This window comes from Streptomyces sp. WAC03905 (assembly GCF_057371075.1).
This window is the reverse complement of sequence record NZ_JBXYDZ010000003.1, coordinates 2673108-3123585: the sequence shown is the minus strand read 5'-3', so window position 1 is coordinate 3123585 and position 450478 is coordinate 2673108. Positions and strand designations below refer to the sequence as shown.

Here is a 450478-nt window from a genome sequence, read left to right as displayed (position 1 = left end):
ACCGTGCCGTAGCCGGTGACGACGCCGTCGCCGTACGGCCGGGTCTTCTCCAGCCCGAAGTTGGTGGAGCGGTGCCGGGCGAACTCGTCGAGCTCGACGAAGGATCCCTCGTCCAGCAGGAGGGCAACCCGCTCACGCGCCGTCAGCTTGCCCTTGGCGTGCTGCTTCTCCACGGCGCGGGCGGAACCGGCGTGGGTGGCTTCGTCGATGCGGCGCTGCAGATCCGCGATCTTGCCCGCGGTGGTGTGCATGTCGATCGGCTCTGACGGATGTGACATCGGGGTCGCGGCTCCCTGCGTGGTGTCAACTGCCTGGTCAATTGATTGACTACTGCTGGCTACTGGTGCGTAGCGTATCGGCGGGCATGGCGCTCGGCAGTGCGGCGTTTGACACACCTACATTGGGTTGCATGACGCCATCAGATGCATCAGCCGGAGCTTCCGCAGGTCGTTGGTCGAGCCTGGAGCGGCCGCCGCTCAACGCAGCCGCGCTGCGGCGGGCCCTCGTCACCGGGGACGGGTTGTGGACCTCCCTGGAGGTGGTCGCCGCCACCGGGTCCACCAATACCGACCTTGCCACGCGGGCGCCGGAGCTGCCCGAGGGGGCCGTGCTGGTCGCCGAGGAGCAGAGCGCGGGGCGCGGCCGGCTCGACCGCAGCTGGGTCGCTCCCGCCCGGTCCGGACTGTTCTTCTCCGTGCTCTTCAAGCCGGGCCCCACGGTCCCGCAGGAGCAGTGGGGGTGGCTGACGCTGCTGGCCGGCGTGGCCACGGCGACCGGGCTCTCCCGGGCCGCCGGTGTGGACACCGCCCTCAAGTGGCCCAACGACCTGCTGGTCACCGTCGAGGGCGAGGAGCGCAAGACCGGCGGCATCCTCGCCGAGCGTGTCGCGGACGGCGTCGTCGTCGGGATCGGCCTCAACGTCACCCTCACCGAGGAGGAGCTCCCGGTGCCCGCCGCCGGGTCGCTCGCGCTGGCCAAGGCCACCGTGACCGACCGGGACCCGCTGCTGAGGGCCGTGCTGCGGTCCCTGGAGGAGTGGTACGGGAACTGGCGCGCCGCCGCCGGCGACCCGGCGGCCAGCGGCCTCCAGGAGACCTACGCGGCGGGCTGCGCCACCCTCGGCCGGCACGTGCGCGCGGAGCTTCCCCGGCGGGCGCACCCTCACCGGAACGGCCGAAGCCGTCGACACCGATGGCCGTCTGGTGATCCGTACCGCCGAGGGGGCCCACGAGGCGGTGGGGGCGGGCGACGTCGTCCACCTGCGATCGGTGCACTGACGGGGGTGGGGCCGGGCGTGGGACGCGATGCACGGAATGTCGCGTATCGGGTGCGTACGGCCTCACGTGCCGCCGCCGGGAGACCCCGGCCGTGCCCGGATCGAGGCCGGGGAGGGGAGTGAGCTACGGCACACCTGCCGTATGGTTTAGGCGATCCCGCTGCTCGTGGTGATCAACCGGTTCGGCAGGGCAGTGCGCACGGAATGGACAGGAGGCGGCCCTTGACCGTCGACGACTCTGCTTCCGGCGCGTCCGCCCCCGGGCCCGGTGGTCCGGGCACCCCGATCGGGCGCGACCAGCACACTCCCCACCACGAGGTCGACCACACCGTGCAGCCCACGGCGGATCCCCTCGCGATCCGCCTGGAGCAGCTGATCCTGGGCGCCGAGCGCCGCTACACGCCCTTCCAGGCCGCCCGCAGCGCCGGGGTGTCGATGGAGCTCGCCTCCCGCTTCTGGCGGGCCATGGGCTTCGCCGACATCGGCCAGGCCCGGGCGCTGACGGAGGCCGACGTACTGGCCCTGCGCCGGCTCGCCGGCCTGGTGGAGGCCGGGCTGCTGTCCGAGCCGATGGCGGTGCAGGTGGCACGGTCCACCGGGCAGACCACGGCGCGGCTGGCGGAGTGGCAGATCGACTCGTTCCTGGAGGGGCTCACGGAGCCGCCGGAGCCGGGGATGACCCGTACGGAGGTCACGTACCCCCTGGTCGAGCTGCTGCTGCCGGAGCTGGAGGAGTTCCTCGTGTACGTGTGGCGGCGCCAGCTGGCGGCGGCCACCGGACGCGTGGTGCAGGTCGCGGACGACGAGGAGATGGTCGACCGGCGGCTCGCGGTGGGCTTCGCCGACCTGGTGGGCTTCACGCGCCTGACGCGCCGGCTGGAGGAGGAGGAGCTCGGCGAGCTGGTCGAGTCCTTCGAGACGACGGCGGCGGACCTGGTGGCCGCGTACGGCGGCCGGCTGATCAAGACCCTCGGCGACGAGGTGCTGTACGTCGCCGACGACGCGGCGACGGCGGCGGAGATCGCGCTGCGGCTCATCGAGACGATGGAGGCGGACCCGCAGATGCCCGAGCTGCGCGTCGGGATCGCCTTCGGCACGGTGACGACCCGGATGGGCGACGTCTTCGGGACCACGGTGAACCTCGCGAGCCGGCTGACGTCCATAGCCCCCAAGGACGCCGTGCTGGTGGACGGGGCGATGGCGGAGGAGCTTCTCCCGGACCGGCGCGGCGCCGGTGTCGGAGAAGGAGGCGGAGACGGAGCCCGACGAGGGCGCGGCCTACCGGTTCGCCCTCCAGCCGATGTGGCAGCGGCCGGTGCGCGGCCTGGGCGTCGTCGAGCCCTGGTCGCTGACGCGCCGCAAGCGCCGCTGACACGCCTCGCCCCGGGCGCAGCGGGCCCAGGGCTCCGACCGCGCCGGTCGCACCCTCCGACCCCCCCCGGGGCCGGGCGCGTGCCGGGGCGGTCCCCGCAGGGCGCCGGACGCACCGCAATGTCCGCCGGGCCTCGCGGGTGGCGGGGCGGCCCGCCTACTATCCCGACGTAACGTTCGTTAACCGGGAGGGTCCTATGGCGTCCGAGTTCGAGTCGGAGTTCGTGGCGGTGCGCCGCCACGAGGGCGGGGTCGCGGAGCTGGTCCTGGACCGCCCCAAGGTCATGAACGCGGTGTCGACCGACATGGCCCGCGCCATCGGCGCCGCCTGCGCCGCGCTTGCGGCGGACCGCACCGTACGGGTGGTCGTGCTCTCCTCCACGGCGGAGCGGGCCTTCTGCGTCGGCGCCGACCTCAAGGAGCGCAACGCGCTGTCCGACGCCGAGCTGGTGCGGCAGCGGCCGACCACGCGCGGGGCCTACGGCGGCGTGCTGGAGCTGCCGATGCCCACGGTCGCGGCCGTGCACGGGTTCGCGCTGGGCGGCGGCTTCGAGCTGGCCCTGGCCTGCGACGTGATCGTCGCCGACGAGACCGCCGTGGTCGGCCTGCCCGAGGTCTCGGTGGGCGTGATTCCGGGCGGTGGCGGTACGCAGTTGCTGCCGCGCCGCGTGGGTGCGGCACGGGCCGCCGAACTGATCTTCACCGCGCGCCGGGTGGAGGCCGCCGAGGCGCTCTCCCTGGGCCTGGTGGACTCCGTGGTCCCGGCGGGCCGGGACACGGCCGAGGCGCTGGCCCTGGCGTCGCGGATGGCCGCGAACTCGCCGGTGGGCCTGCGGGCCGCCAAGCGCGCGCTGCGGCTGGGCCACGGGATGGACCTGGCGGCCGGACTGGAGATCGAGGACGCCGCCTGGCGCGCGGTCGCCTTCTCCGGGGACCGGGCCGAGGGCGTGGCGGCCTTCAACGAGAAGCGCACGCCCGACTGGCCGGGGGAGTAGCAGGGCCGGCGCAGGGCCGGGCGCCGTGCGCGTCCGGCCGTACCGCCAGCGGTGATCATGGTTGCGTCGAAATTCGCGCCAATTATCTCAAAATCCGACAAAACTCCCTAACCTGGGGTGATGGGAGCTGACGGGCGGCTGCGAGCCGTGGTGGGCCTCGCCCAGGCGATGGCCGCGGCGTGCACGCCGCGCGACAGTGTGCGTGCGGCGGCGCGGGGCGCGCGCCTGGCGATGGACGGCTCGTTCGCCGCGATCTCCGCGTGGGAGCGCGAGCGCGGGTGCCTGCGGGTCCTGGTGAACGAGGGCGAGCGGCGGGCGGGCGAGGAGGAGTTCCCCGAGGACGAGTCCTATCCGGTGCACGACTTCCCGGAGGTCACCGAGTTCCTGCACGAGCGGTGGGTGGGTGGCGGCGGCCCGCACGCCTGGGTCGAGAGCGCCGTCGGCGACCGGCCGGGGCGGCGCGGCGAGGCCCTGCGCCGCCGGGGTCGCGGTACGTGCGTGGTCGCGCCCGTCGTGCTCAGCGGGCGGGCCTGGGGCGAGCTGTACGTGGCCCGGGACGAGGGGCTGCCCGACTTCGACGAGGGCGACGCGGAGTTCGCCACCGTGCTCGCCGCCGTGGTCGCGGCCGGCCTCGCGCAGAACGAGCGGCTGGAGGAGGCCCGGCGGCTCGCGTTCACCGATCCGCTGACCGGGCTCGCCAACCGCCGGGCGGTCGACATGCGGCTCGACGAGGCCCTGGAGGAGCACCGGCGCACCGGTGTGGTCGTCAGCCTCGTCGTCTGCGACCTGAACGGCCTGAAGAAGGTCAACGACACCCTCGGACACGCCATGGGCGACCGGCTGCTGGAGCGGTTCGGGTCGGTGCTGAGCCTGTGCGGGGCCATGCTGCCGGGCGCCCTGGTGGCGCGCCTGGGCGGCGACGAGTTCTGCCTGGTCGGGGTCGGCCCCTCGGCGGACGAGGTCGTCCGGGTCAGCGAGGAGCTGTGCACGCGCGCCGCCGAGCTGGAGCTGGGCGAGGGTGTGGCCTGCGGGGTGGCCTCCACCGGGGACCCGATCGGGCCCCTGAAGTCGTCCAGGCGGCTGTTCCGCCTCGCGGACGCCGCCCAGTACAAGGCGAAGGCGGCGCGTTCGGCGGCGCCGGTGGTGGCGGGCCGGGACACGGCGGTGGTGCGGCTGGCGGACGCCGCCGCCCAGGAGGCCCCCGGGGAGCGCAGGCGGTTCCGCGGCAGGCAGTGACCGCGTGCCGACGCCGGGCCCGTCCCCGCGTAAGGGGCCCAGCGGCTGCGCGATCGTGACAGTTCCAGCTAGTGACATGAAGCGATTCAATCCGTAGGGTGCTGAATATGGATATGCACACTGTCGTGGTGGGGACGTCCGGTACCACCGCCGAGGACGTCATCGCCGTTGCCCGCGGCAACGCACGGGTCGAGCTGTCCGGCGAGGCGCTCGACGCCCTCGCCCGCGCCCGCGAGATCGTCGACGCGCTGGCCGCCAAGCCCGAGCCCGTCTACGGGGTGTCCACCGGGTTCGGCGCCCTCGCCTCCCGGCACATCAGTCCCGAGCTGCGCGCCCAGCTCCAGCGCAACATCGTCCGCTCGCACGCCGCTGGCATGGGCCCGCGCGTCGAGCGCGAGGTCGTCCGCGCCCTGATGTTCCTCCGGCTCAAGACCGTCGCCTCCGGTCACACCGGCGTACGCCCCTCCGTGGCGCAGACCATGGCCGCCGTGCTCAACGCCGGCATCACCCCGGTCGTCCACGAGTACGGCTCCCTCGGCTGCTCCGGCGACCTCGCGCCGCTGTCCCACTGCGCGCTCGCGCTCATGGGCGAGGGCGACGCCGAGGGCCCCGACGGCACGGTCCGCCCCGCGGGCGAACTGCTCGCCGAGCACGGCATCGAGCCCGTCGAACTCCGCGAGAAGGAGGGCCTCGCCCTCCTCAACGGCACCGACGGCATGCTCGGCATGCTGGTCATGGCCCTCGCCGACCTCGACCGGCTCTACAAGTCCGCCGACATCACCGCCGCCCTCACCCTGGAGGCACTGCTCGGCACCGAGAAGGTCCTCCAGCCCGAGCTGCACGCCATCCGCCCGCACCCCGGCCAGGGCGCCTCCGCCGCCAACATGGCCGCCGTGCTCAAGGGCTCCGGCCTGACCGGCCACTTCCAGGAGGAGTCCGCGCCGCGCGTGCAGGACGCCTACTCCGTGCGCTGCGCCCCGCAGGTCGCCGGCGCCGGCCGCGACACCATGGCGCACGCCGCCCTGGTCGCCTCGCGCGAGCTGGCCTCCGCCGTCGACAACCCGGTGGTGCTGCCCGACGGCCGCGTGGAGTCCAACGGCAACTTCCACGGCGCCCCCGTCGCCTACGTGCTGGACTTCCTCGCCATCGCCGCCGCCGACCTCGGCTCCATCGCCGAGCGGCGCACCGACCGGCTGCTCGACAAGAACCGCAGCCACGGCCTGCCGCCGTTCCTCGCCGACGACGCCGGCGTCGACTCCGGCCTGATGATCGCCCAGTACACGCAGGCCGCCCTGGTCAGCGAGATGAAGCGGCTCGCGGTCCCGGCCTCGGCCGACTCGATCCCCTCCTCGGCCATGCAGGAGGACCACGTCTCCATGGGCTGGTCGGCCGCGCGCAAGCTGCGCACCGCCGTCGACAACCTGACGCGGATCATCGCCATCGAGCTGTACGCCGCCACCCGCGCCATCGAGCTGCGCCACGGGTTGACGGCCGCCCCGGCCAGCCTCGCCGCGATCGCCGCCGCCCGTGCGGCGGGCGTCCAGGGCCCCGGGCCGGACCGGTTCCTCGCGCCCGACCTGGCCGCCGCCGACGAGTTCGTCCGTACCGGTGGCCTGCTCGCCGCGGTGGAGCCGGTGACGGGCCCGCTCGCCTGACGCCGGGCACCGCCTGCGCCGCACGGTCGAGGGCCGCCCCGGGATCTCCCCCGGGGCGGCCCTCGCCGTCGTGGATCACGCCCCGGGGCGGCGGCGCACCGAGTAGGCGACGAAGGCGGCCCCCACGCCGAGGCAGAAGGTACCGCCCAGGAGGTACGGGGTGGTGTCGACGGAACCGGTGTCCGCGAGCGAGAGGGACTGCGCCCGCGCACCGGAAGCGGAAGGGGCCGAGCCCGTGACCGTGCCCGTGTGCTCCGCCCCGTCGGCCGCCTCCGCGGTGTTCGCGCCCACGGGTACGCCGGAGGAGCTCCCCGGCGCCTCCGGAGCGGTCGCGCCCGCCGAGGGCACGAACCACAGGGCGGCGAGCAGGGTGGTCGCTCCGAGAGCGGTGAGCAGCGGTCGGCGTGCGGACACGGTGCGATCCCCCTTGTGGCAGCAGCGAATTGGCCGTGTGCGGTGATGCTACGGAAAGGGGCGGGTCGTGGGAAAGTCAGGGCTTCCGCGGGCTTACTCTCCGTCGTATGAACCCTTCTGAGACATCACGGTATGTACGACTTCGGGTGGATCTGGTGCTCGAAGTGCCGGACGCCCAGGCGCTCACCGGTGCCGCGCTCGAACACATCAAGGCCGACGAGTTCATGCCGGACGAAGAACGCAGCCATGCGGAGGCCGCCGTCAGGGAAGACGAATCGGAAGCCCTCGCCTACCTCGTCGACCCCACTGACCTGGTCCTCGACATCCCCGGCGTGGAACTCGCCCAGGCCTCCTGGAGCAGCGAGCCCGTCGAATACGACCCCGAGTCGTTGGAGTGGGACCTCGACGAGGAAGATGGGGACTTCGACGAAGAACCCGACAACGCCTGACCGTGTGGTTGCCCACATCCCAACGGAATGTGGAACCGGCCGGCGCCGTTAACGCGTTGTCAGGACCAGGCAGGGGGCCGGGCCCCCTGCCGGGCCCAACCCCGGGACGGCGGTCTCGGGGTTTCCGGCAACGATGGAGTGGCGTGTGAGGACGGACAGCAAGCGGCGGAGAAGGGCCTTGGCGGCCATATCCGTCGTGCTCGGCGGCGTACTGGTGCTCTCGGCGTGCAACGACGAGGGCGGCGGCGACCCGAAGGGCAACGGGGAGGCCAGCAAGTCCCAGGCGGACGTGGACGCGGCAGCGGCCAAGGACGCCTCGAAGGCCAAGATCACCATCACGCCGAAGGACGGCGCGACCAACGTCGGTCTCAACGACTCGGCGAACGTCGCCGTCAGCGACGGCACGCTCACCCAGGTCGAGCTGAAGACCAGCGAGGGCGCAGCCGTCGCGGGCGACATAGCCGCCGACGGCAAGAGCTGGAAGCCCAAGGGCGCCCTGAAGCGCTCGACGAAGTACGCCCTGTCGGCGACGGCCAAGGACGCCGACGGCAAGGAGGCGCACGAGAACGCCTCCTTCACGACCGTCTCCCCGGAGAACAGCTTCGTGGCGTCCTTCGTGCCCGAGGAGGGCCAGACCGTCGGCGTCGGCATGCCGGTCTCGATCACCTTCAACAAGGCGATCAAGGACAAGAAGGCCGTCCAGGCGGGCATCTCGGTCTCCTCCAGCAGCGGCCAGGAGGTCGTCGGCCACTGGTTCAGCGCCCAGCGCCTGGACTTCCGCCCCGAGCAGTACTGGCAGGCGGGCTCCACCGTCACGCTGAAGCTGGCGCTGGAGGGCGTCCAGGGCGCTCCCGGCGTCCAGGGCGTCCAGAGCAAGACCGTCACCTTCAAGATCGGCCGCAGCCAGGTCTCCACGGTCGACGCGAAGACGAAGAAGATGACGGTCACCCGGGACGGCGCGGTCATCAAGACCATCCCGATCTCCGCGGGCGCCCCGGCCAACCCGACCTACAACGGTCAGATGGTGATCTCCGAGAAGTTCAAGGAGACCCGGATGAACGGCGCCACGGTCGGCTTCACCGACGCCGACGGCAAGGGCGAGTACGACATCAAGGACGTCCCGCACGCGATGCGGCTGTCCAACTCCGGCACGTTCCTCCACGGCAACTACTGGGGCGCCGACTCGATCTTCGGCAGCGTCAACACCAGCCACGGCTGTGTCGGCCTGAACGACGTCAAGGGCGCGGGCGACCCGAACCAGCCGGCCGCCTGGTTCTACGACAACTCGCTCATCGGCGACGTGGTCACGGTGGTCAACTCCCCGGACAAGACCATCAAGCCGGACAACGGCCTCAACGGCTGGAACATGAGCTGGGCCGACTGGAAGGCCGGCGCCGCCGCCTGACACCCGGCACGGCACCACACCGCGCACGTACGGCACGGGGCGGCGGAGGACCTCACGGTCCTCCGCCGCCCCGTCCGTCGTCGCACGGCGCACCAGCCCCCGCACGGCGCACCAGCCACCGCACGGTGGCCGAAAACCGCCGGGCACCCCGCCCGGACGCGCTCTAGGGTCGGGCCATGATGATCAACTCCCTCGCACTGCCCCCGTCCGACGCCGAGGTGGACGCCTGGCTGGCGGTCCTGACCGCCGCCGCGGCCACCGACCTGCCGCAGCTGCCCCCGCCCTCCCGGGTGGAGGTCGCCGGGCGGCTGTGCGTGACGCCGGCGCGCGGCCGGCCCGTGCTGTGGGCGGCCGGCGGGGGCGCGGGCGTGGCCGCCCTGCTGCTGTTCACCGAGGAGGGCAACACGCACACCGCGTTCCTCGACGCCCTGACGGTGCGCCCCGAGGAGCGGCGCCGGGGCATCGGCACCGCCCTGTGGGAGCGGGTCCGCGAGGAACTGCTCGCGCAGGGCCGGACCTCGGTCGCGGCGATGGTCGACCTCGGCGGCCCCGGACAGGCCTTCGCGGAGGCGATGGGCTTCCGGAACGTCCTGCCGATGGCCTGGTACGCGCAGGAGATACCGGCCGCTGCCTCTTCCGCGGGCGACCGGGGCGCCGGGCCGGTGCCGGTCCCGCGGACACCCGGCTACGAACTCCTGACCTGGCACGGCCTCGTCCCCGACGCCTGGGCACCGGCGGCGGCCGCAGCCCACGCGGCCATGGAGGACGCGCCGACCGGGGACATGGACGAGCGGGTCCACACCTGGACGGCCCAGCGCCTGCACACCCTGCAGCAGCTGATCCTCGACCGGGGCGGGGACATCAGCACCGTCGCGGCGGTCACCCCCGAGGGCGAGGTGGCGGCCTACACGGAGATCGTCCTGCCGGATCCCGCCGGCACGAGCGCCCTCCAGTACGACACGGTGGTCACCCCCGCCCACCGCGGGCACGGCCTCGGACGCGCCGTGAAACGCCACATGGTCGCGCAGGCCGCCGCCCGCCACCCGCGGCTGCGCCGCATCGCCACCACGGTGGCGGACGAGAACGGCCCGATGCGGGCGGTGAACGAGGCCCTCGGCTACCGCCGCGAGCGCGGCCTCGGCATCTTCCAGATCAAGCTGTAGCGGAGTCCGGCAGACGGCCGGCCTGCACCGCGGACCGCCCGGCCGCCTGTCCGGCGGTCCGCTGCGCGTCCCAGGTGGCCAGCAGGCGCAGCGCGTCCTCGGACGCCGAGCCCGGCTCCGCGTGGAAGGTCACCAGGGACTGCGTCGGATCGTCGGGGAGCGTCAGCGTCTCGAACGACAGGCGTATCTCGCCCACGAGCGGGTGCCGCAGCAGCTTCACGCCGTGCGTCTTGTCGGCCACCGTGTGCGCCGCCCACAGCCGCCGGAACTCCTCGTTCTTCACCGACAACTCCCCGACCAGCGCCGACAGCCGCTCGTCGTCGGGGTGCTGGCCGGCGTACAGACGCAGGTTGCTGACGACCCAGCACGCCTGGCACTCCCACTCCCCGTACAGCTCCGCGGTCGCCGGATCCAGGAACATCAGCCGGACCAGGTTCCGCTCGGCCGCGGGGAGCGCCCCGAAGTCCCCGAAGACGGCCGCCGCCATCCGGTTCCAGCCGATGACGTCCTGCCGGTGCCCCACGAGGTACGCCGGTACGCCGTCCATGGCGTCCATCAGCGTGCTCAGCGCCGGACGCACCTGCTGGGGCCGCCGGCTCTGGCGGCGCCTGCGCGCCTTCGGCCGTGCCAGGTCCATCAGGTGCGCCCGTTCGGTCCCGTCGAGCCGCAGGGCCCGCGCGATGGCGTCGAGCACCTCCGCCGACACGTTGTGCCCGTCGCGCTGCTCCAGCCGCGTGTAGTACGCGACCGACACCCCCGCCAGCTGGGCCAGTTCTTCCCGGCGCAGGCCCGGCACGCGCCGCCGGCGCCCGTAGTCCGTCAGGCCCACATCCTGCGGGCGCAGCCGTGCGCGGCGGGAACGGAGGAAATCGCCCAGGCACGCGCGCTGATCAAGCTGGTCCATGCCGCCCAGTATCCCGGGGCGCGGTCCCGGCCGGAGGGCGTCAGCCTGACCCCACCAGTAGTAGGTTCGCCGGTCCTGGGAATCGCAGGGGGCTGGGTAAAGACCGCACGGCCGGGCAGCGTGGAGGGCACCGCAGACGCCACCGCTTCGAGGAGCACCCCCATGTCCGTCACCGCCACCACCGCCACTACCGCCACCGACCCGCCCACCCGGGTCGCCGCGTACGCCGCCCCGGCCGCGGGCGCCCCGCTGGAGCGCACGACCGTCCCGCGCCGCCCCGTGGGCCCCCACGACGTCCTCATCGACATCAAGTACGCGGGCATCTGCCACTCCGACATCCACCAGGCGCGCGACGGATGGGGCGAGGGCATCTACCCCATGGTCCCCGGCCACGAGATCGCCGGGATCGTCACCGAAGTCGGCGCGGACGTCACCCGGTTCACCGTCGGGGACCGGGTGGGCGTCGGCTGCATGGTCGACTCCTGCCGTGCCTGCGAGCAGTGCCGCAGCGGCCAGGAGCAGCACTGCTCGCAGGGCATGACCGGCACCTACAACGCCCTGGACCGCAACGGCGAGCCCACCTACGGCGGCTACTCCACCCACCTCGTCGTCGACGAGAACTACACCGTCCGCATCCCCGACGGCCTGGCCCTCGACGAGGCCGCCCCGCTGCTGTGCGCCGGCATCACCCTCTACTCGCCGCTGCGGCACTGGAAGGCGGGCCCGGGCCGCAAGGTCGCCGTCGTCGGCCTCGGGGGCCTCGGCCACATGGGCGTGAAGATGGCGCACGCGATGGGCGCGGAGGTCACCGTGCTGTCGCAGACCCTCCGCAAGGAGGCCGACGGCCGGCGGCTGGGCGCCACCCACTTCCACGCCACGGGTGACGAGAGCACCTTCGAGGAGCTCGCCGGAACCTTCGACCTCGTCCTGTCCACCGTCTCGGCCCCGCTCGGCCTGGACCGGTACCTGGGCCTGCTGAAGGTCGACGGCGCGCTGGTGAACGTGGGCGCACCGGAAGAGCCGGTCTCCCTCAACCTCTTCTCCCTCATCGGCGGCCGCAAGACCCTCGCCGGCTCGATGATCGGCGGAATCGCCGAGACCCAGGAGATGCTGGACTTCTGCGCGGAGCACGGCCTGGGCTCGGACATCGAAGTGATCGACGCCGCCCGCATCAACGAGGCCTACGCCCGCGTCCTCAGGAGCGACGTCCGCTACCGCTTCGTGATCGACACGTCCACGATCTGACCCCGGCCGGCTCCGGGAGGCCGACGGGTCTCCCGGAGCGGGGCGGGCGGGCGTGGGCGGGGGTCACTCGCCGGGGGCCGTGGCCACGCCGATCGGGCAGGAGACGCCCGTGCCGCCGATCCCGCAGTAGCCGCCCGGGTTCTTGTCGAGGTACTGCTGGTGCGGGGCCTCCGCCGGCCAGAAGGGGCGGTCCGCCGCCGGGAGGACGGCCGTGGTGATCGCGCCGTAGCCCGAGGAGGCCAGGACCTGCTGGTACGCCGCGCGGGAGGCCTCCGCCGTCGCCTGCTGGGCGGGGGAGTGGGTGTAGACGGCCGACCGGTACTGGGTGCCGACGTCGTTGCCCTGGCGGAAGCCCTGGGTGGGGTCGTGGGACTCCCAGAACAGCTTCAGCAGGGCCGCGTAGGAGACCTGCGCGGGGTCGAAGACCACGCGGACGACCTCCGTGTGGCCGGTCAGGCCCGAGCACACCTCTTCGTACGTCGGGTTCTCGGTGAAGCCGCCCTGGTAGCCGGCCAGCGTGGTCCACACCCCCGGGGTCTGCCAGAACTTGCGCTCCGCGCCCCAGAAACAGCCCAGGCCGAAGTCGGCGACCTCCAGATGGGCCGGATACGGGCCGGCCAGCGGGTTCCCCAGCACGGTGTGCTTCTCGGGCAGATCGAACAGCGGCTCGGCGCGGCCCGTCAGGGCCTCCTCGCGGGTGGGGAGCTCGGGCGTGCGGCGGTACGAGAACATGGATTCCCTCCTTGTGGGAGTGACAACGCGCGGAGGGCGGCCCGGGATTCCCCGGCCCGCCCTCCGCTCCCGCCGCCGGTCACAGACCCGGCGTCACCTCGCGTACGGCCCAGTCCCGCGCGTGCACGTAGCGGGACTTCGGCCAGTAGTACCAGGGCATCGCCCCGATGTACCCGTCGATGTGGCGGAACTGCTCGACCGCCTCCGCGTCCCGGTCCTGCCAGAACAGCAACCACGCGAGCACGTGCCGCAGCCGGATCGACCGCCAGTCCTGCGGATCGGCCGCCGCCAGGTCCACGAGCGCCGCGTCCACCGCCGCGAGGACCTCCGGCTCCTTGAAGAAGGTCTCCGGCTTCAGGTCCGGCTCGTGCAGCTCCTGCTCGACGTACGCCACCAGCGGCAGCAGCGACAGCAGCTCACCCGCCTCGGCCCCGGCGGCGCACTCGCGCGCGAACGCGAGCGCCAGCTCGTGCGAACCGCGCCACTTCCGGGACCAGTACTGCATGGCGGCCGTGTGGGCCGACAGGTTCTTCGGAGCGCGCTTGACGATCTGCGCCCACAGCTCGCGGTAGTCCTCGTGCGCGTAGCCCAGGCCCTGGCCGATGTTCTGCTCGACCATGTACGGGACCGGGTCCGCCGGGTCCGCCAGCCGCTGCGCCTCCCGCGTCTCCTCCCGTGCCTTGAGCAGCAGCTCGTGGAAGATCCGGAACTGCTCCTGCGTGGTGTGGCCGGCCCGCTGTGAGCCCCGGACGTTCCACGCCACCTGGACGGCCGCGTCGGCGTTCACCAGCGCCGCGGACGGGTCCGCCGGCCTGGCCGCGCGCCAGGCCAGCAGCCAGGCGTCGTCCTCGGCGGCGAGTTCGGACAGGGGGCGCAGGCGCTGCCAGCGCTCCTCCCAGTCCTGCCCCGCCGCGTCGAGATAGGCCGCGGCCGCCTCCCAGTCGCCGGCCGTGACCGCGGCGACGGCGGCCTTCTGCTCGTCCGGGACGGGCCGCGCGTTCTCCGTGTCGAGATCGGCTTCCGGTACGAAGCCCAGCGCGACGACCGCGGCGGCCCGCTGCGCCTTGCGCTCGGCCTCGATGCCGGCCGTCTCGGCGTTCAGGGCCGCGGTCCGTGCCTCCATGACGGAGACCTCCGCCTCCAGCCGCTTCGCCTTGCGGATGTAGTACATGCCGCGCAGGACCTTGAAGGCGCCGAACAGCAGCATGGCGCCGAGGACGTACAGGCCGATCACGGGGCAAGCACCAGCTTTCGCAGGGGTCCGGTGTCGGGCAGGTCGGCGACGGCGGCGTCCAGGGCCAGCCGCAGCTGCTCCTCGAAGCCGTCGGCCGGGTAGTGCAGGGCGGCCGAGTCGGACCAGGACAGCTGCCAGCGGGCGGCGCCGCGGCCCGTCAGCTCCACGGTGACCAGCTGGTTCAGGGCACGCCGGACGACCGGGCGGGCGAACTCGCGGGCGGTGCGGCCCGTGGCTGCCTGCGCCTCCTCCGACTTCGGGAAGCGGTCGGCGATCCGCCAGAGCACCGCCGGGTCCGCGTCGACCTTGTCGAGCAGGGCGGGCAGCCCCGGACCGGCGCCCTCGGCGGCGAAGGTCTCGCGGATCTCCTCCGCGCCCTGGCCGACGTACTGCGTCATGGAGCGGTGGACGAGGTCCTCCCAGTCGACCCGCTGCAGCGCGAGGGCCTCCGGGGTGAGCACGACCTGCTCCAGCGCGGCCAGCGCGGCGCCCGCGTCGGACAGCAGCTCCAGGGCGGGACGGGCGCTCTGCCCGGCCCGGCCGTCGTCGGGCAGGGCCTCGATCCGGGCGACGCGTTCGGCGAGCGGCGGGTGGGAGTCGTACGGGGAGGCGGGCTCGGTGGACAGCTCCCGGCGCAGGCCCTCCAGGTCCTCCGTGCGGGCGTCGAGCAGCTTGCGCAGGCCGCCGAAGACCTCGCCGGGGCGGGGCAGCAGACCGGCGCCGACGCCGAGGGTGGCGTACGAGCTCATGTAGAAGTCGTGCGCGGAATCCAGGGCGTTCAGCTCGCGCAGCGCGGAGGCGGCGGAGTCGCGGCCGGCGACGCGCACCGAGGCGAGGTCGGCGGCGAGTTCCTGGCGGCGGGAGGTGGTGCGGGTGGCGCGCAGGTAGAAGTTGCCGTACGCCGTGTAGATCTTGGCCATGGCGCGGTACGTCGCACCCTCGCCGGCGGTGTCGACGCCCTTGGCGCCCTTGCCCTTGGCGACCCGCTTCTCGTCGCGCTTCTCCTGACGGGCCCGCTCCTTGGCGACCTTCTTGTCGGCCCGCTCGTGGAAGTGGCCGATCGTACGGATCAACTGGGCGCGGCCGCGCGCGATCAGCGGGGTGAGGCGGGTGTCGAAGTTGGCGTAGTGGCCCATCTCGTGGGCGAGCACGGCACGCAACTGCATGTCGTCCAGGCCCGTCATCAGGGGCAGGCCGAGGTAGAGGCGGCGGGTTCCGGGGCGCAGGCCCAGGAGGCGGGCGTCCTCGGCGACGGCCGCGTTCACCTCGTCGATGAGCACGATCTCGTCGGGGGCGCGGGTGCCGACCTGCTGCGCGACCTCACGCACGGTCCGCCACAGCAGGGGCTCCTGCGCCTGGGTGACGGGGATGCCGGCCGGCGGCTCGCCCTTGGGGGTGCGGAGCATGAACAGGCCGCGGACGATCGGCACGGAGAGGACGACGGAGACGATGATGATCTTGCCGGCGAGCGGGCCGTGCAGCCAGGTGACGACGGCGAAGTCGATGCCGACGAGGGCGGCGAGCAGGACGACGCCGAGCAGGTAGAAGCCTGCGAGCAGGACGAGCGCGCGCACGGCGCGCAGAGAAGCGCCCATATGGACAGATCCCCCCACGGGATGAAAGCGGTGCTGAGGTGCGGTGCCGAAGTGCGGTGCCGCGGTGTGGTGCCGGAGCGGGCGGCGGAGGCCGACGGCCGCCACCGCCACGTCGCCGCACGACGCGGCGCGGGCACGCGTCACAGCACCCTACGGGCCGCCCGTCACCGCAGGCCGTGGGGGTACCCGTCAGTAATCCCGGCGTTACCTACGCGTGTCCCCACCCGATCCGACGGGTGGGGACACCGGGGACCTGCGACCGCCCGCTACTGCGGGAGCGTCGCCGGGGAGCCGCCGTTCGCCTCGTAGCCGGCCACCGCCAGCGCCCGGTACACCGCGTACCGCTCCGCAGGGTCCTCCGCCGCAGACCACGGCAGCGCGCCGACGTAGCCGTCCACGTGCCGGACCTGCTCCATCGCCTCCGCCCACCGCTCCATGTTGACCAGGAACAGCAGCAGCAGGTGCCGTACGTGCGCCAGCATCGGGTCGTCCTGCCGCGCCGTGTGCACCGCGTACAGCGCCCCCTCCACCGCCCGCGTCACGGCCTCACCGCGGTAGAAACCGCTGCTCAGGATCACGTCCGGCAGGTTCTCGTACAGCGCGAACAGCGGCAGCGCCGCCAGCAGCGAGCCCTGCGGGGCACGCGCGGCCGCCGCGTGCGAGAAGGCGTCCGCCTTCTCCCGCGAGCCGTGCCACTTCGCGCACCAGTAGTGCAGCGCCGCCAGATGGGCGCCCATGTGCTCCGGCGCCCGGTCGATCACCTTCGCCCACAGCTCGTCGAACTGCGCCTCCGGATACGCCAGCCCCCGCGCGATCGCCAGCTCCGTGATGTACGGGACCGGGTCCCCCGGCGCCAGCAGCGCCGCCTTGCGGCAGGCCTCCCGGGCCTCCTCCAGGATGATGCGGTGGTCCTCGGAACCGACGCCGCCCGAGTGCCGCCACGCCTGCTGCACCAGCAGCTCCGCGTGCACCTGCGCACCGCCCGCGTCCTTGTCCGCCTCCAGCCGCCACGCCTTCAGCCACTGCGCGCCCGTGCCCGGCTGCGCCACGAGCTCCAGCGCCGCCGCGCCACCGAAGGCCTGGACGCGCTGCCAGCGCCGCTCGCCCTCCCGCGGGGTCCCGGCGAGCAGTTGAGAGGCCGCCTGCCACTGACCGGTGCGCCCCACGTTGTCGAGGGCGTCCATCAGGTCCTGGTCGGGGCCGGGGACGCGGATGTCGAGGTCTTCCTGCCGGTCGAATCCGTAGTTCGCCGGGTCGGCGGCGTCCGGGCTGCCCGGTGCGACCAGACGGATGCCACCGCGCCGACGCCGGACGAACGGACCGACGATGAACACGATCATGAGCACCGCGAACAGGAACCACAGAATCTCCATGCCTCCAGCGAACCAGACCGAGGGGGCGGCAGGCCAATAGGGGGGTGCACACCGGGCCTGGGCATAGCATCTGACCATGAGCGACGACAGCCACGAGCACCAGAGCTTCGAGACCCGCGCGATCCACGCGGGCAACACGGCGGACCCGCTGACCGGCGCGGTCGTGCCCCCGATCTACCAGGTCTCCACGTACAAGCAGGACGGCGTCGGCGGGCTGCGCGGCGGCTACGAGTACAGCCGCAGCGCCAACCCGACCCGCACCGCGCTGGAGGAGAACCTCGCGGCGCTGGAGGGCGGTCGGCGCGGCCTCGCCTTCGCGTCCGGACTGGCCGCCGAGGACTGCCTGCTGCGCACGCTGCTCTCCCCGGGCGACCACGTGGTCATCCCCAACGACGCCTACGGCGGCACCTTCCGCCTCTTCGCGAAGGTCGTCTCCCGCTGGGGCGTGGAGTGGTCGGTGGCCGACACCTCCGACGCCGATTCCGTACGGGCCGCACTCACCCCGAAGACGAAGGTCATCTGGGTCGAGACCCCCTCCAACCCGCTGCTCGGCATCACCGACATCGCGATGGTCGCCGACATCGCGCGGACGGCCGGCGCCAAGCTGGTCGTGGACAACACCTTCGCCTCGCCGTACCTCCAGCAGCCCCTGGCGCTGGGCGCGGACGTGGTCGTGCACTCGCTGACCAAGTACATGGGCGGGCACTCCGACGTCGTCGGCGGCGCGCTGGTCACCGCCGACGAGGCGCTGGGCGAGGAGCTGGCCTACCACCAGAACGCGATGGGCGCGGTGGCCGGCCCGTTCGACTCCTGGGTCGTGCTGCGGGGCATCAAGACCCTCGCCGTGCGCATGGACCGGCACGCGGAGAACGCGGCGAAGATCGTCGAGGTGCTCCAGCGGCACCCGAAGGTCACCAAGGTCCTCTACCCGGGCCTGCCCGAGCACCCGGGCCACGAGATCGCCGCCAAGCAGATGCGCAACTTCGGCGGCATGGTCTCCTTCCAGGTCGCCGGCGGCGAGGAGGAGGCCGTCGCGGTCTGCGCCCGCACCAAGATCTTCACCCTGGCCGAGTCCCTGGGCGGCGTCGAGTCCCTCATCGAGCACCCGGGCCGCATGACGCACGCGTCGGTGGCCGGCTCGGCCCTGGAGGTCCCGGCGGACCTGATCCGGGTGTCGGTGGGCATCGAGAACGCCGATGACCTGATCGCGGACCTGACGCAGGCGCTGGGCTGACCCACCGCCGCACCGACCCCCGCCGGGCTTCGCCCGACCCCGGCGGGGCCCGGCCCCCGGCTGCACCGCCCGCTTCAGCCCCGCGGGCCCACCCCGGCATCCACCGAGGCTGAGGTGGCCCCGGCGAGGCCGGGTGGCTCCCGGCGAGGCTGAAACGGCTCGGCCCAGCCGTTGGGCAGGGGGTCACCAGCCTTCCAGGGGCGGGGAGACGCCCGTCGGGGGGCCCGCCCAGGGGCGGGTCAGGGAGGCCCAGACCGCGAAGGCCACCGCCGCGGCGAACAGCACCGCCCAGCCGAACCTCCGCAACGCCCGGCGCCGCCGCAGCAGCCGGTCCCCGCGGGCGGCCGCACCCGCCGCCAGCCCCGTCGGCACCACCGGGTACGGGCCCTCCAGCAGCCGCTTGACCTGGGCTTCCTTCCGGTCCGGGAGACCGCTCACGCCGCCTCCCGGGCCCTCAGCAGGGACACGGCCCGGTTGCAGAGCACCCGGACCCGCTCCACCGGCATCCCGAGCTGCGCCGCCGCGACCTCCTCCGCGACGCCCTCGTAGAGCCGCAGGACCACCACGAGCCGCTCCGGCGGGCTCAGCCGCGCCAGCACCCCGGACCCGCCGTGACGGCGCCGGCAGGCCCGGGCGAAGGCCGCGCACAGTGCGTGGCGGGTGAAGTCGTACGGGTCGTCCGCGCGCAGCCGCCGCCAGTTCGCGTACGTCTGCGCGAGCGCGCCCGCGAGCAGCCGGCGCGCCGACTCGGGTTCGCCGGTCAGCAGCACCGCGACATGCAGGAGACGCCCGGCCGCACCCGCGACGAAGGCCTCGAACTCGCCGTAGGAGCCCGCCTGTTGATCACTCGCCCGCATGTTCACATAGTGCGGCCGGTGGGACCGGTCAGGTCAAGAGGACGGACACAGTCCGCTCAGGAGGCGGGCCCGGCCTCGGCCACGGCCGCCATCAGCTCCGACAGCGACAGGTTGAAGCGGGTCAGCAGCCCGGTGAAGGACTCGCGCTCGTCCTCGCTCCAGCCGTCCGTCACCCGGGCCATGAGCTCGCGCCGCGAGGACCGCACCTCCTCCAGCCGCGCCAGCCCCCGCGGGGACAGGGCGAGGACCACGGCCCGCCCGTCCTCGGGGTGCGAGGTCCGCTTGACCAGACCGCCGTCGACCAGGGGAGCGACCTGCCGGGTCACCGTCGAGGAGTCGATGCCCATGCCTCCGGCGAGCGCCTTGACGCCCATCGGGCCTTCCAGGTCCAGCCGGTTGAGCAGCAGGTAGGCGGCGCGGTCCATCGAGTTGCGGGCCTGGCCCACGCCGCCCAGACGGGTCTGCTCGGCGCGGCGGGCGAACACCGCCACCTGGTGCTGGAGCGCGTCGAGGAGACCGGCTCCGGCAGGCGCGTCGGCCGGCACGGGCAGATCGGAATTGGCCGGGGAGGAAGGCATGGCCGTGGGCTCTCTTCGCGTGGGTCCGACAAGGATGGGGGACAGAGTACGCGGCCCTGCGGCGGCTCGTACGCCTCGTACGAGAACTGATACGGCCCGTACAGTCGGCCACCCCGGGGCCGTCCCGGATGGCAAGATTTCGCCCCTCCCCGCCCGCCTCCGCGCCCGCCTCCCCGCCCGTACGCCCGCCGCGCTTCCCCGCCCGTACGCCCGCCGCACCTCCCGGCCCGCACCCGGTCCGCGCCCGCCCCGCGCCCGCCCCGCGCCCGGCCCTCCCGACGGCCCGCGCGGACGCTCCGGGCCCGGTTCCGCGCGGGCTGCGAGACTGACGGCATGAACTACCGTGTGCCCCAGCCCGTCCCGCAGGTCATCCTCGACGACGTACGGGGGGCCCAGAAGATGCTCTCCGGCGTCTCCCGGGTCACGCCGATGGAAGGCAGCAGGCACCTCTCCGCACTCACCGGCTCGCCGGTCCACTTCAAGTGCGAGAACCTCCAGCGCACCGGATCCTTCAAGCTGCGCGGCGCCTACGTCCGCATCGCGGGCCTGCGCCCCGAGCAGCGCGCCGCCGGCGTCGTGGCCGCCAGCGCCGGCAACCACGCCCAGGGCGTGGCCCTCGCCTCCTCGCTCCTCGGGGTCCGCTCCACCGTGTTCATGCCGGTGGGTGCGCCGCTGCCGAAGGTCGCCGCGACCCAGGAGTACGGGGCCGACGTACGCCTGCACGGGCAGGTCGTCGACGAGACCTTCCTCGCCGCCCAGGAGTACGCGGACCGCACCGGCGCGGTGTTCATCCACCCCTTCGACCACCGGGACGTCATCGCCGGCCAGGGCACGGTCGGCCTGGAGATCCTGGAGCAGTGCCCGGAGGTGCGCACCATCCTCGTCGGCATCGGCGGCGGCGGTCTCGCCGCCGGTGTCGCGGTCGCGGTGAAGGCCCTGCGGCCCGACGTACGGGTCGTCGGCGTGCAGGCGGCCGGTGCGGCCGCCTACCCGCCCTCCCTCAAGGCCGGCCACCCGGTGTCGATCGACGACCCGAACACCATGGCCGACGGCATCAAGGTCGGGCGGCCCGGCGACGTCCCGTTCCGGATCATCGGCGAACTCCTCGACGACGTGCGCACGGTCTCCGAGGACGCCCTCTCCAGCGCCCTGCTGCTCTGCCTGGAACGGGCGAAACTCGTCGTCGAGCCCGCCGGGTGCAGTACGGTGGCGGCCCTGCTCAGCGAGCCCGAGCTGTACGGGTCGGGCCCGGTGGTGGCCGTGCTGTCCGGTGGGAACGTCGACCCGCTCCTGCTCCAGCGGATCCTGCGGCACGGAATGGCGGCGGCGGGCCGGTACCTGTCGCTGCGGCTGCGCGTGGCCGACCGGCCCGGGGCCCTCGCCGGACTCCTGGGGGTGCTGTCGGTGGTCGACGCGAACGTGCTGGACGTGAGTCACGTCCGGACCGACCCGATGCTGGGGCTGACGGAGGTGGAGGTGGAGCTGCACCTGGAGACCAAGGGACCCGAGCACTGCGCGGAGGTCGCACGGACGCTGCACGCCGCGGGGTACAAGGTCACGGGCTGACCCGCGCGGGGTCCGTCCCCGCCGTCCGCGCGCCGCAGTCCCCGCGCCGCCGTCCACCCCTCGTCAGGCCGAGCGGGACCCGCCCGCCGCCCATAGGATTTGCGCATATATGCCCTGAAAAACGTGACCCCACCGGCCCTCTTCACCCGAGGAGCATCCGTATGCCAGGCGCAATCCACGCCGAGGGTCTGGTCAAGACCTTCGGCGACGTACGGGCACTGGACGGCGTCGACCTCGACGTCCCGGAAGGCACCGTCCTGGGTCTGCTCGGACCCAACGGCGCGGGCAAGACCACGACCGTCCGCGTCCTGACCACCCTGCTGCGGCCCGACAGCGGCAGGGCCGCCGTCGCCGGCATCGACGTCCTGCGGCACCCCAACGAGGTGCGGCGCGCCATCGGCCTCTCGGGCCAGTTCGCGGCCGTCGACGAGTACCTCACCGGCCGCGAGAACCTCCAGATGGTCGGCCAGCTCTACCAGATGCGGGCCAGGGCCGCCAAGGCACGGGCCGTCGAACTCCTCGACCGCTTCAACCTCGCCGACGCCGCCGACCGCCCCGCCAAGACGTATTCCGGCGGCATGCGCAGGCGCCTGGACCTCGCGGCCGCGCTCGTCGTCAGCCCGCCCGTCATGTTCATGGACGAGCCCACCACGGGACTCGACCCCCGCAACCGCCAGCAGCTGTGGGGCATCATCAAGGAACTGGTCGCCGGCGGCACGACCCTGCTGCTGACCACCCAGTACCTGGAGGAGGCCGACCACCTCGCGGACGACATCTGCGTGGTCGACCACGGCAAGGTCATCGCCCGCGGCACCTCCGACCAGCTCAAGGCCCGCACCGGCGGCGAGCGCGTCGAGGTCGTCGTCCACGAACGCGGCCACATCGCCACCGCCCGGGACGTGCTCGCCGGCTTCGGCAAGGGCGAGACCGCGGTCGAGGAGCACACCCGCAAACTGACCGTGCCGGTGGCCGGCGGCGCCAAGCTGCTCGCCGAGGTCATCCGCGAACTCGACGCCCGCGGCATCGAGATCGACGACATCGGCCTGCGCCGCCCCACCCTGGACGACGTGTTCATCTCCCTGACCGGCCACGCGGCGCAGCGGGCGGCGGACGAGGAGAACGGCGCCGGCGGCGACGGCCCGGCCGGGGCCGAGCCCAAGGGCCGTAGGGCGGCCCGGAAGGAGACGGCGAAGTGACCCTCACCTCCCCGACCCCGGACCTCGCGGCACCGCGCCCGCGCGGCGGACCGGCCCAGGGCATCAGCGACTCCCTGGTGATCGCCAAGCGCAACCTGATCCGGATGTCACGGATCCCCGAAATGATCATCTTCGGCGTGATCCAGCCGGTCATGTTCGTCGTGCTCTTCAGCTACGTCTTCGGCGGCTCCATCAGCGTCGGCGGCAGCACCTCGCCCGCCGCCTACCGCGAGTTCCTGATGGCCGGCATCTTCGCCCAGACCGTCACCTTCGCCACCGCCGGCGCCGGCGCGGGCATCGCCGACGACATGCACAAGGGCCTCATCGACCGCTTCCGCTCCCTGCCCATGGCCCGCGGAGCCGTCCTCACCGGCCGCACCCTCGCCGATCTCGTCCAGACCTCGCTCACCCTGGTCGTCCTGGCCGTCGTGGCCCTCCTCGTCGGCTGGCGCACCCACACGAGCCCCGGCGAGGTGCTCGCCGGCTTCGGCCTGCTGCTCCTGCTCGGCTACGCCTTCTCCTGGATCGGCGCCCTCATCGGCCTGTCGGTGCGCACCCCCGAGGCGGCCACCTCCGGCGGACTGATCTGGCTCTTCCCGCTGACCTTCATCTCCAACGCGTTCGTCCCCTCCGAGAACATGCCGCCGTTCCTGCGCACCATCGCGGAGTGGAACCCCTTCAGCGCCACCGTCCAGGCGTGTCGCGAGCTCTTCGGGAACCTGCCGCCCGGCTATCCGGTCCCGGACGCCTGGCCCATGCAGCACCCGGTGGTCGCGTCCGTCCTGTGGTCGGTGCTGATCATCGTGGTCTTCCGGACGCTCTCGGTCCGCAAGTACCGCTCGGCGACCGCGTAGGCCGCCCTCCCGCCCCCGCGGGGGCCCGTACCGCACGTACCGCACGTGCCGCCCGTACCGCCCGTACCGCCCGTACACGCGTGATGCCCGGCCGGAGGACCGGCCGGGCATCACGTGCGGAATCGGGGTGGACCGAAGCGGTCCCGTCGACAGGCCGACCCGACCGGCCGACGGCCGGGGGTGATCAGCCGGTGAAGGGCTTGACGTCCAGGATCTTGACCGAGGCCTTCTTGCCGTTCGGCAGCTCGTACTCGGCGTCCTCACCGATCGACTTGCCCATGACGCCCGTACCCAGCGGTGACTGCGGGGAGTAGGTCTCGAAGTCGCCGGACGCGTACTCGCGCGACGCCAGCAGGAACTCCATCGTGTCGTCCTCGTCGCCGTCGAAGGCGATCTTCACGAGGGTGCCCGGTGCCACCACGCCGTCGGACGCCGGAGCGGTCCCGACCTTGGCGTTCTCCAGGAGCTGGGTGAGCTGGCGGACCCGGAGCTCCTGCTTGCCCTGCTCCTCCTTGGCCGCGTGGTACCCGCCGTTCTCGCGCAGGTCGCCCTCCTCGCGGGCGGCTGCGATCTTCGCGGCGATCTCCGTGCGGGCGGGACCAGAGAGGTAGTCCAGCTCCGCCTTCAGCTGGTCGTACGCCGCCTGGGTCAGCCAGGTGACGCTCTCGCTCGTCTGGGTCACGGGTGCTCCTCGTCGGTACAGGGGACTACACGCCCGCCAGCGGCGGGCGAAACCACGAGCCTAACAATTCGGGAAGAAAAGGGGGAGGACCCCAGAGGTCCATTGCCCCGCGGGGCGCGCTCCGAAGCCCCCGGTCCGGCGCGGCGGGGGAGGGCCCGCGCAGTGCCCCCGGCGGTGCGGGGCCTCAGCCCGCGGCGGCCGCGGGCTGGCAGCCGACCAGCTCGATCATGGTGGCGCGACCGGTGGTCCTCAGCGAGACGACCTCGTCGACCCGCGAGGCGGACTGGGAGAAGGTGAAGTCACCGCGGCCCACCTCGGCGTGCTGCTCGTCCTGCGAGACCATGGTGCAGACCCCGGTGACGCCCGCGTCCTTGCGCACCTCCAGGTGGACCTTCACCTCGGTGTCCGACACCACCTGGAACTTGATCACTTCGGCGCTCACGCTCCGCCCGGCGACGTAGTCCCAGCCGATCCAGCCGATCACGCCCAGCAGCACGGCACCCAGCGCCGCACCGATGATCTTGAGCTTCCGGTCCGTACGCTCGTCCGCCGACCGGCCGTACCGGCCCTCGGGCAGTCCCTCGCGCACCGCGCTCATGATCTTTTCCTCTCGCTGGGGCGGGTGGGTCACCGGGTCACCCCTGGAATTTTCCGTCCCCCAGTTCGGTCACTATAGAAGCCGAGTATCGCGCCGAATCGCAGAGGATCCTGTTTTGACCGAGCAGCTTCGACTGATGGCCGTCCACGCCCACCCCGACGACGAGTCGAGCAAGGGCGCGGCCACCATGGCCAAGTACGTGTCCGAGGGGGTCCCCGTGATGGTCGTCACCTGCACGGGCGGCGAGCGGGGCTCCGTACTGAACCCCAAGCTCCAGGGCGACAAGTACATCGAGGAGAACATCCACGAGGTGCGCGCCAAGGAGATGGAGGAAGCCCGGCAGATCCTCGGCGTCCAGCAGGAATGGCTCGGCTACGTCGACTCCGGCCTCCCCGAGGGCGACCCGCTGCCCCCGCTCCCCGACGGCTGCTTCGCCCTCGCGGACGTCGACGAGGCCGCCGGCGAGCTGGTCAAGAAGATCCGCGCGTTCAAGCCGCAGGTCGTCACCACGTACGACGAGAACGGCGGCTACCCGCACCCCGACCACATCATGACCCACCGGATCTCGATGGTGGCCTTCGACGGCGCGGCCGACACCCGGAAGTACCCCGAAGCCGAGTACGGCCCCGCCCACCAGCCGCAGAAGCTGTACTACAACCAGGGCTTCAACAAGCCGCGCACCATCGCCCTGCACGAGGCGATGCTCTCGCGCGGTCTGGAGTCCCCCTACGGCGAGTGGCTGGAGCGGTGGAAGGAGTTCGAGCGCAAGGAGCGGACCCTGACCACCCACGTCCCCTGCGCGGACTACTTCGAGATCCGTGACAAGGCCCTCCTCGCGCACGCCACGCAGATCGACCCGGACGGCGGCTGGTTCCGCGTGCCCATGGAGGTCCAGAAGGAGGTCTGGCCCACCGAGGAGTACGAGCTGGCGAAGTCCCTCGTCGACACCTCCCTCCCCGAGTCCGACCTCTTCGCGGGCATCCGGGAGAATGCCTAGCCATGAGCGCTACGCAGGCAGCACTGACCCAGCTCCTCCCCCTGGCGGGTGACACCTTCGACAAGAACAAGGTGACCCCCGGAATCCTGGGCTTCATCGTGTTCGCGGCCCTCGCGATCGGCGTGTGGGCCCTGATGAAGTCCATGAACCGGCACATGGGCCGGGTGGACTTCGAAGAAGCCCCGGACCCGACCGCCCCGGCCCCCACCCCGAAGCCGACGAACTAGCTCCCGGCCCAGACCCGGCCCCGGCCCCGGTCCGGGGGAGGGCAGGGCCCGGCTCCGGCCCGGCCCCGGACCAGGCCCGGCCCCGGACCAGGCCCGGGGGCAGGCGGCCCGGCCCGGGCGGACACCGGCCGTGGCCCCGCCGCGCCGTGCCCCGCGCGCCGGGGGCGGTGGCTTCCGCCCCGGCCGGAGACCTGCGGTCCCGCCGGCCCCGGGGCCGTGCGGGCCGCGCACCACCGGCCCGGCCCGGGCGCACCCCGCCCCGCGCGCCGTACCCCGCCCGGCCGGGCGGGGTCACGAGTGCGGGACGCCCATGACCTCCCGTGCGTGCAGGTCCGGGACCAGGCCCAGGCGCCAGGCCTGCCAGCCCTCGGCCGGGTCCACGCCCCGGCCGAGGATCACCCCGTACGTCTCCAGGCAGTCGTCCAGCCGCCCGTCACGCGCCGGATGCCGAGCCTCCACCAGCCGCGCCAGCTCCGCCCGCGCCTCCTCCGGCACCCCCGGGCCCGCCAGCCCCACGTACGGCAGCAGCGTGACCCGCAGGAAGCGCGCCCAGTCCTCCCCGCGCCGGTCCCCGTACGAGACGAACAGCCGCACCGCCTCCTCGCACAGCCCCAGCGCCTGCGACAGCCGCCCGTTGCCCGCGTCGACCACCGACAGCTCCAGACACGTCCACGCCTCACCGTGCGCCAGCCCGATCCGCTGGAAATCCGCCCGCGCGTCCACCAGCAGCTGCCGCGCGAAACCCGAGTTCTTCAGGTTCCCCGTCTGAGCCGCCCGCTGGTCCCGCGTCACCCGGCCCGAATGGTGCCGGGCGTGCGCCAGCCCGTACACGTCCCGCATCCGCGAGAACATCGTCCGCGCCCGCTCCAGCTCCCGCACCGCCCGGTCCCGCTCCCCGCCCACCTCCAGCGCCTGCCCCAGGTAGTACTGCGTCCACGCCTCACCGCGCGCGTCCTCCGCCTCCCGGTGCCGGGCGAGGGCCTCCCGCAACCGCGCCACCGCCGGACCCGGATCCCCGTCCACCACGCGTGCCCGGCCCAGCTGCGTCAGTGCCCATGCCTCGCCGCGGTCGTCCCGGGTCCGCCCGTACAGCTGCAGCGCCAGCTCCAGCTCCTTCTCCGCCCGCTCCACCTCACCGAACCGCAGGTGCACCTGCCCCAGCTGGAAGTGCGCCCACGCCTCCCCGTGCACGCTCTCGCTCTCCCGGTGCAGCGCCAGCGAGGTCTCCAGCAGCCGCGTCGCCTCCGCCAGGTGCCCCCGGTCCCGCTCCACCGCCGCCAGCGCGTGCAGCCCCCACGCCCGGTCACCCGCCAGCTCCGCCGGCTCCTGCAACGCCAGCGCCTCCCGGATCCGCACCGCTGCCTCCGGCAGGTTCCCCTGGTGGTGCAGCGTGATCCCGAGCGACACCAGCGCCATCGCCGCCCCCGCCTCCTGGCGGGCCTCCATGTACTGGTCCACCACCGACGTCAGCGTCGTGCGGGCCTTGTCCAGCTCACCCAGCTGCCGCGCCGCGATACCCGTACGCCACTGCACCGACCGCATCAGCCGGCCCTGCTGGCCCGCCCCGCCCGGCCGGCCCGCGGCCACCGCCTGCGTCAGCTCGTCGATCTCACCCAGCCGGTACAGGTCGCCGCGCAGCAGACAGAAATCGCACAACGCCCCCAGCAGGTCCAGCACCGCCTGCTGGTCCACCCCCTCCGAGTGCCGCAGGGCCGCCGTGATGAAGCTCGACTCGTCGTCCAGCCACCGCAGCGCCGCGTCCAGCGACACGAAACCGTGCCCCCCGAACTGGTTCGCCCGCGTCGACATCTTCCCGTCGACCATCCGGATCACCGAGTCCGCGAGCTGCGCGTAGTCCCGGATCAACCGCTCGTGCGCCGCCACCGCCTGCGCCCGGTCCTCGTCCGCCGCCAGCCGGGCCGCCGCGTACGCCCGCACCGCGTCATGCATCCGGAAGCGCTGCCCCCGGACCCGCTCGATCAGACCCGCCTCCCACAACTCCTCCAGCGTGCGCAGCGCCGCCTGCTCCGGTACCCCGGCCAGCGCGGCCGCGGCCGCACCGCCCAGCGAGGCCCGCCCCGCCAGCGGCAACCGCCGCAGCAGCAGCCGGGCCGGCTCGGCCAGCCGCGCGTCCGCGGTCCGCAGCGCCGCCTCCACCGGATGCACCCCGTCCGCCGGGCCCGCGCCGACGGGAGCGACGGCGCCGCCGCGCACCAGCGGAGCCAGCATCCGCAGCGCGAGCGGCAGCCCACCGCCCACCTCCACCACCGACGCCACGCCCGCCGCGACCCGCTCGGCGCCCGCGCCCCCGTCGTCGGCCGCGGCCCCCTCACCGGCCGGCACCTCCGGCGCCACCGCCCGTACCAGCTCCGCCGACTCGTCCGCGTCCAGCCGCCCCACCGGCAGCTGGTGGACCCACGCCGCCACGTCCCCGGGCAACTCCAACGGCTCCCGCGCCGTCACCAGCACCAGACTCTCCGAACGCTCCGGCACCAGCGTCCGCACCTGCGTCGCATCCACCGCGTCGTCCAGGAGAACCGTCACCGGCAACCCCCGCAGATGCTGGTGGTACAGCTCGCCCAGCCGCCGCACCTGCTGCTCCGCGGACGCACCCTCCCGGAACAGCAACTGCTCGCGCGGCGCACCCAGCCGGTTCATCAGGTGCAGCAGCGCCTCCCGCGTCGACAACGGCGCCTCACCGGGCTCACCGCTCGGGGAACCACCCCGCATGTCCACCACGCACGCACCCCGGAACTGGTCCCGCAACGCGTGCGCCGCCCGCAGCGCCAACGCGGTCCGTCCCACCCCCGGCTCCCCGTGCAGCACCACCACCACCGGCCGGGTCTCCGTACTCGCCCGGGCCGCCTGGACCCACTGCGCGATCCGCGTCAGCTCCGACCGGCGGCCCGCGAAGCGATCCGCCACGTCCGGCAACTGTCCGAAGGACTGCTCCAGCGCACTGCGCCGCCGTGCCTCCGCACTGCGGTCCACCCCGCGCAGGCCCCCCGCAGCCACCCGCACCGGCGACACGGCCACCGGCCGCGGCACCCGGGCCGCCACCGCCACCGCACGCTGCTGCTCCAGGAACGGACGTATCCCGCGCACCTCCAGCGCCGACAGCCACTGCAGCTTCAGCTGCTCCGCCCCGCCGGGCCGCCCCAGCTCCCCCGCCCGCCGGTTCGCCGCCGGCACGTGCAGGGCCGTCACCCTCGCCACCGTCGCCACCGCCCCGGCGATCCCCACGACCGCACCCGCCGTCAGCGCCGTGCCCGCCGCGACCCCCAGCGACAGGTCCGCCCCGACGGCCGCCGCCGCCGCGACCGCCGTCACCAGCGCCGCCGTCGAGGTGTCGCCCCGCCGGAAGGCCTCACCCAGCGACTGCTCACCGGCCGCCGCCTCGTCGAGCGCCCGCACGTACGCCTCGTACTCGGGCGCCGCGCTCGCGGCGAGCGAGTCCAGGGCCTCCCGGCCGCGCGCCAGCAGCGCGGCCCCGTCCACCGCCCCGCCCGCGCCGTCCCCCGCGCCCGCCCCTCGCCGGACCGCCTCGTCCACAGCCCGCTCCAACAGGCGCTCGGCCTCACCGCGATGGCTGTCCCGCATCGGCATCCCCCTCAGAGAGCTCCGGCAACGTGCCACAAGTGTCCTGCGGTACACCGCCGTTCGCGAGGGAATCTGAGCTAGTTCAGAGGGAAGCGGTCACTCGTTCATACAGTCGGGTCGCAAACCGTCAACTCCCTTGAGGTGAAAGCACTGTGACGCGACACCGCATCCGAGCCGCGACAGCCCCGCACATCACCCTGCTCCTGACCGCGCTCCTCACCTCCTGCCAGCAGCCGCCGTCGCCCGCGACCGGCTTCGTCCCCCGCCACGAACGACCCGCCCCCGCCGACCACGCCACCGCCACCCTCCTGACCCGGCACCGCCTCACGGACACCGTCACCGCCGACCTCAACGCGCACCTCGACCTCCCCCACCGGGTCGAGGTCACCACCCGCTCCTGCGCGGGCGAGGGCAGCGGCTACGACCCCGGGGCCCGGCGCATCGAGCTCTGCTACGACGACCTCACCGAGGACCGCGAACTGTTCGAGCAGGCCGGCGAAAACCCCACGGACGAGGCCGTCGCCGCCACGGCCCGCGAGACGCTCTACCACGAAGCGGGCCACGCCCTCATCGACGCGCTCCGCCTCCCCGTATCCGACCCCCGCGCCGAAGAGGACGCCGCCGACCGCTTCGCGCAGCTGATGCTGCTCCGCGACGGCCGCCCCGAGGGCGAACGGACCCTCCTGACCGCAGCCCGCGCCTACGACCTGGCCGCCGCCGCGCACCCCGAGCCCGACCCCGACGACGAACACGCCCCCGACCCCGCCCGCGCCGAAGCCCACCGCTGCGCCACCTACGGTGCCGCCCCGCCCCGCCACCCGGACCTGGCCACCCCGGCCCGCGCCCACTGCCCGCACACCTGGACCACCGCCCGCGACGCCTGGACCCGCGACCTGGCCCCCTTCCTACGGCGGTGATCCAGGGCCGTGGGGCAGGATGGGGACATGCCTAATCGTCTTGCGAACGAGACCTCGCCGTACCTGCTCCAGCACGCCGACAACCCCGTCGACTGGTGGCCGTGGTCGCCCGAGGCCTTCACCGAGGCGCGCGAGCGGGGCGTACCCGTTCTGCTCAGCGTGGGGTACAGCTCGTGCCACTGGTGCCACGTCATGGCGCACGAGTCGTTCGAAGACGAACCGACCGCCGCCTACATGAACGAGCACTTCGTCAACATCAAGGTGGACCGCGAGGAGCGGCCCGACGTCGACGCCGTCTACATGGAGGCCGTGCAGGCCGCCACCGGGCAGGGCGGGTGGCCCATGACCGTCTTCCTCACCGCCGACGCCGAGCCGTTCTACTTCGGGACCTACTTCCCGCCCGAGCCCCGCCACGGGATGCCCTCCTACATGCAGGTCCTCGAAGGCGTGCGGGCCGCCTGGGTCGGGCGGCCCGACGAGGTCGCCGAGGTCGCGCGGAAGATCACGCGGGACCTCGCCGGGCGGCAGCTGGACTACGGGAAGGCCGGCTCCCCGGGGCCCGAGGAACTCGCGCAGGCGCTGCTCGGGCTGACCCGCGAGTACGACGCCACGCGCGGCGGATTCGGCGGCGCGCCGAAGTTCCCGCCGTCCATGGTGCTGGAGTTCCTGCTGCGCCACCACGCCCGCACCGGGTCCGAGGGCGCGCTGCAGATGGCCGCCGACACCTGCGAGGCGATGGCCCGCGGCGGGATCTACGACCAGCTCGCGGGCGGGTTCGCGCGGTACTCCGTGGACCGGGAGTGGGTGGTCCCGCACTTTGAGAAGATGCTCTACGACAACGCCCTGCTCTGCCGGGTCTACGCCCACCTGTGGCGGGCCACCGGCTCGGAGCTCGCGCGGCGGGTCGCGCTGGAGACCGCCGACTTCATGGTGCGGGAGCTGCGGACCGGGCAGGGCGGCTTCGCCTCCGCCCTCGACGCCGACAGCGAGGACCCGGCGAGCGGCGAGCACGTGGAGGGCGCGTACTACGCGTGGACCCCGGCCCAGTTGCGGGAGGTGCTCGGGGAGGACGACGGGGCGCTCGCCGCCGCATACTTCGGGGTGACCGAGGAGGGGACCTTCGAGCACGGCAAGTCCGTGCTCCAGCTCCCGCAGGACGGGCCGGCGGTGGACGCCGAGCGGATCGCCGCCATCAGGGCGCGGCTGCTGGCCGCGCGGTCGGAGCGGCCCGCGCCAGGCCGGGACGACAAGGTCGTCGCCGCGTGGAACGGCCTGGCCATCGCCGCACTGGCGGAGTGCGGGGCGTACTTCGAGCGGCCCGACCTGGTGGAGCGGGCGACCGAGGCCGCCGATCTGCTGGTGCGGGTGCACTTCGACGCGGAGGCCGGCCGGGCCCGGCTCGCGCGGACCAGCAAGGACGGCCAGGTGGGTGCCAACGCCGGGGTGCTGGAGGACTACGGCGACGTCGCGGAGGGGTTCCTGGCCCTTGCGGCGGTGACCGGTGAGGGGGTCTGGCTGGAGTTCGCCGGGTTCCTCGCGGATCTGGTCCTGGACCGTTTCACCGCCGAGGACGGCTCGCTGTACGACACGGCGCACGACGCGGAGCAGCTGATCCGCAGGCCGCAGGATCCGACCGACACGGCCGCGCCGTCGGGCTGGACAGCCGCCGCGGGCGCGTTGCTGTCGTACGCGGCGCACACCGGGTCGGAGGCGCACCGGACGGCGGCCGAGCGGGCGCTCGGGGTGGTGCAGGCACTGGGTCCGCGCGTGCCGCGTTTCATCGGGCACGGGCTGGCGGTGGCGGAGGCGTTGCTGGACGGGCCGCGTGAGGTGGCGGTCGTCGGGCATCCGGAGGATCCGGCGCGGGCGGCGCTGCACCGGGCGGCGTTGCTGGGTACGGCTCCCGGCGCGGTGGTGGCGGTCGGGCTGCCGCAGCCCGCGGAGGGCGGAGAGGGGGAGTTCCCGCTCCTCGCCGGGCGGCCGCTCGTCGGGGACGTTCCGACGGCGTACGTGTGCCGGCACTTCGTCTGCGCGCGCCCCACGACGGAGCCGGCCGAGCTGGCGGAGCAGGTGGGCGCGGCGCGGCCCTGAGGGGGCGCGGTGCCGCCAACGGCGCGGCGGGGGTGACGGGTTCGCCGACGGGTTCGCCCGCCGCCCCGGCCGTGACGGGCGAACAGTGAGGGGGTCCGGCCGCGCGGTGCGGCCGGACCCCCTCACCGGTGTGCCCGGTCGGTGCGCGTCAGTGCTGGTACGCGGCGAGCGAGATGCCGACGTAGTGCGCGACGAACGCCGCGAGGGTCAGGGAGTGGAAGACCTCGTGGAAGCCGAAGAAGCGGGGCGAGGGGTTGGGCCGCTTCATGCCGTAGATGACCCCGCCGGCGCTGTAGAGGAGACCGCCGACGATCACGAGGACCAGGACGGCGATGCCGCCGGTGCGCATGAAGTCGGGGAGGAAGAAGACGGCGGCCCAGCCCATGGCGATGTAGCAGGGGGTGTAGAGCCAGCGCGGGGCGCCGACCCAGAAGACGCGGAAGGCGATGCCGGCGGCGGCCGCGATCCACACCGCCCACAGCAGGGTCCGGCCGGTGGAGGGCGGGAGCAGCAGGACGGTCAGCGGGGTGTAGGTGCCCGCGATGATCAGGAAGATGTTGGCGTGGTCGAGGCGCCGCAGGACGGCTTCGCCCCGTGGGCCCCAGGTGCCGCGGTGGTAGACGGCGCTCACGCCGAAGAGGAGGCAGGCCGTGAGGATGTAGACGCCGCAGGCGACGCGGGCCCGGGTCGAGTCGGTGAACGCCATCAGGGCCAGGCCGGCGACGATCACGGCGGGGAACATGCCGAGATGGAGCCAGCCGCGCAGGAGCGGCTTCGCCTCGATGGCTGACTCGACGGCCTCCACGGCCTCGACGACCGGGGAGGCCTCGGAGGTCGCTGCGGCCTCGGCGGCGGGGACGGCGGCGGCTTCGGAAGTCATGCCCGCCATGCTACCTACGGGCCCGTAGGTTTCTGCTCTTCCTCTTTACGGAAGATTGACGGACGTGGCAATGCTCACGTGAGAGGCCCTCTGGACATATGCGCACATCCACCGGATGATCAGATGAGTGCGGTCGACACCGGATGAGCGGAGCGCGAAGCGTCCGGGTCGCAGCCCCCACGGGGCCTACACCAAACAAACCCCTCAACAAGGAGCAATCGTGGCGCGCGACAACGCGGCTCCCACCAGTTCGACCCTTCCCACCAAGCACGCAGCACTGATCTCCTGGGTGGACGAGATCGCAGCCCTCACCCAGCCGGACCGCGTCGTCTGGTGCGACGGCTCCGAGGGCGAGTACGAGCGCCTGTGCGAGGAGCTCGTCGCCAAGGGAACGTTCAAGAAGCTCGACGAGACGAAGCGCCCGAACTCCTACTACGCGGCCTCCGACCCCTCCGACGTCGCGCGCGTCGAGGACCGCACCTTCATCTGCTCCGAGAAGGAAGAGGACGCGGGTCCCACGAACCACTGGAAGGCTCCTTCCGAGATGAAGGAGGTCTTCGCGGGAGAGAAGGGCATCTTCCGCGGCTCCATGAAGGGCCGGACGATGTACGTCGTCCCGTTCTGCATGGGCCCCCTCGGATCCGGCTCTCCGCGATCGGCGTCGAGATCACCGACTCCGCCTACGTCGCGGTCGCCATGCGCACCATGACCCGCATGGGCAAGGCCGTCCTCGACGAGCTCGGCACCGACGGCTTCTTCGTCAAGGCCGTCCACACCCTCGGCGCTCCGCTCGCCGAGGGCGAGGCCGACGTGCCGTGGCCCTGCAACACCACCAAGTACATCTCGCACTTCCCCGAGACCCGCGAGATCTGGTCCTTCGGCTCCGGCTACGGCGGCAACGCCCTGCTCGGCAAGAAGTGCTACGCGCTGCGCATCGCGTCCGTCATGGCCCGCGACGAGGGCTGGCTCGCCGAGCACATGCTGATCCTCAAGCTCACCCCGCCGGCCGGCGAGGGCGACACGAAGTACGTCGCCGCCGCGTTCCCGTCCGCCTGCGGCAAGACCAACCTCGCCATGCTGGAGCCCACGATCCCCGGCTGGACGGTCGAGACCATCGGCGACGACATCGCCTGGATGCGCTTCGGTGAGGACGGCCGCCTCTACGCGATCAACCCCGAGGCCGGCTTCTTCGGCGTCGCCCCCGGCACCGGCGAGCACACCAACGCCAACGCCATGAAGACCATGTACGCCAACACCGTCTTCACCAACGTCGCGCTCACCGACGACGGCGACGTGTGGTGGGAGGGCATGACCGAGGACGCGCCCGCGCACCTCGTCGACTGGAAGGGCAACGACTGGACTCCGGCCTCGGAGACCCCCGCCGCCCACCCCAACGCCCGCTTCGCCGTCCCGGCCTCCCAGTGCCCGACGATCGCCCCCGAGTGGGAGGACCCCAAGGGCGTCCCGATCTCCGCGATCCTCTTCGGTGGCCGCCGCGCCTCCGCGGTGCCGCTGGTCACCGAGTCCTTCGACTGGAACCACGGCGTGTTCATCGGGTCGAACATCGCCTCCGAGAAGACCGCCGCCGCCGAGGGCAAGGTCGGCGAGCTGCGCCGCGACCCCTTCGCCATGCTGCCGTTCTGCGGCTACAACATGGGCGACTACATGGCCCACTGGGTCAAGGTCGGCGCCTCCGCGGACGCAGCCAAGCTCCCGAAGATCTACTACGTCAACTGGTTCCGCAAGAACGACGCGGGCAAGTTCGTGTGGCCCGGCTTCGGCGAGAACAGCCGCGTCCTGAAGTGGATCGTCGGCCGCCTCGACGGCACCGCCGAGGGCGTCGAGACCCCCATCGGCATCCTGCCGACCAAGGACTCCCTCGACCTCGACGGCCTGGACCTCCCGGCCGAGGACCTCGACTTCCTCCTCACCGTCGACAAGGAGGTCTGGCGCGAGGAGGCCGCCCTGGTCCCCGAGCACCTCAACACCTACGGCGACCACACTCCCAAGGAGCTGTGGGAGCAGTACCACGCCCTCGTGGAGCGCCTGGGCTGAGCCCGAACACGCCCTGAAGAAGGGCACGCCCTGACGAAGGGCACGCCCTGGACAAGGGCCGAAGAACGTGGGAGCCCCCGACCAAGCGGCGTCCCACCGCTGTGGGAGCCCCCGACCAAGCGGCGCCCACCGCAGCACCGACCCACCCGGTCAGGAGCGTTCGCGCTCCTCCAGGTAGGTCGTGTGCGTCTGCTGACGGCGGGCCTCCACCTCGTGGAGGCCCGCCGTTACGCGTCGCGCCTCCGCGCCCAGCAGCCCCAACTGCCGCTCCAGGTGCCGCTCCGGCGACTCGCCGCCCGCCGTCATCCGGCTCCACCAGCGCGTCCGGTGGTACACGTCCACGCTCTCCGGCACGTCCTGGCGCACCGCCCGGGACACCGCGTGCACCGCCTCCGGATCCGCGGCCAGCACATCCGCCACCCAGCCCGGCTCCAGCAGCGCCCCGTACAGCTCCAGCAGTTCCGCGAGCGCCGCACCGGCCTCCGACGGCACCTCGGCCTCGGCGACGTACTCCCGCAGCCGCCCGAAGTCCGCCCGCAGCGGGCCCAGTTCCTCCCGCGGATCGAACGGCGGCGGTGCCGTCCGCTCCGGCGGGGCGATCAGCGCCCCCGCCGCGTACAGTCCGGCGACCACCACCGGCCAGTACGCACCGGCCACCCCCGCGATGGCCAGGGCCAGGCCGGCCACCCCGCAGGCGGAGCCGACCAGGTTCTTCCTCGACTCCAGGTACCCCAGGGCCCCGGTCGTCCTACTGGTAGCCACGGATCTCCTCGAACGCTCCGGCCAGCGAACCGCCCCCGGCCACCGCCGGGGGGACCCCCGTGCCCGTGGCGTCGAAGAGCCGCCCGCCGGTCAGTTCGGTGATGTGGGTGAGCTCCTTGCGGTCCGAGTCGCCGAACAGCACGGCGAAGACCGGAGTCCGCTTCTGCGCCTCGGGCAGCGCCGCGTAGAAGGAATCGAAGTGCCCGGCTCCGACGCCCTCGGTGTTCTCGCCGTCCGTCATCAGCACGATCGAGGTGAAGGCGTCCGCGCCGCCCCCGCCCAGCTGCCGGTAGGCCGCCTCCAGGCTGCCGTAGACCGCCGTACCCCCCTCCGGCTCCAGCGCCTTCACGTCCCGGCGGATCGCATCCAGCGCCGGCCCCGGATTGCCCGGCTCCACCACGTGCGTGTTCACCTCCTTCACCTTCGACCCGAAGGGCATCAGCGTGACCTCCTCACGGTCCCGGAAACGGCGCCCCGTCCCCGACCCGCCGGTCCCCGTCAGATCGGTCAGCGCCGACCGCAGCCGCCCGATGCGGTCCTCGTCGCTCATCGACCCCGAGGTGTCCAGCACGTAGACCGTCCGCGACGGCCTGCGCAGCTCGTTCTCGTAACCGGCCAGCAGCCCGTCCGCGACCGACCGCGACCCGGGGAACGGCAGCTCGCGCCGCTTCTCCCGGTCCAGCCCGGCCGCCGGGTCCACCCCGGCCGTGACCGGACGGCGGAAGGTCTGCCCGGTGATCGCCCGCTGCGCCTCGGCGCCGCGCAGGTAGTCGGTCAGGGCCCGGCCCGCGTCGCGGGCCCCGGCCGGGGCCGACGTCAGCAGGGTCAGCGGGTAGTGGGCCGTCACCACCCCGTCGCGCGGCCGGACCACCGTCAGCGGCGCCGTACCGTCCTTCGCGTCGCGGTTCATCGACAGCAGCACCGACTCGTAGTTCACCAGCGCGTCCACGTCCCCGCGCCTGCCGTACGCGGCCACCAGCCAGCCGGAGGAGCCCGAGGTCAGCTTCTGCCCGGCGAAGAACTCCTTCAGCCGGGGCGTGGCCGCCTTCACGTCCGCCTCGCTCAGCGCCGCCTGCGCGCCCGACAGGCCCGACGCCACCGACACCAGTGCGGAGAAGCCGGAGTTGGAGCGCACCGGGTCGGTCATCCCGTACGTCAGCCTCCCCGCGGCGACGGCTTCGTGCACCGCCGGCCAGGTGACCTCGCCGGGTTTCCAGCCGAGCCGGGCCAGCACCTCCGGCTTCACGCCGAGGGCGACGGGCGAGGACATCACCGGGGTCTCGCTGGAGAGCTTCCCGGCGGCCTCGGGCCGCAGCCGCAGGTAGTCGTTGGAAGACAGCCAGATCGCGTCGTACCGACCGTCGGCCTGCCCGGAGGCGACCTGCTCGGCGGCGTCGAGCGTGCCCGACCAGGTGAGCTTCACCGTGATCCCGGTCGCCTTCCGGGCCTGCTCCAGGACCGGCTCCATGTCCGCGAGCTCGCTGGAGGCCAGGACCCGCAGGGTGCCCTCCTCGTACTCCGTCCGCTCCGTCCGCTCCGGCCGGGGCGCGCCGCCGGAGGTGCACCCGCTCGCGCCGACCAGGGAGGCGAGCACCACCGCGGCGATCCAGACGCGGGCGGCACGGGCGGCACGGGCGGCGCGAGTGGTGCGGGCGGCGCCAGGCGTGTGGCCGGTGCGACCGGCGCGGCCCCTCACAGGGCACCGCCTTCGAGGGCGCCGGCGGTCCGCGTCCGTGCCAGGTACGCCGAGGCGTTCTGGAGCTCACCGGCGAGGGACTCCACCGTCACGGCCATGTTCTCCGTGGCCTGGACCTTGAACGCGTCGATCGCGTCCAGCGTCTTGTAGATCTGCGCGAAGGCCGTCCGCAGCGTCTCCGCGCCCACCGCGGGATCGGCCGCGATCCGCTGGATCTCACCACTCTGCGTCGCCAGCATGTCGGCGTTGCCGCGGATCAGCTCCTCGGTGGTCCCCCTGAGGGCGTTGACCTGCTCGGTCACCGCGCGTTGGCTGTCCAGGGCCGAGGCCAGCATCACCGCGATGCGCAGGGCGGAGACGGTGGTCGTCGCCGCCCGGTCGACGCCCTTGACCAGCTCGTCGTTGGTGCGCCGCACCACGTCCATCGCCAGGTAGCCCTGGGCACAGACGGCCAGCTGCGTCAGCAGGTCCTGGTGCTTCTGCCGAACCGGGAAGAGCACGTCCGCGCGCAGCGCGTCCGCCTCCTGCGGATCGCTGCGCCCGGCCTCGGCGATCCGCCGCCCGACGGCGGTGTCCAGGGCCTCGGTGAGGACGGCGTACTCCTGGAGCCGGCCCATCGTCTCCCACAGCCGGGTGCGTTCGGTGTGCAGGGCCGCGTTGTCGCGGCGCAGCTCGTCCTGGCCGCTGCGCAGCGCCCCCACGATCCGGTTCAGGGTGGCCTGCGAGGAGGCGTACTTCGCCATGTGGTCGCGGAACCGGTTGCCGCCCGGCAGCTTCGCGAGCAGTCTGCGGGCGCCCCTGGCGGGGGAGTCGCGCGGGTCGAGGTCCTCGACGGTGCGCCGCAGTTCGACGAGGGAGCCGGCGACGCGCGCCTGGGCGTCGCCGCCGCCGTCGGGGCCCAGGGAGCGCACGGCGCGCTCCAGCATCCGGTTGGACTGCTGGGCGGCGGTGCGGACGTCGGCCGACCCGAGCGCGGTGATCTCGCCGATGCGCTGCGCGAACTCGGGGGAGCGGGCGTCGATCCCGGCGAGCGAGCCGACGTACTCCCCGGCCCGGCGGGCCATCTCCTCGCGGACGCCGTCCGGGAGGGGTACGAGTCCGGCGGCCTGCTCCGTGCGGACGGGGGCGACGGGCGCGGGAGCGCTGAGGACGAGCGGGGCGTCCTCGGGGGGTGTCAGTGTCATGGTGTGTCCCTCGGCCCTAGCTCTTGGCGCGCTGGGCGAGCGCCATGAGGATCTTGACGGTGGGGGTGCCGACCTGGCGGATCCCGGTCAGCTGCGGGTTGACGTAGTCGGCGTGCGGTGCGGTCGCGGCCGTGAACTCGGCCACGCCGTCCTGCGGGCGGAACCCGCGCAGCACGGCCAGTTCGCGCAGCCTGTGATCGGTGGCGAGGAGCGTGCCCAGCTCCTTCGCGTCCTCGCTGAGCGGGACGAAGGTGTGCGCCGTGTTCACGGTGGAGTCCGGGTAGAGCACCACCATCTCGCCGGGGTCCTGCTTCTGCAGGAGCAGCGAGGCGACCTGGGACTCGTAGACCAGGATCAGCGGTTCGCCGCTGCCGCTGATGAACGCCCGGAAGGGGTCGTCGGTGCTCGTCTCCAGGGCGCCCTGGACGGAGATCAGCTTGCGCATCAGGGGCGCGGTGCGCTCGATGCCGGCGTCGTCGGCGACGACGCTGTTGCCGTTCGCGACGTTGGAGGTGGCGGCGAGGAAGAGCGCGCCGGAGTTGGAGGAGGCCGGGTCGGTGGTCTTGACGAACACCGTGCCGGTCAGCTCGGCGTGGGCGGAGGAACCGGGCAGCTGCTGCCAGGTGCGGTCCTCGGCGGCGGCCTTGAGGAAGGGGCCCATCAGCAGGGTCCCGGAGTTCTTGCCGGTCATGGTGGCGAGGCCGCCGGCGGCCAGCACCCGCGCCGCGTTCGGGCGGGCGATGACGACGAGCGGGGAGTAGAAGGGCTTGGTCTCCTGGGCCCCCTTGAGCCCGGCGGCCGCGGCGACCTCCTTGGCGGGTTCACTGCTGCCGGGGAAGGCGAAGTCGAATTCCTTGAGGGCGAGTTGGTCCATCGCCCAGGATCCGGAGGTCTCCGTCTTCACGATGTAGCCCTTGGCGGCCAGGGCCTTGACGACGTCGGGGTCGCGGAAGAAGTCGGACTTCTCCGAACCGATGACGCCACGCACGGTCTTCGTTGCCGTGGATTCTGGGTGATCCTGCCCCTGCAGTGCGACGTAGAGCACGCCACCGATCAGGAGGAGGCCCAGGACGATTCCTAGGATGCGTCTCACGGGTGCAGCGTGCTCACGGAAACCCACGTTCCGCGCCGTCTTGAGTGAACGTCAGGTGTCCAGGCGGTCCCACTTCGAAATGCTGTGTGAGTTCGCGGGTGCTGGTGGGAGGGGCGGCCGCCCGGGAGGATCGGGGCATGGGCGTGAGCGCGTTGAAGTGGCAGGGCTGGCTGGTCGGCCTGGTGACGATCGCCGGGCTGCTGGTGTTCGCCCCGCTGGGCCTGTACGTGTGGGCGAGCGGCGGTGAACCGCCGCAGGAGCCGCCGCGGGCGGCGGCGCAGGACGTACGGGTCACCGGCTGCCGTGTCGATCCCGCCAGCCGGCGGGTGTCGGCCGCGGTCGAGGCGACCGGGCGGGCCGAGGGCGTCGGCGCGTACGTCGTGACGGTGGAGTTCCGCGACCGAGCCGAGGCGGACCCGGGCCGGCGCGCGGCGCAGGCGCTGGTGCGAATCCCGGGCGTGGCGCCGGGCGCGACCGAGTACGGGGAGGCGGTCGGCCCGGTGTGGCCGGTGGCGACGGTGCCCTGGTGCGGGGTCGCCGGCGCGGAGTTCACGCCGGCGACCCCGGCCCCCGGGGGTCCGTAGCGGGCGGGTGTGGCCGGTCAGTTCACCTTGACGACGACGGTGCCGCACACCTTGTCGGCGAAGGTCTGCTTCTTGGCGTCCCACAGCGGCCACAGCCAGCCGATGTAGCAGGCCATGCTGTCCAGGAAGTGCGCCAGCCGGCGGACGAAGGCCATGCCGAAGCCGAGCGTGGCGCCGTCCGCCTCCCGGTGCAGGCTGATGCCGACGATCTTCTTGCCCTGGGTCTGGCCGGTGGTGCCTTCCTTGTAGAGCTGGAAGATGCCCATGCCGATCGTGTACACGAAGCCGATGAGGCCGAGCACCGCGCCCACTCCGCCGTCGCCGTTGTCGATGGCCGCGCCGATGCCGGTCAGCGCGTACATCGGGGCGACGATGATCAGCACGTCGAGCAGGAACCCGCCGAGGCGCAGGCCCCAGTGGGCCAGCGGCGGCATCCCGCCGGGCATCCCGGGCATGCCGGGGGGCGGGTAGGCGCCGTAGTTCGCCGACGGCGGGGTCTGCTGCGGGTAGCCGTACTGCGGGGCCGCGCCCGGAGCCGGCTGCTGCGGGTAGCCGTACTGCGGCGGGACGCCCTGCGGGGCCTGCTGGCCGTAGCCGGGCTGGCCCTGCGGGGGCTGCTGGCCGTACGGGTTGTTCGGATCGCCGAAGCTCATGGGCGCATCTCCAGGGTGCTCGATCGGGGACGAAGCGGAGTGGAGGAGATGGTCATATGAGCGGCCTCCCCCGTGCTGCCGCGATGTTTCAGCCAACATCGTTGTTCGGAGCCCGGGGATCTGTCCAATTCGGTGCCCGCGGAGCGGGCAGCGGGACGGGTGGCCGGAGGGCCCGAGGGGCCGGCCGGCCCGTCATGGCGCCCGGTCCGGAGCCTCCGCGGCCCCGGACCGGGGCCGTCAGAGGGCGCCGGCCAGGTCCAGGGACTCCAGGGCGGCGGAATGCGCGTCCATGCGCTCGGCGGCGAGGATCGCGACGGTGGTGTCGGCGCGGGACGCGGCGACGAGGAGAGCGCGGGCGGCGAGGTCGTGCGCGCGCCGGTGCAGCGCGGCGGCGTCCCCCACGGGGCCCTGGTGCGCCCGGGCGGGCTGGGCTCCGCGCAGCCGGGCGACCTGTTGGGCGATCGTTTCGGCGGCCTCGTCGAGCCCGAGCTCGTCGGTGACGGCGAGCAGGGCCGCGAGGTGGCCGGCGAGCTGGATGTCCAGTGCTTCGCCGCGGCTGCTGTGGGGGTAGTCGACCGTGGTGCCGCCCATGCGCTGGACGACCGGCTTGGTGCGGATCGGCTCGTACATGAGGAGGCCTCCTGCGTGGTCAGGAGACCATCCTACATTGGATTGGTTCTAAAGTTGAGCTGGATCCTGATGTTGGCCGGTAAGGCGCTCCATGGCCGGGAACGTGCCCCGGACGGACCGGTCCGGACCGGACCGTCCGGCGCTGGACCTGCCGCCGGTCTCGGGCCTGCCGGTCGCGGGCTCAGGCCTGGCTGTAGCCGTCCAGGAAGTTCCCGATCCGGGTGACGGCGTCCGCGAGGTCCTTGGCGTTGGGCAGCGTCACGATGCGGAAGTGGTCGGGCTCGGGCCAGTTGAAGCCCGTACCGTGCACGACCATGATCTTCTCGGCCCGCAGCAGGTCCAGGACCATCTGCCGGTCGTCCTTGATCTTGTAGACCGCCGGATCCAGCTTCGGGAAGGCGTACAGCGCCCCCTTCGGCTTCACGCACGTCACGCCCGGGATCCGGGTGAGCAGGTCGTAGGCGACGTTGCGCTGCTCCAGGATCCGCCCGCCGGGCAGGACCAGGTCCTCGATCGACTGCCGGCCGCCGAGCGCGGTGGCCACCGCGTGCTGCGAGGGCATGTTCGCGCACAGGCGCATGTTCGCGAGGATCGTGAGGCCCTCGATGTAGTCCCTGGCGTGCCCCTTCGGGCCGCACACCGCCATCCACCCCGCCCGGTAGCCCGCGACGCGGTAGTTCTTGGACAGGCCGTTGAAGGTCAGCGTCAGGACGTCCGGGGCGACGGCGGCGGTGTTGAAGTGCTGGGTGCCGTCGTAGAGGATCCGGTCGTAGATCTCGTCCGAGCAGACGACCAGGTTGTGGCGGCGCGCGATGTCCGTCAGCCCGCGCAGCATCTCCTCGTCGTAGACGGCGCCGGTCGGGTTGTTCGGGTTGATGATGACGATCGCCTTGGTGCGGTCGGTCACCTTGCGCTCGATGTCGGCGAGGTCCGGCATCCAGTCGGCCTGCTCGTCGCAGCGGTAGTGCACGGCCGTGCCGCCGGCGAGGGAGACGGAGGCCGTCCACAGCGGGTAGTCCGGCGCGGGGACGAGGACCTCGTCGCCGTCGTCGAGCAGCGCCTGCATCGACATGGTGATCAGCTCGGAGACGCCGTTGCCGAGGTAGATGTCCTCGACGTCCAGGTCGATGCCCTTGGTCTGGTAGTGCTGCATGACCGCACGGCGCGCGGACAGCAGGCCCTTCGCGTCGCCGTAGCCGTGGGCGGAGCCCAGGTTGCGGAGCATGTCCTCGAGGATCTCCGGCGGGCACTCGAAGCCGAAGGCCGCGGGGTTGCCCGTGTTGAGCTTGAGGATGCGATGACCTGCTGCTTCGAGCCGCATCGCCTCTTCGAGCACGGGGCCGCGGATCTCGTAGCAGACATTGGCGAGTTTCGTTGACTGGATCACCTGCATGACGGGAGCTTACGGGGCCCCGTGCGGCCTCGACCTGCCTTTTCGGGAGAGAGTCGAAGGTCGATTTATCCCGTTTGGCGGGATGGGCGGGTGGGGGTGCGGTCTTCCCTTGGAATCCGGGGCGGCACCGTCGTCCGACCTGCGGAATGGGTGAGTCCGGGGCGTGTGCGGGAGGTGCGTGTTGCCCTCGTCACCCTGGGCGGGCCGGGTGGGGCGCGAGGTGACTGAGTACGCGGGCTGAGTACGCGCACTCATGCGGGCGGCGGGCCCGCGGGAGAGGCTGGGGTCCTGAACCAGGGCGAGTGATGCCTGAACGGCGGCAACTAAGGGGCGCGGGGCAGTGGAGTTCGTAGTCGGTGACATGGCGATCACCACGGTCGGCACGGATGGCGACGACCGAGCGATCGAGTTCCTGGTCAGGCCGGAAGGAACGCTGGAGGAAGGGCACTTCGCGATCTTCCGCGAGCACGGCCGGGGCTGGGAGGACGCCCGCCTGACCATCGACCCCGCAGCGGCCAGCGTCCCGGTGGCGGCGATCGAATGGGCGGTCGAATTCGCCCGCGAATACCTCTGAGGGGGGCGGGGTGGGTCGGGTCGGGTCGGCGGGGTGGGGGCTTCGGGGGGCGGGATCCACTCGACCGGCATCAGGGATGTCCTGGGGTTTCCCGTCAGTCCCATCGTCTTCCGTGTCGGGCCGGCCCCTCAAGGGCGCTCCCTGCGGTCGCGTCACTGCGTGATGGCCTTCGGCCACCCTTGACCGCCCGTCCCGCCACGGAAAATTCGAGGACTGCCAGGAAGCCCCCAGAAGAACGGGCCGGGCGTTCGACAAAGGGACGGGGCGTCGGAGACGCGCAACGGGGTCAGGGGTGCGCCACAAATCGCTACGCGCTCCCCGACGACGGCGTCCGCGAGCCTCTTGGGCTGGGCATAAGCCGCCACCAATCGCTACGCGCTCCTGCGGGACGGCGCCCGCAGGCCTCTGGGGCTGGGCATAAGCCGCCACCAGTCGCTGTGCGCTCGGCGAGACGGCGCCTGCGAGCCTCTCGGGCTGGGCATAAGCCGCCCAGCATGGGCGCGCTCTCGATCACGCGTCCGCAGTTCGTCCCGGGCTGGCCGCAGGCCGCAGAAACCTTCCCTCACCCCTCACAGACGGCGTCAGACCCTCGCGAGGGGTGGAAACGCCTCAGACGACGGCTGAAGCGAACCCAATCCATGTGTGCCTGGGTGGGCACTTCAGAAAGCCGCCGATATGCCCCAATCACCCCTGTCTGTACCGGCGAGTGGGATCCCACCACCCCGCTCTCCTGGGTTGGCATCGGCTGAACCGATGGATCGCTCCCCTGCCCCCCAACATCGCCCCTCCAGACCACGAACAAGCGCCGGACGCCGACCGCGAGGAGAAGACACAAGGCTTCTGCGGCTTCTGCCCAGCCCCGGACGGACCGCAGCCGCGTGAGGCAGAAGCGTGCGCAACAGGTGGCGGCCTATGACCAGCCCCAGAGGCCTGCGGACGCGTGATCGAGAAGCGCGTAGCGATCGATGGCGGCTTATGCCCAGCCCCAGAGGCCTGCGGACGCGTGATCGAGAAGCGCGTAGCGATCGATGGCGGCTTATGCCCAGCCCCAGAGGCTCGCGGACGCCGTCTGGCAGGAGCGCGTAGCGATCTGAGGCGCGCCCCGACCACCGGCTCGCGTCGCTGAGGTGCCCGTCCCTGGAACGGAACGCCCGGCCCGTTCTTCTGGGGGCTTCCTGGCAGTCCTCGGATTTTCCGTGGCGGGACGGGCGGTCAAGGGTGGCCGAAGGCCATCGCGAAGCGACGCGACGAAGGAGCGCCCTTGAGGGGCCGGTCCGACACGGAAGACGATGGGACTGACGGGAAACCCCAGGACAGCTCTGATACCGCCCGGCCGGGACCCCGCCCCCCCCCGAAGCCCCCCGCCCCGCCCCCCGAAGCCTTCGCTCGGGCCGTTGTCAGTCCGGGGTCGTACCGTCGGGGGGTGAAGTCGCTGCGGATCATCGCGGGGGATGCGACGAGTCCCCAGGCCGGAGGGCCCAAAATCGTCGCGCATGTCTGCAACGACCTCAGGGGGTGGGGGAAGGGGTTCGTGCTGGCCGTTTCGAAGCGGTGGCCCGAGCCCGAGGCCGCGTACCGGGCCTGGCACCGGGGGCGCAGCGGCAACGACTTCGGGCTGGGCGCCGTGCAGGTGGTGCGGGTAAAGCCCGATGTGTGGGTGGCCAACATGGTCGGGCAGCGCGGGATGCGGACCGGGAGCGGGGGCCCGCCGATCCGTTACGACGCCCTGGAGCGCTGTCTGGCCGCACTGGCCGGGCACGCCGTCGACCTGGGTGCGAGCGTCCACATGCCGAGGATCGGCTGCGGGCTCGCGGGTGGCGTCTGGTCGCGCGTCGAGCCTTTGATCACCGGGGCGTTGTGCGAACGCGGCATCGAGGTGACCGTCTACGACCGGGGGTGAAACGGGGGGTGCGCGGCCGTGACCCGCCTCGGGCCGGCGCGTTTCCTCCACGTGACGCTCGACGACCTGTACACCAGCATCGTGGCCGAGGAGATCGAGTCCTCGGCCGAACCCGAACGCCTGCCCCTGCTCACCCGGGCGGAGGCCGACCTCGTGCTCGCCGTGCTCGACGTCGTCGCGGGCGGGTCCATGGACGACGAGGTGCGGTCCACCGCCCGGGCCCTGCGGTCCCGGCTCGGCCCGCGCCTGTGCACGGAGGGGCCCCGGCTGCCGGCTTGACCTCAAGGCAGGTCGAGGGAGGAGGCTGGAGTCATGAACATCCGGACAGCCGACATCCCCGCGACCGCCACCGCACCCGGCCCGACCGACCACCGGCCCGACCGGTGGTCCGGCGAGCTGCTCGACCTCGACGCCTACCTGGCTCGGATCGGCTACGAGGGCCCCCGCGAGCCCACCCTCGCCGTCCTGCGGGACCTCCAGCGGGCCCACACCACCGGCATCCCCTTCGAGAACGTCCACGCAGTCCTCGGCCGGGAGCTGCCGCTCGACCTGCCCTCCGTCGAGGCGCGCCTCGTACGGGACCGACGCGGGGGCTACTGCTTCGAGCACGTGCTGCTCTTCGCCGCGGCCGTGGAGCGCCTCGGGTTCCACGTCACCGGCATGATCGGGCGGGTCAGCCTGGGCGCGCCCAAGGTGCTCCCCGCCACCCACGGCCTGCTCGCGGTGACCGCCCGGGACGACGAGCGCGAGTGGCTGTGCGACGTGGGCTTCGGGGCCGGTCCGCTCGGTCCGATCGAGCTCGCCGACGGCGCCCGGATCTCGTACGAGGGCTGGCAGCACCGGCTGGAGCGGCGGCCCGGCACCCACGGCATCGACCAGTGGTGGCTCTACCAGAGCGCGCCCGGGACCGCCCCCGCACCCGCCCCCGGCCCGTCCGGGCCGGACGGCGGCACCGGGCGCGTCCCGACTCCCTGGATCGACCGGCACACCTTCACCCTCACCGCCCAGTACCCGATCGACTACGTGGTCGGCAGCCACTTCGTGGGCACGAACGCGCGCTCCCCGTTCGTCCGCCGGCTCTTCGCGCAGCGCATGACCCCGGCCACCCACCACAGCCTGGACGGACTGACGCTCGTCACCACCCTCCCCGACGGGTCGAGCACCACCGAGGAGATCGCCGCGGAGGCCCTGGACGGGACCCTGCGTACGGTCTTCGGGATCGCGCTCACCGAGGAGGAGCTCCGTGAGATCGCCGCCCGCCGGGCCGCGGCGGACGTCTGAGGCTCAGCGGCCCGGGAGGCGTTCGAGGATCACCAGGGGGATCTCGCGGGGGCGGGCGGCCGCCTGGTCGTCCTCGAACGGCGGCCACAGGGCGGTCATCATCTCCCAGTACACCTCCCGCTCCGTCGCGGTGGCCGTGTGCGCCGTCGCCTCGAAGGTGGCCGCGCCCACCTGGAGGCGGACCTCCGGGTGGCCGGTGAGGTTGCGGTACCAGTGGGGGTGCTCGGGGGCGCCGTCGGCGGAGGCCACGACGAGGAAGCGGCCCGCGTCCTCGCCGTAGATCAGCGGGATGCGTACGGTGGTGCCGGTGGCGCGGTCGAGCGTGGTGAGCAGCAGGGTGGGCACCCCGTGCCACAGGTGCCCGTCGGCGCCTGCGGTGGTGACGTAGGCACGGACGTGGTCGAGCCGCGGGCCGGGTCGCGGGTCCGTGGGGTGGTCCCAGTCGACTTCGAGTGTGTGCATTTACCTGTCCTTAGGGTCGTGGCCCCCTGGCGGCTAACGAGCATTAACGATTCTGGATGCGTACGACCCGTAGCGCACGTCTGTAAGTCTGGACCAAGCTCCGTGTCATGGATCTGGAGCTGAGGCATCTCAAGATCGTCCGGGCCGTCGCCGACGCCGGGAGCCTGACCCGGGCCGCCACCGTGCTCGGCCTGGCGCAGCCGGCGCTCAGCGCGCAGCTGAAGCGGATCGAGCGGACGCTGGGCGGCCCGCTGTTCGTACGCGGGCGGGAGGGCGTACGGCCCACCGCGCTGGGGGAGCTGGTGCTGGAGCGGGCCCGGGTGCTGCTGCCCGCGGTGTGCGAGCTCCAGGAGGAGGCGCAGCGGTTCGCCCGGCAGGGGACGCGGGGCTACCGGCTCGGCGGGACGCACGGGCCGCTGCTCGGCGGGCTCGTGGACCGGCTCGCCGACGCGGAGCCCGGGGTTCCGGTGACCACGTACACCTCCTGGTCGGAGCGGGAGGTGGCCGGGAGCGTCGCCGAGGGGCGCCTGGACTTCGCGCTGGTCGGAGTCTGCGGGGAGAGCGCACCGCCGGAGCCCGGGCGGCTGGCGTGGATGGAGGTGGCGCGGGATCCGGTGCACGTGATGCTGGCCGAGGACCACCCGCTGGCCCGGGAGCGGGCCGCGACGGACGGCGTCGAGCTGGCCGAGCTGGCCGCCGAGGCGTGGACGGACGTGCCGGGGGACGGGTGCTTCGGTGACTGCTTCGCCGCGGCGTGCGTGCGGGCGGGGTTCACGCCCGCCTGTGTCTACGAGACGGACACGGCCTCGTGCGTGCACCTGGTGCAGGTGGGGCGGGCCGTGGGGTTGTGCCGGGCGACCTTCCCGGCGACCCCGGGGGTGGTGACCCGGCCGCTGGCCGGGACCCCGCTGGTGTGGCGGCACCTGCTCGGGTGGCATCCGGCGGCGCGGGTGGCTGCGCGGGCGGTGGGGGTGCTGGGGCATGCGAGGGCCGCGCATGCGGAGGCGTTGGGGAGGTCGGCCGGAGCCGTGGCCCTGCGGGCGGCTCGGGCGGCTCCGGCCGTGGCCCCGGGGGCGGGGTCTGCTTCGTTGCGGGCGGCCGCGCCGTGGCCTGCGGCGTAGGTGCGGCGCCGTTGCGGGGGCGCTGCCCCCGGGCCCCCGCACCTCAAACGACGGCGGGGCTGAGAGTGCCGGCGGGGCCGGAAAGAGCCCCGGGGCCCGCGGGGGCGGGGACCGGGGCGTGGGGGCAGCCCCTCGGGCTCCTGCCGGCTACGGCAGGTAGCGCTCGATGACCTGCGGGCCCTCCTTCTCGATCAACTGGCGGGCCTTCTCGACCCGCTCCGGAGTCGGGTCGTGGCCTGTCGCCATCACGAGGTCTTCAGGGTCGTACGGTCGTTCCCCGCCCGTGAAGAGCTGGTCCGACCGGGTGGGCTGCTCGTCGGGTTCACTGACCATCGCGTACCTCCTACGGTTTCCCTGCCCCCCATACTCCGGCCGCCGTCCCATGAACGCACTTCGGCCGCCGCGGGGCGCCGGGCATACCGCCGGGGGAGGGGCCAACTGGCGGCTCCCGCGCGAAGGTTCGGATTTCTACGGTTTCCGCAGACCCCCACCGGAAACCGAGGAGACCCCCCATGCCCAAGCGTCACGCCCGCGCGGCGTGTACCGCCCTGGCCGCCGCCGGGCTGCTGCTGGCCGGGACCGGCGGCGCCGTCGCCGACCCGGCCCCCGCCCCCGCGGTGCCCTCCGCGGCCGCCACCCTGCGCACCGCCGACGCACCCCCCGAGCTGCTCGCCGCCATGCAGCGCGACCTCGGCCTGACCCCCACGCAGGCCAAGGCCCGTCTCGCACACGAAGCGGAGGCCGGGGCCACCGCCGCCCGCCTGCGCGACCGGCTCGGCGCCGCCTTCGCCGGGGCCTGGGTGGACGGGGCCGACGCGGGCACCCTGACCGTCGCCACCACGCGGGCCGCCGACACCGCCGCGATACGGGCCGCCGGGGCCCGGGCGCGGGTGGTCGCCCGTACCCTGGCCGACCTCGACGGAGCCAAGGCCGCCCTGGACCGGGCGGCCGGTCCCGCGACGCCCGTGCGCTACGTCGACCCGCGCTCCAACACGCTCGTCGTGGAGGAGACCGAGGCCGGGGCGGCCGCCCGGCTGCTCGCCGCGACCGGCACCGACCCCGCACGCGTCACGGTGGTCCGCACGGCCGAGGCCCCGCGCCCGCTCCACGACCTGCGCGGCGGGGACGCCTATTACATGAACGGCAGCGGCCGCTGCTCCGTCGGTTTCCCCGTGACCAAGGGGACGGTCAACGGCTTCGCCACCGCCGGGCACTGCGGGCGCGCCGGGACCACCACCACCGGTTTCAACCAGGTCGCCCAGGGCTCCTTCCAGGCCTCGGTCTTCCCCGGCAACGACATGGCGTGGGTCGCGGCGAACACGAACTGGACCTCGACCCCGTACGTCAAGGGCAGCGGCGGCGCGAACGTGCAGGTCGCCGGCTCGGTGCTGCAGCCCGTGGGGGCCTCGGTGTGCCGGTCCGGCTCGACCACCGGATGGCACTGCGGCACGATCCAGCAGCACAACACCAGCGTCACCTACCCCGAGGGCACCATCTCCGGCGTGACCCGTACGACGGTCTGCGCCGAGCCGGGCGACTCCGGCGGCTCGTACATCTCCGGCAGCCAGGCCCAGGGCGTGACCTCCGGCGGCTCCGGCAACTGCTCCAGCGGCGGGACCACCTTCTTCCAGCCGCTGAACCCGATCCTGTCGGCGTACGGACTGACCCTCAAGGTCGGCGGCAGCGACCCGGGCCCCGGCCCCGGTCCCGGCGAGCCCGAGCCGGGCGGCACCTGGAAGGCGGGCACCGTCTACGCGGCCGGTGCCGGCGTCACCTACGGCGGTGCGACGTACCGCTGCCTGCAGGGGCACCAGGCCCAGACCGGCTGGGAGCCGCCGAACGTCCCGGCGCTCTGGCAGCGCGTCTGATCCCTGCCGCAACGGGCGCCGCAACGGGCGCCGCAACGGGCGCCGCGACCGGTGCCGTGACTGCCAAGGGGGGAGTCACGGCACCTTCGCCGTGGGCCGCCGTGCGCCGCCGTGCGCCGCCGCGGTCCTCAGACGAGGACCGCGGCCAGCGTGCCGAGCGTGCCGAAGACGGTCAGCAGGCCGCAGATGGTGAGGTTCACGGTGCGGTGCTCCCAGAAGACCGCGACGAACTCGCGGATCGTGGCGCTCGGCCAGTAGTACTTGGCGGTGGGCGAGCCCAGCACCTGCCCGTTGACGCCGGTCTTGCGCGCCAGCATCGCGGCCCGGAAGGCGTGGAAGTTGTTGGTGACGACCACGCACCGGTACGCCGGGTCGTGCGCCTCCATGATCTCCCGGCTGAAGCGCATGTTCTCCTCGGTCGTGGTGGACCGGTCCTCCAGCACGATGTGCTCGGCCGGCACGCCCTCCGCGATCAGCCAGTCCGCCATCGCCCGGGCCTCCGCGACCTTCTCGTCCGTGCCCTTGCCGCCGGAGACGAGCAGCACCGGCGGCCGGCTGCCGCGGGCCAGCTGGCGTTCGTAGATCTGCTGCCCCTTGCGCAGGCGCGAGGCCAGCAGCGGCGGCACGCGGTCCCCGCCGACCAGCCCCGAGCCTAGCATGACCACGTGGTCGATGTCGCCGCGCACCTTGATCCGGCCGTAGAGGAAGGCGTAGCCGAGGAAGCAGAAGAAGACGAAGGAGACGTAGCCGGCGACGACGGTGAGGGTTCCGGCGATGCCGCCGAGGAGGGGGGAGCCGACCACGGCGACGAGGACCAGCAGCGCGATCAGCGCGAAGATCGCGAGGCCGGCGAGCATGGACAGCAGGTTGGCCGGGCGGAAGCCCTCCTTGCGGACCATGGTCATGCCGTTGCGCACGAGCAGGACGCCGAGCGCCAGGACGCCGAACGCGGGTGAGGCGAAGGTGAGGACGACGACCGTGACGGCCGCCCAGGTGGGCAGCTTGCCCACCTGGAGGAAGAGGGCCGAGAAGGCGGTGAGGAAGGTCAGACCCAGGAGAACGGCGTTGCTGAAGCGGCGCCGGTCCTGCCGGACGCTTATGCAGAACGCGAGGAACAGCAGGGCGGCGAGGGCGAAGGCGACCATGGCGCCATCGTAGGTGGCGGACCGCACGGAGATCGCCGCCGGTTCACCGGCGGCCGGCGTCGGTCCTGCGCACCGAACGGCCGGCGAGCACCTGGGTCCTGCGCCCGTCCCGCATCACGAACCGGCCGTCGATCAGGACGTGCGGGAGGCCGGTGGGCGGCGTGCGCGGCCGCTCGTACGTGGACCCGGCCGCGACCGTGTCCGGGTCGAAGAGCACGAGGTCGGCCCGGTGTCCGACGCGGACCAGGCCGCGGTCGGCCAGCCGCAGCCGCGCGGCGGGGCGGCCGGACAGGTGCGCGACGCACTCCTCCAGGGAGAGCAGACCCAGTTCGCGGACGTAGTGCCCCAGGTAGTGCGGGAAGGTGCCGTACGCCCGCGGGTGCGGCTTCGCGCCCTGGAGGATGCCGTCGGAGCCGCCGGTGTGGGCGCGGTGGCGCATGATCGTCCGGACGTTCTCCTCGTGCCCGACGTGCTGGAGGACCGTCGGCGCCAGCCGGTCGCCGATCAGGAGCCGGCGGGCGGTGTCCCAGCCGTCCAGGCGGGTGCCGACGTGAGCGGCGTAGGCGGGGTCGGCGACGCCCGAGACCTCGACGGTCGGCCAGTCGACGGGGACTCCGTGGCAGCCGTCGGCGCCCTCCTCCTCCAGTACGTGCCGGATCCGCGCGGCCTGCTCGTCGTCGCGCAGCCGGGCGAGGACCGCCTCGGGGCCGCCGGCGTTCGCCCAGCCGGGCAGCAGCGCCACGAGGGTGGTGCAGCCGGGGGTGTACGGATAGCTGTCGAGGGTGATGTCGGCGCCCGCGTCCAGGGCCGCGTCGAGGAGGGCGAGGAGTGCGCCCGCCCGGCCCTCGTTCTCGCCGAAGTTCATGGTGGCGTGCGCGAGGTGCAGGGCGCAGCCCGCCTCCCGGGTCAGGTCCACCATCTCGGCGTAGGCGGCCAGCGCGCCGCGGCCGTAACTGCGGTGGTGGGGGCAGTAGTAGCCGCCGTACCGGGCGACGACCCGGCACAGTTCGGTCAGTTCGGATCCGGAGGCGTACATGCCGGGGGTGTAGGTGAGCCCGGAGGACATGCCGACGGCGCCCTGGGTGAGGCCGTCGGCGACGAGAGTACGCATCCGGTCCAGTTCGGCCGGGGTGGCAGGGCGGTCGTCCCAGCCGACGACGTGGGCGCGGACCGTGCCCTGGGGGACGAGGTAGGCGGCGTTGACGGCGATGCCCTCGCCGCCGAAACCGCGGTCCAGCCGGTCGAGGTACTCGCCGACGGTGCGCCAGTCGAAGTCGACGTCGTCGCCGGGGCCGTTCCAGCCGGTGATGGCGGCCCGGACGGCGTCGAGCGTCCGGTCGTCGACGGGGGCGTACGACAGGCCGTCCTGGCCGAGGACTTCGAGGGTGACGCCCTGGGCGGCCTTCGCGCTGTGGTCCGGGTCGCGGAGCAGGGCGAGATCGCTGTGGGCGTGCATGTCGACGAAGCCGGGGGCCAGGACGAGACCGTGCGCGTCGACGGTCTCGCGGCCCCCGGACAGTCTGCCGACGGCGGCGATCCGGCCCTCGTGGACCGCGACGTCCGCGGTGTACGAGGGTCCGCCCGTGCCGTCGACGACACGGGCGCCCCGCAGGACCAGGTCCACGGTCCGGGCCCCCGGCCTAGAAGAAGGTGCGGACGTAGTCGGTGACGGTGCCGTCGGCCGCCACGACCGGGATCAGCGGCCACTTCTCGAAGATCGTGCAGGGGTGGGACATGCCGAGGGCCACCCAGTCGCCGACCTGGACGTCGTCGGCCGAGCCGGTCTCCAGCCAGGCGTGCTGGTCGGACAGCTTCACGACGCGGATGCCCGTCGCGGGCCGCTCCTCGCCGGTGAGGGGGTCGCGGACCAGTTCGGCCTCGGGCAGGCCCAGGTCGTAGGCGATGTCGCGCTTGCCCGCGTTGACGAAGGCCTGGGTGGGGGAGGGGCGGGAGACGACCTGGGTCCACAGGCGGAACGCCGGGCGCAGGCCGCCCTCCTCGGGGTGGCGGTTGAAGGGGGTCAGGCGGGTGTACCAGCCGTGGTCGTGGGAGACGTACGCGCCGGAGCGGAGCAGCTTCAGGACGGGCCGGGAGAGCTCCGGGAGCTCGGCGAAGACGTCGGCGACGGCGTCGAACCAGGCGGAGCCGCCGGCGCTGACGACGATCTCGTCGAGGTCGGCCGCGAACCGGCCCGCCTTGTCGAACTCGACGGCGAGGGCGGTCATCCGGCGCAGGTACGCGTGCACGCGGGCCGGGTCGGCCTCGGGCACCTCGGCCTCGTAGCCGCCCACGCCGACCAGGCGCAGGGTGGTGGTGGCGGCGACGGCGTCGGCGACGGCGCGGCAGTCCTCGTCGGTGCGGGCACCGGTCCGGGCGCCGTCGCCGGCGCCGAGTTCGACGACGACGTCGATACGGGCGGGCGCGCCCTGCAGGGCCCGGTCCATGAGCCGGACCCCGCGTACGGAGTCGACGTAGCAGACGAAGCGGAAGGCGGGGTCGGCGGCGAGTTCGCCGGCCACCCAGCGCAGCGCGGCCGCGTCGACGAGCTCGTTGGCGAGGAAGATCCGCCGGATGCCGAAGGCGCGGTAGACGCGGGCCTGGTGGGGGACGGCGGCGGTGATCCCCCACGCGCCGTGGTCGAGCTGGCGGCGGAAGAGCTGCGGGGACATGCAGGTCTTGCCGTGCGGGGCGAAGGCGAGGCCGTGGCGGGCGGCGTAGGTGCCGAGGGCCGCGAGGTTGTGCTCCAGCGCGTCCGCGTCGAGGGTCAGGACGGGGGTGGTGAAGCCACCGGTGTGCAGGTCGCGGCGCTGCGCGGCGAGCTGTCCGACGGTCAGGCCGTCCGACTGGGCGTCCGGGGGCAGTCCCTTGAACCGGTGGTCGACCGGCTCTGCGGCGAGGTCCTGGACGGGGTCGCTGGCGCTGGCCATGCGGATGCCTCCCGGGTGTGTTGCGTTGGCTGCAACGGTCGTTGCGTGTTCCGCTGCATGCTGTCTAACATCCCGGGTGACGGTGGGTCAACGCCGCCCGCTGCGGCGCCGCCGCGGGCGGGCCCGACGGTCCGGCGGAGCCGCGATCGGGCGGCGACGGTCACGAGGGGACGGCGGATGAGCCAGTCGGTGGAGCGGGCACTGGGCATCCTGCCCCTGCTCGCGAAGGGGCCCGCCGGACTCGGCGACGTCGCCGACGCGCTGGGCGTGCACAAGAGCACCGCGCTGCGCCTGCTGCGCACCCTGAACGAGCGCGGTTTCGTCTACCGCCGGCCCGACGGCCGCTACCGGCTCGGCGCGCAGCTCTTCGCGCTCGCCGCCGAGGCCATCGAGAACCTCGACGTCCGCGAGGTCGCCCGTCCCCACCTGGTCGAGCTGAACCACGCCACCGGGCACACCGTGCACCTCGCCCTGCACCAGGACGACGAGGTCGTCTACGTCGACAAGGTCGACAGCCGCTACCCGGTGCGCATGTACTCCCGCATCGGCAGGCCCGTGCCCCTCACCGTCGCCGCCGTCGCGAAGCTGCTCCTCGCCGACCTCCCCGAGGCCGAACGCCGGGCTCTGGCCCACCGCATCGACTACCCCCGCTACACCGCCCGCTCCACCCCGGACGCCGAGGCCTTCCTGCGCGAACTGGACCTGGTACGGGAGCAGGGCTGGGCCACCGACCTCGGCGGCCACGAGGAGTCGATCAACTGCCTGGGGGCACCCGTGCGCGGTCCCGACGGGCGGGTCGTCGCCGCGCTGTCCGTCTCCGCGCCCGGCGTGGTCGTCCCGGCCGAGGGGCTGCTCGAACTGCTGCCGCAGGTACTGCGCACCGCCGGTGCCATCAGTCAGGACTATTCAGGAGTACAGGAGACAGCGTGACCGAGAAGACCGCCATCACCCCCGCCACCCACACCGTCCCGCCCGCGAGGTTCTCGCACGGGGTGCGCAAGGGCAACATCCTGCAGGTGGCCGGGCAGGTCGGGTTCCTGCCGCACGTGGAGGGCCGGCCGCCGACGCCGGCCGGACCGACGTTGCGCGAGCAGACCCTGCAGACGCTGGAGAACGTCCGCTCCGTGCTGGAGGCGGGCGGCGCGGACTGGGACGACGTGATGATGATCCGCGTCTACCTCACCGACACGGCGCACTTCGCCGAGATGAACGAGCTCTACGACGCCTACTTCGAGGAGCAGGGGCTGAAGGAGGCCCCGGCCGCCCGCACCACGGTGTACGTGGGCCTGCCGGCCGGGCTCCTGGTCGAGGTCGACGCCCTCGCCGTCCTGGGCTGAGCCGGCCGCGCGCGAAGCGCCCCGCCGCCGGGAGGGGGCGCCCCCCTGGCGGCGGGGCGCCCCCGGTCCGGGTGCCCGCGGGTCCCGCTATGAGCAGTACTGGGCTTCCTTGCCGATCGAGCGGTACATGCAGTCGGCGTTCTCCAGGAGCTGGAGCACCGCGTCCTTGTTGCGGGCGGTCTCGCGGTCGATCACCTCGTCCGGCGGGTAGAAGCCGCCGCCTCCGCTCTCCGGGTACATCTCGAAGGTGTAGGAGAAGATCTTCTGGTTGCCCCACAGCCAGTCGTCGATCGTCCCGTCCGTGATGTACAGGTCGCTCGACTGCTCCGGCGTGTAGCCGTTGCTGGCCGCCATGCTGGTGCCGATCTTCTTGTAGACGGCGAGGTCGTCGGCGGTCAGGCCCGGCGCGGTGTCGTTGTAGGTGTAGCCGAAGGGCCACAGCACGAGTTCGCTGTAGGTGTGGAAGTCGATGGCGGCCTTGATCTGCTGCTTGCCGCCGACCACCCGGCTGCGCACGAAGTCCGAGACGACCTTCACCTCGGGCGCCGACTCGGCGGCCGCGCCCCGGTAGGTCTCGGAGCTCTTGCTGCTGCTGGAGCCGCCGCAGCAGCCCCACTTGTAGTTCCAGTTCCGGTTCTCGTCGGTGCCGACGTAGGAGGATCCGGAGTTCGGCTGCCGGTTCTTGCGCCAGGAGCGGTAGGAGCCGGTGGCGATGTCGTACTCGCCGCCGTCCGGGTTGAGGTCCGGGACGATCCAGATCTCACGGCCGTTGACGGCGTTCGTGACGCGCGAGTCGGTGCCGTACTTGGAGGTGAACTCCTTGAGCAGGTACAGCGCCATCTCGACGGTCAGGTGCTCGCGCGCGTGCTGGTGGGCGGTGAAGAGCACCTCGGGCTCGGACTCGTCCGTCGCGACGTTGTCGCTGATCTTGATGGCGAGGAGGTCCCGGCCCTGGTACGACGTGCCGATCACCCGCTTGGAGGCGATCGCCGGGTACTGCGCGACGAGCTGGTTGATCTCGGCCGTCGCCTCCGCGTAGTTGTGGTACTTGGAGTCCGCCGAGGGGAAGTCCATCGGGCTCGCGGCGATGCCGGGCAGCGAGCGGTCCGGGGGTCCGGGAAGGGCGGTCAGCTGGTAGCCGAGCTCCTTCAGCTTCCGGGCCTGCATGGTGTCGGCGCTGACCACCACGGTGTGGTCGTCCACCTCGTCGATCGCGACGCCCGTACGGAGCAGGGCGGTCCGGTCGGCGACGGTGGAGGGTCCGTGGATCCGGTACTGGACGATGGCCTCGTCCTGGGTGGCGGTGGACGGGCTGGGCGGTGGCGCCGCCGTCGCGCTCATGCCGTAGGCGGGTGCGCCCAGCGCGATCGCCAGCAGGGCGGCCGTCAGGCCGGCCCTCCGGCGTTTGTGGAGCCGCATGCGTTCTCCTGGGTGGGGAGTGTGGGGGTAGCCGTGCGGACGCGCTCAGCGTCCTCTCGTGGCATGTCCCGGTCAAGGACCTCAGGTGTCGGCCGAACCGATCCGGCCACCCCCACACGTACCGCCTACGGGAGCCCGTGGACCTTGGGACCCACCGAGTTCGACCAAGCACTACCCGCCTTGGCGTCCCAGTTGGTGGACCAGGTCATCGCGCCGCGCAGTCCCGGGTAGGTCTTCGACGGCTTGAAGGACCCGCAGTTCGTGCCGCGGGCCAGGCAGTCCAGGGCGTTGTTGACGACGGTCGGGGAGACGTAGCCGCTGCCCGCACCGCTGGGGGAGGCCGGGACGCCGATGCCCACCTGGGAGGCGTCGAGCCCGCCCTCCAGCTGGATGCAGGCCAGCGCGGTGAGGAAGTCCACCGAGCCCTGGGAGTAGACCTTGCCGTCGCAGCCGTTCATCGAGCCGCTGTTGTAGTACTGCATGTTGACGACGGTGAGGATGTCCTTGATGTTCAGCGCCGTCTTGAAGTAGCCGCCCTGCGTGGACTGCATGTCGATCGTCTGCGGGGCCATGGTGATGACCAGCGAGGGGCCCGCCTTCGCGGACAGGGAGCGCAGGGCCTGCGTCATGTAGGTGGGGTTGAGGCCGTTCTCCAGGTCGATGTCGATGCCGGTGAAGCCGTACTCCTGCATCAGGGCGTACGCCGAGTTCGCCAGGTTGGCCGCGGACGCGGAGTCGTTGACCGTGATGGTCCCCTTCTCGCCGCCGATGGAGAGGATGACCGACTTGCCGGCCGCCTTCTTCGCGGCGATGTCCGCCTTGAACTGGGCGACCGTGTAACCGCCGAGGCCGGCCGAGTCGAGGTTGAAGGTGATGGCGCCGGGCGTGGTGGTGGCGTCGGCGAAGGAGACGGCGATGATGTCGTACTGCGCCGAGACGTCGGAGATCTTCTGGACGGTCGCGCCGTTGTTGAAGTTCTGCCAGTAGCCGGTCAGGGCGTGCTTGGGGACGGCCGGGTTGCCCGGGTTGCCGCCGCCGGTCGTGGTCCCGGTGACGGGCGCGGACTTCGGGCCCTCGCCCGCCGCGTTGTACGCGCTCACCTGGAAGGAGTACGAGGTGGCGGGCGCGAGGCCGCCGATCGGGGCGGAGGTCCCGGACACGGTCTGGACGCGGGCGCCGTCCTGGTACACGTGGTAGCCGCTCGCGCCGCTGACGGCGTTCCACGAAAGGGTGAGGCCGTTCGCGCTCTGGCCGGAAACAGCGGCTCCCGCCGGTGCGCCCGGGATGCCGGGGCCGGGGTCGGTGCCCCCGCCGCCGTCCGGGCCGAAGACGCTGAACTCGTCCACGGTGTAGGCCGGCTGGCCGTACCAGCCGTGCGTGTAGACGGTGACCTGGGTGGTGGAGGGGCCGGTGGTGAAGGTGGTGGACAGCTTCTGCCAGCCGCCGCCCGAGCCGGGGGTCCAGGTGGAGACGTCCTGCGTGCCGGTTCCGGTCGCGCCGAGGTAGACGTAGCTGCCCTGCACCTGCGTGCTCAGGGTGTACGTCGAGTTCGGCTTGACCGTGACGGTCTGGCTGCAGCGGGCGTTGTCGGAACCGGCCGGAGTGGCCTTCAGGGCCCCGGCCCCGGCGTACACGGGCGAGGACACGGCGGCGCCGCTCCCGCCGGAACAGGACCAGTTGGCCAGACCCGACTCGAAGCCGCCGTTGCGGACGACGTTGACGTCCGCCGCCTGTGCGGCACCGGCGGCCAGGGCCGTCAGCGCCCCGGCGGCGACGGTCACGGCGAGCGGCAGGGAGAGGGAGCGTATGCGGTTCACGTGGGCTCCGTGGGGGGAGGTGGGGTGGTGAGGGGAGAGCCGGACCGTGTGGGGGGTGGCCGACTCACGGCGTGCGCTGCCAAGTTGGTCCAGACCAATCCTCGTGTCAAGAGTCTTCGCAAAGTGGCTTGAAAAGGCTGATTGCGTGATCCCTGTTGTCCGGGTTTCCCGTCACCTGTGACCGCTGCCTTACGCACGGGAATCACCAAGCCCCTGACCTGCCAGGGGTGACGCGGTTATGGTGCTGGTGCAAGGGGGGATGGGTGACGGGCCGTCCGCGGTCGCGCACTGCTGCGCGCACGCGACACGGCCGCGACGCGTCCCGTCGAGCGCGCGAAAGTCCGGGCGTACGGGAGAACGTGGGGGAACGGGGGAATTCGCGTGCCGACCGCCATCGCTGTCACCAGCACCGACCTGGTACTGCCGGCCCCTGACCGGCACACACCCGGGGCCGCCCTGCTGCACCCGCCCGAACAGCACGACCTGGAGTCGGCGCTCGCCGGCACCGGCGCCCTGCTGGAACGCCACGGCCACGTCGTGGCCCTCGTACCGCCGTGGCTGCCGAAGACCACCGTCCAGCGGCTGCACACCGTCCGGGCCATCCTGGAAACCGACCGGATCGCGCTGCTCGACATCGATCTGCCGCCGCTGGGCACGGCCCTGCTGGCCCGTCAGCTGCGCCAGCTCAGCGTCTGCGACTTCAGCCCCGGAATCATCGCCTCCGCGGCCCGGCTGCTGTCGCACTACATCTACGCGGGCGCCCTGCTCGGCTCGGTCGCCAAACTCGACCGGGTCCGCGTGCCCGTCGGACTGGGCGCCCACGCCCGGTCCTGGTCGCCGGGCGCGCAGTTCGCCGTACTGGCCCACCCGACGCCGCACCTGGCCAAGCTGGGATCCGCCGGGGGCGGGCGGAGCGGGCGCGGCGGGGCGCACGGCTCCCACGCCCCGCGCCCCGGGTCGGGCGGCTCGGCGGCGGGCGCCCTGCCCGCCGGGCCCGACTTCGCCACCCACCTCACCTTCGCGCGCGGCCAGCTCGCCTCCGAGTGGGTCGCCGCCGAACTCGCCCCCGCCTGGCAGGTGCAGGGCGTCCTGGAGAACCCGCTGCCGGCCGCCTCGCCCGCCTGGTGGGGCACCCCCAAGCTCGTCGAGTTCGCCGCCGGCATCCCGGACCTGTCCGTGCTCTACCAGCTCGTCGCCTCGGTCCGCCGCGAACAGTGCCGCTGGTGCGGCCTGGAACTCATCGGCGACCGCTGCGGCTTCTGCGCCGCGCCGCTCACCGCCCCACCACCGTCCCAGGTGGTGCCGGCGAGCACCGGCCGCTCCAGACCCTGACCGACGACCGAACGTACGGATGAAGAAAGAACGGCGAGGTAGTACGGCCTATGAACTCACGCCAGCGCCGCGGCGTCATTCTGCTGCTCCTGTCGGTCCTGTGCGCCCTGGGGGCCTTCGCCGGAGTCCTCGTGGTGATCGGCGACGTCAACTCCAAGGTCGGCTCCGAGGTCGTCGCCTACCGCGCCAAGGCCGACATAGCCCCGTACAGCCCGCTGGCGGCCGGACAGTTCGAGGAGGTCAGGATCCCCGAGCGATGGCTGTCCGGCACGGCCGTCACCGACCTCGGCGCGCTCAGGGACAAGATCGCCCTCACCACGCTGAAGAAGGGCTCGCTGCTCCAGACGGACATGTTCGTCGACCGGCCGCAGCTCCAGCCCGGCGAGCAGGAGATCGCCATCATGATCGACGCGGCGACCGGCGTGGCCGGGAAGATCACCTCCGGCGCCAAGGTCAACATCATCGCCACCTTCAAGGGCGCCAAGGACACCGAACCCTCCCGCTCGGTGATCATCGTCGCCAACGCCCGGGTCCTCAACGTCGGCAAGCTCACCGCCCTGGAGAAGGACAGCGACCGCAAGGGCCCCTCCGAGGCCGTGCCGATCACCTTCGCCCTCGGCACCAAGGACACCCAGCGCGTCGCGTACGCCGAGTCCTTCGCCGAGCACGTGCGCCTCGCGCTGGTCGCCCCCGGCACCGACTCCGCGCCCGCCGCCGGCGACCGTACGTACACCCTCGACGGGGACAAGTGAGGCCCGGATGACCACCCGAATCCTCCCCGCGGTCGCCGACCCCGACGCCGCCCGCATCTTCTCCACCCTGCTCAGCCAGCTCCCGTCGGCGGAGCCGGCCCCTCCCGTCGCCGACTCCACCACCCTGCTGGACACCCTCGCCCGGCTCGCCCTCGACTCCCTCGACGACCTGCCCGAGGTGGTCCTCGTCCACGAGCGGATCGGCCCGGTCCCCGCCCTGGAACTCATCCGGGAAGTCGCCCTGCGCTTCCCGGCGGTCGGCGTCGTCCTTGTCTCCTCCGACGCCGGCCCCGCGCTCTTCTCCGCCGCCATGGACTCCGGCGCCCGCGGCCTCGTCGGCCTGCCGCTGTCCTACGAGGAACTCGCCGCCCGCGTCCAGGCCGCCGCCCAGTGGGCCGTCGGCGTCCGCCGCCACCTGGGCGGGGGCGCCGCCGACGCCTTCACCGGGCCGGGCGGACGGGTGGTCACGGTCACCGGAGCCAAGGGCGGTGTCGGCACCACCTTCACCGCCGTCCAGTTCGCGCTCGCCGCGGCCGCCTCGGGTCGGCGTACCGCACTGGTCGACATGGACCTCCAGGCCGGCGACGTCGGCTCCTACCTGGACGTGCAGTTCCGGCGCTCCATCGCCGACCTCGCCGGCATCCAGGACATCTCGCCGCGGGTCCTCCAGGACGCGGTCTACGAGGACCGCACCGGGCTGGCGCTGCTGCTGGCCCCCGCCGACGGCGAACGCGGCGAGGAGGTCGACGACCGGGCCGCCCGCCACATCGTCGGCGCCCTGCGCGGCCGCTACGAACTCGTCGTCGTCGACTGCGGGACCCAGGTGACCGGCGCCAACGCCGCCGCGGTGGAAATGGCGGACGTCGCCGTCCTGGTCACCACCCCCGACGTGATCGCGGTACGCGCCGCCAAGCGCATGGTCCGGCTGTGGGAACGGCTCCAGGTCCGCAAGGCCGAGGACACTTCCGTGGTCGTCAACCGCTGGAGCAAGCACACCGAGATCCAGCCCGCCCTCATCGAGAAGATCACCAAGACCCGCGCCACCCGCACCCCCGTCCCGGCCGCTTTCAAGGAACTCCAGGCCGTGGTGGACGCGGGCCGCGTCCAGGACCTCGACAACCGCTCGACGGTCAAACAGGCGCTGTGGACCCTGGCCGGCGAACTCGGCCTCCTGGCCGCCGCCCCCGACACCCCGACGCCCACCGGCCCCCCCGGCGGCGCCCTGACCCTGCGCGCCGCGGGCACGGTCTCCCGCCTGCGCCGCGGCCGGGAGGGCTGACGGATGCCCGCCCGGAGAGGGACCGGCGGCCCGCGGGGCGACCGGGGCCAGGTGGCGATCGAGTTCGTCGGCACGGTCCCGCTGATCCTGCTCCTGGTGGCGGCGGTCTGGGAGTGCGTCCTGATCGGCTACGCCTTCTCCCTGGCGGGCAACGCGGCGGACGAGGCGGCGAGGGCGGGCGCGGTGCACGGGCCCGCGGCCTGCCAGGCGGCCGCGGAGGAACACATCGGGTCCGCCTGGAGCCCCAAGGCGGTCTGCCGGCAGTCCGGCGACATCATGCGGGCCAGGGTCACCCTCGGCGTCCCGGTCTTCTTCCCCGGCCTCGACTTCGGCGAGATCGACGGCACCGGCGGCGCGGCACTGGAGAAGGAGGCGGAGTGACGTGAAGCGGCGCATCCGCTCCGACCGGGGCCAAGTGGCCCTGGAGTACATCGGCTTCATACCGATCCTGCTGTTCGTCGCCCTGTGCGCGATCCAGCTCGGCTGGGTCGCCTACGTCCACGAGCAGGCGGACACGGCCGCCCGCACGGCGGCACGTGTGGAGGCCCGGCATCCGGGCAGGGGCAGTGCCGCGGGGGTGGCGGCCGTCAGGGAGGGGATCGGCGCTGAGGTCGACGTGCAGCGGACGGGCGACACCGTCACCGCCGTCGCCACCATCCCCATCAACTCGATCATCCCCGGGCTGGACCCGGGCAGGGCCAGGGCGACGGCCGTCATGCCCTACGACGCCCCGGAGGAGACCGGACCATGAGCCTGCGTTCCCGGGTCAGCACCCCCGACGACCGCCACAGCCCCCGCGAGGACGGCCGGCTGGTCTCCTCCTACCGCGCCAAGCTGCTGGAGGAGATCGACCTCGCCGAGATGTCCGCGCTCGCACCGGCCGAGCGCCGGGCGCGCCTGGAACGCGTCCTCGGCCACATCATCAGCCGCGAGGGCCCCGTCCTGTCCACCGTCGAGCGCGCGCAGCTCATCCGCCGCGTCGTCGACGAGGCCCTCGGACTCGGCGTGCTCGAACCGCTCCTCGAAGACGCCTCGATCTCCGAGATCATGGTCAACGGCCCCGACCAGATCTTCGTCGAGCGGGCCGGTCGCGTCGAGCAGCTGCCCCTCCGCTTCGCCTCGCACGAACAGCTCATGCAGACCATCGAGCGCATCGTCTCGACCGTCAACCGCCGCGTCGACGAGGCCAATCCCATGGTCGACGCCCGCCTGCCGAGCGGCGAACGCGTCAACGTCATCATCCCGCCGCTCTCCCTGACCGGCGCCACCCTCACCATCCGCCGCTTCCCGCGCGCCTTCACCCTGCACGAGATGATCGCCCTCGGCTCCCTCGACGAGCAGATGCTCCTGCTGCTGTCCGGGCTGGTCCAGGCGAAGATGAACGTGATCGTCTCCGGCGCCACCGGCACCGGCAAGACCACCCTCCTCAACGCCCTCTCCGGCCTGATCCCGGAGGGCGAGCGCATCATCACCATCGAGGACTCCGCCGAACTGCAGCTGCAGCAGGCCCACGTCATCCGCCTGGAATCCCGGCCGGCGAACGTCGAGGGCAAGGGCCAGATCACCATCCGCGACCTCGTACGCAACTCCCTGCGCATGCGCCCCGACCGCATCATCGTCGGCGAGGTCCGCGGCGGCGAGACCCTCGACATGCTCCAGGCCATGTCCACCGGCCACGACGGCTCGCTGGCCACCGTCCACGCCAACAGCTCCTCCGACGCCCTGACGCGTCTGCAGACCCTGGCCTCGATGTCGGAGGTCGAGATCCCCTTCGAAGCCCTCCAGGACCAGATCAACAGCGCCGTCAACGTCATCGTGCAGCTGACCCGCTTCGGCGACGGCTCGCGCCGCATCACGGAGATCTCCATCCTCGAATCGCACGGACGCGAACCCTTCCGGATCACCACCGTCTGCCGCTTCGTCGCCCAGCCCATGGGGCCGGACGGCCGCGTGCGGGGCTACTTCCAGTACTACCCGCTGCCCCGCCGCATCGCCGAACGCCTCTACATGAACAACCAGCCCGTCCCGCAGGCCTTCGGCGTCGCCCTACCGGACGACCCCCTCACGACCCCGCACATCACACGGACCGCCCTGTGAACCCACTGATCCTCCTCACCCTCGGCGTCACCCTGCTGGCCTGCGTCCTCGCGGTCGTCGGCCTGCAGGCGTACGCGGCCGGCCGCGCCCAGCACGCCGCCCTCGTCGACCGCCTCTCCGCGAGCGGAGTCCCCGAGCCACTGGGCCGCCCCCGCCGCTTCCGGAAGCTCGACCGCCGGCTGCGGAAGACCACGCTCGGCCGGCGCATCGAGCAGAAGCTGGCCACCACCGGCCTGGACCTCACCCCCGGCGAGTTCTTCGTCTACATGCTCGCCTCCATCGCGGGCGTCTGGCTCATCGCCTCGTCCCTCCTCGCACCGTTCTTCGGACCGGTCGCCGGTCTCATCGGCATCTGGGCGGCGAACGCGTTCCTGAACTGGCAGCGGGCCCGGCGTACGGAGCGCTTCATCAACCAACTCCCCGACCTGGCCCGCATCCTGGCCAACGCCACCCAGGCCGGGCTGGCCCTGCGTACCGCCATCGGCATCGCGGCCGAGGAGCTGGAGGCGCCGGCCGGCGAGGAACTCGCCCGGGTCGCCGACCGGCTCGCCGTGGGCCACTCCATCGAGGAGTCCCTCGGAGAGCTGACCGAACGCCTCCCGTCGCGCGAACTCGTCGTCCTCGTCTCCACCCTCGTGCTGTCGGCCCGGGCCGGCGGTGCGATCGTGGACAGCCTGCGCAACCTGACGGTGACGCTGGAGCAGCGCAAGGAGACCCGGCGCGAGATCCGCACCCAGCTGTCCCAGGTCACGGTGACCGCCTACCTGGTCCCGGCGATCGGGCTCGGCTCGCTGCTCCTCGTCGACATGATGATGCCCGGCGCGCTGGACCGGATGACGGGCGCGTTCCTCGGGCAGACGGCCGTCATCGTCGCCCTGGGCCTCTTCGCGCTGGGCTTCATCCTCATCCGCCGCCTGTCGAAGATCGACGTGTGAGGGGGCGGACGGGACGATGACCGCACTTCTCCTCGCACTCGTCGTGGGCCTCTCGGTGTTCGGTGCCTTCCACGGCGTCCGCCTCTACCGGGCGGACGTGAAGCTGCCCACCGACCTCGCCCTGGCCCTTGAGGTCGGAGCGACCCGTACGACCGCGGTCGGATCGCTGGTCGACCGCATCGGCATCCGCTGGGCGCCGCTGGTCCTGCGCGCGATGGGCGCGACGCGGGTGGCGCGCAAACGCCGCCAGATCGACATGGCGGGCAACCCGGCCGGCCTGACGATCGACCGGTACGCGGCCCGGCGCGCGGTGTACGGGATCCTGGGCGCCGCAGGTGCGTTCTCCATGCTGGTCAACGGTCAGTTGGTGCTGGCCCTGCTGATGGTGGCGTTCGGTCTGTTCTGGATCGAGGCCGGCCTGTGGTCGGCCATCCGGGTCCGCCGTGACCACATCGAGCGGACGCTGCCGGACTTCCTGGACGTCCTCGCCGTGGTGGTGAGCGCGGGGCTGGGCTTCCGGCAGGCGCTGGACCGGGTGGCGGGCAAGTACGAGGGGCCGTGGGCGGACGAGATCCGCATCACCCTCCAGCAGATGGACATGGGCGTCAGCCGCCGCCAGGCCTTCGACGAGCTGCGCAGGCGCAACGACAGCGAGCAGGTCGCCCAGTTCGTGACCGCCCTCCAGCAGGGCGAGGAACTGGGCTCGCCGATCGTCGACACCCTGATCGCGATCGCCGAGGACATGCGCCGTACGGACGCCCAGAACGCCCGTCGGCGGGCGGCCCGGGCGGTCCCGAAGGCCACCTTCGCCGTGACGATGTTCATGCTGCCGGGGACGCTCATCCTCCTCGTGTGCGGCTTCGTCTACGGCGCGAACGTCGACTTCGGCGCACTGTTCGGGGGTGGCTGAGCCATGGGCCGGCTGAGCGTGCTCATCGCCGACGGGAACCCGGTCATCAGGGCCGGTCTCGCGGCCCTCCTGGGGGCGGCCGGCGACATCGACGTGACGGCGCAGGCCGGGGACGGCCGCGAAGCCCTGAGCCTGACCCGACGGCACGCCCCGGACGTGGTCCTGCTGGATGTCCGCATGCCGGGGGTGGACGGGATCTCCGCACTGCCGCACCTGGTGCAGCTGGCGCCCGTACTGATGCTGACGTACAGCAGGGAGGCGGGCATCGTCCGCGAGGCCCTGCTGTTGGGCGCCGGGGGCTACCTCGTGCACGGCGAGTTCACCGCCGACGAGCTGGTCAGGGCCGTCCGCGACGCCCCCCTGGGCCGCCCCCACTTCACCCCGACGGCGGCGAGTGCTCTGCTGGCAGAGCTGAGGGGCTCTTCGCATCCGCAACGCGATGTGGCACAGTCATCCGAGCGGATGCACAACTCTGTTGTCTTCGGGCTGAGTTCCCGAGAGGTGGAGATCATGGATCTGATCGCGTCCGGGATGAGCAATCAGCAGATCGCCGCCGCCTGCTTCATCAGCGAGAAGACGGTCAAGAACCACATCAACCGCATCTTCGCGAAGCTCCGGAGCGCCACGCGCAGCGAGGCGATAGCCCGCTGGCTGGGAACCGCCCGTCCAGGAGTGACCGGTCATGGGTAGACAGAGTGCGCAGTGGGTCCGTAATTGGGTCCCGGGACCCTTGGTCACGACTGGTGACTCGCCGTACCGTCCGCAGATCGACACCGGTACCGGCCCGGGAGGGAACCCCCATGTCACAGAACACGCTGCTGAAGGCCGCCGTGGAGGCGCGGATCAGGGTGAACGGGTGGACGGACACGGCCGTGACGAGGCTCCGCAAGCGCCACGCGACCCTCGACCGCGGCCAGACCGCCTTCGAGTACCTCGGCATCATCCTGGTGGTGATCGTGATCGTCGGAGCGATCGTCGGCTCCGGTGTCGGTTCGGAGATCACCAAGCGGATCAAGCAGGCGGTCACGGACATCAAGGCCGGCTAATGTCCCCCCGCGGCGCGCGCGGGTACGACCGGGGCCAGGCATTTCCCATCTACGTGGTGGTGGTCGCCGGTCTGCTCTTCGCGGCGCTGGCCTTCTTCGCGGTGGGGCAGGCGTCGGTCAGGCGCAGCGATGCCCAAGGGGCGGCGGATGCCGCGGCTCTTGCGGCCGGGCGCGAAGCCCGGGACGACGTGTTCTTCGGTCTCGACCTTTCCACGGTGGACATCGGGGTCTGGGAGAGGATCGTCGACGGCGATTTCTTCCGGGTCGGCGGGGCCTGCGCGGCGGCTGAGGCCTTCGCGGCGCAGAACGACGCGAAGGCGTCGTGCACGGCGGCTCTCCCCCGGTTCACCGTCACGGTCGAAACCAGTGCGGCCGTGGGGGACTCGGTGGTCCCCGGCACCAACGGCATGCACGCGACGGCGAAGGCCACGGCGCTGATCGAGCCCAGGTGCCACCTCGGTGCCGTGGTCGGTCCGAGTCCTTCCCCCACCCCTACCACCACCTCCGCCCCCACAGCCACCACTCCGCCCGGTGGTGGCTCGCCGTCTCCGGTGCCGACCGCACCGACGGTGACCTTTGATTGCGGTGGGGAAACCGTCAAGCTCGACCCGTTGAAGCCGGGTTCGCTCAAGGCATTGACCAGAAAGCTGTTCAGCGTGCGACTCGTCGCCTGACACGGACCGAGAGACAAGGAAGCGTTCATAGATGAGCATTCGGCGCATGGTGGGGGTCCGTGGGGGGATGGCCGTTGCAGGTGCGGCGGTCATGGTCGTCACGTTGGCCGGGTGCGGTGGTGAGGGCGACGGCAAGTCGGCTGAACCGCGTAATTCCGCGACGGCGCAGCCCCAGGGAACGGCGTCCCAGAAGGGCGCACCGAGTACGGATCAGAGCTCTGAGCCGACCGAAGTCATCGCCACGCTGAACGGACAGTCCGGTATGGCGTTGGAGATCAACTCGGTACGGCGCGACCCAGGTGGCTTCCTCACCGTCTCCGGACAGCTCAAGAACACGGGCAGCCAGTCGTACAAGGACACCGTTGCCTGGCGCGGCATCGAACTCAAGGGAACCGGGGAGTCGGTCGCCGGTGCCACGCTGGTCGACAAGGCCGGGAAGAAGCGCTATTACGTGCTACGGGACACGGAGTCCAGGTGCCTGTGCACGACGGGCGTCTCCAGCGTCGACGCCGGCCAGGTGATCCCGTTCTTCGCGCAGTTCCCGGCACCGCCGAGCTCGACCAGTGAGGTGGAATTCAGCCTCCCGACCTTTGCCACGGCCACCGTCAAAATCTCTGGGTGACCCATGACCACACGCCATCGCGCAGCAGCCGTCACCGCAGTCTCCGCACTCGTCGTAGCCGGAGGGCACTTCATCGGGGCCACCGCCGCCCACGCCGATGACGTGAAGCCGTCCGTACCCCCCGGCACGGAGCCCTCGGCCTCCGCGCCCGTGGCGATCGACTCCAACGCCCCCGGGCTGAAGATCCCGCAGGGCGGAACCCTCGCGCCGGTCAAGGTGCTGGACATCGCCGAGGTCGTCGAGGACCTCGGGGGAGAGCAGCGGCGGCAGGAGACGAACCAGACCGTCATGATGGCGCTGCAGTCCGAGGTGCTGTTCCCCGAGGACAGTGCCGTCTTCAACGCGCAGGCCGCCGCTCGGATCCAGGCCATCGGCAACGAGATCAACCAGTCCAAGGCGACCCGCATCCGCGTCTTCGGTTTCACCGACGACCAGGGCAGCTACGAGCACGGCAAGGAGCTGTCCAAGCAGCGCGCCGACGCCGTGCACAACGAGCTGGCCAAGACCGTGACGAACCCGAGCGTCGTCTTCGACGTCCGCGGTTACAGCGAGGACTACCCGATCGCCGACAACGGCACCGAAGAGGGCCGCAAGAAGAACCGCCGGGTGGAGATCACCTTCCCGCGCGGCTCCGAAGGCTAGGTGTCAGCTCGACCGCGGCCGCCGTCGGAGGCGGCCGCGGGAGGCTTCGACGAGCGTGCCGAGGGCCGGCGACCGGACCGGTACGCAGACAACGAGCTCGGTCAGGGAGAGCCACCCCGGGGTCTGCCCCTCCCCGAGGACCGTCCGGCGAGAACACCGTGACGGTCGTCGCGCATGCCACGGCGGCGCCGACGAGCCCCAGGTAGATGAGCCCCAGGTGGATCGCCGAAGCGGGGTTCGCGAAGGTCAGGCGTACGAGCGTGCGAGCGTACGGGCGTCCATCCGTCCATGATGGGCGGGCGCCGGGCCCCTGTCGTGAGGGGCCGTACCCGGATCAGCCGAACTGCCCCGGCTGGTAGTCGCCGGCCGGCTGCTGGACGATCACGTTCATCCGGTTGTAGGCGTTGATGAGGGCGATGAGGGAGACCAGCGCGGCCAGCTGGTCCTCGTCGTGGTGCTTGGCGGCCTCGGCCCAGGCCGCGTCCGTGACCCCGCCCGCCGCGTCGGCGATGCGCGTGCCCTGCTCGGTCAGCTCCAGGGCCGCCCGCTCGGCGTCGGTGAAGACCTTCGCCTCGCGCCAGGCCGCCACCAGGTGGAGCCGCTGCGCGGTCTCCCCGGCGTGCGCGGCGTCCTTGGTGTGCATGTCGGTGCAGAAGCCGCAGCCGTTGATCTGGCTGGCCCGGATCTTCACCAGCTCCTGGGTCGCGGCGGGGAGGGTGGAGTCCGAGATCACCTTGCCCGCGGAGTTGATGTACCTCGCGAACTTGGTGGCGACGGGGTTGCCGAAGAAGTTGAGTCGGGCGTCCATGGTGGTTCTCCCTTGCCGTGTCGACGGTTGCACAGCTCTGACGCATCCGACCCGACGGATGTGACGGCCCCGCACGACAAAGGAGAGTGACCTGCGTCACGTCGCCAGGAGGAGTTCCGCGACCTCGCGCGCCCGGCGGGCCGGCTCCGGGCCGGGGCTCAGGGCGGCCACCGCCGTGGCGCCCTCGACCAGCACCAGCAGCTGGTCGGCGAGCGCGGGCCGGGCCGAGGCCGGGGTCAGCTCCGCCAGCAGGGCGCGCAGTTCCCGCTTGTGGACCCGGACGACCTCCGGCGCGGCCGCGCCCAGTTCCCCGTAGGCGTTGAGGAACGCGCATCCCCGGAAGTCCGGTTCGGAGAACCACCGCGCCAGCCAGTCGAAGACGGCCAGGACCGGCGGCTGCTCGGAGCTCGCCACCGATGCGCGCAGGTTCGCGGTCCAGCGCCGGTCGCGGCGTTCGAGGTAGGCCGTGACCAGGGACTCCTTGGCGGGGAAGAGCCGGTACAGGCGCTTGAGGGGTACGCCGGACGCGGCCCGGATGCGGTCCATGCCGACGGCTTGGATGCCGTGGCGGTAGAACAGCTCCTCCGCCGCGTCGAGCAGCCGGTCGCGCGCCTCTTCGTCGTCCATGGGTGCAGGGTAGCCCGGTTTCGCTTGCGGTGAGAACGCTCGTTCTCCTAGGGTGGGCGCATCGCGAGAACGATCGTTCTCCCCACTGCTTCCGGAAGGCCGAGCCATGACCGCCCGTCCGCCCCTCCCGCCCTTCACCGACGAGACCGCCCGCGCCAAGGTCCAGGCCGCCGAGGACGCCTGGAACAGCCGCGACCCCGAACGCGTCGCCCTCGCCTACACCGAGGACTCGGTCTGGCGCAATCGCGACCGCTTCCTGACCGGTCGCGACGAGATCCGCGCCTTCCTCGCCGAGAAGTGGGAGCGTGAGCTCGACTACCGGCTCCGCAAAGAGCTGTGGGCCCACACCGGCAACCGCATCTCCGTCCGCTTCGAGTACGAGTGGCACGACGCCTCGGGCCAGTGGTGGCGCAGCCACGGCAACGAGCAGTGGGAGTTCGACGACGACGGCCTGATGCGCCGCCGTGAAGCCAGCATCAACGGCGTCCCGATCACCGCGGAGGACCGCCGCATCCCCTGACCCGACCGGAGTGGCGAGCCCACCCCCTTCCCGAAGGCGCCGACAGCGCAGGTGCGTTCGTGCGGTGCTCGCGCGCTACGCCGGTTCCGTAGCGGCTCCGTCTGACAAGATGATCAAAGGCTCCGCCGGGGAGGCCGGCTGGGCATCGGGCAGGGGGCCAGGTATGGCGCGGACTCGGGTGAACGGCGTGGAGCTCTTCCACGAGATCGAGGGCGACGGCGATCCGCTCGTCCTCGTCCACGGTTCCTGGACCGACCACCACAGCTGGCACGCGGTCCTGCCCTACCTCACCCGCGCCCACCGCGTCCTCGTCTACGACCGCCGGGGCCACAGCCTGAGCGAGCGCCCGCCGGGCCGGGGCACCCGGGTCCAGGACGAGGACGACCTGGCCGCGCTCATCGAGATGCTGGGCGCCCCCGCCCACGTGGCCGCGAGTTCCTTCGGCGGGTCGGTCGCGCTCGGCCTCGCCGCCCGGCGTCCCGAACTCCTGCGCAGCCTCGCCGTGCACGAACCGCCGCTGACCGCCGTCGTGGCCGGAGATCCCGAGCTCGACCGGCTGATGCGGGAGGCGCAGGCGCCGATCGACGCCATCCTGGCGGAGGTACGTGCGGGCGAACCCGAGGCGGGCGCCCGCCGGTTCGTCGAGGAGGTCGTGTTCGGACCCGGCGCGTGGGACGGGATGCCGGACCCGGCCCGGCGCACGTTCGTCACCAACGCCCCCACCGCCGCCGACGAACAGGACGACCCGGACTGGGACACCGTCGACCTCGCCCGCCTGGCCCGCTACACCGGCCCGGCGATGCTGAGCAAGGGCACCGCCAGCCCGCCGTGGTTCGGCGCGATCGTCGACCGGCTCGCGCGGGTGCTTCCCGGAGCGCACGCACGCACCCTGGACGGCGAGGGCCACGTACCCCACCTCACCGCCCCGCACCGCTACGCCGAGAACCTCCGCGCCTTCCTCGCCTCCGCCGGGTCCTGACCCGCCCGCGGGCGGCCCCGACGGGCCGCCCGGGCCGGGCGGTTCACGACTCGTCGTGGTGGGCCTGTGTGATGAGGTCCGTCGCGACGTCCAGGGCGGCCAGGCGGGTTTCCTCCGGGTCGCCCTCGACGTGCTGGAGGAACATCATCCCCGCGTGCAGGGTGAACAGGGCGCTGACGCAGCGCACCTGGTCCGTCAGCGGGCCGTCCTCCGTGCGCAGCAGTTCCACCAGGCGGTACAGGCGCTTCTTCACCGTCTCGCCGATGCTCAGCTCACGCGTCGTCGCCTGGTTCTCCTGCATGAAGCGGTACAGCGCCGCCCCCGCCGCCATCGCCTCGCTGTAGCGGCGCAGCACCTCGCGCTTGGTCTCCAGGGTGCGCGGCTGCTGCTCCGCCCACCTGATCAGCTCGTCGATGGGACGCGTGACGTCCTCGAAGAGGCTGATGATGATGTCTTCCTTGGTCTTGAAGTGGTAGTACAGCGCCGCCTTCGTGACCTCCAGCCGCTCCGCGATCTCCCGGAGCGACGTCTTCTCGTACCCCTGCTCGACGAAGAGCTCCAGCGCGATGTCCTGGATGCGCTGGCGCGTGTCGCCACGACGGCGCTGCGGACTGCTGCTGGACATGTCTCTCCTCGCGTTACTTACTTGACGCCCGGCAAGTTACGGGTCTACGGTCCCCAGTGTAGTGAACTAGCCGGGCGGCAAGTAAGTGCCGATCCGGCAGGTAGTGCCCAGGGGAGTGGACAGGAAATGGTGGAGACAAGCAAGCCCGCGGAGACCTCGCAGGAGGTGAAGCCACGCAGCGTGCGGGTCGTCCTCATGGCCCTCATGATCGCAATGTTGCTGGCGATGCTCGACAACATGATCATCGGCACGGCGATGCCCACCATCGTCGGCGAACTCGGCGGCCTGGAGCACCTGTCCTGGGTGGTGACCGCATACACCCTGGCCACGGCCGCCTCCACCCCCATCTGGGGCAAGATCGGCGACATGTACGGCCGGAAGGGCTCCTTCCTCACCTCGATCGTCATCTTCCTGATCGGCTCCGCGCTCAGCGGCATGGCCCAGGACATGGGTCAGCTCATCGGCTTCCGCGCGATCCAGGGCCTCGGCGCCGGCGGTCTCATGGTCGGCGTCATGGCGATCATCGGCGACCTGATCCCGCCCCGCGAACGCGGCAAGTACCAGGGCATGATGGCCGGCGTGATGGCCCTCGCCATGATCGGCGGCCCGCTCGTCGGCGGCACCATCACCGACCACATGGGCTGGCGCTGGTCCTTCTACATCAACCTGCCCCTCGGCGCCGTGGCCCTGGCCATGGTGACCGCCGTGCTGCACCTGCCCAAGCACCCCGAGCGACAGCGCCCGAAGATCGACTACCTCGGTGCGGCCCTCCTGACCGTCGCCATCACCTCCACCGTGCTCGTCACGACGTGGGGCGGCAACGAGTACGCCTGGGGCTCCGCCCAGATCCTCGGCCTCGTCGCCGTCGGCGTGCTGTCGACCGCCGCGTTCCTCTACGTGGAGACCCGGGCGGCCGAGCCCGTCATGCCGCTGCACATCTTCCGCAGCCGCAACTTCACCCTGATGTCCGTGATCGGCTTCCTGGTCGGCTTCGCCATGTTCGGCGGCGTGCTCTACCTCCCGCTGTTCCAGCAGTCGGTGCAGGGCGCCTCCGCCACCAACTCCGGGCTGCTGCTCCTGCCCATGCTGCTCTCGATGATGGCCGTCTCGCTGATCGCCGGACGCGTCACCACCAGCAGCGGCAAGTACAAGATCTTCCCGATCGTCGGCGGCGGCCTGATGGTCGTCGGGATGTTCCTCCTCGCCACCATGGACACCGGCACCACCCGCCTGGTCTCCGGCCTCTACATGGCCGTCCTCGGCGCCGGACTCGGCTTCCTGATGCAGATCACCATGCTGGTCGCGCAGAACAGCGTCGACATGAAGGACATGGGCGTCGCGTCCTCCTCGGCGACCCTCTTCCGTACGCTCGGCGGCTCCTTCGGCGTGGCGCTGATGGGCTCGCTCTTCACCTCCCGCGTCACGGACACCATGTCCGAGCGCCTGGGCCCCGAGGCCGCTTCGGCCGCGGGATCCGCCCAGTTGGACGCGGCGAGCCTGGCCAAGCTGCCCGAGGCCGTGCGCGAGGCCTACCAGCACGCGGTGGCCGCCGGTACGCACTCGGCGTTCCTGCTCGGCGCGGGCGTCGCCGTACTGGGCTTCCTGGCGGCCTGGTTCGTCAAGGAGGTCCCGCTGCGCGGTGCCGGTCCGGCTCCCGCCGCGGCCCCGGCCGACGGCAAGTCAGCCCCGGCGGCGCAGGAGTCCCTCGCGCACTGACCGCGCACTGACCGCGCACGCAGGCGGGCAACCGCACCTGCGACCATCCCGGCCCCGGCGGACGACGAGTCCGCCGGGGCCGGGCGTTTTCCCCGCGACCGGGCCGGGAAGGAGCTCCGGGCGATCGAGGACCGACGTCCCATCAGCCCCATCGGTCCTGTCAGTCCCATCGGTCCTGTCAGTCCCATTACGGGGAATTTATGGGTGATTTGGCTGGAACTCCTCTGAGGCGACGAACGTCCTGATCCACGGAACGCTCGCACGGCAGATGGGGAGTGGACGGTTCATGGGATTCATGGCGCACACGAACAAGAAGGGTGTCCGGGCCGGTACGGCCGTCGTCGCGTCGGCCCTCGCCGTGACGGCGACGGCCTGGGGAGTGGCGACCCTCGTGCAACCGGGCAGCGCGGGAGCGGCCGCCCGCCAGAACGTCTCCCGACCCGAAGGCGGCGACCGGTCCGGCCACGGCCGGGCGGGCGGACCCGGGCAGCGGCCGAACGGGATACCCGAGGGCATAGCCCACTCCTCCGAGAGCGGCGGGAACGCCGTCAACATCACCATCGACGACGGCCCCGACCCCCGCTGGACCCCCGCAGTGCTCGACGTCCTGCGCGAGCACGGCGTGAAGGCGACCTTCTGCATGGTCGGCCCGCGCGCCAGGGCGCACCCGGACCTCGTCAAGAAGGTGGTCGCGGCCGGCCACCGGCTCTGCGACCACACCATGGACCACGACACGGCCATGGACAAGAAGCCCGTCGACTTCCAGGAACGACAGATCCTCGACGCCAAGAAGCTCATCGAGGAGGCCGCCGGCGACGGCGCGAAGGTCGAGTACTACCGGGCCCCCGGCGGCGCCTTCACCCCCGACAGCCGGCGCATCGCCGCGGCGAACGGGATGCGCCCGCTCGGCTGGAACGTCGACACCAAGGACTTCGAGAAACCGGGCACGGCCGCCATCGTCGACGCCGTCAAACGCGAGATGGGCAACGGCCCGACCGTCCTCTTCCACGACGGCGGCGGCAACCGGGCCCAGACCGTCGAGGCCCTCGACCAGGTCCTGGCCTGGCTCCGCGACCAGGGCCGCCCGACCGGCTTCCCGGTCCGCACCGCACCCGACGCCCCGTGAGCCGCGCCGCCGCCACCCGCCCCTGACACGCCGTCCGCCGCGCGAACGGGTGAGGGTCGACGACACGGAAGCACCCGCGTTGTTACCTGGTCGGGCACGCACGCACCCCGCACGCACGCACCCCGCACGTACGCGCGCACCCTGCAGCCACGCCCGCACCCGCACGTACGCCCGACCAGGAGGCTCCCGTGGCCATCGCCCCCGCCAAGCTGTCCGACCCCGTGGTCGGCGCCCTCGTCGCCGCCGTCAACGCGCACGACAAGGACGCCTTCCTCAAGCTGCTCACCGCCGACGCGACCATGTCCGACGACGGAACGGAGCGCGACCTCCACGAGTGGATCGACCGGGAGATCTTCAACTCCCGCGGTCACATGGACGTCCAGTCCGAGTCCGACGCCGGCAGCTCTCTCGTCGTCAACTACCGCAACGACACGTGGGGCGAGATGCGCACCGCCTGGCGCTTCACCGTCGCCCCCGGCGGCGGCCGCATCAGCCGCTTCGAGACCGGCCAGGCCTGACTCAGAGCGCCCGAGCCACCTCCAGCACCGCCGCTGTCAGGCGCCCGTTCTCCGGGGCGATCCCGCCCGGGAAGCCGAAGCGGCGGCGCGTGTACCCGTACGCGATCCCCGTCACCGGGTCGGCGAAACCCTGCCCGCCCGCCGCGCCGCAGTGCCCGAAGGCCAGCGGCCCGACCGCGTGCTGCCGCTCGAAACCCAGCCCGAAGTGGTCCCACTCCCCGGTCAGCACCTCCTGGCCCGGCGTCTGCAGCCGTGCGAACTCCGCCGCCGTCTGCGGCTCCAGCAGTGCGGCCCGGCCCCCCACCTCGCCGATCGCAGCCGCGTACAGGCCCGCGACGCCGCGCGCCGAACCGATCCCGCCCGCCGAGGCGGGGCCGAGTTCCCGCGTCCGCGGGTGGTTGGCGTGGGTGACCAGGTTCATCGGCGGCTCCCGGTGCCAGTTGAAGGCCACCGCCAGCAACTCCGGCACCGGACCGGCCGCCGCCTGCGCCGCGGCCTGCTCGGGCGTCGGCAGCATTTCCAGGACGGGCTTCCAGCGGGCCTCCCGGGACGCCGGAAGCCCCATGTAGAGATCGAGCCCGTAGGGGGCGCGCACGCGCTCCTCGTACACCTCCTGCAGTGACCTGCCCGTCGCGCGCCGCACGACCTCGCCGGTCAGGGCGCCGATCACGAAGGCGTGGTAGCCGTACGCCGTCCCCGGCTCCCAGTACGGCTTCTGCCCGGCCAGGCGGGCCGCGATCAGCGCGTCGTCCGCGATCTCGTCGTAGTCGAAGCCGCCGTCCACGCCGATCAGCCCCGCCCGGTGGCTGATCAGCTGGCGCAGCGTCAGCCGCTCCTTGCCGTACCCGGTGAACTCCGGCCAGTACGCCGACACCCGCCGGTCCAGATCCAGCGTGCCGTCCTGCACGAGCAGCGCCACCACCAGGTGCGCGGCACCCTTGGTGATCGAGTAGACCCCGCTCAGCGTGTCGCCGTCGGTGTCCTCGCCGGCCCACAGGTCGACGACGCGCCGCCCCCGGTGGTGGACGGCGAGCTGGGCCTCGGGCGAGTGCGGCTCCGCCGCCGCGAACGCCTCGAACTCCTCCCGTACCCGCTCCCACCCGGCCGCCACCGTGCCGCCCACACCGTTCGCGCTCATTGCGTCCCCTCGGATCGGATCGTCGTTCCGCAGCTCCCGAACCGAAGTGGATCATCGGATATTCCGGTGATCACCGGCTCCCGTACGGGTGAAAGGCCGTGCCGCGTCGTTCCGGCCCGCGCCGGGGTGCCGTTGGTCCCGGCATGAAGCGCACCCGCACCGCCGCTCTCGCCCTGGTCACCGCCGCCGCGGCCCTCGCCCCCGTCCTCGTCCAGCAGGCCACCGCCGCGGAGGGCGCGTACCTCCAGGACCCGGCGGGCGGCGAGAAGACCATGAAGTCGATGTGGACCGAGGACGAAATGCACAAGGTGGAAGGGCAGTTCCGCTTCCACCCGGGGGTCCAGTACAAGACGGTCAGCCGCCCCGGCCCCGCGGCCGCGCCCGACTACGAGCGCAGGACCGGCGACCCGAAGACGCTGGCGTGGCAGCCCTCGTACGAGTTCGCCTGGTCGGTGTCGGACTCGACGGTGGTGAAGAAGGCGGTGACGGTCAAGGAGGGCGAGCACCCGATCGTGGTGCACGCCGTACTGCGCCGCGCGGACCGGTCGACGGTCGCCGAAGTGCACAGGGAACTGCACGGCAAGCCGGCGACGGGGCGCGAGAAGATCGCGGGGGACCGGCGGATCGCCTGCGACACCGGTGAGTACACGGTGCAGTGGTCGGTGACCCGCTCGGGCTACGGGACGCTCACGGGCTCCCTGCGCTGGAACTCCAGCTGCGAGCAGTACCGGACGGCCTTCTCCCAGGACCACGGGAAGCAGCGCTGACGCCCGCGCCGGGACCGCAGGCCGGGGCGTCCCTTCGGAAGCGTGCTGCGGGGCCGTCGCCCGGGCCGTCGCTCCGGACCGTCCTTCGGGACCGTCACCCGGGACCGACCCTTCGGGGACCGGCCGCCCCGCGCACCTCGTGAGTGCTCGGCGGGCGACTGGGCCGCGGCCTTGGATCAAGTGCCGTAGTGGCCATGGTGCCGCACGGGGTGGTCTGCGGCCCGGGCCGAAGGTCCCGTGTCGTGCGGGACTTCGACGCTCTCGGTGTTCTCGGCGCTCTCAGCGTCTCAGTGCTTCTTGGAGGCCTGGGCAGCCTGCGCGGCGATGCCCTCCAGGACGCCCTTGGGGTCGCCGGTCGGTTCCACGGCGCGCCCGATGTTGCGCTTGATGGTGTCGCTGACCGTCACCCAGGCGGGGTCGTTGACCGGGTAGAGCTGGGCGCCGCGCAGCGCGTTGAGGAACTGCTGGTCGTTCTTGTCGAGACCGCCGCCGGCCGGGGTGCGCGAGGCGGTCACGGTGGACGGCAGCAGGTGGTAGCGGCTGGCGAAGTCGGACAGGTTCTTGTCCTGGTAGACGAAGTCCAGGAACTTCCCGATCTCCGCCCGCTTGCCGTTCTGCTTGAAGGCCATCATCCAGTCGGCCACGCCGACGGCCGGCGGGGTCTCCCCGGTGCCGAGGTCGTCCGCGACGGGCATGGCGGTGGTGACGACCCCGATGCCCTTGGCGCGCGCCTCGTGGGCGAGCGAGGGGTAGCCGTTGAGCATGCCGACCTCGCCGCGCGTGAACGCGGCGAAGGCTTCGGCCCGGTTCAGCTGGGACGGGGCCGTCGGGCCGGTGTACCCGGTCGCGACCATGTTGGCCTTGACCCACTCCCAGGTCTTGATGTTCTGGTCGGAGGCCAGGCTGTAGTTGCCGCTGCTGTCGGCGTAGCCGCCGCCTCCGCTCAGCTCCCAGATCATCGCCTCGGCGTGCGCCTCCTCCGGGCCCAGCGGCAGGGCGTACGGGTACTTCACGCCCTTGTCCTTGAGCGCCTTGGCGGCGGCCTTGAGGTCGGACCAGGTCTTCGGGGCCTCCTTGATGCCCGCCTTGGCGAACAGCGCCTCGTTGTAGAAGAGCAGGCGGCTGCTCGCCACGAAGGGCAGGCCGTAGAGGGTGCTGCCCACCGAGCCGGCGTCGGCCAGTGGCTGGAGGAAATTCGCCTCGGCGGTGACCGAGAGGAGTTCGTCCGCGGGATAGAGCTCACCCCGGGCGGCGAAGTCCGAGTAAGAACCCATGAGCGCCATGTCCGGCGCCTTGCCGGCCTTGACCATGCGGGAGACCTCCCGGTCGATGTCGGCCCACGGCAGGAGTTCGACCTCGACCTTGATTCCCGGGTTCTCCTTGGTGAAATCCGTCGTCACCTTCTCCCAGAAGGGCTTGGAACTGGTGGCCGGACTGTCGCCGTATTCGGCGGCGACCAGTCGCAACGTGCCGCCGTCACCTGCGTCGTCTCCCGAACCGCCGCATCCGGACAGCGGTACCAGCAGACCGAGCACGGCCGCGGTGGCGGTCGTGCCGAAAATTCTCCGTCGCACGGGTCTGTTCCCCTGAATTTCTTTTGTGTCCCGTTATTACTTATGGGTTGCTCCGAGCCGGCTGATCCCTCGATGGCCCGTTGGCCGGAATTCTCTCCTGCGGGAGGGGTGGTTGATTCCATTGGGTCCGCACTTGTGTTCAATGCTCCAACCGGCACTTTTGCGAATGGTGTTTTCCGATATGTGGTCCAGAAAGTGGACGCGCGTAGACATGCGAAAAGCCCGTTTCCGGTCGGGAAACGGGCTCCATCGGGTGGCGGGTGCGCCGGGTGGGCGGGGTGCGCCGGGCGGCGGCCGGTCAGTCGGCGAACTCGCCCGCGTACGGGTCGGGCTCGCCCGTCTCCGGGTTGCGGCCCTCCTGCCAGCGGCGCTGCGCCTTGCGCCAGTGCACGAAGCTCAGACGGCCGCCGTCCCAGAAGGTGATGCTGACCGGGCTCACGTCGAACTCGTCGGAGCAGAGCCGGTGGAGGAACTCGGCCATGCCGTACGGGTACACGGCGAAGGAGTCGGCGGTGTGCCGTCCGCACACCAGGACCGGCCAGCGCTCCGGGTCCGGGTCGGAGGTCAGCCAGCACAGGATGTCCGAGCCGCCGGTGACACCCCAGGCGATGATCGACTCCGGGTCCACGTCGAAGGCCGAACGACCGCCCTCCGCCTCCCACATCTGCCGGGCGTTGTCCGTCTCCTCGGCCATCTCGGCCGGGTCCCACTGGAGCCCGGGCTTGGGCAGCGGCAGCAGGATGCTGGCCTCGCCGTTGATGGAGCCGGCGCCGAACCGGCCCATGAACGCGATGAAGTCGGCCGGGAAGCGGGTCCCCCAGGCCTTCTCGGCCGCGGGCCAGTCGATGTCCTCGTCGGCGCCGTGCGTCGCCGGCATGATCTGCTCCAGCGCCTTGATCCGCGCGTTCTCCGTCATGCCGCTCCCCTGACGCCCCAGCTCAACCGCCCCAACCTACTCCGCCGGGCGCCCACCCCCTAGGGGGTGTCCACCTCCAGCGTGGTCCCGGTCGCCAGGCCCCACCCGGCCATGGCTCCGGCCGCCGCCTCCAGGACGTGCCGGGCGCGCATCCGCGGCAGCCCGATCCGGCCGGGAGCCATGGTGACCACCCCGAGCACGCGCAGGTTCCGGTCCAGGTACGCCACGTCGATCGGGAACCGCATCCGGAAGGTGTGCACGCTCGCCGCGGGGGTCAGCAGCATCGCCCCCTCGATCCCGTCCCGCCCGAGCAGACCGCGCGTCCTCGCCCGGTACGAGGCGGCGACCTCCAGCGGGATCCGGGTCGGGTCCGTGCCGACCCGCAACACGGCGGGCCCGTCATGCCAGTACGCCATGGCGGCCACCCTAGCCAGGGGGTGTCCGACGGATCATGGCCGGGCCCGGCCCGCCCGGTGCCGCGCCTTGCCGCGTCGTCGTCGGTCGCCGACGCTCCGCGTCGCCTCCCGGGCTCGCGTGCCCCGGCGTCCGGATCCGGCCCGATCGGTACGGCGGCCCCGGGGGCGAGCGCTACCTTCGCCGGATGGGTGTGGTCGTGATCGTTCTCGCCGCCGGGTACGGCGTGGCCGCCGGGCTGCTGCTGCCGCGCGCGGCCTACCGGCTGTCCGTGGAACCCGGCGCCCCCTGGCGGGAGCACTGCCCCCAGGGGCACCCGCTGCGCGGCTGGCTCGGCCCGGCCCGCTGCCGCCCGCCCCGGCCCGCGCACCGGTACGGGCCGCGGGCCGCGCTCCCGTCCGTCCTCGCCGCGGGGGCCTGCGCCCTGATCGCCGCGGCCGTCGGACCGCGGCCCGAGGCGGCGGCGTACGCGGCCCTGGCCCCGCTCCTGGTCCTGCTCGCGCTCGTCGACCGGGCCGTGCACCGGCTGCCCGACGTACTGACCCTGCCGCTCGCCGCCGGAGCGGCCGCCCTGCTCGGGCTCGCCGCCCTGCTGCCCGGCTCGGCCGGGTCCTGGCGGCTCGCGCTGCTGGGAGGGGGCGCGCTGGGAGCCGCGTACCTGGTGCTCCACCTGATCAACCCCGCCGGCATGGGCTTCGGCGACGTCAAGCTCGCGCTCTCCCTGGGGGTCGCTCTTGGGTGGTACGGGTGGGGGGTATGGGCCGCAGGTGCCTTCCTCGGCCTGCTCTACGGCGCGCTGTACGGCCTGACCCTGCTCCTGCGCGGCTCCGCGACCCGTGAGCAGGGGTTCGCCTTCGGCCCCTTCATGGCCGCCGGAGCACTCACCGGAGTGCTGCTGGGTGGTTTCGGAGCGTAATCATTGCGCGCCGATGCACGCAGCATGCTTTACGAAGGGTTATGGTGGAACCCCCCCCCTCGGGCCGGTCCGTATCCCCCCCACGGACCGGCCCGTTTTTCGTTCACCCGTCCCCCGCCCGGGTGTTGGGGCAAAAATGCAGGTCAGCCGCGCTGGGCCCAGATGTTCGTGCCGGGCGTGGACACCGCGAAGGAGTCGATCTCCTTCAGCTCCTCCTCGGAGAGCGGCGCACCGGCCAGGGCGGCCACGTTCTGCTCCAGCTGACGGACGCTCGACGCGCCGATCAGGGCCGAGGTCATCCGCTCGTCGCGCAGCACCCACGTGAGCGCGAGCTGGGCCAGCGACTGGCCGCGGCGGGATGCGATCTCGTTCAGCCCGGCGAGCCGGCGCAGCACGTCGTCCGAGAGCAGGTCCGGGTTGAGCGACTTGCCCTGGGCGGCGCGGGAGTCGGCCGGGATCCCCTTGAGGTACTTGTCGGTCAGCAGGCCCTGTGCGAGCGGGGCGAAGGAGATGCACCCCATGCCGGCGTCCTCCAGGGCGTCCAGCAGGCCGTCCTCCTCCGTCCAGCGGTTGATCATGGAGTACGAGGGCTGGTGGATGAGCGGGCGCACGCCCAGCCCGCGCAGGATCCGCACGGCCTCGGCCGTCTGCTCGGCCGTGTAGGAGGAGACCCCGACGTAGAGCGCCTTGCCCTGCTGGACCGCGGACGCGAGGGCGCCCATGGTCTCCTCCAGCGGGGTCTGCGGGTCGAAGCGGTGCGAGTAGAAGATGTCGACGTAGTCGACGCCCATCCGCTTCAGCGACGCGTCGAGCGAGCTGAGCAGGTACTTGCGGCTGCCCCATTCGCCGTACGGCCCGGGGTGCATCAGGTAGCCCGCCTTGGTCGACAGGATCAGCTCGTCGCGGTAGGACGCGAAGTCCTGCGCGAAGATCTTGCCGAAGTTCAGCTCGGCCGAGCCGGGCGGCGGCCCGTAGTTGTTCGCGAGGTCGAAGTGGGTGACGCCGAGGTCGAAGGCGCGGCGCAGGATCGCCCGCTGGGACTCCAGCGACCGGTCGTCGCCGAAGTTGTGCCAGAGGCCGAGGGAGATGGCGGGGAGCTTGAGGCCGCTGTGGCCGGTGCGCCGGTACTCCATGGAGTCGTAGCGCGAGGGCTCTGCCCGATAGGGATTGGTATCAGTCACGTTGTCCTCCCTATCACGGAGTTGTGACAGACCGAGTTGGGTACCCGATCCCGGCGCGCAGTAATGTGGCGGCCTCGGGGGTGGGACCGCATTTCGCACGGGGGCAAGGCACGGAGGGGCTGGAAGATCGTGAAGCTGCGCGACCTGGTGTACAGGCTTTACGCACGCCGGGTGGAAGGCCGCCTCGACCACGACGCGGCGCCCAAGCACATCGGCGTCATCCTGGACGGGAACCGTCGCTGGGCGAAGGCGTCCGGAGGTACGACCGAGCAGGGCCACCAGGCCGGGGCCGACAAGATCTCCGAGATGCTCGGCTGGTGCACCGAGACGGACGTCGAGGTCGTCACCCTGTGGATGCTCTCCACGGACAACCTGGACCGGCCCGAGGTCGAGCTCCGCCCCCTGCTCAACATCATCGAGAACACCGTGCGGGGCCTCGCCGCGGACGGCCGCTGGCGCGTCCACCACGTCGGCAACCTCGACATCCTGCCCGCCGGTACGCAGCGGGTCCTGAAGGAGGCCGAGCAGGCCACCCACGACGTCGACGGAATACTCGTCAACGTCGCCGTCGGCTACGGCGGCCGCCAGGAGATCGCCGACGCGGTCCGATCCCTGCTCCTGGAGCACGCCCGCAAGGGCACCTCCTTCGAGGAACTCGCCGAGATCCTCGACATCGACCACATCGCCGAGCACCTCTACACCCGCGGTCAGCCCGACCCGGACCTCGTGATCCGCACCAGCGGCGAGCAGCGGCTGTCCGGATTCATGCTGTGGCAGAGCGCGCACTCCGAGTACTACTTCTGCGAGGTCTTCTGGCCGGCCTTCCGCAAGGTCGACTTCCTGCGGGCGCTGCGCGACTACGCCGCCCGCCACCGGCGCTACGGCACCTGACGCCCCCTGAGGGGTTCCGGCCACGAAGGGCCCCTCGGTCACGCCGTCCCCTCCGCTCGAAGCCTTCACCAGGGATTCACCGAGCGTCCGTCATATGCCATGGCATGTCCTGGCCTGTTCGGGGAATATCCCTTTCAGGTCGATGCCCGATCCACGGGTGTCGAGTCTCAGCGGACGGCATGGGGCCGTCCGCCCGGGAGGCCCTTTGCACCAGGACGCACGTGCGGTTCGCACGGACGCAGTGGAGGGCCGGAAATCGGCCCTGGCATGGGTGCCGATGACCGGTCCGGTCTTCATGGCCCGACCTCTTCCGAGGGGGTACGTCCTTCCGTGGTGACCAGCACTAAGCGCCGCCTGTCAGACAGGCGGACCTACGTCCTCGACACCAGCGTCCTGCTGGCAGACCCCAATGCGATCTCCCGCTTCGACGAGCACGAGGTCGTGCTCCCGATCGTGGTGATCACCGAGCTGGAGGCAAAGAGGCACCATCCCGAACTCGGCTACTTCGCGCGCCAGGCCCTGCGCCTGCTCGACGACTTCCGGGTTCGCAACGGTCGCCTGGACGCCCCCATCCCGCTGGGCGATCTGGGCGGCACGCTGCGCGTCGAGCTCAACCACTCCGACCCGGGCGTCCTGCCCGCCGGCTTCCGGCTGGGGGACAACGACTCGCGGATCCTCGCGGTCGCCCGCAACCTCCAGGCCGAGGGCTACGACGTCACGGTCGTCTCGAAGGATCTCCCGCTGCGCATCAAGGCCTCCTCCGTGGGGCTGATCGCGGAGGAGTACCGCGCGGAACTCGCGATCACCGACGGCGGCTGGACCGGCATGAGCGAGATCGGCCTCTCCGGGGAGCAGGTCGACCTCCTCTACTCGGAGGAGCGGCTCTACGTCCCGGAGGCCGCGGAACTGCCCGTGCACACCGGACTGGTCCTGCAGTCCGAGCGCGGCAAGGCCCTGGGCCGGGTCACCGCGGACGGCAACGTCAAGCTCGTACGGGGCGACCGCGACGCCTTCGGGCTGCACGGGCGCAGCGCCGAGCAGCGCATCGCGCTGGACCTCCTGCTCGATCCCGAGATCGGCATCATCTCGATGGGCGGCCGGGCCGGCACCGGCAAGTCCGCGCTGGCGCTGTGCGCCGGCCTGGAGGCGGTGCTGGAGCGCAGGCAGCATCAGAAGGTGATGGTCTTCCGGCCGCTGTACGCGGTGGGCGGCCAGGACCTCGGCTACCTGCCGGGCGACGCCTCCGAGAAGATGAGTCCCTGGGCGCAGGCGGTCTTCGACACGCTCTCGTCGGTCGCCGGACGCGAGGTCATCGAGGAGGTCCTGAACCGCGGGATGCTGGAGGTCCTTCCGCTCACGCACATCCGCGGCCGCTCGCTCCACGACGCTTTCGTGATCGTGGACGAGGCGCAGTCGCTGGAGCGGAACGTGCTGTTGACCGTTCTGTCCCGGATCGGCGCCAATTCGCGGGTCGTTCTGACCCACGACGTCGCCCAGCGGGACAACCTCCGGGTCGGCCGGTACGACGGAGTCGTCGCCGTGGTCGAGAAGCTGAAGGGGCATCCGCTCTTCGCGCACGTCACGCTGACGCGTTCCGAGCGCTCCCCGATCGCCGCCCTGGTCACCGAGATGCTGGAGACCCTCTGACCCGGGCGGGCCCGCGGGGCCACCCGTCAGGGTGGCTGAACCGGTCAAAAACCCCATAGCGGGAAGGCGAGTTGGCGCCGCCCGGCAAAGGCCCCAGAGCCTAGCCGGGCGGCGTCGCGCTGCACAGCCCTTTGAGGAAATCGATGGCGACATGCCAGGTGTGACCTTTCCCACGCAACGGAGAATTGCCTTGCGGTGTCGAGGTCCGGCAGAGTCTGGTTTCCGTCAGGCCCCGCATACGGCACACCTGTATCTCCCGTGAGGTACGCGCAGCACCACAACTCCACAACCGATGGCCGTATGCCGCCCGGAGCTACACGCGGCAGCCCCCGCAGGGGAGTTGCCCACGGGCCCGCGCCTCCAGTGACCGTAGAACCACGGAGGCCAGAGTCGAGGGCACTTTTGCGCCCGCGCGGTCACTGCGGACGCTGCTGGAAGGACACCGTGTGAGCCGGATCTCGGTCCGGGGGTTCGCAGTGGCTTCGGCCACCGCGGTCACCACCGTCGGCGCAGTCGTGGGCGTTGCCACCGGCGACCCCACGAACGATCTCGAGACGACCGCGTCCGGGGCGACCCTCCTCGCAGACATCCCGGTCGGCGACCAGGCGCAGGTCCAGAGCGCGTCCCTGACGCAGCAGGCCGACACCATCGCGCACGCCGCCGACGCCGACGCCAAGCGCTCGGCCGAGGAAGCCGCGCGCGTCCAGGCCGCCGAGGACGCCAAGTCCAAGAAGGCCGAGGCGCAGAAGGCCGCCGACGAGAAGGCGAAGAAGGAACGCGAGGCGAAGGAAGTCGCCAGCCGTTCCGCCGCCCGCGACGCCGGTGACTTCGCCGTCCAGAGCTCCTACACGGTCGCTCAGGTCAAGGCCATCGCCCAGCAGATGGTCCCGGCCGGCCAGTTCCAGTGCTTCTCGAACATCATCAACCAGGAGTCCACCTGGAACTACCTGGCCGTGAACAAGTCCTCCGGGGCCTACGGTCTGGTCCAGGCGCTCCCCGGTTCGAAGATGGCCTCGGCCGGCGCGGACTGGCGCACCAACCCCGCCACGCAGATCAAGTGGGGCCTGAACTACATGGAAGACCGCTACGGCAGCCCCTGCGCCGCGTGGAGCTTCCACCAGGCCAACGGCTGGTACTGACGGCCGCCGCCGCACCGCGGCGCCACAGCTCGACCCCGGGCAGCCCCGCACCGTCGTACGGTGCGGGGCTCCTCGCGTGTACGGTCATCGGGGTGTCCCGGTAGATCGGGGGGACGGGGGAAGGAAGCTGACATGGCGAAGAGAGAAGGCTGGCTCGGCCGGCTGGGCAACAGGCTGAACGCGATGGAGGCGCGGCTCAACGAGCGGCGCGCCGAGGTCGAGGCCGAGACCGGCGGCGACCTGCCCGCGCGGTCGGGGCCGACCACGAAGGCACCGGCCGCAGGGGAGGCCCCGGCGGCCGACGAGCGGTCCGACGCACCCGCGCAGGGGCGCGCTGCCTCCCCGGGCGCCCCCGTGCGCTACGAGCGCCCCGAGCGGCCCGATCCGGCGAGCGTGGTCCCCTGGGGCATGCGCGTGGCCGCCGAGGCCAGCTGGCGGCTGCTGCTGCTCGCCGGGATGCTCTGGGTGCTGATGAAGGTGATCAGCGAAGTCCGCCTGGTCGTCCTCGCCTTCGCGGCCGCCATGCTCGTCACCGCGATGCTCCAGCCCTTCGTCGTGCGGCTGCGCAGGCTGGGCATGCCGCGCGGGCTGGCCACGGCCGTCACCGCGGTGCTCGGCTTCGTCGTCATCGGGCTCGTCGGCTGGTTCGTGGTCTGGCAGGTCATGGAGAACCTCGACGACCTGTCCGACCGGGTCCGCGACGGCATCAACGAACTCAAACTCTGGGCACTGGACAGTCCGTTCCACGTGACCGAGAAGCAGATCAACGACATCGCGAAGAACCTCAGCGAGACCATCGGCACCAACACCGAGCAGATCACCTCCGCCGGACTCCAGGGCGTGACGGTCCTCGTCGAGATCCTCACGGGCATGCTGCTCGCGATGTTCTCGACGCTGTTCCTGCTCTACGACGGCAAGCGCATCTGGAACTGGGCGCTCGGCCTGGTCCCGGCCGCCGCCCGCGCCGGAGTCGCCGGCGCCGGTCCGCGCGCCTGGCGCACGCTGACCGCGTACGTCCGCGGGACGGTCATCGTCGCCCTCATCGACGCCATCTTCATCGGCCTGGGGCTGTACTTCCTGGACGTGCCGATGGCGGTGCCGCTGGCCGTGTTCATCTTCCTGTTCGCCTTCATCCCGCTGGTCGGCGCGGTCATCTCGGGCGCGCTGGCGGTGGTCGTGGCGCTGGTGACCCAGGGCGTGTTCACCGCCCTGATGACGCTGCTGGTGGTCCTGGCGGTGCAGCAGATCGAGGGGCACGTGCTCCAGCCGTTCATCCTCGGCCGGGCGGTACGGGTCCACCCGCTCGCCGTGGTCCTCGCGGTGGCCGCGGGCGGGATGATCGCGGGCATCGGAGGGGCGGTGGTCGCCGTACCGCTGGTGGCCGTCACCAACACGGTGGTGGGATACCTGAGGGCGTACTCGCGGGAACAGCACCACCTCGGGCACGGGATGGTCGGCCCCGCACCGCACGGCGCGACGGCGCTGGGCGCGGGGCCCGGCGACGAGGAGGAGCCCCCCAGGCCCTGACCGGGCCGAGGAAGCGGGAACGGACGCCACCGTCGGTGGCGTCCGCAGCGGCACGACACGGGGGAACGAACATGATCACCGAGCCGGAGCTCGACACCGCAGGCGACACCGGCCCGGCGGGGGAGCAGGCGGAGGAACTCGCCCCGCGCGGACGGACGGAGGACGCGGCGCAGGCCCGCCGGCCGTGGCTGTGGGCGCTGGCCGGTGCCGTGGTCGCCTCGGCGGTGTGGGCGGGCGGACTGTACGCCTTCGGGGACCGGCTCGCCGCGCCGCAGCTCGGGTACCGGGCGACGGAGAACCTGTGCGAGGACTTCCGGGCGCAGGCGCTCGGCAGGAACGCAGGGGACCTGCACCGGTACCGGCCGATGAACCAGCAGAGCGACCACCCGGCCGTGCGCGGGGCGATCTGCGTGCTGCGCAACGCCGAGACGGCGCCCACCCTCACCGTGCGGGCGCAGGTCGACCTGCACAAGAAGACCGACCCCGGGCCCGAGTTCGACGTGCCGTCGCTCTGGATGGCCGCCGATCTCGGCGAGGGCCGCACCGAGTCGGTGCAGGGCCTCGGGGAGCGCGCCGTGGTCTTCGTGGGCCCCGGCGATTCCTCGGTCCAGCTCAGGGTGCTCCACGGCGGCGCGGTGTTCACGATCGAGGCCTACGGCAGCGGCACCGCCGGGAACGCCCCGGGCGACTCGGCGGCGCTCCAGGCAGCGATGGTGGAGGACGTACGGGCCCTGATGGCCGCGCTGCGCAAGGGCTGACAGCGCGGGCGGTGGACAGCGCGGGGCCCCGCGACCGGAATCGGTGGCGGGGCCCCGGTGCTCGTACGGGGTGCCGTTACTCGCCGGCGAGGGCGGCCTCGGCGTCGAGGGTGACCGCGACGGCCTGGATCACCGAGGCGATCTTGAAGGCCTCCTGGATCGTCTCGCGGTCGACGCCCGCCTTGCGCAGGACCTGCTCGTGCGAGTCGAGGCACTGGCCGCAGCCGTTGATCGCGGAGACCGCGAGCGACCACAGCTCGAAGTCGATCTTCTCCACGCCCGGGTTGCCGATGACGTTCATCCGCAGCCCCGCGCGCAGCGTGCCGTACTCCGGGTCGGAGAGCAGGTGCCGCGTGCGGTAGAAGACGTTGTTCATCGCCATGACCGCGGCGGCGGACTTGGCGGCGGTGTACGCCTCCGGCGAGAGGTTCGCCTTCGCCTCGGGCTCCAGCTCACGCAGGACGCGCGGGGAGCGGGCGGCGATCGCGCAGGACAGGACCGTGCCCCACAGCTGCTGCTGCGGCAGGTCGCTGTTGCCTATGACCGAACCGAGGTTCAGCTTCAGGTCCTTGGCGAAGTCCGGGACGGACGCCTTCAGGGAGTCGAGGGACATCCGTCACTCACCGGCCAGCAGCGCGCCGGCGTCGATGGTGGCGTCGCCCTTGTTCCAGTTGCAGGGGCACAGCTCGTCGGTCTGCAGGGCGTCGAGGACCCGCAGGACCTCCTTGGGGTTACGGCCCACGGAACCGGCGGTCACCATCGAGAACTGGATCTCGTTGTTGGGGTCGACGACGAACACGGCGCGCATCGGCAGGCCGTCCTCACCGAGGATGCCCAGCTCTGCGGAGAGCTCGCGCTTGATGTCCGACATCATCGGGAAGGGCAGGTCACGCAGGTCGGCGTGGTCCTTGCGCCAGGCGTGGTGCACGTACTCGGAGTCGAGGGAGAAGCCGAGGACCTGCGCGTCGCGGTCGGCGAACTCGTCGTTCAGCTTGCCGAAGGCGGCGATCTCCGTCGGGCACACGAAGGTGAAGTCCAGCGGCCACGCGAAGATGACCTTCCACTTGCCCTCGTAGGTCTTGTGGTCGATCTGCGCGAACTCCGAACCGGCCTCCAGCGAGACGCAGGCGGTCAGGTCGAAGGCGGGGAACTTGTCACCAACAGTGAGCACGCGCTCTCCTTGTTCAAGGGGAATTGACCCCTTTTGGGGGCATTCCGATGGGGTTGGACGTGTCTCACATGCTGGCACAACCTGCATTGATTATGGAAATAGCTAGTCTTGCTGTGGGTGATCGGAGGTACCTATCAGTGGCTGTCGGTAATAGGGGAGCGAAGCAACCGACTCTCGCTCAGCTGCGCGCCTTCGCGGCCGTCGCCGAGCACCTGCACTTCCGCGACGCGGCCGCGGCCATCGGCATGAGCCAGCCGGCCCTCTCCGGCGCCGTGTCCGCACTGGAGGAGGCCCTCGGTGTGCAGCTGCTGGAACGCACCACCCGCAAGGTGCTCCTCTCCCCGGCGGGCGAGCGGATCGCCGTCCGCGCGCAGGTGGTGCTCGACGCCGTCGGCGGACTGCTGGAGGAGGCCGAGGCGGTACGGGCCCCCTTCACCGGGATGCTTCGGCTGGGGGTGATCCCCACCGTGGCGCCGTACCTGCTGCCGACCGTCCTCGGGCTGTTCCACCGCCGCTGGCCGGGGATGGACCTCCAGGTGCACGAGGAGCAGACCGGCTCGCTGCTGGAAGGGCTGGCCGCCGGGCGCCTGGACCTGCTCCTGCTGGCGGTGCCGCTCGGTGTCCCCGGCGTCACCGAACTGCCCCTCTTCGACGAGGACTTCGTCCTCCTCGCCCCTCGCGAGCACGCGCTGGCCGGACGCCGTGACATCCCCCTCGACGAACTGCGCGACCTGCAGCTGCTGTTGCTGGACGAGGGCCACTGCCTGCGGGACCAGGCGCTCGACATCTGCCGGGAGGCCGGGCGGACCACCGGGGCGGACGTCACGACGACCGCCGCCGGACTGTCCACGCTCGTACAGCTCGTCGCCGGCGGCCTCGGGGTGACCCTGCTGCCGCGGACCGCGCTGCGCCTGGAGACCGCCCGCAACGAGTACCTGTCCACGGGCTGCTTCGCCGAGCCCGCCCCCTCGCGGCGGATCGCCCTGGCCATGCGGACGGGGACCGCCCGCCAGGAGGAGTTCGAGGCGATCGCCGCAGCCCTGCGCGAAGCCGTACGCCCGCTCCCCGTCTGGCCCACCGACTAGCGGGGAGCGGGAGCGGGGAGCGGGCGTACCGGGCCGGGCGACGGCCGGCGTCACTCCGTGCGCAGGCCGTCCGGGCGCATCAGCCGCAGCAGCGGCGGCAGGCTGAGCAGGGTGACCGCGGCGACCACGCCCGCGCCGACCCCCGTCATCCCGAGGACCGACGGCCAGTCGATCCGGACCGGCTGGGCGGCCATCCCCAACAGCACGGCGCCCAGGGCGGTGCCCACCGCGGCCGCCAGCACCAGCCCCAGCGCGATCGGCACGGCCGTCTGCCACAGCACCGACAGGCTCAGCGTCGAGCGCTTGGTGCCGAAGGCGACCAGTGAGGACAGCAGCCGCCGGCGTTCGCGCAGCTGCTCCAGCTGGGAGACGAACAGGCTGGCGCCGATCAGGACCAGCACGGCGGCGGCGCCGAAGAACAGCCCCGTGCGGATCGAGGAGAAGCCGGCAGCCTGCTCGGTGTCGCGCAGCGTCATCGCCGTGACCAACGGGTCCGCCGCGAAGACGGCGTTGCGCGCGCGGTCCAGGGCGTCCGGACCGGACTCGTCGACCTGTACGAAGATCCGCTCGTCCGGGAAGTCGCCCAGCTCCTTCGGCGCGGCCGACGGGGTCACCAGCAGGCCGGTGCGCAGCTGCCCGGCGGGGTCCTCCCGGGAGTGGACCGTACGGGCGCCCGCGGGGACCTGCCACTTCGCCGGCGCGGGCCGGTCGTCAGGCTCGGACTCGTAGCGCCGGATGTTGCCGACGAACAGGTCGTCGCCGGGCTCGGCGGTGCCCCCGTAGATCCCCGTGGAGGACGGGCCGGTCAGGATGAAGGCGTCGCCCTCCGTGCAGGAGTCGAGCACGGCGACCTCTCCGAGCGCGTCGCAGGTGCCGACGGTGACCTGGACGTCCTCCTCCTCCGCGGGCACCCGGTGGGCGGCCCGCGTGGAGGTCAGCGGGACCGCGCGGGTGACGCCCGGTACGGAGGCGATCCGCTGGGCGAGGCCGTCGAGCGGCGTGTCCGACACGCGGTTGACCAGGACGGCGACGGCGGCCCTGGAGGGGTCCTGGCCGGTCGACTTGGTGTAGTCGCCCTCGACGCCCGCGAAGAGCATCTGCAGGGCGATGGCGCCGGCGACGGCGACGGCGATGCCGTTGACCAGGCGGGCGGCGGTACCGCTGCTGACCTGGAGCCGGCGCACGGCGAGCTGCCAGGAGACCGGGCCGCCGGACATCCGCCCGACGAAACGCTCCAGCAGCCAGGGCAGCAGCACCGTGATCCCGACGAGGAGCAGCACCACTCCGGCGCTGACCTGCCACTGGTTGAACCTGCCGTGGTCGTTGCCGCGGCCGTCCATGGGCACGAGCAGACCGAGCCCGACCAACGGGAGCAGCAGCCGCCACCAGATGCGACGGCGCGAGGGCCTGGCCGTGCGGACCACGCCCAGCGGCTCGATGACCACGCCGCGCAGGGCGAACAGGGTCACGGCCACGGCCGCCGCGGGCACCGCGAGGGCGACCAGGAGGACCAGCCAGGGGGCCGGGTCGAGGTCGGCGGGGAAGACGCTGCGCTGGCGGAGGCTGACGCTGCCGACCAGGGAGCGGCCGACGGCGAAGAAGCCGGCGCCCAGGACCAGTCCGACGAGGGAGCCGGCCAGTGCCTCGCCGGCCGCGATGCGGCGCACCGTCCTGCTGTCCGCGCCGACCAGCCGCAGTGCGGCGAGCCGCCGGTCGCGCCGCTCCCCGCCGAAGCGGACGGCGGTGGCGATGAACACGGCGACGGGCATCAGCAGGGCGACGAACGTCAGGACGACCATCAGCATGAGCACGGGGTCGAGGCCGTCGCGGTCGGCCTCGTAGCCGAAGCCGGTGATGCGCTCGACGCGGTGGTCGTCGGGGCCGTTCTTGCGGAGGGTGTCGCTGCCCAGGTAGAAGAGCAGTTCGCCGGGGCCGACCAGGCCCCGGTCGCCGACGATCTCGCTGACCGGGCCGTCGAGCCGTTCGCGCAGCAGGGCGCCGTCGGAGGACTTCAGCAGTTCGTCCAGGGCGGGGGAGAGGGCCAGTTCGCCCGGGCCGGGGATCTTCTTCAGGCCCGGTGGGAGCGGGGCGTCCGGGCCCTCGGCCCGCAGTACGTGCCCCTCGATGTCCTTGTCGCGGTACGTCTGCCCGATCCGGGCGTACAGCAGGGTGTCGGGCCCGGGGGCGTCGGCCGTCTCGGAGTTCATCGTCGACCGGGCGTCGCCGCGCTCGTACCGGGCGGAGAGCGCGCCCGGGATCGCGGTGCTGATCAGCAGCAGGGCGACGCCGAGGCCGACGCCGACACCGGTGAGCAGGGTGCGGGTCCAGCCCTCGCGGCCGCCTCCGAAGGCGAAGCGGGCACCCATGCCGAGGTCGCGGGTCCAGACCTGGAGCCCGCTCATACGATCCGCTCCATGTCGCGGGACTTCCCGTCGCGCACGACGATCTCGCGGTCGGAGTAGGCGGCCACGCGCGTCTCGTGGGTGACGAGCACCACGGCGGCGTTCGCGGACCGGGCGGCCTCCGTGAGGAGCTGCATGACCAGTTCGCCGTTGAGGGAGTCGAGGGCTCCGGTGGGCTCGTCGGCGAAGATCACCCGCGGGCCGGTGACGAGGGCGCGGGCGACGGCCACGCGCTGCCCCTGGCCGCCGGATATCTCGCCGGGCCGCTTGGCGCCGAGGTCCTCCACCTGGAGCTGCTCCATCCAGTGCAGGGCGGTGCGTTCGGCCTCCCTGCGCCTGACGCCGGTCAGCCGCAGTGGGAGGGCGACGTTCTCCACGCAGGTCAGCTCCGGTACGAGCTGCCCGAACTGGAAGACGAAGCCGAACTCGGTGCGGCGCAGGGCGCTGCGCTCGGCGTCGCCGAGGGTGGTGAGTTCGCGGCCGGCATAGGTGATGGAGCCGGAGTCGGGCGGGACGATTCCGGCGAGGCAGTGCAGCAGGGTGGACTTGCCGGAGCCGGAGGGGCCCATGACGGCGACGACCTCGCCCGCGTGGATGGAGAACTCGGCGCCGTCCAGGGCGTTGGTGGTCCCGTACGCCTTGCGCAGGTCCGTGGCGGCGAGCAGGGAACCGGCCGGGGGCATCATCGGCGGACCTCCCGCGCGAGCTGGTCGAGGCGGGCCGCGGTGAGCTCCAGCCACCGCAGGTCCGCTTCGAGGTGGAAGAGCGCGTGGTCGCAGATGAGCTGGTCGGCGATGTCGCCCTTGCGCTTGCGCTGGGTGAGGATGCGCATGAGGCGCAGGTGCTCGGCGCGCTGGGCGTCCAGCAGTTCGTCGGCGCGGCGGCCGGTGAGCAGTGCGAGGACGACCTTCGTGTAGAGGGTCGAGTGGAGGTACGGCTCGGGCTTCTCGGGCTGGGAGAGCCAGGCCTCGACGTCGGTGATGCCGGCGTCCGTGATGGAGTACCGCTTGCGGTCGGGACCGCCGCCCGCCTCTATGCCCTCGACCTCGACGAGGCCGTTCTTCAGGAGCCGGGACATGGTCGAGTAGACCTGCCCGTAGGCGAGGGGGCGGTCGTGGCCGAACTTCTCGTCGAAGGCCCGCTTCAGGTCGTAGCCGTGGCGCGGGCCGGCCTCAAGGAGGCCCAGGAGGGTGTGACCGATGGACATGCCGCCGACTATACATCGTGTGTATACGCGCAGTGTATAGAGGTCTTGAGCTGCGGAAACGAAAAAGCCGCCCCCGCGCGGTGGCGCGGGAGCGGCCATCAGTCCGAGGGCTTGGGCGGTCGGCCCCGGCGCGGGATGGGGCCCGGGGCGGAGGGGAGCCGGCCTGCCTCGGCGAGGGCCCGGCGGAGCAGGAACTCGATCTGCGCGTTGGCGCTGCGCAGTTCCTCGCCCGCCCAGCGGGCCAGCGCGTCGTACACCTGCGGGTCGAGTCGCAGGAGCACCTGCTTGCGCGCCTGCCGGCCCGCGGGCTTCTCCTCGCCGGAGGGGGTCACTGGTAGAGGGTGCCCGTGTTGAGCACCGGCTGCGCGGCGCGGTCGCCGCACAGCACGACCATCAGGTTCGAGACCATGGCCGCCTTGCGCTCTGAGTCGAGGTCCACGATCTCCTCCTCCGCCAGCCGGGTCAGGGCGAGCTCGACCATGCCCACCGCGCCCTCCACGATCTGCTTCCGGGCCGCCACGACGGCGCCCGCCTGCTGGCGCTGGAGCATCGCGGAGGCGATCTCAGGAGCGTACGCGAGATGCGTGAAGCGGGACTCGATGATCTGCACCCCGGCGGCCTCCACCCGGGCGTGCAGCTCCACCGCGAGCTTCTCGGTGATCTCCTCGGCGTTCCCGCGCAGCGACAGGCCGCCCTCCTCGTGCGCGTCGTAGGGGTACTCGATGGCGATGTGCCGGACGGCGGCCTCGGTCTGCGTCTCGACGAACTCGGTGAAGTCCTCGACCTCGAAGACCGCGCGCGCGGTGTCCTCGACCCGCCAGACCACGACCGCCGCCAGCTCGATCGGGTTGCCGTAGGCGTCGTTGACCTTCAGGACGGCCGTCTCGTGGTTGCGCACGCGGGTGGAGATCTTCTCCCGCGAGGTCAGCGGGTTGACCCAGCGCAGGCCGTCGGTGCGGACGGTGCCGCGGTAGCGCCCGAAGAGCTGGACGACGCGGGCCTCGCCCGGCGCCACCGTGTTGAGGCCGCTCATCGCGATCACCGAGGCGAGGCCCAGGAGCACGCCGGCCGCGATCAGGGCCACCTTCACCCCGGTGGCCGCCGCCACCGCGCCGGCCACGACCAGTCCCGCGCCCGCGAGCAGACCGACCAGGCCGAGCAGCAACGCCAGCCCGCCGCCCACGCTGCGCGCGGTGAACTCCCGTACTCCGCCTGGAGTGGCTACGTGATTCGTCATGGTTCGCCCCGTTTCTCTGCGCGCAGCCGGTCGGACTGCTTAGCAAAGTGATATCACTTTTTTGCGCAATGGCAACCCATCCGCTTATCTGAGCGTCGGTTCCTGTGATGTGGGTGCTGATTCTCACGTCCGAAATGACCGTAATTAGTCCGGATTGACCAAAGTTTGTCACAGCCTGCGGTGTTAGCTTTCTGAGTTGACGTCGGGGGGGTAATCGAGCGGAGCGGGAGCGATGGGCCGAGCAGAAGTGCGTAAGGCGCAGCAGCGCGGTGCGCGGCGGGCGCCGAGCGGACGCGCGAAGGGCGCCAAGGGGAGCGGGGGCAGCGGCAAGCGCACCGGCATACGCCGCTTCTTCACCTGGAAGAAGATCCTGGGCGCGTTCTTCGGGGTGGTCCTGCTCCTCATGGCCGCCGCGGTCGCCCTGTACTTCTCGGTGAACGAACCCACCGACCCCAACAAGCAGGCGGTGCTCCAGAGCAACACCTACCGGTGGTCCGACGGCTCGATCATGGCCAACACCGGCAAGATGAACCGCGAGATCGTCACCCTCGACAAGATCCCCGAGGACGTCCGCACGGCCTTCATCGCCATCGAGAACAAGTCCTTCTACCAGGACCGCGGCGTCGACCTGATGGGCGTGGCCCGAGGCCTGTTCAACACCGTCCGGGGCAAGGGCACGGCGGGCGGCTCGACGATCACCCAGCAGTACGTCAAGAACTACTACCTGACGCAGGACCAGTCGCCCACCCGCAAGCTCAGGGAACTCGTCATCTCACTCAAGGTCGACCAGCGCATGGAGAAGGACGACATCCTCGCCGGTTACCTGAACACCAACTTCTACGGCCGCAACGCCTACGGCATCCAGGCCGCGGCCCAGGCCTTCTACGGCGTCGACGCCGGACAGCTGACGCTGGAACAGGGGGCCTACCTGGCCTCCGTCATCCAGGCGCCCAGCCAGTACGACCTGGCGACCGCCGGTCCGAACGGCACGAAGCTCGTCAACATCCGCTTCAACGCCGTCCTCGACAACATGGTCGAGATGGGCAAGCTGGACCCGGAGAAGCGCAAGACCATGACGCTCCCGCCGCCCATCAAGCCCAAGCCCCGCCCCGGCATGGACGGGCAGAAGGGCTACCTGGTCCAGGCCGCCAACGACGAGATGAACAAGCAGGGCATCACCGACGCCATGATCATGGCGGGTGGCTGGAACATCACGCTCAACGTCGACAAGAACAAGCAGAGCGCCCTGGAGAAGGCCGTCCAGGACGAGCTGGAGTCCAAGCTCGACCGCAAGGACACCAAGAACCGGCCGCAGGACCAGAGCGTCCAGGCCGGCGCCACCTCCGTGGACCCGAAGACCGGCGCCATCGTCGCCATGTACGGCGGCGTGGGCCTGGAGGAGAAGGCCGCGAGCAACGCCCTGCGCACGGACTACCAGCCGGGCTCGACCTTCAAGCCGATCGTGCTCGCCTCCGCCCTGGAGAACGCCTCCAACACCCAGGACGGCAAGCCGATCACCCCGAACGCGCTCTACGACGGCACGAGCAAGCGCCCGGTCGTCGGTAGCAAGATCCCGTTCAACCCGCAGAACCAGGACAACGCGAACCACGGCACCCCGATGATGACGGTCCAGGAGGCGACCAACCTCTCCGTGAACTCCGTCTACGCGCAGATGATCGTGGACGTGAAGCCGCCCAACGCCAAGAAGACCGCCCTCGAACTGGGCATGCAGGACCGCGAGGGCTGGCCCGAGGACAAGCCGGCCATGGCACTGGGCACCATGAGCGCCAACACCCTGGAAATGGCGGGCGTCTACGCCACCCTCGACAACCACGGCAAGAAGGTCACGCCGACCATCATCAAGCAGGCCGAGCGCAAGGACAGCGACTTCACGCCCCAGCAGGCGGTCGGCGGCCAGGCCATCAGCCGCAAGACCGCCGACACCGTCACCAAGGTGCTCCAGGGCGTCGTGGAGGACGAGGGCGGCTCCGGCAACAAGGTCCGCAGCAGCGCCTACCAGGCCGGCGGCAAGACCGGCACCACCGAGTCCAACGTCGCGGCCTGGTTCACCGGCTACACCCCCGAGCTGGTCACGGTCGTCGCCATGTTCGGCGAAGACCCCAACACCCACAGCCAGGTCACCCTGACCGGCACCGCCGGCCTCGGGCGCGCGGGTGGCTCCAGCTTCCCCGCCTCGATCTGGAGGGCGTACACCCTCGCCGCCCTCAAGGGCGTGGACACCGGCAAGTTCCAGCTGACCGAGGCCGACATGGGCGCCGTGCAGACGCCGTCCCGCAGCACCTCGCCGTCCGCCTCGACGAGCCCGTCCCCCAGCGCGACGACCGCCACCACCAGCCCGACGCAGTCCCCGACGCAGACGTCCCCGACCCCCACCGCGACGAAGACGGGCAGCACGCCCACCGGGACGACCTCCCCGACGGCCACGGCCACCAAGACCAACGGCCCCAAGCCGCCGGACCCGCCGATCCTGGGCCAGGACCCGGGCAACAACTGAGAACACCGCCGCCCCGCAGCCGAGAAGGCTGCGGGGCGGCGGTCTTCCGTCCACCTGCGCGGCGTCAGCGCCGCTCGGCCGCAGCCGGCTGCGGCAGCGGGAGCTCGAACCAGACGACCTTCCCGCTGCTGAGCCGGGTCGCACCCCAGCGCCGGGCCAGCCTGTTGACCAGGAACAGACCGCGGCCGCCCTCGTCGGTGTCCCGCGCCCGGCGCTGGCGCGGCAGCTGCGGGGAATCGTCGCCGACCTCGCAGCGCAGCACGTCCGTCCGCAGCAGACGCAGCGTCACCGGCCGCTCCGCGTACCGCACGGCATTGGTGACCACCTCGCTGACCAGCAGCTCCAGCGAGTCGCTCAGGTCCTCCAGGCCCCACCGGGTCAGCGCCCGGCGGGCGAACCGCCGCGCCCTGCCCGGAGCGGTCTCCTCCGGGTCCAGGAACCAGTACGCGACATCACTGGGCGCGATGCCGTCGAACCGGGCCGCGAGCAGCGCGATGTCGTCGTCCCGGTCACCCGGGCCCAGCATGTCCAGCACGTCGTCGCACAGCGCCTCCAACGGCGGCGGATGGTCCAGGCCGGTCAGCTGCGCGGTCGTCGCCAGCCGCTCGCGGAGCTGCTCGATGCCCGTCCACACGTCCCGCAGCCGCGACTCCACCAGCCCGTCGGTGTACAGCAGCAGGGTGGCCCCGGCGGGCGCGTCCAGCTCCACGGCCTCGAAGTCCACGCCGCCCACGCCGATGGGCGCCCCGGGCGGTACGCGCAGCACCTCGGCCCGGCCGCCCAGGTGCAGCAGCACCGGCGGCGGGTGGCCCGCGTTGGCGATGGTGATCCGGTGCGCGACGGGGTCGTAGACGGCGTACATGCACGTGGCCATGCGGTCCGAGCCCAGGCGCTGCGCCTGCTCGTCCAGGTGGTGCAGCACCTCGGCGGGCGGCAGGTCCAGCTGGGCCAGGGTCTGGGCCGTGGTGCGCAGCTGGCCCATGATTGCGGCGGAGGTCATGGAGTGGCCCATGACGTCGCCGACGACGAGCGCCACCCGGCTGCCCGGCAGCGGTATGGCGTCGTACCAGTCGCCGCCGACCCGGGCCGTCTCGGCCGCGGGCAGATAGCGGGAGGCGAGCCGCACGCCGGTCGGCTGCGGCAGGCTGTCGGGCAGCATGGTGCGCTGGAGCTCGTCGGCGATGTACGCCTCGCGCCCGTACAGGACCGCCTTGTCGATGCCGAGCGCGGTGTGCGTGGCCAGCTGCGCCGCGACCAGCAGGTCGTTCTGCTCGAAGGCGGGACGCTCCGGGCTGCGCAGGAACACCGCGGCGCCGATCACCCGCCGCCGGCCGCGCAGCGGCGCGAGGACGGCCCGGTTGCCGCGCGGCAGCGGATGCTCCACGCCGAGCAGCTCCGGCAGCGCCGCCCGGGCGTCGGCCGAGGACGCGAAGACGGGCCGTACGCCGCGCAGCACCTCGGCGAGCGCGCCGCCGGGCCGGATCTCGCACAGCTCGGCCGCGGGCAGGTCACCCTGCGGGCCGACCAGCGGCAACTGGCTGAAGTCGAGCTCGCCGGTGGCCCCCGCGGCCCCGGCGAGGTCCATCCCCGCGCCGATGGTGCTGCTGATGTCCGTCAGGTCGTCGATCGGCCGGAGCCGGTCGGTGCGGCGCAGCCTTAAAACGACCGGGCCGACGGGCCGCTCGTCGCCGACCGGCAGCGGGTCGCGCAGGTAGACGAGGATGGCGTCGGAGAACGTCGGGACGGTGGCCCGGCACAGGCCGAGCACGATCTCGTCGAGGTCGATGCCGCGGGCGATCCGCCGGGTGGCGGCGCCGACGAACCGCAGCCGGTCCCCCTCGCGGCGCGCGGCGGTCGCGTCCGCACCGCCCCTGCCGGGCACGGCCGGCCCGCCCGCCCCCGCCCCCGCGCCGCGGGCCGCGGCGTCGTGGGCGTCCAGGGCATCGGAGGCGTCCTCCGCGTCCGCGGTGATCCGCGGACGGGCGTTGTCGTGGTCCTGGCCGGGGCCGGGGTGCGCCGGACCGGAGCCCGCGGCGGGAACCTCCGCCGACGCCGCTCCGCGCGGCCGGGGGAGCCCCGACGCCGCTCCGGCGGCCGAGCGCGCGGCCCTTACGTCGGAGGCCGCCGCCGCGGCCGCAGCGCCCGGCTCGGCCGCCGGGCCGCTGCCGGCGCCCGTGGCATGCGTGCGTACGGCCTCGGTGGCGGCGATGGGCGCCTTGCCGTGGCCGGCCTCGTCCGTACCTCCGCCGGAGGCGACGGGCTGCGGGCCCTCCTGAGAGGTGGGGTACTCCGTCACGCGTGGGAATCCGTCCGTTTGCGCTCGATGTGCGCTGCACTCAACTCGGTCAGTCGCGGTATACCCGCTCAGCGGCCCGGGCACCATCGCCCAGAGGTTCCTCGCTCGAACTTCCTCGTGTGTCGACCTCCGGTCAGATCCCGCGTACAGAACGACACTTGCTGGTGTGCGGCCCGATCGCACCGTCCCGCGCGCGCGACCTCGCGGAGGACGATCCTACGTTTGAACCCCGGGGGCGCATCAAGGGTCTCATGAGGTCATATGCGCCGGGGTGCGGTCCCAGTCCTCGGGCAGGGCCGGAATCCGCCAGGCCGGATCCGGCCGCCAGGCCTGCCAGTCGGCGGAGAACGGAGCGCCCCATTCCTCGATCAGGGCGACCGCCGCACGGCCGGCCTCCCGTACCCGCCGTGCCTGCTCGGGGCCCATCAGCCCGGACCGCTGGGCCTCGGCGAACTCGTCCTCGTCCAGCCACTGCCAGCTGCGGTCGGGATAGACGGCGATGTCCAGGAAGTGGTCCACGGAGTCGACGCCGCCGGCCCATCTCGACCGCGGCTCCTCCAGGTTCACGTACCAGTTCTTGAACTGCCAGCCCGGCCCCCAGAACAGCCACACGGACCACGGGTCCCCGGGCCGGGCCAGCTTCAGGACGCCGGCGCCGAACCAGCGCGAGCGCGTGGTGGTGCGGGGCGCGGTGTAGCGGGTGGCCAGCGGTTCCGCGTGCACGGGGGTGCCGTCGGCGAGCACGGGCTTGACGCATTCGGTGCCGGGCGCCATCCAGACGGCGAGCATCTCGTCGGTGTCCTGCACCACCGTCACCGGGCGGCAGATGTGCACCGCGCCCTTCAGCCCCGGGGCGTGGTCGCGGTAGCGCCAGAGGATCCGGTCCCCGGGCGACCAGCGCGTCCCGCGTGCGGGGCTCGGCGGTGCGTCAGGCGCCCGGCCGCTCCCGGGCTGGAAAGTACCTGTCATGCGCAGATCTTAGGGCGGGGGCCCGTACGCCCGCTGCGGTGCAGGTCACGAGGCGATTCGGGGAGGACGAACGACCGGATCCGGCCCCCGCCCGGAGGTGCGGGACGGCCGGTCAGGGGCGCGTCATGCGCAGGACGTCCAGGGCCTCGTCGAGCTGCTCCAGGGTCAGGGCGCCGCGTTCCACGTAGCCGGACTCCAGGACGACCTCCCTGATCGTCCTGCGCTCGGCGAGGGACCTCTTGGCCACCTTCGCGGCCTCCTCGTAGCCGATGTAGCGGTTGAGCGGGGTCACCACGGAGGGCGAGGACTCGGCGTACTCCCTGGCCCGGGCCTCGTCGGCGGTGATCCCGTCGACGGTGCGGTCGGCGAGCAGCCGGCCCGCGGCGGCCAGCAGCCGGATCGACTCCAGGAGGTTCCTGGCCATCACCGGCAGCATCACGTTCAACTCGAAGTTGCCGGCGGCGCCGGCCACCGCGACGGTGGCGTCGTTGCCCATCACCTGGGCGGCGACCATCAGGACGGCCTCCGGTACCACCGGATTGACCTTCCCGGGCATGATCGAGGAGCCGGGCTGGAGGTCGGGCAGGCTGATTTCGGCCAATCCCGTGCGCGGGCCGGAGGCCATCCAGCGCAGGTCGTTGCAGATCTTGGTGAGGGAGACGGCTACCGTGCGCAGCATGCCCGAGGTCTCCACCAGCGCGTCGCGCGCGCCCTGGGCCTCGAAGTGGTCGCGCGCCTCGGTCAGCGGCAGGCCGGTCGCGACCGCCACCTCGGCGATGACCGCGGCCGAGAAACCGGCCGGGGTGTTGATGCCCGTGCCCACCGCGGTCCCGCCGAGGGGGAGTTCGGCCAGGCGGGGCAGGGACGAGCGCAGCCGCTCGACGCCGTAGCGGATCTGGGCCGCGTACCCCCCGAACTCCTGGCCGAGGGTGACGGGGGTGGCGTCCATCAGGTGGGTCCGGCCGGCCTTGACCACGTGCTCGAACTGCGTCGCCTTGCGCTCCAGCGCGGCGGCGAGGTGCTCCAGGGCCGGGATCAGGTCGCCCGCGACGGCGGCGGTGGCGGCGATGTGGATCGACGACGGGAAGACGTCGTTGGAGCTCTGCGAGGCGTTGACGTGGTCGTTGGGGTGCACGTCCCGCCCGAGGCGCTCCGTGGCCAGCGTGGCGATCACCTCGTTGGTGTTCATGTTGGACGAGGTCCCCGATCCGGTCTGGAAGACGTCCACGGGGAAGTGGTCGTCCCAGCGGCCGTCCGCGACCTCACCGGCCGCGGACCGGATCGCGTCGGCGACGTCCTGGTCGACCACGCCGAGCCGGGCGTTCACGACGGCCGCCGCGGCCTTGATCCGGGCGAGGGCCTCGATGTGGGACCGCTCCAGGCGCTGCCCCGAGAGGGGGAAGTTCTCCACGGCGCGCTGGGTCTGCGCCCGCCACTTGGCGTGCACGGGCACCCGTACGTCGCCCATGGAGTCGTGCTCGGTCCGGAACCCGTCGTCGGGCTTCTGGTCGTCTGTCATGTCTGTGCCTCCTCGGAAAGGTGAGCGGTTCTCGTGGTGCACGTGTTCCCGGCCCCCCGTCAGTAATCGTCACCGCCGTCACCCCCGTGGCCCAGTCCGCACCACCGCCACCCGCGCCCGCCGGCAGGGCCGCGCCGACCCGGCCCGGCCCCGCACCGCGGGCTGCGGACCCGGGCCGGAGACCTGCCGGTCTACAGCGAGTCCAGCTGGGCGCGCACCTCGCGCGGCCGGTTGGTGATCAGGGTGTCCACGCCCAGCCGCAGGCACAGCTCCACGTCCTCCGGCTCGTCCACCGTCCACACCCGCACCCGCAGCCCCTTCGCGCGAAGCCGTCCCACCAGTCCCGGATCCTTGCGCACCAGGTCGATGCCCGGTCCCGCGTGCCCCGCGAACGGCGGCCTGGGCGGCCGCAGCCGCCGCTCGATCAGGTAGACGGCCGGCAGCCCCGGCGCCAGCCGGTTCAGCCTGACCAGGGCGTTGCGGGAGAAGCTCATCACCTCGACCAGGCCCGCCGAGCCGTCGGCCAGCCCGTGGTCCTTCAGCACCCGCACCAGCTCCGCCTCCAGCCGGCCACCCGCACGGGTGGGGTGCTTGGTCTCCACCGCCAGCCCGACGGGCCGGTCCGCGGCCAGCGCCTCCTTCAGCAGCTCCTCGAAGAGCAGCACCCGCGCCCCGCGGTGCTCCTCGCCCTTCCAGCCGCCGAAGTCGAGGCCGCACAGCTCCTCGTACGTCATCTCCGACACCGCCCCGCGCCCGTCCGAGGTCCGCTCCACGCGCCGGTCGTGCACGCAGACCAACTGGTGGTCGGCGGTGAGCCGTACGTCGCATTCGAGGGCGTCGGCACCGTCCGCGACGGCCTGCCGGTACGCGGCCAGGGTGTGCTCGGGGTGCTCGTGGGAGGCCCCGCGATGGGCGACGACCCGGACGGCGCGGTCGGTACGGAGCTGCGTGTGCGTCATGCCCCCGACGTTATCCCCATGCGCCCGACCCCCCGGGTACCGCATGCTGCCCGGATGGCGGAACACCGGATGTACGGACGGACGCACTGCGAGCCGTGCGAGGACTGCGTCCGGGAGGAATGGCAGCTCGTCCGGGACGGTGAGCTGCGCTGGGAGGAGTACGAGCACTGCCCGCGGTACGAGGTCTACGCCTGCGGCCGGGGCCGCGGCGTCCCGCCGCCCTGGATCCGGGAGCGCATCCTCGCCCGGGAGGGCGCGGTCCACCTGCCCGTCGGCGGCCCCGACGGCGTCCCCGTCGCGTTGCTGCGCCGCGTGTACGGACTGAGCATCGCCGAGGTCGTCGCGGCGCGGGCGGAGGGGTACCGGGCCACCCCCGTTGAGGCCCGGTACCTGACGGGGGGCGGGGCTACGGCTGCGGGCGGGGGGTCAGGGGGGCCGGGGTGACCTTGAAGCCGCCCTTGGTGACCTCGGTGAAGGGCGCCGGGGCCATACAGGTGCCCACCGTCGGCACGGCGACCGAGCCGTCGGGCTTCGCGTCGACGTTCACGATGCCCCACGAGAACCCGACGCGGTCGGGCGCGCCGCGCTCGCCGTCCTGGACGCTCAGCCCGATCCGCCTGCCCTCCCAGCCGACGTTCGAGCGCGTGACCACTGCGGTGATCGTGGCCGTCCGGCCGCCCGTCACCATGCAGTCCACCTCGGCCTCGGCGACGCCGGTGAAGCCCTGGTCCGGCATCGCGTGGTGGACGGTCACCCGGCCGCGCGCGTCCGTCGGCAGCCCGTGCTCCAGGTTCTCGCCCTTCAGCGGCCTGCTCCACGGCACCGACTCGGCGTCCACCGTGAAGCGGATGTCGTGCGAGGCGGGCACGTACGGATAGGCCACCGTGCCGCCCCCGTGCACCGAGGCCGTCTTCGGCGCGGCCGGCGCCGCCGGCGCGGGGGCCGCCGCCACCAGGGTGCCCACCAGGGCGGCGGATCCGGCGAGGGCGAGGGCGCGCGTGCGGTTCTTCATCGTGAACTCCCGTGTCGACAAGGACTGTTCGGCTACGGGAAAAGCCTCGCCGCCCGGCGCCCCCGACTCCATCTGCTGATCGGCGGAAACGCCCGAGGGGGCCTCTGCCGAACGGCAGAGACCCCCTCGGAACGGCCCGCGACCGGGCTCTACAGCCCCGGACCGCGCACCGGGATGTGCGTGAACGTCGGCTCCGGAGCCGGGTTCTGGAGGAAGTCGAAATTCGGAGACTCGCGGATGCGTCCTCTCGCGTTCCGCGTGTACTTCGCCGCCCTCGGCTGGGGTAACCGCCTGGGGCACGCTGAGTTCGCCGAGAGGGCCCTAGCGTCGATCCCGGGCACCGAAGATGGTCCGCTGACCAAGCAGGCCGTACGGAAGGGCGTGACGGCCGCGAAGGCCCTCGGCCTGGTGGGCCCGGGCTCGGGGGCGCGCTACCTGGTGCTGTCTGGGCACCACTTCCAGAAGAGCGGCTTGGCGCAGCATCCTGCCGCGTGCACTCACTGTGTACCGCTGCATAACCCGTCGAGGGTTACCCGGTCCCTCGGAGAGGGTTACCGTCTTCCCGTGACCTGCGAGAACGTACACGTCCTCTCTATCTCTTCAGTGCTGAGCTTGGTCTCCGCGCAAGGCGCGGATCAGGAGCGTGCCTGTGTTTCGCCCGTCATTCTCAGGCGCCGGAAGCACAGTTGCGGTCACGTCGGGGAATCCGTACTCCCTAAGGAGCGAAGACCAGATGTCGGGCTGGTAGTCCCATCGCTTCACGATGGCAGGATCTTCTTCGGGGCCGCGAGGAATGTAGGAGGCTTGGCATCCGTAGCAGCCTTCGACGGGCGGACGCTGGGAGAAGGCGAACACACCGCCGGGCTTGAGAGTGGAATGCACGATGGGGAGCAGTAGGCCGGGGTCGGTGAACCAGGCGGCGCCGAAGACGCTGAATACCGCGTCGAAGATGGTGAAGGTCTCGCCGAGGTAGGCCAGGGCTTCGCCCTGGTGCAGTTCCATGCCGTTCACGTTCGGCCATCGCTCTTGGGCCTTACCAAGCTGCTTGGCGGAGATGTCCACGCCAATGGCTTTCATGCCGAGGGTTGCTAGGTGGGCGAGGTTTCCGCCGGACCCACAACCAAGGTCGAGCGCGGTGTCACCTGGGGTGAGCGCCAGCACTTCGGCGCCGGGACCGTGGTCTGCGTACTGGGTCCAGTTGAACCAGGTCGTCTCACCCTTGGCGTTCGTCTGCCTTCGCTGCGGCTTGCTCTGCGAATAGGTGTCCCATGCGTCACTGCGAGCGTCAGTCATCGGTGTCCGTTCTCGGTCATGGCGACAGCCGCCCGGCACGATACCGGGCGGCTGACGCGGTGGGGCGGGTTACTTGTTGACCGGGCTGTCGGTGCACCCGGCGTACGACTGGGTGCAGTCGGCCGCGCCGTCGAGGGGCCAGAACTCGGGGTCGGCCTGGTACCCAGCCTCGCGGATCAGGCCGGCCGTCCGGCGCATCGCAGCCCGGCCCTCTTCGGGGTTGTGCCCGCTGTTGCGGTCCGGGACGTGGTGGATGAAGCCGCCGCCGAGCGCGTTGCAGAAGTCGGCGTACGGCTTGGTGTGCAGCACGAAGGCGTGCCAGAACAGGTCTACGCGGAGGCTGGGGGTCGCCTTCTCCGTGGTCGTCGCGGCGACGGCGAGGAAGGCGGCGAGCTGCTCTACGCCCCGGTTGCCCTCGTCGTCGGTGATCCCCGGCCAGTAGTCCTCGCGGACCATGGTGATGAGGTCGGCCCGGAGGCTGGAACTGATCAGGTCCAGGGTGCTGGTGGTGTCGTGCCGGGTTGTCGTCACTGTTTTGCCTGCCTTGTCGTTGCGGAACATCGAGGGCACTTGCATGGGGGCCAAGCGGCTGAGGCCGTGGCGGTTAGGGGCTTCTCGGCGCTGTTGCTCGGGTAGATCACCGAGCCTTCCCACGTCCGGCCGGAATCGCGGGAGACCCGAACGGTGAGGCTCACCGGAGGGCCCGGTGGTAGCGGTGAGCGCGGAGCCTGACATTCGCGTCGCTCACGGCTGAGTAGTCCCCCCGCTCATGTGCGGCTGACGGCTGCGCAGCCTGCTCTCCGCAGACCTCACAGCTCTCCACGGGGGCGGGCTGATGAACGGTATGGAGAGGGTTACGGCTGCTCCGGGGGTCCCGTCGTTCCGGCTTGCCATCACTCGCCCTCTCGTCCGGTTGCCTGGTTCGTGAGGTAGATGTTCCTGTTGCCGGAAGGGCGGAGCGACGACACTTCGGGCGTCACCTGGGCGTCACTCGGGAGGGCGTCAATGACGTCCCGCAGGGCGTCAAACCGGTGTCATTGCAGGCGTGTTGGGTCTAGCTTTGACGACATGACGACGACCGCCGTGGTGCCGAATGATGTGCTGCGGGCCGTGCGTATCGGCCTGCGCTTAAGCCAAGACGACTTTGCTAAGGCCCTGCGCCGGGCAGGGCAAGAGCTGGGAGAGCCCAACGAAGCGTCGAAGCGTCTGGTACAGCGCTGGGAGTCGGGTACGAGCAAGACACCCCGGGGTGTGTATGCCAGGGCGTTGGAGCGGGTCACAGGCCGGCCCGTCGAGGCCCTGGGGTTCTCCCTGCCCGTACCGATGGCCAGGGTTCACGCAGACGGGACAGGAGGGCACGACATGGATGCAGAGGCAGAGGGTGTCACCTCCGCCGTAGTAGGGGCTCAGCCGACCGCGCAGGGCGTCGGGGAGACATTCGCCGGGGTATGGCTCAGCCGGTACGAGTTCTACTCGTCCAGCCGGGAGGAGACGTACGAAGGCAAGCATTACGTGGTCATCGTCCAGCACGGGAACCGGCTGACCGCTCAGAGCCTGCCGGGGGCGTCCTCGAACCCGGACAGCCCGCTCACGCTGGATCTGACAGTCGACCGCAACGTGGTCACCGGATCATGGGTGGAGCAGACCGCTTCGGACGGCTACTACAACGGGGCCCGCTACCACGGGGCCATTCAGCTCCTGGTCGAGCCGACCAGCCGTCGGATGGCCGGGAAGTGGGTCGGCTTCGGGAAGGACTTCGACGTCAACACGGGGCCGTGGGAACTGCGACTGGTGGACACGTCCACCTCGAAGGCAGCGCTGGAGCGGTACAGCCGCGCCCCCGAGTAGGCCTGAACGGCAGAACGCCCGCGCCTCATTGGCGGGGCTAGACAGCACGGAGAGAGCCCCCGGCGGCGCCAACCGCCAGGGGCTCTCGGATGCGGGCCAGGTGGGCTACGCCAGGCCGGGACCGCGCACCGGGATGCTGGTGAACGTCGGCTGCTCGGGTTCACGCGAGGTGAAGAAGTCGTTGCCCTTGTCGTCCACGACGATGAAGGCCGGGAAGTCCTCGACCTCGATCTTCCAGACCGCCTCCATGCCGAGCTCCTCGTACTCCAGGACCTCGACCTTCTTGATGCAGTCCTGGGCCAGGCGGGCCGCCGGGCCGCCGATGGAGCCCAGGTAGAAGCCGCCGTGCGCGGCGCACGCGTCCGTCACCTGCTGGGAGCGGTTGCCCTTGGCCAGCATGACCTTGGAGCCGCCCGCCGCCTGGAACTGCGCGACGTAGGAGTCCATGCGGCCGGCCGTGGTCGGGCCGAAGGAGCCCGAGGCGTAGCCCTCCGGGGTCTTCGCGGGGCCGGCGTAGTAGACCGGGTGGTCCTTCAGGTACTGCGGCATCTCCGCGCCCGAGTCCAGCAGCTCCTTGATCTTGGCGTGCGCGATGTCGCGCGCCACGACCAGCGGGCCGGTCAGCGACAGGCGGGTCTTGACCGGGTGCTTGGTCAGGGTCGCCAGGATGTCGTCCATCGGCTGGTTCAGGTCGATGGAGACGACGTCCGAGGCCTCGCTGAGGTGCTCGTCCGTGGTGTCGGGCAGGAAGCGGGCCGGATCGCGCTCCAGCTGCTCCAGGAAGACGCCCTCCGCGGTGATCTTTGCGGTGGCCTGGCGGTCCGCCGAGCAGGACACGGCGATCGCCACGGGCAGGGAGGCGCCGTGGCGGGGCAGGCGCACGACGCGGACGTCGTGGCAGAAGTACTTGCCGCCGAACTGCGCGCCGATGCCGATCTTCTGCGTCAGCTCGAAGACCTGCTGTTCCAGGGCCTCGTCACGGAAGCCGTGGCCCAGCGCGGAGCCCTCGCGCGGCAGCTCGTCCAGGTAGTGGGCGGAGGCGTACTTCGCGGTCTTGAGCGCGTGCTCGGCGGAGGTGCCGCCGACGACGATCGCCAGGTGGTAGGGCGGGCAGGCCGCCGTACCGAGCGAACGGATCTTCTCCTCCAGGAACTTCATCATGGAGGCCTCGTTGAGGACCGCCTTGGTCTCCTGGTACAGGAAGGACTTGTTGGCGGAGCCGCCGCCCTTGGCCATGAAGAGGAACTTGTACGCGCCGCCGTCGGTCGCGTACAGCTCGATCTGCGCGGGCAGGTTCGAGCCGGTGTTCTTCTCCTCCCACATGGTGATCGGCGCCATCTGCGAGTAGCGCAGGTTCAGGCGGGTGTACGCGTCGTAGATGCCGCGGGAGAGGGCCGCCTCGTCCCCGCCCTCGGTGAGCACGTTCTGGCCGCGCTTGCCCATCACGATCGCCGTGCCCGTGTCCTGGCACATCGGCAGGACGCCGGCCGCCGCGATGTTCGCGTTCTTCAGCAGGTCCAGCGCCACGAACTTGTCGTTCGAGGAGGCCTCGGGGTCGTCGATGATGCGGCGCAGCTGCGCGAGGTGCGCGGGGCGCAGGAAGTGCTGGATGTCGTGGATCGCCTCCTCGGCGAGCTTGCGCAGCGCCTCGGGCTCGACCTTGAGGAACGTACGGCCGTCCGCCTCGAAGGTGGACACGCCCTCGGCGGTCACCAGCCGGTAGGGGGTGGTGTCCTCGCCCAGGGGCAGCAGGTCGGTGTACGCGAACTCCGGCATTGGGGCCATTCCTCACTCGGCAGACGGCGCTGACGACCAATTGGCAGCGCAGTCCTCCAGCGTAGGACCTCCCGCCCGGCGCGTGTCTGTGAGGTAAGGCTCACTCGCTCCCGCTCGGTAGTATCGCGATCTATCGTGTCTCGCTATGCTGGCGTCGTGGACCTGGAAAAGCACCCCGCCGCCCCCGCCCCCGCGCCCGCCGGGCTGCGCGCCTCCGACGCCGACCGGGACCGGATCGCGCAGATCCTCGGGGACGCCGTCGCCGAAGGCAGGCTGACCGCCGAGGAGCACTCCGAACGCCTGGACACGCTGTACGCCGTCAAGACGGTCGGCGAGCTGGAAACCCTCGTACGGGATCTGCCCGCGCCCGGCGGCCCCCATGCCGCGTCCGCCCCGGCGTCCTCGTACGCGGGCCCCCCGGGCCAGGCCGCCGAGACCATCGTCGCCGTGTGCAGCAGCTCCAGCCGCAAGGGCCGCTGGCGGCCCGGCGCGCACACCCGCGCGGTCTCGGTCATGGGCGACATCACCCTCGATCTCACCCAGGCGGTCTTCGAGCAGCAGGTCACCGAGATCAACGTGACCTCCGTCCTCGGCAACGTGGAGGTCCTGGTCCCGGAGAACGTCACGCTGCGCGGTTACGGCAGCGGCGTCCTCGGCAACTTCGAGGTGCGCGGCGAGAGCCGCGGGCAGACCGACCCCCAGGCACCCGTGGTGATCGTCCGGGGTTTCTCGCTGCTCGGCAACATCGAGGCGCGGCCCAAGCCGGGCGCCCGCCTCGTCGACCTGGCGCGCAAGCTCCGCAAGGACCTCGACGGCTGAGGTCCGCGGGGGCCGGGGCAGGAGCGGCGGCGCATCCGGATGCGGAGGGTCGCGTTTCGGACGAACCCCGGGCGCCCCGTGGCACACAGTGCATAGGGGCGCGTACAGCGGGTAGGGACAGGTGCGTCGTCTCTCGCTCACGTATACGTCGTCAGGAGTAGACCGTGCCGCTTCCGCCGCATCAGTCCCTGCAGGTAGCCGCCGTGAAGAGCCTTCAGGGTCCTGGGGCACGCCCGTCGGCCGTGCCGAGCCCGCGGGTGCCGGCCAGGGCGGCGGAAGACGGCCCATGGCACGCAGAGGCGGTGTGCCGCCGCGACGAGGCCGGGCTGTTCTTCGCGCCGTCCAAGGAGCCGACGGCCGCCCGGCTCTCCCGCGAGGAGGCGGCGAAGCGCGTCTGCGCCCGCTGCCCGGTCATGGTCGCCTGCCGGGAGCACGCGCTGCTCCAGCCCGAGCCGTACGGGGTGTGGGGCGGCCTCACCGCCGCCGAACGCCGCGTGGTGCTCGCGCGGATGCGGCGCCGGTCCGCCGAGCTGCGCCAGGCCCCCGGAGCGGGGTCCATAGCCGCCGCGGGCTGAGTCCGGCGCCCCGGCGCCGGCCGTGCGCCTTCCGCACCCCGGTACCGGCCCCCGGCGCCGGCCGTCCGCCTTCCGCACCCCGGTACCGGCCCCCAGCCCCCGGCTCCCGGTCCGCGTCACACCTCACGGACGTGCCGTACGTGGCGCCGTACGTCCCCCACGCCAGTCACGCGGACACGCGAGAGGGGCGGTCACCCCCGCACAGGGTGACCGCCCCTCTCGCGTCGTGCCCCCGCCCCCTACTGGGCGCGGTCGAAGTCGATGGCGCTGTACGCGCGCAGCTTCGACAGGCGGTGCGTGGAGTCGATCTTCCGGATGGTGCCGGACTTGGAGCGCATGACCAGCGAGGACGTCGTCGCCGTCTGGGAGCGGTAGTGCACGCCGCGCAGCAGCTCGCCGTCGGTGATGCCGGTGGCGACGAAGAAGACGTTGTCGCCCGAGACGAGGTCGGTGGTGGTGAGCACCCGGTCCAGGTCGTGCCCGGCGTCGACGGCCTTCTGGCGCTCGGCGTCGTCCTTGGGCCACAGCTTGCCCTGGATCACGCCGCCCAGGCACTTGATGGCGCAGGCCGAGATGATGCCCTCGGGGGTGCCGCCGATGCCCAGGAGCAGGTCCACGCCGGTGCCCTCACGGGCGGCCATGATGGAGCCGGCCACGTCGCCGTCGGAGATGAACTTGATGCGCGCGCCCGTCTCGCGGATCTCCCGGACGATGCCCTCGTGGCGGGGGCGGTCCAGGATGACGACCGTGACGTCCTCGGGGTGCATGCCCTTGGCCTTGGCGACCCGGCGGATGTTCACCGAGACGGGGGCGTTGATGTCGACGAAGTCGGCGGCCTCGGGGCCGGTGACCAGCTTGTCCATGTAGAACACGGCGGACGGGTCGAACATCGTGCCGCGGTCGGCGGCCGCCAGGACGGCGATGGCGTTCGGCATGCCCTTGGCGTTCAGCGTGGTGCCGTCGATCGGGTCCACGGCGATGTCGACCTCGGCGCCGGTGCCGTCGCCGACCTGCTCCCCGTTGAAGAGCATCGGGGCTTCGTCCTTCTCGCCCTCGCCGATGACGACGACGCCGTTCATCGAGACGGTGGAGATCAGGGTCCTCATCGCGTTGACCGCGGCGCCGTCCGCGCCGATCTTGTCGCCGCGGCCGACCCACCGGCCGGCGGCCATGGCGGCCGCCTCGGTGACCCGTACGAGTTCGAGCGCGAGGTTGCGGTCGGGGGCCTCCGGGGAGACTTCGAGCTGGGGCGGCAGGTTGTGCTCGGTCATCGGAGCGCACCTTTCTGTACGGCGACGGCCGGGAAGTGAGGGTGCTGGAACTCTATCGGTACGTCGACATATTGAGCAGGGCGGGTCACGTATGAGCGGAATATCGGTCATTCGATTGTCCTGAGCGGACGCCTTGCGTCCCCGTGCGCGGACGCGGCGGGCGAGTCAAGGGTGCGCCGCGCGGCGCGCCCGCGCGACCCCGGCGGTGATCGCCGCCCGGGGATGCGGGACCATGGTGCCGTGGCAGGTATGAAAGGCAAGCAGACGGTCTGGGACATGGTCCGGTCGCTGGCGGTGATCGGTGTCGTCGTCGCCGGTATCTACGTCTTCGTCCCGCATGACGACAAGGCCGATCCCACGCGCACGGTCGACTACCGGGTGGAGACCCTCACGGCCCGGCGCGCGGCCCCGTACCCGGTGGCCGCCCCCGTGGGCCTCCCGGAGCAGTGGCGCGCCACCTCGGTGACGTACGAGCGCAAGAAGGCCGACGCCTGGCACCTGGGCTTCCTCGACCCGGAGCAGCAGTACGCGGCGGTCGAGCAGTCCAGCGACACCTCCGGCAAGTACCTTGCCCGGGTCACCCGCAACGCCACGGCCTCCGGACAGACGCAGCAGGTCGGCGACGCGGCCTGGGAGCGCTGGGAGGGCGAGAAGTACGACGCCCTCGTGCGGCGGGAGCAGGGCCACGTCACGGTGGTGACCGGCACGGCCTCCTTCGAGCAGCTCGGCACGCTGGCGGCGGCGCTGGAGTTCAAGCAGGGCACGTAGGCACGTAGGCACGTAGGCACGTAGGCGCGTAGGGCGGCCCGGCCTCCCGGCCGGCCTGGCGCCCGACGCGCAGGGGTGCGCGGCGGTGCGCGGCCTCCACGACGAGAGGGCCGTGCGCCCCGGTATGACGAGAGGGCCGTGCGCCCCGGTATCCCGGGGCGCACGGCCCTCCTCACGTGCTTGCGGCGGTGTTACCGCGGCCCTGCTCAGACGGTGGTGATGACCTCGTCGATCGAGAGGCGCGGGGAGCGCGGGAACCACGCGTCCTCGCCCGGCTTGCCGATGTTGACGACCATGATCGGCGTGTGGTCGTCGTCCAGGAACTCCTTCTGGATGCCCGCGAAGTCGGCGCCGGTCATCGGACCCGCGGCCAGACCGGCGGCGCGGATGCCCAGGATGAAGTAGCCGGCCTGCAGCGAGGCGTTGACCAGCGAGGACTGCTCGCGGCTCGGGCGCTCGGCGAAGAAGAGGTCCTTGGCCTGCGGGAAGTGCGGCAGCAGCTGCGGCAGCTCCTCGTGGAACTCGTTGTCCGCGGAGAGGATCGCGACCAGCGGCGCGGCGAGGGTCTTGGCCCGGTTGCCCTCGGCCATGTGCTGCACGAGGCGCTCGCGGGCCTCGGCGGAGCGGACCAGCGTGATGCGCAGCGGCGTGCCGTTGAAGGCGGTGGGGCCGTACTTCACCAGGTCGTAGATCGCCTGGACCTGCTCCTCGGTCACCGGCTCGTCGGAGAACGAGTTGGCGGTGCGGGCCTCGCGGAACAGCAGGTCCTGCGCGGCGGAGTCAAGTACGAGAGACATCGGAAAGCCTTCTTCCATACGGTGGTGAAGCGATGTCACCGACTCTACGACCGAAGTAGATGAATTTTCAACTAAACCGGGGTGCTCGTGACCCGGATCACTCCTCCCCGGCGGCCTCGCGCGCCGCCAGCGCCGAGTCCAGCCGGGCCCGGGCCCCCTCCAGCCAGTGCCGGCAGACCCTCGCCAGCTCCTCGCCGCGCTCCCAGAGCGCCAGGGAGTCCTCCAGCGAGGTCCCTCCGGCTTCGAGCTTGCGGACCACCTCGATCAGTTCGTCGCGGGCCTGCTCGTATCCCAGCGCCGTCTCGGCCTCTGTCATTCCCTGCTCCACCCTAGGTTTGTCGTGCGACCGCATGATTGCGGCCGTGTGTCATCACTCCGAAGCGAGCGACTCGTCCGGGACGGCGCCGCGGGCCCCGGAGCCCTCCGGTGCGCCCGGGCTCTGCGCCGGGGCGACCTCCACGGCGAACGTGCCCTCCGCCACCCGGGCGCGCAGCACCTCTCCCGCCGCCACCTCCTGCGGTGAGCGCACCACGTGCCCGTCCGCCCGCTGCAGCACGGCGTACCCGCGCTCCAGCGTCGCGGCCGGCGACAGCGCCACCACCCGGGCCAGCGTGTGGGACAGTTCCGAGTCCGCCCGGTCCAGCAGGTGCCCCAGCGTGCGCCGGCTGCGCGCCAGCAGCGCGTCCAGCTCGTCCTCCCGCATCTCCACCATGCGCTGCGGGTGCACGAACACCGGCCGGGCCAGGGCGTGCGCGAGCCCGCGCTCCTCCCGGTCCAGCAGGGAACCCACCGCCCGCAGCCCCCGCGCCTGCAGCTGGCGCACCCGCTCCAGCTCCTCGCCGACGTCCGGGACCACCTTCTTCGCGGCGTCCGTGGGCGTGGACGCCCGCAGGTCCGCGACCAGGTCCAGCAGCGGGGAGTCCGGCTCGTGGCCGATCGCCGAGACCACCGGGGTACGGGCGGCGGCGACCGCCCGCACGACCTCCTCGTCGGAGAACGGCAGCAGGTCCTCCACGCTGCCGCCGCCGCGCGCCACGATGATCACATCGACCTCGTCCATGGCGTCGAGTTCCTTCACCGCCCGCACCACCTGCGGCACGGCGTGCACGCCCTGGACGGCGACGTTGCGCACCTCGAACCGGACCGCCGGCCAGCGCCGCCGGGCGTTCTCCAGGACGTCGCGCTCGGCCGCCGAGGCCCGCCCCACCACCAGCCCGACCAGCTGCGGCAGGAAGGGCAGCGGCCTCTTGCGGTCCGGCGCGAAGAGCCCCTCGGAAGCCAGGGACCGCTTGAGCCGCTCCAGCCGGGCCAGGAGCTCGCCGATCCCGACCGGCCGTATCTCCGTCGCCCTCAGGGACAGCTGCCCGCGCGGGGCGTACCACTCGGGCTTGGCCAGCAGGACGACCCGCGCGCCCTCCGAGACGACGTCCGCGACCTCGTCGTAGACCTGGCGGAAGCAGGTCACGCTCACCGAGATGTCGTGCGAGGGGTCGCGCAGCGTCAGGAAGACCACCCCCGCCCCCGGCCGCCGCGAGAGCTGCGTGATCTGCCCCTCCACCCACACCTGACCGAGGCGCTCGATCCAGCCCCCGATGAGCCGGGACACCTGGCCCACCGGCAACGGCGCCTCGGCCGACGTATTCAGACCCATGTACGCAGGCTATCCGTAGCGGCTGACAGCGTCTCAGGCTCCCGTGCCGTCGTCGTAAGTGTCGGAGGCCACGGCCGCCTCGCGGGCGCCGGGCGGCCCGGCCGGCCGGCGGCGCCCGCGCTGCGCGAACAGCACGCCCAGGCCCACCGCCAGCCACACCGCCCCCACCAGCTGCGCCGCCCGGGACGCCTCGACGATCACCGTGACCGTCACCGCCGCCCCGAGCACCGGCACCACCAGGTGCTTCCACCAGTTCGGCGCGCCCTCCCGGCGCCGGACCACGAACCAGCCCACCACCGACGCGTGCAGCAGGGTGAAGGCCACCAGCGCCCCCACGTCCACCACGGACACCAGATGGTCGAGCCCGTCGTCACGCCGGGCCGCCCACACGGCGGCGACCAGCGTGACCGCCGCCGTCACCAGCAGGGCGACCCGCGGAGTGCCGTGCGAGGTACGCGCCAGCGCCCGCGGCAGCCGCCGCTCCCGCGCCATCGCGAACACCAGCCGGCCCGCCGCCGCCTGCCCCGCCAGGGCCGCGAAGGCCGCCCCGACCGCCTTGCTGATCGCCACCAGGTCGTGCAGCCAGAAACCGACCGAGGACTCCACCGCGGTGTAGAACGCCGGCCCCTGCCGCACCGGATCCGCCGCCAGCTCCGCCGAGGACACCGGCATCAGCAGCGCCCCCAGATAGCTCTGGACGACGAACAGCGCCCCCGCCAGCCCCAGACAGAACAGCACCGCCCGCGCCACGCGCTCCGAGCCCCCCGTCACCTCCTCCGCGAAGGAGACGATGGCGTCGAAGCCCAGGTAGGACAGGACCGCCACCGACACCGCGCCCAGCACCGCGGCCGTGCTGAAACCGAGCGGGCCGTCACCGGTCAGCGGCGAGAGCCAGCCGCGCCGGGGCCCGTCCTGCACCAGCACGACCGCCGCGGCCACCACGAACACCGCCAGCACCAGGATCTCCATGGCCAGCACGGCGAAGCCCACCCGCGCGGCCACCCGTACGCCCCAGAGGTTGAGCCCCGTGGTCACCACGACCGCCAGCGCCGTCCACACCCACCGCGAGACCTCCGGCACCAGCGCGTTCATCGCGATCCCCGAGAAGAGGTACGCGACCGCCGGGATCAGCAGGTAGTCCAGCATCGCCATCCACCCGGCGATCAGCCCCGGCCCCTCGCCCAGGCCCTTGCGGGCGTAGGTGAAGACCGAACCGGCCTGCGGGGCGACCCGCACCATCTGCGCGTAGGAGAACGCCGTGAAGGCCATCGCCACCGTCGCGACGAGGTACACCAGCGCGACCGCACCGTGCGACCTGGCGTCGAGCGTGCCGAAGACCCCGACCGGGGCCATCGGGGCGATGAACAGCAGCCCGTAGACGACCAGATCCCGGAAGCCAAGGCTCCGCCGCAGCGCCGCGGGCGCCGGGGCTCTGCTGGAACCGGTGGCGGACGCCATCATTCCTCCGGGTGACGGGTAGGGCGCGGATACGGAGCCTCCCGGTCAGTCTGTGCCGAACGGGCGACGTCCGGCCTGCTGGAGACCCCCGTACGATGGAGCACATGACTGCTCCCGCCCCTGCTCCCGCTTCCCGCCGTGTCCTGCTCGCCGCGCCCCGCGGCTACTGCGCGGGCGTGGACCGAGCCGTGATCGCCGTCGAGAAAGCCCTTGAGCAGTACGGGGCGCCGGTGTACGTCCGCCACGAGATCGTGCACAACAAGTACGTCGTCCAGACCCTGGAGAAGAAGGGCGCCATCTTCGTCGAGCGGACGGAGGAGGTGCCCGAGGGCAACATCGTGATGTTCTCCGCCCACGGCGTCGCCCCCGTCGTCCACGAGGAGGCGGCGCGCGGCAAGCTCGCGACGATCGACGCGACCTGCCCGCTCGTCACCAAGGTCCACAAGGAAGCCATCCGCTACGCCAACGAGGACTTCGACATCCTCCTCATCGGCCACGAGGGCCACGAGGAGGTCATCGGCACCTCCGGCGAGGCCCCCGACCACATCACCATCGTCGACGGCCCCCACGACGTGGACAAGGTCACCGTCCGCGACGAGTCCAAGGTCGTCTGGCTCTCGCAGACCACGCTGTCGGTCGACGAGACGATGGAGACGGTGGACGCGCTGAAGACGAAGTTTCCGCTGCTCGTCTCGCCGCCGAGCGACGACATCTGCTACGCCACCTCGAACCGGCAGGCCGCCGTCAAGGTGATGGGCGCGGACTCCGACCTGGTCATCGTGGTCGGCTCGAAGAACTCTTCGAACTCGATCCGGCTGGTCGAGGTCGCCAAGGACGCCGGCGCGAAGGCCGCGTACCTCGTCGACTTCGCGAGCGAGATCGACGAGGCCTGGCTGGAGGGCGTCACGACCGTCGGCCTCACCTCGGGCGCCTCGGTGCCGGAGGTCCTGGTCGAGGAGGTCCTGGAGTGGCTCGCGGCCCGCGGCTACGCCGACGTGGAGATCGTCAAGACGGCGGAGGAGTCGATCACCTTCTCCCTGCCGAAGGAGCTCCGCCGGGACCTGCGGTCCGAGGCCGCGGAACTGGTCGCCGACAAGTAACTCGTTTCGTACGGTATGTCCATGCAGATCTTCGGCGTGGACATCGGCGGGTCCGGGATCAAGGGTGCTCCCGTGGACCTGGAGCGAGGCGACCTGGCGCAGGAGCGCCACAAAGTACTGACACCACAGCCGGCCACCCCCGACGGGGTGGCCGGCTGTGTCGTCGAGGTGGTGCGCCACTTCGACTGGGACGGCCCGGTGGGCGTGACCTTCCCGGGCGTGGTCACGGGCGGGATCACCCGCACGGCGGCCAACATGGACAAGTCATGGATCGGCGTGGACACGGCGGCGCTGCTCTCGCGCGGCCTCGACGGACGGCCCGTGACGGTGCTGAACGACGCGGACGCGGCGGGCGTCGCCGAGATGACGTACGGGGCCGGACGCGGGCGGGGCGGCACCGTCCTGCTCCTCACCCTGGGTACGGGCATCGGCAGCGCGCTCTTCACGGACGGGCGGCTGGTCCCGAACACGGAGCTGGGCCACCTGGAGCTGAAGGGTCACGACGCCGAGACGCGGGCGTCGGTGAAGGCCAAGGAGGACGGCGACCTCACCTGGGAGCGCTGGGCGCACCGGCTGAGCAAGTACATGCAGCACGTGGAGATGCTGTTCTCGCCGGACCTGTTCGTCATCGGCGGCGGCGTCAGCCGCAAGCCGGAGAAGTTCCTGCCCCTGATCGAGGGCGTCCGGGCCGAGATCGTCCCGGCCAGGCTGCAGAACAACGCGGGCATCGTGGGAGCGGCGATGGCGGCGAAGGGATAGGGGCAGGGGCAGAGAGTCGGGGCATGGTCGGGATACGGGGCACGGTCAGGCGACGCGGCGGGGCAGGCGGCGCCGGCCGATGAGCACGGCCTTGCGCACCAGCGCGATCAGTGCGGCGACGAGCGTCCCCGCGTACAGCCAGCCCGCGTGCAGGGACAACGCGGAGACCAGCCCCATCAGCTGACCGCCGAAGCCGCCGGAGCCGCCCGAGATGGGCCACACTCCGGCGGCGAAGGCGATCGGGACGCCGATCGGCGCGGTGATCAGGTCCGCCGGCCGCACCCAGAGCGCGGTCGCGGCCGCGACGGGCGGGAACAGCAGCCCGTAGACGAAGAGCGAAGAGCTGAAGAGCAGCCAGCAGACGCCGGCGACGAGCACCATCGAGGTGCACGCGAACAGTCCGCCGCCGAGGCCCGTCAGCCGGGGCCGGGGCATCCGGCGCACCGGCGCCGGCCGCGGCGCGCCGCCGCTCTGCGCGGGCACGCCCGCGGGCCGCGGACCCCTGCGCTGGGCCGGGGGTCGCTGCGGGTGAGGGGCCGGTCGCGTCCTGTATTGCTCCACCCCACCAAATTAGGCGGGAGGAGGGCCGGATCCGGGCCCGGACACGCGACATCCACCGCCACTCATCGGAAAGTAAACTGTCCGGTGGCCCACTCCCGGGCCGCCGCCCCCTCCAGCTACGGGAAGTCGCCAACGTGTCGCTCACGATCGGAATCGTCGGCCTGCCGAATGTCGGCAAGTCGACCCTGTTCAACGCCCTGACCAAGAACGACGTGCTGGCGGCCAACTACCCGTTCGCCACCATCGAGCCGAACGTCGGCGTCGTCGGCGTCCCGGACCCGCGCCTCGCCGTCCTCGCGGGCATCTTCGGGTCGCAGCGGGTCCTCCCGGCGACGGTCGACTTCGTCGACATCGCGGGCATCGTGCGCGGCGCCTCGGAGGGCGAGGGCCTCGGCAACAAGTTCCTCGCGAACATCCGCGAGTCGGACGCCATCTGCCAGGTCATCCGCGCCTTCAAGGACGAGAACGTCGTCCATGTCGACGGCAAGGTCTCGCCGAAGGACGACATCGAGACGATCAACACCGAGCTGATCCTCGCCGACCTCCAGTCCATCGAGAAGGCCGAACCGCGCCTGGCGAAGGAGTCCCGCCTCCAGAAGGAGAAGGTCGCCGTCCTCGCGGCCGTCGTCGAGGCCAAGAAGATCCTCGAAGCCGGCGACACCCTCTTCTCGAAGGGCATCACGAAGGGCACGGAGCAGGGCGACCTCCTGCACGAGCTGCACCTGCTCACCACGAAGCCGTTCCTGTACGTCTTCAACGTCGACGAGGACGAGCTGACGGACGACGCCTTCAAGGCGGAGCAGAGCGCACTGGTCGCCCCGGCCGAGGCGATCTTCCTGAACGCCAAGCTGGAGCAGGACCTCTCCGAGCTGGACGACGAGGAAGCCCTGGAGCTCCTCCAGTCGGTCGGTCAGGACGAGCCCGGCCTCGCCACCCTGGGCCGCGTCGGCTTCGCCACGCTCGGCCTGCAGACCTACCTGACGGCCGGCCCGAAGGAAACCCGCGCCTGGACCATCAAGCAGGGCGCGACGGCCCCGGAGGCGGCCGGCGTGATCCACACCGACTTCCAGCGCGGCTTCATCAAGGCCGAGGTCATCTCCTTCGCGGACCTGGTCGACTGCGGCTCGGTGGCCGAAGCCCGCGCCAAGGGCAAGGCCCGCATGGAGGGCAAGGACTACGTCATGCAGGACGGCGACGTGGTGGAGTTCCGCTTCAACGTCTAAGCAGTCTGTGACTGCACGCTGGATAATCCGTCAAGAGTGCAGGTCGGAAGGGGTCGGCTCCTGAATGGAGTCGACCCCTTCGTCGTCATCGTGCTGGATGGGTGCTGGATATTCTGACGCTGGATCAGCCAATGTCAGGTGTCGTACACGGTGGAGCGGTGTCTGACGTGAACCACCCAGACCACCAGCTCTCCGTCGTCGATCGTGTAGACAACTCGGTAGTCGCCGACTCGCAGGCGACGGCGTTCAGGCTGCGATACGAGTGCGGTCGTGTTGAAGCCGAGGGGATCGCTCTCCAGTTCGGTCAGTTTGACCAGGATGCGCAGCGCCATGTCGCGCGGGATCTTCCGGAGTTCGGCCTGAGCCTCGGGACGGAAGACGGTTCGGTGCTCACTCACCGCGGGCCAGCGTCTCCCTCATGATGTCTTCGATCGGGATGCCGGGTGCTGGGTTGGCCATGCGCTCGTCGATGATCCGGTTGATTTCGCGCTCTTCCCACTCCTGGTACTTGCGCAGCACCTCGATGGAGACGACGGCGGCGACTTCCTTGCCTCGGCGCGTGATGACCGTGGGCACGTCGTCGCGATCCGCGCGCTCCACGACTTCCGCCAGGTGGGCGCGCACGTCGCGGATGGACTCTATGGGCAGCGGCTGCGTCATGCGCTCAAGTGTACCGAGTGTCCCATGTGTACACCACTCTGGTGCTGGTGTGCTGGACCATCACGTCCAGAACCGCGTCTTTGCAGGTCGGAGCTCTGTGCTGCACGTTCCGCTTCGACAGCTGGCAGTTCGCGCGCTGCGGCAGGCGTGCGGTGCGGAAGGGGTCGGACTCGGCGAGTCCGACCCCTTCCGCATTGCCCGACCGACCTGCCGCAGGGGCCCTCAGCCGCTCCGCGGCGGCGTCAGCTTGTCGAGGTCCAGGCTGATCGCGAAGGGCACCGGGCGCTTGAGGGTGCCCCGGAAGATGCCAGCGGGCGCGTAGACGCCGGTCGGTTCGTCGAGCTCGTAGACGTGGACGACGGGTGCCCCCTCCTCGTCCTCGATGCACCAGTAGTGCGGGATGCCGGCCTCCGCGTACTTGCGGAGCTTCACCGTGCGATCGCGATGGGCGGACTCGGGTGAGACCGCCTCCACGACGAGCTTCACGTCCTCCGGGGCGTACCAGGTGCGATCGGGGTCGTAAGGCAGGTTCGTCAGCAAAAGGTCCGGCTCGGGACGGTTGCGGGCATCGAGGCGGATCGTCATCTCCCGCTCCACCTCGAAGTCGGCCGGCGCCTGCGCCATGAGCGTGGTGGTCAGGGCGGTGACGAGGCGGCCGTGCCAGGACCTCTGGGGCGACATCATGAAGACGAGGGCTCCGTCGATCAGCTCGGTGTGGCGGGGTGCCTCGGGGAGGCGGTCGAGGTCCTCCGCGAACCAGCCTTCCGCGCGCGGCGGGCGCATCCAGTCGGGCAGTGCGGTCATGGCCTCAAGGTAGCGCCTGCGGCTCTTGTCGAGCATTGAGACGGCAAACCGCGGGGGTGAGGTGACGCGCGGGCATCGCGTTCCGGCGGACGCTGCCCGGCACCTGGCTGGACATTCGCGATCCGCTGCGCGCTACGGCCCTTGCCCGCGCGGCGCCCGGCGCGACGGGCTCGACGCATCGCGCCTGCCGTCCGGGCGCCGCGCCGACCGACCGCCGGGAGCGCTCGACGTGCGTCTCGACAGCCGCGCCACCCAGCAGCGGCTGCGCACCAGGCTCCAGGCTCCGGGGAGCCCGGGAGTTCCCGGGCGGCGCGTAGGCCGCACGCACCGCGGGGCGGGGTGGGAGAGAGCGGCATAAAGTGGGTGTAAAGGTACTCCAGGTGGGTTCGGGAGGCGTGATGTCCGTACGGCCCGACGCGTCGCCGCAGCGCGCGCAGCATGATCCCGAGGACACGCTCAACCAGCTCGGCAGCTCGTGGCACTGGGCGCTCGGAGTCGCCCTCGCCACCCTGGTCCCCGGCATCCTCGTACTCGTCTGGCCCGACGAGACGCTGCACATCCTGGCCGTGATCATCGGCTTGCAGCTCCTCGTGGCGGGCGGGTTCCGCTTCGTCTCGGCCTTCTCGCACAGCAACGACGCCGGCGGCAGCCGGCTGGCGAGCGTGCTGATCGCGATTCTGGCCTTCCTCGCGGGCGTCCTCGTACTGCGTCACCCGATGCAGACCATCGGCGCGCTGTCCCTGATCGTCGGAGTGTTCTGGCTGATCACCGGTGTGCTCACGGCGTACGTCGCGATCGCCGACCGGCTCCTCCTCCACCGCGGGCTGCTCTTCGGCCTGGGCGCGCTCGGTACCGTCGCCGGCATCGTCGTGCTCTGCTTCCCGGTCGACTCCGCGGTCGCCCTGACGCGCCTGCTGGGTCTGTGGCTCGTCCTGCTCGGCGTGTTCGAAGTGGTGATGGCCCTCGTGATGCGCTCCGCCACCCGCCGGATCGTCGCGTCGAAGTAGCGGGCCGAGAGGGACGGCGCCGCCTGACGGCGCCGTCCCTCCCCGCTCTCGCTCGGGGCCCCGGCTCAGAGGCCGCGTACCGAGGCCACCGTGAAGGTGGTCGGGGTGCCCGTGGAGGGTTCCATGGGGCCGCCCTTGTCGAACTGCGAACGGACCACCAGGGTGCGGCCCGGCACGCGCGCGAGGGTGGTGGGGATCTGCAGCGACGGATCCGTGATCGTACGGGTCAGCCTGGCGCGGGTGCCGTCCGCGCCGACCTGCCACCGGGTCAGCGTGTTGGTGACGTTGTGTGCCACGCGCAGGGTGCCGTCGGGGGCCAGGTCGAGGCCGTCGGCGGCCTTCAGGTCCCCGCCGGTGAGGGCGACCCGGCGGACGGCGCCGGTCCGCAGGTCGACGCGGTACAGGTCGCCCGCCGTCATGTCGACGGTCAGGAGATAGCGGCCCGCGCGGTCGGAGGTGATGCCGTTGAGGCTGAAGGTGCCGGCCGGGCGGGGGCGCAGGGCCGGGGCGAGATCGTAGGCCTCGGTCAGGACGCCGCTGCCGGCGGCCAGTTGCCGCGGGGTCACGCGGTAGATCACGCCGCGGCTGCTGTCCGTCAGGTACGCCGTGCCGTCCGGGGTGAGTGTCAGGTCGTTCACGAAGCGCGCCGAGGTCCCCGCCGCCACCTCGAAGTGGGCCAGCCGGGCACCGGTCGCGGTGTCGTAGACGGCCACGCCCCTGGTGGAGTCGGTGACCCAGAGCCGGCCGCGGGCGTCGACCCGCAGGCCGTTCGCGGTGTGGCGGCCGTCGGTGCCGGAGGGCAGGAACACCTCGGCCTCGGACCGGCCGGGCCGGGCCCGGTAGACGGTGCCGTCCGCGTACGAGCCCACGTAGACGGTGTGCGTACGGGGATCCGCGGCGATGCCCTCCGGATAGACCTTCGCGCCGGGCAGGGTGAAGGCGGTGGATATCCGGGCGTCGCCCGCCGGGGTCCGCGCCGCGGCCGGAGCGGGCGCCGCCGCGGCGAGGGCGAGGGTGAGGGCGAGGGCGCCGGCCAGCGAGGCCGCCACTCGGGCGGGCCTCATCCGAGGCATCGCCACTGCCGTGGCCTGTGCCGCCGCCGTGGTCCTTTTCGCCGCAGCGGTCTTCGTCATCGCGTTCGTGTCCGTGTCCGTGTGCGTGTCCGTCTTCTGCGTCATCGCGTGCCCCGTTCGATGTCCTCTATCGATCATGTGGGGTTGAATGTATGTTAGAGCTCTAATGCATGCAAGGGTCGGGCCGTAGGATGCGCCCATGACCTCCATGGCCCCCGAGGAGCGCATCGGCTCTCACATCAAGCGCGCCGAGCAGGCACTCCTCGCGGCGAAGAACGCGGCCTGCAAGCCCGCGGCAGTAACGGTTCCGCAGTACGCCGCCCTGCTCTGGCTGGCCGAGAAGCCCGGCATCTCCGCCGCCGCGCTCGCGCGCCTGTGCGGGGTGACGCCGCCGACCATGAACACCGTGCTGAAGAACCTCCAGGAGCGCGGGCTCATCGAGCGGACCCCGCACGAGTGGCACCGCAACGTGCTGGAGACCCGGCTCACCGACGAGGGCCGCACGGCTATGGAACGCGCGGACGCGGGTGCGGTGCGGGTGGAGCGCGCGCTCGCCGCCGCGTTCACCGAGAAGGAGCGGGCGCTGTTCATCGAGCTGCTCGGGCGGTGCGCGGAGGTACTCGACGCCGAGCGGTGATCTCTCCGCCCGCACGGGTCCACGCATGTTTTTTGCTCGAATTTGGAACTGTGCGGGTGGTTTGCTCATCAGGACTTAGGGGAGACCAGCCGCTCTGCCCTCGGGGGCAGTCAAGACCGTTCGGAGCGAAGTTCGTGCACCAGTACCCGCAGCGCCCGCGGCCTGACGATCAGCCGTCGTACCAGGACCACCCGCCCCAGGGGTACGGCGGCCAACAGCCCCCGCAGCGCGGGCAGCAGCAGACGTACGAGGTGCCGTCGCCCTACCCGGGCCGGCCGCCGTACGGTGAGCCGCCCTACGGTGAGCCCTCGCTCGCGAACGGGTACCCGCACCAGCCCGAGGCCCCGCAGCCCAAGCGCTCCCGCCGCCGAATATGGATCAGCGCCGTGGTCGCCCTCGCGCTCCTCCTCGGCGGAGGCGGGTTCGCCGCCTGGAAGCTCGACTGGTTCTCGGGCAACGGCGAGGCGGTCACCTTCGGCAAGAACCCGTCCACGCCCCCGGCCGCGGGCTCGTCCGACGCCGGCTCGCCGAGCGCCGAGGCCAAGCCGTCCGGCGACCCGGACGTGCTCATGCCCGCCGGTCCGAAGTCGGAGTTCAAGCAGACCGCCAAGCTCGACGACGGCACGATCATCGCCAAGACCCGTCTCACGGGCGCGAAGTCGGGCTTCGAGGGCGACGTCTGGGTGTGGGCCCCCAAGCAGTACGACGACCCCAAGTACGCGAAGAGCGGCTTCCCGGTGCTCATCGCGCTCCCCGGCGGCAACGGCTTCCCGAACAACTACTGGGCGGACACCAGCCTGGGCCTGCAGAAGGCCATCACCGAGGGCGTCAAGGCCGGCACCAGCCTCCCGTACATCGTGATCATGCCGGTGCTGAACCCGGACGCGAAGTACTACTACGACGGCTCCGACATCCCCGGCCAGGCCAAGATGGGCACGTGGATCGCCGAGGACGTCCCGGACTTCGCCAAGGCCAACTTCCGCACCTACAAGTCCCGTGACGGCTGGGCCTTCATGGGGTCGTCCTCGGGCGCGTTCGTCGGCATGAAGACGGTCCTGCAGCACCCGGACAAGTTCAAGGCGGTCATCGCCAGCGGCGGCGAGATCGTCCCCGATTCCCCGCTGTGGAAGGGCCACCAGGCGGAGATGGACGCGAACAACCCGGAGAAGCTGGCCCAGAAGCTGATCGACAGCAAGGGGCCCGAGGTCTACATCAACTTCCAGGTGGGAACCAAGGAGTCCGGCAAGGACCGCATGGTGCGGTTCCAGCAGCAGTACGGCAAGGGGCCGGTCAAGACGACCATCCGCGACATCCAGAACGGCGAGCACAACGGCTGGCACTACGTCCGGGGCATGAAGGAAGGCTCCCTGGAATGGGTCAGCAAGGTCCTGAAGGCCCCGAAGCCGGAGGGAAGCTGAGCCGAGGGGCCGGAGCTCCCGCGGCCGGCAGGCGGGGCGGGGCGGGGGCTTCGGGGGGCGGGGCCGGTAGGCGCGGCGGGGGCTTCGGGGGGCGGGGCCGGTAGGCGCGGCGGGGGCTTCGGGGGGCGGGGTCCCGGCCGGGCGGTATCAGAGAGGTCCTGGGGTTTCCCGTCAGTCCCATCGTCTTCCGTGTCGGGCCGGCCCCTCAAGGGCGCTCCCTGCGGTCGCGTCGCTTCGCGATGTCGCTGCGCTCCACCCTTGACCGCCCGTCCCGCCACGGAAAATTCGAGGACTGCCAGGAAGCCCCCAGAAGAACGGGCCGGGCGTTCCGTTCCAGGGACGGGCACCTCAGCGATGCGAGCCGGTAGCCGGGGCGCCCCAAATCGCTACGCGCTCCTGTCGGGTGGCGTCCGCGAGCCTCTGGGGCTGGGCATAAGCCGCCACCAATCGCTACGCGCTCCTCAACGACGGCGTCCGCAGGCCTCTCGGGCTGGTCATAGGCCGCCATCTATCGCTACGCGCTTCTGCGAGACGGCGTCAGCGAGTCCCTGTGGTTGGGCATAGGCCGCCCACTATGGCCGGGCTTTCTCGATCACGCGTCTGCGGTCTGTCTGGGGCTGGCCAGAAGCCGCAGAAACCTTTCCCTTTCTCCTCACGGACGGCGTCCGGCGCCCCGGCCACGAACAAGCGGTCGAAATCGGCGAGCGGGAGGGCGATCCATCGGCCCAGCCGATGCCAACCCCGGACAAGACGATGGTGGGATCCCAGCGGTCGGTACAGAAAGGGGCGATTGGGGCATATTGAAGGCCTTGTGTGGCTCCCACCCGCCCTGACATGGATTGGGATCGCTCCGGCCGTCATCTGATGCTTTTCCGTCCCGTGGGAGAACCTGAGGGTGTCCGTGAGGGGCGATGGAAGGTTTCTGCGGCCTGCGACCAGCCCAGGACGAACTGCAGACGCGTGATCGAGGAGCGCGCCCATGCTGGGCGGCCTATGCCCAGCCCGAGAGGCTCGCAGGCGCCGTCTCGCCGAGCGCACAGCGACTGGTGGCGGCTTATGCCCAGCCCAAGAGGCCTGTGGACGCCGTCGTCGGGGAGCGCGTAGCGATTGGTGGCGGCTTATGCCCAGCCCCAGAGGCCTGTGGACGCCGTCGTCGGGGAGCGCGTAGCGATTGGTGGCGGCTTATGCCCAGCCCCAGAGGCCTGTGGACGCCGTCGTCGGGGAGCGCGTAGCGATTGGTGGCGGCTTATGCCCAGCCCCAGAGGCCTGTGGACGCCGTCGTCGGGGAGCGCGTAGCGATTGGTGGCGGCTTATGCCCAGCCCCAGAGGCTCGCGGACGCCGTCGTCGGGGAGCGCGTAGCGATTGGTGGCGCACCCCTGACCCCGTTGCGCGTCTCCGACGCCCCGTCCGCTTGTCGAACGCCCGGCCCGTTCTTCTGGGGGCTTCCTGGCAGTCCTCGAATTTTCCGTGGCGGGACGGGCGGTCAAGGGTGGCCGAAGGCCATCACGCAGTGACGCGACCGCAGGGAGCGCCCTTGAGGGGCCGGCCCGACACGGAAGACGATGGGACTGACGGGAAACCCCAGGACGTCTCTGATGCCGGTCGAGTGGATCCCGTCCTCCCTCGAAGCCGCCGCCGCGCTGTCGTGTCTCCCGTCTCTGTCCCGGCCCCCGCCCCCGCCCCGCCCCCGCCCCCGCCCCCGCCCCCGCCCCCCCCCCGACGGCGCCGCGTGGTGCTCGCCACGTCACCCCCGTCCCAGGCAACCCGCGGCGTCGTTCATACCTCTGTAAAGGGTGTAAGGGGGACCGATCGGTCCGGCCCGCGCTCCGAGGTGAGCGCCGGAGAAGGAACGGGACAACAACCGTGCAGCATGACCAGCAAGGCGACGGCAGCCCCATGACCACGGGCCCCCGTCGCCCCCACCGCCTGCGCCTGCTTCTGATCGGCGGCGGTATCGCGCTCACCCTCGCCGGGGGCGGCGCGGCAGCGTACAAGTTCGGCCTCTTCTCGGACATAGGGGATCCGGTCTCCTTCGGCAAGGTCCAGGTGCAGGAGAAGACGGCCACCGCCTCCCAGGCCCTGCCGGAGGTGCTCATGCCCACCGGCCCGGCGGCTTCGTTCGTACGGACCAGCCGCCTGCCCGACGGCACCCAGATCGGCAAGGCCACCCTCACCGGCAAGAAGTCCGGCTTCACGGGGGACGTGTGGGTGTGGGTGCCGAAGGAGTACGACGAGCCGAGGTACGCCCAGAGCGGCTTCCCGGTCCTGATCTCCCTGCCCGGCGGTCGCGGCTACCCCACGAACTACTGGGGGACGGGCCCCGGCCTCGGCCTCCAGCAGGCGGTCAGCGACGGCGCCAAGTCGGGCAAGAGCCTGCCCTTCATTTTGATCATGCCGGTGACCAACGCGGACACCAAGCACCACTTCGACGGATCGGACATCCCCGGCCAGCCCAAGATGGGCACCTGGATGGCCGATGACGTCCCCGATTTCGCGAGGGCCAATTTCCGGACCTTCACCTCCCGCGACGGGTGGGCCTTCATGGGTTCCTCGGCCGGCGGATTCAACGGCTTCAAGCAGCTGCTGAAGTACCCCGACCGGTTCAAGGCGGCCATCGCCAGCGGCACCGACATCGTGCCCGACTCCCCGCTCTGGAACGGGAACACGCAGGCCATGGACGCGAACAACCCCGAGAAGCTCGCCGCGAAGCTGATCGACACGGGCGGTCCCGATGTCTACGTCAACTTCCAGATCGGGACCAAGGAGACCGGCCGCGAGCAGGCCGAGAAGTTCATGAAGGAGTACGGCAAGGGCCCCGTGCACACCTCGCTCCAGGTGATCCAGGATGGTGAGCACAACGGAAAGTCGTACGTGCGCGGCATGAGGGAGGGCTCTCTGGAGTGGATCAGCAAGGTGATGAAGGGACCGACACCCGCTCCCGGCGTGCGATGAGCACGGTGGTGAAGGGGGCATCGGCGGCTGCCGCGGCGGGCATCGCGGCGGTGTGCGCCATGGCCTTCATGAAGGCCCCCGGCGAGCGGCCGGTGCTCCCCTTCCCCACCGTCGGCGTCCTCATGGCGGGCGGCGAGCACTGGTGCACGGCGAGCGTCGTCGACAGCCCGAAGGGCAATGTCGTCGCCACCGCCGCGCACTGCGTCGCCCCCGCCGGTGAGGACGGGCAGCCGGGCGAGGTCGCCCACGACGGCCTCGCGATCGGCGAGCTCTCCTTCGCCCCGGCCTTCTCCGGCGAGGGCGACGGCACCCAGCCCCTGGGGGTGTGGAAGGTCAAGGCGATCCACGTCGACGACCGCTGGACCAAGTGGGGCGAGGACACCGCGGACTTCGCCTTCCTCACGATCGCGCCGGACGAGGACGGGCGCAGCGTCCAGGAGGCCGTCGGTGGTCGCGCCGAGGCGCCCCGGCCCGAGTGGACCTCCGGCTACGAGCGGGACGTCACCGTCGTCGGCTACCCGGAGTCCGACCACAACCCGCAGAACAGGCCCGTCTCCTGCACCACGCAGACCCGCCACGACGAGGAGGACCCCGACATGCTCTACATGAGCTGCGCGGGCTTCTGGACGGGCACCAGCGGCAGCCCCTGGATCGCGGACCGCGGTGGACCGGATCCCGCCGGGCACCTCATCGGGGTGCTGAGCGGCGGGGACACCGATGTGGACTCCACGGCCGCGCTGTTCGACGAACGCGCGAAGGCGCTGTACGAGCGGGCCGCGCGGGGCTGAGCGTCCCCTGTTCCCGTCCCCGTCCCCGCTCCCGTCCCTCGTTCCGTCCCGTCCCCGTTGGCCTGCCCGCGGGAGGCGCCGCTACTGCTTCTTCCTGCGCTCCGTGCTGACGATCACGACGACCGCCGCCACGACCACCGCGCCGCCGACGACGATCGGCCAGGTCAGCGCCTCGTCGAGGATCAGCCAGCCGAGCGCGACGGCCACGACCGGATTGACGTAGGCGTACGTGGCCACCAGCGACAGTGGCGCGGCCTGCAGGAGCCACACGTACGCGGTGAACGCGACGAGCGAGCCGAAGAGGACCAGGTAGCCCAGGGCCAGCCAGGAGGCGGTGGAGAAGGAAGCCGGGTCCAGCCCGCGGTGCTCGCCGCGCAGCAGGCCGACGACCACGCCCCCGATCCCGCCGGCGAGCATCTGGTAGGCGCTGCCCGTGAAGGGGTTGCCCGGCAGGGACAGCTTCGAGGCGGAGAAGGACCCCAGCGACCACAGCACCGATCCGACCACCACCAGCAGCACGCCCGACAGCCGTACGGCGCCGCTGAGACCGGGGCTGGTCAGTATCGCGAGACCCGCGAAACCGAGGAGGACCCCCACCAGGGTGCGGGCCGGAGGTCGGTCCCCGGTGGCCGTGCGCAGCACCACCACCCACATGGGCACCGCCGCCACCAGCAGTGCGGCCAGGCCGGACGGTACGGAGGTCTCCGCGAGCACGACCAGGCCGTTGCCGCCGAGGATCAGCAGCAGGCCGACGAGGACGGCGGAGCCGACCTGGGCACGGGTGGCCCGGAGCGCGGCCGGCCCGTGGCGCCAGGCGACGACGGCGGTCAGCAGCGCGCCGGCGGTGATGAAGCGGGCTCCGGCGGAGAGGAAGGGTGGCATCGTCTCGACGACGATTCGGATGCCGAGGTAGGTCGAGCCCCACACGACGTAGACGAGGGCCAGTGCGGTCCAGACCGCGCCTGTGATCCTGCCGTGCGGGGTGACCTTGGGCCCGGCGTCCACGGGGGTTGAGGTGCTCATGTCCGGATCCTAAGGTCGTTGGCCCATGCAGGCATCTGGTTGTCTCAGCCCTTGAGCAGGTCGTTCAGCTCGCCGTACGGGAGCGCGTGCGCGAGCGCCCCGTACGTGCCGCCGGTGGCCAGTTCCTCGGCGGCGCGGCGGACCACGGCGTACGCGGCCTCGGCCACCCACGAGCCGAGGCTCACGCGGGAGACACCGAGCGCGCCGCAGGCGGCGACGGTCGGGGCGTCGGGGCCGAGCAGGATGTTGAGGGGGGCGTCGACGCCCTTGGCCAGCTCGGCCACGGTGGCCGGATCGAGGACGCCGGGCACGAAGACGCCGCTGGCTCCGGCCCGGAGGTAGGCGGCGGCGCGGGCGAGGGTCTCGTCGAGGCGGGCGGCGGGTTCGCCCAGGCCCTTGAGGTAGGTGTCGATGCGGGCGTTGACGTAGAGCGGGACCCCGGCGGAGTCGGCGGCGGCGCGGGCGGCGGCGAGGCGCTCGGCCTGTTCGGCGGGGTCGCGGGTGCCGTCCTCGATGTTGATGCCGACCGCGCCTGCGGCGATGACGCCGGCGACGGTCTCGCCGACGGCGTCCGGGTCGGCGCCGAAGCCGCCCTCGATGTCCGCGGTGACCGGGACGGACACGGCGGCGGTCACGCGGGCGATCAGGTCGAGGGCGCGGTCGCGGGCGAGGGCGTCGCCGTCCGGCGAGCCGAGGGACCAGGCGACGCCCGCGCTGGTGGTGGCGACGGCGGGGGCGCCGGTCGCCTCCACGATGCGGGCGCTGGCGACGTCCCAGGCGTTCGCGAGGGCGAGGGGGGAGGCGGGGGTGTGCAGTGCGGTGAAGGCGGTGGCCTTGGCGGCGAGGTCGGGGTGGGTGCCGGGGTGGGTGCCGGGGTGGGTGCTCATGGGGTCAGTTGAGCAGACGGGGAGGGCGGGGGCTCGCGGATTTCCGACCTCGGGGTCGAAGCGGGTGCGGGTGCGGGTGCGGGTGCCGGTGCGCTGCCGGGTGCGGCGCCGTGGCGGGGGCGCTGCCCCCGTGCCCCCGCGCCTCAAACGCCGGCGGGGCTGAAAGAGCGGGGCTCCGTGCCTCAAGCGCCGGCGGGGCTGAAAGATTGGGGCTCCGCCCCGTGCCCCCGTGCCTCAAGCGCTGGCGGGGCTGAAAGATTGGGGCTCCGCCCCGGGCCCCGGGCCTCGGACGACGGCGGGGCTGGAAGAGCGGGGCTCCGCCCCGGGGCCCGTGCCTCAAATGCCGGCGGGGCTGAAAGAGCGGGGCTCCGCCCCGTGCCCCCGTGTCTCGGACGACGGCCGGGCTGGAAGGGCGGGGCTCCATGTCTCGGACGACGGTGGGGCTGGGCGGGTCAGGGGGCCAGGCCCGTTTTGGCGCCGGCGCCGCAGAGGGGGATGACCGCCGTGCGGCCCTGCAAGGGGTCGGTCGGGGAGGTGGGGGAGACGGCCGCCCAGCAGGCCGCGGCCGTCGGTTCGACGAAGAGGCCGCGGCGGGCCAGGTCGCGCTGGGCCTCGCGCAGCCGGGCGTCCGGGACCGTCACGAAGGTGCCGCCCGACGCCCGCACCGCGGCCAGGATCTGGCGGGCGCGCGGCGGCGCCGGGATCGCGATGCCCTCGGCCAGGGTCGGCCGCTGCTCCACCGGGGCGGCATCGTCCGCGCCCGCCGCGAACGCCTGCGCCAGCGGGGCCACCGCCTCGGACTGGACCGCGATCAGGGCCGGCGGCCGTACCCCGCGCCGGGCCAGTTCCTGCGTCGCGAGCGCGGCGCCGAGCAGCAGGGTGCCGTTGCCCACCGGTACGACCAGCACCTCCGGCAGCCGCCGGCCCATCTCCTCCCACACCTCGTACACGTAGGTCTTCGTCCCGTGCAGGAAGTACGGGTTGAACACGTGGCTGGCGTAGAAGACGCCGGGGGAGTCCGCCTCCTTGCGGGCGGCCAGGGCGGCGGACTCGCGGCCGCCCGGGACCACGCGGACGACCGCGCCGTGCGCCCGCATCTGTTCCGTCTTCTTCTCTGATGTCCCCTCAGGGACGAAGACCTCGCACGCGAGTCCGGCCCGTGCGCAGTACGCCGCCACCGACGTCCCCGCGTTGCCGCTGCTGTCCGCGACGACGCGCTGCGGCGCCAGCCGCCGGGCGAGCTCGACGAGCATCACGGCGCCCCGGTCCTTGAAGGACAGCGTCGGCATCAGGTAGTCGAGCTTGGCGTGGATCCGCTCCCCCAGGGGGATCAGCGGAGTGTGCCCCTCCGCCAGGGAGATGGAGAACGCCCCCGGCAGCGGCAGCACCGGACCGTACCGCCACAGTGAACCGGGTCCGGCGGACGGTTCGAGCGCCGCGTCCGGATCCGGCGTGAAATCGAGGTCCCAGGGGCCGCCGCACAGAGGGCACCCCCAGGGGGCGGTCCGGACGTCCGCGCGTGTACCGTCCTCGGAGCAGACGTAACCGGGGGGTGCGTGCGTCATCTGCGGAGCGCCTTTGCTCGGGCATGGTCGTCGTACGGCACGGATGTTACGCGGTCGTCGTCCTCCAGTGGGGCGCGCCGAGGGTGGGTCAACCTTTCGGATGCGGCAGGCCGTTCGGCCGTTTGCGTTGTCATGGTCACGCTTGCGCGCGGCCCCGCTGCCCCCTGCAGTGCACCACCTAGGAGGAGGACCCGTCACATGCCAGTGATGCGTCATACGCGCCGGAAGATCGCCGGCATCAGTGCGACCGCGGTCGTGGCCCTCGCGCTGGGCGCGGCCGCCGCGCTGCCCGCCTCGGCCGTCGGCAGTGATGCCCGCGGTGTGGTCGAGAACGCCGGGGCGCCGGGGTCCGTGCCCAACAGCTACATCGTGACGCTGAAGGACACCGCGCCGCGTTCGACCACCACGAGCGGCAAGCTCGTCGCCAAGAAGTACGGCGCGAAGATCGACCGGACCTACAGCGCGGCCCTCAATGGTTACTCCGTCGAGGTCTCCCGGACCCAGGCCGAGAAGCTGGCCGCCGACCCGGCGGTCCAGTCGGTCGTGCAGAACCGCGTCTTCACCGCCAGTGCCACCCAGCCCGCCCCGCCGTCCTGGGGCCTGGACCGCGTCGACCAGCGGGCGCTGCCGCTGAACCAGGGCTACACCTACCCGGACAAGGGCGGCGAGGGCGTCACCGCGTACGTCATCGACACCGGTGTCCGCATCACGCACCAGGACTTCGGCGGCCGTGCCTCGTACGGCTACGACGCGATCGACAACGACTACGTCGCCCAGGACGGCCACGGCCACGGCACGCACGTCGCCGGCACCGTCGCGGGAACCTCGTACGGCGTGGCCAAGAAGGCCAAGATCGTTGGCGTCCGCGTCCTCGACAACAACGGCTCCGGCACGACCGCGCAGGTCGTCGCGGGCATCGACTGGGTGACCCGCAACGCCGTCAAGCCGGCCGTCGCCAACATGTCGCTCGGCGGCGGCGCGGACACCGCGCTCGACACGGCCGTCCGCAACTCCATAGCCTCCGGCATCGCCTACGCCGTGGCCGCGGGCAACGAGTCGGCCAACGCCTCCACCAAGTCCCCGGCGCGCGTCGCCGAGGCCATCACCGTCGGCGCCACCACCAACACCGACGCCCGGGCGAGCTACTCCAACTTCGGCCCCGCCCTGGACCTCTTCGCGCCGGGCTCCGCCATCACCTCCGCGTGGGGCACGGGCGACTACGCGACCAACACCATCAACGGCACCTCGATGGCCACGCCGCACGTCGCGGGCGCGGCCGCCGTCTACCTCTCGCAGAACCCCTCCAGCACCCCGGCCCAGGTGGCCACCGCGCTGATCGGGTCCGCCACCCCGGACAAGGTGACCGGCGGCGGCACCGGTTCGCCGAACCGCCTGCTGCACGTCACCGCCCTGGGACCGGTCCCGCCGGGCAAGCGCTTCGACAACACGACCGACGTCGCGATCGGCGACAACGCGACCGTCGAGTCCTCGATCGCCGTGAGCGGAGTCGTCGGCAGCGCGCCGACGACGCTGAAGGTCCCGGTCGACATCAAGCACACGTACATCGGCGACCTGCGGATCGACCTGGTCGCGCCCGACGGCAGCGTCTACACCCTGCACAACCGCACGGGCGGCGACGTCGACAACATCGTGCGGACCTTCACCGTGAACGCCTCCTCCGAGACGGTGCCGAACGGTACGTGGAAGCTGCGGGTGCACGACAACGCCAACGGCGACACCGGCAAGATCGACTCCTGGGCGCTCCAGTTCTGAGGAGCGGGCCGGAGGCAGTGACCGAGCCGTGAGGAAACAGCGGGGGCGACCGGGTGCCGGTCGCCCCCGCTGCGTACTATTCGCGCATCCGTTCGCGCCTTCCGTGGTGCCTCCCGGCGCCCCGCGACGTCCCGCCGGCCGCGATGCCCTGCCACCTGCGATGGAGTACGCCCCCTTGAGCCTCCCGCCGAGTCCTCCTCCCGGACCGGGCCACTCCTGGCCGCCGCCGTCGCCGCAGCCGGGATGGGGACCGCCGCCGGGCCGGGGGCCGCAGCCGCCGGCGCTCAACGGCTTCGCCCTCGCCTCGCTCCTGGCCGGACTCCTGTGCTTCCCGCCGCTCGGCATCGCCTTCGGCATCGCGGCCCTCGTGCAGATCGCGAGGAAGGGCGACCGGGGCAGGGCCCTGGCCATCACGGGGCTCGTGCTGTCCGTCGTGATGACCGGAGTGATGGTCTTCGCCGTCGGCCGCCTCACCGAGGCGGTCGGCGGCCGGCTCGACGGGCTGAGCGAGTACACCGAGGTGGAGGGTGAACTGCGGGACATCGACGACCTGGAGGCGGGCGACTGCTTCAACGTCCCGGGCGGCGACCTCTTCGACGAGCGCCCCCTCACCTACGCCGTCGACTGCTCCCGGACGCACCACGGCGAGGTCACCGCGTCGACGACGGTGAACACCGCGGCCCCCGGTGCGCCCGGGGCCGACCGGGCCGCGGAGGATGCCTGTTGGAAGGCCCAGGACGAGTACGCGATGGACACCTGGGCCCTGCCGGAGTTCGCGGAGATGTTCTACTTCGCGCCTTCGCAGGAGTCCTGGGACCAGGGCGACCGGAAGCTGCTCTGCGTGATCGGCACGGCGGAGGAGGATTGGAGCGGCAGTCTGCGCCGGGACGCGGGGATGCTGAAGCCCGAGCAGGCGGCCTTCCTGCGGGCGGCCAACGGCGTCGAGTTCGTCATGAGCCGGCCGCCCGAGGGGGAGGTCGACGAGGCGCTGCGCGCGCACCAGGCGTGGGCGCGCGAGGTGCACGCGGCCCTCGGGGAGGAGGCGAAGGTCCTCCAGCAGGACGCGGCCCGGCCGGGGCTGGATACGGCCGTCCCGGCGCAGCTCAAGGAGATCGAGGTGGCCCGGGCGGCGTGGGAGCGCGCCTCCCGGGCGCGGACGGGCGCGGAGTTCGACCGGATGTGGGACCGGGCGCTGGCCGCGATGTCGCTGGAGACGGAGAAGGCGCTGCGCGGCGCGTACGGGCTTTCGACGCGGATCCCGCAGTGGCTGGAGGACGCTCAGGGCGGCACGGAGGAGCCGTCGGACGGTTCCGGTGAGAGGCCCTCGTCCGAGGCGGTCTGACGCCTGCGTGATAACGCGCCGTAGCGGGTTTGAGTGACCTGGCTTCATCACTTCGGGTGAAACTCTGGCCCTTGCTTGCGGTCTTCAACCGTCGGTTGCCAGGGTGTAGCTGTCTGTCAACCTGATGGGAGTGGCCAGTGACTTTCGGTGAGCAGCCGGCCTATCTTCGCGTGGCCGGGGATCTTCGACGCCAGATCGTCGACGGTTCTCTGCCCCCGCACGCCCGGCTCCCGTCCCAGGCCCGCATCCGCGAGGAGTACGGGGTCTCCGACACCGTCGCGCTGGAGGCGCGCAAGGTCCTCATGGCGGAGGGGCTGGTCGAGGGCCGGTCCGGGTCCGGTACGTATGTGCGCGAGCAGCCGGTGCCGCGGCGGGTGGCCCGCTCCGGCTACCGCACGGGCGGCACCTCGACGCCGTTCCGCCAGGAGCAGGCCGATTCCGGCGCGCGGGGGACGTGGGAATCGAGCAGCGAACAGACGGGCGCACCGGTGGAGATCGCGAAGCGGCTCGGCATCGAGCCGGGCGAGCGCGTGATGCGGACGCGATACGTCTTCCGCGACGCGGGGGAGGTGATGATGCTCTCGACCTCCTGGGAGCCGCTCGCCGTGACCGGGCGGACCCCGGTGATGCTGCCGGAGGAGGGCCCACTGGGCGGGTCCGGGGTCGTCGACCGGATGGCCGCGATCGACGTCGTCGTCGACAACATGGTGGAGGACGTCGGCGCGCGGCCCGGCCTGGCGGAGGAGATCCTCCTGCTCGGCGGGGTCCCGGGGCACGTGGTGCTGGTCATCGGCCGCACCTACTACGCCTCCGGCCGCGCGGTGGAGACGGCCGACGTGGTCGTCCCGGCCGACCGCTACCGCCTGTCCTACCACCTCCCGGTCCGCTAGTAGGGGGTGCCCGGCCTTGATCCGCCGGGCACCCCCCGACGGACCGTGCCCCGGTGGTCGCCGGGGCCGGCGACCCGGCGGGTTTCGGCGCGATGGTGATCGCCGCCGGCCCCCTGAACGGCGCCCTCCGGAGGTTCGCGGGGCGTCCGGTCGCACCCGGCCGTACCGGAGCGGCGGCCGGAACCGCGCTGCTCCCGGGCCCGTGGAGCACCTCGTCGACGCGCGCCCTCGAAGCTACCTGCGGGTATACCTGCCCGTAGGAGCTCCGGGGGCGCGCGGTCGCGTTTTCCGGCGGCCGTGCGCGCCTGGTCCGGACCGGCGCGCGCGGCGCACTCGTACGCATGGCCGGATGCGTACGCCTGCCAGGTATCTCTTCGTGAAAAACCGTATCCGCTCCGTAAAGGTCGGGCGTAAGGTCGGGCATATGCGCAATGCGGTTTCCCGGGCAGATACGTCGGCGGAGGGTGAAACGCGATGAACGACAGCGGTGCCCTGCTCCCGTGGCTGGTCATACGTCAGGACGACAACGGCAACCGCTACCGGGTGGGCCGGTACGCCACCCGGGCCGAGGCCCAGAAGGTCGCCGACAGTCTCGACGACCGAGGACACAAGCAGCTCTACTGGGTCGAGCGGATCGGCCAGACCGCCACGATGAACTGAGCCGAGCGGCGCCTCACGGCGCTGGCATAGGCTCCGCCCATGACGGTACGCGTGGTCGTGGGCGGAGCCCTTTGTCATGACGGGCGCCTGCTGGCCGCCCGCCGCAGCGCGCCGCCGGAGCTGGCCGGACGCTGGGAGCTGCCCGGCGGGAAGGCGGAACCGGGTGAGTCCGTGCCCGAGGCGCTGGTGCGCGAACTGCGCGAGGAACTCGGCGTGGAGACCGAGCCGCTGGAGCGGATCCCGGGGGAGTGGCCGCTCAGGCCCGGCCTGGTCCTGCACGTGTGGACGGCGCGGCTGCTCTCCGGGCAGCCGACGCCGCTGGAGGACCACGACGAGCTGCGCTGGCTCGGCCCGGAGGAACTGGAGTCGGTGGACTGGCTGGACCAGGACCGCCCCGCCGTCGCCGAAGCCGGCCGGCGCTTGCGCGCGACCGGGGGCGCGGGCGGGGGCATGGCCGGAGGCGTGACCGGCGGCGCGGACGCAGGCAAGGCCGGGGGCGCGGACCGGCCGGCGGGCCCCGCGGACCACGAAGGCCATAGCGGGGGCGCGTGACGCTCGCGGGCCGGACGCCTCGGCCGTCTGCGCCACAGTCCGCCGGTAGGTTCGGGATCGAGTGGTACGACGCCCTGAATATCGGGTATGTCGCTATTAATCCCTATCTCGTCCCCCTTTCGTCCCAGACGAACCGGACTGGGGTCGCTGCTGGCCCGGGAAGTGATCGGCGTGATCGACACAGACGGTGAGAGCGCCGAGTGGGCCTTCCCCGCCGAGCCCGGCGCCGTCCGCACCGCCCGCCACGCCGTGCGCGGAACCCTTCACGAGTGGGGGCTCGAAGCCGTCGGCGACGTGACCGTCCTGCTGGTCAGCGAACTCGTCACCAATTCCCTCCGCTACGCCTCCGGTCCCATCGGCGTCCGGCTGATACGGCGGAATCCGGCCGCCGGAGGTCCCGCGGACGCCGGTGCAGGCGGGCCCGCGCTGCTGGTGGAGATCTCCGATCCGCTTCCGGATCCGCCCCGGGAGCGGGTGGCCGACACGGAGGACGAGGGGGGCCGCGGACTGCACCTCGTCGCCGCCTCCTCGCAGCGCTGGGGAACACGCCACGGGAAAACAGGGAAGACTGTGTGGTTCGAGTTGGCTCTTCCTGGTGAGTAACAAGGTGAGCGGTGGCGGGAGAACCTCCGCGGCCCTTCCGGCGGCAGCCGGACAGGGGGTCGGGGGCGATCGCGCGACATGGCTCGAAATCATCGAGACCGTGCTGTGATCGTGAACGCCGTGCCGTCCGGGGTCGTGGTGCTGAATACTGCCGTCATGGCCGGTCCGGTTGCGGTGAGCTGGAGGGGACGGTCGCGTGAGCGAAATACCTGCGCAGGCACATCAGGCCGATGTGCCTCGGGAGACATGGCACGACGCCCTGTGGCACAGCAGTCCGCCTGGCTCGATATATGACTACATAAAGGTCGCCTCCTTCTCGATCGGACCCGACGGGTACATCGACCAGTGGAGCCTGCGCGCCGAGGAGCTCTTCGGGCTGACGGCCGCCCAGACCGTGGGGCGCGACCCGGTCGACGCCTTCATGCCGCCCGAAGTGCGCCCCGACGCCCACCGCAAGGTCGCCGAGATCCTCGACGGCAAGGAGTGGACCGGTCTGATCCCCTTCCGGATCCCCGGTGGCAACGGCGCGCACGGCGTGGCCGAGATCTACGTCATGCCGACCCAGACCGAGACCGCGGAACGGGCCGCCCTCTGCGTCGTCGTCGACGTACGGGCGCTGCGCCGCATCGAGTCCGACCTTGCCGCTTCACAGGCCATATTCGGCCAATCTCCTTTCGGTTTCCTGCTCTTCGGCACCGACCTCACCGTGCAGCGGGCCAACCGCCGCTTCGCCACCGTCTTCGGCGGCTCCGCCGAGACGCACCGCGGCCGCACCGTGCACGACTACCTGCCGGCGCACGAGGCCGACCGGATGGCCGACGCGCTGCGCCGGGTGCTGGACACCGGCGAGGCGGTCACCGACCTGCGGATCACCGGAGCCACCCCCCGCAGCCGCGAGAACCGCCACTGGTCCATCAACCTCTACCGCGTCCACGGCGGCAGCGGCCGCCCCATCGGCGTCGCCGGCATCGGCACGGACGTCACCCGGCGCCACCTCGCCGCCCGTGAGGCCGCCGGAGTACGGCGCAACCTCGCCCTGCTGAACGAGGCCGGGCACCGCATCGGCAACTCCCTCGACCTGGAGACCACCGCCCGCGAACTCCTCGACGTCACCGTCCCGGGCTTCTGCGACCTCGCCGCCGTCGACCTCTACCAGGGGCTGCTCCTCGGCGACGACGACCGGCCCGCACGGCCCCAGGGCCCGGGCGTGCCCAGCCTCCCCGGCCAGGGCCCGGCCCGTACGCCCTCCGCGCCGCTGCGCCGGGTGGCCTTCGCCTCCGCCGTCTCGGACGCCCCGCTGTCCGGCCCCGGCGCCCTGGTCGCCGTCGGCGACATCCACCGCTATCCCGCCGCGTCGCCCGGCGCCCTCGCCCTGCGCACGGCGCGGCCGCGGCTGATCGAGGGCGGCGGACCGGAAGACCTCGTGCAGTCCACCCTGGTGGTGCCGATGGTGGCCCACGACACGGTGGTCGGCCTCGCGCAGTTCTCCCGTACGAAGGGCAGCGAGCCCTTCGGTGAACGGGACCGCGCGGTGGCCGTGGAACTGGCCGCACGCGCCGCCGTCTGCATCGACAACGCGCGGCTCTACCGGCGCGAGCACGAACGGGCGCTGATACTGCAGCGCAGCCTGCTGCCCCCCGGCGACCCCGAGGCGGCCGGCCTGGACATCGCCTGCCGCTACCTGCCGGGCAACGCGGCCACCGAGGTCGGCGGCGACTGGTTCGACGTCATCGAGCTGCCCGGGCACCGCACGGCGCTGGTCGTCGGCGACGTCATGGGCCGGGGCCTGCGGGCCGCCGTCGCCATGGGCGAACTGCGCACCGCCGTACGGACCCTGGCCCTGCTGGACCTCGAACCGGCGGAGGTGCTGACCGCCCTCGACGAGATCGCCCGCGGGCTCGGCGCGCCCGGAGGCTCCCAGCAGGCCTCCCGCGCCGCCCTGCACTCACGGGACTCCGACCGCTCGGAGGTGTACCTCGCCACCTGCGTGTACGCGGTCTACGACCCGGTGACGCGGCGCTGCACCATCGCCAACGCCGGCCACATGCCGCCGGTGCTGGTGTCGCCCGACCACACCGGGCCGGGCGAGGACCGCGAGCCGATGCCCGCCCTGCTGCTGGAAGTACCGCCCGGGCTGCCGCTCGGGGTGGGCGGGGAACCGTTCGAGGAGGTCGAGGTCGAACTCCCCGAGGGCGCCCTGCTCGCTCTCTACACCGACGGCCTCGTGGAGTCCCGCGACCATCCGCTGGAGGAGGGACTGCGGGGCCTGCGCGCCGCGCTCGCCGACCCCGTCCGCCCCCTGGAGGACGTCTGCGACCACGTGCTGAACACCCTGGACACCCGGCACGGCGAGGACGACATCGCCCTGCTGATGGCCCGGGTGCAGGGGCTGCCCGTGGACGCCGTCGGGGACTGGCAGCTGCCGCGCGAGGCCCGGTCGGTGGGCCGGGCGCGGGAGCTGGCCCGGGCGAAGCTGCCCGCGTGGGGCCTCGAAGGCCTGCTGGACACGACGGAGTTGCTGGTCAGCGAACTCGTCACCAACGCCCTGCGCTATGGCGAGGGCGAGATCCGGCTCAGGCTGCTCCTGGACCGGACGCTGGTGTGCGAGGTGTGGGACGCCAACCTGGTCCAGCCGCGCCGCCGGCGCGCCCGTGACACCGACGAGGGCGGCCGCGGTCTGCAGCTGGTGGGCATGCTGTCCGCCGGGTGGGGGACCCGCCGTACCCACCGGGGCAAGACCGTGTGGTTCGAGCTTCCCCCTTCCCGGCGCGGCGGAGGAGGCCGTCTCGGAACTCTCGGCGGAGCAGCTGCTGAACCTGTACGGCTGACGCCGGGCCGGGGTCCCTGCCCGTGCTCCCGGGACCCCGGCCCCGCGCCGGACACTGCCTAGGCGGCCCGGCCCTGCTTGAGGGCGGCCAGGCGGGCCTCGACCTCGGAGGCCCTGCCGAGGTCCTCCAGGGACTCGAACTGGGCGTCCAGGGAGGATGCGGCCAGCTCCTGCTTGCCCAGGGCCATCGCCTCCTCCCGCCGCACCTTCTCCTCGAAGCGGTGCAGGTCGCTCGTCGGGTCCAGGACGTCGATGTTCTTCACCGCGTCCAGCATCGTGTTCTGCGCCTGCGCGGTCCGCGCCCGGGCCACCAGCTCGTCACGCTTCGCCTGGAGTTCGGCCAGCTTGCTCCGCATCGACTCCAGGCCCGACATGAGCTTGTCGACGACCGCCGTCTGCGCGGCGATCGTCGGCTCGGCCGTCGTCGCCTCCTTCTCCGACTGCAGCTGCCGCCCCAGCGCCACCTTCGCCAGGTTGTCGAACCGGTCGGCCTCCGCCGCCGACCCCGACGCCCTCAGCTCGTCCGCCTTCCGGCTCGCGGCCAGGGCCTTGGAGCCCCACTCGGCGGCCGCGTCCACGTCCTCCTTGTGGTCCGCCTCCAGCATCCGCAGATTGCCGATCGTCGTCGCGACCGCCTGGTCCGCCTCCGAGATGTTGTTGCTGTAGTCCCGGATCAGCTGGTCCAGCATCTTCTGCGGGTCCTCCGCCTGGTCCAGCAGGGCGTTGATGTTCGCCTTGGCGAGCTGGGTGACCCGGCCGAGGATCGTCTGCTTGCTCATGATGGGCCTCTCCTGGTGAGGGATGGTCTGTCGGTACGGACCCGCGCCGCGGGCGGTTCAGAAACGGCCGCCACCGCCCATGCGGCCCCGGGTGCCGCCGCCGCCGAAGGAGCCCGGGCCGCTGCCCCCGCCGCCTCCGCCGCCGAATCCGCCGAAGCCGCCGCCCCGGCCGCCGCCGCCCCCGAAGCCGCCGCGCAGGATCTCGCCGAGGATGATCCCGCCCAGCACGGCACCGCCCTGCCCACCGCGCCGTCCCGCGTACGGGTCCTGGTACGCCCGTACGTCCTGCTCCGCCAGCTGCTGCGCCTGCCGCGCCAGCGCGTCCGCCTGCTGGGCCTCGGCCAGCGCCGCCGACGGGTCGCCCGCCGCCAGCGAGTCGGCCCGCTCCAGCCGGCGGCCCGCCTCGGCCAGCCGGGTGCGCGCCTGACTGCCCACCGCGCCACGGGTGGTGGTGATGTAGTCCGTAGCCGCTCCGATCGCACTGCGCGCCGACAGCATCGCCCGGTCCAGGAGGGCCGCGGCCCGCTGCCGGCCCGACTCCCGCTCCCGGGCCCCGGCCAGGGCCTCGTCCAGGGCCGCGTCGGCCTCCTCCACCCGGCGCAGGGCGTCGATCGGGTCGTACCGGCCGGCCGCCTCCTCCCGCCGTACGTCGGCCAGCACGGACTCGGCCCGGCCGATGCGCCCGCGCAGGTCCGCCGTCGAGGTGCCCTCCGTCGTACCGGTCAGCAGCCCGCGGGCGTCCGCCAGGTCGGTCTCCGTCTCGGTCAGGGCGCCCGGCAGCTTCCCGGCCGCCTCCGCCAGCTCCTGCGCCCGCCGCTCGACCGCGTCCATCAGGGTCGCCGCCTGGTCCACGGCGCCCTCGGCGGACCGCACGTGCACCGCCGCCGTGCCGCTCTCGCCGGCGTCGACCGCCGCGTGGGCCAGGCCCAGGTTGGTCGCCGCGAACAGCAGCCGGTCCTTGGCCTGTGCGGGGTTGGAGGAGACCGGTGCGGAGGCGGAGTCGGCGTACCGCCCGCTCAGCGCCGTCAGCGTCGCCTCGGCTGTGGTGGCGCGCCCGGTCAGCTCCAGGTAGCGCTGCTCCACGGCCGCCAGGGCCTGCGGGGCGTTCTTCTCCAGGTCCCGCAGCCGGTCGAAGTCCGCCGCCTGGGCGTCGAGCAGCCGGCTCGCCCCGGTGCAGCGGGCCACGATCTCGTCCAGCATCCGGCGCCGCGCCGCGTCGTCCTCCGGGTAGGCGTCGTCGAGCTGCTGGCGCAGCCGGAAGGCGAGCGTCAGTTCGCCCTTGGCGTGCTCCACGGCGGCCGTGAAGGGAGCCGCGGCCTCCTCACCGAACTCCGCCACGGCGAAACCGAGTTCCTCGGTGCTGGTGCGGACCGCGTCGTCCGTCTCCACCAGCAGGGACTTCGTCCGGCCGTCCAGCTCCGGCAGCGGGAGGCGGTCCGGCGCCCCTTCGGGCCAGCCGGGCCCCGTCGTCGTCCCGCGGCCGCCGGCCGCGGTGTCGCCGCGCCTGCGGCGCCGGTACGCGTACACGCCCAGGGCCCCGGCGGCGCCGACCGCGATCACCGGGAGGACGAAGTCCCCGGCGCCGCTGTCGTCGCCGCCGCCACCGGGGTCGGCCGGGCCCGGCGTGATGGTCGGCGCCGGGACGGGCTGCCCGCCGAGGACCGCGTCGTAACCGTTCGCCGCACCGATGGCCGCGCCCGCCCAGTCGTTCTGCCGCAGGGCCGGCTCGATGGCGGTGCGCGCCACCTCGGCCAGCTGCCGCTCGGTGAGGCCGGAGTCGACATCGGCCGAATAGGCGTACTGGCGGGCTCCGGTGGCCACGGCCAGCAGGACGTCGTCCTGGCCGAGGCCGTTGCGCTGCGCGGTGGCGTCCGCCCAGCTCTGGGCGGAGCGCCCGGAGAAGTCCCGCACGTACGCCACGAAGAGCTGGATCCTCCGGTCGGCGTACAGCTGGTCGAGGGCGGCGGTGACGGCGGGCTTCCGGTCGCCGAGCGCCCCGACGAGGTCGGTGATCTGACCCTGCTGCGCCAGGGCGACGGGGTCCTCGGCGCGTGCGCCCGGCGCCTCCACGACGCCCCAGCCGCCGACCGCCAGCAGGCCCGCGGCCAGGGCGAGCCCGGCCCGTACGAGTGCTCTGCTGCGCGGCTCGATTCTCGGCGGGATCACATTTGGGAGGGTATGAGGGCATTCTCCGGCCCGCATCCGGAGCAACGGGCAGGGGCCCGGACCCGGGGTCCTCCGCGGGAGGACCCCGGTCTTCCGTCAGCCCTTGCGGCGGCCGATCCTGCTGCCCAGCCAGACCAGCGGGTCGTACTTGCGGTCCACCGCCCGTTCCTTCAGCGGGATCAGCGCGTTGTCGGTGATCTTGATGCCCTCGGGGCAGACCTCCGTACAGCACTTGGTGATGTTGCAGTAGCCGAGCCCGTGCTCCTCCTGGGCGGTCCGCCTGCGGTCCAGCCCGGCGTCCGATGCCGCGTCCAGGGGATGCATGTCCAGCTCCGCCACCCGCATCAGGAAGCGCGGGCCGGCGAAGGCCTCCTTGTTCTCCTCGTGGTCGCGCACCACGTGGCAGGTGTCCTGGCACAGGAAGCACTCGATGCACTTCCTGAACTCCTGCGAGCGCTCCACGTCGACCTGCTGCATCCGGTAGGCGCCCGGGGCCACCCCCTCCGGCGGCACGAAGGCCGGCACCTCCCGTGCCTTCCGGTAGTTGAAGGACACGTCCGTGACCAGGTCCCGCACGACGGGGAAGGCGCGCAGCGGGGTGATCGTGATCGTCTCGGTCCGCTCGAAGGTCGACATGCGGGTCATGCACATCAGCCGCGGCCGTCCGTTGACCTCCGCGCTGCACGAGCCGCACTTGCCCGCCTTGCAGTTCCAGCGCACCGCCAGGTCCGGGGCCTGGGTGGCCTGGAGCCGGTGGACGATGTCCAGGACCACCTCCCCGTCGTGCACCTCGACCGTGAAGTCCCCGAGCGCTCCGCCTTCCGCGTCGCCCCGCCAGACCCGGAAGCTCGCCTCGTACGTGCTCATTCGTACAGCTCCTCTTCGGCGAGGTACTTGACCAGCTCTTCCTTGTCGAACAACGCGAGCAGGTCGGGGCGGATGGGGTCGGTGCGGGTGCGGACCAGCTCGATCCGGTCGGCCGCCGGGTCCGCCGGTACGGGGTCCACCGGCCGGCACAGCAGGTTCACCGGGCGCCAGGCCCGCTCCATCGCCGGGCAGTCCTCGCGGGTGTGCCCGCCCCGGCTCTCGGTGCGCTCCAGGGCCGCGCGGGCGACGCACTCGCTGACCAGCAGCATGTTCCGCAGGTCCAGGGCGAGGTGCCAGCCCGGGTTGAACTGCCGGTGCCCCTCGACGCCCGCCCGGGAGGCTCGGACGCGCAGGGCGGCGAGCCGCTCCAGGGCCTCGGCCATCTCACCCTCCCGGCGGATGATGCCGACGAGGTCGTTCATGGTCGTCTGGAGTTCCTGGTGCAGGGTGTACGGGTTCTCCGCGCCCTCGGCGGCGTGGAACGGGGCCAGCGCCTCCGCTGCGGCCGCGTCGACCGCCGCCCGGGACACGGCCGGGCGGCCGGCCGTGTCCCGGGCGGCGTACTCGGCGGCGTGCAGCCCGGCCCGCCGCCCGAAGACCAGCAGGTCGGACAGGGAGTTCCCGCCGAGCCGGTTCGAGCCGTGCATCCCGCCGGCGACCTCGCCGGCCGCGAACAGCCCCGGTACGCCGACGGTCGCGGCGGTCTCGGAGTCGACCGCGATGCCGCCCATCACGTAGTGGCAGGTGGGCCCGACCTCCATCGGCTCCGCCGTGATGTCCACGTCCGCCAGTTCCTTGAACTGGTGGTACATGGACGGGAGCCGCCGCTTGATCTTCTCGGCCGGCATCCGCGTCGACACGTCGAGGAAGACCCCGCCGTGCGGCGAGCCGCGGCCGGCCTTCACCTCGGAGTTGATCGCCCGCGCCACCTCGTCGCGGGGCAGCAGCTCGGGCGGGCGCCGGTTGTGGTCCGGGTCCTCGTACCAGCGGTCGCCCTCCTCCTCCGACTCCGCGTACTTCTCCTTGAAGACGTCGGGGACGTAGTCGAACATGAACCGCTCGCCCTCGGAGTTGCGCAGCACCCCGCCGTCGCCGCGCACGGACTCGGTGACGAGGATCCCCTTCACCGAGGGCGGCCACACCATGCCGGTCGGGTGGAACTGCACGAACTCCATGTTGAGCAGGGGTGCACCCGCGAGGAGGGCCAGGGCGTGGCCGTCGCCGGTGTACTCCCAGGAGTTGGAGGTGGTCTTGAAGGACTTGCCGATGCCGCCGGTGGCCAGGACCACGGCCGGGGCCTCCAGCACGAAGAAGCGGCCGCTCTCGCGTTCGTAGCAGAAGGCCCCCGAGACCTTCTCCCCGTCTTTCAGGACCCTGGTGACCGTGCACTCCTGGAAGACCTTGAGCCGGGCCTCGTAGTCCCCGGTCTCCTTGAAGTCCTCCTGCTGCAGGGCGACGATCTTCTGCTGGAGGGTGCGGATCAGCTCCAGGCCGGTGCGGTCGCCGACGTGCGCGAGGCGCGGGTACTCGTGCCCGCCGAAGTTGCGCTGGGAGATCCGCCCGTCCGGGGTGCGGTCGAAGAGCGCACCCCAGGTCTCCAGCTCCCAGACCCGGTCCGGCGCCTCCTTGGCGTGCAGTTCCGCCATCCGCCACTGGTTGAGGAACTTCCCGCCGCGCATGGTGTCGCGGAAGTGCACCTGCCAGTTGTCGCCGTCGTTGACGTTGCCCATGGAGGCGGCGATCCCGCCCTCCGCCATCACCGTATGGGCCTTGCCGAACAGGGACTTGCAGATCACGGCCGTACGGGCGCCCCGCTCGCGGGCCTCGATCGCGGCCCGCAGCCCCGCGCCCCCCGCCCCTACGACGACCACGTCCCACTGCTGCCGTTCCACTTGAGCCATCTCAGAAGATCCTCGGGTCGGTGAAGGCGCCGCTGGCCAGCAGGTACACGTAGAAGTCGCACAGGGCCACGCTGATCAGGGAGGCCCAGGCCAGCTGCATGTGGCGGGAGTTGAGCCGGCTGATCCAGCCCCAGAGCCGGTAGCGCACGGGGTGCCGGGAGAAGTGCTTGAGGCGGCCGCCCATGATGTGGCGGCAGGAGTGGCAGGACAGCGTGTAGGCCCAGATGAGCGCGATGTTGACCAGGAACAGCAGGGTCCCGAGGCCCATGTGGCCCCACGCGTAGTGCTCGTCGCGGAAGGTCAGCACGGTGTCGTACGTGAGGATGCCCGCGACGGGCACGGCCGCGTAGAAGAAGTAGCGGTGGGCGTTCTGCAGGATCAGCGGGAAGCGGGTCTCGCCGGTGTACCGCGCGTGCGGTTCGGCCACGGCGCAGGCGGGCGGTGAGGCCCAGAAGCCGCGGTAGTAGGCCTTGCGGTAGTAGTAGCAGGTCAGGCGGAAGCCGAGCGGGAAGACCAGGATCAGCAGCGCGGGGGACAGGCCCCACCAGCTGCCGAAGAGGTCCCAGTTGGGGCCGCCGCGCATCTCCGCGCAGTTCTCCGCGAGACACGGGGAGTAGAACGGGGACACGTAGGGGGCGGCGTAGTAGTCGGCGTTCGCGAAGGCCCGCCAGGTCGAGTAGACGATGAAGGCGAACAATCCGGCCGCGGTGCCGGCGGGGGCGAGCCACCACCGGTCGGTGCGCAGGTGCCGGGCCGCGATCGCGGCCCGCGAGGCGTCGTGGACGCCGCCGGGCCGCTGCTGGGGTCGTTCCGTGCCTGTGGCCAAAGAGGACTCCGGGAGGAGTGATGAGGGGACGCTCCCGCCGGGTCGGCGGCGGGGCGGCCGGGCCCGACGGGTGAGCGGGATGGACGGCGTGCGGTTCGCGTACGGGCGGCGTCAGGGCGCGCGGCGATCGCGGGCCCCGAGACCCTCGTCGTCGGAGTCCGTCCACAGGGCGCTGTCGTAGGGGGTGTCCGGGACGGTCACCATCTGGGACGGGTCCGGTGCGGCCGACGCGGGCCTGCGGCCCGCGGCCTGCCGCTCCAGCCGCTCCACCTTGCGCGTGAGCTCGTCGAGGCTGCGTCGTACTGCGGTCAGGTCATCGTTCAGGGACATGATTTGCCCTCATTTCCGCCTGGGTGCGGTGGCAACGCTCATGTGCGCCTGCGAGTGTCGCGCCTCCTGTCCCCGGTTGTGAAGGGACGTGCAGCGATTGCGGGCGCGCAGGCGTGAAGTGTGCGCCCCTCCGCGTCCCCCCTGCCGCAAACGGGATTGGTCCGCACGGGTGGGGTTCGCGGCGTGGCGAGAGGCGGCTGCGAACGGTGCGGAGCGCCGTCGATTTCAGTGGAGTCCGGCAACCGGTGTGATCAGCTCCATATACCGCCGAACGTGATCACGCCTCCCCCACGCCCCGCTCCGGAGGTACCACCCATGTCCCAGAGAAGGCGCAGGTCCTTGGCGCTCCTGACCTCGGGAGTCCTCGCACTGCCGCTGCTCACGGGCTGCGGCGCGGGTGACGACGAGGGCGGCCCGGCCGCCGCAGGGCAGGACATCGCCGCGACCACCCGCGACAAGGTCGCGGACGGGGGCGTACTGCGGTGGGCGGTGGACACCCTTCCGGACACCCTCAACGCCTTCCAGGCCGACGCGGACGCGACCACCAGCCGGATCGCGGGGGCGGTGCTGCCGCACCTGTTCGTGCTGGACGCCAAGGGGCGGCCGGTGGCCAATCCGGACTACCTGGAGAAGGCCGAGGTCATCGAGCGGGAGCCCAAGCAGGTCGTCCTGTACAAGCTGAACCAGAAGGCCGTGTGGAGCGACGGGCGGGAGATCGGGGCCCCCGACTTCGTGGCCCAGTGGCGGGCCCTGAACGGCAAGGACACGGCGTACTGGACGGCGCGCAACGCCGGCTACGAGCGGATCGAGAAGATCGAGAAGGGCAAGACCGACCTGGAGGTCAGGGTCACCTTCGCCAAGCCGTACGCGGACTGGCGCTCGCTGTTCTCCCCGCTCTACCCCAAGCAGGTCACCGGCACCCCGGACGCCTTCAACGAGGGTGCCCGCGGCACCCTGAAGGTCACCGCCGGCCCCTTCGCCCTCGGGGCGATCGACAAGAAGACGGGCACCGCCGCCCTGACGCGCAATCCGCGCTGGTGGGGCAAGCAGGCCAAGCTGGACACGATGGTCCTGACGGCCGTGCCGCGCGCCGAGCGCCCCGCGGCCCTGGCCGCCGGGAAGGTCGACCTGGCCGAGATCGACCGCTCCGGCGCCGACCGCATCGCACTGGCCCGCCGGGACGCCGCCGGCAAGGGCGGCGCGGGCGCGGGCGGGGCCCCGGCGCACGGTCCGGGCGCCGCGATGACCCCGGCGCAGGCCACCCTGTCCTGGGCGAACGCCTTCGGTACGGACGAGGAGAAGGCGGCGCAGGAGAAGGAGGACCGCACCAAGCACACCGAGGCGGTGCAGCGGTACGCGGCGGAGCAGGCGGCCCTGCGCGGCTTCACGGTCCGCAAGTCCCTGGAGCCGGCCTACACCCAGCTTGCGATGAACGGGGCCTCCGGCCCGCTGGCCGACGAGCGGGTGCGCCGGGCGGTGGCCCGCGCCCTGGACCGCCAGGCCCTGGCCGACCTCGTGCTCAAGCCGCTCGGCCTGCCCGCGAAGCCGGTCGGCAGCCACGTGGCGCTGGCCGGGCAGCAGGCGTACGCCGACAACAGCGACGCGCTCGGCGGCCAGGACGCCAAGGCGGCCCAGGCCCTCCTCGCCGATGCCGGCTGGCGCCGGGGCGGCAGGATCACCGAGCCCGCAGGGGCCAAGGCCGGGCCGGAGAGCGCCCCGCAGGACGACGGCAAGACCCCCGCCGGGCCGGGTACCGGCAACGACGGCCTGTACATCGTGGGCCAGGACGACGGCGCCAACGGCGAAGCCGCCGAAGCGGGCTCCGGACCGGGCTCCGGGGCGGCCGCCGAACCGGGCTCGGGGACCGGCGCCGGCGAGGAGGACCGGGTCTCCCCGGTCCTGGCCCCCGCCCCCTTCGGGGCCGAGCAGAAGGCCTCCCTCCTCGCCCAGGCCGCCGGGGCGCGCGCCCTCGTCGACGGCAAGCGCAGCGCCGCCCGCGACGGCGACGCGGCCGATCCCGCCAAGGGGTCACCGGCTCCGGCCAAGCAGACCACCCGCACCTCGGGCAACATGCTCGCCAAGGACGGCAAGGCGCTCACCCTGCGCTTCGTCCTCCCGGCCGGACCCGGCTCGGAGTCCCTGCGCGCCGTCGGCGAGCGGATCTCGCAGATGCTGCGCAAGCTCGGAGTGAACACCGAGACGACCAAGGTGGCCGACGAGAGCTTCTTCAAGGACCACATCGCCTCGGGCGCGTACGACCTGGCGCTCTACTCCTGGCCGGCGACGGCCTTCCCCGCCACCGACGCCCGGCCGATCTTCGCCAAGCCGGAGCCGGCGGCGGACGGCTCGCTCCTCGTCGAGCAGAACTACACGCGGGTCGGCACCGACCACATCGACCAGCTGTTCGACCAGGCCGTCGGGGAGCTGGACGAGGCGCAGTCCCGCGAGCTGGTCCGCAAGGCCGACGCCAGGATCTGGGCGGCCGCCGGTTCGATCCCGCTCTTCCAGCGTCCCGAGCTGGTGGCGGTCAAGCCCGGCCTGGTCAACGCCGGCGCCTTCGGCCTCGGCGCCCCCCGTTACCAGGACATCGGCTGGAAGAAGGCGTCCGGGGCCAAGGAGAAGAAGAAGTAGGCCGGGCGAAGATGTGGTGACAAAGGGGTGCCTGTCGGGTTGCCCCACGGGTCACAAGCTCAGATGTGACTCAAGTCCCTTGCCCGCCGGAACTCCGGCGGGCAAGGTCGTGCCTACCCGTTGACCCGCACGTATTCCCGCAGGAACGGCGGTCCGGGCACCCCACCTCGCGCCCGGCCGCGCTCGTTCCTCCGGCCTCTTGACAGCCCCCCGGCAGGCGGTTCCCGCCACGCGACGTACCATGGGGTAAGGCCGTGGCAGGTTTTCGCCCGGTCGAGGCGCGCGTGCCAGGCCGTACGCGACGCCATCCACGATCCCGGGAGAAGCGCCGAAGTGCCCACGCGCCACGACATCCGTAACGTCGCCATCGTCGCCCACGTCGACCATGGCAAGACGACCATCGTCGATGCCATGCTCAAGCAGGCCGGTGCCTTCGCCGCCCACCAGCAGCTCGACGACCGCATGATGGACTCGAACGACCTGGAGCGTGAGAAGGGCATCACGATCCTCGCCAAGAACACGGCGGTGAAGTACCACCCCAAGGACGGCGGGGCCCCGATCACGATCAACATCATCGACACCCCCGGCCACGCCGACTTCGGTGGCGAGGTCGAGCGCGGCCTGTCGATGGTCGACGCCGTCGTCCTCCTGGTGGACGCCTCCGAGGGTCCGCTGCCCCAGACCCGCTTCGTGCTGCGCAAGGCGCTCATGCAGCGGAAGCCGGTCATCCTCTGCATCAACAAGACGGACCGCCCGGACTCCCGGATCGACGAGGTCGTCAACGAGACCTACGACCTGTTCCTGGACCTGGACGCCGACGAGGACCAGATCGAGTTCCCGATCGTCTACGCCTGCGGCCGTGACGGCATCGCCTCGCTGACCAAGCCGGAGGACGGCACCGTCCCCGCCGACAGCGAGAACCTGGAGCCGTTCTTCTCCACCATCCTGGAGCACGTCCCGGCCCCGGTGTACGACGAGGACGCCCCCCTCCAGGCCCACGTCACCAACCTGGACGCCGACAACTTCCTCGGCCGCATCGCGCTGCTGCGCGTCGAGCAGGGCGAGCTGCGCAAGGGCCAGACCGTCGCGTGGATCAAGCGTGACGGCTCGATCTCGAACGTCCGCATCACCGAGCTGATGATGACCGAGGCGCTCACCCGCAAGCCGGCCGAGGTCGCCGGCCCCGGTGACATCTGCGCCGTCGCCGGTATCCCCGACATCATGATCGGCGAGACCCTGGCCGACCCGGAGAACCCGATCGCCCTGCCGCTCATCACGGTGGACGAGCCGGCCATCTCCATGGTCATCGGTACCAACACCTCCCCGATGGTCGGCCGCGGCGGCTCCGGCAAGGGCGCGGACGCCAAGTCCGCGGTCAAGGACCGCAAGGTCACCGCCCGTCAGGTCAAGGACCGCCTGGACCGCGAGCTGATCGGCAACGTCTCGCTCCGCGTGCTCGACACCGAGCGCCCGGACGCCTGGGAGGTGCAGGGCCGCGGTGAGCTGGCGCTGGCCATCCTGGTCGAGCAGATGCGCCGCGAGGGCTTCGAGCTGACCATCGGCAAGCCGCAGGTCGTCACCCGCGAGATCGACGGCAAGGTGCACGAGCCGGTCGAGCGCATGACGATCGACGTGCCCGAGGAGCACATGGGCGCCGTCACGCAGCTCATGGGCGTCCGCAAGGGCCGCATGGACAACATGTCGAACCACGGCTCCGGCTGGGTCCGCATGGAGTTCGTCGTTCCGTCCCGTGGCCTCATCGGCTTCCGTACGGAGTTCCTGACGCAGACCCGCGGCACCGGCATCGGTCACTCGATCCACGAGGGCCACGAGCCGTGGTTCGGCCAGCTGGTCACCCGTAACAACGGCTCCCTGGTCGCCGACCGCGCGGGTGCGGTCACCGCGTTCGCGATGACCAACCTCCAGGAGCGCGGTGTGCTGTTCACCGACCCCGGCACCGAGGTGTACGAGGGCATGATCGTCGGCGAGAACTCGCGCGCCGACGACATGGACGTGAACATCACCAAGGAGAAGAAGCTCACCAACATGCGCTCCTCCTCCGCCGACACCTTCGAGGCGATCGTGCCGCCGCGCAAGCTCTCCCTGGAGCAGTCCCTGGAGTTCTGCCGCGACGACGAGTGCGTCGAGGTGACCCCGGAGGCGGTCCGCATCCGCAAGGTCGTCCTGGACCAGAAGGAGCGCTCGCGCACCGCGTCGCGCGCCAAGTCCGCCAAGTAGCAGCCGCGTTCGGGCCGTTCGTCCCGGGTTCGCCCGGGCGGCGGCCGCGGTGGTCGTGCCCGGCCGCACCGGCGTGGTAAAACAGCAGCCCCCTCCCTCACGGACTCCGTGCGGGAGGGGGCTGTTCGCTTTTGTCAAGCGGATTTTTGCGTTCAGGTGTCCGCATACCGACCGTGACACTCCGGATGATGAGCTAACCGTCCGTTTCGCACGTGTCTGTCTCCTATCCGTTTGTCCGGATTTCGGGTTTCTGCCGCGGATCGATGTTGTGAAAACGAGACCACTTAAGTGTGGTTTACGGCCTGGCGGTCCCTGAGGATGGCTCCATTGAGCTCGGGTCAATGGGTCACGCGATGTGGGGATCGCGCCGACTCACGAGCACACTATGGGCAGGAAACCATGCGCCGTCAGGGGTGTCGGCGAGGTTTTCATGCCCCTCAAGTCGATCAGTGGACTCATGAGGAGGAAACCCATGCGCGGTGCCAAGAGCGCCAAGTGGGTCGTGGGCGCGGTTGTCGTCGCCCTGGCCGCTACCGCCTGTGGCGGCGGTGACGGTGACAGCAAGGACAAGGGCAACACTGCCGGCGGCGGCACGTTCCGCCTGGGCAGCACGGAGCCGGACACCATCGACCCGGGGCGTGCCCACGAGTCCACGGGCATCCTGCTCTCCAACGCCCTGTTCACCGGCCTGTACTCGAACACGCCGGACGGCCTGGCCGAGCCCGCGCTGGCCGAGTCGGCGAGCTCGGACGAGGGTTGCACCTCCTGGACCTTCAAGGTGAAGGCCGACACCAAGTTCTCCAACGGCGAGGTCGTCGACGCCGAGGCGTTCGCCCGCGGTTGGGCGCGCTCCGCGCACAAGGCCGCCGCCTCCGACGTGGCGTACCACTTCGCCGGCATCAAGGGTTACGACCAGCTGCAGGACGGCTCGGCCAAGACCTTCTCCGGTGTCACCACCCCGGACGCGCACACCATCAAGGTCGACCTGACCAAGGCCGACTGCGAGTTCGTGCTGAAGACGGCGCACACCGCCTACAGCCCGGTCCCGAAGGCCGCCAAGGTCGGCGAAGAGGACAAGGCGTTCGGCGAAGCCCCCATCGGCAACGGTCCGTTCAAGATGGACGGCAGCTGGGAGCACAACAAGGCCATCAACCTCGTCCGCAACGACGAGTACGGCCTGGAGAAGGCGAAGCTGGACAAGGTCCAGGTCACCCTCCTCAACGACAAGACCGCGCAGCAGCTCGAGTACGACGGCTTCCAGGCCGGCACCTTCGACTACGCGCACATCCCGACGCCGATGCTGAAGACGGCCGAGGCGAAGTACAAGCCGCAGAACAAGTGGTTCGCCAAGGACACCAACGGCATGAACTACGTTCTGCCGATCGGTGACAACGGTCCGACCAACAGCAAGGACGCCCGTCTGGCGATCTCCTACGCGATCGACCGTCAGGCCATCGCCAAGGGTGTCTTCCAGGGCTACCAGACCCCGTCGACGACCATCGTGCCGCCGGCGTTCCCGAAGGCGTACCAGAAGGACCTCTGCACCTCCTGCGTCAAGCAGGACGTCGCCAAGGCCAAGGAGCACGCCGAGAAGGCGGGCCTGAAGCCCGGCACGGAGCTCAAGTTCTCCTTCAACACCGGTGCGGGCCACGAAGAGTGGGTCCAGGCCGTCGCGCGTCAGCTCGAGGACGTCCTCGGCCTGAAGGTCAAGCTGGACGGCAAGGACTTCCCGGGTCTGCTCAAGGAGCAGCAGGGTGCCCAGGCCTCCGGCGTCTACCGCTTCGCGTGGGGTGCGGACTACCCGACCCCGGAGAACTTCCTGTTCCCGCTGCTGCACTCGGCCTCGATGAACAAGGACGCCGAGGGCAACGTGGTCGGTGACAACCGCGCCCGTTACAACAACCCCGAGTTCGACAAGCTGGTCGACACGGCCCGCGCCACGAAGGACGAGGCCGCGCGTACCGCCATGTACAAGCAGGCCGAGAAGATGGCCATGGAGGACATGGCCCTCATCCCGACCTTCAACCGTTCCCAGTTCCGCCTGATGGCGACCGACAAGTTCAACGGTCTGGACGACATCAACTTCAACGAGGACCCGATCCTCGAGAAGATCTCGCTCAAGAAGTAATCGGTTCGGACGGTATATCCGTCAGGAGCGAACGTGCCGCGGCCCCCGGGTGACCGGTGGGCCGCGGCCCCGCTCGGCAGGCCGTTTTCACTTCGGCACCCCTCACATCCGCGGGCAATCCCCGCAGGCCGAGAGCCGGCCCGTTCCTTGGGCCGGAGGCCGCTGCTCCCAGAAGCGGCCAGGTAGAGAGGCACAAACATGGGAAGGTACGTCGCCCGTCGCCTCGGGCAGATGGTCATAGTCCTCATTGGCGCGACCATGGTTCTGTTCGCTTGTCTGTTCGTTCTCCCCGGTGATCCCGTGGGTTCGATCGCGGGCAGCGACAAGGCACGCGACCCAGCCGTGGTCGCGGAGCTCAAGGCGCGGTACGGGCTCGACAAGTCGCTGCCCGAGCAGTATGTGAACTACGTGTCGAAGGTCGCGACCGGAGACCTCGGCGAGGACTTCATCCAGCGCCGCGAGGTGTCCGAGATCCTCGGCCCTAAGCTGCAGAACACGGCGAAGCTGGCCCTGCTGGCCATCACGCTCGTCACGGTGTTCGGTATGGGCGTGGGGATCATCGCCGCCCTGTACAGATACAGCATCTTGGACATGACCACGACATTTTTCACGACCATGGCCGTCGGCTTCCCGACGTTCGTGATCGGCATGCTGCTCAAGAAGTACTTTGCCGTGGAACTTGGCTGGTTCCCCCCGATCGGTGGTGATCAGCTCAATGGCATGATTCTTCCCGCGGTCACCCTCGCCATCACCGACATCGCGTTCGTCGCCCGCCTGACCCGCGGCACGATGCTCGAGGTGCTGCGCGCGGACTACGTGAAGACCGCCGTGGCCAAGGGACTCCCGCGCCGTCGCGTGCTGTTCAAGCACGTGCTCCGCAACTCGTCCATCCCGGTCGTCACCTACCTGGGCATCTCGTTCGGCGCTCTTCTCGGTGGCGCGCTCATCACCGAGGCGATCTTCAACTGGGACGGTGTCGGTCTGGCACTGGTTCAGGCGATCCAGCAGCAGAACAACCCGATCGTGATCGGCGTCGTGACCTACAGCGTCGCCATCTTCGTCGTCCTCAGCCTCATCGTGGACCTGCTGTACGCGGCCCTCGACCCGCGTATCCGCCTCAGCTGACCGCCCCCAAGGAGGATTTCCTCATGTCTGAGCTCGTCAAGAGCCCGGCGATCGGGGACGAGAGCCCCGTGCCGGCCACCCCGGCCGCCCCTGAAGCAACCCCCAAGCAGCTCACCCAGTGGGCCGAGATCCGTCACCGCTTCGTCCAGAACAAGCTGGCCGTCGTCGGTCTCGTGATCATCATGCTGTTGTTCCTGACCGCCATCTTCGGGGACATGCTGGCCCCGTACGACCCCGGCGCGCAGGACTTGGAGAACACCCTCGTGCCGCCCAACGGCACCCACTGGATGGGTACCGACGCCCTGGGCCGTGACATGTTCTCGCGCCTCATAGCCGGTACCCGCGTGGCCATGTTCGTCGGCCTCGCCTCGATCTTCTTCGCCGTTCTGATCGGTGTCGTACTGGGCGCCATCGCCGGCTACTTCCCGGGCATCGCTGACACGTTGGTCATGCGCACCGCGGACGTGTTCCTCGCGTTCCCGCTGATGATCGGTGCCATCGTCATCATCCTGGTCACCGGCCGCGGCATCACGCCTGTGATCATCTCGCTCGCGATCTTCTCGTGGGCCACGGTGGCCAGGCTCCTGCGCAGCTCGATCCTGTCCGTGCGTGAGATGGATTACGTCCACGCGGCCAAGGCGCTGGGTGCAAACGGCTGGCGCGTTGTGCGCACGCACATCCTGCCCAACTCGCTGACCGCCGTGCTGGTCTACGCGACGTTCAACGTCGGCACCACGATCATCGGCGTGGCGGCGCTCTCCTTCCTCGGCGCCGGTGTCCCGGTCGACGTCCCGGAGTGGGGCAACATGCTGGCGGCCGGGCAGGGCTTCATCGGCGTCAGCGACTACCTGTGGTACTTCCCCAGCCTCTTCGTCGTCGTCACCGTGCTCGGCTTCGCCTTCGTCGGCGACGGCCTGCGCGACGCGCTCGACCCGAAGCTGCGGTAGGGCCGCCCGATGCTCCGAGACAACATCAGCAAGCAGGACGAAGGTGGCGGCGTGACGACGTCGGAGATTCTCAGCGTTGCGGAGACGGGTGGCGGTACCGGCGTGCCGCTGCTGGAGGTGGACAACCTCCAGGTCGAGTTCAAGACCCGGGACGGCGTCGCCAAGGCCGTCAACGGCGTGAGCTACAACGTCAGCGCCGGCGAGACCCTCGCCGTGCTCGGCGAGTCCGGCTCCGGCAAGTCCGTGACCGCGCAGGCGATCATGGGCATCCTCGACAGCCCGCCCGGACGCGTCGCCGGCGGCGAGGTGCGCTTCCACGGCAAGGACATCCTCAAGATGTCCGACGAGGAGCGCCGCAAGCTCCGCGGCGACAAGATGGCGATGATCTTCCAGGACGCGCTGTCCTCGCTGAACCCGGTCTACTCGGTGGGCGACCAGCTCGGCGAGATGTTCCGGGTCCACCGCGGCATGTCCAAGAAGGACGCCAAGGTCAAGGCCATCGAGCTCATGGACCGCGTGAAGATCCCCGCCGCCAAGGCGCGCGTGGGGGACTACCCGCACCAGTTCTCGGGCGGTATGCGCCAGCGCATCATGATCGCCATGGCGCTGGCCCTGGAGCCGGACCTGATCATCGCCGACGAGCCGACCACGGCCCTCGACGTGACGGTCCAGGCCCAGGTCATGGACCTGCTCGCGGAGCTCCAGCGCGAGATGAACATGGGTCTGATCCTGATCACCCACGACCTCGGCGTCGTCGCCGACGTCGCGGACAAGATCGCGGTCATGTACGCGGGCCGGATCGTCGAGACCGCTCCGGTCCACGAGATCTACAAGCGCCCCTCGCACCCGTACACCCGGGGCCTGCTGGACTCGATCCCGCGCCTGGACCAGAAGGGCCAGGAGCTCTACGCGATCAAGGGCCTGCCGCCCAACCTGCTCCGCATCCCGACGGGCTGTGCCTTCAGCCCCCGGTGCCCCAAGGCGCAGGACATCTGCCGTACGGAGATCCCGGTCCTGCACCCGGTCACCGAGCAGGACGGCACCGAACTGCCCGGCCGCGGCAGCGCGTGCCACTTCTGGAAGGACCAGATCCATGGCTGAGCTCACCAAGAACGCCACCGAGCGCGAGCCGATCCTCCAGGTCCGCAACCTGGTCAAGCACTTCCCGCTGACCCAGGGCATCCTGTTCAAGAAGCAGGTCGGCGCCGTCAAGGCCGTCGACGGCGTGTCCTTCGACCTGTACCAGGGCGAGACCCTCGGCATCGTGGGCGAGTCCGGCTGTGGCAAGTCCACGGTCGCCAAGCTCCTGATGAACCTGGAGCGCGCCACCGCCGGCGAGGTCTTCTACAAGGGCCAGGACATCACCAAGCTGTCCGGCCGCGCGCTGAAGGCCGTGCGCCGCAACATCCAGATGGTGTTCCAGGACCCGTACACCTCGCTCAACCCGCGCATGACGGTCGGCGACATCATCGGGGAGACCTTCGAGATCCACCCCGAGGTGGCTCCGAAGGGCGACCGGCGCCGCAAGGTCCAGGAACTCCTGGACGTCGTGGGCCTGAACCCGGAGTACATCAACCGCTACCCGCACCAGTTCTCCGGCGGCCAGCGCCAGCGCATCGGCATCGCCCGCGGCCTCGCGCTCAACCCGGAGATCATCATCTGCGACGAGCCGGTCTCCGCGCTCGACGTGTCGGTGCAGGCACAGGTCATCAACCTGATGGAGAAGCTGCAGGACGAGTTCAACCTGTCCTACATCTTCATCGCGCACGACCTGTCGATCGTCCGGCACATCTCGGACCGCGTCGGCGTCATGTACCTCGGCAAGATGGCCGAGATCGGCACCGACGCCGAGATCTACGACCACCCGACGCACCCCTACACCCAGGCGCTGCTGTCGGCGGTCCCGGTCCCGGACCCCGAGGTCCGCGAGTCCCGCGAGCGCATCATCCTCACCGGCGACGTCCCGTCCCCGGCCAACCCGCCGTCGGGCTGCCGCTTCCGCACCCGCTGCTGGAAGGCCCAGGACAAGTGCTCCACCGAGGAGCCGCTGCTGGCGATCCCGGAGCGCTTCAAGGGCGTCGACACCCCGGCCGCGCACAACTCGGCGTGCCACTTCGCCGAGGAGAAGGCCATCCTGGCCGTCTGACACACCCGCTCCACGCACGGCCGGCCCCCGGCGCCCCACGGCGCCGGGGGCCGGCCCGTTCGCGCGCGCCGCCGGTCCCCGCGCAAACCGGTTGCGACCGGGGGATCCAGGGGCCGAGAGTGACGCAATGACCATCACCGTACGGCCCGCCGGTCCCGGGGACGCCACCGACATCTGCGCCCTGCTCAACGCCGTGGACATGATCGAGATCGGCCGCCCCGAGACCGACCTCGGCACCGTGGAGTCCGATCTCAACGCCCCCGACGTGGACCTGGCCACCGATTCCTGGCTCGCCTTCGAGGGCGGCCGGCTCCTGGCCTACGCCCTGGTCTGGGCCGACTCCGGACCCGGCCGCGTCGACGGGGACCACTACGTCCTGCCCGGCCACGACGAGGCCGCGACCCTGCTGCTGGAACGCATGGAGACCCGCGCCCGCGAGATCACCGGCGGCGCCGGCACCCTCAAGATCCAGCTCAACGTCGCCCCCACCGTCGACCTGGCCCTGCTCTCGGCACGCGGCTACCGCACCGTCCGCCGCTACCAGGTCATGACGCGCTCGCTGTCCCCGGCCGCCGACCCCGCGCCCACCGCGCCCGAGGGGCTGACCCTGCGCCACTGCGGCGACGACGAGGCCGAGCGGCACCGGGCCCACGCCCTGGTCGAGGAGACCTTCGCCGCCCATTTCGGCCATGTGGACCGCCCGTACGAGACCTGGCTGGACCACATCGAGGGCCGCAGCCTGGACTGGTCGCTGGTCTGGATCGCGAGCCTGCCCGGCGAGGGCGACGTGGGCGTCCTGCTCACCCGGGACGACCGCACGAGCATGGCCTGGATCAGCCACATAGGCGTACGCGAGGACGTGCGCGGCCGGGGCGTCGGCGGCTTCCTGCTGCGCCACGGCTTCGCCTCCTACGCGGCGCGCGGCCGCGACACGATCGGCCTCGGCGTGGACACCCACAACGCCACCGGCGCACTGGCGCTCTACGAGGCGCACGGCATGGCCCTGCACTACGGCGTCGACGCATGGGAGCTGGCTTTGCACCCCCAGGGGTGACAGGGGCGTGACGCGCGGGTGCAATCGGTCCAACCATGCGTGTGGGGGACCGCACATAGGGTGACATTGGCCCCTAAGTGAGTCTTGGGAGCCATAGGAGGCACTCCATGCGCGGAGCCACCCACGCCCAGTGGGCCGCAGGTGCAGTGGCCGTCGCCCTCGTGGCGACGGCCTGCGGCGGCGGGAGCGACAGCGGCGGAGGTGGTGGCGAGGCGGGCATCGTCAGTTCGTCGTGGGGCGACCCGCAGAACCCGCTGGAGCCCGCCAACACCAACGAGGTGCAGGGCGGCAAGGTCCTCGACATGCTCTTCCGCGGCCTCAAGCGCTACGACCCCAAGACCGGCGAGGCCAACAACATGCTCGCCGAGTCCATCCAGACGACGGACAGTCAGAACTTCACCATCACGCTGAAGGACGGCTGGAAGTTCAGCAACGACGAGCCGGTCACCGCGCAGTCCTTCGTGGACGCCTGGAACTACGGCGCGGACGTGCGCAACAAGCAGAACAACTCGCCGTTCTTCTCCGACATCGTCGGCTACGACGACGTGCACCCGGCGTCCGGCGAACCCAAGGCCAAGACGATGTCCGGCCTGGTGGTCAAGGACCCCAAGACCTTCACCGTCGCCCTCAAGAACAAGTTCTCCACCTGGCCCGAGACCCTGGGCTACCAGGCCTTCTCGCCGCTGCCCAAGTCCTTCTTCACCGACCACAGCGGCTGGCTGGACAAGCCCGTGGGCAACGGCCCGTACCTGGTGGACTCGTACAGCAAGGGCACCGGGATGAAGCTGCGCAAGTGGGACGCGTACCCCGGTGCGGACAAGGCGCAGAACGGCGGCGTGGACCTGAAGGTCTACACCGACAACAACACCGCTTACACCGACCTGATCTCCGGCAACCTCGACCTCGTCGACGACGTCCCGGCCCAGCAGCTGAAGAACGTCAAGAACGACCTCGGCGACCGGTACATCAACCAGCCCGCCCTGATCATCCAGACCCTCACCTTCCCGCTGTACGACCCGCAGTGGAGCAAGCCGGGCATGGAGAAGGTCCGCCAGGGCATCTCCCGGGCCATCAACCGCGACGAGATCACCAAGCAGATCTTCCGTGAGACGCGCACCCCCGCCAAGGACTGGACCTCGCCGGCCCTCGGCGAGAAGGGCGGCTTCTCCGCCACCGCCTGCGGCGACGCCTGCGTCTACGACCCGGCCGAGGCCAAGAAGCTCATCCAGGAGGGCGGGGGACTGCCCGGCGGCAAGGTCACGCTGACCTCCAACGTGGACACCGGCTCGCACCGCGACTGGATGGACGCCGTCTGCAACAGCGTCAACAACGCGCTCGGCGAGGGACCGGTCTGCACGGTCAACCCGGTCGGCACCTTCGCCGACTTCCGCAACCAGCAGAGCAGCTACAAGCTGACCGGCCCCTTCCGCTCCGGCTGGCAGGCCGACTACCCGCTGATCCAGAACTTCCTGCAGCCGCTCTACTACACCGGCGCCTCCTCCAACTACGGGAAGTTCAACAACAAGGAGTTCGACGCCCTCATCGACCAGGCGAACCAGGAGAGCGACGCGACCAAGGCGATCGCGAGCTTCCAGCAGTCGGAGAAGATCCTCGCCGAGCAGATGCCGTCCATCCCGCTCTGGTACCAGAACGGCAGCGCCGGCTACTCCGAGCGCCTGGAGGACGTGACCCTCAACCAGTTCAGCGTCCCCGTCTACGACCAGATCAAGGTGATCTGACCCCCACCCGGATCCCGGCCCCCCGCGCCGCGGGGGGCCCGCCGCGCCCGCCAACTGCATGGAGCACTCCATGGGACGTTATGTGATCCGGCGGCTGCTCCAGATGATCCCGGTGTTCATCGGCAGCACGTTCCTGATCTTCTTCATGGTGTACGCGCTCGGTGACCCGGTCGCGGCCCTCTTCGGCGACAAGGCCCCCGACCCGGCCACCGCCGCCCGCATCCGCAAGGACCTCTACCTCGACCAGCCCCTGTGGAAGCAGTACCTGCACTACATGGGGCAGATCTTCCAGGGCGACTTCGGCACCGCCTTCAACGGACAGTCCGTCACCGAGCTGATGGCCAGCGCCTTCCCCGTCACCCTGCGCCTGACCCTCGTCGCGATCTTCTTCGAGGTCGTCATCGGCATCACCCTCGGCGTGATCAGCGGCCTGCGCCGCGGCAGGACCGTCGACACCTCCGTGCTGGTGCTCACCCTCGTCGTCATCTCGGTGCCCACCTTCGTGACGGGCTACCTGCTGCAGTTCCTCTTCGGCGTCACATGGGGCTGGGTGCGGCCCACCGTCTCCCCGGACGCGCCGCTGAACGAACTGATCCTGCCGGGCATCGTCCTCGCGCTGGTCTCCCTCGCCTACGTCACGCGCCTCTCGCGCACCTCCATCGCCGAGAACGTCAAGGCCGACTACGTCCGCACCGCCACCGCCAAGGGCCTGCCCCGCCGCCGGGTCGTCACCCGCCACCTGCTGCGCAACTCCCTGATCCCGGTGGTCACCTTCATCGGCACCGACATCGGGGCCCTGATGGGCGGCGCCATCGTCACCGAGCGGATCTTCAACATCCACGGCGTCGGCTACCAGCTCTACCAGGGCATCCTGCGCAACAACTCGCCCACGGTCGTCGGCTTCGTGACCATCCTCGTCATCGTCTTCCTGCTGGCGAACCTGCTCGTCGACCTGCTCTACGCGGTCCTGGACCCGAGGATCCGTTATGCCTGATCCCGAGCGCCCCGAACCCGCCGGCTACGACCCGGTCGGCCCCCGCCCCAAGGAAGCCGTCTCGCCCACGGGCCAGGGGGGACCCATGGATCTCGCGCTCGACGAGGCCGAGAGCGTCGAAGGCATCGAGAAGACCGCCGGACCGGGCGCCTCCGGGCCCCGGGAGCGGGCCCGGTCCCTGTGGTCCGACGCCTGGCACCAGCTGCGCCGCAACCCCGTCTTCATCCTCTCCGCCGCCCTGATCCTCTTCCTCGTGGTCATCGCGATCTGGCCGCAGCTCATCGCGAGCGGCGACCCCCTCCAGTGCGACCTGTCCAAGTCCCAGCAGGGCTCCGCCCCCGGCCACCCCTTCGGCTACGACACCCAGGGCTGCGACGTGTACACCCGCACCGTCTACGGAGCCCGCGCCTCCATCACCGTCGGCGTCTGCGCCACCCTCGGCGCCGCACTGCTCGGCTCCGCCCTCGGCGGCCTCGCCGGCTTCTTCGGGGGCTGGGGCGACTCCCTGCTCTCCCGGGTCGCCGACATCTTCTTCGGCATCCCCGTCGTCCTCGGCGGCCTGGTCTTCCTGTCCGTCGTCACCAGCACCACCGTCTGGCCCGTGGTCGGCTTCATCGTGCTCCTGGGCTGGCCGCAGATCGCCCGCATCGCCCGCGGCTCGGTGATCACCGCCAAACAGAACGACTACGTCCAGGCCGCCCGGGCCCTCGGCGCCGGCAACGCCCGGATGCTGCTGCGGCACGTGGCGCCCAACGCCGTCGCCCCCGTCATCGTCGTCGCCACGATCGCGCTCGGCACGTACATCGCCCTGGAGGCGACCTTGTCCTTCCTCGGCGTCGGCCTGCGCCCGCCCACCGTCTCCTGGGGCATCGACATCTCCAACGCGGCCTCGCAGATCCGCAACGCCCCGCACATGCTGCTCTGGCCCGCCGGCGCGCTCAGCATCACGGTGCTCGCCTTCATCATGCTCGGCGACGCGGTGCGCGACGCCCTCGACCCCAAGCTGCGCTGAGGAGCCCCGTACATGCTGCTCGAGGTCCGCGACCTGCACGTGGAATTCAAGACGCGCGACGGAGTCGCGAAGGCGGTCAACGGGGTCCACTACTCGGTGGACGAGGGCGAGACGCTCGCCGTGCTCGGCGAGTCCGGCTCCGGGAAGTCGGTGACCGCCCAGGCCGTGATGGGGATCCTGGACGTGCCGCCGGGCCGGATCGCCGGTGGCGAGATCCTCTTCAAGGGCCGCGACCTGCTGAAGATGAAGGAGGACGAACGGCGCAGGATCCGCGGCGCCGAGATGGCGATGATCTTCCAGGACGCCCTGTCCTCCCTCAACCCCGTGCTCACCGTCGGCGCCCAGCTCGGCGAGATGTACGAGGTCCACCGCGGCACCTCCCGCAAGGAGGCCCGCGCCAAGGCCGTCGAGCTGATGGACCGGGTACGGATCCCGGCGGCCAAGCAGCGGGTGGGGGACTACCCGCACCAGTTCTCGGGCGGCATGCGCCAGCGCATCATGATCGCCATGGCGCTGGCCCTGGAGCCCTCGCTGATCATCGCGGACGAGCCGACGACCGCCCTGGACGTCACCGTCCAGGCCCAGGTGATGGACCTGCTGGCCGAGCTTCCAGAGGGAGCTCAACATGGGCCTCATCCTCATCACCCACGACCTCGGCGTCGTCGCGGACGTCGCCGACAAGATCGCCGTCATGTACGCGGGCCGGATCGTCGAGGCCGCCCCCGTCCACGAGATCTACAAGGCGCCCGCGCACCCGTACACGCGCGGCCTGCTGGACTCCATCCCGCGCCTGGACCAGAAGGGCCAGGAGCTCTACGCGATCAAGGGCCTGCCGCCCAACCTGCTCCGCATCCCGCCCGGCTGCGCCTTCAACCCGCGCTGCCCGATGGCGCGGGAGGTCTGCCGCAGCGACGTCCCGCCGCTGTACCCGGTCACGGAGTCGCCCGTGCCACGGGCCAGCGCCTGCCACTTCTGGAAGGAGTGCCTCCATGGCTGAGCCCCTCCTGCAGGTGACGGACCTGGCCAAGCACTACCCGCTCACCCAGGGCATCCTCTTCAAGAAGCAGGTCGGGGCCGTCAAGGCCGTCGACGGGGTCTCCTTCGACCTGCACGCCGGCGAGACGCTCGGCATCGTGGGCGAGTCAGGCTGCGGCAAGTCCACCGTGGCCAAGATGCTGGTCAACCTGGAACGGCCGACCGCGGGGTCGATCGCGTACAAGGGCGAGGACATCAGCCGGCTGTCGGCGCGCGCCCTGAAGGCCGTGCGCCGCAACATCCAGATGGTGTTCCAGGACCCGTACACCTCACTCAACCCGCGCATGACCGTCGGCGACATCATCGGCGAGCCGTACGAGATCCACCCCGAGGTGGCCCCCAAGGGCTCGCGCCGCGGGCGCGTCCAGGAGCTCCTGGACGTCGTGGGCCTGAACCCGGAGTACATCAACCGCTACCCGCACCAGTTCTCCGGCGGCCAGCGCCAGCGCATCGGCATCGCCCGCGGCCTGGCCCTCCAGCCCGAGATCATCGTCGCCGACGAGCCGGTCTCCGCCCTGGACGTCTCCGTCCAGGCGCAGGTCGTCAACCTGCTGGAGAAGCTCCAGGACGAATTCGGCCTGTCCTACGTGTTCATCGCGCACGACCTCTCGATCGTCCGGCACATCTCCGACCGGGTCGGCGTCATGTACCTCGGGCGGATCGTCGAGATCGGCACCGACGCCGAGATCTACGAGCACCCCACCCACCCCTACACCCAGGCGCTGCTTTCGGCCGTGCCGGTCCCCGACCCGCAGGCCCGCGCCCACCGCGAGCGGATCATCCTGACCGGCGACGTGCCGTCCCCGGCCGACCCGCCGTCCGGCTGCCGCTTCCGCACCCGCTGCTGGAAGGCCCAGGACCGGTGCGCGACGGAGGTCCCGCTGCTCGCGGTCCCGGAGGTGTTCTCCTCCGGTCCGGCGGCGCATCCGTCGGCGTGTCACTTCGCGGCGGAGAAGCAGGTGGTCCCGCAGGTGCCGCCGGAGGAGACCGACCGACCCGGAGGACTGCACAAGGACTGAGACGCTCACCCCGCGGAGCGATCATTTCCGGCCACCCGTCGCGTTCCGCTTGCGGGGGCGGCCACGGTCCTCCAACTCGGTTTACCTGTAGGCAACTTGACCGTTTCTGCCCCGAGATCTGGGGCATGCAGGCTGGGTGCCGTGCGGCCGTGCGGGTGCCGACAGCAGGCCGGGGGGCGTGAACGCCCCCCGGCCTGCCCGTGCGTGACCCCGGCCGTGCGCGGCATGCGCCCCTCGTGCTGCCGGATTTCGATCGATGCGCTGGCACGGATAGTTATGATCCGTAGCGCACGGTGGGTATGACTCTCGCCGAGCACGAATGCGCGTACCGATGTCCGCTCGACGTGGAGGTGAAACGCCGTGGCACTCTCGATCTCTGCCGTGGTGCTGCTGGCGATCATCGTCTTCCTGCTGGTCCGCCGGGCGGGCCTGAAAGCGGGACACGCGGTGGTCTGTGTGCTGCTCGGCTTCTACCTGGCGAGTTCCACCATCGCCCCGACCCTCAGCCAACTCACGTCCAACGTGGCGAGCATGATCAGCGGCATCAAGTTCTAGAAGCCCGCCGGACGGGGCGGGCAGGCCGGTCGCGGAGGGGGAGACCCCCTAGGCTGGGCCCATGAACGGTCTTCCCGCCCGTCGTCTGCTCTTCGTGCACGCGCACCCCGACGACGAGTCGATCAACAACGGCGTCACCATGGCCAAGTACGCGGCCCAGGGCGCCCACGTCGCTCTGGTGACCTGCACCCTGGGCGAGGAGGGCGAGGTCATCCCGCCCGCCCTCGGCCACCTGACGGCCGACCGCGACGACGCCCTCGGTGCGCACCGGATCGGCGAGCTCGCCGCCGCCATGGCCGAACTGGGCGTCCAGGACCACCGGTTCCTCGGCGGCCCCGGCCGCTTCCGCGACTCCGGGATGATGGGCGCCCCGCAGAACCGCCACCCGCAGGCCTTCTGGTCCGCCGACGTGGACGAGGCCGCCGCGTACCTCGTGGAGGTGATCCGGGAGCTGCGCCCGCAGGTGCTCGTCACCTACGACCCGGACGGCGGCTACGGCCACCCGGACCACATCCAGGCCCACCGGGTCGCCATGCGCGCCGCCGAGCTGGCCGCGGAGAAGGCGTACCGGCGCGACCTCGGGGACCCCCACACGATCGGGAAGATCTACTGGAACCGCGTCCCGCTCTCGGTGGTCGAGGAGGGCTTCGCCCGGCTCGGTGCAGCCGGGGCCGAGGTGTCCTTCCCGGGGCTGGCCTCGCCGCGGGACGTGCCGGGGGTCGTCGACGACGAACGGATCACGGCCGAGATCGACGCCGACGAGACGCTCGTCGCGGCCAAGACCGCCGCCATGCGGGCCCACGCCACCCAGATCGCCGTGGAGGGGCCCTTCTTCGCCCTCTCCAACGACCTGGCGCAGCCGCTGTTCGCCCGCGAGTACTACGAACTGGTCGAGGGCCGACCGGGCGTCGCGGCGGGCGAGCGCGAACACGACCTCTTCGCCGGGGTGGACGCGTGACCGGCACCCTGACGGCGGGCCGGATCGCGGGCTGCCTGGGCCTGCTGGTGCTGGGTGCGCTGACCGGCGCGGCCGGCTGGCTGGTCGTCGACCTGTGGTTCCCCGGCGGGCTGCTGCTCGGGCTGCTGGCCCTCTTCGGCCTCTTCCTCGGCGGCCGGCTCGCCCTCGGGACCGGCCTCGGGGTGGGCGGCGCCGCGGTCGGCTGGTTCCTCGCCTACGTGGTGCTCAGCCTGCCGCGCCCCGAGGGGGACTTCGTCCTCAGTTCGTCCGGAATCGGCATGTACGCCTACCTATTGGGCGGAACGGTGCTGGCTGTGATGTGCGCCACGATCACTCTTCCCGCCGATCGACCGGTTTCGGCCTCCCGGCCCGTCAAGTGACGTGGTGTCGGACCTCGTAGGGAGTCCGGCCGACCCATGGGAGCGGGGGCTCTCGTGGCGCTTCAGGGGGGTTTGACGGGCCCGAAGAGGAACCCCTGATTCCCGGCAGTCAGTTGCGCGCGGGCGGCGGCCAGTATGGTGGACGGGCCGCCGAGCTGCCCGCGCACGGTATGACGGGCGGCGGAGCCAACCGGGAGAACCTGCCTTGAGTCGTGAAACCGACAGTTCGTCCTCCGGGCCCAAGGGGCACGGGGGAGCCGCTTACCCCTCGGGTACGCCGCCGTACGGAACCGGCCAGTACCCGTCCACGACTGTGCCCGGGCCCGGCGCTGCGACCGCCCCGGAGGAGAACCCTGTGACCTCGAACCCGTCCACGCCCGAATCCGACGGGCCCAAGACCGAGACCACCCTGACGACCCGGATCCGGATCAACATCCCGGGTTCGCGGCCGATCCCCCCGGTGGTCGTGCGCAAGTCGATGGGCACCAACACCGGCTCGTCCGGCGACGGGGCGCAGACCCCGCCGGAGCCGGCGCCCGCGCAGCAGGCCGAGCCCCCGCTCCCGCAGCGACCGGGCCCGCGCCCGACGCGTGTCGAGGCCGCGCCGGAGCCGGACCCGGCGCCGGCCGAGGAGGCCGCCAGCAACTGGTTCGCGCCCCGCAAGCCGCCCACCCCCGCGCCCGCGCCCGCCGCGCCGGCCGCCGCGCAGATGCCGCCGGCCGCTCCCGCGCCGCCGCTCGCCAAGCGGGTGCCCGGCGCCACCCCGACGCCGTCGCCGACTCCGCCGCCCGCGCCCGGCGCCGGGTTCACGCCCCCGCCGCACACGCAGGCACCGCCGGCGCCGGACGCCGCGTACGCGCCCCCGCGCACCCCGCCGCCGCCCGTCGCGGACTACGGCACGGGCTACGCCCCGCAGCAGGCACCCGCCCCGGGGGCCCCGATGCCGGGCGCCCCCGGCGCCGGAACGACCCAGGGCTTCCCCGCGTACGGGAACGGCCAGGCCGACGGCGGTCCCTCGACCGAGGCGTTCCCCGTCTACGACAGCCAGGCCGCCGGCCCGGCCGGCCCCACCGCGGGCCCCGGGTTCGGCTCCCGCCCCGCCGGCGGCGGCCCGTCCGCGGCCGACGCCGCGGGCTGGCCCGGACCCGACCTGGACGGCCCGCTGCCGACCCCCGTACCGGCCCCCGCGCCGGCCGCCCCCCGCCCCGCACCGCCCGCGGACAAGAAGGGTTCCGCGAAGAGCGCCGCGAAGCCCGCCAAGAAGGGCCGCTCCAAGCTGGTCCTCGTCGGCGGCGGCATCGTGGCGCTCGTCGGCGTGGCCTACGGCGCCGGTCTGCTCCTGAACCACTCCGACGTCCCCAAGGGCACCACCGTCCTCGGGGTCGACATCAGCGGCAGCCGCGACGAGGCCGTCTCCAAGCTCCAGACGGCCTTCGGCACCCGCGCCGCGGCGCCGATCCAGCTGACCGTCGGCGGCAAGCCGGTCGAGCTGAAGCCCGACAAGGCCGGCCTGACCCTGGACGGCCAGACCACCGTGCGCAACGCCGCGGGCAGCGACTACAACCCCATCACGGTCATCGGCTCGCTCCTCGGCAACGAGCGCGTCGCCGACGCCGTGATGCCCGTCGACGAGGAGAAGCTCACCGTCGCCCTCCAGGAACTCGCCGGCACGGCGGGCTCCGTCACCGAGGGCACGATCACCTTCGACAACGGCAAGGCCGTCGCCGTCCCCGGCAAGGCGGGCACCACCCTGGACGTGGACGGCTCCGTCGACCTCGTCACCAAGGCCTTCCGCGACCAGGTCGGCACCGGCAAGGCTGCCGTCCTGGAGCTGCCCACCGTCACCAAGGAACCGACGATCAACCAGGCCGAACTGGACCGTGCGATGAAGGAGTTCGCGGAGCCCGCGATGTCCGCCAACGCCACCGTCAAGGCCGGCACCAAGTCCATCGCCTTCGGCAAGCTGTCGCTCCCCAAGATCCTCAGCATGCAGGCCGTGGACGGACGCCTCACCGAGAAGTTCGACCTGGAGGCGCTGAAGTCGACCTACGGGAACACCTTCGACGGGGTCATGATCACCCGCGGCACCGGCGCCAGGACGGCCGTCACCCCGCAGGACGTCGTCGGCGCGCTCGCCAAGGCCCTGCGCGGCAAGACCGCGGCCGAGCGGACCGTGGTCATCGACACCAACCCCAGCTGAGGCACGGCAACGACGGTGCCCCCGCCCGGACCCCGGGCGGGGGCACCGCCATGTCCGCCGCACGACATCCGTCATGCCCCGCCGGGCCCGCCCCGCCGGAACGGGCGGGCCCGAGTGCGCTTCGGCCGGGAGGGCGCCTCAGTTCAGCAGGGCGCGGGCCGAGACCGCCTCGGCGCGGATGCGGGCCGCCGCGGCGTCGTCCACCGCCGCCACGACCTCGGCGTACGCGTCGAGTTCGGCCGCCCCCTCCCGGAAGGAGCCCCGCTCCACCAGCAGCCGCGCCCGCTCGTACCGCAGCGACGCCGGATGCGACGGCAGCAGCAGCGACAGCTCCAGCGCCCACAGCGCCACCCCCGACTGCTCCGGCCGGGTCGAGGCCCAGGCCCGGATGTTGGTCAGGATCCGCGGCACGACGTCCAGCGTCCTGGCCGGCGTGCGCGGCCCCGACGCCAGTTCCGCCGGCCCCGCTCCCAGGGAGGCGCCGCCCGCGAAGGGGTCCACCACCACTCCCTCCTCCGGGTCCCCGAAGCCCACCACGAAGTGCCCCGGCAGCCCCAGCCCGTACACGGGCGCGCCCGCCCGCCGGGCGACCTCCAGCCACACCACCGACAGCAGGATCGGCAGACCGCGCCGCCGCCGCAGCACCTCGTGCAGCAGCGAGGACGACAGCCGCTCGTAGTCCGCCGGGGTGCCGTGGAAGCCCAGGCGCCCGCCGAGGAGTTCCGTCACCGCCGAGGCCCAGGCCCGCCCGCCCCGCAGCCCGTACGGCAGCATCCCGGCCAGCCGGTCCAGTTCGATCTGCGCCCAGTCCATGGCGCGTTCGTCCAGCTCCGGATCCGCCTCCGCCGCCAGCAGCAGGCACATCAGCGCCAGGTCGGGCCGCTCGGACCTGGCCTGCGCCGCGAACTGCTCCCGCCGGGCCGGCGTGCTCACCGGGCCGCCCGGAAGTGGTGGTAGGCGTGGTGCGCGGCGAAGCCCATCCCGTCGTACAGCGCCCGCGCCCCCGCGTTGTCCGTCTCGACCTGCAGCCACGCCGCCGACGCGCCCTCCTCCAGCGCGCGCCGCGCCAGGGCGGCCATCACCGCGGTGGCGAGTCCCTCCCGCCGGTGGGCGGGATCGACCGTCACCGCCGCGAAGCCGGCCCACCGGCCGTCCACCACGCAGCGTCCGATCGCCCGGCCCCCGGGCAGCGAGGCGAACCACACCGACGGACCCCGTACCAGGACCCGTCGGGCCACGTCCGGGTCGGAGACCCGCCCGTAGCGCCCGAGCCACTCCTCGTCCGGGACGCGGGTGAGAGCCACGGACCCGCTCGCGGGCGCGTCCACGTCGCCCACCGGGGCCAGCGCCCCGATCCGTACCTCCGCCGACGCCTCGGACACCCAGCCCCTGCGCTCCAGCTCCGCGCACAGCAGCTCCTGCGTGCCGGCGGCTCCCGTGGCGGCCTGGACATAGGCCGGAAGTCCTCGTTCCGCGTACCAGGAGGTCACTCGGGCGAGTGCATCGTCGAGCGGTATGCCCGGGTCGCCTTCGGGCAGCACGGAGTTGGCCCGCCGGGTGAACCCGGCGGCGGCCCGCAGCGTCCACCCGCCCAGCGGCTCGCTCTCCAGCGGCTGCCAGGCCCGCGCCGAGACCCTCGTCAGCTCCTCGAAGGAGGCCGCGGGGCCCCGCCGCCGGGCCGGCGCCGGGGGCACGACCTTGCCCGCCACCAGCGAGGATTCCGGGATGCGGACGGACCGGCCGTCCTTCTTTGTGATCAGCAGCACACCCTGGTCCCAGGATGTGAGAACACCGACCGTGTCCGTGAACTCGGGTGATCCGCTCAGTCCCGTCCCCACCCGTCGTACAGAGACACGTTTACCCACGTCAGCCGGGGTGATTCGGACCTCCAGCAGCCCTCCGGCAGTGATTTCCACAGCTCTGTCCGCCCCTCCTGTTCGGATCGTGCCCGGGAACGGAGATACTAGGTGCGGGCATCGACGACGCCGCGCTCCCGCGCGATATGGAAAGCCCTACCGAGGAGGAACGAGAGCGTGACCTACGTCATCGCGGAGCCTTGTGTCGACGTCAAGGACAAGGCATGCATCGAAGAGTGCCCCGTCGACTGCATCTACGAGGGCCAGCGGTCCCTGTACATCCACCCGGACGAGTGCGTCGACTGTGGTGCGTGTGAGCCGGTCTGCCCGGTCGAGGCCATCTTCTACGAGGACGACACCCCGGAGGAGTGGAAGGACTACTACAAGGCGAACGTCGAGTTCTTCGACGAGCTCGGTTCGCCCGGTGGTGCCTCCAAGCTGGGTCTGATCGAGCGCGACCACCCCTTCGTCGCGGGGCTGCCCGCCGGCATCAACGGCGAGCACTGACCTGCACGGCAGAAGCGCCCCTCGGTCCCGTACGGCCTGCCCGCCGCACGGGACCGCGGTGTTTTCCGACCCGTCCCACCAGCACTCAGAGAGAGCAGAGACCACCGTGGCCGCAGTATCCGACCGTCTTCCCGCCTTCCCCTGGGACAAGCTGGAGCCGTACAAGGAGACGGCGGCGGCCCACCCGGACGGCATCGTCGACCTGTCCGTCGGCACGCCCGTGGACCCGGTTCCGGAGCTGATCCGGCAGGCCCTGACCGACGCCGCCGACTCCCCGGGCTACCCGACGGTGTGGGGCACGGCCGCCCTGCGCGACGCCATCACCGGCTGGCTGCGCGGCCGGCTCGGCGCGAGCGCGGCCGAGCACCGCAACGTGCTGCCGGTCGTCGGCTCGAAGGAGCTGGTGGCCTGGCTGCCGACCCAGCTCGGCCTGGGCGCCGGCGACCAGGTGGCCCACCCCCGGCTCGCCTACCCGACGTACGAGGTCGGGGCGCGGCTGTGCGGTGCGGAGCCGGTGGTCTACGACGACCCGGTCACCGATCTCGACCCGGCACGCGTGAAGCTGCTGTGGCTCAACTCCCCGTCCAACCCCACCGGCAAGGTCATCGCCAAGGAGGACCTCGTCCGGATCGTGGCGTGGGCGCGGGAGCACGGGATCCTGCTCTTCAGCGACGAGTGCTACCTGGAGCTGGGCTGGGAGGCCGAGCCCGTCTCCGTCCTGCACGACGACGTGTGCGGCGGCTCCTACGAGGGGATCGTCGCGGTCCACTCCCTGTCCAAGCGCTCGAACCTGGCGGGGTACCGGGCGGCTTTCGTCGCCGGTGACGCGGAGGTGCTCGGCGAGCTGCTGCAGATCCGCAAGCACGGCGGCATGATGACGCCCGCGCCGGTCCAGGCGGCCACGGTGGCGGCGCTCGGCGACGACCGGCACGTGGCGGAGCAGCGGGAGCGCTACGCGGCCCGCCGTACGGCGCTCCGCGCCGCCCTGGAGTCGCACGGCTTCCGGGTCGAGCACAGCGAGGCGAGCCTCTACCTGTGGGTGACCCGTGACGAGCCCTGCTGGGACACCGTCGCCCACCTCGCGGACCTGGGCATCCTGGTCGCGCCCGGCGACTTCTACGGCGAGGCGGGAGCCCGCTTCGTGCGCGTCGCCTTCACGGCCACCGACGAGCGCGTCGAAGCGGCGGTCAAGCGGCTCGGCTGACCCGGGCCCCGGGGCCGGGGCGGCTCCGGGCCGCGGCGGCCCCGGGACAGCCCGAAGGGGCCGGGAGTGCGGAACTCCCGGCCCCTTCGGTGTTTCCCGGACGTCAGCCCAGCGCGCCGCCGGGCAGTCCCGCCGGCAGGACACCGCCCACGGGCAGTGCGGAGACCGGCAGCTCCTGGGTCGTGGGCAGACCGCCGAGCAGGCCGCCCGCCTGGCCGGCCAGGTCGGAGGTGGGGGCCGGCAGGGTCTTGGCCGCGGCACCCACGGAGCCGACGGCGTCGGTGGCCGTTCCCGTGGCCGAGTCGGCGGTCGCCGAGGGGGCGTCCGTGGCGGTGAGTGCGCCCAGCTGCGGCACGGACTCCAGACCGGCGGCGTTGGCGGCGCCGGCCGCACCGACCACGGGCGCTGCCCCGGCTGCGACGAGCAGCGCGGCACGGGCGATCCGACGGGTCAGGGGGAGGGACATGATGCTCCTAAGCGGTAGCGGCTGAGTACGGCCTGACTAACCGCTCGCGGGGCGGGTGGAGTTGCGGCGCCGCCGGGTAAAGGATCGGTAACGCATCGTTTAATCGGCTTCCGTGACAAGAGCATGGGATGGGCGCCGACCAGGGGTTCTTCCCCTCAGACGGGCTCTCCGGCGCGGGTGAGGAGCGAGGTGATCACCCCCGCAGGAGTGATCACTCGTACGCACGGCCGGGTGCCCCCGGGCCGGCCCGCGCCCGCCCGCCCGGCAGGGGCGTGCCGGGTCCGGCCGGCTCAGCGGGCCAGGAAGATCCGCACCTCACCGGGAGCCGCGCCGTAGGGGTCGCCGTCGCCGCTCTTCGCGCCCGCGTCCCCCTGGTCCTGCCAGCGGCCCCGGTCCTTGCCCGCGACCCACCCGCGCAGGTCGTAGGAGACCCGGGCGATCCCCATCTCGCGCGAGTTGGCGACCGCCCAGTGGGCCATCGCCCGGCTGCGGCGCGTCGCGGCCTCGCCGGCGTCCCGCTTCTCCACCATCGTGATCTCGGGCTCCGCGACGACCCGGCCGACGCCCGCGCTGCGGCCGGCCTGACCGCCCTGGCCGCCCTGGGGGCCGGTGGTGTGCATCCCGTCCTTGCCGAAGATCCGCTCCAGGCCCGCGCGCACCTTCTCGGGGTCGCCGGGCTGCGTGGGCGCCGGCCCGCCGCAGTCGATGCGGCCGCCGCCGGCGAAGGCCGCGGTGAGCACCGTCGCGTCCGGCTCGTGCTTGGCGTAGGCCTGCGGGTACCCGCTGCGCTGCACCTTCTGCGCGGCCACCGTCAGCGGCAGCCGCGAGTACCCCGGCACGTCGGCGAGGTGGTCGTAGAAGATCCCGGCCGAGTAGACCGGGTCCGTGATCTGCTCCGGTGTGCCCCAGCCCATCGACGGGCGCTGCTGGAACAGCCCCAGGGAGTCCCGGTCGCCGTGGTCGAGGTTGCGCAGGGCGGACTCCTGCATGGCCGTCGCCAGGGCGATGGTGACGGCCCGGTCCGGCAGTCCCTTGGCGATGCCGACGGCGGCTATCGTCGCCGCGTTCGCCGCTTGTTCCGGGGACATCTCGTACTTTTCGGAGCCGCCGTCACGGACGGACGCGTCCGCGCTCGCGACGCAGAAGGGGGCGCCGCCGCCGTTCGAGGCGCGCTGCACGGCGAAGTACCCCACCACCGACAGGAGAACGAGCAGGCCGACGACCACACGGAGCAGCCTGCGGCGGCGGGGGCGGGGATCACGGATCTCGGACACGCGGCCCACCGTACTTGAGCCGTATGACGCGTCCACCGGCCGGACGAGGGACGCTTCGCCACACCCCGGGGCGTTAGGGTCAGTTCCATGTCCGAATCCGAGCTGGACCTCACCCTGGACGCCGCCGAGCTGACCGCCCGGCTCGTCGACATCCCTTCCGTGAGCGGCGACGAGAAGGTACTCGCCGACCTCGTGGAACACGCGTTGCGCGGCCTGCCCCACCTCACCGTGGACCGCTTCGGCAACAACGTCGTCGCCCGCACCGACCTCGGCCGCGCCGAGCGCGTCGTGCTCGCCGGCCACCTCGACACCGTGCCGATCGCCGACAACGTCCCGTCGCGCCTCGACGAGAACGACGTCCTGTGGGGCTGTGGCACCACCGACATGAAGTCCGGCGTCGCCGTGCAGCTGCGCATCGCCGCGACCGTCCCCGAGCCCAACCGGGACCTCACCTTCGTCTTCTACGACCAGGAGGAGGTCGCCGCCGACCTCAACGGCCTCGGCAAGGTCGCCGAAGCCCACCCCGACTGGCTCGCGGGCGACTTCGCGGTCCTGTTGGAGCCCTCGAACGCCGAGGTCGAGGGCGGCTGCCAGGGCACCCTGCGGGTGCTGCTGCGCACCGCCGGCGAGCGCGCCCACTCCGCCCGCAGCTGGATGGGCTCCAACGCCATCCACGCGGCGAGCCCGATCCTGGCCCGGCTGGCGGCGTACGAGCCCCGCAAGCCGGTCATCGACGGTCTGGAGTACCACGAGGGCCTCAACGCCGTCCGCATCGAGGGTGGCGTCGCCAACAACGTCATCCCCGACGCCTGCACCGTGACGGTCAACTTCCGCTACGCCCCCGACCGCAGCGAGGACGAGGCGATCGCCCACGTCCGCGAGGTGTTCGCGGACTGCGACATCGCCGAGTTCGTCGTCGACGACTCCTCCGGCGGCGCCCTCCCGGGCCTCGCGCACCCCGCGGCCGCGGCCTTCATGGAGGCGGTGGGCGGCCGGGCCATGCCCAAGTTCGGCTGGACGGACGTCTCCCGCTTCAGCGCGCTGGGCGTCCCGGCGGTGAACTACGGTCCGGGCGACGCCCTGCTGGCCCACAAGGTCGACGAGCGCGTGGAGACGAAGGCGATCCTGCACTGCGAGGAACGACTCCGCGCCTGGCTGACCTCCTGAATTCCGCTTCTCGTCACCTTTGTGCGCCTACCCTGATCCAACGATCAGCAGGAGGGAGCACATCATGGGCAACCCCAGCACGTCCGACGGGTCCGCTCGTCACCGGCCCGAGGAGCAGCAGCTCGGGCCGGTGCTGAGGCGGCGGAGCCAGGTGCAGGCGGGCAGTACGACGGACCAGCGGCTGCTGGACTCCGCCGGGCCCTCCGAGTGGGTCCACACCGATCCCTGGCGGGTCCTGCGCATCCAGTCGGAGTTCATCGAGGGCTTCGGCACGCTGGCCGAGCTGCCGCCCGCGATCAGCGTGTTCGGCTCGGCCCGCACCCCGCAGGGCTCGCCCGAGTACGAGGCCGGCGTGCGGATCGGCGGCGCGCTGGTCGACGCCGGGTTCGCGGTGATCACCGGTGGTGGCCCGGGAGCGATGGAGGCGGCCAACAAGGGCGCCCGCGAGGCGAACGGGATCTCCGTCGGCCTCGGCATCGAGCTGCCCTTCGAGCAGGGGCTGAACCAGCACGTCGACCTCGGCCTGAACTTCCGGTACTTCTTCGTCCGCAAGACGATGTTCGTGAAGTACAGCCAGGGCTTCGTGGTGCTGCCCGGCGGGCTGGGCACGCTGGACGAGCTGTTCGAGGCGCTGACCCTGGTCCAGACCCAGAAGATCACCCGCTTCCCCATCGTGCTGTTCGGCACGGAGTACTGGAGCGGCCTGGTCGACTGGCTGAAGGGCACGGTGATCGCCCAGGGCAAGGCCTCGGAGAAGGACCTCTACCTGTTCCACGTGACCGACGACGTGGACGAGGCGATCGCCCTGGTGACGAAGGAAGTCGGGAAGTAGTCCCGGTCCGCGGGCCGGCCCCGGCCGGCCCGCCGGAGCCCGCGCCGGCCTGCGGCCGTCGGTGCGTCAGGCGAGGCCGCGACGGGCGACCGCGGGCGGACGGTGGCCCTGGATGGAGCGCACCATGTCCAGGACCTGGCGGGTCTCGGCGACCTCGTGGACGCGGTACACCTGCGCGCCGAGCCAGGCCGAGACGGCCGTGGTGGCCAGCGTGCCCAGCAGCCGCTCCTTGACCGGCTTGTCGAGGGTCTCGCCGACGAAGTCCTTGTTGGACAGCGAGACCAGCACCGGCCAGCCCGTCGCCGTCATCTCCTCCAGCCGCCGGGTCGCCTCCAGCGAGTGGCGGGTGTTCTTCCCGAAGTCGTGGCCCGGGTCGATCATGATCGCGTCGCGGCGGACGCCGAGGGCCACCGCCCGTTCGGCGAGCCCGACCGTGACCCGCAGGATGTCCGCCATCACGTCCTCGTAGGCGATCCGGTGCGGCCGGGTCCGCGGCTCGACCTCGCCCGCGTGCGTGCAGACCAGGCCGGCGCCGTGGCGCGCGGCCACCTCCGCCAGCTTGTGGTCCACCCCGCCCCACGCGTCGTTCAGCAGGTCCGCCCCGGCCTCGCAGACGGCCTCGCCGACCTCGTGCCGCCAGGTGTCCACGCTGATCACCACGTCCGGGTGGCGGCGCCGGACCTCGGCCACGAAACCGACCGTGCGCCGCGCCTCCTCGGCCGCGTCCACGTGCTCTCCCGGGCCGGCCTTGACCCCGCCGATGTCGATGATCGCGGCGCCCTCGGCGACGGCCTGCTCCACCCGGTCCAGTGCGGGCTCGTCGCGGCACGTCGCGCCCTGGTCGTAGAAGGAGTCCGGAGTCCGGTTCACGATGGCCATGATCACCGGCTCGTGGGTGTCGAACTCGCGCCTGCCCAGTCGCAGCATGCTGGTCTTTCCTCCTTCGGCGGCCCTCGCGCCTCGCCTGCGACCTTAACCTGGTGGCCGGAGTCTCTCAGGGGAGTTGATCGTGTTCTTCTTCTTGATGATCGCGCTGGTCGTGGTCGTGGCAGCGGTCACCCTCGCGGTGATCGGCGGCGGCTCGGAGGCCGTCCTGCCGGAAGCGGAGCCGGACCGGGTGGCGGACGGGCTGCCGGAGAGCCGGCCCGTGGTGCGGGAGGACATCGACGCGCTGCGGCTGCCGGTCGCGCCGCGCGGCTACCGGATGGCCGAGGTGGACGACGTACTGGAGCGGCTCGCCGCGGAGCTCGCCGAGCGCGACGCGCGGATCGCGCTGCTGACGGGAACGGCGACTCCCGGTCCCGCGGCCCCGCAGGACGCGTCCGGCCCGGTCGACCTCAGCAAGGGCGGTGAGCGGTGAGCGGAGCGGTGGCGGGCGCGGACGGGCTGCTGCGGTGCCCGTGGGCGCTGTCCACCGGGTCCACCGGTGAATACGTCGCCTACCACGACTCGGAATGGGGCCGGCCGGTCCACGGCGACGACGCCCTGTACGAGCGGCTGTGCCTGGAGGCCTTCCAGTCGGGGCTGTCCTGGCTGACGATCCTGCGTCGGCGCGAGGGCTTCCGCAAGGCCTTCTCGCACTTCTCCATCGCGTCGGTCGCCGAGTTCGGGGTCGCGGACGCGGAACGGCTGCTGGCCGACGAGGGGATCATCCGCAACCGGGCCAAGATCGAGGCGACCCTGGCCAACGCGAAGGTCCTCGCCGGCTGGGAGCCCGGCGAGCTGGACGCCCTCATCTGGTCCCACGCCCCCGAGGAGCCGGGACCCGCGCCGCTCACGGTCACCGAGGTCCCGGCCGTCACCACGGAGTCCACGGCGCTGGCCAAGGCCCTCAAGAAGGCCGGCATCCGCTTCGTCGGCCCGACCACCGCCTACGCCCTGATGCAGGCGTGCGGGCTGGTCAACGACCACCTCTCCGCCTGCGCCCTGCGCGACCCGGCCTGACCGCCGGGCCGCGCGGCGGCGCCGCGTATCAGCGGCCGAGGTACTTCGGCGGCTGCTTCGCCAGGAAGGCCTGGACGGCGATGGAGTGGTCCTCGGAGGCCCCGGCCCGGGTCTGCAGGACGTCCTCGTGCACCAGGGACTCCGCGAGGGTGTGGGAGGCCCCGTACGCGAGGGACTCCTTCAGGGAGGCGTAGGCGACCGTCGGGCCCGCGGCCAGCGCGCGGGCCACGGCCTCGGCCTCGGCGTGCAGGGAGTCCGAGGGCACCAGGCGGTTGACGATGCCGAGGTCGTAGGCCTCCTGGGCCTTGATCGAACGCGGGAAGAGCAGCAGGTCCGAAGCGCGGGAGGCGCCGATCAGACGGGGCAGGGTCCACGAGACCCCGGAGTCCGCGGTGAGCGCGACGCCCGCGAACGAGGTGTTGAACGAGGCGGTGTCGGCGACGACGCGGAAGTCGGCCGCCAGCGCGAAGCCGAAGCCGGCTCCGGCCGCCACGCCGTTGACGCCGGCCACCACGGGCTTCGGCATCTCGGTGAGCGCCCGCACGATCGGGTTGTAGTGCTCCTTGACCGTGTTCATGGTCAGCGCGGAGCCGGTCTCGCGGTCCGCGGCGAGGTTCCCGATGTGCTCCTTGAGGTCCTGGCCGACGCAGAACGCCCGGTTGCCGGCGGCGGTCAGCAGGACCGCGCGGACCGCGGTGTCCTCGGCCGCGGCCCGTACGGCGTCGCGCAGCGCGACCTTGGCCTCGGTGTTCATCGCGTTCATCGCGTCGGGACGGTTGATCGTGATGGTCGCGAGTCCGTCGGTCACTTCGTAGAGCACACTGTCGGCCATGGCAGGGGGTCCCCCTTCGTCGCGGGCTTGGCTACCGGCCGGTACCGGCCGGTGCAAGGGCCAGCATGGCGGACCGCACGCGGAGCGCACATGTGATGTGCGTCAAAGAAAGCGGAAGCGGTTGGCCGGGTGCGGCGGCGAAGTATCGCAGGCGGATCCCCGAAATGAGTGGTTTTGGCCGAGCGCGTTGCCCAAGCGTTCCCGGGTGATGTTGGTCATCGGGTCCTGACATGCGGGATAATGGCTGGGAAGCAATGTGTTCGATGCCGGGTATTAGGCGCCTGAATGGGGCCGTCGGCTGACGATGAGCTGGTTTCAGGAAGGGGAACGAGCATGGCGGCCATGAAGCCGCGGACGGGCGACGGCCCGCTCGAGGTCACCAAGGAGGGGCGGGGCATCGTCATGCGCGTACCGCTCGAGGGCGGCGGTCGGCTTGTCGTCGAGCTGACCCCCGATGAGGCGGACGCCCTGGGTGACGCCCTGAAGAAGGTCGTCGGCTGACCCGCTGACAGCACTTCCACCTTCTGCTTTCGCATTCTCTGCGCTGCCCCGGCCGCACCCCGCGGTCGGGGCAGCGTTGTGTCGTCCGAGGACCCGACCGACCCGGTGGAGCCGCACGTGACCTTCTCCCCGCCCGCACCACCGGCCTTCGCGGAGTGCACCCCGCGCCAGAAGGCGGCCCGCCTCCTGTCGGACGTGCTGGCCCCGGCGAACCTGGTGGTGGCCCTGCTCCTGCTCGTCGGGCGGCACAGCACCGGGTCGTGGACGGGCCTGGGCTGGGGGCTGCTGGCCGCCCTGTTCTGCGGTGTCGTACCGATCGGCATCATCACCGTCGGGGTCCGCCGCGGGACGCTGACCGACCAGCACATCCGCGTGCGGCGTCAGCGGGTCGTCCCCATGGCCCTGAGCCTGCTCTCCGTCCTCGCCGGAGTCGCCCTCCTGCGCGTCCTCGGCGCCCCCGCTCAGGTCTTCGCGCTCGTCGTCGCGATGCTGGTGGGGCTGGTGTTCTCGCTGCTGGTCACGGTGGTCTGGCAGATATCCGTCCACATGTCCGTGGCCGGCGGCACCGTGATGATCCTGCTGCTCGTCTTCGGCCCCGTGGTGCTCCCGGCAGCCCTGGTCGCCGCCGCCGTGGGCTGGTCCCGCCTGGTGCTGCGGGCCCACACGCCCGCCCAGCTGCTCGCCGGCACCGCGCTGGGCGGTACGACGGCCCTCACCTTCGTGCTCGTGGGCTGATCCGGCCGATCCGGCCCGTGCGCCGGGGCGGCGGACGGGCCGGCGGGCGGTCAGCGGCGCACGGCGCAGAGCAGCCCGTCACCCACCGGAAGCAGCGCGGCCTCCAGCGCCGGGCTCTCCCGGACGCTGCGCAGCAGCTCGCGGACGCGGAGCACCTCCACCGGCTGGGCCGCGGAGTCGACCGTACGGCCGTCGGAGAAGACCCCCTCGAAGCACACCAGCCCCCCGGGGCGCAGCAGGCGCAACGATTCGGCGAGGTAGTCGAGGGACTCGGTCGGGTCCCCGTCGCAGAAGACGAGGTCGTACCCGCCGTCGGCGAGGCGGGGCAGGACGTCGAGTGCGCGGCCGGGGATGAAGCGGGCCCGGTTGCCCGCGAAGCCGGCAGCACGGAAGGCCTGGCGGGCGAAGGCCTGCCGGTCCGCCTCGGGGTCGACCGTGGTGAGGACCCCGTCGGGGCGCATCCCGTGCAGGAGGTGGATGCCGGAGACGCCGGTCCCGGTGCCGATCTCGGCGACCGCCTTGGCGTCCGCGGTCGCGGCCAGCAGGCGCAGCGCGGCGCCGGTCCCGGGGGAGACGGAGCGCAGGCCCGCTTCCCTGGACCGGTCGCGGGCCCATCGCAGAGCGTCGTCCTCGGCGACAAACGCGTCGGCGAACGCCCAGCTCGTCTGCCGGTTGCCGGTAATGACCCTCTCCTGTCCCCATAGTTGGCGCAACGGTGACTGTATCCGTTGACGTCGGGAACCCGCAGATGGGACCGGGCGTTGTGAGGGGTGGAGGCGGGACGAGAAGGACGGCGCCGGGCAGATCGGCGGCGGGGACCGCCCCGGGGCCTAAGGCTTGCGTAAAGATACTGCAAAAACCCTTATCCGGAGCTGACAGAGGGGGTGGCTATGGTAGGGACTCCACTGGACACCACCAGAGCCGACAGGGGAGGTGCGGCTGCGCCTGTGGATCGTGGAGGCGTGTTCAGACGCCTCTTCTGGTCGGCGGGTGAGCCGAAATCCGTGACCTACACTGCTGACCGCTTCCACACCGCAGACACCGCAACCACCGCGACCTTTGCCGCAGATGCGGGATCGCAGGCGTGGACCCCTCCCTCGTGGGAGGAGATCGTCAGCACGCACAGCGCGCGGGTGTACCGCCTCGCCTACCGTCTGACGGGCAACCAGCACGACGCCGAGGACCTGACCCAGGAGGTCTTCGTCCGCGTCTTCCGCTCGCTGTCCACGTACACGCCGGGCACGTTCGAGGGCTGGCTGCACCGCATCACCACGAACCTGTTCCTGGACATGGTCCGCCGCAAGCAGCGGATCCGCTTCGACGCGCTCGCCGACGACGCCGCCGAGCGGCTGCCGAGCCGCGAGCCGTCCCCCCAGCAGGTCCTCCACGACACGCACTTCGACGCGGACGTCCAGCAGGCGCTGGACACCCTCGCCCCGGAATTCCGCGCGGCCGTGGTGCTGTGCGACATCGAGGGCCTGTCGTACGAGGAGATCGCCGCGACGCTCGGCGTGAAGCTCGGCACCGTGCGCAGCCGCATCCACCGCGGCCGCTCGCACCTGCGCAAGGCGCTCAAGCACCGGTCTCCCGCGGCCCGTGCCGAGCAGCGTGCGCTGGCGGGTGTGGCGACGGGCGCGCCGGAGGCCGGGAGAGAGGGCGGAGCCGAGTGACCGGAGCCAGTCCGTCCCCTGCCGAACAGCACCTTGGTGACCGGCTTGCCGCCCTCGTGGACGGGGAGCTGAAACACGACGCGCGCGAGCGGGTCCTGGCACACCTGGCGACCTGCGCCAAGTGCAAGGCCGAGGCCGATGCCCAGCGCCGTCTGAAGACCATGTTCGTGGAGAGCGCGCCGCCACCGCTGTCCGCGGGCCTGCTCGCACGCCTGCAACAGCTCCCGGGAGCCGGCCCCGACGGCGCGCCCCCCGGCCCTCCCGGCCCACCGGGACCGGGCGCCGCCCGGCCGGACCCGTTCGAGGCGTTCGCCTACGGGCTGCCCGTGGCCGCCGCCCGACCGCAGCACGAGGGCTTCCGCATCCACGAGGTGGGCCGTCCGCGCCGCCGGTTCGCCTTCGTCGCCGCCGGAGCGGTGTCGCTGGCGGCCCTCGCGCTGGGCGGCACGCTGCCGCTGGAGGGCACGGAACCGAACGTCCGGGGTGATTCCCCGGCGCCGACCTCCCGGCCCGGCCCCGCGCTGTCCGTGACCGACGCGGTCCGCGACCGCCCGCCCACCCCCGCGGCCGTGCCGACCCTCCTGACGGCCGTGGCGAGCCCTCTGGCGCCGCCCCAGCCCTCCCCGCCGGGCTCGGCCCGACCGGTCTCCCTGCTGCGCTGACGCGGGACCTGGTTGAATCGGCCGGACATGCGCACAGGCAGGCGGGGAGCGCCCATGGCCGACAGGCAGCAGACCGAACCGGCTCCGCAGTGGTGGAGCCGGCCCGAGGGCACGGCCGACAGCCGTCGCGACGGGGTTCCGGCCCCGCGTCCCGAGACCGACGGCGACGCCGTCGACGCGGACGGCGGCGCTGGCGGCGACATCGCGGGGACCGGGGCCGCCGGACGCCCGGCGGCCCCCGCCCACGAGACACCGGCCCACGAGGCACCGGCCGACGGGGCACCGGCCGAGGGGGCACCGGTCCCCGAGGCGGCGGCCCATGAGCCGCCCGCCCACGAGGTCCGCTACGACCCCTGGGGCGCGCAGCCCCTCCAGGTCGTGGACCGGGGCCGGGACCGGCGCGGCTTCCGGCTGTGGCAGGTGGCCGCCCTCGCCGCCACGACGGCCCTGCTCGCGGGCGGGATCGGCGGCTGGGTCGGCGTGCTCGCCGAGCGGCAGAGCAGCACCCGGCTGGAGCTGCCGCAGGCGGCCGTCGCGGACAAGGGCCGGGCCCCCGACAGCGTGGCCGGGATCGCGGCCACCGCACTGCCCGGCGTGGTGACCCTGCACGTGCGCGGTGCGAAGAGCAGCGGCACGGGCACCGGCTTCGTCCTGGACCCGCAGGGGCACATCCTGACCAACAACCACGTCGTCGCCGACGCCAAGGAGATAGCGGTCACCTTCAGCAGCGGCGAGAGCGTCACCGCCGAGCTGGTCGGCCGTGACTCCGGCTACGACCTGGCCGTGGTCAAGGTGAGCGGGGTGCGCGGGCTGCGGCCGCTCAGCCTGGGGAACTCCGAGAACGTGAAGGTCGGCGACCCGGTCGTGGCCATCGGCGCGCCCTTCGACCTCTCCAACACCGTCACCGCCGGCATCATCAGCGCCACCGGCCGCCCCGTGACCGCGGGCGGCGACAAGGGCGACGGAAGCGACATCAGCTACGTCGACGCCCTCCAGACCGACGCCCCCATCAACCCGGGGAACTCCGGCGGCCCCCTCCTCGACGCCCGGGCGCACGTCGTCGGCATCAACAGCGCGATCCGCGGCGCCGACAAGGACGACCCGGACCGGCAGGGCGGCTCCATCGGCCTGGGCTTCGCCATCCCCATCAACCAGGGCAAGCGCGTCGCCGAGGAGCTGCATCGCCACCGGCCACGCCACCCACCCCGTCATCGGGGTCACCCTCGACATGGACTACACGGGCGACGGGGCCCGGGTGGGGGACAAGGGCGAGGACGGGAAGCCCTCCGTGACCGCCGGCGGGCCGGGAGCGCGGGCCGGCATCAAGCCCGGCGACGTGATCACCAAGGTGGACGGACAGCGGGTCCGCGGCGGCGACGAGCTGATCATCAAGATCCGGGCCCACCGCCCGGGCGATCCGCTGACCCTGACCGTGCTGCGCGACGGCCGGGAGCGCACGCTGGGCGTGGTCCTCGGGTCCGCGAACGGCTCATGATCTCCGCGTGACCGGGGGGTGAAACCCCCCACTGGGCCGGGACGTGTGTAGGGGCCCGCGGGCAAGGCCGGGTACCGTGTGTGCGGGCCCGAAGTGACAGAGAGCCGAGGAGCGGCAAGGTGTTCAACGACATAGGCGCACTCGAACTCGTCACGATCGTGGTTCTGGCCATCCTCGTCTTCGGTCCGGACAAGCTGCCCAAGGTCATTCAGGACGTCACGGGCTTCATTCGCAAGGTCCGCGCCTTCTCCGACAGCGCCAAGCAGGACATCCGCTCGGAACTCGGCCCGGAGTTCAAGGACTTCGAGTTCGAGGACCTGAATCCCAAGACCTTCATCCGCAAGCAGCTGTCGGAGAACGAGGACCTCAAGGAGATCCGCACCAGCTTCGACCTCCGCAAGGAGCTGAACGACGTCTCCGACGCCGTCAAGAACCCGGAGCCCGATCCCGCCCCGGCCTCCCCGTCCGGCGCGGCCGCCGGCGCGGACCTGCTGAAGAAGCCCGCGGCACCGGCCTCCGAACAGCGCGCGCGCTTCGACGCCGACGCCACCTGACCCAGCCTGCCCGGCGATCCGGGGTCCGGTGGCTATCCTCCATCTGTCCGGATCGCGGGACGCCCGAGGGAGGGGGTCCCCCCAGCGCAGCGAGGGGGAGGGCCGTTCCGGACCCAACGGAACGAGAGGCCGCCCAGATGGAGACGACGAGCAGCAGCCTGGTAGGCGCGCAGACCGCCGAGGCACCCGCCGCCGCAGACCCCGCGCAGGATCCGCATACCGGCCCGCATACGAGCCCGCATACGGGCGACCGTGCCGAGGGGCAGCAGCCGGAGGCCGCAGCCCCCGTGCCGGCGGCCCGCCGGACGGCCGAGGGCTTCCTGGCCGCCGACTTCCCCTGGTACGGGCTGGACGAGGCCTTCACCGGCCCCCGCTGGCTGATGCAGGTCGGTACCGCCGCCGACGGAACGGTCGAGCACGGCTCCACCGGCCACGGCGACGAGCCGTCCGCCCGGGGCGAGATCGCCACCGGCGAGAAGGAGCGCTTCGCCGTGGTCATCACGGTGGCGAGCAACCCGCTGCGGCGCAGCGGTGACGGCACCGGAGTCCTGGAGGCCACCTCGGTCTCCTCGGCGGCCTGGCTGGCCGGCTCCGGGCTGCTGGCCTACAGCTGGCCCGGCCAGATGGACCACGCCCTGCGCGACGACTGGCTCGACCAGCAGACCGAGGCCGCGTGGGAACTCGCCGACGACCTCGCCGGCGAGGACTGGTCCACGCTGTCGCTGCCGGTGGACGGGGAGCCGACCACCTTCCACTACCGCGAGTCCGAGTTCGGCTGGGTGCTCGCAGGGTCCACCGGGAGCGGGGTGCACCTGGGCGCGTACGGGCGCGGGATGAGCGCCTACGGTCTCGGCTTCTCGGAGATCTCCGACCTCGGCACGTACGAGTAGTCCCCTCCGGACGACGGACGACGGACGACGGACGACGGACGACGGACGACGGACGACGGACGACGGACGACAGGTCCGACGAAGAAGGGCACCGCCGGCCGGCGGTGCCCTTCTTCGTACTCGGCGGGGCCTCGGAGGGCCCTCAGAACTTGTTGCGCGGGGTGATGCCCAGGGACATGCCCGACAGGCCGCGCGCCCGGCCGCCCAGCTTGCCCGCGATCGCGCGCAGGGCCGCACCGGCCGGGGAGTCCGGGTCGGACAGGACGACGGGCTTGCCCTCGTCGCCGCCCTCGCGCAGCCGGACGTCGATCGGGATCTGGCCCAGCACCGGGACCGTCGCGCCGACCGTCTTGGTCAGGCCGTCGGCGACCTTCTGGCCGCCCCCCGAGCCGAAGACGTCCACCATCTCGTCGCAGTGCGGGCAGGGCAGGCCCGACATGTTCTCGACGACACCGACGATCTTCTGGTGGGTCTGCACCGCGATCGAGCCGGCCCGCTCGGCCACCTCGGCCGCGGCCTGCTGCGGGGTGGTGACGACCAGGATCTCGGCGTTCGGCACGAGCTGAGCGACGGAGATCGCGATGTCGCCCGTACCCGGCGGCAGGTCCAGCAGCAGCACGTCCAGGTCGCCCCAGAACACGTCGGCCAGGAACTGCTGCAGGGCGCGGTGCAGCATCGGCCCGCGCCACACGACCGGCGCGTTGCCCGGGGTGAACATGCCGATCGAGATGACCTTCACGCCGTTCGCGGACGGCGGCATGATCATGTTCTCGACCTGGGTGGGGCGGCCGTCCACGCCCAGCATGCGCGGCACGCTGTGGCCGTAGATGTCCGCGTCGACCACGCCGACCTTGAGGCCGTCCGCCGCCATCGCCGCCGCCAGGTTCACCGTGACGGACGACTTGCCGACACCGCCCTTGCCGGACGCGACCGCGTACACGCGGGTCAGCGAGCCCGGCTTGGCGAACGGGACCTCGCGCTCGGCGGTGCCGCCGCGCAGCGTGGCCGCCAGGTCCTTGCGCTGCTCGTCGCTCATCACGTCGAGGGAGACGGCGACGGAGGTGACGCCCGCGACCTTCTCGACGGCCTCGGTGACGTTCTTGGTGATGGTCTCGCGCATGGGGCAGCCCGACACCGTGAGGTAGACCGTGACGGCGACCGCGCCGCCGTCGCCGATCTCCACCGATTTGACCATGCCGAGCTCGGTGATCGGCCGGTGGATCTCGGGGTCGTTCACCGTCGCCAGAGCGTCCAGGATCGCGTCCTGCTCAGGCACGGCGGCGGAGCTTGTGTCGGTAGCCATGCCCCGATGGTACGGCTCGGCAGCACGGCTCAGGAAAGCCCGTCAGCGGTCGCCTTCATCACGTTCCGCCGGGAATAGACGGCGCTCGTCCATCTCCTTGATCAGGTCCTGGAACTCCGACCTGATCCAGTCGCGCGTGGCGACCTCGCCCAGGCCCATCCGCAGGGCCGCGATCTCCCGCGTCAGGTACTCGGTGTCGGCGATGGAGCGCTCGTTCTGCTTGCGGTCCTGTTCGTGCGTGACCCGGTCGCGGTCGTCCTGCCGGTTCTGCGCGAGCAGGATCAGCGGGGCCGCGTAGGAGGCCTGCAGCGACAGCATCAGCGTCAGGAAGATGAACGGGTACTTGTCGAAGCGCAGGTCGTCCGGCGCGAAGACGTTCCACAGCACCCAGACGATGATGACCAGCGTCATCCAGACGATGAACCGGCCGGTGCCCAGGAAGCGCGCCACCCGCTCGGAGAGCCGCCCGAAGGCCTCCGGGTCGTACTCGGGCAGCAGGGAGCGGCGCGGCGCCCGCGGCAGGTCCAGCCGGACCCTCGGACGCGTCAGCGCGCTCGCCCCGGTCGCGGCGGACTTCCCCGCCCGTTCGGCGGAACGTTCCGCCGACTCCGCCGCCTGCCCGTGCTCGCGGCCCGAGTGCTGCCGCGCCTGCTCGCGCCGCTCCCGGATCTGCTCCCGGCGCCGCTCGCGTCCCTGCTCGCCGCGCCCCCGCTCACTGGCCACGCAGCGCCTCCTCGGAATGGAAGTCCGTCTCGCGCCAGTCGTCCGGCAGGAGGTGGTCCAGTACGTCGTCGACCGTCACCGCGCCCAGCAGCGACCCGCTCTCGTCGACCACCGGCACGGCGACCATGTTGTAGGCGGCCAGGTGCGTGGTCACCGCGGGCAGCGAGGCGTCGGGCCGCAGCGGCGGCAGGTCGGTGTCCACGATCGAGCTGACCAGGGTGAACGGCGGGTCGCGCAGCAGCCGCTGGAAGTGCACCGTGCCCAGGTACTTGCCCGTCGGCGTCTCGTCCGGCGGCCGGCACACGTACACCTGCGCCGCCAGCGCCGGCGACAGGTCCGCCTGCCGTACGCGGGCCAGCGCGTCGGCGACCGTCGCGTCCGGGCGCAGCACGATCGGCTCGGTCGTCATCAGACCGCCGGCGGTGTTCTCCTCGTACGACAGCAGGCGGCGCACGTCGGCGGCGTCGTCGGGCTGCATCAGCGTCAGCAGCCGCTCCTTGTCGTCCTCCGGCAGCTCCGACAGCAGGTCCGCGGCGTCGTCGGGGTCCATCGCCTCCAGGACGTCGGCGGCGCGCTCCTCCTTGAGCTTGCCGAGGATCTCCACCTGCTCGTCCTCGGGCAGCTCCTCCAGGACGTCCGCGAGCCGGTCGTCGTCGAGGGCGTTGGCCACCTCGGCCCGCCGCTTCGGCGTCAGGTGGTGCAGGACGTTCGCCACGTCGGCGGGGCGCATCTGTTCGAAGGTGGCCACGAGGTTCTCGGCGCCCTGGCCGTGCTCCTCCAGCGAGAAGCCCGTCACCGCCGACCACTCCACCGTCAGGGCCTCGCCGCGCCGGCGCAGCGCACCCGACTTGCCCTTCCGTACGAAGATCCGGTCGATCTCCCAGTCCCGGCGGGCCGGCAGCTGCTGGATGGCCACGTCCAGGACGGTGACCTCCTCGCCGCTGGCGACCAGCGTCACCCGCCGGTCCAGCAGTTCGCCCAGGACCAGCCGCTCGGTGGGGCGCTGCTCGAAGCGCCGCATGTTGATGACGCCGGTCGTGATGACCTGACCGGACTCGACGCCCGTGACCCGGGTCATCGGCAGGAAGATCCGCCGCCGGCTGACCACCTCGACCACCAGACCCAGCAGCCGCGGCGGGCGGCCGCCCACCCGGAGCATCGCCACGAGGTCGCGGACCCGGCCGACCTGGTCGCCGTTGGGATCGAAGACGGGCACACCCGACAGATGCGAGACGAAGATCCGCGGGGCGCCTGCAACCATCCGAGCGCCTCCTAGAGCCTGTGCCGACAGTCGTGCCGCCCCTCAGGCTAGCCCGTGCCCCGCGAAAGCGTCCTGGTGGGGAGGTCCGCCCGGGGCCCGGCGGACCACGGGGGAGCGGTCGCGGCCCGCGACGGGCGGGCGGGTACGCTGCCTGCTGGCCGCAGACGAACGACGAGAGGCACCTGCCCGTGACCGCCTACTTCCCCGCCGCGCGGCTGCGCCGGGCCGCCTTCATCGGGCTGCTGTGCGCGGGTCTCGCCGTGACCGGTACGGGGTGCGGGGACGACCCGGACGAGGGCACGAACGGCGTCGGCAAGCTCTCCGCCGACAAGATCGAGGCGAAGGCGAAGGCGGCCGCGACCGAGGCCGACTCGGTGCACCTGTCGGGCACGCTGGTCAGCGGCGGCAAGTCCTTCACCGTCGACATGCGGCTGAAGTCGGACGGCGGCTCCGGCGAGGTGAAGTCCAAGGAGGACACCTTCCAGCTGCTGCGGGTGGGGGAGCAGCTCTACCTGAAGGCCAGCGCGGCGTTCTGGGGCCAGTCCGACTCGGCCGGCAAGCTCGGCGACAAGTACGTGAAGGTGCCCGAGGCAGACCCCTCCTACAAGCAGTTCCGCGGCTTCACCGACATGGACGTCCTGCTGGACGGGCTGCTGGGCCTGGAGGGCAAGCTCGCCAAGGGCTCCTACACCAAGGTCGGGCACACCCGCGCCGTCCAGGTCACGGCGGACGAGGGCAAGGGCGGCAAGCTCTCGGTGTCGCTGGAGGGGATCCCCTACCCGCTGCTCATGGAGCGCGCCGGCGGCGCCGGCCGGGTGGAACTCGCCGAGTGGGGCAAACCGTTCCCGCTCGACCCGCCCGGGCAGGACCAGACCGTCGACTACGGCAGCCAACTGCCGACGACCAAGGGGGAGGGCGGCGAGGCCGCCCCGGCGCCCTCCAAGGGCTCGGGCCAGGGCGCGAACCCCACCGCCCCGTAGGAGGCGGTGCGGGATCCAGGGCGCGCCCTCAGCCGCGGGCGGCCCTCCTGCGCTTCAGCAGGAGCTTCGGCAGGGCCGCGGGGACCGGCCTGCGGGTCGTCGCCGGGGAGCCCGCGGGACGCGCCGCCAAGGAGCCGTCCGGCAGTTCCGGGCGCACCGACTCCGGCTCCAGCCGCAGCAGCCGGCACTCCCGCGCCCACCGCTCGGTCATGTCCTCCGAGTCCGGCGCGTTCAGCCGCTTGCCCTTCAGCTCGGCCACCGCCGCCTGCCATTCCTCGCCGCGGGGCGCGAGTTCCCGTACGGTCGCCGTCCAGGCCACCAGTCGGCCGCCCTTGTCCTTGCTCCGCACGGTCACCTCGGCGCCCGCGCCGTCGACCAGCCCGGGGAACGGCTGCTCGCCGGGCCCGTCGCCCAGGACGTGGGCCGCACCGTCCACCCAGGCGTGCCACAGTGCGCGGTCCGCCCCGGCGCCGCGGACCCAGATGAGGCCGGACTTCTTGGTGGCCTCCTCGACGAGGGCCAGGTCGAGCGCGCTGAGAGTCATGCGCACAGGGTAGGGGGTCGCCGCGCGGCCCCCTCCGCGGGTCCTACAACCAGCCGTGGCGGCGCAGCGCCCGGTGGATGGTGAAACAGGCGCCGAAGATCGTCGCCATGACCATCGGATAGCCGTACTCCCAGCGGAGCTCGGGCATGTGGTCGAAGTTCATCCCGTACACCCCGCAGATCATCGTCGGCACGGCGATGATGGCCGCCCACGAGGTGATCTTGCGCATGTCCTCGTTCTGGGCGACCGTCGCCTGCGCGAGGTTGGCCTGGAGGATGGAGTTCAGGAGCTCGTCGAAGCCCACCACCTGCTCGTGGACCCGCGCGAGGTGGTCGGCCACGTCCCGGAAGTACTTCTGGATGTCCGGGTCCACCAGGCGCATCGGGCGCTCGCTCAGCAGCTCCATCGGCCGCAGCAGTGGTGACACCGCCCGCTTGAACTCCAGTACCTCGCGCTTGAGCTGGTAGATCCGGCCCGCGTCGCCGCCGCGTGCGCTGCCCTTGGCGGGGGCCGCGAACACCTCGCTCTCCACCTCGTCGATGTCGTCCTGCATCGCCGCCGCGACCGCGATGTAGCCGTCGACGACGTGGTCGGCGATGGAGTGCAGGACCGAGGAGGGCCCCTTGGACAGCAGCTCGGGGTCGTCCTGGAGGCGGTGGCGCAGCCCCTTGAGGGAGCCCTGGCCGCCGTGCCGGACGGTGATGACGAAGTCGGGGCCGGTGAAGCACATGACCTCGCCCGTCTCCACCACCTCGCTGGTCGCGGTCAGTTCGGCGTGCTCCACGTAGTGGATCGTCTTGAAGACGGTGAAGAGCGTGTCGTCGTAGCGCTCCAGCTTCGGCCGCTGGTGCGCGTGCACCGCGTCCTCCACGGCCAGCGGGTGCAGACCGAAGGTGGCGGCGATCCCCGCGAACTCCGCCTCCGTCGGCTCGTGCAGGCCGATCCACACGAAGCCGCCGTCCTCGCGGACCCGGCGGATCGCCTCACGGGGCGTCAGGCACACCGGGCCCAGCACCCGGCGGCCGTCGCGGTACACGGCGCAGTCGACCACCGCGCTGCTCGCCGACGGGTCGCGCGTGGCGTCGTAGCCGGGCTGTACGGGGGTGGACTTGCGCAGCGACGGACGTACGGCCGCACGCAGGTAGGGCAGCATCGACATGGCAGGCTCCTTCGCGCGCACGGCTGCGGACCGTACGGGTGGGAGACCCTCCGACACGCGGGGCGGGCAGGCCCGGGCGGGCGGGAGGGAACAGGACGGGAGGACAACGTTCTGCCGTCGCTCTTCTACTGGTCAGAAGATCACAGAGGGCGGGAAGCGCCCGCCGGAGAAGCGGAAGAGCGATTGGTACTGCACGATCGACTTCGGTCCACCGCAGCCCCACCTCCTCCGGCCGGTCCCCCGTGGGGGACGTCCTGTCTCCGGGGCCTTGAAACAACGCTTCTGCGTGCGGCCCCGAACAGCTGTCAACACTATCAGCCGACGGATGGTCAAGACCCGCCCTTTACCCGGCTGATACGAGTTCTATGCTCGCTGCATGGCAGAAATTCTGGCCCTCGTCGAGTCCCGGCTGCGCAGCGCGTTCGGTGAGCCCGACGCCCGCGCCGCCGTCACCTTCCTGGGCACCGACCGCATCGAGGTACTCCGTTTCGCCGAGGACGACCTCGTCCGGTACGCGACCCTCGGCATGTCCGCGCACCCGATGACCGATCCGACCGCCGTGGTCGCCGACCCCGTGCGCGGCCCGCGCGCCGAACTCGTGCTGACCGTACGGGCGGGGCTGGCGGACACTGACAAACTGCTCAGGCCGCTCGCCGTGCTGGCCGCCTCCCCGCAGGTCGAGGGGCTGGTCGTGGCGCCGGGTGCCTCGCTCGACGTGGGCGAGCCGCTGTGGGAGGGGGCGCCGTTCAGCTCCGTCCTCGTGGCGGAGCCGGGCGGTCTGGTCGAGGACCTCGACCTCGACGAGCCCATGGAGCCGGTGCGCTTCCTGCCGCTGCTGCCGATGACGGCCAACGAGGCGGCCTGGAAACGGGTCCACGGCGCGGCCGCCCTCCAGGAGCGCTGGCTCGCGCGCGGAACCGACCTGCGGGATCCTCTGCGTAGCGCTGTCGCACTGGACTGACAGCCCGGACGGGTGACCATGCCTTGACTGGCGGCCGGGCGGGGAGGAGCGTGGCTACCTATGAGGGGTGAACCAACTTGCCCGAAGTGCGGTGGCCGGGTCAGGGCTCCCGGACTCTTCTCCGACTCCTGGCAGTGCGCGGTGCACGGCGCCGTCCACCCCCTGCAACCCGTCATCCCGCCGAGCGTCGAGGGCCTGGGCGTGGTCGTCCACCGGGCGCGCGTACCGGTGTGGATGCCGTGGCCGCTGCCGCTCGGATGGCTGTTCACCGGAGTGGCGTCCGCCGGTGACGACCGCAGCGGGGGCCGGGCGACGGTGGTCGCCTGCTCGGGGCCCGGACCGGTGGGCGGCATGGGGGAGCTGCTGCTGATCGCGGAGGAGCTGGGCGTCGGCCTGGGGGCGCGGTACGCGGGCATCGACGGCCTCGACCCGGGCCGGTCCATCAACATGGCCGGACCGCCCCACACCAAGGTGGTCGCGGCGGGCCGGCCGACACCGCTCTGGCACGTGGGCGGGGGCCCGGACGACCGGGCCGTCTTCGCCGGCGAGGCGCGCGGCCTGTGGCTGTGGGCCATCGTCTGGCCCCAGCAGTCGGGTCTCCTGCTGTACGACGAGCTGGTCCTGACCGACCTGCGCGAGGGCGGCGCCGAGGTCGAGCTCCTGCCGTGCGGGGCGCTGAGCCCGCGCATCCTCGGTCCGGCGTAGATCTCCGAGGGGCGCCCCGCGGAGATCCATCCGGCGAAAGCGGACCTTCCGCCCGGTTATCCTGGGGTGTCCCCCCGTACGTACGACCCCTGGAGCCCTGCTGTGCGCATCGACCTGCACGCGCACTCCACGGCGTCCGACGGTACGGACACCCCCGCCGAGCTGGTGCGCCATGCCGCCGGCGCCGGGCTGGACGTGGTCGCGCTGACCGACCACGACACCGTGGGCGGGTACGGCGAGGCCCTCGCGGCGCTCCCCGCCGGACTGACGCTGGTGACCGGCGCCGAGCTGTCCTGCCGCCTCGACGGGATCGGCGTGCACATGCTCGCCTACCTCTTCGACCCCGAGGAGCCCGAGCTCGCCCGCGAGCGGGAACTCGTCCGGGACGACCGGGTCCCGCGGGCCCGGACCATGGTCGGCAAGCTCCGGGACCTCGGTGTGGACGTCACCTGGGAGCAGGTGGCGCGGATCGCCGGGGACGGCTCGGTCGGCCGGCCGCACATCGCCACCGCCCTGGTCGAGCTGGGCGTCGTGCCCACCGTCTCGGACGCCTTCACGCCGGACTGGCTCGCCGACGGCGGCCGCGCGTACGCCGAGAAGCACGAACTCGACCCCTTCGACGCCGTACGCCTGGTCAAGGCGGCCGGCGGCGTGACCGTCCTCGCGCACCCCGCCGCCGTCAAGCGCGGCCGGTGCGTGCCGGAGTCCGCGATAGCCGCGCTGGCGGCCGCCGGCCTGGACGGCATCGAGGTGGACCACATGGACCACGACGCCGACACCCGGGCGCGGCTGCGCGGCCTGGCGGCGGACCTCGGGCTGCTGACGACCGGCTCCAGCGACTACCACGGCAGCCGCAAGACCTGCCGCCTCGGCGAATACACGACCGACCCCGAGATCTACGGCGAGATCACGCGCCGCGCGACCGGGGCGTTCCCCGTGCCGGGCGCCGGCGGACGCGAGCGCTGACGGCCGCGCCGCGGCCCGCTCCACCCGTCCCCACTTCTTCTTCGCGACACCCCTCTCTCCTGCAAGGCATCTCTGTGTTCGACTTCGCCGTCTTCGGATCCCTCTTTCTCACCCTTTTTGTGATTATGGACCCCCCGGGGATCACGCCGATCTTCCTCGCGCTGACCTCCGGGCGTCCCGTCAAGGTGCAGCGCCGCATGGCCTGGCAGGCCGTCTGCGTGGCCTTCGGCGTCATCGCGGTCTTCGGCATCTGCGGTCAGCAGATCCTGGACTACCTGCACGTCTCCGTCCCGGCGCTGATGATCGCCGGTGGTCTGCTGCTCCTGCTCATCGCCCTCGACCTGCTCACGGGCAAGACCGACGAGCCCAAGCAGACCAAGGACGTGAACGTCGCCCTGGTCCCGCTCGGCATGCCGCTGCTGGCCGGGCCCGGAGCGATCGTCTCCGTCATCCTGGCCGTGCAGAAGGCGGACGGAGCCGCCGGCCAGGTCTCCGTGTGGGCCGCGATCATCGCCATGCACGTCGTGCTGTGGATCACCATGCGCTACTCGCTGGTGATCATCCGGGTCATCAAGGACGGCGGTGTCGTCCTCGTGACCCGGCTCGCCGGCATGATGCTGTCGGCGATCGCCGTCCAGCAGATCATTAACGGCGTGCTCCAGGTGGTCCAGGGGGCCTGACCGCTCCCGCGTAACCTCCGCGCGCCCATGCGAACGCCCCCGCACCGATCCCGGTGCGGGGGCGTGAACGTTTCGCGCGGAGCGTCAGGAGGACGCACTCTCGGCCGGTCGGATCAGGATGCGCTGGCCGATCGACGCGGCCTGCTGCACGATCCGGTTGACGGAGGCCGCGTCCACGACGGTGCTGTCCACGGCGGTCCCGTCGACGTCGTCCAGGCGCAGAATCTCGAAGCGCACGGGCTTCTCCCTTCGTCAGTGTTCTCCTTGCACTGGGTCAACGAAGTGTAAGCCGCAATCATTCCCTACGCTAAGGAAATTTTTTCACTGGCTAACTACACGGGGCCCGTGGAGTCCCAGAACGAGACCAGCGCGGCCGCCGTGGCCGCCGGGTCCTCGGCGTTCGGGGAGTGCTCGGTGCCCGGCACGACCACGCGTCGCGCGCCCAGCCGCCCGGCCATCGCGTCCATCAGCGGGACCGGCCAGGCGTAGTCGACGGCCCCCGACAGCACCAGCTTCGCCAGGGCGACCCGGCTCAGCTCCGCCACCCGGTCGGGCTCGCAGATCAGCGCCCGGCCCGTGACGATCAGCTGCTCGGGAACGGTGGCCAGCCACCGCTCGCGCAGGAAGCGCGTCAGCTCGGGGGAGTCCTGCGCCGCGTCCTGCGGGTCGTGGGCCCGCATCGCCTCCCAGATGCCCGGCATGTCGTCGCCCATCGCCTCCAGCGCCGCCACCAGCAGCTTCGTACGCGCCTGCTGCTCCTCCGCGATCGCCGCCGGACCGCTGCTCAGCAGGGTGAGCGAAGCGAAGGGCGACGCGTCGCGCAGCACTGCGGCCCGTGAGATCAGCCCGCCGAGCGAATGGCCGACCAGGTGCACCGGGCCCGCGGCCAGGGCGCGGACCTGCGCCAGGACGTCGCGCGCCAGCTCCTCCAGGCCGTACGCCGATTCCTCGCGCGGGCCGGGCGTCTCGTACTGGCCGCGTCCGTCGACGGCGACCACCCGGTAGCCGGCCGCGGCCAGCGGCTCCAGCAGGGCGATGAAGTCCTCCTTGCTGCCCGTGAAGCCGGGGACGAGCAGAGCGGTACCGCGGACCGGCTCACCGGCCTCGTGCGCGGCGAACGCACCGCGGTCGGTGGAGAGGCGGTACGCACGGGCGACGGACGGCAGCGTAAGGCGCGGGGGCTTGCTCATGGCCCGAGGTTACCGGCCCGTAGCCATCGGCGCGGCCCGGGTACGCCGACGGCCCCGGCCCCCTCGCAAGGGGGCCGGGGCCGTCGGTGCGGTGCTGCGGTACTACGCCTCCGGCGCGGCCGCGGCCTTGCGGGTGCGGGTGCGCTTCGGCTTCACCGGAGCGTCCTCTGCCGCGGCGACGGCCTCCACGACCGGTGCGGCCGCGGCCTTGCGCGTACGGGTCCGCTTCGGCTTGACCGGAGCCTCCTCCGCCACCGCGACGGTCTCGGCGGCCACCGGGGCGGCCTCCGCGGCCTTGCGGGTGCGGGTGCGCTTCGGCTTGACCGGGGCCTCCTCGGCCACGGCCACGGCGGCCTCGGCGGCCGGGGTCGCCGCGGCGGGCGTCCTGCGGGGGCGCCGCGCCCGGACGGGCTCGACCGGCGGGGCCATCTGGAAGTCCGGCTCCGGGGCGCTCTCGACGACCCGGCGCGGGCGGCGCGCCCGGACGGGAGCCGGCTCGACGAGCGGTGCCATCTGGAAGTCCGGCTCGGGGAAGCTCTGCACGGCCTTGCGGACGCGGGCACGCCGCGGCTTGGCCGGGGCCTCCTCGGCGACCGGGGTCACCGCGGCCGCGGCAGCCTCGACCGCGGGAGCCGTGGTCACGGCGGCCTCGGCCGCGGGAGCCTCGGCCACCGCCGGGGCGGACTGCACCGGCACCGCACCCACACGGGTCCGGCGGCGGCGCGGCCTGCGCGGCTCGTCGCCCGCGGCCGGCGCCTCGGGGGCCTCGGCCACCGGGGTCACGGCCGCCTGCTCGGCGCCGAGCTCGGACCCGCCCCGCGTACGGCGGCGCTGCCGCGGCGTACGGGTACGGGCCGGGCGCTCCTCGGTCACGGTGGCGGCCTGCGCGGAACGGCCGCCACGGCCACCGCGGCCGCCGGTCTCGCCCAGGTCCTCCAGCTCCTCGGCCTTCAGGCCGGCCCGCGTGCGCTCGGCGCGCGGCAGGATGCCCTTGGTGCCGGCCGGGATGTTCAGCTGCTCGAACAGGTGCGGCGACGTGGAGTACGTCTCGACCGGCTCGTGGAAGTCCAGCTCCAGCGCCTTGTTGATCAGCTGCCAGCGCGGGATGTCGTCCCAGTCGACCAGGGTGACGGCGGTGCCCTTGTTGCCCGCGCGGCCGGTACGGCCCACACGGTGCAGGAAGGTCTTCTCGTCCTCGGGTGTCTGGTAGTTGATGACGTGCGTCACACCCTCGACGTCGATGCCGCGCGCGGCGACGTCGGTGCACACCAGCACGTCGACCTTGCCGTTGCGGAACGCGCGCAGGGCCTGCTCGCGCGCGCCCTGGCCCAGGTCGCCGTGGACGGCGCCGGACGCGAAGCCGCGCCGCTCCAGCTGCTCGGCGATGTCGGCCGCCGTGCGCTTGGTACGGCAGAAGATCATGGCCAGGCCGCGGCCCTCGGCCTGCAGGATGCGGGAGACGAGCTCCGGCTTGTCCATGTTGTGCGCACGGAAGACGTGCTGCGTGATGTTGGCGACGGTCGCGCCCTCGCCGTCCTCGGAGACGGCGCGGATGTGCGTCGGCTGCGTCATGTACCGGCGGGCCAGGCCGATGACCGCGCCCGGCATGGTTGCCGAGAACAGCATCGTCTGACGCCTGGCGGGCAGGTAGGCCATGATCTTCTCGACGTCGGGCAGGAAGCCCAGGTCGAGCATCTCGTCGGCCTCGTCCAGGACGAGCGCGCGGACGCGCGACAGGTCGAGCTTGCGCTGTCCGGCCAGGTCGAGCAGCCGGCCGGGGGTGCCGACGATCACGTCGACGCCCTTGTTGAGGGCCTCGACCTGGGGCTCGTAGGCGCGGCCGCCGTATATGGCCAGGACGCGGACGTTGCGGACCTTGCCGGCGGTGAGCAGGTCGTTGGTGACCTGGGTGCACAGCTCGCGGGTCGGAACCACCACGAGGGCCTGCGGGGCGTCGGTCAGCTGGTCGGGCGTCGCCCGGCCGGCCTCGACGTCCGCGGGGACGACGACCCGCTCCAGCAGGGGAAGGCCGAAACCGAGCGTCTTGCCGGTACCGGTCTTGGCCTGGCCGATGACGTCCGTGCCGGAAAGGGCGACGGGGAGGGTCATCTCCTGGATCGGGAAGGGGGACACGATGCCGACGGCCTCAAGGGCCTCGGCCGTCTCGGGAAAGATCCCGAGGTCTCGGAACGTAGTCAGGGTGCTGCCTCTTCTGTGAGACGCGGCGCGAGGCGGCGAGGGGGGTCCTACCGTGCTGGCTTGCAGTACTGCCACGTACGAAGCTGCGCGGGACCACTGGCCTTCGCTCAAGCGCTCTGCCGCTGAGGGGGCCCCTCGTGGGAGGCGGTACGCATGGACGTACGCACCACACCGAGGGCGGTCGGTTGGAGCCGATCGGGCCACCGACCGGGCATCCTCATTCGGATGGCCCGCCGAGTATTCGGCAGGCGCATTACCACTGTACCCCGGAATCGCGCAGCTGTGTCGGGCGAATTCACCGGGCAGGTGGGTTTAGGCGGATCGGCTATGAGCAGACGTGGTGACTTGGGGCGCCATTCGGCGGGCTATTGTGCGGAGCATGCCGACCGTAGAAAACGCCTCGCCCGCCGACGACAGCACCCCCGCCGAAGCCACGGGGATCGCCTCGCAGGACTGGGCGACCGCATCTGCCTCGCCGCAGTACCGGGCCGCCGTCGTGGACCTGCTCGGCGCGCTCGCGTACGGGGAGCTCGCGGCCTTCGAGCGCCTCGCGGAGGACGCGAAGCTCGCGCCCACCCTGGACGACAAGGCCGAGCTCGCCGCGATGGCCTCCGCCGAATTCCACCACTTCGAGCAGCTCCGGGACCGCCTCGCGAAGATCGAGGTCGAGCCCACCGCCGCGATGCAGCCCTTCGCCCAGGGCGTCGACGACTTCCACCGCCAGACCGCCCCGTCGGACTGGCTGGAGGGCCTGGTCAAGGCGTACGTCGGTGACTCCATCGCCAGCGACTTCTACCGTGAGGTCGCCTCCCACCTGGACACCGACACCCGCGCCCTCGTGCTCGGCGTGCTCGACGACACCGGCCACGGCAACTTCGCCGTGGAGAAGGTGCGCGCCGCGATCGAGGCCGACCCGCGCTGCGGCGGCCGGCTCGCGCTCTGGGCCCGCCGCCTGATGGGCGAGGCCCTCTCGCAGGCCCAGCGCGTGGTCGCCGAGCGGGACGCGCTCTCCACCATGCTGGTCGGCGGCGTCGACGGGATGGCGGCGGGCTTCGACCTCGCGGCCGTCGGCGAGATGTTCACCCGGATCACCAAGGCCCACACCAAGCGGATGGCGGCCCTCGGCCTCGCCGCCTGAGCTGACGGCCCCTCACGTCGCCGGCCCCGGCGCGCCGTGTGCGCGCCGGGGCCGGCGTACGTGCTCCGGGGAGCGGGCCGCACGGCCCGCCCTCAGGGGTCACCCCCGCGACGGGAGCGAAAACGGAGTCCTGTGGGGACGCCTGCGGGGCCCGCGGGCCGGACGGAGCAGCAGGGAGAGCACCACGGCCGACACCAGCACCGCGCCGAGGAAGGTCGCCATCAGGGTGTAGTGCCCCGGTCCCAGCGCGAAGTGGGTCAGATAGGCGCCGAACAGAGCCCCCAGCACCCCGCTGACCAGCACCGTCCTCCGGGAAGGGAGTCGGGGCTCGAGCACTCGGACGGCTGCGGCGGACAAGGCGAGGCCCAACAGCGCGGAGCCGAGCACTTCCATCACCACCATGAGGTCTCTCCCATACGTCAGGGCAAACCGGGTCACTGCGGTCCTACCCGAAGCGGAAGAAACGGAAACGACCCGGCGGAATCAACCACCGGGCCGTTTCGGACAGTTCTCAGTGCTTCACGGAGACGCTCAGAGCGCCCCGAAACCGACCTTGCGCGCGGTCGGCTCACCCAGGTCGACGTACGACAGGCGGTCGGACGGCACCAGGACCTTGCGGCCCTTGCTGTCGGTGAGGCTCAGCAGCGGCTCGTTGCCGGACAGCGCGGCGCTGACGATGCTCTCCAGCTCCTCGGCGCTCAGGTCGCTCTCCAGCACGATCTCCCGGGGTGCGTGCTGCACGCCGATCTTGACCTCCACGGCTTTGTCCCTCCGACGATCCGGTTCGCGCGATCAGCCGCGCCGTACGCGGTCCACATTAGCCCGGAGAGGGGACGGGGACCGCGCAGAGCGGACACGCTGGCAGCGAACACCGCGAGGACCGTGCGGCCGGCGTCAGCCTTCGGTGCCGTGCAGCGGGAAGCCGGCGATGCCGCGCCAGGCGAGCGAGGTCAGCAGGCCGACCGCCGTCTCGCGGGCGACCGGGCTCTCGCTGGACAGCCAGTAGCGGGCCACCACCTGGGAGACCCCGCCCAGGCCCACGGCCAGCAGCATCGACTCGTCCTTGGACAGGCCGGTGTCCTCGGCGATGACGTCGGAGATGGCCTCCGCGCACTGGAGCGAGACGCGGTCGACGCGCTCGCGCACCGCGGGCTCGTTCGTCAGGTCGGACTCGAAGACCAGCCGGAAGGCGCCGCCCTCGTCCTCCACGTACGCGAAGTAGGCGTCCATCGTGGCGGCCACGCGCAGCTTGTTGTCCGTCGTCGACGCCAGCGCGGTGCGCACGGCCAGCAGCAGTGCCTCGCAGTGCTGGTCCAGCAGGGCCAGGTACAGGTCGAGCTTGCCGGGGAAGTGCTGGTAGAGCACCGGCTTGCTCACGCCGGCACGCTCGGCGATGTCGTCCATCGCGGCCGCGTGGTAGCCCTGGGCGACGAAAACCTCCTGGGCCGCGCCCAGGAGCTGGTTGCGCCGGGCCCGGCGCGGCAGTCGCGTGCCCCGCGGACGCGCTGCCTCGGTCTGCTCGATGGCTGTCACGCCGCCTCCCACTTTCTCTCAGAACACAGGCGCTCTGCGCCGCGCCGCCATCGTACTTTTCGGTAACCGAATCTGGGGGGTCCAAGCCGAGTTTTCTCGCGGTACGGACGGCCCGGAGGCGCTGGTCAGCGGTCGGTCGGCACCCGGTCAGCGATAGTCGTCCTCGTCCAGCTGCACCACCCGTGCCTGCTCGGCGGCGTCCCCGTCCGCGGCCTGGCCGGCCCGGCCGCCGCTGTCGGGGTCGTCGTCGTCCGGCCGCAGATCGGCCTGCTGTTCCGCCACGTCCGCCTCGGGGGCCTCAGGATCGAGGGATTCCGGAAACCGCTCCCGGAAGGTGTCCGGCTCCGCAGGGTCGACAGTCATCGCCGCTCCCCTCGCTTCCTTGTGTCTTTCAAGCCTAGGAGGATCGCGGGGGCACCGCTATGCGGATACCAGGATCCGCGATGTGTCTGTGACCGCGAACACAACAAGTGGAGTGTGATCCTCTCGTAACATTGCCCGCATGTCTTCGACCGAGCTGCCGGGCGTGCGGTCCACCCCCGAACTGTCCTCCCCCGCGGGAGCGGTTCGGGTGGCCGACGGAGAGCAGCTGCGCACCGCGGTGCTGCCCGGACTGGATCTCGCCGTCCGGGCGCGGCCGCCGCAGCGCGCCGACCTGCCGCCCGCCCTGTTCGTGCACGGGCTGGGCGGTTCCTCGCAGAACTGGTCGGCGCTCATGGCGCAGCTGGCGGACACCGTCGACGGCGAGGCCGTGGACCTGCCGGGCTTCGGCTGGTCCCCGCCACCCGCCGACCGCAACTACTCGGTCACCGCGTTCGCCCGGGCCGTCATCCGCCACCTGGACGCCGCCGGCCGCGGACCGGTCCACCTCTTCGGCAACTCCCTCGGCGGAGCCGTCTCCACCCGGGTCGCGGCCGTCCGGCCCGACCTCGTGCGCACCCTGACGCTCGTCTCGCCGGCCCTTCCCGAGCTGCGCGTGCAGCGGTCGGCCGTGCCGACCGCGCTCCTGGCGCTGCCCGGGGTGGCCGCGCTCTTCAGCCGGATGACCCAGGGGCTCACGGCCGAGCAGCGCACCCGGGGGGTGACGGAGCTGTGTTACGGCGACCCCTCCCGGGTGACCCCCGAGGGGTTCCGCAACGCGGTGGAGGAGATGGAGCGCCGGATGGCCCTCCCGTACTTCTGGGACGCGATGACGCGCACGTCACGCGGCATCGTCGACGCCTACACCCTCGGCGGCCAGCACGGACTGTGGCGCCAGGCGCAGCGGGTGCTCGCCCCGACCCTGCTGGTCTACGGTGGCCGGGACCAGCTGGTCTCGTACCGTATGGCGCACAAGGCGGCCGCCTCCTTCCGGGGTTCGCGGCTGCTGTGCCTGCCCGAGGCCGGGCACGTGGCGATGATGGAGTACCCCGAGGTGGTGGCCGCCGCCTTCACGGAGCTGCTGCGCGACACCGTCGCGGGGGCTGCGGACCGGGACACCGAAGACGGCAGGGGCTGAGGGGCGTGGGACGGCACAGTCGAAAATCCGGGGCGCCCGCCCCGGAGTCCGCTCCGGCGCAGGCGCCCGCCGCAGCGCGCCCGCAGGCGCAGCCGGACCCCGTCGGGTACGGGGACCGGTACGGCTACGACGCCTTCGGGAACGCCGCCTCCGGACACGACGCCTTCGGCAACGAGGGCTTCGGACACGACGCCTTCGGTGGCCACGACGGCTTCGGGAACGACGCCTTCGGCAACGACGGCCTCGGCAACGACGGCTTCGGTAACGACGGCCTCGGGAACGACGACCCCTTCGCCGGGTGGCCCGAGTCGACCGTCACCCATCAGGGGTACGTCCCGCAGGACCCGCCCGCCCCCGGCACCCGCGGTGGGGGCCACCCCCAGCAGCACGAGCCCGGCGGCGCCTGGGGCGCCCGGCCCGACTCCGACTCGGGCTCCGTGTACGGGGACTGGCGCGGGGTGCCGCGCCCGCGCACCGAGGCCCCCGCTGCCGAGGTGGCCGCGCGCGCCGCCCGCCTGGACTCCGGTACCCCCGGCCGCGGTACACCGGCCGCGGGCTTCCCGCAGGTCACGCCCGACGGAGCCGCGGCCGACCCCTTCACCTCCACCGGTTCGCACCGCCGGGTACCCGGCCCGCGGGTACCGGCCGACGCCGTCGTCCGGCCGGCCGGTTCCGAGCCCGGGTCCGACGCGGAGTCCGACGCCGAGTCCGGCTCCGGTCGTGGCCGCAAGGTGCGGACGTACACCGGCCTCGCCGCGGTGGCCGTCACCACCGTCCTCGCGGTGGTCGTCGGCGGCCAGGCCTACCTCGACGGGGACTCCGACGAGGCGCGGGCCGGTGCGCCCGCCGCCACGGACAAGGAACGCAGCGACACCGCCGCCTCCCGCTCCGACGGCCGCCCCACCCCGAACGGCGGCGTGGCCGCCCCCGTGGCGCCCTCCGCCGCGGCGCCCGCGCCCGAGCTGACGTACGAGCAGCAGATGGCCGCCCAGCTGCCCCTCGACCCGAAGCTCACCGGGCCCGGGACCTTCGACACCGTGCCCGGCGTGGCCAAGGCCCCCGGCAAGGGCAAGGTCGTGCGCTACCGGGTCGACGTCGAGCAGGGCCTGGGCCTGGACCCGCAGCTGTTCGCCGAGGCCGTCCACCGCACCCTCAACGACGACCGCAGTTGGGGCCACGGCGGCACGAAGAGCTTCGAACGCGTGCCTGGCAAGGAGGCCGACTTCGTGATCACCCTCGCCAGCCCCGGCACCACCGGCGTCTGGTGCGCCAAGTCCGACCTCGACACCGTCGTCGGCAACGTGTCCTGCGACTCGGCGAGGACCGAGCGGGTGATGATCAACGCCTTCCGGTGGGCCCAGGGCTCGGAGACCTACGGCCCGGACCAGATGCTCATCTACCGGCAGATGCTCATCAACCACGAGGTGGGCCACCGGCTCGGGCACGACCACGTGAACTGCCGCACCCCCGGGGCGCTCGCCCCGGTCATGCAGCAGCAGACCAAGTCCCTGAACATCGACGGAATCCAGTGCAGGCCCAACCCGTGGGTGTTCCCCGAGAACTGACACCGCGTCCGCACTCCGGCGTCGCCGCGCTGCCAAAGGCCGGCCCGGTCCGGGCCAACGGGTCGGCACCGCACGGGCATTGGGGCCTTCGGCGTCCGTACTTCTAGCGTGCTCGAACGCGAACCGTACGGGAAAGTTACGACTCTTCACCCCTTCCGGTGGCGCGACGGACAACCGTCCGTCGCGCCTTCGGCATATCCGCTTGAGTTCTCCCGCGGCGGGTCGCCTGACCGACGGCGACCGCCTGGACGGGAGATCGGGGGTGCCACTCGTGCGGATCGGACTGCTCACGGAAGGTGGTTATCCGTATGCGACGGGCGAGGCCAGGCTGTGGTGCGACCGGCTCGTGCGCGGGCTCCCGCAGCACGAGTTCGAGCTCTACGCGCTGAGTCGCAGCGCCGAGCAGGAGCGCGCCCGGGTCCCGCTGCCCGAGCACGTCACCCACGTCCGCACGGCCCCCCTGTGGGCCCCCGCCGACGACGGGCGGACCTACTCCCGCCGCGAGCGCCGGCGCTTCGCGGACTGCTTCAAGGAGCTGGTCCACGGGATCTGCGCCGGCGAATCCGGCCCCTTCGCCGCCGGGCTCTACGGGCTCGCCGGGCTCGCCCGGGAGCAGGGCGGGCTGTACGCGGCCCTGCGCTCCGAGTCCGCGGTGCGCGCCCTGGAAACCGCCTGCCGGGCCTCCGGCGCGAGCCGCACCGTACAGGCGGCGCAGGTCACCGACCTGCTGGAGTTCGTCGACGCACTGGAGGGGATGCTGCGTCCGCTCTCCCTCGACTGGTACGAGGAGAACGCCCTCGGCGAGGGCCTCGGCGCCGTCGACGTCTGCCACGCGGCCGCCGGTGGGGTGGCGGCGCTCCCGGGCCTGCTGGCCAAACGCTTCTTCGGGGTCCCGCTGCTGGTCACCGAGTACGGGGTGCAGCTGCGCGCCCACTACCTCGCCCACCTGGGCGGCGGCGGGGCTGAGGAGCCCCGCCCCGCCGTACGGGCCCTGCTCGCCGCCTTCCACCTGCGGCTGGCCACCGAGATCTACGCCCGGGCCGACTTCCTCACCCCCGGCAACGCCCACGCACGGCGCTGGCAGGAGCGCTGCGGCGCCACCCGCGACCGGCTGCGCACGGTCCACCCGGGGATGGAGGCGGACCGATTCACCACCGTCGGGGAGGCCGCCGACCGCGGGGATCCCGACACGCTGGTGTGGGTCGGCCGGGTGGAGCCCGCCAAGGACCTCATCGCCCTGCTGCACGCCTTCGCCGAGGTCCGCCGGGCCCGGCCGAGCGCCCGGCTGCGCGTCTTCACCGCGGCCGCGGACCCCGGGTACCTCGCCGACTGCCGATCCCTCGCCGCGCAGCTGTTCCCCGACGAGGCCGCCGACTGCGTCACCGTCGGGGAGAACCCGGTCGCCTTCGAGGAGATCGGCGGACCGGACGTGCCCTCCGCGGCCGAGGCGTACGGCGCCGGACGGGTCGTCGTCCTGTCCTCCGTGATCGAGGGCTTCCCCCTCACCCTCGCCGAGGCGATGCTCTGCGGGCGCGCCACCGTCTCCACCGACGTCGGCGCCGTCTGCGAGGTCATCGGCGGCACCGGACTCGTCGTCCCGCCGCGCAACCCGCGGGCCCTCGCCGAAGCCTGCCTGTCCCTGCTCGGGGACCCCGAGCGGGCGGCACGCCTCGGAGCCGCCGCCCGCGCCCGGGCCCTGGAGCTGTTCACCGTCGAGCAGAACGTCGCCGCCTTCCGGGAGATCTACCTGCGACTTCTGGCCAAAGGCTCCGGACGGCCCGACGGCGGCGTCCCCTTCGCCCGGCCCCCGGAGGCCCGCGTGCCCGGCCACTGGACCAGCCCGACCTGGGCCAAGCCCACACCGGACCCGACCTCGGAGGCCGCCGTATGACCGCCGTCGACCCCGACACCGCAGCCCCGCCGGCTGCCGAGAAGGCACGTCGGCGGGCCGGCGGGGACCCGGTCAAGGCCCTGCTGCACCGCCACCGCGCGCTGTGCGAGCGGGCCGTGGACCCCCTGGAGATCGCCGCCGGGCTGGAGGCCCACGGCATCACCGACCGCACCGCCGCCCGCTTCCGGCACCGGGACGTCTTCTCCCTGGCCGAGGAACTGTACGCCCGCAGCCCGCGCGGCGAAGCGCCCGCGGCCGCGCCCGCGCCCGGCCCGACCGGGCCGTCCGCCTACCGCGCCCTCGGCTGTGCGCTGCTGCCCGGGGCCCTCGCCACCGCGGCGGCCGCCGCGGGCCAGGCATGGGCCGGGCCCGCCGCCGTCGCCGCCACCGTCGCCGCGCTGGTGTGGCCCGGGCGGACCGGGGGAGGCCGCTTCCCCTGGCTCGCGCACCTGCTCGCCGCCGCCGTCGCCGGCTGGGCCGCCCACCGGTACGGCACCGGCCTCGCGGTCGCCCTCGCGCTGGCCGTCGCCCCCGGGCACCTGCTCGCCGCCGCCGTGGCCGCCGGGGCCCGGGCCCGGCTCGACGCGAGCCGGGCCCTGGAGGACTTCGCCGACCGGGCCCGCCCCCTGCTGCTGTCGGCCGTCGCCGGCTTCACCGCGGCCGCCACCGCCGCGGCCGCCCTCGCCGGCGCGCCGCTGCCGGTGGCCGTGCCGCTCGCCCTGCTGCTCTTCCTCACCCGGCTCCTGCTCCGGCACGGATCCCGCCGCGGACCCGTCGCCGCAGCCCTCGCCCTCGCCCTGATCCCGGTCCCGGCGGCGGCCACCGCCGCCGCGGCCGCCCTCCTCGTCCACGCCGTCCTCGCCCTGTCCCGCGCGTCCGCGCACGCCGGGCCGTGAGGTCCGCCGGGGACACCCCAGCCCTTCGGAGCCGACGCCGAGGCGCAACTGCCGTACCCCGCCCCACCCGCCCCACCCGTCCACAAGGAGAAACAGACATGACCGGCCAGCCAACCGAACAAGGGGTCTCGCGATGAGGGTGCTGCTGATCGGAGCCAACGGATACCTCGGCCGCTACGTCGCCGACCGGCTGCTCGCCGACCCCGCCGTCCAGCTCACCGCGCTCGGCCGCGGCGACGACGCCGACGTCCGCTTCGACCTCGCCACCGGCAGCCCCGGCGCGCTCACGCGCTTCCTCGACGCCGTCCACCCGGGCGTCGTCATCAACTGCGCCGGCGCCACCCGGGGCGGGGCCCGCGAACTCACCCGCCACAACACCGTCGCCGTCGCGACGATCTGCGAGTCGCTGCGCCGCAGCGGTTGCGGGGCCCGGCTCGTCCAGCTCGGCTGCGCCGCCGAGTACGGGCCCAGCCAGCCGGGATCATCCACGGCCGAGGACGCCGTGCCGAGACCCGGCGGACCGTACGGCGTCAGCAAACTGGCCGCCACCGAACTGGTGCTGGGCTCCGGGCTGGACGCCGTCGTGCTGCGGATCTTCTCGCCCGTCGGACCGGGCACCCCCGCCGGGTCCCCGCTCGGCCGGCTCGCCGAGGCCATGCGCCGCGCCATGCAGTCCGGTGACGGCGAGCTCAAGCTCAGCGGCCTCGGCGTGCAGCGCGACTTCGTCGACGTCCGGGACGTGGCGCGGGCCGTGCACGCCGCGTCGCTGTCCGCCGCCCAGGGCGTGGTGAACATCGGCACCGGCCGCGCGGTCCGGCTGCGCGACGCCGCCGCGGTCCTGGCGCGGGTCGCCGGATACGGAGGCGCCCTGCACGAGCTCGACGTGCCGCACGGCGGACCCCAGCAGGCGCACGGGCACCCCGGCCGCCCGCAGCCGGGGATGACCTCCATCGGGTCACCCCGCTCCGAGGCCAGCGCGGAGCAGCTCGCCGCCACCGCTCCCCAGTCGTACCCGTACCCCGACGGCTGCGGGGCGTGGCAGCAGGCGGACGTCCGTACCGCCCGCGACCGGCTCGGCTGGCGGCCCCGGATCAACCTGGAGGAGTCCCTCGCGGACATCTGGATGGAGGCGGCGTGCCGCATCTGACCACTCCGCCGGGGGCCCTGGCGGCGGCCGCGACCGGGGCCGGCCGCCTCGGACTGGGCATCCCCGGCTACGCGCACCCGCTGCTCGCCCCCGTCGAATGGGCCGAGCTGACCCGCCCCGGCACACCGCTGCACTGGGCCGTGCTGAACGTCTCCGACGGCCCCGGCGCGCGCCCCGATCCGCACTGCACGGAAGCGGCCGCGAAGCTGCGCGCAGCGGGCGGCACGGTCCTCGGCCATCTCGCCGTCCGGGACGGATCACGGTCCTTCGGCGAGCTGGTCTCCGACGCCCACCGCTTCCGGGACTGGTACGGCGTCGGCGGCTTCTACCTCGCCGGGACCCCGGCGGACAAGGCGGAGCTGGCCTCGGTGCGCCGGGTCGTGGACTCCGTGCGCGGCCTGGGGGAGGACCTGCGGGTCGTGCTCGGACACGGCACGCACCCGTACGAGGGGTACGCGGACGCCGCCGACCAGCTGGTCACCTTCTCCGGGGCGTGGGCCGACTACCGCTGGTCGCAGGTGGCGGAGTGGACCGCCGAGTATCCGCCGGAGCGGTTCTGCCACCTGGTCCACGGGGTGCCGCGCACGCATCTGGAGGAGGCGATGAGGATCGCCCGCTGGCAGGGCGCCGGCACCATCTGGTTCACCGACCGCCGCGCCGTCGGGGACCGCGACCCGTGGGCCTCCATGCCCGGGTACTGGGACGAAATCGTCTCACGTATCGGAACAGGTGTCTTGGAATGAAGACGGGCGTGGCAGTGTTACGGGGAGAACCACCGTTAAATCGTCACCATCTACGGAGTCCCCGTGTCGCTGCCACCCCTGGTCGAGCCGGCTGCTGAGCTCACCGTTGACGAGGTCCGTCGGTACTCCCGCCACCTGATCATCCCCGATGTCGGGATGGACGGCCAGAAGCGCCTGAAGAACGCGAAGGTGCTGGCCGTGGGCGCGGGCGGCCTGGGCTCGCCCGCCCTCATGTACCTGGCCGCGGCCGGCGTCGGCACCCTGGGCATCGTGGAGTTCGACGAGGTCGACGAGTCGAACCTGCAGCGCCAGATCATCCACAGCCAGTCGGACATCGGCCGCTCCAAGGCCGAGTCCGCCCGCGACAGCGTGCTGGGCATCAACCCGTACGTGAACGTGGTCCTTCACGAGGAGCGGCTCGAGGCCGAGAACGTGATGGAGATCTTCAGCCAGTACGACCTCATCGTCGACGGCACGGACAACTTCGCCACGCGCTACCTCGTCAACGACGCCTGCGTGCTGCTGAACAAGCCGTACGTGTGGGGCTCGATCTACCGCTTCGACGGCCAGGCCTCGGTCTTCTGGTCCGAGCACGGCCCGTGCTACCGCTGCCTCTACCCGGAGCCCCCGCCGCCGGGCATGGTGCCGAGCTGCGCCGAGGGCGGCGTGCTGGGCGTGCTCTGCGCGTCCATCGGCTCCATCCAGGTCACCGAGGCCATCAAGGTCCTCACGGGCGTGGGCGAGCCGCTGGTCGGCCGCCTGATGATCTACGACGCCCTGGAGATGCAGTACCGCCAGGTCAAGGTCCGCAAGGACCCCGACTGCGCGGTCTGCGGCCCGAACGCGACCGTCAAGGAGCTCATCGACTACGAGGCCTTCTGCGGCGTCGTGTCGGAGGAGGCCCAGGAGGCGGCCGCCGGCTCCACGATCACTCCGAAGCAGCTCAAGGAGTGGATCGACACCGACGAGCCGATCGAGATCATCGACGTCCGCGAGGTCAACGAGTACGAGATCGTCTCGATCCCCGGTGCGAAGCTGATCCCCAAGGGTGAGTTCCTGATGGGCACCGCCCTGCAGGACCTGCCGCAGGACAAGCGCATCGTCTTGCACTGCAAGACGGGTGTCCGCAGTGCGGAAGTCCTCGCGGTGCTGAAGTCCGCGGGCTTCGCGGACGCGGTCCACGTCGGCGGCGGCGTCATCGGCTGGGTCCACCAGATCGAGCCCGAGAAGCCGGTCTACTGACCGTCCGGTTCCCTCACGAAGGGGCCGTCACCGCAGTGCGGTGACGGCCCCTTCGTCGTGACCCGGTCAGGCGCCGACCGGTGCGTCCGGGGCGGACGGCTGGGCGGACGGCTGGGTGGGGGGCTGCGAGGCGTCCGGGGCCGGGGTGCAGACCGTGTTCGCGGTGGGCACCTTTCCGTCGAGCAGGTAGGAGTTCACGGCTCCCTGCACGCACGGGTCGCCGCTGTTGTACGCGCCGTGCCCCTCGCCCTTGTAGGTGAGCTCCACGCCGACGCCGGGGCCGAGCCGTTCCACCATCTTGCGGGCGCCCTCGTACGGGGTGGCCGGGTCGCCCGTGTTGCCGATCACCAGGATCGGGTCGGCACCCGGGGCGGAGACGTCCGGGGTCTCGGCGGTGCCGGGGACCGGCCAGCCGGTGCAGCTCAGCATCGCCCAGCCGAGGAAGTCCCCGAAGACGGGCGAGGCGGCACGGAAGGCGGGCAGCTTCGCCCTGGTCTGCTCCAGGGTGTAGCGGTCCTTGGAGTCGACGCAGTTGATCGCGGTGTTGGCGGCGCCGATGTTGCTGTAGTCGCCGTTCTGGGAACGGCCGTTGAGCGCGTCGGAGAGGGCCATCAGCAGCTGGCCCTGGCCGCCCTCGGCCTCGTCCAGGCCCTGCTCCAGCAGCGGCCAGAGTTCCTGCGAGTACAGGGACTGGGCGATGCCGTTGGTGGCCGAGGACTCCGTCAGCATCCGGTCGCCGATGCCCGGGATGGGCTTGGCCGCGAGCTGCTTCTGCAGCTTGATGATGTTGTCCTCGATCTCCTTGGCGCTGCTGCCCTGGAGCCGGCACTCGTCGCCCCGGTCCACGCAGTCCTGCGCGAAGTTGCCGAGGGCCAGCTGGAAGCCCTTCGCCTGGCCCAGGGCTCCCTGTTCGGAGGTCGCGGTCGGGTCGACGACGGCGTCGAAGACGGCCCGGCCGACCTTCTCCGGGAAGAGGTGGGCGTAGACGCCGCCGAGCTCGGTGCCGTAGGAGATCCCGAAGTAGTTGAGCTTCTCGTCGCCGAGGGCCTGGCGGATCCGGTCGAGGTCGCGGGCGGCGTTCTCGGTGCCGACGTACGGCAGCAGCTTCCCGGACTTCGCCTCGCAGGCCTGCTGGTACTTGCGGGTGTTGTCGAGGTACGCCTTCTCCGCGGCCGGGGTGTCGGGGGAGGAGTCCGAGGCGTAGTACGCGTCGAGCTGCTTGTCGTCCAGGCACAGGACGGGGGCGCTGCGGCCCACCCCCCGCGGGTCGAAGCTCACGAGGTCGTAGCGCTGGCGCAGGGCCTCGTACTCCTTGGCCGCGCCGGGCAGCGTGGTGATCCCGGAACCTCCCGGGCCGCCGAAGTTGAACACGAGGGAGCCGAGGCGCTCCTTCTGGTTCCTCGCCTTCGCCCGGATCAGAGCGAGAGGAATCGTTTCTCCTTCGGGGTCCGCGTAGTCGAGCGGCACATGGAGCGTGGCGCACTGCCAGTCCTTGGGCGGGGCCTGCCCGCCCCCCTCGGCGGGCGTCGGCGCCTCGCAGTCCGTCCACTTCAGGGGTGGTGCGCCCTCGGTGCCGCCGGCCTTGGGCGTCTTCTCCTCCCCGCTGTCGGAACAGCCACTGGTGCCGGCCACCCCGGCCAGGAGAGCGACGGCGACGGCGACCCGCAGGAGGTATTTGGGCATGCCACCATCCTGCGCGCCCCCGTCGGCCCCCGCCCGCGCGCTGACCCGTTCGGGTGGGCAGGGGGCTGCGTCCGTACCTGGCGGACCGCCGCGCGACCCGTCGCCACGCACGCCGCCACGCCCACCCCCTCGCAGGCGGCGCCGCACAGGGCGAGGCCCGGCAGCGTCGCGGCCGCCTCCCGGATCCGGCACCGGCCGGCCGAGGCGCGCAGGACGATGGCCTCGGGGGCCGCGGCGCGCAGCCACGGCCACTTGTCGGACGGGAAGGACACCGCCTTGACGGTGCGCCCGTCCGCCGGCGGCACCAGGAAGCCGTTGCCCTCCGGGAGGAAGGGGGCCCGGGCGCGGGAGAAGGCCACGGCGACCCTCCAGGCCGAAATCAATGGTGCGTTTCGACGCTACGCCTGAGAAATACGTGAATCCGGTGACAGAGGTCCCCTGTCGGCATGACCAATTCCCGGTATTTCCCGGGCTCGTGTGGAGGCGGGGCCGGAGGGGATCCAACTGCACGCGGGCGCCGGTGAATCACGCGGGCCGATTCCACGTTTATGGAGGTGGCGCGAATGGGCCCGGTCGGGCGCACGCGGCGCTCTTCGCCGCCTGGCTGCTCGGCTGCGTCGCGGCCGGGAGCGGGCGATGGTGAACGGTCTCGCGGCGGTGGTCCCGGCGTGCGGGATGCTGCTGGTGGCGGGCCGGCTGGGCGGCGCGGAGCCGGGCGCGCCGTGGCGGCCGGCGGTGGCCTGCCTGCTGTACATCGCGGGGACCGTGCCGTACGGCAAGATGATGATCCGGGAGCGGAGCTCCCGCGCCCACCGTGCCGGGTCGGTGGCCTGCCACGCGCTGCGCCGGCCGTCGCCGCGTGCCTCTCGCCCTGGCCGGCGGTCCCCTTCGGGGCCTATCTGGCCCGCGCGGCCGCCCTTCCCCGGGCGGGGCCTGCGCGTCCCGACGGTGGGCGCCGTCGAGATCGCCACCTCCCTCGCCCTGCTGGCGGCGCTCCTGCTGCTGTTCTGACCTCCCGCTGTTCGGACGCCCCGCGCGCCTGCCTGCCCCGCCGGCGGGCCAGGCGCGCGGCCGACACCTCTAGATGGCCTCCTTGCGGGTCAGGAAGTTGAACGAGATCCACCCCGGCAGCACCGGCAGCCAGAAGGTCATCAGCCGGAACAGCAGCACCGCCGAGATCGCGACCTCCTTCTCCAGCCCCGCCGCGATCAGCCCCAGCGTCAGGGTGGTCTCCACCGCGCCCATGCCGCCCGGCGTCGGCGCCGCCGACCCGAGCGCGTTGCCCGCGAGGAACACCACCGCGATGCTCGCGTAGCTGATGGCCTCGCCGCCCCCGAACGCCCTGATCGAGGCGTCCAGGCACATCACGAAGCAGCCCGTCAGCAGCAGCATCCCGCCGATGCCGGTCATCAGCTTCTTCGGCCGCTGGAGCACGTCCAGCATGCGTGGCACCACGCCCGCGAACAGCGCCCGCACCCGCGTGACGATGAACTTCCGCATGAACGGCACCGCCGTCACCACCAGCACGAGCACCGCCACCGTCAGCAGCCCGGCGATGACCGCCCGCGAGGGGGTCATCTCCGGGGTCTTCTCGGTCCCGGTGAGGTAGCCGAAGGACAGCAGCAGCAGGATGTGGCTGGCCAGGCCGAACAGCTGCGAGGCGCCCACGCTCGCGACCGCCAGTCCCGGCCGGACGCCCGCCCGCTGCAGGAACCGCGTGTTCAGCGCGACGCCGCCGACCGCCGCCGGAGCCACCAGCTTCACGAACGAGCCCGCCACCTGCGCGACCACGGTCCGCAGGAACGACACCCGCTCCGGCACGAAGCCCAGGAGGCTCATCGCCGCCGCGAAGTAGCTGAGCGCCGAGAAGGCCACCGCCGCCCCGACCCAGCCCCACTGCGCGTCGCTGATGATGGTCCCGAAGTCCACGTGCGCCAGCTGCGTGAGCAGGAAGTACGCACCGAACGCGCCCGCGATGAACGACACCAGGGTGCGCGGCCGGATCCGCTCCAGCCGGGCCGGCTCCACCGGAGCCTGCGGCCGGATCAGGAGCACCTGCCGGCGGATCTGGCTGAGCAGGTCCTCCTCGCGGGCCTCGTCCAGCGCGTCGTCGAGCGCCCTCTTCTCCGCCTTGCGCTCGGCCGCGGCCGACGTCGGGGCCGCGGTCGCGGAGGCAGCCGCCTCCGCCTCGCGCGCGGCCTTCGCCGCCCGCGAGGACTCCAGTACGGCCTCCCGCTCCCGCTGGGCCCGCTCGCGGGCCAGCTTGCGCAGCGTCGCCCGGGTGGAGCGGCTCAGCGCGATCGGCTGGAGCAGCGGCAGGCAGTCCGCCACCGTGTCCCCGCCGAGCACCGAGACCGCCGAGGCCACCGCGCGCTCCGCACCGACCCGCAGGCCGAGCGTCGCCAGCAACTGCGCCACGTCCATCCGGAGCACCAGGTCGCCCGCGGCGATCTCCCCGCCCCGCAGGTCGGTGAGGATGACATTGCCGGAACGATCCACCACGAGCGCGTCACCGGTGAGCCTGCGGTGGGCGATCCGCCGCGACTGCAGGGCGCGCACCTGCTCCCACGCGTTGCGGCTCAGCTCGTCGGTGATCTCCTCGTCGGTGAGGGAGTCCAGGGTCCGGCCGCCCAGGTGCTCGTACACGAGCATCACCGCGTCCGGGCCCAGCTCGGAGGTGGCGATGAGCTTCGGCGCGTTCGCCCCGGCCGCGATGGCGGCGTACGCCAGGAGCGCCTCCTGCTCCAGGGCCTGCCGCAGCGACTGCAGGCTGCGGCGGGTGGTGATGCCGCGCAGGGTGAGCCGGCGCCAGACCCGGTAGAAGAAGCCCTGGGCCTGCTGCTCCCGGTCGACGACGGTGACGTCGAGCGGAGGGCCGTCCTCCAGGGTGACGTGGTAGCGCCGGCCGCGGTCTCCGGTCTCGGACGCCTCGGGACCCTCGGGCGCCTCCGCGCGCATCGCGCTGACCGGCTGGAAGCCGACGCGGCGCAGCCCGGCGAGGAGGTGCTGCCCGGTGGGACGGACGTTCGGGGAGCCGACGGCGTACAGGGTGCCGTAGGCCACGGTCCAGCCGATCAGCACGGTGAGGATGATCGAGAAGGGCGTGGTGTAGCCGTTGACCAGCATCGTGAAGGCGTTGAGCAGCAGGACGACCCACAGCGCGACGCGCCAGTGGGGCCTGCGGGTCATGCCGACGGCGGTCATGTACGCGATCACGGGCGCGAGGTAGCCGTGCACCGGATCGGTGAGGGCCCCGCCGCCCGCGGACCGGGTGAGGGCGTCCTGGATGGTGGCGGGGGCGGCCTGGGAGACCCACAGGTCGGTGGCGAGGGTGACGCCGTGCGCGAGGACGGCGGCGAGCACGCCGTCCGCGATGCGCAGCCCGTCGCGTTTGATCAGCCGCTCGATGGCGAAGGCGACGGGGAGCAGCAGCACGGCGATGCTGGAGACCAGCGCCGCCACCTTGATCAGGAGGTCCGGCGCCTGGCCGGTCCCCTTGCTGATGTCCTCCTCCAGGCCGACCGTGGTGCCGTGGGCGAAGGCGGCGATGCCGAGCAGCACGGCGATGCCGAGGATGCCGACGAGGAGGCGTACGAGGTCGGACGGCCGGTGCACGCGGGCGGCGAGCAGCGGTTCGTCCACCTCGACCCGGTCGGCGGCGGTCGGGGCGTGGCCGTGCGGGGCCTCCGCGTCCTCGTCGCGACCGTCGTGACCGTCGCCGCCGTCGGGCCCGGCGCCGGTGCCGTCGTCGCCGCGGGTGCGGCCGGCCGGGAGACCGGGCGCGGGGCCGGCCGCGGGACCCGGTGCCGGGTCCGGCGCGAGGTCCGGTGCCGGGTCCGGCGCGAGGTCCGGCACGAGGTCCTGGGGGCGGTTCTGCGGGCGGGAGGCGGGGCCGTCGTCAGGGCGCGCCGCGTCGTCCCCCGCCGCGCCTTCCGGAGGGCTCACACCCTGCTCCTTCGTCGTCACATCCGTCTCTTCTTGATCACGTATCACCAGTCACCGCCCGGAAGATGGTGGCACGGACCGAGGGACCGCCGGGGCATCAGGGTGCGCGCCGGTCCGGAACCACAACTTCCACCGACGGGTGGCCGGCGTACTGCACCATGTGCTGAATGAGTGAGGAGCTGCCCGCGTACGCGGAGCGCGTACTGGAGGTCGTCGAGAGTATTCCGCCCGGCCGGGTGATGACATACGGCGACGTCGCCGAATGGCTCGGCGAGGGAGGACCGCGCCAGGTCGGGCGTGTCATGGCCCTGTACGGAGGAGCCGTGCCCTGGTGGCGCGTGGTGCGGGCGGACGGCACGCCGCTGCCCGGCCACGAGGCGCGCGCCCTGGAGCACTACCGGACGGAGGCCACGCCGCTGCGCCTGACGGCCGGCGGAGAGCCGCGCCTGGCGATGCGCCGGGCGCGCTGGGACGGGGACCCGGACCCCGGGCGTGACCCGGGACGGGGCCCCGGAGCGGACGGCGGGCGCGACGAGGCTCACACCTGACAGCTTCGGCCATGCGGCGCCCGGGCGGGCGGTCGGGCGGCCGGGCGAACGCCCGTCCGGGGTACCCGGGGGGACTGCGCGGGGCTCGCCGGTTGCCGTAGCGTTGCCTCTTCGGCTTCCGCGCGAGCCAGCACGGCAGCACCGCCACACCCCGCAGACCCACCAGGACCGGCACCTCACGTGATCACCACTTCCTCCGACCGCACCGAACGGCGGCGTACGCGGACCCCCGACGTGTACCGCCTCGTGCGCACCGGGCCGGAACGGGTGGATCCCCCTGTGCTGGACGCAGCGCAGCGGGCGGTGGTTGAGCACGCCGCCGGCCCCTTGCTGGTCCTCGCCGGGCCGGGCACGGGGAAGACGACCACGCTGGTCGAGGCGGTCGCCGCGCGGGTGGAGGCGGGCGCCGACCCCGCCCGGATCCTCATCCTGACCTTCAGCCGCAAGGCGGCGGTCGAACTGCGCGACCGGGCCGCCCTGAGGCTGGGCGGTGCCCGCGCCCCGCAGGCGACCACCTTCCACTCCTTCTGCTACGGCCTGGTCCGCGCCCACCAGGACACCGACCTCTTCACCGACCCGCTGCGGCTGCTGTCCGGCCCGGAGCAGGACGTGATGGTCCGCACCCTGCTGGAGGGGCAGCGCCGGATCCGGTCGATCCGCTGGCCGGACGACCTCCGGGCCGCGCTGACCACGCGCGGGTTCGCCGACGAGGTCCGGGCGGTCCTCGCCCGCGCCCGCGAGCTGGGACTCGGCCCGCGGGCCCTCGCCTCCTTCGCGGACCGCATCGGCCGCCCCGACTGGAAGGCGGCGGCCGCCTTCCTCTCCGAGTACCTGGACGTCCTCGACCTGCAGGGGACGCTGGACTACGCCGAGTTGCTGCACCGCGCGGTGCTCCTCGCGGAGGGCACGCCGTCGACGGCCTCCGCCTACGACGCGATCTTCGTGGACGAGTACCAGGACACGGACGCCTCGCAGCTGCGGCTGCTGCGGGCCCTGAACGGGCCCGGCGGCACGCTGGTCGCCTTCGGCGACCCGGACCAGTCGATCTACGCCTTCCGCGGCGCCGACATCAACAACGTGCTGGACTTCGAGTCCGCCTTCCCGGGCGCGCGGATCAAGGCCCTGACGGTGGGCCGCCGCTCGGGCGAGGCCATCCTCCGGGCGACGCGCCTGCTCACGACCCGTATGCCGCTGCCGCGCCTCCCCGCGGACGCGGTCCGCGCGCACCGCGCCCTGCGGGCCACGCGGGACGGCGGGCGGGTGGAGGTCTTTACGTACCCGACGGCCGGCGCCGAGCTGGACAACATCGCCGACATCCTGCGCCGGGCCCACCTGGAGGACGGTGTGCCCTGGCAGGACATGGCCGTCCTGGTCCGCGCGGGCGGCCGCACCCTCCCGCAGATGCGCCGCGCCCTGATCGCGGCGGGAGTCCCGGTCGAGACGGACGGCACGGACACCCCCCTCCGCCACGAACCGGCGGTGGCCCCCCTCCTCACCGCCCTCCGCCTCACGGCCACCCCGGCGGCGGAGCCGGGTCCGCCTGCCGCCGGCGGCGAGTCCGACGGGGCGGCCCCCACCGCCGACGCGGGGACCGCGGGCCTGCCCGCCCCCGCGGACGCCCCGGCCGCCGCCGCGGAGCCGGGTCCGCCCGCCGCCGAGGCCGCGGGCCTGCCCGGTACCGAGGACGAGCCCGGCGCTGCCGACGCGGGGGAGGAAGTGGCCGCGGACAGCGGCACGGGGTACGGGGACGACCCCGCACGCCCCGCCCACCCGGCCGCAGGCGTGGAGGTCGAGGCGGCGCTCGCTCTGCTCGCCTCGCCGCTCGGCGGGATGGACTCCGCCGACCTGCGGCGGCTCGGCCGCGCCCTGCGCGACGAGGAGCGCGCCGCCGGCGTCAAGGTGCCCGCGCCCTCCGACGTCCTCCTCGCCCGCGCCCTCGCCGAGCCCGAGCGCCTCACCGCGCACGACCCCGCGTACGCCCGCGGCGCGCAGCGCCTCGGCCTGCTCCTGCGCAAGGCCCGCGAACTCCTCCAGGGCGGCGGCACCGCCGAAGAGGCTCTGTGGATCCTCTGGGACGGCACCCCGTGGCCCGACCGGCTGGAGCGCCGGGCCCGCCGCGGCGGCGCGGCCGGCCGCAACGCCGACCGCGACCTCGACGCCGTCTGCGCCCTCTTCGACACCGCCGCCCGCGCCGAGGAACGCACCGGCGGCAGCGGCGCGCTCAACTTCCTCGAACAACTGGAGGCGGAGGACATCGCCGCCGACATGTTGACGGCCCGCACCACCCGCCCCGACGCCGTCCGCCTGATGACCGCGCACCGCTCCAAGGGACTGGAGTGGTCCCTCGTCGTCGTCGCGGGCGTCCAGGAGGGCCTGTGGCCCGACCTCCGCCGCCGCGGCTCCCTCCTGGAGGCCGACCGAATCGGACGCGACGGCCTCGCCGAGCCCCTCACCCCCGGCGCGCTCCTCGCCGAGGAGCGCCGCCTCTTCTACGTCGCCGCCACCCGCGCCCGCGACCGGCTCGTCGTCACCGCCGTCAAGGCCCCCGCCGAGGACGGCGACCAGCCCTCCCGCCTCATCACCGAGCTCGGCGTCACCCCCAAGGACGTCACCGGCCGGCCCCGCCGCCCCCTCGCCGTGCCCGCGCTCGTCGCCGAGCTGCGCGCCACCACCGTCGACCCGGACGCCTCGCCCGCCCTGCGCGACGCGGCCGCCCGGCGCCTGGCCCGCCTCGCCGCGCTCACCGACGACGAGGACCGCCCGATGGTCCCCGCCGCGCACCCGCAGCGCTGGTGGGGCCTGTACGAGCCCACCCGCAGCAGCGTCCCGCTCCGCGACCGGGACCGGCCCGTCGCCCTGTCCGGCAGCGCACTGGACCAGCTCGCCAACACCTGCTCCCTCCAGTGGTTCCTCGGCCGCGAGGTGAAGGCCGACGCCCCCTCCACCGCCGCGCAGGGCTTCGGCAACGTCGTCCACGTCCTCGCCGACGAGGTCGCCTCCGGGCGGACCCCCGCCGACCTGGCCGTCCTCATGGAACGCCTCGACTCGGTCTGGGACGCCCTCGCCTTCGACGCCCCCTGGAAGTCCGCCCAGGAGAAGGAGAACGCCCGCGCCGCCCTCGAACGGTTCCTGCGCTGGCACACCACCGACCGCGGGGGCCGCGAGGCCGTGGCCACGGAGCACGAGTTCGACGTCACGCTCGAAGCAGGCGACGTCGCCGTCCGCATCCGCGGCTCCATGGACCGCGTCGAGGCCGACCCGCAGGGCCGCGCGTACGTCGTCGACTTCAAGACCGGGAAGTCCGCCCCCACCAAGGACGAGGTCGCCCGCCACCCCCAGCTCGCCGTCTACCAGCTCGCCGTCCGCGAGGGCGCCGTCGACGAGGTCTTCGACGGCCGGCGCCCGGCACCCGGCGGCGCCGAGCTCGTCCAGCTCCGCCAGGGCGCCCCGGTCCGCGACGGCGGCGAGACCGTCCCCAGGGTCCAGGCCCAGGAGCCGCTGGACGGGGAGTGGGTCGGCGACCTGCTCGCGACCGCCGCCGGCCGCGTGCTGGACGAGCGGTTCGCACCCGCCACCGGCCGCCACTGCGACCACTGCTCCTTCCGGAGCTCGTGCAGCGCCCGCCCGGAGGGCCGCCAGACCGTCGAGTAGGACCGCGGCCGGGCGGCGCCGCGGCCGGGGCTGTCGGTGGGGGCGGCTAGCCTTTTCACGTGTCCGCGCGTGCGTCCGTACTGACCGATCCCGAGCAGCTCAAGGAGCTCCTCGGGATCCCGTTCACGCCCGAACAGATGGCCTGCGTCACCGCCCCGCCCGCCCCGCAGGTGGTCGTCGCGGGCGCCGGGTCCGGCAAGACCACCGTCATGGCCGCCCGCGTCGTCTGGCTCGTCGGCACCGGCACGGTCGCGCCCGAGCAGGTCCTCGGTCTCACCTTCACCAACAAGGCCGCCGGTGAACTGTCCGAGCGCGTACGCACCGCCCTGGCCCGGGCCGGCATCACCGACCCCGATCCCTCCCCGGCCGACGCCGCCGCGGCCGGCGGTGAGCCGCGCATCTCCACGTACCACGCCTTCGCCGGCCAGCTCCTCAAGGACCACGGCCTGCGCATCGGGCTGGAGCCCGGCTCCCGCCTCCTCGCCGACGCCACCCGCTTCCAGCTCGCCGCGAAGGTGCTGCGCGACGCCCCCGGCCCGTACCCCTCGCTCACCAAGTCCGTCCCCGACCTGGTCGGCGACCTCCTCGCGCTCGACGCGGAACTGTCCGAGCACCTGGTCGACCCCCAGAGCCTGCGCCTCCACGACACCGCGCTGCTGGACGAGCTCGCCGGGGTCCGGCTCACCAACGAGGACCTGCGCAAGGTGCCCGAGGCCGTGCGCGGCCGCCTGGAGCTGCTGGAGCTCGTCGGCCGCTACCGCGCCGCCAAACGCTCCCGCGACCTCTTCGACTTCAGCGACCAGATAGCCCTCTCCGCGCAGCTCGCCACCACCCGGCCCGAGGTGGGCGCGCTGCTGCGCGAGGAATTCCGGGTCGTCCTGCTCGACGAGTACCAGGACACCTCCGTCGCGCAGCGGCTGCTGCTGTCCGGCCTGTTCGGCGCGGGCACCGGCCACGCCGTCACCGCCGTCGGCGACCCCTGCCAGGCGATCTACGGCTGGCGCGGGGCCTCCGTGGCCAACCTCGACGACTTCCCCGAGCACTTCCCGCACGCCGACGGCACCCCCGCCACCCGGCTCTCCCTCAGCGAGAACCGGCGCAGCGGCGGTCGCCTCCTGGACCTGGCCAACGGCCTCGCCGCACCGCTGCGCGCGATGCACGAGGGCGTGGAGGCGCTGCGTCCGGCGCCGGGTGCCGAGGGGGCCGGGCAGGTCCGCTGCGCCCTGCTGGAGACGCACGCCGAAGAGCTGGACTGGGTCGCCGACTCCGTCGCCCACCTGGTGCGCACGGGCACGGAGCCGCGCGAGATCGCCGTCCTGTGCCGCTCCGCCGGGGACTTCGCGCAGATCCAGGCCGTGCTGGTGGACCGCGACGTCCCCGTCGAGGTCGTCGGCCTGTCCGGGCTGCTGCACCTGCCCGAGGTCGCCGACCTCGTCGCCGTCTGCGAGGTCCTGCAGGACCCGGGCGCCAACGCCGCCCTGGTCCGGCTCCTGATCGGCCCGCGCTGGCGGATCGGCGCGCGCGACCTGGCCCTCCTGGGCCGTCGGGCGCGGCTCCTGGTGGGCCGCGCCCCGGCCGGGGCGGACCCCGACGAACGGCTCGCGGCGGCCGTGGAGGGCGTGGACCCGGCCGAGGTCGTGTCCCTCGCCGACGCCCTGGAGACCTTCCTCGACGGCGCCGGCCAGACCCCCGACGACCTGCCCTTCTCCGCCGAGGCCCGGATCCGCTTCGCGCACCTCGCGCAGGAGCTCCGCGACCTGCGCCGGTCCCTCGCCGACCCGCTGATGGACGTCCTGCACCGGGTGCTGGCCGCCACCGGCCTCGAAGTGGAACTGTCCGCGTCCCCGCACGCGCTGGCGGCCCGCCGCCGCGAGACCCTCTCGAACTTCATGGACGTCGCCGCCGGGTTCGCCGCGCTCGACGGGGAGGCCACGCTCCTGGCCTTCCTGGCGTTCCTGCGCACGGCCGCCCAGTACGAGAAGGGCCTGGACCACGCGCTGCCGGGCGGCGAGAACACCGTCAAGGTCCTCACCGCCCACAAGTCCAAGGGCCTGGAGTGGGACGTCGTGGTGGTCCCGGACCTGTGCGCGGGGTCGTTCCCGAAGGAGAAGGCACCGGAGGCGTGGACCTCGTACGCCAAGGTCCTGCCGTACGCGCTGCGCGGCGACGCCCCCACCCTCCCCGCGGACCCGGCCTGGACCTCGGCCGGGCTGAAGTCCTTCAAGGCCGCCCTCAAGCACCACAAGTCGGTGGAGGAGCTGCGCCTGGGCTACGTGACCTTCACCCGCCCGCGGTCGCTGCTGCTGGCCTCGGGCCACTGGTGGGGCCCGACCCAGAAGCGGCGCCGCGGCCCGTCGGAGTTCCTCACCGCCCTCTACGAGCACTGCGCGGCCGGTTTCGGCGAGATCGAGGCCTGGGCGGACGAGCCCGGCCCGGCCGACGAGAACCCTGCCCTCGCGGGCGGATCCGCGGCCGACCGCTCCTGGCCGCTCCCGCTCGACCCGCACTCCCTCGCCCTGCGCCGCGCGGCGGCCGCCCTGGTGGAGTCCTACCTGGCGACCCCGCCGCCGCCGGACCAGGAAGAGGCCTACCTGTGGCCCCCGGACTGCGAGGACCCTGCCTACGACACCGAGCCCTGGCCCCCGGAGGACCAGGGGGACGCCCCGTGGCCCTCCGGCCCCGCCGACGGCGACCGGGCCGCCCGCCCGGGCCCCCGTGCCGGCGGCCGCCTCGCCGTACCCCCGCCCCGGGGGTCCCGGCCCGCCGAGCCCCCGCCCGCCGCCCCGCCGACGCCGGACGACGCACCCGGGAGCGAGGACCCGTGGGCCGACGAGGCCTGGGCGGCCGACCCGTCGGCGGAGCCGCGCCCCGGCGTGCGCCCTCCGTACTCCGCCGCCGACCCGCTGGGTGACCCGTACGCCGCGCCGCAGGACCCGTGGGCCGACGAGGCCTGGGCGGCCGACCCGTCGGCGGAGCCGCGCCCCGGCGTGCGCCCGCCCGCCGCCGGGGTCGGTCCGGCGGCGCCGCGCTCCGGTGGGGACGACCGTGCCGGAGGCGGGCCGCTCACGCCCGAGGAGGCGCGGGCGATCGCGTCCTGGGACCGGGACCTCGACGCGCTGGAGGGCGAGCTCCGCCGTGCCCGCGCGGCCGTCCGCGACGTGGAGCTGCCCGGCGCCCTGTCCGCGAGCCAGCTGCTCCGGCTCGCCGCCGACGAGCAGGGCTTCGCACGCGACCTCGCCCGCCCCATGCCCAAGCCCCCGCAGCCCGCCGCCCGCCAGGGCACCCGCTTCCACGCCTGGGTCGAGTCCCGCTTCGAAGAGCTTCCCGCTGCCCTTCCTCGACGTCCTGGACCCCGTCGCCGACCTCCCCGGCGCCGCCGCCGGCGACGGCCTTGGCCCGGACATCGCCGACGAGGCCGACCTCGACGCCCTCAAGGCCGCCTTCGAGCGCAGCCCGTACGCGGACCGCCCGCCCCACCGCATGGAGGCACCGGTCCAGCTCACCCTCGCCGGCCGGGTCGTCCGAGGCCGCATCGACGCCGTCTACAAGACCACCGACGCCGACGGCGCCGACGCCTACGAGATCGTCGACTGGAAGACCGGCCGGACCACCGAGGCCGATCCGCTCCAGCTCGCCGTCTACCGCCTGGCCTGGGCCGAAGCCACGAACACCCCGCTCGACCGGGTCGGCGCCGCCTTCCTGCACGTCCGCAGCGGCCGTGTGATCCGCCCCCGCAACCTCCCCGGCAGGGCCCGTCTTGAGCGGATCCTCCAAGGCGAATCGGGCCCCGCCGGTGACCACCGGACGGACGGCTAGGCTCGGGGCATGAGCGACACCCAGCCGGACAGCGTCGTCCGCACGTACATCGACACCCACCGCGCCGCGTTCCTCGACGACCTGGCCGACTGGCTGCGCATCCCCTCCGTCTCGGCCCAGCCCGAGCACGCGGACGACGTGCGCCGCAGCGCCGAATGGCTCGCGGCGAAGCTCAAGGAGACCGGCTTCCCGGTCGCCGAGGTCTGGCAGACCGACGGCGCCCCCGCCGTGTACGCCCACTGGCCGAGCGAGGACCCGGACGCCCCGACCGTCCTCGTGTACGGCCACCACGACGTGCAGCCCGCCGCACTCGCCGACGGCTGGGACACCGACCCCTTCGAGCCGGTGGTCCGGGACGGCCGGATGTACGCGCGCGGCGCCGCCGACGACAAGGGCCAGGTGTTCTTCCACACCCTGGGCGTACGGGCGCACCTGGCGGCCACGGGCGCCCCTGCTCCCGCCGTGCACCTCAAGCTCCTCATCGAGGGCGAGGAGGAGTCCGGCTCGCCGAACTTCCGCGGGCTCGTCGAGGCACGCGCCGGCGAACTCGCCGCCGACGTCGTGATCGTCTCCGACACCGGCATGTGGTCCGAGACCACCCCGACCGTCTGCACCGGCATGCGCGGCGTCGCGGACTGCGAGATCGACCTGTACGGCCCCGACCAGGACATCCACTCCGGCGCCTTCGGCGGGGCCGTGCCCAACCCGGCCACCGCCGTCGCCCGCCTGGTCGCCGCCCTCCACGACGAGGACGGACGCGTCACCGTCCCCGGCTTCTACGACGGCATCGCCGAGCTCACCGACGCCGAGCGCGCCCTCATCGCCGAGCTGCCCTTCGACGAGGCCGAGTGGCTGCGCACGGCCAAGTCCCACGCGACCGCCGGCGAAGCCGGGTACAGCACCCTGGAGCGCGTCTGGGCCCGCCCGACCGCCGAGGTCAACGGCATCGGCGGCGGCTACCAGGGCCCCGGCGGGAAGACCGTCGTGCCGTCCTCCGCCCACCTGAAGCTGTCGTTCCGGCTGGTGTCCGGGCAGGACCCGTACGAGGTCGAGGCGGCCGTCAGGGACTGGGTCGCGGCCCGCGTCCCCGACGGCATCCGCCACGCCATCACCTTCGGTGCGCCGACCCGCCCGTGCCTGACCCCGCTGGACCACCCGGCCCTGCAGTCCGTCGTCCGGTCCATGGGCCGCGCCTTCGGCCAGAAGATCCGCTTCACCCGCGAGGGCGGCTCCGGACCCGCCGCCGACCTCCAGGACGTGCTGGCCGCGCCCGTGCTCTTCCTCGGCATCTCGGTGCCCTCCGACGGATGGCACGCGCCGAACGAGAAGGTCGAGCTGGACCTGCTGCTCAAGGGCGTGGAGACGGCCGCCTACCTGTGGGGGGACCTGGCCACCGGACTGCGCGCCGGCGGCGCCGGCCGCACGCCCCGCACACCCGCCTGACCCGGCGCACCCACCTGTCGTACCGAGCCTGCCTGTCCCACCACCGGGGGAGTTGGAAGTACCAGTGAGCACCCATACCGAGCGTCCTCTCTCGCTCACCGCGCCCAGCGGCATCGACCGCAGCGCGCACCACCGCCTCGACGAGGCCTGGCTCGCCGCCGCCTGGAGCCACCCGACGACCCGCGTCTTCGTCGTCTCCGGCGGCCAGGTCCTCATCGACGACACCCCCGACGGCGGCACCGGCATCGTGATGACCCCGGCCTTCGAGGCCCCGGTCACCCAGACCCACCGCTACTTCCTGGGCACGGACGAGGACGGCGTACGGTACTTCGCGCTGCAGAAGGACGCCCTGCCCGGCCGCATGGACCAGTCGGCCCGCCCGGCCGGCCTGCGCGAGGCGGGGCTGCTGCTGAACGACCGGGACGCCGGACTGATGGTCAACGCCGTGGCGCTGGAGAACTGGCAGCGGATGCACCGCTTCTGCTCCCGCTGCGGAGAGCGCACAGTGGTCGCGGCGGCCGGGCACATCCGGCGCTGCCCGGGCTGCGGCGCCGAGCACTACCCCCGCACCGACCCGGCCGTGATCATGCTCGTCACCGACGAGCACGACCGCGCGCTGCTGGGCCGCCAGGTGCACTGGCCGGAGGGCCGCTTCTCGACGCTGGCCGGGTTCGTGGAGCCGGGGGAGTCGATCGAGCAGTCCGTGGTGCGCGAGGTGTGGGAGGAGGCGGGCGTCAGGGTCGGTGAGGTCGAGTACGTGGCCAGCCAGCCGTGGCCCTTCCCGTACAGCCTGATGCTGGGCTTCAACGCCCGCGCCACCAGCTCCGAGATCACCGTGGACGGCGAGGAGATCCAGGAGGCCCGCTGGTTCTCCCGCGACGAGCTGCGCGCGGCGTTCGAGTCGGGCGCGGTGCTGCCCCCGTCCGGCATCTCCATCGCCGCTCGGCTGGTCGAGCTCTGGTACGGCGAGCCGCTGCCGAAGGCCGCGGCGTGACGTTCGTCACCCCGTGACCGCGGAAGGCCCCCGCCCGGGTGGGCGGGGGCCTTCCGCGGACGCGGGAGCCGCTCAGACGGCGAGGGCCTGCTTGACCTGGGCCAGGCTCGGGTTCGTCATGACGGACTCGTTGCCGGCGGCAGACTTCACGAGCACGGTGGGCACCGTCTGGTTCCCGCCGTTGGCCTTCTCGACGAACGCAGCGGACGCCGGGTCGAGCTCGATGTTGATCTCGTTGTACGCGATGCCTTCCCGGTCCAGCTGGGTCTTCAGCCGACGGCAGTAGCCGCACCAGGTCGTGCTGTACATCGTGACGGTGCCCGTGTCCTGCATGGCTGCGCTCTCCTTCGTGAAGGCTCGGTGGTCCGAGTACACGAACGTACGCGACCCCGGGGCCATTCCCGTCCGTGCCCATCCGCGTCGCCGGTGTGACTGATATGACGTATCCGTGCCGCCTGTGGACGGATTTCCCGCCCGGCTCACGAGACCTGGCAGCATGGCGGAGTGACAGCAGCAACGCACTCCTCATCCTTCACCGCCGCGGCGGACTCGGCCGACGCGGTGCTCCTGGGCCTCGACCCGGAGCAGCGCGAGGTCGCGACCAGCCTGCGCGGACCGGTGTGCGTGCTGGCCGGAGCCGGTACCGGCAAGACCCGCGCGATCACCCACCGGATCGCCTACGGCGTCCGGTCGGGCCAGCTCATGCCCGCCAGCGTGCTCGCCGTCACCTTCACCAACCGGGCCGCCGGCGAGATGCGCGGCCGACTGCGCGCGCTCGGCGCGGGCGGGGTCCAGGCCCGGACCTTCCACTCCGCAGCCCTGCGCCAGCTCCAGTACTTCTGGCCCAGGGCCGTCGGCGGGGAGGTGCCCCGGCTGCTGGAGCGCAAGATCCAGTTCGTGGCCGAGGCCGGAGCCCGCTGCCGCATCCGCCTCGACCGCGGCGAGCTGCGCGACGTCACGGGCGAGATCGAGTGGGCCAAGGTCACGCAGACGGTGCCCGCCGACTATCCCGCGGCCGCCCTCAAGGCGGGCCGCGAGGCCCCCCGGGACATGGCCGAAATCGCCCAGATCTACGGGGCGTACGAACAGCTCAAGCGCGACCGCGGCATGATCGACTTCGAGGACGTGCTGCTCCTGACCGTCGGCATCCTCCAGGACCGCCACGACATCGCCGAGCAGATCCGCGCCCAGTACCAGCACTTCGTCGTCGACGAGTACCAGGACGTCAGCCCGCTCCAGCAGCGGCTGCTCGACCTGTGGCTCGGCGAGCGCGACAGCCTCTGCGTCGTCGGCGACGCCAGCCAGACCATCTACTCCTTCACCGGCGCCACCCCCGACCACCTGCTGAACTTCCGCACGCGCCACCCGCAGGCCACCGTGGTCAAGCTGGTCCGCGACTACCGCTCCACCCCCCAGGTGGTGCACCTCGCCAACGGACTCCTCAGCCAGGCCCGGGGGCGGGCGGCCGAACACCGCCTGGAGCTGGTCTCCCAGCGCGAGGCGGGCCCGGACCCGGTCTACGCCGAGTACGCCGACGAGCCGGCCGAGGCCGAGGGCGTCGCCCGCCGGATCCGCGACCTGATCGCCGCGGGCGTCCCCGCGGGCGAGATCGCCGTGCTCTTCCGCATCAACGCCCAGTCCGAGGTCTACGAGCAGGCCCTCGCCGACGCCGGAGTTCCGTACCAGCTGCGCGGCGCCGAGCGCTTCTTCGAGCGGCAGGAGGTCCAGAAGGCCATCCTCGCCCTGCGCGGAGCGGCCCGCTCCGGCGGGAACGACCCGCTGCTGGAGGACGTCGTCGACCTGGGGTCCCAGGTCCGGGCGGTGCTCAGCTCCACCGGCTGGACCACCGCGCCGCCCGCCGGCTCCGGCGCCGTGCGCGACCAGTGGGAGTCGGTGGCCGCGCTGGTCCGGCTCGCCGAGGACTTCGCCCGCGCCCGGCCCGGGGCCACCCTGGCGGACCTCACGGTCGAACTGGACGAGCGCAGGGCCGCCCAGCACGCCCCGACCGTCCAGGGCGTCACCCTGGCCTCGCTGCACGCGGCGAAGGGCCTGGAGTGGGACGCCGTGTTCCTCGTCGGCCTCACCGACGGCATGCTGCCCATCACCTATGCCAAGACCGACGACCAGGTCGAGGAGGAGCGCCGGCTCCTCTACGTCGGCGTCACCCGGGCGCGGCTGCACCTGACCCTCTCCTGGGCGCTCTCCCGCGCTCCCGGGGGACGGGCCTCCCGACGCCCCAGCCGCTTCCTGAACGGCCTGCGGCCGGGCTCCGCAGCCCCGGGAAGCCGGGACGCCGCGGGGGAGCGGGCGCCGCGGCCGCGCAGCCGGCGGGGACCGGCACTGTGCCGGGTCTGCGGCAGGACGCTGACCGAGGCCGGCGAGCTGAAGCTGATGCGCTGCGAGGACTGCCCGTCCGACATGGACGAGGGCCTCTACGAGCGGCTGCGGGACTGGCGGGCCGCCCAGTCGAAGGAGCAGGGCCTGCCCGCCTACTGCGTCTTCACGGACAAGACGCTCATGGCGATCGCGGAGGCCGCTCCGTCCGAGGCCGGCGAACTCGCGATGATCTCCGGAGTGGGCGGTCGCAAGCTCGACCGGTACGGAGCCGACGTCCTGGCCATCTGTGCAGGTCAGGAGCCCGGGGGTGCGGATCCTGACGACGCGTAGAAACTCGTCGGAAAAATAGTTTGCACATGCCCAGCGAAGACCCATAGGTTCTTAGCAACGGAAACGGTGGCTTCTCCGAAGCCCTCGATCCGTGCTGTACTTATCCGAATACGCATGGGACAGGCCCCCGGGCCGAGTCCCCGAGACGCCGAGAGGAGGCGAGACCAGTGACCAGCTTCATGACCTTCACCACGATGACCGATCGCTCGGTCGATGCCTCCTGCCTGCTCGGCTCCGTCTCTGCTCTGGGTACCGGTGCGTCCGCGTTCTCGATTTCCGCTGACCGCCCCGCCCTGCTCGCGACCCTTGCGGTCAGCGAGCGCAATGAGCGACCGACCCAGGCACCGGTGGCAGTACTGGCAGCAGAAGCAAAGGCGCATGGCGCCTATGGATTCGCCGCCGCGGCCGGTGCCGGATCCCTGAAGAAGCAGACGAAGCAGCAGCACCACCTGATGTGGGCCTTCCGTGGGCTCGAACCCTGGAGTGATCCAGCCTGATCGCATGATCAGGCCGGCGCCTTCAGGGCCGCGGAACCCCACCCGGGATCCGCGGCCCTTCTGTTTGTCCCCGACCGGGGGCGACGACAGAGAAGGGGCCTCGGGACTGGAAAACCAGGTACCAGCCGAACCCGGCCGACCGGCCGGAACGACTAGCCGAACAAGACGAGGAAGAAAACACCGTGCAACTCGAAGCGCACGCCCCGTCCGTACCTCAGACCCGACCGATCTCCCCGCCCGCAGTCCCGGAGGACCCCACCTTGACCCCGCTCACCGCGCTGACCGCGCTCGACGACGCCATCGAGAACCTCGGCGTCCCGGTTCCCTGCCGTACCTTCGACCCCGAGGTCTTCTTCGCCGAGTCCCCGGCCGACGTCGAGTACGCCAAGTCCCTGTGCCGCACCTGCCCGCTGGTCGAGGCCTGCCTCGCCGGCGCGGTCGAGCGCCGCGAGCCCTGGGGTGTCTGGGGTGGCGAGCTCTTCGTCCAGGGTGTCGTCGTAGCCCGGAAGCGCCCCCGTGGCCGTCCGCGCAAGAACCCGGTTGTCTCGGCATGACCGCCACCGGAACCATCGACCGCCCCCTGACGCACGACCCCCTGAAGCAGGCCCTCATGACCGCCCACACCACGAGCGAGCAGCCCCACGGCGCCGCCCACGCAGACTTCATCACCACCGGCGCGATCACCTCGCGTCAGAACAGGACCCGCGAAATGCAACTCATCCCAGAAGCCCTGGCTCGTGCCCATATGGACGAGCGCATGCGTGAGGTGGACGCCGAGCGTCACGCCGTGCGCCTGGTCGCCGCCCGCCGCATGCAGCGGCGAGCCGAGCGCGTCTCCATGCGCGCCCGGCGTGCGCTGGCCATGGCCGTCATGCAGTAAGAGCTGAAGACAGCATCCCCGGGGGACCGGTCCGAACGGACCGGTCCCCCGGTGCGTTGCGCAGGCCCCTCCACCCCTGCCGGAGGTATCGTCGGCAGGTGGACCAGCCGACTCCCCACCCCGACCCGTCGGGATCCGAGGCCCAGCCCGTCGTCGTCTGCGCGCGCTGCGGCACACGGTCGCCCGGCGGAGCCCCGCCCACCTGGACCTGTTCGGTGGAGAACGGGACCAGAGAGTACTTCTGCGTCGAATGCGCCCGCGCGAACCTCCGGGCGATCGAGGGCAGGCTCGACTCCTCCTGGTGGTGACCCGCCGGGTGCAGGGCCCCGGCAGCCTCACCCGCCCCGGAACATCACTCGGCCGGGGCGAACCCGGGCAGCCAGGTGTCCAGTTCGTCGCGCAGCCGCACCGTCGCGCCCAGCTGGCACAGCACCCCGATGGTGCTCAACGTCACCCGGTGGATCAGCAGGTACGAGGGCGGCAGGTTGATCTGCCGGCCCAACTGGTGGGCGGGGGAGCGGGGATCCGCGATCCGGGCCGCCTGACCGCGCAGCCACGGCCGGGTGAAGGTGAACTCCTCCGCCTCCGCGGGCTCGATGATCGGCTTCAGATAGTCCAGCACGGCGTCCGGGTCCAGTTCGACGGACTCCTTCACGAACCCCTCGGCGCGCAGGTGACCGTAGACCCCCTCGGCATCGCCGTCCAGCGTCATCCGCAGGGACCTGCCGATGGGCTTGGGCCAGCCGCCGGGCAGCCGGTCGACCGTGCCGAAGTCCAGCACGCCCAGCCGCATCCGGCCGTCCGCCCCCGGTATCAGGCGGAAGTTGCCCGGGTGCGGGTCGGCGTGCAGCAGACCGGTGCGGGCGGGGCCGGAGAAGAGGAACCGGGCCAACAGCTGCCCGGCGCGGTCGCGCTCCTCCTGGGTACCGTCGGCGATCACCTCCGACAGCGGGGTCCCTTCCAGCCACTCGGTCACGAGCACCTGGTCGCCCTGGTGCACCACGTCCGGGACGATCACGTCCGGATCGTCCACGAAGGCGTCCGCGTGGGTCCGCTGGGCCTCGGCCTCCAGCTCGTAGTCGAGCTCCTCCGACACCCGGTCGCGCAACTCCTTGATCAGCGGCTTCATTTCCATGCCGGGGACCAGCGGACCGAGCAGACCCGCGAACCGGCCCAGCTGCTTGAGGTCCGACAGCAGCGCCTCACCGGCCCCCGGGTACTGGACCTTGACCGCCACCTGCCGGCCGTCGTGCCACACCGCCCGGTGCACCTGCCCGATCGAGGCCGCCGCGGCCGGCTTGTCCTCGAACTCCTCGAACAGCTCCCGCCAGTCCTCCCCGAGACGCTCCGTCAGCACCTGGTGCACGGTCGCCGTGGGCAGCGGCGGGGCCGCCTCCTGCAGCTTGGTCAGCGCCGCCCGGTAGGGCCCGGCGACCTCCTCCGGCAGCGCCGACTCGAAGACCGACAGGGCCTGCCCGAACTTCATGGCACCACCCTTCAGTTCTCCCAGGGTGCGGAACAACTGCTCGGCGGTGCGCTGCTGGAGCTCGCGGGCCACGATCTCCGCGGACTTGCCCCCGATCCGCTTGCCCAGCCCCCACGTGACCCGACCCGCGATGCCGAGCGGCAGCGCGGCCAGCTTGACGGTACGGGTGACCGCCTTCCGGGGAAGATCAGACATGCGCCCCTCCAAATCCCAGACAGCTGCGCCGCGAGCGGCGGTTCGGCGAAACCCTCGGTCCCGAAGCATCCTGTCACGGCCCTCCCGGCGGGCTCCCTCCCGATCCTCCTGCGGACGCCAGCCCCACCGGCCGGCGCCCCTCCGCGGAATCCGGGGCCGCCCCGCAGGGGCAGTCGGCGTGGGGACGGACCGGAGCGGACTCCCAGTGCAGGGTCGGCAGGGCCGCCTCCCACCGGGACCCGGTGGAGGCGGGCAGCTGCCCGTCGAGGAAGGCGAGCGCGTGGGCCGCCGCCAGCCCGGCCACCGCCGTGGACAGTCCCAGGTCGCAGGCGGCACTCCCGCGGCGGCGGTGGGACGAGCGCCACTGCACGAGCATCCTCGGCCAGGCCGGGTCCCGGTCCACCCGCTCCCGCTCCATGCACCCGGCGCACGCGGTCGTGCCCGGCAGCACCAGCGGCCCCACCACGCCCGTGCCCTCCAGCACCCCCGCGTACAGGTGCGGGATGCCCGAGGCGACCCAGTCGGCCGCGGTGTCGGGATCAGGAGCCCAGGCGTGCAGGCCGTCCCGGGGCGCGACCACCACCAGGGCCAGCCCCGGCTCCGGTCCCTCCCCCTCCCCGGCCCGCGGGCCGGGCCCCGGGGCCGCCGAGCGCACCGTGGCTCCCGCGGCCCCGGCCCGCATCCGGCCCACGCTCGCGGCGTCCAGCCCGCCCGGCGCCACGTCCGCCGGCTCCACCCGGCCCCCGTCGAGCACCTCGACCCGCCCCACGCCCGCTCCCGCCAGGACCGCCGCGATCACCGCGCCCACCCGGCCGGTCCCGCGCACCCGGACCCGTACCGTCCGCCGCGCGGCGATCCCCCGCAGGTCCCCGCCGGGCTCCCGGTGGACCAGCGAGAGCGAGCCCAGGTCCGGCCCCAGCCGCTCCAGGACCTCCGGATGCCGGCGCAGCGCCTGCGCCCTCGGGCCGCCGGCCGAGGCGTCGTCGAGCAGGCCGGCCCCCGCCAGCCGTCTCACCAGGGCGTCGGCCAGGCCGTCCGGCAATCCCATCCGCTTCGCCTCCGCCCGTAGCAGTTCCATCCCGCGCGTCCCGTCGATCCGGTCGATCAGCGCTCCCGTCGCCGTGTCCACGGGCCCGAGCACCACCGCATGCGCCGGCGTCACCCCGAACTGCACCGTCTGCAGATCCCGCCACGCCCGTGCCAGCGCCGGCTTCACCCTTGGAAACATGTCCGAACCCCTCCCTGTCCGTGCGGACGTCCACCGCCGCATTTCCCGCTCCCGGCAACAGTGCCCCTCCGCCGAAATCCGTGCGGGAATTTATCCACAGGTGCGAGGTATCAGGCATATGAGATGAAGAGGAATGCGGCGTCGGAAACCGGCGCCGAACCACCCGTGTTCCAAGCCCGGACGAGCGGGACGTCCGCCGCCGACACCGGGTAACGTCGTGGCGTGTCCGCCGGCCCACCGCAGCGCGCCGTCGAAGTCCGCCGGAGCGCGCGCCGCCGCAGGACCGTATCCGCCTATCGCGAGGGTGACCGTACGGTCGTCCTCATCCCTGCCCGGATGTCGGAAGCCGAGGAGCAGCGCTGGGTGGGCGTCATGCTCGAAAAGCTGGCCGCCCAGGAGAGCAAGCGCACCCTCGGGGACGCGGAACTCACCGAACGCGCCGAGCGCCTGTCCGAGCAGTACTTCGACGGCCGCGCCCGCCCCCGCTCGGTCCGCTGGGTGACCAACCAGAACACCCGCTGGGGCTCCTGCACCCCGGCCGAGGGCAGCATCCGCCTCTCCCACCGCCTCCAGGGCATGCCCGAGTACGTCGTCGACTACGTGCTCCTGCACGAGCTGGCCCACCTCCTCGTCCCCGGCCACGGACCCCGCTTCTGGGAACTGCTGGAGGCGTACCCGCGCACCGAGCGGGCCCGCGGCTACCTGGAGGGCGTGGTCGCGGCCGAGCGCCTCCCGCAGGTCCCCACCGCCCGCGAGGAATGACCCCCGGGCCGCAGCGGCGGCCGGACCGGGCCCCGGACCACCCCCCCCCCCGCGTCACACGGCGTGTTGTGTACCGGCTTGGTACCGGCTTGGCCGGATGTCGGCAGATGCCGTTAGCCTGAGCGGCACGCAAGCTCAGTCGGGATGGGGGACGTCGTTACGTATGGCAAGGGAATTCCAACGCGGCCACAAGGCCAAGGTCAGTGATCTCACGGCGGGCACCGATCTGTACGTAGGCGTCCAGATCGCCGCCCCCGGGCTCACCTTCGACATCAGCTGTTTCGGCCTCGACGCCAACGAACAGCTGTCGGACGACCGCTACTTCGTGTTCTTCAACCAGCCGAAGTCGCCGGAAGAGTCCATCCAGCTGCTCGGTCCGCAGGCCGGTGACACGGAATCCTTCCGGGTGACCCTGGACCGCGTCCCGGCGTCCATCCACAAGCTGTCCTTCACCGCCACCATCGACGGCGCCGGACAGATGTCGCAGATCGGCCCGGGCCACATCCGGATCGTCGCCGGCGGCGAAGAGGTCGTCCGGTACGCCTTCACCGGCGCGGAGTTCAGCACCGAGCGGGCCGTCATGCTCGGCGACTTCTACCTGAAGGACGTGTGGCGCTTCGCCGCCGTCGGCCAGGGCTTCGACGGCGGGCTCGACGCCCTCCTGAAGAACTTCGGCGGCGAGGTGGCCGAGGAGCAGCCGCAGCAGCAGGCCCCCGCCGGCGCAGGCGCCCCCGCCTTCGCCCCGCCCCCGCAGGCGGCCGCCCCGGCCCCGTCCTTCGGCGCCCCGGCCCCGCAGGCCCCCCAGGCCCCGGCCCCCGCCCCGTCCTTCGGCGCGCCCGCCCCGGCCCCCGCGCCCCAGGCGCCGCAGTACCCGCAGCCCGCGGCTCCCGCCCCGGTGCACGCCGCGCCCACCATGGCCGCGCCCCTCGCCCCGCAGGCCCCCGCGCCCTACGGCCAGCCGCCCCAGCAGCCCTCGTACGGCCAGGTGCCCGGACAGGCCCCCGGGCAGTACCCGGGACAGGTGCCGCCGCCCGCCCCGGCCCCCGGCGGCTACGGGCAGCAGCCCTCATACGGCCAGGTCCCGGGCCAGATGCCGGGTCAGGTCCCGGGCCACCAGCCCGGCTACGCCCCGCAGGCCGCCGCCGCCCCCGCGGCCGGTCTCGCCGCGGCGCTCCAGCCGTACAAGGAGGCTCCGACCGGCTCCCGCTGGACCCCGCAGAACCAGCAGCTCATGCGGGTCGACCTGTCGATGGGCGGCCAGGCCGTCCTCGCCCGCCAGGGCAGCATGGTGCTGTACCAGGGCAAGGTCGACTTCAGCTACAAGGGCGCCGGCTTCGCCGGCCGCATCGTCGGCAACGCCACCGGCCAGGAGATGCAGCTCATGCGCTGCACCGGCCGCGGCCAGGTCTTCCTCGCCGAGAACGGCGCGCACCTGCACGCCATCGAGCTCCAGGGCGACGCGATCTGCGTCTCCGCGGAGAACGTCCTCGCCTTCGACGAGTCCCTCCAGCACGAGGTCCGCCGCATCGAGGGCCACGGCATCCCCGGCGGCGCCCTGTTCACCATGCAGTTCCAGGGCACCGGCACGGTGATCGTCAAGACCCACGGCGTCCCGGTCGTCCTGCCCGTCACCCCGACCACCTTCGCGGACAGCAACGCCATCGTGGCGTGGTCGGCCGCCTCGCAGGTGATCCTTTCCAGCCAGGTCCGGCTGCGGCGCAACGCCTACCCCGGCCACAGCGGGGAGACCGTGAACCTCCAGTTCCGCGGCGCCCCCGGCAACTTCATCGTCGTCCAGCCGTACGAGGTCTGAGGGAGCCCGACATGAACGCAATGAACCAGCAGCTCGCGGGCTTCGCCCCGACCCCCGTCACGGCCCGCATGGAGAACCACGGGCGGTCCATGCTCAAGGTCGCCATGCAGAGCGGCCAGGACCTCTTCGCCCGCACCGGCTCGATGGTCGCCTACGAGGGCTTCGTGCAGTACGAGCCCAACCCGCCGGCCGTCCGCCAGATGGCCTCGCAGTGGGTCACGGGCGAGGGCGCACCCCTGATGAAGTGCACCGGCGACGGCCTCCTGTACCTCGCCGACTACGGCGCCGACGTCGTCGTCATCAACCTCAACAACGACGCGCTGTCGGTCAACGGCACCAACCTGCTCGCCTTCGACGCCCACCTCCAGTGGGGCGTCGAGCGGGTCAAGGGCCTCGCGAAGTTCGCCGGGCAGGGCCTGTTCAACGTCCAGGTCGCGGGCACCGGCTGGGTCGCCCTGACCTCGCGCGGCACCCCGATCGTGGTCGACTGCGGACGCGGCGAGGACGAGACGTACGTCGACCCCGACGCGCTCGTCGCCTGGTCGCCGAACCTGAAGGTCAAGGGCAAGCGCAGCTTCAAGGCCTCGTCCATGCTCGGCCGGGGCAGCGGGGAGGCCTACCAGATGGCCTTCTCCGGGCAGGGCATCGTCGTCGTACAGCCCAGCGAGGACAGCACCGACCGGCTCCGGGTCCGGGGCTGAGGGGGAGCGGACACATCATGCAGAGCGCACTTTTCGCCCACGCCGAGGCCCAGTCCCAGGACCGGTACACCGTCCAGAACCCGCAGCTGCTGCGGGTCTCGCTGACGGGCTCCGACGACGTGCTCGCCCGCAAGGGCGCGATGGTCGCCTACCAGGGGATCATCGACTTCGACGGCGAGTACCAGAGCACGAGCCAGCGCAACGCCCGCCGCCGCACCGGCGAGGGCCTGGACCTCATGCGCTGCTCCGGGCAGGGCACGGTCTACCTCGCCAACCTGGCCCAGTACGTCCACGTCGTCGACGTGGACCAGGAGGGCCTCACGGTCGACAGCAGCTACGTCCTGGCCCTGGACTCCACCCTGCACACCGAGGTCATCGCGGTGGACAGCCAGTACGGGATCTCCGGATCCGGCAAGTACCAGCTCAACATCTCCGGCCGCGGCAAGGTCGCCCTGATGACCTCCGGGCAGCCGCTGATGATGCACGTCACGCCCGACAAGTACGTCAACGTCGACGCGGACGCCATCGTCGCCTGGTCCACCTCGCTGCGCGTGCAGATGCAGGCCCAGACGCACTCCAGCGGTGTCTGGCGGCGCCGCGGCAACACCGGCGAGGGCTGGGAGCTGAGCTTCCTCGGCACCGGCATCGCCCTGGTGCAGCCGAGCGAGGCGCTGCCGCCGCAGAACGCCCAGATCGGACAGGGCGTCGCCGCGCAGTTCGGAGTGGGCCAGCACGGCGCCCACGCCCAGAACCAGAACAACGCCTGGAACTGACCCGGGACGGCGCGAAGGGGCGGCCCCGCGAGGGACCGCCCCGTCGTCACGCCCGGATCGGCCCGCGGGCCGGCCCCGGGCCCGTCCGGCGGCTCAGTCCGTGGCGGCGAGCCGCGCCAGGGTCGCCTCCAGCAGCAGCACCACCGAGGTGTCGGCCACCGACGCCACCTCCTCGTACGGGAACCAGCGCAGGTCGAGGGACTCGTCGCTGATCTCCGCCACCGCACCGGCCGGGGCCAGCGCCGCGTACTGCACGTCCAGGTGCCAGTTGCAGGGCGCCGGGATGGGATGCCGGTCCAGGCGCACCGGGCCGCCGGGCACTAGGGTCAGCCCCTGCTCGATGCCCGACTCCTCGCGGCCCTCGCGCAGCGCGACCTCCGCCAGCGTCGCGTCACCGTCCTCGCAGTGCCCGCCCATCTGCAGCCACATGCCCAGCTTCTTGTGCAGCGTCAGCAGCACGCGCTCCCGCACCGGGTCGATCACGAGCGCGCTGGCCGTGAGGTGCCCCGCCCCGCAGGGCTTGTAGACCCCGTCCGGGTGGGCGGCCAGGTGCTCCAGGTACAGGTCGCGCAGTTCGGTCTGGTCCTCGTACTCCTTCAGGACCGCGACGGCGTCGTCGTGCAGGCTCACTTCGTCCCTTCGCCTTCGTCGTCGCCCTGCTGACCGCGCTTCTCGGCGGCCTCGCCGAGCATCTTGTCGATCTCGGAGAAGTCCAGCTGCTCGCGGTGCACGAAGCCGTCCGGGTCGTCCAGGTCGGAAGCGGTCGGCAGCATGTCCGGGTGCTCCCACAGCCCGTCGCGGCCGTCCACGCCGCGCGCGTCGGTGAGCGAGGCCCACAGCCGCGAGGCGTCCCGCAGCCGGCGCGGGCGCAGCTCCAGACCGATCAGCGTCGCGAAGGTCTGCTCCGCCGGGCCGCCCGAGGCGCGCCGCCGGCGCATGGTCTCGCGCATGGCGTCCGCCGAGGCCAGCCGCGGCTTGGCCGCCTCGTGCACCACCGCGTCGACCCAGCCCTCGACCAGCGCGAGCGCCGTCTCCAGCCGGGCCAGGGCGGCCTTCTGCTCGGGGGTGTCCTGCGGCTGGAACATGCCGCCCTGCAGGGCCTCCTGCAGCTGCTCCGGGTTGGACGGGTCCAGCTGCCCGACCACGTCCTCCAGCTTCGAGGTGTCCACCTTGATGCCGCGGGCGTAGCCCTCGACGGCCCCGAACAGGTGCGAACGCAGCCAGGGCACGTGCGCGAAGAGCCGCTGGTGGGCCGCCTCGCGCAGGGCCAGGTACAGCCGTACCTCGTCCGAGGGGACGCCCAGGTCCTTGCCGAAGCCCGCGATGTTCAGCGGGAGCAGCGCGGCCTTGCCCGCCGGGCCCAGGGGCAGCCCGATGTCGGTCGAGCCGACGACCTCGCCCGCGAGGACGCCGACGGCCTGGCCGATCTGCTGGCCGAACATCGCCCCGCCCATGGAGCGCATCATGCCGAGCAGCGGGCCCGCCATGGCCTGCATCTCCTCGGGCAGCACGCCGCCCATGGCCGCGCCGACGCGCTCGGCGACCGGGTCCACGAGCTCCTTCCACACCGGCAGGGTGGCCTCCACCCACTCGGCGCGGCTCCACGCCACGGAAGTGGTGGCACCGGAGGGCAGCGAGGTCACGCCGTCCAGCCAGTGGTCGGCCAGGCGCACGGCCTCCTCGACGGCCGACTTCTCGGCGATGCCGACGCTGGTGTCCTTCACGCCGTCCGCCGTGCCCTGCGCGACGGTCTGGCGGGCGATGTTCTTGGCCATGTCCCAGTTCACGGGACCGCCCTCGTAGCTGAGCATCTGCCCGAGCTGCTGGAAGGCAGCGCCGAGGTCGTTCGGGTTCATCGAGCCGAACATCGCGGCGAACGGATTGTCCGCGCCGCCGGGGCCGCCGGCGCCCGGCAGCCCCATGCCCGGGAACCCGAAGGGATTCGCGGGGCCGCCCTGACCGCCCTGGTCGCCCTTCTTCCTGCCCTCGTCGCCGTTGTCCGGCTCCTCCGGCGGAAGGCCGAATCCGAATGGGGTGTCGCTCACGGGTTTCCTCGGCTCGTAGGGCCGCCGGCGGGCGCCGGCGGGCAACGGTCAGACAACACCACCCAGCGTAGACACCGGAGCCCGCATCCGGGCTCGGTGCTCCGCCGGCTCCTGGGCTGCGGCAGGATGGACATCACCTGGTGGGTACGCGTCACGGCGCGTCCCTACTGAAGACAACCGCTGGAGACGCCCGGTGAGTTCCCCAGATCCGCACGTTTCGGATAAGCGCAGCCGCGCGACGCAGGACGACGACCGCCCCGAGCACGGTGACGTCGCCCCCGGCGTTCGCCAGCCGCGAAACCCCGAAGGCACCCGCAGGCCCAGCCCCGTGATCGCCGTCACCGGCGCCGCCTCGGGCGTCGGCGCGGCCCTCGTCAGCCGCCTCGCCGCCTCCGACGAGGTCAAGCAGGTCGTCGCCATCGACGAACGGCGCGGGGACTGCGCGGCCGCGCAGTGGCACGTCCTCGACGTACGGGACCCCGCGATCGCCGAGAAGCTGCGCGGGGCGGACGTCGTGGTCCACCTCGCCCTCGACCTCGACCTGGAGACGGACCCCGCGGCCCGTACCGCGTACAACGTGCGCGGGACCCAGACCGTCCTCACGGCGGCGGCCGCGGCCGGCGTGCACCGGGTCGTGCTCTGCACCTCCGCCATGGTCTACGGGGCCCTGCCCGACAACGACATCCCGCTGTCGGAGGACTCCGAGCTGCGGGCCACCGCCGAGGCGACCGGCGTCGGCGACCTGCTGGAGATCGAGCGGCTCGGCCGCCGGGCCCCGCGCGCCCACCCCGGCCTGAACGTCACCGTGGTCCGCCCCGCGGTCCTCGTCGGCGGCACCGACACCGCCCTGACCCGGTACTTCGAGTCCCCGCGCCTGCTCGTGGTCGCGGGCTCCCGCCCCACCTGGCAGTTCTGCCACGTGGAGGACCTGGTCAGCGCCCTGGAGTACGCGGCCCTGGAGAAGGTCGAGGGCGAGCTGGCCGTGGGCTGCGAGGGCTGGCTGGAGCAGGAGGAGGTCGAGGAGCTGAGCGGCATCCGCCGCATGGAGCTGCCCTCGGCGGTGGCACTGGGAGCCGCGGCCCGCCTCCACCGCATCGGCCTGACCCCTTCCCCGGCGGGCGACCTCGCGTACACGATGCACCCCTGGGTGGTCAGCGTCAGCGGGCTGCACGCGGCGGGCTGGCGGCCGCGCTGGACCAACGAGGAGGTCCTCGCCGAGCTCCTCCAGGAGGTCGCGGGCCGCCACACGGTCGCCGGCCTGCGGCTCGGCCGCAGGGACGCCGCCACGGCCGCCGGTGCGGCGGGTGCGACGGTCGCCCTGCTGGGCGCCGCCGCCGCGGTCCGCCTCGCCCGGAAGCGGCGCGGGATCTGAGCCGGTCCGGGTCCCGGGACGGCCGGCTCCTGTAGGAGGCTCCCAAGGCGGGGACCGCGGGCCGGGCGAATCAGCTATTTCGCCCCGTCGGCGGCTGGGGCACGATGGACGGTATGGCACCGCACTTCGACCACCCCGGCGAGCAGGCCGCCCAGGACCCCGTCCGGCTGCTCGAAATCCGCGACACCCCGCTCTCGATCGACGAGGTCTTCCGGGCCGTCGGCGACGACGCCACGGGCGGGACGACGCTGTTCGTCGGCACGGTGCGCAACCACGACGGCGGGGCGGACGTCGACTCGCTCGGCTACTCCTGCCACCCGACGGCCGAGGCGGAGATGCGCCGGGTCGCCGAGCGCGTCGTGGCCAAGTACCCGGTCCGCGCCCTGGCCGCGGTGCACCGCGTGGGCGACCTCGCCGTCGGCGACCTGGCCGTGGTCGTGGCCGTTTCCTGCCCGCACCGCGGGGAGGCCTTCGAGGCCTGCCGGATGCTGATCGACGACCTCAAGCACGAGGTGCCCATCTGGAAGCACCAGACCTTCTCGGACGGCTCGGAGGAGTGGGTCGGCGCCTGCTGACGCCGCGGACCCGGACCGGCCGGCGGACGGAGTCCGGCGCGGCCCCCGCGGCCCGTGAGGCGCCCCCGGCGCAGAGCGGTGCGAGGGGGACCGTGGGGGAGGAGTCCTTCTCGGACGGCTCGCAGGAGTGGGTCGGCGCCTGCTGACCCCGGCCGCGGAGCGGCGGCGGCCGACGGGTACATTCACACCCGTTCGGCCGCGCAACACGCCCTCGATTTGCGTAACCCCCCTACGGGCACGAGCGTTGAAGCCACCAACGAAACGCACTTCGGGGTAGGGAGACACGCCCATGGCATCTCTGGCGTGGTTGCTGATTCCGCTGTTCGCCGCCATCGGTGCGGCGATATGGGGCAGCTGGGCGGCACGCGACCGCACGCAAGGCGACATATCCGAGCTCGCGGGCTACGCACGGTTCCGCGAGGCCATGGGCAACGGCCAGGGTCACGGCACCGCCGACCAGGTGAGGGCGAAGGCCGAGGCGGCCTCCGCCTCCGACGCCGTCTGAGATTCCGCTGAGAGTTCCGCGCACGGACCCCGTACGGACCGGCCCCGAGGGCCGCTCGCCGGGGCCGTCCCGTACTGTCGGATCCATGCCACGCCGCACCGCGACGATGCTCGCCTCCACCCTGGTGCTGTTCGCGCTGCTCTGCGCAGGGGTGTTCATCAAGGTCCCGTACTCCGAGATGAGCCCCGGCCCGACCGTGAACACGCTCGGGGACTCGCACGGCGAGCCCGTCCTCAACATCGCGGGACGCAAGACGTACCCGACCAGCGGCCACCTCAACATGACGACGGTCCGCGTCACGGGCGCCGACTACGAGATGAACCTGGTTGAGGCCGTCTACGGATGGCTGGCCGGCGACAACATCGTCGTCCCACACGAGAACCTCTACCCGGACGGCAAGACCGAGGCGGAGTCCACCCAGGAGAACGCCGAGGAGTTCAGCCAGTCGCAGCAGAGCGCCAAGGTCGCGGCCCTCAAACAGCTCGGCATCCCGGTCGCCGCCCGCGTGATTGTCGCCACCGTCGTCAAGGACAGCCCCTCCGAGGGCAAGCTGCACGCCGGTGACGTGGTCAAGGCCGTGGACGGCGCTCCCGTCACCGCCCCCGAGGACGTCGCCAAGCTCGTCACCAAGCACAAGCCCGGCGAGCCGGTCGAGTTCACCATCGTGCCCGCCGCCGACGCCGCCGCGGCGGCGAAGGCCGGCCGCGAGCCGGCCGGCACCTCCAAGGTCACCATCACCGCGGGCAAGGCCGAGGACGGCCGGGCCATCGTCGGCATCCGGGCCGGCAGCGACCACACCTTCCCGTTCGCGATCGACATCAAGCTCGCCGACGTCGGCGGCCCGAGCGCCGGGCTGATGTTCGCCCTCGGCATCGTCGACAAGCTCACCCCGGAGGACCTGACCGGCGGGAAGTTCGTCGCGGGCACCGGCACCATCGACGACTCCGGCAAGGTCGGCCCGATCGGCGGCATCCAGATGAAGACCATCGGCGCCCGCAAGGCGGGCGCCGAGTACTTCCTGACGCCCGCCGAGAACTGCGCCTCCGCCGCCTCCGACGTGCCCGACGGGCTGACGCTGGTGAAGGTCGACACCATCGACGACGCCACGAAGTCGCTGCAGAAGATCAGCAAGGGGGACACGGCCGGGCTGCCGCACTGCGACAAGCCCTGACCCTTCCGCCCTGCGCGGGCGCTCCCTAGGCGAAGGTCGCGGCCAGGGCCTCGGCCAGGCCGGGCACCAGGCCCTCACCGGTGAGGACCTCCGTCGAGGAGTCCTTCTCCCGCAGCCGTACGGCGGACTCGCGCGAGCCGTCGCGCAGCACCGCCACGGTGATGCGGACCTCCTGCCGCTCCGGGTGCCCGGCGACCCACTTCGCCAGCTGCTTGTCGCTCAGCCCCTCCGGTACGGAGGCCTCCGCGGACGGCGGCAGCATCAGGCGCTCCACGGTCAGCGCGCACCCGACGACGGCGTCGGGCCAGGCGATGGTGCCGAGGAACTTGTCGAGGGGGGTCCCCGACGGAACGGTGTCCTGTTCGATGGGGGTCAGGGAGCTCTTGCCGGCGTCGTCCCGGTCGAGGCCGAGCTGCGAGGCCAGGCGCGGCTCCTGCTTCTTGAGGCGGGCGGTGTCGACCAGCGCGAACAGCCGCGCGGGCTTGTCCCAGCCGAGGCCTGACGCGTACTCGTCGATCTCGAGGCAGGCGCGGGTCAGCGGGCCGGCCGCCATGGGGCCCGCCGACGGAGTCGGCTTGTCGGGCGGCGTGGGGGAAGGCGAAACGTTGGACATGGACAACATCCTGCCTCCTTTCCGCCGTATACCGGGAACTGACCGGAGCCTCAGTAAGTTGCATGAATGGGCTCTACGATCGGGGGTCCGTTCAATACCAGTACTCAGCGACTTTCGAGGTGCGCACCTTGGCTTTCCAGATGCCGGACCGCGGCGGAGGCCCTTCCGGGCCACGGATGAGAGTCGGACGCCCCTCCCGGCGTGCACGCACTCTCCTCATGACCTTGGGCGTACTGGCCGTCCTGGCCATGCTCTTCATCATGTTCGCTGGCTTCTGGACGGACTGGCTCTGGTTCCGCTCCGTGAAGTACTCCACCGTCTTCACCACCACGCTGTGGACCAAGATCGGCCTCTTCGCCGTCTTCGGTCTGCTGATGACGGGCGCGGTCGGGCTGAACATCTGGCTGGCGCACCGGCTGCGGCCGCCGCTCAGCGCGATGTCGATGGAGCAGCAGAGCCTCGACCGCTACCGGATGAGCATCGCCCCGTACAAGAAGTGGCTGCTGCTGGGCATCTCGGTGCTCGTCGGCCTGATCGCCGGGGCGTCGGCGGCGGGCCAGTGGAAGACCTGGCTCATGTACGTGAACGGGGTGCCCTTCGGCACGAAGGACCCCCAGTTCAACATGGACGTGTCCTTCTACACCTTCGACCTGCCCTGGTACCGCTTCCTGCTCGGCTTCGGCTTCGCCGCCGTGGTCCTGTCGGTGATCGCCGCGACCGTCGTGCACTACCTGTACGGCGGACTGCGCGTGACCAGCCCGGGTGCCCGGGCCACCGCGGCCGCGACCGGGCACCTGTCGGTGCTGCTCGGCCTCTTCGTGTCGCTGAAGGCGGTCGCGTACTGGCTCGACCGGTACGGGCTCGCCGTGAAGTCCAGCGACTTCAAGGCCGCCGACAACTGGACGGGCCTGCGGTACGTCGACGCCAACGCCTACCTGCCGGCGAAGACGATCCTCGTGGCCATCGCCGCGATCTGCGCCGTGCTGTTCTTCGCGACGCTGTGGCGCCGCACCTGGCAGCTGCCGGTGATCGGCTTCGGCCTGATGGTGCTCTCCGCGATCCTGATCGGCGGGCTCTACCCGGCGATCGTGCAGAAGTTCCAGGTCCAGCCGAACGAGCAGGCCAAGGAATCCCCGTACGTCCAGAAGAACATCAAGGCCACGCGCGACGCCTACGGCATCGCCGGCTCCGAGGTCACGGACTACCCGGGGGCCCCGCAGACGGACGACCGCGGCAAGCTGCGGCCGCAGGCCGACTCCACGGCCAGCATCCGCATCCTCGACCCGAACATCGTCTCGCCGGCCTTCCAGCAGCTCCAGCAGGTCAAGGGCTACTACGCGTTCCCGTCCACGCTCGCCGTGGACCGGTACAGCGGCCAGGACACGGTGATCGGCCTGCGTGAGCTGAACATCGGCGGCATCCCGAAGAACAACTGGATCAACGACCACTTCAAGTACACGCACGGCTACGGCGTGGTCGCCGCCAAGGGCACCACGGTCAAGGACGGCGCGCCGGACTTCACCCAGTCCGACCTCCCCTCCAAGGGGATGTTCGGCACGGACTTCGAGCAGCGCATCTACTACGGCGAGCAGACGAAGCAGTACTCGATCGTCGGCGGTCCGCAGAAGGAGCTCGACTACTCCGACGACAAGGGCGAGAAGGAGACCAGCTACCAGGGCGACTCCGGCGTCAACCTGGACAACCCGGTCAACCGTGCCGCCTACGCGCTGACCTTCAGCGAGCCGCAGATCCTGTACTCGGGAGCCATCGGCGACGGTTCGCGGATCCTCTACAACCGCACGCCCAAGCAGCGCGTCGAGGCCGTCGCGCCGTGGCTGACGATCGACGGGGCCCCGTACCCGGCCGTGATCGACGGCCGGATCAAGTGGATCGTCGACGCGTACACGACGACCAACGGCTACCCGTACGCCTCGCGCACCACCCTGGGCCAGAGCACCGCGGACTCGCTGACCAACAGCCAGCGCGCGGTGGTCGCCCAGGAGAATCAGGTCAACTACATCCGGAACTCGGTCAAGGCCACCGTCGACGCGTACGACGGCTCGGTGGACCTGTACCAGTGGGACACCCAGGACCCGGTCCTGAAGACCTGGATGAAGGCGTTCCCGGGGACGGTCAAGCCCAAGAGCGAGATCGACAAGCCGCTCATGGACCACCTCCGGTACCCGCAGGACCTCTTCAAGGTCCAGCGCGAGCTGCTGACCCGGTACCACGTCACCGACCCGCAGACCTTCCTCAGCGGCAGTGAGGCCTGGGCCGTCCCGGACGACCCGACCACCAAGGCCGGCACGGCGGTTCCGCCGTACTACCTGTCGATGAAGATGCCGGGGCAGAAGGAGAAGGAGCAGGTCTTCTCCCTCACCACGACGTTCACGCCGAACGAGCGGCCCAACCTGAGCGCCTTCATGGCGGTCAACGCCGATCCGGGCACCCCGGACTACGGCAAGATCCGCATCCTGAAGATGCCGACCAGCAAGCCGCCGGACGGCCCCGGTCAGGTGCAGAGCAAGTTCCAGTCCGAACCGAAGATCGCCGAGTCCATCCGCCTGCTGCGCGGTGGCGACTCGGAGATCGAGTACGGCAACCTGCTCGCGGTGCCGCTCGACGGCGGCATGCTCTACGTCGAGCCGGTGTACGTCCGCAGCTCCGGCCTGAAGTACCCGCTGCTGCGCAAGGTGCTGGTGACCTACGGGAACCAGACCGCCTTCGAGGACACCCTGGAGAAGGCGCTGAACGTGGTCTTCGGGGCCGAGGCCCCGACCACGCCGGTGCCGCCGGCCCAGCCGCCGGGGGAGGGCACGGTCACGCCCCCGACCAACCAGGACCCGACGGTCAAGGCGGCCCTCGCCGACGCGCAGAAGGCCATCGACGACGCGGAGAAGGCCCGGCAGTCCGGCGACTGGGCGGCCTACGGCAAGGCCCAGGACGAGATCAAGGCCGCGCTGAAGCGGGCGATCGAGGCCGAGGCGAAGGCCACGCCGCCTCCGTCGGGCGGCTGATGATCAATCGGTGAGGGCTCCGCCCCGCGTCGTGATACTGTGGTTTCACCGACGCGGGGTGGAGCAGCTCGGTAGCTCGCTGGGCTCATAACCCAGAGGTCGCAGGTTCAAATCCTGTCCCCGCTACTGAAAACGAAGGCCCGGATCCCATGGGATCCGGGCCTTCGTCATGTCCGGGGAGGACACGCGGTAGCTGGGGCGGGTGAGTTGGGGCGGGAGCGTGTTTGACTTACCTCACTGTGGGCATGTCGACAAAACGCTGTAGTGACCTCACTGACTGCGACATACCAGGTGTACGCGGGTAGCAGGTGATGCGACGATGGGATTTATGGGGGACAGGTCAACTCTGCTGGAGACAGGGCGGTTTGTGAGGGCGCAGGCCGAAGCGGGCACAGGAGCCAACGAGTCGGCACCCGTTGCCGACACGCACACCGCGCTGACCGATGCGGATTTCGCACAGGAGATGTTCGCCGAGACCGACGCGGCGAGCGACGCCGAGCTGGAAGCCCGGCACCGGGTGGCCGCCGACAAGGGCGACCCCGGTGCCATGAGCGTGCTCGGCGCCCTGCTGCTGCGCCGCGGAGACCTGGACGGAGCAGAGCCGTACCTGCGCGGGGCCACCGGCGAGGGGGACCGCGCCGCCGCCAACAACCTCGGCGTCCTGCTGCTCCAGCGCGGCTACCCCGACGAGGCCGCCGGCTGGTGGCGGGTCGCCGCCGTGGCCGGCTCCGCGCCCGCCGCGCACGCCCTGGGCCGCCACTTCCGCGAGCGCGGGGACGAGCCCGCCGCCGAGTACTGGCTGCGCCAGGCGGCGGAATCCGGCCATGCCCTGGGCGCGTACGGACTGGCCGACCTGCTGGAACACCGTGGCGACAAGGGCGTGGAGCGGTGGTTCCGCGCCGCCGCCGAACAGGGCCACCGCGAGGCCGCCTACCGGCTGGCGCGGCACCTGCGCAAGGGCGACCCCGCCGAGGCCGAGCAGTGGTACCGGCAGGCCGCCGCCCGCGGACACCGGCGCGCCGCACTGCACCTGGGCGCGCTGCTGGAGGCGCGCGGGGAACTGAAGGAGGCCGGCCGCTGGTACCTGACCTCCGCCAAGCAGGGCGAGGCGCGGGCCGCGTGCGCGCTCGGCTTCCTGCTGCGCGACGCGGGCGACGAGGACAGCGCCGCCGCGTGGTGGCACCGGGCTGCCCAGGACGGCGACGGCAACGCCGCGAACGCCCTGGGCGCACTGCACGCCGCGCGGGGCGAGACCCAGACCGCCGAGCGCTGGTACCGGACCGCCATGGACGCCGGCGATCAAAACGGGGCGTACAACCTTGCTCTGCTGTGCGCCGCACAGGACCGGACCGCCCAGGCCGAGCAGTGGTACCGCCGCGCCGCCTACGCCGGGCACCGCGAGGCGGCCAACGCGCTGGCCATCATGCTGCTCCAGGTCGGCGACGCCGCGGGGGCCGAGCCCTGGTTCTCGAAGGCCGCCGAGGCGGGCAGCGTGGACGCCGCGTTCAACCTCGGCATCCTGTACGCCAGCCGCGACGATGACCGTACGGCCCTGAAGTGGTACGAGCGGGCCGCTTCGGCCGGTCACACCGACGCGGCCCTCCAGGTCGGGATCGCCCTCGTGCGGGACGGGGAGGAGCGGGCCGCCGAGCGGCACCTGCGGTGCGCGGCGGGCGGCGGCAGCGCGGAGGCGGCGTTCCGCCTGGCCGCACTGCTGGAGTCGCTGGCCCCGCCGCCCGAGCCGCCGGCCCTGGGTGAGCCGGTGGGCAGCGCCCCGCGCACCGAGAGCGAGGAGTGGTACGAGCGGGCCGCCGAGCTGGGGCACCGCCGGGCCCAGGTCCGCGTCGGCATGCTCGCGGCCGCCCGCGGTGACATGGAGGCGGCCGCCCGCTGGTACCGGGAGGCGGCCGAAGCCGGCTCCCGCAACGGCGCGTTCAACCTGGGGCTGCTGCTGGCCCGCGAGGGGAGCGAGCCGGAGGCCGCCCTGTGGTGGACCCGCGCCGCGGTCGCGGGCCATGGGCGTGCCGCGCTGCGCCTCGGCCTGCTCGCGGCCCGCCACGGCGATCTCGCGGAGGGCCAGAAGTGGTGCGCCCGCGCCATGGAACTGGGTCCGGCGGAGGTCTCGGAGCGCGCTGCCCGGCTCCGCGAGGCCCTCGCGGAGGAACTCTCGGCGTGACCGGGGGCCGACCGGCCCCCGGACGACGGATTTGCATCTGCCGGGGGCCCTCCCGTAACGTGGGGTTCACCGACGCGGGGTGGAGCAGCTCGGTAGCTCGCTGGGCTCATAACCCAGAGGTCGCAGGTTCAAATCCTGTCCCCGCTACTGAAGCCTCAGGGCCCGGATCCCATGGATCCGGGCCCTGAGTCGTACCCGGAGCCGTTTCCACCGGCGAAGCCCCCGGGACACCTCCGGCCGCCTCCGGAGGTCCCCGAAGCAGCCGTGAGGCCCGGACCCCGCAGGGTCCGGGCCTCTCCGTCGTCCGGGCCGGCCGGGATCAGGCGCCGGCGCAGTTCGGGCAGACGCCCCGGTAGGTGACCTCGACCGCCGACACGACGAAGCCGAAGCGCTCCGAGTCCGGCAGGTCGGCCAGCGGATTGCCCGCCGGGTGGACGTCCCGGATGGCGCCGCACCGGGCGCAGACCAGGTGCTGGTGGGGTCGGTGGGCGTTCGGGTCGTACCGCTTGGCGCGCCGGTCGGTGGCCACTTCCAGGACCTCGCCGAGTGAGACGAGCTCGCCCAGGGTGTTGTAGACGGTCGCGCGGGAGATTTCGGGCAGCTTGGCGACGGCGCGCGCGTGCACCTCGTCGGCCGTCAGGTGCACGTGGTCACCGTCGAGCACCTCGGCCACGACGCGCCGCTGTGCCGTCATGCGCCAGCCGCGTCCGCGAAGTCGTTCCAGCAGGTCACTCATGGACACCAGCCTAACAGTGAGGGGATTCGGTGTAACTCCCGAACCGGTGCGGACTTGGATGCTTACTTGACTTAGACAAAGTCCATCGTAGGATCGAGTACGGCGAACGCCAAGGACAGGACACGCAGCGATGACGCAGGAGGCGCACGTGACGCAGGGACCGCTCACCACGGAGGCCGGGGCGCCGGTGGCCGACAACCAGAACAGCGAGACGGCCGGCATCGGCGGCCCCGTTCTGGTCCAGGACCAGCTCCTGCTGGAGAAGCTCGCGCACTTCAACCGCGAGCGCATCCCGGAGCGCGTGGTGCACGCCCGCGGCGCCGGCGCGTACGGCACCTTCACGCTGACCCGTGACGTCTCGCAGTGGACCCGCGCCGCCTTCCTCTCCGAGGTCGGCAAGCAGACCGAGACCTTCCTGCGCTTCTCCACCGTCGCGGGCAACCTCGGCAGCGCCGACGCGGTGCGCGACCCCCGCGGCTGGGCGCTGAAGTTCTACACCGAAGAGGGCAACTACGACCTCGTCGGCAACAACACCCCGGTGTTCTTCATCAAGGACGCCATCAAGTTCCCCGACTTCATCCACACCCAGAAGCGCGACCCGTACACCGGCTCGCAGGAGGCGGACAACGTCTGGGACTTCTGGGGCCTGTCGCCCGAGTCCACCCACCAGGTGACCTGGCTGTTCGGTGACCGCGGCATCCCGGCGTCCTACCGCCACATGAACGGCTACGGCTCCCACACCTTCCAGTGGAACAACGAGGCCGGCGAGGTCTTCTGGGTCAAGTACCACTTCAAGACCGACCAGGGCATCAAGAACCTCACCCAGGCCGAGGCCAACCGGCTCGCCGGTGAGGACCCCGACAGCCACCAGCGCGACCTGCGCGAGGCCATCGAGCGCGGCGACTTCCCGACCTGGACCGTGCAGGTCCAGATCATGCCCGCGGCCGACGCGGCGACCTACCGCTTCAACCCGTTCGACCTCACCAAGGTGTGGCCGCACGCCGACTACCCGCCGATCGAGATCGGCAAGCTGGAGCTCAACCGCAACCCGGACAACGTCTTCGCCGAGGTCGAGCAGAGCATCTTCTCCCCGGCGCACTTCGTCCCCGGCATCGGCCCCTCCCCGGACAAGATGCTCCAGGGCCGCCTCTTCGGCTACGGCGACGCCCACCGCTACCGTGTCGGCATCAACGCCGACCACCTGCCGGTGAACCGTCCGCACGCCACCGAGGCGCGCACCAACTCCCGTGACGGCCACCTCTACGACGGCCGCCACAAGGGTGCGAAGAACTACGAGCCGAACAGCTTCGGCGGACCGCGCGAGACCGGCCGTCCGCTGTGGCAGCCGACTGCGCTCACCGGCGGTACCGGCAACCACGCCGCCCCCGTCCACAGCGAGGACAACGACTTCGTCCAGGCGGGCAACCTCTACCGCCTCTACTCCGAGGACGAGAAGACCCGCCTGATCGAGAACCTGTCCGGCTTCATCGCCAAGGTCTCCCGCGACGACATCGTCGAGCGCGCGATCGACAACTTCCGCCAGGCGGACGGCGACTTCGGCAAGCGGCTCGACGCCGCGGTCCAGGCCCTCCGCGGCTGACGGACACCGCTCGCCGGAGCGGGACGCCGGGCCGCAGCCCTCCCCGGGGCTGCGGCCCGGCGTCGTCTCAGGCGGGCACCGTGCGCCGCGCCGGGACCCAGCAGCGGATGACGTCGCGCACGGACACGATCCCCACCGGCCCCCCGTGCTCCAGGACGATCAGATGCCGGAAACCGCCGTGCGCCATGGCCTCGGCCGCCTCCTGCACCGTCGCGTCGGGGGTGCAGAAGACGACGTTGTTGGTGGTGTGCGCGCCCACGGACTCCCGGTCGGGATCGTGGCCGGCGCCGATCGAGTTGAGGATGTCGCGCTCGGTCAGGATGCCGATGCCGCTGTGGTCGGGGTCGAGGACGACGGCCGCGCCGACGCGTCGGCCGGACATCAGGCAGGCCGCCTGCCGGAGGGTGTGTGCGGGTCCGAGGGTGAGGATCACGGTGCTCATTGCGTCACGGACGAGCATGAAGAGAGCCACCTCCTGGGGTGAGTCCCCCGCTTGGGTGGGTGCGCAGCGCGACGTCGTCTCCAGTGAAACGCTTCACAAGGGCACAAGCGGGGGGATCCTCAGATTCCCACGGACCGGGAGGGCCAGCAAGGAGGCGTGCGAAAGGAGCGCGCCCGGCGCGCACGCGCGTCAGGCGCGCGGGCGGAGCAGCTCCAGCATCTCCCCGTGGAGCAGGCCGTTGGACGCCGCCGCGTTCCCGCCGTGCACGCCGTCGACCCCGTCCAGGCTGGTGAAGCGGCCGCCCGCCTCCTGGACCACGACCGCGATGGCGGCCATGTCCCACAGGTTCAGCTCCGGTTCGGCGCACAGGTCCAGGGAGCCCTCGGCGACCATCATGTACGGCCAGAAGTCGCCGTAGCCGCGGGTGCGCCAGCAGGCCCGCGTCAGGTCCAGGAAGCCGGGCAGCCGTCCCTGCTCCTCCCAGCCGCTCAGCGAGGAGTACGCGAACGAGGCGTCGCCCAGACCGGCCACCCGGGACACGCCGATCGCGGCGGTCCCGCCGAGCGCGCCGCCCGAGTACGCCCCGCCGCCCTGCGAGGCCCACCAGCGGCGGCCCAGCGCCGGCGCGGACACCACGCCGACCACCGGGCGGAACACGCCGTCCTCGCCCTCCGCCATCAGCGAGATCAGGGTCGCCCAGACGGGGACACCGCGCACGTAGTTCTTCGTACCGTCGATCGGGTCCACGACCCAGCGGCGCGGGCCGCTGCCCTTGAGCCCGTACTCCTCGCCCAGGATGGCGTCGTCGGGCCGGGCCGCCGTGATACCGGCCCGGACGACCTCCTCCGCGGCCTTGTCCGCCTCGCTCACCGGGGTCATGTCCGGCTTCGTCTCGACCTTCAGGTCGAGCGCGCGGAACCGCTCCATCGTGGTGGCGTCCGCCGCGTCGGCGAGTTCGAGGGCAAGGCGCAGGTCATCGTCATACTCGGGCATGCCCGAACAGTATCGGGGCGCCCGGACCCCGGCCAGCGACGTCCACGGTGCGGCCGGACGGCGCCCTTGACGGCGGACGCACCCTTGACAGGGTCTGGCGCCCCGTCAACTCTGGCCGGAGGACCGAGCGGGGAGGCACGCATGCCGGCAGCCCGGGACCGCCTGCTGGACGCGGCGGCGGCGGCGCTCGCGGCGCGCCCCTGGTCCGACGTCCGGATGGTCGACGTGGCCGCCGCGGCCGGGGTGTCGCGGCAGACCCTCTACAACGAGTTCGGCGGCAAGGCGGGCCTGGGCCGGGCCCTGGTGCGGCGCGCCGCCGACCGGTACCTGGAAGGCGTGGACCGGGCGCTGGCCGCCCCGCTCCGGGCTCCCGAGCGGCTCGCGGCGGTCGCGGAGTGGACGCTGCGGGCGGCCCGCGCCCACCCCCTCGTACGGGCCCTGCTCACCGGCAGCTGGGGGCCGGGCCTGCCCGCCGCGGGCCGGCGCGAGCCCGGGCCCGGTGAGCTGGCCCGGGCCGTGCGCGACCGGGCGGCCGCCGCGCTCACGCCGGGGGAGGGCCCGCAGCGGTGCGAGCTGGCGGTACGGCTCGCCCTCTCCTACGTGATCGCCCCGGGGGAGGAGCCGGGGCCGGAGGAGCTGATCGGCCTGCTCAGTGCGCAGAGCCCGACAGCTGGAGCCCGATGACCCCCAGGATGACCAGCGTGATCGAGACGAGTTTGAGGGTGGAGACCAGGTCGCCGAGGAAGACCATGCCGTAGATCGCCGTACCGGCCGCGCCGATGCCCGTCCAGACCGCGTACGCCGGACCCACGTCCAGCTTCTTCAGGGCCAGCGTCAGCAGGCCGAAGCTGCCGAGCGCGAAGCACGCGAAGGCGACGGTCGGCCACAGCCGGGTGAATCCGTGGGAGAGCTTGAGGCAGACCGCGAAACCGGTCTCCAGGAGTCCCGCGACCACGACCAGCAGCCACGCCATGGCGAATGCCTCCCCGCGTCATGTGACATCACGTCACTTGGTGCGATTATGCACTTGTCCCGACACGTCCTCCGGCAAACACGGCGCAGCCGCCGGGTCGGTCAGTCGCCCTCGCGGCGCTCCCGCGTCCTGAGCAGCCGCCGCAGCGAATACAGCCGCGCCGGGTCCGCGTGGCCCTCCTCCACCCACCTGTCGAGCGCGCAGTCCTGCTCGTCGTGGCTGCACGCGCGCGGGCACTCCTCCGTACCGGGCACGAGGTCGGGGAAGGCCAGGATCACCCGGGAGGGGTCCACGTGGTGCAGGCCGAAGGAGCGCACGCCCGGGGTGTCGATGACCCAGCCGTCGCCCGAGGGCAGCGGCAGCGCCAGCGCGGAGGTGGTCGTGTGCCGGCCGCGGCCGGTGACCGCGTTCACGTGCCCCGTCGCGCGCTGGCGGCCCTCGGCCACCAGCGAGTTCACCAGGGTGGTCTTCCCGACGCCGGAGTGGCCCACGAAGGCGGTGATCCGGCCGGTCAGACGCTCGCGGACCCGCTCGGCCGCGCTTCCGGCGGCCAGCTCCTCGCGATTGGTGACCACGTAGTTCAGGCCGAAGGTCGAGTAGATCTCCAGGATCTTGTCGGCGGAGGTCAGGTCGGACTTGGTGAGCACCAGCAGCGGCTCCAGGCCGGCGTCGTACGCCGCCACCAGGCAGCGGTCGATCATCCGGGGCCGCGGCTCCGGATCGGCCAGGGCCGTGACGATCGCCAGCTGGTCGGCGTTGGCGACGACCACCCGCTCGTACGGGTCGTCGTCGTCCGCGGTGCGCCGCAGGACGGACTTGCGCTCCTCGATCCGCACGATGCGGGCCAGGGTGTCCTTCTTGCCGGACAGGTCACCGACGATCCAGACCCGGTCGCCCACGACCGCGGCCTTGCGGCCCAGCTCCCGAGACTTCATCGCGGTGATCGTGCGGCCGTCGACCAGGCAGGTCAGCCGGCCCCGGTCGACGGTCAGGACGAAGCCCTCCGAGGCGTCCTCGTGCTTGGGCCGGATGTTCGTCCGCGGCCGGTTGCCCTTGGGGTTCGGGCGCTGGCGGATGTCGTCCTCGTCGGTGTGCTTGCCGTACCTGCGCATGACGGGCCCTACGCTCCCGCACCCGCTTCGGGTCCCGCGTCCCCGGCCAGCATGTCCGTCCACATCGCGGGGAAGTCCGGCAGGGTCTTCGCGGTCGTGGCCACGTTCTCGATCTGCACGCCCTCCACCGCCAGGCCGATCACCGCGCCCGCGGTGGCCATCCGGTGGTCCTCGTAGGTGTGGAACACCCCGCCGTGCATCCGGCGCGGCCGGATGCGCAGGCCGTCCTCGGTCTCGGTGACGTCGCCGCCGAGCCCGTTGATCTCCTTGGTCAGCGCGGCCAGCCGGTCCGTCTCGTGCAGCCGCAGGTGGGCCACACCGCGCAGCACCGACTCGGAGTCGGCCAGGGCCGCCACCGCCGCGATGCCCGGGGTGAGCTCGCCGACCTCGCTCAGGTCCACGTCGATGCCGTGGATCTTCCCGGTGCCGGTGAAGACCAGACCCGCGTCCGTCAGTTCGCAGGACCCGCCCATCTCGGTGAAGATCCGGCGCAGCGCGTCACCGGGCTGCGTGGTGCGGCGCGGCCAGTCGGGGATCGTGACCGTGCCGCCCGTGATGAGGGCCGCGGCCAGGAACGGCTGGGCGTTGGACAGGTCCGGCTCCACGACCATGTCGCGGCCCAGCAGGGCCCCCGGGGCCACCCGCCACACGTCCTTCTCGCCCCCGGCCTCGGGGGTGTCCACCTGGGCGCCCGCCGCGCGCAGCATCTCCACCGTCATCCGGATGTGCGGCATCGACGGCAGGTTGCCGCCGACGTGCCGGACCTCGACGCCCTGGTTGAAGCGGGGGGCCGAGAGCAGCAGCGCGGAGACGAACTGCGAGGAGTTGCTGGCGTCGATCTCGACCGTGCCGCCCTCCAGCGCCCCGCCGCCCTGGACGGTCATGGGCAGCGCGCCGCGTCCGTCGTCGTCGATGCGGGCGCCGAGGGTGCGCAGGGCGGTGATGACCTGGCCGAGCGGGCGCTCGTAGGAGCGCGGGTCGCCGTCGAAGCGGACGTCGCCGTCGGCCAGGGTGGCGACGGGCGGCAGGAAGCGCATGACCGTGCCGGCGTTGCCGACGTCGACCGTCGTCGGGCCGTGCAGGGCGGCCGGGATGACCCGCCAGGCCTCGCCGCTCGCGGTGGCGCCGGCGGAGCTGGAGGAGACGGTCTCCTCGATGCCCACGCCCATCGCGCGCAGCGCGTCCGACATCAGCCGGGAGTCGCGCGAGCGCAGCGGGCGGCGCACCCAGCCCGGCTCGGAGGCGAGGGCGGCGAGCACGAGGGCTCGATTGGTGACCGATTTGGACCCCGGCACCGTGACGGTGGCGTGGACGGTCCCATCGGCGAGCGGAGCGGGCCAGAGGGCAGGGGCGGGGGTCTCGGTCATGGCCCCCACTTTAGTGGCTTCCTCCGGGCCCGGATCTTGATCGCCGTCCGGTCTCAGAGGGTGGTCACAGGCCGAGCAGCCAGCGGCCGCCGCCGACCAGCGAGCAGAGCGCGACCACGTGGAAGAAGAGCAGCCAGACCACGGGGTGCAAGTGGGTGAGGCGCCCCAGCTGGTCGGCGTCGGAATCGGGCGCCGCACCGCCCCTGCGCTTGGCGCCCAGCTCGAAGACCGGCCGGACCCCGCCGAGCAGCAGGAACCACACCACGAGGTACGCGAAGCCCGACTGCACCTCGGCCGGGGTCAGCCACGACACCAGCAGGAAGGTTCCGCCGGTGAGGACCACCGTCAGCGCCCCGTACGCGTTCCGGATCATCACCAGCATGGCCACCAGCAGGGCGGTGGCCGCCCACAGCAACAGCGTGATCCGGTGCGCCGAGAGCAGGGCCGCCCCGCCGAGTCCGAGCAGCGACGGCGCGGTGTACCCGCCGGCCGCGGTCAGGATCATCCCCAGGCCCGTCGGCCTGCCCCGGCTGACGGTGACCCCGCTGGTGTCGGAGTGCAGCCGTATCCCGCTCAGCCGCCGCCCGGTCACCAGCGCCAGCAGGCCGTGCCCGCCCTCGTGCGCGATGGTGATGGCGTTGCGCGACAGCCGCCACAGCGGGCGGGGCCCCACGGCGGCCAGCGCGACCAGACCGGTCGCGATCACCAGCCACTGCTCCGGTGCGGTCTGTATGCCCGTGAGCCGGTCCCACAGGCCGGCCGTGGTGCTGCTGTCCATGAGGTGGCGGACTCCTTGCGGTGGTGTGCGGTGGACATGGCAGTGTGACAGCCATGTGCGGACGGTATGCAGCGAGTCGTGGACCGCAGGACCTCGTGGAGGCCTTCGGCATCGAGAAGTGGGAACCGGAGGAGGCCCTGGACCCCGACTGGAACGTGGCGCCGACGAAAGAGGTCCACGTCGTCCTCGACCGTCCCCTGAAGGACGCTCCGGATCCGCGTCCGGTTCGCCAGCTGCGCGTCCTGAAGTGGGGCCTGGTGCCCTCCTGGGCCAAGAACCCCGACGGCGCCGCCAGGATGATCAACGCCCGCTCGGAGACCCTGCACGAGAAGCCCTCCTTCCGCCGGGCGTTCGCGCAGCGCCGCTGCATCATCCCCGCCGACGGGTACTACGAGTGGGTCACCGCCCACGACGAGCGGCAGCTGGAGGTGGAGGGGAAGAAGAAGCGGGCCCGCAAGCAGCCCTACTTCGTGCTCCCCTCGGACGGCTCCCCGTTCGCCATGGCAGGCATATACGAGTTCTGGCGCGACCGGACCCTGCCCGACGAGCACCCCCTCGCCTGGTGGGTGACCTGCTCGGTGATCACCACCGAGGCCGAGACCGGGCCGCTGGGGGTCGCTCCCGAGGACGGGCCGCGCTCCCTGGCCGACATCCATCCGCGGATGCCGCTGATGCTCACCGCCGACCGCTGGGACGCCTGGCTGGACCCCGCGAACACCGACACCGGGGGCTCCCTGCGGGAGCTGCTCGCACCCCCGCCGGGCGGCCTGATGCGGGCCTACCCCGTGTCCACCGCCGTGAGCAACGTGCGCAACAACGGGCCCGAGCTGCTGACGGAGCTGGCCGCGCCGGAGGAGGGCACGCTCTTCTGACCGGCCGGGACGGCACGATGGGCGCATGACCACCACGCGTACCGAGAGTGTCGACACCGCGGCGGGCGAGGCCCGCGTGACCTGGCACACCGCCCCCCGGGCCCGGCTCGTCCTCGCCGTGAGCCACGGCGCCGGCGGCGGCATCGAGGCCCGGGACCTCCAGGCCCTCGCCGCGGCCCTGCCCGCCCGCGGGATCACGGTGGCGCTCGTCGAGCAGCCCTGGCGGGTCGCCGGGAAGAAGGTCGCCGCCGCGCCCAAGGTGCTGGACGAGGGCTGGCGCGGGCTGTGGCCGGCGCTCACCGGCCCCGGGCTGCCGGTGGTCGCCGGCGGCCGCAGCGCCGGGGCCCGGGTGGCCTGCCGCACCGCGGCCGCCCTGGACGCCGCCGGGGTGCTGGCCCTCGCCTTCCCGCTGCACCCGCCGGGCCGGCCCGAGAAGTCCCGGGCCGGGGAGCTGACCGGGGCCGGCCGGCCCACCCTCGTGGTCCAGGGCGGCCGCGACCCCTTCGGACGCCCCGACGAGTTCCCGGCGCCGACCGGGAGCCATCCGTACGAGCTGGTCGAGGTGGCCCACGGCGATCACGGTTTCGCCGTGCCGAAGAAGGCCGGCACCACCCAGGAGGAGGCACTGCGGACGATCACCGGAGCGGTCGGGGAGTGGCTCGCGCGGCTCCCCGCGTGACCCCCGCCACACCCTCCGCGCCGCCGCCGGACGAAGGCCGCAAACCCGCGGCGCGGCGGGGAATGCGCCGCCCCGCCCCCGATGTTGTCCCACATGTCGGTACACACGGAACGTCGGAGGAGAGGGAGCGAATGACCCAGGTCATCAGCCAGAACCGTCCGCAGGCCGCTGACCTGGACTGGACGGTGCTGCCCGCGCCCAAGCGCAGCCCGCTCCGGGCGGCGGGGGGCCGGGAAGGTCGACTATTCTCCGATTCGAGCGGATCCGCTTTCGGAGCCGCCACGCAGTCGGAGGAGGTGGGTCCTGTCGCTGGGACCGACGAAGGCCACGCGGAGGAGACGACCCAGGAGCGCAACGCGCGCTTCGAACGGGACGCCCTCGGCTACCTCGACCAGATGTACTCGGCCGCGCTGCGCATGACGCGCAATCCGGCCGACGCCGAGGACCTGGTCCAGGAGACGTACGCGAAGGCATACGCGTCCTTCCACCAGTTCCGCGAGGGCACCAATCTGAAGGCGTGGCTGTACCGCATCCTGACCAACACGTTCATCAACTCCTACCGCAAGAAGCAGCGCGAGCCCCAGCGCAGCGCCGCGGAGGAGATCGAGGACTGGCAGCTGGCGCGCGCCGAGTCGCACATGTCGACCGGACTGCGCTCGGCCGAGTCGCAGGCGCTCGACCATCTGCCCGACTCGGATGTGAAGGAAGCCCTGCAGGCCATTCCGGAAGAGTTCCGCATCGCGGTCTATCTTGCCGACGTAGAGGGCTTTGCGTACAAGGAGATCGCGGACATCATGGGTACACCCATCGGAACGGTCATGTCGCGACTGCACCGTGGCCGCCGTCAACTCCGCGGAATGCTGGAGGACTACGCCCGTGAGCGCGGGCTGGTTCCCGCGGGCGCGGGCGAGGCGAACGACCGGAAAGGCTCGGGCTCATGAGTTGCGGAGAGCCGCACGAGACAGAGTGCTCTGAGGTCCTGGACCACCTGTACGAGTTCCTCGACCATGAGATGCCCGACAGCGACTGCACGAAGTTCGAGACCCACTTCGGCGAGTGCAATCCCTGTCTGGAGAAGTACGGGCTGGAACAGGCCGTGAAGAAGCTGGTCAAGCGCTGCTGCGGGTCGGACGACGTGCCGAGCGACCTGCGGTCGAAGGTGATGGGCCGGATCGAGCTGATCCGGTCCGGGCAGGCGGTGCCCGACCACGACGTCACCGCCGACCATCCCGCCCCCGGCTGACCGCGCCGATATCGGTCGAACAGCTGAACAGCCGCCCCCGGAAGATCAGTTCATTCACCCGAATGTGCTAATCCGGGGGCGTCCGCATGGCGCAATACGAAAATGTGGCCCGCCCCGCTCGGGGCCCCACCTATTCTCCCCAATCGGTACCGGTCGGATTCGGTACCCGGCTTGCCCGGCCCAGGGGAGGAGAGCGCCATGCGGGGTCTTCCACCGGCCGCGCGCGGATTCGTCCTCTGCGCCGTCCTGGCGGCGTTCGCCTGCACCGCCCCGGCCCTCACGCATCCCGCCACGCCCTGGCCCGCCGTCATCCTGCTCGGCGGGCTCTACCTCGGCTCCGAGCTGGTCAAGAGCCGCCCCCTGCCGGGCCGGCGGGTGCCCGAGGGCATCGGCCCCTTCTACCCGGTGGTGCTCGCCGCCGTCTTCCTGCTGCCGCCCGCGGCCGCCGCGCTCGTGGCGCTCCCCGGCGCCTTCGCCGCGCCCGTGGCCGACAGGCCGGCCCTGGTGCGCCGGGTCTGGCACGGAGCCCAGCAGGCCATGGGCGCCTGGACGGCGGGCCAGGTGTTCGGGCTGCTCGCCGGCCCGGCCGAATTCCCCTACGCAATGCTCCCCGCCGCCGCGGCCGCCGCCGCCTTCTGCCTGGTGATCACCACCCTCGACGGGGCCATCCTGGCCGCCGCCGAGCACAGGCCCGCCGCCACGGCCTGGCACGGCCTCGTCACGCGCTCCCTCGCCCCGCACTGCGTCCACGGCCTCGCCGGCCTGATGATGGCCGTCATGTGGCGCAGCCCGTACGGGGTCCCGGCCGCGCTGCTCGTCCTGCTGCCGATGTACGTCTCCTGCTGGGTCTTCGCCCAGTACCACCGCGAGCGCGCCGCCCACCGGGCCACCATCCGCGCCCTCGTCCAGGCCGTCGACATCAAGGACCGCTACACGCGCGGCCACAGCGAACGGGTCGGCCAGGCCTCCACGATGATCGCCCGCGAGCTGGGGATGGCCGACGACCGGCTGGAAGTGGTGCGCATCGCCGGCATCCTGCACGACGTCGGCAAACTCGGCGTCCCCACCAGGATCCTGCGCAAGGACGGCCCGCTGAGTCCGCAGGAGCGCCGGATCATCGAGCTGCACCCCGAGTACGGGCACGAGATGGTGCGCGGCATCGGCTTCCTGGGCGAGGCCAGGTCCGCGATCCTGCACCACCACGAACGGGTCGACGGCTCCGGCTACCCGTACGGGCTGACCGGTGAGCAGATCCCGGTACTGGCCCGGGTGGTGGCGGTCGCCGACGCCTTCGACGCGATGACCTCGACCCGCTCCTACAGCCGGGCCCGGCCCGTGTCCACCGCCCTCGCCGAGCTGGACCGGTGCGCCGGTGCCCAGTTCGATCCGGTGATGGTACGGGCCCTCACCGACGCCGTCGGACGGCACGGCTGGCATCCGGTGGTCACCTCCGACGACGACCTCCAGGTGATCAGCGGCCCGGCTCCCGGCGCGGCGGCGGGCCCCGGGGTGCCGGCGCCGACGCGGCCCGCGCCGCCGGGGAGCGCGGACGGCTCCGACCCGGACCGCGAGCCGGGCCGGAGCCCGCGCAGCGGCCGTCCGACCGGCGGCGGCCGGGCCCGGGGCGGGCGGTGAGGGCGGCCGTCGCCCGGGCGCTGCTCGGCGCGGCCGGCGTGCTCGCGGCCACGGCCCTCGCCCACACCCTGTGGCACGGGGTGGCCGAGCCCGGCGCCGCCCTGGCCTTCGGCATCCTGGTCGCCGTCGGGGAGCTGGCCCGCAGGGACCGGCCGGACGCCCCCGAGCACCAGCCCGCGCCGCTCGGCTCGGCCGGCGCCCTCGCCTACGCGCTGTTCGGCCAGAACGCCGGCCACCCGACCCACCACGGCGTGCTGGAGACCGTCGCCGTCGTCGTCGCGGCCGCCCTCGCGGGGATCGTCCCGCACGTCGCCCAGGCCCGCGGGCCCGCCCTGGACCACCTGGCCCGCCGGGTGCTCACCGTCGCCTTCGCCGCCGCCTGCTTCCAGCCGCTCCACCACTCCGGCCGGCTGGCGGAAAGGGTGGGCCAGGGCCCCTGCCTCGTCCTCTTCCTGCTGCTCCTGCTGGGCCTGACCGCCCTGTGCGACGCCGTCCTCGCCGCGGCCCTGGCCGGAGCCCGCACCGGCTGGCCGTACGGACCGCTGCTGCGCGACGGGCTGCGGGCCCAGCTCGGCATCGGCTCGGCGATCTGCGCCACCGGCGTCGTCATCGCGCTCGGCGCGGCCGTCGCGGGTCTGTGGGCCGTCCCCGTCTTCAGCGTGCCGCTGCTGCTGACCCAGCGGTCCTTCCACCGGATCACCGCGATCCGCACCACCTACCGCCAGACCATCACCTCCCTGGCCCGGGCCACCGAGATCGCCGGGTACACCCCGCCGGGCCACTCCCGCCGCGTCGCGTCCCTGAGCTGCGCCGTCGGCCGGGAGCTGGGCCTGTCGGAGCGGGAGCTGACGGTGCTGGAGTACGCCGCCCTGATGCACGACATCGGCCAGCTCTCCCTGGTCGACCCGGTGCCGGACGGGGCCACCGCCGGGCTGCCCGCCGCCGAGGCCCGCCGGATCGCCGGGCTGGGCGGGGAGGTGGCCCGGCAGACCGGGGTGCCCGCCGAGGTGGCCGTGGTGGTGGAGCGGCAGGCGGACCCGTACCGGGAGCAGCCCGTGCTGGCCCGGATCGTGCGCGCGGTGAACGCGTACGACGACCTGGTGGGCGGCGGCCGTCACCCGGGCGGCTCACTGGCCGCCCTGGAGCAGCTCCGCCTGGGGACCGGGCGGGATTACCAGCCGGAGGTCGTGGAGTCCCTGGCGAGGGTTCTGGCCAGGGGCGGACGTGGCAGAGTGGTGCCCGTCCCACCTGGGTAACCCATGGGTAATGAGCGGCCGTCCGAGTGGGCATGGTTGGATGCCAGTAAGAGTGTCCGCAAGGCTGCACCGTAGTCCCCCAGCCACCGCTGGGAGGTGCCCCCAGGCAGGCGGGAATCGTGAGGATCTTCGGGAAGGTACGGCATAGGCCCTCCGCCTCGTGGCGGCAGGCCACCGACCGCGCGTTCACGCTGATCGGCGACGGGCGGTACGAGGACGCGGGCGCGCTGCTGACCAGAGCCGCCGACCTGGAGCCGTGGCTCTCCGAGTCCTGGTTCAACCTGGCCCTGCTGCACAAGTTCCGGCACGACTGGGAACAGGCACGGGCCGCCGGGCTGCGCGCCGTGGCCCTGCTGGACCGGGAGACCGGGGCCCCCGACTGGTGGAACGTCGGGATCGCCGCGACCGCGCTCCAGGACTGGCCGCTGGCCCGGCGGGCCTGGCAGGCGTACGGGCTGAAGGTGCCCGGAGACCCCCACGGCGCGAGCGGCGGCGGGAACGGCGAGCCGGTCGGCATGGAGCTCGGCAGCGCCGCCGTGCGGCTCTCGCCCGAGGGCGAGGCCGAGGTGGTCTGGGGCCGCCGGCTGGACCCGGCCCGGCTGGAGGTCCTGTCGATCCCCCTGCCCTCCTCGGGCCGGCGCTGGGGCGAGGTCGTCCTCCACGACGGCGTCCCGCACGGCGAGCGGGTGACCGCGGCCGGACCCTCGTACCCGGTGTTCGACGAGATCGAGCTGTGGGCGCCGTCCCCCGTGCCGACCTGGGTGGTGCTGCTGGAGGCGGCCACCGAGGCGGACCGCGACGCGCTGGAGCAGCTGGCCTCGGACGCCGGCTTCGCCGCCGAGGACTGGTCGTCGTCGGTGCGGCTGCTGTGCCGGACCTGCTCCGAGAGCGAGATGCCCAGCGACGAGGGCGACGGCGAGCACCTGGACCCGCACGACCACAGCGAGCCGGGCCACCCCGGGCCGCTGGGCCACCGGACGGCGGGCTCCGGATCCCTGTGGGTGCCCGAGCGCGAGTGCGGCATCGCGGCACCGGCCGGACTGGTGCGCGGACTCCTCGACGGCTGGGTCGCCGACAGTCCCGACAGCCGGGAGTGGCGGGATCTCGAAGAAGTCTGCTGACCGGGGGCCGTAGGCTGTACGGGCACATCGGTGGCCATCGGCGACCATCGGTGACCGGGACTTACGGAAGGCGTACGGCGGACATGGCGCAGCAGGAGAACCAGGTTGTCGACGGTGGCGAGGTCGTGAACGACGGGTACGTCGTGGACACCGAGGACTGTGGGGCGCGCGAGCTGGCCCACCGGGAGCGCGGCACCGCACGCCCGATCACGGTCGTCGGCAACCCCGTCCTGCACAGCGAGTGCAAGGACGTCACCGAGTTCGGCGACGAGCTGGCCCAGCTGATCGACGACATGTTCGCCAGCCAGAAGGCCGCCGAGGGCGTGGGCCTGGCCGCGAACCAGATCGGAGTGGACGCCAAGGTCTTCGTCTACGACTGCCCGGACGACGACGGCGTGCGCCACACCGGTGTCGTGGTCAATCCCAGGCTCGTCGAGCTCCCGGCCGCCTCGCGGGTGCTGGACGACTCCAACGAGGGCTGCCTGTCCGTCCCGACCGCCTACGCCTCGCTGGCCCGCCCGGACTACGCCGAGGTCGAGGGCCAGGACGCCCAGGGCAACCCGATCAAGGTCCGTGGCACCGGCTACTTCGCCCGCTGCCTGCAGCACGAGACCGACCACCTGTACGGCTACCTGTACATCGACCGGCTCTCCAAGCGGGACCGCAAGGACGCCCTGCGCCAGATGGCGGAGGGCACCCCGCGCTACGAGACCGTCCCCAACGACTGACCGGCAGGACCCCAGGAGGCCTGCGGGCCCCGGAAGGCACGCCTGAACGCGTTCGGCGTGGTGCCCAGGGTCCGCAGGAAGTGGTGGCGCAGCGCGGCCGCGTTGCCGAAGCCGGAGCGGCCGGCGATCACGTCGACCGTGTCGTCGGTGGACTCCAGGAACTCCTGGGCCAGCAGGACCCGCTGGCGCAGCACCCACTGGTACGGGGTGGTGCCGGTCTCCTGGAGGAAGCGGCGGGCGAAGGTCCGCGGTGACATGTGCGCGCGCTCCGCGAGCTGCTCGACGGTGATCTCCTCGTCCAGGTGGCGGGCCATCCATGCGAGCACCTCGCCCACCGTGTCGCAGGACGTGCGCGGCAGCGGCCGCCGGATGTACTGCGCCTGACCGCCGTCCCGGTGGGGCGGTACGACCATGCGCCGGGCGACGGCGTTGGCCACCTCCGCGCCGTGCTCCTGGCGGAGCACGTGCAGGCAGGCGTCGATGCCCGAGGCGGTGCCGGCCGAGGTGATCACCGGGCCCTCGTCGACGTACAGCACGTCCGGGTCGACCAGCGCCCCCGGGAAGCGGCGCGCCAGGGCCCGGGCGTGCATCCAGTGCGTGGTGCAGCGCCGGCCGTCCAGCAGTCCCGCCGCGCCGAGCACGAACGCCCCGCTGCACACGCTGAGGACCCGGGCGCCGCGCTCCACGCCGCGGCGCAGCGCCGCCAGCAGCGGTTCGGGGAAGGTCCGTTCGGAGGCGCCCCGGAAGGCGGGCACGCAGATCAGGTCGGCGCTCTCCAGTCGCTCCGGACCGTGGGCGGGGGCGAACGCGAAACCGGTCCCGGACATGGTCAGCGGGCCGTCCTCCGCCGCGCAGACGGCGTAGTCGTACGCAGGGAGCCCGTGGTCACTGCGGTCGGTCCCGAAGACCTCGCAGAAGATCCCGAACTCGAAGGGGGCCACGTCGTCGAGGAGGGCCACCGCCACATTGGTCAGCATGGATCCAGTGTGGCAGTAATTCACTCTTCCATGACAGTACTGCCACTGGCCGGGTTCCGTGAACGGAGTGACAGTGGATACATGAACACGTTCCTGAGCTTCCTCGCCGTCCTGGCCGTCGCCACCCTCCTGCTGGCCCCCAGCCTCTACGGGGTCCTGCGCGAGCGTCGGACCGACCGGCAGCTGCGGGCCGTCGAGACCCGGCTCGTGTGGCTGCCGCGGCAGAAGGCGGGCGGCATGCCGCCCACCCCGCGCCACCGGTACGGCCCGCGGCCAGGCCGGCGCCGCGGACGCCTCGCCCACTGACCGGCACCGGCCTCCTCCCCGCCCCGGAACGCGAAGAGCCGGGACGCGATCACCTCGCGTCCCGGCTCTCGGTGCCCCGGTGCCCCTAGAAGTCCTCGTCCAGGTCGACCGTGCCCTCGACCGCGACCTGGTAGGCCGACGGGCGGCGCTCGAAGAAGTTCGTCAGCTCCTGGACGCCCTGCAGCTCCATGAACGAGAACGGGTTCTGCGAGCCGTACACCGGCGGGAAGCCGAGCCGGACCAGGCGCTGGTCCGCGACGCACTCCAGGTACTCGCGCATCGACTCGGTGTTCATGCCCGGCAGGCCGTCGCCGCACAGGTCGCGGCCGAACTGCAGCTCCGCCTCCACGGCCTCCTTCAGCATGTCGGTGACCTGCTGCTGGAGCGCGTCGTCGAAGAGCTCGGGCTCCTCCTTGCGGACCGTGTCCACGACCTCGAAGGCGAAGTTCATGTGCATGGTCTCGTCACGGAACACCCAGTTGGTGCCGGTGGCCAGGCCGTGCAGCAGACCGCGCGAGCGGAACCAGTACACGTACGCGAAGGCGCCGTAGAAGAACAGGCCCTCGATGCACGCCGCGAAGCAGATCAGGTTCAGCAGGAAGCGGCGGCGGTCGGCCTGCGTCTCCAGCCGCTCGATCTTCTCGACCGAGTCCATCCACTTGAAGCAGAACTGCGCCTTCTCGCGGATCGACGGGATCTCCTCGACCGCGTCGAAGGCGGCCGCACGGTCGTCCGGGTCGGGCAGGTAGGTGTCGAGCAGCGTCAGGTAGAACTGGACGTGCACGGCCTCCTCGAACAGCTGGCGCGACAGGTACAGGCGCGCCTCCGGGGAGTTGATGTGCTTGTAGAGGGTCAGCACCAGGTTGTTCGAGACGATCGAGTCGCCCGTCGCGAAGAACGCGACCAGACGGCCGATCATGTGCTGCTCGGCGGGCGTCAGCTTCGCGAGGTCCGCGACGTCCGAGTGGAGGTCGACCTCCTCGACGGTCCAGGTGTTCTTGATCGCGTCCCGGTAGCGCTCGTAGAAGTCCGGGTAGCGCATCGGACGGAGCGTCAGCTCGAAGCCCGGGTCCAGGAGGTTCTTCTTGTCGGTGGAGCTCATTACTGGCACGCCTCGCAGGACTCGGGGTTCTCAAGGGAGCAGGCCAGCGCCTCGGCGTCGACGGCCTGCGGGAGGGCCACCGGAGCGGCGGTGGCGGCCTGCGCGGCGCGGGCGATCTTCGTCGCGGGGCGCGAGCGCAGGTAGTACGTGGTCTTCAGGCCCTGCTTCCAGGCGTACGCGTACATCGAGCTGAGCTTGCCGATGGTGGGCGTCTCCAGGAACAGGTTCAGCGACTGCGACTGGTCGAGGAACGGCGTACGGGCCGCCGCCATGTCGATCAGGCCGCGCTGCGGGATCTCCCACGCCGTGCGGTACAGCTCGCGCACCTCGGCCGGGATCCAGCCGAAGCCCTGCACCGAGCCCGAGGAGTCGCGCAGCGCCTCACGGGTCTGGGCGTCCCACACGCCGAGCGCCTTCAGCTCCTCCACCAGGTAGCCGTTCACCTGGAGGAACTCGCCCGAGAGGGTCTCGCGCTTGAAGAGGTTGGAGACCTGCGGCTCGATGCACTCGTAGACGCCGGCGATCGAGGCGATCGTGGCCGTCGGGGCGATCGCCAGCAGCAGGGAGTTGCGCATGCCGGTCTCGGCGACGCGGGCGCGCAGCGCGTCCCAGCGCTCCGGCCAGTTCAGCTCGACGCCGTAGTGGTCCGGGTGCAGGACACCGCGCGCGGTGCGGGTCTGCTCCCAGGCGGGCAGCGGGCCGCTGCGCTCGGCGAGGTCGCAGGAGGCCTCGTACGCGGCCAGCATGATGCGCTCGGAGAGCTTGGTGGACAGCGCCTTCGCCTCGGGGGAGTCGAAGGGCAGCTTGAGCTTGAAGAAGACGTCCTGGAGGCCCATCGCGCCCAGGCCCACCGGACGCCAGCGGGCGTTGGAGCGGCCGGCCTGCTCGGTCGGGTAGAAGTTGATGTCCACCACGCGGTCGAGGAAGGTGACGGCCGTGCGGACGGTCTCGTCGAGGCGCTCCCAGTCGATCTCGCCCGTGTCCGTGAGCACGAAGGCGCCCAGGTTGACCGAGCCGAGGTTGCAGACGGCCGTCTCGCCGTCGTCGGTGACCTCGATGATCTCGGTGCACAGGTTCGAGGAGTGGACGACGGTGCCCGGCTCGGCGGTCTGGTTCGCCGTCCGGTTGGAGGCGTCCTTGAAGGTCATCCAGCCCTGGCCGGTCTGCGCGAGGGTGCGCATCATCCGGCCGTACAGGTCGCGGGCGGGCATGGTCTTGCGGGCCAGGCCGTCCGCCTCGGCCTTGCGGTAGGCGGCGTCGAACGCGTCGCCCCACAGGTCGACCAGCTCGGGCACGTCGGCCGGGGAGAACAGCGACCACTCGGCGTCGGCGTTCACGCGGCGCATGAACTCGTCGGGGACCCAGTGGGCGAGGTTGAGGTTGTGGGTGCGGCGCTGGTCCTCACCGGTGTTGTCGCGGAGCTCCAGGAACTCCTCGATGTCCGCGTGCCAGGTCTCCAGGTACACCGCGGCGGCGCCCTTGCGGCGGCCGCCCTGGTTGACCGCGGCGACGGAGGCGTCGAGGGTCTTCAGGAACGGCACGATGCCGTTGGAGTGGCCGTTGGTGCCGCGGATCAGGGAACCGCGGGCGCGGATGCGGGAGTACGACAGGCCGATGCCGCCCGCGTGCTTGGACAGGCGCGCGACCTGGTGGTAGCGGTCGTAGATCGAGTCCAGCTCGTCCAGCGGGGAGTCCAGCAGGTAGCAGGAGGACATCTGCGGGTGCCGGGTGCCGGAGTTGAAGAGCGTCGGGGAGGAGGGCAGGTAGTCGAGGCGGCTCATCAGCCGGTAGAGCGAGGCGACTTCCTCGACGGCCTGGACGCTCTCGTCCGCGGCGAGACCGCAGGCCACGCGCAGCATGAAGAACTGCGGGGTCTCGATGACCTGACGGGTGATGGGGTGGCGCAGCAGGTAGCGGCTGTGCAGGGTGCGCAGGCCGAAGAAGCCGAAGCGGTCGTCGGCGCCCTCGGCGAGGGTGTGCTCGACCAGCGCGTCCAGGCGGCTCGCGTGCGCGCGTACGAACGCGGCGGTGCGGTCGGCGATCAGGCCCTCGCGGTGGCCGACCTCGACGGAGGCGGAGAAGGAGGTGGAGCCCTGGCTCGCGGCCTCGTCGCGCACGGCCAGCGTCAGCAGGCGGGCGGCGAGCTTCGAGTACGCGGGGTCCTCGGAGATCAGCCCGGCGGCGGACTCGGTGGCCAGCCCCCGCAGTTCGGCCTCGTCGGCGGCGGAACTGCGGCCGCGGAGCGCGGCGGCGGCGACGCGGCCGGGGTCGGTGTCGGGGAGGTCCGCCGTCAGTTCGGTGAGGGTACGCAGCAGCGTGGCCCCCGGGCCCTCGGTGTTGTCGCCAGAAACGGACTCGGCGCGCGGTGCGGAAGGCGCGATGGTCACGGCGGAAGCTCTCCCTCGCTCGGCCCGGGCAACGGCGGGCGGGCGCGGGCGCATGCGGGCGTGGCAGAACGGGCACACCGCACGGCGTCCACCGGCCCAACCGCGAGGCCCGGACGTGTCGGCACCCGGTTCGGTCGATCCGGGCGCGCTGACGGCAGGTCATCGGACTTGGTGTCCGGTTGTCGGACACTTCATACCGTTGCGGGACAGTTCCGGATTCCCACCGGATTCCCCTGCGGCGACAGCAGGCATGAGCATACATGTGGGGGCGCCCTTGTGCGGCACCCCCAACATGTAGTGTCGGCGTGGCTACAGCTTGAGTCGGTACGTCAGGAGTTTCAGGCCCTCGATGGGCGCCCAGTCCCGCTCCGGCGTGCGCTCGAAGCCCAGCCGCACGTAGATCCGGTGGGCCCCGGCCATGCTGCGCTGGGTGGACAGGACGACGCCCGTGACGCCCTCGATCGCCCGCGCCCGCTCGATGCAGGCCCGCACCAGGGCCTCGCCGGCGCCCTGGCCCCGGGCCGCGTGGGCGACCGCCAGCATCCGGAACTCCGCCTCGTCCGGACCGGCGATGTCGGCGAGCGGGCTGCCGGGTGCGGCGAAGGTCACCCCGCCCAGGACCCGCCCGTCGCGCTCGGCGACGAGCACCTCGGCCCGTGCGGCACGGCCGGCCACGTCGCGCAGCACGTGCAGATAGGCGTCGTCCTCGTTGAAGTCCAGGTGCCCGTCGGCGAGGTAGGCCTGCGCCGTGATCCCGCCCAGCGTCTCGTAGTCGGCGGGCACCGCCGTTCTGATCACCATGTCCATGCGGTCGAGTGTGCAGGACGTCCCCGGCGGGGGACGCGCGCAGGCCCCGCCGCGGGGTGCGGCGGGGCCTGTCGGTCGGTGGGGCTCAGCAGCAGCGGAAGCCCTCGCGGGGGTCCGCCTCGCGGGCGTCGGTGCGGGCGCGCTCGAAGGCGCGGCGGGTGAGGACCTCCGCGTCCGGGTCGTGGGAGCGGGCGTGGGCCACGTAGCGGTCGTAGGCGGCCTCCCCCGAGAACTCCCGTACGTAGTACCTCGCCCGGGCCAGGGCGGCGCGTACGCCGCTCACCCCACCGGCTCCTTGACCTGCCCGCCGCCCGGGTCGCGATCCGCCGCCGCGGCGGCGGCGAGCTCCGCCCGCTCCTCGGGGGTGGCGATCAGACCGGCCGGGGCCACGATCTTCGACTCGGTCCACGGGACCTCGGACAGCGTCGCCGAACCGGGGTCGCGGACGGCCTTGAGGCAGGTCCGCAGCGCGTCGGCGAGGACCACGATGATCAGGACCGCGAAGAGGGCGCACAGGACGCCGTCGACCGTGGCGTTGGTGACGACGGTGTGCATGTCGTCCATGTTCTTGGCCGGGGCGAGGACCTTGTCGGCGTCGATGCCGGCCTGGTACTTGTCGCGCTGGGCGAAGAAGCCGACCTTCACGTCGTCGGAGAAGACCTTCTGGTAGCTCGCGGTGAGGGTCACGGTGGCGTCCCAGACCAGCGGCACGCCCGTCACCCACGCCCACTTGAGCCGGCCGGACTTCACCAGCAGCGTGGTGCAGACGGCCAGGGCGACCGCGGCGAGCAGCTGGTTGGCGATGCCGAAGAGCGGGAAGAGCTGGTTGATGCCGCCCAGCGGGTCCTTGATGCCGACCCACAGGAAGTAGCCCCACGCGCCGACGACGATCGCGCTCGCGAACCACACGCCGGGCTTCCAGCTGACGTCCTTGAAGGACTTGTGGACGTTTCCGAGGGTGTCCTGCAGCATGAACCGGCCCACGCGGGTGCCCGCGTCGAGCGTGGTCAGGATGAAGAGCGCCTCGAACATGATCGCGAAGTGGTACCAGAAGGCCTTCATCCCGGCTCCGCCCAGGACGGCGGAGAAGATCTCCGACATTCCGAGTGCGAAGGTCGGGGCGCCGCCGGTGCGGGACAGCAGGCTGGCTTCCTCGACGTCCTTGGCGGCCTGGGTGAGCGCCTCGGGGGAGATGGCGAAGCCGAAGTTCGACACGGCCTGGGAGGCGGACTCGACCGTGGTACCGATGACCCCCGGCGGGGAGTTGACCGCGAAGAAGAGGCCGGGCTCGATGATGCAGGCCGCGATGATCGCCATGACGGCGACGAACGACTCGGTCAGCATGGCGCCGTAGCCGATCATGCGGACCTGGGTCTCCTTCTGGATCATCTTCGGGGTGGTGCCCGAGGAGACCAGGGCGTGGAAGCCCGAGAGCGCGCCGCACGCGATCGTGATGAAGACGAACGGGAACATCGACCCGGCGAAGACCGGGCCGTCGCCACGGGCCGCGAACTCGGTGACCGAGGGCATCTTCAGCGTCGGCATCGCGATGACCACGCCGAGGGCGAGGAGGGCGATGGTGCCGACCTTCATGAAGGTGGAGAGGTAGTCGCGCGGGGCGAGCAGCATCCACACCGGCAGGACGGACGCCAGGAACCCGTACACCACCATCCAGATGACGAGGGTCTCCTTCTCCAGGGTGAAGGTCCCGGCGAAGGAGGACTCGGCGACCCAGCCGCCCGCGACGATGGCGAGCAGCAGCAGGGCGACGCCGATGAGGGAGACCTCGGTGACCCGGCCCGGCCGCAGGACGCGCAGGTAGAAGCCCATGAAGACGGCGATCGGGATGGTCATGCCGATGGAGAAGACGCCCCAGGGGGAGTGCGCCAGGGCGTTGACGATGACCAGTGCCAGCACCGCCAGCAGGATGATCATGATGGCGAACACGGCGACCAGGGCGGCGGCCCCGCCCACGGGCCCGATCTCGTCCCGGGCCATCTGGCCGAGCGAACGGCCGTCGCGGCGGGTGGAGAAGAACAGCGTGACCATGTCCTGGACGGCGCCGGCGAAGATGACGCCCGCGACGATCCAGATGGTCCCGGGCAGGTAGCCCATCTGCGCGGCGAGGACGGGGCCGACGAGGGGGCCGGCGCCGGCGACGGCGGCGAAGTGGTGGCCGAACAGCACCCGGCGGTCGGTGGGATGGAAGTCGACACCGTTGTCGAGGCGTTCGGCGGGGGTGGCCCGCGTCGCGTCGACCTTCAGGACGCGCCGGGCGATGAAGCGCGCGTAGAAGCGGTAGGCGATGGCGTACGAGCCCAGCGCGGCGGCGAGCAGCCAGGCCGCGGAGATCTCCTCGCCGCGCGAGAGCGCCAGCACGCCCCAGCCGATGGCGCCGACGAGCCCGACGAGCACCCATACGGCGATGGACTTGGGGGAGGGCGAGCCCGATGGGGTTGCCGGACTCGCCGTGTCCCGTTGTGTCCCTGTTGCTTCCGGTTCAGGCATGATCCTCGTCCCCTCGTCGATCATCTGCGTAAGGACGCGGAATCTACGGGGGATCGCCTGGTGAACGTAAGACCCCGTCCGCATTCCGGTCGCGGGGATCCGCTGTGCGGGGGCGGCGGGGTACGCGCCTCAGGCGGCGGGGCGCTTGAGCCTGGCGACGAACTTGTAGCGGTCGCCGCGGTACACCGACCGCACCCACTCGACCGGTTCGCCGTCGGCGTCCAGGGAGTGCCGGGACAGCATCAGCATCGGCAGGCCGACATCGGTGCCGAGCAGGCCCGCCTCGCGCGGCGTGGCCAGGGAGGTCTCGATGGTCTCCTCGGCCTCCGCGAGGTGGACGTCGTACACCTCGGCGAGGGCGGTGTAGAGGGAGGTGTACTTGGCGAGCGACCGGCGCAGCGCGGGGAAGCGCTTGGCCGACAGGTGGGTGGTCTCGATGGCCATCGGCTCGCCGCTGGCCAGCCGCAGCCGCTCGATGCGCAGCACCCGCCCGCCGGTGTTGATTTTGAGCAGGCCGGCGAGGGTGTCGTCGGCGGTCACGTAGCCGATGTCGAGGAGCTGCGAGGTCGGCTCCAGGCCCTGGGCGCGCATGTCCTCCGTGTAGGAGGTCAGTTGCAGGGCCTGCGAGACCTTCGGCTTGGCGACGAAGGTGCCCTTGCCCTGGATCCGCTCCAGTCGTCCCTCGACGACCAGTTCCTGCAGGGCCTGGCGGACCGTGGTGCGCGAGGTGTCGAATTCGGCCGCGAGCGTGCGCTCCGGCGGTACCGGGGTGCCGGGCGGCAGCGTCTCGGTCATGTCGAGCAAGTGCCGCTTGAGTCGGTAGTACTTGGGTACACGTGCCGTGCGAGTCGCTGCCCCGCCGTCCGGCTCCGTGAGTGCCCCTTCGGTGGCCATCGCCGCCCGCCTTCCCGACTCCAGTTTCGCTGCCGTCACCGGCTCCTCCGATATGTGCGGTCACATGGTGACACGACTGGGGGTACAGGCCTTCTCTCTCCCCAGGTGTCGGTCCGATAACGGACCGGGCACCCGCTCATTAGACCCTTGACACCCCTAAAGGTCTAGGCCAAGCTCCAGCTACTGGTCTACACCAATATGGATCAGATCCCAGCCCCACGGCAGTACTTCGCGTATGTCACCGCGGCGGGCAAGGGAAGTGCAGGCAGGCATCCCTGAGGAGGGTGGCGTGAAGCGCAAGCTCATCGCGGCGGTCGGTGTCGCGGGCATGATGGTCGGTCTCGCGGCGTGTGGCAATGGGGACGACGACAAGGCCAAGGCCGACGCGGGTCCCAAGGAGATCACCGTCTGGGTCATGGACGGCTCCGCGCCGAAGGCCTGGATCGACGAGGTCAACAAGGAGTTCTCGGCCAAGCACCCCGGTGTGACGGTCAAGGTCGAGGAGCAGAAGTGGACCGGCATCCAGGAGAAGGTCACCACGGCCCTCTCCGAGAACAACCCTCCGGACGTCCTTGAGCTCGGCAACACCCAGACCGCCGGCTACGCGGTCACCGGCGGCCTCGCCGACCTGACGAAGGACAAGGGCCAGCTCGGCGCCGACGCCTGGCAGAAGAGCATGCTCGCCTCCGCCGAGGTCGACGGCAAGCTCTACTCCGCCCCCTGGTACGCCGCCAACCGCGTCGTCATCTACGACAAGAAGGCCTTCGCCAAGGCCGGCGTCACCCCGCCCACCACCCGCGACGAGTGGGTCGCCGGCCTGGAGAAGCTGAAGGCGGCCGACCCGGCCACCCAGCCCATCTACCTGCCCGGCCAGAGCTGGTACGTCCTCGCCGGTCTCATCTGGGACGAGGGCGGCGACCTCGCCGTCAAGAACGGCGACAAGTGGAAGGGCGGCCTCGGCACCCCGCAGGCCGGCGCCGCGATGGAGTTCTACAAGAAGATCCAGTCCTACTCCACCGCCCCCAAGGACAAGGACGAGGCCAACCCGCAGCAGTCCACCGACATCGTCCCCAAGGGCGGCGTCGCCTCCTGGATCGGACTCGGCTGGGAGGCCGGCGGCGCCGAGAAGGCGCTGAAGGACGCGGGCAAGGAAGCCGACTTCGGCTACTTCCCGATCCCGGGCAAGACCGCGGACAAGACCAGCACCGTCTTCCTCGGCGGCTCCAACCTCGCCGTCGCCGAGCGCTCCAAGAACAAGGAGCTCGCCAAGGAGTGGCTGGCCCTCGCCGCCGGCAAGGACCAGATGACCAAGTACGCCGCCGAGACCAAGGGCGCGCTGCTGCCGAACCAGGCCGCCGCCAACTTCACCCCGGCCGCGGGTTCCTTCGCCGAGGCCATGGGCAAGGCCGGCGTCAACGGCAAGATCACCCCGGTCACCGCGGGCTGGGCGAGCGTCGAGACCGAGCCGAACCCCATCAAGGAGTTCATGACGAAGGTCCTGAAGGGTGAGGACGCGGCCAAGGCCGGCGCGGACGCGGACGCCGAGATCGCCAAGCGCATCAACAAGTAGTCCCGCGAGCGGTCCCGCCCGCAAGCACGGGCGGGACCGCACCACCGCAGTACCCGCACGACCCAGCAGTGTGCACGCACCGGGGGGTGCGGCAGGTGCCCGGACACCCGCCGCGCCCCCGGTCGCGCATTTGACTCCACAGTCAACCGCGAGGAAGCCAAGCCATGACCGTGCACTCCCAGGGAGCGGTGACCAGCGCTCCACAGGACGCACCACCGAAGTCCGCCGGACTGCCCGAGACGCCGGCCCCAGCAACCGGCCCCGGCCCCAGGCCGCCTCGCGGGGGCGGGAAGTCCCTCCCCACCGGGTGGCTGCCCTACCTGCTGGTCGCGCCCGCGGTGCTCGCCCTCGCGACGCTCCTGCTGTACCCGCTGATCAAGAACGTCATCCTGTCCCTCCAGGACATCAACAAGGTCGAGTTCATCCAGCGGAAGTACCCCTTCGCCGGATTCGACAACTACACCGAGCTGCTCGGCGACCCGGACTTCTGGACCGTCGTCGTCCGCAGCTTCGCCTTCACCCTGGCCAACGTCGCACTGATCATGCTCCTGGGCAGCCTCATCGGCATCCTGCTCAACAAGCTCGGCAAGAAGATGCGGCTGGTCCTCTCGATGGCGCTGGTGATGGCGTGGGCCATGCCGATCGTCGCCTCGGTCCAGGTCTTCCGGTGGCTGTTCGACGAGCAGTTCGGCGTCATGAACTGGGTCATGCGCACCGCCGGCTTCTCCGGCTACGAGCAGCACAACTGGATGGAGACCGGCCTCTCCACCATGGTGATCGTCACGATCCTGGTGGTCTGGGGATCCATCCCCTTCGTCGCCCTCAACATGTACGCCGGCCTCACCACGGTCGGCGCGGAGCTGTACGAAGCGGCCCGCATGGACGGCGCCAACGGCTGGCAGACCTTCTGGAAGATCGTCTTCCCGAACCTGAAGCCCTTCTTCCTCATCACCACCTTCCTTGAGGTGATCTGGGTCTTCAAGGCCTTCACCCAGGTCTACGCGATGAACAAGGGCGGCCCGGACCGCGCCTCCGAGATCCTGCCCGTCTTCGCTTACGTCGAGGGCCAGAGCCAGGCCCACTACGGCCTCGCCGCCGCGATCTCCGTCCTGACGATCGTGATCCTCGTGGTCGTCATGTCCTTCTACTTCCGCCTGATCCTGAAGCAGGAGGAGGAGCAATGAGCACCACCACCGCCGCGAAGCCCGCGGCCCCCGAAAGGCCGACGCAGCAGCTGCGCACCCGCCGCCCGCTGCGCCCCGCCGCCGTCGCCAAGAACCTCGGCGCCCTCCTGCTGGCCCTGGTCTTCGTCTTCCCCGTGTACTGGATGTTCTCGTCGGCCCTCAAGCCGGCCGACCAGATGCTCACGAAGGACCCCGTCTTCGTCTTCACCCCGACGCTGGACAACTTCGACAAGGCCACCGGCGTCCAGAACTTCTGGACCTACGTCACCAACAGCGTCCTGGTCACCGTCGGCGCCGTCCTGCTGGCCCTGCTCGTCGCCCTCGCCGCGAGCTTCGCCATCGCCCGGATGCGGTTCAAGGGCCGCAAGGGCCTGGTCCTCACCGTGATGATGGCCCAGATGGCCCCCTGGGAGGTCATGGTCATCGCGATGTACATGATCGCCCGCGACGGCGAGATGCTGAACAGCCTCCCGCTGCTGACCGCCATCTACTTCGTGATGATCCTCCCCTTCACCATCTGGACCCTGCGCGGCTTCATCGCCGCCGTCCCGGTGACCCTGGAGGAAGCCGCCCAGATCGACGGCTGCACCCGCGGCCAGGCCTTCCGCAAGGTGATCTTCCCGCTGCTGGCCCCCGGTCTGATGTCCACCTCGCTCTTCGGCTTCATCACCGCCTGGAACGAGTTCGCCATGGTCCTGATCCTCAACAAGGACAAGACCGCCCAGACCCTGCCCCTGTGGCTGACCGAGTTCATGTCCGCCTTCGGCAACGACTGGGGCGCCACCATGGCCGCCTCCTCGCTCTTCGCGGTCCCGGTCCTGCTGATCTTCATCTTCCTCCAGCGCAAGGCCGTCGGCGGCATGACCGCCGGCGCCGTGAAGGGATGACGCCCTCATGACCGTCCTTGCGCACCGCGCCACCGCCTCCGACGAGGTGACCCGCGACGCCCTCGCCGTCCTCCAGCCCGGCTTCGAGGGCACCACCGCCCCCGCCTGGCTGCTCCGCAGGATCGGCGAGGGCCTCACCTCCGTGGGCCTGTTCGGCCGCAACATCGCCTCGCCCGGACAACTCGCCGCGCTCACCGCGCAGCTGCGCGCCGAACGCGACGACTTCCTCGTCGCCATCGACGAGGAGGGCGGCGACGTCACCCGGCTGGAGGTCCGGGGCGGTTCGTCCTTCCCCGGCAACCTGGCCCTCGGCGCCGTCGACGACACCGGCCTGACCCGGGCCGTCGCCCACGAACTCGGCCGCCGCCTCGCCGAGTGCGGGGTCGACCTCAACTGGGCCCCGTCCGCCGACGTCAACTCCAACCCGGACAACCCGGTCATCGGCGTACGCTCCTTCGGCGCCGACACCCACCTCGCCGCCCGGCACACCGCCGCCTACGTCGAGGGCCTCCAGGCCGCCGGCGTCGCCGCGTGCACCAAGCACTTCCCGGGCCACGGCGACACCAACGTCGACTCCCACCACGCCCTGCCCCGCATCGACGTCGACCTCGACACCCTCGCCGCACGGGAACTCGTACCGTTCAGGGCCGCCATCGAGGCCGGGACGAAGGCCGTGATGAGCGCGCACATCCTGGTGCCCGCCCTCGACCCGACCCGCCCGGCCACGCTCAGCCCGCAGATCCTCACCGGCCTGCTGCGCAAGGAGCTCGGCTACGACGGCCTCATCGTCACCGACGGCATGGAGATGCACGCCATCGCCGGGACGTACGGGATCGAGCGCGGCTCCGTCCTGGCCATCGCGGCCGGCGCCGACGCGATCTGCGTCGGTGGCGGACTCGCCGACGAGGCCACCGTCCTGCGGCTGCGCGACGCCCTGGTCGCCGCCGTGCGGGAGGGCACGCTCCCCCAGGAGCGCCTCGCCGACGCGGCCGCCCGGGTCCGCGCCCTGGCCGCGTGGACGCGAGGGGCCCGGCCCGACGCGCGCCCGGAGGGGAGCCGCGCGTCCGGCATCGGCCTCACCGCCGCCCGCCGGGCCCTCGTCGTCACCGGTGCGCCGGGCCCGCTGACCGGCCCGTACGTCGCGACCCTGACCCCGGTCGCGAACATCGCGGTCGGCGACGAGACCCCGTGGGGGCCGGCCGCCGAGCTGGCCGCGCTGCTGCCCGACACGGCCTCGGACCTCTACCCGCAGGGCGTCACCGCCGCGCAGATCCTGGCGGCCGCGGGGGAGCGCACCGTCGTCGCGGTCGTCCGCGACGCGCACCGCCACCCCTGGATGGCCGAGGTCCTGGACGCCCTGGTCGAGGCGCGCCCGGACACGGTGGTGGTCGAGATGGGCCTGCCGCGCGCCGAGCCTCGCGGAGCCCTGCACATCGCCACGCACGGTGCCGCGCGCGTCTGCGGACGCGCAGCCGCCGAGGTCGTCGCGGGGGCCGTCACGGGGGTGTGACGCGCCGCGGAACCGGAGCCGGGCACCCGTCACAGGGGTGGTGCCCGGCTCCGCCGCGTACGCGAGAGGGCCGGGCCCCCGACGGGGAGCCCGGCCCTCGGCGCGTTCGGCGGCCTACAGTCCTTGCCAGGACGGCTTGTTGGCGTAGGTGTGGCGGAAGTAGTCGGCCAGCTTGAGCTTGGAGGCGGCGGCCTCGTCCACGACGACGGTGGCGTGCCGGTGCAACTGCAGCGCGGACGCCGGGACGAGGGCGGACAGCGGCCCCTCCACGGTCTGCGCGACCGCCTCGGCCTTGCCCTCGCCCGTGGCCAGCAGTACCAGGTGGCGGGCGTCGAGGATGGTGCCGATGCCCTGGGTGATGACGTGGTGCGGAACCTGCTCCAGGTCGTCGTCGAAGAAGCGCGCGTTGTCCACGCGGGTCTGCTCCGTCAGCGTCTTGATGCGGGTGCGGGAGGCCAGGGACGAACAGGGCTCGTTGAAGCCTATGTGCCCGTCCGTGCCGATGCCCAGCAGTTGCAGGTCGACGCCCCCGGCCTCGGCCAGGGCCCGGTCGTAGGCCTCGCACGCGGCGACGACGTCCTCGGCCGAGCCGTCGGGGCCCATGAAGGAGGCCTCGGTCAGCCCCAGGGGCTCGACGACCTCGCGCAGGACGACGGCCCGGTAGGACTCGGGGTGCCCGGCGGGCAGGCCGACGTACTCGTCGAGCTGGCATATCCGGGCCGCGGAGGCGTCGACCTCGCCCGCCCCGACCTTGCGCGCGAGCGCCTCGTAGACGGGCAGGGGGGTAGAGCCGGTCGCCACGCCGAGCAGGGCGTCGGGCTTGCGGCGTACCAGGGCGGCCATGGTCTCCGCGATGAGCTCGCCGCCTGCCTGGGCGTCCGGGACGATGACAACTTCCACGCGGGGCCTGCCGATCTGGAGTGGTGGTGTGGTATAGACCAATCTAGCAGAGGGAGCCGGGGTCCTGCGGGGGTCTCGACGCTTTCCATGGTGGTCCCGATCCGGACCCCCGGCCTCCCGGGGAGCCGCCCGGAAGGCCGGTGCGGTGCAGCGCCCACCACCCGCCCGGTGCTGTGGATTGCAAGGCGGAGGAGGGAGTCGACGCGGAGCGTCGGCGACCGACGACAACGCGGCAAGGCGGAGCGCCGGGCGGGCCGGGCCCGGCCATGATCCGCCGGACACCCCCTAGATCAGTGCCAACTGCAGGCCGCCCGTGGCGTCCAGGTGCTGGCCCGTGACCCAGCGGGAATCCGCCGAGGCCAGGAAGGCCACCACGTCCGCCACCTCCTGCGCCGTGCCCACCCGGTGGAAGACCGAGCGGGCGGCCAGATGGGCCCGGGTCGCGGGGTCGTCGAGGAGGGCCGCGTTCAGGTCCGTCTCGGTGATGCCCGGCCCCACCGAGTTCACGGTGATCCCCCGCGGTGCCAGCTCGGCCGCCAGCGAGCGCGTCATGGCGTTCGCGGCGCCCTTCGCCATGACCGTCGCCAGGATCGCCGGCAGGGCGAGGTCCGGGGTGCCGGTCACGTTCACGATCCGGCCGCCGTCCCGCAGTCGCGCCAGCCCGTGCTTGATCACGAAGAACGGCGCCTTGGCGTTGAGCGCGTGCGCCCGGTCGTACGCCTCCTCGTCGGTGTCCCCGATCCCCGCGAAGGTCGCCGCCCCCGCGTTGTTGACGAGGACGTCCACCGTCGGCGTGTGCGCGGGGTGGGCCTCGTACGCCGCCCAGAGGGCCTGCGCGTCCCCCGGGACGCCCAGTTCGGCGCCGATGGCGAAGGCCCGCCCCCCGGCCGCCCCGATCGCCGCGACGGTCTCCTCCGCCGCCGCCGCGTTGCGGCCGTAGTGCACGGCCACCAGGGCCCCGTCCCGCGCCAGCCGCTCCGACACGGCCCGTCCGATGCCCCGGCTGCCGCCCGTGACCAGTGCCGTCCTGCCGTCGAGCACGCCCATGACGCGCCCCCCTCCGCATTCGCTAGTGGTCGCTACAGAAAGGACCGTACCAGATTCCCTAGCGGCCGCTATAGAATGTGCGCATGGTGACCGGACAGCGCGGCAGGCCCCGTTCCTTCGACCGTGACGCCGCCCTGGACAAGGCGATGACGGCCTTCTGGGAGCGCGGCTACGAGGCGACCTCGATCGCCGACCTGACCGCCTCGATCGGCATCAGCGCGCCCAGCCTCTACGCGGCCTTCGGTGACAAGCGCAAGCTCTTCGACGAGGTCGTCGTGGTGTACGGGAGCCGGTACGCCGACTTCGCCGCCGTCGCCCTGGCCGAGGAGCCCACCGCCCGCGCCGCCGTCGGGCGCGTCCTGCGCGAGGCTGCCGAGGTCTACACCGACCCGGCCCACCCGCCGGGCTGCATGGTCATCAGTGCGGCGATCAACACCACCTCGGACGAGGTGGCCCGGGCCCTGCGCGAGCGCCGCAACGCCAACCTGGAGCTCTTCGAGAGCCGGATCCGCGCCGACGTCGCCGCCGGCGAGCTGCCGGCCGGCACGGATGCGCGGGCACTGGCCCGGTACACCGGAGCCGTGCTGCAGGGGATGTCCCAGCAGTCGCGCGACGGGGCGACCCGGGAGGAACTGGAGGCGGTGGCGGAGCGGGCCCTGCTGGCCTGGCCCTGACCGGGCGACCGGGTCCTGGAAGACCCCCGGACATTCCTCTGGGCCACGGTGCAGGACGGGACCCTCAACCCGTCCGGCACCGTAGCCCGGAGTACTTACGGCCGTCAGGTGTGCGGTTCCCGGCGGCCGGTGAGAGGTGCCTGCGCGGTCAGGGCAGAGCGCGCGACTACCTCGATCCGTCCTCCTGTGCGGGGAGGGCGGAGACCATAAGTCAATTCTGGACTAGACCATTCTGTTCTGTCCATCCAATGACGGTAGCTGGAAACCCGTCACTTCCTCCAACCCTACGCGGCGAGCGCCCCTCCTGGATACTCCTGAGTACCGTCGTGGGGAAAGTCATCGTGCGTACCCGGGGTACGCTCGCACCGTGCCCTCCATGAACGACCTCGTACGCCAGCACACCGCTCTCGGAGAAACCGATCTGGAGTGGCTCCATCTGCTGGTCTCGGAGTGGCAGCTGCTCTCCGACCTGTCCTTCGCCGACCTCGTGCTGTGGGTGCCCACCCTCGACGGCACCCGGTACGTCTCGGTCGCCCAGATGCGCCCCAACACCGGCCCCACCTCGTACCAGGACGACATGGTGGGCCACCTGGTGCCGCGCGGCCGCCGGCCGCTGCTGGACGCCGCGCTCGACGAGGGCCGCATCGTGCGCGAGGGCGACCCCGAGTGGCGCGAGGAGGTACCGGTCCGCGTCGAGTCGATCCCCGTCCGCCGCGAGGGCCGCGTACTGGGAGTGATCGCCCGCAACACCAACCTGCTCACTGTGCGTACACCCAGCCGGCTGGAGCTGACCTACCTCCAGTCCGCCTCGGACCTGGCACAGATGATCGCGGCGGGCTCCTTCCCGTTCCCCGGCCAGCAGGTCGACATGGACGCCTCCCCGCGCGTCGGGGACGGCCTGATCCGGCTCGACGCCGACGGAGTGGTCACCTACGCCTCCCCGAACGCGCTCTCCGCCTACCACCGCCTGGGCCTCGCCTCCGACCTGGTCGGCCAGGACCTCGGCGCCACCACCGCCGAACTCGCGCCCTCCCGCGGCCCCGTCGACGAGGCACTCGTCAAACTCGCCAGCGGCTGGGCCCCCCGCGAGACCGAGGTCGAGGGCAACGGCGGCGTCATCCAGCTGCGCGCGATCCCGCTCAAGCCGAAGGGCACCCGGATCGGTTCCCTGGTGCTCTGCCGCGACGTCACGGAACTGCGCCGTCGCGAACGTGAACTCATCACCAAGGACGCGACCATCCGGGAGATCCACCACCGGGTGAAGAACAACCTCCAGACCGTGGCCGCACTGTTGCGGCTCCAGGCCCGCAGAATGGATTCCCCCCAGGGCCGCGAGGCGCTCAACGAGGCCGTGCGCCGCGTCGGCTCGATCGCGATCGTGCACGAGACGCTGTCTCAGAACCTCGACGAGCGGGTGGAGTTCGACGAGATCGCCGACCGCGTCATCGCGATGGTCTCGGAGATCTCGCCCGGCAAGGTCGACTGCCGGCGCACCGGCCGCTTCGGGATCCTCGACGCGGAGGTCGCCACCCCGCTGTCGATGGTGCTGACCGAGATTCTGCAGAACGCCCTGGAGCACGCCTTCCCCCAGGGGGAGCGCGGCACCGTGGAGGTGGCCGCGCTGCGCAGCGGCACCGGCCGCAAGGACGGCCGCCTGCTGATCACCGTCCTCGACGACGGCCACGGCCTGCCCGAGGGGTTCGACCCCCAGCGGGCCGGCAACCTCGGGCTGCAGATCGTACGGACCCTCGTGGAGGGGGAGCTCGGCGGCACCTTCGACATGGTCCGGGCCGAGCCGCGCGGCACGAAGGTCGTCCTCGACCTTCCGTCCAGCCCGCAGAAGTAGCAGCCGGACGGTCACGCAGTGTCAGCGGCGTCCGCGGGGCCCTGCGCACGCAGCGTAGCGGTGGCACAGCACTGAGCCCCGGACCGAATGATGCGGTCCGGGGCTCAAGAGCACGTTGCTGAGCGCTTTTCGGTTACTGCGCGCTGCGCGTCGAGGCTCGAAAGTCGTTTGTCAGGCGCTGGCGTTGCGCGCCCGGTTGCGAGCGGCGCGGCGCTTCATGGCGCGGCGCTCGTCCTCGCTGAGACCGCCCCAGACGCCGGAGTCCTGGCCGGACTCGAGCGCCCACTGCAGGCACTGCTCCATGACGGGGCAACGGCGGCAGACGGCCTTGGCTTCCTCGATCTGCAGCAGCGCAGGACCGGTGTTGCCGATGGGGAAGAAGAGTTCCGGGTCTTCCTCGCGGCAAACGGCGTTGTGACGCCAGTCCATGGCTGCTCCATCTCCTTGTATTGCGGGCACTTTGCTTGTGAATGTGAACGCTTTCACGAATCCCCCCGTGAGGGAAGGGCGACCGCCCGGTTTCACGCGGGTGATCAGTCAGAGATTCGTGGAGGGGTTCTGGCGGTCTGTGTGGGTGCCGGGTCCTGCGGGCTGTCCCGATCGCCATGAAGAGATTCGCAAACCTCGGACGGGGATACAACCCCTTCCGGAAAGTTTTTTTTGATTCGTCGGTGTCTACTAGGTCACAGCCCTACATCATGAGGGTGGACCGGCGTGTAAACGTTCGAGTGAAAGGCCTGCGGGCCCTTCTACTCACACAATCACACGCAGTGCACGGCGTACGCCTGTGAACCGAACGCTGGTGCGCAGTCCGAGGTGATCGCCGTCCATCTGGAACGGGAGGGGAACCTTCGAATGCAAGGTGAAGTCGGTCAGATCGTGCAGAGACACCGCATGCTTGCCGTGTGGACCCCGCTCAGGAGTGGAGGTCAGGAGCTGTGTCGCGTAGCGGGCGACGGCCGGAGTTGACAAACGGTTGAGCGCCAATACGTCAAGCGCAGTATCGAACGACGCCTCCGGCGAGGCGTAAAGCGGACGATTCCCCAGATACGTCCACGGCGAGGTGTTGCACACTATCGACAGCACCAGGTCGGTCACCGGATCGGCTCCCGGCCGCTCCAGCGTCACCGTCCCGTGGCGGCGGTTGGGCTCCTCCCAGAACTGGCGCATCAGCTGTCGTACGTACAGGGCGTGGGTCGAACGCTTGCCCCGCTCGCGCTGCTGCTCGACCCGCCCCACGACACCCGCGTCGAAGCCGAAGCCCGCGCAGAAGGTGAACCAGCGCGCCGGAACCGACTCGTCCTCCGTGCCCGGGGTCCCCGCCGCCAGGCCCAGGCCGACGGTCCGCTCCCGCTCCTCGCGCAGCGCGTCCAGCAGTGCGCCCGTCGCCTCGACGGCGTCGTTCGGCAGTCCCAGCGCCCTGGCGAAGACATTGGTGGAGCCGCCGGGAACCACCGCCAGGCGGGGGAGCCGGTCGGGATCGGGACCGTTGTGCAGGAGCCCGTTCACCACCTCGTTGACCGTGCCGTCACCGCCCAGGGCGACCACCAGGTCCAGCCCCTCGTGCGCGGCCTTGCGGCCCAGGTCCCGGGCGTGCCCGCGGTACTCGGTGGTGACCGCCTCCAGCTTCATTTCGCTGGCCAGGGCATGGATCAGGACGTCGCGCGTGCGCGCACTGGTGGTCGTCGCTGCTGGGTTGGCCACGAGAAGTGCACGCATGAGCGCCAGACTACCCACCCCTCCACGAGCCGACCCTACTGCCCGTCCCCTCCGGCTTCCGCCGGGGCGCCGCTACCCTGCATGGGTGAGTAAGAAGCAGCCCGCGAACACCCCCGCCCCCACCGTCGAAGCGCCCGTCGCGCTGCCCCGCCGGCTGACCGCCGCGGCCGCGCTCACCGCCCTGGAGGGCCTGGCGCTCGCCGGTCTCGGCGTCTACATGCTCTTCGTCGGCATCGCGGGGGACCCCGATTCCCCGCAGCAGGCCGAGACCGGAGGCATCACCCTGCTCGCGCTCGCCGCACTGCCGCTGATCGCCGCCCGCGGGCTGCGCCTGGGCCGCCGCTGGAGCCGCGGCCCGGCACTGATCACCCAGCTGATGGCGCTTCCGGTGGCCTGGACGCTCTGGACCACCGGCGGTGCCATGACGGCCGCCGCCGCGGCCCTCGCGGTGGCCGCGGTGGCCGTCGTCGCACTCCTCGTGAACCCGACGGCGACCGAGGCGCTCGGCATCGGCGGACCCTCGTCCTCCTGAGGTCCGCTCACTCCTCCACGAGGAGCTTCTCGCGCAGCTGGGCCAGGGTGCGGGCCAGCAGCCGCGAGACGTGCATCTGGGAGATGCCCACCTCCTGCGCGATCTGCGACTGCGTCATGTTGCCGAAGAACCGGAGCAGCAGGATCCGCTTCTCCCGTGGCGGCAGCCCCTCCAGCAGAGGCTTGAGGGACTCGCGGTACTCGACGCCCTCCAGGGCCTCGTCCTCCGCGCCCAGGGTGTCCGCGACGGCCGGCGACTCGTCGTCGGTGTCCGGGACGTCCAGGGAGAGCGTGCTGTAGGCGTTGGCCGATTCGAGCCCCTCCAGCACCTCCTCCTCGGAGATGCCCAGCCGCTCCGCCAGCTCGTGCACCGTCGGGGAGCGGCCGTGCTGCTGCGACAGCTCGGCCGTGGCCGTCGTCAGCGAGAGCCGCAGTTCCTGCAGCCGCCGGGGCACCCGCACCGCCCAGCCCTTGTCGCGGAAGTGGCGCTTGATCTCACCGACCACCGTGGGCGTGGCGTACGTGGAGAACTCGACCCCGCGGTCCGGGTCGAACCGGTCCACCGACTTGATCAGGCCGATCGTCGCGACCTGGGTCAGGTCGTCGAGGGGCTCACCGCGGTTGCGGAAGCGCCGCGCCAGGTGCTCGACCAGGGGCAGGTGCATCCGTACCAGCCGGTTGCGCAGCTCCGCCTTCTCCACCGAGCCGTCGGGCAGCGCCCGCAGCTCGACGAACAGGGCCCGCGCGCTGCTGCGGTCGCGCGGATCGGGCAGCGCCGCAGGCGCCGAGGGCACCGGGAACCCGGCCACCGGGGCCGGGGCAGCGGCCTCCGGTGGCTGTACCGGTCGTGATGGGTCGTGCTGGTTCTCGCTCATAGGGCCCGCCCGTCGCTCCGCCGAGTCCAAAAAGCCGTCTTCCGCATCCGCGTCAGCCGGGTGCGGCCGGGCGTGCTGCTGCTCCGGGATGCCGCCGTCGACCTCGTGCCGTACCCGGGGCCGATCCCCGCCCCGCACCGGGATCTCCCCGCCGCTCACGCCGGGCCTGGCCCCGCGCCGCGTTGTTTGTAAAGGCTGATGCTCACCGTCCGGTTCTCCTCGACCGTGGCCTCGACCTTGCCGGCCAGGGCCGACAGGACCGTCCACGCGAACGTGTCACGCTCCGGCGCGCGCCCGTCCGTGGTCGGTGCCGAGACGGTCACCTCCAGCGAATCGTCGATCAGCCGGAAGACGCAGCTGAGGACGGAGCCCGGCACGGCCTGCTGGAGCAGGATCGCGCAGGCCTCGTCCACCGCGATGCGGAGGTCCTCGATCTCGTCGAGGGTGAAGTCCAAACGTGCCGCCAGGCCGGCCGTGGCCGTCCGCAGCACCGACAGGTAGGCACCCGCAGCGGGCAGCCGGACTTCCACGAAGTCCTGAGTCCCGGGCTCGCCTGCGATCTGGGACACCCTCACCTCCAAGGTGGTACGAGCTCTTTTCGCCGGTGACGCTACCGCGATCCGGGCGATCGTGTCGCGGCACCCCTCACGACGCCCGCTCCGAGCGCCCTGCTCCGCACCCAGTGACTGATGGTAAGCCCATGGGTACGCACAGTGGCTAGAGGTCTGCGGGGATCAAATCAGGGGAACCGGCGGAGGGTTGAACTACCCCACCTCACACGATCGAACCGTCGACGAAACACCAGCGCCAGGTCTCGCCCGGCTCGAAGCTCCGCATGACCGGATGGCCGCTCTCGTGGTGGTGCGCCGTGGCGTGCCGGAACGGCGACGAATCGCAGCACGCCACGTGCCCGCAGCCGAGGCACATCCGCAGCTGCACCGGGTGGCTGCCCAGCTCCAGACATTCGGCGCAGGTCTGTGCAGACGGGACCGGCTCGGGGCGCGGCAGTTCGGCAACGTGGGTGCACTCGCTCATGATGGCCAGCGTACGGCCAGGGCGCGGGCGATCGACGAAGGAGGACGGATCTTCGATGGACGTATTGCAGCTGGTGGCGCTGGTCGCGGGCAGCGCGGCCGTGGCGGGGCTCGCGCGGCGCACACCGGTGCCCGCGCCGCTCCTGCTCGTCGCCGCCGGGCTGGCGGCCTCGTACGTCCCCGGCGTGCCCGCCTACACCCTCGACCCGCACATCGTGCTGCCGCTGCTGCTCCCGCCGCTGCTCCACACGGCCGCGGTGGACAGCTCGTACCTGGACCTGCGGGCCAACATCAGGCCGATCGCGATGCTGTCGGTCGGCTACGTGCTCTTCGCGACGGTCGCGGTCGGGTATGCGGCGTACCTGGTGGTGCCCGGGCTGTCCCTGCCGGTGGCGCTGGTGCTGGGCGCGGTGATCGCGCCGCCGGACGCGGTCGCGGCGACGGCGATCGCCCGCAGGCTGCGGCTGCCGAACCGGCTGACGACCATCCTGCAGGGCGAGTCCCTGGTCAACGACGCCACCGCGATCACCGCGTACAAGGTGGCGCTCGCGGCGGCGGTCGGGGTGAGCGCCGGCTGGGCGGGCGGCATCGCGGAGTTCCTGCTGGCCTCGGTCGGCGGTATCGGCGTGGGCCTGCTGCTGATGGTGCCGATCCACCAGCTGCGCAAGCGGATGCGGGAACCCCTGCTGCAGAACACCCTCTCGCTGCTGATCCCCTTCGTGGCGTACGCGGCGGCCGAGCGGGTGCACGCGTCGGGGGTGCTGGCCGTGGTCGTGGTCGCGCTGTACCTCGGTCACCGCAACTGGCAGGTCGACTTCGCCACCCGGCTGCAGGAGGAGGCGGTGTGGAAGATGGTCGCCTTCATCCTGGAGTCGGTCGTCTTCGCGCTGATCGGCCTCCAGCTGCCGGTGGTCCTCACGGGGCTGGGGGAGTACGAGGGCGCCGCCGCGGCCTGGTACGCGGTCGCGGTGTTCGTCGTGGTGGTGGTGGCCCGCTTCGTGTGGGTGTTCCCGGCGACGTTCGTGCCGCGCTGGCTGTCGCCCAGGATCCGCACGCGGGAGCCGGAGACCGACTGGAAGTCCCCGGTGATCGTGGGCTGGGCCGGGATGCGGGGCGTGGTGTCGCTGGCGATCGCCTTCTCCGTGCCGATCTCCGTGCCCCACCGGAACCTGATCCTCTTCCTGACCTTCACGACCGTCATCGGGACGCTGGTGGTGCAGGGGCTCACGCTGCCGCCGCTGATCAGGGTGCTGAAGCTGCCGCCGAAGGACGTGCAGGCGGAGACGCTGGCGGAGGCGCAGGCACAGAGCGAGGCTTCGCGGGCGGCCGAGGAACGGCTGGCGGAGCTGCTGGAGGAGCCGGAGAACTCCACGCTGCCGCCGCCGCTGGCGGACCGGCTGCGGACGGTTCTGGAACGGCGGCGCAACGCGGTGTGGGAACGGCTGGGCGAGGTCAACCCGCTGACCGGGGAGTCCGCGGACGACATCTACCGGCGGCTCGCGGGGGAGATGATCGAGGCGGAGCGGGAGGTCTTCGTGGCGCTGCGGGACGGCCGGCGGATCGACGACGAGATGCTGCGGGCGCTGCTGCGCAGGCTGGACCTGGAGGAGGCGGCGGCGTTCCGCGAGTCGACCTGACGCCTGCGGGGGCTTGGTGGTGGGGGCGGATGCCCGGCAGTCCGGGACCCATGACGTACGGCGCCTGGCCGGAACCATCAGTAGGGCCCGGGGGAGGCGCCGACACGTCACGTTCCCCGTCCCCGGCGGCTCTCGCTACGGGCGGCCGGTGATGATCGCGGTGACGGTGGTGCCCGGCGGGAAGGTGCCGTTCTCGGTGAGGGCGGTCAGGGCCCAGAGGAGCTTGGCCACGTAGATCCGCTCCACCGGGAAGCCGTGGCGGGAGGCGAAGTCGGCGGCGAAGGACTCCAGCGCCGCCGGGACCCGGGCGTAGCCGCCGTGGTGGAAGTCCTCCGCCAGGGACCAGTCGCCGACCGGACCGCCGTACGCCGCGGTCTGGAGGGAACGTATCTCCGCCGCCAGGAAGCCCCCGGCCAGGACGGGGACGCCCAGCGCCCGCTGCCCCGGCGCGAGGCCCGCGGCCAGGCCCGCGAGGGTGCCGCCGGTGCCGCAGGCCACCGCCGCCACGTCGGTGACGCCGCGGAGTTCCCGGCCCAGCTCCGCGCAGCCGGCCAGGGCGAGGGCGTTGCTGCCGCCCTCGGGGACGACGTACGCGCCGCTCGCGCCGGCCTCGTCCAGCAGCGCGGCGAGTGCGTGCGGCTCGGCCTTGGCCCGGTAGCGGGAGCGGGAGACGAAGTGCAGCCGCATCCCGTCGGCCGCGCACCGGGCCAGGGAGTCGTTCAGCGGCCGGCCCGCCAGCTCGTCGCCCCGCACGACGCCTACCGTCCCGATCCCCAGCAGCCGCCCGGCCGCCGCGGTGGCCCGCAAGTGGTTCGAGTACGCCCCGCCGAAGGTGACGAGCCGGTCGTGCCCCGCCTCCAGCGCCGCGCGCAGGTTCGGCGCGAGCTTGCGCCACTTGTTGCCGGGCAGCTCGGGATGCACGAGGTCGTCCCGCTTCACCAGCAACCGCACCCCGTGCCGCGCGAACCGCTCGTCGCGGATCTCCCTCAGGGGGGACGGCGGTCGCGGCTGCAGTTCGGGGTGGTCCACCCGTCCATTGTGAGCCGCTCCCGTCCGCGCCGTCGCACGTCAGAGCCCCGCGTGCCGGGAGCGCCCAGTCCTGCGGTCCTTCCAGTTGGTCGTGCGCGCGACTCGGCTCCACAGCCGTTAGCAGTCCGCGCGCTGGACGACCAGGGCGCGGGCCGTCAGTCCCGAACTGGTGGCGCTGTACGACCAGCGGGCGGACCTTCCCGTCTCCGTCAGGCAGCGTGGGCAGGAAGAGAGGTTCGGGCACGGAATCGAATCCAGCTGCCGTCTCGCCCTCATGCACTACGACACCTGCGCCGAGAGCTTCGAAGCGGTGTGGGAGACAGCTCGTCCCGTGGAGGAGTGACCCGATGGCCCGGACCGAGTACTACGACGATCCCCACGCGCCTGCGCCGAACAGCATGGTCGTGGCGGCCTCCGCCGTCGTCACGGACGACCAGGGGCGCATCCTGCTGCAACGGCGCCGCGACAACGACCTCTGGGCCCTCCCCGGCGGCGGGATGGACCTCACGGACTCCCTCCCCGGCACGGCCGTCCGGGAGGTGAAGGAGGAGACAGGGCTCGACGTGGAGATCACGGGACTGGTCGGCACCTACACGGACCCGAAGCACATCATCGAGTACAGCGACGGCGAGGTCCGCCGCCAGTTCAACGTCTGCTTCACGGCCCGCATCATCGGGGGCGCGCTGGCGATCTCGGACGAGAGCACGGAACTCCGCTTCGTGGAGCGGGCCGAGTTGGGGGCCTTGCCCATGCACCACACCCAACGGCTGCGCATCCGGCACTTCTTGGAGCACCGGACGGCCCCCCACCTCGGCTGAGCGCAGCTCTGCCGGCTGCCGCCGGCAGGGTGCGGCGGAGGGTGGGTCAGAGGGCCATCCAGGGGACGGTGCAGGCGTGCGGGCCCTCGGGGCAGAGGGAGGTGATCAGGGTGCGGCGCAGGGACCGCCAGGTGCGCAGGGAGCAGGTCAGGCGGACGCGGAAGCTCGACCGGGCGGCGGGCGCCGCTGTCCTCGCCGGGGTGCTCCACGGCCCACTGCTCCGCCAGGAAGTCGTACGGGCCGGGGTCCACGACGGCCGTGCCGACGATCCTGGCACTGCGGGGAGCCACGGCGGCTTCGACGAGCCCCGTCACCTCGGCCAGTCCCCTCTCGTCCGCGTACAGGCCCAGGGCCAGCTCTCGTGTCACGTCCCCACTCTGACAGCTCTCTTGCCGGGGCCCGGCACCGGGAGGGGGCCTCCCGGTGCCGGGCCCGGGGTCACTTCAGGCGTTCCGCGATGCGCTCGCGGAGGGAGTCCATCGTGAAGCCGCGGGGGTCGACCTTGCCGGGCTGCCATTCGCGGTGGCCGATGACCGAGCGGGCCGTCCAGCGGTGGACCCGGCACAGGGCCGCCGCCGTGCGGGCGATGGCGTCGATCTGGGCCGCCGGCCAGGGATCCTCGCCGTCGCCGAGGTTCACGCACTCGAAGCCGTAGAAGTGGCGATTGCCGTCGACGGTCGCCTCGTTGTCCGGCGGGAGCCGCCGTTCCGCGACGACCGCCGCCAGGACGTCGGGGTCGCCCAGCCCGGCGTGGTTGGCGCGGCCGTATCCGACGAGGTGGACGCGGCCGTCCTTCGCGATCACGCCGTGGCAGAGGGGTCCCGGGAGGGCGCTGTGGCCGTCGCGGCAGAGCTCGACGCTGTACGCCGTGCCGCGCGTGACGGTGTGGTGGATCATCACCCCGTTCACCGGGCCCCAGGGACCTTTGTGGTTGCGGTTGTGGGTGCGCCAGGCGCCGACCTCGACGACGGTCACGCCTTCGTTCCTCAGTGCGTTGATGAACCGGTCCGCGGACATGGGTGCGGCCATGGCCGCCTCCTTCGTTGCGGTGCGGATCGGACACCCTGTGTGTCCGATCCATCACGCTACGGTTTAGTGGAGGCGGGCCTTCCGCGGCTAGTGTTTTCGTACGGCGAGCGAGCCGATCCGGACAGGGCTCATACGGAAGCGAGCCACAGGTCGGGGCCGAACACCTCGTAGTGGATGTCGCTCGCCGGCACGCCCTTGGCGATCAGCTGCTCGCGCACGGACCGCATGAAGGGCAGCGGCCCGCACAGGTAGGCCCTGGTGCCCGGGGCGACGGGAACGCCGGTCAGGTCCAGGAGACCCGTACTGTCGCCCGGCTCCGCCTCCTGCTCGTACCAGAAGCGGGCCGAGGCGTCGGCCAGCTTGTGGGTCAGGGCCCGGTGGTCGGCCCGCAACGGGTGGTCCGCGGGGGAGCGGTCGGCGTGCAGCACCGTCACCGGCGCGGTGTGCCCGGTCTCGGCCAGGTGCTCCAGCATCGAGAGCATCGGTGTGCAGCCGATGCCCGCCGAGGCGAGCAGCACCGGTGCCCCGGAGTCCTCCAGGACCAGGTCGCCGTACGGGGCGGAGACCCGCAGCGTGTGGCCGGGCCGGACCCGGGCGTGCAGGTGGTTGGAGACCTCGCCGTCGGGGCCCGCGGCGGCGGGGCCGTGCACCCGCTTCACGGTGATCGCGCGGACCGCGGAGCCGGGCGCGGAGGAGAGGCTGTACTGGCGGATCTGGCGGGCCCCGTCGGGGAGTTCGACCTGGACCGAGACGTACTGGCCGGGCAGGTGCGCGGGGGCGGGAGCGCCGTCCGCGGGGGCCATGCGGAAGGTGGCGCAGTCGGCGGTCTCCTCCGACCGGCCGGTGACGGTCCACTCCCGCCGCACGTCGCCGGCGGCGATCCGGTGCCCGGCGTAGAGGCGCTCCTCGATGGCCACGAGGGCGTTCGCCATGAGCCAGTAGACCTCGTCCCAGGCCTGGGCGACCGCGGGCGTGACGGCCTCGCCGAGGACGTCGGCGATGGCCGCGAAGAGGTGGTGGTGGACGACCTCGTACTGCTCCCGGGTGACGCCGAGGCTGGCGTGCTTGTGCGCGATGCGGCCGAGCATCACGTCGGGGCGGGTGTCCGGGTGGTCGACGAGGTGGGTCGCGAAGGCGGCGATGGAGCCGGCGAGTGCCTGCTTCTGCAGGCCCGCGTTCTGGTTGCCCCGGTTGAAGAGGTCGCGCAGCAGCTCCGGGTGGGCGGCGAAGAGCTTCGCGTAGAAGAGCTCCGTTATGTCGCCGATGGCCGCTCCGACGGCGGGCAGAGTGGCTCGGACGGTCGCGGTCGACTGCTCGGACAGCATGGGAACTCCTCGCGTGGTGGAACCGGTGGGAACCGGTCCATTAATTGGCATCCTAGATGCGCATTTTGGATCGCAGAGAGCCGCGGGGATGCGGACTTCTGTTCGAACTCCCGTCGTGAGTGAGGCCATGGGGTTCGACGGGTAGTGATAACCGGCCATGCGGCCCCGGGTTCAGGGACCTTCGGCCCCCCGGGGGGCCCGGCTCGCGATGCCCAGCAGGAGCGGTCCGGTCGGCGCCGCCACCAGGTCGTTCACCGTCAGCGGGTCCAGCGCGGCGAAGAACGCCTCCTGGGCGCGGCGCAGCGCGCCGCGCAGCACGCAGGCTCCGCGCAGCGGGCAGGGTGCGGCGCCCTCGCAGTCCACCACGTCGCCCGCGCCCTCCAGTTCGCGCACCACCGCGCCCACGGAGGCGGCCCGTCCGGCGGTGGTCAGCGTGAGCCCGCCGCCGCGGCCGCGCCGCGCCTCGACCAGGCCGAGATGCTGCAGCCTGGCGACCACTTTGGCCGTGTGCGTGTACGGGACCTCCATCGTCGCCGCCACGTCGCGCGTGGTCGGCAGGTCCGTGTCCTCGACGGCCAGGCGCATCAGGGTGCGCAGGGCCAGGTCGGTGAATCGCGTCAGCCGCATGGGGCCACCGTAGAAAATTCGCATCCGAGATACAAATTAAAGACCGGATGGGCGATCACGGCTTGGCCGGAAACAGTCGGTCGCCGGACCTCCCGCGACCCGACGGCGGGGAGTTCGATCCGAGAGGGTGCCCCGTCCATCGACGGAGTAGTCCCACCCTTTTGTGTAATGGTCCCACCACGTTGCGTGCTGGAAGGCTGCCTCCCGCAGACCCATGGAGTGATCGAAAGGGAAAGACATGTCGGTCCAGGCAGGTTCCGAGTCCGAGGCCCAGACACCGCAGCGCAGTCTGGGGACGGCGGCCGCACGGAACTTGGCAACCACGACCAAGTCCGCGCCGCAGATGCAGGAGATCACTTCCCGCTGGCTGCTGAAGATGCTGCCGTGGGTGTCCGTGCAGGGCGGCACCTACCGGGTGAACCGGCGGCTGAGCTACTCGGTCGGCAACGGCATCGTGGAGTTCATCAAGACCGGCACCCAGGTCCAGGTGATCCCGGCCGAACTCGGCGAACTCCCGCTGCTGCGCGACTACGAGGACCTCGACGTCCTCGGCGAACTCGCCCAGCGGTGCCGGCAGGTCGACTTCGAGGCCGGCCAGGAGCTGACCTCCTTCGCCAGCCCCTCCGACGAGGTCTTCCTGCTCGCGCACGGCCGCATCGACCACATCGGCCCCGGCCCCTACGGGGACGACGCCGTGCTGAGGACCGTCGCCGACGGCGCCTACTTCGGCGAGGACTCGCTCGTCGATGAAGAATCGATTTGGGAGTACACCGCCCGCGCCGCCACCCCCGGCACCGCGCTCGCCCTCTCCCGCCAGGACTTCCAGCTCCTCGCCGACCGCGTCCCGTCGCTGCGCGAGCACCTGGACCGCGTACGCTCCATGCCCGCCCAGCGCACCAACAAGTACGGCGAGGCGGAGATCGACCTCTCGGCCGGCCACCAGGGCGAGGCCGTCCTCCCCGGCACCTTCGTCGACTACGAGGCCCGCCCGCGCGAGTACGAGCTGTCCATCGCCCAGACGGTCCTGCGGGTGCACACGCGCGTCGCCGACCTCTACAACCAGCCGATGAACCAGACCGAGCAGCAGCTGCGGCTCACGGTCGAGGCGCTGCGCGAGCGCCAGGAGCACGAGATGCTCAACAACCGCGACTTCGGCCTGCTCCACAACGCAGACTACGACCAGCGCATCCAGCCGCACGACGGCGGCCCCAGCCCCGACGACATGGACCAGCTGCTCAGCATGCGGCGGGGCTCCAAGCTCTTCCTCGCCCACCCCAAGGCCATCGCCGCCTTCGGCCGCGAGTGCAACAAGCGCGGCATCTACCCGGAGAGCATCGACGTCGACGGCACCCGCGTGACCACCTGGCGCGGCGTTCCCATCTTCCCCAGCACCAAGATCCCGATCAGCGACGCCCGCACCACCTCCATCCTGTGCATGCGCACCGGCGAGGACGAGCAGGGCGTCATCGGCCTGCACCAGCCCGGCATCCCCGACGAGATCGAGCCGAGCCTGTCGGTCCGTTTCATGGGCATCAGCGAGCAGGCGATCATCTCCTACCTCGTCACCGCGTACTTCTCCGCCGCGGTGCTGGTGCCGGACGCCATCGGCGTTCTGGAGAACGTCGAGATCGGCCGCTGGCGCTGAGCGAGGTGAACGCCATCGCGACCGGTGAGGGCCAGGAGGCCGCGGCCCTGCTGGAACGGACGAGAGAAACGGTCAACCCGGAACTGCGCCGCACCGTCGAGAGCCTGCCCGGTGGGATGCGGCGCGTGGCCATGTACCACTTCGGCTGGGAGGACGAGGACGGCACCCCGGCCGACGGAAGCCCCGGCAAGGCCATCCGGCCGGCCCTGGTCCTGGCGGCGGCCCAGGCCCTGCAGGGCCCGGGCGGCGGGTCCGTCGACCACGCCGTGCGGGCCGCCGTCGCCGTGGAGCTGGCGCACAACTTCACGCTGCTCCACGACGACGTCATCGACAAGGACGTCCGCCGGCGGGGCCGGGCCACCGCGTGGACGGTCTTCGGCACGCCCGACGCGATCATCACGGGGGACGCCATGATGGCGCTCGCGCTGCGACTGCTCGCCCAGGACCCGCACCCCGCCGCCGCGGCGGCCTCCGCCCGGCTCACGGCCTGCACCATCGAGCTGTGCGCGGGCCAGCAGGCCGACTGCGCCTTCGAGCAGCGCCCGGACGTGTCGCTCGACGAGTGCCTGACCATGGCGACGGCGAAGACGGGGGCGCTGCTGGGCTGCGCGTGCGCGCTGGGTGCGCTGTACGCGGGGGCGGGGCCGGACGAGGTCGACGCCATGGACGCCTTCGGCCGGGAGGCGGGTCTGGCCTTCCAGCTGATCGACGACCTGATCGGCATCTGGGGCGACCCGGGGCACACCGGCAAGTCCGCCGGGGCCGATCTGATCGCCCGCAAGAAGTCCCTGCCGGTCGTCGCCGCCCTCACCTCGGGCACCGCGGCGGGCAAGGAGCTGGCCGGACTGTACGCCGGCCCCATGACCGGGGACGACGTGCTCAGGGCGGCCGACGCCGTGGACCGGGCCGGTGGCCGCGACTGGGCGCAGGCCCATGCCGCGGACCGGATGGGCCGGGCGGTCCAGCAGCTGTCCCGGGCGGTTCCGGACCTCGGGGCGGCGGGCGGGCTGCTGGCGCTGGCGGAGTTCGTGACGCGCCGTACGAGGTGACGCGCCGTACGGGATGACGCGCCGTACGGGATGACGCGAGGTGCGACGCGGGGCCCCGGCCCGGCGACGTGACGACGCTACGGGGGGAGGCCCGTTCCGGCACCGCAGGGTGCCGGAACGGGCCTTACCGCATGGGTCCGCCAACTCTAGGATCGCTGACGGTTGTTGACACGTGAGCGAAGGGTGTGGCCAGTGGCGCTGGAGATACGTCAGGCGGATCAGTCGGACCGGGACGCGGTGGCGCGGCTCCTCGACGATGCCTTCCGCACCGACCCGGTGAGCAGCTGGGTCTTCCCGGACCCGGAGCACCGGGCCGCCGTCCACGAGAGGTTCCTGGGCGTCTTCGTGGACGTCGCACTGGCCGAGGGGCGGATCGACTACGCCGCGGACGGCTCGGCGGCGGCGCTGTGGCTGCGGATCCCCGCCGGCGAGCCGGAGGGCGAGGACGAGGTCCCGGCGAGGATGCGCGCCGTCGCCGACCCGGACAACGAGCGGTGCGAGCTGGTCGGGCGGCTGACCGGTGCGGTGCACCCGACGTCGGAGGAGCACGAGTACCTGCTCATGATCGCGGTCGCCCCGGGCCGGCAGGGGGAGGGGCTGGGCACCGAGCTGATGCGTCCGGTGCTGGAGCGCTGTGACCGCGAGGGCGTCCCGGCGTACCTGGAGGCCAGCAGCGAGCGCAGCAAGGGGCTGTACGAACGGCTCGGCTGGGAGTTCACCGGCGAGGCGGTGCGGCTGCCGGACGGACCGCTGATGTGGCCGATGTGGCGCAAGCCGCGGGGCTGAACCCGCCGCGGAGGCGAGGGCTCGCCCAACCACGCGATCCGGTGGCCGAGGTCCGGGCGCTCAAGGCCCGCGACGGCCCCGGTATCCGGCTCCGCGGCGGCGCCGGACCCGCCACGCGGCCGATCGACCCGACGAACGTGCGAAAACCGGCCTACCGTAGAGGTATGGCCGGTGAACAGCAACACGCGCACGAGCGGGTGGCCCCGCAGGCCGGGCACGAACAGCAGACGTGCCCGGCGTGCGGGCTCCGCGTCGACACGGTGGTCGGGCGGCGCAAGTCCCTCGGGGTCTTCATCCCGGTGTGGAGCCGGGGTCCCTGCCGGAACCCCGACTGCACGGACTACACGGCCCACGCGGAGCCGGAGGAGCGGTGACTCAGCCGGTGGGCGCGAGCCCCTTCGCGCCCAGGCCGGAGGCGAAGCCGTTGGCCCAGAGCTGGTTGACGCGCGACCGCTCGGCGGAGTTCGGGGTGGCGTTCTGGCACGAGGTGCCCGGGCCGCCGCCCGACATCAGCTCGCTGCACGGGCCCGAGTAGTGGTCCGGGAGGCCCAGCACGTGGCCGGTCTCGTGCGCGGTCACCCGGGTGGAGTTGTACTGCTGGTTCTGCCGGTAGTCGAGGAAGATGTAGCCCCGGCCGTGCCCGTCGGTGCTCGCGTACGAGCCGCGTGAGTCGTTGCCCTCGCGGTAGGAGAAGTTCCCGCCGGACGACACCTCCTGCAGCTTCACGTTGCTCACCGAGCTGTTCCAGATGCGGGTGGAGTTGGCTATCTGGGTACGGAAGCTCGGCGCGCTGCGCGTGTTGTACGTGACGGTGACGGCGAGGGCGCCCGGGTTCGCGGCACGCTGCTCGGCGACCGAGCGCTGCACGGCCTCGAAGAAGGCGCGGTTGGCGGCCTCGTTCTCCGGCGAACGCTCGTACGCCGCGAAGCTGGCGGCGTTGCCGACGGGGGCGGGCGCGGCGGCGGCGGTGGGGACGGCGCCGAGGGTGGCGGCGAGACCGATGCCGACGGCGGTCGCCAGCAGGGCCTTACGGGAGTGGCGCATGTGGGGGAGCTCCTACTCGTCCGGTGCGGTGGGGGGTGGGTCTTTCGGTACCGGAGTCTGCGGGAGCGGAACTGGTCGGCGGATGATGTCACTGCCCGATAGCGCCGCCCTATCGGGAAGATTTCGACAGCCCAACTGGCGTGAGAATGGCGTGATTCGGGGGGCTATCGGTGGCTGGTGCGGTCCACGGGCCCGGCCTACCCTCGGGGCATGGAGCTTGAGGTCAGGCACCTGCGCGCGCTGTGCGCCATCGCCGACGCCGGCAGCCTGCACAAGGCTGCGCGGCAACTCGGCGTGAGCCAACCCTCGTTGACGACCCAGTTGCGCCGGATCGAACGGGCCCTGGACGGCGAGCTGTTCCTGCGCGAGCGGACCGGCTGCCGGCCCACGCCTTTCGGCCGCACCGTACTGGGCCGGGCCCGGCCGCTTCTCGCCGACATGGCGGCGCTGGTGGCGGAGGCCCGCGCCCAGGCCCACGGCCCGCGGCTGCGGATCGGATCGACGGCCAGCCGGGCCCTGCCGGGATGGCTGCGCCGGCTCCACCGGCGGCTCCCGGACACCGAGACCTCCCTCCTCGTGGACGTCTCGGCGAACGCGCTGCTCAGGATGGTGTCCGCGGGGCAACTGGACGTGGCGTTCGTGCACGAGGTGGAGGGCAGCCCGCTGCGGGTGCCCGAAGGGCTCCAGACGCACGTGCTGATGGAGCGTGAACCGCAGTTCGTCTCGATGCCGAGGGATCATCCCGCGGCCGGGCAGGAGATCGTCTCCTTACGGGACCTGGCCGCCGACCGCTGGGCGGTGGACCCGTCGGTCGACGGCGAGTGGGACGGCCTGCGCCGGGTCTTCGCCGGGGCCGGGCTCGACCCGCCGGTGCTGCACACCGACTACCACACGGCGACCTCGCTGATCATCTCCGGCGAGGCGGTCGCCCCCTGCCAGCCCACCTCCGGGCCGCGCGAGGACATGGCGATCCGGCCGCTGTGCGGGGACCCCCTCGCCGTACGGCTGCTGCTGGCGACCCGCCCCGGCGCGCACGCCGAGGTCTACGAGGACCTCCGCGCGGCCTACCGCGAGGCCGCCCTGCGCACACCCCCGTACCGGGCGTGGCTCCACCACCACGCGAGTCCCCTGCTGGAGGCCGCCTGACCCCGGGGTTCACCCCCGCGCGCGGGACCGGTCGTAGGCCAGTGACAGGGCTCCCTGGGCCAGCAGGAGCGCGCCCGCCGCGGCCCACGCCGGCGCGCGCCGCCCTGCCGCCCACACCAGCAGCGGAGCCCCGGCCGCGACCTGCGCCGCGCCGAGCAGCCGGGCCTTGGGGCCGCGCAGCCACGGGCCCAGCGGGCCCGCCTCCACCGCGTCGAGCTCGGCCCGTACGGTGTCCCGCCAGCCCGACCACTGCACCGTCTCGGCGTCCGGCGCCACCCGGGCCGCGCTGCGCAGCCGGTCGGCCGGTTCGCCGGGCGTCAGGCCGGGCGGCAGGGCCAGTCCGGCGCGCGTCAGCAGGGCGACCAGCCCGCGCAGCCGCGTCCCGCCGTCCAGGCCCGGCACGTCGTCGGGGCGGGTGAGGCGCTCCAACTCCTCCAGGTCCAGTACGGGATCCAGCCCGAGCCGGGCCGCGAGCGTCCGCATCGCGTCGGGCTCGCCCGCGGGCCGTCCGGCCGCGTCCCATTCCTGCGCCACGGTCCGCCGCAAACCCCCGGACAGCGCGAAGCCGGCCCGGCCGCCCTCCCACCACAGGCCCAGCACGGGCCCGTTGGTGCCGACGGCGACCGCCGCACTCCACCCGGAGAACACCTCGGCCACGGTTCCCCCGCCGCCGAGCCACGGCTTGTCCTCCGGGACGAGCACGGTCCAGGCGCCCGCCGGGGCGAGCAGCATGTGCACGCGCAGCAGGTGCGCGGGGGAGCGGGCGGAGAGCGGCCCGGTGCGGCAGAGCAGCATCCCCCCGGTCGGGGTCCCGGAGATTGACATGCTCACACGCTAAGGCAAAACAGCCCCAAATGGCGGATTCCGACACCACTCTTGACTTCCCGGAGCCGCGATATATCGTGTCTGACAGAAGACGCGATATGTTGCGTGCGTCGAGCCCGGTCCGTGAACGCACGAGGAGGATCAGCACCATGGCAGAGCAGTCGTCCCAGCCGTCGCGGTCGACGTGGCACTTCGCCGCACCGCAGAAGCTCACCTTCGAGGAGCCGGTGACCGAGCTCCGCGTACGCGTCGTCAGCGGCACGGTGAACGTCGTCGCCGCCGACGAGGGCCCGGCACGCCTGGAGGTGACCGAGGTCGACGGACCGCCGCTGTACGTCGTGCAGGAGGGCGGCACCCTGACCGTCTCCTACGAGGACCTGCCCTGGAACGGCTCCCAGGGCATCAAGCAGTGGTTCGAGGACAAGCCCTGGAAGGGCTGGTCCGGTTCCTCCTCCGGCCGCAAGGTGTGGGAGCGCCGCGCGGCGATCACCCTCACCGTGCCCGCCGCCACCCGGGTCCACGTGGCCACGGTCGACGCGACCGCCTTCGTCTCCGGCATCTCCGCCGCCACCGACGTCAAGGGCGTCTCCGGGGACGCCACGCTCGTCGGGCTGTCCGGCCGGGTCAAGGCGCACACGGTCTCCGGCAGCGTCGAGGCCCAGTCCGTCACCGGCGACCTCGGCTTCCACTCCGTCTCCGGCGGCCTGACCGTCGTCGACGGCGCGGGCGTCAGCGTGCGCGCCGACTCGGTCAGCGGCGACATGCTGATCGACCTGGACCCCGGCCCGGACGCCGAGCGGCCCGTGGACATCGCCCTGAACTCCGTCTCCGGCGAGGTGGCGATCCGCCTCCCGCACCCCGCGGACGCCCGCGTCGAGGCCAACACCGCCACCGGCGGCGTGTCCAACGCCTTCGAGGACCTGCGGGTCTCCGGTCAGCTCGGCGCCAAGCGGATCACCGGCACGCTCGGTTCCGGCGCCGGCACCCTGCGGGCCACCACGGTCTCCGGTGCCATCGCGCTGCTGCGCCGCCCGCAGGCCGACGCCGACACCGCCGCCCCCGCCGCTCCGCTCGCGCTCGACAAGAAGGTGCTCTGACATGCCGCCCGTCTTCGCCCATGGCCGCCTCCGCCTCTACCTCCTCAAGCTGCTGGACGAGGCGCCGCGCCACGGGTACGAGGTGATCCGCCTGCTGGAGGAGCGCTTCCAGGGCCTCTACGCCCCCTCCGCGGGCACGGTGTACCCGCGCCTGGCCAAGCTGGAGGCCGAGGGGCTGGTCACGTACGCCACCGAGGGCGGGCGCAAGGTGTACTCGATCACCGAGGCGGGCCGCGCCGAACTGGCCGACCGCAGCGGCGAACTGGCCGACCTGGAGCTGGAGATCCGCGACTCCGTCACCGAACTGGCCGCGGAGATCCGCAGCGACGTCCGGGGCGCGGCGGGGGACCTGCGGCGCGAGATGCGCGCGGCGGCCTCGGCGTCGGCGACGCAGGTGGGCCAGGACGACTCCTGGCAGGCGGCCAAGGAGGAGCTGCGCAAGGCCCGGCAGGAGTGGAAGGAGCAGGCCCGCCGGGCGAAGGACGAGAGCCGCCGGGCCCGCGAGGAGGCGCAGGCGGCCCGCCGGCAGGCCAAGGAGGCGCAGGACCGGGCCCGCGAGGAGGTCCAGCGCATCGCGGCCCAGCTCCACGAGCAGTTCGCCAGGTCCGGCGGTGTCCTGGGCAGTCTGGCCGGAGCCTGGCTCGGCGGCACGCCGGGCCAGGCCGCGGACCGGGCGTCGACCCCGTACCGGGACGGCGCCCAGGACGGCGCCCCGGGCGGATCCCCGGACTGGGCCGCGGACCTGCCGGCCACCGGTGACCCGGCCCGTGACCTGGACCGGCTCCTGGACCGCTTCCGCGACGAGGTGCGGGACGCCGCGCGGGACCACGGAGTGACCGCGGCCCGGGTGGCCGAGGCCCGCGACCACCTCGCGGCGGCCGCGGCCCGCCTGTCCACGGCCTTCGCCGCCCGCCCGTAGAGCGATCGAGCCCGGCCTGATCGGCACGGCACCCCGGCTGCGGCGCGGCCGCCGGGGCTACGCCGCCAGTCCGGTCTCCGCCGTGGCGTAGGTGATGCCGTGGTCCGTCAGGACTTCGGACGGCGTGCCCGGGCGGGAGAGGAGGGCCAGGAGGAGATGGACGGTGCCGATGCGGTGGTCCTTGCGGCCCAAGGCGATGCGCAGGGACTGCTCCAGCACCTTCTTCGAGCCCTCGGTGAAGGGGACGTGGCGGCTGCCGCCGCGGTCGTCCGGCTCCGTGCGCCCCAGGGCCGAACGGACCGAGGCGCCCAGGGTGCGCCGGCGCGGCGCGGGGGCCGCCAGGGCGCCCTCGCCGTGGACCTCCTCGACGCGGGAGACGATCTCCGTGAGGTCGATGCCGAGTCCGGCCAGCGCCTCCTCGTCCGCCCGGGACATACCGCCCCGGCGGCGGGCCGCCGCGAGATCGGCGGCCACCGCCGCCCGGTCCACGCCGAGGGGGTCCAGGGCACCCAGCGCCAGCAGGGACAGCAGCAGGTGCTCCTCGGTGACCCTGGCCGACCCGGCCTGCCGGGCCTCGGCCACCGCCCCGGTCACGGTCGACCGGGCGTCGCGGGTGAAGCGTTCGAACATCACAGCCTCCCGTACTTCTTGTGCACGGCCTGCCGGCTCACGCCCAGCTCGGCCGCGATCTCCTGCCAGGACCACCCCTGCGCGCGGGCGCTGCGTACCTGTACGGCCTCCAGCTGCTCCAGCAGCCTGCGGAGGGCGGCCACGGCACGCAGGCCCACGCGTGGGTCCCGGTCACCTGCCCGTTCGGCGAGATCGGTCGCTTCCGTCATGCATGTCAATGTAGGTTGACGCGGGAGGTCTCGTCAACCCCAGTTGACATCGAGGGGTGGCGGGCCGGAGGCAGCGGGGGTCAGGGCTTGAGGACGACCTTGCCGAAGAGGTCGCCCGACGCGAGCTTCTCGAACCCCTCCCGCGCCCGGTCCAGCGGCAGCACCTCGTCGATCACCGGCCGCAGCCCGGTCGTGGCGCAGAAGGCGAGCAGGTCCTCCAGCTCGTCCTTCGAGCCCATGGTCGAGCCGACGACCTTCAGCTCCAGGAAGAAGATCCGGGTCAGCTCCGCGTGCGAGGGGCGGTCGCCGCTCGTGGCGCCGGAGATCACCACCGTCCCACCGGGCCGCAGCGACTTCACCGAGTGGGACCAGGTGGCCGCACCCACCGTCTCGATCACCGCGTCCACCCGGTGCGGCAGCCGCGCGCCCGGCTCGAACGCCTCCACCGCGCCCAGCTCCACGGCCCGCTTGCGCTTGGCCTCGTCCCGGCTGGTGGCGAAGACCCGCAGTCCGGCCGCCTTGCCGAGGGCGATCGCGGCGGTCGCGACACCGCCGCCGGCGCCCTGGACCAGTACGGAGTCGCCCGGGCGGACCCCGGCGTTGGTGAAGAGCATCCGGTAGGCCGTCAGCCAGGCCGTCGGGAGGCAGGCGGCCTCCTCGAAGGACAGCTCGGCGGGCTTGCGCAGGACGTTCCAGGCGGGGACGGTCACCTGCTCGGCGAAGGTCCCCTGGTAGCGCTCGGTCAGGATCGAGCGGGGCTCGTCCGGGCCCACCCCGTGGCCGCTCTGGCCGATCACGGAGTGCAGGACGACGTCGTTGCCGTCCTGGTCGGTCCCGGCCGCATCGCAGCCCAGGATCATCGGGAGGCTCTCCTCGCCGAGGCCGACCCCGCGCAGCGACCACAGGTCGTGGTGGTTGAGGGAGGCGGCCTTGACGTTCACGGTCACCCAGCCGGGGCGGGCCTGCGGGGCGGGGCGATCGCCCAGCACGAGGCCGTTCAGCGGCTGGTCACGGTCGATTCGGGCGGCATAGGCAGCGAACATGCCGCGACGCTACCGCTCGGTAGGGCCCGGTTCCAGACCTGCCGCGACCGCGCCGGTGAGGCCTTCGTCGCACCCGCCCCGGGACCCGGCCTCCGACCCGCGGGGCCGGCCGCCGCCGCGGACGACGAGAGGCCCGGCCGGAGCGGATCCGGTCGGGCCTCTTCGTGCACGTGCTCCGTCCGGGTCAGACCAGGCGGGCCACGCCGTCGGCCTTCGCGGCGGCGGCGACCGCCGCGGCCACGGCCGTCGCGACGCGCTCGTCGAACGGCGACGGGATCACGTAGTCGGCGGCGAGCTCGTCACCCACGACACCGGCGATGGCATCGGCGGCGGCGATCTTCATGCCCTCGGTGATCCGGGTGGCGCGGACCTTGAAGGCGCCCGCGAAGATGCCGGGGAACGCCAGCACGTTGTTGATCTGGTTCGGGAAGTCCGAACGGCCCGTGGCCACGACCGCCGCGTACTTGTGCGCGACGTCCGGGTGGACCTCCGGGTTCGGGTTGGCCATGGCGAAGACGAACGCGTCCTTCGCCATCGTGGCCACGGCCTCCTCGGCGACCGAGCCGCCGGAGACGCCGATGAACACGTCCGCGCCGGCCAGGGCCTGCTCCAGCGAGCCGGTCTGGCCCGTCTTGTTGGTCAGGCCCGCGATCTCCGCCTTGACGTCCGTCAGGTCGGAGCGGTCCGCGGAGACGACGCCCTTGCGGTCGGTGACGCAGACGTCGCCGATGCCCGCGTCCACCAGGATCTTGGCGATGGCGATGCCCGCCGCGCCCGCGCCCGCGATCACGGCGCGCAGGTCGCCGAGGGTGCGACCGGTGAGCTTGGCGGCGTTGCGCAGCGCGGCCAGCGTCACGATGGCCGTGCCGTGCTGGTCGTCGTGGAAGATCGGGATGTCCAGCGCCTCCTGGAGGCGACGCTCGATCTCGAAGCAGCGGGGCGCGGAGATGTCCTCCAGGTTCACCCCGCCGAAGGACGGCGCCAGACGGATGACCGTCTCGACGATCTCGTCCGTGTCCTTGGTGGCGAGCGCGATCGGGACCGCGTCCACACCACCGAACTGCTTGAAGAGGATGGCCTTGCCCTCCATCACGGGGAGGGAGGCTTCCGGGCCGATGTCACCGAGACCGAGCACGGCCGTACCGTCGGTGACGACGGCGACCACGTTCGACTTCCAGGTGTACTCGTTGACCAGCTCCGGCTGCTCGGCGATGGCGGTGCACACCTTCGCCACGCCCGGGGTGTACGCCAGGGACAGGTCGTCCTTGTCGTTCACCGGAACCGTGGCCTGGATGGCCATCTTGCCGCCCCGGTGCAGTGCGAACACCGCGTCGGGGTTGTTGTCCGTCGCACTGTCGCTGCGAGGGTTGACGATCTCCGCTGCCACTTCGTGTGACCCCTTAATTCCTTTTGTTCGTTGAGGGTGGCCACTCCTGGTTAAGGGGTGGGCGGGCACCGCGTCCGTACTCCGCATCGACGGTTGGCCCGTCTCCGCGAAGGGGAGGTTCGTACGCGCGGGCGCGCCGCACGCGCGCCCTGAGCCCCGGATGAGGGGTGTAAGGATCTGTTCTACCCGAAGAACACTCGCTCAGACGAGTCGATTCCGGCTCAACCGTAGGTCACTTGCCCGCCTTTTGGCGAAAAGTCCAAACCTTGCCGTCCGGTGGGCGAGACGCCCCGGAGAAACTGCGCCCAAAAGGCCTGGTCACGGCAGTATCTACGGCCTCGAACCCCCTTGCCCGCAGTCCTGTTGGCGTACCCCGGTCGCCCGTTATGCGATTTTGACCTGACGGGCAGCCTGAATGTCTCAGTCCGAATGGCAAGATGCCGTAATCACACAAGGTCGCGACACTCGATGGTGCGTGTCCGACCGTTTTTCGATGCTTTTCGACCCCTGTCGGAGGAACGAAGCCATGACCGCAAGCACCACCCGTCGTACGACCGCCGCCCGGTCCCGGATCGCCGCGGTCGGCGCGATCGCGGTCGCCGGCGCCCTGATCCTCACCGGTTGTGGCGACCAGACCGACAAGGCGACCTCGACCCCGTCGGGTGCGGCGAACAACAGCAGCGCGCCGCTCTTCTCGAAGCTCCCGAAGAAGATCCAGGACGCCGGTGTGATCAAGGTCGGCACCGACGCGACCTACGCGCCGATGGAGTTCACCGAGGGCGGCAAGATCGTCGGCGTCGACCCCGACGTCGCGGCCGCCCTGAGCAAGCAGCTCGGCGTCCAGTTCAAGTTCGAGTCGGGCACCTTCGACACGCTGATCGGCAGCATGCAGACCGGCCGCAGCGACCTGGTCATGTCCTCCCTCACCGACACCAAGGCCCGTCAGGAGGGCCTGGACGACAAGGGCGCCAAGACCGGTGCCGGCGTCGACTTCGTCGACTACTTCTCCGCCTCGACCGGCATCCTGGTCAAGAAGGGCAACCCGCAGGGCATCAAGACCCTCGACGACCTGTGCGGCAAGACGGTCGCCGTGCAGCGCGGCACCACGTACGAGGAGTCCGCGAAGACCCAGGCCGAGAAGTGCAAGACGGACGGCAAGGGCGAGCTGAAGATCGAGTCCTTCCCGACCGACGCCGAGGCCCAGACCCGTGTGAAGGCCGGTGGCGCCGCCGCCGACCTGAACGACTCCCCGGTCGCCGCCTACATCGCGCAGACCGCCGGCGGCGGCAACGACTTCGAGGCCATCGCCAACCCGACCGACGCCGGCCTCTTCGGCATCGCGGTGGACAAGAAGAACACCGAGCTGCGTGACGCGCTCAAGGAAGCCCTCGACGCGATCATCAAGGACGGCACCTACAAGGCCGCCCTGGACAAGTGGAACGCCGGTTCCGGCGCCGTGACCGAGGCCAAGATCAACGCCGGTTCCTGACCTCCGCGTACCACCGCAGCACACTGAAGGGCAGTCACTGTGACTGACAAGCTCGACAAGGACCCGGGCCCGGCGGACACCCCGCCGGCCGGGGCCGTACCCCCCGAGGCGATCCGTGCCATCCCGGTCCGCCACTACGGCCGCTGGATCAGTGCCGTGGTCGTCATCGGTCTGGTCGTGGCGCTCATCGTCGCCTTCTCCCAGGGCAACGTGCGCTGGGCGACCGTGCCGGAGAAGCTGTTCGACCCCAGCATCCTGCGTGGTGTCCTGAACACCATCTGGATCAGCATCACCGCCATGGCCCTGGGCCTGGCGCTCGGCGTGCTCTTCGCCGTGATGCGGCTCTCGAAGAACCCGGTGACCAGCACCATCGCCTGGTTCTACATCTGGCTCTTCCGCGGCACCCCGGTGTACGTGCAGCTCCTCATCTGGTTCAACCTCGCCCTGATCTTCCCGATCCTGAACCTCGGGTTCTACAAGGACGAGATGACCCAGGTCATGACGCCGTTCCTGGCCGCCCTCCTGGGCCTGGGCCTCAACGAGGGCGCGTACATGGCGGAGATCGTCCGCGCCGGCATCCAGTCGGTCGACGAGGGCCAGACCGAGGCCTCGCACGCACTCGGCATGACCCGCACGCAGACCATGCGCCGCGTCGTCCTGCCCCAGGCCATGCGCGTGATCGTGCCGCCGACCGGCAACGAGTTCATCAACATGCTCAAGACCTCGTCGCTCGTCGTCGCCGTGCAGTACTTCGACCTGCTGCGCGCCGCCCAGGACATCGCGTCCACCTCGTTCGCGGTGATGGAGATGTTCTTCGTCGCCTCGATCTGGTACCTCGCCCTGACCAGCGTGTTCAGCGTCGGCCAGTACTACCTGGAGCGCCGCTACGCCCGTGGCGCGCTCCGCTCGCTGCCGCCCACGCCGCTGCAGAAGATCAAGGCGAAGCTGTCCAGCTTCTCGAACAGCAAGGCGGTGGCCTGATGACTGCCATGGTGAAGGCCGAGGGCGTCCACAAGTCCTACGGTGCGGCGCACATCCTCAAGGGCATCGACCTGGAGGTCGCCCCGCGTGAGGTCTTCTGCCTGGTCGGCCCGTCCGGCTCCGGCAAGTCCACCTTCCTGCGGTGCATCAACCACCTGGAGCAGATCAACGCCGGACGGCTGTACGTCGACGGGGATCTCGTCGGCTACCGCCAGAAGGGCGACAAGCTCTACGAGCTGAAGGACAGCGAGGTCGCGGCCCAGCGCCGGGACATCGGCATGGTCTTCCAGCGCTTCAACCTGTTCCCGCACATGACGGCCATAGAGAACGTCATGGAAGCGCCGGTGATGGTCAAGGGCGAGTCCAAGGCGGTGGCGCGGGAGCGTGCGATCCGTCTGCTGGACCGGGTCGGTCTCGGGGACAAGGGCGGGAACTACCCCACCCAGCTCTCCGGCGGCCAGCAGCAGCGCGTGGCGATCGCCCGCGCGCTCGCCATGGAGCCGAAGCTGATGCTCTTCGACGAGCCCACCTCCGCCCTCGACCCGGAGCTGGTCGGTGACGTCCTCGACGTCATGCGCGACCTCGCCGACTCGGGCATGACCATGATCGTGGTCACGCACGAGATGGGCTTCGCCCGCGAGGTCGGTGACAACCTCGTCTTCATGGACGGCGGCGTCGTCGTCGAGTCGGGCCACCCGCGCGACGTGCTGGGCAACCCCCAGCACGACCGGACGAAGGCGTTCCTCTCCAAGGTGCTGTAGTCGGCGGCGCCGGGCGCCGCACGTGGACAAGACCGAGGGGCGGTACGGATTCCCGTACCGCCCCTCGGTCATGCCGCCGGAGTGCCCCCGGCTTTTCCGCCGGGTGTCCCCGGTTCTCCCGATTCCCTACTTCAGACCCAGGACCAGGGCGTCCGAGGGGGAGCGCCAGACCGTGCGGGCCTCCGCGAAGCCCGCGGCGCGCAGCGTCTCGGCGTGCCAGGCCGCGGAAGGGGTGTCGCCGTCGGCGTGCTCCCCGTAGATCTCGAAGCGGCGGGCGGTGGGCTCGGCCAGCGCCGGCTCGGCGGCGGCCAGGGCCCACCACTCGCGCCAGTCCACCGCCCCCGCCTCCTTGGCCCGGTCCATGCCGGCGTGCCGGTGGGCGCGCTCGGCGGCGTTGATGCGCGGGGTGGCCGGATCGGGCATGTGGTCGGCGTTCATGAACACCCCGCCGGGGGCGAGCAGCGGGGCGAGCTGCCCGTACAGCACGGCCAGCTCCTCGCTGCGCAGCCAGTGCAGGGCGGTGGCGGTCAGGACCGCGTCGTAGGTGCCGTGGGGGAGGACCGAGGGCCAGTCGGGGTCCTTGAGGTCGGCGGTCACGAACGACACCCGCCCGTCGCCCGAGAAGTGGCCCCGGGCGATGGTCAACAGCGCGGGGTCGAGATCGACGCCCGTACTGGTGGCTCCCGGGAACCGCTTGAGGACGCGGTCCGTAATACTTCCCGTACCGCATGCGAGATCCAGCACCCGGGGGGTGGGTCCCACCAGTGCCTCGACCATGTCCAGCATCACCCGGAACCGCTCCTCGCGGTCGGGCATGTACCACTCCTGCTGCCGGTCCCAGCTGTCCTGCCAGGCCTGCCAGTCGGTACCGGTCCGTCCGGCGTCGGTCGTGTCCGCCGTGTCCGCCGTGTCCGTGGCATCCGCCATCCCGAACCCCTCCCTACGTAATACCCTCGAAGACGTCTCAGCCGTTACCAGAGACATTAATCCGCAGCCGTAAGGACTACAAGTGGAACTGGCCCATTACTCGGACTTCGCCGTGCGCCTGGTCAACACCGAGGAGCCGGCCCGCAACAAGGACGCACTCACCTCGGTGGACGCCGTCCGCGCCCTGTTCGGCGCCAGCCAGCAGATGGCCCGCCGCGTCACGGACACCGACATCACGCGCTTCCGCAACGTCCGCGGCCGGCTGCGCGCCGTCTTCGAGGCCGCCGACGGCGGCGACCACGTCCTCGCGGTCGACCTGCTGAACTCGCTGCTGATGGAGTTCCCCGTCAGCCCCCAGGTCTCCGGCCACGAGACCCTCGACGACGACGGCCGCCCCGATTGGCACATCCACCTCGCCGAACACCCCTCGAACGCCTCGGCCGGCTACGCCGCCATGGCCGCCATGGGCCTCGCCTTCGCCCTCACCGAGCATGGCCCCGACCGCCTCGGCCTGTGCCAGGCCGCGCCCTGCCGCAACGCCTACCTCGACACCTCCACCAACCGCTCCCGCCGCTACTGCTCCGACCGCTGCGCCACCCGCGCCAACGTGGCCGCCTACCGCGCCCGCAAGCGGCTGGAGGCCGAGGCGTCGGCCCGCAGCACGCGCAGCGAGGACACCGCCCAGGACAACCGGGCCCTCAGCGAGCGCTGATCCTCCCCGCGTGGCCGGAACCGCAGGACCGCCGTCGCCAGCACCAGCTCGCCAGGCACCGGCCCGTAGTCGGTGCTGTCGCCGGTCGTGTTGTACGGATTGTCGCCGAGCACCCACCACGCACCGCCGGGCCGCCGCTCCACCGCGCGCTTGACCACGAGCAGGTCCTGCTGGAAGGGGTGGCGCAGCACCACGACGTCGCCCGGCCGGACGGCGGCCCCGTACCGGACCACGAGCCGGTCCCCGTCCAGCAGCGTGGGCACCATCGACGGACCCGTCACCTCCACCACCTCGAACCGCCTGCGCGGGCGCGCGTTCTCCACCATGCGTGTCCTCCTCGTCACTCCCGCATGCTGCCGCACCGGCCCGTACATTCGCTCACCGGTCCGGCCGTGACCCTGGACTTTTGTCCTAAGCCCACGGGGGCGCCCGCGAAATCCGGTTCCCCAGCGAGTAATGTCCCCCTTGAGAAGACGATCACGAGGAGGACAAACTCCATGCTTTCCCGCCTCTTCGCCCCCAAGGCGAAGGTCTCCGCCCACTGCGACCTGCCGTGCGGCGTGTACGACCCTGCCCAGGCCCGCATCGAGGCCGAGTCCGTCAAGGCCGTGCAGGAGAAGTACCAGGCCAACGACGACGCCGACTTCCGCGCGCGCGCCATCACCATCAAGGAGCAGCGCGCCGAGCTCGCCAAGCACCACGTCTCGGTGCTGTGGAGCGACTACTTCAAGCCGCCGCACTTCGAGAAGTACCCGCAGCTGCACACCCTGGTCAACGACACCCTGAAGGCCCTCTCGGCCGCCAAGGCGTCCAACGACCCGGCGACCGGCCAGAAGGCCCTCGACCTCATCGCCGAGATCGACCGCATCTTCTGGGAGACCAAGGCCGCCTGAGCCCCGGCTCCGCCCGGTCCGACGAGAACGGCCCGGCTGCCTCGTGGCAGCCGGGCCGTTCTCATGGGCGTCGGGACCGTCCGCGGGGGCTCGTGCGGCTCCGACGGACGGAACGGGGGTCATCCCCGGGCGGGCACGCCGGAGTTGCGGCGCAAGGAGTCGAGGCCGTGCGTGAGGCCGCGCTTCAGGAGACCGGAGAGAGGGCGTTCGACGTACCGGTGGACCAGCCACGCGGCGGCGAGCATGCCGAGCGTCATCACGGCCACCAGCGTCCACGGATCGAGGTGGAAGCGCAGCAGCCGGATGCCCGTCCAGCCGATGTGCTCGTGCAGCAGGTAGAGCGGGTAGGTGAGGGCGCCGGCCGTCGTGAGCCACCGGCCCCGCACCCACGAGAGTCCCCCCAGCGCGAGGACGATCATCACCAGGTAGCCGAGGGTCATCAGGGCGATGGCCGGCTTCGCGTCCAGCGTGCGGCCGAGGCTCACCGCCAGCCCGTCGTTGTACAGGGCGACCTGGCGGACCGAGAAGAGCCACGAGACCAGGACGATGCCCCACAGCAGGAGCGTCGGCCCGAACCGGTGGATCAGGTACATCGCCACACCGGCGATGAAGTACGGAGAGTACTCCGGCATCACGATGTAGTTGAGGAAGGGCGCCCGGCCGGCGGTCACCAGGACCGAGGCGACGGTCCACAGCGCGCAGAAGAGGACCACACGGCGGTAGGTCACGCCCTTCCACACCACCAGAGCGAACAGGAGGTAGAAGCGCAGCTCCACCCAGAGTGTCCAGTAGACGGCATCGACCGATCCGACACGGAACGGTTCCTGCAGCATGGTGAGGTTGAGAAGCACGTCTTTCAGGCCAAGTGGCTGCACGACCAGCGGCCAGACGGTGACGACGGCGGTGGTGAGCAGAACCGCGAGCCAGTAAGCCGGATAGAGCCTGACCACCCGGGACGTGAAGAAGTCGCCCAGGCTACGGCCCCAACTGCTCATGCAGATGACGAAGCCGCTGATGATGAAGAAGAGCTCGACGCCGGTCCACGTGTACGAGGCAAGCCAGGAAGCCGTGGGAAAGACCACGTCGACCGGTTTGGTCCAGGCGTTCTTGGACGCGTCCGTGTTGCCGCCGAAGCCGACGTAGTGGTGGAAGACCACCATGAGCGCGGCTATGAGGCGCAGGCCGTCGAGAGCCGCGAGCCTTGGGCGTGACCGGGCAGCCCGAGTGGGCGCCTGACCGGCTTCCAGGCTCGGCCTCGGCGCGAGGTCGTTCAACATTGGGCGGATGCTACTAGGACCGTGCCCCATGCAGTCACATGGGGGCACGGCGCGCACGTGGACCGGCCCCCCCGGGGGAAGCCGCCCCGCAGCTCAGTCGTCGGAGTCGTCGTCCTCGTCGTCCAGCCGGGCCAGCCAGGTGGCCAGGCGTTCCACCGGAACCTCGAAGTCCGGGTTCAGGTCGACGAAGGTGCGCAGCTGCTCGGCGAGCCACTCGAAGGTGACCTCCTCCTCGCCGCGCCGCTTCTCCAGCTCCTCGATGCCGCGATCGGTGAAGTACAAGTCGGGCTCCGTGCCGTGATGTGGATGTGCGGGGAACGTTTCCCGCCAGGATAATCCGCGGCGCCCGCGAGACCTCCCGTCGCCCGCGCCACCGGCGCTAGCCTGGTCGTCTCACCAGCGGGCGGGGGGCGCGCATGACCGACGGGCGCACGACCGGGACGGCGCGCGCCTTCGAGCTCCTCGAACCACTCGTCCAGGCGGCGACGGTACGCGTCCACGCCCCGCCCGGCGGGTATGAGTCCCCCGGCAGCCATCGGACCGGTCCCACCTGGGGGAGCGGTTTCTTCATCGCCCCCGGCTGGGTCCTGACGTGCGCGCACGTGGTCGGCGAAGGGGGTGCCGCCGTGCGGCTGACCGGTCGCGAGGTGGGCATCACCTTCCACGCCGGCAGACCCCGCCACGCGGGCCCCGGCACCCCGGGCGCCGTCACCGGGACCGTCACCGGGCGCGTGGAGTGCGTACTGCCCGAGCGACTCGAAGAACGGCGGCCCGCCCGGCACGCCCTGTGGGACCTGCCCGACCTGGCACTCATCAGGGTCCTGGCCCCCGTCTCCCACGCCTGCGTCTGGCTCACCGACCGCTCCCGGCCGCGCTTCGACGAGGTCGCCTACTTCGGCTGCACCGAAGACCTCGGCACTCCCGAGATCACCGGCCGCACCACCCGGCTGCGCGGCACCGCCGGGAACGGCGCCGCCATCCGGCTCGCCGACGACGACGAGATCGACCCCGGCATGTCCGGCGGCCCCGTCGTGGACCTCGCCCGCGGGGAGGTCGTCGGCGTCGTCAAGGCCCGCCGGCACACGGGAGGCGGCGGACTCGCCGTCTCCGTGGTCCAGCTGCGCACCCTCCCCATGGCCGCGCGGGGCCAGGTCGGCCTCTACCGCCGGATCATGCAGGCCCACGACCTGTACCACTACGACCAGCACCTCAGCGACCTCGACAACCGCCGCACCTGGACCGACGTGCACGGCGAACTCCCGCCGCAGGAGCTCGACCCCTACGGCGGCCGCGGCCGGCTCACCCCCGGCGAGCGCACCACCCTGTGCGGACTCCTCGCCGAACTGCCCCCACCGAGCTCCTCCGAAGCCGTACGGGCCCTCGTCGAGGCCGTCCGCGGCGAGGAACCCGACCCGCAGCCGCCCGCCCCACTGAGCTGGCGCGACGGGCTCGGCCTGCTCCACGACCCGCCGGGCGGCACCGGCGAGGCCGCGGCCATGCTCCGCTACGCGACCGACGTCAGCGTCGCCGAGTACCGCGAACCCCCGACGCCGGGCGCCGACGAAGAGCTGTGGGACTGGGTACGGTCCACGGCAGAGCGGCTCTGGCGGCCCCTGCGGCGGGAACTCGGCGAACGCCACGAACGGGGCCTCGCCGAACGGGAACGCCGCCGCCGGGCTTCGGCCGGGCGGGCCGCGGGCGGACCCGCCCGGGGCGCCGGCGGACTGCCGCCGGGGGCCTCGGTCCTGCTGGAGGTGTGGGCGCACGGCTGGGAGCACCTCTACGACTGGCGGGTCTCCGTACTGGCCGGACCCGCCCACCCCGGCCGGCTGACCCCCGTCGACGCGGGCGTACGGGCCACCGTGGCGGGCCTGCCCGAACGCTTACGGGCCCCCCTGGCCGAAGCCTTCCGGCGGTGCGACACCCACGTCGCGGCCGCCCTGCTCGAAGTGGCCGTGGCACCCGAACTGTTCGGGCTCGCCGTGGAGGACTGGGTGGTGGCCGGCGGTGTACCGCTGGGCGTGCAGCGGCCGGTGGTGCTGCGCCATCCCGGGGGCCGGGGCACCGCCCACGCCCCGGGCGCCCCGGGAGCCGACCCCGTCGGTCCCGCGGACGACCCCCGCGGTCCGCAGACCCACCCGGCCGACCACGAGACCGGCCGGGCCGCCGCCCGCTGGGCCCGGGTCCAGGCGGGGCCGCTCCAGGACGAACGGGCCGACTGCGCGGGCGGCCGGCCGCGCGCCCCCTCCGCCGCATGGCTGTCGGCCCTGCCGGACACCACCGTCCCCGTGCACTGCCGGGCGGCGGACCAGGAGCCCACGCTGGGCTCCCTGCACGCGGTACGGGACGCCGGCTACGGCGTGGCCGTCACCCGCAGGCCGCCCCCGGACCCCGGGGTGTCGTGCGCGCCGTTCCACCGCGGGCTGCGCGAGGAACTGGCCGACGCGGGCCGGGCGGAGGTGCTGCCGGTGCGGCTGCAGACGTTGCGGGGCCGGGCGTACGGGGCCGACCCCGACGCCTACTGGGCGGCCGGGGCGGGGCTGGTGTGGGAGGACCCGGCGCGACCGCTGCCGGACGTCGAACCCCTCCACGGCGACCTGTGACGGCGCCGGGCCCGGCGGATTCGAGGGAGGGACACGCACCATGAACGACGAGTGGCTCATCTACCGCGGGGTCGGCGAGCCCCACGACGGGATCGACGCGCTGCCCGGCCCGCCGCCCTGGCGGGACTTCGACGGCGGGCCCGTCGTGGACCCCGGCCGCGCGGCCGGGGCCGCCGAGGGCAACATCGCCCGACGGCTCGGGGCGCACCGGCAGGCCGCCGAACTGCACCGGCCCGAACCGGAGGAGCTGCAGGCCATCAACGCGGCGCTGTACCTGAGGCGGCCGCTCCTGGTCACCGGCTTCCCCGGAACGGGCAAGTCCACCCTCGCCCACTGCGTCGCCCACGAGCTGAAACTGGGACGCGTGCTGCGCTGGCCCGTGGTGTCCCGGACCGTGCTGCAGGACGGCCTCTACCGCTACGACGCCCTCGCCCGGCTCCAGGACGTGCAGCTCGCGGCGGGCGGCGCGGCCGCGGCGGCGGCCCCGGGCGCGCCCGGCGGAACGGCCGGCAGCGTCCCCGGCATCGGCAAGTACATCCGGCTCGGCCCCCTCGGCACCGCCCTGCTGCCCACCGCACGGCCCCGCGTGCTCCTGATCGACGAGCTCGACAAGAGCGACATAGACCTCCCCAACGACCTGCTGAACGTCCTGGAGGAAGGGGAGTTCGCCCTGCCCGAGCTGGAGCGGGTCGCCGACGCCGAGCCCGAGGTCGAGGTGCTCACCGACGACGGGACGAAGGTGACCGTACGCGGCGGCCGGATCCGCTGCCACGCCTTTCCCTTCATCATCCTGACCAGCAACGGCGAACGGGACTTCCCCGCCGCCCTGCTGCGCCGCTGCATCCAGCTGAGCCTCGGCCAGCCCGGCGAGAGACGGCTCGCCACCATGGTCCGCGCCCACCTCGGCGAAGAGGCCGCCCGGCTCGGCGGCGACCTGATCCGCGAGTTCCTGGGCCGCTCCCAGACCGAGCTGGTCGCCGCCGACCAGCTCCTCAACGCCGTCTACCTCACCCACTACGCCTCCCCGGCGACCCGGGAGGACCTCGCCGACCTGCTCATCCAGCGCCTCGACCGCCCGAGGTGACCGACCGTGCCCGAACCCGCCGCGCCCGGACCGGGCGTTCCCGAACCGACCGTGCCCGGCGTCCGTGAACCCGGCGTCACCGAACCCGCCGCGCCCGGCGTACGCGAACTGGCCGCGCTGCTGCGGGCGGCCGGACTCGACCCGTCCGCCGAGGAACTCGCCGACGCCCTCTGGCTCGCCGGCCACATCCGCGGGCCCGGACCGGCCCGGACCGGCCCCCCGGGGCCCGGCACGGACGCCGAACCCGACGATCCGGCCGCGGAACCCGCGGACCCCGTACGCGTCGACCCCGACACCGAGGACCCCGTACGGCTCTACGCCCCCGGGGCCCACCACGCCGCCGAGGCCGACGGCGGGACGCCGGAGGAGTCGCCCGAGGAGTACGGAGTACCCGTACGCGTGCCCGGCGCCGCCGCCCTGCCCCGCATCCTCGACGTCCAACGGGCCCTGCGCGCCCTCCAACGGCACCGGCCGCCCGCCCCGCCCACCCGGCTGGTCATCGACGAAGGGGCCACCGCCGACGCCAGCGCCCGCGCCCTCGGACTTCTCATCCCGGTGCTGCGGCCGGAGAGCCGGCGCGAGGCGACCGTCCGGCTCGTCATGGACGCCTCGCCCTCGATGGCCGTCTGGCAGGACATGTTCGAGGAACTCCGCTCCGTCTGCGAACGGCTGGGCGCCTTCCGGGACGTCCAGGTCCACTACCTGCACCGCCGCCCCGACGGCACCGCGGCCCTCGGACGCGGCCCCGCACCGGGCGCCGGACTGCGCTCGGGGGACCAGCTGCGCGACCCCACCGGCCGCGCCCTGACCATGATGGTCTCCGACTGCGCCGGACCCCTGTGGCGCGAGGGCGCGGCGCAGCGACTGCTGCACCGCTGGGCCGAATGCACGCCGTGCATGGTGGTCCAGCCCCTGCCGCAGCGGCTGTGGGGGCGCAGCTGGCTCCCGACCGAGCGCGGCACCCTCGCCCGGCTGGAGGGCGCCGGCCAGAAGCTGCGGTTCCGGCCGGACCGACCCGGGCCACCCGGCCGGCCCGCGGACGGACTCGCCGTACCGGTGCTGCCGCCCAGCCCGACCGCCCTCGGAGCGTGGGCCCGGCTCGTCGCCGGCCTCGGCACCGGGCCGGTGCCCGCCGAGGTGGGCCGCGTACGGGCCGACCACCCCGCCGCCCCCGTCCCGCCGCCGCCCGCCGTCCGGCCGCCGCGCGAACTCGTCGCACGCTTCCGCTCCTCGGCCGCGCCCCGGGCCGTACAGCTGGCGGTCTACCTGTCGGCGGCTCCGCTGACGCTGCCCGTGATGCGGCTGGTGCAGCGCACCATGCTGCCCGACTCCGAACCCTCCGACCTGGCGGAGGTACTGCTCAGCGGACTGCTGAGGCGCAGCGGACCCGGCCCGGGTCACTGGTACGAGTTCGTCCCCGGAGTGCAGGACGTACTGCTGGGGCCGCTGGGGCGGGACGAGGCGGCACTGGTGCTCAAGCACTGCTCGGAGTACGTCCGGACCCACTTCGGCTCGGGCGTGCGCAACTTCCCCGCGCTCGCGGTCGCCCAGCTGACCGGCATCGCGCCGACGCCGGCGCCCCCCGGGGGCGACGACGAGGAGCAGCCCCCGCAAGGACGGCTCCCGCAGGCCTTCGCACAGGTTTCGGCCAAAGTCGTACGCCGCTACCTGCCCGGGATGCCACCGGACGGCCCGCCGGTCCGGGAACCCCGGACGGCCCCCCTCATCGCCCGCGCCGGAGCGGTGCGCACCGCCCGCGACCGGCTCGCCGACGCGGACGCCGACGGCGACGCCGGCGCACGGGCCCTGCACGAGGCCGTCGCGGTCCTGCGGCGGGCCGTGACCGCCCCGGCCGGACCCGCGGACCCGCCGGACGAGGCCGAGACGGAACTGGCCGGCGCACTCCTGCGGTTGTGGGCGGCCGAGCGCGATCCGGAACTCCTCGCCGAGGCGGAGCGGACCCTGACCGGCCTGCGGACGCCCGCGGCATGGGCGGCACGCGGGCGGGTGCTGTACGAGCGGGCGCTCGCCGCCGGCCCGGACCCCGAACTGCTCGCCGCGGCGGACCGCGAGTTCGCGGCGGCGGCCGCGGCCGCCACGGCCGAACCGGAACTGCGGCGCGACTGCGCGGTGCGGCGGGCCGAGACCCTGATCCGGCTCGGCGGCCTGCGCGAGGACCCGGGCGCGCTGCGCGAGGCCCGCGCGGCACTCGAACCCCTCGCGGGCCCCGTCCCGGGCGCCGACCCCGACCCGGAAGCGGACCCGGACCCGGCGGCCGCCGCCGGGCCGCATCCCGAACTGCACCTCGCCCTCGGCCGGGTCCTGCTGGCGCTCCTGCCCCGAACCCCCGACCCGGCCGAGCGCACCGTCCTGGCCGAACAGGCCGCGGCCCGCCTCACGGCGGTCCAGGCCGCCGCCCCGCCCGGTACCGCGCAGGTGCGGGTGGAACTCGCCGACGCGCTGCGGTACCTGCCCGCACGGCTGGAGGACGCCGCCGGTCAGCTGGCCGCCGCCCTGGAGGAGACGGGCGGGGACCAGGAGCTGCGCGTCGCCGCCCTGCTGTGCCTGGCCCGCGTGCACCGCGAGCGGTACGCGCGGGACGCCGACCCGGCGGCGCTGGAGGACGCGGCCGAGGCGTACGGGCGCGCCCGCCGGCTCCTGCCCCGCGACGGCGAGGCTTTCGGTGAACTCCTGCCCGAGTGGGGCGACGTACTCCTGGACCGGGCCCGGAGCGCCGGCGGACGCCGCTTCACCGGAGCGGCCGTACGCGTCCTGCGGGAGAGCCGGGCGGCGGTCCCGCAGTCCGACCCGGGGGCCGCGCACCGGCTGATGCGGCTGGCCACCGGACTGCGGCTGCGGCACGCCTACGAGAACGACGCGGTGGACCTGCGGGAGGCCGAATACCTCCTCGAACTGGCCGTCCGCAACAGCCGGGGCCCGCTGGACCGGGCCCGCGCCTGGCGGGACCACGGCGACGTGCAGCAGGAGATCCACGGCCACACGCGGGCCGCGGACCGCCTCGACCGGGCGGCCGAGTCCTACCGGCTGGCCTGGCGGGCCGCCCTGGAGGCCGACCGCGAGGGCCGCGACGACCACGAGGGCCGCGAGGAGCCCGACGGGCGGGCGGGCCGCGAGGACACCGCGCTGCGCCTGGCCGCGCGCGTGCAGGAGTCCCGCGGGGAGGTGCTGGAACGGCTCGCCCGGCCCAGGGCCGCGCTGGAGGAGTACCGCGCGGCGCTGCAGCTCTGGAAGCGGATCGGCGCCGACCCCGACGGCCGCTCGGAGGGGCTCCGCGCGCGGGTACGGGCCCTGGAAGCGGGACGGTGACGGCCGCGCCGCGGGCCCGGCGGGCTGTTTCCGCCGGGCGGGAGGAGGGCAAAGGGCAGGGGACCGTCCGGAATGCGACGCGACAGGGGGAACAGCGGCACATGGTGACGAATCGTCGGGACACGGCACCGGCCACCGCCCCCGGATGCCCCGGCCGGCTCCCGGACCTCTCCGGCCTCGACCTGGCCGCCCTCCGCGGGATCGACCACCCCGTACTGGCCCAGGTGATCGAAGGCCTGGTCGAACGCGTGACGCACCCGGCGGAAATCCTGAACGCCTTCGACTCCAGCGCGTCCTGACTCCCGCGGCGGGTGGCGGATCCGGCGCCGGCCCGCGGGCCGGCGGCTTCCGGGGCTCCGCCCCTCCGCTCCCGCGGCGGGTGGCCGTACTCGGGGCGGCCTGCGGGCCGGTGGTTTCCGGGGCTCTGCCCCTCCGCTCCCGCGGCGGGTGGCCGTACTCGGGGCGGCCTGCGGGCCGGTGGTTTCCGGGGCTCTGCCCCTCCGCTCCCGCGGCGGGTGGCCGTACTCGGGGCGGCCTGCGGGCCGGCGGCTTCCGGGGCTCTGCCCCTCCGCTCCCGCGGCGGGTGGCCGTACTCGGGGCGGCCTGCGGGCCGGTGGCTTCCGGGGCTCTGCCCCGGACCCCGCGCTTCAATCGCCGGCGGGGCTGGATGTGCGGGGCGGTGGCTTCTTGGGGTGTGGGGCGGGGCGGCTTTCGCCCGGGGTGCGGTTGGGCGGGGTCGGTTCGGTGTGGGGCGGTGCCCCGCCGGAGTGTCTCCTCGGCTCGGCGCGCGCGGGCATGTCGCGGTGGTTGCCGGGGGTGGCGCCTCGTCCTGCGGGGACACTCCGCCGTGTCCCCGCCCCACTGCCGTGCCCGTCGCGGGGGGAGCGGGGACGGTGAGGGGTGTCCCCGCAGGACGAGCGCGCAACCCCCGGCCCACGGCCGAGAAGGCTCGCACGCGCCGAGCCGAGGAGACACCCCTCGGCGGCCCCGCGCACCAGCCCGCACCATCCCAGCCCCGCCGGCCCCGACTGCTGCCCGCTGCGGAGCGGAGCCACCCCATCCAGCCTCGCCGGCGTTTGAGGCGCGGGGTCTGGGGCGGAGCCCCAGCAGCCACCGGCCCGGGGCCGGCGCCGGATCCGCCACCCGCCGCGGGAGCGGAAGGGCGCGGGGTCTGGGGCGGAGCCCCAGCAGAAGGGTGACCACTTTCCGCCGTTAGCCGGGACCGGCGCCAGGGCAGGGATGCACCGTCCGCCGGGGCGCCCCCGGCGGCGGGGCGGGGAGGAGTGCGGCGATGCGGCGAGCGACAACGAGCGGCTCCCCGCTGCCCGCGCCCGCCGGCCCCCCACCCCCGGACTCCGCCCAAGGCCCGAGCCCCGCACACCAGTTGGGCTCCACCAGGTCGGCGGCGGTCGCCCCGCGCGCGGACTTCGCCCAAGGCCCGGGCTCCGGGAACCAGTCGGGCTCCGCCCAGTCGGCGTCAGCCGTGCCGCGCCCGGTCGGGGGCGCCTGGCGCGTGGACTCCGGTGAAGGCCCGGGCCCCGCCCAGCAGTCGGGCTCCGCCCAGCCCGCGCCGGCCGTACCGCAGTCCGCCGGAGGCGGTCGGCATGGGCGCAACGCCCCCTGGCCGTACACCCGGCTCGATGTCGCCGCCGCGCGGGCCGCAGGCCATCCGCCCCATCCCATCAGGCAGTTCGTGCTGAAGACCCGCAGCCGCTGCAACCTCGCCTGCACCTACTGCTATGTCTACGAGCTCGCCGACCAGGGCTGGCGCGACCAGCCCGTCGCCATGACCCCCGCCACCGCCGCCCGCGCCGCGCAGCGGATCGCCGAGCACGCCGCCGCCCACGACCTGGCCCGCGTCGACCTGGTCCTGCACGGCGGCGAGCCCCTCCTCACCGCCCCGGCCGCCCTCGCCGCCCCCGTCGAGGCCGTACGGGCCGCCCTCGCCGCCGCCTCCCCCCGCACCCGGATCACCGCCACCGTCCAGACCAACGGCACCCTGATCACCCGCGGCCGCCTCGCCGCCCTGGCCGCCGCCGGGATCCGGGTCGGCGTCAGCCTCGACGGGGGCCTCCCCGCGCACAACACCCGCCGCGTGGACCACGCCGGACGCCCCGGCTTCGGTGCCGCCGCGCGCGGCCTGCGTCTGCTGGCACGGCACCCGGACAGCTACGCCGGGGTGCTCTGCGTCATCGACCTCGACCACGACCCGGTGGAGACGTACGAGTCCCTGCTCGCCTTCGCCCCGCCCACCGTCGGGCTGCTGCTCCCGCTCGCCAACTGGAGCGCCCCGCCGCCCCGCGGGCCCGGCCCCGGCCCCGGTTCCGGTTCCGGCCCCGCCGGGACCCCGTACGCCGACTGGCTCCTCGCCGTCTTCGAGCGCTGGTGGCACGACCGGGAACGCCGCACCCGCATCCGGCTCTTCGAGGAGATCATCGCCCTGCTGCTCGGCCTGCCCGCCACCACCGAGACCCTCGGGCTCGCGCCCGCCGCCACCGCCGTCATCGAGACCGACGGCTCCATCGAACAGGCCGATTCGCTGAAATCCGCGTACGAGGGGGCCGCCGCCACCGGCATGGCCCTCGACACCCACAGCTTCGACCAGCTCCTCGACCACCCCGGCTTCGCCGCCCGCCAGCTCGGACGCGAGGCACTCGCCGCCGACTGCCGTGCCTGCGACCTGGTCGAGGTGTGCGGCGGCGGCCACTACCCGCACCGCTACCGGGCCGGCGAGGGCTTCCGCCAGCCGTCCGTCTACTGCGCCGACCTCCAAGTGCTGATCCGGCACATCGCCGCCGCCGTGCAACGCGCCGCCGCCCCGACCGCCGCGCAAGCCGCCGCCCCGACCGCCGCCCCCGCCCCTGCGCAGGCCGCCGCCCCTGCGCAGGCCGCCGACCGCCGCCGCAGCCGCGCCGTCGCCCGCCCCCCGGCGGCCGCCTCATGACCGCCGCCCTCGCCGCCTTCACCGTCTCGTCCCACACCCTGCGCGCCCTCGCCTCCACCGAGCCCTCCCCGGAAGGCACCCGCCTGGTCCGCGACGTACGCCGCTCCAAGCGCCTCGTCCTGCTCCGCGCGGTTCTCGACGCCGCCCCCTGCGGCCGGTCCGGCCGGACCGCCGAGCACTGGGCGCTGCTGGAGGAGGCCGAGCGCCGCGCCCCGGCCGCCGTGCGCGATGTACTGCACTACCCGGCCACCGGCGTATGGGCCGAGGAGACCCTGCGCCGGCTGCACGCCCCGTACGGCCCGCCGCCGGACCTCGCCCACCTCGGCGCCCTCGCCGCGGCCGCCGCCCTGCGCGCCGGGATCTCCTTCACCCACACCCTGCGGCCCGTCCACGGCCGCCTCGTCCTGCCCACCCTCGGCCTGCTGCGCCCCGAGCGCCCGGGCCCGCTCGTCCTCACCCAACGCTCCTGGGACCCCGACGACCCCGCCACACTGCCCCTGCACGCACTGCCCGGCGGCGGCACCGCCCTCGACGACCTCGACCCCTACCGGGCCCCCGGCCCCGCAGAGCAGCCCGCCCCCCTGCGCCCCGCCCGCCGCCTCACCCCCAAGGGCCACAAGCGGTGGGACACCCAGTGGTCCGGCGCGCTCACGCTGCTCCGGCGCTACGACACCGTCCGCGCGGAGGAGACCGTACAGCTGCTGCGCTCCCTCGTACCGCTCGCCGGCGGCTCCCGCTCCAGCGGGGCCACCCTCCCCGCGGCCGCAGGCTCCGTACTGGCCCGCGCGCAGGCCCCGCCGGCCCTCGCCGCGACCCTCGTCCACGAGGTCCAGCACGGCAAACTCACCGCCCTCGCCGACGTCCTGACCCTGCACACCGCCGACGCGACGCCCCGCCACTGGGCCCCCTGGCGCCGGGACCCCCGCCCGCTGGAGGGACTCCTCCACGGCACCTACGCCCACCTGGCCCTCGCCGGGTACTGGCAGCGGGCCGCCCTCTACGGTGCCCGCGGCGCCTGGGCCCAGCACGCCCGGATCCGCGCCCAGGTCGCCGCCGTCCTGCCCGCCCTGCGCGCCCACGACCGACTGACGTCCGCGGGCCGGGAGTTCACCGATGCGATGGCCGCCGCCGAACGGGCCATGGACGAGCTCCCGCCCCCCGGCGACCAGCACGCCGCGGCCCGCCGGGCCGTCGACCGCGAGCGCCGCGCCTGGTGCGAGGCGCACCCCGAACTCGCCCCGTTCGCGCAGGTCTGACGGACCGTCCGCTGCGGTACCTTTTCAGTCCCGTCCACTGCCCGCAGCCCAGGGAGACGGCCGCATGACCACCGGTAGCCGGCAGGACCGCGAATCGGCGCACGAACCTCCCCGACCGCAACAGCCCCAGCCGCCCCAGCCGCCCCAGCACCCCCCACACCCCCCACACCCCCCACACCCGCAGCATCCGCAGCGCTTCGTCATCAGCTTCGCCGGCTTCAACCGCCCCTGGGCCGTATGGATCGCCCACCGCCTCGAAGAACACGGCCACCGCGTCACCCTCCAGCGCTGGGACCCGCAGAACAGCCCCGGCCTCACCCAGGCCCTCGACGACCTCGCCCGCTCCGGCAGCCGCGTCCTCCTCGTCCTCAGCGAACGCTACTTCTCCGCCGGCACCCACACCGACCAGCAGTGGAACGCCGCCCTGCGCGCCGTCACCGACGACCACCCCGACCGGTTCGCCGCCGTCTGCCTCACCGACGCGCCCCTGCCCAGCGCCGTCGCCGTCCTGGAGAAGACCGACCTGTGGGGCCTGGACGCGTACGAGGCCGAATACCGCGTCCTGCGCCGCCTGGAACTCCCCACCGAACGCATCGGCACCGAAACCGGCCGCCGCGGCCCCCGCTTCCCCAACGACCCGCCCGAGATCTGGGGCCGCGTCCCGCGCCGCAACCCCCGCTTCACCGGCCGCAACGACGTCATCGGCACCCTGCGCCAGGCCCTCGCCGAAGCCCCGCCCGGCGCGTCCACCGTCACCCTGCTCGGCCTCTCCGGCGTCGGCAAGACCCAGGTCGCCACCGAGTACGCCTACCGCTTCGCCTCCGAGTACGACGTCGTGTGGTGGGTCCCCGCCGAGGACCGGCCCACCCTCCGCGAACGCCTCGCCGACCTCGCCCCCGCCCTCGGCCTCCCGCGCGGCGCCGGCAGCTACGGCGAGCAGATCCGGGCCGTCCTCGAAGCGCTGCGCCGCGGAACCCCGTACAGCCGCTGGCTGATGGTCTTCGACGGCTGCGACAACCCCGACGACCTGATCGACCTGCTGCCCTCCGGCGGCGCCGGCGACGTCATCATCACCTCCCGCAACCGCGAATGGGCCGCCCGGCACACCAGCCTCGTCGAAGTCCCCCTCTACGCCCGCCCCGAATCGATCACCTTCATCCGGCGCCGCGCCCTGCGCCTGACCGCCCACGAGGCCGACCAGCTCGCCGAGGCCCTGGAGGACTACCCCCTCGCCCTCGACCAGACCGCCGGCTGGCTCGCGGACTCACCGCTGCCCGTCGGCGACTACCTCGCCCTGCTCCAGCGCCGCATGGACTCCCGAGAGGCCGTCACCCTCTCCGAGGACTACCCGCTGCCCTTCCCCACCGCCCTCGCCATACTCCTCAACAACGTCCGGGAGAACTTCCCCGACGCCCTCGCCCTGCTGCGGCTCTTCGTCTTCTTCGCCCCGGGCCCCGTCCCGCTGCGCCTCCTGCGCGAATTCCCCGCCGACGACGTTCCCGAGCAGCTCGCCGGACTCATCAACGACCAGATCCGCTGGAACGCCGCCCTCAACAAACTCGTCCAGTTCTCCGTCGTACGACTGGAGTACTCCGACCTCCCCGTGGAGGAGGGCGGCGGCGGGCTGGAGACCGTACAACTGCACCGCATGGTCCACGGCATCGTCCGCGAGAACCTCTCCGAGGACGAGGCCGAACCCCTCGCCCGGGCCGTCCGCCAGGTCCTCGCCGCCGCCGACCCCGGCCGGCCCTCCGACTCCCGGCTCTGGCCCCGCTACGCCGAACTCGTCCCCCACCTCACCCCCTCCGGGGTGATCACCAGCAGCAACCCGCGCATCCAGAACTTCCTGCTGCACTGCCTGCGCTACCTGATCCTCGCCGGCGAGTACCGCGACTGCCTGCGCCTGTGCGAGGAGACCGACCGGATCTGGCGGGCCCGGCTCGGCGAGGACCACCCCAAGGTCCGCGAACTCAGCTACCAGTACGGCAATTCCCTGCGCAACCTCGGCCTGTTCCGCCGCGCCGAGATCCTCACCAGGGCCGTCGCCGACCGGCTCACCGGAGAACGCGGCGACCAGGACCTGGAGAGCCTGCGCGCCACCAGCGCCTACGGCGGCGTCCTGCTGTGCATCGCCAAATTCGAACCGGCCCGCGAGATCTTCGAACACTGCCTCGCCACCTACCGCGAACTCCTCGGCGAGGACGACTCCATCACCCTCGACGCCCAGAACAACCTCGCCGCCACCTACCGGCTCCTGGGCCGCTACCAGGACGCCTACGACCTCGACCTCGACACCCTGCGCCGCCGCGAACGCGTCCTGATGCCCCTGCACATCTCCACCCTCGCCTCCGGCATCGCATGCGCCATGGGGCTGCGCCTCATGGGCCGCTACCGCGAGGCCCAGACCCGGCAGGAACAGGGCGTCAAGCTCAACACCCAGGTCCTCGGACTCGGCCACCCCCAGACCCTGCGCGCCGAACACAACCTCGGCCTGTGCCTGCGCCGCTCCGGCGACATCCCCGGCGCCGGCCTGCGGCTGCGGACCGTGTGGGAGCGGGCCACGCGCGTCTTCGGCGTGGACTACCCCTGGACCCTGATGGTCGCCTCCGACTACGCCACGTACCTGAGGGAGTACGGTGACATCGGCGAGGCCCGCCGCATCTCCGAGGACGTCGTGCGCGGCTACCAGTCACAGCTCGGCCTCGCCCACCCGTACAGCATCGGCACCGTCGGCAACCTCGGCCTGGTCCTGCGCGCCCAGGGCGAACGCGCCGAAGGCCTCTCCCTCGCCGAGCAGGCACTGGTCGGCATGCGCGGAGCGCTCGGCAGCAGGCACCCGTGGTCGCTGGGCTGCGCCCTCAACGCCACCGGCCACCGCAACATCACCGGGCGGCTGGAGGACGCGCTGGACCTGAGCCGCGAGACCCTGCGCACCGCCGAGCGCGTCCTGGGCCCCGACCACCCGATGACGCTGAGCGCCCAGATCGCCCTGGCGGCGGACCTGCGGTCGGTACGGGAGGACACGGAGGCGGGCAAACACGAGGACGCGGGCATCAAGGGCCTCACCCGCACCCTGGGCGCCCAACACGTCCACACGGTCTCGGCGAAACAACGCGCCCGCCCGTACTGGGACTTCGAACCGCAGCCGTAGGGGCGCGTGCACGGTTGCCCGCCGGGTACGCGCGCACGCGCGCCCGGCGCCTCCACCCCCGCGGCCCCACCGCCCGGGCCGGTGGTCGCCCACCCGCGCCCCGGCGGGGCAGGCGCGGAGCCCGGTCGCCTGCCGGGCGGGGGCTTCGTGGTGTCGTTCGGCTCGGGCGGGCCCTCACCCCCGCGGCCCCCCTGCCCGGGCCGGTGGTTGCCCACCCGCCCCCGTCGGGGCGGGCGCGGAGCCCGGTCGCCTGCCGGGCGGGTGCTTCGTGGTGTCGTTCGGCTCGGGCGGGCCCTCACCCCCGCGGCCCCCCTGCCCGGGCCGGTGGTTGCCCACCCGCCCCCGGCGTGGCAGGGGCGGAGCCCGGTCGCCTGCCGGGCGGGGGCTTCGGGCGAGGTCGATGCGCCGAGGCGGGAGCGGAGCCGTGCCTGGGGTTTCCCGTCAGTCCCATCGTCTTCCGTGTCGGGCCGGCCCCTCAAGGGCGCTCCCTGCGGTCGCGTCACTGCGTGATGGCCTTCGGCCACCCTTGACCGCCCGTCCCGCCACGGAAAATTCGAGGACTGCCGGGAAGCCCCCGCAAGAACGAGCCGGGCGCCAGGAGACCACCGGGCCCGTTGCCCTGCCGAGCCGGATCCCAGTGCGCCTGAAATCGCTACGCGCTCCTGCCAGACGGCGTCTGCGGGCCGCGGGGGCCGGGCACAGTCCGCCTCAGATCGCTACGCGCTCCTCGATCACGCGTCCGCAGACCGTCGGCGGCTTTCCCACGGATACGGCTTCTCCTCGCCCGGCTGGTTCGGGACGAAACCACTGCGGCTTGCTCCTCACCGGAGCCTCTCCACTAGGAGCTGGAGCGTCGGTCTCGACCTGTCGAGACCGCCCCGCGCCGCCGGGCCGGTGCCTTTCGGGGTGGCCCGGCGGGGTGGGGTTACTTCAGGTGGCGGTCCAGGAAGCGGCAGCCGTCTTCCAGTTCGAACCAGGGGGTGCCGGTGTGGCCGCCCAGGTTGGCGTGGAGGGTCTTCTCCTTCGTGCCGAAGGCGTCGAAGAGTTCCAGGGCCCGCTCGCGCGGGTTGCCCTCGTCGTCCCACTGCAGCAGGAACAGCAGCGGGATGGTGACCTGCCGGGCCTCCTCGCGCTGTGCGCGGGGCACGTAGCCCCCGGCGAAGAAACCGGCGGCCCTGATGCGGGGTTCGGCCACCGCCAGTCGGATGCCGAGGGCGGTCCAACCGCCGGAGTAGCCGACCGGGCCGCCGATGCCGGGGAGGGCGAGGAGGGCGTCCAGGGTGGTCCGCCATTCCGGGACCGCGTTCTCGACCAGGGGGCCGATCAGGGCCTCGAAGAGCTCGTCGACCGGTTCACCCGCCCGCATCGCCCGGCGGAGTTCGGTGCGGGCCTGCTCGTCGGCGGCGGAACGGGGCCGGTCGCCGCATCCGGCGGCGTCGATCGTGGCCACCGCGTAGCCGCGGGCCGCGGTGTACCGGGCGCGGGCCACCAGTCGGGGATCGGCCTTGGGCAGGCCGTTGTTGTGCGACATGAGGACCAGGGGGAGCGGCCCGGCGGATTCAGGGGTCCAGAGGGTGCCGGGGATCTCGCCGAGGGTGAATTCGCGTTCGAGGACGCCGTCGTCGAGGCGTCGTTCGGAGATGAAGTGCACGGTCGTGCCTTTCGGGAGTGCGCGTGAACGGCGCTCCCGGGCGACCTATCGCCCGACCGTGACCCCGGAGGAGAGCACCCATGTCGATACTGCGTTCACGGGTACCACCTCCTCGTTCTCTCGCACGGCCAACGGCAAGGTAGCAGTGGCCGGTGTGGTCCGCCAAAGGGTTTACCACGGCCGGAAGGCCCGGCCCCGTGCGGGGGACCGGGCCTTCCGGGAGGTGCGGGGCTTACGCCTCGAAGACCTCGTTGATCAGCTGCTGCTGCTCCGCCTGGTGGCGCTTCGCGGAGCCCACCGCCGGGGACGAGCCGTGCGGGCGCGAGATGCGCCGCAGGCGCTCGCCCGCCGGTACGTCCGCGCCGACCGCCAGGTCGAGGTGGTCGATCAGGTTCAGCGCGATGAACGGCCACGCGCCCTGGTTCGCCGGCTCCTCCTGGGCCCAGATGTACTTGGCCGCGTTCGGGAACTTGGCGATCTCCGCCTGGAGCTCCGCACCCGGGAGGGGGTAGAGGCGCTCGATGCGGATGATGGCGGTGTCCGTGATGCCGCGCTTCTCGCGCTCGGCCTCCAGGTCGTAGTAGACCTTGCCGGCGCAGAAGACGACCTTGCGGACCGCGTTCGGGTCCACGGTGCTGTCGCCGATGACCGGACGGAAGGAACCGGTCGTGAACTCCTCCGCCTTCGACGCCGCGGCCTTCAGGCGCAGCATCGACTTCGGGGTGAAGACGATGAGCGGCTTGTGGTGCGGGTTGTGGACCTGCCAGCGCAGCAGGTGGAAGTAGTTCGACGGCAGGGTCGGCATCGCGACCGTCATGTTGTCCTGCGCGCACATCTGCAGGAAGCGCTCGGGACGCGCGGACGAGTGGTCCGGGCCCTGGCCCTCGTAGCCGTGGGGCAGGAGCAGCGTGACGCCGGAGGTCTGGCCCCACTTCTGCTCGGCCGAGGAGATGAACTCGTCGACGACGGTCTGCGCGCCGTTGACGAAGTCACCGAACTGGGCCTCCCAGAGGACCAGCGCGTCCGGACGGGCCAGCGAGTAGCCGTACTCGAAGCCCATGGCCGCGTACTCGGAGAGCAGCGAGTCGTAGACGTTGTAGCGGGCCTGGTCGTCGGACAGGTAGAGCAGCGGGGTGTAGTCCTCGCCGGTCTCCCGGTCGATGAGGACCGCGTGGCGCTGGCCGAAGGTGCCGCGGCGGGAGTCCTGGCCGGACAGGCGGACCGGGGTGCCCTCCATCAGCAGCGAACCGAAGGCCAGGGTCTCGCCCATGCCCCAGTCGATGGTGCCCTCGTCGATCATCGCCGCGCGGCGCTGCAGCTGCGGCAGCAGACGCGGGTGGACGGTGACGCCCTCGGGGATGGTGACCTGGGACTCGGCGATCCGCTTGACGACGTCCTGCGAGATCGCGGTGTTCACGGCGACCGGGAAGACCGCGGACGTGGCCGGGCTGGCCGGGGAGGCGACCGCGGGCTGCGTGGCGGCCTCGCGGACCTCCGCGAAGACCTTCTCCAGCTGGCCCTGGAAGTCCTGGAGCGCCTGCTCGGCCTCTTCCAGCGTGATGTCGCCGCGACCGATGAGGGACTCGGTGTACAGCTTGCGCACCGAGCGCTTCTTGTCGATCAGGTCGTACATCAGCGGCTGCGTGAAGGCCGGGTTGTCGGACTCGTTGTGGCCGCGGCGGCGGTAGCAGATGAGGTCGATGACCACGTCCTTGTTGAACGCCTGGCGGAACTCGAAGGCCAGACGGGCCACGCGGACGACGGCCTCGGGGTCGTCGCCGTTCACGTGGAAGATCGGCGCCTCGATCATGCGGGCCACGTCGGTGGCGTACATCGAGGAACGCGAGGACTCCGGGGCGGCGGTGAAACCGACCTGGTTGTTGATGACCACGTGCACGGTGCCGCCGGTGCGGTAGCCGCGCAGCTGCGACATGTTCAGCGTCTCGGCGACGACGCCCTGGCCCGCGAAGGCCGCGTCGCCGTGGAGCGCGAGCGGGAGAACGGTGAAGTCCGTGCCGCCCTTGTTGATGACGTCCTGCTTGGCGCGGGCGACACCCTCCAGGACCGGGTCGACCGCCTCCAGGTGGGAGGGGTTCGCGACGAGCGAGACCTTGATCTGCTCGCCGTCGAGGCCGGTGAAGGTGCCCTCGGCGCCCAGGTGGTACTTGACGTCGCCGGAGCCGTGCATGGACTTCGGGTCGAGGTTGCCCTCGAACTCGCGGAAGATCTGCGCGTACGACTTGCCGACGATGTTCGCCAGGACGTTCAGGCGGCCGCGGTGGGCCATGCCGATGACGACCTCTTCGAGGCGGGCCTCGGCGGCCGAGTCGATGACGGCGTCGAGCAGCGGGATGACGGACTCGCCGCCCTCCAGGGAGAAGCGCTTCTGGCCGACGTACTTCGTCTGCAGGAAGGTCTCGAAGGCCTCGGCGGCGTTCAGGCGGCGCAGGATGCGCAGCTGCTCCTCGCGCTCCGGCTTGGTGTGCGGGCGCTCGATGCGGTCCTGGATCCAGCGGCGCTGCTTCGGGTCCTGGATGTGCATGAACTCGACGCCGGTGGTGCGGCAGTACGAGTCGCGCAGCACGCCGAGGATGTCGCGGAGCTTCATCATCGACTTGCCGGAGAAGCCGCCGACGGCGAACTCGCGCTCCAGGTCCCACAGGGTGAGCCCGTGCTCGGTGATGTCGAGGTCGGGGTGCTTGCGCTGCTTGTACTCCAGCGGGTCGGTGTCGGCCATGACGTGGCCGCGGACCCGGTAGGAGTGGATCAGCTCGAAGACGCGGGCGGCCTTCGTGACGTCGTCGTCGTGGCTGGCGTCGATGTCACGGTTCCAGCGGACCGGCTCGTACGGGATGCGCAGCGACTCGAAGACGGAGTCGTAGAAGTCGTTCTCGCCGAGGAGCAGGTTCGCGACGATGCGCAGGAACTCGCCGGAGGCCGCGCCCTGGATGACCCGGTGGTCGTAGGTCGAGGTCAGGGTCATGACCTTGGAGATGCCCAGCTTGTTCAGGGTGTCCTGCGAGGTGCCCTGGAACTCGGCGGGGTAGTCCATGGAGCCGACGCCCATGATGACGGACTGTCCGGGCATCAGGCGGGGCACGGAGTGGACGGTGCCCAGGCCGCCGGGGTTGGTGAGGGAGCAGGTGACGCCGGTGAAGTCGTCCATCGTCAGCTTGCCGACGCGGGCGCGGCGGACGATGTCCTCGTAGGCCTGCCAGAACTCGAAGAAGTTGAGGGTCTCGGCCTTCTTGATGCCGGCGACGACGAGCTGGCGGTCGCCGTTGGGCTTCACCAGGTCGATGGCGAGGCCGAAGTTCACGTGGTCGGGCTTGACCAGGGTCGGCTTGCCGTCCTTCTCCGCGAAGGAGTGGTTCATCGACGGCATGGCCTTGATGGCCTGGACCATCGCGTAGCCGATGAGGTGCGTGAAGGAGATCTTCCCGCCCCGGGCCCGCTTCAGGTGGTTGTTGATGACGATGCGGTTGTCGAACAGGAGCTTCACCGGGACGGCGCGGACGGACGTGGCCGTCGGTACGTCGAGGGAGGCGTTCATGTTCTTCGCCACGGCAGCCGCCGGGCCGCGGAGCGTCACCAGCTCGGGGCCCGCGGGGGCCTCGGTGGAGGGCGCGGCCTTCTGCGGGGCTACGGAGGCGGGGGCGGGCGCGGCCGGTGCGGCGGCCGGGGCCTGGGAGGTGACAGTCACAGCAGGGGCACCAGAGGGGATGGCAGGAGCAGGGGCAGGAGCTGACACAGGCGGAGGAGTCGGCGTCGCGGTGGGCGCGGGCGCGGCGTCCGCCGCCCCCGTGGCGGCGTCGGCGACCTGCGGGGTCCCGGCGGCGGTGGCGGCCTGTGCGGAGGCGCCGTCCGTCGGCGTGGACTTCTCGGAACCGGCCGACGTCACCGGAGCGGCAGCGCCCCCCGGCTTGTAGTCGGCGAAGAAGTCCCACCAGGCCCGGTCGACCGACTGCGGGTCCTGGAGGTACTGCTGATAGATCTCGTCGACGAGCCACTCATTGGCGCCGAAGCCTGAGGCAGGGTTCTTCCCGCCCTCTGCTGCTTCGGTCGTGGTGCTCGAGTTACTGGGGGACTGTGGCGACACGGCGGCAACCGCCCTCTTCCGCTTCACAAGGTATGGACAGCGGGAATAAAGGCTACGCCTCCTCGGCCGCTGCATGCAGGCCGGGCGGGACTTACGTCGCGCAGGTCACACCGAACGGCGGGTTTCGTGACATGGAATGGCGGGAAACCAGCCTGGTTCGGGTAGGGGGCACCGAGGTTGCGGCCCCCTTGGCTTCGCACCCCTGACGGACCCCGGGTACGTGTGGCCGAGATCATGTCCTTCCCAGTCGAACCCTACGTCAACCCGGCACCTATGAGCTGCCCGGAAGCGTGACGAGGATGCGGCAGCCGCGTGACGATTCGGCCACCCCGATCCGGCCGCCGTGCAGCTCCACGGCCCACCGGGCGATCGCCAGGCCCAGCCCGGTGCCCCCGTCGCCGCCCCGGGCGCTTCCCCGGTTGAACCGCTCGAAGACCCGGTGGCGCTCGGCCTCCGGGATGCCGGGGCCCTCGTCGCGGACCTCCAGCACCAGACCGCCGGGCGCCTCGCCGGCCCGGGCCCGGACGGTGACCCGGCCGTGCGGTGGGCTGTGCTTGACGGCGTTGTCGATCAGATTGGCCACCACCTGGTGCAGGCGTTCGGCGTCGGCGTACGCACACAGTTCCGGCGGGAACACGTCCAGGTGCAGGTGCACGTCGTTGCGGGTGTGCCCGCCGGATCCGGAGAGCAGCCCCGGCCGGCCGGCCGCGGCCAGCCCGGACTCCTTCAGCACCCCGGACAGGTACGGCCACACCTCGAAGCGGCGGGCCTTCAGCGGCACCACGCCGTTGTCCACCCGGGACAGGTCCAGCAGGGTCTCGACGAGCCGGCCGAGGCGCTCGGTCTGCTTCAGCATGGTGCGCATGGTCTCGGGGTCGGCGGCCGAGACGCCGTCGACGACGTTCTCCAGCACGGCCCGCAGCGCGGCGATCGGGGTGCGCAGCTCGTGCGAGACGTTGGCGACGAGCTCCTTGCGGTGCTGGTCCACGGCCTCCAGGTCGTCCGCCATGAGGTTGATCGTGGAGGCGAGGTCGCCCAGCTCGTCGCGGCGTCCGGCGCCCCGTACCCGGCGCGTGTAGTCGCCGTGGGAGATCGCCCGGGCCACCGTGGTCATGTCGTCCAGCGGTGCCGTCAGGCTGTGCGCGACGAACTGGGTGATCAGCATCGAGGCGATCACCGAGAAGACGGTGATGAAGCGCAGCTCGGTGTCGGTGCGCAGGGCCACCAGCAGCAGACCGGTGGTGATGAAGACCGAGACGACCACGAGCGTGCCGAGCTTGGTCTTGATCGAGAAAGGCGAGAAGGGCCGCAGCCCTCCGGTGGGACGCTGGCGCTGCCCCTCCACCCGGCGGTTCACGGCTGGGCCGGGGTCTCCAGGGCGTACCCGACGCCGTGGACGGTACGGATCCGCTCGGCGCCGATCTTGCGCCGCAGGGCCTTGATGTGGCTGTCGACCGTACGGGTCCCGGACGCGTCGGCCCAGTCCCAGACCTCCGCCAGCAGCTGTTCCCGGGAGAGCACGGCCCGGGGGGTGCCGGCCAGGCACACCAGCAGGTCGAACTCGGTCGGGGTCAGGTGGACGTCCTCGGTCTGCACCCGGACCCGGCGTTGGGCGTGGTCGATCTCCAGGTCGCCCAGGCGCAGGGTGGCGCCGCGCGGGGTGTGCGCGGCGATGGTGGCCCGCTCCACGCGCCGCAGCAGTACGTGGACCCGCGCGGCCAGCTCGCGCATGGAGAACGGCTTGGTCATGTAGTCGTCGGCACCGACGCCCAGGCCGACCAGCATGTCCGTCTCGTCGTCCCGGGCGGTGAGCATCAGCACCGGGACCGGGCGCTGGGCCTGGACCCGGCGGCAGACCTCCAGCCCGTCGAAGCCCGGCAGCATGACGTCGAGGACGAGCAGCTCGGGCAGCCAGGTCTCCGCCGCGGCGACGGCCGCGGGGCCGTCGGTGGCCGTCTGTACCTGGAAGCCCTCGGCGCGCAGCCGGGCCGCGATGGCCTCGGCGATGGTGCGGTCGTCCTCGACGACGAGCACACGCCGCTGGGCGCCGGGGGTTGCCGCGGCGCCGGTGTGGGTGGTGTGTGTCTGTTCCATGTCCGCCCCTGAAGATCCCGCTGAATGGGGTGCAGCGTAGAGGAGGCTCCCGCCTGCGGCTACGTGGGGTTCGGACACGGCATATGCGCTGGACCTCAGCAAATGGAATGGGTTGTACCGGGTGTCGGACCCCCCGCCGGACCGGCACCCGGCGGCTGTGGCGGTCAGCTGCCCCACCGGCTGTGACCTCGTCGGATCCCTCTTGGAGGGGACCTACAAGGCCAGTCCGTGACGGTGGGGGAAGACCGGGTCGTGAGTGTCGTTCGGCACATCGGGCCGGGAGGCCGCCGAGGCGGCCCCGGAACGGGGCGGCTCGGAACGGGGCGGCTCGAAGCTCGTCCGGCCCGTGGTGTCGGCGCGGCCGGCGGCCAGGTCGAGGAGGGCCGCGTCCGAGGCGCCGTGGTCGGCGGTCAGGGGGCGTGGACGTGCCCGCCCGGCTGCGCGGCTCGCCTGGACCGGCTGCTGCGCAAGCTCAGCGCCCCGTGAACGGCGGCAGCGCCCCCGCCACCCGCTCCAGGGCCGGCGGCAGGGACCCCTGCTCGCCCGCGACCTCGTACCCGCCGTGCGCGAAGGTGTAGAAGAAGCCGTCGTAAATCTTGGGACCGCCCGTGGCGATCCTGGGCAGCCGGGCGAAGTCCGCCTCCCGGAGCGCCGTGCGCAGAGCCGCCAGCTCCTGCTCCGACAGCTTTCCGGTGCCCTCCGGCCGCGCCTTCCCGTCCGTCCGGGACCACGAGCCGTCGCCCTTCACGACCAGGGTGTGGGTCTCGCCGGCGAAGCCCCCGGTGCGGGTGACCCGGACGAGGGTCTCACCGGGGACGGGGACCGCGCCGCCGCTCGCACTCGCACTCGTGCTGGGGGTCGTGCTCGGGCTCGGGGTGGGGCTGGGACCGGCGCCGCCCGCAGCGGCGCTCGTGCTCGTACCCGCGCTCGGCGGCGCGTCGTCACCGCCACCGGAACCGGACGGTCCGCACCCCGCCAGGGCCACCGCAGCCACAACTACCGCCACCACCGCCCGGAACGTGCGCACACCCACCTCCGCAGACACTCCCGTCCACCCCCGAGTATGGAGTCCGCACCCCCGATCCGACAGCGTTCCGACAGCTCCAGGAGGCCGCCATCCGCCGCATCGCGCCCTGGCGCACGCTGCCGCCGCTGCTCGCCGCGGCCCTCGGCCTCTGGGGCCTGGAGCGGGGCGGCAGCATGTGGCGCGACGAGTCCGTCACCTGGCAGGTGGCGCACCGCTCGCCCGGCGGGATACGCGACCTCCTCGGCCAGGTCGACGCCGTGCACGGCCTCTACTACGTCCTCATGCACGGCGTGTTCCAGGCCTGGGACGGCGGCCTGTGGGCGCTGCGGCTGCCCTCCGTCGTCGCCACCGCCCTCGCCGCCGCGGGAGTGGCCGCCGTCGCCCACCGGCTCGTCGGGGAGCGGGCCGCGCTCGTCGCCGGCTGCGTGTACGCCGTACTGCCGCCCGTGCAGACGTACGCCCAGGAAGGCCGCTCCTACGCGCTGGTCGCGGCCGCCGTGGTGTGGGCGACGTACCTGATGCTGTGCCGGCGCTGGGCGGCCTACACCGTCGTGCTCCTGATCGGCTGCTGGCTGCACGAGTTCGCCGCGCTCGCGCTGCTCGCCCACGCCTTCACCGCCCGGCACTCCCGCGGCTGGCGGACCGGCGCCGCGACCGTCGTCGTCCTGCTGCTCCCGCTCGCCGCGGTGAGCGTGCGCCAGGCACACCAGCAGCTCGGCTGGCTGGGCCGGCCGAGCTGGCAGGACTGGGCCGCGTACGCCGTGGTCGGCGCCGCCTCCCTGCTGCTCGCGCGGGGCGCCCCGAAGGACCTCGTACGGGTGGCGCTGCCCCTCGTGCTGCTGCCGCCCGGACTGCTGATGGTGATCTCGCTGATCAACCCCTGGTACGTCGACCGGTACGTGCTCTACGCACTGGCCGGTCCCGCCCTGCTGGCCGGCACACGGCTGGCCGGTGCCCGCGGATGGCGGCCGTGGACCGCCGCGGTCGCCGTCCTCGTGCCGTTCGGCCTGTGGTCGGCGTGGCTGCGCACCCCGGAGAGCCGCAAGGACGACGTGCTCGCGGTGGCCGCCGCAGTCCGGGAACGGGCCCGCCCCGGCGACGCGGTGGTCTTCATGCCCTCCCGCAGGCGCGAGTGGCTGCTGTCCTCGCCCGACGTCTACGCGGGCCTGAGCGACCCCGCCCTCGCCGCCTCCCCGGCCGCCTCGCACAGCCTCCAGGGCACCGAGCGGTCCCCGGAACGGATCCGCGCGGCCCTCCTCGCGGCGCCCCGGGTGATCGCCCTGCTGGACCCGGAGGGCGAACCGCTGGACCCGTACCCGCGCGAGGCGGTCAAGCGGGAGGTGCTCGCCGGGTCGTTCGACCTATGCTCCGTCACCGGCGTGCGGGGCGCCCGCATCGCCGTCTACGCCCGCCCGGGAAGCTGCCCCGCCGCCCCGTGACGACCGGCACACCCCCTGGACCAGCCGGCCCCGCCGCCCGGACGGGGGGCGGGCGTACGGCCGGTGGGGGCGCACCGCAGGATGGGGGCGACCGCGTCGCACAGCCGGCGGCCGCACCCGTCCTGCCGGGCGGGCGCGGCCGGCCGAGCCCTCAGGAGGTGCTGCCGTATGCCCACGTCCGACCACCCCGCGTCCCGCCCGGCCGGCCCCGTGCCGCCCGGCCCGCTGGTCGGGGCCGACTGGCTGGCCGCCCGGCTCGGCGCCCCCGCACTGGTCGTCCTCGACGCCTCCGTCGGCGCCCACCGCGCCGCGGCCCGGCGGATCCCGGGGGCCCGCCCCTTCGACCTCGACGGGGCCCTCTCCGACCACACCGCTCCCGTACCCCACACCATGCCCGGGCCCGACGGCTTCACCGAGGCGCTGCGCTCCCTCGGCGTCGACGACACCGACACCGTCGTCGTCTACGACGGCGCCGGCGTCTACTCCAGCGCCCGCGCCCGGTGGATGCTGCGCGCCATGGGCTTCGACCGGGCCGCCGTCCTCGACGGGGGACTGCCCGCCTGGACGGCCGCCGGCCTGCCCGTCGAGACCGCCGCCCCGGCGTACGCGGGCCCGCGCGGCTCCTTCACCGCCCGGCCGCGCCCGGGGCTGTTCGTCGACGCCGAGGCCGTCACAGCTGCCCTGGCGGACCCGGCCGCGGCCGTCCTCGACGCCCGTACCCGTGAACGCTTCGAGGGCACCGCCCCCGAACCCCGGCCCGGCCTGCGCGGCGGTCACATGCCCGGCGCCGTCAGCCTGCCGTTCGGTGAACTCCAGCGCCCCGACGGCCGGATGCGCCCGGTCCGCGAACTCCGCGCCGCCTTCGAGGCGGCGACGGGCGGCCGCGAACGCCTCCGCTTCAGCTGCGGCTCCGGGGTGACCGCCTGCGTACTGGCCCTCGGCGCCGAACTCTCCGGCTACCGGGACCTGGCGGTGTACGACGGCTCCTGGAGCGAATGGGGCCTGCCCTCGCCGCGGCCGGTCGTCACCGGACCGGGCGCGGGAGGGGGCGTCACGCCGCTGACGGCCGGAGCCGACCGGCCGTCAGCCGAAGACGACGGAGCGCACCTTCAGGCGCTCTGACGCCATGCCGGTGTGCGGCCGCAGCCGGAAGGAGGGCCCCTCGCAGTCGGTGCCGGCGAAGACGGTGGCCCAGGCGTCGGTGCGGTTGCGCGGCGAGTGCCCGGGCTCGGGGTTCTCCTGGCCGACCCCGGGGAGGGTGAAGCACTGGTCGTCCGCCGGGTCGTTGAGGAAGCCGGTGGCCTCGTAGCCCTCGACGGTCACGTACTCGTAGAGGAACCGCCCCGAGGCGGCGGAGGCGGAGGCCGGTACGGCGATGAGGAGCAGGGCGGCGCCGAGGGCGGCGGTGAAGGCGGAGCGGAGACGCATCAGCTGGTCTTTCTGCGGGTGGGGACGTTGCCGCAGCCACCCCTGCCCGGACGGCGGCCCCGCATCCACGCGTCACGCGTACGGATGAGGAGGAAACGACCCTGCTCGGCCCGAACGGCCGAAGCCCGCCCGGCGCGCCGGATCCGACGCGCCCCGGGCCCACCCGCCCGGCCCGGGCCCGGGGGACAACCCGACACCGGATCCGGGTACCGGCACCATCGGCCGTACGGTCCGCGCGCCGCAGGATCGGAACATGACTTCCTCCACCACGGCGGCCCGGGCCGCGCGCACCGCCGCCGTCTCCCTCACCGCGGGCCTCGCCCTCGCCGGATGCTCCCTCGTCGACGGGCCGCGCAGGACGGCGAGCGCCGACACCACGGTCACCGAGGCGGTCACCGCAGTCGAACTGACCGGCACCCGGTCCGGATCGATCGAGATCATCCCGGGGTCCGGTCCCGGCGTCACCGTCCGCCGTACCGTCCACTACCGCGGCGCCGCCCCGACGCCCGGCCAGCAGGTCAGCGGGGGCGTGCTCACCTTCGCACCCGGCTGCCCGGGCCGCTGCTCCATCGACTACCGGCTGGAGGTGCCCGCCTCCGCGAAGGTCACCCTGGAGAGCGGCAGCGGCCGGATCAGCGTGCGGGGCGTGGCCGCCGCCGAGGTGGAGTCCGCTTCCGGCGACGTCCGGGCCGAGGACATCGCCGGCCCGCTGACGATCCGTACGAGTTCGGGCGCGGTCACCGCCACCGGGCTGGCCGGCCCGGACGCGTCGGTGCGCTCCGAGTCGGGCGACGCGCGCCTGGACTTCGCGAAGGCCCCCGACTCGGTGCTCGCCGAGACCACCTCCGGCGACGTCAGCCTCAGGGTGCCGGCGGCCCCCTACCGGCTCGCGGTCTCCACCACCTCCGGCGACCGCACCGTCTCCCTCCCCGATGACGCCGCGGCCCCCTCCCGCATCACGGTGAAGACCACCTCCGGCGACGTCCGCATCTCACCGGCGACCGGCTGACGGACACCGGCCCGTGATGCGGCCGGGGCGTGTTCGCCCCCGGCGAACGGGGATGGGGGAACATCGGCAGGCGCAGATGCATTGAGTCGGCATAGCTCAACTTCACTGCCGGAGGGAAGATCATGGCTTCGACGTCCGTAACGCTCACCCTGCCCGTGCTGCCGCTCGACGACGAGGTCGTGCTGCCCGGAATGGTCGTACCGCTGGACCTGTCCGACGCCGAGGTGCGCGGAGCCGTCGAGGCCGCCCAGGCCGCGGCGGGCAGCGGCAAGCCCCGGGTGCTGCTCGTGCCGCGCGTCGACGGGAAGTACGCCGCCACCGGTGTGCTCGGAACCGTCGAGCAGGTCGGCCGGCTCTCCGGCGGCGACCCCGGCGCCCTCATCCGCGGCCTCGGGCGCGTCCGTATCGGCGCCGGCACCACCGGGCCCGGAGCGGCCCTCTGGGTCGAGGGCGAGACCGTGGACGAGACCGTCCCCGAGCCGCTGCCCGGCGCCGTCGCCGAGCTGGTCAAGGAGTACAAGGCGCTCGCCACCAGCTGGCTCAAGAAGCGCGGGGCCTGGCAGGTCGTGGACCGTGTCCAGCAGATCGAAGGGGTCGCCGCCCTCGCCGACAACTCCGGCTACTCGCCCTTCCTGACGGTCGAGCAGAAGGTCGAACTGCTGGAGACCGCCGACCCCGTGGCCCGCCTCAAGCTCGCCGTCAAGGCCCTCAGCGACCACCTCGCCGAGCAGGACGTCGCCGAGTCCATCGCCAAGGACGTCCAGGACGGCGTCGACAAGCAGCAGCGCGAATTCCTGCTGCGCCGCCAGCTGGAGGCCGTGCGCAAGGAACTGCGCGAGCTGAACGGCGAGAAGGACGGCGAGGAGTCCGACGACTACCGCGCCCGCGTCGAGGCCGCCGACCTCCCCGAGAAGGTCCGCGAGGCCGCGCTCAAGGAGGTCGACAAGCTGGAGCGGTCCAGCGACCAGAGCCCCGAGGGCTCCTGGATCCGCACCTGGCTCGACACCGTCCTCGAACTGCCCTGGAACGAACGCACCGAGGACCAGTACGACATCCAGGGCGCCCGGGCCGTCCTGGACGCCGAACACGCCGGCCTCGGCGACGTCAAGGACCGCATCACCGAGTACCTGGCCGTCCGCAAGCGCCGCAGCGAACGCGGCATGGGCGTCATCGGCGGCCGCCGCGGCGGCGCCGTCCTCGCGCTCGTCGGCCCGCCCGGCGTCGGAAAGACCTCCCTCGGCGAGTCCGTGGCCCACGCCATGGGCCGCAAGTTCGTCCGCGTCGCCCTCGGCGGCGTCCGGGACGAGGCCGAGATCCGCGGTCACCGCCGGACCTACGTCGGCGCCCTGCCCGGCCGCATCGTCCGGGCGATCAAGGAGGCCGGGTCCATGAACCCCGTCGTGCTCCTCGACGAGATCGACAAGGTCGGCTCCGACTTCCGCGGCGACCCCGCGGCCGCCCTCCTGGAAGTCCTCGACCCCGCCCAGAACCACACCTTCCGGGACCACTACCTGGAGGTCGAACTCGACCTGAGCGACGTCGTCTTCCTGGCCACCGCCAACGTCCTGGAAGCCATCCCCGAGGCGCTCGCCGACCGCATGGAACTCGTCCGCCTCGACGGCTACACCGAGGACGAGAAGGTCGTCATCGCCCGCGACCACCTGCTGCCCCGCCAGCTGGAACGCGCCGGGCTCGCCGCCGACGAGGTCGTCCTGGAGGAGGACGCCCTGCGCAAGCTGGCCGGGGAGTACACCCGCGAAGCGGGCGTACGCACCCTGGAACGGTCCATCGCACGCCTCCTGCGCAAGATCGCCGCCCAGCACGAGCTGGGCGAGCGCGAACTCCCCTCCCGCATCGGCGCCGACGGCCTGCGGGCCCTGATCGGACGCCCGCACCACGTGCCGGAGTCCGCCCAGGACCCGGCCGAGCGGCGCACCGCCGTCCCCGGCGTCGCCACCGGCCTCGCGGTGACCGGCGCGGGCGGCGACGTGCTCTTCGTGGAGGCCTCACTGGCCGACCCGGAGACGGGCGCCGCCGGACTGACCCTCACCGGCCAGCTCGGCGACGTCATGAAGGAATCGGCGCAGATCGCGCTGAGCTTCCTGCGCTCCCACGGCGCCGAACTGGAACTGCCCGTCGCCGACCTCAAGGACCGGGGCGTGCACATCCACTTCCCGGCCGGCGCGGTGCCCAAGGACGGCCCCAGCGCGGGCATCACGATGACCACCGCCCTCGCCTCGCTGCTCTCCGGCCGACAGGTCCGCACGGACGTGGCCATGACCGGCGAGGTCTCGCTGACCGGGCGGGTCCTGCCGATCGGCGGGGTCAAGCAGAAGCTGCTCGCCGCCCATCGGGCGGGCCTGACCACCGTCATCATCCCCAAGCGCAACGAGGCCGACCTGGACGACGTCCCGGCCGAGGTGCTGGAAGGCCTGGAGGTGCACCCGGTGACCGACGTGCGCCAGGTGCTGGAGCTCGCCCTGGACGGGGCACGGGTGCAGGTCACGGCCGCCGCCTGACCCCCCGCCGGAACTCACGCTCCGGCCCCGGACGGCCCGGGTCCCCGCTCCGGCGGGGCCCCGGGCCGTCCGCGTACCCGCTGCGAAATACTGGCCCCCACCCACCGGGGTGCCACACATCGAAGAAGGAGCGGGACGTGCACGGGAGTGAAGACCAGGAGTTCCTTGCCCTGGAGCGGGAGCTGTCCGTCTTCCTCCGGCGGGCCCGCGCCTCATCCGGGGAGATGGCCCGCGAGCTGCACCCGGAGCTGGAGCCCGCCGCGTATGGGCTCCTCGTACGCCTGGAAGCGGCGGGCCGGCAGCGGGCCACCGACCTCGCCGCCTACTTCGGCGTCGGCAAGGCCACCATGAGCCGGCAGCTGCGGGCCCTGGAGGTCCTGGGCCTGGTGGCCCGCGAACAGGACCCCGCCGACGGCCGGGCCTTCCTCGTCGGGCTCACCGAGGAGGGCCGCGAGCGCTTCCTGCGGGTACGGGGCGCACGGCGCGAGCAGTACATGCGCAAGCTCGCCGGATGGGACCGCGGAGAGGTCGCGGAACTGGCCCGCCTGCTGCACCAGTTGAACGCGGGCGGCGAGTAACGCCCCCTCGGGCGCCGTGGTGCCCCGGAGCAACGGCCTGTCGTGCACGGTGGTGCCCCGGGGTGACGGCTCCTCGGCGCCCGTCACGCCTCAGAGTTCCGCGTAGACCGCCGAGGCGTCGTCGTGCCGCTTGTACCGGGCCGACGGGCGGTCCCGGTCCGACTCCAGCGCGCGGACCCGGCCGATCAGGCCCTCCGCGCCCTCCTTGCGCAGCACCGCCAGGCACTCGGCCCAGTCACCCTCCCCGAACGTGTCCGTCCACCGGCTCGCCCCGTCCGTGAGCGCGGCCACCGCCCGCACCCGGGCACGCGGGGTGCGCCCGGTGAGCGCACGGGCCGCCACCGACGGGTCCGCTGCCGCCGTGAAGAAGCCGCCCTCGGCGTTGCGCAGGGCGTCCGTCGCCGCCACCGAGCGCAGCACCTCCCGCGGCACCCGGTCCAGCCGGTCGTCCAGCACCGCCGACACCTCGCCGCCGGGCGCCTGGAGGAGCAGCACGGAGTCCGAGAGCACCAGGTGCTCCACGTACGCCCCGTCCCAGCGGACGAGGACCACCGTCGCCTGCGGGGTGCGCACGTGAGAAAGGTCACACGTGTCGCGGTGGGCCTCGGCCGTGGCGCGCACGGACTCGGCCAGGACGCGGTCCAGCGGCATGTCCCGGAGTGATCCGGACAGTTCGGTCAATCGGCCGCCGAGGCGGGCCACGAACCACGGCACGCCGTGCACGCACCCGTCACCGCCCGCGGGCGGGGTGACCCCGTCCAGGACCACCAGGACCCCGCCGCCCGAAGCGGTCGCCGACGCCGACACCCAGTCCTCATTGGGGCGTTCCTGACTGCCGGGGGCCGTGGCGAGGTCGATGCGCATACGGACATTCTGCCCGGCGGGCGTCCGCGGACCCGGGAGGGAACGGGCCGCGGGAGACGGCGGACGGCCCCCGCGCACCGGACGTCCGGGCCCCGGCCCGGCAAGGCCCCGACGCGGGGCGGCCGATGTGGGCGGGGCATACTGCCAAAGGCCGCATCGATCTTTCAACCACCTGTCCACGGAGGCGCTCCGGGGCCCGGTGTCCGAGTTGGTCGCCAACTCATCCGTGATGTTCACTCGTTCGAGTGGCCGGGTGGGCGATGTGCGGCTCTCTTCCCAACACGCTGCAAAGGTCTGAGGCGGTACGAGGGGGCAGGGGGCGTTTACTTGTTGACCGGCCGTTACCTCGGCCACACGAGTAGACGAGCACAAGCACACGTACAGGATTGCGAGCACCGGTGCAGAAGAAGCGGTCTCGGAAGAACGGCACCGCCGCCGAAGGCCCGGCCCCCGCAGGACGCCGCGTCCGCGTGCGCAGCCGGCTGGTCGTCGGCGTCGCCGTCGCAGGACTCGCCGTCCTCGCGGCCGGCACCCCCGCCGTCGTCACCGCCGCGAGGGAACTGAACGACTCCCAGCGGCTGGTCACCCTCGCGGAGCAGACCGGCCAGATCCTCACCCTCACGCACGTCCTCGCCGACGAGCGCGACGCAGTGGTCGAATACGCCGCCAAGGGCCGCCCCGGCGCCGCCAAGGCCGGCCTCCAGGACCGCGTCCAGCGCACCGACCGGCAGATCGCCGAGGCCGCCGCCGAGGTCGACGAGCCCCTCGCCCTGGCCCTCGCCCGCGTCGGAGCCGTTCGTACCGAGGCCATCGACGGCAAGGGCACCGCCCTCGCCGCCCACCAGGCCTACACCGGCGTCATCACCGAACTCCTCGCCCCCGGTGCCCGGCTCGCCGAGCTGACCCCGCCGCGCGCCGAGGCCGCCCTCGCCACCACCCGCCCGCTCGCCCCCCTGGGCCAGGCCGTGGACCAGGCCTCCGCCACCCGCGGACTGCTCCTCGGGGCGCTGGCCGTGCCCCGCGGTGAACAGTCCCCCGGCTCCGCCACGGTCGACGAACTCACCACCGCCGCCCAGCGCACCCGCGTACGGGAGCAGGCCGCCCTCGACGACTTCACCCGGGTCGCGCGGCCCGACGTACGCCAGACCCTCACCGCCACCGTCACCGGCCCCGAGGTCAAGGCGGCCGACGACTACCTCAAGCGGCTCACCGACCGGCCCACCCTGACCACGCCCGACCGCAAGACCGACGGCGCCGCCGTCGGCGCCGCGCTCACGGCCCGCATCGACCGGATGCGCACCGTCGAATCCACCCTCGCCGGGCAGCGCGCCTCCGCCCTCGCCTCCCTGCGCGACGACGACGTCACCCGCCTGGAGATCCTGGTCGCCCTGCTGGGCCTGCTCTTCCTCGGCACCGTCGGCTTCTCCACCGCCGTCGCCCGCTCGCTCACCCGCCCGCTGTCGGTCCTGCGGCGCGGCGCGGAACGGCTCGCCACCCCCGAGGGCTCGGTCGAGCCGGTGCGGTTCACCGGCCGCAACGACGAGTTCGCCGAGGTCGTCCGGCACCTGAACGCCGTACGCGACCAGACGGTCTCCCTGCACACCCGGATCGCCGGACTCGACGCCGACCGGCGCCGCATCATCGGCCGCAACGAAGCCCTCGCCTCCGGCCGGGAAGTCCTCGAAGAGGAGCTGACCAAGCTGCGCGCCGGGCTCGAAGAGCACCGCCGCAACATGTCGACCACCTCCGTCTCGCTGTCGCTGCGCACGCTCGGCCTGGTGGAACGCCAGCTCGCCGTCATCGAGGAGCTGGAGTCCAAGGAGCAGGACCCGGACCGGCTCGCGACCCTCTTCAAGCTCGACCACCTGGCGACCGTCATGCGCCGCCACAACGAGAACCTGCTGGTCCTCGCCGGGCAGGAACACGGCCACGGGCAGGGGCTGCCGGTGGCGCTGGTCGACGTGATGCGGGCCGCCGTCAGCGAGATCGAGCGCTACGAGCGCGTCGACCTCGCGGCGCTTCCCTCGTACACGCAGGTCGCCGGGCACGCCGCCGACGACATCTCGCACGTCCTGGCCGAACTGCTGGAGAACGCGACGACGTTCTCGCCGCCGGACGTCAAGGTGAAGGTGTCGGGCTGGACCCTGGACTCCGGCGACGTGGTGCTCTCCGTCGTCGACGAGGGCATCGGCGTCACCGACGACCGCCTCGAAGCGCTCAACGCCCGGCTGTCCACGCCCGAGGCGTACGACGAGGAGCCCGAGGAGGAGCACGGCCTCGGCCTCGGCCTGTACGTGGCCGGCCGGCTCGCGGCACGGCACGGGGTCACCGCGGAGCTGCGCGGCGCGCGGCACGGGGGCACCGAGGCCCTCGTCGTCATCCCGGCGACGCTGCTGCCCGCCACCCCGCCGGCCTCGCCCGTCCACACGCTGGCCGTACCGGGCGCGCCCTCGCTGCAGCTGCCCGGCGTGATAGCGGAGGCCAACCAGAACACCCTGCCCGCCCGCCCGCGCGGCGCCCACGCCGCCCCGGAGGCCGAGGCCCCGGCCCCGGCCGCCGTCCCGGTGGAGCCGGTCACCCCGGTCACCCTGGCCGAGGCGCTGGCGCCCGCCGATCCGGAACCGGCCCCCGCCGAGCCGACCACGGACACCCTGGCGACGGACGAAGCCGCCCAGCCGGCCCCGCCCGCGGATCAGGCCGTCACGACGACCCCGCCCGCTGATCAGGCCGCCACGACGACCCCGCCCGCGGATCAGGCCGTCACGACGCCCCCGCCCGCGGACGCCCCTCCGGCGGAGCAGGTGTTCACCGCCGCCCCGCCCGCGGACGCCCTTCCGGCGGAGCAAGCCGTCACGGCGACCCCGCCCGCGGAGCCCCCGGCCGCCGACGCCCCTCCGGCGGAGCAGGTGTTCACCGCCGCCCCGCCCGCGGACGCCCCTCCGGCGGAGCAGGCCCTCACCGCCGAGCCCCCCGCAGGGGACCCGGCAGGGGACCCGGCGGGGGACACGGCCCGGGACCACGCCCACACCCCCGCCGAGGCCGACTGGCTGCCCCGCCAGGGCAGCCACCCCGCCGACCCGTCCGACAGCCGTGGCGGCGGCGGCCCCGTCACCGACAAGGGCCTGCCGAAGCGGACCCCGCGCACCGTCGCCGCCCCGCGCACGGAGGACGTACGACCCCAGCCGCCGCACCGGGTCGACGCCGAGGAACTGCGGCGCCGACTCGGGGGCTTCTACCAGGGAGCCCAGGACGGCCGCCGCGTCGTCGCCGCCGAGCTCGCGCAGGACCGGGAGCCGGACCGGGGACCGGGACCGGGACCGGGACCGGGACCGGGACAGAGCAAAACCGACCAGGGGGACACCGCACAGGAGGCACGAACATGACCGCGCCCAGTACGTACGGACTGAGCACCCAGGCCCGCAACCTGCAGTGGCTGCTGACCGACCTGGTCGAGGAGGTGCCCGGCGTCAACTCCGTCGCCGTCGTCTCCTCGGACGGGCTGCTGCTCCTGTCCTCCGACCCGGCAACGGGCGGCGCGGGCGAACCACAGGCGACGCCGCGGCCCAAGGGCCCACGGGGAGCGTCCGCCGACCTCGCCACCATCGTCTCCGGCCTCGGCAGCCTCACCACGGGGGCGGCCGCCCTCATGGAGTTCGGCGCCGTCAAGCAGACCATGGTGGCCATGGAGCACGGCTCCGTCTTCGTCATGGCCATCAGCGACGGCTCCCTCCTGGGCGTGCACGCCACGCCCGACTGCGACATGAGCGTCGTCGCCTACCACATGGCCCTGTTCGTCGGCCGCGCCGGCCACGTCCTGACCCCCGAAGTCCGCAGCGAGCTGCGCCAGTCGATGGAGAACACCCCGTGAGGAGACCGGCCGCCGACCGACTCCCGATACGCGGAGCCGACCGCCGTCCCGCCCGCGTCCGCCCGTACTCCCTGACGGGCGGCCGGACACGGTTCACCCAGGTCCTGCACGTCGAGACCTTCGTCGCCGCCCTGGACACCAAGGCGTCCGCGCCGCAAAAGCCCGACCGCATGCCCGAGATGCCCGCCATCGTCGAGGTGTGCCGCCGCATGCGCACGATCGCCGAGATCGCCGCACTGCTGAAACTGCCGCTCGGTGTCGTCCGCGTCCTCGTCAGCGACCTCGCCGACCAGGGCAGGATCCGCGTCTACACGACGGGCCACGGCACCGGCCGGCCCGAACGCGCGCTGCTGGAAAGGGTGCTCGGTGGCCTTCGCCGTCTCTGACAACCCCGTGATCGACGACGAACCGGCCCAGCCCTGGCAGTACGACCGCTCCCGCGCGCCCGTCGCCGTGAAGGTGCTGGTCGCGGGCGGCTTCGGCGTCGGCAAGACCACCTTCGTCTCCTCCGTCTCCGAGATCACCCCGCTGCGCACCGAAGCGGTGATGACCCAGGCCAGCGTCCCGACCGACGACCTGACCGGCACCCCGGAGAAGCACACCACCACCGTCGCCATGGACTTCGGCCGCATCACCCTCGCCGACGACCTCGTCCTCTACGTGTACGGGACCCCGGGCCAGGAACGCTTCTGGTTCATGTGGGACGACCTGGTGCGCGGAGCCATCGGCGGCCTCGTCATGGCCGACACCCGCCGGCTGCGCGACTGCTTCCCCGCCCTCGACTACTTCGAGAGCAGCGGGCTGCCGTACGCCGTCGCCGTCAACCACTTCGAGGGCTCGCACGCGTACGAGCCCGAGGACGTGCGCGAAGCCCTCAGCGTCCCGCCGCACGTACCCGTCGTGATCATGGACGCGCGCGAGCGCCGGACGGTGATCGAATCCCTGCTGGCGCTGGTGGGCCACGCCCTCGACAGCACTCCCGAAGAGAGGACTTGAGAGATGCGCAGGATACTCGTCGTCGGAGCCGGCCAGTCCGGTCTCCAGCTCGCCCTCGGACTGCAGTCCAAGGGGTACGAGGTCACCCTCATGTCCAACCGGACCGCGGACGAGATCCGCACCGGACGGGTGATGTCCACGCAGTGCATGTTCGACAGCGCCCTCCAGCACGAGCGCGACCTCGGGATCAACTTCTGGGAGCAGCAGGCGCCGAAGATCGAGGGCCTCGGCGTCTCGGTCGCCGCCCCCGACGGCAGCCGCCCCGTCGACTGGCTCGGCCGGCTCAAGGGCTACGCGCAGTCCGTGGACCAGCGCGTGAAGATGGCCGGGTGGCTCGACACCTTCGCGCAGCGCGGCGGGCAGCTCGTCATCCACGGCGCGTCCGTCGCCGACCTCGACTACTTCTCCCGCACCTACGACCTGGTGCTGGTGGCCGCCGGCAAGGGCGAGCTGGTGTCGATGTTCGGACGGGACGCGGCACGCTCCCCGTACGACACCCCGCAGCGCGCGCTGGCCGTCGCGTACGTGCACGGGCTCGGTCCGCGCCCCGAGCACCCGGAGACGGAAGCGGTCCGCTGCAACCTGGTCCCCGGCGTCGGTGAGCTGTTCGTCATGCCGACCCTGACGACCTCGGGGCGGGCGGACATCCTCTTCTGGGAAGGCATCCCCGGCGGCCCGCTGGACGTCTTCAACGGTGTCAAGGACCCGGCGGAGCACCTCGCGCTCACGCTGGGACTGATGGAGAAGTACACGCCGTGGGAGTACGCCCGCGCGACGAAGGTGGAGCTGACCGACGCGGGCGGCACGCTCGCCGGCCGCTACGCGCCGGTCGTCCGCAACCCGATCGGCCGCCTCCCCGGCGGCGGGCTCGTCCTCGGTGTGGCCGACGTCGTCGTCGCCAACGACCCGATCACGGGGCAGGGCTCGAACTCCGCCTCCAAGTGCGCGGCCTCGTACCTCTCCTCGATCCTCATGCACGGCGACAAGCCGTTCGACGAGGCGTGGATGAAGGCGACCTTCGACAAGTACTGGTTCACCACGGGCAAGCCCGTGACCCAGTGGACGAACGCGATGCTCGGCGTGCCGCCGGAGCACGTGCTCGGCCTGATCGGCGCGGCCGGGCAGCTCCAGCCGGTGGCGAATCGATTCGCCAATGGCTTCGACAACCCGGCCGACTTCGACGCGTACTTCTACGACCCCGAGGACGCGGCCGACTACCTCGCCGAGGTCGCCTCGGCCGAGGGTGCCTCCTCCGCGGAGTAACCGGCGTCGTCCCCCGCCGCCGCGCCCGAGGACTCCGGCAGCGGTGGCGGGGCGAACTCCGCGAGCGGCGTCCCGTCCGGGTCCGGCCGTACCGCCCCGAGCAGCGGGTTCGCCGCGACCGGCGAGACCTTCACGACGGACCCCGGCCGCGGCGCCTGGATCACCTTGCCGTCACCGACGTACAGGCCCACGTGCGTGGCCTTCGGGAAGTACACCACCAGGTCACCCGGCCGCAGCTGGTCCAGCGGCACCCTCGGCAGCCGCGCCCACTGCTCCTGACTGGTCCGAGGGATCGTCCGGCCCGCATGCGCCCAGGCCTGCGAGGTGAGACCGGAGCAGTCGAAGGAGCCGGGTCCCTCGGCGCCCCAGACGTACGGCTTCCCGATCTGGGCCGCCGCGTAGCGCAGGGCCTCCCCGCCGGCGGCCGTCGGCGTGCCCGTACGCGTGGGCAGCGCCCCCGAGGCCACCAGGTCCCGCTGCGCCGCCGCGGTCTTCTCCTCCTCGCGCGCCCCGAGCCGGGCGAGCTGGTCCGGAGTCAGCGAGGCCAGCAGCCGCTCGACCTGCTTGAGCTGGGAGGCGACCTCCTCCTTCTGCGCCTTCTGCCGTTCGGCCAGCGTCTGCCGGGTGTCCAGGGCCTTGCGGGCCCGTACGGCCAGGGCGTCGGCAGCCTTCTCGCCCTTCGCGAGGCGCCTCAGCGCCGCCGCCCGGCGGGCGCCCTCACGGGCGGCGAGCCGACGCTGCTCCAGGGCCGCCTGCGGGTTCCCGGCCAGCAGCATCCGCGCGTAGGGGGACAGGCCCCGGCTGCCCTGGTACTGCTCGCGGGCGAGCCGCCCGGCGAGGGCCCGCTCGGAGTCGAGGGCCGTACGGGCCCGGCCCAGCTCCGCGGTGCGCAGCCGCTCCTCCTGCCGGCCCGCCTCCAGGGCGTCCTCCGTGGTCTTGTACGCCTCGGAAGCCTCCTCCGCCTTCTGGTAAAGGCCCTGCAGGCGGGTGAGCAGCGCGCCCACGTTCTCCCCGTCGGGCAGACCGGGCTCGGCGCCCGCGTCCTGGACGGGTCCGGCGACGAGGAGCGCTACGGCGACACAGGCAGCGCGAAGCCCCCGATATGACATGGGATCACCTCCGAGAGCGCGATGCTCCCACGCCCGGTATGACAAATCGCCCAACGGAGTCGGCCGGTCGCCCCGGGCCACCCGGTTGGGGGGCCCGGAATCCCACCCCCGCGGCCCCACCCCCTGGGCCGGTGGTTGCCCACCCGCCTCTGCCGGTGTCGGGGGCGGAGGGCGGTTGCTTGCGGGTCGGGATGCGGTGGGCGGGACTTCGGCAGGGCGGCATCAGAGACGTCCTGGGGTTTCCCGTCAGTCCCATCGTCTTCCGTGTCGGGCCGGCCCCTCAAGGGCGCTCCCTGCGGTCGCGTCACTTCGTGATGGCCTTCGGCCACCCTTGACCGCCCGTCCCGCCACGGAAAATCCGAGGACTGCCAGGAAGCCCCCAGAAGAACGGGCCGGGCGTTCCGTTCCAGGGACGGGCGGTCGGAGAAGCCGGGCGGGGTCAGGGGTGCGCATCAATTCGCTACGCGCTCCTGCCAGACGGCGTCCGCAGGCCTCTGGGGCTGGGCATAAGCCGCCATCGATCGCTACGCGCTCCTGCCAGACGGCGTCCGACCCTTGCTCGTGGCCGGGAAGGGCGAATGGGTGGGCGGGACGACGATCCATCGGCCCAGCCGATGCCCGCCCGGGTCAAGGTGATGAGGGGACCCCACACGCTGGTGCATATAGGGGTAATCGGGGCGTATTGCAATCCTTCCGAGGCATGCACCCGCCCAGACATGGACTGGCATCACCTCGGCCGTCATTGGACGTCACGCCATCCGTGAAGAGCGCCCAGCGGTCGATGGCGGCCGTCGTCCCTTTTTGGCGGACAGGTTCTTTGTGTTGGCCGGCCTACAGCCTTTTCGTACTCGGCTGTGCGGCATGAAACCTCCGCCCTTCTTACGCTGTGCATGATGAATCTACCTTCGAGTGCGGGGTGTAGGTAGTTTATTGCCAGCAGATCATTCACGTGTTCTTGAATTGCGAAGATGCTGTCAGGCCCTGCAGGGTCTGGCCCTATTTTCGTGGTGGCTTGGTCGTGGGGCTTATTGGAATTATGAGTCCCGTGCCGTGTATTCAGGGGGAATTGTTCATGAAGCGTAGGATCGCTCTTGCCGCGATGACGGCCGGTCTTGTACTGCTGTCGGGCGGGGTTGCGTGGGCCGGGCAAGCGGCGGACGTGCAGACCACGGACAGCACTCCGGGCGGGCGGGCCATATTCGTGCCCGATGGGGACAAGGTAGTGGCCTGCGATCAGCAGGCGGACGGTTACCCGGTCGTGGCTTACCTGCGTCGCCACGACGGGCCGCTGTGGTCGACCACCCGAGTCGGAGGTGTGACCAATTGCGCGCAAAGGGTGATAGACATCCCGGAAGGGCAGAGGCTGACTCTCACTGTCTGCCTTGTGATCGACGGCAGGGATTCCTTCTGCCGTACCGCTGATGCGGTCGCTTGACCAACGGCCTGTAAGCGACGTTTCCTGGTGCTCACGCGCGGTCTACCGCCAATGCGCCAGCAGACTGCCCGACATTCGGGAAACTCCGGACGGGGCCCGGCCGACCGGCCGGGCCCCGGCTCGTATCGCCCCCGAGGAGCCGTCGGCGTCTGTCCGACGTTCCGTCACGCCAACGCTGGTGGACGTCCTCAGCGGCGGAGGCCCGGGAGTCGGCGACACTTGCTCGGCGCATCGCTGTGACCGCCACCCACGTCGACACGTTCAGGGGTCAATGGATCGCCTTCCCGCCCACCGATTTCGCCCCTCCCGGCCACCAACGAAAGCCGGACGCCCTCCGCGAGGAGAAGGGGGCCCCAGACGAATCGCAGCCGCGTGAGAAAGAAGCGCCGGCGAAGGGGTACGGCCCGTGCCCGGCCCCGGCCGGATTGCAGGCGCGTGATCCAGCGAGCGCAGCCATTGAGGGCGGCTTATGTCCAGCCCAAGACGTCTGCGGACGCCGTCCCTCAGGAGCGCGTAGCGATCGGTGGCGGCTTATGCCCAGCTCACGGGGTCTGCGCACGCCGTCTGGCAGGAGCGCGTAGCGATCGGTGGCGGCTTATGCCCAGCTCACGGGGTCTGCGGACGCCGTCTGGCAGGAGCGCGTAGCGATCGGTGGCGGCCTATGCCCAGCCCACGGGGTCTGCGGACGCCGTCTGGCAGGAGCGCGTAGCGATCGGTGGCGGCTTATGCCCAGCCCCAGAGGCCTGCGGACGCCGTCCGGCAGGAGCGCGTAGCGATTTGGTGCGCACCCCTGACCCCGCCCGGCTTCTCCGACCGCCCGTCCCTGGAACGGAACGCCCGGCCCGTTCTTCTGGGGGCTTCCTGGCAGTCCTCGAATTTTCCGTGGCGGGACGGGCGGTCAAGGGTGGCCGAAGGCCATCACGCAGTGACGCGACCGCAGGGAGCGCCCTTGAGGGGCCGGCCCGACACGGAAGACGATGGGACTGACGGGAAACCCCAGGACATCTCTGATGCCGCCCTGCCGAAGTCCCGCCCCTCTCGGAGCATCCGACCGCCTCTCATTCCCTCAGCAGGCGGGCCTTCGCCGTCGTGAACTCCTCCGGGGTCAGCAGGCCCTCGCGGGCCAGGTCGGCCAGTTGGCGCAGCTCCGCCGCCAGGTGCCTGGGAGGTCTCGGGCCGGGCTCCGGGTGGGGGTGCCTGTCCGTGCCCGTCTCCGTGTCCCAGTACAGGGCGTCGATGGGTTCGGGTTCGTCCATCGGGTCCGGTTCGGGTTCGTCCATCGGGTCCGGCTCCGGTTCGTCCATCGGGTCCAGGCCGGGCTCGCCCATCGGGTCCGGGTCCGGGCCGGGCTCGCCCATCGGGTCCGGGTCCGGGCCGGGCTCGCCCATCGGGTCCGGGGCCGGTTCCGGCCGCCCCGCGGGGCGGTGGGCGTCCGGGTGGACCGCGCCCGCCGTGGCTCCCGTCGCGCGGGCCAGGAGGCCCCGGAGCAGCGGGGACCCCGCCGGGCGGTTCGCGGCGTGGACCGTCACTGCCATCGGGCGGATGAACATCAGGCCACCCCTGCCCGGGGGTCCGCGGGGACCCGGTCCGGCGGGATGCGGACCGAGCCCACGATCCGGCCGCCGGCCGCCCGTACTGCGACCGCCGCGTCCTCGGCCCACACGTGCTCGACCACCAGGAGCAGCGCGCAGCTGCCGCGCTCCAGCAGGTCCGCCGCCTCGTGCACGTCCTCGGGTCCGATCAGCCGGGCCGCGTCCCGCCCGGTCAGCAGGCCGTGCAGCTCCACGAACTCGTCGAACTCGGCCGCGAGGACCTCGCCCGATGCCGTCTTCGTGGCGACGAGGCCGTCGATCAGCCGGACCACCCCCGTCTTGCGCAGCCCCATCACGGCCTCGACGGCCGGTACCCGCAGCTGCTCCTCCGGGAAGGCGAGGACGATGAATTCCACAGGTCCCATGCGGCTCGGCTCCTCACTTTCGCTACTTTCGACCGTTTGTGACGACTCTTCGGCACACTATGACATAAGCGGACATACCATCCGTCCGCTTGCTACGTTTCGGGGTATGACCGCTCTGACGGCGAAGGTGGCGGAGCCGACCCCGCCCCCGCCACCCGCAGCCGGCGCGCCCAAACGCCGGGGAGTCGAGCTGGCGCTCCTCACGGGCGCCGTCCTGATCTCCGTGCTCGGTCACCTCTACGTCGGCCTCGCCACCACCGGCCGGATCCCCGACCCCGCCGACCGTTACGCCGCCGGCCTCGCCGGGGCCGCGCTGCTCGCGCACCTCGCCGTCCGGCTCGGGGCCCCGTACGCCGACCCGCTCGTGCTCCCCATCGCGGTCCTGCTCAACGGCCTCGGTCTGGTGCTCATCCAGCGCCTGGACGCGACCACCCCGGGCCACCCCACCGCGGACGACCAGCTCCTGTGGTCCGCCCTCGGCCTGGTGCTCTTCGTCCTCGTCGTCGCGCTGCTCCGCGACCACCGGGTACTCCAGCGCTACGCGTACCTGTCGGTCGCCACCGCCCTGGTGCTGATGCTGGTCCCCGTCTTCTTCCCGGCGGTCAACGGCGCGCACATCTGGATCCGCTTCGCCGGGCTCTCCTTCCAGCCGGGGGAGTTCGCCAAGATCCTGCTCGCCGTGTTCTTCGCCGCCTACCTCGCCGCGAACCGCACGGCCCTGGCCCTGACCGGCCGCCGGCTCTTCTGGAAGCTGCGTCTCCTGCCCGGCCGCGTGCTGGGCCCGATCCTCGCGATCTGGCTGCTCAGCGTGGGTCTGCTCGTCCTGGAGCGGGACCTCGGCACGTCGCTGCTGTTCTTCGGCCTCTTCGTGATCATGCTGTTCACCGCCACCGGGCGGATCGGCTGGATCGCCATCGGCCTGCTGCTGGCCGCCCTCGGCGCGTACGCCGTCGGGACCCTGGAGCCGCACGTGAACAGCCGCGTGGACGACTGGCTGAATCCTTTCGCCTCCATCGAGCGCGGTGAGGGCCCCGGCCAGCTCGCCCAGTCCCTCTTCTCCTTCGGCGCCGGCGGCCTCCTCGGGGCCGGGCTCGGCCACGGCCAGTCCTTCCTCATCGGGTTCGCCGCCAAGTCGGACTTCATCCTCGCCACCGCCGGAGAGGAGCTCGGGCTCGTCGGCATCACCGCGATCCTGCTCCTCTACGGGCTCCTCGTCTCCCGCGGTTTCCGCGCCGGGCTCGCCCTGCGCGACCCCTTCGGCCGACTGCTGGCCACGGGTCTCGCTTCGATCGTCGCGCTGCAGGTGTTCGTCATCGCGGGCGGTGTCACCGGGCTGATCCCGCTCACCGGGATGGCCATGCCCTTCCTGGCCCAGGGCGGCTCCTCCGTCGTCACCAACTGGATCATCGTCGCCCTACTGGTCCGGCTCAGCGACAGCGCCCGCAGGCCCCGTCCCGCTCAGGAGGCGGCCGAGTGATCCGCTACATCCGCTGGTGCGCGTACTTCTGCGCACTGCTGCTCCTGGCCCTGCTGGTCAACATCGCCCGCGTGCAGGTCTGGGAGTCCGCCGGCTACGGAGCGAACCCGGCCAACAAGCGCACGGCCATCGAGCGGTACGCCGAGCCGCGCGGCGACATCCTCGTCGACGGACGGCCCGTCACAGGCTCCCGCGACAGCGGCCAGCTGCTGCGCTACGAGCGCTCCTACACCAACGGCCCGCTCTACGCGCCCGTCACCGGCTTCTCCTCCCAGACGTACGGGACCAGCTTCGTCGAGCGCGCCGAGGACGCCGTCCTGTCGGGCACGGACCCCGGCCTGTCGGCGTTCCCGCTCTGGTACGACCTGGCGCGCGGCCGCCCGGCCGGCGGGAACGCCGCCACCACCGTCCGCGCGGCCCTGCAGCAGGCCGCGTACGCGGGACTGGGCGGCAAGCGCGGTGCGGTGGCCGCCCTCGAACCGGCCACCGGGAAGATCCTGGCGCTGGTCAGCAGCCCCTCGTACGACCCTTCCGTGCTGTCCGGTACGGGTTCGAAGGCCAAGAACGCCTGGGCGCAGCTGAACGCGGACCCCGCCCGGCCGATGCTGAACCGGGCGCTGCGCGAGACCTACCCGCCGGGCTCCACCTTCAAGATCGTGACGGCGGCGGCGGCGCTCGACGCGGGCGTGGTCACCGATGTGGACGCGCCGACCCGGACCCCGGACCCGTACCCGCTGCCCGGGACCAGCACCCTGCTGCCGAACGCGGCGACGGGCTGCGAGGACGCCTCCATGGCCGAGGCGGTGCAGTGGTCGTGCAACACGGTGATGGCGAAGATCGGGGTACGGGTCGGGCTGCGCGGGATGGTGGACGCGGCGCGCCGCTTCGGCTTCAACACGGACGGGCTGCGGGTGCCGTCGTGGGTGTCCCGGTCGAACTTCGACACCGACATGAGCCCGGACCAGCTGGCCCTCTCCTCGATCGGGCAGTTCAACACCACGGCGACACCGCTGCAGATGGCGATGGTGGCCGCGGCGGTCGCGAACGGCGGTGAGCTGGCCTCCCCTTACCTGGTGGAGCGCACCACGCAGGACGACGGTTCCCCGGTGCGGCGCGGCGACCGGCGCAGCCTCGGGCGGGCGATGAACCCGGCCACCGCGCTGCGGATGCAGGAGCTGATGGTGAAGGTGGTGGAGAACGGCACCGGCAGGAACGCCGCGATCCCGGGCGCGGTGGTCGGCGGCAAGACGGGCACCGCGCAGCACGGTGTCGGTAACGCGGGGACCCCGTACGCGTGGTTCATCTCCTGGGCCCGGCCCGAGGGCGAGGCCGCGGCGGCCGTGGCCGTCGCGGTGGTGGTGGAGGACGCCTCGGCGGACCGGGGCGGCATCAGCGGCAACGGCGCCGCGGCGCCGATCGCCCGGGCGGTGATGCAGGCGGCGCTGGCCGCCCGGTGACGCCCCCGACGGGTGGTCCGGACCGGCCCGGGGCGGGGGCCGGGCTCAGCGTTCCGCCGGGGGCGGGTCCGGGGCCGGGGGCGGGGGCGGGTGCGGGTGCGGGTCCGGCGCCGGGGCCGGGGCCTAATTCGGGTCCGGGTCCGGGTCCGGGGTCGGGTCCGGGTTCGGTTCGCCGCCGTCGGCGATGGCAGCCTCGACCTCCGCCGTCCGCGCCGCTTCCTCGGCCGCGAACCGCTCGCGGTCCAGGGCCTCGGCGATCTCCTCGTCCTGGCTCATCAGCAGGTCCAGGTTGGAGTCGCCCATGTGGAAGACGCCCAGGTCCACGTACGCCCGCTGCAGCCGCTCGCCCCACAGCCCGATGTCCTTCACGCACGGCACGATCCGGCTGAACAGCAGCTTGCGGAAAAGGTGCAGGAACTCCGACTGCTCGCTGAGCCGCTCGGCCTCCTTCGGCGCGATGCCGAAGTTCTCCAGCACCTCCACGCCGAGCAGCCGGTCCCGCATCAGGTAGCAGCCCTCGATCACGAACTCCTCGCGCTCGCGCAGTTCGGCGTCCGTCAGCTGCCGGTAGTAGTCGCGCAGCGCCATCCGTCCGAAGGCCACGTGCCGCGCCTCGTCCTGCATCACGTACGCCAGGAGCTGCTTGGGCAGCGGCTTGGCGGTCGTGTCCCGGATGAGGCCGAAGGAGGCCAGCGCCAGTCCCTCGATGAGCACCTGCATGCCCAGGTACGGCATGTCCCAGCGGGAGTCGCGCAGGGTGTCGCCGAGCAGCCCCCGGAGGCTGTCATTGACCGGATAGAGCATCCCGACCTTCTCGTGCAGGAAGCGCCCGAAGATCTCGGCGTGCCGGGCCTCGTCCATGGTCTGCGTGGCCGAGTAGAACTTCGCGTCGAGATCCGGGACGGACTCCACGATGCGCGCCGCGCACACCATCGCGCCCTGCTCGCCGTGGAGGAACTGGCTGAAGTTCCAGGCGGTGTAGTGCCGGCGCAGCTCGCCCCTGTCCTTATCGGTGAGTTTCGGCCAGTGCCGGGTCCCGTACAGGGGCAGGGCCTCGTCGGGGGTCCCCAGCGGATCGTACGGGTCCACCTCGATGTCCCAGTCGATGCGCTTGGCGCCGTCCCACTGCTTGTCCTTGCCCTTCTGGTAGAGGGCGAGGAGCCGTTCGCGACCGTCGTCGTACTCCCAGCTGAAGCGGGCGGAGCCGGAGGCGGGGATCTGCCAGACGGCTTCGCCCGGGTCCTCGGTGTAGAGCTCGTGCGTCGACACTGACGCCCCCTCGTCTCACGTACTGCGGTGCAGGACCGGACAGTTGGCAGAGTCACACGTTGGTAGACGCGGGGTCAACAAGTCGTGCGCGGGGGATTGACGACCTTGCTGACAGGCAGTCTCATAAGCAATGACCGCCGGTAACTCGACGACGAGGTGTCCGAAGCCATGACGACCGTGACCGAACGAGCCGCGCTCAGGGACGCCCTCGGCCTCCTCAAGGACCGGGAGCAGATAGCCGAGCGCCTGCTGGAATCCTCGGCCAAGCACTCCTTCGACCCCGACAAGGAACTCGACTGGGACGCACCCATGATCGAGGGGAAGTACTACTGGCCGCCCGAACTGCTCTCCCTCTACGACACCCCGCTCTGGAAGAAGATGGGCGAGGAGCAGCGCATCGACCTCTCCCGCCACGAAGCGGCGGCGCTCGGCTCGCTCGGCATCTGGTTCGAGATCATCCTCATGCAGCTGATGGTCCGCCACATCTACGACAAGTCGCTGACCAGCAAGCACGTGCGCTACGCCCTCACCGAGATCGCCGACGAGTGCCGGCACTCGATGATGTTCGCCCGCATGATCCAGAAGAGCGGCAGCCCCGCCTACCCCGTCTCCCGGCTCAACCACAACCTCGCGCGGATCCTCAAGACCGTCTCCACCACCCCCGGTTCCTTCGCCTGCACCCTCCTCGGTGAGGAGATCCTGGACTGGATGCAGCGCCTGACCTTCCCGGACGAGCGCATCCAGCCGCTGGTCCGCGGCGTCACCCGGATCCACGTCATCGAGGAGGCCCGGCACGTCCGGTACGCGCGGGAGGAACTGCGCCGCCAGATGCTGACGGCACCGCGCTGGGAGCAGGAGCTGCACCCGGATCAGCTGCGGCGAGGCCGCCCGCGTCTTCTCCCTGGCCTTCGTCAACCCGGCCGTCTACGACAACGTCGGCCTGGACCGCCGCGAGGCCCTGGCCCAGGTCCGGGCCAGCGGCCACCGCCGCGAGGTCATGCAGACCGGGGCCAAGCGGCTCACCGACTTCCTCGACGACATCGGCGTGCTGCGCGGCGTCGGCCGCAAGCTGTGGCAGAGCTCCGGGCTGCTGGCGTAGCTGGCGTAGGGGCCGCGCGGACACGGCCCGGGGCCGCGACCGCACGGGGCCGGGGCCGGGGGATCCGTGACCGCACGGCGGACGGGGCCGGGGGATCCGTGACCGCACCGATCGGGCCCGGGACGCCCTGCCACACGGACCGGACCGGGGATCCGCGGCCGCACGCACCGGACCGGGGATCCGCGGCCGCACGCATCGGGCCGGGGGATTCCCGGTCGGCGGCCGCGGCCGGCCGCTCCCGGGCTACCCTGCGGTCATGACCGTACGCGCGTACCGCAGGCTGAGCGTCGAGGAGCGGCGGGCCCAACTCCTCGACGCGGCCCTCTCGCTGTTCGCGCACCGGGCTCCGGAGGAGGTCTCGCTGGACGACGTCGCGGAGGCCGCCGGAGTCTCGCGCCCGCTCGTCTACCGCTACTTCCCCGGCGGCAAGCAGCAGCTCTACGAGGCGGCCCTGCGCTCGGCGGCCGACCTCCTCGAACTCTGCTTCGCCGTACCCCAGGAGGGTCCGCTGACCCGGCGGCTGTCCCGCGCCCTGGACCGCTACCTCGCGTTCGTCGACGAGCACGACACCGGTTTCTCGGCCCTCCTCCAGGGCGGCAGCGTCGTGGAGACCTCCCGCACGACGGCGACGGTCGACGGCATCCGCCGGGCCGCGGCCGACCAGATCCTCCTCCACCTCGGGGTCCCGGACCCCGGGCCGCGGCTGCGCATGATGGTGCGCACGTGGATCACGGCCGTCGAGGCCGCCTCCCTCATATGGATCGACGAGGGCAAGCAGCCCGAGGTCGACACCCTCCGGGACTGGCTGCTCGACCAGTTCATCGCGCTGCTGACGGCCACCGCCGCCACGGATCCGGAGACGGCGACGGCCGCCCGGGCCGCCCTGGCCATCGAATCGGCGGACGGCCCGGTCGGCGCCCTGGCCCGGCGCGTGATGCCCGTGGTCTCCGAGGCCGCCCACCTGCTGTGACACTGGTGGGGTGAGAAGCCAACCGACCCCGTTCGAGGGCGGCCCGATGGACGGCCGGGTCCTCCCGATCCTGCTCGGCCCGACCGGGCACCCGCCGAAGTGGTACGAGATCCCCGTCCCGACGCCGGACGGCCCGCCGACGGTCCTGCTGTACGAACGCGTCCCGTCGGGCTACTCGAAGCGGCTGGGCCTGCAGAAGGGCTGGAAGTACGCCTTCCGCCCCTCGGGCGTCAAGCCCCGCCCCCGCTGGCCCTGGACCAGGACCCCGCGCCCCCAGGACTAGTGTTCTGAGTCCGGAATTCTGTTCAGATAGCTGGCGAGGCGTTCAAGGATCTCGTCCGCAGTCTTGGTCCAGACGTAAGGCTTCGGGTCGCTGTTCCACGTGGCGATCCAGTCGCGGATGTCCTTCTCGAGGGCCTGGACGGACTTGTGGACGCCTCGCCGTATCTGCTTGTTGGTGAGCTCGGCGAACCACCGCTCCACCAGGTTCAGCCAGGACGATCCGGTGGGTGTGAAGTGCAGGTGGAAGCGGGGGTGTGCCAGCAGCCACTTCTTGATGTCCGGGGTCTTGTGGGTGGCGTAGTTGTCCAGCACGAGATGGACCTCCAGGCCAGCCGGGACTTCCTTGTCGAGCTTGACCAGGAACTTCTTGAACTCCTCGGCTCGGTGGCGGCGGTGCAGGGATCCGATGACCTTGCCGGTGGCGACCTCGAGTGCGGCGAAGAGGGTGGTGGTGCCGTGCCGGACGTAGTCGGCCGTCCGCCGCTCGGGCACCGCCGGCATCATGGGCAGCACCGGCTGTGACCGGTCCAGGGCCTGGATCTGCGACTTCTCGTCGACGCAGAACACCAGGGCCCGCTCCGGCGGATCCAGGTACAGGCCGACGACATCGTGGACCTTGTCGACGAAGTACGGATCCGTGGACAGCTTGAACGTCTCGGACAGGTGCGGCTGCAGGCCGAACGCCCGCCAGATGCGCGACACCGTCGACTGCGACAGACCGGTCTCCCTGGCCATCGACCGCGTGGACCAGTGCGTCGCACCCTTCGGCGTCGACTCCAGCGTCTTGGTGACGAGAGCGGCGACCTGCTCGTCCGTCACCGTCCTGGGCCCGCCCGAACGCGGCATGTCTCCAAGGCCCGCGATCCGGTACTCCACGAAACGGGCCCGCCAGCGGCCTACCGCCTGAGGCGTGGAACCCACCCGGGCCGCAACATCCTTGTTCGTCGCGCCTTCGGCGCAGGCCAGGATGATTCGGCAACGCAAGGCCCACGCCTGAGGCGTCGAACGGCGCCGCACCCAGCCCTCGAGCGCGGCCCGCTCCTCATCGGTCAGTACCAACTCGGCCTTCGGCCGCCCCATCGCCATACCGAAAGCCTACATCTAAACAGAATTCAAGACTCAGAACACTAGGTCCTGTCGTCAAAGTGGCGCCGGTCAGGCCTGCGGTGTCCGGTGCCGTGCATCGCAAGGCGGAGGGGCGCCCGAGTACTGGACGTACGTGGGCGCCCCGACAACGCGGCGAGGTGCGGTGCCGGGCGCCGCGGGCCAGGTGCAACTTTGACGACAGGGCCCAGGGGGTGTCCGCCCGCGGCCTCCGGCACCGTCGGCCGAGTCGCCCCGGCCACCCGAGGCCCCGGGGCCGGGCGACGCACCGTACGGCCGCCACCCCGCCGGGGTCGCCCGCTACGAGCCCGGGAGGGTGAGGACCGCCAGGCCGCCGCCGGTCTCCGCGGTGCGGAAGCGCAGCGTCGCGCCGATCGCCGCCGCCTGCCCGACGGCGATGGTCAGGCCCAGCCCGTGCCCCTTCCCGCCGCTGCGGAAACGCTGCGGGCCGTGCGCCAGCAGGTAGCCGGGGAAGCCGTCCCCGTGGTCCCGCACGGTCACCACCGGCCCGTCGACCGTCAGGACCACCGGGGTCCGGCCGTGCTGGTGGGCGTTGGCGACCAGGTTCCCCAGGACCCGCTCCAGCCTGCGCCGGTCCGTCTCCACGTGGGCGTCCCGCAGGACGACCACCTCGGTGTCCGTCCCCGACGCCCGCACCACGCGCCGGGCCAGCCGCCCCAGCTGGTGCAGGTCCGTCTCCACCGCCTCGCTGCCCGAGTCCAGCCGGGAGATCTCCAGCAGGTCCTCCGTCAGCTGCCGCATCGTCCGTACCCGTTCGCGCACCAGCTCCGTCGGCCGGCCCTCCGGCAGCAGCTCCGACGCGGCCTGCAATCCGGTCAGCGGCGTGCGCAGCTCATGGGCCACGTCCGCCGTGAAGCGCCGCTCGCTCTCCAGCTTCGACTGCAGGCTCCCCGCCATCGTGTCCAGCGCCCCGGCCACCGTCGCGACCTCGTCCTGCCGCCGTGACGGGTCCTTCGTCCGCGGGTCGTCCACCCGGGCGTCGAGGTCGCCCTGGGTGATCCGCCGGGCCACGGTCGCCGTCTGGTGCAGCCGCCGGGTCACCCGGGTCACCGAGAAGGCACCCACGAGCAGCGTCCCGCCGATCGCCAGCACCGACGACCCGATGATCGCGTTGTCCAGCCCGCTGATGGTGCGGGCGCTCTGCCCGTAGTCGACGGCGGTCGCCAGCGCCCGGCCGTCCGCGGGGGCCGCCGCCCACATCGTCGGACGCCCGCGGTGCTCCGCCACGACCGTCCCCCGGTGGCCGCCGACCGCCAGCGCCCGCAGCTCCGGAGGCAGCCCCACCGGGTCCAGTCCGGAGCCGGGCGGCAGGTTCTCGCCCGCCTCGTAGGCGCTCGCGACGTCGTTCAGTTTGCCGAGCGCCTTCTCCCGCGCCGTGGCCACGGTCTGGCGGGTCACCTCCACGTGCACGAGCGCGCCGAGCACCGCCGCCAGCGAGCAGCACATCACCACGATGAAGCACGCCGACTTCCAGGTCAGCGTGGCGGTCCAGGAGGGCGGCCGCAGGCGGAGCCGCAGCCGCGGCGGCAGCGTTCGCCCGACCCGGCGCCCGTGGTCCTCGCTCACGGCCGGTCCGCTGCGGGACCGGGGCCGGACCCGTCGCCCGACCCGGGACCGAGACCGGGACCGGTTCCGGAACCACGGCCGGAACCGGGGCCCGGGCCGCGATCGGGTCCGGCCCCGGGGCCCGGGCCGGGGCCGCGGTCGGCCGGGCCCTGGGGATTCGAGGGCACCCGTACGATCTGCTCGCGCGTCGGCAGCATGGTGCGCTGCTTCTCCTCCCACGACCAGGCGGTGATCAGCTCGTAGCCGCGGTTCCCGCTGGGCACCCGCAGCACCACGTCCCGCCCGGCCAGTTCCACCGAGACGACGGTCTGCGTGGTCGCCATGATCCGGTTGAGCCGCCCGTCGCGGTCCGCCGAGTAGACCCGTACGGACATCTTCCGGTCGGGGAACTCGATGCCGACGATCAGCTCGTCCTTGCCGTTGCCCGTGAGGTCCCGGTAGTAGGGCGCCAGCACCGGGCACGCCTCGGGGTCCGCGGTGCCCTTCTTGCATGCGTTGATCGCGGTCGCGGTCTCGGCCGGTATCCCGTCGGCCCCTGCCCCTGCCCCGGCCCCGGCCTTCGGGTGGAACCGCAGCTCCGCCTGGACGAGGGCCACCGGATCGACCCCGTGCACGTCCTCGTCGCGGACGGGCGGGATCCCCTTCACGTACTCGGGCGGGGCCCCGGCCGGATCGGCCGGCGGTACGGTCGCCCCCTGGCGCTCCGGCCACAGGTGCACCGGCCCGCTCGCGGTCGCGGTCGCCCCGGCACCGACCAGCCCGCCGGTGTCGCCGCACCCCGCCAGCAGCGGGAGCACGGCGCAGAGCAGCAACAGCAACGGGGCGACGGCGGTCGCGGGGGAGCGGCGCTGCCCGGGCGCGCCGAAACCGAACCTCTTCACGGCCCCCCAGTCCACAGCCCCCGTGCCCTTCCGCCCGCGTTCGTGCCGACGCTCGATCACGCCCACCCTATGCGGCGGTGCGCCCGTTTTGCCCATGTGGGTACCGTCGCCGCCGCCATGGCCGTCGCCGGTACGCGTACCGGCTCCCGTGCCGTCCCGCCGGGGCGGGGCAGAGGCACGGGCGCCGGCCCCCGGTCAGCCGTCCGTGCGTCCCCGGCGCAGCATGGCGAAGCCGAGTCCGGCCGCACCCACCGCCGCGATGCCCCCGCCCGCGGCGAGCAGCAGTACGCCGTCGCCCGGTCCGTCGGCCAGCGTACTCAGCCGCCGCCCCTCGGCGGACGCGGCCTCCAGGGCGCGGGTGTCGCCGGAGGCGGCCCGCTGTTCGGCCGAGGCCGGGACGACCCGCCCGTCGCGGGCGCCGTCCCGGGTGCCGGTCTTGTGCCCGGCGGCCGCGACGGTGTGGTCACCGCCCTGCGCGGAGACGTCGCCCACCCAGGAGGTCAGCCGGCCCGCCGGGTCCAGGGCCGCGTGCAGTTCGCCGGCGGCGCCGACGTCGGTGACCCCGTCACGGCTGGTCAGGGTGGTGGCCCGGGCGCCGTCCGCGGCCAGGATGTCGGCCTGGTAGGCGCCCCCGGCCGTCCGGTAGACCTTCGCCGTGGACACCCCGTCGGCCAGCGAGAGGCTCTTGAGCAGGGTCCGCTGCGGGGCCGCGGAGTGCGTGGACGAGGCCGCGGGCACCCCTTCGGCCAGAGCGGCGGCGGTGGGCAGCGCCAGCAGGCTGCCGGCACAGGCGGTCACGGCGGCGGCGCGAACGAGAGTGCGGCGGCGGACGGTGCTCACGGGAAGTCCTTCGGTGCTGGTCACGGCCTGGCGTCTCCAGGTGCGACCAACCTAGGGCGCGGCCGTTGCGGCGACACCCCGTTCGTGTAACAGCGGAGTCGCAACGTTCCGTCGGAGTCGTTACACCACCGAGGGATTGCCGTGCGACGCCCCGGCTGCTCCCATGGACGGCGGGGGTGAGGGTGCATGCGCGGACTCAAGGTACTGCCCAGCGGCCGGCCCGGCCGCGGCCGACTCTACGTCAACCTGCCCGACGGACAGGCCGTCGCCTGGTACGACCGCCAGGCCAACCGGATCAGCGTCCTCGTGGACGACCAGCGCGAGGCGGTGCTGGCGGTACTGCGCCCCTACCTCAGCGGCACCGTGTCCATCGGGCCGCCCCCGGTTCCCACGGCGACCGACCTGCGCCGCCTCGCCATGCCGCCTGACGCCGACCTGGCACCGAACCGGCCCGGTGAAACCCTGCTGGCGGAGCTGGAACACGGCACCGCGGGCACCCGTACGCGGCACCGGCTGCGCCAGGAACTGACGGCGCAACAGCGGATGGGTGACGCCTTCGACGCCCTGGAACCGGACGGCTGGCGGACCCTGCACTGCGTTCCGCTCCCGGGCTTCGGCCCCGTCGACCACCTGGTCATCGGCCCGGCGGGAATCTTCTGCGTCCGGACGGTCCCGGGCCGGCGTCAGCGCGCTGTGGTCGGCGACCTGTTGCTCACGGTCGGCCGCGCGGACCCCCGCCCCGACCCCCGCTGGATCCGCGGCGCGGCGGCGCGCGCGTCGGCGCTCCTGGCCGCGAAGGTGACCCCCGCCCTGGCGGTGGTCGACGCGTCCCGCCTGGAGGCCACGCCGACGGTCCGCGACATCCGCATCCTCCAGCCGCCGACGGCGACCCCGGACCTGATCGCGTCCCCGACGGCCCTCAAACCCCCGGACGTCGAAGCCCTGTTCGCCCAGGCCCGGGACACCCGCACCTGGCTGCCCGACCCCGCGCCGGCCCGGAGGGCCACCGCGCCCCCGCCGCCGTCCCGTGCGCGCCCCGGCCCCACCGCCGTCTGAGGCGAGGCCCGGGCACGACGCCCCTGCCCCGGCCCCGCCGGCGTTTGGGGCGAGGCCCGGGGGCGGAGCCTCACCCCTGCCCCGCCGGCGTCTGAGGCGAGGCCCGGGCGCGACGCCCCTGCCCCGGGAAACGGTGAAAGGGCGGGGCGGGGAGCAGCGCCGCAGGCACGGCCCGCGCCCCACGACCCCGGCGTCACGCAGAGCGCCGCTTCCGCGGCGTCGCGGCCGCCTTCTTCGCCCCCGCCCCCGCGGTCTTCTTCGCGGACGCCGTCGAAGTCGACTTGGCCGTAACGGACTTCGCCGCGCCCGACCTCGCCGTACCGGTCCTGGCCGTAGTGGTCTTCGCCGTACCGGTCTTCGCCGTGGTGGTCGACTTCTTCTTCGACGCCGCGGACGCGGTCTTCGCCGCCGCAGAGGTCTTCTTCGCCGACGTCGCCGTCGACTTCTTCCCGCCCACCGTCTTCGGCGCGGCCGGCGACCTCCGCCCGCCCGTCCCGCCCCGGCGCCGCATCGGCGTGACCTCGGCCCCCTGCCCACCGTCCCCCGCGTCGGCGGCCGCGTCGGCCGCCGCGCCGAAGTCGTCCTCCGCCCCACCGTCCTCCGCCCCACCGTCCCCCGCCGCCTCGCCCCGCGACGCCTTCGCCGCCCGCACGCTCTTCTCCAGCGCCGCCATCAGGTCGATCACCTGCCCGCCGGCAGGTTCCCCGGTGGCCTCCGCCGGCTCGAACGCCCCGCCCGCCTTCGCCGCGATCATCGCCTCCACCGCGTCCCGGTAGTCGTCGTGCAGCGACGCCATCTCCACCTCGCCCAGCGTCGCCATCAGCGCGTCCGCCAGGTCGAGTTCGGCGTCCCGTACGGTCACCTCCACGTCCGGTGCGACCCCCTCCGGCACCCGGATCTCGTCCGGCCACAGCAGCCCGTGCATCGCGATCACGTCGTCGACGACCCGCAGCATGCCCAGCCGCTCCCGCCCCCGCAGGGCGAACTTGGCGATCGCGACCTTCCGGCTCCGCTTCAGCGCCTCCCGCAGCAGCGTGTACGGCTTCGCCGCCGTCGCACCGTTCGCCGCCAGGTAGTAGGCCGCGTCCATCTGCAGCGGATCGATCTCCTCGGCGGGCACGAACGACATGATCTCGATCGTCTTCGCGGTCGACAGCGGCAGCTGCGCCAGGTCCTCGTCCGTGATCGGGATGACGGACCCGTCCGCCTCCTCGTACCCCTTGCCGATCTCGGCGCCCTGCACCTCCTCGCCGTCCAGCTCGCACACCTTGCGGTAGCGGATCCGCCCGCCGTCGGCGAGGTGGATCTGACGGAAAGAGATCGAGTGGCTCTCGGTCGCGTTCACGAGCTTGATCGGAATGCTGACCAGGCCGAAGGAGATCGCTCCATTCCAGATGGATCGCACGGTTCCTCCCGTTTCGTGGCAATCTCATCGTATGACGCCGATCACCATGGTGGAGGGCCGTCGCATCGCGCTCAGCAACCTCGACAAGGTCCTCTACGCGGAGACCGGTTTCACGAAGGGCGAGGTGCTCCACTACTACGCCACCGTCGCAGGGCCCCTGCTCGCCCAGATCCACGACCGGGCGGTGTCCTTCCTGCGCTACCCCGACGGACCGGACGGTCAGCTCTTCTTCACCAAGAACCCGCCCCCCGGCACACCCGACTGGGTGACGACGACCCCCGTGCCCCGCTCCGAGGACCCCTCCGCCGAACAGGTGGTCGTCGCCGACATGGCCACCCTCATGTGGTCCGCGAACCTCGTCGTCGAGTTCCACATCCACCAGTGGCCCGCCGGCAGCCCCGCCGTCGCCGACCGCATGGTCCTCGACCTCGACCCCGGTGCGCCCGCGACCGTCACCGAGTGCAGCACCGTCGCCCTGTGGCTGCGCGAGCGCCTCGCCGCCGACGGCCTCGACGCCTACGCCAAGACCTCCGGCTCCAAGGGCCTCCACCTGGCCGTGCCCCTGGAGCCGACGCCCTCCTCGCAGGTGTCCGCGTACGCGAAGCAGCTCGCCCAGGAGGCCGAGCGCGAGCTCCCCGACCTCGTGGTCCACCGCATGGCCAAGGCCCTGCGCCCCGGAAAGGTCTTCGTCGACCACAGCCAGAACGCCGCCGCCAAGACCACCGCCGCCGCCTACACCCTGCGCGCGCGGGCCCGCCCGACCGTGTCCGCCCCCGTCTCATGGGCCGAGGTCGAAGCCTGCCGCACCCCCACCGACCTGGTTTTCCTCGCCGACGACATCGGGCCGCGGCTCGACCGCGACGGAGACCTCTTCGCCCCGCTCGCCGACCCCGCGCAGGGCCGCCCGCTCCCGAGGGCACGGCCGTGATCCGCGTCGCGCTGGCCTCCGCCGTACGCACCCTGCCGCGCGCGGCGGGACTGGCGTACGAGCCCAAGTTCGACGGGCACCGCCTCGTCGTCGTGCGCTCGGCGGCCGACGTGACGCTCCAGGCCCGGTCGGGCCGCATCGTGACCAGCGCATTCCCCGACCTGGCCGCCGCGGCGCTGCAGCTGCCCGCCGGGACCGTCCTCGACGGCGAGGTGGTGGTCTGGCACGGGGGCCGGACGGACTTCGCCCTCGTGCAGCGCCGGGCGGCGGCCACGGCCGCGCGCGCCGCGGTGCTCGCGCAGAGCCTGCCGGCCTCGTACGCGGCGTTCGACGTGCTGGAACTGGCCGGACTCGACGTGCGCGGCCACCCGTACGAGCGCCGCCGCGCCCTCCTCGTCGACCTGCTCCTGCCCCTCGGGCCGCCCCTGCAGCCCGTACCGATGACCACCGACCCGGAACTGGCCGCCACCTGGTACGAAACCCTCCCCGCCAGCGGCATCGAGGGACTCGTCGTCAAACGGCTGGACCAGCCCTACCCGGCCGGGCGGCGCGGCTGGCAGAAGCTGCGGCACACCGACGTACGCGACGCGGCGGTCGTCGGCTACACCGGAACCCCGCGCCGGCCGCTCGCCCTCGTCCTCGTCCTGCCCGTCGGGGACGAGACCCCGCTGGTGTCGAGCCCCCTGACGGCCGCGCTGCGCCGGGAGGTGGCGGACGCGGCCGCCACGCGCGGGGCCGCCGAGCCGCACGCCACCGTGACGGCCATCGGACTCGGCGAGATCCCGTACCGCGCCCTGGACCCCCCGCTCACGGCCGAGGTCCGCCACACCTCGGCCCGGCATCCGCCGCCGGAGGTGCTCCGGCTCCGGACAGACCTCTGACCCGCGCGGGGGCGCGGGCCAGAGCCTGGTCGCGGGTCGGGGGCCTGATCAGGAGTGTGCTCCGCGCCCGGCGTCCGGGGGAGCCCCGGGCTGGGGGTGCGGTCCCGGCCCCTTGGGCAGTTCGTAGCCGGACTCGCGCTCCGCACGTACCTCGTCCGGGTGGCTGGAGGTGGTGGAGCCGAAGTTCCCGTAGCCCTGCATCTCGTGCGGCCGCAGGCCGCCCTCGGGGATCTCCACCTGGTCCCGCTCCTCGCGGACCTCGTAGACCGCGCCGCCGTCCGGCAGGTGGGGTTGCTCCTCGGCGGCCGGGGGCGGCGGTTCCTTGGCCCGGACCAGCTGACCCAGCTTGAAGCCGCCGAGCAGCAGGGCGACGACGGCCAGTCCGATGACCGGGAACCACGCGACATCCGTGAGGATCGAGTCCACGCTCAGGATCATGTCCATACGGCCCATTTTCCCCCACATCGCCCGGCGATGCGCATTTCGAAGCGTGACGCCGACGGCCCGCGGCGGCGGCCGACCGAACCCACCCCCTCCTACCGACCCCGGCCCCCCGGGCGCCGGGCTCGGCCCGTTACAGGCCGACGCCCACCCTGCCTCGCACCGCCCCCGCCCCCGCTCGGCCCGCCGGAGACCCCGCTCGTACGAGGGAGTCCCGGCCCCCTTTGGGCTGGGCATGGCGCCCTCGTACCAGGGGCCCCGGCCCCCTGGTGCGGCCCTGCCCCCTCCTACCGGGCCCCGGTCCCGTACCGGCCGGCGCTCGACCTGCCTCGTGCTCGTCCCGCCCCGCTTCGGGTCGGCCGTGGTCCCTCGGGCCGAGCCCCGCCCCGCTTCGGGTCGACCGCGACTCCTTCCGGGCCAGCCGTGGTACCGCCCCGGGTCGGCCGACGCCCCGATCGGGTCGGCCAAGGCCCCGCGTAACTCTCGGACTCGTCCTCGTGGACGCTGAGCCCGTATGGGCCGGAGCCCCGCTTGCGGCCGCAGACCACGTCCCCGACCCTCTCTGCTCACATCGCCTGAAGACGGATGTGCCGGCCTCGTGCCGGATCTAGGTCAGCGGTCGTCCTCATTGAGTCCTAGGTTCGTCACACCGCGATAGGTCCACGAGAGGACGAGGCAACCGATGAGGCACACCGCACCCGAGGGTTACACCAGCGTTGCACCGTGGGTGGTCACCGATGACACCGGTGCACTGCTCGACTTCATCACCGCCGCGTTCGACGGCGAGGAAATCGCACGGGTGCCCGTCGAGGACGGCACCATCGGCCATGGTGAGATCCGTGTCGGCGACACGGTGGTACTGGCCTTCGACCGACGGTCCGACTGGCCCGTGATGCCCTCCCTGCTGCGCGTCTACGTCCCGGACGCGGACGCGGCCATGGCCGCCGCCGTCGCGCACGGGGCGCAGGTGGTCACCGAGATCGCCGACAGTGCGTGGGGGGATCGCGGTGGACGGGTGCGGGATCCCTTCGGCAACATCTGGTGGGTGGTGAGCCGGGTCGAGGAGGTCGCCCCGGACCGCGCCTGGGAGCGCATGCTGGAGCCGAAGTACGCCGAGGCGATGCGCACGGCCCAGGAGACACTGGACGTCGCTCTGAGCGGCCGGGATTCAGGCACGGCAAGCGCCCCGCGCCGCCCGACCGCTTGAGCCTTCCCGCCCCGGCTGCACCACTCTGCGGTGGCGGCCGCCCCCCGCCGACGCACTCCCGGTGACCGGCGACCGGCGACCGGCGACCGGCGACCGGCGGCGCGTTCGGGCCGCGCTGCTCAGGCCCGGCATACGGCTGGCCGTACCGCAGCAGCCCACGCCTGAGATGCACGCCTCACGCGCCTCACCCGCCTCACGCGCACCATCGGGCCGTCACCCAGCCCCGACGTCCGCGCGGGCAGTTGTCGACCGCCCACACGGCCGGCCGGCCTGCTCGCCGCGTGACGTCTCAATCCGTCGGTTCAGCAGGTGGCGGCTTCTGGGACTTCACGGTCCCGTGTTCACCCCTTCGGGGCGGTCGGACAGCGCTAGCCTGGCCGGGTGAACGCGCGTACCGCCCTCGCGGCATGGCTGGGCACCCTGGATCCCGAGCGCCTGACCGCCCTGCTGGAGGAGCGGCACCTGCCGCTCGCCGCCGAGCACCGACCGATCGCCACCCTGCGCGAGCTCGCCGCACACCTGCTCACCGACGAATCCGTGGTCCAGGGCCTGATGGCAGGTACGGCCGGAGAACTGGAATTGCTCGCCTCCATCGCCGCCCTCGCCCTGGAGCGGCACGGTCCCGTAGCCGGTGGCGAGGCCGACGACGGACCCCGTTATCCCTGGCAACAGCGGCAGCCCGTTGCCACGGTGGAGCCCGCGGACCGACTGGTGCCCGCACGGGACGTACTGGCCTGGTTCGAGCCGGGGGAGCAGCGCCGACGGGCGGAGCACACGCTCACCCGACTGCGGGAGCGCGCGCTGTTGCTCCCCGCGCCCGAGGGGGAACTGGCGCTGCCGCCGCTGTTGCACCTCCGGGCCACCGGGTTCGACGGTTACGGGCGCACCGCCGCCCGGCTGCTGACCTCCGCCTACAACGCCCCCGAGATCAAGCGGATCGCCGCGACCCTGTTCGGCGAGGGGGCGACCCGTACCCGCGACCAGGCCCAGGAACTGATCGTCGCTCTGCTCGCCGATCCCGCCCGGGTGCGGGTCCTGGTGGCGGACGCCCCGGTCCGGGCACTGGAGCTCCTGGACCACCTGGTCCCCGGCCCGCCGCTGCTGCGCACCCACTGCTTCGTCAGCCGGTACGGGGACCAGTACGCCGGCCCGGACTCCAAGTACGTCTTCCGGGAGGCCGGCAGCGGCGACGAGGGCACCGACTGGCTGGCCGAGCGCGGACTGCTCGTCCCCGTCGGTCTCGACCTCGTGGAGCTTCCCTACGAGGTCGCCCGTGCGCTCCGCGACGGGCGTGCGGCACCCAGTCCCCGGCTGGAACCGGAACCGTTCACCGCCACCGCGCCGCTGCCGTCCGGCGGGCAGGGCGGGCAGGGCGGGCAGGGCGGGCAGGCCGAGGGTGGCACTGCTGCCGCGGCGGCCGCCTGGCGGGCCGAACTGGTACTGCGGGCGCTGGCCGCCCAGCCGGTCGCCATCCGCAAGGCGGGCGGGATCGCCGTACGGGACACCCGGCGGCTGGCCAAATCGGCCGGAGCCGCCGAGGCCGACACCCGGCTGTGGCTGGACCTCGCGGTCAACGCCGGCCTGGCCACTCCTCAGGACGACGAACCGGCCCCCGGTTCCCGCGGCCGCCGGAACCCGAAGAGCCCCAAGCCCTCCGCCCGGCTGCTGCCGAGCGACCGCTACGACGCCTGGGCCGCCGCCCCGGCCGCGGGCAAGCTGCTGCCATTGCTGGCCGCCTGGGCAGTGGTCCCCGCCGTGCTCAGCCACTGGCCGGCCCCCGACGAGACCCCGGTCGCACTCGTCAGCCCGCAGGACGATGACGCCGTGACGCTGCGCACCGGTGTCCTACGAGCCCTCGCCGTCCTCCCCGACGGACACGGGTTGATCGGGGACGCGCTGGGATACTCCGAACTGCTGTCCCTGGCCGCGTGGTTCCAGCCCGCCCTGCGCGCCCACCTGGCCGAGGACGACGCCGGGGAGCTGACCGGACTCGACGGAGTGCTCGACCGCGTGGCGGCCACCCTGACAGAGGCGGCCCTGCTCGGCGTGGTCGCTCATGGCGCGCTCACCCCCTTGGGGCGGGCCCTGTGCCGACTGCTGGAGGCGGGAGCCGCCCACCACTACCCGGCAGTGCCCGGCGCGGGCACGGACCCGTCCGCCCGCGGCTCCGAGGGCCTGGGTGAGGACCTGTCCGTGCGCCCCGCCCTGGCACAAGCGGTGACCGCGCTGCGCGAGGCCCTGTACGCGGCGCTGCCCGAGCCCAGCGAGACGGCCCGGTTCCAGAGCGACCTGACCGCCACCGTCACCGGCGCGCCCGCCCCCGCCCTCGCAGACCTGCTCTCCGCCGTCGGCGACATCGAGTCCGAAGGGCACGCCGTGGTCTGGCGGATCACCGCGACCTCCGTACGCCGGGCCCTGGACGCCGGCTGGAACGCAGAGGAACTGCTCGACCGCCTCACCACCGCGAGCGAGCGCGGCACCCCCCTGCCACAGCCGCTCGCCTACACGATCAAGGACACCGCCCGCACCCACGGACAACTCAAGGTCGTCCGCTCCGCCTGCTGCATCCGCTCGGACGACACCGGCCTGATCGCCGAAGTGGCCCAGGCCCGCGGCCTGACCGGACTCCGCCTACGCCGTATCGCCCCCACGGTCCTGATTTCCACGGCGCCCCCGGAGGAGACCCTCACCGCCCTGCGCACCGCGGGCTACGCCCCCACCCAGGAGGCCGAAACCGGAACCACGCTCCTCGACCGCGCCCCCACCGATCGTGCGCCCAGCCTGCTCCCCACCCTGGACCAGGCCCACGCCACGTACGGCGAACCGTTCGGCCGCGTCCCGGCGAGCGCCCGGACACTGGCCGACCTGTTGTTGAGCCATGGCAGCGACGGGTGACACCGCTTCACTCGGCCTCCAGGTCGCTGCTGGACACCGTGAGCCGGATACGGGTCCGCGTCGGGGCGTCGTGGTGGCCGGCGAGGGCTTCGCGCAGCTCGGCCGGCTCGGCCGGGTCCGTGACCTGGCCGGTCTCGCCCGGATCCGTCGGCGGCACGAACTCGGCGACGGTGCGACGGCCCTCGATGGCGTCGCGGAACCAGAGTCCGAGCTTGTGGCAGACGCGTACGGCAGCCAAGGCGCGCGAGGCGTCGAACAGTTGACTGTGAGCCGCCTTGCCGCGGTCGCGGCGCAGTTGGTCGAAGTCGTTGCGGATCTGGATGAGTGAGTCCGATGTCTGTGCTGGTCGCGACCATGACGAAGGGCGCCCGTTGGTCAGTGTGTGAAGACAAACCTGGACGCCCTTCTGGCGGCACGGTACGTGTTCATCGACGACCATGTGGCGCCTTGTAGGGTCATTGGATCGGCCGGAGGCGCGTGACCTGCACGTACACTCCGGCCTGAACCGGCCTCCGGAGCCGTGTGCGCAGGTTCGAATCCTGCCGGGGGGATTTCGCATGCAGTGCGCCAAGGACCCGGCAAAGAGTGTTCGTACTGTTGGAGGGCCTTCTTGCGTTCCGTACCTGCCCGAGGCGGGCACGGGCGAAGCGGATCCAGTGCCGGGCCGAGGGGAAGCCGAGGAGGACCTGGGCGACGGCCAGGCACAGCAGTTCGGCGTCCGTGAGTTTTGGGGGCCGCCCGATCTGGCGAACCCGCCACCTCGAAGAGTGAAGCAGGGGTAGTTTAATCGTGAAGATGTCGTAAGATCCACGCACTGCCAGGGGCGGGGACCTCTTCGATGGTGGTGCTGAGGGATGTTCTCTTGGTGGGGGCTTGGGCAGTGGCAAGAGGCATGACATCGCTCCGGGGCGCGTCCACATTGGTCGGCGACAGGTGGCAGAGGCTGCCTGAGTGGGCGGCCTGGTTCTCGGAGGTCGGGTATTGGGCGGCAGACCTGCACAAGGAGGGCTCAAACGCAGTAGTGGCGCTGTCCGTTCCGACGCGTGACTACCTCGCGGTGCTGCTGACCTATGGGGTTGTGAACCGGGCGTCCCAGGCGGAAGTGGTCCCTGCGGAGTCGGAGCAGAACTTCGAGCAGGCCGAATGCCTGCCTGTCGGCCACTGTGTTCGAGTCATCCCGGTCAAGGGCCCCGGGCAGGGACGGCGCGTGTACACGGGAGTGTTCGGCGGGGCGATTCAGAACCATCAGGGGCGGGTCTACGAACTCGCAGGCAGCAAGAATCCTGGACGGCGTCCTGGACCCATTTCGTGGTTTCCGGCAGACGACTACCGGCTCCAACTGCTCCACTGGCCAGACCTGCCGGAGGACTACAGGGGTAGCAACCGCTTCAGCGAAGAGCTTGCAATACCCGTCGGCGCTGAGAACCTGTTGGCCGGACAGATGACCGACTTCTACGGACGCTGCTCGCTGCACAGCGTTGTGGTGGGGGTAAGGAACACGGTCCTGGCTGAGGCCCAGCTCGTCGTTGGGGCAGCCGGAGGACCGGCATTGCCCCTGCAGGAGCTCCTGCGTCTGCGCGCTGTCCGCTCGCCTGGATCCCACTATCGCAGTGTGGTGCTGTCGAGCCGGGGTGATCCGGAGGAGTACCGCGATGCGGTGCGATCCTGCCAGCCGGCTGTGGCAGTCCTCGACGGTGCGGCAACGGTTCGGCGGTGGTTTGGAGCCGGCCTCGCGAGCGTGACGGTGGCCGTGGTCGAGCGCACCAGCCCGTCAGCGGTGGCCGCTGCGGACGGGCTCTACGAGAACCGATGGCGCAGCGTGGCCGACCTCGACGTGCCCGGAGACCTCGGCAGCCGTATCCCTCCGGGAGTTGAACTGCTGGCATGGAAGAGCAGGAGGGCGGCACTATGAGTTTGTGGGAGGTAGACAAGGTCTACCAGCATGCGGGCTGCGCTATTGAGGAGCAGCCTGTTCACCACTCAGGAGTGCACTCGTTCATGCGGGTAGTTTCCCAATTTTTGCGTGCAGTAGGGGAGTTGGAGAAGCTCTGACCTGTGGAGGCAAGCTTGCGTCGAGATCCGGCGGGTCCGGTGGCTCCTCGGTACCGTGCCGGTGCCCCTCAATAGCGCGCAGCTCAGGCTTCAGGAAACGGCGCACAGTTTGGCGGGCATCAGCGTTCGATTGCGGCAGACTGCGGATGCCGACCTGGTGCGCCAGCTATCTGCCGTCGCGCAAGCCTTGACTCGCCTGGGAACGGACTCCTCCAATCCCCTTATGGCCGGGGTTATGACGTTCCTGTCGTCTGGCCGCAAGGGCACGCCGCTTGTGGCGGTGACCAACCGCTTCTACCAGGACGCCGTTGTCCGCGCGTTCGACGTGCTCCACTACCCAGCGGAGATTGGCCTGGTCAGTGACCTGTTGGGGGCTGAGGTGTTTGACTCGGCCGTGGTCGTGGGACCGGTCGGCTGGCTTCCGCCGGGTGTGCTGAATGCTCCCCGGGCGGCGCGGCTCGGATTGGTCCACTATGACTTCTACCGTGAGCCGCTGGACGTACAGCCGCTGTTCGACGAGGGGCCTGTGCTGCGCGGCACCATGCCAACGCGCGTACGCCGCCGCGACACGAGGACAGTCGGAGCACCGTCCGAGCTCACGGGTGGTACGTCGCCTGAGACGACAGAGTCCCTGCTGACCGATCTCGATGTCGTTTCCCTGGCGCAGGATGCTGTCGCAGAACTTCCCATCGAAGCTCTGCGGGACGGTGCCAAAGGGGGTCATGAAGGGGTGGAGGCCCGCGGGGCCCTGCTCGCCGACGGCTCGTATGTCCTGCTGCCCGTGGAATCCAGCGTTCACGAGATCCTGCTTGTTGAGTCGGATCCGGATGATGAGCCCTCCGTCGAGGCCGTCGACGGGGCCTTGATTTCGGTCGGCGACTACGTCGTACTTCGCGGTAGCTCCTACTATCAGAGCTTGATCGAGCGGGCCGACGTCGTCTTGGGCGACGACGCACCCATGCTGCGGGCGCTACAGCAGGGGTGGAAAACGCAGCTGAGCGATCGTATTGCCCATCATCCAGATGGCCGTCGGGGGGTTGCGAAGGACTTGGTGGCGCGCGGCGCGGTGACAACCAACCTGGACTACTGGACGAGCTTTTGGTGCATCAGAACGCGGCGTAGAGATGACTTCGCTGTTGTCATGGCCTACCTGGGCCGCAAAGGGGAGGCGCAGGACGTCTGGGCTGCCCTCGGCCGAATCGACCATGCACACCGCAGTGCCGGGCGGGGCTATGCCGAGGCCGTGCAGCGTGCTGTCTCCGGGGATTTGTGGCAGCGGCTCTGGGTGGACCGCTGGTGCGAGATCCCCTTGGACGATACGGAGTCGGGCGCGCGGGTGGCTCTGGTCGACGCCGTTCTCCCTGGCCAGCTGCGCGTTCCCCCGCATTACCTCTGTCGGCTCCGCACTTCGGAGGTGCCCTGATGGCGCGCATGATCCCGTCGGCCTTCGATCCGGAAGTCACCCCTAGTCCCGGTGAGAAAGAGGTATTCCAGCGGCTTCGCGATGACCCTGGCACGGAAGGTTGGGTGGTGCTGCATTCGCTGGGGATCGCCAACCACCCGCGGCAGATCCAGGGTGAGGCTGATTTCGTCATCATCGTGCCCGGGAAGGGAATCCTAGTCTTGGAGGTGAAGGCCCATCTGCAGGTCAGGCGCCTCCCGAGTGGCGAGTGGCGGCTGGGCAGCCAGCCACCAACCTTGAGGAGCCCATTCCAACAGGCCGATGAGGCCATGCATGCGGTCAAGGAGAAGCTCATCGGCCACGGCGGTGGGCTGGGAGCAGTGCCGATGACCTCCACTGTGTTGTTCACGCACAGCCGGTTCGCGGTGTCAGGCCCCATGGAGTGGCACTCATGGCAGGCGATCGACACAGTGGCCCTGCACAGCCGTCCCGTTTCCGCTCTGATCACCGGGGTCCTGGACGCCCACCGCGCGCACCTCACCTCGACTCCCACAGCAGGCTGGTTCAACCCCGCATCCGCCGCTCCCGACGCCGGCCAGACCGAGCGGATCCTGGAGGCGCTTCGGCCCTCATTCGAGTTTGCCGAACCGCCCAAGCTGCGGCGGCAGCGAATGGAACGGGAGACTCAGACCTTTACCAAGCAGCAGTACGAGGTGCTCGACATGATCGCCGCCAATCGGCGGTGCCTGGTCCGCGGCGCCGCAGGAACAGGCAAGACTTTCGTTGCCGTGGAGGCGGCGCGGCGGTTCGCCGAAAGCGGTCTTAGAGTCTTGCTGTGCTGTTTCAACCGGCAGCTGGGCCGCTGGCTCAAGGAAGAGACCGCCGGTGTGGAGGGGATCACGGCCGCTCACCTTCACTCCTACATGGCGGGACTGGTTCCCTCTGCACGCCCAGTGGCGAGCGGAGGTGACGGGTTCTTCACAGAGGAGCTTCCCGACCTCGCCCTGGAAGCCCTGCTGGAGCGCGACGGCCCAAACTTCGATGTGCTGGTGATCGACGAGGCACAGGACCTGATGCGCGAGTCCTACCTCAACGTCCTCGACTCTTCTTTGCGCGGAGGTCTGTCTAGCGGCCAGTGGCTGGCCTTCGGTGACTTCACGCGCCAGGCTCTTTATGACTCCGGCGGTGAAGGAATGGAAGCCCTCCACGGGCGGACAGCGGGCGAGCCAGCGGTATTCATACTGCGTCACAACTGCAGGAGCGTCCCCGACATCACCTTCTACGTGGAAGCGACGTCCGACCTCGACCCGGGCTACGCCGGAACGCTGCGGCCCTCCAACGACCGGACCGCAGAGCACCTGTGGTGGATGGACAGCAAGGAACAGCAGCGGCTACTGGCCGATAGGCTCACCCAGCTCACCCGCGAAGGGTTCCGGCCCGAGGACATCGTCGTCCTGTCACCGCTGCGTAATGACCAGAGCGCGGCCGGCAGCTGCCAGGACCCCCGCTGGCAAAACCGGCTCGTGCCCTTCGGCTCCCCGCGGCCGGGAGCGGTGCGGTACGGAACAGTGCACGCGTTCAAGGGCCTGGACTCCCCAGCGGTCATCCTCACTGATATCGCCTCTTTCGGGTCGGCGCGCGAACAGACGCTCTTCTATGTGGGCGCCTCCCGCGCCAGGGACGAGCTCACGGTGCTGATGTCCCAGAACGCACGCCCCGGCTTTCGCCAGCAGGTCTTCAAGGAGAAGGCAGCATGACCATCAGCGACCACCTCGGTCCGCGTGAGGACGTTATCGACGCCCTGAGGGCCGAGCTGCTTGGCCCTGCGCCAGCCGGCAAGTCCCTCGACCGGGAACAATTCGGCAACTGGGAGGAAGCCCGCGGCCCATGGGTGGACCCCGAGTCCGGAGAGGAGATCCTGGACCGAGCCCCGCTGGTGCGGTACGGCGTCGGCGTCCTGTACCCCGCCGAGGGCACTGATCAGCCCGCCGACGAGGATCGCACGGTGGTCGCCGGTCTCGTGGACGGCGCGCTCGACGGAAAAGTCTTCGAGGGCCTGCAGGAAGCTGCGCAGCGCACGGTCGGCGGGCCGCCTGAGGACGACGACTTCGACCTCGCCGGCGCGAACGACCGACGTCCCAGCACCATGGGCCTGTCGTTCATGCTGGCGGGCGGGAGCGGTACGGCTCTCCGCATCGTTTTCACAGGAGGCCGCTACAGACGCCAGAACGTGCTTGTGGCGGGCGATGCGCGGCGGTGGTGGGTACGCAGCCCCGTTACGTCGGTCTGGGAGCTGTCTGCGGACGAGATCGCCACGGCCAATCGGGTCCTGCGGAAGGCGCAGCCGGACGCGGACGCCTCGCGCGGCATTGACGGGCTGGACCTAGAGCTGATCGTCAACGTGCGCAGCCACCAGGACGGCAGGCTGATCACAGTCGCCCTCGTCAATCGGACGGTCCCCGGAAACCAGCCACTCGATGCTGTGAGCCTGTTCCAGGCCGAGATGACCGTCGAGCCGCGGGGCGGGTGGCTCGCCCCCTACCCGGAGGCTGCCGAAGCCGAGAGGCACCCGGACGACGCCTCGTTCAATCTGCTCTACCGGGAAGCACGGACCTTCGCTGTGGGGCACGGCTGCGCCGCGGACTGGGACGACCCTGTAGAAGGCCGGGCCACCTGGGCCAAGGCCGACCCTCTGCCCTGGTACGAGGCACCCAGCATCACCCCCGACATCCGGCAGAACGGCAGCCCCCTCACTGTCTCCATGGAGCAGCTTTCTGGGGACGGCCCCGGCGGTCCTGAGCGCCTGGAGCAGGTCGTCGGCGTGTACGCGGAGTGGATCGAGGGGCTCGAAGAGAAGGCCGCTGGCCTCGATGAGCGCTTCCGGCCGACCGCGGCGCAGCACATCGAAGGGTGCCGTAAGGCTCTGGGCCGCATGAGGGAAGGGCTCGAACTGGTCCGTGACGCACGGAGCGACGTGGGCCGTGCCTTCCGGATGGCTAACCGTGCCATGTTGCGCCAGCAACTGCGCTCCGAGGCCGACCTGCGTCCGACGCGGTTCGTCGACGGGCGGTACCAGGTGGAGGGGCTCCAGCCGGATGAGAACGAGGCTCGCCGCAAGGGCAAGGGGAACTGGCGTGCCTTCCAGATTGCGTTCCTCCTGGCCGCCGTCCCCTCAAGTGCCGATCCCCTCCATGACGACCGTGAGGTTGTTGACCTCATTTACTTCCCCACCGGCGGTGGCAAGACTGAGGCCTATCTCGGATTGTCTGCCTTCACCATGCTGCTCCGTCGTCTGCGCAGCTCAGGTGACACGAGTGTCACTGTCCTCATGCGTTATACGCTGCGTCTGCTGACCGCTCAGCAATTCCTGCGCGCCGCCGCTCTCGTCTGCGCGCTTGAGGAGCTGCGCGAAGACGAGCCGGACCTTGGAACGGTCTCCTTCTCGATCGGGATCTGGGTGGGTGGCGAGACCACCCCCAACCGGCGCTCGGATGCGAAGTCAGCACTTGGCAGGCTCTACCGCGGAGAGCAGGAGAACCCGTTTCTGCTGCTGCGCTGTCCCTGGTGCTCAGCTCAGATGGGTCCCGTACCCAGCCAGGAGGAAGATGCCGCGCACGGTCAGCGCCGCCGTAGGTCCGGCCGACGCACCGGAGCAGCGGCCCGCACACCCGTAGCTGGGTACACGGAGTACCGCGGGACCGTGCGCTTCATCTGCCCGGACAATGAGTGCCGCTTTTCCGCAGAGGAGTCGCCACTGCCTGTCTACGTGGTTGACGAGGACCTTTACGAGCACCGGCCGACCCTCGTGATCGGGACGGTGGATAAGTTCGCCCTCATTGCCTGGCGGCCCAAAGCAAGGGCCCTGTTCGGCTTCGGATCCGACGGGCTCGGTTCGGACGGCTCCCGGGCCTACCCGCCACCTTCGTTGATCATCCAGGACGAGCTGCACCTCATCGCCGGTCCGCTCGGCTCCCTTACGGGCCTCTACGAGGGAGTTATCGAAGAACTGTGCACCGACCGGCGAGGCGGCACGCGCATTCTCCCCAAGATCGTCGCCTCCACCGCGACGATCCGGCGGCACGAGGAGCAGGTCAAGGCCCTTTACGGCCGTGAGCAGGTGCATCTTTTCCCGCCGCACGGCATCGACGCCTCCGACTCCTTCTTCGCCGTCTACGATCGCGATCCGGAGACCGGCACTCTCAAGCCTGGGCGGCGCTACATCGGCGTGCACGCCCCTGCCCTCGGCTCCATGCAGACCACACAGGTCCGCACTTTCGCCGCCCTGATCCAGGCAGCCAAGGACCTTCCCGAAGGCCTCCGCGACCCCTGGTGGACGCTGCTCGCCTTCTTCAATAGCCTCCGTGAGCTCGGCAACTCGCTGTCGCTCATGCAGTCCGACATCCCCGACTACCTGAGGACCATCAACAACCGCTCAGAGACGGACCGCACCGGGATGCGCTACCTCAACTGGGTCGAGGAGATGACCAGCCGCCTCCGGCAGGACCAGATCCCCGAAGCCATCCAGAAGCTCGAGCGGCAGCTCACGGACGAACAGCGGGCCGTAGATGCCTGCCTGGCCTCCAGCCTGATTGAGGTCGGCATCGACATCCCCCGTCTCTCACTCATGGCCGTTGTCGGCCAGCCAAAGAGCACCTCCCAGTACATCCAGGTCACCGGTCGCGTCGGACGACGCATTCCCGGACTGGTCGTCACCCTGTACGGGGCCGGCAAACCCCGAGACCGCAGCCACTTCGAGCGCTTCCGCAGCTACCACGAACGCCTGTACGCGCAGGTCGAACCAACCAGCTCCACCCCATTCGCCCCGCCCGCCCTGGACCGGGCCCTGCGCGCAGTCGCGGTTGCCTACATCCGGCAGACCGGACCGGAGGCGCTTGAGCCTCAGCCGTTCCCCGCCGAAGGCTGGGAAGCAGCCAGAAAGCTTCTCCTCGACCGGGTCGACTTCTGCGACTCCGAAGAAGTCGACCGCACAGCCGACATCCTGGACAGGATGCGCAAGGAGTGGGAGGCGTGGCAGCCCGGGCACTGGGGCGACTTCGGGCCCATGGTCAGCAGTGACCAGCTCCTGCGCCCCCTTGGCCAGTACGCGGACGAGCATGCCAAGAGTATGACCTGGGCGATCCCCTCCTCCATGCGCGGCGTCGACGCCGAATGCCAGATCGAGGTCACCTCGGAGTACGCGATCCAGGAAGGAAAGTCATGATCCGCGGCAAGGTCCGGCGCTCCCAGATGGTCGCGCCGTTTGGCCCTGGGGCCATGCACGTGCTGTCCGACGGCACGTCAGTCATCACGGCAGGCCTCGACCACTGGTTTCCGCGCGGAGACGACAGCAACCAGGAAGAGTTCCGTATCCACGAGTGGCGCCTGGAACAGCATCTCGGTGTCGACGCGCTCTACTCTCCTCCGGACTACCGCACCCGTTCGGAGGATGGGGTCAACACCGGTCTCACCGTCCCGGTCCTTCGGTTCCCCACCTGGGGCTTCTGCCCGCGCTGCCGCAAGCTAGCCAGGGACCGGCTCCACCAGGAGAACCGCCCGGCCTGCAAGGAGCATGAGTCCTCCGGCCGCAAGCCCTTCTTCGCCCAAGTGCCATTCGTCGCGATCTGTGAGCGAGGGCACCTCCAGGACTTCCCCTGGTTCGAATGGACGCATAAGTCAGCGACGCCCTCCTGCCGGGGGCACCGCCTCTCACTGCGGTCCTCCGGCGGCGGCACTCTGGCCTCCCAACGGGTGTCCTGTTCCTGCAACGCGACCCGCAGCCTGGAAGGCATCACATCAACAAGGAGTAGTGCCGAGAGCGGCCCTTCCACGTTCCTCTCGCAAGAGCTCGAGCCGGGCGGGCCGACGTACCTGTGCCGCGGCGGGGCGCCCTGGCTGGGGATCGACCGCGAAGGGGAGCCGTGCGGGAGCCCTCTCCGCGGCAGCCTGCGCGGCGCCGCGAACGTCTACTACTCGCTCCTTAAGAGTTCCATTTTCGTGCCAGAGACGGCCGCGTCGACCGCCGATCCAAAGGCCCTCGCTGTCCTCCAGGACGGGGCGATCGTACAGGCCCGGCAGAGGGCAGCAGTCTTCCTTGACAAGGGAGAGGCTTTGCCCGTCCACATGCTCCGGAAAGCGGCCCAGGGGAGTGCCTTCCTCCTCGACGACTTCAGCGACGAGGAGATCGCCCGCGCACTGGCCGTGCTGCAACAGGCCGAATCCGAAGCCTCAGAGACAGAGGAGCCCGGCTCTGCGCAGGACCCAGCTCCATTCCGCGCCACCGAGTACCAGACGCTGCGCGGTGCGATCGAGTCTGAAGAACTGGTAGTACGCGAGCCCCGCGGACAGTACGCGCCCAGCATTGCCTCCGCCTTCGCCCGCGTAAGGCTTGTAGAAAAGCTCCGCGAAACTCGGGTGCTATGGGGCTTCAACCGCGTTTTCGCGGAGTCCCCTTATGATGACGCGTCCCGCAAGGCACTACTGCGTCGCACACCTGCGCGCCCGGGTGGCAACTGGCTTCCCGCATACGCTGTGAGCGGCGAGGGCATATACCTGGAACTCGACACGGCGTCTCTGGGCGCGTGGGAGGAGCGTCGGGCAGTTCTGGCGCAGGCTGAACTACTCACACAGCGCTTCTCGGACCTAGCCGAACAGCGCGGCCTGACCAAGCGAGAGTTGTCGCCGCGCTTCATCCTCCTGCACACACTGGCGCACCTGCTCATCAACCAGCTCACCTACGAGTGCGGCTACAGCTCGGCCTCACTTAGGGAGCGGCTCTACGTGAGCCCCGGCCCGGACGGCATGGCCGGCATACTCATCTACACCGCCGCTGGGGACTCCGAGGGCACCTTGGGCGGCCTGGTTCGAATGGGCGAGCCCGGTCGACTGGAGGGAGTGCTGGAGAACGCCCTGGCTCACGCTGCGTGGTGCTCCTCGGACCCGGTGTGCATCGAGAGTAAGGGCCAAGGTCCGGGGTCCTGCAACCTTGCCGCCTGTCACGGCTGCGCGCTGCTTCCTGAGACGGCGTGCGAGGAGTACAACCGCTTCCTTGACCGTGCCCTGGTGGTCGGTGGGCTCGGGAAGAGCGAGCTCGGATTCTTCGCTAGGAACTGAGAGCAGGTCGACGGTGTGCGCAAGCATCCCGCTCACGCACACCACCTTGGTCTGACACTGTGACTGAGCGGGTCCGGAGGCCCCATGCGCTTGACGGAAACCTGCTGGTCAGGGGCCTCTATGAGTCAACCTCGAGGAGAGCCCGTCACGAGCAGTCCACGGGGTGTTCCGTGACTGTACGCGCTGCGACGCAGACACCTTCTACTCGGCACGCACTCTGTCACTCATGGTAACGGGGAAGTCGCGTACGGCGAGAACGATCGTATGGCCTGATGAATGTCGCCAGCAAGCAGCAACAATTTCGGGACTGTGTCTCAGGTTGATTGGGCATCTCCCCGGCCTCCCCGTCACGCAAGACCCGAGATCGCTCGCAGTGAGCGGGAGATTGGTTACGAGAGGCCGGACTCCGGGGGAGGCGCCGCAGAACGCAACGTAGGATCTTCACCTCAGGGTTCGTTGGCTGCAGGTCTGTGGGCGGATCCCCGTGTCGTGGCGAATCCGGAGCAGGCGCGATCACTGCTGTGCGCCGTGTCCTACGTCGGCGGCTACAAGCGGGCCCGCGGCCGGCGCCTGGTCGGACTCTTCGCCGGGATGTACTTCGGGGGCTTCCGGCCCGCTGAGGCGGTCGGGCTGTCCCTGCCTGATCTCACCCTCCCGTACAGCGGCTGGGGAGAGGCCCTGCTGAACCGGTCCCGGCCGAGCGTCGGGAAGCTGTGGACCGACTCCGGGCTGAGTCACGACGACCGCGGGCTCAAGAACCGGCCCGCCGAAGAGGTGCGGCGCGTGCCTATCCCGCCGCAGCTCGTCGCCGTCCTGCTGGAGCACGTCGACACCTTCGGGACCGCGCCGGACGGTCGGCTCTTCTACAGCGAGGGCGGGGGAGTGGTGTCGTCCTCGACGTACTACCGGGCCTGGCAGGAGGCGCGGCTCCTGGCCCTGCCGCCGGCCGTCGTCGCTTCCCCGCTCGCGCGGCGGCCGTACGACCTGCGGCACTCGGCGCTCTCCACCTGGCTGAACGCGGGTGTCGACCCGACCGAGGTCGCGGCGCGCGCGGGCAACAGCGTGGAGGTGCTCCTCGGCCGGTACGCCAAGTGCCTCGACGGTCGGCAGGAGGTCGGCAACCGGCGGATCGAGGAGCTGCTCCGCGAGTACGAGTGAGAGGTGAGCCGTTGCGGCCCGAGGCCCCTGGGGAAACCTGGGGGCCTTCGCTTTTCCCCGGCTGACCTGGGCAGTTGTGGAGAGTTCCAGGCCGCGAATAGGCCGCAGGGGGTGTCATGGGGCTGCATTGCCTGGCACATGGCTGCACATACGCGAAGACCCCGGCTTCAGCGTTGCCGCTGATGGCGGGGTCTTTGGGCACTTCCTGCGAAGTGCCCCCGGCAGGATTCGAACCTGCGCACACGGCTCCGGAGGGCATACGTGATTGAGATGCTCTCCTACGACAGACCTGCAGGAACATGAGAAGTGCCGCATTCTGGTTCCGGCTTCACACGCTACTCACACGGATCTGGGTCTGCCCCCAGGCGTAGCGCCCCCAGGTACCGCTACAGGCGGGCTGGGTGGTCGAGGTACGAGCAGATCATGGCAGTGACAACAGGTTCGTGGACTTCGCCGCGAGCTGTCATTCCGCGCTGAAGATGGCTCCAGCTCGCATTGCGGAAAGAACCTCAGCATCACTTAGGCCTGACCGATGTGAAATCTTTGCCCCAGAAAGATGCATATTTAGAGCCTGCATGGAAAGGAATTCTCCCGTGACTAGAGCGTACTTGTGCAATTCTCCAGCGTCCGTCACCACTAGGAGTTGAGAGCTGTTCCGAGAGATTTGGGATGTCCAGATTCTGGCGCCAAATTCCACGGACCACAACTCTTCCCAAGGCCCTGGCCTTGTGCGCCATACCGAGAGCTCGCCCTCACGATTAATGGCTACAAATTCGTTATCGTGACTAAATGAGAGATTCTGAGATTCGGCCAGGTGCGCCATGGCTGGATCAATCAGACCCTTTGCGAACTGGAGCGACTCGCCCCCGCACCCTGCGACGTAGATGAGCTCGCCGTCGTCCATGGCCCTCGTGACGTGACGATTCTGAGAGACCGCGTGGCCAGTTCCAACAGGAAGCCCTAGCATCTGCTCCCACTCGACTTGGCCAGCCTTGAACTCGAAAACCTTTGTCCAGCGATCCGACTTGGTCCACACCCTTAGAGTCGACTGGGTCTCATAGTACGAGTAGGCCATGGCGTCGGGTTCGTCGAGGCCGCTTGGCTCGGCGAGAGTTTCACTCGTCTCGGCGTCCACGAATCTCCAGCCCAGTCCCGTTCGGTCGGGTTCGTACTGGAACACAAGGGCCTCTCTATCGCCCCAGGCAATAGCGCCGGTTGCGGACCCTTCGATCTGACGGATCACCTCCTGTGTAGCATGAGACACAATGAATGTGTTAGATCCATCAGAGTATCCCCACCAGTTTCCGTGAGGACCATCAAAAATCCCTGAGCGCCACCAGATATGTGGGTCCCTATCGTTCTCCAACTCGATCTCTGCCGGATGTGATGACAGATCGCCATCAAGCCACCGGAGGAGCTTTCCCGGCACCTCTTCCTCCGTAGAGGAGTCCGCAATGAGTGCACTCACTGAGCCATCACAATGTTCTACAGCCAAAAATGCGTGTCGGGCACTGATCAAAAAATGACTTCCCCGCAGGACAGCATCCGTGAAATCTGCGTCTTTCTTGTCAATAGACCCAAGGTTGACGTTCCCCAGTTTCGCCCCCCGCAGGTTGACGTCGCGGAGAGACATGTGGGGCTGCGGAAGGTCCACTTGCCGGAATCCGGCCAGGTCAACGCCTTTCAGATCTGCACCGGCCAGGGTTCCCCTGCCGTACCCGAGTAGATTGGCGCAGTTTCCGCCGAGCGATCTGGCGTCAATGAGCTCGCGAGTGGATTGGATGTGGGCGATCAGAACATCGGCAAAACTTGGGTGCTCGCGCATCATGCTAGCGAGAAAGTCGTAAACAACAGGATTAAACTCGTCTGTGCCGAAGGATGCGGCGAGCTTTTCAGCTTCCTCCGCCGCGACGTGCCGAATGTCAGGCAATGACCCATCCCCGCGTCGGAGCGAGAAATATTCCGACCACGAGTACGACTCGGCCTCCGAAATATTCGATCGCGGAATCAGCCCAAGGAAGTCGCCAGCTAGAAGGCCCAGCTCTGCCGCATATTTGTACGCCGTCAGAAACTCCAGCAGAGACTTGTGTGATGGGCCGTAATCTCCTTCCGCGTTGCGCACCAGCATCCCCTGATTGCGCATGTCCTGTTCCCAGTAGTCCAGATCCTTGCTGCTTTCGACGGCGGGCCCGAAACAGGCTCGGAGTTTATCGGGAAAGTCGCGGTAGTTCAGAGTCAGCTGATTGGTCCTCAGCATCTCCCATGCAACCTCACTGAGGAACAGCAGCTTATCTGCGCGCGACGTGAAGGTTCGCTCCGAGGTCACATCTCTATCCATCTTGTGCTTGATGGCGTAGAGGTAAATTCGAGTGAGATCTACGGGGGATCCCTTTTCGATTTCCGGCAGGGCATCGATGACTAGCTCTGACATGACAGGTCGGCGCATCAGGTCACGGACGACCTCGTTTGACATAACCGACTTGACTTTGTCTCGACCAAGGAGATGTCCAAGCATTGTTTCAATCTGGACGTCGTCAAACGGGACGAGTTCTACGATCTCGAAAGTGGGCCCGTCTGACGGATAAGGAGACGAGGATGCCGAGACTCGTGCCTCAAATAGGTCGCGGGCTTCCTTGGCTTCTGGGAAGTGCTCAGTTCTGCTGCTCAACAGCACTTTGGCGCCAGGCTCGGCAGCCTTGGCCAGCTCCCAGAAGTTCGCCACCATTGTATTGCGGTCAGTTCGTGATGCCATTTCGTCGAAACCGTCAAAAATGAGGAGCAGTCGCCCCATGCGGTTTAGTACGCTGAAGACGTCGTAGCTACGAAGTCCAATTTTATGCTTGTTGAAAAAGAACTCTGAGAGCAGGCCTGAAACGGAAGTCTGTTTGGCGTAGTCGCGCAGAGGTATTACGAGGGGCACTCTCGGTCGAGGGACTCCGCGACCTTTTGCATCCTTCCATGCCTGAGCCAATTCATGGGCAAAGTGCATGCTGAACCATGACTTGCCCATCCCGAACTCGCCGAGAAGCGAAAGATGCTTTTTGGTGGGATCGGTAAGCCATGTTTCTACATACCGATTGAGACCGCCATCTTTCCAGTCGTATTTGCTGACGTCGAGCGCCTCGCCGGTGGCGGGGTCGATCTCCTCTTTGCGGCAGGAGAGTGGCACGTAACGAGTGTCAATCATGCGCTTCTTGACTTCACTTTGCAGCCAATCGATATATGGCTCGAAGTCCACTTCTAGGTCGATAAGTTCGTCAAACGAGAAGCAGGAGAATCTATCGTTGGAATCCGCTGCTTTCCGCCGCGCAGCTTCGCTAATTCGGAGCCGGGCAACGCCCCAGCCCTCTGCCGCACTCTCCTGTTGAGTGAGAGCTTCCAGGAGCTCTAGCTGGTGCAGGCTGAGCTCGCCATCAACGCAAAGAACTACAACTCGATCGAATCGGCCAGGTCGGCGAGTGGGTACATGGACCAGTAGGGCTGATGAGTCATGGTTAGGTGACCACGTTCGCTCAATTTGATAACCCACTGCACTGAACCAATGCTGCGCATCGTCTCGCAGTCGTTCCGCGGGGCTTACGCTGGCGCGTTCCGGATTTTCTGCGAGGCGATAAGCCTCCTCGGCGCTCCGAGTTCGAAGTACTTCATCGAGCAACTGATCGATTTTGTTCTCAAAACGTGTAGCATGAGCGTCTCGACTCCGACTTACAAGCTCATGGAATTTTTCGACAAACTCGGCCAAAGTCTTTTCTATATCTACGCCGAAGTGGCCGAATTCTCGAGTCTCGCGATTTCTTTCGACCGCCAGGTCGATTTCCACTCGAACCTTCGACCAGTCATCGGTATCGAAGGACTCTTTGAAGGATTTCTGTACATATTTATCCTGGAAAAGGCGTAGCACGGGTTCGGGGCGCCCGTAAAGCTGCTCAACCAGCGCGTATGCGTAGAGGCTTTCGAAATCCTTAGGGGGTTGATTCGGGTCAAGTCGAAGTGTCTTGAGAGTTTTGATGACAGCAGCTCGACGCATGGCCGCAGCCTTGGCAGGCTCGGCCGCAAGCCTCCCAAGGAGGCCAGCGGCTGTAGTGATGATCTCAGGCATGATCTTGACCCGACTCTCAGCTGTCCAGGATTCTTACACCCCGAGATTAGCGACAGATAGTCAAGTTGGCCCCTGAATCGCTGACTTTGCGCCGGAGATGCCGTGACGAAGCGCGTGTCAACCCGGCCCCTTAGCTCGGGACATCAGGCTGTCCGCCCGGCTACCTATGGTCGAAGGTGGGCATTCACCGCGCGTGCCTGGGTAGCCAGCTCTGTGAGTTCAAGTACGTCAATGGCCTTTGCGCGGAGGGTTTCGACGCCCACGCAGTCGGCCACCAAGATGCTTGGCTCGCGCCACGCGATGACCACGCGGCGGATGGGGGAGCGGAGGATCAGCTGGGTGCAGGTGAGGGGGCGGGACTTGCGCTCCGAGCAGGGTTCCAGCGTGCTGTAGAGCGTGGCACCGGCCAGGCGGGGGTCGTCCGTCGGGAGCTTGGCCAGGGCTGATTCTTCGGCGTGGACGTGTGCGTCCGTCTCGCGGGAGTAGCCGTTGGCCAGCTCCTCGCCCTCCGCGCCCACGATGATGGCGCCGACGGAGAAGGCGCCCTCGGCCGGCGGACACTTGCGGGAGAGTTCGATGGCCCGTTCCATCCAGGTCACATCGTCGGCGTGCGTCATGCGGAGCCCTCCTGCTTTGGCAGGTAGCGGAGAAGGACGACGTCGCCGATCGTGCTGGCCTCGGCGAGGTGCATTCGGCGGGTGGAGCCGCCGGGGTACGTGGCGGGGTTCAGGAAGCGGGGGGCGCCTGGGTCGCCGACGACCAGGGGTGCAATGGCCAGGTGGATCTCGTCGGCCAGGCCCTGGGAGAGGAACGCGGTGTGGATCTGTCCGCCGCCCTCCACCATCAGCCGCTCTATGCCGCGGGCGCCGAGGTCGTCCAGCAGGGCGCCGAAGTCGATGGCCGGGCCCGTGGAGACCACGTCCGCAAGGCCGGCGAGGCGCTCGCGGAGCTTCCCCTCGCCCGCGTCCGTGGTGTAGGCGAGCTTCTCTCCGCCGTGGTGCCAGAACTTCAGGTCGGACTCCAGGTCTCCGCTCGCGGAGATGGTGACCTTGAGAGGGTAGGCGGGCTTCCCTGCGGCCACCCGCGCTGCGCGCCGCTTGTCGCTGTTCACCAGCAGTCGGGGGTTGTCGGACCGTATCGTGCCGGCGCCGATCAGGATGGCGTCCGACTCGGCGCGCACCTGGTCCACTCGGTCGAAGTCCTCGCTGTTGCTCAGCAGGAGTCGTTCGGTACTGGTGTCGTCGATGTAGCCGTCCACGGATGTGGCCACGCTCAGCAGGACGTACGGGCGGGGCATAGGGGCTCCTTCATGTGCTGGTCAGGGCGGAGGGAGTTTGTTCAGGCCTGGCGCAGTACTGCCTCGGTCAGGGCGTCCTTGAAGTCGCTCACGCCAGGGACCGTACGCCATTGATCAAGTACTCCATCGAGCTGGGCCAGCTCCCGCGCAATGCGGTCGGACCCGGTTTCCTTCGCGACGGCCAAGGCCTGCAGTCCCGCGGAAGCGGCCTGCTCGGCCTCGCCCGCGCGTGCCCGGGAGACGGCCTCCCGTCCCAGGTAGACGCCGCGGTCACGGTGGTAGCCGGCGGGCAGTCGGCTGATGGCATCCCGGAAGCCTGCAGCCGCTCCGTGATGGTCTCCGAGGGCGGCAAGGCTGTGTGCTCGCTGCACATCTATGTACGCGCCATCGAGCCACACACCCCATGGAGAGGTGGGATCCGGGTCCATCCGAGCGAGGAGTTCCCGCGCATGCTCGTATGCCCGCTGAGCCATCAGCGGGTCTTTCCGGAGAGCGTGCCCGTGGGCCCCGTACGTTGCAGCCACTGCCGCCAGACGACTCCTCGGCGCGGCTCGGTCCTCCGCGGCCTCAGCGACGTCGACCGCCTCGATCGGGTCGTTCATGTCGCCAGCAAGCTGACTGCGGCGGGCCAGGATGTATGTGGTGAGCTCGTCGTCGCCCGCCATGTGGGAGGCCTCCAGGGCCTCACGCATCCAATGCTGGGCAGCGCGGAAGTCCCCGAGGTCCTGGTAGAGCCAGCCGCAGAGTTCCGAGTACTGGGTCTGCAGCTGGAGGAGCTTCCGGCGATCGGTTCCGCGGCGATCCGCCCGCAGTTCCTTGATGGCGGCGATCTGCTGCTGCACCGTCGGTATCACCCGATGGGGGCCGAACAGGTTGTCGTTGTCGATCAGCACTCGTCGGGTGGCCTGGAGAAGCTCGATCGGGTCGGCCCCGGAGGCGATGAGATCGGAGCGTGGGGCAGGGCTCGCCGCTGCGGAGAGGTCGGAGGTCGCAGCGATCGCGGCACCAGCGCCGAGCGCGCCGATCAGAGCCCTTCGGGACAGGGACACGAAGATGATCCTTCCGTCATCGGAACGAACGGGGACGGACATCCCCTCCTCCGACGGTGCCTGAGTCTCCGGTTCCTCAGCCAGGGCCACAGAGCCGTTGGCCACATGGGGCCCTCGTTTAGCCACATCCACCGTGGAAAGGGCCTCCAGGCTGGCCCCTTCGAGGATCGACGAGTGGAGCCGTACGAGCGAGCCGCTGGCGCCGAGCGCGTCGTCGTACGCCCTGACCAGGTCGGCCGACGCCGCCTGCCCGCCGCGTTCCACACGGGCCATGTAGCTGGTGTTGAACAGGATCGATCGGCTGAGCTTGCCCAGTGATAAGCCCCGCTGCGTGCGCCAGGCGCGCATTTCGGCGCCGAGGTAGTGCTGAGGGCTTGCATGCGGTGTCAGGTCGTTCGGTCGCTGCCCCACTCGTCCCCCCCTCATGCGGCCTATGTGGCCGCCTCCTGGCGGCCACATTGCAGACCTGTCGGTCACTCAACTGCCCGTTCTACAAAGGGTGCAGAGGGGCGGACGACAGCCTAGCGACGCAGGTCGGAGCCCTCCATTCGATCCGAACGAAGGGGGCAAGATCGTGACAACAGCTGCCGCTCGTGAACCCATCACGCGCCCCGTCGGCCACGGCCGGCGCGGCGGGCGCCAGGGCCTACTTCTCCTCCAGCCCCGCGACCCGCTCGCGGAGTTCGGCGACCTCGCCCTGGAGCCGGGCAACCTGGTCGCGGAGTTCGGCGATCGCGTTCTCCGGGCTGGCGAGCTTCGCGGCGTCGGAGGCCTCCGCAGTCAGGAACGCCCCCTTGCCCTGATGGCTGACCGCGAGGCCGTCCGTCTTGAGCTGGCGGATGGCGTCGCGAGCCACGGTCACGGTGACGCCGTACGTTGCCTGGAGGTCTGCCAGGGACGGCAGCTTGCGGGACTCCGCGAACTCGCCGGCCGCGATCCTCCGCCGCAGCTGCTCCGCCACCTGCTGATAGGCAGGCTTGCCGGTCCACTCGACCATCTGCACCCCATGTCTCTTCGCTGTCACTGCCTCAGTGTGCCCAAGCGGCACAGGGAGAGCTAGCGCCCGCCCCGCTCGCCCCCGGAGAAGGGCTTGCGCAACTCTGCCTCACAGTGCACTCTGAGGCAGAGTCCAGCCGCGCGGAAGCGCGGCTCAACAGGCCGCAACTGCCATGCCGGTAGGTGCGATCGACCCTCGTTTGCCCTGCCCGGAAGGCCCGCTCTATCCCCGGGGCCGGTCGCCTCTCGCCAAAGACCGCGACTGCCTCGGCATCCCTTCGACTTCAGGAGAACGACGATGCGTGCGTACATCGGCGGCCAGGAGGCCGCCAGTGTTGACGAGTTCATCGAACTGGCCCTCGGTACCCCGCTGGAGCTCTGGCTCGGGGTGGAGGGGGAGACCGAGGAGGAGCGCGCGGCCCGCATGGACGCGGCCCGCGACATCCTCGCCGAGAACCCCAACCTGCCCGACGACGTGAGCCGGATCGCCGCCCAGGTGATCGAGGCCAACGCCCCGGAGCTGTTCAACATCGCCCCGCTGGTGCGGCGGCCCGCCGGCAGCCGCTCGGCGCACAAGGGCGGCAAGGGGGCCGCGGCATGAGCCACACCCTGACCACCCTGTCCGTCGCCTTACCGCTCGCGTCCGGCTGGTCGGTTCACAGCCTGTGGATGCGGCGCCGGATCGAGACTGCCCGCCGCGACCCGCTCACCGACCTGTGGACGCGGGACCCGTTCGAGGAACGAGCTCGCAAGAGCCTCGCCCGGAAGCGCCAGCTCGCCGTAGTCGTCCTGGACCTCAACCGGTTCAAGGAGATCAACGACACCCTCGGCCACGCGGCCGGAGACGCGATCATCCGCGCCACCGGCCAGCGCCTGGGCGGGTGGGCCGAGGAGCGCGCCGGTGTGGCCGGTCGTCTGGGCGGGGACGAGTTCGCCGCCGTCATCCCCGGCTACGGCGTCGACAAGCTCCGCGCGGACCTGCACGTGCTCACCGCGCGACTGGACCGGCCGGTGCCGTTCGCCGGCCACCTAGTCGAGGTGCACGCGTCGATCGGGGCCGCCTACTACCGCGCCGGCGCCGCGGAGCTTCTCCACTCTGCTGCGCCGTGCGGATGAGCAGATGTACCGGGCCAAGCAGCGCGGTGGGGGCTGGCGCATCGCGCAGCGGTTGACGGTGCCGGAGCTGCGTACGGTCAACGGCCGCCGGGACGGCCGACGTGGCACCGGTGGGGAGGCGGCGTGATGACGTCTCGCAGGTCGCTGACCAAGGTGCAGAGGGTCGTTCTGACGGCCGCGTTCGTGCCCATGGTGGCCACCGGCGTTGCTGGTGGAGCGGGCACCTTCAGCAACATCCGCCGTGCCTACGGTTCGGGTACAGCGGTGGGAGCGGTGGCGGCCGGTGAGGGTGCGACCGCCGTCCTGGCGCTGGTGCTGCTCGGCCTGACGATGCTGGGGCAGTCCTCCCCGGGGATCATCAGGGTGGGCTTGTGGGCCTTGCCCGCCGCCGCCTCGGTCATGGCCGCGATGGCCGCTGATGGCCCGGGCCGCACGGTGATCTACGCCGTGACGCCGATGGGCATGTGCGTGTCGGCCGAGGGCATGGCGTTCCTGGCCCGGCGGATCGTGGTCCACCAGGACGGTCGCGACGCCGAGGCCGAAGCCAAGGCAGCCGCCGTGGTGCGTGCCCTGGCGTACCACCGAGGTCGGGCCGCGAACCATCCGTCGTGTTGGGTGCGGAAGTGGTCCGACCGGACGTCGTGGCGGCTGGCCCGGAAGGTGGGGCTGGGCGACGCGTCGCTGGGCGCCAGGCTCCTGCACGTCCAGCGCGACCGGCTCACCAGCGGTGCTGACGCCGCCCTCGCCGCCATGTTCACCGGCACCGCAGATCAGGATGTAACGCCTGAGATCATCGAAAATCGGTTGGGGTCTGACCTGCACAAGTCGACTGCCGAGAGCTCGACCGTTGCTGCCTGCGTATCCCCTCCCGAGTCGGCCGACCCGGTTCCCGCCATCGAGGCGGCCGGACGGGGCGAGTCGGTGTCGGCGGCTGAGCCGGTAGAGCTACCCCAGTCGGCTCCACCGAAGGCGGTCGCGGCCGCGGAGTCCGCTCCGCGCCGGGCGACCGGTCGGGTGCCGCAGTCGGCCCGTACGCCCCGACCGACTCGCACGCCGGATGAACTCCTTGCCGAGGCCCGGTCGGTCACAGCCGACTGGCCCGACGTCGAGTTGACTGCGGAGAGGATCCGCAAGGCGGTTCGTACGTCGTCCGCCAACGGCCGGACGCTGCGTGATGCGCTCAGGGCCGAGCGTGCCGAGCCCGAGGCAGCCTGATGACGTCGCTGACGTTCGCCAAGTGCTTCGACCCGGACGGCGCCCGTTTCGGGATACCGACCTACCCGTGGCGCCTGGCTCCCGAGGGCCTGGCGACCCGCCGCCAACTCCGCGCCGAGGGGCTGCGGCCCGGTGGCCAGCCGATCGCCGCGCAGCTCCTGCGGCCCCGGTTCCGGCGTGAGCCGCTCGTGGCCTACCTGTACCGCGTTGACCTGGCCAAGCCGGTTCGGCCCATGACCTCGCGCAAGTGGGGAGCGCTCGCTCTGGCGATGCTCGCCCGCCGCACCTGCCCTCAGTGCTCCACCGACGCCGGATACGTCATCCCGGCCTCGCTCGGCATGTGCGTGCCCTGCGCCTACCCCGAAGAACAGCGCGCCGCCTGACCGCGCAGATCACGAGTACCAGGCCCGGGCGGTCGGCCGTCCGAAGCGCCGCCCGGGCCCCTTCCCGCCTCCACAGAGGGAGCAGATCCATCGTGTCTGAGATCCACGTCATCGAGCAGTCCGGCGAAGAGCCGGACAGCACGCAGAACTCCCCGGGGTCGGCGGCGGTCCTGCCGTTCCCCGCGAAGAAGGGCAAGACCGAGCCGCTGGCCCCGGGCGAAGCCAGGCCGGGGGAGTGGGAGGCCGAACTCCCCGACGACCAGCCGGACGGCGACGGCGAGGTCGCCGAGGGCGATCCGGTGGACCCGCCCAAGCACGAGTTCCCGCCCTCGATCGCCGAGGTGATCGAGGCCAAGGACAAGGCCCGTCGGCCGGTGCTCCCGGACTGGCTGACCAGCGCCAAGCAGCGGGCCGCCGTGGCCAAGTGGGCGGCCGGCCACTACGGCCAGACCACCGCCTATCACCTGGTGCGGACCCCCGTGTACTCGGCGAAGCTCCTGGCCTACGCCCCGCGCGGTGCCTTCCGCTGGGTGGGTGCGAGCGGCCGTTGGGTGTCCGACGCCGAAGGCCTTCCCGTCCGCCTCGCGGCAGTCCGTACTGAGGACGCGGGGGAGTACCTCAAGCTCTCCCGGCAGCGGGACGCGCGGGTGAAGCTGCGCAGCATCATCGCCACCCTGGCCGGCGTGATCGGCCTCGGCGCGGCTCTGGCCATGTGGGTACTGGCCCCGGCCTGGCTCCTGACCCTGGCCCTGGTCGCCCTGACCGGAGCACTTGGGTGGGCGGGCACGCCGGCGGACCGGCCGCTGATCGATGCGGCCAAGGTGAAGTTCCGCCACCGCAAGCTGACCTCGGACATCGTCACCCGCGCCTTCCTCGCCGCCGGACTGACCAAGCCGGACCAGGGCATCGCCTTCCCGCAGCCCATCCGGCAGGACGGCGACGGCTGGCGCGTGGTCGTGGACCTCCCGTACGGCAAGACGTTCTCCGACGCGGTCAAGAAGCGCGACGCGCTCGCCTCGGGCATCGACGTCGCCGAGACACAGGTGTTCCTCGACCGCGATACGACCAGCTCGCGCCGCGTCTCCATGTGGGTGGCCAACCGCGACCCCCTCGCCGTCCCGACCGGCCGCACCCCGCTCCTCGGCGCGGACCGCGTGGACTTCTGGAAACCCTTCCCCTGGGGCCGCGACGAACGCGGAGTCGAGGTGGAGATCAGCATGCTGTGGCTCTCGCTCCTCGTCGGCGCCGTGCCCCGGCAGGGCAAGACGTTCTCTGCCCGCACCATCGCCCTCGCCGCGGCCTTGGACCCGTACGTCCGCCTGTACGTGTTCGACGGCAAGGCATCCCCGGACTGGCGGAAGTTCGCGATGGTCGCCCACCGCGTCGGCTTCGGCACCGTCCCGCAGAGCGGCGTGGACCCGGTCATGCACCTGGTCAACTCGCTTCAGGAGCTCAAGGCCGACGTGGAGGACCGCTACCACCGGCTCTCCGAACTCCCCCTGCACGTCTGCCCGGAGGGCAAGCTCACCCCGACCATCTCGCGGGACAAGAAGTACGGCATGCCGCTCGTGCTCTTCGTGGTGGATGAGGTGCAGGAGTACCTGATGCACCCCGTCCACGGGAAGACCATCCTTGACCTGCTGGTCTTCCTCGCCCGCGTCGCGCCGGCCGTCGGTGTCTCGGTGATGACCGCGACGCAGAAGCCCGACGACACCGCCTGCCCGTCCGTGCTCCGCGACCAGCACCAGGCCCGATTCGCCCTGCGGGTCGGCGCCTACCAGGTCTCGGAGACCATCCTCGGCGCCGGTTCGTACGGCGAAGGCCTGGACGCCTCCCGGCTCCTGAAGTCCCACAAGGGAGTCGGCCTGCTCAAGGGCATGTCCGACGACGCCGGCATCGTCCGCACCTACCTCGCCGACGGCCGTGACGCGGAGACCATCCTCAGCCGCGCCCAGGCGCTCCGGCAGGCGGAGGGCACGCTCAGCGGCGACGCCGCCGGAGAGGCGCCGGCCGATGCCGCGCTCGCCACGATCCTGGACGACATCGCCGCCGTCATCGGCAAGGGCGAGGCCAAGATCTGGTCCGAGACCATCGTGGACCGGCTCGCCGAGCACCGCCCCGAGGTCTACGGGCCGTGGGCCGAGATGGAGCCGAAGCCCAAGGCCGAACAGCTCACCGCGGCGCTCAAGCCGTACGGCATCGGCACCGACCAGATCGGCCGCCGCATCGACGGCAAGACCGTCAACAAGCGCGGCATCGAACGCGCCCACATCGCCAAGGCGATTACAGAGCGCAACAAGAACCGGGACGCGGGCTAGCCCCACGGGTCGCTGGTGCTAGCAGCGGACGTCGCTAGCGCTAGCGACCCCGCTAGCGGCCGGTACGCCACCTGATCAGGTCGCTAGCAGATAGCGGCCCACCTGCGGAAACCACCGAACCCCGCCCTGGAGGCCTCTTGTGACTCTCTTCCTGCTCGCTAGCGTCCTCACCCTGTTGTTCACGCTCGGTTACGCGGGCCTGTGTGCGGCCTCGCCGTTCGGCCGCTGCCGCAAGTGCAACGGGCTCGGCTTCGCCCTCACCCACGACCGCAAGGGCAAGCCCAAGCGCGGCAAGCACTGCCGCCGTTGCGACGGCCACGGCATCCGCATCCGCGTCGGCCGCCACCTCTACAACCTGTGGGCCCGCACCTACCGCAACGGCACCCGCTGAACCCCACACCGACTGGAGTCGCCATGACCTTCACCATCTCCGCGGTCCTGCTCTTCGGGGCCGGATCCTTCTTCGTCCTCAAGTCCAAGTCCGCCGGGGCCGGAGCCGCGATGGTCCTGTTCCTCTTCGGCTTCTTCACCGCCGGGACCGGCGCCTACGAGCCCATCACCAACCTCGTGAAGTCCGCTGCCGTCGCGGTCACCGACATCGCCGAGTAGGAGGCACCGCCGTGAACCACCACACCCCCGCCCGCCGGGAGACCAACGAGACCCACCACCCGATCCCCCTCGCGCCCGCTCCGCTGGCCGTCCACCACCCGCACGCCGTCCCGGACATCCGGACCATCCAGCTCCCGGACGGCCGCATCATCACGGGCTACGCCGTCGCCCCCGCCAAGGCCCCCGAGCCCGTCCCGGAGCGGTCGGCCATCAACCCGCTCGCCATCAACATCGCCCTCGGCGGGATCGGGTTCGCCGCGGCCTGCGGCGGGCTGATGCTCCTGACCACCTTCATCGCGGCCGTCGCCGCACTCATCCAGCAGCTCGTCGTCCTGGCCGCCGTCATCTTCGGCGGCTTCATCGCCACCCAGGTCCTCGGCGCCAACCACGGACGCGGCAGCGGCGGGACGGTCGTCAACATCCGCCGAGCCGTCTTCAAGCGCAACAACTTCCGAGGGTGAAGGAGCCATCCATGTTCGAGATCCGCGTGATCTGCAGCCCGACCGAGGCGCCCGAGATCACCAAGGCCCTGTCCGAGACGTTCACGACCGGCCCGGTCCGGCGGCACCCCACCCGCGACGGCGAGCGCGTCCGGCTGTACGTCACCGCCGAGCAGCAGCCGAGCCACTGGCCCGCTCCCGACGCCGCCTACACCGCCGCACCGAGCGTCATCAGCGAAATCGGATGGACCGCCCGAGGAGTCCGAGACTGCCTGCACGGAGTCCACGTCCGGGAGTTCTGGCTCCGCAAGGCCGCTCTCCTGGACCGGATCGCCCTCACCGACGACGACCCCGTGAGCGGCGACGCCGCCACCCTCGCCGTCGAAGCGGCCCGCCGCTTGATGGACATCGACCAGACCGCCGGCTTCGGCCCCAGCGGCTACGCCGACGGCCCGTACACGCCGGACCACCCGGACAGCATCCGAGACCCCCGCGGCTACGTCCGCCAGGAGTACGCCCTCTGGATCCGGCACCACTAGCTGTGCCCGGGGCGGTCGCCTCTCGCCAAAGACCGCGACCGCCCCGGTTCTCCGTCCCTTCGACAGAAACAGGAGACCACCAGCATGACACCCGAACCCGAGTCGGAGCAGTACGCCTCCGTGGTGCCCCTGCGGGCAGCACCCACCGGCAGCCTGGAGCGCGTGCCGCCGCACGACCTGGAGGCCGAACAGGCCGTCGTCGGCGCCCTGATGCTCGCCCCGGAGGTCGCCGTCCAGGTGGCCGCCGCGATGACCCCCGCCGACCACTACCGCCCTGCGCACGAGACGATCCACCGCGCGATTCTCGACCTGCACGGCCAGGGCCAGGCCGCAGACCCCATCACCCTCGGCCACTACCTGGACCACGTGGGCGTCCTCGGCAAGGTCGGTGGGCGGACCTATCTCCACGCTCTGGTGCAGGCGGTCCCCAGCACGGCCAATGCCGAGTACTACGCCGGGATCGTCCACCAGCTGGCTCGGCGCCGCCGCAGCATCGAGGCCGGTACGCGCATCGTGCAGGCCGGCATGTCCCCGAACGCGACGGACGACGACCTGCGCGAGGCCCTGGCCCTGGGCGCCGAGACGATCCCGGGCGTATGGGCGGAGCCCATCCCTCTCAACGTCCAGCCCAAGCTCCCCGCCTTCCCCACACACGCCCTCCCCGGGTGGCTCGCCGAATACGTCGCCGCCGTCGCCGAGGAGACCCAGACCCCGCCCGACATGGCGGGAGCCCTCGCCCTCTCGGTCCTGTCCACCGCTTGCGGCGGCCGTTCCGTGGTCCAGGTCCGGGGCCGCTGGAGGGAGCCCACCAACCTCTTCGTTGTCGTCGCGCTCGGTCCCGCGAATCGGAAGTCCTCGGTCTTCGCCGCGATGACCCGACCGCTCTACGAGGCGGAGAAGAGCATGGTGGAGGGTGCGAGCCTCACGATCGTGGAGGCCGAGGTCACCGCGAAGATGGCCCGCGAGGCAGCCGACAAGACCGCGGCCCAAGCCGCGAAGGCGGAGGGACCCGAGCGGGACAACCTGATCGCTGAGGCCATCGGCCTCGCCCAGGTAGCCGAGTCCCTGACCGTGCCCGCCAGCCCGCGCCTGCTCGCGGATGACGCCACCCCCGAAGTCATCACCACCCTGCTCGCCGAGCAGGGCGGCAGGCTCGCGGTCATGTCGGCCGAAGGCGGCATCTTCGACATCATCGCCGGGCGGTACTCAGGCATCCCCAACATGGAGGTCTTCCTCAAAGGCCACGCCGGCGACCGCCTCCGAGTGGACCGCCGGAGCCGCGAGGAGTTCATCGAAGCCCCCGCCCTGACCATGGGCCTGGCCGTCCAGCCCAGCGTTCTCGAAGAGATCGGCAAGAATCGCGGCTTCGACGGCCGCGGCCTGCTGGCCCGCTTCCTGTACTGCCTGCCCGAATCTCTGGTCGGCCACCGCAGGATCAACCCGGACCAGGTGCCGGTCGTCGTGGCGGCGACGTACGAGCGCAACGTGTACGCGCTGACCCTTCGCCTGGCCGACTGGACCGACCCGCTCGTCCTCCAGCTCACCCCGGAAGCCGATCGCGCCCTGATCGCCTACGAGGAGCGGCTGGAGCCGCAACTGAAAGCCAAGGGCGGCAGGCTCGGCCACATCGACAAATGGGCGGGAAAGCTCATCGGCGCCACCGCCCGTATCGCCGGACTTCTCCACCTGGCGGCCCACATCGACGGCGGCAGCCACGACCCGATCACCGAGGCCACCCTGCGCGCCGCCATCGAGATCGCGGACTACTTCACCGCGCACGCCTTGACCGTCTTCGACCTTATGGGCGCGGACACCTCCCTCGCGCGGGCTCGCGCGCTGCTGACGGTCCTGGAGCACAACGGGTGGGAGAGCATCACGCGCCGCGATCTCTTCGCCAAGCTGTCCCGCTCCGAGTTCCCCACGGTCGCCGAGCTGGAGCCCGCCCTCGCGCTCCTGGAGGAACACGGCTACCTCCGTACCGACACCCCGCCCCGGACCGGAAAGCGCGGACGCCCGCCGGCCCCGCGGTACCTCATCCACCCGAACGTCCGGGAGCCCAAGGCATGAGTCCTCGACGGGACCACACCCCCTGGGCCTTGCCGCAGAAACCGCAGAATCCGCAGAAACCCAGCCCCGCCCGCTCCGACCAGCGGCGACACGTCGGCAGGGCGATCGCCGCAGAAACCCCTGGAACTCCCGCAGAAATCAGCACCCGCGACCGACGCCGCTTCACCCCACGGCCCGCCACCTATTTCTGCGGAGATTCCCGCGGTTTCTGCGGCGCGTACCCGCAGGACCCGAACGCCACAGGTCAGGCCGTAGATACCGGCATTTCTGCGGTTTCTGCGGTTTCTGCGGCGCCCCGCCATCCCGTAGCCCAGCGAACTGCCCCGTGGAGGAACAGTGGCCGCACCGCGTGACGAGATGTTGACCATCCCCCAAGTCGTTGCAGAGATCGGCGTACCGCTGGCCACGTTCTACCGCTGGCGGCAGCTGAGGAAGGGTCCCAAGGCCATCAAGCTCCCGAACGGCTCGGTGCGGATCAGGCGCTCTGAGCTGGAGCGCTGGATCGCAACCTTGGAAGAGGCCGCGTGACTAAGCGCAAGACCGCGAACGTGCCGGGCCCCCGCAACAGCGGGGGCCCGGCCCCTGCGGCCGAACTCACCCTGACCACGGATGTCCGTATCTGGAAGATCAGCAAGCTTTCCAGCAAGTCAGCTCCCTACCAGCTGCGGTGGGTCGTGGCCGGGCAAGTCCGGCACGCCACCTTCGCCACCATGGCGCTCGCCGAAAGCCGCCGCTCGGAACTCTGGAACGCGATGACGAAAGGGCAGCCCTTCGACGTCGAATCGGGCTTACCGGAGTCCGAGGTCCGGAAAGCCGCGGCCAAAGAGAACGTCCGCCCCGATCCCACCTGGTGGGACTTCAGCCGCGAGTACATGGCGGTCCGGTGGCGGACAGCCGCGGCGAAGACCCGCGAGGGGCTGGCGGACAGCCTCGCCACGGTGGCCATTGCGATGATGGGCGACGGCGCCAAGGCGCCCACCCCAGAAGAGGTACGGCTGGCGGTGCGCTGGGCCGTCGTACCGGCGCACAAGGGCGAGGAGCCTCCGCCGGAGCTCGTGCGGCCCTGTACGTGGCTCTCGCAGCGTTCCCGGCCTCTTTCGGACCTGCAGGACCCGCGGGTGCTTCGGGACGTCCAGTACCGGCTCTCGTTCAAGCTGGACGACACCCCGGCGGCCGGGGAGACCTACAAGCGTCGGCGCCGCGGCTTCAACACCGCCATGGAATACGCGATCGAGTCGGGCTACCTGGACGCGAACCCTCTCACCGGAGTGAAGCGGGCCGGGCCCAAGGGCGGCGACGCGGTGGACCCCAGGGTGCTGGTCAACGCCGTCCAGGGAAGCCAGCTCCTGACAGCGGTCTCCTACGTGGGCTCCGTCCACCGCAACCGCGGGCGACGACTCGTCGCCTTCTACGCCTGCCAGCTCTACGCGGCGATGCGGCCGGCGGAAGCGGTCGGCCTGAGGGAGCAGGACTGCCACCTCCCCGAAACGGGGTGGGGCACGCTCACGCTCCGGGAGACGCTGCCGGTATCGGGCAAGAGGTGGACAGACTCCGGAAAGCGCCACGACAAGCGTGGCCTGAAGTCCCGGGAGGCCAAGGCGGATCGTCCAGTGCCCATTCCGCCGATCCTGGTGGCGATGCTCCGCGAGCACATCGAGGAGTTCGGCACCGCTCAGGGCGGTCGGCTCTTCGCCAACGAGCGAGGCGGCGTGCTGGGCACCTCCAGCTACTGGAGGGTCTGGCAGGAGGCACGAGCATTTGCCCTACCTCCCGACCGGGCCGCCTCCCCGCTCGCGCGGCGGCCGTACGACCTGCGCCACACCTGCATTACGAACTGGCTGAATGCCGGGGTCCCTGTCGCCGAGGTTGCCCGCCGCGCCGGCAACTCGCCCGAGGTCATCCACCGACGCTACGAAGGCTGCATCGACGGCCACGAGGAGCTGAACAACGCGAAGATCGCGAAAGCCATGGGGTGGGCAGAACCCCTGTGAGCACGAGGGATGGGTCACACTAATCTGCGCTCATGCGACAAGTGGCGAGCCGATTAGGGCTGTTGGGGATGATGTTGGTCATATCCGGGTGTGGTGGTCGGCAGACGACCACCACCACGGGCGAAGTGACCACGACGGTAGTCCAGGACAGCCAGTGGGTCACGGCGGCGATCTCTGCCGGAGCTGTGCTCATCAGCTCGGCCGCCGCGGCCTGGATCACCCACTACTTCACCGGACGGACCGAGGGGAGGAGGCAGCAGCACGCCGATGCCCTGGAGGCGGCGAAGCGCGATCACGAGGCCAGGCTGACGCACGAGCAACGCGTGCGGGAGCAGGTGATCGCGACCTCCACGACTATCTCGAAGATGCTCCAGGACTTCCGGGCGAAGATCGGTGAGGCGACGGAAGCCGCGGACACGTTGGCCGCCACGCTCCTGTACGACGAGTGCTCCGCGACGGTCCGTCGGCACCATGACGACGCCCTGCCCGTCATCGAGGTCATGCCGGACCTGGAGCTCCGGCGGAGGGCCAATGCCGTCTTCGAGGCCTACGGCGATTGGGCGGCCGGCACTGCTGAAGCCCTGTCGAATCTCACGACGCGCCCGGATGCCGCTGGTCTGGACGGGACGCGCGAGCAGTTCTACGAGCGTGCCCGACGGGTGATCAGCGATGCGTCAGGCTGACGTGTGGCCCACACGCTCCTCACACGGGAGCAGTGCGTAACAACGACAAAGGCCCGGACTCAGTGGGACTGAGTTCGGGCCTTCATGCTTGGCACTTCAGCTGGTCAGCGGCGTGATCGCGCTGTCTTTGCTGGAGTGCCCCCGGCAGGATTCGAACCTGCGCACACGGCTCCGGAGGCCGTTGCTCTATCCCCTGAGCTACGGGGGCGTGTCGCTTGTGGTGCGGCGACGGGTTGAACACTACCAGCTTCCGCAGGGTGATCAGGAACCGTTTTGCGGGGGACGGGGGAGTGGGTCGCCCGCACGGGGTGGAAGTGGCAAAAACCCGGACGCGGGGGCCCGGGCGGACCTACTCTCGAGTTGTGCCAGGCGTCTCTGGCCGGGTCCTCGTTGTCGACGACAACAAGGTCATCCGGCAGCTGATCAAGGTCAATCTCGAGCTGGAGGGCTTCGAGGTCGTGACCGCGAACGATGGTGCCGAGGCTCTGGACGTGGTGCACCGGGTGCGCCCCGACGTGATCACCCTTGATGTGGTCATGCCGCGGCTGGACGGGTTCGGGGCCGCCGCGCAGTTGCGGGCCGACCCGCGGACGCGGGACGTGCCCGTCGCCATCGTCAGTGCCTGTTCGCAGCAGGAGGTCGAGGCCGGGATCGCGGCCGGGGTCGACGCCTTCCTCGCCAAGCCCTTCGAGCCCACCGAGCTCGTCCGCGTCGTACGCCGGCTCGCCGAGCGCAAGGACCGGCGCGACGGGAGGAAAGGGGCTCCCGCCGGGAGAGGGCACGGCTGAGCCGTGTTCGCCGGCGCCCTGGCGCCACGCCCGACCGGTCGGCCCGCCCCGTTCGCGCCCTCGTCCCCGTGCTCGCTGTTCACATGGCGAAACCCTTCGTGGGATGACCGGGCGTCTCCCCTAGGCTGGGTCCCGTGACCCCCGCAGACCTCTCCCGTTGCGTCGTACGCGCCGTGCGCTGCGCCGTCGCCGACGGGGAGCTGGACGCCGGGGCGGTCGTGCCCGAGCGGGTCGTCGTCGAGCGGACCCGGCCCGGCGGGGTCGGGGACTACGCCACACCCGTCGCCTTCCAGGTCGCCAGGGCCGCCCGGTGCGCACCGCGCGACGTGGCCGACGTCCTGGCCCGGCGGCTCGGCGCCGAGACCGGTATCGAGCGCGTCGAGGTCACCGGAGCCGGGTTCCTCAACTTCGTGCTCCCCGCCCCCTCCGCGCCCGCGGTCATAGCCGACGCGATCCGCCGGGACGTCCGCGGCCGGGCAGCCCGCTTCGTTCCCGACGAGAGCGGGCTCGGGCTGCGTGAGCGCGTCGTGCGACGGAGCGTCCTGCGGCTGCTGAGCCTCCAGGGCGTCACCCCCGAGGCCGGGCGGCAGCAGACCGTCGCCCCCGTCGCCCGGCGTGACGGCGATGTCGTCGCCCGGTACGGAGCCGACGCCGCCGGCTGGGCGATGCTCGCCGTGCCCGCCCGGGAGACCCCCGCCTTCTCCGGCGCGCAGCTGCTCGTACAGGGCGAGGCGAGCGAGTTCTTCCGCGTCCGGTACGCCCACGCCCGCAGCCGGGCCCTCGTACGCAACGCCGAGCAGCTGGGCTTCCGCCCGGAGGCGGGCGAGGTCGACGACGCCCCCGCCCTGCTGCGCCTCCTCGCCGACCACCCCCTCGTCCTCGAAGCCGCCGCGCACCACCGGGCGCCCGAGCGGCTCGCCCGGCACCTCGTCGAGCTCGCCGACGCGCTCCTCGACTTCCAGTACCGCGTGCTGCCCCAGGGGGACGAGAAACCCTCGGCCGCCCACCGCGCCCGGCTGGCACTCGCCGAAGCCGCCGGGACGGTGCTGGCCGGCGGCCTGGCCCTGCTCGGCATGGACGCACCCGAACGCCTATGAACCGCGAAGAGAGAAACCGATGAGCCGCTCCGCGCACCCCGCCGGCCCCCGCCACGCCGACGTCCTGCCCGAAGGGCACTACTCCCCGCCGCCCGCCGACCTGAACGCGCTCGACGAGAAGGTCTGGTCCCGCACCGTCCGGCGTGAGGACGACGGCGTCGTCTCCGTCGGCGGCATCGAAGTCACCCGGCTCGCCGAGGAGTTCGGGACCCCCGCCTACTTCCTCGACGAGGACGACTTCCGGGCCCGCTGCCGCGCCTGGGCGCACGCCTTCGGCCCCGACGCCGACGTCTTCTACGCCGGCAAGGCCTTCCTCTCCAAGGCCGTCGTGAAGTGGCTGGAGGAAGAGGGGCTCAACGTCGACGTGTGCTCCGGCGGGGAGCTGTCGACCGCCCTCGCCGCCGGGATGCCCGCCGACCGGATCGCCTTCCACGGCAACAACAAGTCCGAGGGCGAGATCCGCCGGGCCGTCGAGGCGGGGGTCGGACGGATCGTCCTGGACTCCTTCCAGGAGATCGCCCGCGTCGCGCACATCGCCCGCGAGCTGGGCGTACGCCAGCCCGTGCAGATCCGCGTGACCGTCGGCGTCGAGGCGCACACGCACGAGTTCATCGCCACCGCCCACGAGGACCAGAAGTTCGGCATCGCCGTGGCCGACGGGTCCGCCGCCGAGGCCGTGCGCCGCGCCCTCGGCCACGACTCGCTGGAGCTGCTGGGCGTCCACTCCCACATCGGCTCGCAGATCTTCGACATGGCCGGCTTCGAGGTGTCCGCCAAGCGCGTGGTGCGGCTGCTCGCCGCCGTCCGCGACGAGCACGGCGTCGAACTGCCCGAGATCGACCTCGGCGGTGGCCTCGGCATCGCGTACACCTCGAACGACGACCCCCGCGAGCCGCACGAGATCGCCAAGGCGCTCACCGAGATCGTGGCCCGCGAGTGCGAGAGCGCCGGACTGCGCGCCCCCCGCATCTCCGTCGAGCCCGGCCGCGCCATCGTCGGCCCGACCGCCTTCACCCTGTACGAAGTGGGGACGATCAAGCCGCTGGAGGGGCTGCGCACCTATGTGAGCGTCGACGGCGGGATGTCCGACAACATTCGTACGGCCCTCTACGACGCGGAATACTCCATCGCGCTCGTCTCCCGTACCTCCGACGCCGAGCCGATGCTCGTACGCGTCGTCGGAAAGCACTGCGAGAGCGGCGACATCGTCGTGAAGGACGCGTTCCTGCCGGCGGACCTGGCGCCCGGCGACCTCCTCGCCGTGCCCGCCACCGGCGCGTACTGCCGGTCCATGGCCAGCAACTACAACCACGCGCTCCGCCCGCCCGTCGTCGCCGTGCGTGACGGACAGGCGCGAGTGATCGTTCGCCGCGAGACGGAGGAAGATCTCCTGCGTCTCGACCTCGGATGATGAAATAGGCATCTCACTCAATGGACCGAGGATGGAAAGTGCTGTCCATTGAGTGAGACTGGTTCACACCCCGCGCGCAAACCGTGCGCGGGGTATTGATGGAAGATCGAAAGGCGTAGGTCGAATGATGCGTACGCGTCCGCTGAAGGTGGCGCTGCTGGGCTGTGGAGTGGTCGGCTCAGAGGTGGCTCGCATCATGACGACGCACGCCGACGACCTCACGCAGAGGATCGGCGCGCCCGTGGAGCTCGCCGGCGTGGCCGTGCGCCGCCCCTCCAAGGTGCGCGAGGGCGTCGACCCGGCCCTGATCACCACCGATGCCACCGCCCTGCTCAAACGCGGTGACATCGACATCGCCATCGAGGTCATCGGCGGCATCGAGCCCGCCCGCACCCTGATCACCACCGCCTTCGAGCACGGCATCTCGGTGGTCTCCGCGAACAAGGCGCTGCTCGCCCAGGACGGCGCCGCGCTGCACGCCGCCGCCGAGCAGCACGGCCGCGACCTGTACTACGAGGCCGCCGTCGCCGGCGCGATCCCGCTGGTCCGTCCGATGCGCGAGTCGCTCGCCGGCGACAAGATCAACCGCGTGATGGGCATCGTCAACGGCACGACGAACTTCATCCTCGACAAGATGGACTCCACGGGCGCGGGCTACCAGGAGGCGCTCGACGAGGCGACCGCCCTCGGGTACGCCGAGGCCGACCCGACCGCCGACGTCGAGGGCTACGACGCCGCCGCCAAGGCCGCGATCCTGGCCGGCATCGCCTTCCACACCCGCGTCCGCCTCGACGACGTGTACCGCGAGGGGATGACCGAGGTCAGCGCCGCCGACTTCGCGTCCGCCAAGCGCATGGGCTGCACCATCAAGCTCCTCGCCATCCTGGAGCGCGCCGCGGACGGCGAGTCCGTCACCGCCCGCGTCCACCCGGCGATGATCCCGCTCAGCCACCCGCTCGCCTCCGTCCGCGAGGCCTACAACGCGGTCTTCGTCGAGGCGGAGGCCGCCGGGCGGCTCATGTTCTACGGGCCCGGCGCGGGCGGCGCCCCGACCGCGTCCGCGGTCCTCGGCGACCTCGTCGCCGTCGCCCGCAACAAGCTCGCCGAGGCAACGGGGCCCGGCGAGTCGGCGTACACCCAGCTGCCGGTCAGCCCCATGGGCGAGGTCGTCACCCGCTACCACATCAGCCTCGATGTGGCGGACAAGCCGGGCGTCCTCGCCCAGGTGGCGACCACGTTCGCGGAGCACGGTGTGTCCATCGACACTGTGCGGCAGCAAGGTCGCCCGGACGGGGTCGGCAATGAGGCCTCCCTCGTCGTCGTCACCCACCGCGCCGCCGACGCCGCCCTCTCCGGGACGGTCGAGGCGCTGCGGAAACTGGACACCGTGCGCGGTGTCGCCAGCATCATGCGTGTTGAAGGGGAGTAAGGACCCATGAGCAGCAATCGCACCCACCAGTGGCGCGGCATCATCGAGGAGTACCGGGACCGCCTGCCGGTGACGGACACGACTCCGGTGGTCACGCTCCGCGAGGGTGGCACTCCTCTCGTTCCCGCACAGGTGCTGTCCGAGCGCACCGGCTGCGAGGTGCACCTCAAGGTCGAGGGGGCGAACCCCACCGGGTCCTTCAAGGACCGCGGCATGACCATGGCGATCACCAGGGCCAAGGAGGAGGGCGCCAAGGCCGTCATCTGCGCCTCCACCGGCAACACCTCGGCCTCCGCGGCGGCGTATGCCGTGCGCGCCGGGATGGTCTGCGCGGTGCTCGTGCCGCGCGGAAAGATCGCGCTCGGCAAGATGGGCCAGGCCCTCGTGCACGGCGCCAAGATCCTGCAGGTGGACGGCAACTTCGACGACTGCCTCGACCTCGCCCGTGCGCTGTCCGACAACTACCCGGTGGCGCTGGTCAATTCCGTGAACCCGGTGCGCATCGAGGGGCAGAAGACGGCCGCGTTCGAGATCGTCGACGCGCTCGGCGACGCCCCGGACGTGCACGTGCTGCCGGTGGGCAACGCGGGCAACATCACCGCGTACTGGAAGGGGTTCAAGGAGTACAAGGCCGACGGCCTGGCCTCCCGTACGCCCCGCGTGTGGGGTTTCCAGGCGTCCGGTTCCGCGCCCATCGTGCGCGGCGAGGTCGTCAAGGAGCCGCACACCGTCGCCACCGCGATCCGCATCGGCAACCCGGCCTCCTGGGACCACGCGCTGGCCGCGCGTGACGAGTCGGGCGGCTTCATCGACGAGGTGACGGACCGCCAGATCCTGGCCGCGTACCGGCTGTTGGCCGCGCAGGAGGGCGTCTTCGTCGAGCCCGCCTCGGCCGCGTCCGTGGCCGGTCTGCTCAAGGCCGCCGAGCTGGGCCTGGTGGACCCGGGCCAGAAGATCGTGTGCACCGTCACGGGCAACGGCCTGAAGGACCCCGACTGGGCGGTCGCCGGCGCTCCGCAGCCCGTCACCGTTCCGGTGGACGCCGAAGCCGCCGCAGTGCGCCTCGGCCTGGTCTGACGCATCCGCGCGTGAGCCGGGTCCCGGAAGGCCCCCGAGTGCATTGACCGGCACTCCCGGGGCCTTCCGGAACCCGGCAACTCACCTCGTACGACGACAGAAGTGCGGCCGAAGCGGGTCCAACCCGGTCGAATCCGCGACACGCATCGTGCGCCTCCTGTGCGCCCTATGTCGCGAGAGAACCTTCCTTCGATAGGCTGTACTTACATCCGCCACCGCGCATATGACTGCGGTGCTGCCCCGAGGGCCTTCGGGTGTCGTACGTTCTCCAGTACATTCACAGCGAGCCAGCGAAGAGCGAAGTCCTCGCACAGTCACAAGGAGTGTCATCGGACGATGGCCGGTCCAGCGTTCCGCGCCGCCGCCGTACGGGTGCGCGTCCCCGCCAGCAGTGCCAATCTCGGCCCCGGCTTCGACGCCCTGGGCCTGGCCCTGGGCCTCTACGACGACGTCGTCGTCCGGGTGGCCGACTCCGGCCTGAACATCGACATCGCGGGCGAGGGCGCCGACACCCTCCCGCGGGACGAGAGCCACCTGCTCGTACGCTCCATGCGCACCGCCTTCGACCTGCTGGGCGGACAGCCGCGCGGCCTCGAGGTCGTCTGCGCCAACCGCATCCCGCACGGCCGCGGTCTGGGCTCGTCCTCGGCCGCCATCTGCGCCGGCATCGTCGCCGCCCGCGCCGTCACCATAGGCGGCGAGGCGAAGCTCGACGACGCCGCGCTGCTGGAGCTCGCCACCGAGATCGAGGGCCACCCCGACAACGTCGCGGCGTGCCTGCTCGGCGGGTTCACGCTGGCGTGGATGGACGGGGGCAGTGCCAGGGCGATCCGGATGGAGCCCGCCGGGTCCATCGTTCCGGTGGTCTTCGTACCTTCCCGGCCGGTCCTCACCGAGACGGCGCGCGGCCTGCTGCCGCGCAACGTCCCGCACGTGGACGCGGCCGTCAACGCGGGCCGCGCGGGCCTGCTCGTGGAAGCCCTGACCAGGCGTCCCGAGCTGCTGCTGCCGGCCACCGAAGACCGGCTCCACCAGGAGTACCGGTCCCCGGCGATGCCCGAGAGCGTGGCACTCGTCAACCGGCTGCGGGCGGACGGCATCCCCGCGGTCATCTCCGGCGCGGGCCCCACGGTCCTCGCGCTGGTCGACAACGACGCGGCCGACAAGGTCGCGCAGCTCGCGGGCGAGGGGTGGGCGGCGAACCGGCTCGCCCTCGACGCCGCGGGCGCGAGCGTCCTTCCGCTGGGCACCCAGGGCGGCTAGTCCTGTCCGCGTGACAGGACCGGCCGGCCGGGACCAGCCGGTGAGGAGCGGGCGGCCAGGGCAGGCCGCCCGCGCGGAAGGGCGCGATTGCCGGTGATTGAGAGGGGGAATATCTATTGGATCCGGTAGTGTTAGTCTCAAGTGCGCATCGGAAGCCGCCATGGCTCGGTGCTCAGTGTCCCCATCCGGGACCACATTTCTTCCGGGAGCCTCCCCGACTGCTCTGATCACTTCCAGCAGTTTCGAGCACGCTCCGGAATCGGCGTGATTTTCCCACGCTTCTCAGCTCGGGGGCTTCTCGCCGGAACCCACGCACGTTTCTTTCCGCCGTATTTCTATCGGCGGACCACCGCCCCGGCACGGTCCACACCAAGGACCGTCGTCGGACAGCACAACCGGTCGCCGAGCCAGACAGGCCGACGTCCGCTCCAGGGAAGGACCCTTCGTGAGCGACACCACCGATCTGATGGGCGCTGCCGACACCTCTGTCGACACCAGTGCCCCCGCCGCGGGCGCCGCCCCCAAGCGTCGTCGCACCGGCACCGGCCTTGACGGCATGGTCCTCGCCGAGCTGCAGCAGGTCGCGTCGGGCCTCGGCATCAGGGGCACCGCGCGGATGCGCAAGAGCCAGCTGATCGAGGTCATCAAGGAGGCGCAGGCGGGCAGCGGTGCCCCCAAGGCCGCCGCCTCCGCCGCGGACACCGCCGAGGCCAAGCCGAAGCGCCGCGCCACCAGCAAGGCCCGTACCGCCGCCGCCGAGGCCGCACCGGCGGAGGCCCCCGCGGCTCCCGTCGAGAAGCCCGCCGTCCAGGCGCAGATCGAGATCCCGGGCCAGCCGGCAGGGGGCCCCTCCCGCTCGAGCGCGGCCGAGAGCGGGGGAGAGGACGCCCCGGTCGGCGAGCGCCGCCGCCGTCGCGCCACGGCCCCCTCCGGCAGCCCCGAGGGCTCGGCCCCCGGATCCGTACAGGTCGAGCAGAAGGCCGACACGGCCACCGCCACCGCGCCCGCCGAGACCAAGGCCGAGGCCGCCACCGCGGTCTCCTCCGGCCAGGCCCAGGGCCAGGACGGCGAGGGCCGCGGCCGCCGCGACCGCCGGGAGCGCGGCGACCGCCAGCGCGACCGCCGCGACCGTGGCGCCAAGGCCGACGAGCAGGGCCAGGGCGGCCAGGGCCAGCCCGCGCAGGGCGGTCAGGGCGGCGGCCGGCAGGAGCGCGCCGACCGTCAGGACCGCCAGCAGCAGGGCGGCCGCGGTCAGGGCCAGAGCCAGGGCCAGCAGGGGCGCCAGGACGGCGGCCCGCAGGACGACTTCGACGACGAGGGCGGCCGTCGCGGCCGCCGCGGCCGCTACCGCGACCGCCGTGGCCGGCGTGGCCGCGACGAGTTCGCGCCGAACGAGCCGCAGGTCGCCGACGACGACGTACTGATCCCCGTCGCGGGCATCCTCGACATCCTGGACAACTACGCGTTCATCCGGACCTCGGGCTACCTGCCCGGCCCCAACGACGTGTACGTCTCCCTCGCCCAGGTCCGCAAGGCGGGTCTGCGCAAGGGCGACCACACCACGGGTGCCGTGCGCCAGCCCAAGGACGGCGAGCGCCGCGAGAAGTTCAACGCCCTGGTGCGCCTCGACTCGGTGAACGGCATGGCGCCCGAATCCGGCCGCGGCCGCCCGGAGTTCCAGAAGCTGACGCCCCTGTACCCGCAGGACCGGCTGCGCCTGGAGACCGACCCGGGTGTGCTGACCACCCGCATCATCGACCTCGTGTCGCCGATCGGCAAGGGTCAGCGAGGCCTGATCGTGGCCCCGCCGAAGACCGGCAAGACCATGATCATGCAGGCGATCGCCAACGCGATCACCACCAACAACCCCGAGTGCCACCTGATGGTCGTCCTGGTCGACGAGCGTCCGGAAGAGGTCACCGACATGCAGCGGTCGGTCAAGGGCGAGGTCATCTCCTCGACCTTCGACCGCCCGGCCGAGGACCACACCACCGTCGCCGAGCTGGCCATCGAGCGCGCCAAGCGCCTCGTCGAGCTGGGTCACGACGTGGTCGTCCTGCTGGACTCCATCACCCGTCTGGGCCGCGCGTACAACCTCGCGGCGCCCGCCTCCGGCCGCATCCTGTCCGGTGGTGTCGACTCGACCGCGCTGTACCCGCCGAAGCGCTTCTTCGGTGCCGCGCGCAACATCGAGGACGGCGGCTCGCTGACCATCCTGGCCACCGCGCTCGTCGACACCGGCTCGCGCATGGACGAGGTGATCTTCGAGGAGTTCAAGGGCACCGGCAACATGGAGCTCAAGCTCGACCGGAAGCTCGCCGACAAGCGCATCTTCCCGGCCGTCGACGTCGACCCGTCGGGCACCCGCAAGGAGGAGATCCTCCTCAACGCGGAAGAAGCTCGCCATCGTCTGGAAGCTGCGCCGGGTGCTGCACGCGCTCGACTCGCAGCAGGCGATCGAACTGCTCCTCGACAAGATGAAGCAGACGAAGTCGAACGCCGAGTTCCTGATGCAGATCGCGAAGACGACCCCGTCGGGCAAGAACGACGACTGAGGTCCGCCGCCCGGCGCCCCGCGCCGGTCGTGAGGCATCACCGCAGCAGCCCCCGCCGCACACCCGCGGCGGGGGCTGCCGCGCGTTCCGCACGTCCCGCAACGGTCCCCGCGGCCGGCTCGGGGAGCCTGCGAGCTTCGCCACATCGCACCCGTCGCGGGACCTCTCCGCCCGCGCGCCGAAACCGCAGGTGAGGAGCAGGCTGCGCAGGGCTTTGTACCGGTTCGTACGCAGCGGCGGCCGTACCGGGGGGTTACGGCGTCCGTGGAACCCTTCAAGGCATTCGCCCGTCTGTGTCAGGGGACCCGCGGGGCGGACGGCGGGCCGGTACGCAGCCGGGGCCGGACCGGAGACCGACGACTGAGGACTGAGGATGACCGAGGACAGCAAGGGCCGCGGCCGTCGGGCCGCGGGCGGCCGCCGCCGACGCAAACCGGCGGGGCGCCGCAGGGCCCTCGTCATAGCCGCGTGGAGCGCCGCCGCGGTGGTCCTGCTGGGCGGGGCGGGCCTGGGCTTCTTCTACTTCAAGCTCAACGGCAACCTGAAGACGGTCGACATCGACCAGGCGCTGGGCACCGACCGCCCGGCGAACGTCGACAACGGGTCGATGGACATCCTCGTCCTCGGCTCCGACTCCCGCGGCGGCGCGAACGGCGCCTACGGCCCGGACGACGGCGGCTCCGCCCGCTCCGACACCGCGATGATCGTCCACCTCTACGAGGGCCACCGGAAGGCCAGTGTCGTCTCCATACCCCGCGACACCATGACCTCCCGCCCCGAATGCCCCACCGGCAAGGGCAGGAGCGACCCCGGCGGCAAGCGCCGGCAGTTCAACGAGGCGTACACCGTCGGAGGCGCCGCCTGCGCGGTCAAGACCGTCGAGAAGATGTCGGGGATCCGCATGGACCACTACATCGAGGTCGACTTCACCGGCTTCAAGAAGATCATCGACACCCTCGGCGGGGTCCAGGTGACCACGACCAAACCGATCAAGGACGACTTCAGCCACCTGGACCTCCCGGCCGGCCCGAACCAGCTGAACGGCGAGCAGGCCCTCGGCCTGGTCCGTACCCGCCACGGCGTGGGTGACGGCGGCGACCTCGGGCGAATACAGCTGCAGCAGGCCTTCATCAAGGCGCTGATCAAGCAGGTCAAGGGCGTCGGTGTCTTCGACAACCCGAAGAAGCTGTTCGACCTCGCCGACGCCGGGACCAAGGCGCTCACCACCGACAAGGCGCTCGGCGACGTGAAGTCCCTCGCCGGCTTCGCCCAGAGCCTCCAGGGCATCGACGCCCAGGACATGCAGATGATCACCCTGCCGGTGACCACGGACGCGCTCGACGCGAACCGGGTCACCCCGCTGCAGAAGGAGTCCAAGATGGTCTGGGACGCCCTGCTGGCCGACCGGCCCATCCCGGCCGAGGCCACCGTGAACTCCACCGGGGACAAGAGCACGGCCGGGACGGTCGTCCAGTAGGTCCGCCCCCGCCGCCCGCCCCGTGGCCCCCGTCGGCCCGGCCCGGACGGGCCCCCGGGCCCGTTGGAATAGACGCGGGCCCCTTCCCGTTGAGGGTGACGTCCTCAGAATTTTGACAGGCAGCCCGGTCCTGGCAGACTGGTATGTCGGCCCCGGTTCACGCAGTGCGCAATTCGGCTCCTGCGACCCGGCGCCCTCCCGAATCTAGGAGACACCTTGAAGCGCGATGTTCACCCCGAGTACGTCGAGACCGCGGTCAGCTGCACCTGCGGCGCGTCGTTCACGACCCGTAGCACCCTGACCGAGGGCACCATCCGTGCCGAGGTCTGCTCCGAGTGCCACCCGTTCTACACGGGCAAGCAGAAGATCCTCGACACCGGTGGCCGTGTGGCCCGCTTCGAGGCGCGCTTCGGCAAGGGCGCGGCCAAGAAGTAGCGCGACCCAGGCGCCGGTCTCCGGCCGCCCCCTGTCCACTCGGGGGCGGCCGGACCGGCGCCTTTGTCGTCGTATCGCCCTTCCCCCCGTGCAGTCCCCCCGCACTTTCACCACAGGAGTCCCCCGATGTTCGAGGCGGTCGAGGAACTGGTCGGCGAACACGCCGACCTCGAGAAGCAGCTCGCCGACCCTTCGGTCCACTCCGATCAGGCCAACGCGCGCAAGCTGAACAAGCGCTACGCGGAGCTGACCCCGATCATCGCGACCTTCCGTGCCTGGAAGCAGACGGGCGACGACATCGAGACGGCGAAGGAGTTCGCGGCCGACGACCCGGACTTCGCCGCCGAGGTCAAGGAGCTGACGCAGACGCGCGAGGAGCTCACCGAGAAGCTGCGCCTGCTGCTCGTCCCGCGCGACCCCAGCGACGACAAGGACGTGCTCCTGGAGGTCAAGGCGGGCGCGGGCGGCGACGAGTCGGCCCTGTTCGCCGGCGACCTGCTGCGCATGTACCTGCGCTACGCCGAGCGCGTGGGCTGGAAGACCGAGATCATCGACGCCACCGAGTCCGAGCTCGGCGGCTACAAGGACGTCCAGGTCTCCGTCCGCACCAAGGGCGGCAACGGCGCCACCGAGCCCGGCCAGGGCGTGTGGGCCCGCCTGAAGTACGAGGGCGGCGTGCACCGTGTCCAGCGCGTTCCGGCCACCGAGTCCCAGGGCCGCATCCACACCTCCGCCGCCGGCGTGCTCGTCACCCCGGAGGCCGAGGAGGTCGAGGTCGAGATCAACGCGAACGATCTTCGCATCGACGTCTACCGCTCGTCCGGCCCCGGCGGCCAGTCCGTCAACACCACCGACTCGGCCGTGCGCATCACGCACATCCCGACCGGTGTGGTCGCCTCCTGCCAGAACGAGAAGAGCCAGCTCCAGAACAAGGAGCAGGCCATGCGCATCCTGCGCTCCCGCCTGCTGGCCGCCGCCCAGGAGGCCGCCGAGCAGGAGGCGTCCGACGTGCGCCGCAGCCAGGTCCGCTCCGTCGACCGGTCCGAGAAGATCCGTACGTACAACTTCCCGGAGAACCGGATCTCGGACCACCGCACCGGCTTCAAGGCGTACAACCTGGACCAGGTGCTCGACGGTGACCTCGACGCGGTCATCCAGGCCTGCGTGGACACGGACTCCGCGGCCAAGCTCGCCGCCGCGAACTGACCGAAAACCGCTACACCCCCCCGTACGACAGCAGCCCGGAGGACCAGCGTGAACTTGCTGCTTGCCGAGGTGGCCCAGGCCACCCAGCGGCTGGCCGCCGCCGGCGTGCCCTCACCGCGCTTCGACGCGGAGGAGCTCGCCGCCTTCGTGCACGGCGTCAAGCGGGGGGAACTGCACCACGTCAAGGACGCGGACTTCGACGCCCGCTACTGGGAGGCCGTCGCCCGCCGCGAGGCGCGCGAGCCGCTCCAGCACATCACCGGGCGCGCGTTCTTCCGCTACCTGGAGCTCCAGGTCGGGCCCGGGGTCTTCGTGCCACGGCCCGAGACCGAGTCGGTCGTCGACTGGGCCATACAGGCCGTCCGGGCGATGGACGTCGTCGAGCCGCTGATCGTCGACCTGTGCACCGGATCCGGCGCGATCGCGCTGGCCATGGCGCAGGAGGTGCCGCGCTCACGCGTGCACGCGGTCGAGCTGTCCGAGGACGCCCTGCGGTGGACCCGCAAGAACGCCGAGGGCTCCCGCGTCACCGTCCACCAGGGCGACGCCCTGAGCGCGCTGCCCGAGCTGGACGGCCAGGTGGACCTGGTCATCTCCAACCCGCCGTACATCCCGCTCACCGAGTGGGAGTACGTCGCCCCCGAGGCCCGCGACCACGACCCGGAGATGGCACTCTTCTCCGGCGAGGACGGACTGGACACCATCCGGGGCATCGAGCGCACCGCCCACCGGCTGCTGCGGCCCGGCGGCATCGTCGTCGTCGAGCACGCCGACACCCAGGGCGGCCAGGTCCCGTGGATCTTCGCCGAGGAGCGGGGCTGGGCCGACGCGGCCGACCACCCCGACCTGAACAACCGCCCGCGCTTCGCCACGGCCCGCAAGGCACTGCCGTGACCGGCGCGACGCATCCCGCCACCCCCCAGCTGCACGAGGAGGCCCGCTGATGGCCCGGCGATACGACTGCAACGACGCGACGGACCGCAAGACGGGTCTGCGTGAAGCCGCATCCGCCGTGCGCCGCGGCGAGCTCGTCGTGCTGCCCACCGACACCCTCTACGGGATCGGCGCGGACGCCTTCAGCCCCGAGGCCGTCCACGACCTGCTCGCCGCCAAGGGCCGCGGCCGCGGCATGCCCACCCCGGTGCTCATCGGCTCCCCGAACACCCTGCACGGTCTCGTCACGGACTTCTCCGAGCAGGCCTGGGAACTGGTCGACGCGTTCTGGCCGGGCGCGCTGACGCTGGTCGCCAAGCACCAGCCCTCGCTGGCCTGGGACCTGGGCGACACCCGCGGCACCGTGGCCGTGCGCATGCCCCTGCACCCGGTGGCCATCGAGCTGCTGACGGAGGTCGGCCCGATGGCGGTGTCCTCGGCCAACCTCTCCGGCCACCCGGCGCCCGAGGACTGCGACGCGGCCCGCGAGATGCTCGGCGACTCGGTGTCGGTGTACCTGGACGGCGGTCCTACGCCCGGCATCGAGCCGTCGTCGATCGTCGACGTCACGGGGAAGGTCCCCGTGCTGCTGCGCGCGGGGGCGCTCAGCGCCGACCAGCTGCGGGAGGTCGTACCCGACCTCGAGGTGGCCCCGTGAGCCCTGAGGGGCGTGGCATAGCAGGGGGAAGCACTTTCCGCATACTCCACGTCAGCACGGGCAACGTGTGCCGCTCGCCGATCACCGAGCGGCTGACCCGGCACGCCCTCTCGCACCGCCTCGGCGGCCCCGTCGGGGGCGACCTCATCGTGGAGAGCGCCGGCACGTGGGGCCACGAGGGCGCTCCCATGGAGGCGAACGCGGCCGCCGTGCTCGCGGACTTCGGTGCCGACGCGTCCGGGTTCACCGGCCGGGAGCTGCTGGACGAGCACGTCATCCGTGCCGACCTGGTGCTGACCGCCACGCGCGACCACCGTGCGCAGGTCATCTCCATGGGCCACTCGGCGGGGCTGCGCACCTTCACGCTGAAGGAGTTCACCCGGCTGGTCCGGGCCATAGACCCGGCCACGCTGCCGCCGCTGGACGACGGCATGGCGGAGCGGGCGCGGGCGCTCGTACGGGCCGCCGCGGCGCTGCGCGGCTGGCTGCTGGCGCCGTCGCCGGACGCGGACGAGGTCTACGACCCGTACGGCGCGCCCATCACCTTCTTCCGCTCCATCGGCGACGAGATCAACCAGGCGCTGGACCCGGTGGTCACGGCCCTGACGGGCGTGACGGCCCGCCGCTGACCCCGGCGGCCGGAGGGCGGCGCAGCGGCCCGATGCCCGTGAGGCCCCCGGGGCCGATCGGTGTGAGGGGTGCGTCGGGGAGGTGCTCGACCAGGCGCTGGACCCGGTGGTGACGGCCCTGACGGGCGTGACGGCCCGCCGCTGACCCCGGCGGCCCGGCCGGGGCAGCGGCCCGATGCCCGTGAGGCCCCCGGGGCCGATCGGTGTGAGGGGTGCGTCGGGGAGGTGCTCGACCAGGCGCTGGACCCGGTGGTGACGGCCCTGACGGGCGTGACGGCCCGCCGCTGACCCCGGCGGCCCGGCCGGGGGCGCCCTGCGGTGGTCGTGGGGCGGCGTGGGGGCCGCGGGCCTACAGTGGCTGGTAACCCGGTACCCCCTGGAGTCGCGCCATGAGCGTCATCACCCAGCCCACGGACCTGCTGCGCCGGCAGGACCCGCAGATGGCCGACGTACTCGCCGGGGAGGCCCGCAGGCAGGCCGGGACGCTGCAGCTGAGCGCGGCGGAGAACTTCACCTCCCCGGCCGTCCTGGCGGCGCTCGGCTCGCCGCTCGCCAACAAGTACGCCGAGGGGTACCCCGGCGCCCGCTACCACGGCGGGTGCGAATACGCCGACCTGGCCGAACAGACGGCTGTCGAGCGGGCCAAGGCACTGTTCGGGACCGAGCACGCCAACGTACAGCCGCACTCCGGCTCCTCCGCCGTCCTGGCCGCCTACGCCGCCCTGCTGAGGCCGGGGGACACCGTGCTGGCGATGGGCCTCCCGTACGGGGGCCACCTCACGCACGGCTCGCCCGCCAACTTCTCGGGGCAGTGGTTCACGTTCGTCGGCTACGGGGTCGACGCCGCGACCGGCCTCATCGACTACCGCCAGGTGCAGGCCCTCGCCCGGACCCACCGGCCCAGGGCCATCGTGTGCGGCTCCATCTCCTACCCCCGCCACCCCGAGTACTCGGCCTTCCGGGAGATCGCCGACGAGGTGGGCGCCCACCTGATCGCCGACGCCGCCCATCCCATCGGGCTGGTGGCCGGCGGGGCCGCGCCCAGCCCGGTCCCGTACGCGGACGTCGTCTGCGCGACCACCCACAAGGTGCTGCGCGGGCCGCGCGGCGGGATGGTCCTGTGCGGCGCGGAGTTCGCCGAGCGCATCGACCGCGCGGTGTTCCCCTTCACCCAGGGCGGGGCCCAGATGCACACCATCGCCGCCAAGGCCGTCGCCTTCGGGGAAGCGGGCCGGCCCGCCTTCACCACCTACGCCCACCGCGTGGTCGCCAATGCCCGGGTGCTGGCCGCGGCGCTGGAGGAGCGCGGGTTCACGATCACCACCGGCGGTACCGACACCCACATGATCACCGCGGACCCGGGGCCGCTGGGCGTCGACGGCCCGACCGCCCGCGGCCGGCTGGCGGCGGCCGGAATGGTGCTGGACACCTGCGTCCTGCCGTACGGGGACCAGCGGGGCGTCCGGCTCGGCACGGCCGCGGTGACCACCCAGGGGATGGGGGAGCCGCAGATGCTCCGGATCGCGGAGCTGTTCGCCGCCGCGATCGACGGGGACGCCGCGAAGACACGCACGGAGGTCGGCGAGCTCACGGAAGGATTTCCCCCTTACGGGGAGTAAGCGGGACAAGAGGGGTGTAGTGGAACCGGGATACCGCACCCTCGCGTCCTCGGGAGAGGGGACATCGCAGCTAATGTGTGGGGCTGAGATGGCCGGCGATACATCTGGGGCAGCCAGTGCGTGAATATCTGCTGACGCTTTGCGTCACGGTCGCGGTGACCTACCTGCTGACCGGGCCCGTGCGGAAGTTCGCGATCGCGGCCGGGGCCATGCCGGAGATCCGCGCCCGCGACGTGCACCGCGAACCGACGCCGCGCCTCGGCGGGATCGCGATGTTCGGCGGCCTGTGCGCGGGCCTGCTGGTCGCCGACCACCTGCAGAACCTCAACGCGGTCTTCGAGAAGTCGAACGAACCGCGCGCACTGCTCTCCGGCGCCGCCCTGATCTGGCTGATCGGCGTCCTGGACGACAAGTTCGAGATCGACGCGCTGATCAAGCTCGGCGCACAGATGATCTCCGCCGGCGTGATGGTCATGCAGGGTCTGACCATCCTGTGGATCCCGGTGCCCTTCATCGGCACGGTCCCGCTCACCCAGTGGCAGGGCAACCTGCTCACGGTGGCGCTCGTCGTCATCACCATCAACGCGGTGAACTTCGTGGACGGCCTCGACGGCCTCGCCGCCGGCATGGTCTGCATCGCCGCCGCCGCGCTCTTCCTCTACGCGTACCGGATCTGGTTCGGCTACGGCATCGAGTCCGCGGCCCCCGCCACCCTCTTCGCGGCCATCCTGATGGGCATGTGCCTGGGCTTCCTGCCGCACAACATGCATCCCGCCCGGATCTTCATGGGCGACTCCGGATCGATGCTCATCGGCCTGGTGCTGGCCGCCGCGGCCATCTCCCTCACCGGACAGGTGGACCCGGACGCGCTGGCCCTGTTCGCGGGTGGTGAGCGCAACGCGACGCACGCGATGCTCCCGGTCTTCATCCCGCTGATCCTGCCGCTGACGATCATCGCGATCCCGATGGCGGACCTGATCCTGGCCATCGTCCGGCGTACGTGGAAGGGCCAGTCGCCGTTCGCGGCCGACCGCGGGCACCTGCACCACCGGCTGCTGGAACTCGGCCACTCGCACAGCCGCGCGGTCCTCATCATGTACTTCTGGTCGGGCCTGATCGCCTTCGGCACCGTGGCCTACTCCGTGCACTCCACCGCGATGTGGATCGTGCTGCTGATCGCCGCGCTGAGTGCGGTGGGCCTGATCCTGCTGCTCCTGCCGCGCTTCACCCCGCGCACCCCGAGGTGGGCGGAGGGTCTGGTTCCGCCGCGCTACCGGCACGCCGCGCGGTCGGCGGAAGCGGCCGCGCAGGACGCCTCCGGGACCGAGCCGGCGCCCGCCAGGCCGATCGCCGCCGGCGTCTCGGGCGTCAACGGAGCGACCGCCGTGGGCCCCCGTTCGCGGTTCCCCGAGCGGCGTAAGGCTGAATCCACCCGCTGACCGTCGGGCCACATGTCCGACATGGGCGCCCATTAGCAGACAGTCCACTCGCCTGTCGCGCACACACGCGCAGGGTCACTCTCATGTGTGACAGTCGGCACACCCAGCAGGTAAAGCTCTCATCAAATAGTTTGTGATACCGTTCACTAAACCCGGCGACAGAGCCGAAGGACCGTAGTGCGACGGTCCCTTGGCCCGAGGTTCTCTCTCGGACCGGGCTTACGCTCGTCCCGTACGAGTCCAGTGCCCCCACACCACGCGGAGCAAACCGCCATGCGGTCAGATGACGTCCGATCCCTCCTGCAAGCCGCCGTGCCCACGGCCGTCGCCGGCGCACTCGCCGCGTTGATCGGTGGGCTTGTCGTCGGCGGCAAGGGTGCGATCGGAGCGGTCGTCGCGACGCTGGTCGTGATGGTGTTCATGGGCATCGGCTTCGTCGTCCTGCAGCGCACGGCGAAATCGCTGCCACACCTGTTCCAGGCCATGGGCCTCATGCTCTACGCCGCGCAGATCCTGCTGCTCTTCGTCTTTCTCGCCGCGTTCAAGAACACGACGCTCTTCAACCCCCGGGTGTTCGCGATCACGCTCGTGGTCACCACCCTCGTGTGGATCGCCGCGCAGACGCGCGCCCACATGAAGGCCAAGATCCTCTACGTCGAACCGGACTCGGCAAAGGGCGAAAAGCCCGAAAATCCGGGGCCGAAGTCGTGAGGGGTAGGGCCGGGATAAGTGCGCGTTCGAGATGCTGCTATCGTCCGGTTCAAACTGCGGCACTGCGGGCGCGGGCATCTGAGCTGACGCCTGTTCCATCGCGAGGCTCGATGCCTGACTGCCGCCCCACCATCCGTAACACCAGTCCAGTGCCGAACCGCGGCTTCGCGCCGCGCCGACACAACGAGGTTGCCGTACCTATGCGCCACGCTGAAGGAGCCCGCGGTGAGTGCTGACCCGACGCAGGTCCTCGCCTTCGAGACCGACTGTCACATCTTCGACGGATGTGGCTTCCCCGGCCCGGGCCTGCACTCGTTCCTCTTCGAGCCGCTCTGGGGCGAACCCGGCACCACCAGCGTCTACTTCAACAAGCCGATGCTGCTCGCCCTCCTGGGTTCGATCATCATCGTGGGCTTCTTCTGGGCCGCCTTCGCCAAGCCGAAGGTCGTCCCCGGCAAGCTCCAGATGGTCGCCGAGTCCGGCTACGACTTCGTGCGCCGCGGCATCGTGTACGAGACGCTGGGCAAGAAGGAGGGCGAGAAGTACGTCCCCTTCATGGTGTCGCTGTTCTTCTTCGTCTGGATCCTGAACGTCTGGTCGATCATCCCGCTGGCCCAGTTCCCGGTGACGTCGATCATCGCGTACCCGGCCATCCTCGCGCTGATCGTCTACCTGATCTGGATGTCGGTCACCTTCAAGCGGCACGGCTTCGTGGGTGGGTTCAAGAACCTCACCGGCTACGACAAGTCGCTCGGCCCGGTGCTCCCGCTGGTCATGGTCATCGAGTTCTTCTCGAACGTCCTGGTCCGCCCCTTCACCCACGCGGTCCGACTCTTCGCGAACATGTTCGCGGGTCACACCCTGCTGCTGCTCTTCACGATCGCCAGCTGGTACCTGCTGAACGGCATCGGCATCGCCTACGCGGGTGTCTCGTTCGTGATGGTCATCGTGATGACCGCCTTCGAGCTCTTCATCCAGGCCGTCCAGGCGTACGTCTTCGTCCTCCTGGCCTGCAGCTTCATCCAGGGCGCGCTCGCAGAGCACCACTGAGTCTGCCCGCCCCACCAAACCCCTTGTCGTCCGGTGGCCAACCCCCACCGGTCCGTGAAAGAGAAGGAATACGGCATGTCCAACGTGCTCGCTGCCACCGAGATCACCGGCTCCCTCAGCTCCATCGGTTACGGTCTCGCGGCCATCGGCCCCGGCGTCGGCGTCGGCATCATCTTCGGTAACGGCACGCAGGCCCTCGCCCGTCAGCCCGAGGCTGCCGGTCTGATCCGCGCCAACCAGATCCTCGGCTTCGCCTTCTGTGAGGCGCTCGCCCTCATCGGTCTGGTCATGCCGTTCGTCTACTAAGACGAACCCATTTCGACCAGTCCGTATAGACGAAAGGCACTGATGTGAACCTCCAGGTTCTCGCGGCCGAGATGGAAAACCCTCTCGTTCCGCCGATCCCCGAGCTCGTCATCGGTCTGATCGCCTTCGTCATCGTCTTCGGTTTCCTCGCGAAGAAGCTCCTCCCGAACATCAACAAGGTTCTGGAAGAGCGCCGCGAGGCCATCGAGGGCGGTATCGAGAAGGCGGAAGCCGCTCAGACCGAGGCCCAGAGCGTCCTGGAGCAGTACAAGGCCCAGCTCGCCGAAGCCCGGCACGAGGCCGCGCGCCTGCGCCAGGAAGCGCTGGAGCAGGGCACTGCGCTCAAGGAAGAACTGCGCGCAGAGGGCCAGCGGCAGCGTGAGGAGATCATCGCTGCCGGTCACGCCCAGATCGCGGCCGACCGCAAGGCCGCGTCCCAGGCGCTGCGCCAGGACGTCGGCAAGCTCGCCACCGACCTGGCCGGCAAGCTCGTCGGCGAGTCCCTCGAGGACCACGCCCGGCAGAGCCGCACCATCGACCGCTTCCTCAGCGAGCTTGAGGAGAAGGCCGAGGCGGCCCGATGAACGGAGCGAGCCGCGAGGCGCTGGCCTCCGCGCGTGAGCGTCTCGACGCGCTGACGGACAACACGTCCGTCGACGCGGCGAAGCTCGCCGGTGAGCTGGCCGCTGTCACCGCGCTGCTCGACCGTGAGGTCTCGCTGCGTCGGGTCATCACGGACCCGGCGCAGGCCGGCGAGGCCAAGGCCGAGCTCGTCGCTCGGCTGCTCGGCGGTCAGGTCGGCGGGGAGACCCTCGACCTGGTGTCCGGCATGGCCCGGTCCCGCTGGTCGCAGTCCCGCGACCTGGTGGACGCCCTCGAGGAGCTGGCGGCCACCGCCGACCTCACGGCGGCCCAGCAGGCGGGTGCGCTCGACGACGTCGAGGACGAGGTCTTCCGCTTCGGCCGGATCGTGTCCTCGAACACCGAGCTGCGTGCCGCGCTGACCGACCGTGCGGCGACCGCCTCCGCCAAGAGCCAGCTGCTGCGCAGCCTGCTCGGCGGCAAGGCGAACGCCGTCACCGAGCGTCTGGTGACGCGTCTTGTCACGCACCCGCGTGGACGTAGCCTGGAAGCGGGACTGGAGTCCCTTTCCAAGCTCGCCGCCGAGCGCCGTGACCGCATGGTCGCCACCGTGACCAGCGCGGTTCCGCTCAGCGACGTGCAGAAGCAGCGTCTCGGCGCGGTGCTGGCCAAGCTGTACGGCCGCCAGATGCACCTGAACCTGGACGTGGACCCCGAGGTCCTCGGCGGGATCTCGGTGCGCGTCGGCGACGAGGTCATCGACGGCACCATCGCGGACCGCCTCGCAGAGGCGTCCCGCCGCATGGCCGGCTGACCAGCCACCACAAGTACAAAGCATTCCTAGCGGCCCGGTTGGGCCGTGCAGAACTTGCAGAAGATTCCTGGGGGTCACCCCCAGACCCCTAAGAAGCTTCAGGCCCAACAAGGAGAGCAGGGAACCCAGATGGCGGAGCTCACGATCCGGCCGGAGGAGATCCGGGACGCACTGGAGAACTTTGTCCAGTCGTACCAGCCGGACGCGGCCTCGCGCGAGGAGGTCGGAACGGTCAGCGTTGCCGGCGACGGCATCGCGAAGGTGGAGGGCCTGCCCTCCGCCATGGCGAACGAGCTGCTGAAGTTCGAGGACGGCACCCTCGGTCTCGCCCTCAACCTCGAGGAGCGCGAGATCGGTGCGATCGTCCTCGGCGAGTTCAGCGGTATCGAGGAGGGCCAGCCGGTGCAGCGCACCGGTGAGGTTCTCTCCGTAGGTGTCGGCGAGGGCTACCTCGGCCGCGTTGTCGACCCGCTCGGCAACCCGATCGACGGCCTCGGCGAGATCGCGACCGAAGGCCGCCGCGCCCTCGAGCTGCAGGCCCCGGGCGTCATGGTCCGTAAGTCGGTGCACGAGCCCATGCAGACCGGCTACAAGGCCGTCGACGCGATGGTGCCGATCGGCCGTGGCCAGCGTCAGCTGATCATTGGTGACCGTCAGACCGGCAAGACCGCTCTGGCCGTCGACACGATCATCAACCAGCGCGACAACTGGCGCTCGGGCGACGTGAACAAGCAGGTCCGCTGCATCTACGTCGCCATCGGCCAGAAGGGCTCGACCATCGCGTCCGTTCGCGGCGCACTGGAAGAGGCCGGCGCGCTCGAGTACACGACGATCGTCGCCGCCCCGGCGTCCGACCCGGCCGGCTTCAAGTACCTGGCGCCGTACACCGGTTCCGCCATCGGCCAGCACTGGATGTACGCCGGCAAGCACGTCCTGATCATCTTCGACGACCTGTCGAAGCAGGCCGACGCCTACCGCGCCGTGTCGCTGCTGCTGCGCCGCCCGCCGGGCCGCGAGGCCTACCCGGGTGACGTCTTCTACCTGCACTCCCGTCTGCTGGAGCGCTGCGCGAAGCTGTCCGACGAGATGGGCGCCGGTTCGATGACCGGTCTGCCGATCGTCGAGACCAAGGCGAACGACGTGTCGGCGTTCATCCCGACCAACGTCATCTCCATCACCGACGGCCAGTGCTTCCTGGAGTCCGACCTGTTCAACGCGGGCCAGCGCCCGGCGCTGAACGTCGGTATCTCGGTCTCCCGCGTCGGTGGCTCCGCCCAGCACAAGGCCATGAAGCAGGTTTCGGGTCGTCTCCGCGTCGACCTGGCCCAGTACCGCGAGCTGGAGGCGTTCGCCGCCTTCGGTTCCGACCTGGACGCCGCGTCGAAGGCCTCGCTGGAGCGCGGCAAGCGCATGGTCGAGCTGCTGAAGCAGGGCCAGTACCAGCCGATGCCCGTCGAGGAGCAGGTCGTCTCCGTCTGGGCCGGCACCACCGGCAAGATGGACGACGTCCCGGTCGCCGACATCCGTCGCTTCGAGTCGGAGCTGCTGGAGCACCTGCGCCGCGAGCGCAAGGACCTCCTGACCTCCATCGCCGACGGCGGCAAGATGTCGGACGACACCCTCGGCTCGATCGCTGACGCCATCGCGGCCTTCAAGCGCCAGTTCGAGACCTCGGACGGCAAGCTCCTGGGCGAGGACGTGCCGGCCGTCAACGTCTCCAAGTGACGACGGAAGGGACCTGACTCATGGGAGCGCAGCTCCGGGTCTACAAGCGTCGCATCCGTGCCATCACGGCGACCAAGAAGATCACCAAGGCGATGGAGATGATCGCCGCCTCGCGCATCGTCAAGGCGCAGCGCAAGGTGGCGGCGTCGATGCCGTACGCGACCGAGCTCACCCGTGCGGTGACCGCGGTGGCGACCGGTTCGAACACCAAGCACGCCCTGACCACCGAGGTCGAGGCGCCGACCCGCGCCGCGGTCCTGCTCATCACGAGCGACCGCGGTCTGGCCGGCGGCTACTCCTCGAACGCCATCAAGCAGGCGGAGCGGCTCAGCGAGCGGCTGCGCGGCGAGGGCAAGGAGGTCGACAGCTACATCGTCGGCCGCAAGGGTGTCGCCTACTACGGCTTCCGTGAGCGCAAGGTCACGGACTCGTGGACCGGCTTCACCGACAGCCCGGCCTACGCCGACGCCAAGCGCGTCGCGGCGCCGCTGATCGAGGCCATCCAGCTGGAAACGGCCGAGGGCGGCGTCGACGAGCTGCACATCGTCTACACGGAATTCGTGTCGATGATGACGCAGAACGCGGTGGACGGCCGGATGCTGCCGCTCAGCCTCGAGAAGGCTGCGGAGGAGGACAGTGCGAAGGGCGAGATCCTTCCGCTGTTCGAGTTCGAGCCGTCGGCGGAGGACGTCCTCGACGCCCTTCTGCCGCGCTACGTCGAGAGCCGGATCTACAACGCACTGCTGCAGTCGGCCGCTTCCGAGCACGCCGCCCGCCGCCGCGCGATGAAGTCGGCGACCGACAACGCCGGAGACCTCATCAAGAGCCTCTCCCGGCTTGCCAACGCGGCCCGCCAGGCCGAAATCACCCAGGAAATCAGCGAGATCGTCGGTGGCGCCAGCGCCATGGCCGACGCGACCGCGGGGAGTGACAAGTAATGACGACCTCTGTTGAGACGGCCGCTGCCACGGGCCGCATCGCCCGGGTCATCGGCCCGGTCGTCGACGTGGAGTTCCCCGTCGACGCGATGCCCGACATCTACAACGCGCTGAAGGTCCAGGTCGCCGACCCGGCCGAGGACGGCGCGCTCAAGACGCTGACCCTTGAGGTCGCCCAGCACCTGGGTGACGGCCTGGTCCGCACCATCTCGATGCAGCCCACCGACGGCCTGGTCCGCCAGGCCCCGGTGACCGACACGGGCGAGGGCATCACCGTCCCCGTCGGCGACTTCACCAAGGGTAAGGTGTTCAACACCCTCGGTGAGGTGCTGAACTACCCCGAGGCGAACGCCGAGGTCACCGAGCGCTGGCCGATCCACCGCAAGGCGCCCTCCTTCGACGAGCTCGAGTCGAAGACCGAGATGTTCGAGACCGGCGTCAAGGTCATCGACCTCCTCACCCCGTACGTCAAGGGTGGAAAGATCGGTCTGTTCGGTGGTGCCGGTGTCGGCAAGACCGTTCTGATCCAGGAAATGATCTACCGCGTCGCCAACAACCACGACGGTGTGTCGGTCTTCGCGGGCGTCGGTGAGCGTACCCGTGAGGGCAACGACCTCATCGAGGAGATGGGCGACTCCGGCGTCATCGACAAGACGGCGCTCGTCTTCGGCCAGATGGACGAGCCCCCGGGCACCCGTCTGCGCGTCGCCCTGGCCGGTCTGACCATGGCGGAGTACTTCCGCGATGTGCAGAAGCAGGACGTGCTCTTCTTCATCGACAACATCTTCCGGTACACCCAGGCGGGTTCCGAGGTGTCGACCCTGCTCGGCCGCATGCCCTCCGCGGTGGGTTACCAGCCGAACCTGGCCGACGAGATGGGTCTCCTCCAGGAGCGCATCACCTCGACCCGTGGTCACTCGATCACCTCGATGCAGGCGATCTACGTCCCCGCGGACGACCTGACCGACCCGGCGCCGGCGACCACCTTCGCCCACCTCGACGCGACGACGGTTCTCTCCCGTCCGATCTCCGAGAAGGGCATCTACCCGGCCGTGGACCCGCTGGACTCGACGTCCCGCATCCTCGACCCGCGGTACATCGCGGCGGACCACTACGCGGCCGCCATGCGCGTCAAGGGGATCCTGCAGAAGTACAAGGACCTCCAGGACATCATCGCGATCCTCGGTATCGACGAGCTGGGCGAGGAGGACAAGCTCGTCGTCCACCGTGCCCGTCGCGTCGAGCGCTTCCTGTCGCAGAACACCCACGTCGCCAAGCAGTTCACCGGCGTGGACGGTTCGGACGTTCCGCTCGACGAGTCGATCACCGCGTTCAACGCGATCTGCGACGGTGAGTACGACCACTTCCCCGAGCAGGCGTTCTTCATGTGCGGTGGCATCGAGGACCTGAAGGCCAACGCCAAGGAGCTGGGCGTCTCCTGATCCGGCGCGCTCCGCGAGGAGCGCATCCGGTTCGACGGAGAGGGGCGGGTGTGTCCCGTCCCTCTCCCCACGCCCATTAGAATTTGACCCAACACCCGGCTGACCCGCCGGGTGGTGACCCGAGGAGCCACCTTGGCTGCTGAGCTGCACGTCGAGCTGGTCGCGGCGGACCGCAATGTCTGGTCCGGCGAGGCCACCCTTGTTGTCGCCCGCACCACGTCCGGCGACATCGGCGTCATGCCCGGTCACCAGCCGCTTCTCGGTGTGCTGGAATCGGGCCCGGTGACCATCCGCACCAGCGAGGGCAACACTGTCATCGCCGCGGTGCACGGCGGATTCATCTCGTTCGCGGACAACAAGCTGTCCCTGCTGGCCGAGATCGCCGAGCTCGCGGACGAGATCGATGTCCAGCGTGCGGAGCGGGCACTGGAGCGCGCGAAGTCGGAGGCCGACGCGGCCGCCGAGCGTCGCGCGGATGTCCGGCTGCGCGCCGTAACGGGCTGACCGCCCGTCGGAGTTTCAACCGCTGAGTCCCGGGGGGCGACCTTCGGGACTCGGCAGACCTCAGCCGCGGTCCGTTCTGGAATTTTCCAGACCGGGTCGCGGCTGAGGCGATGCAGGTCCTTCCCCGGACCCGTCCGGGAGGGGCCCCCGTTTCTCATGCGTATTCGATGAGCGAGGAGGTCGGTGAAGATGCTCCTCGCTCTGCTTGTGAGCGGCCTGGTCGTAGCCCTGGTGGTGATCGGCCTGTTCGTCTTCGGACTGCGCCGCAGACTGATCCAGCGGTCCGGCGGCACCTTCGACTGCAGCATGCGCTGGGGCGTGTCCGAGGAGCCCGACGTCTCCGGCAAGGGCTGGGTGTACGGGGTCGCGCGCTACAGCGGTGACCGGATCGAGTGGTTCCGGGTGTTCTCGTACTCCCCGCGCCCGCGCCGGCTGCTGGAGCGGTCCTCCATCGAGGTGCTGGCCCGTCGCGCCCCGGAGGGCGAGGAGGAGCTGGCCCTGCTGTCCGACGCCGTCGTGCTCGGTTGTCTCCACCGCGGGACGCGCCTGGAGCTGGCGATGAGCGAGGACGCGCTGACCGGCTTCCTGGCCTGGCTGGAGGCGGCTCCGCCCGGCCAGCGGGTGAACGTGGCGTAGTACCCCCCCCGCGGGGGTGGCGCCGGCACGGTACGGAGAAGCCGGGGAGCACGGTACGGAGAAGCCGGGGAGACGGGGGCGGACCCGTCTCCCCGGCTTCGGTCCGTCTACTGGAGACCGGTGTGGACCGCGTTCGCGAGTTCACCGTTCGTGGTGTCCCCGCTGAACTCCCAGTAGAAGGCTCCCCTGAGGCCCTGCTGCTTGGCCCAGGTCATCTTCCCGGCGATGGTGGCCGGGGTGTCGTAGCTCCACCAGTTGCTGCCGCACTTGGCGTAGGCCGTTCCGGCGACGGTGCCGGTGGCCGGGCAGCTGTTCTTGAGCACCTTGTAGTCCTCGATGCCCTGCTCGTAGGTGCCCGGGGCCGGTCCGGTGGCGGTGCCGCCGGGGGCGGCCTGGGTGACGCCGGTCCAGCCGCGGCCGTAGAAGCCGATGCCGAGGTTGAGCTTCGAGCCGGGCACGCCCTTGGCCTTGAGCTTGGCGATGGCGTCGGCCGAGTTGAAGCCGGCCTGCGGGATGCCCGCGTACGAGGTCAGCGGGGAGTGCGGGGCCGTCGGGCCCTGGGCCGCCCAGGCCCCGAAGAAGTCGTACGTCATGACGTTGTAGAAGTCGGTGTACTGCGCGGCGCCCGCGTAGTCGGCCTTGTCGATCTTGCCGCCGTCCGAGGCATCGGCGGTGATGGCCGCGGTGACCAGGTTGTTCGCGCCGAACCGGGCCTTGACGGCCTGCATCAGGTTCTTGAAGGCGGCCGCTCCGCTGGTGTCGCAGGACAGGCCGCAGGCGTTCGGGTACTCCCAGTCCAGGTCGATGCCGTCGAAGACGTCGGCCCAGCGCGGGTCCTCGACCAGGTTGTAGCAGGACTGGGCGAAGGCGGTCGGGTTGGCGGCGGCCTGCGGGAAGCCGCCGGACCAGGTCCAGCCGCCGAAGGACCACAGCACCTTGAGGTTCGGGTACTGCTTCTTCAGCTTGCGCAGCTGGTTGAAGTTGCCGCGCAGCGGCTGGTCCCAGGTGTCGGCGACGCCGTCGACGCTCTGGTCGGCGGTGTAGGCCTTGTCGTAGTCGGCGTAGGCGTCACCGATCGTGCACTGGCCGTTCTGGACGTTGCCGAAGGCGTAGTTGATGTGCGTGATCTTGCCGGCGGTGCCCGAGGTGACCAGGTTTTTCACGTGGTAGTTGCGTCCGTAGACGCCCCAGTTGGTGAAGTAGCCGAGCTTGACCTTGTCGCCCGGGTCCGGGGGGATCACTCCGCCGGTCGTGGTGACCGTGGTGGAGCCGGAGGCGGGGCCGGTCTGGTCGGCGGTGTCGCGGGCGGTGACGCTGTAGGTGTACGTCGTGCCCTTGGTCAGGCCCGAGTCCGCGTAGCTCGTCCCGGTGACGGTGGCGATCCTGGCGGAGCCCCGGTAGACGTCGTAGTTCTTGACGCCCTTGTCGTCGGTGGCCGGGGTCCAGGTCAGGGTCAGCGAGGTGTCGGCGACGTTGCTCGCGGCGGGGGCGCCGGGGGCCGTGGGGGGAGTGTCGCCGGGCTGGGTGCCGCCGTCGCAGGACGCGCCGTTGATCTTGCAGCCGGTCGGGGCTCCGGAGCCCGCGCCGTTGAAGCCGAAGCTGATGCTGGCGCCGGGGGCGAGGCTGCCGTTCCAGCCGACGTTCTTCGCCGTCCAGTGGGTCCCGGAGCTGGTCACGGTGGCGTCCCAGGCCGAGGTGACCGAGGTGCCCGCCGGGTAGTCCCACTCCACGGTCCAGCTGCTCAGGGTGGTGGTGCCGGTGTTCTTCACCACCCACTTGCCCTCGAAGCCGGACCCCCAGTCGGAGACCTTGGCGTACGTGGCGGTCGCGGAGGCGGCGGCCTGGGCCGGGCCGGCCAGGGCCACGAGCCCGGTGACGGGCAGGGCGAGCACGGCGACGACCGCCGCGACTCGGGTGAAGAACCGGGTGCGCCGGGTGGGGGGTGGGGATGCTGTGCTCAAGGGTGCTCCTCCGAGGTCCGTCGCGGCCGTGGGGCCGGCTGCGACATGGGGGTGGGACCTGCGCCGCCCGTGAGCACGCTTTGTCATGGCACGCTCACCACAGTGTTGCCGCGAGCGTAGAAAGGTCTGGACCAACCGTCAAGAGGTCCAGACCGGTGTCGCGCGCCATCCGCCGGGTCGCGCTCTAGATGCCCAACTCCTGCGCCAGGACGGCTGCTTGGAGTCGACTGCGCAGCTCCAGCTTGCCCAACAGCCTGCTGACGTGGGTCTTCGCCGTGGCTTCCGCCATCTCCAGCCGCTCGGCGATCTCCGCGTTCGACAGACCCGCTCCCAGCGCGCTCAGCACCTCCCGCTCACGGGGCGTGAGGGAGGCGACGGCCGCCGCCCGCCCCGGCTCCGGGGCGGAGCGCGCCGGACGCGGCGCGCCGAACTCGGCGATCAGCCGGCGCGTCACCGCCGGGGCGATCAGGCCCTCCCCGCGCGCGACCGTCCGTACCGCCGCCAGCAGCTCCGCCGCGTCGGCGTTCTTCAGCAGGAAGCCGGCGGCGCCCGCCCGCAGCGCCCCGAAGACGTACTCGTCGAGGTCGAACGTGGTCAGCACCAGGACGTCCGCCAGACCCTCCTCGACGACCTGCCGGGTCGCGGACACCCCGTCGAGCCGGGGCATCTGCACGTCCATGAGGACGAGATCCGGCCGCAGCTGCCGGGCCAGCCGCACCGCCTCCTCCCCGTCGGCCGCCTCGCCCACGACCTCGACGTCCCCCGCGCTGCCCAGGATGAGCACCAGCCCGGCCCGCACCGCGGCCTGGTCCTCCGCCACCACCACTCGGATGGTCATGCCTCCACCACCTTGTCCTCCGCGGGCAGTGCTGCCCGTACCTGCCACACCGCACCGCGGCGGCCCGCCGTGAACTGTCCGCCCAGCAGTTCCGTCCGCTCCTTCATACCGATCAGTCCGGCCCCCGAACCGGGCGCGCGGGGTCCCGGGCGGTCCCCGTAGGGCGAGTCCACCGCCACGCTCAGCATCCCGTCCTCGTGCGCCACGCGGACCGACACCGTGCCGGGCGCGGCGTGCTTGAGGGCGTTGGTCAGGGACTCCTGGACGATCCGGTACGCCGCCAGTTCCACGGGGGCCGCGGCGGGTTCCCCGGGCGGCCGGTCGTCGTGCAGGACGAAGGTCAGCCCGCTGGCCGAGCCGTTCGTGACGGCCTGCCCGACCAGGGCGTCGAGGCCGTCCAGAGAGGGCACCGCGACCGCCTCCCGGTCACCGCCCGCGTCCCGCAGCAGTCCGATCAGACGACGCATTTCGGCCAGTCCCTGCACGCTGTTCTCCCGGATCACGCCGAGCGCGTCGCGACTGGTCGCGGCCGTGTCGATGGAGAGCGCGGCGGTGGAGTGGATGGCGATGGCGGACAAGTGGTTGGCCACCATGTCGTGCAGCTCGCGGGCCATCCGGGCGCGTTCGGCGGCCACCGCCTGCTCGCGGTCCATCTCGGCCAGCAGCGCGGTCTGCTCGGCGCGCAGCCGGGCGGCCTCGGCGGCCTCGCGGTGGTTGCGCAGGGTGGCGCCGGTCAGCGCCGGGGCGAAGCTCACGATGCCGGTGATCGCGCCGATCAGCAGGGCCTGCGGGGTCCGCAGCCAGACCAGGGAGGCGATGGTGACGACGACGGTGATCAGGCCGGTGCTGACCGGGAGTCGCCGGGCCATGGCCGGTTTGCCGTACACGACGGCCGCGTACATCAGGTCGGTGAAGATCACGACGGTGGCGAGGCTGCCGACGGTGAACTGGTCGGCGATCACCCCCGCGGTGCCGACCGCCAGGGTGGCGTGCGGGCGGGTACGGCGCAGCAGCTCCATCGCGCCGAGGGCCACGAGGGGGACCAGGGCGGCCCACGCGGGCAGGAAGTCGCGGCCGGGGCTGCTGTAGACGCCGAGCGACCAGAACACCAGGCCCGCGGCCACGCTGACCACCGCGAGCAGCACGTCGTCGCGGTGGGGGCGCAGGCTCTTCTCGGTCACGGTCCCATCCAACAGCAGGCGCGGGCGCCGCACGTCGGCGGAGCGGGCGAGGCGCGGCTACATCGAAGGATGCAGCCGCACATGGTCATTGGCGACGACGTGCCGGGCGGCCGCGGGCGGGAGCCTTGGAGGACGACGCACCCCGAGCGGAGGAGAGTCCCGTGATCGTCGCGCTGATCATCGCCTGTGAGGTCGGCTTCTGGGTCCTGCTGGCGGCGGGACTGGCCCTGCGCTACCTCGCGAAGATGCCCAGGCTGGGCGCGGCGGTCCTGCTCTGTGAGCCGCTGATGGAGCTGGTCCTGCTGGTCGTGACCACGGTCGACCTCAAGAACGGCGCCGAGCCGGACTGGAAGCACGGCCTCGCCGCGCTCTACATCGGCTACACCGTCGCCTACGGGCACTACACGATCAAGTGGCTCGACGGGCACGCGGCGCACCGGCTCGCCGGGGGACCGAAGCCGGCGGGTGCCGGCTACGGCAAGGAGCGGGCCCGGCACGAGTGGAAGCTCTGGATCCGTACCGTGATCGGCGCCGCCGTCGCCCTGACCCTGCTCCAGGCGGCCGTCTGGTACGTCGGTGACGCGGGGGACGTCAGCTCGCTCCGGGCCTGGCAGTTCGGTGCCCTGCGGGCCGTCGGCATCCACGCCCTGGTCGCGGCGGCCTACACGATCTGGCCGAAAAAGGCCCCCGCGGGCGCCGCACAGGACCGGCCCGCCCCGGCCCGGAGCGGGCGCCCCTGACAGGTCCGCTAGCGCTCGCCGCCCGGTACCCACAGCACGTCCCCGACCTCCTTGTTGGCCACCCGGGCCAGGATGAACAGGAGGTCGGAGAGGCGGTTCAGGTAGGTGGCGGTGAGCGGGTTCATCGTCTCGCCGTGCACCTCCAGCGCCGACCACGTCGACCGCTCGGCGCGCCGGACCACCGTGCAGGCCTGGTGCAGCAGGGCCGCGCCGGGGGTGCCGCCGGGCAGGATGAAGCTGCGCAGCTTCTCCACCTGCTCCAGGAAGAGGTCGCAGTCGGCCTCCAGCTTGTCGACGTAGAACTGCTCCACGCGCAGCGGCGGGTACTCGGGGTTCTCCACGACCGGGGTGCACAGGTCGGCGCCCACGTCGAACAGGTCGTTCTGCACCCGGACCAGCACCTTCACGACCTCCGCCGGCAGGCTGCCGAGCGCGATGGCCGTGCCGATGGCCGCGTTGGCCTCGTTGGCGTCCGCGTACGCGGAGATCCGCAGGTCGGTCTTGGCCGTGCGGCTCATGTCGCCCAGGGCGGTCGTGCCCTTGTCGCCGGTGCGGGTGTAGATGCGCGTGAGGTTCACCATGCGGCCAGGGTAGACGGGCCCGCCGGGCGGGCGGCGACCCGCGGCGGCACGGGGACCGTGAGGCAACTGTGAGGCAGCGCGACGGTCATGGGCCGTACCGGTGTGATGTCCGTCATCTGAGACGTGACGCGTGTTACTTCGCGGTCACACCGCACCCCCCGGACGCTAGTCTCCGCCGGAGTGGCTGTGAAGCCGTGCCGTATTTGAGAACAACGAGGGGTGTGCAGTGGCTGGGAAGCTCGCCGTCATCGGTGCGGGACTCATGGGTTCCGGGATCGCTCAGGTCTCCGCTCAGGCGGGATGGGACGTCGTGCTCCGCGACGTCACCGACGCCGCGCTGACCCGGGGCACGGACGGGATCAAGGCCTCGTACGACAAGTTCGTCTCCAAGGGCAGGCTGACGGCCGAGGACGCCGAGGCGGCGCTGGCGCGCATCACCACGACCACCGACCTGGACGCCGTCGCCGACGTCGACATCGTCGTGGAAGCGGCCTTCGAGAAGATCGAGATCAAGCACGAGATCTTCCGCGCGCTCGACAAGATCGTGCGTGAGGACGCCGTCCTCGCCTCCAACACCTCCGCCATCCCGATCACCAAGATCGCTGCCGTGACGGAGCGTCCGGAGCGGGTCGTCGGCGCGCACTTCTTCTCGCCCGTGCCGATGATGCAGCTGTGCGAGCTGGTCCGCGGTTACAAGACGAGCGACGAAACCCTCGCCACCACGCGTGCGTTCGCCGAGTCCGTCGGCAAGACCTGCATCGTCGTCAACCGCGACGTCGCCGGCTTCGTGACGACCCGTCTGATCTCCGCGCTGGTCGTCGAGGCCGCGAAGCTGTACGAGTCGGGCGTGGCCTCCGCCGAGGACATCGACATCGCCTGCAAGCTCGGCTTCGGCCACGCGATGGGCCCGCTGGCGACCGCCGACCTCACGGGCGTCGACATCCTGCTGCACGCCACCAGCAACATCTACACCGAGTCCCAGGACGAGAAGTTCGCGCCGCCGGAGCTCATGCGCCGCATGGTGGACGCCGGGGACTTCGGCCGCAAGAGCGGCCAGGGCTTCTACAAGCACTGAGAGCGGTCCACCCGCTGAGCGCCATCGTTCGAATGCCATCACCCGTCAGGGTGAATTAGGTATCGGTTCGCTCACGGTCGGCAACTTCCCTGCCCGTGCGGCAGTCAGTTGCAGTGAGAGTTGCCGACCACGGACCAGTTGCCATACGTACGCAGTACTGCCGGGAGTACACATGCACATCAGGGGCGACCACGCCGAACTCGCAGTCGGGGGTCGCCTCGACGTGCGCAGCGCGGCGGACGCCCGGACGGCCCTCCACACCGCCCTCGACGACGGCCACGGCGACCTCGTGCTCGACCTCACCGGGCTCGACTCCTGGGACGCGACCGGCCTCGGCGTGATCATGGGCGCGCACCGGAGGGCCGGGCGGACGGGACGACGCCTCGTCCTGCGCGGGGTGCCGCCGCAGATGCAGCGGCTGCTCGTGGCCACCCGCCTGCACCGGATCCTCGCGATCGAGGGCGGCCTGGAAGCCGAGTCCCTTCCCCGCGTCTGAGCCACAAGCCGCTGACCTTCGCATTTCCTGCGGAAAGTAACGGTCCGGTGGTGATCGGTCCCCTACGGTTTCCCGCACGACCGGCCACGGTCTAGGGTTCGGGCGGAAACCGGACCGATGGCGACAGCGGGTGCGCGACGGCCGGGTGGTACGACGGCGAGGCGCACGGCCCGCGATGGGGGACTGGGTCATGGACCGTACACAAGGGCAGACCGGGCGGGACGAGCAGGCGCCGGGCGGCCCCGGGGCGCCGTCCTCCGCTTCCGCTTCCGCCGCCGGCCCCACGTCGCCCGGACCCGCGCAGCCACCCTCCGGCCCCACCGGCCCCGCGCGCGTCGTCACGCTGACCGCCGGCGACTTCACCCTCACCGTCAACCCCGTCGACGGCAGCGAGATCGAGCCGCTGCGGCCCGGCACCGAGCGCGGCCGCCCCGCCAAGCGCGACGCCGCCGCCCGCGCGGCCCGCGACGCCGCGGCCAGGCCGCCCGCACTGCCCGGCCCCCCGATATCCGCCCGGCCCCTGCTCGCCCGCGGCGAGGAGCTGGAGCGGCTCGTCCGGCTCCTGGGCCGCGGCCGGTCCGTACGCCTGACCGGACCTTCCGGTTCCGGACGCACCGCGCTGCTCGACGCGGTCGCCGCCCGCTGCGCCGGCCTCGCCCCCGACGGGGTCGTACGGCTCAGCGGCCACGGGCACCAGCAGCCCGGAGAGCTGCTCCACACCCTCTGTGCGACCGTCTACGACGCCCCGCTGGAACGCCCCGACCGCGACGAGCCCTCGCCCGCGTACGCGACATCGGCGCCGTCGTCCTCCTCGACGACCTGGAGATGGGCGGCAGCGCCCTCGACGAGCTGTTGCGCGCGACCCCCGAATGCGCCTACCTGCTGGCGGCCACCCCCGACACCAAGGCACCCTCCGACGACTCCCACGTCGAGGAGGTCTTCCTGACCGGCCTCGGCAAGGACGACTGCACGGCCCTGCTGGAGACGGGCCTGGGACGGCCGCTGACGGACGAGGAGAGCGCCTGGGCGGGCGACCTGAGGTTCGCCTCCGAGGGACTGCCCCTGCGCTTCGTACAGGCCGCCGCGATGCTCCGGCAGCGGGACGAACTCAACCACAGCGACGCGGACGACGACGAGGAGGAGCCCGGCGTCTTCGAGGAGCGCCCCCGCGACAGCGGAGTGGTGCCGCTGCCGACGCTCGCCGAGGGCGCGGCCCCGGCGGAGCTGCTCGCCTCGCGGGTCAGCGAGTCCGCACGGGCGGCCCTGCGCATCGCGTGCGCGCTCGGCGGCGAGCTGCCGCACCACGCCCACCTGCCGGCGCTCGTCGGGGACACCCACGCCGACACGGCGGTGGCGGAACTCCTCGACTGCGGGCTGCTGACACCCGTCGGGACGCGCTACCGGCTGGCCGCCGGGGTCGCCCGCCAGCTGGAGGACGTCGGCTACGGGGACACCGCTCCGGAGGAGGCCCGTACGGCCGCCCGGCACTACGCCTGGTGGACCGGGCACGCCTCGGTGGTTCCCGAGCGGGTGGCGGCGGAGGCGGACGCGGTGCTCGCGGCGCTGGCCGGCGCCGACGTCGTCGCCGCGGCGGTGCTGGCCCGCACGGCCGCGCCCGCCTTCGCGGCCTCGCTGCACTGGGAGGCCTGGGAGCGGGTGCTGCGCTCGGGAGCCGAGGCCGCGCGCAAGGCCGGCGAGGTCGCCGAGCAGGCCTACTTCCACCACGAACTGGGTGTGCTCGCGCTGTGCGAGGGCCGCGTCGACCGGGCCCGCGCCGAGCTGGAGACCTCGATCGGGCTGCGCGGCGCCCTGGCCGACAAGCGGGGCACCGTGGCGGGCCGACGGGCCCTGGCGCTGGTCGTGGACCGGGAGGTCGCGGGGGTGGCGGCCTCGCCGCCGCTGCGCCTGGAAGCTCCCCCGGCCGCCTCGGAGGCCGTGACGGCGGCGACGCCCGCGACACCCGCCGCCCCGGCCGTCCCCGCGGCGCCGGCCGGACGTGCGGACGCGGTCACCAAGGCCCTGCCCGCCACGAAGCCGGCGCCCGCCCCGCGGTCCGGTGCGGCCGCGGCGCCGCGCGTGGATCCGGCCGTCTCCGAGGACGCCGTGGCGCGTGTGGCGCCCGTGACGCCCGCGGTCCAGGTCTCCGCCGAGGCGGTCACCCGGATGACCCCGGTGGTCCCGGTGAACCGGCGTTCCGAGCCGCCCACGACGCTCTCCGCGGTGTTCGAGGACGCCTTCCCGCTGTCGCCGCAGCCGGCCCCGACCGCCGCCCCGGTCCCCACCGCCGACCCCGCCGGGCCGGCCAGGGGCCCGGGCCGCAGGCGGCGGGCGCTGCTGGCGGCCGCCGGAGCGCTGACGGTGGTGGCGCTGGGCACCGTCGTGAGCCTGGCGATGAGTTCCTCGGACACCGAGCCCCCCGCGGACGGCCCCGCCGTGTCCTCGACCCCGTCGTCCGCTGCGCCCACCACGGTGCAGCAGAACAGCGGGAACGATCCTGCGGAGGAGCCGCCCGTGACGGCGCCTGCGGAAGGCGGCACCACCCCGGGGGCTAGCGCCGCCGCGCCCTCGCCCGGCCGGACACCGGGCCGGACCCCGTCCCGCCGCCCGTCCTCGACGCCGAGCAACTCCCCGCGCCCGGGCACCCCCTCGACCGCACCGACCACCGCGGAACCGACCCCCACCGTCACGGAGACCGGCGAGGCCACCCCGACGGCCACCGCCCCCACCGGGCCGGGGACGGCCACCGCCACCTCGCCGACGACGGCACCCTGAAACGCCGGCGGCACCCCTGAAACGCCGACGGCCCCGTCCTCGCGGACGGGGCCGTCGTGCGTTCGCCGAACGGGGTCAGAACAGGCGGAGCTTGTCGTCCTCGATGCCGCGCAGGGCGTTGTAGTCCAGCACCACGCAGTCCATGCCGCGGTCCGTCGCGAGCACCCTCGCCTGCGGCTTGATCTCCTGCGCGGCGAACACGCCCCGGACCGGGGCCAGGTGCGGGTCGCGGTTGAGCAGCTCCAGGTAACGGGTCAGCTGCTCCACGCCGTCGATCTCGCCGCGGCGCTTGATCTCCACGGCCACCGTCGCGCCCGAGGCGTCCCGGCACAGGATGTCGACCGGGCCGATGGCCGTCATGTACTCGCGCCGGATCAGGGTGTAGCCCTCGCCGAGGGTCTCGATGCGGTCGGCGAGCAGCTCCTGCAGGTGCGCCTCGACGCCGTCCTTGATCAGCCCCGGGTCGGTGCCCAGCTCGTGGGAGGAGTCGTGGAGCACTTCTTCCATGGTGATGATGAGCTTCTCGCCCGCCTTGTTGACGACCGTCCACACACCGGCGTCGTCACCGCTCCCCTCTTTGAGGGTGCACGGCGGCGACATCCAGTTGAGCGGTTTGTACGCCCGGTCGTCCGCGTGGATCGAGACACTGCCGTCGGCCTTCACGAGGATCAGACGGGGTGCCGAGGGCAGATGGGCGGTGAGCCGGCCCGCATAGTCGACGGAGCAGCGGGCAATCACGAGACGCATGGTCGGCAACGCTACTCGACCTACGGCCCTCCACGCGATTCGCCCCTGAAAGCCCCGTTCGCCGATGGCGCGTTGTATGCGCATTCTCCTGGTGCGTCACCCATGGGACGCCTACCGTGGTGAGCGGGAGGTCGTCGAGCGTGCACTCTGCGTCGCGATCTCCTTCCCTGCCCGTAAGACTCCGGCAACCAGTCAGCCGGGGTCGCGAGAGGAGAACCCATGTCGCTCGACGTCTCACCGGCCCTACTCGAACAGGCCGAGCGAGGCGAGGTCGACGAAGCCGCCTTCGTCGACTGCGTCCGGACCTCCCTGCCCTATGCATGGGAGATGATCAGCTCGCTGGTGGCCCAGCTGAAGGTGGACGGCGGACAGTTCGCCGACAACCAGACGCCGCCGCCCGACGAGCAGGCGCGTGGGCAACTGCTGCGCGCACTCGCGAGTGACGCGATACGCGGTGCGCTGCAGCGGCACTTCGGAGTGCGCCTGGCATTCCAGAACTGTCACCGGGTGGCGGTCTTCCCGCTGGATCCCTCGGTGGACGACCGGCTGGCCAAGTTCACTTCGATCCGCGGTCAGCTGCTCAACCAGTCGCCGGAGCTGCGGGACTGCTGAGCAGGACCGGAGCCGGTGGATCTCAGCCGAGACGGGGCAGGACTTCGGCGCCCAGCCGTCGTACGTTCTCCTCCGTCGCGGCGAGATCCCCGGAGCCCTCCGTCAACAGGGCGAAGCGCGTGATGCCCGTGCGCGCGGCGGTGGCCGCGAGGCGGTCCGCCGCCAGCTGCGGGGTGCCCACCGGGTGCAGGTCGCACAGCAGTTCCGTGTACGCGACCGGATCCCGCATCGCGCGCACGCGGCCGTCCACGGTCACGTGCGCGTCCAGACCCAGCTTGAGCCAGCCCGGCATGGACTTCACCAGGGTCTCGCGCGCGTCCGCGGTGCTGTCGGCGATCTGGCACACCCCCGCGGACACGTGTCCGGCCGCGGCCACGTGCTCGGGGGAGTGGCCCGCCGCCAGCGCCGTGCTGCGCCACAGGGCGACCATCTCGGCCTTGTTCTCGTCCCCGCAGTGCATGCCCAGCAGCATCGGCAGCCCCCGCCGCGCGGCCATCCGCACCGACGACGGCGACGTGCAGGCCACGATCACCTCCGGGCCCGACCCGTCCCCGTCCAGGGCCTCCGACGGCCGCGGTACGACGGCCACCTCGCGGAAGGCGTACCGCTCGCCGGCGGCCCCCACCCGCGCCTGCGTCAGCCACCGCCGCAGCAGGTCCAAAGACTCCGGGAAGCCCTTCTCGTAGGCCTCCAGGCCACCCCCGAACACCTCCAGGTCGACCCACGGCCCGCCGCGCCCCACCCCGAGCGTGAAGCGGCCGCCCGAGGCCAGGTGCAGCAGCGCCGCCTGCTCGCCGAGGGCGACCGGGTGCGTGCTCGGCAGTACGCTCACGGCCGTGCCCACCCGCAGCCGCCGGGTCCGGCCCAGCAGCAGGCCCGCCAGGGTCACCGCCGACGGGCACACCCCGTACGGGACGAAGTGGTGCTCGGCCAGCCAGACCGAGTCGAGCCCGGCCTCCTCCGCCACCTCCGCGGTCCGCACCGCCCGGTGCAGTGCCTCGCCCTGTCCCTGGCCCGGGAACTGGGCCGCCAGTACAAACGCTCCTACGCGCATCGCCTTTAGCCTCCTCGCGGCTGACGCGGCCTCCCCCAGGTGGACCGGCTCTTCCTATGGCAACAACGTCTGACACGTGCCAAAGGCACGGGCTGACACGAAAGTTATTGGGATTGTCGGGCCAGTCCCGGCCATCGGTCCGTCCGCCCGAGGAACACCCTGCGGGTACCCGGGCTCGCTGCGCGTAGTCTGGAAGAAAGTCACTGCCGTCAGCCCATCCGTGAGGTATACGTGTCACCGCGCAACAACCGCCCCAGGGGCGGCGAGACTCCGGACGAGCGCCCGGGGAGCGGCCTGGACCGCTTCGGGCTGGAGCGCACCGAGGAATACCAGGGCGAGGACTGGAAGGTCCGGCACGTCGCGGGCGCGAGCGCGGCGGGCAAGCGCTACCGCTGCCCCGGCTGCGACCAGGAGATCCCCTCCGGGACCCCGCACCTGGTGGCCTGGCCCGAGTACGGCGGTGTGGACGACCGGCGGCACTGGCACAAGGCCTGCTGGAACGCGAAGGACCGCCGCACCACGAAGGTCCAGCGGTCCCGCAACGCGCCGAGGTACTGACCCCGGCCCGATCCGCCCGCCCCCGGCTAGACGTCCCGGCGGCCGACGATGACGTAGGAGGCGGCCACGGCCCCTCCCGTGATCAGCATGATGATCAGCAGGTGGGAGAGGTTGCTGGGGGCCGGCCCCAGGTCGCCGCCCTCCCGCATGCCGAAGAGCTGGCTCAGCGCGACGGGTACGTTGCGCTGGAGGATCTCGCGTCCGACGCCGGCCACGGCCTCCCAGACGCTCAGCATCGCGCCCAGCACCGGCGGCAGCGTGACGACGCCCAGCATGACGGCGATCGCCCCCGCGGAGTGCCGCACCAGCGCGCCGACGGCGAGCGCGAGCACGCCGAGCAGAGTGACGTAGAGGCAGCCGGCCAGGGCACCCAGCCACTCGCGCCCCGCGTGCGAACCGGCCGCGTCCCCGCCGTGGGCGAGCACGGCGGCGATGCCGACCACGAAGACGGACAGCGTGGTGGCGACGAAGGCCGTCATGCTGAAGACGAGGTACTTCGCGGTGAGCACCCGGAAGCGGTCCGGGGCGGCGGTGAACGTGGTGCGCACCAGGCCGGTGGCGTGCTCCGAGGCGATGGTGAGCACTCCCAGGACCATCACCGCGACCTGCCCGACCATCAGCCCGAAGAGGGCGGGCGTGGTGAAGGAGATGGACTCGTAGTCCTGGTCCCCGGTCTGCGAGACGAAGAGCAGCCCGATGCCGACGACCGTCACCACGAGGGCGCCCAGCGTCCACAGGGTGGAGCGGATCGAGATCAGCTTGGTCCACTCCGAGGCGAGGGCGTGTCCCAGGTGCGGCCGCGGCGTGGGCAGCGGAGAGCTGTAGCTCCGTGGCCGGTCCGGCGTCGTGGTCGTCGGGGTCATCGGGTGTCCTCTGCGGAGTCCTTGGCGGTGCTCGCGAGCTCGCCGGGATTGCTGGGCATCAGGAAGGGCTTCCCGCCCGCTCCGGGCGGCGGCGGGGCGAAGAAGCCCGCCTGCGGGACGTCCGGGGCCGCCGGCCCGTCCTCCCAGGCCGGGAGGGCCAGCGGGTCCTGCTCCCACAGCTCGGCCCGCGGGTCCTCGGAGGAGGTGTACTCGACGGCGGACTGGGTCATCCGCATGTACGCCTCCTCCAGCGAGGCCCGGTGCGGGGAAAGCTCCCACAGCCGTACGCCGGCCGCGTGCGCGAGGTCGGAGACGGCGGGCAGCTCCAGCCCGGTCACGCGCAGTGCTCCGTCGGGCTCCTGCAGGACCCGGCCGCCCGCCTTGGCGAGGGCCCTGCCCAGCGTCTCCCGGCCATCGGGATCGGTGTCGGCCGCACGCACCCGAGCGAATCCGGCCGAGTTGTGCGCGATGAACTCCTGCGTGCCCATGTCGGCCAGCAGCCGTCCGCGGCCGATGACGATCAGGTGGTCGGCGGTCAGCGCCATCTCGCTCATCAGGTGCGAGGAGACGAAGACGGTGCGGCCCTCGGCGGCCAGCCGGCGCATCAGATTGCGGACCCAGAGGATGCCCTCGGGGTCGAGCCCGTTGACCGGCTCGTCGAACAGGAGCACCTGGGGGTCCCCGAGCAGAGCCGTGGCGATGCCCAGGCGCTGGCCCATGCCGAGCGAGAAGCCCTTCGTACGCTGCCGGGCGGCGTCCTGGAGGCCGACGACGGCCAGCACCTCGTCCACCCGCTTCTCCGGGATCCCGGAGAGCTGGGCGATGGACAGCAGGTGGGTGCGGGCCCGCCGGCCGCCGTGGACGGCCTTGGCGTCGAGCAGGGCCCCGACGTGCCGCTGGGCGTTCGGCAGCTCCCGGAAGGGGAGGCCGTTGATCGTGACATGACCGGCGGTGGGCCGGTCGAGGCCCAGGATCATGCGCATGGTGGTGGACTTCCCGGAGCCGTTGGGCCCCAGGAAACCCGTCACGTGACCCGGCTTGACCTGGAAGGACAACTGGTCGACGGCGGTCTTGGCGCCGTAGCGCTTGGTCAGGCCGACTGCCTCGATCATCTTGCTGCCCCTTACCAGGCCGGGACGACTCTCGCCCGTGTAAGGGTTAAGAGGATAGCGAGGATCCTACGGTTCCGCCCCGGGCCGGATCCCTGACCCGTCCCCGAGACGAACCCTGGCATGACCCGTAGTCCCTGCGGAGGGCCCCGGACGTCAGGCGTCCCTCTTCCTGAGGACGAGGTAGCCCCCGAGTACCGAGGCGGCCACCCACAGCAGCATGATCCCGAGCCCGCCCCACGGGCCGTAGGGGGTCTCCGCGCTGCCCATGGCGTTCGGCACGACCTGCATGATCCTCGATCCTGCCGCGGTGGGCAGGTACTGGCCGTACTCCCGGGTCGCCTCGAAGGCGTTCAGCAGGTTCGTGACGATCAGGAAGAACGGGATCAGGATGCTGATCGAGGCGACCGAGCTGCGCAGCATGCTCGCGACGCCCATGGAGAACAGGGCGATGAGGGCCATGTACACGCCCGCGCCGACCACGGCGCGCAGCACGTTCTCCCCGTCCAGCCCGGTGCCGTGCTCGCCCAGGATCGCCTGGCTGAGGAAGAACGACAGGAAGCTGGTCAGCAGCCCGACCAGCAGCGCCAGCACGGTGGCCACGGTGAGCTTGCCGAACAGGAAGCCCCCGCGGGCCGGCACGGCGGCCAGCGAGGTGCGGATCATGCCGGTGCTGTATTCGGTGCTGACCACCAGCACACCGAAGACGATCATCGCCAGCTGGCCGAACTGCATCCCGGCGAAGCTCACCAGGGTGGGGTCGAAGGTGGCCTGCTCCAGCTTGCTCATGTCGTCGAAGCTCGCCGCGACCGCCGTGGAGATCAGGGCGCCGAAGCCGGCGGTGACGATCAGGGCCAGCGCGAGCGTCCAGCTGGTGGAGGCCACCGTGCGGATCTTGGTCCACTCGGACGTGAGGACGGCGGGAAGGGCCATGGTCACTGCCCGCCCTTGCGCGCCGAGTCGAAGGCGGCGCCCCAGGCGGGGACGTCGGCCGGCCGGGCCGGATTGTCGGTGGCCGTGCCGGGTGCGCCCGGTGCGCCCGGTGCGTGGGCGTGGTACTCGACGGAATCCGCCGTCATGCGCATGAACGCTTCCTCCAGTGAAGCCCGCTGCGGGCTGAGTTCGTGCAGCACGATCTGGTGCTGGGCGGCCAGCTCACCGAGCTGTTCGGCGCCGACACCGTCGATCTCCAGCGTGCCGGTGGCGGGGACGGCGACGGCGTCGATCCCGGCCCCGTGCAGGACGTCCTTGAGCCGTTCCTGCTGCGGCGAGCGCATGCGGACGTAACTGCGGGAGTTCTGGTGAATGAAATCAGCCATAGAGGTATCGGCCAGTAGTCTTCCCTGTCCGATGACGATCAAATGGTCTGCGGTCAGGGCCATTTCGCTCATCAGGTGCGACGACACGAAGATCGTGCGCCCCTCCGCCGCCAGGCCCTTCATCAGATTGCGGATCCACAGAATTCCCTCGGGATCCAGACCATTGACGGGTTCGTCGAACATGAGGATCTGCGGGTCGCCCAGCAATGCGGAGGCGATTCCCAGCCGTTGGCCCATGCCCAGCGAAAATCCTTTGGACTTCTTCTTGGCCACGGCCGTCAGGCCGACCAGGTCCAGCACCTCGCCGACCCGGCGCTCCGGGATGCGGTTGGACTGGGCCAGGCAGAGGAGGTTGTTGTACGCGCTGCGGCCACCGTGCATGGCCTTGGCGTCCAGCAGCGCACCGACGTGCTTCAGGGGTTCCTGCAGGTCCCGGTAGCGCTTCCCGTAGATCCGGACCGCACCGCTGGTCGGATTGTCCAGGTCCAGCATCATGCGCATGGTCGTGGATTTACCCGCCCCGTTGGGGCCGAGGAATCCGGTCACCACCCCCGGTCTGACCTGGAAGCTGAGGTTGTCGACCGCTGTCTTCGCACCGAATCGTTTGGTGAGGCCATCGAGCTCGATCATGCGGCCACGCTAGAACGCCCGAGGGCCCTACGCCACCTCAAATGGGTGACATAGGGCCCTCGATCAGGCTCCATGGCTACCTGCGGGTCATGCTCCGTGGTCA

Annotated in this window: 406 protein-coding genes, 3 tRNA genes, 12 pseudogenes and 1 riboswitch (2 of these 422 only partly in view); of the genes and pseudogenes, 253 read left to right on the top strand and 168 right to left on the bottom strand. The window is 71.9% G+C overall.

What is annotated here, in order from left to right; genetic code table 11:
* A protein-coding gene (locus tag AC2RP6_RS16395; RefSeq protein ID WP_486446888.1) for an acyl-CoA carboxylase subunit beta crosses the window boundary here: on the bottom strand, positions 1-278 show its start. Its footprint begins 1315 nt before the window's first position; the window shows 278 of its 1593 coding nt (coding positions 1-278); its start codon is at positions 276-278; the stop codon falls past the left edge of the window.
* A 131-nt stretch (positions 279-409) separates the two neighbouring features.
* Between AC2RP6_RS16395 and AC2RP6_RS16390 the strand changes: the two are divergent.
* From AC2RP6_RS16390 to hutH, 5 genes and pseudogenes are all read left to right on the top strand, one after another.
* Positions 410-1277: pseudogene (locus AC2RP6_RS16390) on the top strand (biotin--[acetyl-CoA-carboxylase] ligase).
* A gap of 221 nt (positions 1278-1498) precedes the next feature.
* Positions 1499-2648, top strand: a pseudogene (locus tag AC2RP6_RS16385) (adenylate/guanylate cyclase domain-containing protein).
* Between the two features lie 196 nt (positions 2649-2844).
* Positions 2845-3642: an enoyl-CoA hydratase/isomerase family protein gene (locus AC2RP6_RS16380; RefSeq protein WP_486446887.1), complete on the top strand. Its 798-nt coding sequence runs from the start codon at positions 2845-2847 to the stop codon at positions 3640-3642.
* Between the two features lie 120 nt (positions 3643-3762).
* Positions 3763-4878: a GGDEF domain-containing protein gene (locus tag AC2RP6_RS16375; protein WP_486446886.1), complete on the top strand. Its 1116-nt coding sequence runs from the start codon at positions 3763-3765 to the stop codon at positions 4876-4878.
* Between the two features lie 113 nt (positions 4879-4991).
* Positions 4992-6533, top strand: coding sequence for a histidine ammonia-lyase (gene hutH, locus AC2RP6_RS16370; protein WP_030822968.1), 1542 nt, complete (start codon positions 4992-4994; stop codon positions 6531-6533).
* Between the two features lie 75 nt (positions 6534-6608).
* Here the strand turns inward: hutH and AC2RP6_RS16365 are convergent, their stop codons facing one another.
* Positions 6609-6947 (bottom strand): hypothetical protein, encoded by a 339-nt coding sequence (locus AC2RP6_RS16365; protein WP_486446885.1) that lies wholly within the window; start codon positions 6945-6947, stop codon positions 6609-6611.
* A 155-nt stretch (positions 6948-7102) separates the two neighbouring features.
* Here AC2RP6_RS16365 and AC2RP6_RS16360 point away from each other — a divergent pair, with 155 nt between their 5' ends.
* From AC2RP6_RS16360 to AC2RP6_RS16350, 3 genes are all read left to right on the top strand, one after another.
* Entirely contained in the window at positions 7103-7396 is a 294-nt protein-coding gene (locus tag AC2RP6_RS16360; RefSeq protein ID WP_486446884.1) for a hypothetical protein, read from the top strand.
* 133 nt (positions 7397-7529) lie between these two features.
* On the top strand, positions 7530-8801 hold the full coding sequence (locus tag AC2RP6_RS16355) for a L,D-transpeptidase (RefSeq protein ID WP_486446883.1): 1272 nt from the start codon (positions 7530-7532) through the stop codon (positions 8799-8801).
* Between the two features lie 176 nt (positions 8802-8977).
* On the top strand, positions 8978-9964 hold the full coding sequence (locus tag AC2RP6_RS16350) for a GNAT family N-acetyltransferase (RefSeq protein WP_486446882.1): 987 nt from the start codon (positions 8978-8980) through the stop codon (positions 9962-9964).
* On the opposite strand, the gene AC2RP6_RS16345 is transcribed toward AC2RP6_RS16350, so the two are convergent.
* Positions 9954-10868, bottom strand: coding sequence for a helix-turn-helix transcriptional regulator (locus AC2RP6_RS16345; RefSeq protein ID WP_486446881.1), 915 nt, complete (start codon positions 10866-10868; stop codon positions 9954-9956). The genes AC2RP6_RS16350 and AC2RP6_RS16345 overlap by 11 nt on opposite strands.
* A 162-nt stretch (positions 10869-11030) precedes the next feature.
* Between AC2RP6_RS16345 and AC2RP6_RS16340 the strand changes: the two genes are divergently transcribed.
* Positions 11031-12113, top strand: coding sequence for an NAD(P)-dependent alcohol dehydrogenase (locus tag AC2RP6_RS16340; protein ID WP_486446880.1), 1083 nt, complete (start codon positions 11031-11033; stop codon positions 12111-12113).
* A 63-nt stretch (positions 12114-12176) separates the two neighbouring features.
* Here AC2RP6_RS16340 and msrA read toward each other — a convergent pair whose 3' ends face one another.
* From msrA to AC2RP6_RS16320, 4 genes are all read right to left on the bottom strand, one after another.
* Positions 12177-12845, bottom strand: a complete 669-nt coding sequence (gene msrA, locus AC2RP6_RS16335) for a peptide-methionine (S)-S-oxide reductase MsrA (RefSeq protein ID WP_486446879.1) — start codon at positions 12843-12845, stop codon at positions 12177-12179.
* 79 nt (positions 12846-12924) lie between these two features.
* The gene (locus AC2RP6_RS16330) at positions 12925-14079 is read right to left on the bottom strand and encodes a hypothetical protein (RefSeq protein WP_486446878.1); all 1155 of its coding nucleotides are present in this window, start codon (positions 14077-14079) and stop codon (positions 12925-12927) included.
* Positions 14076-15674: a M48 family metallopeptidase gene (locus AC2RP6_RS16325; RefSeq protein ID WP_486446877.1), complete on the bottom strand. Its 1599-nt coding sequence runs from the start codon at positions 15672-15674 to the stop codon at positions 14076-14078. The genes AC2RP6_RS16330 and AC2RP6_RS16325 overlap by 4 nt, the downstream gene beginning before the upstream one ends.
* A 266-nt stretch (positions 15675-15940) precedes the next feature.
* Positions 15941-17047 carry a hypothetical protein gene (locus AC2RP6_RS16320; protein ID WP_486446876.1) on the bottom strand — a complete coding sequence of 369 codons (1107 nt, stop codon included), beginning with the start codon at positions 17045-17047 and terminating at the stop codon, positions 15941-15943.
* A gap of 76 nt (positions 17048-17123) precedes the next feature.
* Here AC2RP6_RS16320 and AC2RP6_RS16315 point away from each other — a divergent pair, with 76 nt between their 5' ends.
* On the top strand, positions 17124-18281 hold the full coding sequence (locus tag AC2RP6_RS16315) for a cystathionine gamma-synthase (RefSeq protein WP_486446875.1): 1158 nt from the start codon (positions 17124-17126) through the stop codon (positions 18279-18281).
* Between the two features lie 183 nt (positions 18282-18464).
* On the opposite strand, the gene AC2RP6_RS16310 is transcribed toward AC2RP6_RS16315, so the two are convergent.
* From AC2RP6_RS16310 to AC2RP6_RS16300, 3 genes are read right to left on the bottom strand one after another with little or no spacing between them, the layout of a single operon-like run.
* On the bottom strand, positions 18465-18719 hold the full coding sequence (locus tag AC2RP6_RS16310; protein WP_486446874.1) for a hypothetical protein: 255 nt from the start codon (positions 18717-18719) through the stop codon (positions 18465-18467).
* Positions 18716-19138 (bottom strand): sigma factor-like helix-turn-helix DNA-binding protein, encoded by a 423-nt coding sequence (locus AC2RP6_RS16305; RefSeq protein WP_486446873.1) that lies wholly within the window; start codon positions 19136-19138, stop codon positions 18716-18718. The genes AC2RP6_RS16310 and AC2RP6_RS16305 overlap by 4 nt, the downstream gene beginning before the upstream one ends.
* A gap of 56 nt (positions 19139-19194) precedes the next feature.
* Positions 19195-19716 carry a MarR family winged helix-turn-helix transcriptional regulator gene (locus tag AC2RP6_RS16300; protein ID WP_486446872.1) on the bottom strand — a complete coding sequence of 174 codons (522 nt, stop codon included), beginning with the start codon at positions 19714-19716 and terminating at the stop codon, positions 19195-19197.
* A gap of 333 nt (positions 19717-20049) precedes the next feature.
* Here AC2RP6_RS16300 and ilvA point away from each other — a divergent pair, with 333 nt between their 5' ends.
* The 3 genes from ilvA to AC2RP6_RS16285 all read left to right on the top strand — a co-directional run bounded on the left by ilvA (position 20050) and on the right by AC2RP6_RS16285 (position 23332).
* Positions 20050-21282, top strand: a complete 1233-nt coding sequence (gene ilvA, locus AC2RP6_RS16295; RefSeq protein ID WP_486446871.1) for a threonine ammonia-lyase — start codon at positions 20050-20052, stop codon at positions 21280-21282.
* Between the two features lie 161 nt (positions 21283-21443).
* A complete protein-coding gene (locus tag AC2RP6_RS16290) occupies positions 21444-22478 on the top strand; it encodes an ATP-binding cassette domain-containing protein (RefSeq protein WP_486446870.1) in 1035 nt (344 codons plus the stop codon).
* Complete coding sequence (locus AC2RP6_RS16285; RefSeq protein WP_486446869.1) at positions 22475-23332, top strand: ABC transporter permease; 858 nt, start codon at positions 22475-22477, stop codon at positions 23330-23332. The genes AC2RP6_RS16290 and AC2RP6_RS16285 overlap by 4 nt, the downstream gene beginning before the upstream one ends.
* Positions 23333-23516: 184 nt before the next feature.
* Here AC2RP6_RS16285 and greA read toward each other — a convergent pair whose 3' ends face one another.
* Both greA and AC2RP6_RS16275 read right to left on the bottom strand, forming a co-directional pair.
* Positions 23517-24014: a transcription elongation factor GreA gene (greA, locus tag AC2RP6_RS16280; protein ID WP_030823019.1), complete on the bottom strand. Its 498-nt coding sequence runs from the start codon at positions 24012-24014 to the stop codon at positions 23517-23519.
* A gap of 184 nt (positions 24015-24198) precedes the next feature.
* Positions 24199-24612 carry a DUF4307 domain-containing protein gene (locus tag AC2RP6_RS16275; RefSeq protein WP_486446868.1) on the bottom strand — a complete coding sequence of 138 codons (414 nt, stop codon included), beginning with the start codon at positions 24610-24612 and terminating at the stop codon, positions 24199-24201.
* A 115-nt stretch (positions 24613-24727) separates the two neighbouring features.
* On the opposite strand from AC2RP6_RS16275, the gene mca reads away from it, so the two are divergent.
* Positions 24728-25609 carry a mycothiol conjugate amidase Mca gene (mca, locus tag AC2RP6_RS16270; RefSeq protein ID WP_486446867.1) on the top strand — a complete coding sequence of 294 codons (882 nt, stop codon included), beginning with the start codon at positions 24728-24730 and terminating at the stop codon, positions 25607-25609.
* Positions 25610-25611: 2 nt separating this feature from the next.
* Positions 25612-25836: a hypothetical protein gene (locus AC2RP6_RS16265; protein WP_486446866.1), complete on the top strand. Its 225-nt coding sequence runs from the start codon at positions 25612-25614 to the stop codon at positions 25834-25836.
* Positions 25837-26127: 291 nt separating this feature from the next.
* Here the strand turns inward: AC2RP6_RS16265 and AC2RP6_RS16260 are convergent, their stop codons facing one another.
* Positions 26128-29436: a tetratricopeptide repeat protein gene (locus AC2RP6_RS16260; RefSeq protein WP_486446865.1), complete on the bottom strand. Its 3309-nt coding sequence runs from the start codon at positions 29434-29436 to the stop codon at positions 26128-26130.
* 152 nt (positions 29437-29588) lie between these two features.
* Here AC2RP6_RS16260 and AC2RP6_RS16255 point away from each other — a divergent pair, with 152 nt between their 5' ends.
* Positions 29589-30353, top strand: coding sequence for a DUF4344 domain-containing metallopeptidase (locus AC2RP6_RS16255; RefSeq protein ID WP_486446864.1), 765 nt, complete (start codon positions 29589-29591; stop codon positions 30351-30353).
* 27 nt (positions 30354-30380) lie between these two features.
* The gene (locus AC2RP6_RS16250) at positions 30381-32444 is read left to right on the top strand and encodes a thioredoxin domain-containing protein (RefSeq protein ID WP_486446863.1); all 2064 of its coding nucleotides are present in this window, start codon (positions 30381-30383) and stop codon (positions 32442-32444) included.
* 148 nt (positions 32445-32592) lie between these two features.
* On the opposite strand, the gene trhA is transcribed toward AC2RP6_RS16250, so the two are convergent.
* A complete protein-coding gene (gene trhA / locus AC2RP6_RS16245; protein ID WP_486446862.1) occupies positions 32593-33324 on the bottom strand; it encodes a PAQR family membrane homeostasis protein TrhA in 732 nt (243 codons plus the stop codon).
* Between the two features lie 220 nt (positions 33325-33544).
* On the opposite strand from trhA, the pseudogene AC2RP6_RS16240 reads away from it, so the two are divergent.
* Positions 33545-35379 (top strand): annotated as a pseudogene (locus AC2RP6_RS16240) (phosphoenolpyruvate carboxykinase (GTP)).
* A 150-nt stretch (positions 35380-35529) separates the two neighbouring features.
* Here AC2RP6_RS16240 and AC2RP6_RS16235 read toward each other — a convergent pair.
* From AC2RP6_RS16235 to AC2RP6_RS16220, 4 genes are read right to left on the bottom strand one after another with little or no spacing between them, the layout of a single operon-like run.
* Positions 35530-36141 (bottom strand): hypothetical protein, encoded by a 612-nt coding sequence (locus AC2RP6_RS16235; RefSeq protein ID WP_486446861.1) that lies wholly within the window; start codon positions 36139-36141, stop codon positions 35530-35532.
* Complete coding sequence (locus tag AC2RP6_RS16230) at positions 36128-37837, bottom strand: substrate-binding and vWA domain-containing protein (RefSeq protein ID WP_486446860.1); 1710 nt, start codon at positions 37835-37837, stop codon at positions 36128-36130. Before AC2RP6_RS16230 ends, AC2RP6_RS16235 begins: the two co-directional genes overlap by 14 nt.
* Positions 37834-39021: a toxic anion resistance protein gene (locus AC2RP6_RS16225; protein WP_486446859.1), complete on the bottom strand. Its 1188-nt coding sequence runs from the start codon at positions 39019-39021 to the stop codon at positions 37834-37836. Before AC2RP6_RS16225 ends, AC2RP6_RS16230 begins: the two co-directional genes overlap by 4 nt.
* A 16-nt stretch (positions 39022-39037) precedes the next feature.
* The gene (locus tag AC2RP6_RS16220; protein ID WP_486446858.1) at positions 39038-40114 is read right to left on the bottom strand and encodes a hypothetical protein; all 1077 of its coding nucleotides are present in this window, start codon (positions 40112-40114) and stop codon (positions 39038-39040) included.
* Between the two features lie 143 nt (positions 40115-40257).
* Here AC2RP6_RS16220 and AC2RP6_RS16215 point away from each other — a divergent pair, with 143 nt between their 5' ends.
* Entirely contained in the window at positions 40258-40698 is a 441-nt protein-coding gene (locus tag AC2RP6_RS16215; protein ID WP_486446857.1) for a hypothetical protein, read from the top strand.
* 17 nt (positions 40699-40715) lie between these two features.
* Here AC2RP6_RS16215 and AC2RP6_RS16210 read toward each other — a convergent pair whose 3' ends face one another.
* From AC2RP6_RS16210 to AC2RP6_RS16200, 3 genes are all read right to left on the bottom strand, one after another.
* Positions 40716-41351 carry an RDD family protein gene (locus tag AC2RP6_RS16210; protein ID WP_486446856.1) on the bottom strand — a complete coding sequence of 212 codons (636 nt, stop codon included), beginning with the start codon at positions 41349-41351 and terminating at the stop codon, positions 40716-40718.
* 237 nt (positions 41352-41588) lie between these two features.
* The gene (locus AC2RP6_RS16205) at positions 41589-41981 is read right to left on the bottom strand and encodes an SCO4983 family protein (RefSeq protein WP_486446855.1); all 393 of its coding nucleotides are present in this window, start codon (positions 41979-41981) and stop codon (positions 41589-41591) included.
* A 181-nt stretch (positions 41982-42162) separates the two neighbouring features.
* Positions 42163-43374 (bottom strand): pyridoxal phosphate-dependent aminotransferase, encoded by a 1212-nt coding sequence (locus AC2RP6_RS16200; protein WP_486446854.1) that lies wholly within the window; start codon positions 43372-43374, stop codon positions 42163-42165.
* A 361-nt stretch (positions 43375-43735) separates the two neighbouring features.
* On the opposite strand from AC2RP6_RS16200, the gene AC2RP6_RS16195 reads away from it, so the two are divergent.
* The 4 genes from AC2RP6_RS16195 (at position 43736) to AC2RP6_RS16180 (ending at position 47129) form a co-directional block, all read left to right on the top strand.
* Positions 43736-43948, top strand: coding sequence for a hypothetical protein (locus AC2RP6_RS16195; RefSeq protein WP_030032563.1), 213 nt, complete (start codon positions 43736-43738; stop codon positions 43946-43948).
* Between the two features lie 1423 nt (positions 43949-45371).
* Positions 45372-45848 carry a macro domain-containing protein gene (locus AC2RP6_RS16190; protein WP_486446853.1) on the top strand — a complete coding sequence of 159 codons (477 nt, stop codon included), beginning with the start codon at positions 45372-45374 and terminating at the stop codon, positions 45846-45848.
* A gap of 18 nt (positions 45849-45866) precedes the next feature.
* Positions 45867-46127: a hypothetical protein gene (locus AC2RP6_RS16185; protein ID WP_486446852.1), complete on the top strand. Its 261-nt coding sequence runs from the start codon at positions 45867-45869 to the stop codon at positions 46125-46127.
* Between the two features lie 33 nt (positions 46128-46160).
* Positions 46161-47129, top strand: coding sequence for an arylamine N-acetyltransferase family protein (locus AC2RP6_RS16180; RefSeq protein ID WP_486446851.1), 969 nt, complete (start codon positions 46161-46163; stop codon positions 47127-47129).
* Between the two features lie 3 nt (positions 47130-47132).
* Here AC2RP6_RS16180 and AC2RP6_RS16175 read toward each other — a convergent pair whose 3' ends face one another.
* On the bottom strand, positions 47133-47591 hold the full coding sequence (locus AC2RP6_RS16175) for a nitroreductase/quinone reductase family protein (RefSeq protein ID WP_486446850.1): 459 nt from the start codon (positions 47589-47591) through the stop codon (positions 47133-47135).
* A 107-nt stretch (positions 47592-47698) separates the two neighbouring features.
* On the opposite strand from AC2RP6_RS16175, the gene AC2RP6_RS16170 reads away from it, so the two are divergent.
* Entirely contained in the window at positions 47699-48712 is a 1014-nt protein-coding gene (locus tag AC2RP6_RS16170; protein ID WP_486446849.1) for a LysR family transcriptional regulator, read from the top strand.
* Between the two features lie 147 nt (positions 48713-48859).
* On the opposite strand, the gene AC2RP6_RS16165 is transcribed toward AC2RP6_RS16170, so the two are convergent.
* Positions 48860-49045: a hypothetical protein gene (locus AC2RP6_RS16165; RefSeq protein WP_486446848.1), complete on the bottom strand. Its 186-nt coding sequence runs from the start codon at positions 49043-49045 to the stop codon at positions 48860-48862.
* Between the two features lie 179 nt (positions 49046-49224).
* Between AC2RP6_RS16165 and AC2RP6_RS16160 the strand changes: the two genes are divergently transcribed.
* Positions 49225-50580 (top strand): carbohydrate-binding protein, encoded by a 1356-nt coding sequence (locus AC2RP6_RS16160; protein ID WP_486446847.1) that lies wholly within the window; start codon positions 49225-49227, stop codon positions 50578-50580.
* Positions 50581-50708: 128 nt separating this feature from the next.
* On the opposite strand, the gene AC2RP6_RS16155 is transcribed toward AC2RP6_RS16160, so the two are convergent.
* The 3 genes from AC2RP6_RS16155 to AC2RP6_RS16145 are packed head-to-tail and all read right to left on the bottom strand — an operon-like array spanning position 50709 to position 54652.
* Positions 50709-51725 carry a YdcF family protein gene (locus AC2RP6_RS16155; protein ID WP_486446846.1) on the bottom strand — a complete coding sequence of 339 codons (1017 nt, stop codon included), beginning with the start codon at positions 51723-51725 and terminating at the stop codon, positions 50709-50711.
* Positions 51726-51768: 43 nt separating this feature from the next.
* A complete protein-coding gene (locus AC2RP6_RS16150) occupies positions 51769-53349 on the bottom strand; it encodes an N-acyl-D-amino-acid deacylase family protein (RefSeq protein ID WP_486446845.1) in 1581 nt (526 codons plus the stop codon).
* Between the two features lie 16 nt (positions 53350-53365).
* On the bottom strand, positions 53366-54652 hold the full coding sequence (locus tag AC2RP6_RS16145; RefSeq protein ID WP_486446844.1) for an amino acid deaminase: 1287 nt from the start codon (positions 54650-54652) through the stop codon (positions 53366-53368).
* 177 nt (positions 54653-54829) lie between these two features.
* On the opposite strand from AC2RP6_RS16145, the gene AC2RP6_RS16140 reads away from it, so the two are divergent.
* Together AC2RP6_RS16140 and AC2RP6_RS16135 are read left to right on the top strand one after the other, a co-directional pair.
* Positions 54830-55582: an IclR family transcriptional regulator gene (locus AC2RP6_RS16140; protein WP_486446843.1), complete on the top strand. Its 753-nt coding sequence runs from the start codon at positions 54830-54832 to the stop codon at positions 55580-55582.
* Positions 55579-55989 carry a RidA family protein gene (locus AC2RP6_RS16135; RefSeq protein WP_486446842.1) on the top strand — a complete coding sequence of 137 codons (411 nt, stop codon included), beginning with the start codon at positions 55579-55581 and terminating at the stop codon, positions 55987-55989. Before AC2RP6_RS16140 ends, AC2RP6_RS16135 begins: the two co-directional genes overlap by 4 nt.
* Before the next feature lie 87 nt (positions 55990-56076).
* On the opposite strand, the gene AC2RP6_RS16130 is transcribed toward AC2RP6_RS16135, so the two are convergent.
* Positions 56077-57408: a M14 family metallopeptidase gene (locus tag AC2RP6_RS16130; protein ID WP_486446841.1), complete on the bottom strand. Its 1332-nt coding sequence runs from the start codon at positions 57406-57408 to the stop codon at positions 56077-56079.
* Between the two features lie 125 nt (positions 57409-57533).
* Positions 57534-59225, bottom strand: a complete 1692-nt coding sequence (locus tag AC2RP6_RS16125) for a chitinase (RefSeq protein WP_486446840.1) — start codon at positions 59223-59225, stop codon at positions 57534-57536.
* Positions 59226-59606: 381 nt separating this feature from the next.
* On the opposite strand from AC2RP6_RS16125, the gene AC2RP6_RS16120 reads away from it, so the two are divergent.
* The 13 genes from AC2RP6_RS16120 to AC2RP6_RS16060 all read left to right on the top strand — a co-directional run bounded on the left by AC2RP6_RS16120 (position 59607) and on the right by AC2RP6_RS16060 (position 69514).
* The gene (locus AC2RP6_RS16120) at positions 59607-60557 is read left to right on the top strand and encodes a hypothetical protein (RefSeq protein ID WP_486446839.1); all 951 of its coding nucleotides are present in this window, start codon (positions 59607-59609) and stop codon (positions 60555-60557) included.
* Positions 60558-60607: 50 nt separating this feature from the next.
* Positions 60608-61309 (top strand): Flp pilus assembly protein CpaB, encoded by a 702-nt coding sequence (cpaB, locus tag AC2RP6_RS16115; protein WP_486446838.1) that lies wholly within the window; start codon positions 60608-60610, stop codon positions 61307-61309.
* 7 nt (positions 61310-61316) lie between these two features.
* Complete coding sequence (locus AC2RP6_RS16110) at positions 61317-62588, top strand: CpaE/TadZ family protein (protein ID WP_486446837.1); 1272 nt, start codon at positions 61317-61319, stop codon at positions 62586-62588.
* 3 nt (positions 62589-62591) lie between these two features.
* The gene (locus AC2RP6_RS16105) at positions 62592-62969 is read left to right on the top strand and encodes a TadE/TadG family type IV pilus assembly protein (protein WP_486446836.1); all 378 of its coding nucleotides are present in this window, start codon (positions 62592-62594) and stop codon (positions 62967-62969) included.
* A 1-nt stretch (position 62970) separates the two neighbouring features.
* Positions 62971-63339 (top strand): TadE/TadG family type IV pilus assembly protein, encoded by a 369-nt coding sequence (locus tag AC2RP6_RS16100; RefSeq protein WP_486446835.1) that lies wholly within the window; start codon positions 62971-62973, stop codon positions 63337-63339.
* Positions 63336-64685: a TadA family conjugal transfer-associated ATPase gene (locus tag AC2RP6_RS16095; RefSeq protein WP_486446834.1), complete on the top strand. Its 1350-nt coding sequence runs from the start codon at positions 63336-63338 to the stop codon at positions 64683-64685. The genes AC2RP6_RS16100 and AC2RP6_RS16095 overlap by 4 nt, the downstream gene beginning before the upstream one ends.
* A complete protein-coding gene (locus AC2RP6_RS16090; protein WP_486446833.1) occupies positions 64682-65620 on the top strand; it encodes a type II secretion system F family protein in 939 nt (312 codons plus the stop codon). Before AC2RP6_RS16095 ends, AC2RP6_RS16090 begins: the two co-directional genes overlap by 4 nt.
* A gap of 16 nt (positions 65621-65636) precedes the next feature.
* Complete coding sequence (locus AC2RP6_RS16085) at positions 65637-66530, top strand: DUF5936 domain-containing protein (protein WP_486446832.1); 894 nt, start codon at positions 65637-65639, stop codon at positions 66528-66530.
* 3 nt (positions 66531-66533) lie between these two features.
* Positions 66534-67220 carry a LuxR C-terminal-related transcriptional regulator gene (locus tag AC2RP6_RS16080; protein ID WP_486446831.1) on the top strand — a complete coding sequence of 229 codons (687 nt, stop codon included), beginning with the start codon at positions 66534-66536 and terminating at the stop codon, positions 67218-67220.
* Between the two features lie 110 nt (positions 67221-67330).
* Positions 67331-67576, top strand: coding sequence for a hypothetical protein (locus AC2RP6_RS16075; protein WP_486446830.1), 246 nt, complete (start codon positions 67331-67333; stop codon positions 67574-67576).
* Positions 67576-68250, top strand: coding sequence for a pilus assembly protein TadG-related protein (locus tag AC2RP6_RS16070; protein WP_486446829.1), 675 nt, complete (start codon positions 67576-67578; stop codon positions 68248-68250). The genes AC2RP6_RS16075 and AC2RP6_RS16070 overlap by 1 nt, the downstream gene beginning before the upstream one ends.
* Positions 68251-68341: 91 nt before the next feature.
* On the top strand, positions 68342-68872 hold the full coding sequence (locus AC2RP6_RS16065; protein WP_486446828.1) for a hypothetical protein: 531 nt from the start codon (positions 68342-68344) through the stop codon (positions 68870-68872).
* 3 nt (positions 68873-68875) lie between these two features.
* Positions 68876-69514, top strand: a complete 639-nt coding sequence (locus AC2RP6_RS16060) for an OmpA family protein (RefSeq protein WP_486446827.1) — start codon at positions 68876-68878, stop codon at positions 69512-69514.
* A gap of 334 nt (positions 69515-69848) precedes the next feature.
* Here the strand turns inward: AC2RP6_RS16060 and AC2RP6_RS16055 are convergent, their stop codons facing one another.
* Entirely contained in the window at positions 69849-70322 is a 474-nt protein-coding gene (locus AC2RP6_RS16055; RefSeq protein WP_486446826.1) for a carboxymuconolactone decarboxylase family protein, read from the bottom strand.
* 96 nt (positions 70323-70418) lie between these two features.
* Complete coding sequence (locus tag AC2RP6_RS16050) at positions 70419-70949, bottom strand: TetR/AcrR family transcriptional regulator (protein WP_486446825.1); 531 nt, start codon at positions 70947-70949, stop codon at positions 70419-70421.
* Between the two features lie 106 nt (positions 70950-71055).
* On the opposite strand from AC2RP6_RS16050, the gene AC2RP6_RS16045 reads away from it, so the two are divergent.
* Both AC2RP6_RS16045 and AC2RP6_RS16040 read left to right on the top strand, forming a co-directional pair.
* On the top strand, positions 71056-71469 hold the full coding sequence (locus AC2RP6_RS16045) for a nuclear transport factor 2 family protein (protein ID WP_486446824.1): 414 nt from the start codon (positions 71056-71058) through the stop codon (positions 71467-71469).
* A 163-nt stretch (positions 71470-71632) separates the two neighbouring features.
* On the top strand, positions 71633-72448 hold the full coding sequence (locus AC2RP6_RS16040; RefSeq protein WP_486446823.1) for an alpha/beta fold hydrolase: 816 nt from the start codon (positions 71633-71635) through the stop codon (positions 72446-72448).
* Positions 72449-72491: 43 nt separating this feature from the next.
* Here the strand turns inward: AC2RP6_RS16040 and AC2RP6_RS16035 are convergent, their stop codons facing one another.
* A complete protein-coding gene (locus tag AC2RP6_RS16035) occupies positions 72492-73073 on the bottom strand; it encodes a TetR/AcrR family transcriptional regulator (protein WP_486446822.1) in 582 nt (193 codons plus the stop codon).
* 126 nt (positions 73074-73199) lie between these two features.
* Here AC2RP6_RS16035 and AC2RP6_RS16030 point away from each other — a divergent pair, with 126 nt between their 5' ends.
* The 3 genes from AC2RP6_RS16030 (at position 73200) to AC2RP6_RS16020 (ending at position 76433) form a co-directional block, all read left to right on the top strand.
* Positions 73200-74789, top strand: a complete 1590-nt coding sequence (locus AC2RP6_RS16030) for an MDR family MFS transporter (protein WP_486446821.1) — start codon at positions 73200-73202, stop codon at positions 74787-74789.
* 295 nt (positions 74790-75084) lie between these two features.
* Positions 75085-75915, top strand: a complete 831-nt coding sequence (locus AC2RP6_RS16025) for a polysaccharide deacetylase family protein (RefSeq protein WP_486446820.1) — start codon at positions 75085-75087, stop codon at positions 75913-75915.
* A gap of 188 nt (positions 75916-76103) precedes the next feature.
* Complete coding sequence (locus AC2RP6_RS16020) at positions 76104-76433, top strand: nuclear transport factor 2 family protein (RefSeq protein WP_486446819.1); 330 nt, start codon at positions 76104-76106, stop codon at positions 76431-76433.
* Between the two features lies 1 nt (position 76434).
* Here AC2RP6_RS16020 and AC2RP6_RS16015 read toward each other — a convergent pair whose 3' ends face one another.
* Positions 76435-77571, bottom strand: a complete 1137-nt coding sequence (locus tag AC2RP6_RS16015; protein WP_486446818.1) for a serine hydrolase domain-containing protein — start codon at positions 77569-77571, stop codon at positions 76435-76437.
* Between the two features lie 143 nt (positions 77572-77714).
* Between AC2RP6_RS16015 and AC2RP6_RS16010 the strand changes: the two genes are divergently transcribed.
* Positions 77715-78338: a hypothetical protein gene (locus tag AC2RP6_RS16010; RefSeq protein ID WP_486446817.1), complete on the top strand. Its 624-nt coding sequence runs from the start codon at positions 77715-77717 to the stop codon at positions 78336-78338.
* A 287-nt stretch (positions 78339-78625) separates the two neighbouring features.
* Here AC2RP6_RS16010 and AC2RP6_RS16005 read toward each other — a convergent pair whose 3' ends face one another.
* The 3 genes from AC2RP6_RS16005 to AC2RP6_RS15995 all read right to left on the bottom strand — a co-directional run bounded on the left by AC2RP6_RS16005 (position 78626) and on the right by AC2RP6_RS15995 (position 81244).
* Positions 78626-79912: an extracellular solute-binding protein gene (locus tag AC2RP6_RS16005; RefSeq protein WP_486446816.1), complete on the bottom strand. Its 1287-nt coding sequence runs from the start codon at positions 79910-79912 to the stop codon at positions 78626-78628.
* A 298-nt stretch (positions 79913-80210) separates the two neighbouring features.
* Positions 80211-80828, bottom strand: a complete 618-nt coding sequence (locus AC2RP6_RS16000; RefSeq protein ID WP_486446815.1) for an SMI1/KNR4 family protein — start codon at positions 80826-80828, stop codon at positions 80211-80213.
* 59 nt (positions 80829-80887) lie between these two features.
* Positions 80888-81244 carry a DUF192 domain-containing protein gene (locus AC2RP6_RS15995; protein ID WP_486446814.1) on the bottom strand — a complete coding sequence of 119 codons (357 nt, stop codon included), beginning with the start codon at positions 81242-81244 and terminating at the stop codon, positions 80888-80890.
* A gap of 185 nt (positions 81245-81429) precedes the next feature.
* On the opposite strand from AC2RP6_RS15995, the gene AC2RP6_RS15990 reads away from it, so the two are divergent.
* The gene (locus tag AC2RP6_RS15990; RefSeq protein ID WP_486446813.1) at positions 81430-82158 is read left to right on the top strand and encodes a prepilin peptidase; all 729 of its coding nucleotides are present in this window, start codon (positions 81430-81432) and stop codon (positions 82156-82158) included.
* Positions 82159-82301: 143 nt separating this feature from the next.
* Here AC2RP6_RS15990 and mgrA read toward each other — a convergent pair whose 3' ends face one another.
* Positions 82302-83339 (bottom strand): L-glyceraldehyde 3-phosphate reductase, encoded by a 1038-nt coding sequence (gene mgrA, locus AC2RP6_RS15985; protein ID WP_486446812.1) that lies wholly within the window; start codon positions 83337-83339, stop codon positions 82302-82304.
* A 129-nt stretch (positions 83340-83468) separates the two neighbouring features.
* On the opposite strand from mgrA, the gene AC2RP6_RS15980 reads away from it, so the two are divergent.
* From AC2RP6_RS15980 to AC2RP6_RS15960, 5 genes are all read left to right on the top strand, one after another.
* Positions 83469-84230: an isoprenyl transferase gene (locus tag AC2RP6_RS15980; RefSeq protein WP_030829772.1), complete on the top strand. Its 762-nt coding sequence runs from the start codon at positions 83469-83471 to the stop codon at positions 84228-84230.
* Positions 84231-84560: 330 nt separating this feature from the next.
* A complete protein-coding gene (gene phoH2, locus AC2RP6_RS15975; protein ID WP_030029710.1) occupies positions 84561-85877 on the top strand; it encodes an RNA 5'-3' helicase PhoH2 in 1317 nt (438 codons plus the stop codon).
* 446 nt (positions 85878-86323) lie between these two features.
* Positions 86324-87016, top strand: coding sequence for an aggregation-promoting factor C-terminal-like domain-containing protein (locus AC2RP6_RS15970; protein ID WP_486446811.1), 693 nt, complete (start codon positions 86324-86326; stop codon positions 87014-87016).
* 132 nt (positions 87017-87148) lie between these two features.
* A complete protein-coding gene (locus tag AC2RP6_RS15965) occupies positions 87149-88543 on the top strand; it encodes an AI-2E family transporter (RefSeq protein WP_486446810.1) in 1395 nt (464 codons plus the stop codon).
* A gap of 71 nt (positions 88544-88614) precedes the next feature.
* Positions 88615-89301, top strand: coding sequence for a hypothetical protein (locus AC2RP6_RS15960; protein WP_486446809.1), 687 nt, complete (start codon positions 88615-88617; stop codon positions 89299-89301).
* Between the two features lie 76 nt (positions 89302-89377).
* Here AC2RP6_RS15960 and AC2RP6_RS15955 read toward each other — a convergent pair whose 3' ends face one another.
* Positions 89378-89914, bottom strand: a complete 537-nt coding sequence (locus AC2RP6_RS15955; RefSeq protein WP_356812836.1) for an alkyl hydroperoxide reductase — start codon at positions 89912-89914, stop codon at positions 89378-89380.
* A gap of 3 nt (positions 89915-89917) precedes the next feature.
* Positions 89918-90472, bottom strand: a complete 555-nt coding sequence (locus AC2RP6_RS15950; protein WP_350988186.1) for a peroxiredoxin — start codon at positions 90470-90472, stop codon at positions 89918-89920.
* Between the two features lie 137 nt (positions 90473-90609).
* Here AC2RP6_RS15950 and AC2RP6_RS15945 point away from each other — a divergent pair, with 137 nt between their 5' ends.
* On the top strand, positions 90610-91557 hold the full coding sequence (locus AC2RP6_RS15945) for a hydrogen peroxide-inducible genes activator (protein WP_486446808.1): 948 nt from the start codon (positions 90610-90612) through the stop codon (positions 91555-91557).
* Positions 91558-91607: 50 nt separating this feature from the next.
* Here the strand turns inward: AC2RP6_RS15945 and AC2RP6_RS15940 are convergent, their stop codons facing one another.
* The 5 genes from AC2RP6_RS15940 to AC2RP6_RS15920 form a co-directional block, all read right to left on the bottom strand.
* Positions 91608-93959, bottom strand: coding sequence for an ABC transporter permease (locus AC2RP6_RS15940; RefSeq protein ID WP_486446807.1), 2352 nt, complete (start codon positions 93957-93959; stop codon positions 91608-91610).
* Positions 93956-94645, bottom strand: coding sequence for an ABC transporter ATP-binding protein (locus AC2RP6_RS15935; protein ID WP_486446806.1), 690 nt, complete (start codon positions 94643-94645; stop codon positions 93956-93958). Before AC2RP6_RS15935 ends, AC2RP6_RS15940 begins: the two co-directional genes overlap by 4 nt.
* Positions 94642-95166 (bottom strand): PadR family transcriptional regulator, encoded by a 525-nt coding sequence (locus AC2RP6_RS15930; protein ID WP_470103339.1) that lies wholly within the window; start codon positions 95164-95166, stop codon positions 94642-94644. Before AC2RP6_RS15930 ends, AC2RP6_RS15935 begins: the two co-directional genes overlap by 4 nt.
* A gap of 98 nt (positions 95167-95264) precedes the next feature.
* Positions 95265-95498 carry a type II toxin-antitoxin system antitoxin gene (locus AC2RP6_RS15925; RefSeq protein WP_030658696.1) on the bottom strand — a complete coding sequence of 78 codons (234 nt, stop codon included), beginning with the start codon at positions 95496-95498 and terminating at the stop codon, positions 95265-95267.
* Entirely contained in the window at positions 95495-96403 is a 909-nt protein-coding gene (locus AC2RP6_RS15920; protein WP_486446805.1) for an SPFH domain-containing protein, read from the bottom strand. The genes AC2RP6_RS15925 and AC2RP6_RS15920 overlap by 4 nt, the downstream gene beginning before the upstream one ends.
* A 232-nt stretch (positions 96404-96635) precedes the next feature.
* On the opposite strand from AC2RP6_RS15920, the gene AC2RP6_RS15915 reads away from it, so the two are divergent.
* Complete coding sequence (locus AC2RP6_RS15915) at positions 96636-98918, top strand: transglycosylase domain-containing protein (protein WP_486446804.1); 2283 nt, start codon at positions 96636-96638, stop codon at positions 98916-98918.
* 64 nt (positions 98919-98982) lie between these two features.
* On the opposite strand, the gene AC2RP6_RS15910 is transcribed toward AC2RP6_RS15915, so the two are convergent.
* The 4 genes from AC2RP6_RS15910 to AC2RP6_RS15895 all read right to left on the bottom strand — a co-directional run bounded on the left by AC2RP6_RS15910 (position 98983) and on the right by AC2RP6_RS15895 (position 104661).
* Positions 98983-101214, bottom strand: coding sequence for a SpoIIE family protein phosphatase (locus AC2RP6_RS15910; RefSeq protein WP_486446803.1), 2232 nt, complete (start codon positions 101212-101214; stop codon positions 98983-98985).
* 249 nt (positions 101215-101463) lie between these two features.
* The gene (gene fomD / locus AC2RP6_RS15905) at positions 101464-102183 is read right to left on the bottom strand and encodes a cytidylyl-2-hydroxypropylphosphonate hydrolase (protein ID WP_486446802.1); all 720 of its coding nucleotides are present in this window, start codon (positions 102181-102183) and stop codon (positions 101464-101466) included.
* Between the two features lie 112 nt (positions 102184-102295).
* Entirely contained in the window at positions 102296-103702 is a 1407-nt protein-coding gene (locus AC2RP6_RS15900; protein WP_486446801.1) for a class II fumarate hydratase, read from the bottom strand.
* Between the two features lie 191 nt (positions 103703-103893).
* Entirely contained in the window at positions 103894-104661 is a 768-nt protein-coding gene (locus tag AC2RP6_RS15895; RefSeq protein ID WP_486446800.1) for a glycerophosphodiester phosphodiesterase, read from the bottom strand.
* A 54-nt stretch (positions 104662-104715) separates the two neighbouring features.
* On the opposite strand from AC2RP6_RS15895, the gene AC2RP6_RS15890 reads away from it, so the two are divergent.
* Positions 104716-105105 (top strand): hypothetical protein, encoded by a 390-nt coding sequence (locus AC2RP6_RS15890; RefSeq protein ID WP_486446799.1) that lies wholly within the window; start codon positions 104716-104718, stop codon positions 105103-105105.
* Here the strand turns inward: AC2RP6_RS15890 and AC2RP6_RS15885 are convergent.
* The 3 genes from AC2RP6_RS15885 to AC2RP6_RS15875 all read right to left on the bottom strand — a co-directional run bounded on the left by AC2RP6_RS15885 (position 105068) and on the right by AC2RP6_RS15875 (position 107497).
* Positions 105068-105673 carry a hypothetical protein gene (locus AC2RP6_RS15885; RefSeq protein WP_486446798.1) on the bottom strand — a complete coding sequence of 202 codons (606 nt, stop codon included), beginning with the start codon at positions 105671-105673 and terminating at the stop codon, positions 105068-105070. The genes AC2RP6_RS15890 and AC2RP6_RS15885 overlap by 38 nt on opposite strands.
* A gap of 600 nt (positions 105674-106273) precedes the next feature.
* Complete coding sequence (locus AC2RP6_RS15880) at positions 106274-106966, bottom strand: class I SAM-dependent methyltransferase (RefSeq protein ID WP_486446797.1); 693 nt, start codon at positions 106964-106966, stop codon at positions 106274-106276.
* Positions 106967-107035: 69 nt separating this feature from the next.
* Positions 107036-107497, bottom strand: coding sequence for a glycine-rich domain-containing protein (locus tag AC2RP6_RS15875; RefSeq protein ID WP_486446796.1), 462 nt, complete (start codon positions 107495-107497; stop codon positions 107036-107038).
* A 537-nt stretch (positions 107498-108034) separates the two neighbouring features.
* Between AC2RP6_RS15875 and AC2RP6_RS15870 the strand changes: the two genes are divergently transcribed.
* The gene (locus AC2RP6_RS15870; protein ID WP_486446795.1) at positions 108035-108814 is read left to right on the top strand and encodes a helix-turn-helix domain-containing protein; all 780 of its coding nucleotides are present in this window, start codon (positions 108035-108037) and stop codon (positions 108812-108814) included.
* A 105-nt stretch (positions 108815-108919) separates the two neighbouring features.
* Here the strand turns inward: AC2RP6_RS15870 and AC2RP6_RS15865 are convergent, their stop codons facing one another.
* Complete coding sequence (locus AC2RP6_RS15865; protein ID WP_486446794.1) at positions 108920-110590, bottom strand: fumarate hydratase; 1671 nt, start codon at positions 110588-110590, stop codon at positions 108920-108922.
* A gap of 156 nt (positions 110591-110746) precedes the next feature.
* Here AC2RP6_RS15865 and AC2RP6_RS15860 point away from each other — a divergent pair, with 156 nt between their 5' ends.
* Together AC2RP6_RS15860 and AC2RP6_RS15855 are read left to right on the top strand one after the other, a co-directional pair.
* Entirely contained in the window at positions 110747-111409 is a 663-nt protein-coding gene (locus tag AC2RP6_RS15860) for a DUF1707 SHOCT-like domain-containing protein (RefSeq protein ID WP_486446793.1), read from the top strand.
* Between the two features lie 164 nt (positions 111410-111573).
* Positions 111574-111984 carry a WhiB family transcriptional regulator gene (locus AC2RP6_RS15855; protein ID WP_486446792.1) on the top strand — a complete coding sequence of 137 codons (411 nt, stop codon included), beginning with the start codon at positions 111574-111576 and terminating at the stop codon, positions 111982-111984.
* A gap of 239 nt (positions 111985-112223) precedes the next feature.
* Here AC2RP6_RS15855 and glpX read toward each other — a convergent pair whose 3' ends face one another.
* On the bottom strand, positions 112224-113255 hold the full coding sequence (gene glpX / locus AC2RP6_RS15850) for a class II fructose-bisphosphatase (protein ID WP_486446791.1): 1032 nt from the start codon (positions 113253-113255) through the stop codon (positions 112224-112226).
* A gap of 249 nt (positions 113256-113504) precedes the next feature.
* Here glpX and AC2RP6_RS15845 point away from each other — a divergent pair, with 249 nt between their 5' ends.
* Positions 113505-114023, top strand: coding sequence for a DUF4245 domain-containing protein (locus tag AC2RP6_RS15845; protein WP_486450352.1), 519 nt, complete (start codon positions 113505-113507; stop codon positions 114021-114023).
* A gap of 206 nt (positions 114024-114229) precedes the next feature.
* On the opposite strand, the gene AC2RP6_RS15840 is transcribed toward AC2RP6_RS15845, so the two are convergent.
* The 4 genes from AC2RP6_RS15840 to AC2RP6_RS15825 all read right to left on the bottom strand — a co-directional run bounded on the left by AC2RP6_RS15840 (position 114230) and on the right by AC2RP6_RS15825 (position 117929).
* On the bottom strand, positions 114230-114820 hold the full coding sequence (locus AC2RP6_RS15840; protein ID WP_486446790.1) for a malonic semialdehyde reductase: 591 nt from the start codon (positions 114818-114820) through the stop codon (positions 114230-114232).
* Between the two features lie 97 nt (positions 114821-114917).
* Positions 114918-115136 (bottom strand): exodeoxyribonuclease VII small subunit, encoded by a 219-nt coding sequence (locus AC2RP6_RS15835; protein ID WP_486446789.1) that lies wholly within the window; start codon positions 115134-115136, stop codon positions 114918-114920.
* A 54-nt stretch (positions 115137-115190) separates the two neighbouring features.
* Positions 115191-116471 (bottom strand): exodeoxyribonuclease VII large subunit, encoded by a 1281-nt coding sequence (gene xseA / locus AC2RP6_RS15830; RefSeq protein ID WP_486446788.1) that lies wholly within the window; start codon positions 116469-116471, stop codon positions 115191-115193.
* A 33-nt stretch (positions 116472-116504) separates the two neighbouring features.
* Entirely contained in the window at positions 116505-117929 is a 1425-nt protein-coding gene (locus AC2RP6_RS15825; protein ID WP_486450351.1) for an APC family permease, read from the bottom strand.
* Between the two features lie 95 nt (positions 117930-118024).
* On the opposite strand from AC2RP6_RS15825, the gene AC2RP6_RS15820 reads away from it, so the two are divergent.
* Entirely contained in the window at positions 118025-119029 is a 1005-nt protein-coding gene (locus tag AC2RP6_RS15820) for a 4-hydroxy-3-methylbut-2-enyl diphosphate reductase (protein ID WP_387124464.1), read from the top strand.
* Between the two features lie 21 nt (positions 119030-119050).
* Entirely contained in the window at positions 119051-119788 is a 738-nt protein-coding gene (gene ppgK / locus AC2RP6_RS15815; protein ID WP_486446787.1) for a polyphosphate--glucose phosphotransferase, read from the top strand.
* A gap of 45 nt (positions 119789-119833) precedes the next feature.
* Here ppgK and AC2RP6_RS15810 read toward each other — a convergent pair whose 3' ends face one another.
* The gene (locus tag AC2RP6_RS15810) at positions 119834-120223 is read right to left on the bottom strand and encodes a DUF6542 domain-containing protein (RefSeq protein ID WP_486446786.1); all 390 of its coding nucleotides are present in this window, start codon (positions 120221-120223) and stop codon (positions 119834-119836) included.
* A 260-nt stretch (positions 120224-120483) separates the two neighbouring features.
* Here AC2RP6_RS15810 and ychF point away from each other — a divergent pair, with 260 nt between their 5' ends.
* Entirely contained in the window at positions 120484-121572 is a 1089-nt protein-coding gene (ychF, locus tag AC2RP6_RS15805) for a redox-regulated ATPase YchF (RefSeq protein ID WP_486446785.1), read from the top strand.
* Between the two features lie 134 nt (positions 121573-121706).
* On the opposite strand, the gene AC2RP6_RS15800 is transcribed toward ychF, so the two are convergent.
* The 3 genes from AC2RP6_RS15800 to AC2RP6_RS15790 form a co-directional block, all read right to left on the bottom strand.
* Complete coding sequence (locus tag AC2RP6_RS15800) at positions 121707-121970, bottom strand: type II toxin-antitoxin system RelE family toxin (protein WP_486446784.1); 264 nt, start codon at positions 121968-121970, stop codon at positions 121707-121709.
* The gene (locus tag AC2RP6_RS15795; RefSeq protein WP_019434848.1) at positions 121963-122232 is read right to left on the bottom strand and encodes a type II toxin-antitoxin system Phd/YefM family antitoxin; all 270 of its coding nucleotides are present in this window, start codon (positions 122230-122232) and stop codon (positions 121963-121965) included. Before AC2RP6_RS15795 ends, AC2RP6_RS15800 begins: the two co-directional genes overlap by 8 nt.
* Before the next feature lie 222 nt (positions 122233-122454).
* Entirely contained in the window at positions 122455-123036 is a 582-nt protein-coding gene (locus AC2RP6_RS15790; RefSeq protein WP_486446783.1) for a Uma2 family endonuclease, read from the bottom strand.
* Between the two features lie 398 nt (positions 123037-123434).
* On the opposite strand from AC2RP6_RS15790, the gene AC2RP6_RS15785 reads away from it, so the two are divergent.
* A complete protein-coding gene (locus AC2RP6_RS15785) occupies positions 123435-124043 on the top strand; it encodes an HdeD family acid-resistance protein (RefSeq protein ID WP_486446782.1) in 609 nt (202 codons plus the stop codon).
* Between the two features lie 65 nt (positions 124044-124108).
* On the opposite strand, the gene AC2RP6_RS15780 is transcribed toward AC2RP6_RS15785, so the two are convergent.
* On the bottom strand, positions 124109-125107 hold the full coding sequence (locus AC2RP6_RS15780) for an SMP-30/gluconolactonase/LRE family protein (protein ID WP_486446781.1): 999 nt from the start codon (positions 125105-125107) through the stop codon (positions 124109-124111).
* Between the two features lie 208 nt (positions 125108-125315).
* Between AC2RP6_RS15780 and AC2RP6_RS15775 the strand changes: the two genes are divergently transcribed.
* The 4 genes from AC2RP6_RS15775 (at position 125316) to AC2RP6_RS15760 (ending at position 130912) form a co-directional block, all read left to right on the top strand.
* The gene (locus AC2RP6_RS15775) at positions 125316-125753 is read left to right on the top strand and encodes a MarR family winged helix-turn-helix transcriptional regulator (protein WP_486446780.1); all 438 of its coding nucleotides are present in this window, start codon (positions 125316-125318) and stop codon (positions 125751-125753) included.
* Positions 125754-125887: 134 nt separating this feature from the next.
* Positions 125888-127171, top strand: coding sequence for an alpha/beta hydrolase (locus AC2RP6_RS15770; protein WP_486446779.1), 1284 nt, complete (start codon positions 125888-125890; stop codon positions 127169-127171).
* A 1897-nt stretch (positions 127172-129068) separates the two neighbouring features.
* Positions 129069-130124: an alpha/beta hydrolase gene (locus AC2RP6_RS15765; RefSeq protein ID WP_486446778.1), complete on the top strand. Its 1056-nt coding sequence runs from the start codon at positions 129069-129071 to the stop codon at positions 130122-130124.
* A gap of 8 nt (positions 130125-130132) precedes the next feature.
* Entirely contained in the window at positions 130133-130912 is a 780-nt protein-coding gene (locus AC2RP6_RS15760; protein WP_486446777.1) for a trypsin-like serine peptidase, read from the top strand.
* Positions 130913-130993: 81 nt separating this feature from the next.
* On the opposite strand, the gene AC2RP6_RS15755 is transcribed toward AC2RP6_RS15760, so the two are convergent.
* From AC2RP6_RS15755 to AC2RP6_RS15745, 3 genes are all read right to left on the bottom strand, one after another.
* Entirely contained in the window at positions 130994-131935 is a 942-nt protein-coding gene (locus tag AC2RP6_RS15755) for an EamA family transporter (protein ID WP_486446776.1), read from the bottom strand.
* 44 nt (positions 131936-131979) lie between these two features.
* A complete protein-coding gene (locus AC2RP6_RS15750; protein WP_486446775.1) occupies positions 131980-132822 on the bottom strand; it encodes an isocitrate lyase/PEP mutase family protein in 843 nt (280 codons plus the stop codon).
* Between the two features lie 452 nt (positions 132823-133274).
* The gene (locus AC2RP6_RS15745; protein WP_486446774.1) at positions 133275-134387 is read right to left on the bottom strand and encodes a threonine synthase; all 1113 of its coding nucleotides are present in this window, start codon (positions 134385-134387) and stop codon (positions 133275-133277) included.
* 198 nt (positions 134388-134585) lie between these two features.
* Between AC2RP6_RS15745 and AC2RP6_RS15740 the strand changes: the two genes are divergently transcribed.
* From AC2RP6_RS15740 to AC2RP6_RS15710, 7 genes and pseudogenes are all read left to right on the top strand, one after another.
* The gene (locus tag AC2RP6_RS15740) at positions 134586-136160 is read left to right on the top strand and encodes a S8 family peptidase (protein WP_486446773.1); all 1575 of its coding nucleotides are present in this window, start codon (positions 134586-134588) and stop codon (positions 136158-136160) included.
* A 175-nt stretch (positions 136161-136335) separates the two neighbouring features.
* Positions 136336-137502: a DUF4190 domain-containing protein gene (locus tag AC2RP6_RS15735; protein WP_486446772.1), complete on the top strand. Its 1167-nt coding sequence runs from the start codon at positions 136336-136338 to the stop codon at positions 137500-137502.
* Between the two features lie 137 nt (positions 137503-137639).
* A complete protein-coding gene (locus AC2RP6_RS15730) occupies positions 137640-138392 on the top strand; it encodes a GntR family transcriptional regulator (RefSeq protein WP_486446771.1) in 753 nt (250 codons plus the stop codon).
* A gap of 474 nt (positions 138393-138866) precedes the next feature.
* Positions 138867-139052: an SPOR domain-containing protein gene (locus AC2RP6_RS15725; protein WP_030664389.1), complete on the top strand. Its 186-nt coding sequence runs from the start codon at positions 138867-138869 to the stop codon at positions 139050-139052.
* Positions 139053-139091: 39 nt separating this feature from the next.
* Positions 139092-139493 (top strand): annotated as a pseudogene (locus AC2RP6_RS15720) ((deoxy)nucleoside triphosphate pyrophosphohydrolase); the annotation flags it as partial.
* A 273-nt stretch (positions 139494-139766) separates the two neighbouring features.
* The gene (locus tag AC2RP6_RS15715; RefSeq protein WP_486446770.1) at positions 139767-140207 is read left to right on the top strand and encodes an ATP-binding protein; all 441 of its coding nucleotides are present in this window, start codon (positions 139767-139769) and stop codon (positions 140205-140207) included.
* A 232-nt stretch (positions 140208-140439) separates the two neighbouring features.
* On the top strand, positions 140440-143097 hold the full coding sequence (locus AC2RP6_RS15710; RefSeq protein WP_486446769.1) for a SpoIIE family protein phosphatase: 2658 nt from the start codon (positions 140440-140442) through the stop codon (positions 143095-143097).
* Here the strand turns inward: AC2RP6_RS15710 and AC2RP6_RS15705 are convergent.
* From AC2RP6_RS15705 to AC2RP6_RS15680, 6 genes are all read right to left on the bottom strand, one after another.
* Positions 143094-143813, bottom strand: a complete 720-nt coding sequence (locus AC2RP6_RS15705) for a PspA/IM30 family protein (RefSeq protein WP_486446768.1) — start codon at positions 143811-143813, stop codon at positions 143094-143096. The genes AC2RP6_RS15710 and AC2RP6_RS15705 overlap by 4 nt on opposite strands.
* Before the next feature lie 57 nt (positions 143814-143870).
* Complete coding sequence (locus AC2RP6_RS15700; RefSeq protein WP_486446767.1) at positions 143871-146015, bottom strand: TPM domain-containing protein; 2145 nt, start codon at positions 146013-146015, stop codon at positions 143871-143873.
* Positions 146016-146075: 60 nt separating this feature from the next.
* Positions 146076-146846, bottom strand: coding sequence for a succinate dehydrogenase/fumarate reductase iron-sulfur subunit (locus AC2RP6_RS15695; RefSeq protein ID WP_486446766.1), 771 nt, complete (start codon positions 146844-146846; stop codon positions 146076-146078).
* The gene (locus AC2RP6_RS15690; protein ID WP_486446765.1) at positions 146843-148747 is read right to left on the bottom strand and encodes a fumarate reductase/succinate dehydrogenase flavoprotein subunit; all 1905 of its coding nucleotides are present in this window, start codon (positions 148745-148747) and stop codon (positions 146843-146845) included. The genes AC2RP6_RS15695 and AC2RP6_RS15690 overlap by 4 nt, the downstream gene beginning before the upstream one ends.
* A gap of 1 nt (position 148748) precedes the next feature.
* Positions 148749-149573 (bottom strand): hypothetical protein, encoded by an 825-nt coding sequence (locus tag AC2RP6_RS15685; RefSeq protein WP_486446764.1) that lies wholly within the window; start codon positions 149571-149573, stop codon positions 148749-148751.
* 111 nt (positions 149574-149684) lie between these two features.
* Positions 149685-149903: a hypothetical protein gene (locus AC2RP6_RS15680; RefSeq protein WP_486446763.1), complete on the bottom strand. Its 219-nt coding sequence runs from the start codon at positions 149901-149903 to the stop codon at positions 149685-149687.
* A 315-nt stretch (positions 149904-150218) separates the two neighbouring features.
* Here AC2RP6_RS15680 and AC2RP6_RS15675 point away from each other — a divergent pair, with 315 nt between their 5' ends.
* The 17 genes and pseudogenes from AC2RP6_RS15675 (at position 150219) to AC2RP6_RS15595 (ending at position 172064) form a co-directional block, all read left to right on the top strand.
* On the top strand, positions 150219-152534 hold the full coding sequence (locus tag AC2RP6_RS15675; protein WP_486446762.1) for an ABC transporter family substrate-binding protein: 2316 nt from the start codon (positions 150219-150221) through the stop codon (positions 152532-152534).
* Positions 152535-152867: 333 nt separating this feature from the next.
* Positions 152868-154772, top strand: coding sequence for a translational GTPase TypA (gene typA / locus AC2RP6_RS15670; protein WP_486446761.1), 1905 nt, complete (start codon positions 152868-152870; stop codon positions 154770-154772).
* Positions 154773-155244: 472 nt separating this feature from the next.
* Positions 155245-156900 (top strand): peptide ABC transporter substrate-binding protein, encoded by a 1656-nt coding sequence (locus AC2RP6_RS15665; RefSeq protein ID WP_486446760.1) that lies wholly within the window; start codon positions 155245-155247, stop codon positions 156898-156900.
* Between the two features lie 198 nt (positions 156901-157098).
* Positions 157099-158025, top strand: coding sequence for an ABC transporter permease (locus tag AC2RP6_RS15660; protein WP_486446759.1), 927 nt, complete (start codon positions 157099-157101; stop codon positions 158023-158025).
* Positions 158026-158048: 23 nt separating this feature from the next.
* Entirely contained in the window at positions 158049-158972 is a 924-nt protein-coding gene (locus AC2RP6_RS15655) for an ABC transporter permease (RefSeq protein ID WP_486446758.1), read from the top strand.
* A 9-nt stretch (positions 158973-158981) separates the two neighbouring features.
* Entirely contained in the window at positions 158982-160073 is a 1092-nt protein-coding gene (locus AC2RP6_RS15650) for an ABC transporter ATP-binding protein (protein ID WP_486446757.1), read from the top strand.
* Entirely contained in the window at positions 160066-161118 is a 1053-nt protein-coding gene (locus tag AC2RP6_RS15645) for an ABC transporter ATP-binding protein (RefSeq protein ID WP_486446756.1), read from the top strand. The genes AC2RP6_RS15650 and AC2RP6_RS15645 overlap by 8 nt, the downstream gene beginning before the upstream one ends.
* Before the next feature lie 127 nt (positions 161119-161245).
* Positions 161246-162172, top strand: a complete 927-nt coding sequence (locus AC2RP6_RS15640) for a GNAT family N-acetyltransferase (protein ID WP_486446755.1) — start codon at positions 161246-161248, stop codon at positions 162170-162172.
* A gap of 107 nt (positions 162173-162279) precedes the next feature.
* Positions 162280-163911 carry a peptide ABC transporter substrate-binding protein gene (locus AC2RP6_RS15635; protein ID WP_486446754.1) on the top strand — a complete coding sequence of 544 codons (1632 nt, stop codon included), beginning with the start codon at positions 162280-162282 and terminating at the stop codon, positions 163909-163911.
* Positions 163912-163981: 70 nt separating this feature from the next.
* Positions 163982-164905, top strand: a complete 924-nt coding sequence (locus AC2RP6_RS15630) for an ABC transporter permease (RefSeq protein WP_486446753.1) — start codon at positions 163982-163984, stop codon at positions 164903-164905.
* 85 nt (positions 164906-164990) lie between these two features.
* Complete coding sequence (locus tag AC2RP6_RS15625) at positions 164991-165917, top strand: ABC transporter permease (protein WP_366679037.1); 927 nt, start codon at positions 164991-164993, stop codon at positions 165915-165917.
* Positions 165918-165929: 12 nt separating this feature from the next.
* Positions 165930-166914: pseudogene (locus AC2RP6_RS15620) on the top strand (ABC transporter ATP-binding protein).
* A complete protein-coding gene (locus AC2RP6_RS15615; RefSeq protein WP_486446752.1) occupies positions 166907-167971 on the top strand; it encodes an ABC transporter ATP-binding protein in 1065 nt (354 codons plus the stop codon). The pseudogene AC2RP6_RS15620 and the gene AC2RP6_RS15615 overlap by 8 nt, the downstream one beginning before the upstream one ends.
* 360 nt (positions 167972-168331) lie before the next feature.
* Positions 168332-168526 carry a hypothetical protein gene (locus AC2RP6_RS15610; RefSeq protein WP_030036986.1) on the top strand — a complete coding sequence of 65 codons (195 nt, stop codon included), beginning with the start codon at positions 168332-168334 and terminating at the stop codon, positions 168524-168526.
* A gap of 61 nt (positions 168527-168587) precedes the next feature.
* Positions 168588-169484, top strand: coding sequence for an N-acetyl-1-D-myo-inositol-2-amino-2-deoxy-alpha-D-glucopyranoside deacetylase (gene mshB / locus AC2RP6_RS15605; protein WP_486446751.1), 897 nt, complete (start codon positions 168588-168590; stop codon positions 169482-169484).
* Positions 169481-169864: a DUF6113 family protein gene (locus AC2RP6_RS15600; protein ID WP_486446750.1), complete on the top strand. Its 384-nt coding sequence runs from the start codon at positions 169481-169483 to the stop codon at positions 169862-169864. The genes mshB and AC2RP6_RS15600 overlap by 4 nt, the downstream gene beginning before the upstream one ends.
* 205 nt (positions 169865-170069) lie before the next feature.
* A complete protein-coding gene (locus AC2RP6_RS15595; protein WP_486446749.1) occupies positions 170070-172064 on the top strand; it encodes a peptidoglycan binding domain-containing protein in 1995 nt (664 codons plus the stop codon).
* A gap of 138 nt (positions 172065-172202) precedes the next feature.
* On the opposite strand, the gene AC2RP6_RS15590 is transcribed toward AC2RP6_RS15595, so the two are convergent.
* Both AC2RP6_RS15590 and AC2RP6_RS15585 read right to left on the bottom strand, forming a co-directional pair.
* Positions 172203-172928: a transglutaminase family protein gene (locus AC2RP6_RS15590; RefSeq protein ID WP_486450350.1), complete on the bottom strand. Its 726-nt coding sequence runs from the start codon at positions 172926-172928 to the stop codon at positions 172203-172205.
* A gap of 65 nt (positions 172929-172993) precedes the next feature.
* Positions 172994-173980: a GNAT family N-acetyltransferase gene (locus tag AC2RP6_RS15585; RefSeq protein WP_486446748.1), complete on the bottom strand. Its 987-nt coding sequence runs from the start codon at positions 173978-173980 to the stop codon at positions 172994-172996.
* Positions 173981-174097: 117 nt separating this feature from the next.
* On the opposite strand from AC2RP6_RS15585, the gene fdxA reads away from it, so the two are divergent.
* Positions 174098-174427 (top strand): ferredoxin, encoded by a 330-nt coding sequence (gene fdxA, locus AC2RP6_RS15580; RefSeq protein WP_030027294.1) that lies wholly within the window; start codon positions 174098-174100, stop codon positions 174425-174427.
* Between the two features lie 106 nt (positions 174428-174533).
* Positions 174534-175631 (top strand): succinyldiaminopimelate transaminase, encoded by a 1098-nt coding sequence (gene dapC / locus AC2RP6_RS15575; protein WP_486446747.1) that lies wholly within the window; start codon positions 174534-174536, stop codon positions 175629-175631.
* 103 nt (positions 175632-175734) lie between these two features.
* Here the strand turns inward: dapC and AC2RP6_RS15570 are convergent, their stop codons facing one another.
* Both AC2RP6_RS15570 and AC2RP6_RS15565 read right to left on the bottom strand, forming a co-directional pair.
* Entirely contained in the window at positions 175735-176097 is a 363-nt protein-coding gene (locus tag AC2RP6_RS15570) for an ATP-binding protein (RefSeq protein WP_486446746.1), read from the bottom strand.
* A gap of 290 nt (positions 176098-176387) precedes the next feature.
* Positions 176388-177371 (bottom strand): hypothetical protein, encoded by a 984-nt coding sequence (locus AC2RP6_RS15565; protein ID WP_486446745.1) that lies wholly within the window; start codon positions 177369-177371, stop codon positions 176388-176390.
* Between the two features lie 87 nt (positions 177372-177458).
* Here AC2RP6_RS15565 and dapE point away from each other — a divergent pair, with 87 nt between their 5' ends.
* Both dapE and AC2RP6_RS15555 read left to right on the top strand, forming a co-directional pair.
* On the top strand, positions 177459-178538 hold the full coding sequence (gene dapE / locus AC2RP6_RS15560) for a succinyl-diaminopimelate desuccinylase (protein ID WP_486446744.1): 1080 nt from the start codon (positions 177459-177461) through the stop codon (positions 178536-178538).
* Between the two features lie 64 nt (positions 178539-178602).
* Positions 178603-179370, top strand: coding sequence for an LOG family protein (locus tag AC2RP6_RS15555; protein WP_486446743.1), 768 nt, complete (start codon positions 178603-178605; stop codon positions 179368-179370).
* Between the two features lie 66 nt (positions 179371-179436).
* Here AC2RP6_RS15555 and folP read toward each other — a convergent pair whose 3' ends face one another.
* Entirely contained in the window at positions 179437-180297 is an 861-nt protein-coding gene (gene folP / locus AC2RP6_RS15550; protein ID WP_486446742.1) for a dihydropteroate synthase, read from the bottom strand.
* A 76-nt stretch (positions 180298-180373) separates the two neighbouring features.
* Between folP and AC2RP6_RS15545 the strand changes: the two genes are divergently transcribed.
* Both AC2RP6_RS15545 and AC2RP6_RS15540 read left to right on the top strand, forming a co-directional pair.
* On the top strand, positions 180374-180730 hold the full coding sequence (locus AC2RP6_RS15545; protein ID WP_486446741.1) for a DivIVA domain-containing protein: 357 nt from the start codon (positions 180374-180376) through the stop codon (positions 180728-180730).
* Positions 180727-181314 carry a DNA-3-methyladenine glycosylase I gene (locus AC2RP6_RS15540; RefSeq protein ID WP_486446740.1) on the top strand — a complete coding sequence of 196 codons (588 nt, stop codon included), beginning with the start codon at positions 180727-180729 and terminating at the stop codon, positions 181312-181314. The genes AC2RP6_RS15545 and AC2RP6_RS15540 overlap by 4 nt, the downstream gene beginning before the upstream one ends.
* Before the next feature lie 28 nt (positions 181315-181342).
* On the opposite strand, the gene chcB is transcribed toward AC2RP6_RS15540, so the two are convergent.
* The gene (gene chcB / locus AC2RP6_RS15535) at positions 181343-182146 is read right to left on the bottom strand and encodes a 2-cyclohexenylcarbonyl CoA isomerase (RefSeq protein ID WP_486446739.1); all 804 of its coding nucleotides are present in this window, start codon (positions 182144-182146) and stop codon (positions 181343-181345) included.
* 333 nt (positions 182147-182479) lie between these two features.
* On the opposite strand from chcB, the gene AC2RP6_RS15530 reads away from it, so the two are divergent.
* The gene (locus tag AC2RP6_RS15530) at positions 182480-182647 is read left to right on the top strand and encodes a DUF3117 domain-containing protein (protein WP_003966491.1); all 168 of its coding nucleotides are present in this window, start codon (positions 182480-182482) and stop codon (positions 182645-182647) included.
* A gap of 117 nt (positions 182648-182764) precedes the next feature.
* Positions 182765-183382: a hypothetical protein gene (locus AC2RP6_RS15525; protein WP_486446738.1), complete on the top strand. Its 618-nt coding sequence runs from the start codon at positions 182765-182767 to the stop codon at positions 183380-183382.
* Between the two features lie 50 nt (positions 183383-183432).
* On the opposite strand, the gene AC2RP6_RS15520 is transcribed toward AC2RP6_RS15525, so the two are convergent.
* Entirely contained in the window at positions 183433-184095 is a 663-nt protein-coding gene (locus tag AC2RP6_RS15520) for an O-methyltransferase (protein ID WP_030032218.1), read from the bottom strand.
* 177 nt (positions 184096-184272) lie between these two features.
* On the opposite strand from AC2RP6_RS15520, the gene sigE reads away from it, so the two are divergent.
* The 5 genes and pseudogenes from sigE to AC2RP6_RS15495 all read left to right on the top strand — a co-directional run bounded on the left by sigE (position 184273) and on the right by AC2RP6_RS15495 (position 188653).
* Positions 184273-185052, top strand: a complete 780-nt coding sequence (gene sigE / locus AC2RP6_RS15515; protein ID WP_486446737.1) for an RNA polymerase sigma factor SigE — start codon at positions 184273-184275, stop codon at positions 185050-185052.
* The gene (locus AC2RP6_RS15510; RefSeq protein WP_486446736.1) at positions 185049-185714 is read left to right on the top strand and encodes a zf-HC2 domain-containing protein; all 666 of its coding nucleotides are present in this window, start codon (positions 185049-185051) and stop codon (positions 185712-185714) included. The genes sigE and AC2RP6_RS15510 overlap by 4 nt, the downstream gene beginning before the upstream one ends.
* Before the next feature lie 54 nt (positions 185715-185768).
* Positions 185769-187209, top strand: a pseudogene (locus AC2RP6_RS15505) (S1C family serine protease).
* 119 nt (positions 187210-187328) lie between these two features.
* Positions 187329-187763, top strand: a complete 435-nt coding sequence (locus AC2RP6_RS15500) for a sec-independent translocase (protein WP_486446735.1) — start codon at positions 187329-187331, stop codon at positions 187761-187763.
* A gap of 137 nt (positions 187764-187900) precedes the next feature.
* The gene (locus AC2RP6_RS15495) at positions 187901-188653 is read left to right on the top strand and encodes a hypothetical protein (RefSeq protein ID WP_486446734.1); all 753 of its coding nucleotides are present in this window, start codon (positions 187901-187903) and stop codon (positions 188651-188653) included.
* A gap of 142 nt (positions 188654-188795) precedes the next feature.
* Here AC2RP6_RS15495 and AC2RP6_RS15490 read toward each other — a convergent pair whose 3' ends face one another.
* The 3 genes from AC2RP6_RS15490 to AC2RP6_RS15480 form a co-directional block, all read right to left on the bottom strand.
* Positions 188796-189956, bottom strand: coding sequence for an Mrp/NBP35 family ATP-binding protein (locus tag AC2RP6_RS15490; RefSeq protein ID WP_045322631.1), 1161 nt, complete (start codon positions 189954-189956; stop codon positions 188796-188798).
* A gap of 42 nt (positions 189957-189998) precedes the next feature.
* Positions 189999-190505, bottom strand: a complete 507-nt coding sequence (locus tag AC2RP6_RS15485; RefSeq protein ID WP_486450349.1) for a DUF1003 domain-containing protein — start codon at positions 190503-190505, stop codon at positions 189999-190001.
* Between the two features lie 163 nt (positions 190506-190668).
* A complete protein-coding gene (locus AC2RP6_RS15480; protein WP_486446733.1) occupies positions 190669-191940 on the bottom strand; it encodes a magnesium transporter MgtE N-terminal domain-containing protein in 1272 nt (423 codons plus the stop codon).
* A 188-nt stretch (positions 191941-192128) separates the two neighbouring features.
* On the opposite strand from AC2RP6_RS15480, the gene AC2RP6_RS15475 reads away from it, so the two are divergent.
* The gene (locus AC2RP6_RS15475) at positions 192129-192920 is read left to right on the top strand and encodes a hypothetical protein (protein ID WP_486446732.1); all 792 of its coding nucleotides are present in this window, start codon (positions 192129-192131) and stop codon (positions 192918-192920) included.
* Between the two features lie 28 nt (positions 192921-192948).
* Here the strand turns inward: AC2RP6_RS15475 and AC2RP6_RS15470 are convergent, their stop codons facing one another.
* Together AC2RP6_RS15470 and AC2RP6_RS15465 are read right to left on the bottom strand one after the other, a co-directional pair.
* Positions 192949-193464, bottom strand: a complete 516-nt coding sequence (locus tag AC2RP6_RS15470) for a hypothetical protein (RefSeq protein ID WP_486446731.1) — start codon at positions 193462-193464, stop codon at positions 192949-192951.
* 43 nt (positions 193465-193507) lie between these two features.
* The gene (locus tag AC2RP6_RS15465) at positions 193508-194623 is read right to left on the bottom strand and encodes a magnesium and cobalt transport protein CorA (RefSeq protein WP_486446730.1); all 1116 of its coding nucleotides are present in this window, start codon (positions 194621-194623) and stop codon (positions 193508-193510) included.
* A gap of 376 nt (positions 194624-194999) precedes the next feature.
* Here AC2RP6_RS15465 and AC2RP6_RS15460 point away from each other — a divergent pair, with 376 nt between their 5' ends.
* The 4 genes from AC2RP6_RS15460 (at position 195000) to AC2RP6_RS15445 (ending at position 197935) form a co-directional block, all read left to right on the top strand.
* On the top strand, positions 195000-195584 hold the full coding sequence (locus AC2RP6_RS15460; protein ID WP_486446729.1) for a suppressor of fused domain protein: 585 nt from the start codon (positions 195000-195002) through the stop codon (positions 195582-195584).
* A 60-nt stretch (positions 195585-195644) separates the two neighbouring features.
* A complete protein-coding gene (locus tag AC2RP6_RS15455) occupies positions 195645-196289 on the top strand; it encodes a DUF6758 family protein (protein ID WP_400928918.1) in 645 nt (214 codons plus the stop codon).
* A 102-nt stretch (positions 196290-196391) separates the two neighbouring features.
* Positions 196392-197255 carry a PHP domain-containing protein gene (locus AC2RP6_RS15450; protein WP_486446728.1) on the top strand — a complete coding sequence of 288 codons (864 nt, stop codon included), beginning with the start codon at positions 196392-196394 and terminating at the stop codon, positions 197253-197255.
* A gap of 74 nt (positions 197256-197329) precedes the next feature.
* Positions 197330-197935, top strand: coding sequence for a MarC family protein (locus tag AC2RP6_RS15445; protein WP_030830999.1), 606 nt, complete (start codon positions 197330-197332; stop codon positions 197933-197935).
* Positions 197936-198019: 84 nt separating this feature from the next.
* Here AC2RP6_RS15445 and AC2RP6_RS15440 read toward each other — a convergent pair whose 3' ends face one another.
* The 3 genes from AC2RP6_RS15440 to AC2RP6_RS15430 form a co-directional block, all read right to left on the bottom strand.
* A complete protein-coding gene (locus AC2RP6_RS15440) occupies positions 198020-198172 on the bottom strand; it encodes a hypothetical protein (RefSeq protein WP_183067205.1) in 153 nt (50 codons plus the stop codon).
* 95 nt (positions 198173-198267) lie between these two features.
* Positions 198268-199125, bottom strand: a complete 858-nt coding sequence (locus AC2RP6_RS15435; RefSeq protein ID WP_486446727.1) for an alpha/beta fold hydrolase — start codon at positions 199123-199125, stop codon at positions 198268-198270.
* Positions 199126-199227: 102 nt separating this feature from the next.
* Positions 199228-201234, bottom strand: coding sequence for a DEAD/DEAH box helicase (locus AC2RP6_RS15430; protein WP_486450348.1), 2007 nt, complete (start codon positions 201232-201234; stop codon positions 199228-199230).
* A 469-nt stretch (positions 201235-201703) separates the two neighbouring features.
* On the opposite strand from AC2RP6_RS15430, the gene AC2RP6_RS15425 reads away from it, so the two are divergent.
* Complete coding sequence (locus AC2RP6_RS15425) at positions 201704-202462, top strand: ferritin-like fold-containing protein (protein ID WP_030029457.1); 759 nt, start codon at positions 201704-201706, stop codon at positions 202460-202462.
* Positions 202463-202561: 99 nt separating this feature from the next.
* Here AC2RP6_RS15425 and AC2RP6_RS15420 read toward each other — a convergent pair whose 3' ends face one another.
* The 4 genes from AC2RP6_RS15420 to AC2RP6_RS15405 all read right to left on the bottom strand — a co-directional run bounded on the left by AC2RP6_RS15420 (position 202562) and on the right by AC2RP6_RS15405 (position 204358).
* The gene (locus tag AC2RP6_RS15420) at positions 202562-202864 is read right to left on the bottom strand and encodes a hypothetical protein (RefSeq protein ID WP_486446726.1); all 303 of its coding nucleotides are present in this window, start codon (positions 202862-202864) and stop codon (positions 202562-202564) included.
* Positions 202865-202993: 129 nt separating this feature from the next.
* Positions 202994-203221 (bottom strand): DUF3107 domain-containing protein, encoded by a 228-nt coding sequence (locus AC2RP6_RS15415; protein WP_030029459.1) that lies wholly within the window; start codon positions 203219-203221, stop codon positions 202994-202996.
* A 135-nt stretch (positions 203222-203356) separates the two neighbouring features.
* Entirely contained in the window at positions 203357-203995 is a 639-nt protein-coding gene (locus AC2RP6_RS15410) for a TetR/AcrR family transcriptional regulator (protein WP_486446725.1), read from the bottom strand.
* A gap of 147 nt (positions 203996-204142) precedes the next feature.
* Positions 204143-204358, bottom strand: coding sequence for a hypothetical protein (locus AC2RP6_RS15405; protein ID WP_486446724.1), 216 nt, complete (start codon positions 204356-204358; stop codon positions 204143-204145).
* Positions 204359-204497: 139 nt separating this feature from the next.
* Between AC2RP6_RS15405 and AC2RP6_RS15400 the strand changes: the two genes are divergently transcribed.
* The 7 genes from AC2RP6_RS15400 to moeZ all read left to right on the top strand — a co-directional run bounded on the left by AC2RP6_RS15400 (position 204498) and on the right by moeZ (position 212977).
* Entirely contained in the window at positions 204498-205493 is a 996-nt protein-coding gene (locus AC2RP6_RS15400; protein WP_486446723.1) for an alpha/beta fold hydrolase, read from the top strand.
* A 5-nt stretch (positions 205494-205498) separates the two neighbouring features.
* Positions 205499-207058, top strand: coding sequence for a DUF3152 domain-containing protein (locus AC2RP6_RS15395; RefSeq protein WP_486446722.1), 1560 nt, complete (start codon positions 205499-205501; stop codon positions 207056-207058).
* A gap of 271 nt (positions 207059-207329) precedes the next feature.
* The gene (pelF, locus tag AC2RP6_RS15390; RefSeq protein ID WP_486446721.1) at positions 207330-208949 is read left to right on the top strand and encodes a GT4 family glycosyltransferase PelF; all 1620 of its coding nucleotides are present in this window, start codon (positions 207330-207332) and stop codon (positions 208947-208949) included.
* Positions 208946-209845, top strand: a complete 900-nt coding sequence (locus AC2RP6_RS15385; RefSeq protein WP_486446720.1) for a hypothetical protein — start codon at positions 208946-208948, stop codon at positions 209843-209845. Before pelF ends, AC2RP6_RS15385 begins: the two co-directional genes overlap by 4 nt.
* A 133-nt stretch (positions 209846-209978) precedes the next feature.
* Positions 209979-210992 carry an NAD-dependent epimerase/dehydratase gene (locus AC2RP6_RS15380; protein ID WP_486446719.1) on the top strand — a complete coding sequence of 338 codons (1014 nt, stop codon included), beginning with the start codon at positions 209979-209981 and terminating at the stop codon, positions 210990-210992.
* Positions 210980-211735, top strand: a complete 756-nt coding sequence (locus tag AC2RP6_RS15375; RefSeq protein WP_486446718.1) for a spherulation-specific family 4 protein — start codon at positions 210980-210982, stop codon at positions 211733-211735. The genes AC2RP6_RS15380 and AC2RP6_RS15375 overlap by 13 nt, the downstream gene beginning before the upstream one ends.
* Positions 211736-211798: 63 nt before the next feature.
* On the top strand, positions 211799-212977 hold the full coding sequence (gene moeZ / locus AC2RP6_RS15370; protein ID WP_030772761.1) for an adenylyltransferase/sulfurtransferase MoeZ: 1179 nt from the start codon (positions 211799-211801) through the stop codon (positions 212975-212977).
* Between the two features lie 66 nt (positions 212978-213043).
* Here the strand turns inward: moeZ and AC2RP6_RS15365 are convergent, their stop codons facing one another.
* The gene (locus tag AC2RP6_RS15365; RefSeq protein WP_486446717.1) at positions 213044-214660 is read right to left on the bottom strand and encodes an alpha/beta hydrolase; all 1617 of its coding nucleotides are present in this window, start codon (positions 214658-214660) and stop codon (positions 213044-213046) included.
* A 636-nt stretch (positions 214661-215296) separates the two neighbouring features.
* Here AC2RP6_RS15365 and AC2RP6_RS15360 point away from each other — a divergent pair.
* On the top strand, positions 215297-215671 hold the full coding sequence (locus AC2RP6_RS15360) for a hypothetical protein (protein ID WP_486446716.1): 375 nt from the start codon (positions 215297-215299) through the stop codon (positions 215669-215671).
* A 69-nt stretch (positions 215672-215740) separates the two neighbouring features.
* Here AC2RP6_RS15360 and AC2RP6_RS15355 read toward each other — a convergent pair whose 3' ends face one another.
* Positions 215741-218605, bottom strand: coding sequence for a lysylphosphatidylglycerol synthase transmembrane domain-containing protein (locus AC2RP6_RS15355; protein WP_486446715.1), 2865 nt, complete (start codon positions 218603-218605; stop codon positions 215741-215743).
* A 167-nt stretch (positions 218606-218772) separates the two neighbouring features.
* On the opposite strand from AC2RP6_RS15355, the gene AC2RP6_RS15350 reads away from it, so the two are divergent.
* From AC2RP6_RS15350 to nudC, 5 genes and pseudogenes are all read left to right on the top strand, one after another.
* A complete protein-coding gene (locus AC2RP6_RS15350) occupies positions 218773-219153 on the top strand; it encodes an MGMT family protein (RefSeq protein ID WP_486446714.1) in 381 nt (126 codons plus the stop codon).
* A gap of 183 nt (positions 219154-219336) precedes the next feature.
* Positions 219337-222804, top strand: coding sequence for an ATP-dependent helicase (locus AC2RP6_RS15345; protein WP_486450347.1), 3468 nt, complete (start codon positions 219337-219339; stop codon positions 222802-222804).
* A gap of 137 nt (positions 222805-222941) precedes the next feature.
* Positions 222942-226620, top strand: a pseudogene (locus AC2RP6_RS15340) (ATP-dependent DNA helicase).
* Between the two features lie 9 nt (positions 226621-226629).
* Positions 226630-228063 carry a dipeptidase gene (locus tag AC2RP6_RS15335; protein WP_486446713.1) on the top strand — a complete coding sequence of 478 codons (1434 nt, stop codon included), beginning with the start codon at positions 226630-226632 and terminating at the stop codon, positions 228061-228063.
* A 52-nt stretch (positions 228064-228115) separates the two neighbouring features.
* Positions 228116-229057 (top strand): NAD(+) diphosphatase, encoded by a 942-nt coding sequence (gene nudC, locus AC2RP6_RS15330; protein WP_486446712.1) that lies wholly within the window; start codon positions 228116-228118, stop codon positions 229055-229057.
* Between the two features lie 72 nt (positions 229058-229129).
* On the opposite strand, the gene AC2RP6_RS15325 is transcribed toward nudC, so the two are convergent.
* The gene (locus AC2RP6_RS15325; protein ID WP_030029876.1) at positions 229130-229390 is read right to left on the bottom strand and encodes a mycoredoxin; all 261 of its coding nucleotides are present in this window, start codon (positions 229388-229390) and stop codon (positions 229130-229132) included.
* Between the two features lie 171 nt (positions 229391-229561).
* Here AC2RP6_RS15325 and AC2RP6_RS15320 point away from each other — a divergent pair, with 171 nt between their 5' ends.
* From AC2RP6_RS15320 to AC2RP6_RS15300, 5 genes are all read left to right on the top strand, one after another.
* The gene (locus AC2RP6_RS15320) at positions 229562-231724 is read left to right on the top strand and encodes an ATP-dependent DNA helicase UvrD2 (RefSeq protein ID WP_486446711.1); all 2163 of its coding nucleotides are present in this window, start codon (positions 229562-229564) and stop codon (positions 231722-231724) included.
* Between the two features lie 167 nt (positions 231725-231891).
* Complete coding sequence (locus tag AC2RP6_RS15315) at positions 231892-232221, top strand: hypothetical protein (protein WP_486446710.1); 330 nt, start codon at positions 231892-231894, stop codon at positions 232219-232221.
* A gap of 182 nt (positions 232222-232403) precedes the next feature.
* Entirely contained in the window at positions 232404-232775 is a 372-nt protein-coding gene (locus tag AC2RP6_RS15310; RefSeq protein ID WP_486446709.1) for a WhiB family transcriptional regulator, read from the top strand.
* Positions 232772-233101, top strand: a complete 330-nt coding sequence (locus tag AC2RP6_RS15305) for a hypothetical protein (RefSeq protein WP_486446708.1) — start codon at positions 232772-232774, stop codon at positions 233099-233101. The genes AC2RP6_RS15310 and AC2RP6_RS15305 overlap by 4 nt, the downstream gene beginning before the upstream one ends.
* Before the next feature lie 98 nt (positions 233102-233199).
* A complete protein-coding gene (locus AC2RP6_RS15300; RefSeq protein WP_486446707.1) occupies positions 233200-233409 on the top strand; it encodes a hypothetical protein in 210 nt (69 codons plus the stop codon).
* 44 nt (positions 233410-233453) lie between these two features.
* Here the strand turns inward: AC2RP6_RS15300 and AC2RP6_RS15295 are convergent, their stop codons facing one another.
* Positions 233454-234782, bottom strand: a complete 1329-nt coding sequence (locus tag AC2RP6_RS15295; protein WP_486446706.1) for an ABC1 kinase family protein — start codon at positions 234780-234782, stop codon at positions 233454-233456.
* 73 nt (positions 234783-234855) lie between these two features.
* Complete coding sequence (locus tag AC2RP6_RS15290; RefSeq protein ID WP_486446705.1) at positions 234856-236010, bottom strand: TOMM precursor leader peptide-binding protein; 1155 nt, start codon at positions 236008-236010, stop codon at positions 234856-234858.
* 222 nt (positions 236011-236232) lie between these two features.
* On the opposite strand from AC2RP6_RS15290, the gene AC2RP6_RS15285 reads away from it, so the two are divergent.
* The 4 genes from AC2RP6_RS15285 to AC2RP6_RS15270 all read left to right on the top strand — a co-directional run bounded on the left by AC2RP6_RS15285 (position 236233) and on the right by AC2RP6_RS15270 (position 240059).
* Positions 236233-236772 (top strand): M48 metallopeptidase family protein, encoded by a 540-nt coding sequence (locus tag AC2RP6_RS15285; protein WP_486446704.1) that lies wholly within the window; start codon positions 236233-236235, stop codon positions 236770-236772.
* A 163-nt stretch (positions 236773-236935) separates the two neighbouring features.
* Positions 236936-238585: a TerD family protein gene (locus tag AC2RP6_RS15280; protein ID WP_486446703.1), complete on the top strand. Its 1650-nt coding sequence runs from the start codon at positions 236936-236938 to the stop codon at positions 238583-238585.
* A gap of 20 nt (positions 238586-238605) precedes the next feature.
* Entirely contained in the window at positions 238606-239286 is a 681-nt protein-coding gene (locus AC2RP6_RS15275) for an AIM24 family protein (RefSeq protein WP_486450346.1), read from the top strand.
* Between the two features lie 17 nt (positions 239287-239303).
* On the top strand, positions 239304-240059 hold the full coding sequence (locus AC2RP6_RS15270) for an AIM24 family protein (RefSeq protein WP_486446702.1): 756 nt from the start codon (positions 239304-239306) through the stop codon (positions 240057-240059).
* A gap of 93 nt (positions 240060-240152) precedes the next feature.
* On the opposite strand, the gene AC2RP6_RS15265 is transcribed toward AC2RP6_RS15270, so the two are convergent.
* Positions 240153-240689 carry an NUDIX hydrolase gene (locus AC2RP6_RS15265; protein ID WP_486446701.1) on the bottom strand — a complete coding sequence of 179 codons (537 nt, stop codon included), beginning with the start codon at positions 240687-240689 and terminating at the stop codon, positions 240153-240155.
* Positions 240686-242104 carry a zinc-dependent metalloprotease gene (locus AC2RP6_RS15260; protein WP_486446700.1) on the bottom strand — a complete coding sequence of 473 codons (1419 nt, stop codon included), beginning with the start codon at positions 242102-242104 and terminating at the stop codon, positions 240686-240688. Before AC2RP6_RS15260 ends, AC2RP6_RS15265 begins: the two co-directional genes overlap by 4 nt.
* A gap of 193 nt (positions 242105-242297) precedes the next feature.
* Between AC2RP6_RS15260 and AC2RP6_RS15255 the strand changes: the two genes are divergently transcribed.
* The 4 genes from AC2RP6_RS15255 to AC2RP6_RS15240 all read left to right on the top strand — a co-directional run bounded on the left by AC2RP6_RS15255 (position 242298) and on the right by AC2RP6_RS15240 (position 245727).
* Positions 242298-243476 (top strand): SDR family oxidoreductase, encoded by a 1179-nt coding sequence (locus AC2RP6_RS15255; RefSeq protein ID WP_486446699.1) that lies wholly within the window; start codon positions 242298-242300, stop codon positions 243474-243476.
* A gap of 113 nt (positions 243477-243589) precedes the next feature.
* Positions 243590-244051, top strand: a complete 462-nt coding sequence (locus AC2RP6_RS15250) for a molybdenum cofactor biosynthesis protein MoaE (protein ID WP_404133005.1) — start codon at positions 243590-243592, stop codon at positions 244049-244051.
* A gap of 289 nt (positions 244052-244340) precedes the next feature.
* A complete protein-coding gene (locus AC2RP6_RS15245) occupies positions 244341-244556 on the top strand; it encodes a hypothetical protein (RefSeq protein WP_486446698.1) in 216 nt (71 codons plus the stop codon).
* Positions 244557-244641: 85 nt separating this feature from the next.
* Positions 244642-245727, top strand: a complete 1086-nt coding sequence (locus tag AC2RP6_RS15240; protein WP_486446697.1) for a YlbL family protein — start codon at positions 244642-244644, stop codon at positions 245725-245727.
* Between the two features lie 25 nt (positions 245728-245752).
* Here AC2RP6_RS15240 and AC2RP6_RS15235 read toward each other — a convergent pair whose 3' ends face one another.
* On the bottom strand, positions 245753-246349 hold the full coding sequence (locus AC2RP6_RS15235; RefSeq protein WP_486446696.1) for a PPA1309 family protein: 597 nt from the start codon (positions 246347-246349) through the stop codon (positions 245753-245755).
* Positions 246350-246480: 131 nt separating this feature from the next.
* Between AC2RP6_RS15235 and AC2RP6_RS15230 the strand changes: the two genes are divergently transcribed.
* The 4 genes from AC2RP6_RS15230 to AC2RP6_RS15215 all read left to right on the top strand — a co-directional run bounded on the left by AC2RP6_RS15230 (position 246481) and on the right by AC2RP6_RS15215 (position 251680).
* The gene (locus tag AC2RP6_RS15230; RefSeq protein ID WP_486450345.1) at positions 246481-249357 is read left to right on the top strand and encodes a UPF0182 family membrane protein; all 2877 of its coding nucleotides are present in this window, start codon (positions 246481-246483) and stop codon (positions 249355-249357) included.
* Positions 249358-249409: 52 nt separating this feature from the next.
* Positions 249410-249483, top strand: a tRNA-Met gene (locus AC2RP6_RS15225).
* 193 nt (positions 249484-249676) lie between these two features.
* On the top strand, positions 249677-251533 hold the full coding sequence (locus tag AC2RP6_RS15220) for a tetratricopeptide repeat protein (RefSeq protein WP_486446695.1): 1857 nt from the start codon (positions 249677-249679) through the stop codon (positions 251531-251533).
* 73 nt (positions 251534-251606) lie between these two features.
* Positions 251607-251680, top strand: a tRNA-Met gene (locus AC2RP6_RS15215).
* 172 nt (positions 251681-251852) lie between these two features.
* Here AC2RP6_RS15215 and AC2RP6_RS15210 read toward each other — a convergent pair.
* Positions 251853-252269, bottom strand: a complete 417-nt coding sequence (locus AC2RP6_RS15210; protein ID WP_030658790.1) for a Fur family transcriptional regulator — start codon at positions 252267-252269, stop codon at positions 251853-251855.
* Positions 252270-252399: 130 nt separating this feature from the next.
* Here AC2RP6_RS15210 and AC2RP6_RS15205 point away from each other — a divergent pair, with 130 nt between their 5' ends.
* Positions 252400-253869, top strand: a complete 1470-nt coding sequence (locus AC2RP6_RS15205; RefSeq protein WP_486446694.1) for a catalase — start codon at positions 252400-252402, stop codon at positions 253867-253869.
* Positions 253870-253936: 67 nt separating this feature from the next.
* On the opposite strand, the gene AC2RP6_RS15200 is transcribed toward AC2RP6_RS15205, so the two are convergent.
* Positions 253937-254329 (bottom strand): CBS domain-containing protein, encoded by a 393-nt coding sequence (locus tag AC2RP6_RS15200; RefSeq protein ID WP_202199808.1) that lies wholly within the window; start codon positions 254327-254329, stop codon positions 253937-253939.
* A 171-nt stretch (positions 254330-254500) separates the two neighbouring features.
* A complete protein-coding gene (gene hisN / locus AC2RP6_RS15195) occupies positions 254501-255304 on the bottom strand; it encodes a histidinol-phosphatase (RefSeq protein WP_486446693.1) in 804 nt (267 codons plus the stop codon).
* Positions 255305-255445: 141 nt separating this feature from the next.
* Between hisN and AC2RP6_RS15190 the strand changes: the two genes are divergently transcribed.
* Complete coding sequence (locus tag AC2RP6_RS15190; protein ID WP_486446692.1) at positions 255446-255988, top strand: TetR/AcrR family transcriptional regulator; 543 nt, start codon at positions 255446-255448, stop codon at positions 255986-255988.
* Here the strand turns inward: AC2RP6_RS15190 and AC2RP6_RS15185 are convergent.
* The 4 genes from AC2RP6_RS15185 to AC2RP6_RS15170 all read right to left on the bottom strand — a co-directional run bounded on the left by AC2RP6_RS15185 (position 255954) and on the right by AC2RP6_RS15170 (position 259534).
* On the bottom strand, positions 255954-256277 hold the full coding sequence (locus tag AC2RP6_RS15185) for a DMT family transporter (RefSeq protein ID WP_030658800.1): 324 nt from the start codon (positions 256275-256277) through the stop codon (positions 255954-255956). The genes AC2RP6_RS15190 and AC2RP6_RS15185 overlap by 35 nt on opposite strands.
* A 101-nt stretch (positions 256278-256378) precedes the next feature.
* Complete coding sequence (gene rsgA / locus AC2RP6_RS15180) at positions 256379-257389, bottom strand: ribosome small subunit-dependent GTPase A (protein WP_486446691.1); 1011 nt, start codon at positions 257387-257389, stop codon at positions 256379-256381.
* Positions 257390-257397: 8 nt separating this feature from the next.
* On the bottom strand, positions 257398-258756 hold the full coding sequence (gene aroA, locus AC2RP6_RS15175; protein WP_486446690.1) for a 3-phosphoshikimate 1-carboxyvinyltransferase: 1359 nt from the start codon (positions 258754-258756) through the stop codon (positions 257398-257400).
* Between the two features lie 64 nt (positions 258757-258820).
* Positions 258821-259534 carry a M50 family metallopeptidase gene (locus tag AC2RP6_RS15170; protein ID WP_486446689.1) on the bottom strand — a complete coding sequence of 238 codons (714 nt, stop codon included), beginning with the start codon at positions 259532-259534 and terminating at the stop codon, positions 258821-258823.
* A gap of 53 nt (positions 259535-259587) precedes the next feature.
* On the opposite strand from AC2RP6_RS15170, the gene AC2RP6_RS15165 reads away from it, so the two are divergent.
* From AC2RP6_RS15165 to def, 8 genes are all read left to right on the top strand, one after another.
* Positions 259588-260406: an SOS response-associated peptidase gene (locus tag AC2RP6_RS15165; RefSeq protein ID WP_486446688.1), complete on the top strand. Its 819-nt coding sequence runs from the start codon at positions 259588-259590 to the stop codon at positions 260404-260406.
* 25 nt (positions 260407-260431) lie between these two features.
* Positions 260432-261085 (top strand): alpha/beta hydrolase family protein, encoded by a 654-nt coding sequence (locus AC2RP6_RS15160; RefSeq protein WP_486446687.1) that lies wholly within the window; start codon positions 260432-260434, stop codon positions 261083-261085.
* A 296-nt stretch (positions 261086-261381) separates the two neighbouring features.
* A complete protein-coding gene (locus AC2RP6_RS15155) occupies positions 261382-262026 on the top strand; it encodes a sigma-70 family RNA polymerase sigma factor (protein WP_361602865.1) in 645 nt (214 codons plus the stop codon).
* A complete protein-coding gene (gene rsrA / locus AC2RP6_RS15150) occupies positions 262023-262328 on the top strand; it encodes a mycothiol system anti-sigma-R factor (protein ID WP_030771481.1) in 306 nt (101 codons plus the stop codon). Before AC2RP6_RS15155 ends, rsrA begins: the two co-directional genes overlap by 4 nt.
* Before the next feature lie 198 nt (positions 262329-262526).
* Positions 262527-263963, top strand: a complete 1437-nt coding sequence (locus AC2RP6_RS15145; protein WP_486446686.1) for an HD-GYP domain-containing protein — start codon at positions 262527-262529, stop codon at positions 263961-263963.
* A complete protein-coding gene (locus AC2RP6_RS15140) occupies positions 263960-265219 on the top strand; it encodes an HD-GYP domain-containing protein (RefSeq protein ID WP_486446685.1) in 1260 nt (419 codons plus the stop codon). Before AC2RP6_RS15145 ends, AC2RP6_RS15140 begins: the two co-directional genes overlap by 4 nt.
* A gap of 119 nt (positions 265220-265338) precedes the next feature.
* Positions 265339-266340 carry a tetratricopeptide repeat protein gene (locus AC2RP6_RS15135; protein WP_486446684.1) on the top strand — a complete coding sequence of 334 codons (1002 nt, stop codon included), beginning with the start codon at positions 265339-265341 and terminating at the stop codon, positions 266338-266340.
* Between the two features lie 83 nt (positions 266341-266423).
* Positions 266424-267068, top strand: a complete 645-nt coding sequence (gene def, locus AC2RP6_RS15130) for a peptide deformylase (protein WP_486446683.1) — start codon at positions 266424-266426, stop codon at positions 267066-267068.
* Here def and AC2RP6_RS15125 read toward each other — a convergent pair.
* A complete protein-coding gene (locus AC2RP6_RS15125; RefSeq protein WP_486446682.1) occupies positions 267044-268045 on the bottom strand; it encodes a helix-turn-helix domain-containing protein in 1002 nt (333 codons plus the stop codon). The two genes, def and AC2RP6_RS15125, sit on opposite strands and share 25 nt — an antisense overlap.
* A gap of 81 nt (positions 268046-268126) precedes the next feature.
* On the opposite strand from AC2RP6_RS15125, the gene AC2RP6_RS15120 reads away from it, so the two are divergent.
* Complete coding sequence (locus tag AC2RP6_RS15120) at positions 268127-268351, top strand: hypothetical protein (protein ID WP_486446681.1); 225 nt, start codon at positions 268127-268129, stop codon at positions 268349-268351.
* Positions 268352-268436: 85 nt separating this feature from the next.
* On the opposite strand, the gene AC2RP6_RS15115 is transcribed toward AC2RP6_RS15120, so the two are convergent.
* The 6 genes from AC2RP6_RS15115 to AC2RP6_RS15090 form a co-directional block, all read right to left on the bottom strand.
* Positions 268437-269453, bottom strand: coding sequence for a ribonucleotide-diphosphate reductase subunit beta (locus AC2RP6_RS15115; protein WP_046776083.1), 1017 nt, complete (start codon positions 269451-269453; stop codon positions 268437-268439).
* The gene (locus AC2RP6_RS15110; RefSeq protein ID WP_486446680.1) at positions 269453-271840 is read right to left on the bottom strand and encodes a ribonucleoside-diphosphate reductase subunit alpha; all 2388 of its coding nucleotides are present in this window, start codon (positions 271838-271840) and stop codon (positions 269453-269455) included. The genes AC2RP6_RS15115 and AC2RP6_RS15110 overlap by 1 nt, the downstream gene beginning before the upstream one ends.
* A gap of 136 nt (positions 271841-271976) precedes the next feature.
* A riboswitch (cobalamin riboswitch) is annotated at positions 271977-272098 on the bottom strand.
* A 51-nt stretch (positions 272099-272149) separates the two neighbouring features.
* On the bottom strand, positions 272150-272647 hold the full coding sequence (locus AC2RP6_RS15105) for a GNAT family N-acetyltransferase (protein ID WP_486446679.1): 498 nt from the start codon (positions 272645-272647) through the stop codon (positions 272150-272152).
* A gap of 85 nt (positions 272648-272732) precedes the next feature.
* Positions 272733-272930: a CstA-like transporter-associated (seleno)protein gene (locus tag AC2RP6_RS15100; RefSeq protein ID WP_486446678.1), complete on the bottom strand. Its 198-nt coding sequence runs from the start codon at positions 272928-272930 to the stop codon at positions 272733-272735.
* Positions 272927-275179 carry a carbon starvation CstA family protein gene (locus AC2RP6_RS15095; protein WP_486446677.1) on the bottom strand — a complete coding sequence of 751 codons (2253 nt, stop codon included), beginning with the start codon at positions 275177-275179 and terminating at the stop codon, positions 272927-272929. The genes AC2RP6_RS15100 and AC2RP6_RS15095 overlap by 4 nt, the downstream gene beginning before the upstream one ends.
* Positions 275180-275284: 105 nt before the next feature.
* Positions 275285-276049, bottom strand: coding sequence for a GntR family transcriptional regulator (locus AC2RP6_RS15090; protein ID WP_031151618.1), 765 nt, complete (start codon positions 276047-276049; stop codon positions 275285-275287).
* 289 nt (positions 276050-276338) lie between these two features.
* Here AC2RP6_RS15090 and AC2RP6_RS15085 point away from each other — a divergent pair, with 289 nt between their 5' ends.
* The 4 genes from AC2RP6_RS15085 (at position 276339) to AC2RP6_RS15070 (ending at position 281200) form a co-directional block, all read left to right on the top strand.
* On the top strand, positions 276339-277619 hold the full coding sequence (locus AC2RP6_RS15085; protein WP_486446676.1) for an extracellular solute-binding protein: 1281 nt from the start codon (positions 276339-276341) through the stop codon (positions 277617-277619).
* A 164-nt stretch (positions 277620-277783) separates the two neighbouring features.
* On the top strand, positions 277784-278803 hold the full coding sequence (locus tag AC2RP6_RS15080) for a carbohydrate ABC transporter permease (protein ID WP_486446675.1): 1020 nt from the start codon (positions 277784-277786) through the stop codon (positions 278801-278803).
* Entirely contained in the window at positions 278800-279690 is an 891-nt protein-coding gene (locus AC2RP6_RS15075) for a carbohydrate ABC transporter permease (protein WP_486446674.1), read from the top strand. Before AC2RP6_RS15080 ends, AC2RP6_RS15075 begins: the two co-directional genes overlap by 4 nt.
* Positions 279691-279697: 7 nt before the next feature.
* On the top strand, positions 279698-281200 hold the full coding sequence (locus tag AC2RP6_RS15070) for a glycoside hydrolase family 3 protein (protein ID WP_486446673.1): 1503 nt from the start codon (positions 279698-279700) through the stop codon (positions 281198-281200).
* Between the two features lie 114 nt (positions 281201-281314).
* Here AC2RP6_RS15070 and nagB read toward each other — a convergent pair whose 3' ends face one another.
* Both nagB and AC2RP6_RS15060 read right to left on the bottom strand, forming a co-directional pair.
* Positions 281315-282100 carry a glucosamine-6-phosphate deaminase gene (gene nagB, locus AC2RP6_RS15065; RefSeq protein ID WP_486446672.1) on the bottom strand — a complete coding sequence of 262 codons (786 nt, stop codon included), beginning with the start codon at positions 282098-282100 and terminating at the stop codon, positions 281315-281317.
* Positions 282101-282385: 285 nt separating this feature from the next.
* The gene (locus tag AC2RP6_RS15060) at positions 282386-283147 is read right to left on the bottom strand and encodes an SDR family oxidoreductase (protein ID WP_486446671.1); all 762 of its coding nucleotides are present in this window, start codon (positions 283145-283147) and stop codon (positions 282386-282388) included.
* 83 nt (positions 283148-283230) lie between these two features.
* Between AC2RP6_RS15060 and AC2RP6_RS15055 the strand changes: the two genes are divergently transcribed.
* Complete coding sequence (locus AC2RP6_RS15055; protein ID WP_486446670.1) at positions 283231-283821, top strand: TetR/AcrR family transcriptional regulator; 591 nt, start codon at positions 283231-283233, stop codon at positions 283819-283821.
* Positions 283822-284197: 376 nt separating this feature from the next.
* Positions 284198-285667: a sensor histidine kinase gene (locus AC2RP6_RS15050; protein WP_486450344.1), complete on the top strand. Its 1470-nt coding sequence runs from the start codon at positions 284198-284200 to the stop codon at positions 285665-285667.
* 171 nt (positions 285668-285838) lie between these two features.
* On the opposite strand, the gene AC2RP6_RS15045 is transcribed toward AC2RP6_RS15050, so the two are convergent.
* Both AC2RP6_RS15045 and AC2RP6_RS15040 read right to left on the bottom strand, forming a co-directional pair.
* Complete coding sequence (locus AC2RP6_RS15045; RefSeq protein ID WP_003953983.1) at positions 285839-286096, bottom strand: WhiB family transcriptional regulator; 258 nt, start codon at positions 286094-286096, stop codon at positions 285839-285841.
* A 324-nt stretch (positions 286097-286420) separates the two neighbouring features.
* Entirely contained in the window at positions 286421-287386 is a 966-nt protein-coding gene (locus AC2RP6_RS15040; protein ID WP_030829342.1) for a diacylglycerol/lipid kinase family protein, read from the bottom strand.
* An 85-nt stretch (positions 287387-287471) separates the two neighbouring features.
* Between AC2RP6_RS15040 and AC2RP6_RS15035 the strand changes: the two genes are divergently transcribed.
* Positions 287472-287918, top strand: a complete 447-nt coding sequence (locus tag AC2RP6_RS15035) for a hypothetical protein (protein ID WP_486446669.1) — start codon at positions 287472-287474, stop codon at positions 287916-287918.
* 7 nt (positions 287919-287925) lie between these two features.
* On the opposite strand, the gene AC2RP6_RS15030 is transcribed toward AC2RP6_RS15035, so the two are convergent.
* The 3 genes from AC2RP6_RS15030 to AC2RP6_RS15020 all read right to left on the bottom strand — a co-directional run bounded on the left by AC2RP6_RS15030 (position 287926) and on the right by AC2RP6_RS15020 (position 289827).
* Positions 287926-288936: an RNA polymerase sigma factor SigF gene (locus AC2RP6_RS15030; protein ID WP_486450343.1), complete on the bottom strand. Its 1011-nt coding sequence runs from the start codon at positions 288934-288936 to the stop codon at positions 287926-287928.
* An 11-nt stretch (positions 288937-288947) separates the two neighbouring features.
* A complete protein-coding gene (locus AC2RP6_RS15025; RefSeq protein ID WP_030012703.1) occupies positions 288948-289361 on the bottom strand; it encodes an ATP-binding protein in 414 nt (137 codons plus the stop codon).
* 205 nt (positions 289362-289566) lie between these two features.
* Complete coding sequence (locus tag AC2RP6_RS15020; RefSeq protein WP_486446668.1) at positions 289567-289827, bottom strand: UBP-type zinc finger domain-containing protein; 261 nt, start codon at positions 289825-289827, stop codon at positions 289567-289569.
* A 55-nt stretch (positions 289828-289882) separates the two neighbouring features.
* Here AC2RP6_RS15020 and AC2RP6_RS15015 point away from each other — a divergent pair, with 55 nt between their 5' ends.
* On the top strand, positions 289883-291463 hold the full coding sequence (locus AC2RP6_RS15015; RefSeq protein ID WP_486446667.1) for a Na+/H+ antiporter: 1581 nt from the start codon (positions 289883-289885) through the stop codon (positions 291461-291463).
* A gap of 135 nt (positions 291464-291598) precedes the next feature.
* Here the strand turns inward: AC2RP6_RS15015 and AC2RP6_RS15010 are convergent, their stop codons facing one another.
* Positions 291599-292492, bottom strand: a complete 894-nt coding sequence (locus AC2RP6_RS15010; RefSeq protein WP_486446666.1) for a 1-aminocyclopropane-1-carboxylate deaminase/D-cysteine desulfhydrase — start codon at positions 292490-292492, stop codon at positions 291599-291601.
* Positions 292493-292637: 145 nt separating this feature from the next.
* Between AC2RP6_RS15010 and AC2RP6_RS15005 the strand changes: the two are divergent.
* Both AC2RP6_RS15005 and AC2RP6_RS15000 read left to right on the top strand, forming a co-directional pair.
* Positions 292638-292835, top strand: a pseudogene (locus AC2RP6_RS15005) (hypothetical protein); the annotation flags it as partial.
* 4 nt (positions 292836-292839) lie between these two features.
* Complete coding sequence (locus AC2RP6_RS15000; RefSeq protein ID WP_486446665.1) at positions 292840-293310, top strand: NUDIX domain-containing protein; 471 nt, start codon at positions 292840-292842, stop codon at positions 293308-293310.
* A 46-nt stretch (positions 293311-293356) separates the two neighbouring features.
* Here AC2RP6_RS15000 and AC2RP6_RS14995 read toward each other — a convergent pair whose 3' ends face one another.
* The 4 genes from AC2RP6_RS14995 to AC2RP6_RS14980 all read right to left on the bottom strand — a co-directional run bounded on the left by AC2RP6_RS14995 (position 293357) and on the right by AC2RP6_RS14980 (position 296291).
* Positions 293357-293587 carry a hypothetical protein gene (locus AC2RP6_RS14995; RefSeq protein ID WP_486446664.1) on the bottom strand — a complete coding sequence of 77 codons (231 nt, stop codon included), beginning with the start codon at positions 293585-293587 and terminating at the stop codon, positions 293357-293359.
* Between the two features lie 161 nt (positions 293588-293748).
* The gene (locus tag AC2RP6_RS14990; protein ID WP_486446663.1) at positions 293749-294339 is read right to left on the bottom strand and encodes an N-acetylmuramoyl-L-alanine amidase; all 591 of its coding nucleotides are present in this window, start codon (positions 294337-294339) and stop codon (positions 293749-293751) included.
* 128 nt (positions 294340-294467) lie between these two features.
* On the bottom strand, positions 294468-295664 hold the full coding sequence (locus tag AC2RP6_RS14985; protein WP_486446662.1) for a globin domain-containing protein: 1197 nt from the start codon (positions 295662-295664) through the stop codon (positions 294468-294470).
* Between the two features lie 171 nt (positions 295665-295835).
* Positions 295836-296291 carry an RrF2 family transcriptional regulator gene (locus AC2RP6_RS14980; RefSeq protein WP_486446661.1) on the bottom strand — a complete coding sequence of 152 codons (456 nt, stop codon included), beginning with the start codon at positions 296289-296291 and terminating at the stop codon, positions 295836-295838.
* A 238-nt stretch (positions 296292-296529) separates the two neighbouring features.
* Here AC2RP6_RS14980 and AC2RP6_RS14975 point away from each other — a divergent pair, with 238 nt between their 5' ends.
* From AC2RP6_RS14975 to AC2RP6_RS14960, 4 genes are all read left to right on the top strand, one after another.
* On the top strand, positions 296530-297936 hold the full coding sequence (locus AC2RP6_RS14975) for a family 2B encapsulin nanocompartment shell protein (protein WP_486446660.1): 1407 nt from the start codon (positions 296530-296532) through the stop codon (positions 297934-297936).
* The gene (locus AC2RP6_RS14970) at positions 297927-298985 is read left to right on the top strand and encodes a family 2 encapsulin nanocompartment cargo protein polyprenyl transferase (RefSeq protein ID WP_486450342.1); all 1059 of its coding nucleotides are present in this window, start codon (positions 297927-297929) and stop codon (positions 298983-298985) included. The genes AC2RP6_RS14975 and AC2RP6_RS14970 overlap by 10 nt, the downstream gene beginning before the upstream one ends.
* Before the next feature lie 192 nt (positions 298986-299177).
* A complete protein-coding gene (locus AC2RP6_RS14965) occupies positions 299178-299771 on the top strand; it encodes a GNAT family N-acetyltransferase (RefSeq protein ID WP_486446659.1) in 594 nt (197 codons plus the stop codon).
* Between the two features lie 164 nt (positions 299772-299935).
* The gene (locus AC2RP6_RS14960) at positions 299936-300145 is read left to right on the top strand and encodes a hypothetical protein (protein WP_486446658.1); all 210 of its coding nucleotides are present in this window, start codon (positions 299936-299938) and stop codon (positions 300143-300145) included.
* 1 nt (position 300146) lies between these two features.
* Here AC2RP6_RS14960 and snpA read toward each other — a convergent pair whose 3' ends face one another.
* On the bottom strand, positions 300147-300815 hold the full coding sequence (gene snpA, locus AC2RP6_RS14955; protein ID WP_486446657.1) for a snapalysin: 669 nt from the start codon (positions 300813-300815) through the stop codon (positions 300147-300149).
* A gap of 210 nt (positions 300816-301025) precedes the next feature.
* On the opposite strand from snpA, the gene AC2RP6_RS14950 reads away from it, so the two are divergent.
* A complete protein-coding gene (locus tag AC2RP6_RS14950) occupies positions 301026-301961 on the top strand; it encodes a LysR family transcriptional regulator (protein WP_486446656.1) in 936 nt (311 codons plus the stop codon).
* Positions 301962-301970: 9 nt separating this feature from the next.
* Here the strand turns inward: AC2RP6_RS14950 and AC2RP6_RS14945 are convergent, their stop codons facing one another.
* Positions 301971-302780 carry a hypothetical protein gene (locus AC2RP6_RS14945; protein WP_486450341.1) on the bottom strand — a complete coding sequence of 270 codons (810 nt, stop codon included), beginning with the start codon at positions 302778-302780 and terminating at the stop codon, positions 301971-301973.
* Between the two features lie 155 nt (positions 302781-302935).
* On the opposite strand from AC2RP6_RS14945, the gene AC2RP6_RS14940 reads away from it, so the two are divergent.
* Both AC2RP6_RS14940 and AC2RP6_RS14935 read left to right on the top strand, forming a co-directional pair.
* A complete protein-coding gene (locus AC2RP6_RS14940; protein WP_486446655.1) occupies positions 302936-303883 on the top strand; it encodes a DUF4097 family beta strand repeat-containing protein in 948 nt (315 codons plus the stop codon).
* Between the two features lies 1 nt (position 303884).
* Entirely contained in the window at positions 303885-304802 is a 918-nt protein-coding gene (locus AC2RP6_RS14935; protein ID WP_486446654.1) for a PadR family transcriptional regulator, read from the top strand.
* 57 nt (positions 304803-304859) lie between these two features.
* Here the strand turns inward: AC2RP6_RS14935 and AC2RP6_RS14930 are convergent, their stop codons facing one another.
* From AC2RP6_RS14930 to AC2RP6_RS14915, 4 genes are all read right to left on the bottom strand, one after another.
* Complete coding sequence (locus tag AC2RP6_RS14930; RefSeq protein ID WP_486446653.1) at positions 304860-305432, bottom strand: Clp protease N-terminal domain-containing protein; 573 nt, start codon at positions 305430-305432, stop codon at positions 304860-304862.
* Complete coding sequence (locus AC2RP6_RS14925; RefSeq protein WP_030013034.1) at positions 305432-305641, bottom strand: helix-turn-helix domain-containing protein; 210 nt, start codon at positions 305639-305641, stop codon at positions 305432-305434. Before AC2RP6_RS14925 ends, AC2RP6_RS14930 begins: the two co-directional genes overlap by 1 nt.
* An 80-nt stretch (positions 305642-305721) precedes the next feature.
* On the bottom strand, positions 305722-306684 hold the full coding sequence (locus AC2RP6_RS14920; RefSeq protein WP_486446652.1) for a zinc-binding dehydrogenase: 963 nt from the start codon (positions 306682-306684) through the stop codon (positions 305722-305724).
* A 184-nt stretch (positions 306685-306868) separates the two neighbouring features.
* Positions 306869-308071 carry an NAD(P)-dependent malic enzyme gene (locus AC2RP6_RS14915; protein ID WP_030658893.1) on the bottom strand — a complete coding sequence of 401 codons (1203 nt, stop codon included), beginning with the start codon at positions 308069-308071 and terminating at the stop codon, positions 306869-306871.
* A gap of 526 nt (positions 308072-308597) precedes the next feature.
* Here AC2RP6_RS14915 and AC2RP6_RS14910 point away from each other — a divergent pair.
* The 3 genes from AC2RP6_RS14910 to AC2RP6_RS14900 are packed head-to-tail and all read left to right on the top strand — an operon-like array spanning position 308598 to position 311302.
* Entirely contained in the window at positions 308598-309560 is a 963-nt protein-coding gene (locus AC2RP6_RS14910) for an ABC transporter substrate-binding protein (RefSeq protein WP_030829396.1), read from the top strand.
* A gap of 39 nt (positions 309561-309599) precedes the next feature.
* The gene (locus tag AC2RP6_RS14905; protein ID WP_486446651.1) at positions 309600-310541 is read left to right on the top strand and encodes an amino acid ABC transporter permease; all 942 of its coding nucleotides are present in this window, start codon (positions 309600-309602) and stop codon (positions 310539-310541) included.
* The gene (locus AC2RP6_RS14900; RefSeq protein ID WP_030658899.1) at positions 310541-311302 is read left to right on the top strand and encodes an amino acid ABC transporter ATP-binding protein; all 762 of its coding nucleotides are present in this window, start codon (positions 310541-310543) and stop codon (positions 311300-311302) included. The genes AC2RP6_RS14905 and AC2RP6_RS14900 overlap by 1 nt, the downstream gene beginning before the upstream one ends.
* 126 nt (positions 311303-311428) lie before the next feature.
* On the opposite strand, the gene AC2RP6_RS14895 is transcribed toward AC2RP6_RS14900, so the two are convergent.
* The gene (locus tag AC2RP6_RS14895; RefSeq protein ID WP_486446650.1) at positions 311429-312229 is read right to left on the bottom strand and encodes a class I SAM-dependent methyltransferase; all 801 of its coding nucleotides are present in this window, start codon (positions 312227-312229) and stop codon (positions 311429-311431) included.
* Positions 312230-312311: 82 nt separating this feature from the next.
* Between AC2RP6_RS14895 and AC2RP6_RS14890 the strand changes: the two genes are divergently transcribed.
* A complete protein-coding gene (locus AC2RP6_RS14890) occupies positions 312312-312941 on the top strand; it encodes a CGNR zinc finger domain-containing protein (RefSeq protein ID WP_486446649.1) in 630 nt (209 codons plus the stop codon).
* Here AC2RP6_RS14890 and sodX read toward each other — a convergent pair.
* A complete protein-coding gene (gene sodX, locus AC2RP6_RS14885) occupies positions 312845-313267 on the bottom strand; it encodes a nickel-type superoxide dismutase maturation protease (protein WP_486446648.1) in 423 nt (140 codons plus the stop codon). The two genes, AC2RP6_RS14890 and sodX, sit on opposite strands and share 97 nt — an antisense overlap.
* Positions 313268-313438: 171 nt before the next feature.
* Here sodX and sodN point away from each other — a divergent pair, with 171 nt between their 5' ends.
* On the top strand, positions 313439-313834 hold the full coding sequence (gene sodN / locus AC2RP6_RS14880) for a superoxide dismutase, Ni (RefSeq protein WP_030036761.1): 396 nt from the start codon (positions 313439-313441) through the stop codon (positions 313832-313834).
* A 119-nt stretch (positions 313835-313953) separates the two neighbouring features.
* On the opposite strand, the gene AC2RP6_RS14875 is transcribed toward sodN, so the two are convergent.
* Both AC2RP6_RS14875 and AC2RP6_RS14870 read right to left on the bottom strand, forming a co-directional pair.
* Positions 313954-315111 (bottom strand): acyltransferase family protein, encoded by a 1158-nt coding sequence (locus AC2RP6_RS14875; RefSeq protein ID WP_486446647.1) that lies wholly within the window; start codon positions 315109-315111, stop codon positions 313954-313956.
* Between the two features lie 93 nt (positions 315112-315204).
* Entirely contained in the window at positions 315205-315393 is a 189-nt protein-coding gene (locus AC2RP6_RS14870) for a DUF6104 family protein (RefSeq protein ID WP_030658906.1), read from the bottom strand.
* 134 nt (positions 315394-315527) lie between these two features.
* Here AC2RP6_RS14870 and AC2RP6_RS14865 point away from each other — a divergent pair, with 134 nt between their 5' ends.
* The 7 genes from AC2RP6_RS14865 to fxsT all read left to right on the top strand — a co-directional run bounded on the left by AC2RP6_RS14865 (position 315528) and on the right by fxsT (position 329476).
* Positions 315528-317714: a VMAP-C domain-containing protein gene (locus tag AC2RP6_RS14865; RefSeq protein WP_486446646.1), complete on the top strand. Its 2187-nt coding sequence runs from the start codon at positions 315528-315530 to the stop codon at positions 317712-317714.
* A gap of 40 nt (positions 317715-317754) precedes the next feature.
* Positions 317755-318798: an AAA family ATPase gene (locus tag AC2RP6_RS14860; RefSeq protein ID WP_486446645.1), complete on the top strand. Its 1044-nt coding sequence runs from the start codon at positions 317755-317757 to the stop codon at positions 318796-318798.
* 6 nt (positions 318799-318804) lie between these two features.
* Positions 318805-322125, top strand: a complete 3321-nt coding sequence (locus AC2RP6_RS14855; protein ID WP_486446644.1) for an SAV_2336 N-terminal domain-related protein — start codon at positions 318805-318807, stop codon at positions 322123-322125.
* A 101-nt stretch (positions 322126-322226) separates the two neighbouring features.
* The gene (fxsA, locus tag AC2RP6_RS14850) at positions 322227-322424 is read left to right on the top strand and encodes an FxSxx-COOH cyclophane-containing RiPP peptide (protein WP_486446643.1); all 198 of its coding nucleotides are present in this window, start codon (positions 322227-322229) and stop codon (positions 322422-322424) included.
* A gap of 992 nt (positions 322425-323416) precedes the next feature.
* Positions 323417-325069, top strand: coding sequence for an FxsB family cyclophane-forming radical SAM/SPASM peptide maturase (locus AC2RP6_RS14845; protein ID WP_486446642.1), 1653 nt, complete (start codon positions 323417-323419; stop codon positions 325067-325069).
* The gene (locus tag AC2RP6_RS14840) at positions 325066-326325 is read left to right on the top strand and encodes an HEXXH motif domain-containing protein (protein WP_486446641.1); all 1260 of its coding nucleotides are present in this window, start codon (positions 325066-325068) and stop codon (positions 326323-326325) included. The genes AC2RP6_RS14845 and AC2RP6_RS14840 overlap by 4 nt, the downstream gene beginning before the upstream one ends.
* A gap of 64 nt (positions 326326-326389) precedes the next feature.
* Positions 326390-329476 carry an FxSxx-COOH system tetratricopeptide repeat protein gene (fxsT, locus tag AC2RP6_RS14835; protein WP_486446640.1) on the top strand — a complete coding sequence of 1029 codons (3087 nt, stop codon included), beginning with the start codon at positions 326390-326392 and terminating at the stop codon, positions 329474-329476.
* Positions 329477-330401: 925 nt separating this feature from the next.
* Here fxsT and AC2RP6_RS14830 read toward each other — a convergent pair.
* The 4 genes from AC2RP6_RS14830 to AC2RP6_RS14815 all read right to left on the bottom strand — a co-directional run bounded on the left by AC2RP6_RS14830 (position 330402) and on the right by AC2RP6_RS14815 (position 337320).
* A complete protein-coding gene (locus tag AC2RP6_RS14830) occupies positions 330402-331127 on the bottom strand; it encodes a dienelactone hydrolase family protein (protein ID WP_486446639.1) in 726 nt (241 codons plus the stop codon).
* Between the two features lie 232 nt (positions 331128-331359).
* Positions 331360-335226 carry a multifunctional oxoglutarate decarboxylase/oxoglutarate dehydrogenase thiamine pyrophosphate-binding subunit/dihydrolipoyllysine-residue succinyltransferase subunit gene (locus AC2RP6_RS14825; protein WP_486446638.1) on the bottom strand — a complete coding sequence of 1289 codons (3867 nt, stop codon included), beginning with the start codon at positions 335224-335226 and terminating at the stop codon, positions 331360-331362.
* A 271-nt stretch (positions 335227-335497) separates the two neighbouring features.
* On the bottom strand, positions 335498-336571 hold the full coding sequence (locus AC2RP6_RS14820; RefSeq protein WP_486450340.1) for a HAMP domain-containing sensor histidine kinase: 1074 nt from the start codon (positions 336569-336571) through the stop codon (positions 335498-335500).
* Positions 336572-336579: 8 nt separating this feature from the next.
* Positions 336580-337320, bottom strand: coding sequence for a response regulator transcription factor (locus AC2RP6_RS14815; protein ID WP_400740260.1), 741 nt, complete (start codon positions 337318-337320; stop codon positions 336580-336582).
* 252 nt (positions 337321-337572) lie between these two features.
* Here AC2RP6_RS14815 and AC2RP6_RS14810 point away from each other — a divergent pair, with 252 nt between their 5' ends.
* Positions 337573-337806 (top strand): hypothetical protein, encoded by a 234-nt coding sequence (locus tag AC2RP6_RS14810; protein WP_486446637.1) that lies wholly within the window; start codon positions 337573-337575, stop codon positions 337804-337806.
* Here AC2RP6_RS14810 and AC2RP6_RS14805 read toward each other — a convergent pair.
* Complete coding sequence (locus AC2RP6_RS14805; RefSeq protein WP_486446636.1) at positions 337793-338347, bottom strand: hypothetical protein; 555 nt, start codon at positions 338345-338347, stop codon at positions 337793-337795. The genes AC2RP6_RS14810 and AC2RP6_RS14805 overlap by 14 nt on opposite strands.
* A 173-nt stretch (positions 338348-338520) precedes the next feature.
* Between AC2RP6_RS14805 and AC2RP6_RS14800 the strand changes: the two genes are divergently transcribed.
* Both AC2RP6_RS14800 and AC2RP6_RS14795 read left to right on the top strand, forming a co-directional pair.
* The gene (locus AC2RP6_RS14800) at positions 338521-339786 is read left to right on the top strand and encodes a glycosyltransferase family 39 protein (protein WP_486446635.1); all 1266 of its coding nucleotides are present in this window, start codon (positions 338521-338523) and stop codon (positions 339784-339786) included.
* Between the two features lie 168 nt (positions 339787-339954).
* The gene (locus tag AC2RP6_RS14795; protein WP_486446634.1) at positions 339955-340908 is read left to right on the top strand and encodes a sulfurtransferase; all 954 of its coding nucleotides are present in this window, start codon (positions 339955-339957) and stop codon (positions 340906-340908) included.
* On the opposite strand, the gene AC2RP6_RS14790 is transcribed toward AC2RP6_RS14795, so the two are convergent.
* The gene (locus AC2RP6_RS14790) at positions 340870-341214 is read right to left on the bottom strand and encodes a hypothetical protein (protein WP_486446633.1); all 345 of its coding nucleotides are present in this window, start codon (positions 341212-341214) and stop codon (positions 340870-340872) included. The two genes, AC2RP6_RS14795 and AC2RP6_RS14790, sit on opposite strands and share 39 nt — an antisense overlap.
* A gap of 253 nt (positions 341215-341467) precedes the next feature.
* Here AC2RP6_RS14790 and AC2RP6_RS14785 point away from each other — a divergent pair, with 253 nt between their 5' ends.
* From AC2RP6_RS14785 to AC2RP6_RS14775, 3 genes are all read left to right on the top strand, one after another.
* A complete protein-coding gene (locus AC2RP6_RS14785; protein WP_486446632.1) occupies positions 341468-342223 on the top strand; it encodes a DUF4097 family beta strand repeat-containing protein in 756 nt (251 codons plus the stop codon).
* Between the two features lie 122 nt (positions 342224-342345).
* Positions 342346-344742 carry an endopeptidase La gene (gene lon / locus AC2RP6_RS14780; RefSeq protein ID WP_486446631.1) on the top strand — a complete coding sequence of 799 codons (2397 nt, stop codon included), beginning with the start codon at positions 342346-342348 and terminating at the stop codon, positions 344740-344742.
* 137 nt (positions 344743-344879) lie between these two features.
* Positions 344880-345320, top strand: coding sequence for a MarR family winged helix-turn-helix transcriptional regulator (locus tag AC2RP6_RS14775; protein WP_030775170.1), 441 nt, complete (start codon positions 344880-344882; stop codon positions 345318-345320).
* A gap of 90 nt (positions 345321-345410) precedes the next feature.
* Here AC2RP6_RS14775 and AC2RP6_RS14770 read toward each other — a convergent pair whose 3' ends face one another.
* Positions 345411-346184 carry a protein phosphatase 2C domain-containing protein gene (locus tag AC2RP6_RS14770; protein WP_486446630.1) on the bottom strand — a complete coding sequence of 258 codons (774 nt, stop codon included), beginning with the start codon at positions 346182-346184 and terminating at the stop codon, positions 345411-345413.
* A 398-nt stretch (positions 346185-346582) separates the two neighbouring features.
* Between AC2RP6_RS14770 and AC2RP6_RS14765 the strand changes: the two genes are divergently transcribed.
* Genes AC2RP6_RS14765 through AC2RP6_RS14745 form a run of 5 tightly spaced genes read left to right on the top strand, consistent with a single transcriptional unit; the run spans position 346583 to position 352311 of the window.
* Positions 346583-349567, top strand: coding sequence for a sensor histidine kinase (locus AC2RP6_RS14765; protein ID WP_486446629.1), 2985 nt, complete (start codon positions 346583-346585; stop codon positions 349565-349567).
* Positions 349564-350052 (top strand): roadblock/LC7 domain-containing protein, encoded by a 489-nt coding sequence (locus AC2RP6_RS14760; protein ID WP_486446628.1) that lies wholly within the window; start codon positions 349564-349566, stop codon positions 350050-350052. Before AC2RP6_RS14765 ends, AC2RP6_RS14760 begins: the two co-directional genes overlap by 4 nt.
* Positions 350049-350438 (top strand): DUF742 domain-containing protein, encoded by a 390-nt coding sequence (locus tag AC2RP6_RS14755; protein WP_486446627.1) that lies wholly within the window; start codon positions 350049-350051, stop codon positions 350436-350438. Before AC2RP6_RS14760 ends, AC2RP6_RS14755 begins: the two co-directional genes overlap by 4 nt.
* On the top strand, positions 350419-351048 hold the full coding sequence (locus AC2RP6_RS14750; protein ID WP_486446626.1) for a GTP-binding protein: 630 nt from the start codon (positions 350419-350421) through the stop codon (positions 351046-351048). The genes AC2RP6_RS14755 and AC2RP6_RS14750 overlap by 20 nt, the downstream gene beginning before the upstream one ends.
* Positions 351049-351051: 3 nt before the next feature.
* Positions 351052-352311 (top strand): styrene monooxygenase/indole monooxygenase family protein, encoded by a 1260-nt coding sequence (locus tag AC2RP6_RS14745; RefSeq protein ID WP_486446625.1) that lies wholly within the window; start codon positions 351052-351054, stop codon positions 352309-352311.
* On the opposite strand, the gene AC2RP6_RS14740 is transcribed toward AC2RP6_RS14745, so the two are convergent.
* Positions 352263-353420 (bottom strand): C40 family peptidase, encoded by a 1158-nt coding sequence (locus AC2RP6_RS14740; protein ID WP_486446624.1) that lies wholly within the window; start codon positions 353418-353420, stop codon positions 352263-352265. The two genes, AC2RP6_RS14745 and AC2RP6_RS14740, sit on opposite strands and share 49 nt — an antisense overlap.
* Positions 353421-354492: 1072 nt before the next feature.
* Here AC2RP6_RS14740 and AC2RP6_RS14735 point away from each other — a divergent pair.
* Positions 354493-354855, top strand: coding sequence for a hypothetical protein (locus tag AC2RP6_RS14735; RefSeq protein WP_486446623.1), 363 nt, complete (start codon positions 354493-354495; stop codon positions 354853-354855).
* A 1058-nt stretch (positions 354856-355913) separates the two neighbouring features.
* Here AC2RP6_RS14735 and AC2RP6_RS14730 read toward each other — a convergent pair.
* Positions 355914-356390, bottom strand: a complete 477-nt coding sequence (locus AC2RP6_RS14730; RefSeq protein ID WP_486446622.1) for an SHOCT domain-containing protein — start codon at positions 356388-356390, stop codon at positions 355914-355916.
* A 14-nt stretch (positions 356391-356404) separates the two neighbouring features.
* Positions 356405-356812, bottom strand: a complete 408-nt coding sequence (locus tag AC2RP6_RS14725) for a DUF6325 family protein (protein WP_037850027.1) — start codon at positions 356810-356812, stop codon at positions 356405-356407.
* A 106-nt stretch (positions 356813-356918) separates the two neighbouring features.
* Between AC2RP6_RS14725 and AC2RP6_RS14720 the strand changes: the two genes are divergently transcribed.
* Positions 356919-358289, top strand: coding sequence for an FtsW/RodA/SpoVE family cell cycle protein (locus tag AC2RP6_RS14720; RefSeq protein ID WP_486446621.1), 1371 nt, complete (start codon positions 356919-356921; stop codon positions 358287-358289).
* Entirely contained in the window at positions 358286-359746 is a 1461-nt protein-coding gene (locus AC2RP6_RS14715; RefSeq protein WP_486446620.1) for a penicillin-binding transpeptidase domain-containing protein, read from the top strand. The genes AC2RP6_RS14720 and AC2RP6_RS14715 overlap by 4 nt, the downstream gene beginning before the upstream one ends.
* Before the next feature lie 123 nt (positions 359747-359869).
* Here the strand turns inward: AC2RP6_RS14715 and AC2RP6_RS14710 are convergent, their stop codons facing one another.
* Positions 359870-361015, bottom strand: a complete 1146-nt coding sequence (locus AC2RP6_RS14710) for a ferritin-like domain-containing protein (RefSeq protein ID WP_486446619.1) — start codon at positions 361013-361015, stop codon at positions 359870-359872.
* 168 nt (positions 361016-361183) lie between these two features.
* On the opposite strand from AC2RP6_RS14710, the pseudogene AC2RP6_RS14705 reads away from it, so the two are divergent.
* From AC2RP6_RS14705 to AC2RP6_RS14695, 3 genes and pseudogenes are all read left to right on the top strand, one after another.
* A pseudogene (locus AC2RP6_RS14705) lies at positions 361184-362114 on the top strand (AurF N-oxygenase family protein).
* A gap of 256 nt (positions 362115-362370) precedes the next feature.
* Complete coding sequence (locus AC2RP6_RS14700; RefSeq protein ID WP_486446618.1) at positions 362371-363084, top strand: TetR/AcrR family transcriptional regulator; 714 nt, start codon at positions 362371-362373, stop codon at positions 363082-363084.
* Positions 363085-363094: 10 nt separating this feature from the next.
* Positions 363095-363367 carry a hypothetical protein gene (locus AC2RP6_RS14695; protein WP_486446617.1) on the top strand — a complete coding sequence of 91 codons (273 nt, stop codon included), beginning with the start codon at positions 363095-363097 and terminating at the stop codon, positions 363365-363367.
* Here AC2RP6_RS14695 and AC2RP6_RS14690 read toward each other — a convergent pair.
* From AC2RP6_RS14690 to AC2RP6_RS14675, 4 genes are all read right to left on the bottom strand, one after another.
* Positions 363364-364446 carry an IS630 family transposase gene (locus AC2RP6_RS14690; RefSeq protein WP_486444344.1) on the bottom strand — a complete coding sequence of 361 codons (1083 nt, stop codon included), beginning with the start codon at positions 364444-364446 and terminating at the stop codon, positions 363364-363366. The genes AC2RP6_RS14695 and AC2RP6_RS14690 overlap by 4 nt on opposite strands.
* Positions 364447-364770: 324 nt before the next feature.
* Positions 364771-365937, bottom strand: a complete 1167-nt coding sequence (locus tag AC2RP6_RS14685) for a histidine kinase dimerization/phospho-acceptor domain-containing protein (RefSeq protein ID WP_486450339.1) — start codon at positions 365935-365937, stop codon at positions 364771-364773.
* Positions 365938-366053: 116 nt separating this feature from the next.
* Positions 366054-366938 (bottom strand): hypothetical protein, encoded by an 885-nt coding sequence (locus AC2RP6_RS14680; RefSeq protein WP_486446616.1) that lies wholly within the window; start codon positions 366936-366938, stop codon positions 366054-366056.
* Positions 366939-367133: 195 nt separating this feature from the next.
* Positions 367134-367778, bottom strand: a complete 645-nt coding sequence (locus AC2RP6_RS14675; RefSeq protein WP_486446615.1) for a hypothetical protein — start codon at positions 367776-367778, stop codon at positions 367134-367136.
* Between the two features lie 186 nt (positions 367779-367964).
* On the opposite strand from AC2RP6_RS14675, the gene AC2RP6_RS14670 reads away from it, so the two are divergent.
* The gene (locus AC2RP6_RS14670) at positions 367965-368834 is read left to right on the top strand and encodes a nuclease-related domain-containing protein (protein WP_486446614.1); all 870 of its coding nucleotides are present in this window, start codon (positions 367965-367967) and stop codon (positions 368832-368834) included.
* Between the two features lie 193 nt (positions 368835-369027).
* Here the strand turns inward: AC2RP6_RS14670 and ku are convergent, their stop codons facing one another.
* The gene (gene ku / locus AC2RP6_RS14665) at positions 369028-370239 is read right to left on the bottom strand and encodes a non-homologous end joining protein Ku (RefSeq protein ID WP_486446613.1); all 1212 of its coding nucleotides are present in this window, start codon (positions 370237-370239) and stop codon (positions 369028-369030) included.
* Positions 370240-370270: 31 nt separating this feature from the next.
* Here ku and ligD point away from each other — a divergent pair, with 31 nt between their 5' ends.
* Complete coding sequence (gene ligD / locus AC2RP6_RS14660) at positions 370271-371167, top strand: non-homologous end-joining DNA ligase (RefSeq protein WP_486446612.1); 897 nt, start codon at positions 370271-370273, stop codon at positions 371165-371167.
* Positions 371167-372048: an ATP-dependent DNA ligase gene (locus AC2RP6_RS14655; protein ID WP_486450338.1), complete on the top strand. Its 882-nt coding sequence runs from the start codon at positions 371167-371169 to the stop codon at positions 372046-372048. Before ligD ends, AC2RP6_RS14655 begins: the two co-directional genes overlap by 1 nt.
* 48 nt (positions 372049-372096) lie before the next feature.
* Here AC2RP6_RS14655 and AC2RP6_RS14650 read toward each other — a convergent pair whose 3' ends face one another.
* On the bottom strand, positions 372097-372492 hold the full coding sequence (locus tag AC2RP6_RS14650; RefSeq protein WP_486446611.1) for a DUF6479 family protein: 396 nt from the start codon (positions 372490-372492) through the stop codon (positions 372097-372099).
* 679 nt (positions 372493-373171) lie between these two features.
* On the opposite strand from AC2RP6_RS14650, the gene AC2RP6_RS14645 reads away from it, so the two are divergent.
* Positions 373172-373696, top strand: coding sequence for a VOC family protein (locus AC2RP6_RS14645; protein WP_486446610.1), 525 nt, complete (start codon positions 373172-373174; stop codon positions 373694-373696).
* A 381-nt stretch (positions 373697-374077) separates the two neighbouring features.
* Positions 374078-376591: a helicase-associated domain-containing protein gene (locus tag AC2RP6_RS14640; RefSeq protein ID WP_486446609.1), complete on the top strand. Its 2514-nt coding sequence runs from the start codon at positions 374078-374080 to the stop codon at positions 376589-376591.
* A gap of 7 nt (positions 376592-376598) precedes the next feature.
* Here the strand turns inward: AC2RP6_RS14640 and AC2RP6_RS14635 are convergent, their stop codons facing one another.
* Positions 376599-376829, bottom strand: a complete 231-nt coding sequence (locus AC2RP6_RS14635) for a hypothetical protein (RefSeq protein ID WP_486446608.1) — start codon at positions 376827-376829, stop codon at positions 376599-376601.
* Positions 376830-377429: 600 nt separating this feature from the next.
* Between AC2RP6_RS14635 and AC2RP6_RS14630 the strand changes: the two genes are divergently transcribed.
* From AC2RP6_RS14630 to AC2RP6_RS14605, 6 genes and pseudogenes are all read left to right on the top strand, one after another.
* Complete coding sequence (locus AC2RP6_RS14630) at positions 377430-378503, top strand: hypothetical protein (RefSeq protein ID WP_486446607.1); 1074 nt, start codon at positions 377430-377432, stop codon at positions 378501-378503.
* A 195-nt stretch (positions 378504-378698) separates the two neighbouring features.
* A complete protein-coding gene (locus AC2RP6_RS14625) occupies positions 378699-380066 on the top strand; it encodes a hypothetical protein (protein WP_486446606.1) in 1368 nt (455 codons plus the stop codon).
* Complete coding sequence (locus AC2RP6_RS14620) at positions 380066-381802, top strand: nuclease-related domain-containing DEAD/DEAH box helicase (RefSeq protein WP_486446605.1); 1737 nt, start codon at positions 380066-380068, stop codon at positions 381800-381802. Before AC2RP6_RS14625 ends, AC2RP6_RS14620 begins: the two co-directional genes overlap by 1 nt.
* Positions 381799-385266, top strand: a complete 3468-nt coding sequence (locus AC2RP6_RS14615; protein ID WP_486446604.1) for a helicase-related protein — start codon at positions 381799-381801, stop codon at positions 385264-385266. The genes AC2RP6_RS14620 and AC2RP6_RS14615 overlap by 4 nt, the downstream gene beginning before the upstream one ends.
* Positions 385263-387155, top strand: a complete 1893-nt coding sequence (gene drmB / locus AC2RP6_RS14610; protein WP_486446603.1) for a DrmB family protein — start codon at positions 385263-385265, stop codon at positions 387153-387155. The genes AC2RP6_RS14615 and drmB overlap by 4 nt, the downstream gene beginning before the upstream one ends.
* 477 nt (positions 387156-387632) lie before the next feature.
* Positions 387633-388313 (top strand): annotated as a pseudogene (locus tag AC2RP6_RS14605) (tyrosine-type recombinase/integrase); the annotation flags it as partial.
* Between the two features lie 463 nt (positions 388314-388776).
* On the opposite strand, the gene AC2RP6_RS14600 reads toward AC2RP6_RS14605, so the two are convergent.
* The 5 genes from AC2RP6_RS14600 to AC2RP6_RS14580 form a co-directional block, all read right to left on the bottom strand.
* Complete coding sequence (locus AC2RP6_RS14600; RefSeq protein ID WP_486446602.1) at positions 388777-392412, bottom strand: NACHT domain-containing protein; 3636 nt, start codon at positions 392410-392412, stop codon at positions 388777-388779.
* A gap of 164 nt (positions 392413-392576) precedes the next feature.
* Positions 392577-393029 (bottom strand): cytidine/deoxycytidylate deaminase family protein, encoded by a 453-nt coding sequence (locus tag AC2RP6_RS14595; protein ID WP_486446601.1) that lies wholly within the window; start codon positions 393027-393029, stop codon positions 392577-392579.
* A complete protein-coding gene (locus tag AC2RP6_RS14590; RefSeq protein WP_486446600.1) occupies positions 393026-393709 on the bottom strand; it encodes a RibD family protein in 684 nt (227 codons plus the stop codon). Before AC2RP6_RS14590 ends, AC2RP6_RS14595 begins: the two co-directional genes overlap by 4 nt.
* 41 nt (positions 393710-393750) lie before the next feature.
* On the bottom strand, positions 393751-395169 hold the full coding sequence (locus AC2RP6_RS14585; RefSeq protein WP_486446599.1) for a helix-turn-helix domain-containing protein: 1419 nt from the start codon (positions 395167-395169) through the stop codon (positions 393751-393753).
* 235 nt (positions 395170-395404) lie between these two features.
* Positions 395405-395782, bottom strand: coding sequence for a winged helix-turn-helix domain-containing protein (locus tag AC2RP6_RS14580; protein ID WP_486446598.1), 378 nt, complete (start codon positions 395780-395782; stop codon positions 395405-395407).
* 270 nt (positions 395783-396052) lie between these two features.
* Here AC2RP6_RS14580 and AC2RP6_RS14575 point away from each other — a divergent pair, with 270 nt between their 5' ends.
* From AC2RP6_RS14575 to AC2RP6_RS14510, 14 genes are all read left to right on the top strand, one after another.
* Positions 396053-396355: a hypothetical protein gene (locus AC2RP6_RS14575; RefSeq protein WP_486446597.1), complete on the top strand. Its 303-nt coding sequence runs from the start codon at positions 396053-396055 to the stop codon at positions 396353-396355.
* Positions 396352-396870: a GGDEF domain-containing protein gene (locus AC2RP6_RS14570; protein ID WP_486446596.1), complete on the top strand. Its 519-nt coding sequence runs from the start codon at positions 396352-396354 to the stop codon at positions 396868-396870. Before AC2RP6_RS14575 ends, AC2RP6_RS14570 begins: the two co-directional genes overlap by 4 nt.
* Before the next feature lie 4 nt (positions 396871-396874).
* A complete protein-coding gene (locus AC2RP6_RS14565; RefSeq protein ID WP_486446595.1) occupies positions 396875-396997 on the top strand; it encodes a hypothetical protein in 123 nt (40 codons plus the stop codon).
* Positions 396997-398085: a conjugal transfer protein gene (locus AC2RP6_RS14560; protein ID WP_486446594.1), complete on the top strand. Its 1089-nt coding sequence runs from the start codon at positions 396997-396999 to the stop codon at positions 398083-398085. The genes AC2RP6_RS14565 and AC2RP6_RS14560 overlap by 1 nt, the downstream gene beginning before the upstream one ends.
* A complete protein-coding gene (locus AC2RP6_RS14555; protein ID WP_470184984.1) occupies positions 398085-398468 on the top strand; it encodes an RRQRL motif-containing zinc-binding protein in 384 nt (127 codons plus the stop codon). Before AC2RP6_RS14560 ends, AC2RP6_RS14555 begins: the two co-directional genes overlap by 1 nt.
* A 92-nt stretch (positions 398469-398560) precedes the next feature.
* A complete protein-coding gene (locus AC2RP6_RS14550; RefSeq protein ID WP_486446593.1) occupies positions 398561-400786 on the top strand; it encodes a cell division protein FtsK in 2226 nt (741 codons plus the stop codon).
* A 139-nt stretch (positions 400787-400925) separates the two neighbouring features.
* Positions 400926-401177, top strand: a complete 252-nt coding sequence (locus tag AC2RP6_RS14545; RefSeq protein WP_384532659.1) for a hypothetical protein — start codon at positions 400926-400928, stop codon at positions 401175-401177.
* Positions 401178-401200: 23 nt separating this feature from the next.
* Positions 401201-401395, top strand: a complete 195-nt coding sequence (locus AC2RP6_RS14540) for a hypothetical protein (protein WP_030768821.1) — start codon at positions 401201-401203, stop codon at positions 401393-401395.
* A gap of 11 nt (positions 401396-401406) precedes the next feature.
* Positions 401407-401856, top strand: a complete 450-nt coding sequence (locus AC2RP6_RS14535) for a hypothetical protein (protein ID WP_486446592.1) — start codon at positions 401407-401409, stop codon at positions 401854-401856.
* Positions 401857-401867: 11 nt separating this feature from the next.
* On the top strand, positions 401868-402374 hold the full coding sequence (locus AC2RP6_RS14530) for a hypothetical protein (protein WP_391341561.1): 507 nt from the start codon (positions 401868-401870) through the stop codon (positions 402372-402374).
* An 84-nt stretch (positions 402375-402458) separates the two neighbouring features.
* A complete protein-coding gene (locus tag AC2RP6_RS14525; RefSeq protein WP_391341564.1) occupies positions 402459-404441 on the top strand; it encodes a DUF3987 domain-containing protein in 1983 nt (660 codons plus the stop codon).
* 336 nt (positions 404442-404777) lie between these two features.
* Positions 404778-404969 carry a helix-turn-helix transcriptional regulator gene (locus AC2RP6_RS14520; protein WP_329198300.1) on the top strand — a complete coding sequence of 64 codons (192 nt, stop codon included), beginning with the start codon at positions 404778-404780 and terminating at the stop codon, positions 404967-404969.
* Positions 404966-406432 carry a tyrosine-type recombinase/integrase gene (locus AC2RP6_RS14515; protein ID WP_486446591.1) on the top strand — a complete coding sequence of 489 codons (1467 nt, stop codon included), beginning with the start codon at positions 404966-404968 and terminating at the stop codon, positions 406430-406432. Before AC2RP6_RS14520 ends, AC2RP6_RS14515 begins: the two co-directional genes overlap by 4 nt.
* A gap of 32 nt (positions 406433-406464) precedes the next feature.
* On the top strand, positions 406465-407115 hold the full coding sequence (locus tag AC2RP6_RS14510; protein WP_486446590.1) for a hypothetical protein: 651 nt from the start codon (positions 406465-406467) through the stop codon (positions 407113-407115).
* Positions 407116-407251: 136 nt separating this feature from the next.
* Here AC2RP6_RS14510 and AC2RP6_RS14505 read toward each other — a convergent pair.
* Positions 407252-407323, bottom strand: a tRNA-Arg gene (locus AC2RP6_RS14505).
* 82 nt (positions 407324-407405) lie between these two features.
* Between AC2RP6_RS14505 and AC2RP6_RS14500 the strand changes: the two genes are divergently transcribed.
* The 25 genes and pseudogenes from AC2RP6_RS14500 (at position 407406) to AC2RP6_RS14380 (ending at position 433839) form a co-directional block, all read left to right on the top strand.
* Complete coding sequence (locus AC2RP6_RS14500) at positions 407406-407903, top strand: response regulator (RefSeq protein WP_486446589.1); 498 nt, start codon at positions 407406-407408, stop codon at positions 407901-407903.
* A gap of 134 nt (positions 407904-408037) precedes the next feature.
* On the top strand, positions 408038-409000 hold the full coding sequence (gene nrtL, locus AC2RP6_RS14495) for an ArgS-related anticodon-binding protein NrtL (RefSeq protein WP_486446588.1): 963 nt from the start codon (positions 408038-408040) through the stop codon (positions 408998-409000).
* 19 nt (positions 409001-409019) lie between these two features.
* Complete coding sequence (gene lysA, locus AC2RP6_RS14490) at positions 409020-410411, top strand: diaminopimelate decarboxylase (RefSeq protein WP_486446587.1); 1392 nt, start codon at positions 409020-409022, stop codon at positions 410409-410411.
* A gap of 124 nt (positions 410412-410535) precedes the next feature.
* Positions 410536-411840: a homoserine dehydrogenase gene (locus AC2RP6_RS14485; RefSeq protein ID WP_486446586.1), complete on the top strand. Its 1305-nt coding sequence runs from the start codon at positions 410536-410538 to the stop codon at positions 411838-411840.
* A 6-nt stretch (positions 411841-411846) separates the two neighbouring features.
* Positions 411847-412917, top strand: a complete 1071-nt coding sequence (gene thrC / locus AC2RP6_RS14480) for a threonine synthase (protein ID WP_486446585.1) — start codon at positions 411847-411849, stop codon at positions 412915-412917.
* Positions 412918-413253: 336 nt separating this feature from the next.
* Positions 413254-414180 (top strand): homoserine kinase, encoded by a 927-nt coding sequence (thrB, locus tag AC2RP6_RS14475; protein ID WP_486446584.1) that lies wholly within the window; start codon positions 413254-413256, stop codon positions 414178-414180.
* A gap of 445 nt (positions 414181-414625) precedes the next feature.
* Positions 414626-416735, top strand: a pseudogene (gene rho, locus AC2RP6_RS14470) (transcription termination factor Rho).
* A 373-nt stretch (positions 416736-417108) separates the two neighbouring features.
* Entirely contained in the window at positions 417109-418212 is a 1104-nt protein-coding gene (locus AC2RP6_RS14465; protein ID WP_486446583.1) for an LCP family protein, read from the top strand.
* 216 nt (positions 418213-418428) lie between these two features.
* The gene (gene rpmE / locus AC2RP6_RS14460) at positions 418429-418647 is read left to right on the top strand and encodes a 50S ribosomal protein L31 (RefSeq protein WP_030008686.1); all 219 of its coding nucleotides are present in this window, start codon (positions 418429-418431) and stop codon (positions 418645-418647) included.
* A 126-nt stretch (positions 418648-418773) separates the two neighbouring features.
* Entirely contained in the window at positions 418774-419853 is a 1080-nt protein-coding gene (gene prfA, locus AC2RP6_RS14455) for a peptide chain release factor 1 (RefSeq protein ID WP_486446582.1), read from the top strand.
* A 48-nt stretch (positions 419854-419901) separates the two neighbouring features.
* Entirely contained in the window at positions 419902-420747 is an 846-nt protein-coding gene (prmC, locus tag AC2RP6_RS14450; protein WP_030660273.1) for a peptide chain release factor N(5)-glutamine methyltransferase, read from the top strand.
* A 49-nt stretch (positions 420748-420796) separates the two neighbouring features.
* The gene (locus tag AC2RP6_RS14445) at positions 420797-421444 is read left to right on the top strand and encodes an L-threonylcarbamoyladenylate synthase (protein ID WP_486446581.1); all 648 of its coding nucleotides are present in this window, start codon (positions 420797-420799) and stop codon (positions 421442-421444) included.
* Positions 421441-422073 carry an arsenate reductase/protein-tyrosine-phosphatase family protein gene (locus tag AC2RP6_RS14440; protein WP_030660279.1) on the top strand — a complete coding sequence of 211 codons (633 nt, stop codon included), beginning with the start codon at positions 421441-421443 and terminating at the stop codon, positions 422071-422073. Before AC2RP6_RS14445 ends, AC2RP6_RS14440 begins: the two co-directional genes overlap by 4 nt.
* Positions 422074-422462: 389 nt before the next feature.
* Positions 422463-423692 carry a serine hydroxymethyltransferase gene (locus AC2RP6_RS14435; protein WP_486446580.1) on the top strand — a complete coding sequence of 410 codons (1230 nt, stop codon included), beginning with the start codon at positions 422463-422465 and terminating at the stop codon, positions 423690-423692.
* Positions 423693-423796: 104 nt separating this feature from the next.
* Positions 423797-425131 carry an MraY family glycosyltransferase gene (locus AC2RP6_RS14430; protein WP_486450337.1) on the top strand — a complete coding sequence of 445 codons (1335 nt, stop codon included), beginning with the start codon at positions 423797-423799 and terminating at the stop codon, positions 425129-425131.
* 273 nt (positions 425132-425404) lie between these two features.
* Positions 425405-425842 (top strand): Cg1360 family ATP-synthase-associated protein, encoded by a 438-nt coding sequence (locus tag AC2RP6_RS14425; protein WP_486446579.1) that lies wholly within the window; start codon positions 425405-425407, stop codon positions 425840-425842.
* Between the two features lie 210 nt (positions 425843-426052).
* On the top strand, positions 426053-426892 hold the full coding sequence (atpB, locus tag AC2RP6_RS14420) for a F0F1 ATP synthase subunit A (RefSeq protein ID WP_486450336.1): 840 nt from the start codon (positions 426053-426055) through the stop codon (positions 426890-426892).
* A gap of 75 nt (positions 426893-426967) precedes the next feature.
* Complete coding sequence (gene atpE, locus AC2RP6_RS14415; RefSeq protein WP_125645699.1) at positions 426968-427198, top strand: ATP synthase F0 subunit C; 231 nt, start codon at positions 426968-426970, stop codon at positions 427196-427198.
* Between the two features lie 71 nt (positions 427199-427269).
* Positions 427270-427782 carry a F0F1 ATP synthase subunit B gene (locus AC2RP6_RS14410; RefSeq protein WP_486446578.1) on the top strand — a complete coding sequence of 171 codons (513 nt, stop codon included), beginning with the start codon at positions 427270-427272 and terminating at the stop codon, positions 427780-427782.
* On the top strand, positions 427779-428594 hold the full coding sequence (locus tag AC2RP6_RS14405; RefSeq protein ID WP_486446577.1) for a F0F1 ATP synthase subunit delta: 816 nt from the start codon (positions 427779-427781) through the stop codon (positions 428592-428594). Before AC2RP6_RS14410 ends, AC2RP6_RS14405 begins: the two co-directional genes overlap by 4 nt.
* A 129-nt stretch (positions 428595-428723) precedes the next feature.
* Entirely contained in the window at positions 428724-430319 is a 1596-nt protein-coding gene (gene atpA, locus AC2RP6_RS14400; RefSeq protein WP_030660299.1) for a F0F1 ATP synthase subunit alpha, read from the top strand.
* A 20-nt stretch (positions 430320-430339) separates the two neighbouring features.
* Complete coding sequence (locus AC2RP6_RS14395) at positions 430340-431257, top strand: F0F1 ATP synthase subunit gamma (protein ID WP_486446576.1); 918 nt, start codon at positions 430340-430342, stop codon at positions 431255-431257.
* Entirely contained in the window at positions 431257-432699 is a 1443-nt protein-coding gene (atpD, locus tag AC2RP6_RS14390) for a F0F1 ATP synthase subunit beta (RefSeq protein ID WP_183067350.1), read from the top strand. Before AC2RP6_RS14395 ends, atpD begins: the two co-directional genes overlap by 1 nt.
* A gap of 132 nt (positions 432700-432831) precedes the next feature.
* Entirely contained in the window at positions 432832-433203 is a 372-nt protein-coding gene (locus AC2RP6_RS14385) for a F0F1 ATP synthase subunit epsilon (protein ID WP_030660309.1), read from the top strand.
* A gap of 189 nt (positions 433204-433392) precedes the next feature.
* The gene (locus AC2RP6_RS14380) at positions 433393-433839 is read left to right on the top strand and encodes a DUF2550 domain-containing protein (protein WP_030027382.1); all 447 of its coding nucleotides are present in this window, start codon (positions 433393-433395) and stop codon (positions 433837-433839) included.
* A gap of 107 nt (positions 433840-433946) precedes the next feature.
* On the opposite strand, the gene AC2RP6_RS14375 is transcribed toward AC2RP6_RS14380, so the two are convergent.
* The 3 genes from AC2RP6_RS14375 to AC2RP6_RS14365 all read right to left on the bottom strand — a co-directional run bounded on the left by AC2RP6_RS14375 (position 433947) and on the right by AC2RP6_RS14365 (position 437819).
* Positions 433947-435800 (bottom strand): glycosyl hydrolase family 18 protein, encoded by a 1854-nt coding sequence (locus tag AC2RP6_RS14375; RefSeq protein WP_486446575.1) that lies wholly within the window; start codon positions 435798-435800, stop codon positions 433947-433949.
* A 184-nt stretch (positions 435801-435984) separates the two neighbouring features.
* Entirely contained in the window at positions 435985-436638 is a 654-nt protein-coding gene (locus AC2RP6_RS14370) for a response regulator (protein WP_486446574.1), read from the bottom strand.
* On the bottom strand, positions 436635-437819 hold the full coding sequence (locus AC2RP6_RS14365) for a sensor histidine kinase (RefSeq protein ID WP_486446573.1): 1185 nt from the start codon (positions 437817-437819) through the stop codon (positions 436635-436637). The genes AC2RP6_RS14370 and AC2RP6_RS14365 overlap by 4 nt, the downstream gene beginning before the upstream one ends.
* Positions 437820-437980: 161 nt before the next feature.
* On the opposite strand from AC2RP6_RS14365, the gene AC2RP6_RS14360 reads away from it, so the two are divergent.
* A complete protein-coding gene (locus AC2RP6_RS14360; protein WP_486446572.1) occupies positions 437981-438559 on the top strand; it encodes a hypothetical protein in 579 nt (192 codons plus the stop codon).
* Positions 438560-438567: 8 nt separating this feature from the next.
* Here the strand turns inward: AC2RP6_RS14360 and AC2RP6_RS14355 are convergent, their stop codons facing one another.
* Positions 438568-439140, bottom strand: a complete 573-nt coding sequence (locus tag AC2RP6_RS14355) for a cob(I)yrinic acid a,c-diamide adenosyltransferase (protein ID WP_486446571.1) — start codon at positions 439138-439140, stop codon at positions 438568-438570.
* Positions 439141-439366: 226 nt separating this feature from the next.
* Here AC2RP6_RS14355 and AC2RP6_RS14350 point away from each other — a divergent pair, with 226 nt between their 5' ends.
* From AC2RP6_RS14350 to AC2RP6_RS14340, 3 genes and pseudogenes are all read left to right on the top strand, one after another.
* The gene (locus tag AC2RP6_RS14350; RefSeq protein WP_486446570.1) at positions 439367-440215 is read left to right on the top strand and encodes a 3-hydroxyacyl-CoA dehydrogenase family protein; all 849 of its coding nucleotides are present in this window, start codon (positions 439367-439369) and stop codon (positions 440213-440215) included.
* Positions 440216-440387: 172 nt separating this feature from the next.
* Positions 440388-440711 carry an STAS domain-containing protein gene (locus AC2RP6_RS14345; protein ID WP_030153791.1) on the top strand — a complete coding sequence of 108 codons (324 nt, stop codon included), beginning with the start codon at positions 440388-440390 and terminating at the stop codon, positions 440709-440711.
* Positions 440712-440901: 190 nt separating this feature from the next.
* Positions 440902-442784: pseudogene (locus tag AC2RP6_RS14340) on the top strand (ATP-binding protein); the annotation flags it as partial.
* 774 nt (positions 442785-443558) lie between these two features.
* Here the strand turns inward: AC2RP6_RS14340 and nucS are convergent.
* The gene (gene nucS / locus AC2RP6_RS14335) at positions 443559-444230 is read right to left on the bottom strand and encodes an endonuclease NucS (protein ID WP_486446569.1); all 672 of its coding nucleotides are present in this window, start codon (positions 444228-444230) and stop codon (positions 443559-443561) included.
* Between the two features lie 219 nt (positions 444231-444449).
* Between nucS and AC2RP6_RS14330 the strand changes: the two genes are divergently transcribed.
* A complete protein-coding gene (locus tag AC2RP6_RS14330; protein ID WP_030660337.1) occupies positions 444450-444842 on the top strand; it encodes an SCO5389 family protein in 393 nt (130 codons plus the stop codon).
* 22 nt (positions 444843-444864) lie between these two features.
* Here the strand turns inward: AC2RP6_RS14330 and AC2RP6_RS14325 are convergent, their stop codons facing one another.
* On the bottom strand, positions 444865-445896 hold the full coding sequence (locus AC2RP6_RS14325; RefSeq protein ID WP_486446568.1) for an LLM class flavin-dependent oxidoreductase: 1032 nt from the start codon (positions 445894-445896) through the stop codon (positions 444865-444867).
* A gap of 231 nt (positions 445897-446127) precedes the next feature.
* Between AC2RP6_RS14325 and AC2RP6_RS14320 the strand changes: the two genes are divergently transcribed.
* Positions 446128-446454 carry a hypothetical protein gene (locus AC2RP6_RS14320; RefSeq protein WP_030660342.1) on the top strand — a complete coding sequence of 109 codons (327 nt, stop codon included), beginning with the start codon at positions 446128-446130 and terminating at the stop codon, positions 446452-446454.
* A 26-nt stretch (positions 446455-446480) separates the two neighbouring features.
* On the opposite strand, the gene AC2RP6_RS14315 is transcribed toward AC2RP6_RS14320, so the two are convergent.
* The 5 genes from AC2RP6_RS14315 to AC2RP6_RS14295 form a co-directional block, all read right to left on the bottom strand.
* The gene (locus AC2RP6_RS14315) at positions 446481-447317 is read right to left on the bottom strand and encodes an ABC transporter permease (RefSeq protein WP_486446567.1); all 837 of its coding nucleotides are present in this window, start codon (positions 447315-447317) and stop codon (positions 446481-446483) included.
* Complete coding sequence (locus AC2RP6_RS14310; RefSeq protein ID WP_486446566.1) at positions 447314-448429, bottom strand: ABC transporter ATP-binding protein; 1116 nt, start codon at positions 448427-448429, stop codon at positions 447314-447316. The genes AC2RP6_RS14315 and AC2RP6_RS14310 overlap by 4 nt, the downstream gene beginning before the upstream one ends.
* Before the next feature lie 153 nt (positions 448430-448582).
* Positions 448583-449359, bottom strand: a complete 777-nt coding sequence (locus AC2RP6_RS14305; protein ID WP_486450335.1) for an ABC transporter permease — start codon at positions 449357-449359, stop codon at positions 448583-448585.
* A 2-nt stretch (positions 449360-449361) separates the two neighbouring features.
* Positions 449362-450375 carry an ABC transporter ATP-binding protein gene (locus tag AC2RP6_RS14300; protein WP_486446565.1) on the bottom strand — a complete coding sequence of 338 codons (1014 nt, stop codon included), beginning with the start codon at positions 450373-450375 and terminating at the stop codon, positions 449362-449364.
* 100 nt (positions 450376-450475) lie between these two features.
* Positions 450476-450478, bottom strand: the final stretch of a protein-coding gene (locus AC2RP6_RS14295) for a coiled-coil domain-containing protein (protein WP_030660359.1). 936 nt of this gene lie beyond the right edge of the window; the window shows 3 of its 939 coding nt (coding positions 937-939); its start codon lies off the right edge, out of view; it ends in the stop codon at positions 450476-450478.

Bases quoted from the DNA above. Each gene is read 5' to 3' on its own strand.
- AC2RP6_RS16380 (WP_486446887.1), top strand. From the start codon at position 2,845: ATGGCGTCCGAGTTCGAGTCGGAGTTCGTGGCGGTGCGCCGCCACGAG.
- AC2RP6_RS16375 (WP_486446886.1), top strand. From the start codon at position 3,763: ATGGGAGCTGACGGGCGGCTGCGAGCCGTGGTGGGCCTCGCCCAGGCG.
- hutH (WP_030822968.1), top strand. From the start codon at position 4,992: ATGCACACTGTCGTGGTGGGGACGTCCGGTACCACCGCCGAGGACGTC.
- AC2RP6_RS16355 (WP_486446883.1), top strand. From the start codon at position 7,530: ATGGAGTGGCGTGTGAGGACGGACAGCAAGCGGCGGAGAAGGGCCTTG.
- AC2RP6_RS16350 (WP_486446882.1), top strand. From the start codon at position 8,978: ATGATGATCAACTCCCTCGCACTGCCCCCGTCCGACGCCGAGGTGGAC.
- AC2RP6_RS16345 (WP_486446881.1), bottom strand. From the start codon at position 10,868: ATGGACCAGCTTGATCAGCGCGCGTGCCTGGGCGATTTCCTCCGTTCC.
- AC2RP6_RS16340 (WP_486446880.1), top strand. From the start codon at position 11,031: ATGTCCGTCACCGCCACCACCGCCACTACCGCCACCGACCCGCCCACC.
- msrA (WP_486446879.1), bottom strand. From the start codon at position 12,845: ATGTTCTCGTACCGCCGCACGCCCGAGCTCCCCACCCGCGAGGAGGCC.
- AC2RP6_RS16325 (WP_486446877.1), bottom strand. From the start codon at position 15,674: ATGGGCGCTTCTCTGCGCGCCGTGCGCGCGCTCGTCCTGCTCGCAGGC.
- AC2RP6_RS16320 (WP_486446876.1), bottom strand. From the start codon at position 17,047: ATGGAGATTCTGTGGTTCCTGTTCGCGGTGCTCATGATCGTGTTCATC.
- AC2RP6_RS16315 (WP_486446875.1), top strand. From the start codon at position 17,124: ATGAGCGACGACAGCCACGAGCACCAGAGCTTCGAGACCCGCGCGATC.
- AC2RP6_RS16305 (WP_486446873.1), bottom strand. From the start codon at position 19,138: ATGCGGGCGAGTGATCAACAGGCGGGCTCCTACGGCGAGTTCGAGGCC.
- AC2RP6_RS16300 (WP_486446872.1), bottom strand. From the start codon at position 19,716: ATGCCTTCCTCCCCGGCCAATTCCGATCTGCCCGTGCCGGCCGACGCG.
- ilvA (WP_486446871.1), top strand. From the start codon at position 20,050: ATGAACTACCGTGTGCCCCAGCCCGTCCCGCAGGTCATCCTCGACGAC.
- AC2RP6_RS16290 (WP_486446870.1), top strand. From the start codon at position 21,444: ATGCCAGGCGCAATCCACGCCGAGGGTCTGGTCAAGACCTTCGGCGAC.
- AC2RP6_RS16275 (WP_486446868.1), bottom strand. From the start codon at position 24,612: ATGAGCGCGGTGCGCGAGGGACTGCCCGAGGGCCGGTACGGCCGGTCG.
- AC2RP6_RS16265 (WP_486446866.1), top strand. From the start codon at position 25,612: ATGAGCGCTACGCAGGCAGCACTGACCCAGCTCCTCCCCCTGGCGGGT.
- AC2RP6_RS16260 (WP_486446865.1), bottom strand. From the start codon at position 29,436: ATGCGGGACAGCCATCGCGGTGAGGCCGAGCGCCTGTTGGAGCGGGCT.
- AC2RP6_RS16250 (WP_486446863.1), top strand. From the start codon at position 30,381: ATGCCTAATCGTCTTGCGAACGAGACCTCGCCGTACCTGCTCCAGCAC.
- trhA (WP_486446862.1), bottom strand. From the start codon at position 33,324: ATGACTTCCGAAGCCGCCGCCGTCCCCGCCGCCGAGGCCGCAGCGACC.
- AC2RP6_RS16225 (WP_486446859.1), bottom strand. From the start codon at position 39,021: ATGACACTGACACCCCCCGAGGACGCCCCGCTCGTCCTCAGCGCTCCC.
- AC2RP6_RS16210 (WP_486446856.1), bottom strand. From the start codon at position 41,351: ATGAGCTTCGGCGATCCGAACAACCCGTACGGCCAGCAGCCCCCGCAG.
- AC2RP6_RS16205 (WP_486446855.1), bottom strand. From the start codon at position 41,981: ATGTACGAGCCGATCCGCACCAAGCCGGTCGTCCAGCGCATGGGCGGC.
- AC2RP6_RS16200 (WP_486446854.1), bottom strand. From the start codon at position 43,374: ATGCAGGTGATCCAGTCAACGAAACTCGCCAATGTCTGCTACGAGATC.
- AC2RP6_RS16195 (WP_030032563.1), top strand. From the start codon at position 43,736: ATGGCGATCACCACGGTCGGCACGGATGGCGACGACCGAGCGATCGAG.
- AC2RP6_RS16180 (WP_486446851.1), top strand. From the start codon at position 46,161: ATGAACATCCGGACAGCCGACATCCCCGCGACCGCCACCGCACCCGGC.
- AC2RP6_RS16175 (WP_486446850.1), bottom strand. From the start codon at position 47,591: ATGCACACACTCGAAGTCGACTGGGACCACCCCACGGACCCGCGACCC.
- AC2RP6_RS16170 (WP_486446849.1), top strand. From the start codon at position 47,699: ATGGATCTGGAGCTGAGGCATCTCAAGATCGTCCGGGCCGTCGCCGAC.
- AC2RP6_RS16165 (WP_486446848.1), bottom strand. From the start codon at position 49,045: ATGGTCAGTGAACCCGACGAGCAGCCCACCCGGTCGGACCAGCTCTTC.
- AC2RP6_RS16160 (WP_486446847.1), top strand. From the start codon at position 49,225: ATGCCCAAGCGTCACGCCCGCGCGGCGTGTACCGCCCTGGCCGCCGCC.
- AC2RP6_RS16155 (WP_486446846.1), bottom strand. From the start codon at position 51,725: ATGGTCGCCTTCGCCCTCGCCGCCCTGCTGTTCCTCGCGTTCTGCATA.
- AC2RP6_RS16145 (WP_486446844.1), bottom strand. From the start codon at position 54,652: ATGGCCAGCGCCAGCGACCCCGTCCAGGACCTCGCCGCAGAGCCGGTC.
- AC2RP6_RS16140 (WP_486446843.1), top strand. From the start codon at position 54,830: ATGAGCCAGTCGGTGGAGCGGGCACTGGGCATCCTGCCCCTGCTCGCG.
- AC2RP6_RS16130 (WP_486446841.1), bottom strand. From the start codon at position 57,408: ATGCGGCTCCACAAACGCCGGAGGGCCGGCCTGACGGCCGCCCTGCTG.
- cpaB (WP_486446838.1), top strand. From the start codon at position 60,608: ATGAACTCACGCCAGCGCCGCGGCGTCATTCTGCTGCTCCTGTCGGTC.
- AC2RP6_RS16110 (WP_486446837.1), top strand. From the start codon at position 61,317: ATGACCACCCGAATCCTCCCCGCGGTCGCCGACCCCGACGCCGCCCGC.
- AC2RP6_RS16105 (WP_486446836.1), top strand. From the start codon at position 62,592: ATGCCCGCCCGGAGAGGGACCGGCGGCCCGCGGGGCGACCGGGGCCAG.
- AC2RP6_RS16095 (WP_486446834.1), top strand. From the start codon at position 63,336: ATGAGCCTGCGTTCCCGGGTCAGCACCCCCGACGACCGCCACAGCCCC.
- AC2RP6_RS16085 (WP_486446832.1), top strand. From the start codon at position 65,637: ATGACCGCACTTCTCCTCGCACTCGTCGTGGGCCTCTCGGTGTTCGGT.
- AC2RP6_RS16080 (WP_486446831.1), top strand. From the start codon at position 66,534: ATGGGCCGGCTGAGCGTGCTCATCGCCGACGGGAACCCGGTCATCAGG.
- AC2RP6_RS16075 (WP_486446830.1), top strand. From the start codon at position 67,331: ATGTCACAGAACACGCTGCTGAAGGCCGCCGTGGAGGCGCGGATCAGG.
- AC2RP6_RS16070 (WP_486446829.1), top strand. From the start codon at position 67,576: ATGTCCCCCCGCGGCGCGCGCGGGTACGACCGGGGCCAGGCATTTCCC.
- AC2RP6_RS16065 (WP_486446828.1), top strand. From the start codon at position 68,342: ATGGTCGTCACGTTGGCCGGGTGCGGTGGTGAGGGCGACGGCAAGTCG.
- AC2RP6_RS16060 (WP_486446827.1), top strand. From the start codon at position 68,876: ATGACCACACGCCATCGCGCAGCAGCCGTCACCGCAGTCTCCGCACTC.
- AC2RP6_RS16055 (WP_486446826.1), bottom strand. From the start codon at position 70,322: ATGGACGCCCGACTCAACTTCTTCGGCAACCCCGTCGCCACCAAGTTC.
- AC2RP6_RS16050 (WP_486446825.1), bottom strand. From the start codon at position 70,949: ATGGACGACGAAGAGGCGCGCGACCGGCTGCTCGACGCGGCGGAGGAG.
- AC2RP6_RS16045 (WP_486446824.1), top strand. From the start codon at position 71,056: ATGACCGCCCGTCCGCCCCTCCCGCCCTTCACCGACGAGACCGCCCGC.
- AC2RP6_RS16040 (WP_486446823.1), top strand. From the start codon at position 71,633: ATGGCGCGGACTCGGGTGAACGGCGTGGAGCTCTTCCACGAGATCGAG.
- AC2RP6_RS16035 (WP_486446822.1), bottom strand. From the start codon at position 73,073: ATGTCCAGCAGCAGTCCGCAGCGCCGTCGTGGCGACACGCGCCAGCGC.
- AC2RP6_RS16030 (WP_486446821.1), top strand. From the start codon at position 73,200: ATGGTGGAGACAAGCAAGCCCGCGGAGACCTCGCAGGAGGTGAAGCCA.
- AC2RP6_RS16025 (WP_486446820.1), top strand. From the start codon at position 75,085: ATGGCGCACACGAACAAGAAGGGTGTCCGGGCCGGTACGGCCGTCGTC.
- AC2RP6_RS16015 (WP_486446818.1), bottom strand. From the start codon at position 77,571: ATGAGCGCGAACGGTGTGGGCGGCACGGTGGCGGCCGGGTGGGAGCGG.
- AC2RP6_RS16010 (WP_486446817.1), top strand. From the start codon at position 77,715: ATGAAGCGCACCCGCACCGCCGCTCTCGCCCTGGTCACCGCCGCCGCG.
- AC2RP6_RS16000 (WP_486446815.1), bottom strand. From the start codon at position 80,828: ATGACGGAGAACGCGCGGATCAAGGCGCTGGAGCAGATCATGCCGGCG.
- AC2RP6_RS15995 (WP_486446814.1), bottom strand. From the start codon at position 81,244: ATGGCGTACTGGCATGACGGGCCCGCCGTGTTGCGGGTCGGCACGGAC.
- AC2RP6_RS15990 (WP_486446813.1), top strand. From the start codon at position 81,430: ATGGGTGTGGTCGTGATCGTTCTCGCCGCCGGGTACGGCGTGGCCGCC.
- AC2RP6_RS15965 (WP_486446810.1), top strand. From the start codon at position 87,149: ATGGCGAAGAGAGAAGGCTGGCTCGGCCGGCTGGGCAACAGGCTGAAC.
- AC2RP6_RS15960 (WP_486446809.1), top strand. From the start codon at position 88,615: ATGATCACCGAGCCGGAGCTCGACACCGCAGGCGACACCGGCCCGGCG.
- AC2RP6_RS15955 (WP_356812836.1), bottom strand. From the start codon at position 89,914: ATGTCCCTCGACTCCCTGAAGGCGTCCGTCCCGGACTTCGCCAAGGAC.
- AC2RP6_RS15940 (WP_486446807.1), bottom strand. From the start codon at position 93,959: ATGAGCGGGCTCCAGGTCTGGACCCGCGACCTCGGCATGGGTGCCCGC.
- AC2RP6_RS15935 (WP_486446806.1), bottom strand. From the start codon at position 94,645: ATGATGCCCCCGGCCGGTTCCCTGCTCGCCGCCACGGACCTGCGCAAG.
- AC2RP6_RS15930 (WP_470103339.1), bottom strand. From the start codon at position 95,166: ATGTCCATCGGTCACACCCTCCTGGGCCTCCTTGAGGCCGGCCCGCGC.
- AC2RP6_RS15920 (WP_486446805.1), bottom strand. From the start codon at position 96,403: ATGACGAATCACGTAGCCACTCCAGGCGGAGTACGGGAGTTCACCGCG.
- AC2RP6_RS15915 (WP_486446804.1), top strand. From the start codon at position 96,636: ATGGGCCGAGCAGAAGTGCGTAAGGCGCAGCAGCGCGGTGCGCGGCGG.
- fomD (WP_486446802.1), bottom strand. From the start codon at position 102,183: ATGACAGGTACTTTCCAGCCCGGGAGCGGCCGGGCGCCTGACGCACCG.
- AC2RP6_RS15900 (WP_486446801.1), bottom strand. From the start codon at position 103,702: ATGACAGACGACCAGAAGCCCGACGACGGGTTCCGGACCGAGCACGAC.
- AC2RP6_RS15895 (WP_486446800.1), bottom strand. From the start codon at position 104,661: ATGACGCACACGCAGCTCCGTACCGACCGCGCCGTCCGGGTCGTCGCC.
- AC2RP6_RS15890 (WP_486446799.1), top strand. From the start codon at position 104,716: ATGGCGGAACACCGGATGTACGGACGGACGCACTGCGAGCCGTGCGAG.
- AC2RP6_RS15885 (WP_486446798.1), bottom strand. From the start codon at position 105,673: ATGAAGAACCGCACGCGCGCCCTCGCCCTCGCCGGATCCGCCGCCCTG.
- AC2RP6_RS15880 (WP_486446797.1), bottom strand. From the start codon at position 106,966: ATGACTGACGCTCGCAGTGACGCATGGGACACCTATTCGCAGAGCAAG.
- AC2RP6_RS15870 (WP_486446795.1), top strand. From the start codon at position 108,035: ATGACGACGACCGCCGTGGTGCCGAATGATGTGCTGCGGGCCGTGCGT.
- AC2RP6_RS15865 (WP_486446794.1), bottom strand. From the start codon at position 110,590: ATGCCGGAGTTCGCGTACACCGACCTGCTGCCCCTGGGCGAGGACACC.
- glpX (WP_486446791.1), bottom strand. From the start codon at position 113,255: ATGACCGAGCACAACCTGCCGCCCCAGCTCGAAGTCTCCCCGGAGGCC.
- AC2RP6_RS15845 (WP_486450352.1), top strand. From the start codon at position 113,505: ATGAAAGGCAAGCAGACGGTCTGGGACATGGTCCGGTCGCTGGCGGTG.
- AC2RP6_RS15840 (WP_486446790.1), bottom strand. From the start codon at position 114,820: ATGTCTCTCGTACTTGACTCCGCCGCGCAGGACCTGCTGTTCCGCGAG.
- AC2RP6_RS15835 (WP_486446789.1), bottom strand. From the start codon at position 115,136: ATGACAGAGGCCGAGACGGCGCTGGGATACGAGCAGGCCCGCGACGAA.
- xseA (WP_486446788.1), bottom strand. From the start codon at position 116,471: ATGGGTCTGAATACGTCGGCCGAGGCGCCGTTGCCGGTGGGCCAGGTG.
- AC2RP6_RS15825 (WP_486450351.1), bottom strand. From the start codon at position 117,929: ATGGCGTCCGCCACCGGTTCCAGCAGAGCCCCGGCGCCCGCGGCGCTG.
- AC2RP6_RS15820 (WP_387124464.1), top strand. From the start codon at position 118,025: ATGGAGCACATGACTGCTCCCGCCCCTGCTCCCGCTTCCCGCCGTGTC.
- ppgK (WP_486446787.1), top strand. From the start codon at position 119,051: ATGCAGATCTTCGGCGTGGACATCGGCGGGTCCGGGATCAAGGGTGCT.
- AC2RP6_RS15810 (WP_486446786.1), bottom strand. From the start codon at position 120,223: ATGCCCCGGCCCCGGCTGACGGGCCTCGGCGGCGGACTGTTCGCGTGC.
- AC2RP6_RS15795 (WP_019434848.1), bottom strand. From the start codon at position 122,232: ATGACGCAGCCGCTGCCCATAGAGTCCATCCGCGACGTGCGCGCCCAC.
- AC2RP6_RS15790 (WP_486446783.1), bottom strand. From the start codon at position 123,036: ATGACCGCACTGCCCGACTGGATGCGCCCGCCGCGCGCGGAAGGCTGG.
- AC2RP6_RS15785 (WP_486446782.1), top strand. From the start codon at position 123,435: ATGTCCGTACGGCCCGACGCGTCGCCGCAGCGCGCGCAGCATGATCCC.
- AC2RP6_RS15780 (WP_486446781.1), bottom strand. From the start codon at position 125,107: ATGAGGCCCGCCCGAGTGGCGGCCTCGCTGGCCGGCGCCCTCGCCCTC.
- AC2RP6_RS15775 (WP_486446780.1), top strand. From the start codon at position 125,316: ATGACCTCCATGGCCCCCGAGGAGCGCATCGGCTCTCACATCAAGCGC.
- AC2RP6_RS15765 (WP_486446778.1), top strand. From the start codon at position 129,069: ATGACCACGGGCCCCCGTCGCCCCCACCGCCTGCGCCTGCTTCTGATC.
- AC2RP6_RS15755 (WP_486446776.1), bottom strand. From the start codon at position 131,935: ATGAGCACCTCAACCCCCGTGGACGCCGGGCCCAAGGTCACCCCGCAC.
- AC2RP6_RS15750 (WP_486446775.1), bottom strand. From the start codon at position 132,822: ATGAGCACCCACCCCGGCACCCACCCCGGCACCCACCCCGACCTCGCC.
- AC2RP6_RS15745 (WP_486446774.1), bottom strand. From the start codon at position 134,387: ATGACGCACGCACCCCCCGGTTACGTCTGCTCCGAGGACGGTACACGC.
- AC2RP6_RS15740 (WP_486446773.1), top strand. From the start codon at position 134,586: ATGCCAGTGATGCGTCATACGCGCCGGAAGATCGCCGGCATCAGTGCG.
- AC2RP6_RS15725 (WP_030664389.1), top strand. From the start codon at position 138,867: ATGAACGACAGCGGTGCCCTGCTCCCGTGGCTGGTCATACGTCAGGAC.
- AC2RP6_RS15705 (WP_486446768.1), bottom strand. From the start codon at position 143,813: ATGAGCAAGCAGACGATCCTCGGCCGGGTCACCCAGCTCGCCAAGGCG.
- AC2RP6_RS15700 (WP_486446767.1), bottom strand. From the start codon at position 146,015: ATGCGGGCCGGAGAATGCCCTCATACCCTCCCAAATGTGATCCCGCCG.
- AC2RP6_RS15695 (WP_486446766.1), bottom strand. From the start codon at position 146,846: ATGAGCACGTACGAGGCGAGCTTCCGGGTCTGGCGGGGCGACGCGGAA.
- AC2RP6_RS15690 (WP_486446765.1), bottom strand. From the start codon at position 148,747: ATGGCTCAAGTGGAACGGCAGCAGTGGGACGTGGTCGTCGTAGGGGCG.
- AC2RP6_RS15680 (WP_486446763.1), bottom strand. From the start codon at position 149,903: ATGTCCCTGAACGATGACCTGACCGCAGTACGACGCAGCCTCGACGAG.
- AC2RP6_RS15675 (WP_486446762.1), top strand. From the start codon at position 150,219: ATGTCCCAGAGAAGGCGCAGGTCCTTGGCGCTCCTGACCTCGGGAGTC.
- AC2RP6_RS15665 (WP_486446760.1), top strand. From the start codon at position 155,245: ATGCGCGGTGCCAAGAGCGCCAAGTGGGTCGTGGGCGCGGTTGTCGTC.
- AC2RP6_RS15660 (WP_486446759.1), top strand. From the start codon at position 157,099: ATGGGAAGGTACGTCGCCCGTCGCCTCGGGCAGATGGTCATAGTCCTC.
- AC2RP6_RS15655 (WP_486446758.1), top strand. From the start codon at position 158,049: ATGTCTGAGCTCGTCAAGAGCCCGGCGATCGGGGACGAGAGCCCCGTG.
- AC2RP6_RS15650 (WP_486446757.1), top strand. From the start codon at position 158,982: ATGCTCCGAGACAACATCAGCAAGCAGGACGAAGGTGGCGGCGTGACG.
- AC2RP6_RS15645 (WP_486446756.1), top strand. From the start codon at position 160,066: ATGGCTGAGCTCACCAAGAACGCCACCGAGCGCGAGCCGATCCTCCAG.
- AC2RP6_RS15640 (WP_486446755.1), top strand. From the start codon at position 161,246: ATGACCATCACCGTACGGCCCGCCGGTCCCGGGGACGCCACCGACATC.
- AC2RP6_RS15635 (WP_486446754.1), top strand. From the start codon at position 162,280: ATGCGCGGAGCCACCCACGCCCAGTGGGCCGCAGGTGCAGTGGCCGTC.
- AC2RP6_RS15630 (WP_486446753.1), top strand. From the start codon at position 163,982: ATGGGACGTTATGTGATCCGGCGGCTGCTCCAGATGATCCCGGTGTTC.
- AC2RP6_RS15625 (WP_366679037.1), top strand. From the start codon at position 164,991: ATGGATCTCGCGCTCGACGAGGCCGAGAGCGTCGAAGGCATCGAGAAG.
- AC2RP6_RS15615 (WP_486446752.1), top strand. From the start codon at position 166,907: ATGGCTGAGCCCCTCCTGCAGGTGACGGACCTGGCCAAGCACTACCCG.
- mshB (WP_486446751.1), top strand. From the start codon at position 168,588: ATGAACGGTCTTCCCGCCCGTCGTCTGCTCTTCGTGCACGCGCACCCC.
- AC2RP6_RS15590 (WP_486450350.1), bottom strand. From the start codon at position 172,928: ATGTGCCTGCTGCTGGCGGCGGAGGCGGATCCGGAGCTGGACGAACGC.
- AC2RP6_RS15570 (WP_486446746.1), bottom strand. From the start codon at position 176,097: ATGTCCCTCCCCCTGACCCGTCGGATCGCCCGTGCCGCGCTGCTCGTC.
- dapE (WP_486446744.1), top strand. From the start codon at position 177,459: ATGTCCGAATCCGAGCTGGACCTCACCCTGGACGCCGCCGAGCTGACC.
- AC2RP6_RS15555 (WP_486446743.1), top strand. From the start codon at position 178,603: ATGGGCAACCCCAGCACGTCCGACGGGTCCGCTCGTCACCGGCCCGAG.
- folP (WP_486446742.1), bottom strand. From the start codon at position 180,297: ATGCTGCGACTGGGCAGGCGCGAGTTCGACACCCACGAGCCGGTGATC.
- chcB (WP_486446739.1), bottom strand. From the start codon at position 182,146: ATGGCCGACAGTGTGCTCTACGAAGTGACCGACGGACTCGCGACCATC.
- AC2RP6_RS15530 (WP_003966491.1), top strand. From the start codon at position 182,480: ATGGCGGCCATGAAGCCGCGGACGGGCGACGGCCCGCTCGAGGTCACC.
- sigE (WP_486446737.1), top strand. From the start codon at position 184,273: ATGGTAGGGACTCCACTGGACACCACCAGAGCCGACAGGGGAGGTGCG.
- AC2RP6_RS15495 (WP_486446734.1), top strand. From the start codon at position 187,901: ATGGAGACGACGAGCAGCAGCCTGGTAGGCGCGCAGACCGCCGAGGCA.
- AC2RP6_RS15490 (WP_045322631.1), bottom strand. From the start codon at position 189,956: ATGGCTACCGACACAAGCTCCGCCGCCGTGCCTGAGCAGGACGCGATC.
- AC2RP6_RS15480 (WP_486446733.1), bottom strand. From the start codon at position 191,940: ATGGTTGCAGGCGCCCCGCGGATCTTCGTCTCGCATCTGTCGGGTGTG.
- AC2RP6_RS15470 (WP_486446731.1), bottom strand. From the start codon at position 193,464: ATGACTCTCAGCGCGCTCGACCTGGCCCTCGTCGAGGAGGCCACCAAG.
- AC2RP6_RS15465 (WP_486446730.1), bottom strand. From the start codon at position 194,623: ATGTCGATGCTGCCCTACCTGCGTGCGGCCGTACGTCCGTCGCTGCGC.
- AC2RP6_RS15460 (WP_486446729.1), top strand. From the start codon at position 195,000: ATGGCAGAAATTCTGGCCCTCGTCGAGTCCCGGCTGCGCAGCGCGTTC.
- AC2RP6_RS15455 (WP_400928918.1), top strand. From the start codon at position 195,645: ATGAGGGGTGAACCAACTTGCCCGAAGTGCGGTGGCCGGGTCAGGGCT.
- AC2RP6_RS15435 (WP_486446727.1), bottom strand. From the start codon at position 199,125: ATGAGCAAGCCCCCGCGCCTTACGCTGCCGTCCGTCGCCCGTGCGTAC.
- AC2RP6_RS15430 (WP_486450348.1), bottom strand. From the start codon at position 201,234: ATGACCCTCCCCGTCGCCCTTTCCGGCACGGACGTCATCGGCCAGGCC.
- AC2RP6_RS15425 (WP_030029457.1), top strand. From the start codon at position 201,704: ATGCCGACCGTAGAAAACGCCTCGCCCGCCGACGACAGCACCCCCGCC.
- AC2RP6_RS15420 (WP_486446726.1), bottom strand. From the start codon at position 202,864: ATGGTGGTGATGGAAGTGCTCGGCTCCGCGCTGTTGGGCCTCGCCTTG.
- AC2RP6_RS15405 (WP_486446724.1), bottom strand. From the start codon at position 204,358: ATGACTGTCGACCCTGCGGAGCCGGACACCTTCCGGGAGCGGTTTCCG.
- AC2RP6_RS15400 (WP_486446723.1), top strand. From the start codon at position 204,498: ATGTCTTCGACCGAGCTGCCGGGCGTGCGGTCCACCCCCGAACTGTCC.
- AC2RP6_RS15385 (WP_486446720.1), top strand. From the start codon at position 208,946: ATGACCGCCGTCGACCCCGACACCGCAGCCCCGCCGGCTGCCGAGAAG.
- AC2RP6_RS15380 (WP_486446719.1), top strand. From the start codon at position 209,979: ATGAGGGTGCTGCTGATCGGAGCCAACGGATACCTCGGCCGCTACGTC.
- AC2RP6_RS15365 (WP_486446717.1), bottom strand. From the start codon at position 214,660: ATGCCCAAATACCTCCTGCGGGTCGCCGTCGCCGTCGCTCTCCTGGCC.
- AC2RP6_RS15360 (WP_486446716.1), top strand. From the start codon at position 215,297: ATGGTGAACGGTCTCGCGGCGGTGGTCCCGGCGTGCGGGATGCTGCTG.
- AC2RP6_RS15350 (WP_486446714.1), top strand. From the start codon at position 218,773: ATGAGTGAGGAGCTGCCCGCGTACGCGGAGCGCGTACTGGAGGTCGTC.
- AC2RP6_RS15335 (WP_486446713.1), top strand. From the start codon at position 226,630: ATGAGCGACACCCAGCCGGACAGCGTCGTCCGCACGTACATCGACACC.
- AC2RP6_RS15325 (WP_030029876.1), bottom strand. From the start codon at position 229,390: ATGCAGGACACGGGCACCGTCACGATGTACAGCACGACCTGGTGCGGC.
- AC2RP6_RS15305 (WP_486446708.1), top strand. From the start codon at position 232,772: ATGACCGCCACCGGAACCATCGACCGCCCCCTGACGCACGACCCCCTG.
- AC2RP6_RS15295 (WP_486446706.1), bottom strand. From the start codon at position 234,782: ATGTCTGATCTTCCCCGGAAGGCGGTCACCCGTACCGTCAAGCTGGCC.
- AC2RP6_RS15290 (WP_486446705.1), bottom strand. From the start codon at position 236,010: ATGTTTCCAAGGGTGAAGCCGGCGCTGGCACGGGCGTGGCGGGATCTG.
- AC2RP6_RS15280 (WP_486446703.1), top strand. From the start codon at position 236,936: ATGGCAAGGGAATTCCAACGCGGCCACAAGGCCAAGGTCAGTGATCTC.
- AC2RP6_RS15275 (WP_486450346.1), top strand. From the start codon at position 238,606: ATGAACCAGCAGCTCGCGGGCTTCGCCCCGACCCCCGTCACGGCCCGC.
- AC2RP6_RS15270 (WP_486446702.1), top strand. From the start codon at position 239,304: ATGCAGAGCGCACTTTTCGCCCACGCCGAGGCCCAGTCCCAGGACCGG.
- AC2RP6_RS15250 (WP_404133005.1), top strand. From the start codon at position 243,590: ATGGCACCGCACTTCGACCACCCCGGCGAGCAGGCCGCCCAGGACCCC.
- AC2RP6_RS15245 (WP_486446698.1), top strand. From the start codon at position 244,341: ATGGCATCTCTGGCGTGGTTGCTGATTCCGCTGTTCGCCGCCATCGGT.
- AC2RP6_RS15240 (WP_486446697.1), top strand. From the start codon at position 244,642: ATGCCACGCCGCACCGCGACGATGCTCGCCTCCACCCTGGTGCTGTTC.
- AC2RP6_RS15235 (WP_486446696.1), bottom strand. From the start codon at position 246,349: ATGTTGTCCATGTCCAACGTTTCGCCTTCCCCCACGCCGCCCGACAAG.
- AC2RP6_RS15230 (WP_486450345.1), top strand. From the start codon at position 246,481: ATGCCGGACCGCGGCGGAGGCCCTTCCGGGCCACGGATGAGAGTCGGA.
- AC2RP6_RS15220 (WP_486446695.1), top strand. From the start codon at position 249,677: ATGGGATTTATGGGGGACAGGTCAACTCTGCTGGAGACAGGGCGGTTT.
- AC2RP6_RS15210 (WP_030658790.1), bottom strand. From the start codon at position 252,269: ATGAGTGACCTGCTGGAACGACTTCGCGGACGCGGCTGGCGCATGACG.
- AC2RP6_RS15205 (WP_486446694.1), top strand. From the start codon at position 252,400: ATGACGCAGGAGGCGCACGTGACGCAGGGACCGCTCACCACGGAGGCC.
- AC2RP6_RS15200 (WP_202199808.1), bottom strand. From the start codon at position 254,329: ATGCTCGTCCGTGACGCAATGAGCACCGTGATCCTCACCCTCGGACCC.
- hisN (WP_486446693.1), bottom strand. From the start codon at position 255,304: ATGCCCGAGTATGACGATGACCTGCGCCTTGCCCTCGAACTCGCCGAC.
- AC2RP6_RS15190 (WP_486446692.1), top strand. From the start codon at position 255,446: ATGCCGGCAGCCCGGGACCGCCTGCTGGACGCGGCGGCGGCGGCGCTC.
- AC2RP6_RS15185 (WP_030658800.1), bottom strand. From the start codon at position 256,277: ATGGCGTGGCTGCTGGTCGTGGTCGCGGGACTCCTGGAGACCGGTTTC.
- rsgA (WP_486446691.1), bottom strand. From the start codon at position 257,389: ATGCGCAGGTACGGCAAGCACACCGACGAGGACGACATCCGCCAGCGC.
- aroA (WP_486446690.1), bottom strand. From the start codon at position 258,756: ATGACCGAGACCCCCGCCCCTGCCCTCTGGCCCGCTCCGCTCGCCGAT.
- AC2RP6_RS15170 (WP_486446689.1), bottom strand. From the start codon at position 259,534: ATGGACAGCAGCACCACGGCCGGCCTGTGGGACCGGCTCACGGGCATA.
- AC2RP6_RS15165 (WP_486446688.1), top strand. From the start codon at position 259,588: ATGTGCGGACGGTATGCAGCGAGTCGTGGACCGCAGGACCTCGTGGAG.
- AC2RP6_RS15160 (WP_486446687.1), top strand. From the start codon at position 260,432: ATGACCACCACGCGTACCGAGAGTGTCGACACCGCGGCGGGCGAGGCC.
- rsrA (WP_030771481.1), top strand. From the start codon at position 262,023: ATGAGTTGCGGAGAGCCGCACGAGACAGAGTGCTCTGAGGTCCTGGAC.
- AC2RP6_RS15145 (WP_486446686.1), top strand. From the start codon at position 262,527: ATGCGGGGTCTTCCACCGGCCGCGCGCGGATTCGTCCTCTGCGCCGTC.
- def (WP_486446683.1), top strand. From the start codon at position 266,424: ATGGCGCAGCAGGAGAACCAGGTTGTCGACGGTGGCGAGGTCGTGAAC.
- AC2RP6_RS15125 (WP_486446682.1), bottom strand. From the start codon at position 268,045: ATGCTGACCAATGTGGCGGTGGCCCTCCTCGACGACGTGGCCCCCTTC.
- AC2RP6_RS15120 (WP_486446681.1), top strand. From the start codon at position 268,127: ATGAACACGTTCCTGAGCTTCCTCGCCGTCCTGGCCGTCGCCACCCTC.
- AC2RP6_RS15115 (WP_046776083.1), bottom strand. From the start codon at position 269,453: ATGAGCTCCACCGACAAGAAGAACCTCCTGGACCCGGGCTTCGAGCTG.
- AC2RP6_RS15105 (WP_486446679.1), bottom strand. From the start codon at position 272,647: ATGGACATGGTGATCAGAACGGCGGTGCCCGCCGACTACGAGACGCTG.
- AC2RP6_RS15095 (WP_486446677.1), bottom strand. From the start codon at position 275,179: ATGATCGACGAGGGGACGAGGATCATGCCTGAACCGGAAGCAACAGGG.
- AC2RP6_RS15090 (WP_031151618.1), bottom strand. From the start codon at position 276,049: ATGGCCACCGAAGGGGCACTCACGGAGCCGGACGGCGGGGCAGCGACT.
- AC2RP6_RS15080 (WP_486446675.1), top strand. From the start codon at position 277,784: ATGACCGTGCACTCCCAGGGAGCGGTGACCAGCGCTCCACAGGACGCA.
- AC2RP6_RS15075 (WP_486446674.1), top strand. From the start codon at position 278,800: ATGAGCACCACCACCGCCGCGAAGCCCGCGGCCCCCGAAAGGCCGACG.
- AC2RP6_RS15070 (WP_486446673.1), top strand. From the start codon at position 279,698: ATGACCGTCCTTGCGCACCGCGCCACCGCCTCCGACGAGGTGACCCGC.
- AC2RP6_RS15060 (WP_486446671.1), bottom strand. From the start codon at position 283,147: ATGGGCGTGCTCGACGGCAGGACGGCACTGGTCACGGGCGGCAGCCGG.
- AC2RP6_RS15055 (WP_486446670.1), top strand. From the start codon at position 283,231: ATGGTGACCGGACAGCGCGGCAGGCCCCGTTCCTTCGACCGTGACGCC.
- AC2RP6_RS15050 (WP_486450344.1), top strand. From the start codon at position 284,198: ATGAACGACCTCGTACGCCAGCACACCGCTCTCGGAGAAACCGATCTG.
- AC2RP6_RS15045 (WP_003953983.1), bottom strand. From the start codon at position 286,096: ATGGACTGGCGTCACAACGCCGTTTGCCGCGAGGAAGACCCGGAACTC.
- AC2RP6_RS15040 (WP_030829342.1), bottom strand. From the start codon at position 287,386: ATGCGTGCACTTCTCGTGGCCAACCCAGCAGCGACGACCACCAGTGCG.
- AC2RP6_RS15020 (WP_486446668.1), bottom strand. From the start codon at position 289,827: ATGAGCGAGTGCACCCACGTTGCCGAACTGCCGCGCCCCGAGCCGGTC.
- AC2RP6_RS15015 (WP_486446667.1), top strand. From the start codon at position 289,883: ATGGACGTATTGCAGCTGGTGGCGCTGGTCGCGGGCAGCGCGGCCGTG.
- AC2RP6_RS15000 (WP_486446665.1), top strand. From the start codon at position 292,840: ATGGCCCGGACCGAGTACTACGACGATCCCCACGCGCCTGCGCCGAAC.
- AC2RP6_RS14990 (WP_486446663.1), bottom strand. From the start codon at position 294,339: ATGGCCGCACCCATGTCCGCGGACCGGTTCATCAACGCACTGAGGAAC.
- AC2RP6_RS14985 (WP_486446662.1), bottom strand. From the start codon at position 295,664: ATGCTGTCCGAGCAGTCGACCGCGACCGTCCGAGCCACTCTGCCCGCC.
- AC2RP6_RS14980 (WP_486446661.1), bottom strand. From the start codon at position 296,291: ATGCGGCTGACGCGATTCACCGACCTGGCCCTGCGCACCCTGATGCGC.
- AC2RP6_RS14975 (WP_486446660.1), top strand. From the start codon at position 296,530: ATGTCGGTCCAGGCAGGTTCCGAGTCCGAGGCCCAGACACCGCAGCGC.
- AC2RP6_RS14960 (WP_486446658.1), top strand. From the start codon at position 299,936: ATGGCCGGTGAACAGCAACACGCGCACGAGCGGGTGGCCCCGCAGGCC.
- snpA (WP_486446657.1), bottom strand. From the start codon at position 300,815: ATGCGCCACTCCCGTAAGGCCCTGCTGGCGACCGCCGTCGGCATCGGT.
- AC2RP6_RS14950 (WP_486446656.1), top strand. From the start codon at position 301,026: ATGGAGCTTGAGGTCAGGCACCTGCGCGCGCTGTGCGCCATCGCCGAC.
- AC2RP6_RS14940 (WP_486446655.1), top strand. From the start codon at position 302,936: ATGGCAGAGCAGTCGTCCCAGCCGTCGCGGTCGACGTGGCACTTCGCC.
- AC2RP6_RS14935 (WP_486446654.1), top strand. From the start codon at position 303,885: ATGCCGCCCGTCTTCGCCCATGGCCGCCTCCGCCTCTACCTCCTCAAG.
- AC2RP6_RS14930 (WP_486446653.1), bottom strand. From the start codon at position 305,432: ATGTTCGAACGCTTCACCCGCGACGCCCGGTCGACCGTGACCGGGGCG.
- AC2RP6_RS14925 (WP_030013034.1), bottom strand. From the start codon at position 305,641: ATGACGGAAGCGACCGATCTCGCCGAACGGGCAGGTGACCGGGACCCA.
- AC2RP6_RS14920 (WP_486446652.1), bottom strand. From the start codon at position 306,684: ATGTTCGCTGCCTATGCCGCCCGAATCGACCGTGACCAGCCGCTGAAC.
- AC2RP6_RS14910 (WP_030829396.1), top strand. From the start codon at position 308,598: ATGACCGCAAGCACCACCCGTCGTACGACCGCCGCCCGGTCCCGGATC.
- AC2RP6_RS14900 (WP_030658899.1), top strand. From the start codon at position 310,541: ATGACTGCCATGGTGAAGGCCGAGGGCGTCCACAAGTCCTACGGTGCG.
- AC2RP6_RS14895 (WP_486446650.1), bottom strand. From the start codon at position 312,229: ATGGCGGATGCCACGGACACGGCGGACACGGCGGACACGACCGACGCC.
- sodX (WP_486446648.1), bottom strand. From the start codon at position 313,267: ATGGTGGAGAACGCGCGCCCGCGCAGGCGGTTCGAGGTGGTGGAGGTG.
- sodN (WP_030036761.1), top strand. From the start codon at position 313,439: ATGCTTTCCCGCCTCTTCGCCCCCAAGGCGAAGGTCTCCGCCCACTGC.
- AC2RP6_RS14875 (WP_486446647.1), bottom strand. From the start codon at position 315,111: ATGTTGAACGACCTCGCGCCGAGGCCGAGCCTGGAAGCCGGTCAGGCG.
- AC2RP6_RS14865 (WP_486446646.1), top strand. From the start codon at position 315,528: ATGACCGACGGGCGCACGACCGGGACGGCGCGCGCCTTCGAGCTCCTC.
- AC2RP6_RS14860 (WP_486446645.1), top strand. From the start codon at position 317,755: ATGAACGACGAGTGGCTCATCTACCGCGGGGTCGGCGAGCCCCACGAC.
- fxsA (WP_486446643.1), top strand. From the start codon at position 322,227: ATGGTGACGAATCGTCGGGACACGGCACCGGCCACCGCCCCCGGATGC.
- AC2RP6_RS14845 (WP_486446642.1), top strand. From the start codon at position 323,417: ATGCGGCGAGCGACAACGAGCGGCTCCCCGCTGCCCGCGCCCGCCGGC.
- AC2RP6_RS14840 (WP_486446641.1), top strand. From the start codon at position 325,066: ATGACCGCCGCCCTCGCCGCCTTCACCGTCTCGTCCCACACCCTGCGC.
- fxsT (WP_486446640.1), top strand. From the start codon at position 326,390: ATGACCACCGGTAGCCGGCAGGACCGCGAATCGGCGCACGAACCTCCC.
- AC2RP6_RS14815 (WP_400740260.1), bottom strand. From the start codon at position 337,320: ATGGAACAGACACACACCACCCACACCGGCGCCGCGGCAACCCCCGGC.
- AC2RP6_RS14800 (WP_486446635.1), top strand. From the start codon at position 338,521: ATGTGGCGCGACGAGTCCGTCACCTGGCAGGTGGCGCACCGCTCGCCC.
- AC2RP6_RS14795 (WP_486446634.1), top strand. From the start codon at position 339,955: ATGCCCACGTCCGACCACCCCGCGTCCCGCCCGGCCGGCCCCGTGCCG.
- AC2RP6_RS14790 (WP_486446633.1), bottom strand. From the start codon at position 341,214: ATGCGTCTCCGCTCCGCCTTCACCGCCGCCCTCGGCGCCGCCCTGCTC.
- AC2RP6_RS14785 (WP_486446632.1), top strand. From the start codon at position 341,468: ATGACTTCCTCCACCACGGCGGCCCGGGCCGCGCGCACCGCCGCCGTC.
- lon (WP_486446631.1), top strand. From the start codon at position 342,346: ATGGCTTCGACGTCCGTAACGCTCACCCTGCCCGTGCTGCCGCTCGAC.
- AC2RP6_RS14770 (WP_486446630.1), bottom strand. From the start codon at position 346,184: ATGCGCATCGACCTCGCCACGGCCCCCGGCAGTCAGGAACGCCCCAAT.
- AC2RP6_RS14760 (WP_486446628.1), top strand. From the start codon at position 349,564: ATGACCGCGCCCAGTACGTACGGACTGAGCACCCAGGCCCGCAACCTG.
- AC2RP6_RS14745 (WP_486446625.1), top strand. From the start codon at position 351,052: ATGCGCAGGATACTCGTCGTCGGAGCCGGCCAGTCCGGTCTCCAGCTC.
- AC2RP6_RS14740 (WP_486446624.1), bottom strand. From the start codon at position 353,420: ATGTCATATCGGGGGCTTCGCGCTGCCTGTGTCGCCGTAGCGCTCCTC.
- AC2RP6_RS14735 (WP_486446623.1), top strand. From the start codon at position 354,493: ATGAAGCGTAGGATCGCTCTTGCCGCGATGACGGCCGGTCTTGTACTG.
- AC2RP6_RS14730 (WP_486446622.1), bottom strand. From the start codon at position 356,390: ATGGCAGTGACGGTCCACGCCGCGAACCGCCCGGCGGGGTCCCCGCTG.
- AC2RP6_RS14725 (WP_037850027.1), bottom strand. From the start codon at position 356,812: ATGGGACCTGTGGAATTCATCGTCCTCGCCTTCCCGGAGGAGCAGCTG.
- AC2RP6_RS14720 (WP_486446621.1), top strand. From the start codon at position 356,919: ATGACCGCTCTGACGGCGAAGGTGGCGGAGCCGACCCCGCCCCCGCCA.
- AC2RP6_RS14700 (WP_486446618.1), top strand. From the start codon at position 362,371: ATGACCGTACGCGCGTACCGCAGGCTGAGCGTCGAGGAGCGGCGGGCC.
- AC2RP6_RS14690 (WP_486444344.1), bottom strand. From the start codon at position 364,446: ATGGGGCGGCCGAAGGCCGAGTTGGTACTGACCGATGAGGAGCGGGCC.
- AC2RP6_RS14685 (WP_486450339.1), bottom strand. From the start codon at position 365,937: ATGTGCTGCTCGCTGGCGGCGGTGCTCGGCGCGCTCGTGCACGTGGAG.
- AC2RP6_RS14670 (WP_486446614.1), top strand. From the start codon at position 367,965: ATGCGCGGACTCAAGGTACTGCCCAGCGGCCGGCCCGGCCGCGGCCGA.
- ligD (WP_486446612.1), top strand. From the start codon at position 370,271: ATGACGCCGATCACCATGGTGGAGGGCCGTCGCATCGCGCTCAGCAAC.
- AC2RP6_RS14650 (WP_486446611.1), bottom strand. From the start codon at position 372,492: ATGGACATGATCCTGAGCGTGGACTCGATCCTCACGGATGTCGCGTGG.
- AC2RP6_RS14645 (WP_486446610.1), top strand. From the start codon at position 373,172: ATGAGGCACACCGCACCCGAGGGTTACACCAGCGTTGCACCGTGGGTG.
- AC2RP6_RS14630 (WP_486446607.1), top strand. From the start codon at position 377,430: ATGGTGGTGCTGAGGGATGTTCTCTTGGTGGGGGCTTGGGCAGTGGCA.
- AC2RP6_RS14620 (WP_486446605.1), top strand. From the start codon at position 380,066: ATGGCGCGCATGATCCCGTCGGCCTTCGATCCGGAAGTCACCCCTAGT.
- AC2RP6_RS14615 (WP_486446604.1), top strand. From the start codon at position 381,799: ATGACCATCAGCGACCACCTCGGTCCGCGTGAGGACGTTATCGACGCC.
- drmB (WP_486446603.1), top strand. From the start codon at position 385,263: ATGATCCGCGGCAAGGTCCGGCGCTCCCAGATGGTCGCGCCGTTTGGC.
- AC2RP6_RS14600 (WP_486446602.1), bottom strand. From the start codon at position 392,412: ATGCCTGAGATCATCACTACAGCCGCTGGCCTCCTTGGGAGGCTTGCG.
- AC2RP6_RS14595 (WP_486446601.1), bottom strand. From the start codon at position 393,029: ATGACGCACGCCGACGATGTGACCTGGATGGAACGGGCCATCGAACTC.
- AC2RP6_RS14590 (WP_486446600.1), bottom strand. From the start codon at position 393,709: ATGCCCCGCCCGTACGTCCTGCTGAGCGTGGCCACATCCGTGGACGGC.
- AC2RP6_RS14575 (WP_486446597.1), top strand. From the start codon at position 396,053: ATGCGTGCGTACATCGGCGGCCAGGAGGCCGCCAGTGTTGACGAGTTC.
- AC2RP6_RS14570 (WP_486446596.1), top strand. From the start codon at position 396,352: ATGAGCCACACCCTGACCACCCTGTCCGTCGCCTTACCGCTCGCGTCC.
- AC2RP6_RS14565 (WP_486446595.1), top strand. From the start codon at position 396,875: ATGTACCGGGCCAAGCAGCGCGGTGGGGGCTGGCGCATCGCGCAGCGG.
- AC2RP6_RS14560 (WP_486446594.1), top strand. From the start codon at position 396,997: ATGACGTCTCGCAGGTCGCTGACCAAGGTGCAGAGGGTCGTTCTGACG.
- AC2RP6_RS14555 (WP_470184984.1), top strand. From the start codon at position 398,085: ATGACGTCGCTGACGTTCGCCAAGTGCTTCGACCCGGACGGCGCCCGT.
- AC2RP6_RS14540 (WP_030768821.1), top strand. From the start codon at position 401,201: ATGACCTTCACCATCTCCGCGGTCCTGCTCTTCGGGGCCGGATCCTTC.
- AC2RP6_RS14530 (WP_391341561.1), top strand. From the start codon at position 401,868: ATGTTCGAGATCCGCGTGATCTGCAGCCCGACCGAGGCGCCCGAGATC.
- AC2RP6_RS14525 (WP_391341564.1), top strand. From the start codon at position 402,459: ATGACACCCGAACCCGAGTCGGAGCAGTACGCCTCCGTGGTGCCCCTG.
- AC2RP6_RS14510 (WP_486446590.1), top strand. From the start codon at position 406,465: ATGCGACAAGTGGCGAGCCGATTAGGGCTGTTGGGGATGATGTTGGTC.
- lysA (WP_486446587.1), top strand. From the start codon at position 409,020: ATGAGCCGCTCCGCGCACCCCGCCGGCCCCCGCCACGCCGACGTCCTG.
- AC2RP6_RS14485 (WP_486446586.1), top strand. From the start codon at position 410,536: ATGATGCGTACGCGTCCGCTGAAGGTGGCGCTGCTGGGCTGTGGAGTG.
- thrC (WP_486446585.1), top strand. From the start codon at position 411,847: ATGAGCAGCAATCGCACCCACCAGTGGCGCGGCATCATCGAGGAGTAC.
- thrB (WP_486446584.1), top strand. From the start codon at position 413,254: ATGGCCGGTCCAGCGTTCCGCGCCGCCGCCGTACGGGTGCGCGTCCCC.
- AC2RP6_RS14465 (WP_486446583.1), top strand. From the start codon at position 417,109: ATGACCGAGGACAGCAAGGGCCGCGGCCGTCGGGCCGCGGGCGGCCGC.
- prfA (WP_486446582.1), top strand. From the start codon at position 418,774: ATGTTCGAGGCGGTCGAGGAACTGGTCGGCGAACACGCCGACCTCGAG.
- AC2RP6_RS14445 (WP_486446581.1), top strand. From the start codon at position 420,797: ATGGCCCGGCGATACGACTGCAACGACGCGACGGACCGCAAGACGGGT.
- AC2RP6_RS14435 (WP_486446580.1), top strand. From the start codon at position 422,463: ATGAGCGTCATCACCCAGCCCACGGACCTGCTGCGCCGGCAGGACCCG.
- AC2RP6_RS14425 (WP_486446579.1), top strand. From the start codon at position 425,405: ATGCGGTCAGATGACGTCCGATCCCTCCTGCAAGCCGCCGTGCCCACG.
- atpE (WP_125645699.1), top strand. From the start codon at position 426,968: ATGTCCAACGTGCTCGCTGCCACCGAGATCACCGGCTCCCTCAGCTCC.
- AC2RP6_RS14410 (WP_486446578.1), top strand. From the start codon at position 427,270: ATGGAAAACCCTCTCGTTCCGCCGATCCCCGAGCTCGTCATCGGTCTG.
- AC2RP6_RS14405 (WP_486446577.1), top strand. From the start codon at position 427,779: ATGAACGGAGCGAGCCGCGAGGCGCTGGCCTCCGCGCGTGAGCGTCTC.
- atpA (WP_030660299.1), top strand. From the start codon at position 428,724: ATGGCGGAGCTCACGATCCGGCCGGAGGAGATCCGGGACGCACTGGAG.
- AC2RP6_RS14395 (WP_486446576.1), top strand. From the start codon at position 430,340: ATGGGAGCGCAGCTCCGGGTCTACAAGCGTCGCATCCGTGCCATCACG.
- atpD (WP_183067350.1), top strand. From the start codon at position 431,257: ATGACGACCTCTGTTGAGACGGCCGCTGCCACGGGCCGCATCGCCCGG.
- AC2RP6_RS14380 (WP_030027382.1), top strand. From the start codon at position 433,393: ATGCTCCTCGCTCTGCTTGTGAGCGGCCTGGTCGTAGCCCTGGTGGTG.
- AC2RP6_RS14370 (WP_486446574.1), bottom strand. From the start codon at position 436,638: ATGACCATCCGAGTGGTGGTGGCGGAGGACCAGGCCGCGGTGCGGGCC.
- AC2RP6_RS14355 (WP_486446571.1), bottom strand. From the start codon at position 439,140: ATGGTGAACCTCACGCGCATCTACACCCGCACCGGCGACAAGGGCACG.
- AC2RP6_RS14345 (WP_030153791.1), top strand. From the start codon at position 440,388: ATGCACATCAGGGGCGACCACGCCGAACTCGCAGTCGGGGGTCGCCTC.
- nucS (WP_486446569.1), bottom strand. From the start codon at position 444,230: ATGCGTCTCGTGATTGCCCGCTGCTCCGTCGACTATGCGGGCCGGCTC.
- AC2RP6_RS14330 (WP_030660337.1), top strand. From the start codon at position 444,450: ATGTCGCTCGACGTCTCACCGGCCCTACTCGAACAGGCCGAGCGAGGC.
- AC2RP6_RS14325 (WP_486446568.1), bottom strand. From the start codon at position 445,896: ATGCGCGTAGGAGCGTTTGTACTGGCGGCCCAGTTCCCGGGCCAGGGA.
- AC2RP6_RS14315 (WP_486446567.1), bottom strand. From the start codon at position 447,317: ATGACCCCGACGACCACGACGCCGGACCGGCCACGGAGCTACAGCTCT.
- AC2RP6_RS14310 (WP_486446566.1), bottom strand. From the start codon at position 448,429: ATGATCGAGGCAGTCGGCCTGACCAAGCGCTACGGCGCCAAGACCGCC.
- AC2RP6_RS14305 (WP_486450335.1), bottom strand. From the start codon at position 449,359: ATGGCCCTTCCCGCCGTCCTCACGTCCGAGTGGACCAAGATCCGCACG.
- AC2RP6_RS14300 (WP_486446565.1), bottom strand. From the start codon at position 450,375: ATGATCGAGCTCGATGGCCTCACCAAACGATTCGGTGCGAAGACAGCG.